Origin of the sequence: Sphingomonas phyllosphaerae FA2 (assembly GCF_000427645.1) — a bacterium.
GTDB lineage: Bacteria > Pseudomonadota > Alphaproteobacteria > Sphingomonadales > Sphingomonadaceae > Sphingomonas > Sphingomonas phyllosphaerae.
In genome coordinates, this window is the sequence record NZ_KE386571.1 from 1,039,347 (window position 1) to 1,490,576 (window position 451,230).

The 451,230-nt window shown below is 67.1% G+C and carries 411 protein-coding genes, 5 tRNA genes, 1 other RNA gene and 2 riboswitches (2 of these 419 running past the window's edge); of the genes, 189 read left to right on the forward strand and 228 right to left on the reverse strand.

The window, feature by feature from the left end:
* Both SPHPH_RS0105360 and SPHPH_RS0105365 read left to right on the forward strand, forming a co-directional pair.
* Positions 1–728, forward strand: the 3' portion of a protein-coding gene (locus SPHPH_RS0105360; protein ID WP_028965765.1) for a GntP family permease. Its footprint begins 592 nt before the window's first position; 728 of the gene's 1,320 nt are visible here — the last part of the coding sequence; its start codon lies beyond the left edge, outside the window; the stop codon is at positions 726–728.
* Between the two features lie 10 nt (positions 729–738).
* On the forward strand, positions 739–1,704 hold the full coding sequence (locus SPHPH_RS0105365; RefSeq protein WP_028965766.1) for an alpha/beta fold hydrolase: 966 nt from the start codon (positions 739–741) through the stop codon (positions 1,702–1,704).
* 10 nt (positions 1,705–1,714) lie between these two features.
* Here SPHPH_RS0105365 and SPHPH_RS0105370 read toward each other — a convergent pair whose 3' ends face one another.
* The 5 genes from SPHPH_RS0105370 to SPHPH_RS0105390 all read right to left on the reverse strand — a co-directional run bounded on the left by SPHPH_RS0105370 (position 1,715) and on the right by SPHPH_RS0105390 (position 9,236).
* Positions 1,715–2,950 (reverse strand): M48 family metallopeptidase, encoded by a 1,236-nt coding sequence (locus SPHPH_RS0105370; protein ID WP_051272852.1) that lies wholly within the window; start codon positions 2,948–2,950, stop codon positions 1,715–1,717.
* A 139-nt stretch (positions 2,951–3,089) separates the two neighbouring features.
* Complete coding sequence (locus SPHPH_RS0105375; protein WP_028965768.1) at positions 3,090–4,094, reverse strand: DUF2891 domain-containing protein; 1,005 nt, start codon at positions 4,092–4,094, stop codon at positions 3,090–3,092.
* A complete protein-coding gene (locus SPHPH_RS0105380) occupies positions 4,091–4,990 on the reverse strand; it encodes a 5-oxoproline transporter, DUF979 family subunit (protein ID WP_028965769.1) in 900 nt (299 codons plus the stop codon). The genes SPHPH_RS0105375 and SPHPH_RS0105380 overlap by 4 nt, the downstream gene beginning before the upstream one ends.
* Positions 4,987–5,664 carry a DUF969 domain-containing protein gene (locus SPHPH_RS0105385; RefSeq protein ID WP_028965770.1) on the reverse strand — a complete coding sequence of 226 codons (678 nt, stop codon included), beginning with the start codon at positions 5,662–5,664 and terminating at the stop codon, positions 4,987–4,989. Before SPHPH_RS0105385 ends, SPHPH_RS0105380 begins: the two co-directional genes overlap by 4 nt.
* Positions 5,664–9,236, reverse strand: coding sequence for a hydantoinase B/oxoprolinase family protein (locus SPHPH_RS0105390; protein WP_051272853.1), 3,573 nt, complete (start codon positions 9,234–9,236; stop codon positions 5,664–5,666). The genes SPHPH_RS0105385 and SPHPH_RS0105390 overlap by 1 nt, the downstream gene beginning before the upstream one ends.
* A 103-nt stretch (positions 9,237–9,339) precedes the next feature.
* On the opposite strand from SPHPH_RS0105390, the gene SPHPH_RS0105395 reads away from it, so the two are divergent.
* The gene (locus tag SPHPH_RS0105395) at positions 9,340–10,806 is read left to right on the forward strand and encodes a DHA2 family efflux MFS transporter permease subunit (protein WP_037488143.1); all 1,467 of its coding nucleotides are present in this window, start codon (positions 9,340–9,342) and stop codon (positions 10,804–10,806) included.
* A 1-nt stretch (position 10,807) separates the two neighbouring features.
* Here the strand turns inward: SPHPH_RS0105395 and SPHPH_RS0105400 are convergent, their stop codons facing one another.
* A complete protein-coding gene (locus tag SPHPH_RS0105400; protein WP_037488145.1) occupies positions 10,808–13,393 on the reverse strand; it encodes a family 20 glycosylhydrolase in 2,586 nt (861 codons plus the stop codon).
* 248 nt (positions 13,394–13,641) lie between these two features.
* Here SPHPH_RS0105400 and SPHPH_RS0105405 point away from each other — a divergent pair, with 248 nt between their 5' ends.
* Together SPHPH_RS0105405 and SPHPH_RS0105410 are read left to right on the forward strand one after the other, a co-directional pair.
* Positions 13,642–16,407, forward strand: coding sequence for a TonB-dependent receptor (locus tag SPHPH_RS0105405; RefSeq protein WP_037488147.1), 2,766 nt, complete (start codon positions 13,642–13,644; stop codon positions 16,405–16,407).
* A 25-nt stretch (positions 16,408–16,432) separates the two neighbouring features.
* The gene (locus SPHPH_RS0105410) at positions 16,433–17,587 is read left to right on the forward strand and encodes an acyltransferase family protein (RefSeq protein ID WP_051272854.1); all 1,155 of its coding nucleotides are present in this window, start codon (positions 16,433–16,435) and stop codon (positions 17,585–17,587) included.
* A gap of 10 nt (positions 17,588–17,597) precedes the next feature.
* On the opposite strand, the gene SPHPH_RS18995 is transcribed toward SPHPH_RS0105410, so the two are convergent.
* Genes SPHPH_RS18995 through SPHPH_RS0105435 form a run of 5 tightly spaced genes read right to left on the reverse strand, consistent with a single transcriptional unit; the run spans position 17,598 to position 23,875 of the window.
* The gene (locus tag SPHPH_RS18995; protein WP_051272855.1) at positions 17,598–19,259 is read right to left on the reverse strand and encodes a tetratricopeptide repeat-containing sulfotransferase family protein; all 1,662 of its coding nucleotides are present in this window, start codon (positions 19,257–19,259) and stop codon (positions 17,598–17,600) included.
* A gap of 27 nt (positions 19,260–19,286) precedes the next feature.
* Positions 19,287–19,961, reverse strand: a complete 675-nt coding sequence (locus tag SPHPH_RS0105420; RefSeq protein WP_037488149.1) for an alpha/beta fold hydrolase — start codon at positions 19,959–19,961, stop codon at positions 19,287–19,289.
* 16 nt (positions 19,962–19,977) lie between these two features.
* A complete protein-coding gene (locus SPHPH_RS0105425) occupies positions 19,978–21,279 on the reverse strand; it encodes a CitMHS family transporter (RefSeq protein WP_028965777.1) in 1,302 nt (433 codons plus the stop codon).
* A gap of 32 nt (positions 21,280–21,311) precedes the next feature.
* The gene (locus SPHPH_RS0105430) at positions 21,312–22,805 is read right to left on the reverse strand and encodes an OprO/OprP family phosphate-selective porin (protein WP_028965778.1); all 1,494 of its coding nucleotides are present in this window, start codon (positions 22,803–22,805) and stop codon (positions 21,312–21,314) included.
* Positions 22,802–23,875 carry an ABC transporter substrate-binding protein gene (locus SPHPH_RS0105435; RefSeq protein ID WP_028965779.1) on the reverse strand — a complete coding sequence of 358 codons (1,074 nt, stop codon included), beginning with the start codon at positions 23,873–23,875 and terminating at the stop codon, positions 22,802–22,804. The genes SPHPH_RS0105430 and SPHPH_RS0105435 overlap by 4 nt, the downstream gene beginning before the upstream one ends.
* A gap of 100 nt (positions 23,876–23,975) precedes the next feature.
* Here SPHPH_RS0105435 and SPHPH_RS0105440 point away from each other — a divergent pair, with 100 nt between their 5' ends.
* The 3 genes from SPHPH_RS0105440 (at position 23,976) to SPHPH_RS0105450 (ending at position 29,304) form a co-directional block, all read left to right on the forward strand.
* Positions 23,976–24,641 carry a response regulator gene (locus SPHPH_RS0105440; protein ID WP_028965780.1) on the forward strand — a complete coding sequence of 222 codons (666 nt, stop codon included), beginning with the start codon at positions 23,976–23,978 and terminating at the stop codon, positions 24,639–24,641.
* On the forward strand, positions 24,631–26,013 hold the full coding sequence (locus SPHPH_RS19000) for a sensor histidine kinase (RefSeq protein WP_037488152.1): 1,383 nt from the start codon (positions 24,631–24,633) through the stop codon (positions 26,011–26,013). Before SPHPH_RS0105440 ends, SPHPH_RS19000 begins: the two co-directional genes overlap by 11 nt.
* Positions 26,014–26,274: 261 nt before the next feature.
* The gene (locus SPHPH_RS0105450) at positions 26,275–29,304 is read left to right on the forward strand and encodes a TonB-dependent receptor domain-containing protein (RefSeq protein ID WP_238302916.1); all 3,030 of its coding nucleotides are present in this window, start codon (positions 26,275–26,277) and stop codon (positions 29,302–29,304) included.
* A 47-nt stretch (positions 29,305–29,351) separates the two neighbouring features.
* Here SPHPH_RS0105450 and SPHPH_RS0105455 read toward each other — a convergent pair whose 3' ends face one another.
* The gene (locus tag SPHPH_RS0105455; RefSeq protein WP_028965782.1) at positions 29,352–30,413 is read right to left on the reverse strand and encodes an SDR family oxidoreductase; all 1,062 of its coding nucleotides are present in this window, start codon (positions 30,411–30,413) and stop codon (positions 29,352–29,354) included.
* 90 nt (positions 30,414–30,503) lie between these two features.
* On the opposite strand from SPHPH_RS0105455, the gene SPHPH_RS0105460 reads away from it, so the two are divergent.
* Complete coding sequence (locus tag SPHPH_RS0105460) at positions 30,504–30,884, forward strand: winged helix-turn-helix transcriptional regulator (protein WP_028965783.1); 381 nt, start codon at positions 30,504–30,506, stop codon at positions 30,882–30,884.
* 12 nt (positions 30,885–30,896) lie between these two features.
* Here the strand turns inward: SPHPH_RS0105460 and SPHPH_RS0105465 are convergent, their stop codons facing one another.
* From SPHPH_RS0105465 to SPHPH_RS0105520, 11 genes are all read right to left on the reverse strand, one after another.
* Positions 30,897–31,490, reverse strand: coding sequence for a cysteine hydrolase family protein (locus tag SPHPH_RS0105465; RefSeq protein ID WP_028965784.1), 594 nt, complete (start codon positions 31,488–31,490; stop codon positions 30,897–30,899).
* An 87-nt stretch (positions 31,491–31,577) separates the two neighbouring features.
* Entirely contained in the window at positions 31,578–34,049 is a 2,472-nt protein-coding gene (locus SPHPH_RS0105475) for a sulfite reductase flavoprotein subunit alpha (RefSeq protein WP_028965785.1), read from the reverse strand.
* 302 nt (positions 34,050–34,351) lie between these two features.
* The gene (locus SPHPH_RS0105480) at positions 34,352–36,409 is read right to left on the reverse strand and encodes an alpha/beta hydrolase family protein (RefSeq protein WP_028965786.1); all 2,058 of its coding nucleotides are present in this window, start codon (positions 36,407–36,409) and stop codon (positions 34,352–34,354) included.
* 20 nt (positions 36,410–36,429) lie between these two features.
* Positions 36,430–37,716 carry a metal-dependent hydrolase family protein gene (locus tag SPHPH_RS0105485; RefSeq protein WP_238302918.1) on the reverse strand — a complete coding sequence of 429 codons (1,287 nt, stop codon included), beginning with the start codon at positions 37,714–37,716 and terminating at the stop codon, positions 36,430–36,432.
* Between the two features lie 93 nt (positions 37,717–37,809).
* A complete protein-coding gene (locus tag SPHPH_RS19005) occupies positions 37,810–39,621 on the reverse strand; it encodes a DUF885 domain-containing protein (protein ID WP_051272857.1) in 1,812 nt (603 codons plus the stop codon).
* A gap of 71 nt (positions 39,622–39,692) precedes the next feature.
* Positions 39,693–42,092 carry a glycoside hydrolase family 3 N-terminal domain-containing protein gene (locus SPHPH_RS0105495; RefSeq protein WP_156025842.1) on the reverse strand — a complete coding sequence of 800 codons (2,400 nt, stop codon included), beginning with the start codon at positions 42,090–42,092 and terminating at the stop codon, positions 39,693–39,695.
* A gap of 128 nt (positions 42,093–42,220) precedes the next feature.
* Complete coding sequence (locus SPHPH_RS0105500) at positions 42,221–43,816, reverse strand: sodium:solute symporter family transporter (protein WP_028965789.1); 1,596 nt, start codon at positions 43,814–43,816, stop codon at positions 42,221–42,223.
* Between the two features lie 374 nt (positions 43,817–44,190).
* Positions 44,191–45,846 carry a family 1 glycosylhydrolase gene (locus SPHPH_RS19010; RefSeq protein WP_238302920.1) on the reverse strand — a complete coding sequence of 552 codons (1,656 nt, stop codon included), beginning with the start codon at positions 45,844–45,846 and terminating at the stop codon, positions 44,191–44,193.
* A 20-nt stretch (positions 45,847–45,866) separates the two neighbouring features.
* On the reverse strand, positions 45,867–46,256 hold the full coding sequence (locus SPHPH_RS0105510) for a hypothetical protein (RefSeq protein ID WP_028965790.1): 390 nt from the start codon (positions 46,254–46,256) through the stop codon (positions 45,867–45,869).
* A gap of 13 nt (positions 46,257–46,269) precedes the next feature.
* Complete coding sequence (glf, locus tag SPHPH_RS0105515) at positions 46,270–48,543, reverse strand: UDP-galactopyranose mutase (RefSeq protein WP_028965791.1); 2,274 nt, start codon at positions 48,541–48,543, stop codon at positions 46,270–46,272.
* Positions 48,544–49,143: 600 nt separating this feature from the next.
* Positions 49,144–51,603, reverse strand: a complete 2,460-nt coding sequence (locus SPHPH_RS0105520) for a glycoside hydrolase family 9 protein (RefSeq protein ID WP_238302922.1) — start codon at positions 51,601–51,603, stop codon at positions 49,144–49,146.
* 460 nt (positions 51,604–52,063) lie between these two features.
* On the opposite strand from SPHPH_RS0105520, the gene SPHPH_RS20715 reads away from it, so the two are divergent.
* The 7 genes from SPHPH_RS20715 to SPHPH_RS0105555 all read left to right on the forward strand — a co-directional run bounded on the left by SPHPH_RS20715 (position 52,064) and on the right by SPHPH_RS0105555 (position 63,551).
* Positions 52,064–53,086 carry a glycosyltransferase family 2 protein gene (locus tag SPHPH_RS20715; RefSeq protein WP_238302924.1) on the forward strand — a complete coding sequence of 341 codons (1,023 nt, stop codon included), beginning with the start codon at positions 52,064–52,066 and terminating at the stop codon, positions 53,084–53,086.
* A complete protein-coding gene (locus tag SPHPH_RS0105530; RefSeq protein WP_051272858.1) occupies positions 53,083–54,057 on the forward strand; it encodes an acyl-CoA dehydrogenase family protein in 975 nt (324 codons plus the stop codon). The genes SPHPH_RS20715 and SPHPH_RS0105530 overlap by 4 nt, the downstream gene beginning before the upstream one ends.
* Entirely contained in the window at positions 54,054–54,707 is a 654-nt protein-coding gene (locus SPHPH_RS0105535) for a PIG-L deacetylase family protein (RefSeq protein ID WP_028965795.1), read from the forward strand. Before SPHPH_RS0105530 ends, SPHPH_RS0105535 begins: the two co-directional genes overlap by 4 nt.
* Positions 54,704–55,297, forward strand: a complete 594-nt coding sequence (locus tag SPHPH_RS19015) for a class I SAM-dependent DNA methyltransferase (protein ID WP_051272859.1) — start codon at positions 54,704–54,706, stop codon at positions 55,295–55,297. Before SPHPH_RS0105535 ends, SPHPH_RS19015 begins: the two co-directional genes overlap by 4 nt.
* 251 nt (positions 55,298–55,548) lie before the next feature.
* On the forward strand, positions 55,549–58,260 hold the full coding sequence (locus SPHPH_RS19020) for a PAS domain S-box protein (RefSeq protein ID WP_051272860.1): 2,712 nt from the start codon (positions 55,549–55,551) through the stop codon (positions 58,258–58,260).
* Positions 58,261–58,606: 346 nt separating this feature from the next.
* Entirely contained in the window at positions 58,607–60,295 is a 1,689-nt protein-coding gene (locus tag SPHPH_RS19025; RefSeq protein ID WP_272944237.1) for a putative bifunctional diguanylate cyclase/phosphodiesterase, read from the forward strand.
* A 331-nt stretch (positions 60,296–60,626) separates the two neighbouring features.
* Positions 60,627–63,551, forward strand: coding sequence for a glycosyl hydrolase 115 family protein (locus tag SPHPH_RS0105555; protein WP_028965796.1), 2,925 nt, complete (start codon positions 60,627–60,629; stop codon positions 63,549–63,551).
* A gap of 151 nt (positions 63,552–63,702) precedes the next feature.
* Here the strand turns inward: SPHPH_RS0105555 and arsH are convergent, their stop codons facing one another.
* From arsH to SPHPH_RS0105580, 5 genes are all read right to left on the reverse strand, one after another.
* Positions 63,703–64,461: an arsenical resistance protein ArsH gene (arsH, locus tag SPHPH_RS0105560; RefSeq protein WP_028965797.1), complete on the reverse strand. Its 759-nt coding sequence runs from the start codon at positions 64,459–64,461 to the stop codon at positions 63,703–63,705.
* Positions 64,461–64,583, reverse strand: coding sequence for a hypothetical protein (locus SPHPH_RS21670; RefSeq protein WP_272944238.1), 123 nt, complete (start codon positions 64,581–64,583; stop codon positions 64,461–64,463). Before SPHPH_RS21670 ends, arsH begins: the two co-directional genes overlap by 1 nt.
* Positions 64,583–65,011: an arsenate reductase (glutaredoxin) gene (arsC, locus tag SPHPH_RS0105570; RefSeq protein WP_028965798.1), complete on the reverse strand. Its 429-nt coding sequence runs from the start codon at positions 65,009–65,011 to the stop codon at positions 64,583–64,585. The genes SPHPH_RS21670 and arsC overlap by 1 nt, the downstream gene beginning before the upstream one ends.
* Positions 65,012–65,022: 11 nt before the next feature.
* Positions 65,023–65,355, reverse strand: a complete 333-nt coding sequence (locus tag SPHPH_RS0105575; protein WP_028965799.1) for an ArsR/SmtB family transcription factor — start codon at positions 65,353–65,355, stop codon at positions 65,023–65,025.
* A 185-nt stretch (positions 65,356–65,540) separates the two neighbouring features.
* Positions 65,541–65,900 carry a VOC family protein gene (locus tag SPHPH_RS0105580; RefSeq protein WP_028965800.1) on the reverse strand — a complete coding sequence of 120 codons (360 nt, stop codon included), beginning with the start codon at positions 65,898–65,900 and terminating at the stop codon, positions 65,541–65,543.
* A 62-nt stretch (positions 65,901–65,962) separates the two neighbouring features.
* On the opposite strand from SPHPH_RS0105580, the gene SPHPH_RS0105585 reads away from it, so the two are divergent.
* On the forward strand, positions 65,963–66,265 hold the full coding sequence (locus SPHPH_RS0105585; RefSeq protein ID WP_028965801.1) for a helix-turn-helix domain-containing protein: 303 nt from the start codon (positions 65,963–65,965) through the stop codon (positions 66,263–66,265).
* 19 nt (positions 66,266–66,284) lie between these two features.
* Here SPHPH_RS0105585 and SPHPH_RS0105590 read toward each other — a convergent pair whose 3' ends face one another.
* The 5 genes from SPHPH_RS0105590 to cysS all read right to left on the reverse strand — a co-directional run bounded on the left by SPHPH_RS0105590 (position 66,285) and on the right by cysS (position 71,545).
* Positions 66,285–66,665: a VOC family protein gene (locus SPHPH_RS0105590; RefSeq protein ID WP_028965802.1), complete on the reverse strand. Its 381-nt coding sequence runs from the start codon at positions 66,663–66,665 to the stop codon at positions 66,285–66,287.
* Positions 66,666–67,691: 1,026 nt separating this feature from the next.
* Positions 67,692–67,766: transfer RNA gene (locus SPHPH_RS0105600), tRNA-Glu, on the reverse strand.
* Positions 67,767–67,874: 108 nt separating this feature from the next.
* Positions 67,875–69,251, reverse strand: coding sequence for a class II 3-deoxy-7-phosphoheptulonate synthase (locus SPHPH_RS0105605; RefSeq protein ID WP_337587818.1), 1,377 nt, complete (start codon positions 69,249–69,251; stop codon positions 67,875–67,877).
* A gap of 60 nt (positions 69,252–69,311) precedes the next feature.
* Positions 69,312–70,091: an SDR family oxidoreductase gene (locus tag SPHPH_RS0105610; protein ID WP_028965804.1), complete on the reverse strand. Its 780-nt coding sequence runs from the start codon at positions 70,089–70,091 to the stop codon at positions 69,312–69,314.
* 23 nt (positions 70,092–70,114) lie between these two features.
* Positions 70,115–71,545, reverse strand: a complete 1,431-nt coding sequence (gene cysS / locus SPHPH_RS0105615; RefSeq protein ID WP_028965805.1) for a cysteine--tRNA ligase — start codon at positions 71,543–71,545, stop codon at positions 70,115–70,117.
* Positions 71,546–71,664: 119 nt separating this feature from the next.
* On the opposite strand from cysS, the gene SPHPH_RS0105620 reads away from it, so the two are divergent.
* The 3 genes from SPHPH_RS0105620 (at position 71,665) to SPHPH_RS0105630 (ending at position 73,437) form a co-directional block, all read left to right on the forward strand.
* Entirely contained in the window at positions 71,665–72,492 is an 828-nt protein-coding gene (locus tag SPHPH_RS0105620; RefSeq protein ID WP_028965806.1) for a carbon-nitrogen hydrolase family protein, read from the forward strand.
* Positions 72,493–72,605: 113 nt separating this feature from the next.
* Positions 72,606–72,812: a 30S ribosomal protein S21 gene (gene rpsU / locus SPHPH_RS0105625; protein ID WP_007404630.1), complete on the forward strand. Its 207-nt coding sequence runs from the start codon at positions 72,606–72,608 to the stop codon at positions 72,810–72,812.
* 70 nt (positions 72,813–72,882) lie between these two features.
* On the forward strand, positions 72,883–73,437 hold the full coding sequence (locus tag SPHPH_RS0105630; RefSeq protein ID WP_028965807.1) for an FKBP-type peptidyl-prolyl cis-trans isomerase: 555 nt from the start codon (positions 72,883–72,885) through the stop codon (positions 73,435–73,437).
* A gap of 306 nt (positions 73,438–73,743) precedes the next feature.
* Here the strand turns inward: SPHPH_RS0105630 and SPHPH_RS0105635 are convergent, their stop codons facing one another.
* Genes SPHPH_RS0105635 through SPHPH_RS0105645 form a run of 3 tightly spaced genes read right to left on the reverse strand, consistent with a single transcriptional unit; the run spans position 73,744 to position 77,277 of the window.
* Positions 73,744–74,982, reverse strand: coding sequence for a cell wall hydrolase (locus SPHPH_RS0105635; RefSeq protein WP_156025846.1), 1,239 nt, complete (start codon positions 74,980–74,982; stop codon positions 73,744–73,746).
* 22 nt (positions 74,983–75,004) lie between these two features.
* Positions 75,005–75,925: a cysteine synthase A gene (gene cysK, locus SPHPH_RS0105640; RefSeq protein ID WP_028965809.1), complete on the reverse strand. Its 921-nt coding sequence runs from the start codon at positions 75,923–75,925 to the stop codon at positions 75,005–75,007.
* Positions 75,922–77,277 carry an MFS transporter gene (locus SPHPH_RS0105645; protein WP_028965810.1) on the reverse strand — a complete coding sequence of 452 codons (1,356 nt, stop codon included), beginning with the start codon at positions 77,275–77,277 and terminating at the stop codon, positions 75,922–75,924. The genes cysK and SPHPH_RS0105645 overlap by 4 nt, the downstream gene beginning before the upstream one ends.
* A gap of 113 nt (positions 77,278–77,390) precedes the next feature.
* On the opposite strand from SPHPH_RS0105645, the gene pdhA reads away from it, so the two are divergent.
* The gene (gene pdhA / locus SPHPH_RS0105650) at positions 77,391–78,449 is read left to right on the forward strand and encodes a pyruvate dehydrogenase (acetyl-transferring) E1 component subunit alpha (protein ID WP_028965811.1); all 1,059 of its coding nucleotides are present in this window, start codon (positions 77,391–77,393) and stop codon (positions 78,447–78,449) included.
* A 1-nt stretch (position 78,450) separates the two neighbouring features.
* Complete coding sequence (locus tag SPHPH_RS0105655) at positions 78,451–79,869, forward strand: pyruvate dehydrogenase complex E1 component subunit beta (protein ID WP_028965812.1); 1,419 nt, start codon at positions 78,451–78,453, stop codon at positions 79,867–79,869.
* A 27-nt stretch (positions 79,870–79,896) separates the two neighbouring features.
* Here SPHPH_RS0105655 and SPHPH_RS19030 read toward each other — a convergent pair whose 3' ends face one another.
* From SPHPH_RS19030 to SPHPH_RS0105670, 3 genes are read right to left on the reverse strand one after another with little or no spacing between them, the layout of a single operon-like run.
* On the reverse strand, positions 79,897–80,568 hold the full coding sequence (locus SPHPH_RS19030) for a hypothetical protein (protein WP_051272862.1): 672 nt from the start codon (positions 80,566–80,568) through the stop codon (positions 79,897–79,899).
* Complete coding sequence (locus SPHPH_RS0105665; protein WP_051272863.1) at positions 80,559–81,167, reverse strand: TadE/TadG family type IV pilus assembly protein; 609 nt, start codon at positions 81,165–81,167, stop codon at positions 80,559–80,561. The genes SPHPH_RS19030 and SPHPH_RS0105665 overlap by 10 nt, the downstream gene beginning before the upstream one ends.
* The gene (locus SPHPH_RS0105670) at positions 81,164–82,849 is read right to left on the reverse strand and encodes a pilus assembly protein (protein ID WP_156025848.1); all 1,686 of its coding nucleotides are present in this window, start codon (positions 82,847–82,849) and stop codon (positions 81,164–81,166) included. Before SPHPH_RS0105670 ends, SPHPH_RS0105665 begins: the two co-directional genes overlap by 4 nt.
* Before the next feature lie 77 nt (positions 82,850–82,926).
* Between SPHPH_RS0105670 and SPHPH_RS0105675 the strand changes: the two genes are divergently transcribed.
* Positions 82,927–83,586 (forward strand): squalene/phytoene synthase family protein, encoded by a 660-nt coding sequence (locus SPHPH_RS0105675; protein ID WP_028965815.1) that lies wholly within the window; start codon positions 82,927–82,929, stop codon positions 83,584–83,586.
* Between the two features lie 65 nt (positions 83,587–83,651).
* Complete coding sequence (locus SPHPH_RS19035; RefSeq protein ID WP_037489210.1) at positions 83,652–84,119, forward strand: EF-hand domain-containing protein; 468 nt, start codon at positions 83,652–83,654, stop codon at positions 84,117–84,119.
* A gap of 41 nt (positions 84,120–84,160) precedes the next feature.
* Here the strand turns inward: SPHPH_RS19035 and SPHPH_RS0105685 are convergent, their stop codons facing one another.
* The 3 genes from SPHPH_RS0105685 to putA all read right to left on the reverse strand — a co-directional run bounded on the left by SPHPH_RS0105685 (position 84,161) and on the right by putA (position 90,831).
* On the reverse strand, positions 84,161–85,651 hold the full coding sequence (locus tag SPHPH_RS0105685) for an HWE histidine kinase domain-containing protein (protein ID WP_028965816.1): 1,491 nt from the start codon (positions 85,649–85,651) through the stop codon (positions 84,161–84,163).
* Positions 85,652–85,714: 63 nt separating this feature from the next.
* Positions 85,715–87,127 carry a Na+/H+ antiporter NhaA gene (gene nhaA / locus SPHPH_RS0105690; protein ID WP_028965817.1) on the reverse strand — a complete coding sequence of 471 codons (1,413 nt, stop codon included), beginning with the start codon at positions 87,125–87,127 and terminating at the stop codon, positions 85,715–85,717.
* 86 nt (positions 87,128–87,213) lie between these two features.
* Entirely contained in the window at positions 87,214–90,831 is a 3,618-nt protein-coding gene (putA, locus tag SPHPH_RS0105695) for a trifunctional transcriptional regulator/proline dehydrogenase/L-glutamate gamma-semialdehyde dehydrogenase (RefSeq protein WP_028965818.1), read from the reverse strand.
* A 103-nt stretch (positions 90,832–90,934) separates the two neighbouring features.
* On the opposite strand from putA, the gene SPHPH_RS0105700 reads away from it, so the two are divergent.
* Entirely contained in the window at positions 90,935–91,420 is a 486-nt protein-coding gene (locus SPHPH_RS0105700; protein WP_037488158.1) for an Lrp/AsnC family transcriptional regulator, read from the forward strand.
* Positions 91,421–91,637: 217 nt separating this feature from the next.
* On the opposite strand, the gene SPHPH_RS19040 is transcribed toward SPHPH_RS0105700, so the two are convergent.
* From SPHPH_RS19040 to SPHPH_RS0105720, 5 genes are all read right to left on the reverse strand, one after another.
* The gene (locus SPHPH_RS19040) at positions 91,638–92,498 is read right to left on the reverse strand and encodes an SGNH/GDSL hydrolase family protein (RefSeq protein ID WP_051272864.1); all 861 of its coding nucleotides are present in this window, start codon (positions 92,496–92,498) and stop codon (positions 91,638–91,640) included.
* Positions 92,499–92,554: 56 nt separating this feature from the next.
* A complete protein-coding gene (locus SPHPH_RS0105710) occupies positions 92,555–94,990 on the reverse strand; it encodes a TonB-dependent receptor plug domain-containing protein (protein WP_028965820.1) in 2,436 nt (811 codons plus the stop codon).
* Between the two features lie 324 nt (positions 94,991–95,314).
* A complete protein-coding gene (locus SPHPH_RS0105715; protein ID WP_028965821.1) occupies positions 95,315–95,923 on the reverse strand; it encodes a DUF6680 family protein in 609 nt (202 codons plus the stop codon).
* Between the two features lie 197 nt (positions 95,924–96,120).
* Entirely contained in the window at positions 96,121–96,321 is a 201-nt protein-coding gene (locus SPHPH_RS21045; RefSeq protein WP_156025850.1) for a hypothetical protein, read from the reverse strand.
* A gap of 377 nt (positions 96,322–96,698) precedes the next feature.
* Positions 96,699–96,788: transfer RNA gene (locus tag SPHPH_RS0105720), tRNA-Ser, on the reverse strand.
* A gap of 137 nt (positions 96,789–96,925) precedes the next feature.
* Between SPHPH_RS0105720 and SPHPH_RS0105725 the strand changes: the two genes are divergently transcribed.
* The 4 genes from SPHPH_RS0105725 (at position 96,926) to SPHPH_RS0105740 (ending at position 100,803) form a co-directional block, all read left to right on the forward strand.
* Positions 96,926–97,954 (forward strand): lytic murein transglycosylase, encoded by a 1,029-nt coding sequence (locus SPHPH_RS0105725; protein WP_028965822.1) that lies wholly within the window; start codon positions 96,926–96,928, stop codon positions 97,952–97,954.
* A gap of 61 nt (positions 97,955–98,015) precedes the next feature.
* Positions 98,016–99,182 (forward strand): D-alanyl-D-alanine carboxypeptidase family protein, encoded by a 1,167-nt coding sequence (locus SPHPH_RS0105730; RefSeq protein ID WP_028965823.1) that lies wholly within the window; start codon positions 98,016–98,018, stop codon positions 99,180–99,182.
* Positions 99,182–99,826 carry a dTMP kinase gene (gene tmk / locus SPHPH_RS0105735; protein ID WP_420329299.1) on the forward strand — a complete coding sequence of 215 codons (645 nt, stop codon included), beginning with the start codon at positions 99,182–99,184 and terminating at the stop codon, positions 99,824–99,826. The genes SPHPH_RS0105730 and tmk overlap by 1 nt, the downstream gene beginning before the upstream one ends.
* Positions 99,823–100,803 (forward strand): DNA polymerase, encoded by a 981-nt coding sequence (locus tag SPHPH_RS0105740; protein ID WP_028965825.1) that lies wholly within the window; start codon positions 99,823–99,825, stop codon positions 100,801–100,803. The genes tmk and SPHPH_RS0105740 overlap by 4 nt, the downstream gene beginning before the upstream one ends.
* Before the next feature lie 136 nt (positions 100,804–100,939).
* Here SPHPH_RS0105740 and SPHPH_RS20725 read toward each other — a convergent pair whose 3' ends face one another.
* Positions 100,940–101,401: a GNAT family N-acetyltransferase gene (locus SPHPH_RS20725; RefSeq protein ID WP_081668528.1), complete on the reverse strand. Its 462-nt coding sequence runs from the start codon at positions 101,399–101,401 to the stop codon at positions 100,940–100,942.
* A gap of 223 nt (positions 101,402–101,624) precedes the next feature.
* Here SPHPH_RS20725 and metG point away from each other — a divergent pair, with 223 nt between their 5' ends.
* The 4 genes from metG to SPHPH_RS21050 are packed head-to-tail and all read left to right on the forward strand — an operon-like array spanning position 101,625 to position 104,876.
* Positions 101,625–103,175, forward strand: coding sequence for a methionine--tRNA ligase (metG, locus tag SPHPH_RS0105745; protein ID WP_028965826.1), 1,551 nt, complete (start codon positions 101,625–101,627; stop codon positions 103,173–103,175).
* Complete coding sequence (locus SPHPH_RS0105750) at positions 103,175–103,954, forward strand: TatD family hydrolase (protein ID WP_028965827.1); 780 nt, start codon at positions 103,175–103,177, stop codon at positions 103,952–103,954. The genes metG and SPHPH_RS0105750 overlap by 1 nt, the downstream gene beginning before the upstream one ends.
* Complete coding sequence (locus tag SPHPH_RS0105755) at positions 103,951–104,715, forward strand: MBL fold metallo-hydrolase (protein WP_028965828.1); 765 nt, start codon at positions 103,951–103,953, stop codon at positions 104,713–104,715. Before SPHPH_RS0105750 ends, SPHPH_RS0105755 begins: the two co-directional genes overlap by 4 nt.
* Positions 104,712–104,876 carry a hypothetical protein gene (locus SPHPH_RS21050; RefSeq protein WP_156025852.1) on the forward strand — a complete coding sequence of 55 codons (165 nt, stop codon included), beginning with the start codon at positions 104,712–104,714 and terminating at the stop codon, positions 104,874–104,876. The genes SPHPH_RS0105755 and SPHPH_RS21050 overlap by 4 nt, the downstream gene beginning before the upstream one ends.
* Before the next feature lie 50 nt (positions 104,877–104,926).
* Here the strand turns inward: SPHPH_RS21050 and SPHPH_RS0105765 are convergent, their stop codons facing one another.
* From SPHPH_RS0105765 to SPHPH_RS0105785, 5 genes are read right to left on the reverse strand one after another with little or no spacing between them, the layout of a single operon-like run.
* Complete coding sequence (locus SPHPH_RS0105765; protein ID WP_028965829.1) at positions 104,927–106,084, reverse strand: Gfo/Idh/MocA family protein; 1,158 nt, start codon at positions 106,082–106,084, stop codon at positions 104,927–104,929.
* A gap of 12 nt (positions 106,085–106,096) precedes the next feature.
* On the reverse strand, positions 106,097–107,359 hold the full coding sequence (locus SPHPH_RS0105770) for a Gfo/Idh/MocA family protein (protein WP_028965830.1): 1,263 nt from the start codon (positions 107,357–107,359) through the stop codon (positions 106,097–106,099).
* The gene (locus SPHPH_RS19045; RefSeq protein ID WP_051272865.1) at positions 107,359–108,153 is read right to left on the reverse strand and encodes an FAD:protein FMN transferase; all 795 of its coding nucleotides are present in this window, start codon (positions 108,151–108,153) and stop codon (positions 107,359–107,361) included. The genes SPHPH_RS0105770 and SPHPH_RS19045 overlap by 1 nt, the downstream gene beginning before the upstream one ends.
* 59 nt (positions 108,154–108,212) lie before the next feature.
* Entirely contained in the window at positions 108,213–109,526 is a 1,314-nt protein-coding gene (locus SPHPH_RS0105780) for a Gfo/Idh/MocA family protein (RefSeq protein WP_028965831.1), read from the reverse strand.
* A gap of 13 nt (positions 109,527–109,539) precedes the next feature.
* A complete protein-coding gene (locus SPHPH_RS0105785; protein ID WP_028965832.1) occupies positions 109,540–110,946 on the reverse strand; it encodes a 3-keto-disaccharide hydrolase in 1,407 nt (468 codons plus the stop codon).
* 212 nt (positions 110,947–111,158) lie between these two features.
* Between SPHPH_RS0105785 and SPHPH_RS0105790 the strand changes: the two genes are divergently transcribed.
* The 3 genes from SPHPH_RS0105790 (at position 111,159) to SPHPH_RS0105800 (ending at position 116,378) form a co-directional block, all read left to right on the forward strand.
* Entirely contained in the window at positions 111,159–111,908 is a 750-nt protein-coding gene (locus SPHPH_RS0105790) for a FadR/GntR family transcriptional regulator (protein WP_028965833.1), read from the forward strand.
* A gap of 133 nt (positions 111,909–112,041) precedes the next feature.
* Positions 112,042–115,083: a TonB-dependent receptor gene (locus tag SPHPH_RS0105795; protein WP_037488164.1), complete on the forward strand. Its 3,042-nt coding sequence runs from the start codon at positions 112,042–112,044 to the stop codon at positions 115,081–115,083.
* Positions 115,084–115,097: 14 nt separating this feature from the next.
* Positions 115,098–116,378, forward strand: coding sequence for an MFS transporter (locus SPHPH_RS0105800; RefSeq protein WP_028965835.1), 1,281 nt, complete (start codon positions 115,098–115,100; stop codon positions 116,376–116,378).
* A 98-nt stretch (positions 116,379–116,476) separates the two neighbouring features.
* Here SPHPH_RS0105800 and glpK read toward each other — a convergent pair whose 3' ends face one another.
* Both glpK and SPHPH_RS0105810 read right to left on the reverse strand, forming a co-directional pair.
* Positions 116,477–117,973, reverse strand: a complete 1,497-nt coding sequence (glpK, locus tag SPHPH_RS0105805; RefSeq protein ID WP_028965836.1) for a glycerol kinase GlpK — start codon at positions 117,971–117,973, stop codon at positions 116,477–116,479.
* Between the two features lie 17 nt (positions 117,974–117,990).
* Positions 117,991–118,785 carry an MIP/aquaporin family protein gene (locus SPHPH_RS0105810; RefSeq protein ID WP_028965837.1) on the reverse strand — a complete coding sequence of 265 codons (795 nt, stop codon included), beginning with the start codon at positions 118,783–118,785 and terminating at the stop codon, positions 117,991–117,993.
* 100 nt (positions 118,786–118,885) lie between these two features.
* Here SPHPH_RS0105810 and SPHPH_RS0105815 point away from each other — a divergent pair, with 100 nt between their 5' ends.
* A complete protein-coding gene (locus SPHPH_RS0105815; RefSeq protein WP_037488165.1) occupies positions 118,886–120,457 on the forward strand; it encodes a glycerol-3-phosphate dehydrogenase in 1,572 nt (523 codons plus the stop codon).
* On the opposite strand, the gene SPHPH_RS0105820 is transcribed toward SPHPH_RS0105815, so the two are convergent.
* The 13 genes from SPHPH_RS0105820 to rpsB all read right to left on the reverse strand — a co-directional run bounded on the left by SPHPH_RS0105820 (position 120,432) and on the right by rpsB (position 132,307).
* Positions 120,432–120,755: a PilZ domain-containing protein gene (locus SPHPH_RS0105820; RefSeq protein WP_028965839.1), complete on the reverse strand. Its 324-nt coding sequence runs from the start codon at positions 120,753–120,755 to the stop codon at positions 120,432–120,434. The genes SPHPH_RS0105815 and SPHPH_RS0105820 overlap by 26 nt on opposite strands.
* 48 nt (positions 120,756–120,803) lie before the next feature.
* Positions 120,804–121,034, reverse strand: coding sequence for a 50S ribosomal protein L31 (rpmE, locus tag SPHPH_RS0105825; RefSeq protein ID WP_028965840.1), 231 nt, complete (start codon positions 121,032–121,034; stop codon positions 120,804–120,806).
* Between the two features lie 92 nt (positions 121,035–121,126).
* Entirely contained in the window at positions 121,127–121,615 is a 489-nt protein-coding gene (gene fabZ / locus SPHPH_RS0105830; protein WP_272944239.1) for a 3-hydroxyacyl-ACP dehydratase FabZ, read from the reverse strand.
* Positions 121,612–122,274 (reverse strand): OmpH family outer membrane protein, encoded by a 663-nt coding sequence (locus SPHPH_RS0105835; protein ID WP_051272866.1) that lies wholly within the window; start codon positions 122,272–122,274, stop codon positions 121,612–121,614. The genes fabZ and SPHPH_RS0105835 overlap by 4 nt, the downstream gene beginning before the upstream one ends.
* Positions 122,274–124,955 carry an outer membrane protein assembly factor BamA gene (bamA, locus tag SPHPH_RS0105840; protein ID WP_081668731.1) on the reverse strand — a complete coding sequence of 894 codons (2,682 nt, stop codon included), beginning with the start codon at positions 124,953–124,955 and terminating at the stop codon, positions 122,274–122,276. Before bamA ends, SPHPH_RS0105835 begins: the two co-directional genes overlap by 1 nt.
* Positions 124,956–125,094: 139 nt before the next feature.
* Complete coding sequence (locus SPHPH_RS0105845; protein ID WP_028965844.1) at positions 125,095–126,228, reverse strand: M50 family metallopeptidase; 1,134 nt, start codon at positions 126,226–126,228, stop codon at positions 125,095–125,097.
* The gene (locus SPHPH_RS0105850) at positions 126,225–127,382 is read right to left on the reverse strand and encodes a 1-deoxy-D-xylulose-5-phosphate reductoisomerase (RefSeq protein ID WP_028965845.1); all 1,158 of its coding nucleotides are present in this window, start codon (positions 127,380–127,382) and stop codon (positions 126,225–126,227) included. Before SPHPH_RS0105850 ends, SPHPH_RS0105845 begins: the two co-directional genes overlap by 4 nt.
* Positions 127,379–128,212, reverse strand: a complete 834-nt coding sequence (locus tag SPHPH_RS0105855) for a phosphatidate cytidylyltransferase (RefSeq protein WP_037488167.1) — start codon at positions 128,210–128,212, stop codon at positions 127,379–127,381. Before SPHPH_RS0105855 ends, SPHPH_RS0105850 begins: the two co-directional genes overlap by 4 nt.
* A 10-nt stretch (positions 128,213–128,222) precedes the next feature.
* The gene (locus tag SPHPH_RS0105860) at positions 128,223–128,954 is read right to left on the reverse strand and encodes an isoprenyl transferase (protein WP_037488169.1); all 732 of its coding nucleotides are present in this window, start codon (positions 128,952–128,954) and stop codon (positions 128,223–128,225) included.
* Between the two features lie 28 nt (positions 128,955–128,982).
* A complete protein-coding gene (gene frr, locus SPHPH_RS0105865) occupies positions 128,983–129,540 on the reverse strand; it encodes a ribosome recycling factor (protein WP_028965848.1) in 558 nt (185 codons plus the stop codon).
* Entirely contained in the window at positions 129,527–130,270 is a 744-nt protein-coding gene (gene pyrH / locus SPHPH_RS0105870) for a UMP kinase (RefSeq protein WP_028965849.1), read from the reverse strand. Before pyrH ends, frr begins: the two co-directional genes overlap by 14 nt.
* 191 nt (positions 130,271–130,461) lie before the next feature.
* Positions 130,462–131,394 (reverse strand): translation elongation factor Ts, encoded by a 933-nt coding sequence (tsf, locus tag SPHPH_RS0105875; RefSeq protein WP_028965850.1) that lies wholly within the window; start codon positions 131,392–131,394, stop codon positions 130,462–130,464.
* 109 nt (positions 131,395–131,503) lie between these two features.
* On the reverse strand, positions 131,504–132,307 hold the full coding sequence (gene rpsB, locus SPHPH_RS0105880; protein WP_028965851.1) for a 30S ribosomal protein S2: 804 nt from the start codon (positions 132,305–132,307) through the stop codon (positions 131,504–131,506).
* 291 nt (positions 132,308–132,598) lie between these two features.
* On the opposite strand from rpsB, the gene SPHPH_RS19050 reads away from it, so the two are divergent.
* Complete coding sequence (locus tag SPHPH_RS19050) at positions 132,599–132,841, forward strand: hypothetical protein (RefSeq protein WP_156025854.1); 243 nt, start codon at positions 132,599–132,601, stop codon at positions 132,839–132,841.
* Here the strand turns inward: SPHPH_RS19050 and SPHPH_RS0105890 are convergent.
* Complete coding sequence (locus tag SPHPH_RS0105890; RefSeq protein WP_028965852.1) at positions 132,777–133,589, reverse strand: CDP-alcohol phosphatidyltransferase family protein; 813 nt, start codon at positions 133,587–133,589, stop codon at positions 132,777–132,779. The two genes, SPHPH_RS19050 and SPHPH_RS0105890, sit on opposite strands and share 65 nt — an antisense overlap.
* A gap of 4 nt (positions 133,590–133,593) precedes the next feature.
* Entirely contained in the window at positions 133,594–134,316 is a 723-nt protein-coding gene (locus tag SPHPH_RS0105895; RefSeq protein ID WP_028965853.1) for a phosphatidylserine decarboxylase, read from the reverse strand.
* A gap of 107 nt (positions 134,317–134,423) precedes the next feature.
* On the opposite strand from SPHPH_RS0105895, the gene SPHPH_RS0105900 reads away from it, so the two are divergent.
* The gene (locus tag SPHPH_RS0105900) at positions 134,424–135,644 is read left to right on the forward strand and encodes an NADP-dependent isocitrate dehydrogenase (RefSeq protein WP_028965854.1); all 1,221 of its coding nucleotides are present in this window, start codon (positions 134,424–134,426) and stop codon (positions 135,642–135,644) included.
* A 144-nt stretch (positions 135,645–135,788) separates the two neighbouring features.
* Here SPHPH_RS0105900 and SPHPH_RS0105905 read toward each other — a convergent pair whose 3' ends face one another.
* The 3 genes from SPHPH_RS0105905 to SPHPH_RS19055 all read right to left on the reverse strand — a co-directional run bounded on the left by SPHPH_RS0105905 (position 135,789) and on the right by SPHPH_RS19055 (position 137,744).
* Entirely contained in the window at positions 135,789–135,992 is a 204-nt protein-coding gene (locus tag SPHPH_RS0105905) for a DUF5818 domain-containing protein (protein ID WP_028965855.1), read from the reverse strand.
* Positions 135,993–136,042: 50 nt separating this feature from the next.
* Positions 136,043–136,118: transfer RNA gene (locus SPHPH_RS0105910), tRNA-Ile, on the reverse strand.
* Between the two features lie 48 nt (positions 136,119–136,166).
* Positions 136,167–137,744, reverse strand: a complete 1,578-nt coding sequence (locus tag SPHPH_RS19055) for a sensor histidine kinase (RefSeq protein WP_051272868.1) — start codon at positions 137,742–137,744, stop codon at positions 136,167–136,169.
* A 203-nt stretch (positions 137,745–137,947) separates the two neighbouring features.
* Between SPHPH_RS19055 and SPHPH_RS0105920 the strand changes: the two genes are divergently transcribed.
* The gene (locus SPHPH_RS0105920) at positions 137,948–138,409 is read left to right on the forward strand and encodes an Lrp/AsnC family transcriptional regulator (protein ID WP_028965856.1); all 462 of its coding nucleotides are present in this window, start codon (positions 137,948–137,950) and stop codon (positions 138,407–138,409) included.
* Between the two features lie 61 nt (positions 138,410–138,470).
* On the opposite strand, the gene SPHPH_RS0105925 is transcribed toward SPHPH_RS0105920, so the two are convergent.
* Complete coding sequence (locus SPHPH_RS0105925) at positions 138,471–139,715, reverse strand: hypothetical protein (protein ID WP_238302928.1); 1,245 nt, start codon at positions 139,713–139,715, stop codon at positions 138,471–138,473.
* 172 nt (positions 139,716–139,887) lie between these two features.
* On the opposite strand from SPHPH_RS0105925, the gene yaaA reads away from it, so the two are divergent.
* From yaaA to SPHPH_RS0105945, 4 genes are all read left to right on the forward strand, one after another.
* Positions 139,888–140,634: a peroxide stress protein YaaA gene (yaaA, locus tag SPHPH_RS0105930; RefSeq protein ID WP_028965858.1), complete on the forward strand. Its 747-nt coding sequence runs from the start codon at positions 139,888–139,890 to the stop codon at positions 140,632–140,634.
* Complete coding sequence (locus SPHPH_RS0105935; RefSeq protein WP_028965859.1) at positions 140,631–141,290, forward strand: SDR family NAD(P)-dependent oxidoreductase; 660 nt, start codon at positions 140,631–140,633, stop codon at positions 141,288–141,290. Before yaaA ends, SPHPH_RS0105935 begins: the two co-directional genes overlap by 4 nt.
* A 212-nt stretch (positions 141,291–141,502) precedes the next feature.
* Positions 141,503–144,271: a DNA gyrase subunit A gene (gyrA, locus tag SPHPH_RS0105940; RefSeq protein ID WP_028965860.1), complete on the forward strand. Its 2,769-nt coding sequence runs from the start codon at positions 141,503–141,505 to the stop codon at positions 144,269–144,271.
* Positions 144,268–144,621, forward strand: a complete 354-nt coding sequence (locus SPHPH_RS0105945) for a DUF952 domain-containing protein (RefSeq protein ID WP_028965861.1) — start codon at positions 144,268–144,270, stop codon at positions 144,619–144,621. The genes gyrA and SPHPH_RS0105945 overlap by 4 nt, the downstream gene beginning before the upstream one ends.
* Positions 144,622–144,755: 134 nt before the next feature.
* Here the strand turns inward: SPHPH_RS0105945 and SPHPH_RS0105950 are convergent, their stop codons facing one another.
* Both SPHPH_RS0105950 and SPHPH_RS0105955 read right to left on the reverse strand, forming a co-directional pair.
* Positions 144,756–145,187 (reverse strand): DUF488 domain-containing protein, encoded by a 432-nt coding sequence (locus SPHPH_RS0105950; protein WP_028965862.1) that lies wholly within the window; start codon positions 145,185–145,187, stop codon positions 144,756–144,758.
* A gap of 105 nt (positions 145,188–145,292) precedes the next feature.
* Positions 145,293–145,991 (reverse strand): DUF2490 domain-containing protein, encoded by a 699-nt coding sequence (locus SPHPH_RS0105955; RefSeq protein ID WP_028965863.1) that lies wholly within the window; start codon positions 145,989–145,991, stop codon positions 145,293–145,295.
* Between the two features lie 174 nt (positions 145,992–146,165).
* Here SPHPH_RS0105955 and SPHPH_RS0105960 point away from each other — a divergent pair, with 174 nt between their 5' ends.
* Positions 146,166–147,266: an alpha/beta fold hydrolase gene (locus tag SPHPH_RS0105960; RefSeq protein ID WP_028965864.1), complete on the forward strand. Its 1,101-nt coding sequence runs from the start codon at positions 146,166–146,168 to the stop codon at positions 147,264–147,266.
* 71 nt (positions 147,267–147,337) lie between these two features.
* Here SPHPH_RS0105960 and SPHPH_RS0105965 read toward each other — a convergent pair whose 3' ends face one another.
* From SPHPH_RS0105965 to SPHPH_RS0105975, 3 genes are all read right to left on the reverse strand, one after another.
* On the reverse strand, positions 147,338–148,027 hold the full coding sequence (locus SPHPH_RS0105965; protein WP_028965865.1) for a L,D-transpeptidase: 690 nt from the start codon (positions 148,025–148,027) through the stop codon (positions 147,338–147,340).
* A gap of 148 nt (positions 148,028–148,175) precedes the next feature.
* Entirely contained in the window at positions 148,176–148,484 is a 309-nt protein-coding gene (locus tag SPHPH_RS0105970; protein WP_037488172.1) for a hypothetical protein, read from the reverse strand.
* Between the two features lie 205 nt (positions 148,485–148,689).
* Complete coding sequence (locus tag SPHPH_RS0105975) at positions 148,690–149,265, reverse strand: hypothetical protein (RefSeq protein ID WP_028965867.1); 576 nt, start codon at positions 149,263–149,265, stop codon at positions 148,690–148,692.
* A gap of 118 nt (positions 149,266–149,383) precedes the next feature.
* On the opposite strand from SPHPH_RS0105975, the gene SPHPH_RS0105980 reads away from it, so the two are divergent.
* From SPHPH_RS0105980 to trmFO, 3 genes are read left to right on the forward strand one after another with little or no spacing between them, the layout of a single operon-like run.
* A complete protein-coding gene (locus tag SPHPH_RS0105980; RefSeq protein WP_028965868.1) occupies positions 149,384–149,974 on the forward strand; it encodes an NADPH-dependent FMN reductase in 591 nt (196 codons plus the stop codon).
* Positions 149,975–150,022: 48 nt separating this feature from the next.
* The gene (locus SPHPH_RS0105985; RefSeq protein ID WP_028965869.1) at positions 150,023–150,385 is read left to right on the forward strand and encodes a hypothetical protein; all 363 of its coding nucleotides are present in this window, start codon (positions 150,023–150,025) and stop codon (positions 150,383–150,385) included.
* A gap of 40 nt (positions 150,386–150,425) precedes the next feature.
* Entirely contained in the window at positions 150,426–151,736 is a 1,311-nt protein-coding gene (gene trmFO / locus SPHPH_RS0105990; RefSeq protein WP_028965870.1) for a methylenetetrahydrofolate--tRNA-(uracil(54)-C(5))-methyltransferase (FADH(2)-oxidizing) TrmFO, read from the forward strand.
* A 102-nt stretch (positions 151,737–151,838) separates the two neighbouring features.
* Here trmFO and SPHPH_RS0105995 read toward each other — a convergent pair whose 3' ends face one another.
* Positions 151,839–152,309: an Lrp/AsnC family transcriptional regulator gene (locus SPHPH_RS0105995; protein ID WP_028965871.1), complete on the reverse strand. Its 471-nt coding sequence runs from the start codon at positions 152,307–152,309 to the stop codon at positions 151,839–151,841.
* 95 nt (positions 152,310–152,404) lie between these two features.
* Between SPHPH_RS0105995 and phhA the strand changes: the two genes are divergently transcribed.
* The 11 genes from phhA (at position 152,405) to SPHPH_RS0106050 (ending at position 162,436) form a co-directional block, all read left to right on the forward strand.
* The gene (phhA, locus tag SPHPH_RS0106000) at positions 152,405–153,256 is read left to right on the forward strand and encodes a phenylalanine 4-monooxygenase (protein WP_028965872.1); all 852 of its coding nucleotides are present in this window, start codon (positions 152,405–152,407) and stop codon (positions 153,254–153,256) included.
* Between the two features lie 24 nt (positions 153,257–153,280).
* Complete coding sequence (hppD, locus tag SPHPH_RS0106005; protein ID WP_028965873.1) at positions 153,281–154,339, forward strand: 4-hydroxyphenylpyruvate dioxygenase; 1,059 nt, start codon at positions 153,281–153,283, stop codon at positions 154,337–154,339.
* Between the two features lie 145 nt (positions 154,340–154,484).
* Positions 154,485–155,780, forward strand: a complete 1,296-nt coding sequence (gene hmgA, locus SPHPH_RS0106010) for a homogentisate 1,2-dioxygenase (protein WP_028965874.1) — start codon at positions 154,485–154,487, stop codon at positions 155,778–155,780.
* 45 nt (positions 155,781–155,825) lie between these two features.
* On the forward strand, positions 155,826–156,143 hold the full coding sequence (locus tag SPHPH_RS0106015; RefSeq protein WP_028965875.1) for a lipopolysaccharide assembly protein LapA domain-containing protein: 318 nt from the start codon (positions 155,826–155,828) through the stop codon (positions 156,141–156,143).
* Positions 156,143–156,817, forward strand: coding sequence for an orotidine-5'-phosphate decarboxylase (pyrF, locus tag SPHPH_RS0106020; RefSeq protein ID WP_028965876.1), 675 nt, complete (start codon positions 156,143–156,145; stop codon positions 156,815–156,817). Before SPHPH_RS0106015 ends, pyrF begins: the two co-directional genes overlap by 1 nt.
* A gap of 42 nt (positions 156,818–156,859) precedes the next feature.
* Complete coding sequence (locus SPHPH_RS0106025) at positions 156,860–157,498, forward strand: phosphoribosylanthranilate isomerase (protein ID WP_028965877.1); 639 nt, start codon at positions 156,860–156,862, stop codon at positions 157,496–157,498.
* Positions 157,495–158,724, forward strand: a complete 1,230-nt coding sequence (trpB, locus tag SPHPH_RS0106030) for a tryptophan synthase subunit beta (RefSeq protein WP_028965878.1) — start codon at positions 157,495–157,497, stop codon at positions 158,722–158,724. The genes SPHPH_RS0106025 and trpB overlap by 4 nt, the downstream gene beginning before the upstream one ends.
* A complete protein-coding gene (gene trpA / locus SPHPH_RS0106035; RefSeq protein WP_028965879.1) occupies positions 158,721–159,521 on the forward strand; it encodes a tryptophan synthase subunit alpha in 801 nt (266 codons plus the stop codon). Before trpB ends, trpA begins: the two co-directional genes overlap by 4 nt.
* Positions 159,518–160,384 (forward strand): acetyl-CoA carboxylase, carboxyltransferase subunit beta, encoded by an 867-nt coding sequence (gene accD, locus SPHPH_RS0106040; RefSeq protein WP_028965880.1) that lies wholly within the window; start codon positions 159,518–159,520, stop codon positions 160,382–160,384. Before trpA ends, accD begins: the two co-directional genes overlap by 4 nt.
* 198 nt (positions 160,385–160,582) lie before the next feature.
* The gene (locus SPHPH_RS0106045) at positions 160,583–161,929 is read left to right on the forward strand and encodes a bifunctional folylpolyglutamate synthase/dihydrofolate synthase (RefSeq protein WP_028965881.1); all 1,347 of its coding nucleotides are present in this window, start codon (positions 160,583–160,585) and stop codon (positions 161,927–161,929) included.
* Positions 161,930–161,998: 69 nt separating this feature from the next.
* On the forward strand, positions 161,999–162,436 hold the full coding sequence (locus tag SPHPH_RS0106050; RefSeq protein WP_051272869.1) for a DUF6628 family protein: 438 nt from the start codon (positions 161,999–162,001) through the stop codon (positions 162,434–162,436).
* Here SPHPH_RS0106050 and SPHPH_RS0106055 read toward each other — a convergent pair.
* Positions 162,433–163,767, reverse strand: coding sequence for an AmpG family muropeptide MFS transporter (locus SPHPH_RS0106055; RefSeq protein ID WP_028965883.1), 1,335 nt, complete (start codon positions 163,765–163,767; stop codon positions 162,433–162,435). The two genes, SPHPH_RS0106050 and SPHPH_RS0106055, sit on opposite strands and share 4 nt — an antisense overlap.
* 48 nt (positions 163,768–163,815) lie before the next feature.
* Entirely contained in the window at positions 163,816–164,265 is a 450-nt protein-coding gene (locus tag SPHPH_RS0106060; protein WP_028965884.1) for a response regulator, read from the reverse strand.
* A gap of 136 nt (positions 164,266–164,401) precedes the next feature.
* Here SPHPH_RS0106060 and SPHPH_RS0106065 point away from each other — a divergent pair, with 136 nt between their 5' ends.
* Positions 164,402–165,478, forward strand: coding sequence for a pseudouridine synthase (locus tag SPHPH_RS0106065; RefSeq protein ID WP_028965885.1), 1,077 nt, complete (start codon positions 164,402–164,404; stop codon positions 165,476–165,478).
* A complete protein-coding gene (gene rsmD / locus SPHPH_RS0106070; RefSeq protein WP_028965886.1) occupies positions 165,475–166,014 on the forward strand; it encodes a 16S rRNA (guanine(966)-N(2))-methyltransferase RsmD in 540 nt (179 codons plus the stop codon). Before SPHPH_RS0106065 ends, rsmD begins: the two co-directional genes overlap by 4 nt.
* Before the next feature lie 3 nt (positions 166,015–166,017).
* On the opposite strand, the gene SPHPH_RS0106075 is transcribed toward rsmD, so the two are convergent.
* From SPHPH_RS0106075 to SPHPH_RS0106085, 3 genes are all read right to left on the reverse strand, one after another.
* Positions 166,018–167,307, reverse strand: a complete 1,290-nt coding sequence (locus tag SPHPH_RS0106075) for an MFS transporter (RefSeq protein ID WP_051272870.1) — start codon at positions 167,305–167,307, stop codon at positions 166,018–166,020.
* A 220-nt stretch (positions 167,308–167,527) separates the two neighbouring features.
* Positions 167,528–168,022, reverse strand: coding sequence for a DUF5872 domain-containing protein (locus tag SPHPH_RS0106080; RefSeq protein WP_028965888.1), 495 nt, complete (start codon positions 168,020–168,022; stop codon positions 167,528–167,530).
* 51 nt (positions 168,023–168,073) lie between these two features.
* Positions 168,074–170,392, reverse strand: a complete 2,319-nt coding sequence (locus SPHPH_RS0106085) for an ATP-dependent helicase (protein ID WP_420329300.1) — start codon at positions 170,390–170,392, stop codon at positions 168,074–168,076.
* A gap of 198 nt (positions 170,393–170,590) precedes the next feature.
* Here SPHPH_RS0106085 and SPHPH_RS0106090 point away from each other — a divergent pair, with 198 nt between their 5' ends.
* Both SPHPH_RS0106090 and SPHPH_RS0106095 read left to right on the forward strand, forming a co-directional pair.
* Entirely contained in the window at positions 170,591–170,914 is a 324-nt protein-coding gene (locus tag SPHPH_RS0106090; RefSeq protein ID WP_028965890.1) for a UrcA family protein, read from the forward strand.
* A 404-nt stretch (positions 170,915–171,318) separates the two neighbouring features.
* Complete coding sequence (locus tag SPHPH_RS0106095; protein ID WP_028965891.1) at positions 171,319–172,953, forward strand: inorganic phosphate transporter; 1,635 nt, start codon at positions 171,319–171,321, stop codon at positions 172,951–172,953.
* A 154-nt stretch (positions 172,954–173,107) separates the two neighbouring features.
* Here SPHPH_RS0106095 and SPHPH_RS0106100 read toward each other — a convergent pair whose 3' ends face one another.
* Together SPHPH_RS0106100 and SPHPH_RS0106105 are read right to left on the reverse strand one after the other, a co-directional pair.
* The gene (locus tag SPHPH_RS0106100) at positions 173,108–173,449 is read right to left on the reverse strand and encodes a hypothetical protein (RefSeq protein WP_051273225.1); all 342 of its coding nucleotides are present in this window, start codon (positions 173,447–173,449) and stop codon (positions 173,108–173,110) included.
* Positions 173,450–173,524: 75 nt separating this feature from the next.
* Entirely contained in the window at positions 173,525–175,627 is a 2,103-nt protein-coding gene (locus tag SPHPH_RS0106105; protein WP_037488175.1) for a prolyl oligopeptidase family serine peptidase, read from the reverse strand.
* 88 nt (positions 175,628–175,715) lie between these two features.
* Between SPHPH_RS0106105 and SPHPH_RS0106110 the strand changes: the two genes are divergently transcribed.
* Positions 175,716–177,125, forward strand: a complete 1,410-nt coding sequence (locus SPHPH_RS0106110; RefSeq protein ID WP_202900701.1) for an MFS transporter — start codon at positions 175,716–175,718, stop codon at positions 177,123–177,125.
* Positions 177,126–177,129: 4 nt separating this feature from the next.
* Here SPHPH_RS0106110 and SPHPH_RS0106115 read toward each other — a convergent pair whose 3' ends face one another.
* The 5 genes from SPHPH_RS0106115 to radA form a co-directional block, all read right to left on the reverse strand.
* Positions 177,130–177,456, reverse strand: coding sequence for a DUF423 domain-containing protein (locus SPHPH_RS0106115; protein ID WP_037489231.1), 327 nt, complete (start codon positions 177,454–177,456; stop codon positions 177,130–177,132).
* 2 nt (positions 177,457–177,458) lie between these two features.
* Positions 177,459–179,222, reverse strand: a complete 1,764-nt coding sequence (locus tag SPHPH_RS0106120) for a cation:proton antiporter domain-containing protein (protein ID WP_037488177.1) — start codon at positions 179,220–179,222, stop codon at positions 177,459–177,461.
* Positions 179,222–179,656 (reverse strand): iron-sulfur cluster assembly scaffold protein, encoded by a 435-nt coding sequence (locus SPHPH_RS0106125; RefSeq protein WP_028965897.1) that lies wholly within the window; start codon positions 179,654–179,656, stop codon positions 179,222–179,224. Before SPHPH_RS0106125 ends, SPHPH_RS0106120 begins: the two co-directional genes overlap by 1 nt.
* On the reverse strand, positions 179,656–180,207 hold the full coding sequence (locus tag SPHPH_RS0106130; protein ID WP_028965898.1) for a CvpA family protein: 552 nt from the start codon (positions 180,205–180,207) through the stop codon (positions 179,656–179,658). The genes SPHPH_RS0106125 and SPHPH_RS0106130 overlap by 1 nt, the downstream gene beginning before the upstream one ends.
* Positions 180,208–180,357: 150 nt before the next feature.
* Positions 180,358–181,725 (reverse strand): DNA repair protein RadA, encoded by a 1,368-nt coding sequence (radA, locus tag SPHPH_RS0106135; protein ID WP_028965899.1) that lies wholly within the window; start codon positions 181,723–181,725, stop codon positions 180,358–180,360.
* A 159-nt stretch (positions 181,726–181,884) separates the two neighbouring features.
* Between radA and SPHPH_RS19060 the strand changes: the two genes are divergently transcribed.
* Positions 181,885–182,559, forward strand: coding sequence for a hypothetical protein (locus SPHPH_RS19060; RefSeq protein WP_051272871.1), 675 nt, complete (start codon positions 181,885–181,887; stop codon positions 182,557–182,559).
* 331 nt (positions 182,560–182,890) lie between these two features.
* Here the strand turns inward: SPHPH_RS19060 and alaS are convergent, their stop codons facing one another.
* Entirely contained in the window at positions 182,891–185,554 is a 2,664-nt protein-coding gene (gene alaS / locus SPHPH_RS0106145; RefSeq protein WP_028965900.1) for an alanine--tRNA ligase, read from the reverse strand.
* 141 nt (positions 185,555–185,695) lie between these two features.
* On the opposite strand from alaS, the gene SPHPH_RS0106150 reads away from it, so the two are divergent.
* Positions 185,696–186,412 (forward strand): choice-of-anchor E domain-containing protein, encoded by a 717-nt coding sequence (locus SPHPH_RS0106150; RefSeq protein WP_028965901.1) that lies wholly within the window; start codon positions 185,696–185,698, stop codon positions 186,410–186,412.
* Positions 186,413–186,415: 3 nt separating this feature from the next.
* On the opposite strand, the gene SPHPH_RS0106155 is transcribed toward SPHPH_RS0106150, so the two are convergent.
* The gene (locus SPHPH_RS0106155) at positions 186,416–187,672 is read right to left on the reverse strand and encodes a M24 family metallopeptidase (protein ID WP_037488180.1); all 1,257 of its coding nucleotides are present in this window, start codon (positions 187,670–187,672) and stop codon (positions 186,416–186,418) included.
* Positions 187,673–187,744: 72 nt separating this feature from the next.
* Between SPHPH_RS0106155 and SPHPH_RS0106160 the strand changes: the two genes are divergently transcribed.
* A complete protein-coding gene (locus SPHPH_RS0106160) occupies positions 187,745–189,067 on the forward strand; it encodes a dicarboxylate/amino acid:cation symporter (RefSeq protein ID WP_028965903.1) in 1,323 nt (440 codons plus the stop codon).
* Positions 189,068–189,215: 148 nt separating this feature from the next.
* On the opposite strand, the gene SPHPH_RS0106165 is transcribed toward SPHPH_RS0106160, so the two are convergent.
* Complete coding sequence (locus SPHPH_RS0106165; RefSeq protein WP_028965904.1) at positions 189,216–190,721, reverse strand: YifB family Mg chelatase-like AAA ATPase; 1,506 nt, start codon at positions 190,719–190,721, stop codon at positions 189,216–189,218.
* Between the two features lie 100 nt (positions 190,722–190,821).
* On the opposite strand from SPHPH_RS0106165, the gene SPHPH_RS0106170 reads away from it, so the two are divergent.
* The 6 genes from SPHPH_RS0106170 to yihA all read left to right on the forward strand — a co-directional run bounded on the left by SPHPH_RS0106170 (position 190,822) and on the right by yihA (position 194,298).
* On the forward strand, positions 190,822–191,097 hold the full coding sequence (locus SPHPH_RS0106170; protein WP_051272872.1) for a hypothetical protein: 276 nt from the start codon (positions 190,822–190,824) through the stop codon (positions 191,095–191,097).
* Positions 191,098–191,184: 87 nt separating this feature from the next.
* On the forward strand, positions 191,185–191,319 hold the full coding sequence (gene rpmH / locus SPHPH_RS0106175) for a 50S ribosomal protein L34 (RefSeq protein WP_028056723.1): 135 nt from the start codon (positions 191,185–191,187) through the stop codon (positions 191,317–191,319).
* A gap of 47 nt (positions 191,320–191,366) precedes the next feature.
* Positions 191,367–191,720 (forward strand): ribonuclease P protein component, encoded by a 354-nt coding sequence (rnpA, locus tag SPHPH_RS19065; protein ID WP_051273227.1) that lies wholly within the window; start codon positions 191,367–191,369, stop codon positions 191,718–191,720.
* Positions 191,717–191,929 carry a membrane protein insertion efficiency factor YidD gene (yidD, locus tag SPHPH_RS20730; RefSeq protein WP_184032497.1) on the forward strand — a complete coding sequence of 71 codons (213 nt, stop codon included), beginning with the start codon at positions 191,717–191,719 and terminating at the stop codon, positions 191,927–191,929. The genes rnpA and yidD overlap by 4 nt, the downstream gene beginning before the upstream one ends.
* 18 nt (positions 191,930–191,947) lie before the next feature.
* Positions 191,948–193,651 carry a membrane protein insertase YidC gene (gene yidC / locus SPHPH_RS0106185; protein ID WP_028965906.1) on the forward strand — a complete coding sequence of 568 codons (1,704 nt, stop codon included), beginning with the start codon at positions 191,948–191,950 and terminating at the stop codon, positions 193,649–193,651.
* On the forward strand, positions 193,648–194,298 hold the full coding sequence (gene yihA, locus SPHPH_RS0106190; protein ID WP_028965907.1) for a ribosome biogenesis GTP-binding protein YihA/YsxC: 651 nt from the start codon (positions 193,648–193,650) through the stop codon (positions 194,296–194,298). Before yidC ends, yihA begins: the two co-directional genes overlap by 4 nt.
* A 250-nt stretch (positions 194,299–194,548) precedes the next feature.
* Here the strand turns inward: yihA and SPHPH_RS21055 are convergent, their stop codons facing one another.
* The gene (locus SPHPH_RS21055) at positions 194,549–194,716 is read right to left on the reverse strand and encodes a hypothetical protein (RefSeq protein WP_156025858.1); all 168 of its coding nucleotides are present in this window, start codon (positions 194,714–194,716) and stop codon (positions 194,549–194,551) included.
* A 148-nt stretch (positions 194,717–194,864) separates the two neighbouring features.
* Between SPHPH_RS21055 and SPHPH_RS0106200 the strand changes: the two genes are divergently transcribed.
* Entirely contained in the window at positions 194,865–195,527 is a 663-nt protein-coding gene (locus SPHPH_RS0106200) for a glutathione S-transferase family protein (protein ID WP_028965908.1), read from the forward strand.
* 2 nt (positions 195,528–195,529) lie between these two features.
* On the opposite strand, the gene SPHPH_RS0106205 is transcribed toward SPHPH_RS0106200, so the two are convergent.
* Positions 195,530–195,961, reverse strand: coding sequence for a cupin domain-containing protein (locus SPHPH_RS0106205; protein WP_028965909.1), 432 nt, complete (start codon positions 195,959–195,961; stop codon positions 195,530–195,532).
* A 14-nt stretch (positions 195,962–195,975) separates the two neighbouring features.
* Here SPHPH_RS0106205 and dapE point away from each other — a divergent pair, with 14 nt between their 5' ends.
* Positions 195,976–197,109, forward strand: a complete 1,134-nt coding sequence (dapE, locus tag SPHPH_RS0106210; protein ID WP_028965910.1) for a succinyl-diaminopimelate desuccinylase — start codon at positions 195,976–195,978, stop codon at positions 197,107–197,109.
* Here the strand turns inward: dapE and SPHPH_RS0106215 are convergent.
* From SPHPH_RS0106215 to SPHPH_RS0106225, 3 genes are read right to left on the reverse strand one after another with little or no spacing between them, the layout of a single operon-like run.
* Positions 197,092–197,625, reverse strand: coding sequence for a Smr/MutS family protein (locus SPHPH_RS0106215; RefSeq protein ID WP_028965911.1), 534 nt, complete (start codon positions 197,623–197,625; stop codon positions 197,092–197,094). The genes dapE and SPHPH_RS0106215 overlap by 18 nt on opposite strands.
* Entirely contained in the window at positions 197,600–198,898 is a 1,299-nt protein-coding gene (gene mltA, locus SPHPH_RS19070) for a murein transglycosylase A (protein WP_420329289.1), read from the reverse strand. Before mltA ends, SPHPH_RS0106215 begins: the two co-directional genes overlap by 26 nt.
* 27 nt (positions 198,899–198,925) lie before the next feature.
* On the reverse strand, positions 198,926–199,570 hold the full coding sequence (locus SPHPH_RS0106225; protein ID WP_028965912.1) for a Tim44/TimA family putative adaptor protein: 645 nt from the start codon (positions 199,568–199,570) through the stop codon (positions 198,926–198,928).
* Positions 199,571–199,761: 191 nt separating this feature from the next.
* Here SPHPH_RS0106225 and secB point away from each other — a divergent pair, with 191 nt between their 5' ends.
* From secB to SPHPH_RS0106245, 4 genes are all read left to right on the forward strand, one after another.
* Positions 199,762–200,265 (forward strand): protein-export chaperone SecB, encoded by a 504-nt coding sequence (gene secB, locus SPHPH_RS0106230; protein WP_028965913.1) that lies wholly within the window; start codon positions 199,762–199,764, stop codon positions 200,263–200,265.
* A 27-nt stretch (positions 200,266–200,292) separates the two neighbouring features.
* Positions 200,293–201,879: a murein biosynthesis integral membrane protein MurJ gene (gene murJ / locus SPHPH_RS0106235; RefSeq protein WP_028965914.1), complete on the forward strand. Its 1,587-nt coding sequence runs from the start codon at positions 200,293–200,295 to the stop codon at positions 201,877–201,879.
* Positions 201,880–201,887: 8 nt separating this feature from the next.
* Positions 201,888–202,895 carry a tryptophan--tRNA ligase gene (gene trpS / locus SPHPH_RS0106240; protein ID WP_028965915.1) on the forward strand — a complete coding sequence of 336 codons (1,008 nt, stop codon included), beginning with the start codon at positions 201,888–201,890 and terminating at the stop codon, positions 202,893–202,895.
* A 149-nt stretch (positions 202,896–203,044) separates the two neighbouring features.
* Positions 203,045–203,332 (forward strand): PspC domain-containing protein, encoded by a 288-nt coding sequence (locus SPHPH_RS0106245; protein WP_028965916.1) that lies wholly within the window; start codon positions 203,045–203,047, stop codon positions 203,330–203,332.
* A 165-nt stretch (positions 203,333–203,497) separates the two neighbouring features.
* Here SPHPH_RS0106245 and dnaA read toward each other — a convergent pair whose 3' ends face one another.
* From dnaA to mutM, 3 genes are all read right to left on the reverse strand, one after another.
* Positions 203,498–204,886, reverse strand: a complete 1,389-nt coding sequence (gene dnaA, locus SPHPH_RS0106250) for a chromosomal replication initiator protein DnaA (RefSeq protein WP_037488185.1) — start codon at positions 204,884–204,886, stop codon at positions 203,498–203,500.
* Between the two features lie 448 nt (positions 204,887–205,334).
* Entirely contained in the window at positions 205,335–205,598 is a 264-nt protein-coding gene (gene rpsT / locus SPHPH_RS0106255; RefSeq protein WP_028965918.1) for a 30S ribosomal protein S20, read from the reverse strand.
* Positions 205,599–205,695: 97 nt separating this feature from the next.
* Positions 205,696–206,511 (reverse strand): bifunctional DNA-formamidopyrimidine glycosylase/DNA-(apurinic or apyrimidinic site) lyase, encoded by an 816-nt coding sequence (gene mutM, locus SPHPH_RS0106260; protein ID WP_028965919.1) that lies wholly within the window; start codon positions 206,509–206,511, stop codon positions 205,696–205,698.
* A 46-nt stretch (positions 206,512–206,557) separates the two neighbouring features.
* Between mutM and SPHPH_RS0106265 the strand changes: the two genes are divergently transcribed.
* From SPHPH_RS0106265 to SPHPH_RS0106295, 7 genes are read left to right on the forward strand one after another with little or no spacing between them, the layout of a single operon-like run.
* Positions 206,558–207,289 (forward strand): class I SAM-dependent methyltransferase, encoded by a 732-nt coding sequence (locus SPHPH_RS0106265; RefSeq protein ID WP_028965920.1) that lies wholly within the window; start codon positions 206,558–206,560, stop codon positions 207,287–207,289.
* Positions 207,286–208,824, forward strand: a complete 1,539-nt coding sequence (gene ubiB, locus SPHPH_RS0106270) for a 2-polyprenylphenol 6-hydroxylase (RefSeq protein WP_028965921.1) — start codon at positions 207,286–207,288, stop codon at positions 208,822–208,824. The genes SPHPH_RS0106265 and ubiB overlap by 4 nt, the downstream gene beginning before the upstream one ends.
* Positions 208,818–209,864 (forward strand): hypothetical protein, encoded by a 1,047-nt coding sequence (locus SPHPH_RS0106275; protein ID WP_028965922.1) that lies wholly within the window; start codon positions 208,818–208,820, stop codon positions 209,862–209,864. Before ubiB ends, SPHPH_RS0106275 begins: the two co-directional genes overlap by 7 nt.
* Positions 209,861–211,039 carry a bifunctional phosphopantothenoylcysteine decarboxylase/phosphopantothenate--cysteine ligase CoaBC gene (gene coaBC / locus SPHPH_RS0106280; RefSeq protein WP_028965923.1) on the forward strand — a complete coding sequence of 393 codons (1,179 nt, stop codon included), beginning with the start codon at positions 209,861–209,863 and terminating at the stop codon, positions 211,037–211,039. Before SPHPH_RS0106275 ends, coaBC begins: the two co-directional genes overlap by 4 nt.
* Positions 211,029–211,478, forward strand: coding sequence for a dUTP diphosphatase (gene dut / locus SPHPH_RS0106285; RefSeq protein WP_028965924.1), 450 nt, complete (start codon positions 211,029–211,031; stop codon positions 211,476–211,478). Before coaBC ends, dut begins: the two co-directional genes overlap by 11 nt.
* Positions 211,475–211,837, forward strand: a complete 363-nt coding sequence (locus tag SPHPH_RS19075) for a hypothetical protein (RefSeq protein WP_051272873.1) — start codon at positions 211,475–211,477, stop codon at positions 211,835–211,837. The genes dut and SPHPH_RS19075 overlap by 4 nt, the downstream gene beginning before the upstream one ends.
* Positions 211,837–212,598: a HesA/MoeB/ThiF family protein gene (locus SPHPH_RS0106295; RefSeq protein WP_028965925.1), complete on the forward strand. Its 762-nt coding sequence runs from the start codon at positions 211,837–211,839 to the stop codon at positions 212,596–212,598. The genes SPHPH_RS19075 and SPHPH_RS0106295 overlap by 1 nt, the downstream gene beginning before the upstream one ends.
* Before the next feature lie 3 nt (positions 212,599–212,601).
* Here the strand turns inward: SPHPH_RS0106295 and galU are convergent, their stop codons facing one another.
* A complete protein-coding gene (gene galU, locus SPHPH_RS0106300; RefSeq protein WP_028965926.1) occupies positions 212,602–213,471 on the reverse strand; it encodes a UTP--glucose-1-phosphate uridylyltransferase GalU in 870 nt (289 codons plus the stop codon).
* Positions 213,472–213,637: 166 nt separating this feature from the next.
* On the opposite strand from galU, the gene SPHPH_RS0106305 reads away from it, so the two are divergent.
* Positions 213,638–214,396, forward strand: a complete 759-nt coding sequence (locus SPHPH_RS0106305) for a metallophosphoesterase family protein (RefSeq protein ID WP_028965927.1) — start codon at positions 213,638–213,640, stop codon at positions 214,394–214,396.
* Between the two features lie 75 nt (positions 214,397–214,471).
* Positions 214,472–214,717, forward strand: coding sequence for a hypothetical protein (locus tag SPHPH_RS0106310; protein WP_037489251.1), 246 nt, complete (start codon positions 214,472–214,474; stop codon positions 214,715–214,717).
* A 340-nt stretch (positions 214,718–215,057) separates the two neighbouring features.
* Here SPHPH_RS0106310 and SPHPH_RS0106315 read toward each other — a convergent pair whose 3' ends face one another.
* Genes SPHPH_RS0106315 through hisI form a run of 4 tightly spaced genes read right to left on the reverse strand, consistent with a single transcriptional unit; the run spans position 215,058 to position 218,164 of the window.
* Entirely contained in the window at positions 215,058–216,860 is a 1,803-nt protein-coding gene (locus SPHPH_RS0106315; protein ID WP_028965929.1) for an acyl-CoA dehydrogenase C-terminal domain-containing protein, read from the reverse strand.
* Between the two features lie 4 nt (positions 216,861–216,864).
* A complete protein-coding gene (locus SPHPH_RS0106320) occupies positions 216,865–217,284 on the reverse strand; it encodes a MerR family transcriptional regulator (protein ID WP_028965930.1) in 420 nt (139 codons plus the stop codon).
* A gap of 32 nt (positions 217,285–217,316) precedes the next feature.
* Positions 217,317–217,802 (reverse strand): hypothetical protein, encoded by a 486-nt coding sequence (locus SPHPH_RS0106325; RefSeq protein WP_028965931.1) that lies wholly within the window; start codon positions 217,800–217,802, stop codon positions 217,317–217,319.
* The gene (gene hisI / locus SPHPH_RS0106330; RefSeq protein ID WP_028965932.1) at positions 217,799–218,164 is read right to left on the reverse strand and encodes a phosphoribosyl-AMP cyclohydrolase; all 366 of its coding nucleotides are present in this window, start codon (positions 218,162–218,164) and stop codon (positions 217,799–217,801) included. Before hisI ends, SPHPH_RS0106325 begins: the two co-directional genes overlap by 4 nt.
* A gap of 131 nt (positions 218,165–218,295) precedes the next feature.
* Between hisI and purF the strand changes: the two genes are divergently transcribed.
* Together purF and SPHPH_RS0106340 are read left to right on the forward strand one after the other, a co-directional pair.
* A complete protein-coding gene (gene purF, locus SPHPH_RS0106335; RefSeq protein ID WP_028965933.1) occupies positions 218,296–219,753 on the forward strand; it encodes an amidophosphoribosyltransferase in 1,458 nt (485 codons plus the stop codon).
* Between the two features lie 5 nt (positions 219,754–219,758).
* Positions 219,759–220,466, forward strand: a complete 708-nt coding sequence (locus SPHPH_RS0106340; protein WP_028965934.1) for an SDR family NAD(P)-dependent oxidoreductase — start codon at positions 219,759–219,761, stop codon at positions 220,464–220,466.
* A gap of 14 nt (positions 220,467–220,480) precedes the next feature.
* Here the strand turns inward: SPHPH_RS0106340 and SPHPH_RS0106345 are convergent, their stop codons facing one another.
* The 3 genes from SPHPH_RS0106345 to SPHPH_RS0106355 are packed head-to-tail and all read right to left on the reverse strand — an operon-like array spanning position 220,481 to position 223,978.
* Positions 220,481–221,695: an SAM-dependent methyltransferase gene (locus SPHPH_RS0106345; protein WP_028965935.1), complete on the reverse strand. Its 1,215-nt coding sequence runs from the start codon at positions 221,693–221,695 to the stop codon at positions 220,481–220,483.
* A 12-nt stretch (positions 221,696–221,707) separates the two neighbouring features.
* A complete protein-coding gene (locus tag SPHPH_RS0106350; protein ID WP_028965936.1) occupies positions 221,708–223,048 on the reverse strand; it encodes a cryptochrome/photolyase family protein in 1,341 nt (446 codons plus the stop codon).
* 9 nt (positions 223,049–223,057) lie between these two features.
* Positions 223,058–223,978 carry a histone deacetylase family protein gene (locus SPHPH_RS0106355; protein ID WP_028965937.1) on the reverse strand — a complete coding sequence of 307 codons (921 nt, stop codon included), beginning with the start codon at positions 223,976–223,978 and terminating at the stop codon, positions 223,058–223,060.
* Between the two features lie 42 nt (positions 223,979–224,020).
* Between SPHPH_RS0106355 and SPHPH_RS0106360 the strand changes: the two genes are divergently transcribed.
* The 8 genes from SPHPH_RS0106360 to SPHPH_RS0106395 all read left to right on the forward strand — a co-directional run bounded on the left by SPHPH_RS0106360 (position 224,021) and on the right by SPHPH_RS0106395 (position 232,559).
* Complete coding sequence (locus SPHPH_RS0106360; protein ID WP_028965938.1) at positions 224,021–225,013, forward strand: alpha/beta hydrolase; 993 nt, start codon at positions 224,021–224,023, stop codon at positions 225,011–225,013.
* Between the two features lie 31 nt (positions 225,014–225,044).
* Positions 225,045–225,545 (forward strand): RNA pyrophosphohydrolase, encoded by a 501-nt coding sequence (locus SPHPH_RS0106365; protein WP_028965939.1) that lies wholly within the window; start codon positions 225,045–225,047, stop codon positions 225,543–225,545.
* 12 nt (positions 225,546–225,557) lie between these two features.
* Positions 225,558–226,616 carry a DUF481 domain-containing protein gene (locus SPHPH_RS0106370; protein WP_238302930.1) on the forward strand — a complete coding sequence of 353 codons (1,059 nt, stop codon included), beginning with the start codon at positions 225,558–225,560 and terminating at the stop codon, positions 226,614–226,616.
* A 52-nt stretch (positions 226,617–226,668) separates the two neighbouring features.
* Positions 226,669–227,871 carry a hydrolase gene (locus tag SPHPH_RS0106375; protein ID WP_028965941.1) on the forward strand — a complete coding sequence of 401 codons (1,203 nt, stop codon included), beginning with the start codon at positions 226,669–226,671 and terminating at the stop codon, positions 227,869–227,871.
* Positions 227,868–228,884: an arginine N-succinyltransferase gene (locus tag SPHPH_RS0106380; RefSeq protein ID WP_028965942.1), complete on the forward strand. Its 1,017-nt coding sequence runs from the start codon at positions 227,868–227,870 to the stop codon at positions 228,882–228,884. Before SPHPH_RS0106375 ends, SPHPH_RS0106380 begins: the two co-directional genes overlap by 4 nt.
* Entirely contained in the window at positions 228,881–230,134 is a 1,254-nt protein-coding gene (locus SPHPH_RS0106385; protein ID WP_028965943.1) for an N-succinylarginine dihydrolase, read from the forward strand. Before SPHPH_RS0106380 ends, SPHPH_RS0106385 begins: the two co-directional genes overlap by 4 nt.
* Positions 230,131–230,370, forward strand: coding sequence for a hypothetical protein (locus SPHPH_RS0106390; protein ID WP_037488203.1), 240 nt, complete (start codon positions 230,131–230,133; stop codon positions 230,368–230,370). Before SPHPH_RS0106385 ends, SPHPH_RS0106390 begins: the two co-directional genes overlap by 4 nt.
* 62 nt (positions 230,371–230,432) lie before the next feature.
* Positions 230,433–232,559, forward strand: coding sequence for a TonB-dependent receptor (locus tag SPHPH_RS0106395; RefSeq protein ID WP_028965945.1), 2,127 nt, complete (start codon positions 230,433–230,435; stop codon positions 232,557–232,559).
* Between the two features lie 496 nt (positions 232,560–233,055).
* Here the strand turns inward: SPHPH_RS0106395 and SPHPH_RS0106400 are convergent, their stop codons facing one another.
* The 4 genes from SPHPH_RS0106400 to SPHPH_RS0106415 all read right to left on the reverse strand — a co-directional run bounded on the left by SPHPH_RS0106400 (position 233,056) and on the right by SPHPH_RS0106415 (position 235,969).
* Complete coding sequence (locus tag SPHPH_RS0106400) at positions 233,056–233,571, reverse strand: GNAT family N-acetyltransferase (RefSeq protein WP_028965946.1); 516 nt, start codon at positions 233,569–233,571, stop codon at positions 233,056–233,058.
* A gap of 1 nt (position 233,572) precedes the next feature.
* Positions 233,573–233,995, reverse strand: a complete 423-nt coding sequence (ndk, locus tag SPHPH_RS0106405) for a nucleoside-diphosphate kinase (RefSeq protein WP_022686546.1) — start codon at positions 233,993–233,995, stop codon at positions 233,573–233,575.
* 81 nt (positions 233,996–234,076) lie between these two features.
* Positions 234,077–234,517: a DNA polymerase III subunit chi gene (locus tag SPHPH_RS0106410; RefSeq protein WP_028965947.1), complete on the reverse strand. Its 441-nt coding sequence runs from the start codon at positions 234,515–234,517 to the stop codon at positions 234,077–234,079.
* Between the two features lie 9 nt (positions 234,518–234,526).
* Entirely contained in the window at positions 234,527–235,969 is a 1,443-nt protein-coding gene (locus tag SPHPH_RS0106415; RefSeq protein WP_028965948.1) for a leucyl aminopeptidase, read from the reverse strand.
* Between the two features lie 150 nt (positions 235,970–236,119).
* Between SPHPH_RS0106415 and SPHPH_RS0106420 the strand changes: the two genes are divergently transcribed.
* The 4 genes from SPHPH_RS0106420 (at position 236,120) to rsmA (ending at position 241,606) form a co-directional block, all read left to right on the forward strand.
* The gene (locus SPHPH_RS0106420; protein WP_202900642.1) at positions 236,120–238,357 is read left to right on the forward strand and encodes an LPS-assembly protein LptD; all 2,238 of its coding nucleotides are present in this window, start codon (positions 236,120–236,122) and stop codon (positions 238,355–238,357) included.
* Positions 238,358–238,435: 78 nt separating this feature from the next.
* Positions 238,436–239,785: a peptidylprolyl isomerase gene (locus SPHPH_RS0106425; protein WP_028965950.1), complete on the forward strand. Its 1,350-nt coding sequence runs from the start codon at positions 238,436–238,438 to the stop codon at positions 239,783–239,785.
* Between the two features lie 4 nt (positions 239,786–239,789).
* Positions 239,790–240,788: a 4-hydroxythreonine-4-phosphate dehydrogenase PdxA gene (gene pdxA, locus SPHPH_RS0106430; RefSeq protein ID WP_028965951.1), complete on the forward strand. Its 999-nt coding sequence runs from the start codon at positions 239,790–239,792 to the stop codon at positions 240,786–240,788.
* Complete coding sequence (gene rsmA, locus SPHPH_RS0106435) at positions 240,785–241,606, forward strand: 16S rRNA (adenine(1518)-N(6)/adenine(1519)-N(6))-dimethyltransferase RsmA (RefSeq protein ID WP_028965952.1); 822 nt, start codon at positions 240,785–240,787, stop codon at positions 241,604–241,606. Before pdxA ends, rsmA begins: the two co-directional genes overlap by 4 nt.
* A gap of 4 nt (positions 241,607–241,610) precedes the next feature.
* Here rsmA and SPHPH_RS0106440 read toward each other — a convergent pair whose 3' ends face one another.
* The 4 genes from SPHPH_RS0106440 to SPHPH_RS0106455 all read right to left on the reverse strand — a co-directional run bounded on the left by SPHPH_RS0106440 (position 241,611) and on the right by SPHPH_RS0106455 (position 247,032).
* Positions 241,611–242,135, reverse strand: coding sequence for a tetratricopeptide repeat protein (locus SPHPH_RS0106440; RefSeq protein ID WP_028965953.1), 525 nt, complete (start codon positions 242,133–242,135; stop codon positions 241,611–241,613).
* Positions 242,136–242,168: 33 nt separating this feature from the next.
* On the reverse strand, positions 242,169–243,320 hold the full coding sequence (locus SPHPH_RS0106445) for an RsmB/NOP family class I SAM-dependent RNA methyltransferase (RefSeq protein ID WP_028965954.1): 1,152 nt from the start codon (positions 243,318–243,320) through the stop codon (positions 242,169–242,171).
* A 462-nt stretch (positions 243,321–243,782) separates the two neighbouring features.
* Complete coding sequence (gene guaB / locus SPHPH_RS0106450; RefSeq protein ID WP_028965955.1) at positions 243,783–245,240, reverse strand: IMP dehydrogenase; 1,458 nt, start codon at positions 245,238–245,240, stop codon at positions 243,783–243,785.
* Between the two features lie 181 nt (positions 245,241–245,421).
* Positions 245,422–247,032, reverse strand: a complete 1,611-nt coding sequence (locus SPHPH_RS0106455; RefSeq protein WP_028965956.1) for a phosphoenolpyruvate carboxykinase — start codon at positions 247,030–247,032, stop codon at positions 245,422–245,424.
* Positions 247,033–247,201: 169 nt separating this feature from the next.
* On the opposite strand from SPHPH_RS0106455, the gene SPHPH_RS0106460 reads away from it, so the two are divergent.
* Genes SPHPH_RS0106460 through SPHPH_RS0106490 form a run of 7 tightly spaced genes read left to right on the forward strand, consistent with a single transcriptional unit; the run spans position 247,202 to position 252,282 of the window.
* Positions 247,202–247,906, forward strand: coding sequence for a response regulator transcription factor (locus SPHPH_RS0106460; RefSeq protein WP_028965957.1), 705 nt, complete (start codon positions 247,202–247,204; stop codon positions 247,904–247,906).
* Positions 247,875–249,440 carry a stimulus-sensing domain-containing protein gene (locus tag SPHPH_RS0106465; RefSeq protein ID WP_028965958.1) on the forward strand — a complete coding sequence of 522 codons (1,566 nt, stop codon included), beginning with the start codon at positions 247,875–247,877 and terminating at the stop codon, positions 249,438–249,440. Before SPHPH_RS0106460 ends, SPHPH_RS0106465 begins: the two co-directional genes overlap by 32 nt.
* Positions 249,437–249,868, forward strand: coding sequence for an HPr kinase/phosphorylase (locus SPHPH_RS0106470; RefSeq protein ID WP_028965959.1), 432 nt, complete (start codon positions 249,437–249,439; stop codon positions 249,866–249,868). Before SPHPH_RS0106465 ends, SPHPH_RS0106470 begins: the two co-directional genes overlap by 4 nt.
* Positions 249,865–250,761 carry an RNase adapter RapZ gene (rapZ, locus tag SPHPH_RS0106475; protein WP_028965960.1) on the forward strand — a complete coding sequence of 299 codons (897 nt, stop codon included), beginning with the start codon at positions 249,865–249,867 and terminating at the stop codon, positions 250,759–250,761. Before SPHPH_RS0106470 ends, rapZ begins: the two co-directional genes overlap by 4 nt.
* A gap of 29 nt (positions 250,762–250,790) precedes the next feature.
* Entirely contained in the window at positions 250,791–251,198 is a 408-nt protein-coding gene (locus tag SPHPH_RS0106480) for a PTS sugar transporter subunit IIA (protein ID WP_028965961.1), read from the forward strand.
* Positions 251,195–251,464, forward strand: coding sequence for an HPr family phosphocarrier protein (locus SPHPH_RS0106485; protein ID WP_028965962.1), 270 nt, complete (start codon positions 251,195–251,197; stop codon positions 251,462–251,464). The genes SPHPH_RS0106480 and SPHPH_RS0106485 overlap by 4 nt, the downstream gene beginning before the upstream one ends.
* Positions 251,465–251,484: 20 nt before the next feature.
* Positions 251,485–252,282 (forward strand): TrmH family RNA methyltransferase, encoded by a 798-nt coding sequence (locus SPHPH_RS0106490; RefSeq protein WP_028965963.1) that lies wholly within the window; start codon positions 251,485–251,487, stop codon positions 252,280–252,282.
* A 145-nt stretch (positions 252,283–252,427) separates the two neighbouring features.
* Here SPHPH_RS0106490 and SPHPH_RS0106495 read toward each other — a convergent pair whose 3' ends face one another.
* The 4 genes from SPHPH_RS0106495 to recR form a co-directional block, all read right to left on the reverse strand.
* Positions 252,428–253,177: an EF-hand domain-containing protein gene (locus SPHPH_RS0106495; protein WP_028965964.1), complete on the reverse strand. Its 750-nt coding sequence runs from the start codon at positions 253,175–253,177 to the stop codon at positions 252,428–252,430.
* A 33-nt stretch (positions 253,178–253,210) separates the two neighbouring features.
* On the reverse strand, positions 253,211–254,590 hold the full coding sequence (locus SPHPH_RS0106500; RefSeq protein ID WP_028965965.1) for a DNA recombination protein RmuC: 1,380 nt from the start codon (positions 254,588–254,590) through the stop codon (positions 253,211–253,213).
* A gap of 64 nt (positions 254,591–254,654) precedes the next feature.
* Positions 254,655–255,185: a peptide deformylase gene (gene def / locus SPHPH_RS0106505; RefSeq protein WP_028965966.1), complete on the reverse strand. Its 531-nt coding sequence runs from the start codon at positions 255,183–255,185 to the stop codon at positions 254,655–254,657.
* 31 nt (positions 255,186–255,216) lie between these two features.
* On the reverse strand, positions 255,217–255,813 hold the full coding sequence (gene recR / locus SPHPH_RS0106510; protein WP_028965967.1) for a recombination mediator RecR: 597 nt from the start codon (positions 255,811–255,813) through the stop codon (positions 255,217–255,219).
* A 52-nt stretch (positions 255,814–255,865) separates the two neighbouring features.
* On the opposite strand from recR, the gene fmt reads away from it, so the two are divergent.
* Positions 255,866–256,771 (forward strand): methionyl-tRNA formyltransferase, encoded by a 906-nt coding sequence (gene fmt / locus SPHPH_RS0106515; RefSeq protein ID WP_028965968.1) that lies wholly within the window; start codon positions 255,866–255,868, stop codon positions 256,769–256,771.
* The gene (gene truA / locus SPHPH_RS19080) at positions 256,768–257,559 is read left to right on the forward strand and encodes a tRNA pseudouridine(38-40) synthase TruA (RefSeq protein ID WP_051272874.1); all 792 of its coding nucleotides are present in this window, start codon (positions 256,768–256,770) and stop codon (positions 257,557–257,559) included. Before fmt ends, truA begins: the two co-directional genes overlap by 4 nt.
* On the opposite strand, the gene SPHPH_RS0106525 is transcribed toward truA, so the two are convergent.
* From SPHPH_RS0106525 to dapA, 9 genes are all read right to left on the reverse strand, one after another.
* Positions 257,499–258,677: a class I SAM-dependent RNA methyltransferase gene (locus SPHPH_RS0106525; protein WP_028965969.1), complete on the reverse strand. Its 1,179-nt coding sequence runs from the start codon at positions 258,675–258,677 to the stop codon at positions 257,499–257,501. The genes truA and SPHPH_RS0106525 overlap by 61 nt on opposite strands.
* Positions 258,674–260,047, reverse strand: coding sequence for a bifunctional ADP-dependent NAD(P)H-hydrate dehydratase/NAD(P)H-hydrate epimerase (locus SPHPH_RS0106530; RefSeq protein ID WP_028965970.1), 1,374 nt, complete (start codon positions 260,045–260,047; stop codon positions 258,674–258,676). The genes SPHPH_RS0106525 and SPHPH_RS0106530 overlap by 4 nt, the downstream gene beginning before the upstream one ends.
* 121 nt (positions 260,048–260,168) lie before the next feature.
* Positions 260,169–261,890, reverse strand: coding sequence for a dihydroxy-acid dehydratase (ilvD, locus tag SPHPH_RS0106535; RefSeq protein WP_028965971.1), 1,722 nt, complete (start codon positions 261,888–261,890; stop codon positions 260,169–260,171).
* Between the two features lie 50 nt (positions 261,891–261,940).
* Positions 261,941–262,288: a response regulator gene (locus tag SPHPH_RS0106540; RefSeq protein WP_028965972.1), complete on the reverse strand. Its 348-nt coding sequence runs from the start codon at positions 262,286–262,288 to the stop codon at positions 261,941–261,943.
* A gap of 42 nt (positions 262,289–262,330) precedes the next feature.
* On the reverse strand, positions 262,331–264,748 hold the full coding sequence (locus SPHPH_RS0106545) for an ATP-binding protein (protein ID WP_037488207.1): 2,418 nt from the start codon (positions 264,746–264,748) through the stop codon (positions 262,331–262,333).
* A 17-nt stretch (positions 264,749–264,765) separates the two neighbouring features.
* Positions 264,766–266,817 carry a M13 family metallopeptidase gene (locus SPHPH_RS0106550; protein WP_037488208.1) on the reverse strand — a complete coding sequence of 684 codons (2,052 nt, stop codon included), beginning with the start codon at positions 266,815–266,817 and terminating at the stop codon, positions 264,766–264,768.
* 64 nt (positions 266,818–266,881) lie between these two features.
* The gene (locus SPHPH_RS0106555) at positions 266,882–267,421 is read right to left on the reverse strand and encodes a DUF2062 domain-containing protein (protein ID WP_028965975.1); all 540 of its coding nucleotides are present in this window, start codon (positions 267,419–267,421) and stop codon (positions 266,882–266,884) included.
* A gap of 23 nt (positions 267,422–267,444) precedes the next feature.
* Entirely contained in the window at positions 267,445–267,927 is a 483-nt protein-coding gene (smpB, locus tag SPHPH_RS0106560) for an SsrA-binding protein SmpB (protein WP_028965976.1), read from the reverse strand.
* A 410-nt stretch (positions 267,928–268,337) separates the two neighbouring features.
* On the reverse strand, positions 268,338–269,219 hold the full coding sequence (gene dapA / locus SPHPH_RS0106565; RefSeq protein ID WP_028965977.1) for a 4-hydroxy-tetrahydrodipicolinate synthase: 882 nt from the start codon (positions 269,217–269,219) through the stop codon (positions 268,338–268,340).
* Positions 269,220–269,332: 113 nt separating this feature from the next.
* Between dapA and SPHPH_RS0106570 the strand changes: the two genes are divergently transcribed.
* The 5 genes from SPHPH_RS0106570 (at position 269,333) to SPHPH_RS0106595 (ending at position 274,988) form a co-directional block, all read left to right on the forward strand.
* The gene (locus tag SPHPH_RS0106570; protein WP_028965978.1) at positions 269,333–271,294 is read left to right on the forward strand and encodes a lytic transglycosylase domain-containing protein; all 1,962 of its coding nucleotides are present in this window, start codon (positions 269,333–269,335) and stop codon (positions 271,292–271,294) included.
* The gene (locus SPHPH_RS0106575) at positions 271,291–271,785 is read left to right on the forward strand and encodes a GreA/GreB family elongation factor (protein ID WP_028965979.1); all 495 of its coding nucleotides are present in this window, start codon (positions 271,291–271,293) and stop codon (positions 271,783–271,785) included. Before SPHPH_RS0106570 ends, SPHPH_RS0106575 begins: the two co-directional genes overlap by 4 nt.
* Before the next feature lie 178 nt (positions 271,786–271,963).
* Positions 271,964–272,758, forward strand: coding sequence for an NYN domain-containing protein (locus SPHPH_RS0106585; RefSeq protein WP_028965980.1), 795 nt, complete (start codon positions 271,964–271,966; stop codon positions 272,756–272,758).
* Complete coding sequence (locus SPHPH_RS0106590) at positions 272,758–274,389, forward strand: M28 family peptidase (protein ID WP_028965981.1); 1,632 nt, start codon at positions 272,758–272,760, stop codon at positions 274,387–274,389. Before SPHPH_RS0106585 ends, SPHPH_RS0106590 begins: the two co-directional genes overlap by 1 nt.
* A gap of 41 nt (positions 274,390–274,430) precedes the next feature.
* Complete coding sequence (locus tag SPHPH_RS0106595) at positions 274,431–274,988, forward strand: Uma2 family endonuclease (RefSeq protein ID WP_028965982.1); 558 nt, start codon at positions 274,431–274,433, stop codon at positions 274,986–274,988.
* 155 nt (positions 274,989–275,143) lie between these two features.
* On the opposite strand, the gene ettA is transcribed toward SPHPH_RS0106595, so the two are convergent.
* Positions 275,144–276,823, reverse strand: a complete 1,680-nt coding sequence (gene ettA / locus SPHPH_RS0106600) for an energy-dependent translational throttle protein EttA (protein WP_028965983.1) — start codon at positions 276,821–276,823, stop codon at positions 275,144–275,146.
* Between the two features lie 110 nt (positions 276,824–276,933).
* Here ettA and SPHPH_RS0106605 point away from each other — a divergent pair, with 110 nt between their 5' ends.
* From SPHPH_RS0106605 to SPHPH_RS0106620, 4 genes are all read left to right on the forward strand, one after another.
* Positions 276,934–278,331 (forward strand): M20/M25/M40 family metallo-hydrolase, encoded by a 1,398-nt coding sequence (locus SPHPH_RS0106605; protein ID WP_028965984.1) that lies wholly within the window; start codon positions 276,934–276,936, stop codon positions 278,329–278,331.
* A 163-nt stretch (positions 278,332–278,494) separates the two neighbouring features.
* Entirely contained in the window at positions 278,495–278,758 is a 264-nt protein-coding gene (locus tag SPHPH_RS0106610; protein ID WP_028965985.1) for a hypothetical protein, read from the forward strand.
* A 24-nt stretch (positions 278,759–278,782) separates the two neighbouring features.
* Positions 278,783–279,043 (forward strand): hypothetical protein, encoded by a 261-nt coding sequence (locus tag SPHPH_RS0106615; protein ID WP_037488212.1) that lies wholly within the window; start codon positions 278,783–278,785, stop codon positions 279,041–279,043.
* A 130-nt stretch (positions 279,044–279,173) separates the two neighbouring features.
* A tRNA-Pro gene (locus tag SPHPH_RS0106620) sits at positions 279,174–279,250 on the forward strand.
* Between the two features lie 677 nt (positions 279,251–279,927).
* Here the strand turns inward: SPHPH_RS0106620 and SPHPH_RS0106625 are convergent.
* Both SPHPH_RS0106625 and SPHPH_RS0106630 read right to left on the reverse strand, forming a co-directional pair.
* Positions 279,928–281,604 carry a GMC oxidoreductase gene (locus SPHPH_RS0106625; RefSeq protein ID WP_028965987.1) on the reverse strand — a complete coding sequence of 559 codons (1,677 nt, stop codon included), beginning with the start codon at positions 281,602–281,604 and terminating at the stop codon, positions 279,928–279,930.
* 68 nt (positions 281,605–281,672) lie between these two features.
* On the reverse strand, positions 281,673–282,230 hold the full coding sequence (locus SPHPH_RS0106630) for a gluconate 2-dehydrogenase subunit 3 family protein (protein ID WP_028965988.1): 558 nt from the start codon (positions 282,228–282,230) through the stop codon (positions 281,673–281,675).
* A gap of 297 nt (positions 282,231–282,527) precedes the next feature.
* On the opposite strand from SPHPH_RS0106630, the gene SPHPH_RS0106635 reads away from it, so the two are divergent.
* The gene (locus tag SPHPH_RS0106635) at positions 282,528–282,722 is read left to right on the forward strand and encodes a hypothetical protein (RefSeq protein ID WP_028965989.1); all 195 of its coding nucleotides are present in this window, start codon (positions 282,528–282,530) and stop codon (positions 282,720–282,722) included.
* Positions 282,723–282,805: 83 nt separating this feature from the next.
* Positions 282,806–285,265, forward strand: coding sequence for a zinc-dependent metalloprotease (locus SPHPH_RS0106640; protein ID WP_051273232.1), 2,460 nt, complete (start codon positions 282,806–282,808; stop codon positions 285,263–285,265).
* A 9-nt stretch (positions 285,266–285,274) separates the two neighbouring features.
* Here SPHPH_RS0106640 and SPHPH_RS0106645 read toward each other — a convergent pair whose 3' ends face one another.
* A complete protein-coding gene (locus SPHPH_RS0106645) occupies positions 285,275–286,048 on the reverse strand; it encodes an SDR family oxidoreductase (protein WP_028965991.1) in 774 nt (257 codons plus the stop codon).
* A 191-nt stretch (positions 286,049–286,239) separates the two neighbouring features.
* On the opposite strand from SPHPH_RS0106645, the gene SPHPH_RS19085 reads away from it, so the two are divergent.
* On the forward strand, positions 286,240–288,333 hold the full coding sequence (locus SPHPH_RS19085) for a hybrid sensor histidine kinase/response regulator (protein WP_051272876.1): 2,094 nt from the start codon (positions 286,240–286,242) through the stop codon (positions 288,331–288,333).
* A 215-nt stretch (positions 288,334–288,548) separates the two neighbouring features.
* Positions 288,549–289,487, forward strand: a complete 939-nt coding sequence (locus SPHPH_RS0106655; protein WP_028965992.1) for a cation diffusion facilitator family transporter — start codon at positions 288,549–288,551, stop codon at positions 289,485–289,487.
* Between the two features lie 7 nt (positions 289,488–289,494).
* Here SPHPH_RS0106655 and SPHPH_RS0106660 read toward each other — a convergent pair whose 3' ends face one another.
* The 6 genes from SPHPH_RS0106660 to SPHPH_RS0106685 form a co-directional block, all read right to left on the reverse strand.
* On the reverse strand, positions 289,495–290,166 hold the full coding sequence (locus SPHPH_RS0106660) for a DsbA family protein (protein ID WP_238302933.1): 672 nt from the start codon (positions 290,164–290,166) through the stop codon (positions 289,495–289,497).
* Positions 290,163–291,011, reverse strand: a complete 849-nt coding sequence (locus tag SPHPH_RS0106665) for an amidohydrolase family protein (protein WP_037488216.1) — start codon at positions 291,009–291,011, stop codon at positions 290,163–290,165. The genes SPHPH_RS0106660 and SPHPH_RS0106665 overlap by 4 nt, the downstream gene beginning before the upstream one ends.
* Positions 291,012–291,021: 10 nt before the next feature.
* Positions 291,022–291,840 (reverse strand): IclR family transcriptional regulator, encoded by an 819-nt coding sequence (locus SPHPH_RS0106670; protein ID WP_028965995.1) that lies wholly within the window; start codon positions 291,838–291,840, stop codon positions 291,022–291,024.
* Positions 291,841–291,845: 5 nt separating this feature from the next.
* Positions 291,846–293,150, reverse strand: coding sequence for an L-fucose:H+ symporter permease (gene fucP / locus SPHPH_RS0106675; protein ID WP_081668539.1), 1,305 nt, complete (start codon positions 293,148–293,150; stop codon positions 291,846–291,848).
* A 50-nt stretch (positions 293,151–293,200) separates the two neighbouring features.
* Positions 293,201–294,211 carry a zinc-binding alcohol dehydrogenase family protein gene (locus SPHPH_RS0106680; RefSeq protein ID WP_028965997.1) on the reverse strand — a complete coding sequence of 337 codons (1,011 nt, stop codon included), beginning with the start codon at positions 294,209–294,211 and terminating at the stop codon, positions 293,201–293,203.
* Between the two features lie 126 nt (positions 294,212–294,337).
* Positions 294,338–296,149 carry a DUF885 domain-containing protein gene (locus SPHPH_RS0106685; RefSeq protein ID WP_028965998.1) on the reverse strand — a complete coding sequence of 604 codons (1,812 nt, stop codon included), beginning with the start codon at positions 296,147–296,149 and terminating at the stop codon, positions 294,338–294,340.
* A gap of 143 nt (positions 296,150–296,292) precedes the next feature.
* Between SPHPH_RS0106685 and SPHPH_RS0106690 the strand changes: the two genes are divergently transcribed.
* Both SPHPH_RS0106690 and SPHPH_RS0106695 read left to right on the forward strand, forming a co-directional pair.
* Positions 296,293–298,074: a cation:proton antiporter domain-containing protein gene (locus SPHPH_RS0106690; RefSeq protein WP_028965999.1), complete on the forward strand. Its 1,782-nt coding sequence runs from the start codon at positions 296,293–296,295 to the stop codon at positions 298,072–298,074.
* A gap of 48 nt (positions 298,075–298,122) precedes the next feature.
* The gene (locus tag SPHPH_RS0106695; protein WP_028966000.1) at positions 298,123–299,274 is read left to right on the forward strand and encodes a glycosyltransferase family 4 protein; all 1,152 of its coding nucleotides are present in this window, start codon (positions 298,123–298,125) and stop codon (positions 299,272–299,274) included.
* 68 nt (positions 299,275–299,342) lie between these two features.
* Here SPHPH_RS0106695 and SPHPH_RS0106700 read toward each other — a convergent pair whose 3' ends face one another.
* Together SPHPH_RS0106700 and SPHPH_RS0106705 are read right to left on the reverse strand one after the other, a co-directional pair.
* Positions 299,343–299,633 (reverse strand): DUF2218 domain-containing protein, encoded by a 291-nt coding sequence (locus SPHPH_RS0106700; RefSeq protein WP_028966001.1) that lies wholly within the window; start codon positions 299,631–299,633, stop codon positions 299,343–299,345.
* A complete protein-coding gene (locus SPHPH_RS0106705) occupies positions 299,630–300,253 on the reverse strand; it encodes a PadR family transcriptional regulator (RefSeq protein WP_028966002.1) in 624 nt (207 codons plus the stop codon). The genes SPHPH_RS0106700 and SPHPH_RS0106705 overlap by 4 nt, the downstream gene beginning before the upstream one ends.
* Before the next feature lie 126 nt (positions 300,254–300,379).
* Here SPHPH_RS0106705 and SPHPH_RS0106710 point away from each other — a divergent pair, with 126 nt between their 5' ends.
* From SPHPH_RS0106710 to SPHPH_RS0106725, 4 genes are all read left to right on the forward strand, one after another.
* Positions 300,380–301,708, forward strand: a complete 1,329-nt coding sequence (locus SPHPH_RS0106710; RefSeq protein WP_028966003.1) for a replication-associated recombination protein A — start codon at positions 300,380–300,382, stop codon at positions 301,706–301,708.
* Between the two features lie 124 nt (positions 301,709–301,832).
* The gene (locus SPHPH_RS0106715) at positions 301,833–302,888 is read left to right on the forward strand and encodes a type III polyketide synthase (protein WP_028966004.1); all 1,056 of its coding nucleotides are present in this window, start codon (positions 301,833–301,835) and stop codon (positions 302,886–302,888) included.
* Positions 302,885–303,571, forward strand: a complete 687-nt coding sequence (locus tag SPHPH_RS0106720; protein WP_028966005.1) for a methyltransferase domain-containing protein — start codon at positions 302,885–302,887, stop codon at positions 303,569–303,571. The genes SPHPH_RS0106715 and SPHPH_RS0106720 overlap by 4 nt, the downstream gene beginning before the upstream one ends.
* Entirely contained in the window at positions 303,553–304,629 is a 1,077-nt protein-coding gene (locus tag SPHPH_RS0106725) for an NAD(P)/FAD-dependent oxidoreductase (protein WP_028966006.1), read from the forward strand. Before SPHPH_RS0106720 ends, SPHPH_RS0106725 begins: the two co-directional genes overlap by 19 nt.
* A 339-nt stretch (positions 304,630–304,968) precedes the next feature.
* Here SPHPH_RS0106725 and rplS read toward each other — a convergent pair whose 3' ends face one another.
* From rplS to SPHPH_RS0106750, 5 genes are read right to left on the reverse strand one after another with little or no spacing between them, the layout of a single operon-like run.
* A complete protein-coding gene (gene rplS, locus SPHPH_RS0106730; RefSeq protein WP_028966007.1) occupies positions 304,969–305,352 on the reverse strand; it encodes a 50S ribosomal protein L19 in 384 nt (127 codons plus the stop codon).
* Positions 305,349–306,083 carry a tRNA (guanosine(37)-N1)-methyltransferase TrmD gene (trmD, locus tag SPHPH_RS0106735; RefSeq protein ID WP_028966008.1) on the reverse strand — a complete coding sequence of 245 codons (735 nt, stop codon included), beginning with the start codon at positions 306,081–306,083 and terminating at the stop codon, positions 305,349–305,351. Before trmD ends, rplS begins: the two co-directional genes overlap by 4 nt.
* Positions 306,080–306,409: a hypothetical protein gene (locus tag SPHPH_RS0106740; RefSeq protein ID WP_028966009.1), complete on the reverse strand. Its 330-nt coding sequence runs from the start codon at positions 306,407–306,409 to the stop codon at positions 306,080–306,082. Before SPHPH_RS0106740 ends, trmD begins: the two co-directional genes overlap by 4 nt.
* Entirely contained in the window at positions 306,406–306,801 is a 396-nt protein-coding gene (locus SPHPH_RS0106745) for a type II toxin-antitoxin system VapC family toxin (RefSeq protein WP_028966010.1), read from the reverse strand. The genes SPHPH_RS0106740 and SPHPH_RS0106745 overlap by 4 nt, the downstream gene beginning before the upstream one ends.
* The gene (locus SPHPH_RS0106750) at positions 306,798–307,067 is read right to left on the reverse strand and encodes an antitoxin (RefSeq protein ID WP_028966011.1); all 270 of its coding nucleotides are present in this window, start codon (positions 307,065–307,067) and stop codon (positions 306,798–306,800) included. The genes SPHPH_RS0106745 and SPHPH_RS0106750 overlap by 4 nt, the downstream gene beginning before the upstream one ends.
* Before the next feature lie 63 nt (positions 307,068–307,130).
* Here SPHPH_RS0106750 and SPHPH_RS0106755 point away from each other — a divergent pair, with 63 nt between their 5' ends.
* A complete protein-coding gene (locus SPHPH_RS0106755; RefSeq protein ID WP_028966012.1) occupies positions 307,131–308,039 on the forward strand; it encodes an NAD(P)/FAD-dependent oxidoreductase in 909 nt (302 codons plus the stop codon).
* A gap of 88 nt (positions 308,040–308,127) precedes the next feature.
* Here the strand turns inward: SPHPH_RS0106755 and rimM are convergent, their stop codons facing one another.
* From rimM to SPHPH_RS0106780, 5 genes are all read right to left on the reverse strand, one after another.
* On the reverse strand, positions 308,128–308,622 hold the full coding sequence (gene rimM / locus SPHPH_RS0106760) for a ribosome maturation factor RimM (RefSeq protein WP_051272877.1): 495 nt from the start codon (positions 308,620–308,622) through the stop codon (positions 308,128–308,130).
* On the reverse strand, positions 308,591–308,731 hold the full coding sequence (locus tag SPHPH_RS21060) for a hypothetical protein (RefSeq protein ID WP_156025860.1): 141 nt from the start codon (positions 308,729–308,731) through the stop codon (positions 308,591–308,593). The genes rimM and SPHPH_RS21060 overlap by 32 nt, the downstream gene beginning before the upstream one ends.
* 54 nt (positions 308,732–308,785) lie before the next feature.
* Positions 308,786–309,211 (reverse strand): 30S ribosomal protein S16, encoded by a 426-nt coding sequence (rpsP, locus tag SPHPH_RS0106770; RefSeq protein ID WP_028966014.1) that lies wholly within the window; start codon positions 309,209–309,211, stop codon positions 308,786–308,788.
* A gap of 126 nt (positions 309,212–309,337) precedes the next feature.
* Positions 309,338–310,846, reverse strand: a complete 1,509-nt coding sequence (gene ffh, locus SPHPH_RS0106775) for a signal recognition particle protein (protein WP_028966015.1) — start codon at positions 310,844–310,846, stop codon at positions 309,338–309,340.
* 279 nt (positions 310,847–311,125) lie between these two features.
* On the reverse strand, positions 311,126–311,680 hold the full coding sequence (locus tag SPHPH_RS0106780; protein WP_051272878.1) for a DUF924 family protein: 555 nt from the start codon (positions 311,678–311,680) through the stop codon (positions 311,126–311,128).
* 16 nt (positions 311,681–311,696) lie between these two features.
* Here SPHPH_RS0106780 and SPHPH_RS0106785 point away from each other — a divergent pair, with 16 nt between their 5' ends.
* Genes SPHPH_RS0106785 through SPHPH_RS0106795 form a run of 3 tightly spaced genes read left to right on the forward strand, consistent with a single transcriptional unit; the run spans position 311,697 to position 314,505 of the window.
* Complete coding sequence (locus SPHPH_RS0106785) at positions 311,697–312,875, forward strand: MiaB/RimO family radical SAM methylthiotransferase (protein WP_028966017.1); 1,179 nt, start codon at positions 311,697–311,699, stop codon at positions 312,873–312,875.
* Positions 312,872–313,804, forward strand: a complete 933-nt coding sequence (ftsY, locus tag SPHPH_RS0106790; RefSeq protein WP_028966018.1) for a signal recognition particle-docking protein FtsY — start codon at positions 312,872–312,874, stop codon at positions 313,802–313,804. Before SPHPH_RS0106785 ends, ftsY begins: the two co-directional genes overlap by 4 nt.
* Complete coding sequence (locus SPHPH_RS0106795) at positions 313,801–314,505, forward strand: inner membrane-spanning protein YciB (protein WP_028966019.1); 705 nt, start codon at positions 313,801–313,803, stop codon at positions 314,503–314,505. The genes ftsY and SPHPH_RS0106795 overlap by 4 nt, the downstream gene beginning before the upstream one ends.
* A gap of 8 nt (positions 314,506–314,513) precedes the next feature.
* Here the strand turns inward: SPHPH_RS0106795 and SPHPH_RS0106800 are convergent, their stop codons facing one another.
* From SPHPH_RS0106800 to SPHPH_RS0106810, 3 genes are all read right to left on the reverse strand, one after another.
* The gene (locus SPHPH_RS0106800) at positions 314,514–316,619 is read right to left on the reverse strand and encodes a TonB-dependent siderophore receptor (RefSeq protein ID WP_037488219.1); all 2,106 of its coding nucleotides are present in this window, start codon (positions 316,617–316,619) and stop codon (positions 314,514–314,516) included.
* 579 nt (positions 316,620–317,198) lie between these two features.
* Positions 317,199–317,819 carry a PEPxxWA-CTERM sorting domain-containing protein gene (locus SPHPH_RS0106805; RefSeq protein ID WP_028966021.1) on the reverse strand — a complete coding sequence of 207 codons (621 nt, stop codon included), beginning with the start codon at positions 317,817–317,819 and terminating at the stop codon, positions 317,199–317,201.
* A gap of 43 nt (positions 317,820–317,862) precedes the next feature.
* A complete protein-coding gene (locus SPHPH_RS0106810) occupies positions 317,863–318,462 on the reverse strand; it encodes a hypothetical protein (protein WP_028966022.1) in 600 nt (199 codons plus the stop codon).
* A 253-nt stretch (positions 318,463–318,715) separates the two neighbouring features.
* On the opposite strand from SPHPH_RS0106810, the gene SPHPH_RS0106815 reads away from it, so the two are divergent.
* A complete protein-coding gene (locus tag SPHPH_RS0106815; protein ID WP_028966023.1) occupies positions 318,716–320,107 on the forward strand; it encodes a family 43 glycosylhydrolase in 1,392 nt (463 codons plus the stop codon).
* 72 nt (positions 320,108–320,179) lie between these two features.
* Here the strand turns inward: SPHPH_RS0106815 and SPHPH_RS0106820 are convergent, their stop codons facing one another.
* Both SPHPH_RS0106820 and pspF read right to left on the reverse strand, forming a co-directional pair.
* On the reverse strand, positions 320,180–320,791 hold the full coding sequence (locus tag SPHPH_RS0106820) for a superoxide dismutase (RefSeq protein ID WP_028966024.1): 612 nt from the start codon (positions 320,789–320,791) through the stop codon (positions 320,180–320,182).
* Between the two features lie 61 nt (positions 320,792–320,852).
* Entirely contained in the window at positions 320,853–321,902 is a 1,050-nt protein-coding gene (pspF, locus tag SPHPH_RS0106825; RefSeq protein ID WP_028966025.1) for a phage shock protein operon transcriptional activator, read from the reverse strand.
* A 155-nt stretch (positions 321,903–322,057) separates the two neighbouring features.
* Here pspF and SPHPH_RS21065 point away from each other — a divergent pair, with 155 nt between their 5' ends.
* The 8 genes from SPHPH_RS21065 to SPHPH_RS0106865 all read left to right on the forward strand — a co-directional run bounded on the left by SPHPH_RS21065 (position 322,058) and on the right by SPHPH_RS0106865 (position 324,919).
* Positions 322,058–322,195, forward strand: coding sequence for a hypothetical protein (locus tag SPHPH_RS21065; RefSeq protein WP_156025861.1), 138 nt, complete (start codon positions 322,058–322,060; stop codon positions 322,193–322,195).
* A gap of 86 nt (positions 322,196–322,281) precedes the next feature.
* Positions 322,282–322,944 carry a phage shock protein PspA gene (pspA, locus tag SPHPH_RS0106835; RefSeq protein ID WP_028966026.1) on the forward strand — a complete coding sequence of 221 codons (663 nt, stop codon included), beginning with the start codon at positions 322,282–322,284 and terminating at the stop codon, positions 322,942–322,944.
* 1 nt (position 322,945) lies between these two features.
* Positions 322,946–323,227: an envelope stress response membrane protein PspB gene (pspB, locus tag SPHPH_RS0106840; RefSeq protein WP_028966027.1), complete on the forward strand. Its 282-nt coding sequence runs from the start codon at positions 322,946–322,948 to the stop codon at positions 323,225–323,227.
* A complete protein-coding gene (pspC, locus tag SPHPH_RS0106845; RefSeq protein ID WP_028966028.1) occupies positions 323,227–323,607 on the forward strand; it encodes an envelope stress response membrane protein PspC in 381 nt (126 codons plus the stop codon). The genes pspB and pspC overlap by 1 nt, the downstream gene beginning before the upstream one ends.
* Before the next feature lie 26 nt (positions 323,608–323,633).
* Complete coding sequence (locus tag SPHPH_RS0106850) at positions 323,634–323,915, forward strand: hypothetical protein (protein WP_156025863.1); 282 nt, start codon at positions 323,634–323,636, stop codon at positions 323,913–323,915.
* A gap of 65 nt (positions 323,916–323,980) precedes the next feature.
* Entirely contained in the window at positions 323,981–324,196 is a 216-nt protein-coding gene (locus SPHPH_RS0106855; protein ID WP_238302936.1) for a hypothetical protein, read from the forward strand.
* A gap of 29 nt (positions 324,197–324,225) precedes the next feature.
* On the forward strand, positions 324,226–324,459 hold the full coding sequence (locus SPHPH_RS0106860; protein WP_028966031.1) for a hypothetical protein: 234 nt from the start codon (positions 324,226–324,228) through the stop codon (positions 324,457–324,459).
* 40 nt (positions 324,460–324,499) lie between these two features.
* The gene (locus tag SPHPH_RS0106865) at positions 324,500–324,919 is read left to right on the forward strand and encodes a SufE family protein (protein ID WP_028966032.1); all 420 of its coding nucleotides are present in this window, start codon (positions 324,500–324,502) and stop codon (positions 324,917–324,919) included.
* A gap of 134 nt (positions 324,920–325,053) precedes the next feature.
* Here SPHPH_RS0106865 and SPHPH_RS0106870 read toward each other — a convergent pair whose 3' ends face one another.
* The 3 genes from SPHPH_RS0106870 to SPHPH_RS0106880 all read right to left on the reverse strand — a co-directional run bounded on the left by SPHPH_RS0106870 (position 325,054) and on the right by SPHPH_RS0106880 (position 327,477).
* The gene (locus tag SPHPH_RS0106870; RefSeq protein ID WP_028966033.1) at positions 325,054–326,361 is read right to left on the reverse strand and encodes a sensor histidine kinase; all 1,308 of its coding nucleotides are present in this window, start codon (positions 326,359–326,361) and stop codon (positions 325,054–325,056) included.
* A gap of 58 nt (positions 326,362–326,419) precedes the next feature.
* Positions 326,420–327,085, reverse strand: coding sequence for a response regulator transcription factor (locus SPHPH_RS0106875; RefSeq protein ID WP_028966034.1), 666 nt, complete (start codon positions 327,083–327,085; stop codon positions 326,420–326,422).
* 98 nt (positions 327,086–327,183) lie between these two features.
* Positions 327,184–327,477 carry a hypothetical protein gene (locus tag SPHPH_RS0106880; protein WP_202900644.1) on the reverse strand — a complete coding sequence of 98 codons (294 nt, stop codon included), beginning with the start codon at positions 327,475–327,477 and terminating at the stop codon, positions 327,184–327,186.
* 115 nt (positions 327,478–327,592) lie between these two features.
* On the opposite strand from SPHPH_RS0106880, the gene SPHPH_RS0106885 reads away from it, so the two are divergent.
* The 5 genes from SPHPH_RS0106885 to SPHPH_RS0106905 all read left to right on the forward strand — a co-directional run bounded on the left by SPHPH_RS0106885 (position 327,593) and on the right by SPHPH_RS0106905 (position 332,590).
* Positions 327,593–329,374, forward strand: a complete 1,782-nt coding sequence (locus SPHPH_RS0106885) for an ABC-F family ATP-binding cassette domain-containing protein (protein ID WP_028966036.1) — start codon at positions 327,593–327,595, stop codon at positions 329,372–329,374.
* Between the two features lie 69 nt (positions 329,375–329,443).
* The gene (locus SPHPH_RS0106890; RefSeq protein ID WP_028966037.1) at positions 329,444–330,895 is read left to right on the forward strand and encodes a globin-coupled sensor protein; all 1,452 of its coding nucleotides are present in this window, start codon (positions 329,444–329,446) and stop codon (positions 330,893–330,895) included.
* A 162-nt stretch (positions 330,896–331,057) separates the two neighbouring features.
* Positions 331,058–331,330, forward strand: a complete 273-nt coding sequence (locus tag SPHPH_RS0106895; protein WP_028966038.1) for a PadR family transcriptional regulator — start codon at positions 331,058–331,060, stop codon at positions 331,328–331,330.
* Complete coding sequence (locus tag SPHPH_RS0106900) at positions 331,327–331,971, forward strand: hypothetical protein (protein WP_037488226.1); 645 nt, start codon at positions 331,327–331,329, stop codon at positions 331,969–331,971. The genes SPHPH_RS0106895 and SPHPH_RS0106900 overlap by 4 nt, the downstream gene beginning before the upstream one ends.
* Before the next feature lie 103 nt (positions 331,972–332,074).
* Positions 332,075–332,590 carry a hypothetical protein gene (locus SPHPH_RS0106905; protein ID WP_238302938.1) on the forward strand — a complete coding sequence of 172 codons (516 nt, stop codon included), beginning with the start codon at positions 332,075–332,077 and terminating at the stop codon, positions 332,588–332,590.
* A 65-nt stretch (positions 332,591–332,655) separates the two neighbouring features.
* Here the strand turns inward: SPHPH_RS0106905 and SPHPH_RS0106910 are convergent, their stop codons facing one another.
* The gene (locus SPHPH_RS0106910; RefSeq protein ID WP_028966041.1) at positions 332,656–333,468 is read right to left on the reverse strand and encodes an ATP-binding protein; all 813 of its coding nucleotides are present in this window, start codon (positions 333,466–333,468) and stop codon (positions 332,656–332,658) included.
* A 140-nt stretch (positions 333,469–333,608) separates the two neighbouring features.
* Between SPHPH_RS0106910 and SPHPH_RS0106915 the strand changes: the two genes are divergently transcribed.
* Complete coding sequence (locus SPHPH_RS0106915; RefSeq protein WP_081668541.1) at positions 333,609–334,637, forward strand: mannose-1-phosphate guanylyltransferase/mannose-6-phosphate isomerase; 1,029 nt, start codon at positions 333,609–333,611, stop codon at positions 334,635–334,637.
* Between the two features lie 53 nt (positions 334,638–334,690).
* On the opposite strand, the gene SPHPH_RS0106920 is transcribed toward SPHPH_RS0106915, so the two are convergent.
* The 5 genes from SPHPH_RS0106920 to SPHPH_RS0106940 all read right to left on the reverse strand — a co-directional run bounded on the left by SPHPH_RS0106920 (position 334,691) and on the right by SPHPH_RS0106940 (position 339,453).
* Positions 334,691–335,143, reverse strand: coding sequence for a DUF3429 domain-containing protein (locus SPHPH_RS0106920; protein ID WP_028966043.1), 453 nt, complete (start codon positions 335,141–335,143; stop codon positions 334,691–334,693).
* 25 nt (positions 335,144–335,168) lie between these two features.
* The gene (locus SPHPH_RS0106925; protein ID WP_028966044.1) at positions 335,169–335,729 is read right to left on the reverse strand and encodes a Uma2 family endonuclease; all 561 of its coding nucleotides are present in this window, start codon (positions 335,727–335,729) and stop codon (positions 335,169–335,171) included.
* Between the two features lie 191 nt (positions 335,730–335,920).
* Positions 335,921–337,564 (reverse strand): chaperonin GroEL, encoded by a 1,644-nt coding sequence (groL, locus tag SPHPH_RS0106930; RefSeq protein WP_028966045.1) that lies wholly within the window; start codon positions 337,562–337,564, stop codon positions 335,921–335,923.
* A 52-nt stretch (positions 337,565–337,616) separates the two neighbouring features.
* Positions 337,617–337,904 carry a co-chaperone GroES gene (groES, locus tag SPHPH_RS0106935; RefSeq protein WP_028966046.1) on the reverse strand — a complete coding sequence of 96 codons (288 nt, stop codon included), beginning with the start codon at positions 337,902–337,904 and terminating at the stop codon, positions 337,617–337,619.
* 145 nt (positions 337,905–338,049) lie between these two features.
* Positions 338,050–339,453: an MATE family efflux transporter gene (locus SPHPH_RS0106940; protein ID WP_156025865.1), complete on the reverse strand. Its 1,404-nt coding sequence runs from the start codon at positions 339,451–339,453 to the stop codon at positions 338,050–338,052.
* 288 nt (positions 339,454–339,741) lie between these two features.
* On the opposite strand from SPHPH_RS0106940, the gene sppA reads away from it, so the two are divergent.
* Together sppA and SPHPH_RS0106950 are read left to right on the forward strand one after the other, a co-directional pair.
* Positions 339,742–341,613, forward strand: coding sequence for a signal peptide peptidase SppA (gene sppA, locus SPHPH_RS0106945; protein ID WP_028966048.1), 1,872 nt, complete (start codon positions 339,742–339,744; stop codon positions 341,611–341,613).
* Positions 341,613–342,176: a GNAT family N-acetyltransferase gene (locus SPHPH_RS0106950; protein ID WP_037488228.1), complete on the forward strand. Its 564-nt coding sequence runs from the start codon at positions 341,613–341,615 to the stop codon at positions 342,174–342,176. Before sppA ends, SPHPH_RS0106950 begins: the two co-directional genes overlap by 1 nt.
* A gap of 310 nt (positions 342,177–342,486) precedes the next feature.
* Here the strand turns inward: SPHPH_RS0106950 and egtD are convergent, their stop codons facing one another.
* The 7 genes from egtD to SPHPH_RS21070 all read right to left on the reverse strand — a co-directional run bounded on the left by egtD (position 342,487) and on the right by SPHPH_RS21070 (position 350,022).
* The gene (egtD, locus tag SPHPH_RS0106955) at positions 342,487–343,464 is read right to left on the reverse strand and encodes an L-histidine N(alpha)-methyltransferase (protein WP_028966050.1); all 978 of its coding nucleotides are present in this window, start codon (positions 343,462–343,464) and stop codon (positions 342,487–342,489) included.
* The gene (gene egtB / locus SPHPH_RS0106960) at positions 343,464–344,723 is read right to left on the reverse strand and encodes an ergothioneine biosynthesis protein EgtB (protein WP_051272880.1); all 1,260 of its coding nucleotides are present in this window, start codon (positions 344,721–344,723) and stop codon (positions 343,464–343,466) included. The genes egtD and egtB overlap by 1 nt, the downstream gene beginning before the upstream one ends.
* Positions 344,724–344,777: 54 nt before the next feature.
* Entirely contained in the window at positions 344,778–345,335 is a 558-nt protein-coding gene (locus SPHPH_RS0106965; RefSeq protein WP_028966052.1) for a cob(I)yrinic acid a,c-diamide adenosyltransferase, read from the reverse strand.
* Positions 345,335–345,562, reverse strand: a complete 228-nt coding sequence (locus tag SPHPH_RS0106970) for a twin transmembrane helix small protein (RefSeq protein WP_028966053.1) — start codon at positions 345,560–345,562, stop codon at positions 345,335–345,337. Before SPHPH_RS0106970 ends, SPHPH_RS0106965 begins: the two co-directional genes overlap by 1 nt.
* Positions 345,563–345,825: 263 nt before the next feature.
* A complete protein-coding gene (gene secA, locus SPHPH_RS0106975; protein ID WP_028966054.1) occupies positions 345,826–348,561 on the reverse strand; it encodes a preprotein translocase subunit SecA in 2,736 nt (911 codons plus the stop codon).
* 89 nt (positions 348,562–348,650) lie between these two features.
* Entirely contained in the window at positions 348,651–348,917 is a 267-nt protein-coding gene (locus SPHPH_RS0106980) for a hypothetical protein (RefSeq protein ID WP_156025867.1), read from the reverse strand.
* 37 nt (positions 348,918–348,954) lie between these two features.
* A complete protein-coding gene (locus tag SPHPH_RS21070) occupies positions 348,955–350,022 on the reverse strand; it encodes a hypothetical protein (RefSeq protein ID WP_156025869.1) in 1,068 nt (355 codons plus the stop codon).
* A 45-nt stretch (positions 350,023–350,067) separates the two neighbouring features.
* Between SPHPH_RS21070 and argJ the strand changes: the two genes are divergently transcribed.
* Both argJ and SPHPH_RS0106990 read left to right on the forward strand, forming a co-directional pair.
* Positions 350,068–351,294 carry a bifunctional glutamate N-acetyltransferase/amino-acid acetyltransferase ArgJ gene (argJ, locus tag SPHPH_RS0106985; protein WP_028966056.1) on the forward strand — a complete coding sequence of 409 codons (1,227 nt, stop codon included), beginning with the start codon at positions 350,068–350,070 and terminating at the stop codon, positions 351,292–351,294.
* Positions 351,295–351,302: 8 nt separating this feature from the next.
* A complete protein-coding gene (locus tag SPHPH_RS0106990; protein WP_028966057.1) occupies positions 351,303–351,914 on the forward strand; it encodes a glutathione S-transferase family protein in 612 nt (203 codons plus the stop codon).
* A 64-nt stretch (positions 351,915–351,978) separates the two neighbouring features.
* On the opposite strand, the gene SPHPH_RS0106995 is transcribed toward SPHPH_RS0106990, so the two are convergent.
* The 10 genes from SPHPH_RS0106995 to SPHPH_RS0107040 all read right to left on the reverse strand — a co-directional run bounded on the left by SPHPH_RS0106995 (position 351,979) and on the right by SPHPH_RS0107040 (position 366,232).
* Positions 351,979–352,455, reverse strand: a complete 477-nt coding sequence (locus SPHPH_RS0106995; protein ID WP_028966058.1) for a hypothetical protein — start codon at positions 352,453–352,455, stop codon at positions 351,979–351,981.
* Complete coding sequence (gene trxA, locus SPHPH_RS0107000) at positions 352,455–352,778, reverse strand: thioredoxin TrxA (RefSeq protein ID WP_028966059.1); 324 nt, start codon at positions 352,776–352,778, stop codon at positions 352,455–352,457. The genes SPHPH_RS0106995 and trxA overlap by 1 nt, the downstream gene beginning before the upstream one ends.
* A gap of 48 nt (positions 352,779–352,826) precedes the next feature.
* On the reverse strand, positions 352,827–356,276 hold the full coding sequence (gene addA / locus SPHPH_RS0107005) for a double-strand break repair helicase AddA (RefSeq protein WP_028966060.1): 3,450 nt from the start codon (positions 356,274–356,276) through the stop codon (positions 352,827–352,829).
* A gap of 165 nt (positions 356,277–356,441) precedes the next feature.
* Positions 356,442–359,417: a double-strand break repair protein AddB gene (gene addB, locus SPHPH_RS0107010; RefSeq protein ID WP_028966061.1), complete on the reverse strand. Its 2,976-nt coding sequence runs from the start codon at positions 359,415–359,417 to the stop codon at positions 356,442–356,444.
* Positions 359,410–360,165, reverse strand: coding sequence for a nucleotidyltransferase family protein (locus SPHPH_RS0107015; protein ID WP_028966062.1), 756 nt, complete (start codon positions 360,163–360,165; stop codon positions 359,410–359,412). The genes addB and SPHPH_RS0107015 overlap by 8 nt, the downstream gene beginning before the upstream one ends.
* Positions 360,162–361,145 carry an aminoglycoside phosphotransferase family protein gene (locus SPHPH_RS0107020; protein ID WP_028966063.1) on the reverse strand — a complete coding sequence of 328 codons (984 nt, stop codon included), beginning with the start codon at positions 361,143–361,145 and terminating at the stop codon, positions 360,162–360,164. The genes SPHPH_RS0107015 and SPHPH_RS0107020 overlap by 4 nt, the downstream gene beginning before the upstream one ends.
* Entirely contained in the window at positions 361,142–361,597 is a 456-nt protein-coding gene (gene tsaE / locus SPHPH_RS0107025) for a tRNA (adenosine(37)-N6)-threonylcarbamoyltransferase complex ATPase subunit type 1 TsaE (RefSeq protein ID WP_037488230.1), read from the reverse strand. Before tsaE ends, SPHPH_RS0107020 begins: the two co-directional genes overlap by 4 nt.
* Positions 361,594–363,930, reverse strand: coding sequence for a sensor histidine kinase (locus tag SPHPH_RS0107030; protein WP_028966065.1), 2,337 nt, complete (start codon positions 363,928–363,930; stop codon positions 361,594–361,596). Before SPHPH_RS0107030 ends, tsaE begins: the two co-directional genes overlap by 4 nt.
* Before the next feature lie 133 nt (positions 363,931–364,063).
* Positions 364,064–365,485: an adenosylhomocysteinase gene (gene ahcY / locus SPHPH_RS0107035; RefSeq protein WP_028966066.1), complete on the reverse strand. Its 1,422-nt coding sequence runs from the start codon at positions 365,483–365,485 to the stop codon at positions 364,064–364,066.
* A 186-nt stretch (positions 365,486–365,671) separates the two neighbouring features.
* A complete protein-coding gene (locus SPHPH_RS0107040) occupies positions 365,672–366,232 on the reverse strand; it encodes a YqgE/AlgH family protein (protein ID WP_028966067.1) in 561 nt (186 codons plus the stop codon).
* Positions 366,233–366,328: 96 nt separating this feature from the next.
* Between SPHPH_RS0107040 and SPHPH_RS0107045 the strand changes: the two genes are divergently transcribed.
* The 3 genes from SPHPH_RS0107045 (at position 366,329) to SPHPH_RS0107055 (ending at position 368,860) form a co-directional block, all read left to right on the forward strand.
* Positions 366,329–366,808: a peroxiredoxin gene (locus SPHPH_RS0107045; RefSeq protein WP_028966068.1), complete on the forward strand. Its 480-nt coding sequence runs from the start codon at positions 366,329–366,331 to the stop codon at positions 366,806–366,808.
* Positions 366,809–366,878: 70 nt separating this feature from the next.
* The gene (locus SPHPH_RS0107050; protein ID WP_028966069.1) at positions 366,879–368,309 is read left to right on the forward strand and encodes an AMP nucleosidase; all 1,431 of its coding nucleotides are present in this window, start codon (positions 366,879–366,881) and stop codon (positions 368,307–368,309) included.
* Positions 368,310–368,374: 65 nt separating this feature from the next.
* Positions 368,375–368,860 (forward strand): hypothetical protein, encoded by a 486-nt coding sequence (locus tag SPHPH_RS0107055; protein ID WP_028966070.1) that lies wholly within the window; start codon positions 368,375–368,377, stop codon positions 368,858–368,860.
* Between the two features lie 40 nt (positions 368,861–368,900).
* On the opposite strand, the gene SPHPH_RS0107060 is transcribed toward SPHPH_RS0107055, so the two are convergent.
* A complete protein-coding gene (locus SPHPH_RS0107060; protein WP_028966071.1) occupies positions 368,901–369,662 on the reverse strand; it encodes an alpha/beta fold hydrolase in 762 nt (253 codons plus the stop codon).
* Between the two features lie 206 nt (positions 369,663–369,868).
* On the opposite strand from SPHPH_RS0107060, the gene SPHPH_RS0107065 reads away from it, so the two are divergent.
* On the forward strand, positions 369,869–370,477 hold the full coding sequence (locus SPHPH_RS0107065; RefSeq protein ID WP_028966072.1) for a YitT family protein: 609 nt from the start codon (positions 369,869–369,871) through the stop codon (positions 370,475–370,477).
* A gap of 95 nt (positions 370,478–370,572) precedes the next feature.
* On the opposite strand, the gene SPHPH_RS19090 is transcribed toward SPHPH_RS0107065, so the two are convergent.
* The 3 genes from SPHPH_RS19090 to SPHPH_RS0107080 form a co-directional block, all read right to left on the reverse strand.
* Positions 370,573–371,643: an aspartate-semialdehyde dehydrogenase gene (locus tag SPHPH_RS19090; protein ID WP_051272881.1), complete on the reverse strand. Its 1,071-nt coding sequence runs from the start codon at positions 371,641–371,643 to the stop codon at positions 370,573–370,575.
* Positions 371,644–371,734: 91 nt separating this feature from the next.
* A complete protein-coding gene (locus SPHPH_RS0107075) occupies positions 371,735–373,951 on the reverse strand; it encodes a S9 family peptidase (RefSeq protein WP_028966073.1) in 2,217 nt (738 codons plus the stop codon).
* A 224-nt stretch (positions 373,952–374,175) separates the two neighbouring features.
* The gene (locus tag SPHPH_RS0107080) at positions 374,176–376,023 is read right to left on the reverse strand and encodes a glycoside hydrolase family 127 protein (protein WP_081668544.1); all 1,848 of its coding nucleotides are present in this window, start codon (positions 376,021–376,023) and stop codon (positions 374,176–374,178) included.
* Positions 376,024–376,219: 196 nt separating this feature from the next.
* On the opposite strand from SPHPH_RS0107080, the gene SPHPH_RS0107085 reads away from it, so the two are divergent.
* The gene (locus SPHPH_RS0107085; RefSeq protein WP_028966075.1) at positions 376,220–378,259 is read left to right on the forward strand and encodes an amidohydrolase family protein; all 2,040 of its coding nucleotides are present in this window, start codon (positions 376,220–376,222) and stop codon (positions 378,257–378,259) included.
* Positions 378,260–378,395: 136 nt separating this feature from the next.
* Here the strand turns inward: SPHPH_RS0107085 and SPHPH_RS0107090 are convergent, their stop codons facing one another.
* Positions 378,396–379,229, reverse strand: coding sequence for an arylamine N-acetyltransferase family protein (locus SPHPH_RS0107090; RefSeq protein ID WP_028966076.1), 834 nt, complete (start codon positions 379,227–379,229; stop codon positions 378,396–378,398).
* A 97-nt stretch (positions 379,230–379,326) separates the two neighbouring features.
* On the opposite strand from SPHPH_RS0107090, the gene SPHPH_RS0107095 reads away from it, so the two are divergent.
* Entirely contained in the window at positions 379,327–380,454 is a 1,128-nt protein-coding gene (locus tag SPHPH_RS0107095) for a zinc-binding dehydrogenase (protein ID WP_028966077.1), read from the forward strand.
* 74 nt (positions 380,455–380,528) lie between these two features.
* Here SPHPH_RS0107095 and SPHPH_RS0107100 read toward each other — a convergent pair whose 3' ends face one another.
* Entirely contained in the window at positions 380,529–383,564 is a 3,036-nt protein-coding gene (locus tag SPHPH_RS0107100; protein ID WP_037488238.1) for a TonB-dependent receptor domain-containing protein, read from the reverse strand.
* Positions 383,565–383,905: 341 nt separating this feature from the next.
* Here SPHPH_RS0107100 and SPHPH_RS0107105 point away from each other — a divergent pair, with 341 nt between their 5' ends.
* Positions 383,906–384,292 carry a hypothetical protein gene (locus SPHPH_RS0107105; protein ID WP_028966079.1) on the forward strand — a complete coding sequence of 129 codons (387 nt, stop codon included), beginning with the start codon at positions 383,906–383,908 and terminating at the stop codon, positions 384,290–384,292.
* Here the strand turns inward: SPHPH_RS0107105 and SPHPH_RS0107110 are convergent.
* The 7 genes from SPHPH_RS0107110 to SPHPH_RS0107140 form a co-directional block, all read right to left on the reverse strand.
* The gene (locus SPHPH_RS0107110; RefSeq protein WP_028966080.1) at positions 384,273–385,448 is read right to left on the reverse strand and encodes a BaiN/RdsA family NAD(P)/FAD-dependent oxidoreductase; all 1,176 of its coding nucleotides are present in this window, start codon (positions 385,446–385,448) and stop codon (positions 384,273–384,275) included. The two genes, SPHPH_RS0107105 and SPHPH_RS0107110, sit on opposite strands and share 20 nt — an antisense overlap.
* Before the next feature lie 366 nt (positions 385,449–385,814).
* A complete protein-coding gene (locus SPHPH_RS0107115; RefSeq protein ID WP_028966081.1) occupies positions 385,815–387,134 on the reverse strand; it encodes a cystathionine gamma-synthase family protein in 1,320 nt (439 codons plus the stop codon).
* Positions 387,135–387,145: 11 nt separating this feature from the next.
* On the reverse strand, positions 387,146–387,553 hold the full coding sequence (locus tag SPHPH_RS0107120; RefSeq protein WP_028966082.1) for a hypothetical protein: 408 nt from the start codon (positions 387,551–387,553) through the stop codon (positions 387,146–387,148).
* Between the two features lie 57 nt (positions 387,554–387,610).
* The gene (gloB, locus tag SPHPH_RS0107125) at positions 387,611–388,327 is read right to left on the reverse strand and encodes a hydroxyacylglutathione hydrolase (protein ID WP_028966083.1); all 717 of its coding nucleotides are present in this window, start codon (positions 388,325–388,327) and stop codon (positions 387,611–387,613) included.
* A 1-nt stretch (position 388,328) separates the two neighbouring features.
* Positions 388,329–388,763 carry a VOC family protein gene (locus SPHPH_RS0107130; protein ID WP_028966084.1) on the reverse strand — a complete coding sequence of 145 codons (435 nt, stop codon included), beginning with the start codon at positions 388,761–388,763 and terminating at the stop codon, positions 388,329–388,331.
* Between the two features lie 18 nt (positions 388,764–388,781).
* Complete coding sequence (locus tag SPHPH_RS0107135; protein WP_028966085.1) at positions 388,782–389,507, reverse strand: alpha/beta hydrolase; 726 nt, start codon at positions 389,505–389,507, stop codon at positions 388,782–388,784.
* 286 nt (positions 389,508–389,793) lie between these two features.
* Positions 389,794–391,203: a glutamate ligase domain-containing protein gene (locus SPHPH_RS0107140; protein WP_028966086.1), complete on the reverse strand. Its 1,410-nt coding sequence runs from the start codon at positions 391,201–391,203 to the stop codon at positions 389,794–389,796.
* Between the two features lie 50 nt (positions 391,204–391,253).
* Between SPHPH_RS0107140 and SPHPH_RS0107145 the strand changes: the two genes are divergently transcribed.
* On the forward strand, positions 391,254–392,069 hold the full coding sequence (locus SPHPH_RS0107145; protein WP_028966087.1) for an LD-carboxypeptidase: 816 nt from the start codon (positions 391,254–391,256) through the stop codon (positions 392,067–392,069).
* A gap of 18 nt (positions 392,070–392,087) precedes the next feature.
* Here SPHPH_RS0107145 and SPHPH_RS19095 read toward each other — a convergent pair whose 3' ends face one another.
* A complete protein-coding gene (locus tag SPHPH_RS19095; protein WP_162143919.1) occupies positions 392,088–393,065 on the reverse strand; it encodes a DUF3667 domain-containing protein in 978 nt (325 codons plus the stop codon).
* Positions 393,066–393,140: 75 nt separating this feature from the next.
* A complete protein-coding gene (locus SPHPH_RS0107155; RefSeq protein WP_028966088.1) occupies positions 393,141–393,767 on the reverse strand; it encodes a retropepsin-like aspartic protease family protein in 627 nt (208 codons plus the stop codon).
* Between the two features lie 285 nt (positions 393,768–394,052).
* Between SPHPH_RS0107155 and thrS the strand changes: the two genes are divergently transcribed.
* The 4 genes from thrS (at position 394,053) to SPHPH_RS0107175 (ending at position 400,233) form a co-directional block, all read left to right on the forward strand.
* Positions 394,053–396,038 carry a threonine--tRNA ligase gene (thrS, locus tag SPHPH_RS0107160; RefSeq protein WP_028966089.1) on the forward strand — a complete coding sequence of 662 codons (1,986 nt, stop codon included), beginning with the start codon at positions 394,053–394,055 and terminating at the stop codon, positions 396,036–396,038.
* 60 nt (positions 396,039–396,098) lie between these two features.
* A complete protein-coding gene (locus SPHPH_RS0107165) occupies positions 396,099–396,419 on the forward strand; it encodes a hypothetical protein (protein ID WP_028966090.1) in 321 nt (106 codons plus the stop codon).
* 271 nt (positions 396,420–396,690) lie between these two features.
* Entirely contained in the window at positions 396,691–397,224 is a 534-nt protein-coding gene (gene infC, locus SPHPH_RS0107170; RefSeq protein WP_028966091.1) for a translation initiation factor IF-3, read from the forward strand.
* Between the two features lie 195 nt (positions 397,225–397,419).
* Complete coding sequence (locus tag SPHPH_RS0107175; RefSeq protein ID WP_028966092.1) at positions 397,420–400,233, forward strand: TonB-dependent receptor; 2,814 nt, start codon at positions 397,420–397,422, stop codon at positions 400,231–400,233.
* A gap of 118 nt (positions 400,234–400,351) precedes the next feature.
* On the opposite strand, the gene proS is transcribed toward SPHPH_RS0107175, so the two are convergent.
* Positions 400,352–401,881 carry a proline--tRNA ligase gene (gene proS / locus SPHPH_RS0107180; protein WP_037488242.1) on the reverse strand — a complete coding sequence of 510 codons (1,530 nt, stop codon included), beginning with the start codon at positions 401,879–401,881 and terminating at the stop codon, positions 400,352–400,354.
* A gap of 88 nt (positions 401,882–401,969) precedes the next feature.
* On the opposite strand from proS, the gene SPHPH_RS0107185 reads away from it, so the two are divergent.
* On the forward strand, positions 401,970–402,869 hold the full coding sequence (locus SPHPH_RS0107185) for a DMT family transporter (RefSeq protein ID WP_028966094.1): 900 nt from the start codon (positions 401,970–401,972) through the stop codon (positions 402,867–402,869).
* A gap of 95 nt (positions 402,870–402,964) precedes the next feature.
* Here SPHPH_RS0107185 and gcvPB read toward each other — a convergent pair whose 3' ends face one another.
* The 4 genes from gcvPB to gcvT all read right to left on the reverse strand — a co-directional run bounded on the left by gcvPB (position 402,965) and on the right by gcvT (position 407,588).
* The gene (gcvPB, locus tag SPHPH_RS0107190; RefSeq protein ID WP_028966095.1) at positions 402,965–404,560 is read right to left on the reverse strand and encodes an aminomethyl-transferring glycine dehydrogenase subunit GcvPB; all 1,596 of its coding nucleotides are present in this window, start codon (positions 404,558–404,560) and stop codon (positions 402,965–402,967) included.
* A complete protein-coding gene (gene gcvPA, locus SPHPH_RS0107195; protein ID WP_028966096.1) occupies positions 404,557–405,915 on the reverse strand; it encodes an aminomethyl-transferring glycine dehydrogenase subunit GcvPA in 1,359 nt (452 codons plus the stop codon). Before gcvPA ends, gcvPB begins: the two co-directional genes overlap by 4 nt.
* A 150-nt stretch (positions 405,916–406,065) precedes the next feature.
* Complete coding sequence (gene gcvH / locus SPHPH_RS0107200; protein WP_028966097.1) at positions 406,066–406,437, reverse strand: glycine cleavage system protein GcvH; 372 nt, start codon at positions 406,435–406,437, stop codon at positions 406,066–406,068.
* Between the two features lie 2 nt (positions 406,438–406,439).
* Positions 406,440–407,588: a glycine cleavage system aminomethyltransferase GcvT gene (gene gcvT, locus SPHPH_RS0107205; RefSeq protein ID WP_051272883.1), complete on the reverse strand. Its 1,149-nt coding sequence runs from the start codon at positions 407,586–407,588 to the stop codon at positions 406,440–406,442.
* A 62-nt stretch (positions 407,589–407,650) separates the two neighbouring features.
* Positions 407,651–407,756: riboswitch (glycine riboswitch) on the reverse strand.
* Positions 407,757–407,859, reverse strand: a riboswitch (glycine riboswitch).
* A gap of 6 nt (positions 407,860–407,865) precedes the next feature.
* On the opposite strand from gcvT, the gene SPHPH_RS20410 reads away from it, so the two are divergent.
* A complete protein-coding gene (locus tag SPHPH_RS20410; RefSeq protein ID WP_156025873.1) occupies positions 407,866–408,912 on the forward strand; it encodes an FkbM family methyltransferase in 1,047 nt (348 codons plus the stop codon).
* 56 nt (positions 408,913–408,968) lie between these two features.
* On the forward strand, positions 408,969–409,232 hold the full coding sequence (locus tag SPHPH_RS0107215) for a hypothetical protein (RefSeq protein WP_028966099.1): 264 nt from the start codon (positions 408,969–408,971) through the stop codon (positions 409,230–409,232).
* Here the strand turns inward: SPHPH_RS0107215 and SPHPH_RS0107220 are convergent.
* Together SPHPH_RS0107220 and SPHPH_RS0107225 are read right to left on the reverse strand one after the other, a co-directional pair.
* On the reverse strand, positions 409,225–410,409 hold the full coding sequence (locus tag SPHPH_RS0107220; protein ID WP_051272885.1) for an MFS transporter: 1,185 nt from the start codon (positions 410,407–410,409) through the stop codon (positions 409,225–409,227). The genes SPHPH_RS0107215 and SPHPH_RS0107220 overlap by 8 nt on opposite strands.
* Positions 410,410–410,691: 282 nt before the next feature.
* On the reverse strand, positions 410,692–411,903 hold the full coding sequence (locus tag SPHPH_RS0107225; RefSeq protein WP_028966101.1) for a PQQ-dependent sugar dehydrogenase: 1,212 nt from the start codon (positions 411,901–411,903) through the stop codon (positions 410,692–410,694).
* A 176-nt stretch (positions 411,904–412,079) separates the two neighbouring features.
* Between SPHPH_RS0107225 and rimP the strand changes: the two genes are divergently transcribed.
* The 6 genes from rimP (at position 412,080) to rbfA (ending at position 418,566) form a co-directional block, all read left to right on the forward strand.
* Complete coding sequence (rimP, locus tag SPHPH_RS0107230; protein WP_037488246.1) at positions 412,080–412,652, forward strand: ribosome maturation protein RimP; 573 nt, start codon at positions 412,080–412,082, stop codon at positions 412,650–412,652.
* Entirely contained in the window at positions 412,652–414,283 is a 1,632-nt protein-coding gene (nusA, locus tag SPHPH_RS0107235; RefSeq protein WP_028966103.1) for a transcription termination factor NusA, read from the forward strand. The genes rimP and nusA overlap by 1 nt, the downstream gene beginning before the upstream one ends.
* Complete coding sequence (locus SPHPH_RS0107240; protein ID WP_028966104.1) at positions 414,283–414,513, forward strand: tautomerase family protein; 231 nt, start codon at positions 414,283–414,285, stop codon at positions 414,511–414,513. The genes nusA and SPHPH_RS0107240 overlap by 1 nt, the downstream gene beginning before the upstream one ends.
* A complete protein-coding gene (locus SPHPH_RS19105) occupies positions 414,494–415,228 on the forward strand; it encodes a DUF448 domain-containing protein (RefSeq protein WP_051272886.1) in 735 nt (244 codons plus the stop codon). Before SPHPH_RS0107240 ends, SPHPH_RS19105 begins: the two co-directional genes overlap by 20 nt.
* The gene (gene infB, locus SPHPH_RS0107250; protein WP_028966105.1) at positions 415,229–418,054 is read left to right on the forward strand and encodes a translation initiation factor IF-2; all 2,826 of its coding nucleotides are present in this window, start codon (positions 415,229–415,231) and stop codon (positions 418,052–418,054) included.
* A gap of 128 nt (positions 418,055–418,182) precedes the next feature.
* A complete protein-coding gene (gene rbfA, locus SPHPH_RS0107255; protein ID WP_028966106.1) occupies positions 418,183–418,566 on the forward strand; it encodes a 30S ribosome-binding factor RbfA in 384 nt (127 codons plus the stop codon).
* A 365-nt stretch (positions 418,567–418,931) separates the two neighbouring features.
* On the opposite strand, the gene SPHPH_RS19110 is transcribed toward rbfA, so the two are convergent.
* Entirely contained in the window at positions 418,932–419,270 is a 339-nt protein-coding gene (locus tag SPHPH_RS19110) for a hypothetical protein (RefSeq protein ID WP_202900645.1), read from the reverse strand.
* A 28-nt stretch (positions 419,271–419,298) separates the two neighbouring features.
* Between SPHPH_RS19110 and SPHPH_RS0107265 the strand changes: the two genes are divergently transcribed.
* From SPHPH_RS0107265 to pnp, 6 genes are all read left to right on the forward strand, one after another.
* Complete coding sequence (locus SPHPH_RS0107265; RefSeq protein ID WP_028966107.1) at positions 419,299–419,883, forward strand: thymidine kinase; 585 nt, start codon at positions 419,299–419,301, stop codon at positions 419,881–419,883.
* Between the two features lie 238 nt (positions 419,884–420,121).
* On the forward strand, positions 420,122–420,280 hold the full coding sequence (locus SPHPH_RS21075; protein WP_156025875.1) for a hypothetical protein: 159 nt from the start codon (positions 420,122–420,124) through the stop codon (positions 420,278–420,280).
* Positions 420,281–420,335: 55 nt separating this feature from the next.
* The gene (locus SPHPH_RS0107275; protein WP_028966108.1) at positions 420,336–421,028 is read left to right on the forward strand and encodes a site-2 protease family protein; all 693 of its coding nucleotides are present in this window, start codon (positions 420,336–420,338) and stop codon (positions 421,026–421,028) included.
* On the forward strand, positions 420,992–421,924 hold the full coding sequence (truB, locus tag SPHPH_RS0107280; RefSeq protein ID WP_051272888.1) for a tRNA pseudouridine(55) synthase TruB: 933 nt from the start codon (positions 420,992–420,994) through the stop codon (positions 421,922–421,924). Before SPHPH_RS0107275 ends, truB begins: the two co-directional genes overlap by 37 nt.
* 20 nt (positions 421,925–421,944) lie before the next feature.
* Positions 421,945–422,214 (forward strand): 30S ribosomal protein S15, encoded by a 270-nt coding sequence (gene rpsO, locus SPHPH_RS0107285; RefSeq protein ID WP_028966110.1) that lies wholly within the window; start codon positions 421,945–421,947, stop codon positions 422,212–422,214.
* Between the two features lie 217 nt (positions 422,215–422,431).
* Positions 422,432–424,786, forward strand: coding sequence for a polyribonucleotide nucleotidyltransferase (gene pnp / locus SPHPH_RS0107290; RefSeq protein ID WP_028966111.1), 2,355 nt, complete (start codon positions 422,432–422,434; stop codon positions 424,784–424,786).
* A gap of 343 nt (positions 424,787–425,129) precedes the next feature.
* On the opposite strand, the gene SPHPH_RS0107295 is transcribed toward pnp, so the two are convergent.
* On the reverse strand, positions 425,130–427,070 hold the full coding sequence (locus SPHPH_RS0107295; RefSeq protein ID WP_202900646.1) for a sialate O-acetylesterase: 1,941 nt from the start codon (positions 427,068–427,070) through the stop codon (positions 425,130–425,132).
* Positions 427,071–427,129: 59 nt separating this feature from the next.
* The gene (locus SPHPH_RS0107300; protein WP_028966113.1) at positions 427,130–427,900 is read right to left on the reverse strand and encodes a class II aldolase/adducin family protein; all 771 of its coding nucleotides are present in this window, start codon (positions 427,898–427,900) and stop codon (positions 427,130–427,132) included.
* Positions 427,901–428,057: 157 nt separating this feature from the next.
* Here SPHPH_RS0107300 and paoA point away from each other — a divergent pair, with 157 nt between their 5' ends.
* Genes paoA through paoC form a run of 3 tightly spaced genes read left to right on the forward strand, consistent with a single transcriptional unit; the run spans position 428,058 to position 431,838 of the window.
* Complete coding sequence (gene paoA, locus SPHPH_RS0107305) at positions 428,058–428,696, forward strand: aldehyde dehydrogenase iron-sulfur subunit PaoA (RefSeq protein WP_028966114.1); 639 nt, start codon at positions 428,058–428,060, stop codon at positions 428,694–428,696.
* Entirely contained in the window at positions 428,693–429,646 is a 954-nt protein-coding gene (locus SPHPH_RS0107310; protein WP_028966115.1) for an FAD binding domain-containing protein, read from the forward strand. The genes paoA and SPHPH_RS0107310 overlap by 4 nt, the downstream gene beginning before the upstream one ends.
* The gene (paoC, locus tag SPHPH_RS0107315; protein WP_028966116.1) at positions 429,643–431,838 is read left to right on the forward strand and encodes an aldehyde oxidoreductase molybdenum-binding subunit PaoC; all 2,196 of its coding nucleotides are present in this window, start codon (positions 429,643–429,645) and stop codon (positions 431,836–431,838) included. Before SPHPH_RS0107310 ends, paoC begins: the two co-directional genes overlap by 4 nt.
* Positions 431,839–431,936: 98 nt before the next feature.
* On the opposite strand, the gene SPHPH_RS0107320 is transcribed toward paoC, so the two are convergent.
* From SPHPH_RS0107320 to SPHPH_RS0107370, 11 genes are all read right to left on the reverse strand, one after another.
* Positions 431,937–432,251 (reverse strand): hypothetical protein, encoded by a 315-nt coding sequence (locus tag SPHPH_RS0107320; RefSeq protein ID WP_028966117.1) that lies wholly within the window; start codon positions 432,249–432,251, stop codon positions 431,937–431,939.
* The gene (locus SPHPH_RS0107325) at positions 432,248–432,796 is read right to left on the reverse strand and encodes a J domain-containing protein (RefSeq protein ID WP_028966118.1); all 549 of its coding nucleotides are present in this window, start codon (positions 432,794–432,796) and stop codon (positions 432,248–432,250) included. Before SPHPH_RS0107325 ends, SPHPH_RS0107320 begins: the two co-directional genes overlap by 4 nt.
* 55 nt (positions 432,797–432,851) lie before the next feature.
* An RNA gene (gene rnpB, locus SPHPH_RS20610) (RNase P RNA component class A) lies at positions 432,852–433,245 on the reverse strand.
* 147 nt (positions 433,246–433,392) lie between these two features.
* Positions 433,393–434,082, reverse strand: a complete 690-nt coding sequence (locus SPHPH_RS19115) for an N-acetylmuramoyl-L-alanine amidase (protein ID WP_037488250.1) — start codon at positions 434,080–434,082, stop codon at positions 433,393–433,395.
* An 83-nt stretch (positions 434,083–434,165) separates the two neighbouring features.
* The gene (locus SPHPH_RS0107340; protein WP_028966120.1) at positions 434,166–434,990 is read right to left on the reverse strand and encodes a CheR family methyltransferase; all 825 of its coding nucleotides are present in this window, start codon (positions 434,988–434,990) and stop codon (positions 434,166–434,168) included.
* On the reverse strand, positions 434,990–436,051 hold the full coding sequence (locus SPHPH_RS0107345) for a chemotaxis protein CheB (protein ID WP_037488253.1): 1,062 nt from the start codon (positions 436,049–436,051) through the stop codon (positions 434,990–434,992). Before SPHPH_RS0107345 ends, SPHPH_RS0107340 begins: the two co-directional genes overlap by 1 nt.
* 29 nt (positions 436,052–436,080) lie before the next feature.
* Positions 436,081–436,446: a response regulator gene (locus tag SPHPH_RS0107350; RefSeq protein ID WP_028966122.1), complete on the reverse strand. Its 366-nt coding sequence runs from the start codon at positions 436,444–436,446 to the stop codon at positions 436,081–436,083.
* A gap of 73 nt (positions 436,447–436,519) precedes the next feature.
* Positions 436,520–436,954, reverse strand: coding sequence for a chemotaxis protein CheW (locus tag SPHPH_RS0107355; RefSeq protein ID WP_051272889.1), 435 nt, complete (start codon positions 436,952–436,954; stop codon positions 436,520–436,522).
* A complete protein-coding gene (locus SPHPH_RS0107360; RefSeq protein ID WP_028966124.1) occupies positions 436,951–439,239 on the reverse strand; it encodes a chemotaxis protein CheA in 2,289 nt (762 codons plus the stop codon). The genes SPHPH_RS0107355 and SPHPH_RS0107360 overlap by 4 nt, the downstream gene beginning before the upstream one ends.
* A gap of 78 nt (positions 439,240–439,317) precedes the next feature.
* Positions 439,318–439,965 carry a histidine phosphotransferase family protein gene (locus tag SPHPH_RS0107365; protein WP_028966125.1) on the reverse strand — a complete coding sequence of 216 codons (648 nt, stop codon included), beginning with the start codon at positions 439,963–439,965 and terminating at the stop codon, positions 439,318–439,320.
* Positions 439,966–439,973: 8 nt separating this feature from the next.
* Positions 439,974–440,429 carry a M67 family metallopeptidase gene (locus SPHPH_RS0107370; protein ID WP_028966126.1) on the reverse strand — a complete coding sequence of 152 codons (456 nt, stop codon included), beginning with the start codon at positions 440,427–440,429 and terminating at the stop codon, positions 439,974–439,976.
* 17 nt (positions 440,430–440,446) lie between these two features.
* On the opposite strand from SPHPH_RS0107370, the gene SPHPH_RS0107375 reads away from it, so the two are divergent.
* The 3 genes from SPHPH_RS0107375 to mtgA all read left to right on the forward strand — a co-directional run bounded on the left by SPHPH_RS0107375 (position 440,447) and on the right by mtgA (position 443,106).
* A complete protein-coding gene (locus tag SPHPH_RS0107375) occupies positions 440,447–441,394 on the forward strand; it encodes an RluA family pseudouridine synthase (protein WP_028966127.1) in 948 nt (315 codons plus the stop codon).
* Positions 441,395–441,466: 72 nt separating this feature from the next.
* Positions 441,467–442,369, forward strand: coding sequence for an RNA polymerase sigma factor RpoH (rpoH, locus tag SPHPH_RS0107380; RefSeq protein ID WP_028966128.1), 903 nt, complete (start codon positions 441,467–441,469; stop codon positions 442,367–442,369).
* A 62-nt stretch (positions 442,370–442,431) separates the two neighbouring features.
* Entirely contained in the window at positions 442,432–443,106 is a 675-nt protein-coding gene (gene mtgA, locus SPHPH_RS0107385) for a monofunctional biosynthetic peptidoglycan transglycosylase (RefSeq protein WP_028966129.1), read from the forward strand.
* Between the two features lie 67 nt (positions 443,107–443,173).
* Here mtgA and SPHPH_RS0107390 read toward each other — a convergent pair whose 3' ends face one another.
* The 5 genes from SPHPH_RS0107390 to SPHPH_RS0107410 form a co-directional block, all read right to left on the reverse strand.
* Entirely contained in the window at positions 443,174–443,794 is a 621-nt protein-coding gene (locus SPHPH_RS0107390) for an ATP-binding cassette domain-containing protein (protein WP_028966130.1), read from the reverse strand.
* Complete coding sequence (gene modB, locus SPHPH_RS0107395) at positions 443,784–444,467, reverse strand: molybdate ABC transporter permease subunit (protein ID WP_028966131.1); 684 nt, start codon at positions 444,465–444,467, stop codon at positions 443,784–443,786. The genes SPHPH_RS0107390 and modB overlap by 11 nt, the downstream gene beginning before the upstream one ends.
* Positions 444,464–445,222 (reverse strand): molybdate ABC transporter substrate-binding protein, encoded by a 759-nt coding sequence (modA, locus tag SPHPH_RS0107400; protein ID WP_037489284.1) that lies wholly within the window; start codon positions 445,220–445,222, stop codon positions 444,464–444,466. The genes modB and modA overlap by 4 nt, the downstream gene beginning before the upstream one ends.
* Positions 445,223–445,263: 41 nt before the next feature.
* Positions 445,264–446,385, reverse strand: a complete 1,122-nt coding sequence (locus tag SPHPH_RS0107405; RefSeq protein ID WP_028966133.1) for an NADH:flavin oxidoreductase/NADH oxidase — start codon at positions 446,383–446,385, stop codon at positions 445,264–445,266.
* A 77-nt stretch (positions 446,386–446,462) separates the two neighbouring features.
* Positions 446,463–446,539: transfer RNA gene (locus SPHPH_RS0107410), tRNA-Pro, on the reverse strand.
* Between the two features lie 118 nt (positions 446,540–446,657).
* Here SPHPH_RS0107410 and pnuC point away from each other — a divergent pair.
* Positions 446,658–447,236, forward strand: coding sequence for a nicotinamide riboside transporter PnuC (pnuC, locus tag SPHPH_RS0107415; protein ID WP_028966134.1), 579 nt, complete (start codon positions 446,658–446,660; stop codon positions 447,234–447,236).
* Entirely contained in the window at positions 447,233–447,748 is a 516-nt protein-coding gene (locus tag SPHPH_RS0107420; RefSeq protein ID WP_028966135.1) for an AAA family ATPase, read from the forward strand. Before pnuC ends, SPHPH_RS0107420 begins: the two co-directional genes overlap by 4 nt.
* Positions 447,749–448,003: 255 nt before the next feature.
* On the opposite strand, the gene SPHPH_RS0107425 is transcribed toward SPHPH_RS0107420, so the two are convergent.
* On the reverse strand, positions 448,004–448,951 hold the full coding sequence (locus tag SPHPH_RS0107425; RefSeq protein WP_156025877.1) for a hypothetical protein: 948 nt from the start codon (positions 448,949–448,951) through the stop codon (positions 448,004–448,006).
* Between the two features lie 227 nt (positions 448,952–449,178).
* On the opposite strand from SPHPH_RS0107425, the gene lepA reads away from it, so the two are divergent.
* A complete protein-coding gene (gene lepA, locus SPHPH_RS0107430) occupies positions 449,179–450,990 on the forward strand; it encodes a translation elongation factor 4 (protein ID WP_028966137.1) in 1,812 nt (603 codons plus the stop codon).
* A gap of 202 nt (positions 450,991–451,192) precedes the next feature.
* Here the strand turns inward: lepA and SPHPH_RS0107435 are convergent, their stop codons facing one another.
* Positions 451,193–451,230 carry the final stretch of a polyprenyl synthetase family protein gene (locus SPHPH_RS0107435; protein ID WP_028966138.1) on the reverse strand. 973 nt of this gene lie beyond the right edge of the window, so only the last 38 of its 1,011 coding nucleotides appear in the window; the start codon falls outside the window, past its right edge — the gene reads right to left on this strand; its stop codon occupies positions 451,193–451,195.

A 451,230-nucleotide genomic window follows, 5' to 3' on the forward strand; every position in this document is an offset into this window, starting at 1 on the left:
GGATCGTGAGCCCGCCGTCGCCGTTGTTCGAGGCGGCCGCTGCCACGCGGGACCGGCGGCTGCCGGGGGCGTTCGCCAGCTTCGCCTGCGCCTTGCTGCCGATCGCGCTGATCGCCGGCGCGACCGCGCTTCATTACGCGCCACTGTCGCCGCAGGCGGCGTCGCTGGTGGCTTTCGTCGGGCATCCGACCAACGTGCTGTTGCTGTCGATCGCGGTCGGCATCGTCGCGCTCGGGCGCAGCGTCGGGCTGTCGCGCGTCGAGATGATGGACGGCTTCACCGTCGCGATCCGCGACATCGCGCCGATCCTCCTCATCATCGCCGGGGCCGGCGCACTGAAGCAGGTGCTGGTCGAAAGCGGCGCGGACAAGATCATGGCCGCACAGCTCGCCGATCTGCCGCTGCCGCCGCTCGCGCTCGGCTGGCTGCTGGCGTGCGTGATCCGCATCGCGGTCGGCTCCGCGACCGTCGCGGGGCTGACCGCGGGCGGGCTGATCCAGCCGGTGATCGTCGCGACCGGCGCGGATGCCAATCTGATGGTGCTGGCGATCGGCGCGGGCAGCCTGATGTGCAGCCACGTCAATGATTCCGGCTTCTGGATGTTCAAGGAATATTTCGGGCTTTCGCTGCGCGACACCTTCCGCTCCTGGTCGCTGATGGAGACGCTTGTCGGGGTGTTCGGTCTGCTCTTCGTGCTGTTGCTCGACGCCGCGCTGCGCGTCCTCTAGCCTTCCGCCGATGAGCGAGTTCACAGAATATGATGTGCAGGCGAACGGCATCCGCTTGCATGTGACCGAGGCGGGGAGCGGCCCCGCGGTCCTGCTCTGCCACGGCTTCCCGGAGTTGGGCCATTCATGGCGGCATCAGCTGCGCGCGCTCGCCGACGCCGGCTATCGCGCGATCGCGCCCGACATGCGCGGCTATGGCCGCACCGAGGCACCGGCCGACACCGGTCGCTACACGATCTTCCACCTGACCGGCGATATGGTCTCGCTGCTCGGCGAACTGGGCATCGCACAGGCGGCGATCGTCGGCCACGACTGGGGCGCACCGGTCGCCTGGACCGCGGCGCAGCTCCGTCCCGATCTGTTCAAGGCGGTACTTGGCCTGTCGGTGCCGCACGCGCGCCGGGGCTCGATCAGCAGCCTCGACAAGCTGCGCCGTGCCGGGCTGCACGCTTATTACCAGCTCTATTTTCAGACCCCCGGCGTCGCCGAGCGCGAGCTGGAGGCGGACGTCGATACCGCCATGCGCCGGATCATGTGGTCGCTGTCGGCCGGCCCGCCCACGCCGTGGAACGGCATGATCGGTTCGCAAGGTGCGCTCGACGCCTTCTGGGAACCGGATGCCGCGATGCCGTGGATCGATGACGCCGATCTTGCGGTCTACGGCGCCGCGTTCCGCGCGTCCGGGTTTGCCGGCGCGCTCAACTGGTATCGCAACATCGACCGTAACTGGGATCTTACCGGCGCACTCGACGGGCTGCCGATCGCGCAGCCGGCGTGGTTCGCGATCGGCGACCGCGACCCGATCCTGCGCTTCGTCCAGCCTTCGATCGAGGCGCTGCCCCAAACCGTTCCCGGCCTGCTCGGCACCAGCGTCCTGTCCGGCGTCGGCCACTGGCTTCAGCAGGAAGCACCCGATGCGGTCAACGCGATCATGCTCGACTTCCTCGCGCGCGTCTTCCCCGCCGCGCGCGGCTGAGCCGAAACAATTATTGCAGGTCCGGTTCGCCCGGATGATGCGCTTTCCACTGCATTGCCATCAGGATGCGCGTGTGGCCGGAGGGGTGGTCGAAGAACACGATTTCCTCGAGTGGCGACGGGTTCAGTTTGCGATACGCGCCCAGCTTCAGCGCCACGCGCGCCCAGCCGTCGGGCGCGCGCGACGCGTTGATCCCGAAATAATCGGCCTGCCGCTCGTGGAAACGGATCAGGCTGTTCGTCACCGGCGTCAGCAGCACGCCCAGCACGCTGATGACGATCGTCGCCGGCACCAGCATCGCCGGATCGTCGCGCGACGCGATCCCCCAGCGCGCGCCGAACCGCGCGACCAGCCACGGCGTCGCGCGATCGATCACCAGCAGGAACAGCCCGGCGATCAGCGTGAACCCGATCAGCAATGTCGCGGTGTGGCCGAGCACGTAATGGCCCAGCTCATGCCCCATCACCGCGCGCACTTCGGCCGGGGATGTCTGGTTGAGCAGATTGTCGTTGAGCGCCACGCGCACCGTCGGCCCGATCCCGGCGACGTTGGCGGAGATGCGCTTCGTCTGCCGTGACGCGTCGACGACCAGAACATTGTCGGCGGGCACGCCATTGGCCTGCGCCATTTGCAGGATCTGCGCGCGCAGCGGCGAGGCGGGCATCGGCGTGTAGCGGTTGAACAGCGGCTCGATGAACACCGGGCTGAGCAGCAGCCCGATCAGCAGGAAGATCCCGCTGGCCAGCGTTCCCCACGCCCACCAGCTGCGCGGCAGTTTCCGGTACAAGGTCAGGATCGCGAGCAGCCCGATCGCGCCCAGCAAGGTGCCGACCAGTGTCGCGATCGACCATTCGCCCAGCCACGCCGCCAGCGTCTGGTTCGACATCCCGTATTGCTGCTCGCGCGCCCAGCCGACGTACAGCGACCACGGCAGCGTCAGCAGGCCGGTGATCGCCAGATAGATCAGCGAGAAGAGGAACGCCCGCGGCGTCTTGCGTCCCCGCGCCCAGCGATCGGCGGTTTGCGACAGTCGCGCCACCACGCCGGTCTGCAACAGCCCCCAGGCGACGACGATACCGACCAGCGCATTCCACAGGATCAGCCAATAGGTGCCTTCGAAATACGCGTCCGATCTGGCGCGAGCCGCGGCATCGATCGAGGCGAGATAGGCGTCGGTCGCCGCCACGGGATCGAAACCCGGCGCCACCTGTGCCGCCGCCGACGCGATCGAGGCCAATATCATCATCCGTCCCCCCGTTGTTATGGCGGCAGGCTAGCGGCGGAGGACGGGCTGCGCCAGCGGTGCCGTTTGCGGCGGGAAGAACCAACTTCCTTCGTTGCTTCGGACTTGATCCAAGGGAAACGGAGAGTAGTTGTGGTGAAACCTAGGCGCTTGCAGTGTCGCCCGTCGCGAGCAGCGCGAAAGTCGCCAGCCAGTGGCCACCCATGTAATCGTCGTCGAGATGCGGCAGGCTGGCCTGGAGGTGCCGCTCCGCCGCGTTCGTCATCGCGCTCGCCGCCGGGTGGTTTGCCCCGAGCGCCGCCGCGATCGCCCGCCAGCACCATGCGCGGCTGAGGTTCAGGCCATCCAGATGCGCGATCTTGCCGTCGCTCCGGTCGGAGACGGTGGCCGGGCGGAACAGGGTCGCGGGCTCGCCGTGGACCAGATCGGGCAGGAAGGCGTCGAACCAGTCGGCGAACGCCGCAGCGGGCAGCACCCGGCTCATCAACAACGCCTCGGTCAGCGCAGAGGACAGGAAGTCGTCGCCCGACGGCTCCCATGCCTGACACCCGCGATCGTTGCCGAACCAGTCCTGCGCCCGCGCATCGATCAACGCGACGAGCGCCGGGTTGCGCGTCGCCGCCCAGTCATGCGCCAGCACGAGCGCGAAGGCGGTGTTGCCGTGGGTTCCGGCGCGCAGCGGATAGGTGAGCTTCGGCAGATAGGTCATGAACCGCGCCGCGAAGGCGGCAGCGAGTGGCGCGAGCGCGTCGCTCCAGCCCTCGGCGTGGCGCGCTGCCTCGGCATGGAGCGCGAGCAGCCAGGCCCAGCCATATGGCCGCTCGAACCCCGCGGTCAGCGGCCGGTCGAGGTAGGCCAGCTCGCCCGCGACCTTGGCGGGCGTCAGCATCGCGTCGGCGCGCGCGACGATGGCGAGTGTCTCGGGCAGATCGGGGAACAGCCGCCGCACCGTCAGCAACTGCCACCAGCCGTGTACGCAGCTGTGCCAGTCGAAACTGCCGTGGAAGATCGGGTGGAGCGCCGCCGGGGGTACCGCATCCTGCGGTCCGGTCAGCACCTGATCGAGCTTGTAGGGATATTCGCGTCCGACATGGTCGAGCGTGATGCGCGCGAAGCGACCGGCCAGCGCGGGATCGAGCAACATCATCGGACCACCCACCAGATCAACAGAATATTGAACGCCAGCAGCGGCACCGCCGTCGCCGCCTGCGCGCGGATCACGCCATAGCGATCCTTCAGCTCCAGCAACGCGGCGGGGACGATGTTGAAATTGGCCGCCATCGGCGTCAGCAGCGTGCCGCAGAATCCCGCCAGCATCCCCAGTGCCGCTACGGGCGCGGGATCGCCGCCATAGCCGCGGACGAGCAACGGCAACCCGATTGCCGAGATCATCACCGGGAATGCGGCAAAGGCATTGCCCATCACGATTGTGAACAGCGCCATGCCGAGCCCATAGGCCAGCGCCGCGCCGAACACGCTGCCCGCCGGGATCGCCGCACCGGCCAGCCCGCCGACGACGGTGCCGACGCCCGCCACGGCGAAGATCGCGCCAAGGCTCGCGAGCAATTGCGGCATGATCGCTGCCCAGCCGATCTCGTCGAGCAATCGCCGCCCGGCGCGCACCCCCTCTAGTGGCGGGGTCTTCAGTATAAGGTGACACAGCACCAGCGCGAGCAGCGCACCGGCGGCGAGCGCCACCAGCGTCGCCTGCGCCGGATCGACGACTGTCGGCAGTTGCTTGAACAGCAACGTGCCTCCCAAGGCCGCGACCGGAATGACGAGCGCGAGCGCAAGCAACGGTCCGCGGGGCGCCGCCGGCTCTACCGTCTCGCCCCGCCGCATTCGTCCCGAGGTCGCGACTGCGACCAGCGCCAGCACCAGGACGCCGTTGCCGACGTCGCCGATCCAGTCGCCGGCAAAGAAGGAGAGCGCGAGGAGCGCATGGAACGCGCCATTGGCCCAGCGTCGATCGACGAAGCCGAGCACCGCCGCCGCCGCGAAGAAGCAGCCGGCGACCAGATAGACGAAGTTCAGCCCGATCATCGCGCCCGCCGCCGCACCAGCCGCCGGTCGAACAGCCACAGTCGCGCGCCGTGGATCAGGAACGCGGCGATGGCGGTCGGGATCGCCCACACCGACAGGTGGAACGGCTCGATCACGATGCCATAGCCGGCGAGAACGCCCTTCATCAGCAGGATCGATCCGATCGCGATGAAGATATCCTCGCCGAAGAACAGCCCGATATTGTCGGTCGCCGCGGCCAGCGCGCGGACCTGTTCGGGATCGGCGCGCGCCTCCTCGTCCGCGCCTTCGCCCTGCCGCTCCGCCGCCGCCTCGGCCATCGGCGCTACCAGCGGGCGGACGGTCTGCGCGGGACCGGCGATCGCGATCAGCCCCAATGCCGCCGAGATTTGGCGGAACAACAGATAGCTGGCGAGCAGCCGGCCAGCCGTCAGACCCTTCAGCCCCGCGACCAGCGTCCGTGCACGTTCCTGCAAGCCGTTGCGTTCAAGCAAGCCGATTACAGGCAGCACCAGATAGACCGCGGTGACGTAGCGCGTCTGGTTGAAGGCGTGGCCGAACCGCGCGAGCACCGCCAGCGGATCGAGCCCGGCGGCCAGTCCCGTGACCAGCGCCGCGACGATGATGACCAGCAGCGGGTTGAACCGCAACAGGAAGCCAAGCGCGATCACCGCGACGCCGGACAGGACCAGCATCAGCCGGCGTCCCCGTACCCGCCGCCGCCCGGTGTCTCGATCACGAACACGTCGCCGGGCGCCATGTCGGCGGAGGCGGTCGCGTCCAGCGTCTCGACGCTGCCGTCGGCGCGCTCGATCCGGTTGACGCCGACCGCGCCGTCCGCGCCGCCCATCAGGCCGAACGGCGCGACCGTGCGCCGGTTGGACAGGATGTTGGCGCGCATCGGCGCGCGGAACCGTAGGCGCCGCGTGGCGCCGTCGCCGCCCTGCCACGCGCCCGCGCCGCCCGACCCGCGCCGGATCGCGAACGCCTCCAGCAGCACCGGAAAGCGCGTCTCCAGCACCTCGGGGTCGGTGAGCCGGCTGTTGGTCATATGCGTCTGGATCGCGCTTGCCCCGCCAAAGCCCGGCCCCGCGCCCCCACCGCCCGCGATCGTCTCGTAATATTGGCGGGTCGCGTCGCCGAAGGTGAAGTTGTTCATCGTCCCCTGCGATCCGGCCATCGCGCCCAGCGCACCCATCAGCGCATCGGTGACCACCTGGCTGGTTTCGACATTGCCCGCGACCACCGCGGCGGGGAAGCGCGGGTTCAGCATCGAGCCTTCAGGCACGATCAGCGTCACCGGACGCAGAAAACCGTCGTTCAGCGGCACATCGTCGGCCACCAACGTGCGGAGAACGTAGAGAACCGCGGCACGCGTGACCGCGAACGGCGCGTTCGTGTTCCCCGGGCGCTGCTCGCTGGTTCCCGAGAAGTCGACCGTCAGTGCACCGGTGCCGTGGTCGACGCGCACCGACACGCGCACCACCGCGCCGTCATCGGTCGCATAATCGAATGCGCCGTCCTTCAATTCCCGGATCGCGCGCCGCGCCAGCGTCTCGGCGTGGGCTTGAACATGCTCCATATAGGCGCTGACGACCGCCAGCCCCTGTTCGGACGCCAGCCGCTCCAGCCCCGCGGCCCCCCGCGCGCAAGCGGCAAGCTGCGCGGTCAGGTCCGCCATATTCTGATCGATCGCCCGCGCCGGATGCGGCCCCGCCGCAAAGATCGCGCGCACGTCGTCGTCGCGCAATCGTCCTTCGGCGACGACCAGCACATCGTCAAGCACCACGCCCTCGTCGTGGATCGTCCGGCTGTCGGCGGGCATCGAGCCGGGGCTGGTGCCGCCGACATCGGCGTGGTGCCCGCGTGCCGCCACGAAGAAAGCCGGTGTCGCACCGCCCGCAAAGACCGGCTGGACCACGGTAATATCCGGCAAGTGCGTCCCGCCGCGATAGGGATCGTTGACCGCATAGGCGTCACCCGGCCGCATCCCGCGCCCATCCGCCGCGCGGCTCTCCATCAGATGCCGCACGCAATCGCCCATCGATCCCAGATGGACCGGAATGTGCGGCGCGTTGGCGACCAGATGGCCGTGCGCGTCGAAGATCGCGCAGGAAAAATCGAGCCGCTCGCGAATGTTGACCGACGCCGCGCTACGTTGCAGCGCCGAGCCCATTTCCTCCGCCAAGCCCATGAACAGTCCGGCAAAGATCGCGAGCCGCACCGGATCGACCGTGGCGCTCATCGTCTCGGCGCGGCGCTGGGTCATGCGTGTCAGATGCAAGGTACCGTCACCCAGCACGGTCGCCGACCAGCCGGGCTCGACAACCACGGTTGAGGTGGCATCGACGATCAAGGCCGGCCCATCAATGCGAACGCCGGCACTCAACGCCTCGCGACGATGCAGCGGGGTAGCGGTGACGATCCCGCCCAGCGCCGTCTCGACCATCTCCGGCGCTGTATCCCCGTCGGATCTGCCGACCGTCATTCCCGGCGCTTGCGTCGGCAGCACCGCCTCGACCTGCACGCGCTCGACGACCAGCATATCGTCGCCGTCGAAGCCGAACCGGTCGCGGTGCGCCGTGGCGAAGGCGTCCGCCATCGCGGTCTCGTCGGCAACCGCGACGTCGATACCCTGATCGGTGCGCGCATAGCGAAGGGTGGCGGTACGCTCGACCCACGCCTCCGCGCCAAGCTCCGCGACGGCCTCGGCAGCCAGTTCCTCGAGAGCCTTGCGCCACGCCGCACTGCCAAGCGGTTCGCCGATCGTCCGCTGCCGGACCGCGCGGCGATCGGCCAGCGCGATCCCCCATGCCGACAGGACCCCGGCGAGCGGATGGACGAGCACCTCGGTCATCCCCAGCGCATCCGCGACCAGACAGGCGTGCTGCCCGCCGGCGCCCCCGAAGCTCATCAGCGCATAGCTCGCCGGATCATGCCCGCGCGCGACCGACACCGCCTTGATCGCGCCTGCCATGTTCGCGACGGCGATCGCCACCAGTCCCTCCGCCGCCGCGATCCGGTCGGGCCGCGATCCGGTTGCCGTCGCCACGTCGTCGAGCAAGGCGTCGAGCCGTGCCTCCGCCGCTGCGCGCTCAAGCGGCTGGTCGCGGTCGGGGCCGAATACCGCGGGAAAATGCGACGGCACCACTTTGCCGAGAAGCAGGTTGCAGTCGGTCACCGTCAGCGGCCCACCGCGTCGGTAACAGGCGGGACCGGGATCGGCGCCGGCGGATTCGGGGCCGACCACGAAGCGCCCGCCATCGAATCGACAGATCGAGCCGCCACCCGCGGCGACCGTATCGATCCGCAGCATCGGTGCGGACACGCGCACCCCGCCGATCACCGCTTCCTGTCGTCGCTCGAACGCGCCGGCCCACAGCGACACGTCGGTCGACGTGCCGCCCATGTCGAAGCCGATGACGCGCGAGATATCCGCAGCGGTCGCTGCCGCGGCCATGCCGACGATCCCGCCGGCCGGCCCGGACAACAACGCGTCCTTGCCGCTGACGCCTGCGGCATCGGCCAACCCACCCGACGATTGCATGAACAAGGGCGCACCGCCCGCCTCGAACGCCGCGCGCAACCCGTCGACATACCCGCGCAGCACGGGGGTCAGATAGGCGTCCGCGGTGGTCGTGTCGCCGCGTGCGACCAGCCGGATCAACGGCGACACGCGGTGACTGACCGAAATCTGCGTGAAGCCGATCCGTTCGGCCACTTCGGCCAGCGCCGCCTCGTGCGCGGGGTGTCGCCAGCCGTGCATCAGGACGATCGCGATGCTGCGCAGACCCTGCTCATAGGCACCACGAAAGGCGTGCTCCGCCGCGACGAGATCGAGCGGGCGGACGATCGCGCCCTCGACATCGACCCGCTCGTCGACCTCCACCACCTGCGCGGCGAGCGGCGGCAAGCGGCGGATCGCCTGCGCGAAAATATCCGGCCGATCCTGATAGCCGATCGTCAGCGCGTCACCGAAGCCGCGCGTGATCGCCAGCAACGTCGGCGCGCCGCCCCGCTCCAGCAACGCGTTGGTCGCCACCGTCGTGCCGATCCGCACGTTGATCGACGGTAGCGGTCCATCCGGGATCCCGGTCAGTCGCCGCACCGCCTCGACGGCGGCATCGTCGTAGCGACCGGGATCGACCGACAGCAATTTGGCGACTGCGATCGAGCCATCGTCCCGCTCCGCTACGACATCGGTGAAGGTACCGCCGCGATCGATGGCGATACGCCGGAGCGCGGGGCGGGCGGCAGGATCGGTCATCGCGCCTCTATCGCAACCACCCGCGAGATTGTCGATGTGGCCAACGGCTTGATTTTCCGCGAAAGGGCTCGGCATGCGATGGAGACGACGTAACCTGGCCTCGATGAGCGCCGATGTCGGCGACGGCCTTGCCCCGGCGGTGGAGGCGGTCACCGGCGCGGCACCGCGCGCCACCGACGGCACGCCGGTGCGCGGCTACCGCGTGATCGCGCTGGTCGTCGCCTCGGCGCTGTTCATGCAGCAGCTCGATGGAACGGTGCTGACGATCGCATTGCCGACGATGGCGCGCGATCTCGGCACGCCGGCTACCAGCCTGAGCCTCGCGCTCACCAGCTATCTGCTGGCGCTCGCGCTGTTCATCCCCGCCAGCGGGACGCTCGCCGACCGGTTCGGATCGCGCAGCGTCTTTTGCGCCGCGATCGGGGTGTTCCTGCTCGGCTCGATCGCGTGCGCATTCGCGGGGTCGCTGCCGACCCTGGTCGCCGCCCGCTTCGTACAGGGGATCGGCGGGGCGATGATGGTGCCGGTCGGGCGGCTCGTCCTGCTGCGCAGCGTCGCGAAGGAAGACATGGTGCAGGCGCTGTCATGGCTGGTGATGCCCGCACTGATCGGCCCCATTTTGGGTCCGCCGCTCGGCGGGTTCATCGTCACCTGGCTCGACTGGCGGTGGATCTTCTATCTCAACATTCCGATCGGCATCGCCGGGGTCATCGGCGCGCTGCTGGTGGTGCCGGAGGTGCGCGGCGATGCGCGGGCGCGCTTCGACGTGCCGGGCTTCCTGCTGTCGGGACTGGCGCTCGGCTGCCTGTTGTTCGGGTTCGAACTGGCGAGCCGCCCCGGTGCGGGGGTAGTCGGGGCCATCCTGCTGGTGATCGGCGTCGCGCTCGGCCTCGCCTATGTCCGCCACGCGCGACGCACCGACGATCCGATCCTCGATCCGACGCTGATGCACGTGCCGACCTTCCGGCTGTCGGTGATCGCCGGATCGCTGACCCGGATCACGCAAGGCGCGCAGCCCTTCCTGCTGCCGCTGATGTTTCAGCTCGGTTTCGGGCTGTCCGCGGCACGGACCGGTTCGATCACGATGGCTGGCGCGCTCGGGGCACTGGCGATGAAGGCGCTCGCCCCGCGCGTGCTGCGACGCTGGGGCTTTCGCCGCAGCCTGATCGTGTCGGGGCTGGCGAGCAGCGCAGGCTATGCCACCTGCGCCTTCTTCCGCCCGGACTGGTCGAGCGGCGCGCTGCTCGCGGTGCTGGCGATCTCCGGCTTCTTCACCTCGTTTCAGTTCACCGGCTACAACGCGATCGCCTATGCCGATGTCGACAAGAGGCGGATGAGCGCGGCGACCAGCTTCTACGCCACCTTCCAGCAACTGACGCTGTCGCTCGGCATCTGTACCGCGGCGACGGTGCTGGAACTGGGAACGCTGTTTGCCGGGACGCGCCAGCCGACGCTGACGGTATTCTCGATCGCGTTCCTCGTCGTCGCTACGATCTCGGCCTCGGCGATCGTCTGGAACCGCAAGTTCGCGCCCGATGCCGGCGCGGAGATGAGCGGCCACCACCGCTGAATCATTGCCAGGCGGCGCGCTCGGGAAGGGCGGTGACGATGCGACTGGCGCGCTTGCCGTCGGGGGTGACCGTGCGCAGGTCCACTGCACCGCTCACCGCAACAGGACCGGCATAGCGCGCCCATGCGCCGCCGCCGGTGCGATAGTCGATCCGCATGCCCGGCAACTCGCTGTTCGCCTCCAGCCGCCCGTCGACGATCCGCGCACCCGGCGGCGTCAGACGATAGGTGATGCCGTCGTGATCGAGCGCGGGCAATCGTTCGGCAACGCGCGCCGTGAACGCACGCCAGCCCGCCAGCATCGCATCCCGGTCAACTCGGACGTCGCCATAACTGTAGCTGGTGCCGGGCGCATAGGCCGGTTCCCACGCGGCGCGCGACCAGCCGCGTTCGGCCAGCGCGAACAGCCGCGGGAACAGCATATATTCCACCTGAGAGTCGCGGCGGACCATCTCGCTCCACAATTGCCCCTGAATACCGGCGACCTGATGCCCGGGTGTCAGCGGGGTCCGGTCGTCGATCGTGCCGGGCCGATTCAGGATGTCGGTCATCGTCGCCGCATTGGCGGGCAGGTTGCCGGGCATGAACGCGTAGAGGCGGAACAGGTCGATCTCGCGCGTCGCCCAGGTCGCACCCGGCTCGTCCGGCGATACCGCCTGCGGCATGTCGAGATAGGTGACGTCGGGCATCGACAGAATCACCGGCCAGCCGCGATTTGCGTGGCTGTGCGCCTCCGCCACACCGCGATCGAACAGGCCGCCCCAGACATAGGATTGCGTTTGCGGCGGCAGCGCGGCGGGGTCGGCGTTCGTCAGCCCGTCGCTCCACGCGCCGGCGCGGATGCCGCGCGCGGCCAGCATCGTGGCCACCCGCTCGACGAAGCGTGCGCCGAGATGGGCGACCGGGGTATTCGTCCGCGCCGCCTCCGCCACACACGCCGGCGAATTGCGCCACGCACCCGCCGTCTCGTCGGCGCCGATATGGTAGAGTTTGAGCGGAACGCCCGCCTGCTTGTGGAGCCGCGCCATCGCGGACACGACGGTGTCGACGAAGCGATAGGTCTGTGGGATGCAGACGTTCAGTGTATTGTCGTTGTAGGTCTGGATGCTGCGATAGCGCGTGGTGTCGCCCGGCTCGACGAGGCGGAAGCGTTCGGCATCCGCCATGCGCCCCGCCGCCGACAGTCGACGATACCGTGCCTCCATCGCCTTGATCGCGGCGCGAGAATGGCCGGGCATGTCGAAGGACGGCACCACGTTGATCTGCCGCGCCTTGGCGGCGGTGAGGATCGCGAGATAGTCCGACGTCGTCAGATAACCGTTCGTCGGCGCGTCCCGCGCCGGGTCGGCGCCGAGTTGCGGTTGCAGGCATGTCTGGTCGGAAAGGTCGAGACAACGGTACGCACCGACCTGCGTCAGCTCGGGCAGCCCGGGTATCTCCATGCGCCAGCCCTCGTCATCGCCGAGATGGAGGTGTAGCGTATTGAGCTTCAGCGCCGCCATCTGCTCGACGATGCGCAGGATTTCGCCGCGATCGTGAAAGTTGCGCGCCACGTCCAGATGCAGCCCGCGATAGCCGAAGCGCGGGGCATCGACGACCGTCAGCGGCTTCATTCGCAATTGCTCGTGCGCCGCCTGCTGCGCCAGCGATTGCAGCGCATAGCTGGCGCCCGCGGCATCACGCGCGGCGATGCGGATTCCCGTGGGGGCTACGTCGAGCCGATAACTCTCGGCCGGGATCGACAGATCACCGATCGTCACCGCCACGGGAACCGGACCCGCCCCGATCCCCACCTTCTCCAACCCCGCCAGTGCCGGTGCGAGCGAAGCGCGCGCCCCGCCGCGTATCGTGATCCGCACGCCCTTCGACAAATCGACCGTTGCACCCTCGGTGCGCGTTGCTTGCGCAGGAGCGGGAAGGATGACGATGTCGGGGGCCGCGCCAGTCCCCCGCGCGGCGTAGCGCGCGAAGGCGCGCGTGGGCGTCAGCCAGACGTTGCGATCCGCGGCCGACGCGGTGGCGAGACGCGGCTCGTCGGTCATCGCTGCGACATCGGGCAGCGTTTCCAGCCCGGTTTCGGGATCGGTACCGGGCCGCGACGCGGCGATTACCGCCGGTGCGACGCCGGGCGCGGCAAGCGCGGCATTGGGTAACACGAACGCTCGCGAAAAGAACGGCACGCTCGCCGTCAATCGAATGCGGTAGCGCTGCCCCGCCGCCAGTGATTGCCCCGGCTTGAGCGTAAAGATCGTCACGTCGCCGTTGACCAGACGGCTGTCGAATTCCGCGCTCTCGATCACCAGAACGCTGCCGATCAGGCTGGTGCGCAACTCCAGCCCGGCAGGCGGCGTGACGTCGGCAGGAATGTCGAGGTCGATGTCGAGCACCATGCACTTGCGCGGCGGCAACGGTGTCGGCGGGGGCGGCGCAGCGGGATCGACAGGCAGCGGCGGGCAGTAGGTGGGGCGATTGTCGACCACCGACACGCGATAACCGAGTTCCGCGGCAAGGCGATCGAGCGGGGAGGGTGATGCGGCGGCGGAGGTAACGGTGGCGGCGATCAACAACGCGGTCACCAGCATGTCCATGTTCCTCCTTGGAAATCTCGCGGCGCCTGCCTCCGGCGATGGCGGCGATGGTGTCACGACCCTGCTCAGTGAACAATACCAAAAAGACACCGCGAGATACAAACAGACACATCGGAGTAACGTTTGCGCTTGCAAATTGCGCAGGATCGATGTTTTTTGATGCGTGACGATCGTCGAACACCTGCGGGCAGGGCGCAGATGCCGGCGACGAACTGATACCAAAACAACACAATTGATTGGGGGCAGTCATGATCGTGAGAGGCGTCTTGTCATCGGCCAGCGTCCTGGCCCTCGCCTTTGCGGCACCGGCCCGGGCGCAGCAAACGCCCGCCGATCAGCCACAGGATACGCCTCCTGTCGGTCAGGTTCGCAGCGGCATCGGCGACACGGACGGCGACATCGTCGTCACCGGCATCCGCGCCTCGATCGAAGCCTCGCTCAATCAGAAGCGACAGTCGGACATGGTGTCCGAAGTCATCACCGCACAGGACATCGGCAAATTCCCTGACAAGAACGTCGCGGACTCGCTGGGCCGCCTGACCGGCGTCAACGTCGTCACCGGCTCGTCGGCGGGCGGTGGCTTCGGCGAGAACCAGTCGGTGTCGATCCGTGGCACCGATCCGGAACTCAACCTGACGTTGCTGGACGGACATAGCCTGGCGACCGGCGACTGGTTCGTGCTCGATCAGGCGAACGGCGGGCGCAGCTTCAACTTCAGCATGTTCCCGTCCGAGATCGTCGGCAGCCTGGAGGTCTACAAAAGCGCGCAGGCCGATATCCCCGAAGGCGGGATCGGCGGCACGATCAACGTCCACAGCCGCCTGCCGCTCGATCTGCCCTCCGGCACGTTCAACCTGACCGCGCAGGGCGCGTACAACGACCTTTCCGACAAGTGGAAGCCGCAGGTGTCGGCGGTGACGAGCTGGAAGAACAAGGCCGGGACGCTGGGCGTGCTGGTCGCGGGCTTCTACGAGGCGCGCGAATTCCGTCGCGACGGTCAGGAGTTTCTTGGCTATACGATGCAGGAGAATTTCAACAACAGCGGGGTCGATGTCGCCTATCCGGTGCTGATCGGCGACGCCTATTTCACGCAGGAACGGATCCGCAAGGGCGGCACCGTCTCGATGCAGTTCAAGCCGACCGATCGGCTCGAGCTGATCGCCACCGGGCTCTACACGCGGATGAGCGCCAACAACGTCAATGTGAACAGCATGGCGTGGACCAGCAAGCTGGTCGCGGATAATTCGATACCGGGAACACCGGGCTACTCACTCGGGCAATATACCACCAAGGATTATGGCGGCGTCACCTATCTGACTTCGGCGGCATGGGGCGCGACCGGGGCGGGGGGCACGCCTGCGTTCGGGCGCGTGCAGGACGACATCTTCCGCACGGCTTTCTCCTCGACATGGAACGGCACGCTGGAGGCGAAATGGCGCCCCGCCGATGGCATGACCGTCCACGCGAACGTCGGCTATACCGAGGGGCGCGGCGAAACCACCAAGGAGCGTGCCTGGGAGAGTTACTGGCAGACCGGCATGAGCTACGCGATTGACGGCAAGGGCGCGACGCTCGCCTATCCGGGGCTGCCGACCGATCCGACATCGTCCGCGTATCTGCAGAACTATTTCAGCGGCACCTGGGGCGGGTCGACGATCTCGCCGGACAAGGAATTCTACACCCAGATCGATCTCGAACAGGAACTTGCCGATTCAAGCTGGCTGCGAACGATCAAGACCGGCGCACGCTTCACCAGCCACAAGCGCGCGGTGAACGCGACCGGGATCCTGTGGGCCGGCAACGATACGCCAGCGGTCGATCCCGAATTCGGCGCGTCGGGCACCAACCAGATCGGGCTCGCCGACGTGTTCGCGGGCGCCACGACGCCGGGCAACTTCAATCGCCGGATCGGCCAACCGAGCCGCTATTCGCTCGCCGATCTCGGCAAGGTCGAGGACGTGCTGAACACGCGCGGAGGCACCAGCGAGGCCTTCTACCCGCCGTCCAGCTTTTCGGTGAAGGAGGACGATACCGCCTTCTACGCGATGGCGCGGGTCGGCAACGACCGCAACTGGCGCGGCAACATCGGGCTGCGGTCGATCCGCACCGATATCGACACGCTGCAATATTCGCCGAACGTCACGCCGACGATCACCAACAAATTCGGTGAATTTGGCGAGGTGAAGGATGGCCGCGCCTATTGGGACGTCCTCCCCAGCGCCAATTTGACCTATAACGCCACCGACAAATTGCTGCTGCGTGGCGCAGTGGCCAAGGTGATGTCGCGGCCGGGCTATGCACAGCTCGCCGGTGCCTTTTCGGTAGACGACCTCAGTCTGTCGGGCAGCGCAGGCGGCAATCCGCGGCTCGATCCGTTCCGAGCGTGGCAATTCAATCTCGCAGCCGAATTCTATTACGCGCCGCAGTCGCTGTTCTCGATCGGTATCTTCGCGCTCGACATCAAGAACTATATCACGACCACGACCAGCCGGCGCTTCTATCGCACCGTCCTTCACCCCAACGGTGCCTATTTCCTTGTCGAAGAGCCGGTGAACGGCGGCGGCGGAGTCAACAAGGGCGCGGAGGTGAACTGGCAGCAGCCGATCTGGGGTGGGTTCGGCGTGATCGCCAACTACACCTATTCGGATGCGAAGCGGAACAAGGATTCGGTCGCCGCCGACGATCCGCTCGGCCGCGACATCGACGGCAATTCCAAGCACACCTGGAACCTGACCGGCTATTTCGAAAACGACCTCGTCAGCACGCGCTTCGCCTACAGCTACCGGTCGAAGTTCCGCTCGGGCATCGATCGTGCGACGCCGATGTGGCAGGACGGCTATGGCCAACTCGACGGATCGCTGCTCGTGCATGTCACGCCGCATCTCTCGCTCAGTGCGGATGCGCAGAACATCACCAACGCCAAGCTTTATTACTTCGTCGGCAATCCCGCGATCCCACGCTCCTATTATGACAATGGCCGAACCTTTTACCTCGGCCTGCGAGTGACCTATTGATGGCGGCGGCAAGGGGAGGATCACAATGACCGCAGCCGTTGAGACAGCGCCGGGGCCGGTCGCGACCGGGCCGCGCGATCCGCACGATCGCGCCGGGCGACGGCTTCGCTCGCTCGACCTGTTGCGCGGCGTGACCGTGGCGGGGATGATCACCGTCAACGCCACCGCCGGGGTGCAATCGCTCGACAAGCCGGTGTTCGCGACCTTGCTCCACGCCGACTGGGCGGGCTTCACGCTTGCCGACACCGTATTCCCCGCCTTTCTCACGATGGTCGGCGTTTCGATCGCGGTGTCGTCGCGCGGCGAGGCGGGGAGCGCGGCGGCGACGCGGCGCGTGTTGGCGCGCGCGGCGCGGATGATCCTGATCGGGCTTTTGCTCGGCCATATGTTCTTCCTTGCCGACTTCCACAAATATGGCGTGCGCCTGCCCGGCGTGTTGCAGCGGATCGGCATCGTCTTCGCGATTTGCGCGCTGCTGTATCCGCGGATGGGCACGCGCGCCCGCGCCATCGCCGCGGGGGCGTTGCTGATCGGCTATTGGGTGCTGTGCCTGTTGCCGGTGCCGGACGGAAGCGCGACCGACCTGTGGGTGCCGGGACACAATTTCGTGTCGTGGGTCGACCGCCTCGTGTTCGGCGAGTGGCGCTATGTGAAGGGGCCATTCGGCTACGATCCCGAAGGACTGCTCGGCACCTTGCCCGCGGTGGCGCAGGCGTTGCTGGGCACGCTGGCGGGCGATTTCCTGCGCCGCGGTCTCCCGGTGGTGCGCAGTGCCAAGACGCTGTTGATCGCGGGACTGGCGGCGATCGTGACCGGACTGGCGTGGGGCATCGTGTTTCCGATCGCCAAGAATCTGTGGACCAGCAGTTTCGTCCTGCTCTCGACCGGGCTGACGATCGCGCTGCTCGGGCTGTTCCACAACCTGTTCGATCGTGACGATTGTCCGGCGCGTAAGGGCGATCTGTTCGGCAGCTTCGGGCGCAACGCCATCGCCGCCTACGTGCTGCACGAAGTCGCCTCGATCATCCTGACCGGCGACGCGATCCAGTTGCCGTTCAAGTGGTTGGCGCCGATCGTCGGTACACAGATCCCGGCGCTGGCGCCGGTGGCGCTGTTCGTTGCGATCGTCTGGTATCCGATCGCCTATATGGACAAGCGCGGTTGGTACCTGCGCGTCTGACGCGCGCTTGTCAGACGGTGTAACCGTCGCGCCGGATCGCCTCTGCGATCACCGGCATGATCGGGGCTAGCTCGGCGGTGTAGCGCCGCCAGCGCGCAACCGAACGATCGTGCACCGGCTCGCGTACCTGCGCGTGGCTCGGGGTTGGAGCGTGCCGGGGCTGACGGTGGAAATCGGCCTGCGCCGGGTGCTCGGCGAGCCCGATCGCCGCCATCGCCCGCGCCCGTTCGCGTGCGGGATCGGCAACCAGATTCTCGTACCGCACGACCAGGGGGGCGATCGACAGATGCTCCCGATAATGTGCGACGAGCGCCGACACGCCCGCCAGGTGATGCGCAGCATCCTCGATCCGATAGGCGCAATTGCCGCCATGCGTCATGTCGTGCGCCATCATCGACACCAGCACGTCGAGCGGATGCCGCCGCATCAGGATCAGCGGCGCGGTCGGGAAGGCGAGCCGAATCAGCGGCAGATCGACCTCGTTGAGCGGCATCTTGTCGGTGAAGAAACGCGCACCCTCGCCACGCCCGTGAACCGCTGCCCGCGCAAGATAGAAGTCGCGGAATATGGCCGGCAGATGGTGGCGGTCCGCGATCCGCAGCCGCGCGATCGTCTGCGCCAGCGGCGCATCGCCGCCGAGCAGCGTGCCCGCGAACGCGCGCAGCTCCGCAACGAACGGCAGCTCGCCGCCCGCCCGTATGTCGGGATGCGCCGACAGGATCTGCTCGACCAGCGTCGTGCCCGACCGCGGCATCCCCATGATGAAGATCGGCTGCGGAACGTCTCCCCGCGCTGTCGCCGCCGGCAGCCCCGCCGGCCATTGTCGCTGCGTCGCGAAATGTTCGTCCATCGCCGCGCGATCGTAAACGCGCCCGAGCCGCGCCTTGCCGGCGACGAAATCCCGCCACGCCTCAGCATAACGGCCGGCGCGCTCACGCAGCCGTCCGCGCAGCAGCAACGCCGCGCCTGCTGCCTCGTCCGGAAGTCGGTCGAGCGTGGCCAACGCCTCCCGCCACCGCGCGCCGATCGCAAGCACGCGCGCCGCCAGCAGCGTCACGTCGCGCCCGTTCGCCAGACGCTGCACCTGCACGAACGCCGTTTCGGCGGCGTCGGCGTCGCCGCGTTGTTCCGCAACTTCCACCGCGAGTATAGCGGCCTGGAACGATCCGCTCGCCTCGGTGGCAAGCGTCGCGGCCTCGTCGAGATGCCCGATCCGCAACATCGCACGGGCGAGCGCCGGCGCCAGTGCCGCCGCCTCTCGCGACGACAGCGACCGTCGCGCCATCCGCAGATGCCATGCGCCCTCGTGCAACCGCCCACGCTGCACGAGCAGCTGGCCAAGAAAGCCGTGTGCCGCCGGATCGTCGGCATCATGCACCAGCCCGGCCTTTGCCACCGCTTCCGCCGCGTCCGCTTGGCCGCGTCGCAGCAACAGGTGGGCCAGATCGTCGCGGGCCCATCGTGCATCGGGGTCGACGGCGACCAGATGCCGCAGATGGCGCTCGGCCAGCCCCGGATCGCCGGCCCTTTCGGCAGCGAGCGCAGCGACCTCGAGCAGATCGACGCTGTCCGGCGCATCCGCCAGCAACCGCCTCGCCGCCGCCAACACCCACTCGCTGCGCCCCGCGTGAAGTGCGGCGCGCAACGTTTCGATTTCATCCGTCGCGGTCATGCCGCGACGCTAGCACGAACCCGCCGCTTACGCGTGATCGAGGCGGTCGGTCAGGAATGCGCGCAACAATGCGGTCACCTCGCCAGGGCGCTCCATCGGCGCCAGATGCCCGCAATTGCGGATTAGGCGGAAGTGCGCACCGGGAATGCTCGCCGCCAGTTCGCGCGCATCGTCGGGCAGGCAGATGCGGTCGCGCTCGCCGACCGCCACCAGCGTCGGCACGCGCACGCCGCCGATCGCATCGCCGATGTCGGGCCGCGCCAGCAGCGCGCGTTGCTGGCGCTCGAACACCTCGGCACCGACGCGTTCGGCCATCGCCTGCACCGGTCCGCTGATGATCGGGGTCAGCATCGGATCGGCATGCGGCGCGATCGCCAGCATCCCTTGTTCGTCGAGCGTCCGCGCGCGCATCCTCAGCGAGGCGCGGGTGCCGAACAGCGCGATCCGCTCGACCCGCTCGGGCGCCTGACGGATCATCTCAAGCGCGACATAGCCCCCCAGACTGACCCCGGCGACCGCGAAGCGCGGCGGGGCATGGGCCAGCACCCGCGCCGCCATCGCCTCCAGTGTCGCATCGACCGTCGGGTCGCCCAGCTCGGGATGCGTGATATCGCCCAGCGCGATCACCTGTTGCGCCCATAATTGTCCGTCGCAGCCCATCGCGGGCAGCAGGACGAGCGGTACGGTCCGTTGCACCATCATGTTCGTCCCTCCAGAATCAGCTGACCAGCGGGAAGGCGAACACCGCGATCCCGACCAGCGTCATCACCGCGCATACCGCCGCGGCAGGCACCAGCGTGAACCGCTGGTGGTCGGCAAGGTCGATCCCGGCGAGGCTGACCAGCAGATAAGTCGACGGCACCAGCGGGCTGAGCAGATGGACCGGCTGCCCCATCAGCGAGGCACGCGCAATCGCGATCGGCTCGACCCCGTAATGCGTGCCCGCTTCGGCGAGGATCGGGAGCATCCCGAAGTAGAAGGCGTCGTTCGAGATGAAGAAGGTGAACGGCAGGCTGAGCAGCGCGGTGATCGGCGCCATATACGGCCCCAGCACCGGCGGGATCATCCCCACCACTTCCTTGCTCATCGCCTCGACCATTCCCGTGCCCGACAGGATGCCGGTGAAGATGCCCGCCGCGAAGATCAGCGAAACGACCGACAGGACGTTGCCGGCGTGCGCGGCGATCCGCTCCTTCTGCTCGGCGACCTGCGGATAGTTGACGATCATCGCGATCGCGAATGCCAGCATCATCAGCACCGACAGCGGCAGGATGCCCGACACCAATCCGGCGATAAGCGCGATCGTCAGCGCGGCGTTGAACCAGCGCAGCTTTGGGCGACGCGCCTCGGGGAACTGCGACACCGCCATGCCGGTGAAGGCGGTCGGCTCGTTCGCCTTGACGTGCCCGATGCGGCGGCGCTCCTTGCGTCCAAACCAGATCGCCAGCCCGATCAGGAAGACCAGCCCTGCGATCATGCCCGGGATCAGCGGCAGGAACAATGTCGCCGGGTCGAGCTTCAGCGCGCTCGCCGCGCGCGCGGTCGGCCCGCCCCACGGCGTCAGGTTCATGATCCCGCTGGTGCTCATCAACAGGCAGCAAAGGTACAGCCGGTTCATATCGTACCGCTTGTAGAGCGGCAGCAGCGCGGCGATCGTGATGATATACGTCGTCGATCCGTCACCATCCAGGCTGACGATCGCGCACAGCACGACCGTGCCGATCAGGATCGCCAGCGGATCGCCATGCACCACGCGCAGCAGCCGGTTGACCAACGGATCGAACAGCCCGGTATCGGTCATGATCGAGAAGAACAGGATCGCGAACAGCAGCATCACGCCGGTCGGTGCAAGGTTCTTGATGCCGTCGATCATCATGTCGCCCAGTCCGGACGCGAAACCGGCGAGCAGCGCAAACGCGGTCGGCACGACGATCAGCGCGACGAGCGGGGTCATCCGCTTCGTCATGATAAGCGTCATGAAGGTGGCCACCATCAGGAAGCCGAGCAGAGCAAGGTCCATCGGAAGGATGCTTTCGTCGGGAGGAAAGGAGATCAGAAGGTGACGGCGATGCGGGTGCCTAGCGTTTCGCCCCTGTCGGCACCGGTGTAGGCGCCCGCGCGATTGTCGGTGTCCCAATGGGCCAGGTTGATCTGGAAGCGGGTAAAGCTGTTGAGGTACCAATTGGCGCCGATCGTCGCCGCCCAGCCGCGCCCGCCGCTCAGCAGACTGGTGTAATCGAGATTCTCGTAGCGCGCGGTCAGCTCGATCGCGCCGGGGCCGCCGTCGAAGATCGGCTTCAGCACGCGCGGCTGGCCGAAGCTGCCGAGGCGCGGATTGTATGGGGGCAGGTCACCGGTGACGAACCAGCCGCCCGACAGGCTCCACGCCTTGCTGACGAAATCGGAGCGGCCGGCGTCGAGCCGCGCGTGCCGCTGGCCGGCTTCGCCCATCACCCAGATCGGGCCGATATAGCCGCCCGCTTCCACGCCATAGCCGGTGGTGCTGCGCCCGCCCAGCAATGTCCCGGTCGACACGCGCAGCGCGCCGTTGAAGCGCCCGCCGATGACGGTGTTGCGGGTCAGCGTCGTCGCGGCCGACGATAGCGCTTCGTCGAAGCCCCATAGGCCGAGGTGGAGGACGCCGCCCTCAGTCTTGATCGGGTTCCAGTGCGCGCGGGCCAGCGCGGTGCGACTGTCGCTGACGCTCTGGTTGCCATCGATCCGATCGCCGGTGACGGTCAGCGAGGCGTGGCCGCTCTTCCAGAACACGCGCGGCATGACGCCGACGCCGTAGAAGCCGCGCTGCGGGATGATCGCGGTCGCCACCACCGTGCGTTCCATGAACGGCGTCGAGTCCGATCCGGTCGCGCCCTCGAAGCTACGATCGTTGAAAAGGTGACCGGCGCGAACGTCATAATCCACGCCCTTGCCGATCCGGTCGCGCCAGCCGACGAAGGCGGTGACGATATCGACCTCGTTCTCGGAAAAGTCGGTTTCGAACTGGTAGAAGAAGTGCGTGCCGACGCCCCCCTCCAGCCCGAGGCGCAGTGCGCGCATCCCGGTCGTCGTCAGGTTACGCGCATCATATTTCGAACCGAAGGTCGAGCTGACGTCGGTCAGGATGCGCCCGCGCGGCTTGAAGGTGTAGATGCCGTCGGCGGAATGGAACACCGGCAGCCCCGCGCCCCATTCGGTCGTGACGCCCGCGGCATTGGCCTGCCCCGCCTGCACGATGTCGCGCTCGGCGGGCCCGGGCGGCACCAGCTGCGGCGCGAACGGCCGGGTGACGGTGTCGCGGCCCTGCACATTGGTCTGCGCCAGTTGCGGCGCGACCGGTGTTCCGGGCACGGGCGCTGGTGCTGGGGCAGGGGCGGCGGCGACCGGTTGCGCGCCCTCCAGCCGGTCGAGCCGCGCGCGCAGCGTCGCGATCTCGGCCGCCTGTTGCCGCACCAGCACGGCGAGTTCGTCGGCGCTCGGCGTCTGCGCCAGCGCCGGGGTGGCGGCAAGCAGCGCGATCAGCGCGCTGGCGGTTCGGAAGATGGTCATGGCGTCTTGGCCCCTTCGGCGAGGATCGCGCGCCAGTCGGTCAGGAACCGCCGGCGCTTGATCGAATCGAGATTGACGAGAAGCTGCGGCCCGACGCGGATCGGGCGCTGTTGTTCGCGTGACAGCCGCGGTGCACGCACGTCGGTGCGCACCGGCAGCAGCCACTCGCGCGCGAGCAAGGTCTGCCCGGTGCGCGACAGCAGGAAATCGAGGAACAGCCGCGCCGCCGCCGGTCGCCGCGCATCGCGCGCGATGAAGGCGACGCGTGAGGCGACGATCGTATAGTCGCGCGGGAAGACCACCCCGATCCGGGGATCGCGTCGCGCCCGCGCCAGCGCATAGGGGCCGACGACGTTATAGGCGATCGCGATCCGCCCCGCCGCGATCGCGTCCAGCATCGGCTCGGTGGTGCGCGATAGCATCGGGCGGGTCGCGGCGATCGCCTGCACCAGCGAGCGGGTGTCGCGCGTGATCGCCTGATCCTCGCTGAGATACAAATAGCCGACGTTCGACTGCGCCGGGTCATAGGTCGCGACCTTGCCGGTCAGCGCGGCACGGCGATCGCGCAACAGCCGCTCGAACGCCTCGTGCGTCCGCGGCACCAGCGCCGGGGGAACCAGCCTTTGGTTGACGACGAACGCGACCGGTTCTGCGGTGACTCCATAGCCCATGTTCTTCCACACCGCGGTGGCGGGCAGCGCCGGCTTCTCGGGGCTCAGATAGGCTTGCGCATAGCCGTCGTTGATCAGCTTGGCCTGCAGATCCATCCCCGACGACCACACCAGATCCGCGCCCGGCCGGTGCGCTGCGGCGTCGGTGACCACCCTGCGATAGATGTCGCGCGACTCCAGGTCGTCGTAGCGGACCGCGACGCCCGGATAGGTGCGGCGGAACGCGGCGATCAGCGGCTGCATCGCGGCGCTGTCGGCATTGCCGAAGACGTGCACCCCGCGCTCGGCCCGCGCCGCGGCGATCAGCGCGTCATAGGAGCGGGGGTAGCCCGCCGGGCGTTGTGCGGCGGCGGGCGTCGCGGCCCCCAGCACCAGCATCAACAGGATCGGCATACGCATGATTCAGGTCCTCTCGCTTCCCGCCTCTGAGTTCGGGTAAGCTGTTGAACATGGATTATGCCGGCAAGCTGTCATTAACCTTTCACGGTTCGCCCCCGACATGCGAATTCTGATCGTCGAGGACGATGCGGCGCTCGCGCGCGGGATCGTCGCGCTGCTGCGCGCCGCCGGCCATGCGGTCGATCACGTCGCCGATGGCGAGGACGCGCTGATGGTCGTCGCCGAGGAAAGCTATGCGCTGGTGGTGCTCGATGTCGGCCTGCCGGGGATCGACGGCTTTGCGGTGCTCCAGACGCTGCGGCGGCAGGGCAATCGCGTACCCGTGCTGATGCTGACCGCGCGCGACGCGCTCGATGATCGCGTGCGCGGACTCGATCTCGGCGCGGATGATTATTTGCGAAAGCCCTTCGCGCCTGAGGAACTTGAGGCCCGCATCCGCGCGCTCGGCCGGCGACGCGGCGGCGATCCCACGCCGGAACTGGTGGTGGGATCGCTGGTGCTCGACCGGTCGCGCGGGGTGGCGCGCGTGGGCGATCGGCTGCTCGACCTGCGCCGTCGCGAATGGGCGGTGCTTGACGCGCTGGCGACGCGCGCCGGGCAGATCGTCCCGCGTGAGACCTTGCAGTCGGAGGTCTTCGGCTATGACGAGCCGGTCGGCCCCAATGCGATCGAGGTGAACATCACCCGCCTGCGCGGCAAGCTGGCGCCGGACGGTCCCGCGATCCGCACCGTGCGGGGCGTCGGTTATCTGCTCGATGGCGGATGACCCCGCGCGCGGCCGTGCGCCTGCGCTACGCACGCGCCTGCTCGCCGCCCTGCTCGCGCCGCTGCTCGGCATCGCGATCCTGCTCGGGCTGGCCGGCGCGACGCTGATCGCCGACACCGTGCGGCGCACCAACGACCGCGTGCTGGGCGGCGCGCTGGGCGCGATCGCCGAGACGGTGCAGGTCGAGCGCGGCGAGGTGACGATGGACCTGTCGCCCGCCGCGTTCGGGATGCTGGAGAATAGTGAGCGCGACAACGTCTATTACCGGATCGCGGTCGGCGACCGGCTGCTCACCGGCTATGCCGATCTGTCCGCGCCCAGCGCAGCCGAGCTGACGCTCGACACGCCGCGCTTCCGCTATGCCCGCTACCGCGATCAGGACATCCGCATCGCCGAGGTCCGCCGCGCCCTGCCGCGCATCGCGGAGCCGGTGATCGTGCAGGTGGCCGAAACGCTCGACGGTCGCCGGGCGCTGCGCAACCGGCTGCTGCGCGCGCTCTTGCTCGGAGAGGTTTCGCTGATCGGCGTCGCGATGCTGCTGATCCGCCCGGCGCTCTCGTGGAGCCTGCGACCGTTGTCGCGGCTGCGCGACGCCGTGGCCGCACGCGACACCCGCGCCACGCCGGACCTGTCGCGGCTGGACGCCGGGCCGCTGCCCACCGAATTGCGCCCGCTCGCCGACGCGTTCGACCATCTGCTCGCGCGCCTCGACACCGCGACGGCGGGAATGCGCCGCTTTACCGCCGACGCCTCGCACCAGATGCGCACGCCGCTGACGGTATTGAAGGTGCAGGTGGCGCTGGCCCGGCGCGGCGACCCGGCGGCGCTCGACGAGATCGCCGACGCCGCCGACCGGCTCGAACATCTCGTCACGCAATTACTGGCGCTCGCCCGCGCCGAGGAAGCCGGGGTCGCGCCGCCCTCCGAACGCGTCGATCTGCGCGAGGTCGCGGTCGCCGTCATCAACCGCCGCATCGCGCAGGCGATCGGGGCATCGGTCGAACTGCACCTAGACGCGCCCGAAAGGATTGCGATCGACAGCCACCGCACGCTGATCTTCGAAATCCTGTCCAACCTGATCGACAACGGCATCCGCTACAATCGACCGGGCGGGCAGGTGACGATTGCCGTATCGCGGGACGATGGCGGCGTGTCGGTGATCGTAGCGGACGACGGGCCGGGATTGTCCGACACCGATGTCGCCAAGGCCGGGCACCGGTTCGCGCGTTTGTCCACCAGCCACGGCACCGAGGGTACCGGGCTGGGCCTCGCCATCGCGCGCTCGGGTGCGCAGCGCATCGGCGCGACCCTGTCGCTGGTGAATACACGCCCCGGACTTCGCGTCGTCTTGCACTTCGGATCCCCGAACTGACGCAACGTGAAGGGTCTAGCGGACCATCCTCACGGATGATGACGCTATCATCAGATAAATGCCTGAGATTGCGATCGATTGAAACAAATTTTCATTGTTAAATCATCTTGGCGGTGACACACCCCCGGCGCTGACACCGGGAGGTAAGCCGCTGACGATCCATCGCAAAGATGGACGCAGGCATTACCACCCGGGCGCTTCAGGGAGCGTAGGGGAGTAGAATAGATGACGATGAGGAATTTGCTGGCCGGCGGTTGCTGCTTGGCCGCACTGATAGCCATGCCGTCGCTTGCAGCGGCGCAGACGAACGACACGCCCGTCCCGTCGATCGGCGATCCGGTCGCCTCTGCGAAACTGGCCGGAGACGGCGCGCGCGACACCAGCAGCGACAGCGGTCAGGACGTGGTCGTAACCGGTACGCGCATCGTGCGCCCGAACAATCGTTCGGCCGCGCCGATCGTGACCACCACCGCATTCGACATTGCCGCGCAGGGCGCGACCACGATCGAGGAAGTCGTCAACCGGCTGCCGCAGGTGCAGGTCAATTCCGAACAGAACTTCAGCGATTCCGAGGGGCGTCAGCGGATCAAGCTGCGCAGCCTCGGTTATGAGCGCACATTGATGCTGATCGACGGACTGCGGATCGGTCTGCCGAACACCGTCGACGTCGGGATCATCCCCAACGCGCTCGTCGAGCGGATCGACCTGCTGACCGGCGGCGCATCGTCGGTCTATGGTTCGGACGCGGTCTCGGGTGTCGTCAACTTCATCCTGAAGAAGAACTTCTCGGGCATCCGCCTCGATGCGAACTACAGCTTCTTCAACCACGACAATTCCGCCAATGCCGTTACCGAGGCCGCCGGCCGCGCCGGCTTCGCCTCGCCGAACGGTCTGACCAACGACGGCGGGCGCAGCGACATCAGCCTTGCCGCCGGCACCAACCTGTTCGACGGCCGCGTCAACTTCACCAGCTTCATCAACTATCGCCAGTCGAATATCGTGAAGCTCGGCGACCGCTCGACCGCGGTCTGCGAAGTGACGCAATCGGCGAACAATGCGCCGCTCGGTTGCAATCGCGCCAGCTTCACGCCGGCCGGCACGATCATCCCGCAATCCGGCCCGCGCGCCGGACAGCAGCTGGTCAACAACCCGAATGGCGATGGGACGTTCATCCCGATCAACAGCGGACCGTCGGGCGCGTCAGCGAACCCGTATGACGATCACGCCTTCCAGCGGCCGTTCGAGCGCGTCAACGTCGGCGGCTTCCTGACCGCGGAAATCACCAGCGACATCGAACTCTACGCCAATGCGCTGTTCTACCGCGACAAGTCGTACAACACGATCCTGAACCGCACCTTCAACTTCGGCGCCTATGGCAGCGATCCGTATCAGGTGAATTGCGACAACCCGTTCCTGTCGGCGTCGCAGCGCACCGACCTGTGCGGCGCGAACGCCGGCGTGGCTGGGCAATATGCGCCGATCGACGTCCGTTATCGCTTCGATGGCCTGCCGCTTGTCCGGTCGAAGTTCACCAACGAGGGCTATCGTATCGTCGCGGGTCTGCGCGGCAAGGGGCTTAACGACGTCTGGAGCTACGACGTCGCGGCGATGATCTCGCGCGCGCGGCTCGACACGATCGACCAGCCGTTCGCGCAATTCGCCAATGTGAACCGCTCGCTCGACGTCGTGAATGTCGGCGGAGTGCCGACCTGCCGCTCGGTCGTGAACGGCAGCGATCCGAACTGCGTCCCCTTCAACGCCTTCGCGCCGTTCAACAAGGATCAGGCGCTCAACAACTATCTGTATGGTGCGGCATCGGGCGGGATCAGCACGCGCATTCCGCGCCTGTTGCAGATCCTCGCGACCACCAGCGGCGATCTCGGCAAGTACGGCATTACCTCGCCGTTCGCCGAACAGGGCGTCGCGGTCGCGCTTGGCGCGGAATATCGCGAGGAGATGGAGCGGACGATCGTCAACCAGATCTTCATCGACAACAATGGTGGCCAGAACCAGCGCGTTACGCAGAACATCTTCGAGGCCAATGCCGAAATCCAGGCCCCGCTGGTCGAAAATCAGTCGTGGACGCGTCTGCTGCAATTCAATGGCGGCTATCGCGTGTCGAAGTACAACCGCCTCGAAAACCGCTTCACCACCTGGAAGATCGAGGGGCTGTGGTCGCCGGTCGAGGACATCACGTTCCGCGCGTCCTATAACAAGGCGCAGGCCGCGCCGGGCGTCGGTGCCGCGGCGGGCGCATCAAACATCTTCTGGAACCAGGGCTTCTATGCCGATCCGTGCGCGCCGCGTGTCGACAGCAGCAACCCCAGCGGTCCGCGCCTCGCGCCGCTCTATAGCGCGGCGCAATGCGCCAATACCGGCCTGCCCGCGAACCTGTACGGCAGCGCGACGCTGATCTGTCCGAACGATGCGTGTACCGTGCGCGAGGGCGGGTTCAACCTGAAGCCGGAAACCGCCTATACCAAGACGTTCGGCGTCGTGTTGCGCCCGCGCTTCATCCCGGGCTTGACGGTGTCGGTGGATCGCTGGCTGATCGACCTCGAGGACCAGTTGACGTTCGTGCAGCCGCAGGACTTCATCAACGAGTGCCTCACCACCGGGCTTGATTATTTCTGTCGCGGCGTCGTCCGCAATCCGGGCACCGGCACGCTGTCCAGCTCGCCGGCGACCAGCCCGGCGACCGGCTGGGTCGCGCGCGGATCGACGAACGGCTACAAGGAGCAATCCTATGGCTGGGACTTCCAGGGCCAGTACAATGTCGGCCTCGGCGGTGCCGGTCTGCTCGATGTCAGCTTCAACGGCACTTTGATGACGCGCAACGGCGGTCAGGCGTCGCCGACCGCGATCCAGCGCAACTGCACCGGCTATTTCAGCAGCGGGTGCGGCGAGAGCATGCCGCGCTGGCAGCACCAGATGCGCGTGACATGGTTCGCGCCGGAGCGGATTGCCAACGTGTCGGTCAACTGGCGTCACCGCAGCGGGATGCCGACGACCTTCTACGCGCCGGCCAGCACCGGCATCCCGCAGCAGGACGAAAGCCAGCGTCGTGACCAGTACCCGGGCATCGCCACCTATGACTGGATCGATCTCGCTGTCGGGTTCGACATCAGCAAGCGCATGACGTTCCGCATCGCCGCGAACAACCTGTTCGACCGCGACCCGCCGATCGTCCCCGACAGCCGCTCGAAGATCGGGCTGCTGCGCGGCAATACAATCATGGGCTACGACCTGCTCGGTCGTCAGATCGTCGCGGGCGTCTCGCTGAGGCTGTAACTGACAACGCCGCCCGCCCCGATCGGGGCGGGCGGCGCATCGTCAGGTCACGGGATCAGCCGCTCGGCGCGCAACCGCTCGAACAGCGCGAAGAACGCGTCGTCGGTCGGCTGATAGCCCGTGAAACCGAGCCGCCGGCTCTTGCTCATGTCGGTGACGACCTCGATCGGCCGGCCGAGGTCCGCATCAGTGTGCCACGGCGACGCGAGCCGCGACAGCTCCTGCTCGACCAGCCCCTCACGTCCCGCGATCTCGCGCCAGAGCGCGGCATCGTTGGCCATCTGCTGCTCGAGCGGCCGCACGACGCCATCAAACGGCGCGGGCTCGACATCGAACCATTCGGCGATCCGCCCCCACATCCATTGCCAGCGGAAGACGTCGCCATTGACGACGTTGAACGCCTGATCGTGCGCCGCCGGCATCTCGGTCGCCCACAACAGATGCTGCGCCAGCTGCCCGGCGTCGGTCATGTCGGTCAGCCCCGACCATTGCGCCGCGGATCCGGGAAAGACGAACGGCCGCCCCGTCTCGCGACACAACGTCGCATAGACCGCCAGCGTCGTCCCCATGTTCATCGCATTGCCGACCGCGAGCCCGATCACCGTATGGGGCCGATGCACGCTCCAGGTGAACCCGTCGCGCGCGGCGGCCGCGAACACCTCGTCCTCCTGCGCATAATAGAAGTTCTCGACGTCCAGCCGCCCCTGTTCCTCGCGGAACGGCGTCTGCGGCAGCGTGCCTTGGCCATAGGCCTCGAACGGCCCGAGATAATGCTTCAGCCCCGTGACGAGCGCGACATGGCGCGGACGCGTGGGGCGGGGCAGGGCATCGAGCAGGTTGCGCACCATCGCGCCGTTGACGCGGATGTTCTCTGCCTCGCTGTCCTGTCGCGCCCATGTCGTGATGAACACCGCGTCCGGGTTCAGGTCGCGCAGCGCCGCGGCGGTCCCCTTGGCGTCCTGCAAGTCCGCCGCCACCGGCCGCACGCCGTCCTGCGCCGCCGGACGCCGCGCGAGCCCGTGCACCGTCCAGCCGCGCTCGACCAGTAACGCCGCCGCCGCCGCGCCGACGATCCCGCTCGCGCCCACCACCAATGCCGTCTTCGTCATACATGCTCCTTTTCGTTCAATAGCTAGGCACCGAGCGGCAGGGCTTCTAGACGGCACCATCCACGTCCCCAGGCACCCGAAGGTAACCACATGCAGCCCGGCTCACGCGATCAGGAATGGCGGGAGGATTGCGCACCGCGCCGCGTGCTGGAGCTGTTCGCGACCAAGTGGACCAGCATGGTGCTCCACACGCTTCATGCCCGCCACGACGGCGCGGCACGCACCGGCGCGCTCCAGCGCAGCCTGCCCGGCATCTCCAAGAAGATGCTGACGCAGACCGTGCGCGACATGGAAGCCAGCGGGCTGCTGAGCCGGCATGTGCACAGCGTGATGCCGCCGATGGTCGAATACCGGCTGACCGCGCTGGGCCGGCGCTTCGTCGAGCCGATCGAATGGCTCTACGGCTGGGGACGCGACAATGCCGACGCGCTGGACGCGCTGCGACCGCGCCCAAGCTCCCGCCGGACGTAGCGTCGCCGGCGGCTAGGAGTCGGCACGCTCCAGCCATGCGCCCAGCGACAAGGCATCGCTGGCGGCGGTTTCCGCGCACATGCTGTGCCGCATCAGCTCCAGCGCCCATTGCTGGTGCTCGCACGCCTCGCTCGCCACCGTGTCCTCCGGCACCCACAACGCATAGTCGCGCATGTGCGCATCGGCGGCGGTGAACAGGACGCAGATGTCGGCGGCGATCCCGGTCAGGATCAGCCGGCTGACGCCCAGCTGCGGCAACAGCACCGGCAGGTTGGTCGCATAGAATCCCGAAAACTGCGGCTTCACGATGAAATAGTCGGTGTCGCGCGGGTCAAGCAGGTCGATCAGCGGCTTGCCCCGGCACGCCTCCGCCCGGCAATGATCGATGATCGCGGCGCGATCGGACAGCCAATGCCCGAAATTGTCGTTGACGTAGATCACCGGCACGTCCGCGGCGTCGGCCGCATCGCGCAGCCGACGAATGCGCTCCGCCGCCGCGATCGCCGCGGGCGCAAGCGCTTCGCCGCCCTCGAATGCCAAATCGTTGATCATGTCGATGATCAGCAACGCCGAGGCACCGGGCGAGGGGGTCTTTGCATCAGCCATGACGCGCTTCCTTCTGCTGAGGCTGGGCGTCGACGTCATGATCGGGATCGCGGGTCCTGTCGTTGATCCACATGAGCGTGCCGCTGCTCAGTAGATGTCGCGTCGGTAGCGCCCCTCCTCCAGCATCGTCTCCAGCCCGTCCTCACCGACTATGTCGGCAAGCGCGGCATGGACGCCAGGCGCCATGCCGGCGATGCTGCCGCAGACATAGATGGCCGCGCCCGCGCGCACCGCCGCGGCGATCCGGTCACCCGCTGCCGTTACCGCCTCCTGCACGTAACGCGGCGCCTCGCCGTGCCGGGACCATGCGGTGAACGTCTCCGTCAGCACGCCACGCGCGGCCAGTGCGGCGCGCGCCTCGGCGTGGAAATCGTCATGCGCGGCATGGCGCTCGCCGAAGAAAAGCCACGCGGGCGCACCGCCATCGACCGCACGTTGCCGCAGATGCGCGAGCAACCCCGCCAGACCGGTGCCATTGCCGATCAGGATCAGCGGCGTCGCTGGATCCGCCGGTGCGTGGAAGGCGGGATTGTGGCGGACGCGGGCGCGCACCACGCCGTTCAGCGCCGCACCGCGGGTCAGCCAACCGGAGCCGAGCCCGGCAAAGCCATCTGCCGCCTGACAGGTTCGCACGATCAATTCGACGCGCCCGTCCGCCGGTATCGAGGCGATCGAATATTCCCGGTGCGGCAGCGGCGGGAGCGCTTCGGGGTCGAGCGAGTCACCCGGATCGGTGGGGAGCAGGCGTGTCATCAACGTCGCCCGCGTCTCTGGCGTGTCGGCCAGACCGTTGGCGCTGATGAACGCATCGACGCGCGCCGGATCCTGTTCGGGCACTATCTCCAGAATGTCCCCCGCCTGCCAGGTGACCGGACCCGAGAGTGGTGCCAGAGCGATATGCCACGCCGCGCCGCCGACGCTGCCCGGGTTCAGCAGATGCCGTTCCACCAGCCGCCATTCCGCCATCGGCGCCGGCGCCCAATCCGGCTGATCGGTCCGCGCGCCCAGCCCGGCAAGCTGCTGCTGCCACTGGCGCTGCGCGTCGGCATCCTCGCCGTCCGCCTCGACAAGATCGAAGAGTCGCGCCGCACCGGCATTGTGCAGCCAATGATCGACGCGGTGGCCGAACGCACAGAAATCGCGGTACTCCCGGTCGCCCAGCGCCAACACGGCATAGGACAGGTGCGACAGATCACCCGGTGCCCCCGCCATCGTTCGTGCGAAGGCTCGCGCCGGGTCGGGTGGCTCGCCCTCGCCATAGGTACTGGCAACGACGAACAGGCGCTCCACGCGCGCCAGGGTCGCCCGGTCGAGCGCCCCGATTGGAACCGCCGCCGCGCCCGGCAGCGCCTGCGCCGTCAAGCGCGCGATCCGCTCGGCCGAGCCGGTCTGGCTGGCATAGGCGACCAGCGTCGTTGTCCGCTCGTTCGCCGCGGGGGCGGGGGCCAGCGTCGTCACCTCGGCCAGCGCCCGCTTGCGACGACGTCGCGCGAAATACAGCAGGAAGCCGGTGATCGTGAACAGCGGCATCGTCAGGCTGCTCAGCATGATCGCGACGCGCCCGAGGATGCCGAAGTACGCGCCGCGATGGATTTCGAGCACGCTGGCGACGATGTCGTCGCCCGTCGAGCGGTCGGCATAGCGCGTGTCGGACACGACCCTGCCGGTGGCGCTGTCGATCGTGATATCGTCCGTGACCCGATCGTGGCGCGCGCCGGGCAGCTTGGCCCGGAACTGCACCTTCGGGCCGTCACGGCTCGTGGCGGTGACGCTGTCATACCGTTGGCCGGCGGTGGCCTGCGCAAAGCCCTGCCACGCGCGCGGCAGGTCGGCGTCCGGCCCCTTGCCGAGCTTGCCGCGCCCTTCGTGGCTGCGTTCGACCGACAGCAGATGCTGTACGCCGCTGCGATACCAGTCATACGACCACCACAACCCGGTGCCGGCGCTGATCAGATAGAAGATCAGCACCCAGCCACCGATCACGGCATGCAGCGCGCGGTACAGATTGCGCCCGGTCATCCGCAGGTCGAGGACAAACCAGTTCCGCCAGTCGAGCGGTCGGCGTGGCCAGCGCAAATAGAGCCCCGACAGTGCGAAATAGATCAGCGACAGCGCCGCGAACCCGGTGATCTGCCGTCCGATGCCATTGCCGGCGCCGGGCAATGCCAACCAGCGGTGCAGTCGCTCGACGACCTCGAAAAAGCCTTCGCCGCGCGGCTCGCCAAGGATCGCGCCGGTTGCGGGATCGAGGAAGACGCGGTGCCGCTCCTTCGATCCTTTCACTGAGAAGCCGACCGACGCGGCCCGACCGGGGTCGCCCTCGACCACCAACCGCGTGATCTTCGCGCCGGGACGCTGCGCGCCGAACCGCTCGATCAGTGCCGGCGCAGGGAGCGGGGCCGTAGCAGCTGGCGTGACGGTTACCACGCCGGGATTGAGCGCGGCAATGATCTCGGCCTCGAAGCTCATCAGGCCGCCGGTGACGCCCATCACCGCCAGCACGAGCCCGGCGGTGATGCCGAGAAACCAGTGTATCTGAAACAGGACCGTCCGCGTCATGAACCAGCACTTCCCCCGCTAGTGCGAATAATTCGCGTTAACGGAGGAGGCAACGCTGGTCAATGATGGTGCTAGGTCTCTTGTCCCCACCTGCTCGACGGTCTCCGCTTCGCGAGCGACACTACGGCAAGGGAGGGTCACTAGATCATGATGATATCAGGTCGATCCGGTCGATCGTCATTGCGAGCGTAGCGAAGCAATCTAGGGCGTCTTGATCCGGCTCTGCATTGCTTCGCTTCGCTCGCAATGACGGACGAAGATGACGCCATCACGCCCGCGATGCCGCCTCGGCGATACGGATGTTACGGCTTGGCCGTACCGCCACCGGTCCGATACCGATCGAACCACGCGATGATCGCCGACGCCTTCGCCGCCGATTGCGACGGCCGCGACGTGAAGCCGCCGTGGCTGGCTCCCGGTACCTTCACCAGCGCGGTCGGCACGCCGCGGATCTGGAGCGCGGCGTAATATTGCTCGGACTCGCTCACTGGGGTGCGATAGTCCTCGCTGCCCACGACGACCAGCGTCGGCGTCTTGACGTTACCGACCAGGCTGAGCGGCGAGCGGTTCCAATAGCTCATCGGATCTTCCCACGGCAGCTTGGAGAACCAGTAGCGCGAGGTGAACAGCGTCGCGTCCATCGTCAACGCTTCGCTGGTCCAGTTGATGACCGGCTTCTGCGTCGCCGCCGCCTTGAAGCGATCGGTCTTGCCGACGATCCATGCCGTCAGAACCCCGCCGCCCGATCCGCCGGTGACGAACAGATTGTCGGGGTCGGCCGTGCCGTCCGCGATCGCGGCATCGACCGCGGCGATCAGGTCGTCATAGTCCGCGGAAGGGTAATTCTTGTCGATCAGGTTCGCGAACTCCGCACCATAGGAGGTCGAACCGCGCGGGTTGGTCCACAGCACCGCATAGCCCGCGGCGGCGTAGAGCTGGACGTCGGAGGCGAAGCTGGGGCCATAGGCGCTGTTCGGGCCGCCGTGAATTTCGAGGATCAGCGGCACTCGCGCGCCCGACGCGCGGCCGGCGGGGGTCGCGAGCCAGGCGTCGATCGGGCGACCGTCGGGGGCGGTGACCGCGATCTTGCGGACGCTCGCCAGCGCCTTCGACGACGTCAACACGTCGTTGAGCTGCGTCAAACGCCGCGGCTTCCCGCCGCTCCACACCCACACGTCGGCGGGCGCGCTCGCGTCGCCGCCCGTATAAGCGATCGTCCCCCCCTTGGAGACCGAGAAGTCGCCCCCGGTATAGGGCCGGTCGATCCCGCCACCCTCGACATTATCGATCAACGACTGCACGCGCCCGTCGAGCCCGACCCGCGCGATCCGGCGCTGCCCGCGATCGTCATAGCTGGCGTACAGGCTTCGCCCGTCGGCGGCCCAGGTCGCTTCCTCGATCGCGCGATCGAGCGACGCGGTCAGCGAGCGTGGCGCTGCGGCCTGCCGATCGCCGACATAGAGCTGGGTGTTCTCGTAGCTGCGCCGTTTGTCGTCGAAGCCGAGCCACGCGATCTTCGTGCCGTCCGGCGACACGCGCGGCTGTCCGTCCGGCCCGTCCCGCGTCGTGAGCGTCCGCAGCGCGGCCGTGTTGACATCGACCGCCATCACGTCCGAGTTCAGGATCTGCCGCTCGGCATCGGGTCCGCGGATCGCGGCGAAGACGATCTCGCGGCCGTCGGGCGTCCACGACAGCGGCCCTCCGTCGTCGAACGCGCCGAACGTCAGCTGCCGCGCTGCCCCGCCGTCGGCCGCGACCATGAACAGATGGTCGCGCCCCGGCTTCACATAGCCGCCGCCGTCGTTGCGATAGTTGATCCGGTCGATGACGGTCAGCGGCTCGGCCCATTTCGCGCCCTCCGGCTTGGCCGGCGCCTTGCCGAGCGTCGTCGGCTCGCCCGCTACGGTCGCGATATAGGCGAGCCGCGTCCCGTCCGGGGACCAGGCCAGCGCCTGCGGATCGCCGGGGAAGCCCGTCACGCGCGCGCTCGCGCCGGTCGCGATCCAGCGAACGAACAGCTGCGATCCGTTGCCATCACCCGCCACATAGGCGACGCGGGTGCCGTCGGGCGCCCAGCGCGGGCTCGATCCCTGCGTCGCGAACGGCGATTGCCGCCCGCTCGCGACATCGATCAGCCACAACGACGATTGCATCCGGTCGGTCATGATGTCGGCGCTGCGCCGAACATAGACGATGGTGCGCCCGTCCGGGCTGATCTGCGGATCGGCGGCGATCGACAGGCCGAACAGATCCTCGCCGGTGAAGCGCCGGTTCGGCGCATCGACGGGGGCGGCGTTGGGCTGTTGCTGTGCCGCGGCCGGGGTGGCGGCGAGCAGGGCGAGGGCGAGGGTCAGGCGCAAGGGGGCGTTCCTTCGGGTGGTCAGCGGGCGAGGGTGGGAAGCTTCACGACGGTGCCGCGATGCATCACGAAGTCGACATGCTCCAGCCGCGTGACATCGTCGAGCGGCGAGCCGTGCACCGCGATGATGTCGGCGGTCTTGCCCGGCGCAAGCGTGCCGATGTCGTCGCGCCCCAGCAGGTCGGCCGCGCCCGTCGTCGCGGCGGCGATCGCTTGCGCCGGGGTCAGGCCGTTCCTGACGAGCAACGCGAACTCGGTGGCATTGTCGCCGTGCTTCGAGACGCCGGTGTCGGTGCCGAACGCCACCTTCACGCCCGCGGCATAGGCGCGGCGGTGGTTGGCGGCCATCGCCTCCGCCGCCTGCTCGGCCTTGGCGATCGTCGCGGGCGGCAACGCCCCGCCGCGCGCCTGCGCCAGTGCCGCGACCGGCGCGATCTCGGTCGGGACCAGATACGCGCCCTTGGCCTTGAACAGCCGGATCGTGTCGTCGTCGAGGAAGGTGCCATGCTCGATCGAGTCGACGCCCGCCTCCAGCGCAGCCTTCGTCCCCTCGGCGGCGTGGCTGTGCGCGGCGACCTTGCGGCCCAGCGCGTGCGCGATGTCGATGATCGCGCGCATTTCCTCCGGGGTCATCGCGCGGCCCAGCCCGCCGCTGACGTTCGACAGCACTCCGCCGGTCGCCGCGAACTTGATGACCTTCGCCCCCATCCCAACCTGCGCGCGCACCGCGCGGCGGCAATCGTCGGGGCCGTCGCACAGGTTGATCTCATGTGCATGCACCGCCTCGGCGAACTCCTCCGCGAGCCCGTTGCCGGCGTCGCCGTGCCCGCCAGTGACCGAGATCATCTCGCCGGCATTGGTGATGCTCGGTCCCTCGACCGTCCCGGCATCGATCGCGTCGCGCAGCGCACGGATCCCGCGCGGATCGCCCCCCAGATCGCGTACCGAGGTGAACCCCGCCGCGAGCGTCGTGCGTGCATTGGCGACCGCGGTCATCTCGTCGTCGAAGCGGTCACGCGTAATCGCTTCCAGCCGCGCGCGCATCGGATCGCCACCGATCCCCCACAGATGGACGTGCATGTCGACCATCCCCGGCATCACGAACGCGTCGCGCAGATCGACCAGCGTCGCCCCCTGTTCGGGCGTGACGAAACCATCGCGCAGCTCGGCGACCTTGCCGTCGCGCACGACGATCGTGGTGCGCCCGCGCGGCGCCTGCCCCGGCCGATCGAGCAACGCACCCGCCTGAATGTAGGTCACCGCGCCCGGCGCAGGCGCCTGCGCAACCGCAGGCATGGCCGTCGTCATCGCAAGAACTGCGAGTAAAGCCTTGAACATCCTTGAACTCCCCTTTTGCCGCATCGTTGCCGAGCCGGCGACCGAAGGCAAGCGGGCCGATGCTCAGCCGGGGCGCCGCTCGATATAGCGCGAGACGTTGCCGGCCAGCACGGTGAGCGGCACGTTCCCGCCGTCGACCACCGCTTGATCGAAGTCGCGCAGGTCGTAGCGCGCGCCGAGCGCCTTCTGCGCCCGCGTGCGTTGCGCGACGATCTCGGCGCGCCCGACCTCATAGCCGCATGCCTGACCCGGCCACGCACAATAGCGATCGACCTCGCTTTCGGCATTGCTGCGCGGCAATCCGGTCGCGGCGATGAACTCGGCCAGCGCCTTGTCACGCGACCAGCCGATCGCATGGATGCCGGTGTCGACGATCAGCCGCACCGCGCGCCACGCCAGCCCCATCAAATAGCCGAGTCGCCCGGCCGGATCGCCCGCATACATGCCCAGCTCGTCGGCCAGTTGCTCGGCATAGAGCGCCCAGCCTTCCGAATAGGCGTTGAACGCGAGGATCGACCGGATCAGCGGCAGCCGTTGCGCATATTCGCCCTGCCAGACATGGCCGGGAATACCCTCGTGATAGACGAGATCGGGGATCGTCACGCGATTGTGGATCGAGGGATCGCCAAGGTTGATCCACACCTTGCCCGGCTCGCGCCCGTCGATCGTGCCGGGTCCACCATAGGCGGCCGGCGCGCCCGGCTCCTGCGCCAGCGGCATCCGGCGGATTTCCAGATTGCCGCGCGCCAGCCGCCGGAACGCTTGCGGCAATTTCGGGCGGATCGCGTCGATGCGGCCCTGCATATAGGCGACGATCTGGCGCCGCCCTTCGTCGCCGTCGGGAAAGCCAATGCCCGGGCGCTGTTGAAAGGCGATCATGCGTTCGGCGACGCTGCCCTGCGTCAGCCCTTCGTTGCGCAGGATCACGTCCATCTGCGCCTGAAGGTCGGCCAAGCGCGCGCGCCCCATCGCGTGCAGGTCCGCCGCGCTTCGCCGCGTCGTGGTGCCCGCGCGCAGGCCCCAGGCGTACCATTGCTCACCGTGCGGGCGAGCGTTCAAGCCCGGCGCGGCGGTCGCCACCGCACGTTGCGCGCGGATCTCGGCCAGTTGCCGTTCCAGCGCCGGCACGATCGCGCCGCGCACGATTGCGGCGGCGCGCGCCGTCCAGTCGCCCGCCACCGCCTTGCCCTTGCGCGCGAGCGGACCGATCAGCGGCCCGTCCTCATTCGTCGCCTCGGCAAGCGTCCGCGTCATGCCCGCGATCGTCTTGTCGAGCAGGAACGACGGCGGCACGACGCCCAGCGCGCGCGTCTGGCGAATCCGAACCGTCTCGCCATCGAGCTGCGCCGGCATCGCCGCCAGCCGCGCGAGATACGCCTCGGCGTCGGCCTTGTCGCGCACCGGCTGGTCGCCGTCGAGCATCTGCGGCACGTCCAGCCACGCGCCGACGTTCTGCACGACACCATAAGGCGTGTTCCGCCAGTCGCCGATCGTTGCCACGCCATACGGCAGCGCCATGCCGTCGAGCGTGGTCTGGAAGGCGCTCTCGACCACCGCGAGGCTGGTCGCGGTCGAGGCGTCCAGCCCGGCGCGCGGCAATTTCGACAGCTCGGCCAGCGCGCCGCTCAGAAAGCGTTGCCGCGCCGCGACGCCGGCCGGCGAGCGATCCTCCAGCCGCCGCCGCAACCCGGCATGCGCGCCGTCGTCGACACCCAGCGTCGTCGCGCGTTCGGGCTGAAGCTCCAGCAACTGCCACGCGACCCGGTCGAGGAACGCTTGCGCGCTCTCGCCGGGCGGCGTCGCCCCGGCGGCGGTGGCAGCAGTAACGGCGGTCAGGCCGAGCAAGGTGTCGCGGCGCGAGACGAGATGGTTCATCCGCCTGTGATGACCGGCGCCGGAGGGAAGGTCAAACGTCCGTGGGCGGGGAAGCGACCCAGCCCATTGCATCACGCCGCCGGGCAGGCCGCCCCGGCCGGATCGGTCGCAAGCCGCACGTCCGACACCGACAGTGCGAACGGCGCATCGGCGTCGATCGCCATCGGCGTCGATACCTTCTCCACGGTTGCGCCACGATCGCGGAAGCACTTCAGCGGCACGCGCAGCACCTGCCACCCGCTCTTGCCGAGCAGCGGCGCAACGTCGACGCGCGCGCCACCCAGCGCCAGCCCGACCGGCCCCTTCGCCGGCGTGTCGATGCGATAGGTGATCTGCAGGTTCAGGTCGGCGTTGGTCTCGCGCAGCAGCGACAGGTCCGGCCCGGCGATCTTCGCCGCGCCCTTGCCCTTCCACGTCAGTCGTACCGCGCCTTCCTGTGCGGTCGCGCTGTCCACCGCGAGGCGCGAAATCGCCGGGTCGAGGTCGAGCCGGAACGGGGCAGGCACCTTGCCACGCGCGAAGAACAGGCTGGTATTGGCGAGGCTTGCATCGACCCCCGCCACCTCGCTGAGCGCGCCGACCTTGCCCGGCCTTGCGTAGCTCAGCCCGTAGCCGAACGGAAACAGCGGGTCGTAACCGGGCGCTCCGCGGTTGAGCGTGAACTGCCCCGCCGACTTCGGCCAGCTGAACGACAGGGTGCCGGTGAAGTCGCGCTTGCCGCCGATCAGCACGTCGGCAACGCCTTCGCCTTCCGATCCGGGGAACCACGACGCGACGAACGCATCAGACTGGTTCAGCTCCGGGTTCAACCACAACGGTCGCCCGGAGAGGAACACGGAGACGGTGGGGATGCCCGCCGCCTTCAGCGTCTTCAGCAGCGCCAGCGCCTGCTTGTCGCCGGCTTCGAACTCCAGCGTGCGGACGTCGCCGCGCATCTCGGCATAGGGCTGCTCGCCGAACACGACGATCGCAACATCGGGTTTGGTCGTGAAACGGCCGTGGGTCGACAGCGTCGCGGTGCCGCCCCCTGCCTTGGCCGCTGCGGCGATCCCGGCGAAGATCGACGTCGCGCCCGGGAAGTCGGCATTGGTGTTGCCGTCACCCTGCCACGACAGCGTCCAGCCGCCCGACTGCCGCCCGATATCGTCCGCGGCGTCGCCTGCGACGAGGATGTTCGCGCTCGCCTTTATCGGCAACACGCCATTGTTCTTGAGCAGCACGAGGCTCTTGGCCACCGCCTCGCGCGCGACCGCGCGATGCGCGGCCGACCCGAGCTGCTGCGGCTGCGTCTCATAGGGGCGGGCAGGGTCGAACAGCCCCAGCTTCATCTTCACGCGCAGGATGCGCCGCACCGCATCGTCGATCCGCGCCATCGGGATCTTGCCCGAACGCGCGGCCGCAAGCGTCGTGTCGAACAGGCCCTTCCAGCTGTCCGGTGCCATCGCCATGTCGAGCCCGGCGTTGAAGGTCGCCGGGCAGTCGGTGTTGGTGCAGCCGGGGATTTGCCCATGCCCGTTCCAGTCGCCGACCACGAAGCCCTCGAACCCCATCCGGCCCTTGAGCACGTCGGTCAACAGCGAGCGGTTGCCGTGCATCTTCTGCCCGTTCCAACTCGAGAAGCTCGACATCACCGTCATCGCCCCGGCCTTGATCGCGGGCGGGTAGCCGGCGGCGTGGATGCGGATCAGCGTGTCCTCATCGACCTGCGTGTCGCCCTGATCGACACCGTCCTTGGTGCCGCCGTCGCCCAGGAAGTGCTTCACGCTCGCCGCGACGTGGCCGTGCTGGATACCAACGGTGGCGCCGACGCCCTGCAACCCCTCGACCATCGCACCCGAATAGGAGGCGACCACCGCGGGGTCCTCGGAATAGCCCTCGTAGCTGCGGCCCCAGCGGTCGTCCTGCGGCACCGCCACCGTCGGCCCGAACGCCCAGTCGATCCCGGCCGCCGCCGTCTCCGCCGCGGTCGCTGCACCGATCTGCCGGATCAGCGCCGGGTCGCGCATCGCGCCCAGCGCGATATTGTGCGGGAAGATCGTCGCGCCGACGACATTGTTGTTGCCGTGCACCGCATCGACCCCGAACATCAGCGGGATCGCGGTGTGCCCGGCGCGCTGCTCCATCGCCACCGCATTGAACGCACGCGACGTCGCCACCCACGGCGCGGCCGGCGAGCGATCGGGGCTGCCGAGCGGCGGCGAGCTGCCCCCGGCGAGGATCGAGCCGAGCGGATATTTCCGCAGATCCTCGGGCTTGATCGCGCCAATATCGGCCTGGATCATCTGGCCGATCTTCTCTTCCAGCGACAGCCGGGCGAGCAAAGCGGTGACCTTCGCCTCGGTCGCCGGATCGACCAGCCCGCTGCTCTTCACGACCGGCCAGCGGTCGGGATGCGCGACCTGCGCGACCGCCCCGCTTGCCGCGACCGTCATCAACGCCACCGCCAGATAGCTCACGCCCCGCATCGTCATCCCCGCCTGCCTTCTATCGTCGTTCTGACTCGGCAGTGCTGATAACGCTATCCGCTCTGGCTTGCCAATGCCGATCAACGCGCAGGGGCAGGAGCGGTGCAATCAATTTGATAGCGCTAACCGCCCGGTCACCACCACGTTGCGTAGAGTGCGATCAGGATCAGCACGATGCCTAGGCTCGCGACGTTGAACCCTTTCGTGGTGCGGAAATCGATGCCTTGCACGGTCACGCGATTGGCGTCTGCGCGAGACTTCACCAGCAACGACAGCACAACTGCCAGCGCGAGGCTCAGCAGGAACACCAGGCTCATGCGGTTGAGGAACGGCAGGCCCGGCAAAGCGGCGCGCAGCACGTACGACAACACCACCGATGCCACTGCGGCCCCGATCGCTCCCGCTTCGTTCGCACGCTTCCAGAACAGGCCCAGCAGGAAGATCACCGTGATCCCCGGTGTGAAGAAGCCGGAGAATTCCTGGATGAACTGGAATGCCTGATCCGACTGCCCGATCAACGGCCGCGCGGTCAGCATCGCGATCACGATCGCCACGCAGGCGGCGATGCGCCCGACCAGCACCAGTTGCCGCTCGCGCGCGGGATCGGCGCGCCCGTCCTCTGCGGAGGTCGGGCGGCCGAACTGCTTGGCATACAGGTCGAGCGTGAAGATCGTCGCGATCGCGTTAATCTTCGATGCGGTCGACGCGATGATCGCCGCGATCAGCGCCGCGAACACCAGCCCCAGCAATCCGGGCGGCAACAGCCGCAGCATCGCGGGATATGCCTGGTCGGGTTTGGCGAGATCGGGCGCCAGCACCACCGCTGCGATGCCGGGCAAAACGATGACCAACGGCATGAGCAGTTTCAGGAAAGCGGCGAACACGATGCCCTTTTGGGCTTCGGGCAGGCTCTTCGCCGCGAGCGCGCGCTGGATGATGTACTGGTTGAACCCCCAGTAGCTCAGATTGGCGATCCACATGCCACCGATCAGCACCGCGAGCCCCGGCAGCTCCTTATAATGGGGGTTGTCGGGGGACAGGATCATGTCGAAGTGATCCGGAACGCGCCGCGTCAGCTCCGAAAAGCCGCCGACGATCCCGGCATCGCCACCGATCGCCCGCAACGTCAGCGCCGACACCATCAATCCGCCCAGCACCAGCAGCGTCACCTGCACGATATCGGTCAGCGCGACCGCCTTCAGTCCGCCACGCAGCTGATATAACACGGCAAATGCGCCGAGGCCGACCAGCGCGAGGTCCTGGTTGACCCCGGCGACCTGCGTCACGGCGATCGATCCCAGCCAGATGATCGAGGTGAGATTCACGAAGATATACAAGGCCAGCCAGAACACCGCCATGATCGTGCGGATCGACGTGCCGTACCGCTGCTCCAGGAACTGCGGCATCGTGTAGATGCGGTTGTGGAGAAAGATCGGCAGGAAGAACTTGCCGACAATCAACAATGTAGCGCCCGCCATCCATTCATAGGAGGCGATCGCCAATCCGATCGCATAACCCGACCCGGCCATGCCGACGATCTGCTCGGCTGAAATATTGGCGGCGATCAGCGACGCACCGACCGCCCACCACGGCAGCGCCTTGGACGCGAGGAAATAGTCCGACGTGTCCTTGCTCTCGCCAGCCTTGTCGCGGCTAACCCATTGCGCGAGCACGAAGATGCCGATCGCGTAGCCAATCACCACGACCAGATCGATCGTCTGCAACGTCATCCTGCTTCCTCCCCGCAATCTCCGCACCTGTTTAGCGTGCCGGACAGCGCCGTCCATGATGGTCGCGACGAGCGTTCACGGCATTTTACCCGGATCGGGAAAAAGCGGGCGAGGCAGCGGCTTTGAACACTGGATCGGATACCGCGACACCGTTCCGAGATCATCGGCGAACACCGAAAGGGTTGATTGCCAACACAAGGCGGGCGCGGCTGTTTAGACAAATGCGGACGGCGATCTCTCCACGGACCTTCAGCCAGAGAGTCGCGTCCGGCAAGAATTCGCGAAGGACCGCTGGTCTTGCGCTCTACGACGTGGGGCCATTCTGTGAGGCGGCGAGCACTGCCGCAAAAAATATCGAGTGGCAGGAGCCCGCTTTATTGAGGCGGGCATTGCTCATGCGCTTGCGACATCGCGAGGGTTAGTGTGTCCTGCCCGAAGCGCCACGTACCCGGTGCGCCATCGATCAGCAGATCGAGCGCGGCGTCGATAATGCCGGGGCATTGCACGGATGAAACCCTGCCAATCGGAATGATCTCGGCCTTAATCGTGAAGTGTGGCGTGTTGCTCGTGTCATCACGCCGATTGAATAGCTCGATCACGCCCCACGGATCGGTCGCAGCGCTGCCGCTCGAGGGTTCGTTCACGACATAGTTGATCGCGCGACGGGTGCAGGCTTGCGCGACGATGCTGCAGTCATCCGGGTCGCCGACGATCAGCAGCGGGCGGCCGCCGGCCGGCGCACTCGCTTGCACCACGGCCGGTGCCCCGTAGAGGATCCGGTCGGGGCGCCGCCACCAGCCGGGTGCGGCGGCAACGTCATGGCGAAGCTCGCCCCTCGGCAGCGCCTGCCACAAGGCCGCCAGCGCCGTCGGGCGCGGGACGCCGGAGGAAAGGTCGAACACGCCGGGTTCGTAGCGATCGCCGCCGGTCAAAAGCGTGTTCCAGCCGTAGCTTCCCAGCAGCGACCACGCGGTGACCGCACGAACGTCAATTCCTTTGTCACGCGCCGCTTGCGCCATGTCCCACGCCTCGGCTGCCCAGCGAAGCTGTTCCTCGCGTGTCGAACCATTGTGCACTTCGGTAATCGCGATCGGCGTGGCGTAACGATCCCACGCCTCACGTAATGCGTTGGCGAACCCTCCTTGCGGCGGATCCAGGACCCGCACCGCCTCGGTGTCGGCAAAGTAGAGCTGATCGTTGCCGCCGTGCAGGTGCGGGGGGTACTGTTCGGTGCGATGGTCGAGAAACCGGTCGCTTGTCAGGTAATGGTTCAGGCCGATCACGTCGGGCGGGCAAGGATCGTCGGCTATCCGGCGGATGCGATCCTCCAACCCGAGCCGTACCATGATCTCCCACAACGAATGATGACGGTCGACGCGGCCGCCCAGCAGGTCCCAGCTCGCCCACCGCCGCAAATTGTCGTGCTCGGCTTGCGCCGTCAGCTCCGGGGTAGCGTAGGTTCGACCGAGATCCTCGGTCTGGATCAATCGCGCCGCAGGATTGATGCGTCGGATCGCCCGCATCGCCGCGCGCGTCGCGTCGATCTGGTTCAGCAACGCGATCCAGAAAGCGCGCTCGCTCCGTTCGTGCGGGTACCAATGCCCATAGAGCGCCGAGAAGCGCGCGGTGGTGAGCGGTTCGTTGACGGGCGTCCATTCCTCCACCCAATCGTAGCGTTCTGCGACCAGCCCGGCGAAATGACCAAGCCCGCTCGCGAATCCCTCATCCAGCAGATGGGTGTGGCGTGGGCCGCTGCCGTGATGGACGAGGCCGACGATCGGCCGGATGTCCAGCTCGCGCAATCGGGAAAGCCGCGCGTCCGCCCACGTCCAGTCCGGTCCTCCGCCCGGCGCGCTAAGCGTGCGTTCCCACAGTACGGGGTAGCGGATCGCGCTCAGACCCAGGTCTGCGAACAGATCAAGGTCACTGATGCGATGGTGATGACCGCTCAATATCGTCTGATCACGGTAACCCTCGCGCGTGCGGTTCACCGTGCACTCGGTTCCGCCCCAGAGTTCCAGCGGCGACATCGGTATGGATCGTGTGCCGGTCAAAGCTGCATCGGCCGGTTGAGCGGTCGCCGGAGCATATCGCGCAGCGCGCTTACCACCTGGAACGCCGCGTATGGCGCCTCAAGACTTCGGAGCAGGCCAGTCGACGGCAGGACAAGGGTGGGGGCGGAATGAAGGACGAGCATCGCAAGCGCCCCGCGCCGCGCCGCATCGATCAGGCGACCGTCGTCCGCCGCCTTTCGGCTTTGGCTCACCACCACTGCATCGGGGAATGGATCGCCGAGCCAAGGAACGCCGTCGGTCGTCGTGGGAGCATCGACCACGATCGCACCGGCAGCGATCATCACCTTGGAAAGGTACTCCCGTTGGAAATTGTCTTCGTGCGCGATGAGGACGCGCATGCCGGTGAGTTCGTGAGCGATCAGCATTGCAGCACGTCCGCTATTCGGCTGCGGTCGCCATCGCGGTTGCGTCCTGACGCGCGTGCCACCGGCGCCAGGTTGCCAGCGCCTGACCCACGACCTGGTCCATATTGTAATAGCGATAGGTCGCCAGTCGCCCGACGAACAGAACGTCCGGCTCAGCAAGCGTCAGTGCCTCGTAGCGCTTGAACAATGCCTGGTTCTCGGGCCGGGGAATCGGATAATATGGGTCTCCGGTGGCGGCGGGATACTCGTAGGTGACGCTGGTCACCGGCGATTGCTGCCCGGTCAGGTGCTTGTACTCGGTCACGCGGGTGTAAGGCACCGCCTCATCGGGGTAATTGACCACTGCGACCTGCTGGTGCCGAGCGACGGGCAGGGTGCGATGTTCGAAGCGAAGCGAGCGATACGGCAGCGGGCCGTACCGCTGTTCAAAATATTCGTCGATCGGTCCGGTGAAGACGAGCAGATCGTACGTCACCGCGTCCTTCACCGCCGCAAAATCGGTGCCGAGTTTTAGCGTGATGTTAGGATGGTCGAGCATGGCTGCGAACATGGCGGTATAGCCCTTGTCCGGCATCGCCTGAAACGTGTCGTTGAAATAGCGGTCGTCCGTATTGGTTCGGGTCGGCACCCGTGCGGTGACCGCCTTGTCCAGTTCCGACGGGTCCAGCCCCCATTGCTTGCGCGTATAGCCCCGGAAGAAGAGGCGGTAGAGTTCCTGCCCGACCGACGAGACGACGACATCCTCCGAGGTGCGGATCGTCTCCACCGGTTCGGCGCGCGCGGCCAGGAACTCGGCCGCGTCAGCCTCGGTCTCAAGTCCGGCGTCGAACAGCGTGTTGAGCGTCGTACGATTGATCGGGACAGGCACTTGATGACCGAGGACATCCGCCAGGACACGATGTTCGTAGTCGCGCCAGCCGGTGAAGCGCGAGAGGTAGTCGAACACTTCGGCCGAGTTGGTGTGGAAGATATGCGGTCCGTACTGATGGATCAGGATGCCGGCAGCATCCTCGACGTCATAGGCGTTGCCCGCGATATGCGGTCGGCGATCGACGACGAGGACCCGGCGGCCGCTTTGCGAGGCCAGCCGTTCCGCCATGACCGCACCCGCAAAGCCGGCGCCGACCACGAGGCAGTCGTAATGTTCGCGCGCGGAGGCGGGCAGATAAGGCTCGATCTTCGCCAGCATCGCGGCCGCGGTGTCGTCCCACGACATCGCGGCGAGCATCGCATCGGCGGCATCGCGCCAATCGTGATCCTGACCGCGGGCGAGCGCCAGCGCTTCCTCGCAGGCCGTGATGAAGTCGGGCCCGCTCTCGGCAATTCGAACCGCGCGCGCTCCCCCGTATTGTCGGACCACGTCGGCGACGGGCGTGGACACCACAGGGCGACCGGCGGCGAGATATTCCGGCGTCTTGGTCGGACTGATGAAACGCGTCGCCTCGTTGATCGCGAACGGCATCAACGCCACGTCCCATTGGGCGATCGTCGCCGGCAATTCCTCATACGACCGTGACCCGGGGTAGTGCAGGTTTGCACGGCGCGGCAGCTCGGCCGGGTCGATCTTCACGACCGGACCGACGACTTCGATCGTCCACTCCGGATGAGCTTCGGCGATCGTGCCGAGCAGCGCGAGATCCATTCGCTCGTCGATGACGCCAAAGAAGCCAAAGGAGGGTGCACGCTCATCGTTGCCGCGTTCGACGCGCGCTGCCGAGAAATGAGCGACATCGACGCTGGAGGGGAAAGCGTGGACGCTGGGGTGCCGGTCACGCTTTGCTTCGTACAGACTCCAACCGCCGGTGAAGACTAGGTCCGCTAGTCCAAGAAGCTCGTCTTCCAATTGCAGCAAGGCTGGCGGCGCAAACCGGAATGCGGAAAGCTCGTCCATACAGTCGTAGACGGTGCAAGCGGCAATCACGCCGCGCGAGAACGTCAACATCATCGGCGTGTAATACCAGCGCACGCTGACGGGCGGCTCGTCGGCAAGAAAGCGGTCGAGCAGGTCCGTGAGCACCTTGTGCGTCGCGGTGTCGTCCAGCCCGGCGGGTAGTTGCGGGGTCACCACCCGTATGTCGCCCGTTTTTGCATGCACGCGAAGATTCGGCGCCGCTACCGCGCCGATCTCGGCTTCCTCCCAAACCACTACGGAAAAGCGTCGAGCCAGCCGGGTCAGTAGATGCTGGGGACGCTGAAAGACGAAGTCCCAGCGCAGATGTGAAAAGCAGAGCAGCAGCTCGCGATTGCCGGTTGTCGTGGAAAGGTTAGCGTGTGCCACGACAGACATTCGTATCTCCCAGCCGCAAGTCGGCACGATCAGGCTAGCAGGCATGTCGTCGCAAAGGCGATAAACCCTTGTTAAAGAAAGTCAGGTTTCGCAGTGATCCCGATCAATATCAGCCACAACGGAATCAGAATATTTAAAGAGCCATCAGGAAACCTGCGCTTATATATGAAGCGCCCTCTTTCGGGCGCTGTGACACGCATTTCTATACTGGAGCTTGAGAGCTTATGCCCTCTGCTTCCTGTGCGTCATCGGCAAAGATTCAACCGCGGCGAGATCCGCTCAACAGCAAAATTTGCTAACTGTTCAGTGATGGCTAAAGCGCGTTCTGAGATAATGGTTCCGAGCAAGCGGCAGTATTGTATTGCTCCACATCAGCAGTGATCAGATTCTTGGCCAATCGCTTCTACCGTTCTGGGTGGCTGGCGAGACGCGCGCCGGCGTAGTCTGGTTTGCAGGCCCGTGCCGCTAACAAAAGAGATCCTTGACGCCTCTTTGGGTCCGTCACGCTCCAACCTTTCAGTTGCAACTGACCAGAAGGAAGCGCCAGCCGACTGATCGCACAAGACGTTGGAGGCGCGTCAAGGCCACGCCTCCGGACGATCAAGATCGAAGTCGTGCGGCAGCGTTGGCGAGGGTTATATACATGGCACCTTCGGGTACGACGTATTCGTTCTCGCCCCAAAAGAACGGCCAATCGTCCCGGTTCTCGGGATAATCCGGTTTTAGCAGCAGCACGCCGGGCACCACGCCGCCGGGTATGAATGAGAAATCGGCCCGGTTGCTGCCATAAGCTACCTCTTTCGACACCGCGCCTACTCCCGAGACGAACGAACGGTCCGATGCCGGATGATGACCGTGCAGGAAGTCGAGCGCGCGCAGAACCTGCCAACCATCGACGATCGTCGGGAAAGCACGATGAAGCGCGTCGGCGGTCAGGCCGAAGTTCAGCACCGCTCCGCTCCCGGCCCATCCTCCGGTGGTGATCGGGACGCCGAACGGGTTGGCGGTCTCCAGCGCCTTTGCGCGCCCGGCCCAGGCACGCGCCGCTTCCTCGACCAGCACGCGGTAACGGGCGGGCAGACGCGGCAGCGCCTTGACCATTGTCGTCGCGGTCGTGTCGAAACGACGCAGCATCGCCGGTGCAAGAGCTTCGACCCGCTCGGCATATTGCTGCTCGCCGGTCGCGATCAGCAATTCGACCGCAGCGGTGAACTCTTCCTCGTCGATCGGTCCCCCGGTCGTGTTGCCGTGGCGGAACAGGTCGGGCGCGTGGCGGTGTTCGTCGGCCCAAACCTGCTGCGCGCGCGCAAGGCAACGGTTCGCGAAGGCCGCGTCACGCCCTTTCCACACGCGATAGGTTGCCGCAAGCGCCGCGGCCGATCCGTAATCGAGTGCGGAGGCCTTGCTGGTGAACGCCCAGCGGTCGTCCGGTGTACCGCTGCGTCCTCCGCGCGTATCGTAGGCGCGCTGATAGGGTTTCAGGGTCGGATCGTAGACAAGTCCGTCCGTCTTGCTCGCCGCGTCGCCCAGATGGGTATATTGGCCGACGTCAGGTTCGACGATGCCGTGGATTGCATGACCGACCGCGTCGAACTGCGCGAGCAGTTGCAGGCTGCCATGACGGATCTGTTCCAGGATGTCGGGAACGCCGTCCGGCACGTGCATCTCGACGCGCCGCGTCGCCCAGTCGACAGACACCGTGTCACGATCGATGCCGAAGGTTTCGGCCGCGTCGACCAGCTGACGTACCACCTGATATTGAGTCTGCGTGCGGATGTCGAAATCGCCGGCGTCCAGCCATCCGCCCACTGCCAGGCCGGGGATATGTTCGCCGGGCTTGAAGCGGGTGTCGGTCGTCGGCCCCTGTCGGTACAGGTCGATATGTTCGTGGTTCACCGGCGCTTGTCGGGCGTCGTCGCGATGCGAATCGCCATGCCAGACACGATAAGCTTCGTTGACCGTCATATGGTCCATTGCGATTGGCAGATAGACGTCGTTGGTGAGGTGCCACAGTCCGTCGAGCGTCGCGGCACCAATCGGAAAAGGTGCGCTACGGGTCGCGCCATAGTCGATCGCGTAGGTTCCCGGCGCGGTCACGCCGCTGAAGTCGAACCGAACGTAGCGATAGCGGAGGTAGGCGCCCCAGTCGCGCGACGATCCGCCCTGAACCGGCGCGAAAACGCCACTCGGCATCAGTCGCACCAATTGCGGCCGCAACGTGCGCCGGTCGTCGCGGTCGAGTTCGATGGTCGCAATCTTGGGCAAGTCGCTTCGATACCCGACCTGCGAGTGGCCGATCACCGGGGGACGCAGCCACCCGGGCACGCTGCTGGCGTCCAGTGTCCATTCGATCACCTTGCCGGTCCGCCCGGCCGGCAGAAGCTGTCGAGCCACGAACCACCCGTTCTGTGCCTGATTGCGACCGTCGAACAACGACACCGTCCCTTCGCGCGTAACAATGCTGACGCGCCGAGCCGGATCTTCGGGTGCGAGCACGAGCTGCCGTCCGCTCGCAAAGCCGGTCGGTTCTGCGCCCGGACCATCGCTGCGACCGCTGGCGAGGTTCCGTTCGGGGGTGAGCGTCATCGCGTCGGCCGGATAGCGGGGAAACAGCCCCGGCTTGCCGTCGGCGGCATAGCTCTTGTGGAAATAGGCGGATGGCACGAATTCGAGGTTCAGCCCCGCTTTGCCGACCTGTGCCGCGGGCAACGCCTGATCGAGCAGCACCGACAGAATGACCGAAGCGCCACGACGCTCTGCCCGGATCGTGTAACCGAAGTCGGGGTATCGCATCGTGACTTCGATCACACCCGCTGCTTTATCGACGCGACGGCTGACAAAGGTGGCGGCCGGATCCCACTGGCCGGGCGTCGCCGACAGACGCACGTCGCCATTGGTGGCGGTGCGCACACCCTGCTGGATCAGTTCGACCCCGCTGATCTTGGCATCGGCGAACAACCCCTCGTTGACGTTCGAGAAGATGAGCCAGTTGACGCCGGGTGCTTCGAAATAGTCAGCACGATTGATGCTGAGTTGGGGGCGATCGGACGTTTGTGCCAAGGCGGCGCTACTCGAAGCGAGAAGCGCAGCCATCATCCAGCGCCGGTGACGCATGCCCATCAGAAACCCCTCCGCTTATTTTAGTTAGCGCTACCATATCGGCGGCCTTTTTGTTTTCAAGCGGTTGAAGCGTTGCGCTGGATCAATAAGGTAGCGCGCAGTCCGGCGGCGTTCGTCGCCGCGACGCCGCTGACCGTCGCGTTCAGCGGACATACGATAGCGTCGGTCTTGGGGATGGTCGAACCCCAGCGGACCTCATCGTCGATACTCCAACCGACTGGGTAGCGGGGTCAAATGCCACTGCCGCCTCGCTACCATTGCCGCGCAGCGGGTTCGTGCTGTGGCTTCGCGTCGGGAAAGGGTGTCGGCCGTGCTATGCTCAAACACAGTCTGTTGATGTGTATCAATGCACAGGATAAAGTTCTCAGTACACCAAGCGGATGCAAATCGGCGTTTTCGCGTGACACAAACCTCGTTCGACGGTCACGTCAAAGTCGCTGTCTGCGTCCCGGCGCGAAATGAGGCGGATGCCTTGCCGCAGCTATTCGCAGCGCTGGACCGGCTGGACCAACGAGGCATGGCACCGACCCTCTGTCTCCTTCTCGACGGCTGCGACGATCAAAGCACGGTGCTGGCGCACGATTATGCCGCACGCGCATCGCTGCCGGTTCGGGTGGAACATGCGGCGGATGCGGAGTCCAATGTGGGTGTCGCCCGGCACCGGGCGATGCAGTTGGGTGCGCGTGTGCTTGATGGGGCCGGCTTTCTGCTAACGACCGATGGCGACAGTGTGCCTGCGACCGACTGGTTGCAGACAATGGTCGCAGGGCTCCGGCTGGCTGACGTGGTAGCTGGCAAAGTGGTGCGTACCGTCACTTGGTCAAATCCGGTTCAAGACCGCCTGGAACGCTATTATGAGGCGCTTCATGCCACGCGGCGATCGCTTGATCCCGTGGCGTGGGAGGCCTTAGCGACCCACCATCAGACGAGCGGCGCGAATCTGGGTATTTCAGTGCAGCACTATCGCGCCATAGGCGGGTTCCAGCCGATCCCCGCGGGGGAGGATGCGCGGCTCGCCGATGACGCCGCGCGAGCGGGGCTGCGCGTGCGGCGCGATGCGGCCAGCGTAGTTTTCACGTCAGATCGCCGCACGGGGCGGGTGGCTCACGGCTTTGCAGAAGGGCTTCGCGCCTTGGACGGAAATAGCGACGGGGTTGAGGTCGCGCATCCCGATGATGCCATGTGGCAGTATCGCGGCCATGCGCTTGCACGCCACGCATACGACAGTGGCTATTTCGCGCCACTCGCCGAGGCGATCGGCCTCGACCGTGACCATCTTATCGGCGTTCATCGTGACAGTCCCAACGCCGAGGCGTTTGCGATGCGCGTGGTGCCGGTGCCACCCGGCGGTATGCGGCGCGTGACGCTGGCAGCGGCCGAGGCCGCTCTGGCGGCGCTCGCGCTGGCGCGATACGCCGCGTGATTGAACTTCGACGCGCCATCACGACGCGCTCCGCGCTGTTGCCGGGACTTGGCGATCCGGCTGACACGAAGACGCTGCTGCTCCAGCTCAGGCAGCTCTACGAAACGGGCCGTGTCGATCTTCCGCTTGGTCGCTTGTACGAGGGGCATGTCGACGCTTCGCAAATCGTGCAGCGCTACGGTTCGCGGCACCAGCAAGAACGCGCGGCTGGCATCGTGGCGGCGGGCGGAGTCCTTGGCGTGTGGAACGCTGATCTTGCCGGCGAACCACTTCGCCTGAAGCACGGTCGGCTCAATGGCGGCAAGAGTTTCGCCAGCGGCGCCGGACTTCTCTCGCACGCCCTGGTTACGGTAGATGCCGCGGGCGGTCGTCAACTGCTGTTGCTCGACCTTGCCCGCACCTCGCCGGCCGTCGATCGCTCCTTCTGGCGCGTCGCCGGAATGCAGCGCTCGGAAACGCATATCGTGCGCTGGCGCGATGCGCCCGTCGCTGCCGACGATCTGATCGGCGCCCCCGGCGATTACGTGCGTGAACCGTGGTTCAGCGGAGGCGCATTGCGGTTCGCCGCCGTTCAAGCCGGGGGAATCGCTGCGCTGCTCGACCATACGACCGCCCATCTGGTCGCGGCCGGTCGGGCGGATGATCCCCATCAGGCAGGCCGCCTGGCTGCGCTTTATGGGCTGGCTGAAGCGGCTGCAGGAGCGATCCGGACAGCGGCAGCAGGGTGGTTTGATGATGTCGGCGCGCGCCTGCCGCTTGTCGCCGCTGCGCGCGCGGCGGTCTATGCAGCCGGCGGGCAGGCGATTGAGCTTGCCGAGCAGGCGGCGGGGGTACAATCGCTGTTCGTCGGGCATCCACTTGCTGCGGTCATCACCGATCTGTCGGTGTACCTCCGCCAGCCTTCCCCGGATATGCAGCGCATGCAGGTTGGTGCCGCCGTGGCGGCGGGTACATTGACGGCCGGTCTGTGAAGTTCCGGCTGGGAACGCCGCGCCGCCTGCTCGTCGTTGCGCCGCATCCGGACGACGAAACCATCGGGGCTCATACGATGATGACCCGGCTGAGACGGCGCGGCGTGAGGATACATGTCATCGTTGTCACGGATGGCGCAGCCTCCCATCCCTCCAGCCCAAGCTGGCCCCGTCAGCGGCTCGTGGCAGAGCGTCGGCGCGAGAGCCGGCGCGCCCTGCGCCAGATGGGCGTGGCGGCAGATGCAGTGACGTTTCTCGATCTGCCGGACGGTCGGCTTCACACACGGGCGGGCGCTGCCCGTCGTGGCCTCGCGCAATTGGTCGTGAACCGGGGATCGACATTGGTCGTCTCGCCGTCCCCGCACGATGACCATCCCGACCATCGCACCGTCGCAGCGTGCATGGATGCCCTGCCACGGCATGGGCTGCGAAAGCTGACGTATCCGGTGTGGCCGGCCGGTCAGAAGGTTGCGGGCGCACGCGCGCTTTACCTGACGGGGCAGGAACGGCTCGCCAAGCGTTGCGCCATCCGCCGCTATCGTACCCAGACGGGGCAGATTACGGACGATCCGGCCGGCTTCGCAATGACGGTGGGGCAGATTGCGGCCTTTGCCGGCCCCCGTGAACTATTCGTGGAACGGCGGCGATGAGGTCGATTACGCTTGAAGGCTTCCAAAGCAAGTTCAGCGACAACGACGATCCATGGGCGACGTTCACCGATCGCGACGAGGCGCTGAAGCGACGCGCGATCCTGCGCGCCGTGGGGCCGGGGCCGAGGGGGCGCGTTCTGGAACTTGCTGCCGGTAATGGTTCCAACAGCATCGCTATAGCTCCACGGGTTCTGCGCCTCGACGCCACGGAAGGAACCGCAAGTGGCAAGGCGCTGGTCGCAAGGGCGCTGGCGGGGCGTGGACGAGCGCGTGCCCTCAGGCTGATCGTGCCGGCTCGTCTGCCCCGACGGCAATACGACATCGTCGTGGTAGCGGAGGTCATCTACTATCTGACGGCGCGCGCGATGGCGCAGACTGCTCGTGACGTTGCCGCAGCGCTGCGTCCGGGCGGCAGGCTGGTGCTGGCGCATCATCGGGTTGATTATCCCGATTTTGCGCAGCATGCCGCGTCGCTACAGCGTGCCTTCCTGACGGCTGCGGGATGTAGCTGGAACGTCCGGGTGGCGCGGCGGACAGGTCGCTGGATCGTGCTCGAATGCACGCGGGGGCGGGCGGCCGTCATCAGATAGGCACGGAGAAGATGCCTGGCTTCATCTAGCCTGAGGTAGCAGATAGGCATCACCACCTCACGAGATTTCACAATCAAAATCCGTGGTACATGAATTTGCCGTGGTGCCGGGAACTTGAGCACTGAAGCATGCCTGATCGGATTATCGGGCTCCATTTCAATGCAGTCGCGGTTTCGAACATTGGCGTGGGTTAACGACAGACCGAACGCTATCTGCCACGGCCATCTCTAAATTGGCGGGGGGGCGAAGCGGTGCAATCTGTCGAGCGTCGATTCAACGCGATCGTGAACAACTCCACGATGGCGATCTTCCTCATGGACGATCGGCAGCACTGCATCTTCATGAACGCCGCGGCGGAGGCGCTGACCGGCTATCGGCTGGCGGAGGCGCTCGACCGTCCCTTGCACGACGTCGTTCATCACCAGCATCCTGACGGGCGCCCCTATCCGCTGTCTGAATGCCCGATAGACCGTGCCTTTCCCGAACGCGAGCGGATGCAGGGCGAGGAGGTATTCGTCCACAAGGATGGGCACTTCTATCCCGTCGCCTTCACCGCCTCGCCAATTCCGGGGGACGACGGGCAGCCGATCGGCACGATTATCGAGGTTCGCGACGTGACGGCGGAAAAGGCGCGTGACGTCGCGCTCCGCGAGAGTGAGAGCCGCTTCCGCAACATGGCCGATCATGCCCCCGTGATGATGTGGGTGACCGATCCATCGGGTCATTGTACCTATCTTAATCGGCAATGGTACGAATTCACCGGCCAGACGCCTGCGGAGGCGGAGGGCTTCGGTTGGCTCGAGGCGACGCATCCCGACGACAGGCAGCGCGCGCAGGAGGCGTTCGTCGCCGCAAACGCCGGTCATCGGCGATTTCGCGTGGAATACCGTCTGCGGCATGTGTCGGGCAGCTATCGTTGGGCGATCGACGCCGGCAGCCCACGGTTCGGCGACGATGGTGCGTACCTCGGCTATGTCGGCTCGGTTATCGACATTCATGAGCGTCGCGAGGCCGAGGAACGACTGGCACTTAGCGAGGAGCAATTGCGGCTCGCTCTCGAGGTGGCGGAGATCGGCCAGTGGGACGTGGACCAGGTCACAGGGCGGATGTTCTGGCCGCCGCGCGTGAAGGCGATGTTCGGCATCTCCCCGGATGTGGCGGTGACACTGGACGATTATCGCAATGGCGTGCATCCCGACGATCGTGAACGGACGCTCAGCGCTTATGCGTCGGCCAGCGATCCCGCCCTTCGCGCCCTCTACGACGTCGAATATCGCACGATCGGGCGGGAGGATGGCGTCATCCGTTGGGTCGCAGCCAAGGGCCGCGGGCTTTTCGACGGGCAGGGCCGCTGTTTTCGTGTCATCGGCACCGCCATCGACATCACGGCGCGCAAGGCAGCCGAGATCCGCCTGCAGCAATTGAACGAGCAGCTTGAGCAGGAGGTCGCTCGCCAGACGGCGGAGCGCAACCGCGTCTGGGAGATGAGCCCTGACCTGCTGGCGATCATGGGCTTTGGCGGCTTTCTCAAGGCGATCAACCCGGCGTGGGAAACCACGCTCGGGCGTGACACCGCGACGCTGCTCGCGATGTCGTTCCGCGAACAGGTTCATCCCGATGACCACGCGGCCGTGCAGGAGGTGATGACGAGATTGCGGCGGGGCGACAAGATCGAGCGGTTCGAAGATCGGCTCGCGCATGCCGACGGCAGCTGGCGCTCGATATCCTGGACGCTCGTTCCCGAGGGCGATGTCTTCTACGCAGTCGGTCGTGACGTTACGCTGGAGCGTGAGGCCGCGCGAGAGTTGGCACAGGCGCAAGAAGCGCTGCGCCAAAGTCAGAAGATGGAGGCGATGGGGCAGCTGACCGGCGGGGTCGCGCACGACTTCAACAATCTGCTCACGCCGATTATCGGGTTCCTCGACCTGCTGCAGCGCAGGGGCGTGACAGGCGAGCGCGAGCAGCGGCTGATCGACGGCGCGATCCAGTCGGCCGATCGCGCGCGGACCTTGGTGCAACGCCTGCTCGCCTTCGCCCGCCGGCAACCGTTGCAGCCGTCCGCCGTCGATGTGGGCCGGCTCGTCGAGGGGATGGCCGATCTGCTCGCCAGTACCACCGGGCCACAGGTCCGCGTCGTCGTGGATATTGCTCCCGACCTGCCGCCGGCCATGGCGGACGCCAATCAACTGGAAATGGCGCTGCTGAACCTTGGCGTGAACGCGCGCGATGCAATGCCGGACGGCGGCACGTTGCGTATCAGTGCAATGCGCGACAGCGTGCGCGCCGCACGCGGCGCGTTACGACGGGGGCATTACGTCCGACTGTCGGTGGCCGACACCGGAACGGGCATGGACGAGGCGACGCTCGCGCGGGCCATCGAGCCGTTCTTCTCCACGAAAGGGATCGGGAAGGGCACCGGACTGGGCCTGTCGATGGCGCATGGGCTTGCCGCGCAACTCGGTGGAGCGCTGACCATCAGCAGTCGCGAGGGTGTCGGCACCAACGTGGAATTGTGGCTGCCGATCAGCGCGTGGGTCGCGGATGAGGGAGATCGGACAACCGTTCCGTCGTTTGCAGGCTTGGCGCGCGGGCGCGTGTTGCTGGTCGACGACGAAGACGCCGTGCGCGCTAGCACCGCCGACATGCTCGCGGAACTTGGCTTCGAAGTGATTGAGGTGGCGTCGGGGGAGGCGGCGCTGGCACTCGTGGCCCGCGGCGTTGTCCCCGATCTGCTGATCACCGATCATCTTATGGCCGGGATGAGCGGCGTGGAGTTGATTTGGGCCTTGCGCGCGACCTTACCCGATTTGCCCGTGCTGATCGTCTCTGGCTACGCGGATGTCGAAGGTATTTCTCCCGAGCTTCCACGCCTGACCAAACCGTTCAAAAGCGCTGAACTTGCCGCGCGCCTCTCGCGCATCCTGGTAGGCACGTCGGACATTCGAACGGCGCGCGATCGCTGAGAGGACAACACACGTCCGACCTGCCCACCATTGAACGTGCTCCGGCCGGTAATACTCGACAGATTGCGACGGCCCAAGCATAGCAGGCGATGATCAGCTTCTTACCTTATGGTCCGACACCGGCTCGGGCACGGCGGTCGTTGATCGGGCATCAAGCCCCTCAGCAGCGCGGATCAGGCAAGCGGTGTGGCGCGCCGTGAACGCCGCGAAGCATAGGCCTGCTGATCTACGATGGCGGCCTGATTTGCTGCCGTGCACGGGCCAGCCTGCCGATCGTCCCGACACTCACTCGGCCTTTACCACCGCTGTTCTATCGTGCCGTTACTTAGGGTTAGAGGAGTAGAGTGTGCGCATTCGGTCATGCTCGCCGGACGATCGATACGAGCAGATGCTTGCCCATTCGGCCACGGCCGCGATCTGTGCGGGTCCCGACAACCGGATTGTCGCCTGGAACTCGGCTGCGGAAGCGCTCTTCGGCTATACGGCTTCCGAGGCCCGGGGTAGATCGCTATCGATCATCATTCCGGAGCGATTTCGTTCCTCTCACGAGGCGGGGCTTGTCCGGGCGGTCAGGTCAGGCGGCGCAAGGCTTGCCGGGCACGCGGTAGAGGTACTTGCCCTGCACGCGCAAGGCCATGAGTTTCCGGTCGATCTCTCCCTGTCCATGTGGTTCGAGGAAGGGCAACCGATGTTCGGCGCGCTGGTTCGCGACGTGACCGACCGCGCGCGGGCGACACGGCGTCTGGAGCACCTTGCGCACTGCGACACCTTGACCTCCTTGCCAAATCGGAACGCCCTACATGCGCGGCTGGGCCCGGCGATCGCGTCCGGGCCGGTCGCTTTGTTGATGCTCAATCTGGACGGGTTCAAGCATGTCAACGACACCCTGGGCCATTCGGCCGGCGACCTGCTGCTTACCCGGGTAGCGGAGCGGTTGAAGGATGCCGTCGGTGCCGGCGATTTTCTCGCTCGGATCGGCGGAGACGAATTCGCGATCGTGGTGGAGGGCTGCGAAAACGCTTGCGCGCTCGATATTTTGACGGCGAGGATTTTTACGGAACTTGGCCGACCTATCGAACTCGCGGCGCAGGCTATTTTCGTGGACGTCAGTATCGGCATCGCCATTGCGCCCCTGGATGCTTCGTCCCACGAAGAACTGCTATGCCACGCCGATCTGGCACTTCATGAAGCCAAGGCGGAAGGTCGAGGCGGGCGGGCGTTTTTTACGCGTGCAATGCAGACGAGGTCGGAAACGAGGCTTCGACTAGGTCTGGACCTGCGGGGCGCGCTGGCTCGTGGGGAATTTGAACTCTGGTTTCAGCCACAGGTGCGGGTTGACGACGGCCGGCTGGTCGGCGTCGAGGCGTTGTTGCGATGGCGCCATCCCAGGCATGGGTTGCTTCAGCCCAATCTCTTTGTCGACATTCTCGAACAAAGCCCCGTCGCGAAAGAGGTCGGCGACTGGATCGTGCAGGAAGCGTGCCGCATGGCCGCGTCATGGCAGGCAATCGGCAGGCCGCCGCTCCGGGTTGGCGTGAACCTGTTCGCCGTCCAACTGGACTCCGATCGCTTGTTCGACGTCGTCAAACATGCACTTGACCGGCATCACCTCGCCCCCTCGTTGCTGGAGCTGGAGATCACCGAAAATACCGTTCTTCGGCACACCAAGCGGTCGCCAAGGGCGCTACGTCGGCTGAAAGCGCTGGGGGTCCAATTGGCTTTCGACGACTTCGGCACGGGCTTCGCTTCTCTCAGCCTGCTGCAGAGGTATCCCCTCACGCGGCTGAAGATCGATCGTAGTTTCATCACGAAGATAGATCGACGCCCCGGCGATGCGGCGATCGTGGGCGCCGTCACGACAATGGCGCAGGGGCTTGGACTGCACGTCATCGCAGAAGGCGTCGAGACTATCAGTCAAGAGGACATGCTGAGGCAGCTACGCTGCGATGAAGCGCAAGGATACCTGTACGGGCGCCCCATGCCGGAGCCCGAACTGATCGATCGGTTCGCGCCGTCACATGCAATGGCCGGCTGATCGCACGACGGTGTCCGATTGACCATTCGCGGGCCGTTTGAACCGGCGCGCTCGCGCCACGGCCACAACGCCGCCGCGTGCGGTCTCGACCGGTTGCACAACCCTCGGATCGGGCCCGGCGACCGCCCACAGCTTTAGGCCGACGGCGTCACTCGCCGCACTCCCGCTATTTGCTACCCCGCTCAATTCGAGGGAAGCGTGCCAAACAGATTGGCCTGACCAAAATGGTGGCGCTAACATCAGACTGGGTTATAACGCCAATTCACTTCGCACGCGGGTAAGTGCGCCACTCGGCCGCATCGAAGCCAGTGGGTGAATGTGGGAGAAAACAATGCTCAGTCGTCGGGATGTCACGCGAGGTGCTCTAACCGCCGGCTTGTTCGCCAGCCCGCTTGCCGGGGCGGTCCGCTTCGGCTACGGGAAGGCGTCCGCTTTTACGATCGCGCGTGATGGACGGGTCCTCGCCTCCGTCTTCGTCGATGCGCAGGAGTTGCCGGGCGTGCGGCGCGCCGCGAACGACCTCGCCGCCGACATCGGGCGCGTCATCAGGCAGCCGGCGACGGTCGTGTCCGATGCCGCCGGCTTGTCCCGGCACACCATTATCGTCGGATCGCTTGGCAACAGTGCGGTCATTGACGGGCTGGTGCGCTCGGGACGGCTCAAGGTGGATCGCATCCGGGGCAAATGGGAAGCCTATCTCATCCAGACGCTGCGAAACCCGCTGCCCGGTGTCGAGGAGGCGCTGGTGATCGTCGGCAGCGACAAGCGCGGGGCGATCTACGGCGTCTACGACCTGTCCGGCGCGATCGGCGTTTCGCCCTGGTATTGGTGGGCCGACGTCCCCGTGCCATCCCGCAAGGATGTCAGTGTCGCTTACGGCGACTATGTTCAGGGCTCGCCCGCGGTGAAATATCGCGGCATCTTCCTCAACGACGAGGCGCCGTGCCTGTCGGGCTGGACGACCGAGAAGTTCGGCGGGATGAACCGCCAGTTCTACACCCGCCTGTTCGAGCTGATGCTTCGGCTGCGCGCCAACTATCTGTGGCCGGCGATGTGGAACAATGCCTTTGCGGTCGACGATCCCGCCAACGCCGTGCTGGCCGACGAATATGGGATCGTGATGGGCACGTCGCACCATGAACCGATGATGCGCGCCCACAAGGAGTGGACCGACAATCACCAGCAATATGGCAATGGCGAGTGGAACTACGCCACCAACCGTGAGGCGATCCGGCGTTTCTTTAAGGAAGGCATGGAGAGGAACGGCCGCAAGGAAGCGATCGTCACGGTTGGAATGCGCGGCGACGGCGACACCGCGTTGGAAAGCACCGGCAGCATGGCGTCCGACGTCAAGCTGCTCGAAGGGATCATTGCCGATCAGCGGCGGATCATTTCAGAGGCGGTCGGCAAGCCTGCGTCCGAGGTGCCGCAGGTGTGGGTGCTCTTTACGGAAGTCTACAAATATTACGACGCCGGGCTGCAGATCCCCGACGACGTCACGCTGATGTTCACCGACGACAATGTCGGCAATCTTCGCCGGCTACCCACCCCGGCCGAGCGAACGCGCAGCGGCGGGTCCGGCATCTACTTCCATATGGACATGCACGGCGGCCCGTTTTCCTACCAATGGATCAACTCCAACCCGCTGCCCAAGATCTGGGAGCAGATGAACTTGGCCAACCGCTATGGTGCCAACCAGATCTGGATCGCGAACGTCGGCGACCTCAAGCCGCTCGAGCTGCCGGTCGAATTCTTCATTGCGATGGCCTGGAATCCGGCGGCGGTGTCGAAGGATCTGATCGCGGGCTGGACGCTCGAATGGGCGAAGCGGCAATTCGGGGCGGATCATGCCGCCGAGATCGCCCTGCTCGCGTCGCGCTACGCCAAATACAACGCCTGGCGGAAACCGGAGCAATTGTCGCCGGCGACGTACAGCCTCGAAAACTATCGTGAGGCGGGGCGGGTGTGCGCGGCTTGGGCCAGGCTGGAGCAGCGGGCCGAGATGGTCAACGCCGCGCTGAGCCCCGAACAGCGCGACGCCTTCTACCAACTCGTCCTCTATCCGGTGAAGGCGTGCGCGAACCTGACGCAGATGTACGTCGCCGCCGCACGCAATGCCCGGTTCGCGCAACAGGCACGCCTGAGCACCCGAGACGAGGCGGCGGAGGTCAGGCGGCGCTTCCTGGAGGATCGCGCGCTGCGTAACCGGTACAATCATGTCATGACCGGGGGCAAATGGAACCATATGATGGACCAGACCCACATCGGCTATTTTCAATGGTATCCCCCGGAGGCGGACATTATGCCCGCTCTCGCCGATCTCGACCTGTCGGGGTTGGACGGGTTTGGCGTGTCGGTGGACGGATCGCCGAACGGGTGGCCGGGCTATTATCTGTCGCCCACGCTGCCGACGCTCGACAGCTTGACGGGCCGCCCGACCTATTTCGAGGTCTATCCGCGCAGCGCTGCGCCGGTTGCGGTGAAGGTCGTCGCCGATCGGGACTGGGTGATCGTCCGCGAGGCCGCGGCGTTCAGCGCGTCGCCTCGCGACCGCCGTTATTGGGTAGACGTCGACTGGAGCCGTGCGCCGGTCGGCCGCGCCGAGGCGCGTATCACGGTCGAAGGCGCAGGCGAGGGCCGGGGAGGGGACAAGATCACTATCAAGCTCATCGCACTCCGCGCCACCGCGGGGCAGGAACGCGCCGCCAGAGGAGCGTTCGGCGGCCTGACCGGCGCGTTCGCGATCCCGGCAGATGGCTTTCAGCGGAACATCCCGGCGAACGGCGTCCGTTGGGAGCCGATCCCGGACTACGGGCGTGTCGAGACCGCGATGTCAATCTTCCCCGTCGACAGCTCTTCGTTCCCGGATCCGAGCGCCGCGCCGCGGCTGGAATACGCCGTCTTTCTCCCCGAGGCGGGTACCTACCAGGTCGACCTGGTGACCGGGCCGACGCTCGAGACCATCCCGGGGCGCAGGCTGGCCGTCGCGGTCGGGCTCGACGATCAGCCGCCCACCACAAAGGCGGTGTTTGGCACGGAGGAGGGGCGGCGGCAGGATTTCCTGGGATCGGCGCACCCGACCAGCACCGCGAACAACGCACGTACAATGCGTTTTTCTGTCACCACGGATCACCCGGGCCGCCATGTGCTGACGATTTCGATGGTAGACCCTACATTGGTCCTGCAATCCTTGATCGTTTCGCGCGACGACCTGCGACCGTCCTTCTTCGGGCCGCCTTGCGACGGCAATCAATGATAGTCCTAGGTTTCGGCGCCATCATCATTGCGCCGACTGGGCTGGCTTGAACCGCAAGGTCTGCACAAGTGGTTGATTTTGCAGTGCAGCGTTCTGGTTGGGACAAGAGGCAGCCAAGATGGCGGGAGCCTGGTCGGACCACCGGTGCCCGTCAAATCGAGGGATGATCAAACGATGCGATGGCGATGCTGGACAGGTCCGTGGCGGCGTTGATCGGCACCCCGGCTTCCTTCCGCTCAGAGTAGCGATCGACCAGCTGCGCGGTATGCGGGCGTAACAGGACGGTGAAGCGCACCAGTTCTTCCATCACGTCCACGATCCGGTCGTAGTAGCTGGACGGTTTCATGCGGCCGGCATCATCGAACTCGTTGAATGCCTTGGCGACCGATGACTGGTTCGGGATCGTGACCATCCGCATCCAGCGGCCCAGCACGCGCAATGTGTTGACGCTGTTGAAGGACTGCGACCCGGCCGACACCTGCATGACGGCGAGCGTGCGGCCCTGCGTCGGACGCATCCCGCCCAACGAGAGTGGCAGGTGATCGACTTGCAGCTTCATGATGCCGGTAATCTGACCGTGTCGTTCGGGGCTGCACCACACCTGTGCCTCCGACCACATCGACAGCTCCCTTAGTTCGTGGACGGCTGGATGATCGTCACCGGCTACCTGATCGGGAAGCGGCAATGTCGCGGGGTCGAAGATGCGCGTCTCGCAGCCGAAGAAGCGGAGCAGCCGCGCTGCTTCTTCGATGCACAGGCGCGAATAGGATCGCTCCCGAAGTGACCCGTACAGCAGCAGGATGCGAGGCGGCGGATCGCCAGCGCCCAGCCCGAGGGCAGGACGAGCGAGCGCATAGCGGCGATCGAGGGCAGGCAGATGGTCGGGGTCGGCAAGATCGCGTAGAGGCATCAGGCAATTCCCATTCGCAGCGCGAGCGCCGCCAGCGTGGTGAGCAGGACAGGCACGGCGAGCGTGGGCTGCCAGATGATGAGCGTGATCTTCGCGACGAAGATCAGGACGGCAAGGAGCATCAGCCGATGCGCTGGCCCGAAGCATCGATCACCTGTTCGCCGTCTTCCTTGGCGAATGCGGCAAGCTGGCCGCTTGGCAGCAGATCGAGGACGGCTTCGGAGGGGCGGCACAGCTTCACGCCGAGCGGGGAGACGACCAGTGGCCGGTTGATGAGGACTGGATGCGCCACCATCGCGTCAAGCAGGGCGTCGTCAGACAGCGCCGTGTCACGCAACCCCAGCGCCGCATAGGGCGTGTCCTTCTCGCGCAGCAGTTCGCGGGGCGTCATACCGGCGCGGTCGATCAATTCGACCAGCATCGCGCGCGATGGCGGCGTTTTCAGATACTCAATGACATGCGGCTCGATGCCGGCATTGCGGATCATAGAGAGGGCGTTGCGCGAGGTGCCGCACTCGGGGTTGTGGTAGATGACGATATCGACAACCACGGGACGTCCTTTCAGCAGCAAGGGGCGAGTTCGGCGATAAGGGGCGTGCACAGCTCGGCATTGCCCGCGCAGCAGTCCTTGACGAGGAACAGCGTCAGCGCGCGCAGGCCGTCCAGATCGGCGCGGTAGATGATCGAACGGCTATGGCGTTCTGAGCGAACCAAGCCAGCGCGGGCAAGAATGCCGAGGTGCGCCGACATGGTGTTTTGCGGCACGTCGAGTTTACGGGCAATCTCGCCGGCCGCCATCCCGGCGGGTTCATTGTGGACCAGCAGGCGGAACACATCGAGGCGCGTTCGTTGCGCCAGCGCCCCAAGCGCGGCGATAGCCGAATCAATATCCATACATCCAACATAACGGATATAATTCGTGACGCTACTGTCGCTTGACTCTGCGTGGATCAAGTGCCCCGTCACCCACCCGACAACGGATTGCGGGAAGGTTTCGGTCGTGCTCTTTCCTGATCCCGTTCGAGGCGGCGTCCCATGCCTCGATTGCCGTTTCTGATCAGGAAGGGCGCAACCATCTGTCACCTGCTAGAGAGAAAAAACGTATTTCCATCTGGATCATTGAAATAGACGTGCGGGAACGGCTTGGTCCGGGGTGGTCCCAGGAAGGTCACACCTCTCGCCGACAGTCGATCATACTCGTATTGCACATTGTCGCAGCCGAACGACCCGTTGAAGAAGGTGCCGATCCTGTCCTCGTGCCCCTCAGGCGTGAACAGAAGGAGGCCGGTCTGTGCGCCGGGGATGGTCAATTCGATCCAGCGCTTCTCCCCAACCGGGCGATCAGTCGCGATCACGAACCCCATGATCTCCGTCCAGAAGGCCAGCGCACGATCCTGATCGCGCGTCGGAATGCCGACGTAATTCAGCTTTCGGATCACGGCTGGCCTTCCTGGCCGCTGCCCTTTCGCGGCGTCCCTGGGCAATGCTAATTGCTGTAGCAATGAGCGGCAAGCAATACGCGTTGGACGCTTACGTCCTCGACACCCTGATGCGCGACCTGGTGGGTCACGATCGACGGACATCGGCTTTCCTGGTCTACCTTTCGCTATATGCGTCGTCGGAGGCAGGCTTCGCCCGCATCAGCCACGCGCAGCTCGCCGAGCGCACCGGGCTCTCCAAGCGCAGTGCACAGGACGCGGTGTCTCACCTGATCGACCGGGGCCTGTTGCGCGCAGAAAAGAGCGGAGCGACCGAGGTGACGCGCTACCAGCTTCTTTCACCCTGGCGCAGGCCCGCCGGCTGACCGGCACGCTGGCCGCACGCTATTTCGGTTGCCACAGCTCGATCTTGGTGCCGTCCGGATCCTGTATCCACGCGAACCGCCCGAAAGGGTCGGCATCGTCCCGTCTGAGAATAGGAACGCCCTTCGCCGTCAATCGCGCGATCATCGCGTCCATGTCGTCGACGGCGAAGTTGACCATGAACTCCCTCGTGGAGGGTGCCATGTGATCCGTGCCATCCGGAAAGGCCATCCACGACACCTTGGGCGGATGCCCTGGCGCGTCAAAGGGCAGCGCTGCCCCACCCCATGATGCGACGTCCAGCCCCAGCACCTCCTTGTACCAGTGTGCCAGCGCTTTGGGGTCCTTGCTCTTGACGAAAACGCCACCAATGCCCGTGACGTGACCAGGTTGCTCAGCCATGCCGGGATCCTGCCATGCGAACGACGCGAGAAGCGCGATGATCCTGAAGCCCCATGCCGACGCCGTGCATCTCGATCCCGCTCCTCGTGTCGTTACAGGTTCCATACCCGCATGCTAACCGGGACATGATGGCACCGACTATTGGTGCATCAATTGCTATAGCAATCAGCGACAGACGAAAGGTGCAGCTTCCTTCAAGAAGCCGCTACAGGATTTTCAAACGTCTCGCGCTTTCTCGATCGACCATCGTTTTCAGGACATCTCGCGGCGGAGCGCGCGGACGCGACAAGCGCTGGTGGCAAAGTCTCAATCCCCGCCATTCCATACGCCTGCATGAACTGGCCGTAAGCGTGAACCTATTCGCCTGAACGAACGGCGGATTGCGTGGGTTGTCTTCACCACACTGGCTGGCCGAAAGTGGGTCTTCATTCGGCCTCGGCCGTTGGCGTCAGAGATGTTGCGGCCTGATGCACACGATCAATGCCCATTCGTCATGCACCGTCACAACCTTACGACGTAAACCGATCGGCAGGGCGGGGTGCGCTTTCGGAAGCCGATCGACGATGCCGACCGCGGCGGGATCATGCTAACCTCCGATGACGGCATCGATCCAGTGGGGCATGAAGAAGATGCGCCGATCCTGACATATTCACTCGAGCCGGTGAAGCGACGGGTGCACGAAGGGGAAAGTGAGTGCCGCCTACTCGGTCGTGTTGAACGCGCCTAAGCTGTCGCTCGCCCAAGCCTCGTCGAGCGTGCATTAATCGAAATATCGGGTGGATTAGGGCGTCTGGACTGCGCGGTCGGGCGTCGCGGCGTGGGCGACGAACGCATCCTTCACTTTCGTTCGATTGATCGAGCCGTTGCTCGACCGCATGAAGAGCAGCACCGACGTGGATCAGGCGACAGAAGTTTGCCCCAACGGGTCGGCTGGCGGATCAAAGCTGCGCCTAAAGTCGCGCAATCGGCGAAACGGTCAAACCTCGGCTTATTCCGGCAATCAAGCCTCTAAGTGCTTGTAATCGCTGGTGACCCCTACGAGAATCGAACTCGTGTTTTCGCCGTGAGAGGGCGACGTCCTAACCGCTAGACGAAGGGGCCGTGCGCGGTGTGAGGCGCGCTGTTAGGTCGGCGGGGCGGGGGCGTCAAGCGACTTTCGTGCCGATCACCAAAAAGGTGCGCCGGCACGTTAGCCGACGCACCTCCATATCACGCCGCCTTGCGACGCTCCGCCATTTCCGTGTTCAGCATCTCCGCCAGCAGGAACGCCAGTTCGAGGCTCTGTCCGGCGTTCAGACGTGGATCGCAATGCGTGTGGTAACGATCGGCGAGGCTCTGCTCCGTCACGTCGATCGCGCCGCCGGTGCATTCCGTCACGTTCTGGCCGGTCATCTCCGCGTGGATGCCGCCGGCGTGCGTGCCCTCCGCGCGGTGGACCGCGAAGAAGCCGCGCACTTCGGACAGGATACGGTCGAACGGCCTAGTCTTGTAGCCGCTCGTCGCCTTGACGGTGTTGCCGTGCATGGGGTCGCAACTCCATACCACCGAATGCCCCTCGCGCTTCACAGCGCGCACCAGCCGCGGCAGATGCGCCTCGATCTGGTCGTAGCCATAGCGGGTGATCAGCGTCATCCGCCCCGGCACACGCTGCGGGTTGAGCGTGTCGAGCATGCGCAGCAAGGCGTCCGGCTCGAGCGATGGACCGCATTTGATGCCGATCGGGTTCCCGATCCCGCGCAGGAACTCGACATGTGCCGAGCCATCGAAGCGAGTGCGGTCGCCGATCCACAGGAAATGCGCCGACGTGTCGTACCAGTCGCCGGTCAGCGAATCCTGTCGGGTAAGTGCTTCCTCGAACGGCAGCAGCAACGCCTCGTGACTGGTATAGAAGGTCGTCTGCGATAGCTGCGGCACCGTGTCCGGGCTGATCCCGCACGCCTCCATGAAGTCGAGCGCCTCGCCGATCCGATCGGCGGTTTCGGCGTATTTCTTCGCCCACGGGCTGCGGCCCATGAAGTCGTGGGTCCAGCGATGCACCTGATGCAGATTCGCATACCCACCCTGCGCGAAGGCGCGCAGCAGGTTCAGCGTCGCCGCCGACTGCGCATAGGAACGGATCATCCGCTCCGGGTCCGGAATGCGCGACTCCGCGGTGAAGGCGATGTCGTTGACATTGTCGCCGCGATAGCTGGGCAGCTCGACGCCATCGATCGTCTCGGTATTGGCGGAGCGTGGCTTGGCGAACTGCCCCGCCATGCGACCGACCTTCACCACCGGCAGCTTCGAGGCGAAGGTGAGCACCACCGCCATCTGGAGGATAACGCGGAAAGTATCGCGAATGTTGTTGGGGTGGAATTCCGCGAAGCTCTCGGCGCAATCGCCGCCTTGCAGAAGGAACGCCTTGCCTTCGGCGACCTTGGCGAGATCGGCGGTCAGGTTGCGGGCTTCACCCGCAAAGACCAACGGCGGAAACGAGGCCAGCCGCCGCGTCGCATCATCCAGCGCCGCAGCATCGGGATAGACGGGGAGCTGGCGCGCTTCGGCAGTGGTCCAGCTATGCGGGGCCCAGGTGGCCATAGTATTCATCCTTCCAACTAACGCCCGCGCCTTGAACCAACCGCGCGCGGGCCGCAATCAACTTCCTCTTTACAGCACACCCGGATACGCGCCGCCGTCGATCAGCAGACTCTGTCCCGTGATGAAACCGGACGACTTGGCGCAAAGGAAGGCGCAGGCATCGCCGAACTCGTGCGGCTCGCCGAAGCGTTTCGCGGGTATCCGGTCACGCGCGGCTGCGGCGGCTTCCTCGACCGAGACGCCATTCTTCTCCGCATTGAAAGCGTGCACGCCTGCCAGCCGCCGCGTGTCGAACAGGCCGGGGAGCAGGAAGTTGATCGTGACGTTGGCGTGCGCGACCTGCCGCGCGACCCCTGCCAGAAAACCGGTCAGCCCGACCCGTGCGCCGCTCGACAGATCGAGCCCGGGTATCGGCGCCTTCACCGATCCCGAGGTGATGCACACGATCCGTCCGAAGTGGCGCTCGATCATCCCGTCGATCACCTTCTGCACCAGCCGGATCGGGGTGACCATGTTGGCATCGACGCCGGCGTGGATCGCGTCGCCGTCAAGCGCACGGAAATCGCGCAGCGGCGGACCGCCGTTGTTATTGATAAGGATGTCGACCTGCCCGCCGGCCGCGTCGATCAACGCCGTCTGGACGCGCTCGTCGCCGACATCGCCCGCGACCGTGAGAACGGTTGCGCCATCGTCGCGCAGCGCAGCGGCGGTCTGCTCCAGCGCTGCGGCGTCGCGGCCATTGAGGATCACCGTGCACCCCGCCTCCGCCAGAGCGGTCGCGCACGCCCGGCCGAGACCGTGGCTGGATGCGCACACGATCGCCGTCCGTTTCGTCAGCCCCAGATCCATCTCGGTCGTCCTTTCCTTTGCCGTCAGCCCGGCAGCTTCCAGTCCCAGCCGAGCGGATCACCGTCCATTACCTCGACGCCGCTGCTCGCGAGTTCGTCGCGGATCGCATCCGAGCGCGCGAAATCCTTGGCAATGCGCGCTTCCTTCCGATCGGCGAGGCGCGCCTTGATCGCCGCCTCGTCGATGGTGGCCCCGGCCGGGCGCACCCGCAGGGCCGCACGATCGAGCTGCGCCAGATCGAGCCCGAGCACCTCATCGAACGCCAACAGCGTGGCGAGCCGATCGTCCGCCGACAGTTTCTTATCGCCAAGCAGCGCATCCAGTACGGGCAGCGTCCGGGGCGTCGCCAGATCGTCGCTGATCGCGGCGTCCAGCTGGGCGATATAATCAGCCGAGCGTGCACCACCGCCCGCAGTGCTCCGGCTACGCAAGCCTTCGACCGCATGGACCCAGCGCTTCAGCCGTACCTGCGCCGCGGTCAGATTCTCCCACGAGAATTCCAGCTCGCTGCGATAATGCGCCTGCAGGCACATCAATCGATAGGAAAGGGGATGGAAGCCCCGCTCGATCAATCGAGAGAGCGTAAGGAACTCGCCCGAAGATTTGCTCATCTTTCCCGCGCGATCGACGAGAAAGTTGTTATGCAACCAGAACGTCGCGCCGGTGTCGGCGCATTCGCAATGCGCCTGATTTTGCGCGATCTCGTTGGGATGATGGATCTCGCGGTGGTCGATCCCGCCGGTGTGAATGTCGAACGCCGGACCGAGATATTTGGCCGCCATCACCGAGCATTCTAGGTGCCAGCCGGGTGCGCCGCGGCCCCAGGGCGAGTCCCATTCCATCTGCCGCGTCTCACCGGGCGGCGTGGAGCGCCAGATCGCAAAATCCTGCGGGTGCCGCTTGCCCGCGACCGTGTCGATCCGCCCCTGCGCGGCATCGTCGGCCGCTCCCGCCAGCCGGCCGTAATCGGGCACGGTGGTCGTATCGAAATACAGGCCATCTTCAAGCTGATAGCAGTGACGATCGGCGATCTTCTCGCCCCACGCGATCATCTCCGCCACGTGATCGGTGGCGAGCGGCATATGCGTCGGTGTGCGGATGTTCAGATCGGCAAGATTTTGCTTGAAGGCCTGGGTGTAATGCCGTGCGATCGCCCAGATATCGCGTCCACTCGCCCGCGCCGCCGCCTCCATCTTGTCATCGCCTGCGTCGGCATCGGACGTCAGATGCCCGACGTCGGTGATGTTGATGACATGCGTGAGTGGCCAGCCCTTCGCCGCGATCGTCCGGCTCAGCGTGTCGGTGAAAACATAGGCGCGCAAATTGCCGACATGCGCATAATGATAGACGGTCGGTCCGCACGAATAGATGCGGACGTTACCGGGATCGAGCGGCGCGAACGGTTCGAGCGCGCGCGAGAGGCTGTTGTAGAGGATCAGGGGAACGCCGGTCATCCCGCGCTCTTAGTCCGCTGACCCCGCCACGCCAACCGTCCGTGGACGTTGCGGCGTTGCAACACTTGCGCGCGTGATGCGCTTGCTGTTCCGCATCGAGCAGCAGCAAGGAGCCATGCGTGACGAAGATTGCCGTCGTTCAGACCACGACCGGGATCGATCCTGCCCGGAACGCCGCCGCCCTGGTCGCGGCGATCGAGGAGGCCGGCGCGTCCGGTGCCGCGATGGTCTTCACGCCGGAAATGTCGGGGCTGCTCGACCGCGACCGCGCCCGCGCAGCGGACGCGATCATGCGCGAGGGCGATGATCGCGTCCTCGTCGCTGTGCGCGAGGCGGCGGCACGCGCCGGAGTGTGGGTCCATCTCGGATCGCTGGCTCTGCGGCGGCCTGACGGGCGGCTCGCCAACCGCAGCTTCGTGATCGACGCGGTCGGCAACATCCGCGCCCGCTACGACAAGATGCACCTGTTCGACGTCGATCTGCCGACCGGTGAAAGCTGGCGCGAGTCGGCGAGTTATGCTGCCGGCGATCGCCCCGTGGTGGTCGGCACGCCGCTGGGGCGCATGGGCCTGTCCATCTGTTACGACATGCGCTTTCCCGACCTGTATCGCGCGCTGACCGATGCCGGCGCGCAGATCCTGTCGGTGCCGGCCAGCTTCACGCGGCCGACCGGGGTGGCGCATTGGCACGTCCTGCTGCGCGCCCGCGCGATCGAGGCGGGAGTTCATCTCGTCGCCGCCGCGCAGACCGGCGTGCATGACGACGGTCGCGCCACCTATGGTCATTCGCTGGTCGTCGATCCGTGGGGCGAGGTGCTGCTCGACATGGGTGAGGCTCCGGGCATCGGCTATGCCGAGGTCGACGCCGCGCGCGTACAGGATGTGCGCAGCCGCGTGCCCGCGCTCCAGCATCGCCGCGTGGTGACCGCGCCGATCGTGATCGCATGAGCATCAGGGAGTGAACGCTTGCGGGGCTGGGCACTTGCTGCTAGGGCCGGTGTGTTCGGCGCGAGCCTCGCTCGCCGCCGCATTACCTGTTTGATCCGGAGTTGAAGGTTCCAATGCAGATCATCGTTCGCGACAACAATGTTGACCAAGCCCTTCGCGCGCTCAAGAAGAAGCTGCAGCGTGAGGGCGTGTATCGCGAAATGAAGCTGCGCCGCCACTACGAGAAGCCCTCGGAGAAGCGTGCGCGTGAGCGTGCGGCGGCGGTGCGTCGTGCGCGCAAGCTGGAGCGCAAGCGTGCGGAGCGTGACGGCGCGCGGTAAGGCGCCGCGTCCGCCCGTTTCTGCCAGCGCGTCGCCGCGGCGGCGCGTGCTAGCCTGAGGTTGCCCGCTGATGTCGACTGTCACCGCCGTTCCGATCCCTCCCGTCCGGCGCGCCTATGTGCTCTGGCTGGTGGCGGGGTTGCTGATCGCCCTGGTGGCAGGCGTGGCATTGGCGCGCGCCGGCAGCACTGGGGTCGTGACGACGCCCTCCGGGCTGCGCTATCAGGTGCTAAAGGCCGGCGAGACCAAGACGCCGTCGCCGACCGAGACCGACGTCGCGCTCATCAACTATGAGGGGCGTCTGGTTGACGGCACCGTCTTCGACAAGTCGCAGCAGCCGACGCCGCTGCCCGTCGCGGGCGTCGTTCCGGGCTTCTCCGAGGGCCTGAAGCTGATGCACAAGGGCGCGAAGTACCGGTTCTGGATCAAGCCGGAACTCGGCTACGGCGACCGCGCCAACGGTCCGATCCCCGCCAATTCGACGCTCGTCTTCGACGTCGAACTGCGCGACTTCCTCCCCGAGGCGACCGTGCGCCAGATGCAGATGCAGCAGAGCATGATGGGCGGAATGCCGGGCATGGGTGGTGCAGGTGGTCCTGCTGGAGCAGCGCCCGGCGGGCGTTGATACGGGTTCCTCCGGGAACAGGTGAGGGCGGCCTGAGGGTCGCCCTTTTAGTTTGTGGACTGGACGACTGCTTCACAGGCCGCTGAAGCTCGATCGGGCGTGACGTCGAGGGGGACGTTTGCTGGAAGCTAGTTCAGGCTACCATCATATAAGGTCCGTCACTGCGAGCCCAGCGAGGCGATACAGGGTTGGATCAGGACGCTCTGGATTGCTTCGCTACGCTCGCAATGACCGATAGAGGTATTCAAGGTCGCGACTGCGAAGCGATCACCATCGCAGCACGTCTCTACGAGGGAAGTGATCCGCTCAGGACACCTTGGTAGCGTCAGGCGTCGGCGTTGCCACCGGCTCCTCGCGTCGACGAACCCCATCCAGCGCACTTGGCCCACGCAGCACCGGTGCGCCGGTGGGAGTCGCGACCGGCACCACCTGCCGCCGCATACACAGGCCCGGCCCGGTACGTGGGAATTCGCGACAATTCCACAGCTCGCGTTCCAGTCCGGCGCCCTGATCGTGCAGATAGCTGAACGACATGCTGGCCATTTGTCCCGGCGTCATCGCCGTGCCGGCCGGCAGCATCGTCCGGTCGGTCCAGCCAAGAAATTTGCACTTCGCACGCGTGCCGCAGGCGGCCTTGGCGAGTGCGGGATAATTCTCCGGCGCGCCTTCGGGTAGCAGCGCCGTGAAGCTGTCGGGCTCGCCCGGTACGGTGCTCGTTGCCACCGGCACGACACTCGCGGTGCCCGGCGTAGCGGCCGCAATTGCGACAGCGGCTTCGGCCAACGCACCGCCCAGTCGATGGACCGGCGAGATGTCGGCCAGCCCGGCGATCACCGGCTCGTCGCTCGATACACTGCGTCGGAACGCGGCGGGCGTGCCCCACCAGCCGGTCCAGCGGAAGAAAAGGTGGGTGTGAACTTCGGCGAGTTTGTCGAGGCTCGCACTCCAATAGGGCACAACCCAGTCGGTGTGGTAATGCGTGGCATAGCCGACCTTGCCGAATACCGCCCCGTTCAGCGCCTTCGTCGCCACCTGGCGCGCGCGCTCCCATGCCGGCTCGGACGGGTGTCGCGCCAGCGCGCCATCGCAGGTGAAGGTGAACTGGCAGCCGGTCGCGCGTTCCTGCCCCTGAAACACCACACCGCACACCGTCTTTGGAAAGGCGGGATGACGCAACCGGTTGAGCACCACCTGCGCGACCGCCTGCTGCCCGACCGGATCGTCACCGGCCTCATACCACGCCGCCGCGGCCAGGCAGTCGGTCGCCCGCGCGCGCTGCGTGTCGTCGCCCGCGAACAGGAAAGGACGCGCCGCCGGGCGCGGGCCGCGCACAAACGGGATCGCCGCGTTGTAGACGCGCGCGTCCTCCGGGGTCAGGTCCTGCAACTCGACCGGCTCGACCGTCGGAACCTCGGTCGCGGCGACGACTCGCTGCGGGCGCTTCACCTTCGCCGCGATCGCGCGCGGCACGTCGGGCGCCCGACGCGCGACCAACGCGGGCACCACGAGCGCCGACGCCGCGATCCCGCCGAGGACCGCGCGCAACCTCCAGCTCAGATCGGACAGATCAATTCTCCGGCAGGAAGTCCGGCACCGACAGATAACGCTCGCCGGTATCGTAGTTGAAGCCGAGCACCCGCACGTCGTCTGGCAGATCGGGCAGCTTCTGGAGGATCGCCGCCAGTGTCGCGCCGGAGGAGATGCCGACCAGCAGCCCTTCCTCGCGCGCCGACCGCCGCGCCATGTCCTTGGCGACGGCGGCATCGACCTCGATCACACCGTCCAGCGCCTGCGTGTGCAGGTTCGCGGGGATGAAGCCCGCGCCGATCCCCTGGATCGGGTGCGGCCCGGCCTGACCGCCGCCGATAACCGGGGACGCCTGCGGCTCCACGGCGAAGACCTTCAGGCTCGGCCATTCCTTCTTGAGCACTTCTGCCACGCCGGTGATGTGCCCGCCGGTGCCGACGCCGGTGATGAGGACATCGATCGGCGAGTCGCGGAAATCGTTCAGGATTTCCTGCGCAGTGGTGCGAACGTGCACGTCGATGTTCGCCGGATTCTCAAACTGCTGCGGCATCCACGCACCTGGGGTCTGCTCGACCAGCTCAAGCGCGCGTTCAATCGCGCCCTTCATGCCCTTCTCGCGCGGGGTCAGATCGAACTCGGCGCCATAGGCAAGCATCAGGCGACGGCGCTCGAGGCTCATGCTCTCGGGCATGACGAGAACCAGCTTGTAGCCCTTGACCGCCGCGACCATCGCCAGCCCGATACCGGTGTTGCCGCTGGTTGGCTCGATGATCGTCCCGCCCGGCTGCAACGCGCCCGACGCCTCCGCCGCCTCGATCATCGCCAGCGCGATGCGGTCCTTGATCGAACCGCCGGGGTTCGCTCGCTCGGACTTGATCCACACTTCGGAGCCGGGAAACAGCTTGTTGATGCGGATGTGCGGCGTATTGCCGATCGTCTCCAGGACGTTCTGGGCCTTCATGGCTGCGCTACTCCATGTTGTGGTTCGATATCGAGAATGTCGGGCGGATCAAAGGTCCGCGCGCGGCGGAGTTCCGGAAACAGCCGCGACCAGAGCAATGTCACCGCGATCGCGCCGACCCCGCCGAACACGACCGCGCCGACCGGGCCGAGCAACGAGGCCAGCAGCCCGCTTTCCGCCTCGCCCAGTTCGTTCGAGGCCGAGATCGTGAGCTGCGACACCGCGCTGACCCGGCCGCGCATCGCGTCGGGGGTATGGAGCTGGATCAGCGAGGTCCGGACATAGACCGACACCATGTCCGCCCCGCCCGCCACGATCAGCGCGATCAGGCTGATGACGAAATCGACATGGATCCTTCCGCCCACGCCGACCTGCGTGACGCCGAACAGATCGGTGACCTGCGTCGCGACGCCGAAGGCGAGGATCGCGAGCCCGAACACGACGACCGCCGCAAGCATCTTCACCCCGACGTTCGACTTCATCGGGCGGAACGAGAACCAGATGGCGGTCGTGCCCGCACCGATCCCCATACCGGCGGCGAGGAAGCCGAGACCGCTCGCCCCGACATGCAGAATATCGCGCGCGTAGATCGGCAGCAGCGCAGTCGCGCCGGCCAGCAGCACCGCGAAGAGATCCAGCGTGATCGCAGCCAGAACCAGTCGGTTACGCCGCACATAGGAGAAACCGTCGAGGATCCGCTGGATCGGCTGGCGGTCCTTCTGTGCGGCCGGCTGCGGCACCTTGCCGATCAGGAACATCGTGCCGAGCGCCAGCGCCAGAAGCGCCGAGATCACGCCATACGCCACATCGGGATGGATCGCGTACAGCAGCCCGCCGATGCTCGGCCCCGCCACCGTGCCGAACTGCCACGCGATCGACGAGATCGCGATCGCGGTGGGCAGGCTTTCCTTGGGGACGAGATTCGGCGCCAGCGCCGAATAGGCCGGCCCGGAAAAGGCACGCGCGATTCCGATCAGCACCGCCGCCCCGAACAGGAACGGCAATGAAAGATTACCCGACCACGTCAGCACCCCAAGCGTGGCGGCGTTGAGGACCAGCAGCGCGGTCGTTCCGCGCACGATCCAGCGCCGGTCGACGCTGTCGGCAACCAGCCCGACCACCGGGGTGAGCAGGAACAGCGGAATGAACTGCACCAGCCCGATCATGCCCAGCATGAAGGCGGCGCCGCGGATATCCATCGTCTCGCGCGCGATGCCGTACACCTGCCAGCCGATGATGATCGCCTGCGCGCTGATCGCGATCGTCCCTGCGAAACGCGACAGCCAATAGGCGCGGAAGTTGGCGATCCGCAGCGGATGCAGCGGGGCAGACGAAGGGGTCGGCGCACTCATTGACGCCGGCCTAGACCGGGCCCCAATCCCTTGCAAGCCGGTGGGGTTTGCAGTCTGTGCCGTGCCGTGGCTATAGGCCGCTACGTCTTTCAAGAAACGAGGTAGTGTCCATCGTGGCAAAAGCCCCAGCAGCACGCAGCGAAGCACCGGCTGCCGACCCGCAGAAAACGAATCGCGAGCGTCCCGCCGAGCCGCGTCCCTATGAGGCGAGCAAGGACGAACTCCTCAAATTCTACGAGGACATGCTGCTGATCCGCCGCTTCGAGGAAAAGGCCGGGCAGTTGTACGGCCTGGGCCTGATCGGCGGCTTCTGCCACCTGTACATCGGGCAGGAGGCGGTGGCGGTCGGGCTGCAATCGGCGCTGACCGAGAAGGACTCGGTCATCACCGGCTACCGCGACCACGGCCACATGCTGTTGTGCGGGATCCCGCCCAAGGACGTCATGGCGGAGCTGACCGGGCGTCAGGCCGGCATCTCGAAGGGCAAGGGCGGCTCGATGCACATGTTCAGCGTCGAGCATAAATTCTACGGCGGGCACGGCATCGTCGGCGCGCAGGTGTCGCTCGGCGCGGGCCTCGCGTTCAGCCACAAGTACAACAACGACGGCGGTGTGTGCCTCGCCTATTTCGGTGACGGCGCGGCCAACCAGGGTCAGGTGTACGAGAGCTTCAACATGGCCGAGCTCTGGAAGCTCCCGATCATCTTCGTGATCGAGAACAACCAGTACGCGATGGGCACCAGCGTCAACCGCGCCTCGGCCGAGGATCAGCTGTATCGCCGCGGCGAGAGCTTCCGCATCCCCGGCATTCAGGTCGACGGCATGGACGTGCTGGCGTCGCGCGGCGCGGCCGAAGAGGCGCTCGCCTGGGTCCGCGCCGGCAAGGGCCCGATCATCCTCGAGATGAAGACCTATCGCTATCGCGGCCACTCGATGTCCGATCCGGCCAAGTACCGCTCGCGCGACGAAGTGCAGGCGGTGCGTGACAAGTCTGACCCGATCGAACACGTCAAGAAGCTGCTGACCGAGGGCCACGGGGTCAAGGAAGAGGACTTCAAGGCGGTCGAGCAGCGTATCCGCAAGCAGGTCGCCGAGTCGGCCGATTTCGCCGAAAGCACGCCGGAGCCGGATCCGGCCGAACTGTATACCGACGTTCTGGTGGAGAAGTACTGAGATGGCGATCGACATCAAGATGCCGGCGCTGTCGCCCACCATGGAGGAGGGCACGCTCGCCAAGTGGCTCGTCAAGGAAGGCGACACGGTGAAGTCCGGTGACATCATGGCCGAGATTGAAACCGACAAGGCGACGATGGAGTTCGAGGCGGTCGACGAAGGTACCGTCGCGAAGATCCTCGTCGCCGAGGGGACCGACGGCGTGAAGGTCGGCACCGTCATCATGCAGCTCGCAGGTGAGGGCGAGGACGCCGGTGCGGCGACCAAGGACGATTCGCCCAAGGCGGATGCGGCAGCGGACGAGAAGAAGGCCGACACCGTCGAGGATTCGGCGCACCCCGCGCAGGAGAAGGTCGACACCGGTGCACGCCAGCTGTTCGAGGCGGCAAGCCACAAGGCCGAGGTCACCGATCCGGCGATCCCGGCCGGCACCGAAATGGTGAAGGTCACGGTCCGCGAGGCGCTGCGCGACGCGATGGCCGAGGAAATGCGTGCCGACGAGCGCGTGTTCGTGATGGGCGAGGAAGTCGCGCAATATCAGGGCGCGTACAAGGTCACGCAGGGCCTGCTCGACGAGTTCGGCGACAAGCGCGTCATCGACACGCCGATCACCGAATATGGCTTCGCCGGTGTCGGCACGGGCGCGGCGATGGGCGGATTGAAGCCGATCGTCGAGTTCATGACCTTCAACTTCGCAATGCAGGCGATCGACCACATCATCAACTCGGCCGCCAAGACCAACTACATGTCGGGCGGGCAGATGCGCTGCCCGATCGTGTTCCGCGGGCCGAACGGGGCGGCTAGCCGCGTCGGCGCGCAGCACTCGCAGAACTATGGTCCGTGGTACGCCTCGGTGCCGGGGCTGATCGTGATCGCGCCCTATGACGCGGCCGACGCCAAGGGCTTGCTCAAGGCGGCGATCCGCAGCCAGGACCCGGTCGTGTTCCTCGAAAACGAGCTGCTGTACGGCCGTTCGTTCGAGATCCCGAAGCTCGATGACTGGGTGCTCCCGATTGGCAAGGCGCGGATCATGCGCGAGGGCAAGGACGTGACGATCGTCAGCTATTCGATCGGCGTCGGGCTCGCGCTCGAAGCCGCCGAGACGCTGGCGGGCGAGGGGATCGAGGCGGAGGTCGTCGACCTGCGCACGCTGCGTCCGCTCGACAAGCAGACCGTGCTAAAGTCGCTCGCCAAGACCAACCGGCTGGTGGTGGTTGAGGAAGGCTGGCCGACCTGCTCGATCGCCTCGGAGATCGCCGCGATCGCGATGGAGGAGGGCTTTGACGACCTCGACGCGCCGGTGCTGCGCGTCACCAACGAGGATGTGCCGCTGCCTTACGCCGCCAACCTCGAGAAGCTGGCGCTGATCTCGACCGACAAGATCGTCAAGACGGTCAAGAAGGTCTGCTACCGCGGCTAAGCTGCCGCCGCGCCTCTCCGCCGTCGATCAGGTGGCGGAGAGGTGCGCGGCATCGCACAGCCGGCGCTGCGCCGTCGTCATGTCCGTGGTGTTGCTGAGATCCTGCGTCGATCGGTCGCGTACCGTGAACGACTGCAGCGACGTCAGTTCCTTGGGCGCCATGAACCCCATGCCGACGATCGGCTTGTAGGTGTAGCGCAGCTCGGCGAAGATCAGCGCCGAATTGTCGACCGGCTTCACCTTGTTCGTCGCCGGCCCCATGCCCGCAGCGAGCGTGGCATCCGTCGCTCCGGCTCCTTCAAGGCCATAGGACGACGTAACGTTCTTGGCACCGAAACAGCGCTGCCAGGTGATCTTGTAACCAGCCTGCGTGCCCGTCAGGCCGTTGCTCTCTACAGTCGAGACGATCACGCGCCCCTGTTGGCCGAAGTCGATCCCGCTGCCGGCAAAGGCGACGCCGGTCATCACCTCGTCCACCTGCGCCTCGTCGATGCTGCCGCGGTAGCGCGCGACATTGTCCGCCACCATCATCGCCAGCTGGTTCAGCCGCAGCGTCACCACTGCCAGATTGGCGATCTCGATCCCCGTCAGTGCGATCGGCAGCAGGAACAGCAGCGCCAGCGCAAACTCGATCACCGCCACGCCGGAGCGATCGTGACGCAGCGCTCGCAGCATGACGCGCGCGTCGGTCACGAGCATCGCACCCGGATTTGCTGATCGCCATACGGCTGATTGCGGATCAGCGTCCGCGCATCGACGATCGTATCGGGCCCGAGGCCGATCGCGCGCGCCAGCGGAAACAACCGCGGTACTTTGACGATGACGTCGTAATAGATCACGTCGTCGGCGGTACCCATGTCGTCGCCCCCGCCGAAGGTGGCGTCGTAGCGGCCGTTGTTGTTGCGATCCTCATAGCAGTCGGTCGAATTGTACTGCCCCACCGGCGCAGTGTCGGCGACGATCCGCTCGCCTTTCCCGATCGAGGCGAAGTTGGTGTAGCTGAGCGGCGTGACCGTCACCGCCGCCGGATCGTCGCGGCTTCCCGCGGGCAGGATCGTGCGCACCTCGGCGCGGATCGCCGCTGCCACCTGAGCCTTGGTGGTGCTGGCGACCGTCGCCTTGCGCGCCGCTCGCTCCATTGCGCCATTGGTGAGCGCGCTGAGATAGACCTGATAGCCGAGATCGAGCGCGCCCATCAGCAAGGTAAGGAACGGAAGCACGACCAGGCCGAACTCGACCAGCGTCGCACCGTCCGATGCGGGAAGCAACGCGCGCAGGGGCCGGCGATGCAGGCTCACGACGACAGCCGCAGTCCGCCGATCGTTTGTGCGATCTTGGCGAAGGTTTTTCGCAGGCTCGCCGTGTCGCTGGCGATCGCCCAATGATCGCGATCGGTGGCGCAGGCCTTCAATTCATCCGATAGCCCTGAGGAGAAGCCGACGATCCAGATGATGAAGCCCTTTTTCTTCATCTCGTTACAGATGATCTGGGTGCGGCGAAGGTGGCTTTGGTAAACGTCACCGTCACTCGCGGTCGGCGGTGCGACGGCATTGTCCGCCTGCACCTTGTTCATCACGCTGTTAACCCCCCACGCATCAGGTAGGTACGAGGTTGGAGCCAGCGTACCGTCGGTCATGAAGACGATGTGTCGTGATACCTGATATCCTCCCGGCGCGACGGAGTCGGCGTTCGTCGCGCTGAAAATACCGGTGGGTGACAGAAAGCGGGCACCCCACATGAGGCCGATGTCATGATAGGTCTGCCCGCCGGCTGAAAGGTCATCGACATAGGCGTCGAAGGTCGCGGAACTCTTGGTCGAACTCACATAGTCCGATGTATATTGAGTCAACTCACCCGCCTCGCGCGGACAAGCGGCGCTGCGATAAAGCCGGTAAGTACTGGTGGCACTATCCTTGTAATGGCGATTTCCCGCCAGCGCCTCGGTCATCGCGGGCTTCCAGCGCGTAGCGTCGCTGTTTGGCTTCAAGTCGATCTGCAAATCATAGGCCAGCGCAGGCACCACCAAAGGAGAGCTGGCGTTGATATTCTGCACAGTACTTGCTTCACGAATGCAACCATCCCACGCAAAGGTGGACGGAGCGCCATCGTTCCACCCAGTAGGCTTCCCCGACCAGAACGCCGGATTTGCAAGTCTGTTGGTGCTTTGTACCCATTTGCTGGCATCCAGCGTGTAAACCGTTGGCGACCAATAAACATACTCACAGTTGGAATTATTGTAGCATCCCGTGAGCACCTCTCCGGTGCGAGAGGGATACTTGATCTGCGCGGTGCCTGTGCCGCCTGCGATATACGAAGCACTAAGTTTGTAGACGATGCGACCGACATTTACGTTCGAGGAATATGGCATGAAGCCATAGCGGATCCTTCCCGGCCCCGTTGCCGGTCCGGGCCCCAGCGCTTTGTAGAAGTCCTTCACGGCCTGCTTCAGTCCATCGAGTTTAGATGGATTGGAGCTGCTGACTGTTCCGCCGATAGGCGAGTCATTCATCGACCCCGTCACGTCCAAAACGAACATGACATCCGTATTTGGAATGTTCAGTTCCGCCTGACACGTCGTGCTCACCGGAATGCTGCCGAAGCCGAACATCCGCATCAGCGTCGTCGGCATCGAGAGCGAGGCACGGCCGACCACCACGCCATTGGCGCCCTTTTCGTACACAGCGGTGACCTGTTCGGCCGCATAGGTGCCGGCGGGAAAGTTGAAGCGGAAGAACTCGCCGGCCTTGGCCTTTTCGGCGTCGGTGAGTTGCGTGACGTTCGACATCGCCTTGCGCCCTGCGAGCGCACCGGAATCGCATGCCTGTTGCAGCCGTGTATAGGCCATGTAGGTCCGGCTCGCGTCGATCGCGCCGCCGACCATCGCCAGCAACGGGATAACCGCGAACGCCGCCATGATGGCGACATTGCCGGCCGCATCGCGCAACAATCGGGATAGGGCACGCGAAAGGATGAACGGCACGCGCGGTTTCTCGTTACGAACGGTCGGCGAAGGCACGAAGCCATGCGGCAGGAATGGGTAAGGGCACCTCAATCGAGATGGTTAATTCCAACTTCACTGACCCGGAACGGTGGTTGGCGATGACCTACGCCCGGCCGGCGCATCGTCCTGCGCTCGATGCCTTGTGGTCGCTCGACGACAAGCTCGCCAGCATCCTGCGCGCCACGCGGGAGCCGATCGTCGGGCAGATGCGGCTGACCTGGTGGCACGAAGCGCTGTCCGCGCTCGACGATGCCGCGCCGCCCGCCGAACCGGTGCTTCAGGCACTGGCGCGTCATGTCGTGCCGCAGGTCCCCGGACGGTGGCTCGCAACCCTCGTCGAGGGCTGGGAGGCGCTGCTGGAGCCGACGCTCGACGCTCCCGCGATGCAGGCGCACGCCGTGCATCGCGGGAGCGGGTTGTTCACGGCGATGGCAGCGGCGATCGGTGTCGACGATCCGGCGATCGCCACTGCGGGGGCCGGCTGGGCGCTCGCCGATCTCGCGGGGCACCTGAAAGCGCCGGCGGAGGCGGACCTCGCCCGGACAATGGCACGCACCACGCTCGCGAAGACCGCGGGGTTCCGCTGGCCGAGCGCCGCACGCGCGATCGGTGCGATCGCGCGTGCGGCGTCGCTCGATCTGGAAATCCCGCCCAAACCGCGCGGGCACCCGGCGCGCGCGGCGCGATTGTTGTGGCTTCGGGTCACCGGACGCTGATCACCATCTTGCGCGGCACTGCGCCGACGCTAGCGTGCCGGCGGTCGGGGCAGGGGGCAGGCGGTATGTGGCGGTATCTGGTCGGAGGCGTGGCGGCGCTGTTGCTGGTCGGGGCAGGATGGCTGATCTTCAACGGCGAGGCGCATTCCGACGCGCCGCCGAACGCCGTCGGTGCTGCGCAGACCGGCGAGGCGGCCGCACTAAAGGAAACCGACGTCCCGTCGCTCCCCGAGGCACCTGCGCGCAGCCGCGAGCAGAAGCGCTTCGGCCGCTACGACAAGGATCGCGACGGCCGGATCACCCGCGACGAATATCTCGTCCCGCGCCACAAGGCCTTCGCCAAACTCGACACCAATGGCGACGGCCGCCTCAGTTTCGACGAATGGGCGATCAAGACCACGACCCGGTTCGCCGACGCGGATCGCGATCGCTCCGGCGCGATGGATGCCGCGGAGTTCGCGACTACAGCGCCGAAACGCAAAGCGCCGCGGCCGACCTGCCGCTGCGAGGACACACCCAAGCAGGACGACTGATCAGTCGACCGTATCGTCGTGGCGCAACCCGACACCGAAACTCAGACCGGCGCCTCGATCTCGAACCGCGCGCCCTCCGGTGGATAGTGCATCGCAGGCGCGCCCGTGACCCGGCCTGACAGCACCCGCTCGATCATCCGCGTCCCGAACCCGACCCGCGTCGGCGGCACCACCGGTGGTCCGTCGCGCTCGACCCATGTGAAGCGGAACCGCCGATGCGCCGCATCGCCCGCCAACTCCCAGCGGATCTGCACCGATCCTTCGGGCACCGACAGCGCGCCATATTTGATCGCGTTCGTCGCCAGTTCGTGGAGCGCCATCGACAACGCGAGCGTGATTTCGGGCGACAGCCGGATCGCCGGTCCCTCGATCGAGAACCGGCTGCCTCCGCGATCGATGAACGGCGCCAGCACGCGCTCGACGATCTCATCGATTGCCGCGCCCTCGACCTCGTCGCGCACCAGCAATTCGTGCGCGGTGCCAAGGCTCGCGATCCGGCCCGCCACCGCGGTGCGACCCTCCGCCAGCGACGTAGCATCGCGCAGCGTCTGGCTGACGACTGCGCCGACCGTCGCCAGTGTATTCTTGACGCGGTGGGTCAGCTCGCGCGCCAGCACCATCCGGTGCTCCTCCGCGAACTTGCGGACCGAGATGTCCGAGGAAAAGCCGGTCAGCGCCAGCGGCGTCCCATCCGCGCGGCGTTGCAGCGCGCCCTGCACATGAATCCAGCGCTGCTCGCCGGCCGGTGTCAGCACGCGATATTCGATGTCGTAGGGCGCGCCGTTCTCCATCGTATCGGCCAACGCCACCTGGACGCGCCGATAATCCTCGGGATGCAGACTCCGCGCGAAATCGGCGTAGGTGAAATCCTCGCCGGGATCACGACCGAAGTTGGCGAGACATGCCTCCGACGCCGTGACCGTCAGATCCGGAAGCGCGACCGACCATGTGCCCAGACCACCCGCCTTCAACGCCAATGCAAGCCGCGCCTCGCGCTCGGCGAGGGCCGTCTCGCGCCGCGCGACTTCCGCGGTCAGCATGTCGCGATCGTCCTGCAATTGGCGCAGGCGATACCGCTCGATCGTCACGTCCAGTTGCGTCGCAACGAAATAGAGCAGGCCGCCGTCCGCCGAAAACACCGGTGCCACCATCAACCGGTTCCAGAACGGCGTGCCGTCGCGGCGATGGTTGAGCAGATCGATGTCGATCCGCTCCCGCCGCGCAATAGCCTCACGAAGCCGCTGAATGTCTGTTTCTTCGGTCAGCGGTCCTTGCATGAAGCGGCAATTGCGGCCCAACACCTCGGCGGCGGAGAAGCCGGTCAGCGCCTCGAACGCCCGATTGACAAAGACGAGCGGATTGTCGGGAAGCCGCGGATCGCTGACCACCATCGGCGTGATCGAATGAGTAACCGCGGCGAGGAACGGATCGCTGGGGTCGAGCGCACGCGCGAACGCCGCCATCGCCGCGCCGATTTCCGGCGGGGCGACGAAGGGAGTGACGGGAAAGGGCGCAAGCGGGAAACGATCCAAGATGCACCCAACCTAGATCAGTAAGGCATCCAGCACAATCTCGTGGCCGGCCCGTAGCGCGTTTTATTCCGTTGCTGCCGCCACTTGATCATGCCCGCCCGCCGCCGCCGTCGCACTCCACAACGTCAGATAGCCGAACAGCCCGGCGATCAGCGACGCACTCAGGATAGCCAGCGCCGCGATCTCGGTGCCGGGAGAGCGCGCGAACGCCAATTCGGCGATGAAGAGCGAGATCGTGAAGCCGATCCCGGCGACCGCGCCGATCCCGACGATCATCCGCCAGGTCACGCCTTCGGGAAGCCGCGCTGCGCCGATCGCCGCCGCGGCCCAAGTCGCCGCGAAAAAGCCTACCGGCTTGCCGATCACCAACCCGGTGACGATCCCCAGCGCCAGTGGCGAGCGCAGCGACTCGCCGATCAGCTCGGCCGAGAGATGGATGCGCACGTTCGACAGCGCGAACAGCGGCAGCACCAGGTATGACACCCAGGGCGTCAGAATGCGGACCAGCCGCTCGGCAGGTTCGTCGGTCGCCGCCGCCATCTCGTGAATATAGCCTAGCTGGCTCTGCGCTTCGTCGCGCCCACGCTCGGCAGCCGCATCGTCGTCGGCGGTGGTCGCCACATGCTGTGCGCGGCGCAGGCGTTCGACCGGGCGCTGTACCCGCTCCACGAACCGCTGCTCCGACAGCCGCGAACTCGTCGGGAGCAACAGGCCGATCGCGACGCCGGCAATGGTTGGATGCACGCCCGAGCCGAGCACGCCGATCCACACCGCGCATCCCAGCAGCACATAGGCGATCGACGCGACCCAGCCGAGCCGCAGCAGCACCAGGATGCCAACATATCCCGCCGCAGCCAGCAACAGGAAAGCCACGCTGAGCGTCTCGGTATAGGCGATGGCGATCACCAGCAGGCCGAACACGTCGTCGATCGCTGCGAAGGCGAGCAACACCGCGCGCACCGCTGGAGGCAGGCGCGAGGTGAACATCGCGACGATCGCCAGGCTGAATGCGGTGTCCATTGCCGCCACCACGCCCCAGCCATGCTGGGTCGGCTTTCCCAGATTGAAGGCCAGATAGATGCCGATCGGCACCACCAGCCCGCCGATCGCCCCCGCGACCGGGAGCACGGCGGTCTTGACCGAGGAGAGCGATCCCTTGCTGAACTCTCGCTTCACCTCGGTACCGATAATGAGGAAGAACAGCGGCATCAGCGCGTCGTTCACCCATTCGGCGAGCGGCATCGCGATGATCTCGCCGCCATAGCTGAAGCGCAGGTCGGTGTCCCAGATCCGCTCATATCCCGCGCCCAGCGGCGAGTTGACGAGGACGAGTGCGATCAACGAGGCGATCAGCAGCGGGCCGCCGGATACCTCGCCGATCGCGAAAAACGGCGCGACACGTTTGACGAAACGTGCCGCGCCGGAATGATGCGCCCGGGCCGCGACCTGCCCGGAGAGGCGCGGGGTGAGCGCCATGATGTTCCTCGATTGTGTGTCGAGGTTATACGGCTCACGCACCGCGCCGTTCCGACCGGCGCGGCCCCACGCAACTCACATCAAGGTCAATTGAGGCTCATCAGGCTCGCGTTCCCCCCCGCGGCGGTGGTGTTGATCGAGGTCGATACTTCCTCGACCAGCCAGTCGAGCCGATAGCCGGCGCTCGCCGCCTGCGGCAGCACGATCGGGCCGGGTAGCTGTGCCAGCCAACCCAGCGCCGCGCTGACGTCCGCGGCGTTGCCTTCGATCAACGCCCCCGCAAACGCCGGCTCGCGCTGCCAGTCGGCGGCCACGCGCACCCGCGCCGCGACGCTTGCCGGAAGGACCGACAACGTCTCGCCGGCCACATCAGCGTTGCCGACCACCACGTCGTTACCCGCCGCCAGTGCAACGCCCAGTTGTTCGAGCAGCCCGGCGCGGGTCTGCGGCAACACCAGCACGCGACCGCGCGGATGCAGCGCATACAGGTTGCGTTCGCCGACGGGTCCGGCCAGCTCGACGTCCGCGCCCAGCATCGACGCGGCGATCGCATCGCGGACTCGCGCCGCGGCGGACGCCTCGCCCAGCTCCTCCAGCCACATCGCCAGATCGCGCGCCGCGGGGTCGGCATGATCGCTCACCACCGGCGGTGGCAACTCGGCCCCGCTGACCAACCGCCCGAGATAGAGGGGTCCGCCGGCCTTCGGTCCGGTGCCCGACAGCCCGCGTCCACCGAACGGCTGCACGCCGACCACCGCGCCGATCACGTTGCGGTTGATATACAGATTTCCTGCCTTCACCCGGCTGGTGACGTGCGCGATCGTCTCATCCAGTCGCGTGTGCAGCCCGAACGTCAGCCCGTATCCGGTGGCGTTGATGCGATCGATCAGCCGATCGAGGTCGGCGCGGCGGAAGCGCACGACGTGCAGCACCGGGCCGAACACCTCGCGCTCCAGCTCGGCAATGTCGTTCAGCTCGATGATCGTCGGCGCGACGAACGTGCCGTTACTGGTGTCGCCCGACAGCGCCACCTGCTCAACGCGGTGTCCGGCGGCGCGCAACTTCGCGATATGCTGCTCGATCGTCGCCTGCGCCTCGGCGGAGATCACCGGGCCGATGTCGACCGCCAACCGATCTGTGCGCCCGATCGACAGCTCGTGCAGCGCGCCGCGGATCATCGTCAGCGTGCGATCGGCGACCTCTTCCTGGAGGCACAGGATGCGCAGCGCCGAACAGCGCTGCCCGGCGCTGTCGAACGCGGAGGTGATCACGTCCGCGACCACCTGCTCGGCGAGCGCGGAGGAATCGACGATCATCGCATTCTGCCCGCCGGTTTCGGCGATGAACGGGATCGGCGCACCGTCGGGGAGCAGCCGCTTGGCCAGTTCACGCTGGATCAGCCGCGCTACCTCGGTCGAGCCGGTGAACATCACCGCCATCGTCTCGGGCGCGGCGACCAGCGCCGCGCCGATCGCGCCGTCGCCAGGGATCAACTGCAACACGTCGCGCGGCACCCCCGCTTCGTGCAGGATCGCCACGCCCTGCGCGGCGATCAGCGGCGTTTCCTCCGCCGGTTTGGCGAGCACTGCATTGCCGGCGACCAACGCCGCGGCAACCTGCCCGGTGAAGATCGCGAGCGGGAAGTTCCACGGGCTGATGCACGTCACGACGCCCAGCGATCGATGCGCGGTGCCCAGCGTCGAGCGCGCCTGCTGCGCATAATAGCGCAGGAAATCGATCGCCTCGCGCACCTCCGCGATGGCGTTGGGCAGCGACTTGCCCGCCTCGCGCACGATCAGCGCCAGCAACTGCGGCATCCGCCCCTGCATCGCATCGGCCGCGCGATCGAGCATGGCGGCTCGCTCGACCGGCGAGCGCGCGGCCCACGCCGTGGCGGCAGCCGCCGCCGCGCGCGCCGCATCCTGCGCCTGACCGACAGACATCTCGCGCACCGTGCCGACCTGTTCGCGGTGGTCGGCGGGGTTCAGCACCGCCCGCTCGGCGCCGATCTCGCCAGCCTGCCACGGCCCTTCCGCCGCGAGTGCGCCACTCAGCGAGGCCAGCACCGTCTCGTCGCTCAGGTCGAGGCCGGCCGAGTTCAGCCGCGCGCCGTACAGCTCGCGGGGCAGGGCGATCTGCGGGTTCTTCTGTCCCGGCGACGCCATCCGGCGTACTGTCTCGACCGGATCAGCGACCAGATCGGCGATCGCGACATCGGGATCGGCGATGCGGTTCACGAATGACGAATTGGCGCCATTCTCCAGCAGCCGCCGGACCAGATAGGCCAGCAACGTCTCATGCGTGCCAACCGGCGCGTAGATGCGGCACGGCCGGTTAAGCTTCGCCGCGCCGACCACCTCGTCGTACAGCGGCTCGCCCATGCCGTGCAGGCACTGGAATTCGTAATCGCCGACCGTGAAGTCCGGTCCGGCCAGCTGATAGATCGCGCTCAATGTCTGCGCATTGTGCGTCGCGAATTGCGGGAACACCGCGTCGCGCGCCGCCAGCAGCTTGCGCGCGCAGGCGGTGTAAGCGACGTCGGTGTGGACCTTGCGGGTATAGACCGGAAAGTCGGGCAGGCCGTCGACCTGTGCGCGCTTGATCTCGGCATCCCAATAGGCGCCCTTGACCAGCCGCACCATGATCCGCCGTCCGGCCTTCCGCGCAAGGTCGACGATCCAGTCGATCACGAACGGGCAGCGCTTGCCATAGGCCTGCACCACGAAACCCAGCCCGTTCCAGCCGGCCAGATCGGGATCGGTCGCAAGGCTTTCGAGCAGGTCGAGCGACAGCTCCAGCCGATCGGCTTCCTCGGCATCGATGTTGAGCCCGATGTCATAGCTTTTGGCGAGCACCGCCAGCGCCTTCACGCGCGGCAAAAGCTCGTCCATCACCCGCGCTGCCTGCGCGCGGACATAGCGGGGGTGCAGCGCCGACAGCTTGATCGAGATCCCCGGCCCTTCGTAGATGCCGCGACCGGCCGAGGCGACGCCGATCGCCGTCACCGCTTCCTCGTAATCGCGATAATAGCGGTCGGCATCCGCCGCGGTCGTCGCGGCCTCACCGAGCATGTCGTAGCTGTAGCGGAAGCCGCGCGCCTCCAGCGGGCGCGACCGCTTCAGCGCCTCCGCGATCGTCTCGCCGGTGACGAACTGTTCGCCCATCATCCGCATCGCCATGTCGACGCCGCGCCGGATCACCGGCTCGCCGGCACGCGCGATCAGTCGAGTGAGCGCGGCGTTCAGCCCGCTGTCGTTGACGCTGCCGGTCAGCTTGCCGGTGACGACCAGACCCCAGGTCGCCGCATTGACGAACAGCGACCGCCCGTCGCCGACATGCGCGCGCCAGTCGCCGCCCGAAATCTTATCGCGGATCAGCGCGTCGCGCGTCGCGGTATCGGGGATGCGCAACAGCGCTTCGGCGAGGCACATGAGCGCGACGCCTTCCTGGCTCGACAGCGCATATTCTTGCACCAGCCCCTCAACGCCAGTCCCCTTGTGCTTGGCCCGCAGCGCCGTGACCAACGCGGTCGCGGTGGCCGCCGTCGCGATACGCACGTCGTCAGGCAGCGTCGCCGCGTCGAGCAACGGCGCGAGGCACTCGGGCTCGCTCCGGCGATAGGCGGCGGTGATCGCCTGCCGCAGCGCGCCTTGCAGGCGGATCGGCGGGGCGAAATCGGCGAACGGGGGCAAAGCGGCGCGCATCGCAGGACATCCTCTCGTGGTGAGAACGCCATAACCCATCCGCCGCTGGCAATCCGACCGGATTTGCGGCATCAACAAACCGATCGAAGCGATTTGGACCGCCATGACAGATCGAACAGACCATAAAGCGGTCGCCATCGGGCCGATCGATGCGTTTGACCGTCGCATCATCGATGTGCTGCGCGCAGAGGGACGCGTTTCGGTCACCGAACTGGCGCGGCGGGTCGGTTTGTCGAAGACCCCATGTCAGGTGCGGCTGCGGCGCCTGATCGACGGCGGCTATATTCTCGGCTTCCGCGCGATCGTCGATCCGGCGCGGCTCGGGCTCGATCATGTCGCCTTCACCGAGGTGAAATTGTCCGACACCCGCGAGACGGCGCTGGAGGAATTCCGCCGCGCGGTGCTGCGCATCCCCGAGGTCGAGGAATGCCATATGATCGCCAGCAGCTTCGATTATCTGCTCAAGGTCCGTACCGCCGATATCCGCCGCTACCGGGAGGTCTTGGGCGAGCGCATTTCCTCGCTCCCGCATGTCGCCAGCACCTCCACCTTCGTGGCGATGGAGACGATCCGCGACGCCGGCGTGTGAATCGAGACCTTAACCCTTCAGGGCGTACAGGCACAGTCCCAGGCTCGCCGCACCGACGAGCAGGAGGAAGATCGTAAAGGCGAGCACCTTGGTCTGCCGACGCAGCCGTTGGTGGCGATAATAGCGATTGTGGATGATGCGCCCTCGAGTTTTCAGTATTTTGTACCGTTAATAGCCGCCCGATATTGCTCCGCGATGAAGCGAGCACATGCGTCGATTATCGGCCGCAAGCACCGTCGGTGGCGATCGCGTCATAGGCCGTCTGCTGGAGCCCGGTGGTCTCCGCCTCCGAAAACCCCAGATCGCCCGCCGCCGCCTCACGCGCGCCCAGCCTGCGCGGATCGATCCCGGTCACCCGCCCGAAGATCACCAACGCTTCCAGATAATAGCCGTAGCTGCTGGCATGATATTGATCGTAGGACCACAGTGGCACGCGCGTATAGTCGATGCCGTCATAGGGGTTGGCGTCGGCGACACCACTGCGGATCGCGCAGGTGAACGCCTGGCCGACCGGCGCGACGTCCGCCTTCGCGCGGCGCGCCGCAGTGTCGGTCGCCCGCCGCAGGTCGTTGGCCATCGTCGCCACGGGGGTCCCGGACCAGCGCTTGTCGGGCAGGAACACCAGATCGGGCCGGGTCCATGTCGCCGACAACGTGATCGCGACCTTCGGATTGCGCGCCCGCAGCAGGTCGGCGATGCGCTTGGCATCGGCGATCGTCGCGGTGCCGTCGCCGGGGCGGTTGGGATCGAGCGTGCTATATTCCTGCAGCACGACATGATCCCAGGCGCGATCGATTAGCGCCCGCCGCTCCGCAAGATGCCAGCCGAGCGTCTTACCGCCGGACGTTTCGAGCGCCACCTGCCAGTCGAGCCCGGCCTGTTCGGTGAAGCGCTTGAACAGCCCCGGCACCCCGCCGATCCGCTCATTGTTCAGGTCGGTCACGCGATCGGCGTTCATCACCCGCACCGGCGTGTTAGCGCCGAAGGTGAAGCTGTTGCCGACGAACAGGATCGTCTCCGCCTCGGCACGGGCGACGGTCGACAACAGGGCGGCAAGGGCGAGGAGCAGGGTACGCATGCCCCCGCGCATAGCGACGCCATCCCGGTCAGTGAACCGGGAACGGCGCCACGAAATCACCAAGACAGGTTAAGCCGCCCGTAGATCTGCCGCCCGTTGAACCCGAATGGCGAGTAATAGGGGAAGGCCGTCACGCCATTGTTGTTGAGCGCGGCCGGCATCGTGTTCGGATAGACATCGAACAGGTTTTCCGCCCCCAGCGCCAGCGTGACATTGTCGTTGAAGCGATACCGCCCCTCCAGATCGATGATCGTGTTGCGTCCGGTGTAGACGTCGTTCGCCAGCACCGTACCGGGTTGCAGCACGTTGCCGTAATGCACCGCGCGGACCGTCGCGCCCAGCGCGTCGCCGCGCCAGTCGAGCGCACCGACGATCTTCGTGCGCGGCGTCCCCTGTTCGATGGTCAGGATGCGATTGCGCCCGAACAGGCTGGGGGCCGGGTTGAGCGCTGCGGTCGAGGTCGGGATGCGATCGACCGAAATGTCGTTCAGGTTCGCCGCCCCGCTCAGGTTGAAGCTGCCCAGCCGCTCGGTGCGCAGCGTGTAGGCCGCAACGATGTCCAGCCCCTTGGTGGTGGTCTGGATGCCGTTGATGAAGAACCGGGCTGCCTGCACCCCGAACGGCGCGAGCAGCGCGCCGACCTGCGCGCTGGCGGTGGCCTGGATGTTCTCCGACAGCGCGATCTGGTCGCGGATGCGGATATGATAGCCATCCACCGTCAGGCTGAACCCGCCAACGCGCACCACCGTGCCGACCGAGTAGTTGCGCGACTTTTCCGGGTCGAGCGGCAACGCGCCCAGCGCGCGCGCGATATTGCTCGAAACCGGATAGAGGCCGGTTTCCTGCGGGCCGAGGTTGCCGGTGACCAGCGTTTGCGTCGACGTGTAATATTGCTGCTGGAGCGACGGGGCGCGGAAACCGGTCGACACCGAGCCGCGGAACGCCAGCCATGGCGCCACGTCATAGCGCGCGGACAGCTTGGCGGTCGCGGTTTCGCCAAAGTCCGAATAGGTTTCGCCACGCGCCGCCGCGCCGAACGTCAGCTTATCCCACAGCCGCGCCTCGACATCGAGATAGAGGCTGCCGTTGCTGCGATGGACGTCGACCTCGTTCGAGGGCTGGAAGCCGACGAAGCCCTGCGCGCCCGATGCCAGCGTGCTGGGTGCGCCCGCAGCGCGATTGTAGCTTTCCGGCTGCCCGGCGCCGATCGCGAAGCCTTCGCGGCGATATTCGCCCCCGGCGGCGATGTTGATGACCGCGGCACCCAACGTATATTCGCGCGCCAGGTCCAGCCCGGCGGTCAACTGGTCGTAGCGCAAACGGCCGCTGTCGAAATCGCGCGGCGAGGCGCTGCCTAGGGTCGCATTACCCGAATTGCGCGTTTCGAAGTCGATCGTGTTGCGGCCATAGCTGACGGTCAGGTCGGTGTTCCACCCGCCCAGCTCGCCGCGCACGCCGGCGGTCGCGTTGTAATCCTTCGACCGCGATCCGATCAGCGGCAGGAAGCCGTCCGGGTACAGGCCAACCAACGCATTGGCGTTCAGGTTACCGGCATTCGCGACGCGCGGGAACGCGCCGCTCTCGCTGTCACGCTGCTGGAATCCGCCATTGGCATAGGCGGTCCAGTTCCCGTCGCCCAGCGGCACCGCCGCGTTGACGTAGACCGTACCCTGCTCGACCTCGGGATCGCCGAAGCGTGCGCGGATGCGCTGCGGCGCGGCGCTGCGCGGGTCGATGTCGGCACGATTGGTCGGCTGGCGGGTGACATATTCGCCCGAGACGGTCAGGAACCCTTCGCTACCCAGCGCGAAGCCCTTCCACCCGCTGAACGTCGTCGTCTCGCCATCGCGGACCGAGCGCGATGTCCGCGCGGCATCATACTTCGTGGCATAGGTGCCGAAGGTGACGTTCGCGCCGCCGCCCTCGCGCGCCTCGCGCAGCCGCAGGTTGATGACCCCCGCGATCGCGTCCGACCCATATTGCGCCGACGCGCCCTCGCGCAGCACCTCGACACGGTCGAGCGCGACCGTGGGGATCGTGTTGAGGTCGACCGCCGCCGATCCGCGACCGATCGAGCCGTTGATGTTGAGCAGCGCCGACGTATGCGCCCGCGTCCCGTTGATCAGCACCAGCGTCTGGTCCGGCGACAGCCCACGCAGCGTCGCGGGGCGGATCGCATCCGTCCCGTCGACCGCCGCCTGCCGCGGGAAGTCAACCGACGGCGCGATCGTGGAGAGCGCGTCGGCCAGCTCGGTCGTGCCCTGCGCCCGCAGCGCGTCGCCCGTCAGCACGTCGACCGGCGACACGGTATCCAGTCGGCTCCGCCCGGGCGCGCGCGTACCGGTGACGACCACTTCATTGTCGGCCGGTGCCTCGGCGGCGGGTTCGGCGTCGCCAGCGACCGCGGGCGTGGTCTGTGCGGCGACCGACGTCGCCAGCACCGGCAGCAACAGCGCGGCGCCGGCCAGCAGCGCGGCTCGGGTGGTGCTCATGCGAATTCCCCTTCTTGTTCTTCGACCTGTATATGGCCGCTCATTCTCTACGTCTCTGATGGTGATTAGGGGGCAATGCTTGCTTGCCCACGCCTAAGCCGGGCTTGGCCGCTGCGGCACCAGCGAGAGTGGCGGTGCGTCACGCGACATGCGCTGCGCTTCGATCGCGGCGCCGCCGTCGTCACGACCGACCTTTTGGCGGATAAAGCCCGACCCTACGGTTCGCGGTAGAGGGTTGGGTTGCCGCCAGCAACATGCTGGCCGGCGAAGAGTTACGCCGGGCACCGCATCGCAATCTGATCCAGCTCTGCCTTCCGGCTAAGATTACTTGGTTTGGCTTTGCAGGAATGCTGTCAGTGCGTGCCTCAGCGCATCCTGCTCTGTCGTTACGCTATTGTCATAGGGGAAATCAGTCACCCGCATAGGAAGCGATATGTCGCCCCTTAGCAGTGCCGCGAAACCACGCCGGATCGTCTCGGCATCAGCCTCAATCGCCGCATGACCCTCGGGGTAGTAAACGTCTTTTTCAAGCTCTGAGCGGCTGAAACTGTATCCCAAATACGTGGACATCTTATAAAGCATGTCCAAGAAAGCTCGTTGCCTCTCTATAACAGCAGCCTCGGTTGAGAGACTTTTGTCTGCCAGTAGATCAAGATAAGTGTGCCAGTCATCGACTATCGCTTTGAGCTTCGGTTTTCGGCCGTAGAACTCCACCGGCACTGCGTTGATTGCCTCAACGTGCGCCGCTGCCAACCGAGCGGCACGCGTAGTCATCAGCGCCCGGAAGATGGCGACCCGGCGGTCCTCAATAGCTCTGCCACGTTCAAGCCACTTCTGAGCTTGGACAGCAAGGATCGGGCCGGCAACAGTAGCCGCTATAATGAGCGTATCGGAGAACTTAAGTGCCCAAAAGCTCACTTCCGTTGCCGGCATACTTCCCCCTACGCGGCCACGCTCGCAATCGGCGTGACGTTTGATCGGCCCTTGAGGTTGTTAGCCCAAGCCGCCATTAGCTCAAGCCGCTGCTCCAGATAATTAGTGCGCAGGTACGCCGCCCGCGCGGCATTCATATCCTTTTTGGGCAAGTGCTGTTTCCAACACCTCGCCCGCAATGACGTTGCCTCAGCGCCTCAATCGCGAAAGCAGAAACAAGCCAGCTTACGAGCGGTGATAGCCGGCGTGACGGCATGAAGCGTCTTGTTGATTGCCACGTTAGACAGCAGCCCGCCGGTAGGACCGGGGAACATCCTGCCGACAATAGCCGCGATTGTCGACTGGACAGCGCGGGCGAGCTTCGCACGCGCCCGCTCAGCCATCGTGGCGAGGATCAAAAGAGCCTCCGCGCTCAGCGGGACGGTGTGAGCCTCCTCGCGCCTTCATGCGCGCCTCACGGGTGTGCCAGAGGGCCTTGCCGCGGTCGATCTCACTCCACTTCGCGCCGCGCACTTCCATCGACGTTGCGGCGGTCGGAACGCTGAAGCGGGGGGCAAGCGCGGGGGTGCTGTCCATCTTTGCTGAGCGCTGCCATGATCGTCGGAACCTCCTGCCACGCCGGCGCTGCGTGCTGTTTGACCGTGCCCCCAAAGTGCCCCCAGAATCGGGGCGCTGCGTTGAGGTTTTCTGTAACTCAATGAGACAATCAGCAAGGCGCTCCACGAGGGGAAGACAGCCCTTACGGTGCCAATTGAGACAACCTGAAACCCTGCGGTGGCGGAAGAGGTGGGATTCGAACCCACGGAGAGCTTGCACCCTCGCTGGTTTTCAAGACCAGTGCCTTAAACCGCTCGGCCACTCTTCCCGACGCGCGGTGCGGATGCCTATGGCAGCAAGGCTCGGGCGTATTCAACCCCCTCGCTGCGGGTGCGGCCATCCGTGCTGTCGGTGCGATGATTTGCGGTACCGCCACCGCACGCGCTGTGCCAGAACCGGGCGATCATGAAAGCGGTAACAACTCTCACGCGCGGTCTGGCCGCAGGGGCGTGCCTGATCGCGCCGACGATCGCCTCGGCACAGGACGACAGCGGGTTCCGGGCCTATCTGACGCAGGTGCGCGGGCGGGCACTGGCCGCCGGCGTGACCGCCGCAACGGTCGACAACGTGCTGCCCACGCTGACCTTCAACCCGCGCGTCGTGGCGCTCGATCAGCAACAGCCAGAGGCGCGCCCCAACGCGCCGGTCCCGCGCTTTGCGCCCTATCGCACCATGCACGTCGATACCGCGCGGATTTCGCGCGGCCGCGCCACCTACACCGCACAGCGCGCGCGGCTGGCGCGGGTCGAGGCGGCGACCGGCGTGCCCGAGGAGATCATGGTCGCGATCTGGGGGCATGAAACCAATTACGGCAGCTACACCGGCAATTTCGATACGGTGCGCAGCCTTGCCAGCCTCGCCTACGAGGGCCGCCGCCGCCCATTGTTCGAGGGCGAGTTGATCGCCGCGCTCAAGATGATCGACCGCGGCGTGTCACGGACGCAGCTCACCGGCAGCTGGGCGGGGGCGATGGGCAACCCGCAATTCCTGCCGTCGATCTACCTGCGCTTGGCCAAGGACGGCGATGGCGATGGTCGCGCCGACATCTGGAACTCGGCGGCGGACACGCTGGCGTCGATCGGCAATTACTTCGTCCAGGCCGGCTGGCGGCGTGGCCAGCCGTGGGGCGTCGCGGTGAACGTGCCCTCCAGCTTCGACCGTACGGAGGTCCGCAACCGGCTCGTCTCGCCGCGCTGCCCGCGCGTGTTCGAGCGGCACAGCGCATGGCGTTCGATGGCGGAGTGGCGCGCGCTCGGCGTGTCGGCGCAAAGCCGCACGCTCGCCGACGACGTGCAGGCGACGCTGATCGAACCGGACGGCCCCGGCCAGACCGCCTACCTGCTGACCGGCAATTACCGCGTGATCCTCGACTATAATTGCTCGAACTTCTACGCGCTGTCGGTCGGCCTGCTCGCCGATGCGATTGCGTCATAGCGGTGGCGCGCTATGGCATGACGCCGACCCATCTTCTTCGCTTCGACACACGGAACCCTCAATGACCAAGCTGCTGACCGTCCTCGCGCTTCCCGCTGCCGTCGTCGCGCTGGCGATGCCCGCCGTCGCCGCCGCGCCGCAGTTCGACACGCCCGCGCCGGTCGCGTTCATGGAGGATCTGTCGTCGGGCGCGGTGCTGTTCGCGCGCGACGCGGATCGCCGGATGCCGCCGGCGTCGATGGCGAAGATGATGACCGTCTACACCGCGTTCCAGATGATCGCGCACGGCGACCTGAAGCTCGACACCGAGTTCGAGGTGCGGCCGGAGACGTGGCAGAAGTGGCACGGGCCGCAGGCGGGATCGACGATGTTCCTGTCGTCGGGCGAGCGCGTGTCGGTCGCCAACCTGCTGTACGGCATCGTCACCTTGTCGGGGAACGATGCGTGCATCGTGCTGGCCGAGGGCATTTCGGGCACCGAACAGGCGTTTGTCGAGCGGATGAACGAGGATGCCGCGAAGCTGGGGCTCAAGAACAGCCACTTCGGCACCGCGAACGGCTGGCCGGACGGCGGCGTCACCTATGTCACCGCGCGCGATCTCGCCACGCTGGCCGCCGCGACGATCCAGCAACACCCGAAGCTCTACAAGCAATTCTACTCGCGCCGCGATTTCACCTGGGGCAAGACGATGGGCGCCGGTCAGGCGATCACCCAGGCCAATCGCGACCCGCTGCTGGGCCGCGTCGCCGGCGCCGACGGGCTGAAGACCGGCCACACCGAGGAGGCCGGCTACGGCTTCACCGGCTCGGCCGAACAGAACGGCCGCCGGCTGGTGATGGTGCTCGCCGGGCTGACCAGCTTCAATCAGCGCGCGACGGAATCGGTGCGCTTCATGGAATGGGGCTTTCGCGCGTGGCAGGCCAAGCCGGTCGTCAAGGCCGGCCGCGAGGTCGGCACCGCCGCAGTCCAGCTCGGCAGCGCGCGCGAGGTGAAGCTGGTCGCGCCCAAGGACCTGACCGTCACGATCCCCTCGGGCAGCCGTCCGAAGCTCGCTGCGAAGATCGTCTATGACGGCCCGATCAAGGCGCCGATCAAGCAGGGCGCGCATATCGCCGATCTCGTCGTCTCGTCGCCGGGCCTGCCCGAGCAGCGGATGCCGCTGGTCGCGGGCGGCGACGTCGGCGAGGCGGGCTTTTTCGGCCGCGCGTGGCAGGGCCTGTTCGGCTGATCGGTAGCAGCGCGGTGACAAAAGGGCGGTTCCTCAGCCTCGAAGGCGGGGAAGGGGCGGGCAAGTCGACGCAGGTCCGCGCGCTCGCCGCCGCGCTCGGCGACCGCGGCATCGATACCGTCGTGACCCGCGAACCGGGCGGCAGCGAGGGGGCCGAGGCGATCCGCGCCCTTCTGATGCAGGGCGACGCAACCCGCTGGAGCGCGCGCGCCGAGGCGTTGCTGTTCGCCGCCGCGCGCGCCGACCATGTCGAAAAGGTGATCCGTCCCGCGCTCGACGCCGGTCGCTGGGTGATCTGCGACCGCTACATCGACTCGACCCGCGCCTATCAGGGCGTAGCCGGCGGGATCGACGATCGCGCGATCCTCGCGCTGCACGATTTCGGATCGTCGGGGCTGCTCCCCGATCGCACCTTCCTGCTCACGCTCCCGGCCGAGGTCGGCGCAGCGCGCGCCGCCGCCCGCGACGGTGTCGCCGCAGACCGCTTCGCGCGCCGCGACCCGCGCTTTCACGCCGCGGTCGCCGCGGCCTTCGACGATTTCGCCACCAGCGAGCCGGCGCGCTTCAGTCGGATCGACGCGACGCAGCCGCCGGCGGTGGTGACCGCAGCGATGCTCGACGCGCTCGCGGACCTGCTCCCGTGACGACGGTGCGCGGCCATCGCGCCGCGATCGACGCGTTTCTGGCGGCGAGCACCGGCGGTGCGCTCCACCACGCCTGGCTGCTCGCCGGGCCGCTGGGCGTGGGAAAGGCCACCTTCGCGCAAGCCGCGGCGCTGCGGCTGCTCGCCGATGCGATGATGCCCTGCACGCTGCCCCCCGGGCTCGCGGTCCCCGACGATCACCCCGCCGCGAAGCTGATGGCGGCGGGATCGCACCCCGATCTGCGCGTGCTGCGCCGGCTCGCGAAGAAGGACAAGGAAGACGAACTCGCGCGGTCGATCACCGTCGATCAGATTCGCAGCCTCGGCCCGTTCCTCGGCACGATGCCCTCGCTGTCGCCGCGCCGCGTGATCGTGATCGACGCCGCCGACGATCTCGAACGCCCCGGCGCGTCGAACGCCTTGCTCAAGAGCCTAGAGGAGCCCCCCGCCGGCACGGTGTTCCTGCTGGTCAGCCATGCGCCCGGCCGGCTGCTTCCGACGATCCGCTCACGCTGCCGGTTGCTGCGCTTCGACCCGCTCGACGACGCAGACATGGCCGCGGTGCTCGCAGAAGCATTGCCCGAAGCGGACGCCGACGAGCGCGCGGCGTTGGTGCGGATCGGGGAGGGCGCACCCGGCCGCGCGATCGGCTATGCCGGCCTCGATCTCGGCGCGCTCGACACCGCGATCGAGGCGATCGGGCGCGATGGCGATCCGATGCTCACCCGCCGCGCCGCGCTCGCGCGGGCCCTGTCGCCCAAGGCGGCGCAGCCCCGTTATGAAGCGTTCCTCGATCGCGTCCCCACCGTCATCGCGCGCATGACCGCCTTGCGTGTCGGCGACGATCTGCGTGCCGCGCTCGACGCCTATGACGAGGCGCGCAAGGTCGCCGCCGCCGCCCGCAGCCTGTCGCTGGATACGCAGGGCACCGTCTACGAACTCACCGGGATCGTCGCACGGCTGGCGGAGCCGCGGTAGGGTTTGATCCGCGCGGCTTGAACCGTTTCCCATCGTCACGCCGGCGAATTGCGAGGATCCGCCCATACACGGGAGATTTAGCCTTCCGCCTTCTCCCGCAAGCATCAATTTCCGGGCGAGGTGTGAACCGGGTATTCTATTCGACCGTGAAGACCTTTTGCACAATGCCTTTTGATGTGCGGTAGGTCTGGAGGCCCATCGCCTCATAGTAGCGGAGGCCCGACTGATTATCGGCGCCGATATAAGCATCGATCTTCTTTAGTCCCGATTGTTCTACCGCCTCCCGGCTAGATCGAAAAAGCGCGCTTCCTACGCCTTTTCGATGCGCACGCGGACTGATGTGGGTGCCGATGATCCCCCAGCCCGCCGGCACGTCGTAACGGTTGCCCGCTTCCGCTCGAACCAAGGATTGAAAGCCGAGAACAAGCCCTTCGTCGTCAATCGCTACCGTACAACGAATACTGCTTGGGTTGGCGATGTATTGTCGGGTCACAAACGCTTCATCGTTTGGCCGGTCCCGACCTGTATGCGCGATTATCTCGCGTAGAACTCGGCTCATAGCCGGCGCGTCATCGAGCGACGCTATGCGGGTGTCCATATATTCCCAACCCCTGTCCCAGCGCGCACCCTATCCGCTGGTATGCGCGACTTGCAAATGAGCGACGACAATCCCTCCCATTTGGGAACGTCGACCGAACCGGACACCGTGGCGGCGTACGCGATCACGTCACTCCCCAACATCCGTGGCGAACGCGGCGAGCCCCGCGCGACTCGGTTACCGCCCGCTTGTTCTGGCGGGCATCAAACCCTAGGACGGCGGCATGGGCGAACCCTTCTACATCACCACCGCGATCAGCTATCCCAACGGCCGTCCGCATATCGGCCATGCCTATGAGGCGATCGCCGCCGATGCGATCGCGCGCTTCCAGCGACAGGCCGGGCGCGACGTTCGTTTCCAGACTGGCACCGACGAACACGGGCTGAAGATGGTGCAGACCGCGCGCGACAAGGGTGTCGAGGTCCGCGCGCTGGCCGACGAAATGTCTGGCTATTTCAAGTCGATGTGTGACGCCTTGAGCATCAGCTATGATCGCTTCATTCGCACCACCGACGCCGATCATCATCGGGCCAGCCAGGCGCTGTGGCGCGCGATGGCGGCCTCCGATGATCTGTATCTCGATCGCTACGAGGGCTGGTATTCGGTCCGCGACGAGGCGTTCTACGATGAAAAGGAACTGGTCGAAGGGCAGGGGGGCGAGAAGCTGTCGCCGCAGGGCACCCCGGTGACATGGACCGCGGAGGAGACATGGTTCTTCCGCCTTTCCAAATACGAGCAGCCGCTGCTCGATTTCTACGCCGCCAACCCCGACTTCATCCGCCCGGAATCGCGTCGCAACGAAATCCTGCGCTTCGTCGAGGGCGGGCTTTCTGACCTGTCCGTGTCGCGGACCAGCTTCGACTGGGGCGTGCCGGTGCCCGACAGCCCCGGGCACGTCATGTACGTCTGGGTCGACGCGCTCACCAACTATCTGACCGGCGCGGGCTATCGCGATGGCGAGATGCCGCACTGGCCCGCCGACCTGCATCTGATCGGCAAAGACATTGTCCGTTTCCACGCGGTCTATTGGCCGGCGTTCCTGATGTCGGCCGGCGTGGCGCTGCCAAAGACCGTCTTCGGCCACGGCTTTCTGCTCCACCGCGGCGAGAAGATGTCGAAGAGCCTCGGCAACGTCGTCGATCCGCTCGATCTGGCGAACGCCTTCGGCGTCGATGGCCTGCGCTATTTCCTGCTCCGCGAGGTGAGTTTCGGACAGGACGGCAGCTACGCCGCCGATGCGATCGTCACCCGCGTCAACGCCGAGCTGGCGAACGCCTTCGGCAATCTGGCGCAGCGCACGCTGTCGTTCATCGCCAAGAACCTCGGTGGCGCGCTGCCCGACGCCGGGCGCGCCGAGGTCGCTGATGGCCAGTTGATCGAGGAAGTCGTGGTCGCCTGCGCGGGCTTCAAGGCAGCCTTCGGCGACCTGATGCTTAGCCAGGGTATCGAGGCCTGGATGCGCGGCGTCTTCGCTTGCAATCAGTACATTGATGCGCAGGCCCCGTGGGCGCTCCGCAAGACCGACGCCGAGCGGATGCATGCGGTGCTCGGCACGCTGGTCCGTGCGATCCGCATGCTCGCGATCACGATCCTGCCGGTGGTACCGGCCGGGGCGGGGCGGGTGCTCGACCTGCTCGGGGTGGAAGACCGTAGCCACGCCGCGATCGACGACGACGGCTGGTACGCGCGACAGGCTGCGGCGGGCTTCGTGCTTGGAACTCCGACACCGGCGTTCCCGCGCCTCGAAATGCCCGCAGAAGCGGAGCCCGCCTGATGCTCGCCGACAGCCATTGCCACCTCAATTACAAGGGCTTGGTCGAGGAACAGCAGGCGGTGCTCGAACGCGCCCGCGCGCGCGGTGTGACCGCGATGCTCAACATCGCGACGCGTGAGAGCGAATGGGACGACGTGCTCGCCACCGCCGAGCGCGAACCCGACGTGTGGGCGACCGTCGGCATCCACCCGCACGAGGCCGACGCGCACCCGCATGTCGACACCGCCAAGCTGGTCGCACGCGGCCGCCACCCGCGGGTGGTCGGCGTCGGCGAGAGCGGGCTCGACTATCACTACGATCATTCCGATCGTGCCCGCCAGCAGGCCAGCTTCCGCGCGCACATCGCCGCCGCGCGTGAATTGCAGGTTCCAATCGTCGTTCACACCCGCGACGCTGAGGAGGACACGTTGAAAATCCTGCGCGAGGAAATGGAGCAGGGAATGTATCCCGGCGTGATCCATTGCTTCACGGCAAGCGCCGCTTTCGCCACCGCGGCGCTCGAACTCGGTTTCTACATTTCTATTTCCGGCATCGTGACGTTCCGGAACGCCATCGATCTGCAACAGACGGCGTCTGGTCTGCCCCGCGAACGGCTCCTGATTGAAACCGACGCACCCTTTCTTGCGCCGATTCCGCACCGCGGTAAGCCCGGCGAACCGTCGTTCGTCGCCGACACCGCGGCTTTTCTGGCCAAGTTGCGCGGTGAGGAAGTGACCGAATTACAGCGGTATACAGCAGAAAACTTCCACCGCCTCTTCAGCAAGACGAACGTCGCGTGAAGGTCCGTATCCTGGGCTCGGGCACCTCGTCCGGCGTCCCCCGCATCGGCAACGACTGGGGCGCCTGCGATCCCACCGAACCACGGAATTTTCGGACGCGATCCTCGATACTTATCGAGCACGAGGGCACCCGGATCCTCGTCGATACCAGCCCCGATATGCGCCAGCAGCTGCTTGCCGCGGAGGTCTCGACGTTCGACGCGGTGATCTGGACCCACGAACATGCCGACCATGTCTTCGGCATCGACGATCTTCGCCAAGTTTATCACGTACTTGGCCACCCGGTACGCGGCTTTGCACGCCCGCGCACCGCCGCTGCGCTACGCCGGCAATTCGGCTATGTTTTTGAAGGCAACCGCGGTTATCCGCCGACGGTTGAACTGAGCGATCTGCCTGACCGACTGCAGGTCGGTTCGATCGACGTCGGCATCGTCGATCAGCCGCACGGAAGCATCACCTCGGCCGGTCTGCGCTTCGAGGCGGGTGGGAACGTGGTTGGGTATGCGACCGATATCAGCGGGATGACGGACGAGATGCGCGCGCATTATCAGCATCTCAACCTGTGGATCGTCGACGCGCTGCGCCGCAGACCGCACCCGACGCACCCCGATCTGGCGACGGTCCTCGGCTGGTGCTCCGAACTCCAGCCGCACCGAACAGCGCTGGTCCACATGGACCAGTCGATGGATTATGCCGGATTGTGCGCCGAACTTCCCAACGCCATCGAACCCGGCTTCGACGGCTGGGAGTGGACAGCATGAGCGACACGGCAATACGCGCGGTCATCCTCGGCCTCGTGTTGATCCTGCCGGTGTCAGCATTGTTGGCGCGGCGCGTGCCGTGGCAAACCACGCTGCTTTACAGCGCCGTCTGGGTGGCGATCGCCGCCAGCCTCACTTTACTTCTGGACTTGTTTACATAACACGGATTATCAAGATCGAAGTGTGTCGGGTTTAAGCGCTCTCTGATCGCTCAGCCCGGTGTGGCGCGAGTCGCGCGGGCCTCGGCGGTTAGCACCAGTTCGGCTGCCAGCAAGGCTCCGGCCTGATCCTGCGCCACTGAGGTGCCTTCGACTATGTCGTTGACAAACTGCGGTCCGAACGGCAGCGGCACCTTGGAGCAATCGATGTAGCGGGTGCCTTTTCGGTCGGCGATAAACAGGTGGTTGCCGCCCGGTTTCCCAGCGATATCAACGTATTTGCGCAATTCGATATAGCCCTCGGTACCGAGAATGAAGAGCCGGCCGTCGCCCCAGGTCGGTAAACCGTCCGGGGTGAACCAATCGACGCGAATATACCCGGCTCCGCCGCTGCCGTGGAGCATCATATCGCCGAAATCCTCGAACGCGGGATGCTCCGGGTGCGCGAAATTGCCGGTTTGCGACGCGAGCACCTGCGCGCGCGTGCTGCCGGTCAAATAGACGAATTGATCGGCCTGATGGCTGCCGACGTCGGTCAGGATTCCGCCGTTGCGCGCCGGGTCCCAGAACCACTCCGGCCGGTTCGGTGCGGACAGGCGGTGCGGCGCGAGGTTGATCGTCTGGATCACGCGCCCGATCGCGCCGTCATGCACCATCTGTCCGGCCATGACCGCGGCGGGCACCTCCAGCCGCTCGGAATACATGATCCCGTACTTGCGCCCGGTCTCCTTGATCGCGCGGCGCACGTCGGCGAGCTGCGCGAGCGTCGTCACCGCGGCCTTGTCGCTCAGATAATCCTTGCCCGCGCGCATGACGCGGATGCCGAGTGGCGCGCGCAGGCTGGGGATTGCGGCGCTGCACACCAGCTTGATCGCGCGGTCTTGCAGGATCTCGTCCTCGCTGCGCGCCAGCTTCGCGCCCGGATACCGCTTCTGAAAGGCGGCGATTTGCTTCGGGTCGGTGGCGTAGAAGCTCGTGAGCACCCCGCCGCCGCGGATCATCGCATCGGTGATGCCGTAGATGTGATTGTGATCCATGCCGATCACCGCGAACGGCACGCGATATTTCGCCTCGGGCGCGGGCTTGGCGACGGCGGTTTCGGTCGGCGCGTCGCCGCGTGTTGCGGATTGCGCCAGCGCCTCGCCTGCCAGCCCCGCCAGCCCGGCGGTCAGTCCCATGCCCAGAATGGCGCGGCGATCAGCAAACGTCATCGTCTCTTCCCCTCAAACCGTAACCAGCGAGGTGGGCCACGCCACCGCTTCGCCGCGATCCATCGCCTGTTCGCCGAGCAACGAGGCGACGCTGGCATTGTACGCCTGTTGCAACAGTCCCGGCAGCGGCTTGCCCGATCGCACCGCCTCGCCGAACCCCTCGAACTGAAGCATCGTCTCGTCATATTCGCCCCAGCCGAGCGACTCGCCGGGGGTCGTCACCGGCAGTTCCGGGAACCAGGTGGCGCCGCCGATCGGAATGGTTCGCTTGTGCCCGCGCTTCACGTCGGCCTGCATCCGCTGCAACGCCAGCGAGCGCGGCGGCACCTCCTGATAGATGCGCCCCAATTCCGGCTCGATCGTGCCCTTGCTGCCCTGAATCTGCTCCTCGCATCCGTAACGCGCGTTGTTGAGCAGCGAGGTGTAGATCAGCTTCCGGCCGCCGGCATATTCGTAGATCAGCGCGACATGGTCGTAGACCTCGCGCCCGTCCTTCCAGAAACAGATGCTGCCTGAGCCGATCACGCGCGTGGGCACGGCGTCGAGGAACCAGTTGCCGACCTGCAACTGATGCGTCGCCAGTTCGGTCATCAGACCGGCCGAACTCTCGCGATACAGACGCCAGTTGATGCGGCGGTCGTCGCTGTCGGCGGGCACCGGGCGGCGCCACGCATTGTTGCGGTGCCAGCTCGCGCGGATCTGCGTCACGGTTCCGATCTCGCCCGCCTTCACCCGGCGCCAGGCGTTGAGATAGGTGGGATGGAACATCCGCTGGTGCCCGATCTGCAGCACCTTGCCGCACGTCCGGGCGCGCTCCACCATCGCGCCGCAGTCGGCGATCGTCCGTGCCATCGCCTTTTCGCACCAGACGTGCAGGCCCGCGTCCATCGCGTCGAACGTGTGCTGCGCATGGCGGTGGAGCGGCGTGGCGATCACCACCGCGTCGAGCCCCCTCGCCTCCAGCATCTTGCGATGGTCGCTGAACTCGGCCGTGCCGGCCGCGACCCATTGCCGGGCCTTGGCGAGATGCGGCGCATAATTGTCGCAGATTGCCGCGACGGTGCAATTGCGCGTCTTGGCGATATTCTGAATCAGTGCGCGCCCGCGGTCTCCGGTGCCGATCACCCCCAGCCGCACCTTGCCCGCGCCGGCGCTTTCCGCCCGCGCCGCGATCGCCGCCCACGGCGTGGCGGTCGCCATCACGCCGCCCGCGCTGGCCATCAGGACGCGGTCGAGGAAGGTGCGGCGGGTGAATTCGAAGGTCTTGTCGGTCATCACGCAAATATCCTGGTCGGGGCGGCGGGTGCCAGATCGAAGAGCATTCGCCGTACGCCATCTTGCAATCGTTGTGCCGCCTCGTCATCGGCGACGATCAGTGCGGTGCTCAGCATTTCCGCCACCGCACCGCTTGCGTCGACGACGACCGCCGAACGCGGTGCCACGACGGCGGCCGATCGCCCCGGCCGCACCATCGCCGCGCGCTCGGGCGCGGCCAAACCGAGGCCCAGCGTCGAGGAGATCGACAGCGCTTCGTCGATCAACGCGACCTCGACCAACGTGCGGTCGGCGTCACGCGGATCGGGCACCGCGAACGACCATGCGCCACCCAGCGGATGCTCGCCGATCACCGCCATCGAGCTTTCGCCGGCCGAGAGCAGCGCGCACGCGACACCGGCATCGCGCAGCGCGGTTACCGCGCGATCGAGCGCATAGCCCTTGCCGAAGCCGCCGAAGTCCAGCGCGGCCGGCGCATCGCACGCCAGCGTCGCCGCACTGCGATCGAAGCGCAAGCGTTCCCAGCGGACCGTCGCCCGGCGCATGTCGACGGTGGGGTCGAACAACCGCTCCGTCATGGCACGCGCATCGTCGATGCGGATCAACGCATCGAGCAACAGCGGATCGTCGATCACACCGGTTTCACCCCGCCGCAGCGCCTCGTTGAGCGCCGTCGCGGCCGATGGACGGTGGATCGTCAGAGCATCGTCGACCTGCTCGATCGCGCGCTGCGCCAGCGCCAGCGCGTCGGCGGCGCCGTCGCCGAAGCGATACAGCTCGACGCGCGTCCCCATCGCCGGGAAGCACAGATCGCCCGTCGCTGGCAGAGCGCGCGTCGAGGCTTTCGCCTGGGTCAGGCCTTGACCTCCCAGCCCGGCTGATAATCGACCGACCACAGCTTCATCGCCTCGGCGCTGGCAGGTTTGCCGGTCGCCGGATCGATCGTCAGCACGCTGTCGGTCCGATAGGCGATGTTGCCGAGGTGGCAGAGCGTGGTGCTGATGTGGCCCTCCGCGATCGGCGACGCGAGCGCCGACGCGTTGCCGCGGATGACGTCGACGAAGTTGCGCGCGTGATAGACGTCGAGCACGCCCTCCCCGACCGTCCCGGTCGTCTCCGATGTCGCGGCGGCCTTCACCTGCCGGATCTGCTTGCCGGCCAGATCGTACAGCTCGAAGCCGTTGCGATCGACCACTGCCGATCCCTTGGTACCGAGCAGCAGGACGCCGCGCCCGCGCCCGTAGGTCTGCTGCCCGTTGCAGCTCTGCCCGTTCCAGCGGATCGCGCGGTCGCCATCGTAGATCAGGTCGAGCGCGAGTGAATCGTACATCTCCCAATCGTCGCCCTTGTGGAACCGCTTCGCCCCGCGCGCCTCCACGGTCTTCGGGTAGGTAAGCCCCATCAGCCAGCGCGCGACGTCCAGTTCGTGCATCGCATTGTTGCAGATCTCGCCGGTGCCGTACTTCCAGAACCAGTGCCAATTATAGTGGACGAGGTTCGATCGATAGTCGCCGCGCGGGCGCGGCCCCTGCCACAGATCCCAGTTCAGATTGGCGGGCGGCGCGACGACGGTGCCGTTGCCGATCGAGCCGCGATTGTTGGCGTACCAGGTCTGCGCCTCATAGACGTCGCCCAGTTCCCCGGCGCGGATCAGCGCGCCGAGCTGTTGCGTCTCGGGGCTGGACCGTTGTTGATTGCCGACCTGTAGCGTGCGGCCGGTCCGCTTCTGCACCGCGATCAGCGCCTCGCCCTCGGCCGGGGCGATGCCGATCGGCTTTTCCATGTAGCAGTGGCGCCCCGCCTCCATTGCATCGATCGCCAGCTTGGCATGCCAGTGATCAGGCGTCGCGACCGTGATGATGTCGACGTTCTTGCGGTCGAGCAGCCGGCGGTAATCGCCCTCGGTCTTGACCGCGCTGTTGCCCTTGGCGGCAAAGGCTGCCGCGCGCTTGGCCAGCACGTCGGAATCGACGTCCACCAGATGCGTGATCGTGACGTTCGGCTGCTTTGAAAAGGCGCTCATATGCGCCTGCCCGCGGCCGTTGACGCCGACGACGGCGACGCGCAGCCGGTCGTTAGCGCCCTTGATCTGCGCATAGCTGCGGGCGCTGATCGCAACCCCCAGCGCCGCGCCGGCCCCGGTCAACATCGTGCGACGATCGATCATCGGTGCATTCCCCTCAAAACTCGCGGATCTTGATCGACCGGAAGTCGACCCGATCGCCATGATCCTGCAAGAGAATCGGCCCTTGCGGACGTTCGCCGAACCCCGGTAATTTGGCATATTTGCTTTGCGCGACCAGCGCACGGAACGCGGGCGAGCCGCGCTCATACTCGACGACCTTGAAGCCGTTCAGCCAATGTTCGACATGCCGGCCGCGCGAGACGATCACCGCGCGGTTCCACTCGCCGGGCGGGTTGATCCGCTTGCCGGGGCTATCCGGGTCGGAAAGGTTGCGCGCCGGGATCAGATCGTACAGCGAGCCGAGCGTCCGGTTGCCGTCGCGCCCGCGCTTGGCATCGGGATGCCGCGCATCGTCGAGCAATTGATATTCCAGCCCGATCGCAGAGCCCTCGCCCTTCGACAGCGTCGGATCGACGAAGTATTTGACGCCGCTGTTCGCGCCTTCGGTCAGCCGGAAATCCACCGACAGCTCGAAATCCTTATACTCGCGCGTGGTGACGATATCGCCGCCGTTGGTCGACTCGCCGCCGTTGCCAGCCTCCACCGACAGCACGCCATTGTCGATGGCCCAGCCCTTGTTCGGGAAGGCATTGCCCTTGGCGGCCTTCCACCCGGCGCCGGTGCGGCCATCCCACAACAGCTTCCATCCTGCCTTGCGCTCGCTGTCCGACAGGCGATTGGAGAGCCAGCCTTGCTCGGGCAGCCCGGTCGCCGGCATCGCATAGCGTGCCGGGCGGTCGGTGATCATCCGGACGTTGCGGAACCGCGCCTCGGGATGGCGGGCGGCGTCGGCATCGGGGATCGCATGAACCTGAAACGCGATGAAGCCGCGCGCATCCATATCGTCGACGACATCCGCGGCCGGCACGCCGTTGATCCAGGTCCGCAGCCGGTTGCCGATCGCCTCGACGCGGTAGTGGTTCCAGTCGCCCGGGCGAAAGGCGCGTCGTGCCGCTTCGTTACGGCCCAGCGTGTAGAGCCATTGCCGGCGCTGTTCGTCATACAGCCCGGCGCTCCACGCGCGTTTCGATGGATCGATTTCCGCCTGATAGCCAAAGACGACGCCGTTGCGATAATCGGGGCGGCTCTGTCCGCGGATCATCATCCCCGAATTGAGCGCCGGATCGGTCTTGGCGTCGAACTCGACGATGAAGTCGCCATATTGCGCGTTGGAAACCAACCAGCTGTTGGTCTTGCCCGGCTCGGCACGCCCGATCAGCTCGCCGTCCGCCACGTCATAGGTCGCGTTGCCGCCCACCTTGTGCCAGCCGGCGAGCCCGGCGCGCGGGGTGACGTCGCGCCACGGTGCCCCCTGCTGGCGGGATTGCGGCGGGCGCGCCGTCCCTGCGGTGGAAAGCGTCGTCGCCAGCAATGCCGTCGCTGCGAGTGTACGGACCTTCATCAAGCACCCTGCCCTAATGTCGCAGCCCCGCCATCAGGCAGGCACCACATTGTTTTCCGGGTGCTGCTGCACCTCTTTCGACCCGGAGCCTAGGTCGCGGCCCGACCACTTGCAATAGAGATGTCAGACATTGGCGGCTGCGTCCGGTTACGCTACGGTCCGGGTTCGGCGCCGTCGCGGTCGATGCGCCTGCTGACGAATCGGGACGATCCATGCGTAAGACTGAAAGTGGCGGCAAATTATACCGTGGGATCGTCGATGCCATCATGTCGGACATCGCGGAGGGCATCTATCCGGTCGGCGCGCGGCTGCCGGCCGAGCGCGACCTCACCGAGCGCTTCAAGGTGAGCCGCCCGACCGTGCGCGAGGCGATGATCGCACTGGAAATGCAGGGGATCGTCGAGGCGCGCAAAGGCTCGGGCGTGTTCGTGCTCGCCACCGGTGCGGTCGACGCGACTCGCGAACTCGACATCGGCGCGTTCGAGATCACCGAGGCGCGGCGGCTGCTCGAAGGCGAAGTCGCCGCGGTCGCCGCCACCGAGATCGACTCGGCGCAGCTTGCCGAATTGCGGGCGCTGCTGGCGCAGATGGAGCAAAGCGACGTGACGGCGGCCGAGGATGCCGATCGCCGCTTCCACATCGCAATTGCCGAAGCGACGGGCAATGCCGTCATCATCGCGGCGGTCACCGACTTCTGGGACATGCGATTCCGCTCGCCGCTGGCGCGAGAAGTGCTTGTAAAGGCGGGGAGTCTCGGCACCGAGAGTCGGATGGCCGAACATGGCCGCATCCTTGCGGCGCTGGAGGCCCGCTCGCCGGTCGACGCGCGGAATGCGATGCGTGACCACCTCTCCCGCGTTATCGACCATCTGCTCGACGTGACCGAAACGGAGGCCGTCGAGCGCGCCCGCGCCGAGGCGACGCAGCGTCGCCATGCACTCGCCCGCCGCGCCGCGGTTTGACTTCTCAAGCTGCATTGTCAGCATGGACTGACAATGCTACCTGACAACTAGGCAAGGAACGCGCTCGATCGACTGTCACAAGGCAGCGCTCGGTTTGCACAACGCAGCGCGCCGGCCGACAGGGAGAGGGCTTTTGACCAGTCAGCACCGCTATAAGCGCCATCTGTTCGTCTCGATCAGCCTGACGAGCATGATCGCCGCCGCGCCGCTTTCCGCACAGACCGGCGCGCAGACTCCTTCCCCGGCCTCCGCAAGCGCCGATCAGGACATCCCGGAAGGTCAGGTCGCCGACATCGTCGTCACCGGCTTCCGCGCGTCGCTGAACAACGCGCTCAATCAGAAGCGTAACGAAACCGCGGCGGTCGACAGCATCGTCGCCGAGGACATCGGCAAGTTCCCCGACTCGAACCTGGCGGAGTCGATGCAGCGCATTCCGGGCGTCGCCTTGTCGCGCGGCGACGGCGGCGAGGGCCGCAACATCTCGGTGCGCGGGCTCGGTGCCCAATTCACGCGCGTGCGCATCAACGGCATGGAAGGCGTGTCGCAGGTTAGCGGCAGCGACATCCGCGGTGGCGTCGCGACGGGGCGATCGTTCGACTTCGTGACGTTCCCCACCGAAATCTTCTCGGCGCTGTCGGTGCGCAAGACGATGTCCGCGGACGTCGAGGAAGGCTCGCTCGGCGCGACCGTCGACCTGCGGGCGCCGCGCCCGTTCGACCAGAAGAAGGACTTCGTCTTCTCGGGCACCGCCCGCGGCATCTACAACGACATCAAAAAGGACGTCGATCCGCGCCTGTCCGCGCTCTTCTCCAAGAAGTTCGGCGACACGTTCGGCATCCTCGGCAGCATCGCCTATTCCAAGCGCCACATCGACGAATATGCCTATTCCGCGGCCGACGTCGTTCCGACCTATGTCTACGGTCTGGAGGCGCCCTCCAGCGTCCCGCGGACGTCGACCGATCCGCTGATCGGTAGCGGCCCGAACCGGTCGCTGATCATGCCGTTCTGCACCCCCGTCGGCTACACCTATCGCGGCGTGGCGGTGAACAGCCCCAGCAGCGGCTACAGCCAGTCGAACGGCACGCCGATCGGCGCCGACGCCAACAATTGCAGCACGAACAATCCGCGCACCGGCAACGCTGCCGCCTATGACTATATCATGAGCCGCGTCGGCGCGAACGGGCGACCGGGCGGCGGCGTGTTCCTGCCGCGCCTCCCGCGTCCGGTGAAGAGCAGCCAGGAACAGCAGCGGATCGCCGGGTCGCTGACCCTGCAATGGAAGCCGACCGACCTGACGGACATTTCGATCGACGGCCTGTATTCGCGCTTCAAGGTCAATCGCCTCGACACGATGTTCGATGCGCGCTCGTTCGGACGCGCGCTGTCGAACAACGGTCAGCCGCTCACCTCGGTGCGCGAGATCGAGGTCGACGACAACGGCTCGCTGATCCACGGCCTGTTCGATGGCGTCGACCTGCGTTCGGAAATGCAGGACGAGCGGTTCACCTCCGAGTACAAGCAGGTGAACCTCAACATCGATCATCGCTTCTCCGACACGTTCCGCGTCTTCGGGCTGGCCGGCATCAATCGTTCGGAACTCGACGTGAACCGCCTGCAGGTCGCGATCGATTCCAACGACACGCGCAACTGGTCGATCGATTTCCGCGACAATCCCGATATTCCGAAGATCGGCTATGGCATCGACACCACCAATCCGGCGGTCTTCCAATACGGGCCGCCGCTCGCCACCGGCGATCAGCGCGGGCAATTGTCGAACTTCATCCGCCGCAACACGATCACCAGCAAGACGTTCGAGCTGAATACCGAATGGAAGGCCGCACCCGGCTTTACCGTGCAGGTCGGCGGGCAGTATCGGACAAACGAATATGTCGCCCGCGAACGGCAGCTGACGAACACCACTCCGCTGGCGTTGCCGGCCGGTGTCTCGGTCAGCGACTTCACCTTCGTCACCTCCGGCATCGGCAAGAACCTCGACGGCCAGCTTCAGGACTTCGTCGCCGTCGACCCGGACAAGTTCCGCCGCGCCGTCAACTTCGACACGTACAGCTATTGCAACATCGAATGCGCGCGCGGCACCTACGGCGGAGTCAGCGAGAAATACTCGACCGGCTATCTGATGTTCAAGTTCGACACCAGCAACACGCTGCCGTTCGCGCTGCGCGGCGACGCGGGTGTCCGCTACGTCCATACCAAGCTCGACACCTACGGCCCGATCACCGCCGCGGCGCCAGCCGGCGCACCGTTCGCCTCGCGCTTCGTCATCTCGGAAGTCGGGCGGTCCTACGACGACTGGCTCCCGTCGATGAACCTCGCGCTCGACGTCACGCCGGATCTGATCGCGCGCTTCTCCGCCTCGCGGGTCATGTCGCGCCCCTCCTACGGTCAATTGATCCCGGCGGGCAGCGCCAATCTGGTCATCCAGACGGCGTCGTTCAGCAATCCGTTCCTCGAGCCGATCCGCGCCAACACCTTCGATGCGTCGCTCGAATGGTATTTCGCCCCTGGTTCGCTGATTTCGCTCGCCTATTTCTACAAGAATATCGAAAGCTACATCCAGACGACCAGCACCAGCGTCGCCTTCCAGGACATCGGCCTGCCGCTGTCGCTGCTGTCGGGGACGCTGCTGAGCGGGAGCGATCAGTTCACCGTCCAGCGGAGCAACAACACGCCGGGCGGCCCGCTCCGCGGCTTCGAAGTCAACGTGCAGTTGCCGTTCCGCTTCCTGCCCGGCGCGCTCAGCAATTTCGGCGCGCTGGCCAATTTCACGCGCGTCCGGTCGAACATCAATTACATCATCTCCCCCACCCTCTCGCGCACCGCGCCGTTGGTCGGGCTGTCGCCGGAAACCGCCAGCGGGACGCTTTATTACGAGGACAGCAAGTTCAGCATCCGTTCGACCGTCAACTACCGCTCGTCATTCCTCACCGCGGTGCCGAGCGGCTCGGTCGATGCGGACTCGACAGCGAACGCCAGCTCGATCTTCGTCGACGCCTCGGCCTCGTACAATCTGACCGAGAACATCAAGCTGATCGCGGAGGTGTCGAACATCACCAACGAAACCAACCGCCTGACGGTCGACACCGTGCGCCAGGACCCGCTCTACACCGCGTATTTCGGGCGCACCTACGCGCTTGCGATCAACTTCCAGCTCTGACCTGACGGATGCCGATGACCGATTTTCGAGCTGTACCTTTGAAGGCCGGTGGCAACATCCGCTGGGTCATCTGCGCCCTGCTGTTCTTCGCCACCACCATCAACTACATCGATCGGCAGGTCATCGGCATCCTCAAACCGACGCTCCAGTCGGAACTCGGCTGGTCCGAGATCGACTATGGCACGATTGTCTTCTGGTTCCAGGCGGCCTACGCCATCGGATTGCTGGCATGCGGGCCGGTCATCGACAAGGTCGGTTCGAAGCTCGGCTATGCCGCCGCGATCACGCTGTGGAGCGTCGCGGCGATGGTCCATGCCTTGGTGCGCAGCCCCGGCGGGTTCGCGATGGCGCGCTTCGCGCTCGGCTTGGGCGAGGCGGCGAATTTCCCCGCCGCGATCAAGTCGGTCGCCGAGTGGTTCCCGAAGAAGGAACGCGCGCTGGCTGCCGGCATCCTCAACGCCGGTGCGAACGTCGGCGCGATCGCGACACCCATCGTCGTGCCGATGATCGCGCTCAGCTACGGTTGGCAGGCGGCGTTCCTGATCACCGGTGCGCTCGGCTTCATCTGGCTGGCGGCGTGGCTGCTTTTCTACCGCGCGCCTGCCCAGCACCCGCGCGTGTCCGCGCAGGAACTGGCCTATATCGCCGCCGATCAGGACAATGACGCTGGCACGGCTCCGATCCGCTGGTCGCACCTGTTCCGCTGCCGCGCGACCTGGGCATTCGTGATCGCCAAGTTCCTGACCGACCCGGTCTGGTACCTGTTCCTGTTCTGGCTGCCCGACTTCTTCGCCAAGCGCCACGGGCTCGATCTCAAGACCTTCGGCCCGCCGCTGATCGCGGTCTATCTGCTGGCGGACGTCGGCAGCATCGGCGGTGGCTGGTTGTCGTCGGCGCTCATCAAGCGCGGCTTCAGCGTCAATGCCGGACGCAAGCTCGCGTTGCTCGCCTCCGCGATCCTCGTCACGCCGATTGTCTTCGCCAGCAGCGTGTCGAGCCTGACCGCGGCGGTGGCGATCATCGGTCTGGCAGCCGCCGCGCATCAGGGCTGGTCGTCGAACCTCTATACGATGGTGTCGGATACCTTCCCGCGCACTTCGATCGCCTCGGTGATGGGGATGGGCGGAGCCGCCGGCGCGATCGGCGGGATGATCATGGCCAAGTACGTCGGACAGGTGCTGGAGACGGTTGGCACCTATGTCCCGGTGTTCCTGTGGGCGGGCAGCGCCTATCTGATTGCGCTGCTGCTGGTACACCTGCTGGTGCCGCGGCTCGATAACAAGGAAGCCCGCTAACCTCCGTCGCCCCGGACTTGATCCGGGGCCCCGCTTCTCGCTGCCACGGGAGAAAAGCGGGGCCCCGGATCAAGTCCGGGCCGACGACTAGAGGCAGTTCACCCCCGCACAGTCAGCGTCTTTGCCAACGCCGCGTGCCATCCGTCGGCCAGAGCCGCACGCGTCTCCGCCGCCATCTTCGGCTCGAAGCATGCGCCGCGCGCCCATGTCGCCGCCAGCGCATCAAGGTCTTTCCACACACCGGTAGCCAGCCCGGCATGGAAGGCCGCCCCGAGCGCGGTCGTCTCCAGATGCTGCGGCCGCTCGACCGGTACCTGCAGCATGTCGGCGAGAAACTGGCATAGCCAGTCGTTCGCCGCCATCCCGCCATCGACGCGGATCGTCGCGGGCGGTTCGCCGCCATCGGCGACCATCGCATCGGCCAGGTCCATCGTCTGATACCCGACCGCTTCCAGCGCGGCGCGCGCCAAATGCGCCTGCGTCGAGCCCAATGTCAGCCCGAAGATCGCGCCGCGCGCATCCGGGTCCCAATGCGGCGCGCCCAGCCCGACGAACGCCGGGACCATATAGACGCCGTGGCTGTCGGGCACCTGCGTCGCCATATCGTCGGTGTCGCGCGCGTGCGTGATGACGCCGATCCCGTCACGCAGCCACTTCACCGCCGCACCGGCAATGAAGATCGATCCTTCCAGCGCATAGGTCACCTTGCCATCCAGCCGGTAGGCGGGCGTGGTCAGCAGCCGATGCTCGGAGGCGACCGCTTCCTCGCCGGTGTTGAGCAGCATGAAGCAGCCGGTGCCGTAGGTCGACTTGACCATGCCCTTGGCGAAACAGGCCTGCCCGAACAGCGCCGCCTGCTGGTCCCCCGCGACCCCCGCGATCGGGATTGCGGCATCGAACAGCCCGTCGGCGGTGTGGCCGAAGATATGGCTGTTGTCGTGCACCTCTGGCAGCAGCGCCATCGGCACGTCGAACAGCGCGCACAGTTCTTCGTCCCAGCGTTGCGCATGGATGTCGTACAGCAACGTCCGGCTGGCATTGGTGATGTCGGTCGCGTGCACCGCGCCACCGGTCAGTCGCCACAGCAGGAAGCTGTCGATCGTCCCGAACGCCAGTTCGCCCTGCTCGGCCCGCACCCGCGCGCCCTCGACGTGATCCAGGATCCACGCCAGCTTGGTCGCGGAGAAATACGGATCGAGCAGCAGGCCGGTCTTGGCGCGAACCTCGCGCTCGTGCCCCTCTTCCTTCAATCGTGCGCATAGCTCGGCGGTGCGGCGATCCTGCCAGACGATCGCGTTGTGGATCGCTTCGCCGGTCGCGCGGTCCCAAACGACGACCGTCTCGCGCTGGTTGGTGATGCCGATCCCGGCGATGCCCTCCGCCCTAACGCCGCTGTCCGACAGTGCCTCGCGCGCGGTCGCCAGCGTATCGCGCCAGATGTCTTCGGGATCGTGTTCGACCCAGCCCGGCTGCGGATAATGCTGCGCGAACTCGCGTTGCGCGGTCGACACCGGGCGCGTCTCGACATCGAAGACGATCGCGCGCGTCGAAGTGGTGCCCTGATCGATCGCCAGAATGTGCTGCGGACCCGCCACGTCTTCCTCCCTGAATGTCAGTTGTGCGCGCGCGGCGGCAGGTTGGGCCGTACCAGATATTGGTAGATGGCCGCGCCGGTCACCCCGCCGACCAGCGGCCCCGCGATCGGCACCCACCAGTAATTGCTGGGCCCGGGCAGCGCGGAATCGCCCCACCCCATCAACCAGCAGAACAGCCGCGGGCCAAAGTCGCGCGCCGGGTTGATCGGCCATCCCTCCAGATAGCCCGCCGACGCGCCGATACAGGCGACCAGCAGCCCGATGATGAGCGCGCTGGCGTTCGCCATCGGCGCCTGCGTGTTGAACTCGTCGGTGATCGCGAAGATGCCGAGCAACAGGATCGCGGTCAGCACCACCTCGTCCCAGAAGGCATGGACAGGCGTGATGTGCGCGCCGGGTGCGGTGAAGAATACGCCCGCCGCGCCGCCTCCGGCGCGGGTCAGCCCATGCGCGGCGTTAAACGCCTCGATCACCGGGCCGAACAATTGATAGACCAGCGCCGCGCCGATCATCGCGCCCACCATCTGCGCCGCCACGTAGGGCAGCACCTTGCGCTTGGGAAAGTCACGGAAGATTGCCAGTGCCAGCGTCACCGCCGGATTGGCATGCGTGCCCGAAACCGCACCGGTCACGTAGATCGCCAGCGTCACCGCCAGCCCCCAGGCAATGCATACGCCCCAATAGGCGGTCGCATACGGGCTGGGATCGTAGAGGATCAGCATCGCCGCCGCGGAATCGCCCAGCGTGATGATGATCGCCACCGCCAGTGCCTCGGCGATCAACTCGCCCCTGAAGCCCTGCTGCCCCGTCATGCCCCGCTCCTCCGCCGCGCCTCACGCGGGCGCTGCAGCTACCTTCCTGTGTTTGTGCGCAAGGTCAATGCCGCTTTGAAGCAACCGCCGAACTTGCCATATGTTGGGTGATCTCAACCGCGAAGAGGCGCTTTCCGTGCAGCAACCGACACGACCGACCGCTTTCGATGTCGACCTGCTGATCGTCGGTGGCGGCATCAACGGCACCGGCATCGCGCGCGATGCCGTGGGGCGCGGGCTGTCGGTGCTGCTGGTCGAGAAGGACGATCTCGCCAGCCATACGTCCTCCGCCTCGACCAAATTGATCCACGGCGGGTTGCGGTATCTTGAATATCGCGAGTTCCGGCTGGTCCGCGAGGCGCTGATCGAGCGTGAACGGCTGTGGCGGATGGCACCGCACATCATCTGGCCGCTCGAATTCGTGCTGCCGCAAAGCAACTCGCCGCGCCCGGCGTGGCTCGTGCGGCTCGGCCTGTTCCTCTACGACCATCTGGGCGGGCGCGAGCGGCTGCCGGCCACGCGCACCGTCGCGCTTGATCGCGACCCCGTCGGCCGCGGGTTGAAGCCGGGCAATCCCAAAGCCTTCGTCTATTCGGATTGCTGGGTGGAGGACAGCCGGCTGGTCGTGCTCAACGCGCGCGACGCCGCCGATCGCGGCGCGACGATCCTCACCCACACCCGCCTTGTCGACGCCCGCCGCGACGCCAGCGGCGTCTGGCGCGCGACGATCGCCGACGCTGCCGGCCAGCGTGAGGTTCGCGCCCGCGCCCTCGTCAATGCGGCGGGCCCGTGGGTGGCCGACGTGCTCGGCAGCGTTCCCGACGCCCGGCGCGACCGGGGCGTCCGGCTGGTCAAGGGCAGCCATATCGTCGTGCCGCGGCTGTACGACGGCCCACATGCGTTCCTGCTCCAAAACCCGGATCGGCGCGTGGTGTTCGCGATCCCGTACGAGCAGCATTACACGTTGGTCGGCACCACCGACGAAGCTTGGCAAGGTGAACCCGGTCGTGCGGTCATCGACCAGCAGGAAACCGACTATCTGCTCGGCACCATCGCGCGGTATTTCGAGCGACCGGTGACGCAGGAAGAAATCGTCTGGAGGTATTCCGGCATCCGCCCGCTCTACGACGACCATGCCGCGAACGCCTCTGCGGTGACGCGCGATTACGTGCTCGACCTCGATACGGGCACCGACGGTGCGCCGATGCTGAGCGTCTTCGGCGGCAAGATCACCACCTATCGCAAGTTGGCCGAACACGCCCTTCAGAAACTGTCGCGGTTCTTCCCGGCGGTCGGTCCCGCCTGGACTGCCGACGCGCCTTTGCCCGGCGGCGACATCGCTGACGCCGATTTCGAGCGGTATCTTACGACCTTGCAGGGGCGCTATCCCGCGCTCCCCGCCCCTTTGCTGCGCCGCCTCGCGCGCGCCTACGGCACCCGGACCGAGCGACTGCTTGGGGATGCGAGAACCACGGCGGATTTGGGAGCGGATCTCGGTGGCGGCTTGTTCACGCGCGAGGTCGATTACCTCAGCGCGAACGAATGGGCGTCAAGCGCGGAGGATATTCTGTTCCGGCGCAGCAAGCTGGGCCTGCACGTACCCGCCGACACCGCGGCGCGAGTCGACGCCTATCTGGCGCAACGACTTAGTGGATCAGCCCGTGGCGACTGACCAACGCGTTGAAGGCATCCGCCGACAACGGTGAGGCAAAGACGCAGCCGGCGACCAGATCGTCCGCCCACACCACCATCGCGGCGATCATGCCGAGCCCCGGCAGGTTCAGCCAGATCGGCTGGTTGCGGTCCATGCTGGAAAACGTGAGCAGCCGGCAGCCATGCTCGGAAAGGTCGACGACCTTGCACAACGTCCGCGCCATCCCGCTTTGTTCGGCGGGTGTCTCCAGCTCCAGTCGCGCACGCTTGCTGCGGCGGAAGGGGCGAGCGGCAGGGGCGTATTCGGCTGCGAACATGGCGGCGATCGTACGCCGCCATGCCTAACGAATGGTTAACGCGCCCGCTTACTTGCGAAGCGTGAGGCCACCACCGAAGCGCTTGTTGAAGCGAGCAACCTGCCCACCAGCGTCCAGCACCTGACCACGGCCACCGGTCCATGCCGGGTGCGCCAAGGGATCGATTTCCAGCGTCATCGTGTCGCCTTCCTTGCCCCAGGTGGAGCGAGTCTCATACACGGTGCCGTCGGTCATCTGGACCTTGATCATGTGATAGTCGGGGTGCGTGTCTTTCTTCATGGGTCGTGCTCCGAAATGGCTGGTTCCGACCAGCCTGAAAGGAAGGCGCGCGCCTAATCGAAACGAGCGCCGAAGTCAAAGCCTGTGGGCAATCAGCCGCGCTTGGGCGGGTCCGCGATCATCGCGGTGAAGTTTGCCTCCGCGGCGACCTGACCGTCGATCTTCGCCACGCCCGCGAACTTGCACACCGACGAGCGCTTCTGAACGAACTCGACCTCAAGCGACAGCAGCACGCCCGGCTCGACGGGCTTGCGGAACTTCGCGCCATCGATCGCCATGAAATAGACCAGCTTGCCCGATCCGGCGAGGCCGAGGCTTTCGACCGCGAGCACGCCCGCGGCCTGTGCCAGCGCCTCGATGATCAACACGCCCGGCATGATCGGGCGTCCGGGGAAATGCCCCTGAAAGAAGCCTTCGTTGATCGTCACCGCCTTGATCGCGCGGATCGAGCGATCGCGGACGATCTCCTCGACCCGATCGACCAGCAGCATCGGGTAACGATGCGGCAGCGCCGCCATCACGTCCACGATGTCGAGCGGGCCGATCGGCCCGCCCGTCGTGTCGGCCGGCGCCTCGCTCACCGGCCGGTGGGGGTGCGGCTGGTCGCCGCCGGGGCGGCGGGAGCAGCGGCCGGCGCAGCCGCACCGGCGTCACCCTGCTGACCCGGCTGCCAGTTGGCCGGCGGCGTGACACCGACGGTCGGGACCAGACGATCCAGCTCGGCAGTGATCGCCGAGGTGATGTCGGTCGTCGGCTGCGCGAACAGCGCGGCGTTCGGGCGCAGCAGCAGGCTGACGTTCTTGGCGCGGACTGCACCGTTCACGGCGTCGGGCAGCTTGGCCGAGATCTGCTCGATCGCATAAGACTGTGCGCGGCTCGCCGGCGCGGTCAGGCGCTGCAGTTCGGCATTGGCGGTCTGCTCGCGGGTCTGGATCGACTGCGCCTGCGTGCGCAGCGACGCCTCGGTCGCGCCGGGGGCGGCAGCGGCCTTCTGATAGGCGGCGACTAGCGGCTGCAACTCGGCCTGGACAGCCTGGCGACGCGTGTTCGCCTGATCGAGCTGCGCCTTGTAGGTCGTCTGGATCTGCTGGCGCGCGGTTGCCCATGCCTTGGAATTCGCGACAGCCGCCTCAGGATCGGCGACGGCGATACCGGCGACCTGGGCGGTCGCGGTCGCGGCGGTGAACGCGCCCGGCGTCACGAGCGCCGCGGCGAGCAGGAGGTGCTTGAAGTTAGTCATCAGAACTGAGTCCCTACGTTGAAGGTGATGAGCTTGCGGTCGTCGCCGGGCTGCGAAATCAGAGCCTTGGCGAGATCGATACGCAGCGGTCCGAACGGCGAATTCCAGTTAACGCCGATACCCACCGAGACACGCGGCCGCGCCGAATTGCCAAGGAAGCGCTCCTCGAACGGCTGCGACGCAATCTGCGGCGAATTGGGGACGATGCCGTTACAGCCGCCGTTGCCGTTCGGAAGGCCGGCGGCGCACGTGGTCGGCACCAGGACCCCGGCCGCATTGACGTACGAATACAGCGGATTGCCCGCGGTGTCCTTTACCGGCAGCGGCAGTACGACGGTGTTGCCGTTGGCGTCGGTCGTCGTCGGGAACGTCGCGGTCGGCAACGGCTCGGTGATGTTGAACAGGCTGCCGAACTGCGCATAGATCGACGGCCGCAGCCCCATTTCGCGCGCGCCCGAGCCGAGCGGGATCTCGACTTCGAACCGGCCGAGATAATAAGCGGTACCGCCCAACGCATCGTCGACCAATTGATCGCGATCGGTGATCAGCACCTGCTTGCCGGCGGAGTCCGTCGTGTAGTAGCGCCGCTGGACGCGCGGGCCGACGCCGCGGATGTCGAAGCCGCGGAACTGCGGTTCGCCGAGGTAGAAGCGGTCGTTGATGCGGATGCGGTCCACACCCTCACCGCGCGACTTCTCGAGCGACTTGATATAGCCGCCCTCGCCCACGAACGAACCGATGAACCCGCCGCCGATATTGACGAACTTCGAGAAGTCGAGCTTCGAGCGGATGTACTTCACGTCGCCGCCCAGCCCGGCGAAGTCCTGGCTGAACACGAACCGCTGCCCCGCGGTCGGGCGCAGGCGGCTGTTGAGGCTGTCGAAAATCAGCGAGTAACCGACCGACGACGTCAGACGGTTGCCCAGCGAATCGCAGAGGTAACGACCGGCCTTGAGCGGATCGCACTTGCCGTTCGTGTAGAAGCTGTTCTCGTCGAGGCCGACCTCGTCATAAGAGAACTGATACCGGCCGGCGAGCTGCCAATATTCGGTCAGCGGCACGCCGGTGCGGATCTGGAAGCCGGTCGACACCTGGCTGTACGTGGTATTGCGGTTGGTGCCGATGAAGTTGAACGCATTATAGTCGCGACGGAAGACGTCGACACCGAGTGCGATGTTCTTGTCGAACACATAAGGCTCGGTGAAGCCCAGCTGGATCGACTTCGAATAGGTCGAATAGTTCACGCCCGCGCTGAGCGTCTGCCCCTTGCCGCGGAAATTGTTCTGCGTGATGTTCGCCTGGATGATGAACCGCTCGAGGCTCGAGAAGCCCGCCGACAACTGAAGCTGCCCCGTCGAGCGCTCCTCGACATTGGCCTCCAGCACGACGCGGTCGGCAGCGGAGCCGGGCGTCTGCTTGATCTCGAACTTGTCCTGGAAGAAGCCGAGCGAGTTGATGCGATCCTGCGAACGCTTCACCTGGAAGCTATTGAACGCATCGCCCTCGCCCAGACGCACTTCGCGACGGATCACCTTGTCCTGCGTCTGCGTGTTGCCGGTGATGTCGACCCGCTCGACGTAGGTGCGCTGCGCCTGCCCGATGTGGAAGTTGATCGACATCGTGTGCGCTTCGCTGTCGCGCTGATATTCGGGCTGCACGTTGCTGAACGCATAGCCGAACAGCCCGGCGGTCTCGCTCAGATTGTCGATCGTGTCCTCGACCGTCTTGGCGTTGTACCAGTCGCCCTTCTTGATCGGCAGCCCGGCGGCCAGCTTCTTGCCGTCGAAATCGCGAATGTCGCTGTCGACCGTCACGTCGCCGAACTTGTAGCGCGGGCCTTCCTCCACCACGTAGGTGATGATGAAGTCCTTGCGGTCCGGCGTCAGCTCGGCGACCGCAGAGGTCACGCGGAACTCGGCATAGCCTTCGGTCAGGTAGAATTGCCGCAGCTTCTGCTGGTCGTAAGCAAGGCGATCCTGATCGTAGGACGTTCCCGACGACAGCAGGCGATAGAAGCGTGCCTCCTTGGTCGCCATCTGCGCGCGCAGCTTGCCGTCGTCGAACACCTGGTTGCCGATAATGTTGATCTGGCGGACCTTCGACTTCGGCCCCTCGCTCACCTCGAAGATCACGTCGACCCGGTTCTGGTCGAGGCTGACCATCTTGGGCTGCACGGTCGCGGCGAAGCGGCCCTGCCGGCGATACAGTTCGATGATCCGCGCGACATCGGCGCGCACCGCGGACCGCGTGAAGATCTGACGCGGCTTGAGGCGAACCTCCTTGCCGATCTTGTCTTCCTTGAGGCGCTTGTTCCCCTCGAAGATCACGCGGTTGATGATCGGGTTCTCGCGCACCCGGATGACGATATTGCCGGTCGCCGCGCCGTCGATCTGTACGTCCGCGAACAGGTCGCTGGCGTACAGGTCCTTGATCGCCTGATCGAGCGTCTCGTTGGTATAGCTGTCGCCCTGCCGCAGCTTGGTATAGCTCAGCGCCGTCTCCGGCTCGATCCGCTGCGTGCCCTCGACGCGCAGCGACGTGATCGTGCGGGCGGCGGGCTGCGCAATTGCGGGCGCCTGCGCGGCAGGCGCCGCCGTCGGAGCGGTGGCTGCGGGACGGGCGGGCGCAGTGGCGGCCGGGCGGGTCTGCGCGGTCGCCGCCAGCGGCACGCCGGCCAGCATGGTGCAGCCCAGCAAGGTCGCCGAGGCACGCGCCCGCGAAGTCGAAGTGTTCAGCACCGTCACTGCAATCCTACCCGAGAGTAAACGCCGTCCATCCAGGCCCGGTCTTCGGCGCGTGCGCCGCCCTGCCTTACCTTGCTCACCCGATCAACCCGGCGAGATGCCGCCACAGCCCGAAGTTGCCGAGATCGTTGAAGGTGACGAGCAACATCAGCGCCAGCACCGCCACCAATCCGCCGCGATACGCCCATTCCACCGCCTCCGGCGCCACCGGCCGGCGTCGCACCGCCTCGATTGCGTAGAAGAGCAGGTGCCCGCCATCCAGCATCGGCACTGGCAGCAGGTTGATGAACCCCAGATTGATCGAGACGAGCGCGATCAGGAAAACGAAGGCGTCCGGCCCCAGCGTGATCTGCTCGCCCGACACCTTGGCGATCGACAGCGGTCCGCCGAGTTCCTTGACCGAGCGTCGCCCGGAAATGATCTGGCCGATCGTCTCGACCATCATCTCGACGATCTGTCCGGTCCGCTGCACCGCGACGACCGGCGCTTCCAGCAGGCCGACCGGCTCGATCACCGGTGCGGCCGGCGAGATGCCGAGCAGCCCGACGCGGTAGCTGTTGCCGAAGCGGTCGCGTTGCTCCTGCGTGCCGATCACCGCCTCGACGCTCGCCGATGTCGTGCCGCGGACGTAATCGACGCGCACCCGCTCACCCGCGCGGATCTTCACGAAGCGGACCATGTCCTCGAACGTCTCGACCGGGCGGCCACCGAGCGCGGTGACGCGGTCGCCGGCTTGCAAGCCGGCAGCCGCCGCAGCGGTGCCGGGGATCGCCTGCCCCACCACGCTCGGCGTCCGCGCGTCGCCATAAGCGATCGCGAAGCCGGCAAGGATCAGGATCGCGAGGACGAAGTTCACGAACGGTCCGGCGGCGACGATGATCGCACGCTGCCACACCGGCTTGGCCTGGAACGTCTGCGCGCGCTCGGCGGGCGGCAGCGCCAGCCATTCGCCGGTCGGCTGGCTGGCCGGGTTCATGTCGCCTGCAAACTTCACGTATCCGCCCAGCGGCAGCCACGCCAGCTTCCAGCGCGTTCCCCGCTTGTCGGTCCAGCCCGCAACCTCGCGCCCGAAGCCGATCGAGAAGGCGTCCGCCTTTACCCCGAACAGCCGCCCGGCGAGATAATGACCCATTTCGTGGATGAAGACGAGCGGACCGATCACCAGAAAGAAGGCGAGCACGGTCAGCAACAGTCCGGGTGTCTGGATCAAGCCACGCAATCCTTCACACGCTCGCCCGCCAATCGCCGCGCTTCCGCGTCGACGTGGAGCACCGCGTCGAGCGTTTCCGGCGCGGCCGGGTCGTAGCGCTGCAGGGTATCGTCGACGATTGCGGCGATTTCAAGAAAGCCGATTGCCCCTTTCAGAAACGCCGCCACGGCGATCTCGTTCGCCGCGTTCAGGATCGCAGGACGCGCACCGCCAACATCTACTGCAGCCCGCGCGAGCGCCAGCGAACGAAAGCGCGTTTCGTCAGGTGCTTCGAAGTCGAGCCTGCCGATCTTGACGAGGTCGAGTGGCGCCATCGGCGTTGCCATCCGCTCGGGCCAGGCAAGGCAATGCGCAATCGGCACGCGCATGTCGCTCGGCCCCAATTGCGCGAGCATCGAGCCGTCGACATAGTCGACGAGGCTGTGGATCACCGACTGGCGGTGAATGACGATCTCGATCCGGTCGGCGTCGATCGGGAACAGCGCCGCCGCCTCGATCAGCTCCAGCCCCTTGTTCATCATCGTCGCGCTATCGACCGAGATCTTCGCGCCCATCGACCAATTGGGGTGCGCGACCGCCTGTGCCGGCGTGACCGCGCCCATATCCTCAAGTGACCAGTCGCGGAACGGCCCGCCGCTGGCAGTCAGGATGATCCGCCGCACGCGGTCGACCTGCGCAAGATCGAGGCATTGGAAGATCGCATTATGCTCGCTGTCGGCCGGGAGCAGCGTGGCGCCATGCCGCGCCGCGGCGGCGGTGATGATCGCCCCCGCCGACACCAGCGGCTCCTTGTTGGCGAGCACCACCGTCCCGCCCTGCTCGATCGCCGCCAGCGTCGGCCGCAGCCCCGCGCATCCGACGATCGCGCCCATCGTCCAGTTTGCACCATTGGCCGCCGCATCGCACACCGCCTGCGCGCCGCCGGCCGTCGCAATACCTGTACCCGTCAGTGCGCCACGCAGTCTTGGGAGGCACGATTCATCAGCCACCACCGCCATTTCGGCATTGGTGCGGATCGCAGCCGCCGCCAGTCGCTCCACGTCGCAATTCGCGGTTAAGGCCCGGACGCGAAACGCCTCGGGCGCGCGCTCGACGAGGTCGAGCGTCGAGGTGCCGACCGAGCCGGTGGCGCCCAGAATATTGACGGTCTTCATGCCGTCAGGCTCGGCAGGATCAACACCAAAGCCGCGGCGACCGGCGCGACCGGCACCAGCCCGTCGAGGCGATCCAGGACGCCGCCATGCCCGGGCAGAATGTTGCCCGAATCCTTGACCCCCGCACGTCGCTTCAGCCAGCTCTCGTAAAGGTCGCCGATCTGCGCCAGCACCGCCAGCACCGGCGAACACAGCGCCAGCGCGAGCGGCAATCCCGCGGTCGCATGAAGTACCAGCCCCAGCGCACCCGCCGCGATCGTGCCGCCGATCAGCCCGGCCCAGGTCTTGTTCGGCGACAGCCGCGGCGCCAGCTTCGGGCCACCGATCGAGCGCCCCGCGAAGAACGCACCGATGTCGCACGCCCAGACCAACGCCATCGCCCAGAAGGCGTAGAGCAGGCCGTGCTCGTCATGCCGCCGCAACACCACCAACGCCAACACCGGCACTCCGCAATACACAACGCCGACCGCCAGTTGCGGCAGCTTGGTGACGATCACCACGAAGAACGCCGCACCTCCGATCAGGCCAAGCGTGAAGAAGTCATGTGGCTCGATGATCAGCCATGCCGGCGCCATAGTCGCCAGCGGGACACTCAGTGCCATCTGCGCCAGCCGCTTCGTCCTCGCATCGACATGATGGAGGTTCGACCATTCGGCCATCATGAACAGCGCGATCACCACCGCCAGCAGCCAGAAGGCGATATCGCCCAGCACCAGCGCCACCGATGCAACCACGATCATCCCGACACTGGCGATCATCCGCAGTCGCAGGTTCGACGGCGTCCGCAATTTGGCGTCGGGGGTCGGCGGGAGCGGAGCGTCGTCGCTCATGAAAACGAGGTCACAGCCCGCCGTAGCGACGCTGGCGTCGGCCGAACGCCTCGACCGCCGCAGCCAACGCCTCGGCATCGAAGTCGGGCCAAAGCGTGTCGACGAACAGCAATTCGGCGTAAGCGGCCTGCCAAAGAAGGAAATTCGACAACCGCTGCTCGCCCGAGGTGCGAATCAACAGGTCGAGCGGCGGCAGATCGTGCGTCTCAAGCTCGGCGTCGATCGCTTCGGCATCGATCGCCATCGGATCGAGCGCTCCCGCCGCCGCCCGTGCCGCCAGCGACTGCGCCGCCGCAACCAATTCCGCCTGCGCACCGTAGTTCAGCGCGATGGCGAGGATCGGACCGCGATTGTCGACGGTACGCGCCAGCGCATCGTCGATCAGCGCGACGACATCCTCCGGGAAGCGGCGATAGTCGCCCAGCACGCGCAGCCGCACATCCTCACGCACCAGCTCGGCGAGATCGTTGCGGATGAACAGCTTGAGGAGTTTCATCAGCCCGCCGATCTCTTCGGCCGGCCGACGCCAGTTCTCCGAGGAGAAGGCGTAGAGCGTCAGCGCCTCGATCCCCATCGCGCGCGCCGCACGCGTCACCGACCGCACCGCCTCGACGCCCGCCCGGTGCCCCATCGCCCGCGGCAGCCGTCGGGCCGCGGCCCAGCGGCCGTTGCCGTCCATGATGATCGCCACATGACGCGGCAGGACGGCCGGCGCGGCCTGCGGGATCGCCGCGGTCGCCATCACATCCGTCCCCGAAGCGCGCGCGCCGTCACTTGTTGAGGATTTCCTTTTCCTTCGCCGCCGATACGGCGTCGATCTCGGTAATCGTCGTGTCGGTCAGCTTCTGGACCTCGGTTTCCAGACGCTTGCGGTCGTCTTCCGAGATGACGTTCTTCTTCTCGTCGGTCTTCAGCGCGTCCATGCCGTCGCGACGCACGTTGCGCACCGCGATCTTGGCCTTCTCCGAATATTGACCGGCCAGCTTCGCCAGTTCTTTGCGGCGCTCTTCGGTCAGATCGGGGATCGGCAGCCGCAGCGTCTGGCCGTCGTTGATCGGGTTGAGGCCCAACCCGGCCGAGCGGATCGCCTTCTCGACGGGACCGACGTTGGTCTTGTCCCATACCTGGACCGACAGCATGCGCGGCTCTGGCACCGAGACGGTTGCGACCTGGTTGAGCGGCATATGCGCGCCATAGACCTCGACGGTCACCGGATCGAGCAGCGACGTCGAGGCGCGGCCGGTCCGCAATCCGCTGAGGTCACCCTTCAGCGCTTCGATCGCACCGTTCATGCGCCGCTCGAGATCGGCCTTGTCATACGCGGGCATCGATAGTCTCCATCTTCTTCTGCACGACCGTCGATACGCCCTTGCCGTCCAGCACGGCGGCGAAATTGCCGTGCTCGCGGATGTTGAACACGACGATCGGAATGTCCGAATCACGGCACAGCGCCACGGCGCTGGCATCCATTACCTTCAGGTTCTTTGCCAGAACCATGTCGTAACTGACTGTGTCATAACGCTTCGCATCGGGCACCTTTTTCGGGTCGGCATCATAGACGCCGTCGACCGACGTGCCCTTGAACAAGGCGTCGCAGTTCATCTCGGCCGCGCGCAATGCCGCGCCGCTGTCCGTGGTGAAGAACGGCGAGCCGACGCCGGCGGCGAAGATCACGACGCGGCCCTTTTCCAGATGACGCTCGGCGCGGCGACGGATGAACGGCTCGCATACCGAATGCATCGGGATCGCCGACTGGACGCGCGTGTCGACGCCGATCGTCTCCAGCGCGTTCTGCACCGCCAGCGCGTTCATGACCGTCGCCAGCATCCCCATATAATCGGCGGTGGCACGCTCCATGCCGTTCGCCGCGCCGGAGATGCCGCGGAAGATGTTCCCGCCGCCCACGACGACGCACAGCTCGTAGCCCTGCGCACGCACATCGGCGATTTCCTCAGCAACGCGTGCGGTCACCGCGGTGTCGATCGCCAGCCCCCCCTGCCCCATCAGGACCTCGCCCGACAGCTTGAGCAGGATGCGTTTGTAGCGAGGCTCGGTCACAGGATTTCCGTCGTTGTGGGAGGGCGAAGCGGCGCGGACCCTAAGCGGCGGGTACGCGGCTGGCAATGGGTTGACACGATCACGAAGCTCGTCCCGCGACGCACAAACGCAAACCGCCGCCCCGGTGTCGACCGGAGCGGCGGCACGAATTCCGCGCGGCGTCGCAGGAAACCCGCGACGCGGTCGGCGGATCAGCCCTGCGGCACGCCCGAAGCGGCGGCGACCTCGGCGGCGAAGTCGGACACTTCCTTCTCGATGCCCTCACCAAGCTGGAAGCGGACATAGTCCTTCAGCACGATCTCGGCACCGGCGTCCTTGCCGGCCTTGGCGACCACGTCGCTGATCTTGGTCTTGCCGTCCATGACGAACAGCTGGCTGACCAGCGCGTGCTCCTTGCGATACTTGGCAATCGAGCCCTCGACCATCTTGGCGATGATGTCGGCCGGCTTGCCCGATTCGGACGCCTTCTCGGTCGCGATCGCGCGCTCGCGCTCGATCTCGGCCTCATCGAGGTCGTTCTCGTTCAGCGCCTTCGGGAACGCGGCCGCGATGTGCATCGCCAGCTGCTTGCCCAGACCCTGCAGCACGTCGTCGGCGGCGGTGCTCTCCAGCGCGACCAGCACGCCGATCTTGCCGAGGCCCGGCGCCTGCTGGTTGTGGACATAGGCCACGACCGCGCCATTCTCGACGCTCAGCTGACGCGCGCGGCGGATCGACTGGTTCTCACCGATCGTCGCGATGTTGTTGGTCAGCACCTCCTCGACGGTGGTGCCCGACGGCATCTTCTCCGCCTTGATCGCATCGACGTCACCGCCGGTGGCGAGCGCGATCTGCGTCACGTCGCGGACGAAATTCTGGAACTGCTCGTTCTTGGCGACGAAGTCGGTTTCCGAGTTCACCTCGACCACCGCACCCTTGGTGCCGGCGACGGCGACGCCGACCAGACCCTCGGCGGCGGTGCGGCTCGACTTCTTCTGCGCCGCGGCCAAGCCCTTGGTGCGCAGCCAGTCCAGCGCCGCGTCGGTGTCGCCACCGGTCTCGTTCAGCGCCTTCTTGCAGTCCATCATGCCCGCGCCGCTCTTCTCGCGCAGGTCCTTGACCATCGCTGCCGTGATATCGGCCATTTGACTGTCCTCGATTGTGATGGAGTCGACGCGCGGCGACATTTCCATCGCCACGCGTCGATCGGGAAATAGTGGAGGCGCCGGTTACGACGCCTCCATGACATTCGCTTTACGCGGCGGCGGTTTCGCCCTCGGCCGCTGCGGGTTCCGCGGCCGGCTCTGCGGCCAGCGCCTCTTCCGCCGGCGGTTCGCTCATCGCGCCCAGATCGACGCCACGGCTCGCCTGCTGCTGCTGGTTGCCGCGGGTCGAAGCGATCGCGATCGCTTCGCAGTACAGGCGGATGGCGCGCGCCGCGTCGTCGTTCGCCGGCACCGGGAAGGCGATGCCGTCCGGCGACACGTTCGAATCGAGGATCGCGACGACCGGGATGCCGAGCGTGTTGGCTTCCTTGATCGCCAGCTCTTCCTTGTTGGCGTCGATCACGAACATCACGTCCGGGATGCCGCCCATGTCGCGGATGCCGCCCAGCGACAGCTCGAGCTTGTCGCGCTCGCGGGTCAGCTGCAGCACTTCCTTCTTGGTGAGGCCGGCGGTGTTGCCCGACAGCTGCTCCTCAAGGCTCTTCAGGCGCTTGATCGAGTTCGAGATCGTCTTCCAGTTGGTGAGCATCCCGCCCAGCCAGCGGTGGTTGACGAAATGCTGGCCCGAGCGACGCGCCGCCTCGGCGACCGGCTCCTGCGCCTGGCGCTTGGTACCGACGAACAGCACCTTGCCACCCGACGCTACCGACTGGCTGACGAAGTCGAGCGCGCGCGCGAACAGCGGCACGGTCTGCGACAGGTCGATGATGTGGACGCCGTTGCGCTCGCCGAAAATGTAGGGCTTCATCTTCGGGTTCCAGCGGTGGGTCTGGTGGCCAAAGTGCGCGCCGGTTTCGATGAGCTGCTGCATGGAGACGACAGGAGCCGCCATGATGTGTTTCCTTCCGGTTGAGCCTCTGGGGAGCGAGTGACGCGACCTGAAAGGTCAGCGCACCGGTTGATGATGCTCCCCATGCGGGGTTGAGGCGCGCGCCTTAGCCGAAGCGGTTGCGCGATGCAACCGGCGATCGGGTGTTGACACCTGCGAACATAGATGGAACAAGGTGTGGGAACAGAGCGGGAACCTTGTTCCTAAACGTCCGCTCTGACATTGATTTAGGAACCACGGCGCTGTGCAGGAATTTACAGCACCATGGTTCGCACGATGTGCGAGGAGGCGAGCATGGCGACCTTGATGGCGGTAATGGTGTTCGGTGGAGCGGCGGGTCTCGCGCTCTATGCGCTGGCGGTGACGGTGCTCCCGCAAGCCGCGCGGATCGCGGCAGTGCTGCGCGGGCAGTCGGGCAGCGCGCGGTTCGAACCGCTCTCGACGTTGGTCCGCGCCGAGCGGCGGATCGCGGTCAGGCGTTGGGCGGCAGGATCGACGATGACCCGGGTGACGTTGCGCTCGCGCGAAGCCGCTTGACGCGCGCGTAGCTGGCGACGCTGAACGGCAGCGCGAGCAGATAGGCGATGCCGGCCGCGGCGGCGGTCTGCCACGGCGCACTGACGGCCGCGGCGCCGACCGCCACCACGATCGCGATCGCCTCAAAACGGATATTGGGGCGCAGCTTCAGCGATCCGGTCGAGAAGGTGGCGAGGCTCGACACCATCAACAGTGCGACCATCACCGTCCACGGGGCGACCAGCCGTGGGTCGCGCAGGATCGGTGCCTCGGTGACGAACCACAGGAACAGAGGCAACAGCGCCAGCGCGGCGCCGGCCGGTGCCGGCACGCCGGTCAGGAACCCCGCCGATTTGTGTGGCTGGTCGTCGGCGTCGATGTTCGCGTTGAACCGCGCGAGGCGCAGCGCGCAGAACACCGCGAGGACTAATGCCGCCATCCAGCCGAACCGTGGCAGCGCATGCAGCGACCAGAGATACAGGATCAACGCGGGCGAGACGCCAAACGAGATCGCGTCGGAAAGCGAGTCGAGTTCGGCACCGAACCGACTCTCACCGTGCAGCATGCGCGCGACGCGGCCGTCAAGGCCATCGAGCACGCCCGCGATCAGCACCATCACGACCGCCATTTCCCATTGCGCCGAAATGGCGAACCGGATGCCCGACAGTCCCGAGCACAGTGCCAGTGCCGTCACCGCGTTGGGCGCGACCGCGCGCAGTGGCAGGCCACCGGGGGGGCGACGAAGCGGGCGGCGGATCGGCGGGCGCATCCGCTTACTGCGACTTGCCGGTGATGCGTGGCACGCCCAGGCGTCCCAGCACCGTCTCGCCCGCCACCGCGCGCTGCCCCAGCGCGACCTGCGGTTCGAACCCTTCCGGCAGATACACGTCGACGCGGCTACCGAAGCGGATCAGCCCGACGCGCTGGCCAGCCGCGACGATGTCGCCGATCTTGGCAAAGCCGACGATGCGGCGCGCCACCAGTCCGGCGATCTGCGTGAACCCGACCCGGCGGCCATCGAAGCCCTCGACCACAAAATGCTGGCGCTCGTTCTCTTCCGACGCCTTGTCGAGATCAGCATTGAGGAACTTGCCCGAGATATAGACGACCTGCCGGATCGTTCCCGCGATCGGCGAGCGATTGATGTGCACGTCAAACACCGACATGAACACCGACACGCGCACCATCGGCGCCTCGCCGAGATCGCCGATCAGCTCACGCGGTACCGGGACGCGCTCGATCATCGTGATCAGGCCGTCGGCGGGTGAGACGATCAGGTCGTCGCCGATCGGCGTGGTGCGCACCGGATCGCGGAAGAACGCCGCCACCCACAGCGTCAGCCCCAGGAAGGGCCAGAAGAACACCTTGGACACGATCGTCATCAACAAGGTGATGCCGAACGCGATGGCGGTGAATTTCTGCCCCTCCGGGTGAACGGCGGGGAAGCGCCACTTGACGGTGGTCGTGACGACCGGCGGCTTGTCGAGCGAAGTCATCGCTTCGTCCTATCTACGTAAGCGCGTGGTGACAACGCCGTAGGTTGATCCCTGCCCCCCTTCCCCCTATCGCCGCACCAAACCACCCACTCGAAGGACAAGCGAGCATGGCGAAGATCAAGGTAAAGACGCCCGTCGTGGAGATCGACGGCGACGAAATGACGCGGATCATCTGGGAATGGATTCGCGAGCGCCTGATCAAGCCGTACCTCGATATCGATCTCGATTATTACGATCTCGGCGTCCAGGAGCGCGACCGCACCGACGACCAGGTGACGATCGACAGCGCCAAGGCGATCCAGAAGTACGGCGTCGGCGTGAAGTGCGCGACGATCACCCCCGACGAGCAGCGCGTGGAGGAGTTCGGCCTCAAGAAGATGTGGCGCTCGCCCAACGGCACGATCCGCAACATCCTGGGCGGAGTCGTCTTCCGCGAGCCGATCGTGATGAAGAACGTCCCTCGCCTGATCCCCGGCTGGACCCACCCGATCGTCGTCGGCCGTCACGCGTTCGGCGACCAGTATAAGGCCACCGACTTCAAGGTGCCCGGCAAGGGCAAGCTGACCATGAAGTGGGAAGGCGAAAACGGCGACACGATCGAGCACGAGGTGTTCGACTTCCCGTCGTCGGGCGTCGCGATGGGCATGTACAATCTCGACGAGTCGATCCGCGATTTCGCGCGCGCCTCGCTCAACTACGGGCTGGGCCGCAACTGGCCGGTGTACCTGTCGACCAAGAACACGATCCTCAAGGCGTATGACGGTCGCTTCAAGGACATCTTCGCCGAAGTGTTCGAGAGCGAATTCGCCGACCAGTTCAAGGCCGCGGGCATCGTCTATGAGCACCGCCTGATCGACGACATGGTCGCCTCGGCGCTCAAGTGGAACGGCGAGTTCGTCTGGGCCTGCAAGAATTATGATGGCGACGTTCAGTCGGATCAGGTCGCGCAGGGCTTCGGTTCGCTGGGCCTCATGACCTCGGTGCTGATGACTCCGGACGGCAAGACGATCGAGGCCGAGGCGGCGCACGGCACCGTCACGCGCCACTATCGCCAGCATCAGCAGGGCAAGGCGACCTCGACCAACCCGATCGCGTCGATCTTCGCCTGGACCGGCGGGCTTAAGTACCGCGGCAAGTTCGACGGCACGCCCGACGTGACGCGCTTCGCCGAGACGCTCGAGCAGGTCTGCGTTGAGACGGTCGAGAGCGGCGACATGACCAAGGATCTTGCGATCCTGATCGGCCCGGACCAGCGCTGGATGACCACCGAGCAGTTCTTCGAGGCGGTCCGCGTCAACCTCGAGAAGAAGATGGCCAACTGGGCCTGATTTCACGGTCGGGTGGTGGAGCGACGGTCCGCCGCCCAACCTCGTCCGTCATTGCGAGCGTAGCGAAGCAATCCAGAGTCGGCCCGGGACGCCCTGGATTGCTTCGCTACGGTCGCAATGACGAGACTTGTACGATGCCCCGCCCTAGGCCGCGCTGACGCCCTCAGCGGCGACGCGCCCTTCTCCACTCAAAACCCCTTGCACGCGCACCCGCTTCTGGACGTGATCCACCGGCACACGCGGCAGTTCCAGCACATAGCGACCGCCGCGGTCGCACTGCAGGACGAATGCGCCGTGCTCGCGCACCAACAATCCGGTTTCGTCGATGGGGGTGCCGATGCTGCTCATATGTCGCACATGGCGACGAGGCGCATGTCGTGCAACGCGCCGAAATGCGGTGGTGGGCCCGGCAGGACTCGAACCCGCAACCTAGCCGTTATGAGCGGCCAGCTCTAACCATTGAGCTACAGGCCCCGACACCGCGCCGCCCCGTAGCGCCGCGGCCCGCCCTCTGGCAAGCGTCTACGTCGCGCCGCCGCTCGCCTGCCCCGCCGCGCCGTCTTCGACGGCGGGCAGCAACAGCGTGAACAGACCCGGTGCGATCACGAATCGCCCCCCCAGCTCAGCGGCGAGATTGCGCACCAGCCGAAGCGCAAAGCCGATCCCCAGCAGCGGCGCACCTTCGTCACGCGACGCATCCTCGTCGTCCAGCGCGAACAGGCTCGCCTCGTCGCGCTCAGCGAAGGCCTCGGGCGGCGTCAACGCCAGCGCCAGCGTCCCTACGCCACCGACGAGGGCGAGCGTCAGCCGCTCGCCCGGCGCCGCAGCGGACAGCGCCACCGACAGCAATCGCGCGATCAATCGCTCCGCATCGTTGGGATCGACCGCCCAGGCGGCATCGCGCACTGCCGGCAACGCCAGTTCGGCACCGCGCAAGGCAGCGAGCGGCGCGAGATCGTCCCCGATCCGCTGCAACAGCGCCGATGCCGGTGCCACGCCATCGCCACGTTCCAGGGCATGGCCATCGATCCGGGCGGCCAGATCGAGATCCTCGATCGCGCCGATCAGATCACCGACACGGCGGCGGATGTCGCTCGCACGCTCCCGATAGGCGGGCGCCACCGGGCCCAGCAATTGCTGCTCGATCAGCTCCGAAAATCCCGCGATGGCGTTCGTTGGGGTGCGCAGTTCGTGCACCAGCCGTCGCAATCCCTCCGCGCCCGCGGCGCGATCACGCTCCAGCCCACGTTCGGCGCGCTCGTCGGCGCGTGGACGGCGCGCTTGACCGCGCATGCCGGTGAACGCCCCCGTCGCGTGATCGAACATCGGCACCCCCGCGATCCGCCATTCGCCCGCGATCGCCGATTCGCCCGGCACGCGCAGCCGCGCGCCCGAGAACGGCGCGCGCTTGCGGAAGGCGCCCGAGGCGACGCCGTCGACCGCTGCGCCCGCCCAGACCCCGGCGCGATGGTCGAGCGTCAACCCGATCACCGCGCCGCGGGGTGCCGCGTCCAGCCAGCGGATCACGCCGGCTGCATCGGTTTCGAACTGAAAGCCGGCAAGGGGCCGCAACGGGTCACCACCCGTGCGCTGATGTGCCGAGATCCGCTGCACCAGATCGCCCACATCGAAGCCACCGGTCGTGGCCACGGGCGGTGGCGACGCCACGGGCGTATACGCCAGCCGGTAATCGGCGCCGCCGAAACTCTCCAGCGCGCGCTCGACCGACGGCGGCAGGTCGCGGCGCTGCCGCAGAACGTTGCGCCCGACCGGTCCCAGCCGCGGCAACAACGCCTCCCACGCCGGGGGATCAAGCCGTACCGCGCGAAGCGTAGCCGCCGCTACCTCGGGCGTATCGGTCGCGAACATTTCGATCAGGGCCAGCGGTGCATCGACCAGCGCCAGCGATCGCGCGCACGCCACCCGGACTGCCTCCGGCACACGGTCGCGCAATTGCCGCAGTCGCGCCAGCAGCGGGGCGTCCGCCAGTGCGCGGCCCCGGCCGATCAGGTCGACGAGCTGCCGGTACGCTGCGCGCGCGCCCAGTGCCGATCGTGCCTCGGCGGCCAGGACGGTCTTCAGGCTGTCGTTGAAGCGCACGGAAACGATCGACCTCTTGTTACTGCTCGCGGATGATCCTGCCGCCGTACCTAGAGACGCGGCCGGTTCGGGGCTATCGCTGAGAATCGCTCCGCATCCCGTATTGAAGCAGCTTTGAACAATTGCGTTTCAGCGCAACAATCCTATAGCCGGATGTAAGGATGCTATCGCGAAGATGCGCGGGCAAATTAAGTGAGATAGTGATGACCCTGGACCGGATCGACCGCGAAATCCTGGCGCTGCTGCAGGAGGACGGGCGGATGACCAATGTCGAACTCGCCGAGCGCGTCGGTCTTACCGCGCCCCCGTGCCTGCGGCGTGTCCGCGCGCTCGAACAGGCCGGTGTGATTCGCGGCTATCACGCCGAATGCGACGCCACCAAATTGGGCTTCCCGATCACGGTGTTCGCGATGGTCAGCCTGCGAAGCCAGGCTGAGGCCGATCTCGCCGCCTTCGAGGCGCATGTCGCTGCGATCCCCGAAGTGCGCGAGTGTCACATGCTCAATGGCGAGATCGACTTCATCCTGAAGATCGTCGCGCAGGATCTGGAGAGCTTCCAGCGCATCCTGACCACCAAGCTTACCTCGGCTCCGAACGTCACCAGCGTGAAATCGTCGCTGACGATCCGCACCTTCAAGGCGCAGGCGGGCGTACCGATCAGCTGACAAACGAAAAAGGGGCGACCCGCAGGACGCCCCCCTTCCACGCGTCCGTGATCCGGGCGGCTTATGCGACCGGCGGATGATCGAGGAAGTCGATCCACCATGTCGCGATGTCGGCGCGCGGGCTGCCCGTCACCGCCTGGAACGCGGTCTTCGCGCCGGCCTTGTCGCCAGAGTTGGTGAGTGCGATGCCGAGGCGCGTGTTCACCGCATTGGCGTCCACGCCGCCCTTCTGAAGCGCCGCGCGGTACAGCGTGATCGCCTTGGCGTACTCGCCGGTGCCAAGATACGCGTCGGCGGTGCTCGCGGCCAGCTTGCCGTCCGCTGCCTTCATCGCGCGCGCCTCGACTGCGGCCATCGAGCCCTCGTTCGAGATCGACTTGTTCGCCGCCGCCAGCAGGCTGCCGGCATCCGGGCTGTTCGCCGGGATCTTGCCCGCCGCCTTACCCTCGGTCAGCACCGCCTTCGATTCCCACGGCAGGCCCTGATCGAAGGTCCACTGCGCGTAGATCTCGTAATCATACTGATCGGCCAGCGCCTTGCCGGCACGCAGCAGACGATACAAGTCGACCTTCTGGCCCTTGTCCAGCGTCACCATCGACTGCGGCTGGATACCCCACACCACCAGCATGTCGCGCCAGTTCTTGGCGGTCGGATAGGCGGTCAGATAACGGCGCATCCACGCGCGCGTCTCGGCGGCATTCTTCGCCTGGTTGTTGCGCGCGATCGCATAGCGGAAGATGTCCTCCGACGGCTTCTGCCCCGCGGCCATCTGCTCGTCGACCATCTTGGCCAGCGCCGCCGAACCCCCGGCGATGTCGCCCGAATCCATCTTCAGCTTGACGAGCTGCAGCGGCAGGTTCGGGTCGTTGTAGCCGAGCTGCTGCGCCTGCTCGAAGAAGCGCATCGCGCCCGCCGCATCCTTGGCATTCGCCTGGATCACGCCGCGCTGATAGGTGTACTTCGCCTTGTCGGCCTGCGCCGTGCGCGGGCTGGCGATCAGCGCATCGAGCGGTGCGACGAGGTTGGCGTTGTTCGGACCACCCGGCTGGATCACCTCGAGGTTGAGGCGCAGCGCGGCGGCGATATACTTCTCGTCGTCGGTCTTGGCAGCGGCCTCGACGGCGGCGACCAGCGGCGCTGCGGTCGCGACATCCTTGGCGGCAAGCGCGGTCTGCGCCTGCGCGGCGGGTCCGCGAACCTCGTTGCTGAGCTTGAGCTGATCGCCCTTCTGCTCTTCCTTCTTCTTCTGTGCCACCGCCGGCTGCGACAGTGCGACCGTCGCACCACCAGCCAGAAGCACAGCCATCACGGCGTTCGAAAGGGTCTTCATCGACACGTCTCTCCAGAATTCGCGGGCGTAACGCTCGGTCGCTGCTCTAGTGCCCAGCGCGCGCGTGTACAAGGAATGTACCGTAGCAATGCGTTGCCGCCGCTGAACCGCGATTGAACGCGCGTAACGGCGCGGGTACGGCGCGGGCATGATCGCCGTTCTCTCCCCGGCCAAGACGCTGGACCTCGACACGCCACCCCCGTTCCCGGCCACACCCGCGCGTTTCGCGGCGGAGGCGGCGACACTCGCGAAGGCCGCCTCGCACCTCACGCAAAAGCGGCTGTCCGAGCTGATGAAGATCTCGCCTGCGCTCGCCAAGCTCAATGCCGATCGCTTCCGCGATTTCGACGCTGCCGAGGAACGCCCCGCGCTCTACACCTTCGCCGGCGACGTCTATACCGGGCTGGAGGCGGCGACCCTCGACGAGCCCGCCGTACACTTCGCGCAGGACCATCTGCGCTTGCTGTCAGGCCTCTACGGCCTCCTCCGCCCGCTCGACGGGATGCGCCCCTACCGGCTTGAGATGGGCACCCGCTGGGCCCCGCGCCGCGACAAGCTGACCGACTGGTGGGGTCCGCGCATCGCCGACGCGCTCGCCGCCGATGTGGCGGCAGAGGGCTCGGGCACGGTCCTCAACCTCGCCAGCAACGAATATTGGGAGGCGGTCGCGGGCAAGCTCCCCGCTGCGATCCGCGTCGTCGCGGTCGACTTCCGCGAAGCGGACGATCGCTTCATCAGCTTCCACGCCAAGAAAGCGCGCGGGATGATGGCACGCTATCTTGTCGAACATCATGTCACCGATCTCGATGGCATGAAGGCGTTTGACACCGCCGATTACCGCTTCGATTCCGATGCCAGCGACGATGCGCGCTGGACCTTCCGGCGGGCGGCATGACGCGCGCGGTCGTGATCGGTGCTGGTGGCGGGATTGGCGCGGCGCTTGCCGACGCACTGGCGGAGGAGGACAACGATGTCGTCCGCCTCACCCGCGCCGAGCTGGACCTGACCGACGAGCCGACCATCGCCGCTGCTGCGGCGCGCGTAGGCAAGGCCGATCTGGTCGTCGTGGCCACCGGGCTGCTCCACGATGCCGAGCACGGCCCGGAAAAGGCGCTGCGCGATCTCGACCCGGCGTGGCTGGCGCAGCAATATGCCGTGAACGCGATCGGCCCGGCGCTGATCGCGAAGCATTTCCTCCCACTTCTGCCCCGTACCGGACGGTCGATGTTCGCGGCGCTTTCGGCGCGGGTCGGCAGCATTTCCGACAACCGGCTCGGCGGCTGGTACGGCTATCGCGCCAGCAAGGCCGCGCTAAACCAGCTGATCCGTACGCTGGCGATCGAGGACAAGCGCCGCAACGACCGCGGGATCGTCGTCGCGCTTCACCCCGGCACCGTCGACACCCGGCTGTCAAAGCCGTTCCAGCAGAGCGGACGCGACCTGTTCCAGCCTGATCGCGCCGCGGTGCAACTGCTCGATGTGCTCGACGCGCTGAAGCCGACCGACAGCGGCAAGCTGTTCGCGTGGGACGGCGCCGAAATCGCGCCATAACGTCATTGCGGGCGTAGCGAAGCAATCCAGAGCGTCCTGATCCGACACTGGATTGCTCCGCTACGCCCGCAATGACGGGCGGTGATGGCGGGTGCTTTCCGCCGAAGCGAGCCGGACGGTCGCCCATCCCGGTCGCCCCCGGGCGTGACTTTGCCCCGCGTGCGGCCTAGACACGCGCCTGAAACGAATCCGTAAAAAGAAAGTACCTCAAGTTGGCCGACGACACCGTCCTCGCCGATCCTTCCGCTATCGCCCCCATCTCCATCGTCGAGGAGATGAAGACCAGCTACCTCGACTATGCGATGAGCGTCATCGTGGCGCGGGCGCTGCCCGACGTGCGCGACGGGCTGAAGCCGGTTCATCGCCGTATCCTGTTCTCGGCGAACGAAAGCGGGTTCCTCTACAACCGCCCGTATCGCAAATCGGCGCGCATCGTCGGCGACGTGATCGGTAAATATCACCCGCACGGCGACAGCTCGATCTACGAAGCCTTGGTTCGCATGACGCAGGACTGGTCGATGCGGTTGCCGCTGATCGACGGTCAGGGCAATTTCGGCTCGATGGACCCCGATCCCGCCGCCGCGATGCGCTATACCGAAGCGCGGCTGGCGAAGTCCGCCAATTACCTGATGGACGATCTCGACAAGGACACGGTCGACTTCCAACCCAATTACGACGGGTCCGAGCGCGAGCCGCAGGTGCTGCCCGCGCGCTTCCCGAACCTGCTGGTCAACGGTGCCGGCGGCATCGCGGTCGGCATGGCGACCAATATCCCGCCGCACAATCTCGGCGAAGTCGTCGACGCTTGCCTTGCCTATATCGACAATGGCGCGATCACCACCGAGGAGCTGATGGAGATCGTCCCCGGCCCGGACTTCCCGACCGGTGCGATCATCCTTGGCCGTGCCGGCGCGCGCTCGGCCTATGAAACCGGGCGCGGCTCGGTGATCGTGCGCAGCCGTCACAAGATCGAGACCGGGCGCGGCGACCGCACCTCGATCGTGCTGACCGAGATCCCGTTCCAGCAGGGCAAGAACGCACTCGTCGAGAAGATCGCCGAGGCCGCCAAGGACAAGCGTATCGAGGGCGTCAGCGACATTCGCGACGAATCGAACCGCGAAGGCGTCCGCATCGTCATCGATCTCAAGCGCGATGCGACGCCCGAGGTGGTGCTCAACCAGCTGTGGCGGCATACGCCCGCGCAGGGCTCGTTCCCCGCGAACATGCTCGCGATCCGCGGCGGCCGCCCCGAGCTGCTCAACCTGCGCGACATTATCAGCGCGTTCGTGCAGTTCCGCGAACAGGTCATCACGCGTCGCGCCAAGTTCGAGCTGAACAAGGCCCGCGAGCGCGCGCACATCTTGCTCGGCCTCGTCATCGCCGTCACCAACCTCGACGAAGTCGTGCGGATCATCCGCGGGTCGTCGAGCCCGGCCGAGGCGCGCGCCAAATTGCTCGCGCGCGAATGGCCGATAGCCGAAATCGCGCCGTATCTGCGGCTGGTCGAGGCGCTGGAGACCGATGTCGCGGGCGATACCTATCGCTTGTCCGAAGTACAGGTCCGCGCGATCCTCGACCTGCGCCTGCACCGCCTCACCGCTTTGGGGCGCGACGAGATCGGCGACGAGCTGAAGACGCTCGCCGATTCGATCGCCGAATTGCTCGCGATCCTGTCCGATCGCGTGAAGCTCTACGCGGTGATGCGCGATGAATTCCGCGAGGTGCGCGAGCTGTTCGCGACCCCGCGCCGCACCGAGATCGCCGCCGCTGCTGACGGGATCGACGACGAGGATTTGATCGAGCGCGAGGACATGGTGGTGACCGTCACCATGGCGGGCTACATAAAGCGCACCCCGCTGGACGCCTTCCGCGCGCAGGCGCGCGGCGGCAAGGGCCGCGCTGGCATGGCGACCAAGGACGAGGATGTCGTCACCAAGCTATTCGTCACTTCGACGCACACGCCGGTGCTGTTCTTCTCCACGCTCGGCCGCGTGTACCGCATGAAGGTCTGGCGTCTGCCCGAAGGCGGGCCCGCGACGCGCGGTCGCCCGATGATCAACCTGCTGCCGCTCGAACAGGGCGAGACGATCTCGACCGTGCTGCCGTTGCCCGAGGACGAGGCGGAATGGGGCAAGCTCCACGTCATGTTCGCGACCGCCAAGGGCTCGGTGCGCCGCAACTCGATGGACGCGTTCACCAACGTGCCGTCGAACGGCAAGATCGCGATGAAGTTCGAGGGCGATGACGCCGACGACCGGCTGATCGGCGTGGCGTTGCTCGACGAGGGCGACGACGTGCTGCTCGCCACTCGCGCCGGCAAGGCGATCCGCTTCGCCGCCGACGAGGTTCGCGAGTTCCAGAGCCGCAACTCGACCGGCGTGCGCGGCATCACGCTCAAGGGTGACGATCAGGTCATCTCGCTGTCGGTCCTGCATCGTGTCGAGGCCGATGGCGAACTGCGCGAGGCATACCTTCGCAACGCGCCGTGGAAGGAGCGCGAAGGCGAGCTGTCGATGGACCAGCACGATTTCGAGCGGCTCCGCGCCGTCGAGCAGTTCATCCTGACGGTCTGCGCCAACGGCTATGGTAAGATCAGCTCGGCCTATGAATATCGCCGCACCGGCCGCGGTGGGCAGGGCATCACCAACATCGACAATATCGCGCGCAACGGACCGGTCGTCGCCAGCTTCCCCTCGACCAAGGCCGAGCAGCTGATGCTGGTCACCGATCAGGCGAAGATGATCCGGATGCCGCTCGGCTCGCTGCGCGTCATCGGCCGTGGCTCGGCGGGCGTGCGTTTGTTCAACGTGGCGAAGGACGAACATGTCGTCTCCGCCGCGCGGATCGACGAGGAGCCGGAGCCCGAGGATGCCGCCGAGGCGCTGGTCGCCGAGGAACTGTCTGGCGATCAGCCGGTTGCTCCGGTGGACGATGCGACGATCGGCGACGATGAAGCCGCCGGCCAGGAGGATGGTGAATGACCGACATGCCGCTGACCGCCTATAAGGTCCTGACCGCCGAGCAGATGGCGGCGCTGGAGCAGGACGGGCGGTTCGGCGGCGCGCCGGTCGATGTGGCCGATGGCTACATCCATTTGTCGACCGCCGAGCAGCTTGCCAAAACGGTCGACAAGCATTTCGCCGGACAGGACGACCTCCACATCGCCGCGGTCGACCTCGCCGCACACGGCGACAAGGTGAAGTGGGAGGAGTCGCGCGGCGGCCAGCTGTTCCCGCATCTCTACGGTGAAATGCTTCTGAAGACGGTAATCGCCTACGGGCCGCTCGACCGCCACGCCGACGGCACCGTGAAGCTGCCCATCGCCGGCTGAGCCGCGTCGCCCCTGCGCAGGCAGGGGCCCATGTCTGTCGAATGCTCACGAAGCATCGTCACACATCCCGACGCACCTGTGTGAACGTCACGTCAGGACGAAACAGACATAGGCCCCTGCCTGCGCAGGGGCGACTAAACGAACAAATCCACCACCTCACGCCCCGCCGCCACCGCCTGCAACAACAGCGTCCGGTGGCAATGGCAGGGCTCCCGCTCGAAACACAGCAGCGCGCTCGGCACCTCGTCCGCCAGCGCCAGCATCTGCGCCGCCTGCGCCTGCGCTTCCGGCAGCTCCAGCTGCACCTCATACACCGCGGTCAGCGTTGCGACGTCACCCTTCTTGGCCGCATTACGCCCGCGCTTCGGCGTTCCCAGCGCCTTCAGGTGCACATATTCGATCCCCTCCTCGCGCAGCGACGCCGCCAGCGGTGACTTGGAGAAGCCCGGCCGCCGCGACAGCGGCAGCGCGCGGACGTCGATCACTCGCCGCACGCCCGCGGCCCGCAGCGCGGCGATGAATTCGGCCATCGTCGCGCCTTCATAACCGATGGTATAGATCGTCATGCCATGCGAAGTGGTTGCCCACCGCCCGCAAGACAAGCCACCGGCAAACAGCCGCATGGCCGAGGCGGAGCGTTCAACGGCGCCCGAAAGCTCCATCGGCGGCGATCAATCGTGCAGGATCGGCCCGATCGCGTTGATCGTCAGTTGCAGGCTGAGCGCATGTTCCATCACCGGGCGTGCGCCATTCCGTCCGAAGCGAAACTGGTTCAAGTAACCGATGTCCAGCATCGCCTTGCGCGAAACCAGCGGCACGGTGATGCCCAGCATGTTGCGCATCCGCTCGTAGCCCGAGCGTTGGCCCCACCGGGTAGAGTTGGGAAGAAAGAAGCTCTCGTGTGAGGCGAAGAACGCGAGCTTGCGGCTGCGCAGCGGGATGTTAGCGCGGACGAGCGGCCGGATACGTACGCCGACCTCATCGCCGCCCGGATTGAACCGCTCGTCCACGCGAAACCGCGCGACCAAATTCCCGTGCGACAGCACCACCTGCTGACGCAGGCGATTTTCGTGGACGCCCGGCCCGGTGGCGCTGAACAGGCCCACACGGCGGTAGCCGAACCCCCACTCGATCGCCTTGCCGCTTTTCCACCCGAGCAACGCGCCATATTCGGTCTGACTGATCCCGTCGGCGCGATCGCCCCAGCGACCAATCTGTTCGAGCGTCACCCGCACTTCGGGGGTCAACGGCACGTTGAGGTTGACCTGCTCCCAGAATTGCTCGTCCTCGACTTGCGCCGCCGCCGGCGTCGCAATCATCAACGCGCCGGAGAGCAGCGCCGCGCAGCGCAATGTGGACACGGAAAACACCCCCCAAGGCTCCTTTCGGCCGCATATAGCGATGCCGCACCGGTGCGCCAGTCGCCGCGCGCGCATCGGCCACCGTCGCGCCGACCGGAGCGCGCCGGATGTTGTTGCGACGACACCGCAATCGGCGATAAAAGAGTGACTTGCACACCGTACGAACAGACGCGACGGTAGGCCATGCTGACCACCCTCCTCCTGCTCCTGCAGGCCGCCACCGCGCAAACCCCTGCCCTTACCCCGGCAGCCACGCCCACGGCGTCCGCAACCAAATGGCCGGCACGCGACGCACAATTCACGATCAGGAACTTTCGCTTTCGCTCTGGCGAGACCTTGCCGGAATTGCGCCTCAACTACACCACCCTCGGCTCACCGCACCGGAACGCCAGGGGGGAGATCGATAATGCGGTGATGATCCTGCACGGCACCGGCGGCACCGGTCGCCAGTTCCTCAGCCCGCAATTCGCGGACGAACTCTACGGTCCGGGCCAACCGCTGGATATCACCCGCTATTGGATCATCCTCCCCGACGGCATCGGGCACGGCAAATCGTCCAAGCCCTCGGACGGTTTGCACATGCGCTTTCCGCGCTACGATTATGACGACATGGTCGATGGCCAATATCTCCTGCTCCGCGACGGCCTGAATATCCGCCGCATGCGCCTCATCATGGGCACATCGATGGGATGCATGCACAGCCTGGTCTGGGGCGAGACTCGCCCGGACTTTGCCCGCGCGCTGATGCCGCTTGCCTGCGAGCCGGTCGAGATCGCCGGGCTCAATCGCATGTGGCGCAAGCTGGCGATGGACGGGATCACCGCGGACCCGGCCTGGGCGGGCGGCGAATATCGCACCCCGCCGACGCAGGGGCTGCGCACCGCCGCGAGCCTGCTGTTCGTGGCAGGTGCCGCCCCGCTCTATTTCCAGGCACAATATCCCAAGCGTAGCTCGGCGGAAGCGTTCGCGGAGGAGCGCGTGACCGCAGCGATCGCCGCGACCGATGCGAACGACCTGCTTTACCAGATCGACGCCTCGCGATCCTACGATCCGTGGCCGCGACTGGAGGCGATCACCGCACCCACGATGTGGATCAACTCGGCGGACGACTTCATCAACCCCCGCGATCTCGATTATCCCGTTCGCGCCGTCGCACGGATGAGGGACGCGCGCTTCCGCCTCATCCCCGAAACCGCTGACACGCGCGGACATGGCACCCACACCGCGGCCCGGTTCTGGAAGCAGGATCTGGTCGACCTGCTACAGCGGACCGACCAGCGCTAGCGTCGACAGCCGGCAACAGGCCGCCTGCCGCTTACGCAACAATGCCCTTCGTCTAGGTCAGTCAAGCCGGCCTAGGTCGATGCCTTGCCCGACGTCAGCGCATGTACCCGCAAGCGCGGGAAAACGTCCTCCAGGGATCTGGTGTCCGGCAGGACATAGACATAGCCGCCCTTCTTCTCGAACAGTGGGCGCAGGTTCGAGGCGTAGAACGCCTTCGGTACGTTGATGCAGCCGAAGGTGATCCGATTGTCGTCCACCTCTGGCGACAACATGCGCGCGCGCCGGTTTTCGGATTTGGCGGCATCGCCCGGGATCGGGTGGATCGCGACGCTGTTGGTGTAATCGACCCACAGGACGCGTTGCCGCCCCGCGGCATAGCCGAACTTGGCGAGGAAGCGTCCCGCCGGGGTGGTCTTCTCGGCCGGCCCGATCTCACCGAGCTTCTTGCTGCCAACGCCGGGCGTCGCGTCGTCACCCGGCGCGATGCCGAGCAGCACCGGCACCTGCGCCAGCAGCTTGCCGCGACCATCGAAGAGCATCATCGACGCATCGTGCTTGTCGATGACTGCATAGGGCAGCGCGTGATTGTCGCGCGACGTCGCGATCCAGTCGGCAACGCGCGCCCCATCGGCCGATGGCGACAGGGCAGCTTCCGTCGAGGACGTCGGTGCTGCGACCGCCGCGCCTTGCGGCGTCGCCTTGGAAACCGGCGGAACGCCAGCAGCGAACAGAGCAACACCCGCAAGTATCTGTGAAATCATCAACCTATCGCCACAAGCCGAAAGCGGCCGCCCTGTGCGGGCGGCCGCCGGATCATCGTCAACACCCGCAGGGCGCTCGGGTTCACCGGACACGTCCTCGCGTCGTCATCGCGCGACGACGGGAACGCCCTGCACGCGTCGATATTGTTTAGTGGCGAGGGCGCTTGCCGCGCTGCTCCTGCTGCTGAAGCCGCTGCTCGACGCCGTCGACGCGGCCGTTCAACTGGTCGAGGCGCTGGCCCTGCTGCTGCGCCTGCCCCGACGCAGCCTGCGCCTCGGCGAGCGCCTGCTTGGCGGTGCCGTCGGTCGCCTGCAACTGCGTTTCCAGCGTGCTGACGCGCGCGCTGACCGGCTCGATCTGCTCGCGCACATACTTCTTGGTGGCACAGCCGCCGAGCGTCGGGGCGATCAGCAGCACGGCCACCGCGGGGGAGAGTTTGGCAAAGGAGGTAAGCATCACAGTCTTCCAAATAATCTCTAGCCCGGCGAGGGAGCCTAGAACGTAACGCACCGGCAATAGTATAGACGATGAACCGAGCCCGGAATGCGATCAGTCGAGGGGTGATCCCCGCTAATCTTCGTGGTAGAGTACTTTTGCATCAAAGATGATCAGTGCGGTTACTTGGATATTAACCACCGCTGAACAGAAGCAGGCGCGGTTGTTACTTTCTCGAATCGCGACGCCGGTCGTTTGCAAACGGATCGAGCGGGATGCGGCCTTCCGGATCGCGGGTCGATTTGGCGACTGCAGGCGCGCGCTGCCGATCGACGCACTTGCGCAATTCGGCAATCGCGGCGCCGCTGCCATCCAGCTTCAGCTCTTCGACCGGCACGTCGCCACGCCGAACCCTCAGCGAGTCGGACGATGCGAAATTGCGCGGGAACGTCGCGCCAAAATTGGTGACGAACCCGCGTTGCCCCGCGGTGGCGATGCCGATGGCGAGATGGCGGGGAAAGGCTGAATTGGACAGGCGGAAATCGAGCCGAAGCTGCTCGCGCGCGCGGATCGACCAGTTCGGGTTGAGCAGCGTCAGGCGGTTGCTGCCGTCGATATCCAACCCGAACTGTAGCGTGGTGCCGCGCGGCTCGGGATAGGTGCGCGTCAGAAAGCAACCTTTCTGATCGCTACTGGGGGAGACGACCCACGCGCCGACCTCGCGGGTGGCATAGTCGGCGGCGGCGGGAGCGGCCGCGAAAGCCACGAAGGACAGGAAGGCGGAGAAGGAGATGATGCGCATGGCGCGGGTCTTAGCGCTTATTCGACGTGGAGTTTAGCGCTCGTGGCGCGTTCATTCAGGGTTGAGAGATGCCGAGCGCGCGCCGATGATCGGTGCGCTCCTTCAGGAGGATACCCCGATGGCTGACCGGATATTGATCTTCTACGGCTCCTATCGTTCGGATCGGCAGGGCATCCGGCTGGCCCACTACCTCGTGCGTGCCTTTACGGAGCGTGGCGCGGCCCCCGAACTCATCGATGCCAAGGCGATCGGGCTGCCCATGCTCGATCGCATGTACAAGGAATATACGGCCGGTGAGGCGCCACCTGCACTCGAAGAACTCGCGGGCAAGATCCGCGGCGCCGACGCCTTCGTGTTCGTCACCGGAGAATATAATTGGGGCCAGCAGCCCGGGCTGAAGAACCTCACCGATCATTTTCTGGAGGAATGGTTCTGGCGCCCCGCTGCGATCGCCAGCTATTCGGCCGGCCGGCTCGCCGGCGCGCATGCCAGCGTCGCATGGCACGGCACGCTGACCGAGATGGGGATGGTCGTGGTGTCGAGCACGCTCACCGTGGGCAGCATCGGCCACACGCTCGACGCCGAAGGTAATCCGACCGGCGACGGCGGCGCGTCATTGACCCGCGCCTTCCCGCGCTTCGCCGACGATCTCGCCTGGTGGACCGCCGCCGCGCGCGAGCAGAAGGCGAAGGTCCCGCCGCCTTACTGACCATGTCGCACGTGGCGCAGGCCGGTTCGGCGCTCTAAGAGATCGCGAATGAACGAAGCGTCTGAAACATGGCAGCCCGAGCGCGTGCGCCTCTGGCTGGAACGTCGCGCAGCAGCGGCCCGGCTCGACCAGGCCGCAGCCGACCGGCGCGGGTACGAGGCACAACGCGACTACGACAAGGCCGCCGCCGAGGAATGGGTCTGCCGCACCCTGCGCGCCAACGACCGGATCGACGACCAGCAAGCCTTCGCCGCCGACATCAAGGCCTTGCTGGGGCAGGACGAATATCGCGCGACCGGCATCTACGACGATCAGCATTTCGAACGAAACGTGCGCGCCTGCCTTCGCAAGATCGCCAAGATGACCAAGACCAACGAAGGCTTCGCCAACACCTTGCGCTATCAGGCCTGAACCCCTGACAAGACCCGCGGCACCCGCTATCCGCGGCGGTATGACGTATGACATTCATATCGTGGGAGGCGGGCTCGCCGGCTCGGAAGCCGCTTGGCAATGCGCCGAGGCCGGCTTCAAGGTCCGCTTGTCGGAGATGCGCGGTAGCGGCGACACCACCCCTGCCCACCACACCGACGATCTCGCCGAGTTGGTCTGCTCGAACAGCTTCCGCAGCGACGATGCCGACAGCAACGCGGTCGGGCTGCTCCATCAGGAACTGCGCGCGCTCGGCTCGCTGATCCTGCGCGAAGGCGACCGTCACCGCGTTCCCGCGGGCTCGGCGCTGGCGGTCGATCGCGACGGCTTCTCGGCCGGCGTCACCGCGGCGGTGGCGGCGCACCCGAACATCACGGTCGTCCGCGAGCGGATCGATGCCCTCCCCGACACCCCCGCGATCATCGCCACCGGCCCGCTCACCGCGCCCGGCCTGTCGGAACGGATCGCCGCAGAGACCGGCCGCGACTCGCTCGCCTTCTTCGACGCCATCGCCCCGATCGTCCACCGCGACTCGATCGACATGGAGACGGCGTGGTTCCAGTCGCGCTGGAACAAGGGCGAAGGGACGGACTACATCAACTGCCCGCTCGACAAGGACCAGTATCACGCCTTCGTCGCCGCGCTGATCGACGGCGAGAAGACCGAATATCGCGAATGGGAGAACGTCCCCTATTTCGAAGGCTGTATGCCGATCGAGGTGATGGCGGAACGCGGCCCCGAAACCTTGCGCTTCGGCCCAATGAAGGGCGTCGGCCTCGACGACCCGCGCACCGGCCGCTGGCCCTATGCGTGCGTCCAGCTCCGGCAGGACAATGCGCTCGGCACGCTATGGAACATCGTCGGCTTCCAGACCAAGCTCAAGCATGCCGAGCAGGTCCGACTGTTCCGCACGATCCCCGGTCTCGAAAACGCCGAGTTCGCGCGGCTCGGCGGGCTGCACCGCAACACCTTCCTGCGCTCGCCCGAATTGCTCGACGAGACGCTCCGGCTCCGCTCGCGGCCGAACATCCGCTTCGCCGGACAGATCACCGGCTGCGAGGGCTATATCGAAAGCGCGTCGATCGGCCTGCTCGCCGGCCGCTTCGCAATCGCCGAGCTACGCGGCGAGACGCTCGCCCCGCCGCCGGTGGAGACCGCGCTCGGTGCGCTGCTGTCGCACATTACCGGCGGCGCGGAAGCGGACAGCTATCAGCCGATGAACGTCAATTTCGGCCTCTTCCCGCCGATCCCCGGCCGCACGAAGAAGGCCGACCGCAAGAAGATGTACACCGACCGCGCGCGGTCCGCGCTGGCGGAGTGGCTGGCTGCCTGACCATTCCACGTCATCCCGGACTTGATCCGGGATCCCGCTTCTTCTCGACGCCCGTAAGAAGCGGGGCCCCGGATCAAGTCCGGGGCGACGACCACCACGAAGCTAAACCGGAAGCGCCGTCGTATATTTTGTCATCGACAGCGCGAAATGCGACGACGCCCCCGCCACCGAAGGATGCCCGAGCATCACCTGCATCAAGAAGTGGTTATAGTCACTCACATCCGCGACGACGATCCGCAGCAGGTAATCCCACTCTCCCGACATCGAGAAGCTCTCGACGATCTCCGGCCGCCCGTCCACGAATTGCTCGAACGCCTGCCGCGCCTCGACCGCATGGCTCCGCATCCGCACGTTGCACAGCACGTTGACCCCGCGCCCGACCGCCGCCGGATCGACCAGCCGCACCGTGCGCGTCAGCACCCCCGCCGCCTCCAGCGCCTTAACCCGCCGCCAGCACGACGCCGAGGATGCCCCGACGCGCTGCGCGAGATCGGCATTGCTGAGCGTCCCGTCCTCCTGCAACGCCGAAACGATGCGGCGGTCTATGGCGTCGAGTTGATCAATCTGGTTCATGAACACGCAGTATAATGCCGCGAGCGTTTCACCGAAAGCCACAACAGGTGCAATTCTGATAAGCATTGATCGCGCCCATATGCGATCGTATCCCCATGGCAGATGCAGCGCTGATCCGGCCCGAGGGAGCCGCCGCCGACTGGACGATCCCGCAGGGCTGGGACACGTACACGGCTGAGGAACACGCCACCTGGGACACGCTGTTCGCGCGCCAGATTGCGATGCTGCCGGGCCGCGTCACCCCCGAGTTCACCGCCGGCCTCGACGTGCTCCGCCTGTCGAAGCCCGGCATCCCCGACTTCGACGAACTCTCCGAGCGGCTGATGAAGGCGACCGGCTGGCAGGTCGTCGCCGTCCCCGGCCTCGTCCCCGACGATGTCTTCTTCGATCATCTCGCCAACCGCCGCTTCGTCTCGGGCAATTTCATCCGCCGCCCCGATCAGCTCGACTATCTTCAGGAGCCCGACGTCTTCCACGACGTCTTCGGCCACGTCCCCCTGCTCGCCAACCCCGTGTTCGCCGACTACATGCAGGCCTACGGGCAAGGCGGGCAACGCGCCGCGGCGATGGGCGCGATCGAACGCCTGTCGCGGCTCTACTGGTACACCGTCGAATTCGGACTGGTACGTTCCGGCGACGACCTCGCGCTCTATGGGGCCGGTATCGTTTCCTCACGATCCGAATCGGTCTTCGCGCTCGACGACGCCTCGCCCAACCGCCTTGCGTTCGACCTGAAGCGCGTGATGCGCACCCGCTATCGGATCGACGATTTCCAGCAGAGCTACTTCGTCATCGACAGCTTCGAGGACCTGCTCGACCAGACGCTCAACACCGATTTCGCCCCGCTGTACGCCGATCTGGAAGGCCAGCCGGATCACGACCCGGAGACGATCCTGGCGCACGACCGCGTCTACACGCGCGGCACGCAAGCGCACGCCCGCCATTAATCCCTTCACCTGAAAGGCCCGACCATGACCGATCCCGCCAATCCGCTCGGCCTTGCCGGCTTCGAGTTCTGCGAATTCACCTCGCCCGATCCCGACACGCTGGCGAAGCAATTCGAACAGATGGGCTTCGTCGCCGCACACCGTCACCCGAGCAAGCAAGTGACGCGCTACGTACAGGGCCGCATCAACCTGTTGCTCAACCGCGAGCCGACCGGGCAGGCCGCCGACTTCCGCGCGCTCCACGGCCCGTCGGCGAGCGGCATGGCGTTCCGCGTTGCCGATCCGCAGGCCGCCTATGACCATGCGATCGCCGAGGGCGCGGTCGCGGTCGACGCGGCGGCGGGGACGCTCGGCGACGGCAGCTTCCCGATCGAGGGGATCGGCGGCAGCTACCTCTATCTCGTCAAGGCCGGTGCGGACCTCTACGCCGATTGGGAGGAAGTCCCCGGCTGGCGCGAGGCTGCCGAGCAGAACAATGTCGGGCTCGATATCCTCGACCACCTGACCCACAACGTCCGGCGTGGCGAGATGCGGACATGGTCGAGCTTCTACGGCCGGCTGTTCGGGTTCGAGGAGCAGAAGTTCTTCGACATCAAGGGCAAGGCCACCGGGCTGTTCAGCCAGGCGATGATCGCCCCCGACCTGGCGATCCGCATCCCGCTCAACGAGAGCAAGGACGAAACCTCGCAGATCGAGGAATTCATCCGGGAATATAATGGCGAAGGCATCCAGCACCTCGCGCTGACCACCGACGACATCTACGAGACGGTCGAGAAGCTGCGCGCGCGCGGCGTGCGGCTGCAGGACACGATTGAGACCTATTACGAACTGGTCGACAAGCGCGTCCCCGGCCACGGCGAGGACCTTGAGCGGCTGAAGCGCAACCGCATCCTGATCGACGGCAATGTCGGCGACGAGGGCATCCTGCTCCAGATCTTCACCGAGAATATGGTCGGCCCGATCTTCTTCGAGATCATCCAGCGCAAGGGCAATCAGGGCTTCGGCAACGGCAATTTTCAGGCGTTGTTCGAGAGCATCGAGCTGGACCAGATCCGGCGCGGCGTGGTGAAGGTGGACGCCTAGATGAATCCAGCCACCTCACCGTCGCCCCGGACTTGATCCGGGGCTCCGCTTCTTCTTGAACCTTGGAGAAGAAGCGGGATCCCGGATCAAGTCCGGAATGACGGAAGAAGGCAGACGATCCGACGGGTCGATACAGGAGAGAGCCATGACCGACACGCCCCGCTACCACCCCGGCTTCGGCAACCATGTGTCGACCGAGGCGGTCCCCGGCGCGCTCCCGATCGGTCGCAACTCGCCGCAACACGTCCCGTTCGGCCTATATGCCGAACAACTCTCCGGCACCGCCTTCACCGCGCCCCGCCACGAGAATCGTCGCAGCTGGCTCTATCGCCTCCGCCCGACCGCGCAGCACCCCGCCTTCACCCGCTACGACGGCGCACCCAACCTCCGCGCTGCCCCCTTCGACACCCCGCCGTCTCCCAACCGGATGCGCTGGGATCCGCCGCCGTGGCCCGAAACGCCAACCGACTGGCTCGACGGCCTCGTCACCTACGGGGGCAACGGCAGCGTCGCCGACCAGACCGGCGTCGCGATCCACCTCTATGCCGCGACCGCCGACATGGACCGCGCCTTCTTCTCCGCCGATGGCGAATGGCTGATCGTCCCGCAGGAAGGTCGCCTCGCGATCGACACCGAACTCGGCCGCCTCGACGTCGCCCCGCTACAGATCGCGGTCATTCCTCGAGGTGTCCGTTTCCGCATCGCGCTCCCGGACGGACGCGCCCGCGGCTATGTCCTCGAAAACCACGGCGCGCCCTTCCGCCTCCCCGACCTCGGCCCGATCGGCGCCAACGGCCTCGCCAATCCGCGCGACTTCGAGTCACCCGCCGCATGGTTCGAGGATCGCGACGAACCCTGCACCGTCATCCAGAAATTTCAGGGCGCGCTCTGGCAGACCAGGCTCGACCATTCGCCCTTTGACGTCGTGGCATGGCACGGCAACCTCGCCCCGTATCGCTATGATTTAACACGCTTCAACACGATCAACACCGTGTCGTTCGATCACCCCGATCCATCCATCTTCACCGTCCTCACCTCACCGAGCGACACTCCCGGCACCGCCAATTGCGACTTCGTGATCTTCCCCCCGCGGTGGATGGTCGCCGAGGGCACATTCCGCCCGCCGTGGTTCCATCGCAACGTGATGAGCGAGTTCATGGGGCTGATCGCCGGCGCCTATGACGCGAAGGAAGGCGGCGGGTTCATCCCCGGCGGCGCCAGCCTCCACAATCAGATGAATGGCCACGGCCCAGATCAGGCGAGCTACGAGAAAGCCGTCGCAAGCGACTTGAAACCAATTAAGATCGACGGGACGATGGCGTTCATGTTCGAAACCCGCCACGTGGTGCGGACCACCGCCTGGGCGCAAACATCGGCAACGATGCAGCTCGACTATGACGACGTCTGGCGCGGCTTTCCCAAGGCGACACTACCGCGGTGATCCAGCGCACTGGAAAAAACCGTCGACCTTGCTAGCGTGCCCGCCATGCAATTTCTGAAGATCCTGTTCTGGTCGCTGCTGGCGTTCGTCGCCGCGGTGTTCACGTTCGGCAATTGGACCAACGTCACGATCCAGTTGTTCGGCGGGCTGGTCGCGGAGGTGAACCTGCCGCTGCTGCTGCTGGTCACCTTCCTGCTCGGCTTTGTGCCGACGCTGATCTACCAGCATTGGGTGCGCTTCCGGCTGCGCCAGCGGCTGACTGCTGCGGAGCGCGCGACCGAAAGCGCGCTCGCCGCCGTCCGTGGGATCGAGACGCCTCCCCCTTCCACGCCCCCCGCGGCTCCCACGAACGGAGCCGAGTGATGGCCAACCGGATCTTCGTCGCGCTGGACACCCCCGACCTCGATCGCGCCCGCGCGCTGGCGCAAAGGGTCCGCCACCACGTCGGCGGGATCAAGCTCGGGCTGGAATTCTTCTGCGCGCACGGACCCTCGGGCGTCCGCGCAATGGAGGAAATCGGCCTGCCCGTCTTCCTCGACCTCAAGCTCCACGACATCCCCAATACCGTCGCCAAGGCGGTGCAGTCGCTGGCCGGGCTCGCCCCCGCCGTGCTGACCGTCCACGCCAGCGGCGGACGCGCGATGCTCGAGGATGCCAAGGCCGCCGCACATCCCTCGACCAAGGTGGTCGCGGTGACGATGCTCACCAGTCTCGACGACGACGATCTCGCCGCGACCGGCGTCGCCGGCAGCGCGCACGACCACGTCTTGCGCCTTGCCGAGTTGGCGCGCGCGGCCGGGCTCGACGGCATCGTCTGCTCAGGCGCGGAGGTGAAGGCCGCGCACGCCGCCTGGCCGAAGGGTTATTTCGTCGTCCCTGGCGTCCGCCCCGCCGATGGCGAGGTCGGCGATCAGAAGCGCGTCGTCACCCCGCGCATGGCGGTCGACCACGGCGCCTCGATGCTGGTGATCGGCCGCCCGATCACGCAAGCCGAGGACCCGGACGCCGCCGCGCGCGCGATCGCCGGCACGCTCTAACGCGTTATTGGCAGGGTGGCGGCAAGCGCCTAAAGCCGCGCGATGCCCGTCACCGCCAAGATCTGCGGCCTGTCCACGCCCGCCACGCTCGACGCCGCGCTGAAGGGCGGCGCGAGCCACGTCGGCTTCGTCGTCTTTCCCCCCTCGCCGCGCCACCTGACGCTCGACCGCCTCGCCGGGCTCGCCGCGCAGGTCCCCGCGCACGTCCGCACGGTCGGGGTGTTCGTCGACCCCGACGACGAGCTGCTCGCCGCAACGGTCGCCGCCGGCAAGCTCGACGCGATCCAGCTCCACAAGACCGCACCCGCGCGCGTCGCCGCGCTGCGCCGCCTGTCGGGGCGCGAGACATGGGCGGCGATCGCGGTGAAGACCCGCGCCGACCTCGCCACCGCCGCGCACTATGCCGACGCCGCCGACCGCCTGCTCTACGACGCCAAGACCCCGGAGGGCGCGACGCTCCCCGGCGGCATGGGCCTGCGCTTCGACTGGCAGCTGCTCGACGGCGTCCGCCACCCGCTCCCGTGGGCGCTGTCCGGCGGGCTCGACCCTACCAATGTCGCCGAGGCGATCGCACGGACCCGCGCCCCGCTCGTCGACGTTTCGTCGGGCGTCGAGTCCGCGCCCGGCGTCAAGGACGTGGACAAGATCACCGCCTTCCTGCAACGGGTTTCCGCATCATGAACGCACCCAATTCCTTCCGCGCGCAGCCGGACGAGCGCGGGCATTTCGGCCCCTATGGCGGCCGCTATGTCTCCGAAACGCTGATGCCGCTGATCCTCGACCTCGAGCGCGAGTATCGTGCCGCGAAGGAGGATCCGGCCTTCGCCGCGCAGTTCGACGACCTGCTCGAACATTATGTCGGTCGCCCCTCGCCGCTCTACTACGCCGAGCGGCTGACCGACACGCTTCGCGACAGCGCGCCGGAGGGCATGGGCGCACAGGTCTGGTTCAAGCGCGACGAACTGAACCACACCGGCGCGCACAAGATCAACAATTGCATCGGCCAGATCCTGCTCGCGATCCGCATGGGCAAGACGCGGATCATCGCCGAGACCGGCGCGGGCCAGCACGGCGTCGCGACCGCGACGGTCTGCGCGCGCTTCGGGCTGCCGTGCGTGATCTACATGGGCGCCAAGGACGTCGAGCGGCAGCAGCCGAACGTCTTCCGCATGAAGCTGCTCGGTGCCGAGGTGCGCGCGGTCGAAAGCGGCGCGCGCACGCTCAAGGATGCCATGAACGAGGCGCTCCGCGACTGGGTCGCCAACGTCCACGACACCTTCTACATCATCGGCACTGCCGCCGGCCCGCACCCGTACCCGGAGCTGGTCCGCGACTTCCAGAGCGTGATCGGTCGCGAGGCGCGCGCGCAATTGCTCGATCGCACCGGCCGCCTGCCCGACCTGCTGGTCGCCGCGATCGGCGGCGGATCGAACGCGATCGGGCTGTTCCACCCGTTCCTCGACGATGCCGACGTGAAGATGCTCGGGGTCGAAGCAGCGGGCGAAGGGCTGGAGGCCAAGCACGCCGCCAGCCTAGCGGGCGGCTTCCCGGGCGTCCTCCACGGCAACAAGACCTATCTGTTGCAGGACGACGACGGCCAGATCGCCGAGGCGCATTCGATCTCCGCCGGGCTCGACTATCCCGGCATCGGCCCCGAACATGCGTGGCTGAAGGACAGCGGGCGGGTCGACTACACTGCCGTCACCGATCGCGAGGCGCTCGACGCCTTCCAGCTGCTGTGCCGCACCGAGGGCATCATCCCCGCGCTCGAACCGTCGCACGCGATCGCCGCGGTGGCGCGCACCGCCAAGACCATGCCGCGGGACGCGATCATCCTCGCCAATCTGTGCGGGCGGGGCGACAAGGACATCTTCACCGTCGCCGAAGCGCTGGGAGTGCAGATTTGACCCGCCTTGCCGATGCCTTCATCGCCGATCGCCCTGCGCTGATCTGCTTCGTCACGGCTGGCGACCCGTCGGTCGCCGCGACCCCCGCGATCCTCGACGCGCTGGTCGAAGGCGGCGCGGACGTGATCGAGTTGGGGATGCCGTTCACCGATCCGATGGCGGACGGCCCGGCGATCCAAGCCGCGAACATCCGCGCGCTCGGCGCTGGCATAACGACCGCCGACATCCTTCGGATCGCGAAGGATTTTCGTGCCCGCCACCCGCTCGCCCCGCTGGTGCTGATGGGCTATGCCAATCCGATGCTACGCCGCGGGCCGGAATGGTTCGCCACCGCGCTCCGCGATGCCGGGGTCGATGGCGTGATCTGCGTCGATCTGCCCCCCGAGGAAGACGATGCGCTCGGGCCGGAATTGCGCGCGATGGGCATCAACTTCATCCGGCTTGCCACCCCGACCACCCGCGACGCACGGATCGCGGACGTGCTGAACGGCGCCAGCGGCTTCGTCTATTACGTCTCCGTCGCCGGCATTACCGGCAAGCAACAGGCGCAGCAGGCGTCGATCGAGGAAGCGGTCGCGCGGTTGAAGCATGCCACCGACCTGCCCGTCGCGGTCGGCTTCGGCGTCCGAACCCCGGAACAGGCGCGCGCAATCGGCCGCGTCGCGGACGGGGTCGTCGTCGGCTCAGCGATCGTCGAGATCGTCGCCGAACACGGCACCGCTGCCGCCGCACCGGTCGCCGCCTATATCAAGACGTTGTCGGCCGCACTTGCCGACGCACGAAAGGTTTCCGCATGAGCTGGCTCAGCAACGTCCGCAACGCGCTATCGGGGATCGTCCCCGGCGGCGCCAAGGCGCAGACCCCCGATCACCTGTGGCACAAGTGCAAGGGCTGCGGGACGATGGTCTTCACCAAGGAGCTGGAGGAGAACCTCTACGTCTGCCCGACCTGCGACCATCACGAGCGGATCGGCCCCAGCGAGCGGTTCGAGCATCTGCTCGACCCGGCCAGCATCGACGTACTGCCCGCGCCGCGCTCGCCCGAAGATCCGCTCAAGTTCCGCGACTCGAAGCGTTACGCCGATCGCCTCAAGGCGGCGCGCGCCAGCACCGGCGAGCAGGACGCGTTCGTCAACGCGCGCGGCACGATCGACGGCCACCGCGTCGTGATCGGCGTGCAGGATTTCGCCTTCATGGGCGGCTCGATGGGCCAGGCGGTCGGCGAGGCGTTCATCCAGGGCGTCGAAACCGCGGTGAAGGACCGCGCGCCGTTCATCGTCTTCACCGCCTCGGGCGGCGCGCGGATGCAGGAAGGCATCCTCAGCCTGATGCAGATGCCGCGCAGCACCGTCGCGATCCAGATGCTCCACGACGCCGGTCTGCCCTATATCGTCGTGCTGACCGATCCGACCTCGGGTGGGGTGATGGCGGCCTATGCGATGCTTGGCGACGTCCACATCGCCGAGCCGAAGGCGACACTCGCCTTCACCGGCCGCCGCGTGATCGAAAGCACGATCCGCGAGAAGCTGCCCGACGATTTCCAAACCAGCGAATATTATCTGGAGCACGGCATGATCGACATGGTCGTCCACCGCCGCGACCTGCGCGCCAAGCTGGCGACCGTCATCGGTTATCTGTGCGGCGAGCGGAAAGCCGCCTGACCGACGGCCGGACCACAGCGGCCCATCAACAGTCGCCGATCACCTATCCTTTTCCGTCATCCCGGACATGATCCGGGATCCCGCTTCTTGCTTCGGTCGCCGACAAGAAGTGATGCCCCGGACCAAGTCCGGGGCGACGAACGAAGAAGGAGGACGGATCGGAAACGCCAAGTGACGACGGCAGGTAGCTAAAGCTGGATGGATCACACCCCGAAAACCGCCGATCACGCCGTCTCCAGCAACGCCGCCGTTCAGGCGCAACTCGACCGGCTCTGGTCACTCGCCCCCGGCGCGGACATCCTCGGGCTCGACCGGATCACGCGCCTGCTCGCGCGGCTCGGCGACCCGCACCACGCGCTACCGCCCGTCTTCCACGTCGCCGGCACCAACGGCAAGGGATCGACCTGCGCCTTCCTGCGCAGCGCGCTGGAGGCGGCGGGGCACCGCGTCCACGTCTACACCAGCCCGCATCTCGTCCGCTTCAACGAACGCATCCGCATCGCCGGCCGTTTGATCGACGACGCCGCGCTGGCATCGCTGCTCGCGGAAGTGCTCGATCAGGCCGACGGCATCGGCGCCAGCTTTTTCGAGATCACCACCGCCGCCGCCTTCCTCGCCTTCGCGCGCACCCCGGCCGACGCCTGCGTGATCGAGGTCGGGCTCGGCGGTCGGCTCGACGCCACCAACGTCCTGCCCGCACCCGTCACCTGCGGGATCGCGGCACTTGGCGTCGATCATCAGGCGTTCCTCGGCGACTCGCTCGAACAGATCGCCGCCGAGAAGGCCGGGATCGCCAAGGCCGGCGCACCGCTGGTGACGATGCACTATCCGCCCGTGATCGCCGCGCCGATCGCGCAGGCCGCCGCCGGGTGCGGCGCGCCGTGGTACGCGCTCGACGACGCATGGCGCTTCACCGTCGTCGACGATCGCCTCCGGTATAGCGACACCGCGGGCGCGCTCGACCTTCCGCTTCCCACGCTGCCCGGCGCGCATCAAAGCGCCAACCTGTCGCTTGCGGTCGCGATGATCCGTCATCAATCCGCGGTTCCGGTGCCGGCATCGGCGCTGGCGGTCGCGGCGACCGACACGCACTGGCCCGCTCGCCTGCAAAGGCTTTCCTCGGGGCCGCTCACCGCCGCTCTGGGCTCGGTGCCGGTCTGGCTCGACGGCGGCCACAATCCTTCCGCCGGTCAGGCGATCGCCGACTCGCTCGCCCGACTGACCGACGGCCGCGGCGCGCGACCGTTGACGGTGGTCGTCGGCATGCTCGCCAACAAAGACGCAGCCGGATTTCTCGCGCCCTTTGCCGATGCGATCGACACGCTGGTCGCCGTCCCGGTCCCCGGGCACGCCTGCCACGCGCCCGCGGACCTGCTCGCCGTCGCCGCCCACCTCGGCATCCCCCGCAGCGAGACCGCCGCGGACATCCGGGCGGCGCTTGCGCAGATCGCCGCGCGGCCGACGCCGCCTGAGGCGGTATTAATCGCCGGGTCGCTGTACCTCGCCGGTGAGGTGTTGAGTGCCAACGACGAAGCGCCCGACTGACGCAAAATCTGCGATTGACTTGCAATAGCGGACAGGCGACCTTGTGCGGGCAAGAGGAGTCGCCTGTTCATGACCCACCTTCCCGCCCCCGTTCTCACTGCCAACGCGCTGCCGCACGCCCTTCCCGAATGCCCCAATGCGCGGGTCGTGCTTTTCGCGATGCGCCGCATGGGCGCCAACGGCCTGTCGGACGCGCGCGCCGCGCACGGCTTCTTCACCAGCTTCGGTGAGGCCTTCCGCCGCCCGCTGCTGTTGATGCGGGCGCTGATGGCCGATCTTGCCGGTACCGCGACGGTCCCGATCGCCATCGCCCCGTGCTGCTGCGCGCGGATGACCGCGTCGGAGCAGGTGTTGCTCGCCATCCTCGCGCGGATCGAAACCCGCACCGCCAGCGCGCGCCTGCTGATGCAGGATCTGTTGGGGCAACGCCACGTCGACGGCGTCCTCGCCAGCGCCGCAGCGCTCGCCGCCGCCTTCGCCGACGAGGGCCGCCCCGTCTCCGTCTAGCCGGCCGCCCCGTCGCGCGCGTCGCCCGGCCCTTCGGTGCCCGCGCTCCCGACCGAGCGGTCGACCAGCCCCGACCGGCTCATCCACCAGAACAGCACGACACCGGGCAGCGCCAGCACCACGGTCAGCAGGTAGAAATTGACGTAGCCGACCTGCTCGACGAGCGCCCCCGCGCTCGCCCCGGTGACGATCCGTCCCACGACGCTCGCCGCGGCCGAGATCAGCGCATATTGCGCGGCGGTGAAGCGCAGGTCGCACAGCGCCGAGAAATAGGCGACCACCGTCACCCCGCCGATCCCGGACGCGATATTCTCGAACGTCATCGCGCCGGCCAGCCCGAGCGTGCTGTGCCCCGCCGCGGCCAATGCCGCGAAGCTCGCGTTGGACACCGCCATCAGCACCAGACTGATCAGCACCGACCGCTTCAGCCCCAACCGCGCATATATGACACCGCCGAGGAAAATACCGATCAGATAGGCCCAGAACCCGACACCGACGTCGTACAAGGCGATTTCGTCGTTGGTAAATCCGGTGTCGTTGAGCAACAGGCGCAGCACGAGCTGCCCCAGAGTGTCACCGATCTTGTGGATCAGGATGAACAACAGCACGACTACGGCCCCCGGCCGCGCAAAAAACTGCACGAACGGCCGCCAGATCGCCGCCAGCGTGTTCCCCACCCCGCGCCGCGGCTCGACATCGCGGTGCCGTCGCGGCTCCCCGACGATCAAACCTGCTACCATCGCAGGCAAGGCAAGCACCGCCGTCGACAGGTAAGCGGCGGTCCACCCGTGCCGCGCCGCCACGAACAGCGCCAGCGACGCCGCCCCGGCGGACCCGATGCGCCACCCGTACTGGCTCATCCCCGATCCGACACCCAACTGGCGCGGCTCCAAGATTTCAATGCGATAGGCGTCGATGACCACGTCGAAGGTCGATCCAGCGACCGCCACCAGGATCGCCGCGGTCACCGTCGCCCCGATGCTCGCCCGCGGATCGACCAGCGCCAGATTGGCCACGGCGGCGATCACCAGCACGCCCGCGACCAGCAGCCACGACACCCGCTGCCCCAGCGCGCCGAGCACCGGCAGGCGCACGCCGTCGACCACCCACGCCCATAAGAATTTGATATTGTAGACAAGAAACGCGAGACTGAACGCCGTCACCGTCTTCTTGTCGATCCCGCTCTGCGCCAGCCGCGTGGTCAACGTCGCCGCGATCATCGCATAGGGAAAGCCTGAGGAGACGCCCAGCGCGAAGGCGGCGAGCGGCCCGCGCTCCAGATACGGGCGGACACCATCCACCCAGCTCCGTCCGTCCATTCGCGCCGCCATCCACATCGCCTTCGTTAAGCCTGCGATGGGCTTAGCGCGAAATCGCGGTCAGGTAAGCCCGGTCATCGACGGCCCGCCGCCGAACAACCGCAACCCGCCCGGCACCCGCGGCGGCGCTTTCCCTGCTGCGGCCGACTCGATGGCGTCGATCGAACTCAAAAGATCGCGCGGCGTGTAGGGTTTGGCGAGACAACCCACCGCCACGCCCTCGGCATCGGCCGGGCAGCTTCCCGTCACGAACAGCACCGGAATGCCTCGCGCCACGGCCGAGCGCGCGACATCCAGCCCGCTACCGTCGGCCAGCCGCACATCGACCAAGACAAGATCGATCGCCGCGCCGCCCTCCAGCAGCCGCACCGCATCCGCGACCCGATCGACGGTCGCGACGACGTCGAATCCCTGCTCGCTGAGCAGATGCTCGGTGTCGAACGCCACCAGCGGCTCGTCCTCCACCACCAGCAGCTTTTCAATGGATCGCTGTTTCCGCCCGAACAACATCGCTTGTTTCGCCCCGGTATCGTCTTCTTCGCTCAACACGGCTGGGGCGATTTATGTCCCGCCTCTTTCCGCACGTGCCCGACAGTCGACAATCACGGTCCTTGTTGCGGACGAGCACAGACCGTAAGCGATCCGGATGGCCGACGAACGTTCCCCACACCGCATCGCCAAGCTGCTCGCCCGCGCCGGCGTCGCCTCCCGGCGCGAGGTCGAGCGGATGATCGCCGAAGGACGCGTCGCCAAAGATGGCGTCACGCTGGATACCCCCGCCACGATCCTCCCCTCGCTCGACGGAGTCACCGTCGACGGAGAGCCGGTCGCCGCGGCCGAGCCGACCCGGCTCTTCCTCTTCCACAAGCCGACGGGCGTGCTCACCGCCGAGCGCGATCCGGCAGGCCGCGCGACGATCTACGACCGGCTTCCAGAAGATCTGCCGCGGCTCGTGCCCGTAGGTCGCCTTGATCTCAACACCGAGGGGCTGCTGCTTCTCACCACCGATGGCGAGTTGAAGCGCCAGCTCGAGCTTCCGTCCACCGGGGTCGAGCGCAGCTACCGCGCCCGGGCCTATGGCCAGATCAGCCAGGCGCAGCTTGAGGAACTCATTCACGGCATCGAGATCGATGGCATTCGCTATGGTGCGATCGATGCCAATCTCGAACGTCGCACCGGCGCGAACGTCTGGATCGAGATGACGTTGAGCGAGGGAAAAAATCGCGAAGTGCGTCGTGTGCTCGAACATCTCGGATTGCGTGTGAGCCGGCTGATCCGGACCCGCTACGGCCCGTTCGTTCTCGGCGATCTTCCGGTCGGCGACATCGGCGAGGTGCGCGTCGCCGATCTGATCGCCTTCCGCCAGACTCTGAAGGCCGCCGCACGCCTGCGTCCGCCGGTCCCGGATGTGACGGTGCCGGGCAGCCGCCGTACGGCGTCGCCGCGGCAGGCGCCATCCGCGCGCCCGGCCCGGCCAAATGTTCTCCGGCCGCCGCGTGCCGCCTCCGGCTCGCCCGTCAGGCCGGCAGGCGCGCCGCCACGACCGGCGCGAGCCGCTGCAGCGGCACCTCGTCCAGCGCCGAAGCCTGCCGGCCCCGCCACCGAAGAGCAGACGCTCACCCCGCAGCGTCCAGCACGCATCAAGCGTCAGCCGGGCTGGGCCAAGCCGAAACCCAAGCCCGGTGCCCGGCCACGTTCGGGCGGTCCGCGGGGGCGCAAGTGAGGATTATCGCCGGCCAGTGGCGCGGTCGCCCGCTCGTCGCGCCCAAGGGCGATGCGACCCGCCCCACTGCGGATCGCACGCGTGAGGCGCTGTTTTCGATGCTGACCAGCCGTGTCGGCAGTTTCGAGGGGCTGGCCGTAGCCGATCTGTTCGCTGGCTCGGGCGCGCTCGGGCTGGAGGCGCTGTCGCGCGGCGCCACCACCTGCCTGTTCGTCGAGCAGGACAAGACGGCGCTCGACGCCTTGCGCGCCAACGTCGCGAAACTCGGCGCGACGGGTGCGGACATCCGGCCGGCATCGGTCATGGCGATCGGCCCGGCACGCGCGCCGCTCGACGTCGTGATGATGGACCCGCCCTATACGACCGGCGCGGGGGCGGTGGCTGCGGACAAGCTCGCGCGACTGGGCTGGATCGGCCCGGCAACATGGGTTTCGATCGAGACTGCCAAGGGCGAAGGCGACGTGCCGCCCGGCTTCGTGGTCGACGCCGACCGCACGCATGGTCGCGCGCGGCTGTTGCTGCTGCGGCTCGGCTGAGCCTCAGGTAGCCACCACCCGCGGGCGCATCGCCACCAAAGCGATCAGGCTCACCAGCGACATCGCCGCCAGATAGCCGCCGACCAGCGACAGCCCGCCGTGCCTCGCCAACGTCTCGGCCGCGACAGGCGTCAGACCGCCGCCGATGATCCCTGCCATATTGAACGCCAGGCTGACGCCCGTGTAGCGCACCCGCGCGGGGAACAGCCCCGGCAGCCATGCCCCGAGCGGTCCATAGACAAAGCCCATTGCGAACAACGCCAGTGCAAGGCTAGCGAAGATCAACAATAACGATCCCGATCCCAGCCCCGGTGCCAGCACGAAGCCTGCCACTACCGCAAACACGCAGCCCCACGTCAGGACATGCCGCGCGTCGCGTCGGTCGGCCCAGATACCCGACAAAACGATCCCGACGGCCATGAACAGGATCGCGCCGAGTTGCATCGAAAGGATCGTCGGGCGCGCGATCCCCAGCCGGGTCGTGGCATAGCCCAGCGCAAACGCAGTCGCGATATAATAGACCGCGAAGCACGCAATCGCGCCCGCCGTCCCACCGATCGCCGCGCGCCAGTGATCGCGGAGCAGTTCGCCCATCGGCACCGCGGGTGGCGGGCCTTCCTCCAGTACCTGCGCAAATGCCGGGGTCTCGGCAATCTTCAGCCGCACCCACAGGCCGAGCCCGACCAGCACGATCGACAACACGAATGGGATGCGCCAGCCCCAGGCGGCGAAGTCCTCCGCACTCATTGCCAGGCCCAGCAGCAGGAACAGCCCATTGGCGGCAATGAACCCGACCGGCGCGCCCAGTTGCGGCACCATGCCATAGCGTCCGCGCCAGCCGGGTGGTGCGTTCTCCACGGCCAGCAGCGCAGCGCCACCCCACTCGCCACCAAGGCCGAAGCCCTGCCCGAACCGCAATACGCAAAGCAGCACCGGTGCGAGGTAACCCGCCTGCGCATAGGTCGGCAAAAAGGCGATGGCGAGCGTCGAGCCGCCCATCAGCATCAGGCTGACCACCAGCGTCGATTTGCGCCCGATCCGATCGCCGTAATGCCCGAATGCCCATGCCCCGACCGGCCGGGCGAAGAACGCTACCGCGAGACTCGCATAAGCCGCCAGCAGTTGTGCTGACGGATCGCCGGGGGGAAAAAACAGCGGTCCGAACACCAGCGAGGCAGCCGTCGCGTAGATGTAGAAATCATAGAACTCGACCGACGTGCCGACGAGGCTGGCGAGCAGGATGCGGCGATGCGAGGTGCCTGCCAATGCGGCGGGCAAAGATGATACGGCCATTGCCCCTTTCCGCGCGCCGGTTGCCCCACGTCAACGCACAAAAATATGTCGTTGCAGTCACGAAATCGGGTTTCGAAGACACATGGCAGCAATGTTGACGGTTTAGGGGACGAATGTGCGAGGCAGCTTTTATGGCGCGCATCGCATAATGCCGGGCTTTCCCCCCTCGCCCGGCCATTCCCTGAACTACGGGGCGGTCCCTGGCGACCGCCCCGATTTTTCAGCGCGATACCGCATCGCGCAATTGCGCCTTGTTCATCTTCGAGCGGCCGGCGATCCCGCGCTTCTTCGCCTCGGCATATAGCTCATCGCGGCTACAATGATCGCGCGCCTCCGCAGTCTTTTCCGCAATGTCCCCGGGCTGCGCAGAAAATTGCCGGCCCTTGCGCGTGTCGGCGCGCTTCTTGGCGGTCGTCCGGGCATATTCCTTGTCGGAAAGCGCTTCGCGTGCCTTCTTGGGCAGATATCGCTCACCGGTCTCGCCGCTCTGCTTGCCCGATTTGGTTCCCCATTCTTCCTCGGTCCATTGATGGAGCGAATTGTCAGCGTCCTTGCCGTCCTTATAGCCGCCGCCTCGCTTCTTATATTCGGTGACCGCCATCTGCGCCTTACGCGCTGACCACTGGCCTTTCTTCCCGCCTTTCGACCCGGCGGTGATTTCTTCCTTCACCTTCTCCCACAAGGCGGGGTCGGATTTTTCGGCGGTTTCGGACATCGGCTGCACCTCCTGTGCGACAAACCCGTCCCGCACCGAAAAGACGCAGACTCAACTCGCGGTGACGAAGCTGTCCATCACCCGCTTGCGTCCGGCCTGCTCGAAATCGATCTCCAGCTTGTTGCCCTCGATCTCCGCGATCGCGCCATAGCCAAATTTCTGGTGGAACACGCGCTGTCCCACGGAAAGGTCGCCCCGCCCCTTGTTGCCGAGGCTCACCGCGGAGGCGCGACTTTCGACCACCCGCACCGGCTCGCGCGTGAAGGTGCGGCTCGACCATTCGCCGCCGGGCTTGGCGCCGAGCGTTCCCGCCGCCCGCTGCCACCCCGGTCCGCGGCCGGTCCCTCGCGCCACATCGGCAAAGGGATCGGCGCGCTCGGACCAATTCGCGCGCCACAGGCTCTCGCCCCCCGACATGCTCGTCTCGCTCTCGACATGCTGGGGCGGCAGTTCCCCAACGAAGCGCGATGGGATCGAGCTGGTCCACTGGCCGTAGATGCGGCGATTGGCAGCGTGCAGGATCGTCGCCAGGCGCCGCGCGCGCGTGATCGCGACATAGGCTAGCCGCCGCTCCTCTTCCAGCGAGCGCGTCCCGCCTTCATCGAGCGCGCGCTGCGACGGGAACAACCCCTCCTCCCAGCCCGCGAGGAAGACGGTGTCGAATTCCAGCCCCTTGGCGGCGTGGATCGTCATGATCGTCACCTTGGGATCGTCGCGGGTCGCCTCATTGTCCATGACGAGGCTGACGTGTTCCAGGAACGCACCGAGGTTCTCATATTCCTCCATCGCGCGCACCAGCTCGGTGAGGTTCTCCAGCCGCCCCGCGGCCTCGGTCGACTTCTCCGCCTGATACATTGCGGTATAGCCGCTCTCATCGAGGATCTGCCGCGCCAGCTCGGGATGCGGCAGGTCGCGCGCCATATCGCGCCACCGCGCGACGTCGCCTACGAACCGCCCCAGCGCCTTGCGCGCCTGCGGGGTCAGCTCATCGGTGTCGAGAATGCGCGCCGCCGCGATCGACAGCGGCAACCCCTCGGCGCGCGCAAGCTGATGCAGCTTGGCAATCGCCTTGTCGCCGAGCCCACGCTTGGGCGTGTTGACGATCCGCTCGAACGCCAGATCGTCGGCGGGCTGGTTCACGACGCGCAGATACGCCAGCGCATCGCGGATTTCGGCACGCTCGTAGAAGCGGAACCCGCCGACGATCCGGTACGGCAACCCGATCGCGATGAAGCGATCCTCGAACTCGCGGGTCTGATGCTGCGCACGGACGAGGATCGCGACATCGTCGAGGCTCTTGCCCGATCGCTGCGTCGCCTCGATCTCGTCACCGACGCGACGTGCTTCCTCGGGACCGTCCCACACGCCCAGCACGCGGACCTTTTCGCCCGCGTCCAGCTCGGTCCACAATTCCTTGCCGAGCCGCCCGCCGTTGTTGGCGATCACCCCGGATGCGGCGCCCAGAATGTGCGGCGTTGACCGGTAGTTCTGCTCCAGCCGGATCACCTTCGCGCCAGGGAAGTCCTTTTCGAACTTCAGGATGTTCTCGACCTGCGCCCCGCGCCACGAATAGATCGACTGATCGTCGTCACCGACGCAGCAAATGTTGCGCCGCTCCTGCGCCAATAGCCGCAGCCAGAGGTACTGGACCGAGTTCGTGTCCTGGTATTCGTCGACCATGATGTAGCGAAAGCGCTGCTGATACTGCTCCAGCACGCCACGATCGCGCTTCAAGATCGTCAGCGCATGCAACAGCAGGTCACCGAAGTCACAGGCGTTCACCGCCTTCAGCCGTTCCTGATATTGCTGGTACAGCTCGCCACCCCGGCCGTTCGCATACCGCTCGCTCTCGCCCGCATCGACGTGGGCCGGCACCAACCCCTTGTTCTTCCATTCATCGATCAATCCGGCGAGCGACCGTGCTGGGAAGCGCTTCTCGTCGATGTCCGCAGCAAGCACCAGTTGCTTGAGCAACCGCAACTGATCGTCGGTGTCGAGAATGGTAAAATTGCTCTGCAAACCAACCAATTCGGCATGACGCCGCAGCATCTTGGCGCCGATCGCATGGAAGGTGCCCAACCACGGCATTCCCTCCACCGCATCGCCGACCAGCCGCCCGACCCGCTCGCGCATCTCGCGCGCCGCCTTGTTGGTGAAGGTTACCGACAGGATTTCCGAAGGATAGGCGCGTCTGGTCCACAGCAGATGCGCCAGCCGGGCCGTCAGCGCGGCCGTCTTGCCGGTGCCTGCTCCGGCCAGCACCAGCACCGGTCCGTCGGTCGTCAGCACCGCATCACGTTGCGGGGAGTTGAGCCCGGCCAGATAGGGCGGGTCCTGCGTAGCGGCGGAAAGATCGGTCACGCCGAACAGGTAGGGAACGCGTGCGCCACGGGCAAGCGAAACGGCGAAGAGTTACAGTCACGCGGGCGTCTTCGACCAGACGCACCGCCGTAAAGCCCCACGCCTAGGGGCCGTCGGGTCGGCGACCAGGGCGCGCCGGCAAGTCGCCCGCCTTGACGCAGAGGCGACGCATGTCGCGGCCGCCGAACCACCCCAGGAGTACCATCGATGAACCGCCTCGATTTCGCCGCGCTTGCGGTAACGCTGACACTTTGCCTTTCGCCGACAGCCGCAACGGCCGATGCCGATCGCGTGCCGCTCACCGCGCGAATCGCGGTCCGCGATCTCGACCTCGCCAGCCGCTTCGGTCAGGGGCAGTTCCGACGGCGCGTGGATCACGCCGCTGCCAGCACCTGCGGTGTCGGCATGAGCATCCGCGAGCGGCTCGACGTGCTGCGGTGCCACACCGAGATGCGCAGGGACGCGCAGGTCCGGCTCGCAGCACTCGCTCACAGCGGCGAGATCGAGGTCGCGGCGCTTATATCGCGCTGACCGTGACAGGGGGCGGGTCTCGCAGCGAGGTCCGCCTCTTGCCGCGATCAAGTGAAAGGACGAAGGTGCCAGCGCGTATCGTTGATCGGCCCTACATGTCATTGTGAAGGCGTCTGATTGACGCCAGTTTTCAATGCTGAGAGCGTCGATGGCTAGTCGGCATCTCGCGGCTATTAAATCCTTTCCGGATAAAGCAGCATAATACCTCGTCCGGCCGCCGCATACGCGACTTTGTGCACGCAGCTTAGTTTCTATCACGATCCCGCACCGGCGGACCGCTTCGTCATGCCGGCAATCCCAAAAACCTCACTGCATCAACCGATCTACTTTATTTGCCGGCCGATGACCGGGATCGGCGATAGGTCATCAAACTGTCACGCTTCACGCCGACAGCACGACTCGTCATGGCATCCAGTGTCCTTGAGGCTTCGCCTTCGTCACCGCCCGCGGCAACGCGATCGTTCGACGGTCCAGTCCATCCATTCGCTCGTTTCGCCTTCCTGGCGGTCGTCATTCTGGGCTTCGGCTATGCCGGGATCAGCGTCCTGATCGACACCCAGCAGGTCGGAGAGCAGCTTGCGCTTGGCGTCTTTGCCTTTTTGGGCCTCGCCCTGCTGATCGCGCTGGGGTTCGAGTTCGTCAACGGCTTCCACGACACGGCCAATGCGGTCGCGACCGTCATCTATACGAACGCGCTGCCCGCGCATTTCGCGGTCGTGTGGTCGGGCTTCTTCAACTTTCTCGGCGTTATGCTGTCGTCAGGGGCGGTCGCCTATTCGATCATCACGCTGCTCCCCGTCGACCTGATCCTGAATGTCGGCTCGGGTGCCGGGTTCGCGATGATCTTCGCGCTGCTGTTCGCAGCCGTGCTGTGGAACCTGGCGACCTGGTACGTCGGCTTGCCCAACAGCTCGAGCCACACGCTGATCGGGTCGGTGCTGGGCGTCGGTTTCGCCAACCAGCTGCTGACCAGCGACAGCGGCGGCACCTCGGGTGTCGACTGGACACAGGCGACCAAGGTGCTGACCGGGCTGTGGATGGCGCCGCTGATTGGGTTCGGGGCGGCGGCGCTGCTGCTTCTGGTCGTCCGCCACATGGCGCGCAATCCGCAACTCATGACCCCCCCTGAGGGCAATACGCCGCCTCCGCGTGGCATTCGCGCGCTGTTGATCTTCACCTGCACGGCGGTGTCGTTCAGCCACGGGTCGAACGACGGTCAGAAGGGCATGGGGCTGATCATGCTCATCCTGATCGGCTGCGCACCGACTGCCTACGCGCTGAACCGCACGCTGCCCGCAAGCGAGACGCCCGCCTTCGTCCAGAGCGCCAATGATGCGCGGACGACGCTGATCCAGCACGGAGCGGCCTCAGTCGAACCGGGGAAGGCACGAAAGATACTCCGCGATTCGCTGAAGAAGCGCGACGTGGTGAATGGACGCACCTACGGAGCAGCGATCGCCGTGTCGGAGGACCTCGCCCGCCGTGTCGCCGGATATGGCTCGTTGAGCCAGGTGCCCGCCAGTGCCGCACCCAACATCCGCAACGACATGTACATGGTCATGGACACGACGCGGATGATCACCTCCGCCGAGCATAATGGCTTCAACGATGGCGAGAAAGCGGTCCTCAACGACTATCGCACCCGGCTGGAGCGCGGGACGCGCTTCATCCCGCTGTGGGTGAAGGTGGCGGTGGCGCTGGCGCTCGGGCTCGGCACGATGGTCGGCTGGAAGCGAATCGTCGTCACGGTCGGCGAGCGGATCGGCAAGCAGCACATGACCTATGGCATGGGCGCATCGGCAGAACTGGTGGCAGCGGGTACGATCCTGGTCGCCGATCGCTTCGGCTTGCCCGTGTCCACGACCCACATCCTGTCGTCAGGTGTCGCTGGCGCCTCGGTGGCGAGCGGACATGGGCTGCAACGTCGTACGCTGATCCAGCTTGCCGCGGCCTGGCTCATGACGCTGCCGGTGGCGATGGTGCTTGCCGGCGGGCTTTATTGGTTGCTGCTGACCATCGTCAGGACCGCCGGACTTTAGCCGCGGTCGCCACCGCAAGCGAAAGGACCGATTTCCGCGACGGCCTTAGTTGGCTGGCGTGCCGAAGGGCTTGCCGCGATAAAAGCGGCAGAGTTTCACACGCTCAACTTGAAGCACGCGCTACAATCACCGCGCGCGACAAACGCCGTTCGCGTCAGCTTTCGACGGAAAGCAGTGTTACCCCGGCATAACGCTCCTCGCCCGGCACAAACAATTCGCTTGGCTTGAACCGCCGTGGCGTAATGCGCAGCGCCGAGAGTCCCGCCAATTTAAAGGCGCCGATCTTCGGTTCCTTCGGCGGCTGCCCGTCACGCTCCAGCGTCAGCGCGTCGAGGTAAATCTCACCATGCTTGGTGTAGAGGATATGTGGGGCCAGCGTCACGCTGCCACGATTGTACATCGCTGCAATCGCCTGCAATTTGACGATCGCCTCGAAGACGACGGGAACGGTATCGGGCACCGCCGGCGCGGGCCGGCTGTCGGTTTCGGCACTCATCGCGCGCCCCATAGCCGATCGCGCCGCACCGCAGCAAGATTGACGTCGGAAACGCTGCGTTCCCGCGCCGGACCTTCAGGAAGCGCCGAGCAACTTCTGTGCGAAATACGTCATTTGCAGCGCCTGGAGCCTTGCCCCCTGCTCGATGTCAGCATCCCCCGAGTGGCCCCCCGCAGTATCCTCGTAGAACAGATAGGGGAGCCCGAACTCTTTGAGCCGCGCGGCGAATTTGCGGGCGTGCTGCGGGCCGACGCGATCGTCCTTGGTGGTCGTCCAGATATATGGCTCGGGGTACGCCACGCCGCGTTTGACGTTGTGATACGGTGAGATCCGGCGCAGAAACGCTCGCTCCTCGGGCACCGCCACCGATCCATATTCGTCCACCCACGACGCGCCGGCCGCGATCCGTTCGTAGCGCAGCATGTCTAGCAACGGCACCTGAATGGTCACCGCTTTCCACAATTCGGGATGCTGATTGAGTTCGACTCCCATCAGCAGCCCGCCGTTCGAGCCGCCATAGATGCCGAGCTTCGCAGCACTGGTGAATCGGCGAGCCATCAGGTCCTTGGCGACCGCAGCGAAATCGTCGTAGATCACCTGACGCTTGGTCTTGCGCCCTGCATCGTGCCATGCCGGACCGAACTCGCCCCCGCCGCGGATATTGGCGAGGACATAGGCACCCCCGTGCTCCAGCCACAATTTGCCGGTGATCGCCGAATAGCTGGGCAGCATCGGTAATTCGAAACCACCGTACGCGGTCATGATCGTCGGCGTGCTGCCGTCACGTGGCGCATCGCGACGATGCACGATGAAATACGGGATATTAGTCCCGTCGCTCGATGTGGCCTCGAACTGGTCGGCCACAAGGCCGGCTGCGTCGAACTTCGCGGGTAGCGCCTTTACCTGCGTCGGCGCCGCATCGCTTCCGGCAAGGAAGCGCGCGAGCGTCGTTGGGGTGAGAAAGCCCGTGGTCACCAGGAAGGCGTCGTCGTTGTGGTCGCTGGTCCCGGCGACACCGAAGCTGGCATTGTCGGGGAGGGCCATCTGCTGTGCGCTCCAGCCGACAGCCGTGGGCGTATAGACATTGATCCGGCCACGTACATTATCGGTATAATCGAGGATCAGGTGATGCCGGGCGGCATCGACGCCGCTCACAGCCTGGCGAGCTGTCGGTGCGAAGATCAGCGTCGGCGCCATCCGTCCGGCTACCAATTCCTTCAGCGGCAACGAGGCGACGGCGCCGGTCGGGATCGCCCCCCACGGCTCGCTGGTCGTGAAGATGACGCGCCCGTCGATCATCGCCACAGGTGCGGTACGCGGCGGCAGATCGAGCTTCGTCACTCCGGTCGGCGTCCACAACAGCCGCTCGGCACCGAAGAAGGTCTTCTGCCGCTCGATGAACACCGCGCGGTTGCCGGCGCCATCGGTGATCACGCTGGCGTAGCTGCCGAGTTGATCGTCGGGTGCGCCGCGGAAAACTTCCGCTGCCTGCGACAATGGTTGGCCGCGGCTCACCTTCTTGACGACGAACGGATAACTCGACGCGGTCATCGTGCCCGCGCCCCAATCGCGGCTGACCAGCAGCGTGTCCTTGTCGAGCCACACCGCGCCCTGCTTCGAGGTCGGCAGCACGAAGCCGTCGGCCACGAACTGCCCGGCCGCCAGATCGAACTCGCGGTAGGTGACCGCATCCTCACCGCCCTCGGACAGCGCGACGAGGCACAGCCGCTCGTCGGGCGCGAGGCAGGTCATTCCCTTGTAGACCCATTTGCGCCCTTCGGCGGCGCTGAGCGCGTCGACGTCGAGAAGCGTGCGCCAGGCTGGCGTCGGTGCCGCATAGTCCTCGATCGTCGTCCAGCGGAGGATGCCCTGCGGATGATCCGCGTCTCGCCAGAAGTTGACGATCCGCCCCATCACCTGCTGCGGCATCGGAATACGATCCTTCGCCGCGGCGATCGCCAGCGCTTCGGCATAGAACTGGCGGTAGCGTGGATCGTTCTGGAGGCGCGGGAGCGTCCGAGCATTCTCGGCGGCGACCCACGCCTGCGCACGCGAACCGTCCTTATCCTCAAGCCAGATATATGGATCGGTGTTCGCCACGCGCTGCGCCCAAGCGGCCGCCGCCGTCATCGTCAACGCCGCACCTGTCAGCAACCAACCGATCCGATTGCGCTTCATTCCTGTCGCTCCGTTCGCCATCATGGTGTTGTGCGATACCGTCCCGGCGGGAACAACCCCGTCGTCGATGCGTCAACGGCGCAGCATGATGGATCCGCCAACGGCCGCCGACGGCCTTCCCCTGCCGAGGCGTTACGCAGCGATCGGCGCGCTCTCGTTCGGGACCGCCTTGGTGATCATCGATGGTGGCGTCGCCAATGTCGCCTTGCCGACCATCGCGCGAGACCTGCATGTCGGATCATCGTCGGTGGTGGCGATCGTGACGGTCTATCAGTTGATGCTGGTCATGCTGATGCTGCCGTTCGCCGGTCTGGGCGATCGGATCGGCCTGAAACGCATGTACCAGCTGGGACAGATGATCTTCACGATCGCCACGTTGCTGTGCTTCTTCGCCAAGAGCCTGCCCTTCCTGCTGGTCGTCCGGGCGGTACAGGCGGTCGGGGCCGCCGGGGCGCTGGCCGTGGCGTCGGCGCTGATCCGCCAGACCTATCCCTCGGCGCAGCTCGGACGCGGATTGGGGATCAACTCGGTCGTCGTTGCGTCGTCGGCCGCCGCGGCGCCGACCATCGGAGGACTGGTGCTATCGATCGCGCCGTGGCCGTGGGTATTCGCCAGCGCGATCCCCTTTGCGGTCGCCTCCTTGCTGCTCGGCCGTGCGTTGCCCGACCCGGCGCCGCGTGACCGGCCGTTCGACGCGATCGGCGCGGTGCTGTGCGCTTCGATGTTCGGGCTCATCATCGGCGGGGCCGAAAGCGCGGTGCATGGCGACAGCCCGGTCGTATCGTTCGCGATCGTCGCGTTGGGAGTGGTGATCGGCCGCTTCTACATCCGTCGGGAGCGACGTTCGACGCAGCCGATCCTGCCGGTCGACCTGCTGTCGCGACCGGTGATCGCGTTATCGACGATCGGCGGGTTTACGGCCTTCACCGCATCGATGACGCTGCTGCTGTCGACGCCGTTTCGCCTGACGCACAGCTACGGCATGTCCGCCGCAGCGGTCGGCGCGGTGATCGCGCCGTGGCCGCTGACCAACATGATCGTCGCGCCGCTGATGGGGTGGCTGTCGGATCGGATACCGGCGGGATTGCTGGGCGGGATCGGCATGGCGATCTCGACCACGGCCTTGCTGTTGCTTGCCTTCATGCCCGCCGATCCTTCGTGGTTCGATATTGCGTGGCGCATGTCGCTGTGCGGTGCGGGGTTCGGCACCTTCCTGCCGCCCAATGCCCGGCTCATCATCGGCTCAGCACCCCGCGAACGGGCGGCCGCGGCGGGCGGGTTGGTCAGCACCGTACGGCTCGTCGGGCAAACGACCGGCGCAACGGTGGTGGCAGGGCTGCTCGCGCTGGACGTCGGTGCCGGACGGACACCGCCGCTCGCCGCGGCCGGGCTGGCGGTGATCGCGGGCCTGTGTAGCCTCGCGCGGTTGCGGCCGTCGATCCGCGATCCGGAGCGCGGCGAGGCCGAGGACGTGCAACCCGCGGCCGCGGTCCGCTGACCGTTCAGCCGCGCGCGCCGATCCACGCCAGCCAAAGCCATCCCCCGATCAGCAACGTGCCGCCAAGGGGCGTGATTGCGCCCAGCCAACGCGGCAACCCGAGCGCCATCAGGTACAAGGTGCCCGCGAAAATCGCACTACCCGCCAGAAACAGCCATGCCGGCCCCCGCGCCTCGAAGCGCACGGCGAGCAACGCCGCCAGCGCATGGACGAGCTGATAATGCGCGCCGGTCTTCAACCACTCGACCGCCGCGCCCGAAGCGCCGTGCGCACCGAACGCGCCGGCCGCGACGGCCAAGGCGCCGGACAGCGGCGCCAGTACGAGGATCAGGTTCACGATCGCTCTCCCCCGCCCCACGGATGATGTTCGGCGATCATCGCGCGCGCGGCGCGGGGATCGGTGGCCTCGATCTGGATGCGCAGCCGCTCCTTGTCGCTGGCGCGATACATCTGCTCGGCGCGGTCGATGTCGCCGGGGGCGATGTCCAGCCCGGTCATCGCCAGCCGCGCCATCTTCACGGCCGACTCCATGACCTCACGAATAACGGCGCGGGCCGGACCATTCTTCAGCTTGATCAAAGCGCGACGATCGTAAGCGCGGACGTAGAGCGCCGCATTCGGGAACGCCTCGTGGATCGCCTCCAGCTGGTCGAGCGACAACTGGTCGCCGTCCATGCAGAACAGGATCAGCTCGGCCTCCCCCCCGCCCGCCTGCCGCAACAGATCGAGCCGGGTGCCGTCGCCGTAATAGACCTTGGACCCAAGCTCCCCGGCGATGTCGATCATCTCGATATCGGTGTCGATCAGCGTGACCGGAATATCCTGCGCCATCAGCATCTGCCCGACCGTCTGGCCGAAGCGACCATAGCCGACGATGATCGCGTTTGCCCCGTCCGCCTTCGGCCCGTCACGGTCGCTCTGCGCGGCGATCGGTTCCTCGCGGAAACGGCGGGTGAACATCATCAGGAACGGCGTCGTGGCCATCGACAGCGTGATGATCGCGCCGAACAGGCTCGCGGCATCCGGGGCGATCAACAGCGCCTGTTGCGCCTGTGCCAGCAGCACGAACCCGAACTCACCGCCCTGGCTGAGCAACAGACCGAGCGCTAGCGCCTGTCGCCAGCCCATGCGAAACGCCAGCCCGAGCACAGTGATGATCGCGGCCTTGGTCGCGATCAGCGCGGCGGCCATCGCGATCACGAACACCGGGCGATCAGCAATCGCCTCCAAATTCAGCATCATGCCGACCGCGAGGAAGAAGAGGCCCAGCAGGATGGCGCGGAACGGCTCGACGTCGGTTTCCAGCTCGTGCCGGTACGGACTGTCAGCGAGCATCACGCCCGCGACGAACGCCCCGAGCGCGGTGGAAAGGCCCAGCCGTTCCATGACCGCCGCCGCCGCGATCACCGTGAACAGCGCGGCGAACACGAACATCTCGCGCTCGCCCAGATGCCCGATCAAGCGGAACAATGGTCGCAGCACGAAGCGGCCGGCCGCGACCAGCCCGACGATCGCCAGGATCGTATAGAGCCCCAGGACCCAGCCCTCGGGCCCGCTGGTGGCAGCGGGATTGCGGCTCATCGCGGCGATGATCGTGATCATCGGGATGATCGACAGATCCTGGAACAGCAGGATCGAGAAGGCGCGCTCCCCGAAGGGCGTGCGCAGCCGCCCGGAGGATTGCAGCATCGGCAACACCTGCGCGGTCGACGACAATGCGAGCGGCATGCCCACCGCGAGCGCCGCGGCCAGCGAGAAGCGCGCGGCAAGCGCCAGGATCGCGGCCAAGGCGATGCCGCAGGCAACGACCTGGATCAGCCCGAGGCCGAAAATGTCTTCCTTGAGCCGCCACAGCCGCTGTGGGCTGAGTTCGAGCCCGACGATGAACAGCAGCAGCGTGATGCCGAGTTCGGCGAATCCCAGCTTCGCCTCGGCATCGCCGACCAATCCGAGAAGATGCGGTCCCACCACTGCGCCGGCGACGAGGAAGCCCAGCGTCGCACCGAGGCCTAGCCGACGGAACAGCAGCACGAATACCAGCCCGCTTCCGAGCAGGATCGTGCCGTCGCGAATCATCGAAAGGTCAGCGTGTTCCATCAGCTACCCCGCGCGGTGCGTGCCTGATCGGCCGCATCGGCCGCGGCCTCGAACGCGAGGCGGATCGACGGATGCCGCGCGGTCAGCTTCAGCCCGGGCGTGAACAGATCGAGGCCCGGCCAGTCGGGCACGTCGCCTTCGCCCGCCAGCCAGTGCGTCAGCGCGTCGCGCGCCCCGACCAGTTCCTCGACCGAGCGGCCGACCGCGTGACGGGCGAGCAACGTCGAGGACGCCTGACCGAGCAGGCAGGCGCGCACCTGCGTGCCCAGCGCCGCGACGCGGCCGTCCTCGCCGAGCCGAACGTCGACGGTCACGCGGCTGCCGCAGATCGGGGAACGGCGCTCGGCGGAACCATGTGCATCCGGCAGGCGATCCGGAAAGGGATTGCCGATCGCCAAGGCGCTGATCTCGGGGGTGTATAGGTCGAGGCTCATCAGGGTCGGTCGCTTTGGCGGGAGGGAGTACGCGGGCCGAACACCGGCTGCCCCTTGCGGCGGCGGTCGACGAAATCAGCCACCGCGCCACTGGTCGCCACGAGCAGCGGGAAGATACGCGCATTCTTGACCCACGCCGGGCGCCGGGTGGGCCCGCCGCCGGTCAGATCCAGCATCAGGACGAGGAACAGGAAGGCAAGGCTGGCGAGGATAAGGCCCTTGAGCGCGCCGAAGCCAAAGCCCAGCGCGCGATCGATCGGGCCGAGGACCGACGTGCGGGTGCGGGCCGAAATCGCGTTGATGATCAATCGACTGACCAGATAGGTCCCGCCGGTCAGCAGCACAAAGGCCAGCACCGCCGCGCCGGACACGCTGGCGATCGAGCCGGCCAGCGCCTTCGACAGCGGCAGATGCAGGATCTTGAGCGCGAAGATCATCGCGACCCACGCGAACAGCGCCAACACCTCGCCGACGAACCCGCGCCGTGCACCGCCGATCGCCGTCAGTGCGACGAGCACGAGGACGGCAATATCGAGCGGTTCGAGATTCATGCGCCTTCCTTATGGTGCGATCCGCCGTCCGGCTAGGCCCGGATGTTGGCGAAGGTGGCGCCAATCGCCACCCATGCGCGCCTCAGGGCCGCACCTGATGGTCCCGTCGGACCGCCAGCCTAGCAAAAGTTGGCGCATGTAGGACAGCGCTCACCCACGCCCCAGCAGGTGATCGACGAACTGCCCCAAGGTGCGGAACGCCGATTGGCGCATCGCAGCCGTGTCGACCGACGAGGGCAGCAAGGCACGCTCGAACCCTAGTTTCGCCGACTCCTTCAGACGAAGCGGAGCGTGCGCGACGGGGCGTAACTCTCCTGACAGCGCAATCTCACCAAAGGCGACCGCGTCGGCGGGGACCGGGCGTTCGCTGAGACCGGACACCAGCGCGGCGGCGACCGCGAGGTCTGCAGCAGGATCCTGAATGCGATAGCCGCCGGCGACGTTGAGATAGACTTCGCAGGTCGAGAAGCTGAGCCCACACCGCGCCTCCAGCACCGCGAGGATCATCGCCAGCCGCGCCGAGTCCCAGCCGACCACCGACCGACGCGGCGTCGCGCCGCTCGCCACCCGCACGACCAGCGCCTGTATTTCAACCAACACCGGACGCGTACCCTCCAGCGCCGGGAAGACGGTGGCGCCAGTCACCCCCTCGTCACGCTGCGTGAGAAACAGTGCCGAAGGGTTTGAAACCTCAACCAATCCGTCGCCCGCCATTGCGAACACACCGATCTCGTCGGTGCCCCCGAAGCGGTTCTTGAGGCTGCGCAGAATGCGATATTGATGACTGCGCTCGCCCTCGAAGCTGAGCACCGTATCGACCATATGCTCCAGCACGCGCGGGCCGGCGATCGCGCCGTCCTTGGTGACGTGGCCGACCAGCACCACCGCGGTGCCGCGTTCCTTGGCAAAGCGGATCAGTTCCTGCGCGGTGGCGCGCACCTGGCTGACGGTGCCGGGGGCGCCCTCGATCAGATCGGAATGCATCGTCTGGATCGAATCGATCACCAGCAGGCGCGGCGGGGTTCCATGCCCCAGTGTCGTCAGGATATCCCGCGTGGATGTTGCCGCCGCGAGCCGCACCGGGGCATCGCCAAGTCCCAATCGTTGCGCGCGCAGTCGCACCTGATCCGCCGCCTCCTCGCCGGAAACATAGGCAACGTCGTGGCCGGCGCGCGCGAGCGCCGCAGCCGCCTGTAACAGCAAGGTCGACTTGCCGATCCCCGGGTCGCCGCCGATCAACGTCGCCGATCCCGCGACCAGCCCGCCGCCCAGCGCGCGATCGAACTCGGCGATCCCGAACGGAAGCCTGTCGGGCAGTACCGATTGCGCGTCGAGCGCGGTCATCGCGATCATCCGCCCGCCGCCTTGCAGATTGTGCTTCGCCTGGAACGGCGTAGCGTTGAGCGGCGCTTCCTCGACCAGCGTGTTCCATTCGGAGCAATCCACGCACTGACCCTGCCAGCGATGATGGACCGAGCCGCACGACTGGCAGACAAATCTCTTTTGAACCTTCGCCATTGTTTGCGCCTAGCGCATCAGGAACGATCAGGGAACACACTTAAGGTGAACAAGACGTTCATCGCAGGGCAAGGCGGGTTCTCACAAGTTCGGAACCCTGTTGGGGGCGGACCGTTTGCTCCCGACCAAGATTTTTGCCAACGAGTAAAGGAGTTCCTCGTGAAGCATTTCGCCGTTCTCGCCCTTGCCTCTGCTGCGCTGATCCCTGGCGCTGCGCTTGCACAGGCGCCGGCCCAGGCACCCGCAGCCGGCCAGACCACCGCGGCGACAGGCGCCGCCGTCACCACCGGTGCGACCGTCTATGACACGTCGGGCGGCGTCGTCGGTACGGTCGAATCGACCGACGGCACCAACGCCGTCGTCAATACCGGCACTGTAAAGGCCGCTATCCCGCTGACCTCGCTCGGCAAGGGTGCACAGGGACCGGTGCTGGCCATGACCAAGGCGCAGCTTGAGGCTGCTGCCGGCCAGCAGCAGGCGCAGGCATCCGCGGAGTTCAAGTCGAAGCTGGTCCCCGGTGCGACCGTATATGGCATCGGCGGGACGCAGCTGGGGACGATCAAGTCGGTCGACGCCAGCGGCGTGACGCTGACCACCACCGATGGTGATGCGGTGCTGCCGGTGACCGGCTTCGGCCCGGGGCCTCAGGGCATCGTGCTCGGCATGACCGCGGCGCAGTTGAAGGCGGCGATGTCGGCCGCAGCGCCGGCAGCGGGCGCGACGGCGGCGGCGGGTGCCACCGCCGATGCGACGACTGCGACTGCCGATACGGCGGCTGCGACGACGACCACCGAGACCGCGGCGCCGGCAAAGTCCAAGCGCAAGCCGCGCTGAGTTGGGTGGTGGCGGGGTTCGGCCCCGCCGCTGACCTTGGCGAGACGCCGTCCGTGCGGTCAGGCACGGGCGGCGTTTCGTTTGTTGGGACGTGAGTCTTTCGACCGTCTGGAGGACGAGGCGGGATCGCGAGATGACGCCTTTTCGGGTGATGGGTTGGTACAGCCGATCGTCATTGCGAGCGTAGCGAAGCAATCCAGGGCGTCGTGATCCGGCCTTGGATTGCTTCGCTACGCTCGCAATGACGGACGTGGGCAGCTGGCGTCGGCTCTGGAGCGATCGCTTGTAGGGCAGAAGCGGGGCCCCGGATCAAGTCCGGGGCGACGTAGCCTCAAGCGGCGACGGTACGCGCTTCCAGCGCGGCGCGGATCGCGGCGATCGCGTCGGCGGCCTTTTCGCCATCGGGACCACCGCCTTGTGCCATGTCCGGGCGACCGCCGCCGCCCTGCCCGCCAAGAACCGCCACCGCCTGTCGCAGCAGGTCGACCGCGCTGATCTGACCCGCCAGATCGGCGGTGACGCCGACCGCGACCGAGGCGCGGCCATCGTTGACCGCGACCAATGCCGCGACGCCCGAGCCGACGCGCGCCTTGGCATCGTCGACCGCGCCGCGCAGGCCCTTGGCCTCGAACCCGTCGAGCACCTGACCGACGAAGCCGACGCCGCCGACCGTCTCGGGGCCCGCCGCCGCACCACCGCTGCCGCCGCCGAGCGCCAGCGCCTTTTTCGCCTCGGCCAGTTCGCGCTCGAGCCGGCGGCGATCCTCGACCAGCGCCGCGACGCGCGCGGGCACTTCGTCGGGCGACGCCTTGAGCGTCGCCGCCGCCTCGCGCAGCTTTTCGTCGCGCGCGTTGAGCCATTGGCGCGCCGCCTCGCCGGTCAGCGCCTCGACGCGCCGGACCCCCGAGGACACCGCGCTCTCACCGACGATCTTGAACACGCCGATGTCGCCGAGCGCGCGGACATGCGTACCGCCGCACAATTCGATCGAATAGGTTTTGCCGTCGTCTTCGGTGCCCATCGACACGACGCGCACCTCGTCGCCGTATTTCTCGCCAAACAGCGCCATCGCACCCTCGGCGATCGCCTCGTCGGGGGTCATCAGCCGCGTCTCGACGCTGCCGTTGCGGCGAATCTGCGCGTTGACCGCGCGTTCGGCCTCGGCGAGTTCGTCAGCGGTCATTGCGCTGTTGTGCGAGACGTCGAAGCGCAGCCGCTCGGGCGCGACCAGCGAGCCCTTTTGCGCGACATGCGTGCCGATCTTCTGGCGCAGCGCCTCGTGAAGCAAGTGGGTGGCGGAGTGGTTGGCGCGGATCGCGGCACGACGCGCGACATCGATCGCCAGCTTGACGGTATCGCCGACCTTCAGCGCGCCCGCAGCGATCGTCGCATGGTGGACGAACAATTTGCCGAGCTGTTTCGAGGTTTCGGCAACGTCGGCGTGGAAGCCATTGTCGCTGCTGATGATCCCTGCGTCACCGACCTGTCCGCCGCTCTCGCCGTAGAAGGGCGTCTGGTTGACGATCACGTCGACGGTGTCGCCGGTCGCTGCGTGATCGACACGCTTGCCGTCCTTGACCAGCGCGAGCACCACGCCTTCGCCGACGTCGCTGCTGTAGCCGGTGAACTCGGTCGCGCCGACTTCCTCGACCAGATCGAACCACAGATCGTCCGATGCCTTTGCGCCCGAGCCCTTCCATGCGGCGCGCGCGGCGCGCTTCTGTTCGGCCATCGCGGCGTCGAAGCCGGCGCGGTCGACCTTGAAGTCCTGCGCGCGCAGCGCGTCTTCGGTCAGGTCGTAGGGGAAGCCGTAGGTGTCATAGAGGCGGAAGGCCGTGTCGCCGGACAGCGTGTCGCCCGGCTTCATCCCCGTCGTCGCATCGTCGAGCAGCCGCAGCCCCTTGTCGAGCGTCTGGCGGAATCGCGTCTCCTCCTGCCGCAACGTCGCCTCGATCAGCGGCTGGGCGCGGATCAGTTCGGGATAGGCGACGCCCATCTCGGCGACGAGCGCCGGGACCAGCCGGTGCATCAGCGGCTCCTTCGCGCCGAGCAGATGCGCGTGGCGCATCGCGCGACGCATGATCCGGCGCAGCACATAGCCGCGGCCTTCGTTGGCGGGCAGCACGCCATCGGCGACGAGGAAGCCCGAGCAGCGCAGGTGATCCGCGATCACGCGGTGGCTCGCCTGATTGTCGCCGGTGGTGTGCGTGTGCGTCAGCGCGCCGGAGGCGGCGATTAGCGCCTTGAACGTGTCGGTGTCATAATTGTCGGTGACGCCCTGCAGCACCGCCGCGACGCGCTCCAGCCCCATGCCGGTGTCGATCGAGGGGCGCGGCAGATCGCCGACGATCGCATCGGCCTCCTGCACATGCTGCATGAACACGAGGTTCCAGATCTCGACGAAACGGTCGCCGTCTTCATCCGGGCTGCCCGGGGGGCCACCGGGGATATGCTCGCCGTGATCGTAGAAGATTTCCGAGCACGGGCCGCACGGACCATCCGAGCCCATCGCCCAGAAATTGTCCTTGGTCGGGATGCGGATGATGCGATGTTCGGGAAGCCCGGCGATCTTCTTCCACAGCTCGAACGCCTGATCGTCGGTGTGGAAGACGGTGGCGGTCAATTTGTCCGCCGGCAGCCCCCATTCCTTCGTCAGCAGCGTCCAGGCGTGGGTGATCGCCTGTTCCTTGAAATAGTCGCCGAAGCTGAAATTCCCCAGCATCTCGAAGAAGGTATGGTGGCGCGCGGTGTAGCCGACATTGTCGAGATCGTTGTGCTTGCCGCCGGCGCGGACGCATTTCTGCGACGACGTCGCCGTGCTGTAGGGCCGCGTCTCCAGCCCGGTGAAGACGTTCTTGAACGGCACCATGCCCGCGTTGACGAACATCAGCGTCGGATCGTTCTGCGGCACCAGCGGCGCCGAGGGCACGATCTGGTGCCCGGCCGAACCGAAATAGTCGAGGAACGAGCGGCGAATGTCGTTGGTAGCGGTCATGGCGCTCGACTTAATCCGCGAACGGCGCGCTGCCTAGGCCCCCAGCGTGCGCAACGGCTCGTCGCGCGAGGGACGGTCGCGCGGTTGTTACCGTCACCTATGTATGCGAAGCCGCCTGCCGACGATTCGGGGGTAAGCTGAATGAAGCATTTACTGACGCTTGCCGCGATTGCGGCGGCGACGCTCGCGAATGGCGCGACGGCGGCGACGCTGATCCAGTTCGACAGCGAACAGGGCGCCTCCCGCGGCTTCGACGCATTCGACAGCCGCACGGGCACGCTGAACGCGGTCACGTTGACGGTCAAGCTTGCGAAGACGCGCGGCTGGGCCGTCGGGGCGCCGAGCGGCAGCGCTTCCACCGCGAACGTCTCGTGGACCATCGCCGGCAACTGGCGTCTCGGGTCGAACAACAATGCGCTCGGTGAGCCGCTCGTGGCGCTGAACGGATCGGGGAGCGCCGTCGTGCCGCTCGACCGGAGCGACGGCGACTATGATTTCGGCTTCTTCGGGGTCACCGCGACCGGCGCGGCAACCTTCCAGTTCGATCCGGCGCAGTTCCTCAATCGGCGGATCACGTTCAACGGCTACGATCTGGGGCAGACGGTCGGGTCGGGCGACACCAGCTTCACCGGGATCCCTGCGGGCGGCACCATCAACCAGCTCCGGGGCGGGTGCATCGTCGACAATGGCAATGCCAGCGCGCCGGGTGAGGATTTCTGCGGCAGCGCGAGTTACACGCTGACCTACGATTACACCCCGGCAGTGCCGGAGCCCGGCACCTGGGCGCTGATGATCGCCGGGTTCGCCGCCACGGGGGCCGCGCTGCGTCGCCGCCGCCGGACGCTGGCCGTCGGCTGACGCTCAGACCGGGCGGTCGAGCGAGGCCGGCGGGGTGCTGAACCACGCCGGCCCGCTGTCCGTCATGTGGAAGCAGTCCTCCAGCCGCACGCCGAATTTGCCGGGCAGGTAGAGGCCGGGCTCGTCCGAGAAGCACATGCCGGCGGCGAGCGCGGTGCTTTCGCCGTGGACGAGGTTGACCGGTTCGTGCCCGTCCATCCCGATTCCGTGTCCGGTGCGATGCGACAGGCCAGGCAGCCGATAGCCCGGACCATAGCCGAGCGTCTCGTAATACCCGCGCACCGCGTCGTCGATCGTGCCGGCCGCCACCCCGATCCGCGCCGCGCGGAATGCAAGCGCCTGTGCGGCCTTCACCCGATCCCAGACCGTGCGTTGCTCGGCGGTGGCCGCGCCGTGCACCCAGGTGCGCGACACGTCGGATTGATAGCCCTGCACGGTGCAGCCGCAGTCCATCAGGACGACCTGCCCGTCGGCGAGGCGGATCACCTCGCGGCTGCCGTGCGGCAGCGCCGCGGCCGGACCGATCAGCGCCATCGAGAATTCGGGGTCGCCACCAAGCTTTCGAGTCGCCGCGGTCATCAGCGCGCCGATCTGCGCGCCGGTCATTCCCGCCTCGACGCGCGGATGCGTCCAGCGATAGGCGGCGATCGTCACATCGGTAGCGCATTGCATCAGCGCGATCTCGGCCGGCGTCTTGATCATGCGGCACCCGCGGACGACCGGGTTGGCGCTGACCAGCTTCGCGCCGGGTAGCGCGTGCGCCAGCCCATCGAACGCGAAGAAGCGCGCACTTTCCTCGATGCCAATCGTGCGGCCCGCCAATTTGCGGTCGCGCAGGAAGCCGGCCACGACCTTGAGCGGATCCTCGTCCTCCTGCCACACGCGCACCTCTGCGGGGACGGCAAGCGTCTGGCGGACCGAGGGTTCCTCGAAGAAGGGCGTGACGATGCAGGGATCGCCCTCGACCGGGATCACCGCCGCGGTCAGCCGCTCGCTGCGATGCCAGACGACACCCGTGAAGTAGATCAGGCTCGATCCCGGCTCGATCAGCACCGCCGCGATCCCGTGCGCCTTCATCAAGGCCTGCGCGCGCGCCAGCCGCCGCGCGCGCTCCGCCGCGCCGATCGGCACCGCGCCGCCGGTCAGATCCGACAGGCCAGCAAGATCGGGCTCGGCGGCACGCACGATCGAGGTGGCGAGCACGGCAGCGGCACCGCCCAGAACGGCGCGGCGCGAAGGGCGGGAGTGGGCGAGGAACATGGTTGCGAACGATACGGTGCTTGACCGAGCCGCCGCAATCCCCTTCCCTGTCGGCACAATTGGGAGCGATGAATGGCCAAGCGGCTGACTCTGTATATCCTTGGCGGGCTGGTGCTCGGGCTGATCGTCGGGCTGGTGCTCAACAGCTGGCTCGACGACGGCTCGCCCGCCGCGCAGGTGCGGCTGACCGAGATTGCGGGTTATTTCTCGATCCTGACCAGCATCTTCCTGCGGCTCATCAAGATGATCATCGCGCCGCTCGTCTTCGCGACCTTGGTGTCGGGGATCGCGCAGATGGGCGATACCGCCGCGCTTGGGCGGATCGGCGCGCGTAGCCTCGCGTGGTTCATCACCGCCAGCCTGTTGTCGCTGACTTTGGGTCTCGTGATGGTCAACCTGCTGAAGCCCGGCGTCGGGATCGGGCTGCCGCTGCCGCCCGCGGGCGAGGCGACGGGGCTGGCGACCGCCGCGTTCAACCTGAAGGACTTCTTCACGCATATCGTCCCCGCCTCGATGGTGGATGCGATGGCGAAGAACGAGATCCTGCAGATCGTCGTGATGTCGGTGTTCGTCGGGGTCGCGATCACCGCGGTCGGTGAAAAGGCCGCGCCTTTGGTGAAGGCGATCGACGCGCTGGTGCACGTCATGCTGCGGGTCACCGATTATGTGATGCGCGTGGCACCGGTCGCGGTGTTCGCGGCGGTAGCGGGAACGCTGACCGAGCGCGGGCCGGCGGTGATCGGGCAGCTCGCGTACTTCATGGGCAGCTTCTACCTGACCTTGCTGGTGCTGTGGGCGGTGCTGCTGGGGATCGGCTTCCTGTTCATCGGTGCCCGCATCCGCGAGTTGATCCGTTACGTGCGCGAGCCGTTGCTGGTCGCGTTCTCGACCGCCTCGTCGGAGGCGGCGTACCCGCGGATGCTGGAAGCGCTCGACCGCTTCGGCGTGCCGCCGCGGATCGCCAGCTTCGTGCTGCCGCTCGGTTATTCGTTCAATCTCGACGGATCGATGATCTACATGACCTTCGCGTCGATCTTCATCGCGCAGGCGTACGGCATCGACATGTCGCTGGGGCAGATGATCACGATGCTGCTGGTGCTGATGGTCACGTCGAAGGGGATCGCGGGCGTACCGCGCGCCAGTCTGGTGGTGATCGCGGCGACCCTGCCGATGTTCAAGCTGCCCGAGGCGGGGTTGTTGCTGGTGCTGGCGATCGATCATTTCCTCGACATGGGGCGCACCGCAACGAACGTGATCGGCAATGCGGTGGCGAGCGCGGTGATCGCGAAATGGGAGGGCGGGCTCGACCCGCGCGAATCGCCGGTGATCGCGGGAGCCGCGGCGCCTTCGGGGCATGGGCCGGCGCGTGAGGTGGAGAGTTTCCGGGAGGTTTAAGGGTTTGGCTGCTTGCCTGCGGCCACTCCGTCATTCCCGCGCAGGCGGAAATCCAGAACCTCTGACGTTCAAATTCTATCGACGGACCTGCGCGTCTGGATTCCCGCCTTCGCGGGAATGACGGCGTTGATTTTACGGAGTCTGCAAGTCAATTCCGTGGCGGTTGGCGACGGTAGCTGAGCGCTTCGGCGATGTGGATGCGCCCGATCGTCTCCGCCACGGCGAGATCGGCGATCGTCCGCGCGACGCGAAGGATGCGCGTATAGCCGCGCGCTGACAGCTTCATTGCCACCGCCGCCTGCGCCAGCAATTCGCGCCCCGCCGCGTCGGGTGAGGCGAAGCGTTCGAGCGTCTCTCCATCGAGTTCCGCATTCGTGCGCAGGCCGCTGTCCGCCAATCGCGTGGTCTGGATCGCCCGCGCTGCCGCAACCCGCGTTGCGACCTCCACCGAGCCCTCGGCGGGCGGCAACGTCAGGTCGACGGCGCTGACCGCCGCGACCTCGACGTGCAGATCGATGCGGTCGAGCAGTGGTCCGGACACCTTCGCCTGATAGTCGGCCGCGCATTTCGGGGCGCGGGCGCAGGCTAGCGCGGCGTCGCCGAGGTGCCCGCAGCGGCACGGGTTCATCGCCGCGATCAGCTGGACGCGTGCCGGGTAGGTGACATGCGCATTGGCCCGCGCGACGCTGACGGTGCCGCTTTCCAGCGGCTGGCGGAGCGAATCGAGCACCGCGCGCTGGAACTCGGGCAACTCGTCGAGGAACAGCACGCCGTGGTGCGCGAGGCTGACTTCGCCCGGCTTCACCTTCAGGCCACCGCCCGTCAGCGCCGCCATGCTCGCGGAATGATGCGGGCTGCGGAACGGGCGCGTGCGGGTCAGCGTGCCGCCCGGCAGCGTGCCCGCGACCGACTGGACCATCGATACCTCCAGCGCCTCTGCGGGATCGAGCGGCGGGAGGATGCCGGGCAGGCACGCTGCCATCAGCGACTTGCCCGCACCCGGCGGGCCGACGAACAGCAAATTGTGCGCGCCCGCGGCGGCGATCTCCAGCGCGCGCTTGGCGACTTCCTGCCCCTTCACCTGTCGCAGATCGGGGCCGGTTCGCGCCTCCTGCACGTCGCCAGGCTTCGGCAGCGCCAGAAGGCCGTGGCCTTTCAGATGGTTGAGCAGCGCGAGCAGGTCGGGGGCGGCGATCACCTCGATGCTGCCGCTCCACGCCGCCTCGCTTCCCTGCGCGGCGGGGCAGATCAGCCCCCTGCCCGTCTCGGCGGCGTGAAGCGCGGCGAGAAGGACGCCCGGCGACGGCGCGAGCCGCCCGTCGAGGCCCAGTTCGCCGACGATGACGTAATCGGCGAGCGCCTCTGCATCGACCACGCCCATCGCCGCGAGCAACCCGAGCGCGATCGGCAGATCGAAGTGCGAGCCTTCCTTGGGCAGATCGGCGGGCGACAGGTTCACCGCAATGCGCTTGGGCGGCAATGACAAGCCCATCGCCGCGATCGCGCCGCGCACCCGCTCGCGGCTTTCACCGACTGCCTTGTCGGCCAGCCCGACGACGTTGAAGGCGGGCAGCCCGGGGATCAGCTGCACCTGCACCTCGACGCTGCGCGCCTCCAGCCCCAGATAGGCTACCGTCGATACGATCGCGACCATGTTCCCCCCCGTCCCCGCGCGCCTCATAGCGGCTTTGCAGCGCGGCGAAATGGCGAAGCGGTGACTTGCAACTGCAACACACCGGCGCCACATCGTCATCATGACCCGCCGCCATCCGGCCCTGCGATATGCGCAATTGCTGCTTGGTGGGCTGTTGCTGCTACTCGCCGCGGTGATCGCGCCCTTGCCGGGGCCGGGCGGTGTGTTTCCGATGGCGGCGGGGTTGGTGCTGATCCTGCGCAACTCGCCACGCAGCCGGCTGTGGTTCGCGCGCGCCAAGCGACGCTGGCCACGAATCGGCGGGATCGTCGATGTCGCGCTCCGCCGGCGCAGTGCGCTGCGGCGGCGCGCGCGCGATCGTGCGGCGGCGCGTTGACTTTGGCGGCAGCCTCCCCTAACGGCGTCCTTCTTTCGGGCCGTCCGCTTGGGCGGCCCTTCGACATTCGATTTCGGGACATGAACGATGAAGCGGACCTTTCAGCCGAGCAATCTGGTGCGCGCCCGCCGTCACGGCTTCCGCGCGCGGATGGCCACGGTCGGCGGCCGGGCGGTGATCCGGGCGCGTCGCGCGCGCGGTCGCAAGAAGCTGTCGGCGTAATCACGACGGATACCCGCCCTTCCGTGGCTGCGGCTGCGGTCGGGCGGATGACCAGACGGCCGGAGTATCTGGCCGCGAACGCCGGGCGTCGGGTGCCGATGCCCGGCTTCGTGCTTCTGGTGCACCCGCGCGACGACGGTGACACGACGATGCGGATCGGCATCACCGTCACCAAGAAGGTCGGCAACGCGGTGGTGCGCAACCGCATCAAGCGGCGCTTTCGCGCGCTGTCGCGTGAGATCCTGCCCGATCATGGCTGGCCCGGCGCCGATCACGTATTGATCGGGCGCGAGGCGGCGCTCACCTCCGATTATGCGGACCTGCGCGGGCATCTGGCCAAGGCGCTGGCGAAGAGCCGCAGCGTCGCGCCGGGCGGCAATCGATCACGGCCGAAACGGTGATCGCACGCGTGCTGATCCTGCTCGCACGCGGGTGGCAGCTGGGGCCGTCGGTCCTGCTACCGCCCTCGTGCCGGTTTCAGCCGTCATGTTCAGCCTATGCAATCGAGGCGCTTCGCCGCTATGGCGCGGGCAAAGGTAGTTGGCTGGCAATACGCCGGATTGCGCGGTGCCATCCCTGGGGCGGGCACGGGCACGATCCGGTGCCATAAGGAAAGCGTGGGACGCTGGTGAAGGACGAGAGCAAGAACTTCGTGCTGTTCGCGGTGATCGCGGCGCTGATCCTGTTCGGATGGCCGCTGATCCAGAGCCGCGTCTTCCCGACGGCGAACCCGCCCGCGACCAAGATGGTCGACGGCAAGAACAAGCCGCTGCCCAATCCCGCGGCGGACCCGACCGCCGACTCGCCCGCGGCGCTCCGCGACCGCACGGTGGTGCTGGCCGAGAGCCCGCGCGTTCGGATCGACACGCCCGCGCTCAAGGGCTCGATCAACCTGAAGGGTGCGCGGATCGATGATCTGGTGCTGACCCGCTACAAGGAATCGATCGCCAAGGATTCGCCGCCGATCCGGTTGTTCTCGCCCGCGGGGACGCAGGACGCCTATTTCGCAGGCTTCGGCTGGCGTGCCGCTGGTCTGACCCCGCCCGCCGCCGATGCGGTGTGGACGGCGTCGGCGCCGGTGTTGACGCCGGGCAAGCCGGTGACGCTGACCGCCAGCAACCCGCAGGGGCAGCGGTTCGCGATCGAGATCGCGGTCGACAACGATTATCTGTTCACTGTCAAGCAGACCGTGGCCAATGGCGGCGGTGCGGCGGTGCCGGTCGCGGCCTATGGCCTGGTCAGCCGGGTCGGGGTCTCAAAGGACCCGGACAGCTGGACGATCCACACCGGGCCGATGTCGGTCAACAACGGTGCGGCGCATTACAATCCCAATTTCAAGGACGTCGACAAGGAGCCGACCCGCTTCACGACGACCGGCGGCTGGTTGGGCTTCACCGACAAATACTGGCTCGCCGCGCTCGTCCCCGATCAGGGCCGCGCGTTCGACGGGCAGTTCCGTGCCGGGGCGAACAGCGCTTATCAGGCCGACTTCACCACCGCGCCGCAGATGCTGCCGCCCGGCCGTCAGCTGACGCAGACCGCCAAGCTGTTCGCGGGCGCCAAGGAAGTGAAGCTGCTCGATCGCTACACCGACACCGGTGCGGTGACGAAGCTCGACTATGCGATCGACTGGGGCTGGTTCCGGTTGGTCGAGAAGCCGATCTTCTATTATCTCGATTGGCTGTTCCGGCTTGTCGGCAATTTCGGCGTCGCGATCATCATCCTGACGCTGACGATCCGCCTGCTCGTCTTCCCGATCGCGCAGCGCCAGTTCGCGAGCATGGCGGCGATGCGTGCGCTCCAGCCGAAGATGAAGGCCATCCAGGAACGCTACAAGGACGACAAGCAGCGCCAGCAGCAGGAGACGATGGCGCTGTACAAGGCGGAGAAGGTCAATCCGCTCGCCGGCTGCCTGCCGTCGCTGATCCAGATCCCGATCTTCTACGCGCTCTACAAGGCGCTGATGCTGACAATCGAAATGCGTCACCAGCCGTTCGCCTTGTGGATCAAGGATCTGTCCGCGCCCGATCCCGCCACGATCCTGAACCTGTTCGGCTATATTCCGATCACCTTGCCGCACTTCCTCGCGATCGGCGTGGTGCCGGTGCTGCTGGGCATTTCGATGTTCTTCCAGTTCCGCCTCAACCCGACGCAGATGGACCCGGCGCAGCAGCAGGTGTTCGCGATCCTGCCGTGGGTGCTGATGTTCGTGATGGCGCCGTTCGCGGTCGGGCTGCAGATCTACTGGATCACCACCAACTGCATCTCGATCCTGCAGCAGAAGTGGCTGTACAGCCGCCATCCGCAGCTCAAGAACGCGTCGCCCAAGTGAGCGACATCAATCCCCGGTTCGACGAGGACGCGATCGAGGCGGCGCGCAAGCGTTTCGCCGGACCGATCGAGTTCCTGAAGTCCGCGCCCGCGCTCGACTTCCTGCCCGCCGACGAGGTGCCGGAGGTTGCGTTCGCGGGGCGCTCGAACGTCGGCAAGTCGTCGCTGCTCAACGCGCTGACCGGGCGCAAGGCGCTGGCGCGCACGTCGGTGACGCCGGGGCGGACGCAGGAGTTGAACTTCTTCGACGTCGGCGATCCGCTCGCCTTTCGGCTGGTCGACATGCCGGGCTATGGCTTTGCCAAGGCGCCCAAGGATATCGTCAAGAAGTGGCGGTTCCTGGTGAACGACTATCTGCGCGGGCGGCAGGCGCTGAAGCGCGCGCTGGTGCTGATCGACAGTCGTCACGGGATCAAGGACGTCGACCGCGAGATCCTCGAGATGCTAGACCGCGCGGCAGTCAGCTACCGGCTGGTGATGACCAAGGCGGATAAGGTGAAGGCCAGCGACCTCGCCGTGACGGTCGCCGCGACCGAGGCCGAGGCGCGCAAGCGGGCGGCCGCGCACCCGGAGATCATCGTCACCTCCAGCGAAGGCGGGATGGGAATCGCGGAGTTGCGCGCCGCGGTGGTCGAGGCGATCGGCTGAGCTTCTGACCACGTCGTCCCGGCGTTGGGCGGGATGACGTCAACCTGATCCGTCATTGCGAGCAAAGCGAAGCAATCCAGATTCGGACCAGGACGCCCTGCATTGCGGCGCTACGCTCGCAATGACGAACGGTTTGTTTGACCTGAAGTCATTATGACCCAGAGTCGGGATCCCGCTGTTTACGCGATCGGCGAACAGGGCGCGGGGCCCCGGATCATGTCCGGGGCGACGATAAGTTGGCGGCGCGTTCTTACCAGATCGAGGCGCGGCGGGCGGTGCGGGCGGCTTCGATCTGCTGACGGAGCACTTCCGAGCGGGTCGGGGCCGGCGCATTCGCCGCGAAAACGAAGGTCGGCGCCTGCACGAACGCGGGGGCCGAGGCGCTGAGCGCAGCGTCGGTCGGGGAAAAGCTGGCCATGACAATGCTCCTTCGGTGACGATCCTTCTCTTGGCACCCGTTCTACCGACGGGTGACTGACAGCCGATGGACGAGGGCGGTTAACGCGCCGCTCGCCAAAATCCCGCGCGGCGTTGCCCTGCGCCGCTTTGCCCCCTACTCCGGGCGCATGAAGCTCATCATCGGCAACAAGGCCTATTCCTCCTGGTCGCTGCGCGGCTGGCTCGCATGCCGGCAGTCGGGATTGACGTTCGAGGAAGTGGTCGTCCCGCTCTACGACGACGAATGGGATCGCCGCCGCGAGGGCGACGAATTTGCGCCGTCCTCGGGCAAGGTCCCGATCCTGTGGGATGGCGAGGCGGTCGTTTGGGACAGCCTCGCGATCGTCGACTATCTAGCCGACAAGGTCGGGCGCGAGCCGTTCTGGCCAGCCGACGAAGCGGCGCGCGCGATGGCGCGGTCGATGGCGGCCGAGATGCATTCCAGCTTCGCCGCGCTGCGCCGCAAGCACACGATGAACGTCCGTCAGGTCTATCCCCCGGTCACGCCGGACGAGGATGTCCGTGCCGATCTGACGCGGATCTTCGAGCTATGGGCGCAGGCGCGTGCGCGGTTCGGCAGCGGCGGCGATTTCCTGTTCGGCGAATTCGGCGCGGCGGACATCATGTTCGCGCCGGTGTGCACGCGGATCGCGACCTATTCGCTCCCCACCCCGCGCTTCGCCGCCGCCTATGTCATGGCGGTGCTCCAGCATCCGTTCATGCAGGACTGGATCGCGGGCGCGCAGGAAGAGGAATGGGTGATCGAGAAGTTCGAACAGCCCGTCGCCTGATGTCAGTCGCTTGCGTAGCCGGTGTCGGGCGACCAGCGCATCGCGATGTCGGGATAATGGACGGTCGAGCGTTCGGGCAGGCTGACCGCGAACACCACGCACGGCGCGTCGCCGTCGTTGCGAAGATGGTGCGCGTTGCCGTCACCCTTGCGGAACACCGCAACCTCGCCGGCGTGCATCGGGCGCGCGCCGTCATCGTCGACCAATGTCGCGGTGCCGGAGAGCAGGACGACGATCTCATCCTCGCCCTCGTGCCAATGCCGCTGCGACGACCAGCCGCCGGGCGGGATCGTGACATGCGTCGCGACGAAATCCTTGAGGCCACCCGCCGCCGCCAGATCGCGCACCAGCCGGCCCGATGCCGCCGCGGCGAAGGGCGGCGGATAGTCGCTGCCCTTCGCGGGCGGCACGGCGGCGATGTCCAGTTTCGGCATAGGGAGCCCTCCTGTTGATCGATGTCGTTCAACTCGCCAGCCTATTGATCGGTGCCGAAAGCGTCACCCCCGCGCGTGGGCCGGTGTTCGACGTACTGGAGGAAGCGCTCGTACCGCTCGGCTTCGCGGTCGAGCGGCGGATCATCGGCGATGCGCCCGATGGTCCGGTCGAGAACCTACTCGCGACGCGCGGGACGCAAGGGCCGCATCTCGCCTTCGCCGGCCATGTCGATGTCGTCCCGCCGGGCGACGGGTGGAGCGCCGATGCCTTCGCGCCGCACCTGCGTGACGGCTTGCTGATCGGGCGCGGAGCGGTCGACATGAAGGGCGCGGTCGCGGCGTTCATCGCTGCGGCGGCACGCATTTCCACCGACGCGGGGCGGCTGACGCTGATCATCACCGGCGACGAGGAAGGCCCAGCGACGTTCGGCACGGTTTCGTTGATCGAGCGCATGCGCGAGCGTGGCGTCAGCCCCGATTTGTGCGTGGTCGGCGAGCCGACCTCGGTCGCAGTGCTGGGCGATATGGTGAAGATCGGGCGGCGCGGCTCGGTCAACATCTGGATCGAGGTGCCGGGGCGGCAGGGGCATGTCGCCTATCCGCATCTGGCCGACAATCCGATCCCGCGGCTGGTCGCGATCCTTGCCGAACTGGACGCGCTGGTGCTCGATCAGGGCAGCGACTGGTTCCAGCCGTCGAACCTCGAGATCACCGACGTGACGGTCGGCAACCCGGCGACCAACGTCATTCCGGCGCGCGCGACCGCGCGCGTCAGCATCCGCTTCAACGATCTTCAGCGCGGGCAGGACCTCGCGGGGCGCGTCGCGGCGATCGTGCACCGCCATGCGCCGGAGGCGATCGTCACCCCGCGGATCTCGGGCGAAGCGTTTCTGACCGAGCCCGGTCCGCTCTCCGCGCTGGTCTCTGCCGCGATCCTCGACGTGACCGGCCGGACGCCCGAGTTGTCGACCACGGGCGGGACGTCCGATGCGCGCTTCCTGCGCGCCTTGTGCCCGGTGGTCGAATTCGGGCTGCTCAACGCGACGATGCACAAGGCCGATGAGGCGGTGTCGATCGCCGATCTCGAACAACTGGCCAACATCTACGAACACATCATCCGCCGCGCGTTCTCAGCGGCGGCGGCGTAGCACCACATACAGCGCGCCGGCCCCACCGTGGCGCGGGTGCGCGTTGCGGACGGCGGCGATCATCCCGGCATAGGCCGAAAGCCGCAGCCAGTCGGGGATCGCAGCGCGGATCGCCCCACGCGCATGCGGGCGCTGGCTTTCGGGTCGCGGCGGCTTGCCGGTGACGAGCAGGATCACCCGGTCGCCGTGCATCAGCGCCTGTCCCAGCCCGATCTCTAGCGCCGCATGTGCGCTGGCCAGCGTGTGACCGTGAAGATCGATCGTGCGATCCGGGGCGACCACCCCGCCCGCGAGCCGCCGATCCCATCCACCGTCGAGTGTATGGCCCGGTTCACGACGCGCGTGGGACGGGAGCGGCGTAGGAACGCTGGGGGCCGACATCGCCTTCATCGGCGCGGGCAGCGGCAACCGGTCGAGCGACGGCGCGGCGACCTTGCGCCCCGGCATCGCGCGCACGGTCGCGCGCACCCGCGCCCACAGCGCTTCCTCGTCAGGGCCGAGGCGTCGTGCCGCCACTGGCCGCCTGCCCTGCTCGCCAGCGCGCGTAGCTGCCGCGGGGCAGCAATACGAAGGCGGTGCCGCGCGCGCTCATCCCGCCGGCGATCGCGCGTGCTTCCTCGCCCGCACCCCAGAAGGTGTCGAAACGGTTGCTGCCCTTGATCGCGCCGCCCGTGTCCTGCGCGATCCAGATGCCGTTGGCGTCGGTGCGATCCATCGACAGCAGCACCGGTGCGCCGAGCGGCACGAACTTCGGATCGGCAGCGACGGTCGCGCCTCCGCTGACCGGCAGGCCGAGCGCGCCTTGCGGGGCGCCGGTCAGCTCGCGGAAGAAGACATAGCTCTTGTTCTCGCGCATGATCGCGCGGCCCTCGTCGGGGTGCGCGTGGAGCCACGCGACGATCCCCTGCATCGACGACTGGCCGGGGCCGAGCAGCCCGCGGCTCTTCATCAGCGCGCCGATCCCGGTGTAATCGCGGCCGTTCTGCGTGTCATAACCGATGCGCAGCACCCCGCCCTCGTCGAGCCGGATGAACCCCGAACCCTGCACCTGAAGGAAGAACAGCTCGACCGGATCGGCGGCATAGCCGAGGATCGGTGCGCGGCCGTTCAGCGCGCCCTCTTCGATCGCAGTCCGGTTGAAATAGGGGACCAGCGCCATGCCGTCGACGCGCCCGCGGATCTTCTTGCCGGTCCAGGTCGGCGAGAACGCGCCGAGATCGACCTCGATCAGATCAGTGGGTCGTCCGTAGATCGGCGCATAGCCGGCACGCGGACGGCGCGAGCCAGCGATTTCGGGGATGTAATAGCCGGTAGCGAAGGCGCGGCCGTCGCCGACCTGCACCGCCTCGAACCAGCGCTGGAAGAACGCGGTCGCGGCGGACGGATCGGTGCGCGTCGCCTCTGTGCAGGCGGCTTGCCAGTCGCTGCCGAGCGTCATCCCCGACGTGTCGGTGCGGCGCACGAGGCTGGGGCACGAGATGCGGAAAGCGGCGAGCGCGGCGCCTGCCTGCGCGGGATCGAGCGGAACGGTCGTCAGATCGACCGCCGGGGTCAGACCGGCCATCGCCGCACTGGTGGCGCCGGGTGCGACCGTCGCGGCGAACGCCGGAAGCGGCACCGATGCGACCGGCTGGCGCACCGCCAACGGTCGCGACGGCAAGGTCGTCGGCACTGGGCGCGTCGCGACCGGGCGAGCGGCGGGAGCTGGCGGCACCGAACGTCCGCCCGGCCCGACGCAGCCAGCCATCAACAGGGCGCCCGCCACCGCGAGCGTCGCTTTGCTCCGCAACCCCCTACCCCCTTTGTCGTTTTCGGCTCAGGCTTCGTCGGTGTCGGCGAGGATCCAGTTCGGGTCCGAGGCGCGGACGGTACGGACGAAGGTCCAGACGTCATGCGTCTGCACCGCGTCGCTGGTCGAGCCGGCAACGACATTGCCGTCCGCATCGCGCGTCACCGCGGCGATGTCGGCATCGAAGCGCACCGCGACACGTGCCTCGCCGTTCGCCACGCCCGCCGACACGATCGTCGCACGCTCGATCGCAATCAGACGGTTGTCGAGAACCTGCCCCTGCGCGTTGCGCGTCTCGATCGCCTCGGCGAAGGCGGCATGGACGTCGTCGCTGACCAGATCGCGCAGCGCCGTCTCGTCACCGCGCCAGAACGCTTCGAGGATCATACGATATGCCGACTTGGCGCCTTCGAGAAAGCGCGTCACGTCAAAGCTCGGCTCCGCGGAGACGATCGCGCGCAGGCCGGGCTCGGTCGCGGTGTCGAACGGCCGCGTCGCGGGCTCGCGCATCTCGGCGGCGGGCTCGATCGCGCGGGGCACCGCCACCGACGCCACCCGCTCCTCGGCGGGCTTGGGCAGCGGCTGTTCATGGCCGGAGCGCTTGCCCAGAACCGAATAGAGTCGCAGCGCCAGAAAGCCGGCGACCATGGCGAGCAGGACAACGTAGAACACGGCAACTCCAGTAAGCTGGTGTGCGTACATAGGCGCGTGGGCACCGAACATCAAATCGCCCAACCCGCCTATTGTATCCGCCGCACCGCGCATCCGCGATTGTCACGTCCGCGGGGCGCTGCTAACCGCCCGACACTTTCCCGCGCGGCGCCGCACCGGCGCGCGCCTGGCCTGACGATAGGGGTAGGACGATGGACGAATTCAGCAATGCCGGCGGCGAACCGCTCGCCAACGGGGCCGACACGGCGCCGGCCGCGGGGCTGATCTCGCAATATGTGAAAGATCTGTCGTTCGAGAACCCGAACGCGCCCGCGATCTATCAGGAGCCGCAAGCGCCCGAGATCAACGTGCAGTTCGACATCGGCGCGGCGCAGGTCGCCGACGAGGTCCACGAGGTCACGCTGAAGATCGAGGTGCGCGCCACCACCGGCGGCAAGACCGCGTTCATCGCCGAGCTGTCCTATGCCGGGCTGTTCGGGCTGCGCAACGTGCCGGCCGATCATGTCCAGCCGTTCCTGCTGGGCGAAGGCCCGCGCCTGCTGTTCCCGTTCGCGCGCCGCGTCGTCGCCGATGCGATCCGCGACGGCGGCTTCCCGCCGCTACTGCTCGAGCCGATCGATTTCAACGCGCTGTTCCTCCAGCAGGCACAGGCGCAGGGCGTGTCGTTCGGCGCCGAAGACGCCGGTCAGGCGTAAGCCACACGAGCGGGTGAGGATCGGCGGATGAACCTCGCCCGCGCTTTGGGATCGATCGGTGGGTTGACCTTGGTCAGCCGCGTACTCGCGTTGGTGCGCGACACGTTGCAGGCCAGCTATGTCGGCGCGAGCTTCGCCTCGGACGCGTTCTTCGTCGCCTTCCGACTGCCGAACATGTTCCGCGCGCTGTTCGCGGAGGGTGCCTTCTCCGCCGCGTTCATTCCCCTGTTCAACCGCAAGGTCGCGGAAGGCGGCGGGACCGCGGCGGGAATCGACTTCGCCGAGCGCGCGCTGGCGCTGCTGTTCCCGGTGCTGCTGGTGATGACCGCGCTGATGCTAGCGGCGGCGTGGCCATTGACATGGGCGCTGTCCGGCGGGTTCGACCGCCAGCATCCGACGCCGGAGCAATTCGCCTTCGCGGTGATGCTGTCGCGCTTCACCATCCCCTATCTGCTGTTGATTTCGCTGGTGTCGCTGCTTGGCGGCATCCTCAATTCGCTGCATCGCTTCTGGGTCAATGCCGCCGCGCCGATCCTGCTCAACATCGCGATGGTCGGCGCGCTGATCTTCTTCCACGGCGGCGATCCCTATGCGACCGCGCGGGCGCAGGCGATCTCGGTCACGGTCGGCGGCGCGCTGCAACTCGCATGGCTGTGGTGGGCGTGCCGACGCGCGGGCGTGAGCCTCAAGCTGCGCCGCCCGCGCATCGACGACGACGTCAAGCAGATGCTGAAGCTGATCGTCCCCGCCGCGACCGGCGCGGGCGCGGCGCAGATCAACCTCGCGATCTCGACCGCGCTGGCGGGCGGGCTGCTGTCGGCGGGGTCGATCTCGGCGATCTATTATGCCGACCGGCTGAACCAGTTGCCGCTCGGGCTGATCGGGATCGGGCTGGGAACGATCCTGTTGCCCGTCGTGTCGCGTTTGCTGTCGCAGGGCCGCGAGGCGGAAGCGATGGAGACGCAGAACCGCGGGCTCGAACTCGCGCTGTTTCTCACCTTGCCCGCTACCGCCGCGTTCGTCTTCGCCGCCGAGCCGATCGTGCGCGGGCTGTTCCAGCACGGCGCGTTCGACAGCGGCGATACGGTGCGCGCGGCGCAGGCGCTCGCCGCCTTCTCGCTGGGGCTACCGAGCTATGTGCTGGTCAAGGTCCTCACACCCGGCTTCTACGCGCGCGCCGACACGAAGACGCCGGTGCGGCTGGCGCTCTACTCGGTCGCGATCAATTTGGTTGGCAATTTGATCCTAATCCCGACGCTGGCGCACTGGAATATCGGGCAGATCGGTCCACCGCTGGCGACCGCGCTCGCCTCGACCGTCAACGTCGTGTCGCTCTATGTCGTGCTGGTGCGCCGCGGGCATTTCGCGCTCGACCCGCAGGTCAGGCGCAAGGTGCCGCGTCTTGCGCTCGCCGCGCTGCTGATGGGCGGGGCGCTGTTGCTGGTAGCGCCCTTCGTCGCCCCGTATCTGACCGGCAGCTTCGTCATTCGCGCGCTTGCCTTGACCGTCCTCGTCGGCGCGGGTGTCGCGATCTATGCGCTGGCGTGCGTCGTTACCGGGGCGTATCGCCTCGCCGATCTCAAAACCCTCCTTCGTCGCAGAGCTTCTACCTGATGACCAACATGCGCGTCCTCTCCGGCATTAAGCCGACCGGCAACCTCCACCTCGGCAATTACCTCGGCGCAGTGAAGCAGTGGGTGGCGATGCAGGACGACATCCAGGCGTCGGGCGGCGAGACGATGTATTTCATCGCCGACCTCCACGGCCTGACCGAGTTCATCGCGCCGGCCGAGATGACCGCCAACACCGTCGAGATGACCGCGACGCTGATCGCCGCCGGGATCGATCCGGCGCGCTCGATCGTGTTCAATCAGGCGCGCGTGCCCGCGCATGCCGAGCTGGCGTGGCTGCTCAACAATGTCGCGCGGGTCGGCTGGCTGAACCGCATGACGCAGTTCAAGGACAAGGCCGGCAAGAACCGTGAGGGCGCGTCGGTCGGGCTGTACGACTATCCGGTGCTGATGGCGGCCGATGTGCTGCTGTACAATGCGACGCACGTTCCGGTCGGCGAGGATCAGAAGCAGCATCTGGAGCTGACCCGCGACATCGCGACCAAGTTCAACACCGATTACGGAACCGAGCTGTTCACCCTGCCCGAGCCGTTGGTCAGCAAGGCCGCGCCGCGCATCATGTCGTTGCGCGATGCGGGTGCGAAGATGTCGAAGTCGAACCCGTCCGAACAATCGGTCGTCAAGCTGGTCGACAGCGACGAGGTGATCGCCGACAAGTTCCGCAAGGCCAAGACCGACCCCGATCTGCTGCCCGCCACGGTCGCGGAGCTGGAGGGGCGGCCCGAAGCGCGCAATCTGCTGACGATCTTCGCGGCACTGGCCGATCGCACGCCCGACGCGGTGCTGTCGGATTATGCGGGCAAGGGCTTCGGGCAGTTCAAGCCCGACCTCGCCGATCTGGCGGTCGCCAGGCTCGGCCCGATCCGCGATGAGATGCTGCGGCTGCTGAACGATCGCGGCGCGATCAACGCGATCCTGCGCGATGGTGCCGAGCGTGCGGCTGAACTGGCGGCACCGACCCTGCATCGCGCACAGGAAGCGATGGGGCTGCTGGTCTGATCCGGTTGGCGCGTAACGCCATGTCACGCGCCAAGTTTCGGCAAATGTCACCGGTAGCTGCCGGCGGATCGTCATAAATCCAGCGGAAAACGGCGCTTTGCGCATTTGGCATCGGTCTTGCTGAGCGTCTCGCAACAATGGAGCGAGACATGACCGATCACACCACCACCCTCGTTGCTGCCCCCCGCGACAATCTATTCGGCGTGTGTGCCGCGCTTGGCGAAGACTTCGGGTTCAATCCGCTCTGGCTGCGGCTCGGCTTCGCGGTCGCGCTGCTGTTCTCGCTCGAGAAGGTGTTGCTCGCCTATGTCGCGCTAGGCGTGCTGGTGCTGGTCAGTCGGCTGCTCTTCCCGAACCGCAGGCGGGCGGTGGCGACCGACGTGCCGGCCACGGCGGCGAATGAGGCGGATGAAGAGGAATATCGGCAGGCGGCCTGATCGCCCGGCTGCTGCGGCGTCGCAGAGGCTTAGTGACGTAGGTTGGATCATCCTTCCGTCATTGCGAGCGGAGCGAAGCAATCCAGATTCGGCCCAGGACTCGCTGGATCGCTTCGCTACGCTCGCAATGACGCTTCAGGATAAAGCCCGAACTGACGAACTGCGTCAGGCGTCCAGCTGTCCCAGCAGCACATGGACCGCCTGATCGACCTCACGGTCGCTGTCGCGCAATTCTTCGATCCGGCGCACCGCATGGATCACCGTCGAGTGATCGCGACCGCCGAACTTGCGGCCGATCTCCGGCAACGAGCGGGTGGTGAGGCGCTTGGCGAGATACATCGCAATCTGTCGCGGACGGGCGATCGCTCTGGCGCGACGTGCCGAGAGCAGATCGAGCGGCTTAAGCTCGAAATGCTCGCACACCAGCTTCTGGATCTGATCGATCGTTACCCGACGCTGATGCCCGCGCAACATGTCGCCGAGCGTCTGCGTCGCGAAGTCGAGATCGATCGTCTGCCCGGTCAGCATCGCATAGGCGGTGACGCGGGTGAGCGCGCCCTCCAGCTCGCGAATGCTGGAGGTGATCCGCTCGGCCAGCAGGTCGAGCACCGCTGCCGGTACGCGGACGTCGGGCATTTCGGCGACCCGGCGCGCGAGCACGGTGCGGCGCAGCTCCGGCGACGACGGGCGGATGTCGACGACCAGTCCCGACCCCAGCCGGTTGAGGATGCGGGCCTCGATTCCGTCCAGCGCCTGCGGCGCACGATCGGCGGCGATCACCAGCCGCTTGCCCGCCGCCATGATCTCGTTGACCGTGTGGAAGAACTCGTCCTGCGTCACGTCCTTGCCAGCGATGAACTGCAAGTCGTCAATCAGCAGCAGGTCGCAGCCGCGCAGCTTCGCCTTGAACGCGAACGTATCGCGCGCGCGCATCGCGGCTACGAACTCGAACATGAAGCGCTCGGCCGACATCAGCATCACCCGCGCTTGCGGGTGATCCGCGAGGAAGCGATGCGCGATGGCGTTCATCAGGTGGGTCTTGCCCTGCCCGGTGCCGCCGTGGAGAAACAAAGGGCTGAACCGGACCGGCCCGGGCGCGGCAAGCGCCTGCGCGGCGTTGAGCGCGACCATGTTCGAGGCATCGACGACGAAACGATCGAAGGTCAGGCGCGCGTCTAGCGACGGCCGATCGACGGCGGCGCCGCTCGAGGGCGCTGCAACAGTCGGGGCGGCCGCCGGCACGGGCGCCGAGGCCGGCGCGGGGGCAGCAAGCACGACGGGCGCCGCGGCCCGGGCGACGGTGTCGATTGCGACGCTGCGCACGCCCGGGAGCACCGCACGAAATTCGTGAAGCAGACGATCGGCGTAGTGGCTCTTCACCCAATTGGTCGCAAACGCCGACGGCAGCGTCAGGCGAACGTCGGTCGCATCATCGCCCTCTGCCAGTGCAATCGGCGCGAGCCACTGGTCGAACACGCGCGTGCCAGCGGAACGGCGCAGGTTGGCGCGGACCCGGGCCCACGCCCGTGCCAGTTCGCTAATCCCGTCATCCATTCCATCCAAATGCGTCACGCACGTCTCTCCTGCCGCCGCGAACCAACCGATCGCGGTGCCATCATTCGCAAAGTCAAACGTCCCCCTGCCCGCGGCCCCTAGCGCGTTGGCATCCGAACATTGTTCTTGTGCCACGCTGCACGGACGGCGGCGCGGTTCGACAGGATTAGGAACAGGCGGGTGAGTCGATCAACCCCGCCAACGGGTACGATTCCGAAATAAAGCGGATTGACTCGCCATCAGCGGCACAAATGCGTCATATTTCTCATAAGCCTCTGAGATTACTCGCATTTCCTAGCGGTCATCGATCCGCAACTTCCGCGAATCGCGGGGATTCCAAGCGTTTCTGCCAAGTGCCTTTTTGTTCCTCAGGCCGAAGTTCGCACATGCAAAAACGCCCGCCGGGATGGTCCCGACGGGCGTTCCGATACGCGATAAAACGCAGGCATTACGCCAGCGCGGCAACCCGCTTGGTCAGGCGCGAGAACTTGCGCGAGGCGGTGTTGCGATGAAGCACACCCTTCGCCACGCCGCGCTGCATTTCCGGCTGCGCCGCTGCCAGCGCGGTCGTCGCCGCAGTCTTGTCACCCGCTGCCAGCGCGGCCTCGACCTTCTTCACGAAGGTACGGATGCGACCGACACGGGCACCGTTGATTTCGGCCCGGCGCTGGTTGCGGCGGATGCGCTTCTTGGCTTGCGGCGTGTTCGCCATGAACGTCCTCTGATAAGTTTCGAATCGATGGAAAAAGGCGCTGGGTAAGCCCTGCACCCTCGTAAGGCGCGGCCCATAGCCCGCCCCTGCGTCACCGTCAACTCCGCTGGCAGTTCGGACACCAGAAGGTCGAGCGTCCGCCCTCGGCGTAACGCTCCACCGTGCCGCCGCACGCGCACGGCTCGCCGGCCCGGCCGTAGACCGCGAATTGCTTCGAGAAATAGCCCAGCTCGCCATCAGGGCGCGCATAATCGCGCAGCGTCGACCCGCCTGCCGCGATCGCCGCCTCCAGCACCAACTGCACCGCTGGCACCAGCCGCGCGAGCGCTGGCTGATCGAGCGTACCGGCGGGCGTGTGCGGATCGATCCGCGCATCGTACAGCGCCTCGCAGACATAGATATTGCCGAGGCCGGCGACGATCCGCTGGTCGAGCAGCGCGAGCTTGATCGACAGCCGCCGCCCCGCCAGCGCGTGGTGCAGATGCTCGGGCGTGAACTCATCGCCCAGTGGCTCCGGACCGAGCAGGCGGAAGGCGGGGAAGTCCGCGACCTCGGCAGTCGGCAGCAGATCGACCGACCCGAACCGCCGCGGATCGTTGAGCGCCAGCACGCGCCCCGCCTCGGTCGCCAGAAGAAGATGGTCGTGCGCCAGCAACTCGGTCGGATCCACGCGCCACCGCCCCGACATACCGAGATGGAAGATCAGCGAATCATCACGGTCGGTATCGATCACGCCATATTTGGCGCGCCGTCGCAGCCCGGTGACGCGCGCGCCGGTCAGTCGCTGGCGCAAGTCGGCGGGAAAGGCGCGGCGCAGATTGTCGCGGCGCGGCTCGACGCGGGTCAGCACCTGTCCCTCCAGCACCGGGCGCAGGCCCCGCACGGTGGTTTCAACCTCTGGCAATTCCGGCATCTCTGCCCCCTAGCCGGTCGGTCGCATGGCGGCTAGAGCGGCGCACATGAGCGAAACCGTCTCCTTCGGCTACGAAGACGTCACCCCGACCGAAAAGACCGCGCGCGTGCGCGGGGTCTTTTCCAATGTCGCCAGCCGCTACGACCTGATGAACGACGCCATGTCCGGCGGCATGCACCGGTTGTGGAAGGATCGCTTCGTGCGCCGCGTGAAGCCGCGCACGGGCGAGCAGATTCTCGATATGGCCGGTGGCACCGGCGACATCGCCTTCCGCCTCGCCGGAAACGGCGCATCGGTGACGGTCGCGGACATCAATCCCGAGATGCTGGAGGTCGGGATCGGCCGCGCGCAGCAGCGCGGGATTGACGGGCTGGTGTGGACCGAGGCCAATGCCGAGACGCTGACCTTCCCGGATCGCTTCTTCGACGCCTATACGATCGCGTTCGGCATCCGGAACGTCACCGACATTCCGAAGGCGCTCCGCGAGGCGCATCGCGTGCTGCGGCGTGGCGGGCGGTTCTTCTGCCTCGAATTCTCGACCAACGTCTGGCCGGGCTTCGCCGAAGTCTATGACGCTTACTCGCATCATCTGGTGCCGAAGCTGGGGCAATTGCTGGCCAACGACGCCGACAGCTATCGCTATCTGATCGAGTCGATCCGCCGCTTCCCTGACATGCCGACGTTCGAGCGGATGGTCGGCGAGGCCGGGTTCGTCCAGACGAAGGTCGAGCCGATCATGGGTGGGCTGGTCGCGATCCATAGCGGCTGGAAGATTTGACCTCCTCGCTCGTCCACACCTGGCGGCTCCTGAAGTGGGGCCGGACGCTGGCGCGCCACGGCGCACTGCGTGGGCTGGAGCGCGATCTCAATACGCCGCCGCGGCTGCGCCGGTTGCTGCGCCTCGCGCGGCTGGGCGCGCGCGTGCCCGAGGTGCCGCGCTACGCCGATGCGTTCGAGGCACTGGGGCCGGCAGCGATCAAACTGGGCCAGACGCTCGCCACGCGCCCCGATCTGGTCGGCGATGCGGCGGCCGCCGACCTGTTGCGCTTGCAGGACGCGGTGCCGCCCGTCCCCTATGCGACGATCGCGCAGACGATGCGCGGCAGTTTCGGGCGACCGCTGGAGTCGCTGTTCACCGAGATCGAGGAAGTGCCGGTCGGCGCAGCGTCGATCGCGCAGGTTCACCGCGCGATCACCACCGACGGACGGCGCGTGGCGGTCAAGGTGCTGCGCCCCGGCGTCGAAGAGGATTTCGCGCGCGCGATCGAAACCTATGAGTGGGCCGCGGCGCAGATCGAGCCGATGAGCGGTGAGATCGCGCGGCTCCAGCCGCGGCTGGTGATCGAAACGTTCAAGCGCTGGACCGCGCGCGAGCTGAACTTCACGCGCGAGGCGGCATCGGCGTCCGAGCTGGCCGAGACGATGACCTCGGAGCCGAACTTCTTTGTCCCCGCGGTCGACTGGGCGCGCACCACCGGCAAGGTGCTGACGATCGAGTGGATCGACGGCATCAAATTGTCGGACCGCAAGGCGCTGGTCGCGGCGGGCTACGATTTGCCCGAGCTGGCGCGCGTGCTGGTCCATGCCTTTCTGCGCCAGGCGATCGCCGACGGCTTCTTCCATGCCGACATGCACCAGGGCAATCTGTTCGCGCTGCCCGGCAATTGCGTCGCCGCGATCGACTTCGGGATCATGGGGCGGATCGACCGGCGCGCGCGCGTCTGGCTTGCCGAGATCCTCTACGGCCTGATCACCGGCAATTACCGGCGCGTCGCCGAGATTCATTTCGAGGCGCAATATGTCCCCTCGCACCACAGCGTCGAGGAGTTCGCGACCGCGTTGCGCGCGGTTGGCGAGCCGATGCGCGGCCTGCCGGTGAAGGACATGTCGATCGGGATGATGCTCGACGGCCTGTTCGGGATCACGCGCGACTTCGACATGGTGACGCAGCCGCACCTGCTGTTGTTGCAAAAGACGATGGTGATGGTCGAGGGAGTCGCCACCGGGCTCGATCCCGACATCAACCTCTGGGTGACCGCCGCGCCGCTGGTCGAGGACTGGATCCGCACCGAGCTGGGGCCGGAGGCGGCGATCGCCGACCGGTTGGTCGCGGATGTGCGGACGCTGGCGCGGTTGCCCGAGCTGGTGCGACGGATCGAGGCGCGCTTCCCCGCCCCCGGCGGCGCACCACCGCGCCCGCCGCTGCGTGAGATCGAACGCGTTCGCGTCGGCGGCGGGTGGCGCTACGCACTGGTCGGCGCGCTCGGCGTGCTGGCGGGCGTCGCGGGCATGATGCTGGCGGGCGGATGGTAGCCGCGCCGGGGCGAACCGGAACAGCCTCGCGCTGGCTGGTGACCCCCGACCGGCTGGTCGGGATCGGTCGCGTCTCGGCGCGCCTGGCATTGGCCGGATTGCTGGTGGCGGTGCTCGCCACCGCAATGTTCGTGCCCACCGCGATCACGCCACCCGAGTTCCTGCACGACGCGATCGTCGCGACGCTGCGACACGGCGGGGATTATTATGACGCGGCGCGCGACCTGCTGCGCACCGAACCCGATGCGCGCGCCGCGCGGGCGCTGCCATCGACGCTGGCCGTCGTGGCGGCAGCGCTGCCGGTGTGGGGGCTGACGGCGCTGGTCGCGGCGGGATTGACGACGCTGCTGTGGATCGGGGGCTTGCGGCTTGGCGCGTTGCTGGCGCGAAGCGCGGGGGCGCTGCTGATAGTCAGCCTGCTCGGCTTCGGGATCGTCGCGACGGCCGCTCTGTGGCTGGCCGCGCCGCATGCGGCTGCGGCGGCGTTGCTGTCCGCGATCGCAGTGGTGGCGCGCGCGCGTGGGCGCGTGACGGCGGCGGTAGCGGTCGCCTGCGCGGCGGCGCTGATCGACCCAGCCGCGCTGATGACACTGGCGGTGATGGCGGCAATGGCGCTGCTCGACGGCGACCGGCGCGAGCCGCTGCTCTGGCTGGTCGGGCTGGGCATTGCCGCGCTCGCCTTCGCCCTGCATCTGCACGCGCTCCGGCCGACGCCCGCTCACGCCACCCCGCTGATTGCGGATCACGCCGTGGCGCGGCTGATCGGCGCGGCTTTTCCCGATGTACCGGGCGCGATTGCCGCACCGCTGGTAGTGCTCGCCGCATTCGGCTGGGCGACTGTCACCGATCCGCTCGGGCTGCGTGTCGTTGCCCTGCTGGTCGCAAGTGTCGCGCTCGATAGTATGCTGGGATGGCGCTCGGCGACGCTGGCGATCCCGCTGGTCGCGCCGGGTCTGGCGCTCGTCCCCGCGGCGATTGCGACTCTGGCGCGCGCGGCGCTCGACCGACGCCGCATCACCGTGACGAGGGTAACGCGATGAGCCGGATCCTGTTGATCGTCGGCGGCGGCATCGCCGCTTACAAGGCGTGCGAGCTGATCCGGGCGCTGCGCGGCGCAGGGCACGAGGTGCGCTGCGTCTTGACAGATGGCGGCGCGCATTTCGTGACCGCGATGACGCTGGCGGCGCTGAGCGAGAAAAAGGTCCATACCACCTTGTGGGACCTGAAGGACGAGGCGGAGATGGGCCATATCCGATTGAGCCGCGAGGCCGATCTGGTGGTGGTCTGCCCCGCGACGGCCGATCTGATCGCGCGGATGGCGGGTGGTCTCGCCAACGATCTCGCGACGACGCTGCTGCTCGCCACCGACAAGCCGGTGCTGGTCGCGCCGGCGATGAACGTCCGCATGTGGCTGCATCCGGCGACGCAGCGCAACGTCGCCCAACTGCGCAGTGACGGCGTGACGGTGATGGCGCCCGACGAGGGCGCGATGGCGTGCGGCGAATATGGCCCCGGCCGCCTTCCCGAGATTCCGGCGATCGTCGCGAGAATCGCGGCAGCCCTTACGCCGCAGCGGCGCACGCTGGAGGGACGGCATGTGGTCGTCACCGCCGGGCCGACGCACGAGCCGATCGATCCGGTGCGCTACATCGCCAATCGGTCTTCAGGGAAGCAGGGCTTTGCGATTGCCGCAGCCCTCGCGCGACGGGGCGCGCGGGTGACGCTGATCGCCGGCCCTGTGGACCTGCCGACACCTGCGGATGTCATCCGTCAAAATGTTGAAACGGCGTCGGAAATGGCAAGGGCCGTCCAAGAGGCACTGCCCGCCGATGCCGCGGTCATGGTCGCTGCGGTCGCCGACTGGCGCACCGTCACCGTCGCCGCGCAGAAGCTGAAAAAGGGTGACGACGCCCCCGCCCCGCTTCAACTCGCCCGCAATGTGGACATTCTCGCCACGCTGGCGCATGATCCACGTCGGCCGCGATTGCTGATCGGATTTGCGGCCGAAACCGAACAGGTGCTCGACCATGCGCAGGCCAAGCGGCGGCGCAAGGGTGCCGACTGGATCGTCGCGAACGACGTCTCTGGCGACGTCATGGGCGGCGATGCCAACACCGTCCACCTCGTGACCGCCGATGGCATCGAAAGCTGGGAACGCCTGCCAAAAATCGATGTCGCCGAACGACTTGCCGACAGGATTGCCGATGCGCTCTGAACCGATCAGGATCGCGCTGCGCCGCTTGCCGCATGGCGAGGGCTTGCCGCTCCCCGCTTACGCCACCACAGGTGCCGCCGGGATGGACGTGGTCGCCGCCGAGGACGTGACGCTCCCCCCCGGCGGACGCGCCGCAGTCGCGACCGGTTTCGCGATCGCGATTCCCGAAGGGTTCGAGGTGCAGGTCCGCCCGCGCTCTGGCCTGGCGTTGAAACATGGCATCACCTGCCTCAACACGCCCGGCACGATCGATGCGGATTATCGGGGCGAAATCAAGGTGATCCTCGCCAATCTTGGCACCGAACCTTTCGACGTTCGACGCGGCGAGCGGATAGCGCAACTCGTCCCCGCCGCGGTCACCGCGGCGGCGATCGTCGAGGTCGAGACGCTCGACGAGACTGACCGCGGGAGTGGCGGCTTCGGGTCGACGGGCAGATGATCCTCGCCGCGCTCCTGCTGCTCGGGCAGGCGCCCTCGCTCAATCCGCCGACCGACTGGGCGCCGCTGCCTCGCTTGCAGCTCGGTCTGGCTGCCGCGCCGCCTACGCAACTCACCGAATTCGTGCGGCGCGAGGTGCTGGCGGCGCGATGTGAGCTTTCGCCCGAAGAACGGATGCTCGACCTCGTCGTGCTCGTCACGCAGGCCGGTCAGGTGCGCCGGATCGTGCCGCGCGCGATCGGTTGTCCGTCGGTCGAGCAATTCGCCGCCGGGATCGTCTTGCGCGCGGCCCGCGACAAGACGCGGCCGGTCGCCGCCGACACCTGGTACGTCACCACGGTCGCGCTGACGCTGCCGTAATGCTCGGCCCCGACGAACTCGCCCGCTATGCGCGGCACATCGTGTTGCAAGAGATCGGCGGCAGCGGGCAGTTACGCCTGGCGCGCGCACACGTTCTCGTCATCGGCGCCGGCGGGATTGGATCGCCCGTGATCCAGTATCTCGCGGCGGCCGGCGTCGGTCGACTGACGATCGTCGACGATGATCGCGTCGATCTGAGCAATCTGCAACGACAGACCTTGTTCGTGACCACCGACATCGGCCGTCCAAAGGCGGAGGCGGCCGCCGAGCTCGTCACCCGCCTCAACCCGCACGTTGTAGCCCATGCTGTCGTCGCGCGGGTTGGCAGCGAGACTATCGGCGCATTGCTGGAGGATGCGCCATCGGTGATCGTCGACGGCTGCGACAATTTCGACACGCGGTTGCTCGTCGCCGATTCCGCGCTCGCGCGCCGCATCCCGCTGGTGTCGGCGGCGGTCGGACGGTTCGAGGGACAGCTTGGTGTCTATCGCGGCTGGGAAGCGGACAAGCCCTGCTACCGCTGCTTCGTCGGCGACGCGCCCGCGCGTGATGCGCTGACCTGCGCCGAGGAAGGCGTGCTCGGCCCGGTGACCGGGATCGTCGGCAGCATGGCCGCGCTGGAGGCGATCCGCCAGATCGCGCCGTTCGGCGACGACAGCGCCGGGCGGCTCATGCTGCTCGACTTCCTCTCGCTGCGGTTTCGCACGCTGGCGCTGCCGCCCGATCCCGCGTGTCGCGCATGCGGCGCGACACGCGGGTAAGGATCAGCCGAGCCGCGCTTCCGCGAAGGCGCGCACCGCCGGACCGATATCGCCACGCGCCATCGCCAGCGCGAGATTGGCGGTGACAAAGCCGGTCTTGTCGCCGCAATCGAACCGCTCACCATTGAAGGTGAAGCCGTGGAACGGCTGCTGCCCGATCAGCTTGGCCATGGCGTCGGTCAGCTGGATCTCGCCGCCGGCGCCTTTTTCCTTGGCGTCGAGGATCTTCATTACCTCGGGCTGTAGGATGTAGCGGCCGGGAATCATCAGGTTCGACGGCGCGCTGCCCTTGGCGGGCTTTTCGACCAGCGCCGTCACCTCGGTCAGTGCACCGTCGCGGGCGCCCGGCGAGATGATGCCGTATTTGTCGGTTTCCTCAGGCGCGACTTCCAGCGCGCCGATGACGTTGCCGCCGACCTTGTCATAGGCCTGCACCATCTGCGCCATGAAGTTCGGCGTGCCGACCATCAGCTCGTCGGGCAGCAGCACCGCGAACGGCTCGTCACCGACGATGTCGCGCGCGCACCACACCGCATGGCCGAGCCCGAGCGGCTCCTGCTGGCGGACATAGACCGGCGAACCGGGCTGCTGGCGGATGTTCTCGATCACCGACAGGCTCTTGCCGCGGGCGCGCATCGTCGTTTCGAGTTCGAACGAGATGTCGAAATGGTCCTCCAGCGCGCCCTTGCCGCGCCCGGTGACGAAGATGATCTGCTCGATCCCTGCCTCCAGCGCTTCCTCGACTGCGTACTGGATCAGCGGCTTGTCGACGACCGTCAGCATCTCCTTGGGCATCGCCTTGGTGGCGGGCAGGAAACGGGTGCCGAGCCCCGCCACTGGGAAAATCGCCTTGCGTACCGGCTTGATGGTCATTCGGTCCTCCTGTTGGCGCCGGCTCTCTACCGGGGGGCGGCAAGGATCGCAATTCGTTAGCGTAACGGTTCGGATCCCGCGCGGCAGGCAGGGTGATGCTTGCGGTGACGGGACGATCGGCCTAAGCACCCGCTCCATCCCGACATCGCTGGTCTTTGCGTTTTCCATGCTCAAGAAGCTGCTTCGTTCGTCCCGTGTCGCCGCCACGCCCACCTTCGCCCCGGCGACGGGCACCCGCATCTACGCCGTCGGCGACATTCACGGCTGCCGTGACGAGCTGGAGCGATTGCTGGCGATGATCGATGCCGATGATGCGAGGCGCGCGCCGGCCGAGACGACCTTGATCTTCCTCGGCGATCTGGTCGATCGCGGCCCCGATTCGGCCGGCGTGGTCGAGCGACTGCTGACCCTGTCGCAGCAGCGACCGCGGGTCCGCTTCCTCAAGGGCAATCACGAGGAGCTGTTCCTGCACGCGCTGGACGGCGCGAAGGACGCGCTGCGGATGTTCTGCCGCGTCGGCGGCAAGGAAACCGTGCTCAGCTACGGCATCGACCGCGCCGACTATGATTCGCTCGACTATCCGCAGCTTGCCGAGCGGTTGGCGGCGCTGGTGCCGCCTGCGCACCGGTCGTTCCTCGAAGGGTTCGAGGACATGATCGTGTCTGGCGACTACGCCTTCGTTCATGCCGGCGTTCGCCCGGAATTGCCGCTCGACGAACAGAAGCCGAGCGACTTGCGCTGGATCCGCGACAGCTTCCTCGGATACCGCGGCGCACTGCCGAAGATGATCGTCCACGGACACACGATTACACCGGAAGTCGATCGTCGCGCGAACCGGATCGGCGTTGATACAGGCGCTTATGCCTCGGGAAAGCTGACCGCGCTCGGCATCGAGGATCGTGAAACATGGATCCTGAACACATGATGCACCGCGGCAATCCGCGCTTGCATTTTGCGCACGCGCGGCTATGAGATGGCCTGCACGCAAAGGGAGTTCATCATGCGTATTGCGAAGTATATGCTCGCTGCTGCTGCCGCCACGATGGCGGTTGCTCCGGCGATGGCTGCGCCCGCCAACTCGGCGGCGAGCCTGTCGGTCGCCAAGTCGGTTCGCGCTTCGGCCCCGTCGGCCAAGAAGAACGAGCTGGCCGGTGGCGGCGTGATCGTTGCGGTTCTGGCGGCTGCGGCTGTTGTGGCCGGCATCGTCGTCGTCGCTGACGAAGACGACAGCTCGGACAGCAACTAAGCTGACCTGACTCCTTCGGGGGTAAGGAATAGCGGCCTTCGGGCCGCTATTTTTTTGTCTGTTGTCCGGCGGGTTATTTAGACGCCTGAGATCGTAGGCTTGGCTGGTGGCGTGGACGGAGACGCGCGGTACCGGACCAACTCCGTTTCGAGGGAGTCCAGCGTTGGTCTGGACGTCGGTCCGATGTCTGCATTGGTACTTAAAGTCGCCACCGACTAGACGTCATTGCGAGCGCAGCGAAGCAATCCAGGGCTGCACCGAGACGCCCTGGATTGCTTCGCTACGCTCGCAATGATGGGAATGCGGGCCGTGCTTCCTCGCGCACGCCCGCAGCCCTACATCACGCCGCCGCGAACATCTCCGGCGACAGCGCCATGATCGATTCAGCGCCCCCCTCGATCTGACGACGCAGCGAACCCGCCTCGGGCAGCACCCGCTCGGCGAAATAGCGAGCGGTGACCAGCTTGGCGTCGAGGAACGCGGCATCGCCCTGCCCCTCGTCCTTCAGCTTCGCCGCCGCGGTCGCCATGCGCAGCCACATCAGCCCGGTGGCGATCGTACCCACGAGATGCATATACGGCACCGCGCCCGCACCGACGTTGTTTGGGTCCTTCATGCCGTTGGCAAGGAACCACATCGTCGCAGCCTGCAATTCGCCGGCCGCCTTCTCGAGCCGCTGCGCCAGATCGGCGACCGCCGGGTTCGCCTTGCCGGCCGCGATCTCCTCCATCACCAGCCGTCCGAACGCCTGCACCGCGCGGCCGCCGTTCTGCGCGAGCTTGCGCCCGACCAAGTCCATCGCCTGCACGCCGTTGGTGCCTTCGTAGATCATCGCGATCCGCGCATCGCGGACGTACTGCTCCATCCCCCATTCGCGGATGTAGCCATGGCCACCGTAAACCTGCTGCGCGTTGGTCGCGATTTGATAACCGCGATCGGTGCCCACACCCTTGATGACCGGAGTCAGCAGCCCGAGCAGATCGCCCGCCAGCTGACGATCTTCCTCGGCATCGGCATTATGCTCGAGATCGGCCTGAAGCGCGCCCCACAGGCACAAGGCGCGGAGACCCTCGGTCCATGCCTTGGCGTCCATTAGCATCCGGCGAACGTCGGGATGGACGAACAGCGTATCCGCCTTCTCACCCGGCTCGGCCGGACCGGTGAGCGCGCGGCCCTGCCGTCGATCCTGCGCATATTGCACCGCGTTCTGGTAAGCGGTCTCCGCAACGCCCAGCCCCTGCAGGCCGACGCCGAGCCGTGCCGCGTTCATCATGATGAACATTGCGGCGAGCCCCTTCATTTCGTCGCCGACCAGCCAGCCGGTCGCCCCGTCATAGTTCATGACGCAGGTCGAATTGCCGTGAATGCCCATCTTGTGCTCGATCGAGCCGCAGGACACCGCATTGCGCTTACCCAGCGACCCGTCGTCGTTAACCAGCATCTTTGGCACTACGAACAGCGAAATGCCCTTCGAGCTGTCCGGTGCGCCCGGCGTCTTGGCGAGAACGAGGTGGATGATGTTGTCGGTCAGGTCATGCTCGCCCGCCGAGATAAAGATCTTGGTTCCGGTGATCTTGTAGCTGCCATCGGCCTGCGGCTCGGCGCGGGTGCGGATCAGCCCAAGATCAGTGCCGCATTGCGGCTCGGTCAGGTTCATCGTGCCGCCCCATTCACCCGACACCATCCGCGGCAGATACTTCTGCTGCTGCTCCGGGCTGCCCTTCACGACCAAGGCGGCGATCGCGCCATGCGCAAGGCCCGGGTACATGGCGAAGGCCATGTTGGCGGAGATCATATATTCCTGAAACGCGGTCGAGACGACGTGCGGCATCCCCTGCCCCCCGAACGCCTCCGGCGCGCTGAGCGTGCCCCAGCCCGATTCGACGAACTTGGCATAGGCTTCCTTGAAGCCCTTCGGCGTCGTCACGCTGCCATCCTCGTGACGCGTGCAGCCTTCCTGATCGCCTGACTGGTTGAGCGGGAACAGCACCTCGGCCACGAAGCGCCCACCCTCCTCCAGCACCGCATCGACCGTGTCGGGCGTCGCCGCGCCGAAGCCCGCGACGTTGGCGTAGCGATCCAGCCCCACGACATGTTCGAGCACGAAGCGGGTGTCGCGGATCGGCGGCGTATACTGCGGCATCGTCTCACTCTTTCCTGGTTGCGCCACCATCGAGCACGCCGACGAATTCGGTCAGCTCGGTGATGGCGGCGTCGAGGTCGTGCTTCTGCTGTTCCAGTGCCGCAATCCGGTCGCGACAGCGCTGGATGGCCACCGCGCGTTGCGTCTGGCGCCCGTCGCCGAGATCGTAGAGGTCGATCATCTCACGAATGTCGGCGAGGCTGAACCCGACGCGCTTGCCGCGCAGGATCCACGCCAGCCGCGCCCGGTCGCGATGCGAATAGATGCGGACCAGCCCGCGCCGCTCGGGCGCGATCAGCCCCTCGTCCTCGTAGAAGCGCAGCGCACGCGGCGTGACGCCGAACTCCGCCGACAGATCGGTGATCGTGAAGCTCTCGCGGTCAGGCCGCGGGGAAACAACGGCATAGGCAGCAGAAGCGCTCATGGAGCTGGACATACCTTCCCTTTACGTGAACGTCAATCGGCGCAAAGCAACTTCCCGTCGGCACCACGCAACCGGCTGGCCTCGCCGCTCGCCTCGCTGAGACGGTCGAACGCGAGCGTGTCGAGGGTCGCGCGACCCTGGCATGATCGCGCGCACGCCGCCGGGGTGCGGACGGGGAAGAGCAGACGATCGCCATTGCGGGTTGCAGTGAAACGGCAGCCATCACCGAAGTCGATCGCCAGATCGCCACGACCCTGCGCGCTGCCGTGGGCCAGGCAACGCTGCCCTTCGCCGAAGTCGACGCTGACCCCGATGCGATAGCGAGGCGCCGTGCCGGTCAGGCACAATCGATCCTCACCGACGGCATACACGCCCGCCGCCTCCGCCACGTCGCTGACGATCCCGGCATGGCGCGCGGCCACCTCCAGCGCCCGTCCGGCGGTATCATCCTCACGCGAATCGCGGGCGGGCGAACAGGCGGTCAGCAGCGATACCAGCAGCACCGCGCCGCGCCTCATCCGTCGACGCGCTCCAACCCCGAGTCGGTCAATCGACGATAGAAGCAACTCGGTGCGCCGGTGTGGCAGGCCGGTCCGACGGGGTCCGCGACGATCCACAACGCGTCCTGATCGCAATCGACGCGCATCTCGACGACGCGCAGCACATTACCCGAGGTTTCGCCCTTCTTCCAAAGCCGCTGCCGGCTGCGTGAGAAGAAGGTCGCCTCTCCGCTGGCGCGTGTCGCTTGAATCGCGGCAGCGTCCATATGCGCGACCATCAGCACCGCCCCGCTGGCCCGATCGGTCACCACCGCGGTCACCAGACCCGCAGCATCGAACTTGGGCAGGAAATCGCTGCCATTCTCTCGTGGATCGCTCATGTCGTGCCCGGCGTAGAACAGCGGCGGGCGGCTCACAACGCGCGATATCGCCGATCGCTCCCGCGCGGTTGATGACATTTGCGCGACGGTCGCTATATGCGGCCCCGCACAACGCGAGCCTCCCACCGCTTATGCTGACCACACATCCGTTCGACGACGATCATCTGCATGAGGAATGCGGCATCTTCGGTGCCTCCGGCTCGGAGGGCGCGGCGGCGCTCGTCGCGCTCGGCCTCCATGCGCTCCAGCATCGCGGCCAGGAGGCCGCGGGCATCACCAGCTTCGACGGCCATGTCTTCCACACGCATCGCGCGATGGGGCATGTCGCGGGCAATTTCGACCGTGACGACGTCATCCGCTCGCTCGCCGGCGATGTCGCCTGCGGGCACGTCCGCTACTCGACGACCGGCGAGACTGCACTGCGCAACGTCCAGCCTCTCTATGCCGAATTGCAGTCGGGCGGGTTCGCGATCGCGCACAACGGCAACATCTCCAATGCGATGCGGCTGCGGCGTGAGCTGGTGCGGCGCGGGTCAATCTTCCAGTCGACCTCCGATACCGAGACGATCATCCATCTCGTCGCGACCAGCCAGTATCGGACGCTGCTCGACAAGTTCATCGATGCGCTGAAGCAGGTCGAGGGCGCCTATGCGCTGATCGTAATGACGCCCGACGGCATGATCGCGTGCCGCGACCCGCTCGGCATCCGGCCGCTGGTGATGGGCAAGCTGGGCGAGACGTACATCTTCGCCAGCGAGACCGTCGCGCTCGACGTCGTCGGTGCGACCTTCGAGCGGTCGGTCGAGCCGGGCGAACTGGTGATCGTCCAGAACGGCGAATTGCGTTCGATTCGTCCGTTCGAGCAGGTGGCGGCGCGGCCGTGCATATTCGAGTGGGTCTATTTCTCGCGCCCCGATTCGATCGTCGACGATCATTCGATCTATTCGGTGCGCAAGAATATCGGTGCGCAGCTGGCGATCGAATCGCCGGTGGATGCCGATTTGGTCATTCCGGTGCCCGATTCGGGCGTGCCGGCGGCGATCGGGTATGCGCAGCAATCGGGCATTCCCTTTGAGCTGGGGATCATCCGTTCGCATTACGTCGGGCGCACCTTCATCCAGCCGGGCGACAAGGTTCGGCACCTCGGCGTGAAGCTCAAGCACAATGCCAACCGCGCGCTGATTCAGGGCAAGAAGGTCGTGCTGATCGACGATTCGATCGTTCGCGGCACCACGTCGCTCAAGATCGTGCAGATGATGCGCGAGGCCGGCGCGGCGGAGGTGCACATGCGGATCGCCTCGCCGCCGACGCGGCACAGCTGCTTCTACGGCGTCGACACGCCTGAGCGCGCCAAGTTGCTGGCTGCGAAGCTGGATCTGGGCGGGATGACCGACTTCATCCACGCTGACAGCCTGTCGTTCGTGTCGATCGACGGGCTGTACAAGGCGCTGGGCGAGGCGCAGCGCGCCGACGGGCGTCCACGCTATTGCGACGCCTGCTTCACCGGCGACTATCCGACCACGCTGACCGACCATGACGAATCAAGCGCGGTCGACCAACTGGCGATGCTCGACGAGCGGGTGATCTGACGCGCATGGACAAGCCGTTGAAGGACAAACTGGCGCTGGTGACCGGCGCCAGTCGCGGAATCGGCGCGGCGACCGCGATCGCATTGGCGGAACAGGGCGCACATGTCGTGCTGACCGCCCGGACGGCGAGCGGGCTGGAACAGGTCGAGCAGCAGATTTTCGATGCCGGCGGTTCGGCGACGATCGCACCCCTCGATCTGGCGCAAAGCGACTCGATCGCCCGGCTGGCGACCGCGATCGGCGAGCGCTGGCAGGCGCTGGACATCATGGTGCTGAACGCGGGGATGCTCGGGTCACTGGCGGCAGTGCCGGCGATCGACGCCAAGGAATTGGCGCAAGTGCTGACGCTCAACGTGTCGGCGCAGGTGGCTTTGATCCAGGCGTTCGATCCGATGCTGCGCCGTTCCACGGGCGCCCGCGTCATCGGTGTCACCTCATCGGTCGGGCGCACGCCGCGCGCCTATTGGGGCGCTTACGGTGCGTCGAAAGCGGCGTTCGAGACGCTGCTGGAGGCTTACGGCGACGAAACCGCCGAGGTCAGCAAGCTCCGCGTTGCGGTGCTCGATCCGGGCGCAACCCGCACCAAGATGCGCGCGCGCGCCTATCCGGGCGAGGACCCCAATTCGGTCAAGCCGCCCGAGACGGTCGCGGCGCGGATCGTGGCGTTGGCGATCGAGGGGTTTCCGGCGAACCATCGCGAGCGGGTGGGCTGAGCCACCCGGTTCCGTCACCCCGCCTTGACCAGCGTCACCTGCATGACGTCGATACCGCCGCCGCGAAACCCACCCTCGCAATACATCAGGTAATAGCGCCAGAGTTGCTGGAAGCGTGGGTCGAACCGCTCGGGCAAACGACCCTCCGCAATCGCTCGATCGAAGCGGCGGCGCCACTCCAGCAAAGTTTCCGCGTAATCCAGCCCGAAGCACTGTTCGTCCTGCCATGCCAGGCCGTGCGCCTCGGCCAGCGCGCGGAAACGGCTGGCCGAGAGCAGGGAACCGCCGGGGAATACATAGCGCTGGATGAAATCGGCACTGCCCTCATATGCGTCCCACACATCATCGGCGATCGTGATGAACTGAAGCGCGGCGCGTCCGCCCGGTTTCAGGACGCGTGCGATGGTCGAAAGATAAGCGGGCCAATATTCGGGCCCGACCGCCTCGACCATCTCGATGCTGGCAACCGCGTCATACTCGCCGGCGACGTCGCGATAGTCGGTGAGCGCCACGGTCACCTCGGGCAGCCCCAACGCCAACACATGGTCGCGCTGCTCGGTTGACAGCGTCAGGCCGTGTACCGCGACGCCGGCGCGTGCCGCGGTCGCGGCAAACGAGCCCCAGCCGCAGCCGATCTCCAGAAGTCGCGCGCCGGCGGCCACCCCGGTGCGCGTCAGGACCGCGTCGAGCTTGCGCTGCTGCGCCAGCTCCAGCGGCTCGCCCGCGGCAACCCCCAGCGCGCTCGAATAGGTGAGCGTCGCGTCCAGCCATTCGCGGTAGAAGTCGTTGCCCAGGTCGTAGTGTGCCGCGATGTTGCGCCGCGCGCCGCTGCGATCGTTGCGACGCAACCGATGTCCGAGCCACACCGCCAGCCGTGCGACATGCTTCGCGCGCGCGACGTTGCCCAGCGCGGCGCGGTTGCGCACGAACAGGTCGAAGATCGGCACCGGATCGGGGCTGGTCCAGTCGCCCGCCGCCCAGCCCTCGTACCACCCGATCGAGCCGGCGGTGACCAGCCGCCACAGGGCGCGCCAGCGCACCAGCCGTACGATCGCGACCGGGCCCGGCGCGTGTCCGCCGATCAGCCGGCGCGTGCCGTCGGGAAGTTGCGCGTCGATCGCCCCCGACAGCAGGCCCCGGTCGATGCGATCAAGCAGGCGATGCCACACGGGCGCGAGAAAGCGCGCGCGGCTAGGTACAGGCGGGGAATGAGAGGTAGCCGCGTCCATGGCGGACGCGCCCTAACGTACCTTCCGGCCCGCCGCCAGCGCGCGTTCGCGCGCCTCGCGATGCCCGATCAGCTTCGCCGGATAACCGCCGGGGCGGCAGCCGCCGGCGTCGGGATCGTGGATCGCGTCGTCGGGCAGGTCTTTCAACTCCGGCACCCATTCACGAATATAGTCGCCGGCGTCGAACTTCTCGGACTGCGACAGCGGCGCCATGATTCGCCCGAACATATTGGCGTCGATCCCGGTCCCGGCGACCCACTGCCAGTTCACCGCATTATTGCCGTAATCGGCATCGACCAGACAGTCCCAGAACCAGCGTTCGCCCTCGCGCCAGTCGATCAGCAGATGCTTGATGAGGAACGAGGCGGTGATCATCCGCACGCGATTGTGCATCCAGCCGCTCTGCCAGAGCTGCCGCATCCCGGCGTCCACGATCGGATAGCCGGTGCGCCCGGTCTGCCAGGCGCGTAGATCGTTCTCGGCGGCCTTGCCGCTACGCCACGGCAGCTTGTCGAAGGCGGCGCGGCCGTTCTTGTCTGCATAGTCCGGCAGCGCGAGCACGACCCCGTCGGTGAAGTCGCGCCATGCCAGTTCCTTGCGGAACGTGACGTCATGCGCACTGCTGGCGTGCCAGACCGCGCGCGGCGAGATCTCGCCGAAATGCAGGTGCGGCGACAGGCGGGAGGTGCCTTCTTCGGAGGGCAGGTTCCGGCGATCGTCGTAGCCGTCGAGTTCGAGCCCCGCGATCTTGCGGCGCGCTTCGTCTTCGCCGGGTGTCCAGTCGAACCCGCCCGACCAATCGGGCTTGGTCGGGAGCAGGTTCCAGTCGGCCAGCTTATCGCTTCCCGGCCATTGATCCGGCGCAGGGATCGCGTCCGGCGCGTGTAACGGCTTTTCGGGCGGCAGATGCGCCTGCAAGCCCTTCCAGAACGCCGAATAGATGCGGAACTGCCCGCCCGCCCCGGTCGTCACCTGCTCGGGCGGGGCAAGATGGTTGCCGTCGTGAAGACACAGACGCTCGCCGAGCGTCGCCTCGGCCTTGCGCCACCACGGTTCGTAGTGGCAGATCGCGTGGATCGCCTCCGCCTCCACGCTATCGGCCATTTCGTTCAGGATCGCGACCGCATCGCCACGGCGCAGGATCAGCCGGCTGCCATGATCGCGCAGCGCCTTGTCGAGCGCGGCGAGGCTGTGGTGAAGCCACCACCGCTGCGCCCCGCCGATCCGCCACGCACCGGGCGCCTCGTCGTCGAGGATATAGACGGGGATCACCGCCCCCTGATGCGCAGCGGCGACGAGCGCAGGTTGATCGTGGAGGCGCAGGTCCTGCCGCAGCCAGAGCAAGGTGGTCATGGGTTTTCGCTACGAACGATCCGACGCCGCGGTTCCGGCGAACGCATCGCCGAGCGTGCGAATGACGCGGACGTGGCGTGCGGCGATCGCCATCACGTCGTCGCCGTATCCGCCGCCGACGGTGCAGGCGAGCGGCACGCCCGCGCCGATCGCCAGCCGCGCGACCAGCCGGTCGCGGCAGACCAGGCCATCGTCGCTGAGCGCCAGCCGGCCGAGCCGATCGCCCACGAACGGATCGACTCCGCCTTGATAAAGGATCAGCGTTGGCTGCCATTCGACGATCATCGGGGCGAGCGTCTCCTCCAGCACCGCCAGATACGCGTCGTCGCCGATCGCATCGGCCAGCGGCACGTCCAGCGTCGAGCGTGCCTTGCGCACCGGGAAGTTCTTCTCGGCGTGGATCGAATAGGTCGCGATCTGCGGATGACCGGCGGTAAGCGCCGCCGTGCCATCCCCCTGATGAACGTCGACGTCGACGATCAACACGCGCTGCGTCGTCCCCTCCTCGACCAGCCGGTGCGCGGCGACGGCGAGGTCGTTGAACACGCAATACCCCGCGCCGGTGTCGGCGAGCGCATGGTGGCTGCCCCCCGCGGTATTGGCGGCGAACCCGTGGTCGAGCGCCAGCAACGCGGCGAGATAGGTGCCGCCCGGCACCATCTGCGCGCGGCGGGCGACGGTCGCAGTCACCGGAAACCCGATCCGCCGCTCCTTGATCGCGGGCACCTGTGCGGAAAGCACCTCGGCGACATAATCCGGGTCGTGCGTCGCCTCCAGCCAGACGCGCGGCATCGCCTCTGGCACATGCCACGCGATCCGCTCGCCCTCCGCGCGCAGCAGATCGCGGATCGCGCCGTTCTTGCCCCAGCGATAGGTGCTGCGCGCCGGTGCCTCGGTAACGTAATCGGGATGGTGGACGATGGCGATCATCGACCTAAGATAGTGCCGGGCGCGCCTGTGCAGGAGTAGTGGATGACCGAACCGACCCAAGCCGAGCCTCCGTTCGTCCGCCCGGACGTCGCGACCTTCCTCGGCTATCTCAACAACCTGCCCGGGCCGCGCACGCATCAGATGACCGTGGACGAGGCACGCGCCGCGATGCTGGCGATGTGCGACGTTGCCGACCCGCCGCGCGGCGAGCTGGCGGTGGTGCGGGATCTGACGATCCCCGGTCCGGGCGGGCCGCTGCCCGCGCGACTGTTCGATGCGAGCGCCGACCGGGCCGCGGGTCCGGCGGTCGTGTTCTTTCATGGCGGCGGCTGGGTGGTCGGCAGCGTCGCCAGCCATGCGAGCCTCGCCGCCGAGATGGCGCGGCAGCTCGATCTGCCAGTGATCTCGGTCGATTACCGGCTGGCGCCCGAAGCCCCCTTCCCCGCCGCCGTCGAGGATGCGGAGGCAGCGACGCGGTGGGTGGCGGAAAGTCCCGCCGCCCTGGGCCGAGCGGTCACCGGGCTGGTGCTGAGCGGCGACAGCGCAGGCGGCAATCTGGCGATCGTGACCAGCGTGGCGCTACGCGACCGGCCGGCGGCCGCGCCGGTGATCGTTCAGGCGCCGATCTATCCGGCCACCGACGCGACGCGGCATTATCCGTCGTTCGACGCCTTCTGCGACGGCTATCTGCTGACGCGCGAGACGATGGGGTGGTTCGGAAATCATTACCGGCCGGACCCGCAGGACGCGCGCTTCTCGCCGATCGTCGGCGATCTGACCGGCCTGCCGCCGGCGGTGATCGTCGCGGCGGGGCTCGATCCGTTGCGGGATCAGGCGCGCGCCTATGCCGCCGCGCTCGCACTGGCGGGGGTGCCGGTGACCTATCAGGAGGCGCGCGGCAACATCCACGGCTTCGCCACGCTGCGTCGCGCGATCCCGTCGAGCCAGCAGGATGTCGCGGCGTTCCTGACCGCGGTGCGCGCGGCGGTCGCGGCGGCGACGCACGATATCGCAAACGCGAAGGCAGCGGGTTGAAGCGCTTCGACTCGCGGCCTATTCGACCGGCATGACTGCGCCAGACTCCCTGCCCTATCGCCCGTGCGCGGGCGTGATGCTCCTCAACCGCGACGGACAGGTGTTCGTCGGCCAGCGCATCGATAACGTGCTGGAAGCGTGGCAGATGCCACAGGGCGGGATCGATCCCGGCGAGGATGCGCAGGCGGCGGCGATCCGCGAGCTGTGGGAGGAAACCGGCGTTACCGAGGACAAGGTGACGCTGATCGCCGAAGCGCCGGAGGAATTGTTCTACGACCTGCCCCCCGAGATGATCGGCAAGGTGTGGAAGGGCAAATATCGCGGGCAGCGGCAGCGCTGGTTCCTGTTCCGCTTCGAAGGCGAGGATGCCGACGTCCGCATCGACACCCCGCACCCGGAGTTTCGCGCGTGGCGCTGGGCCGATCCGGCCGACCTTCCGCGGCTGATCGTGCCGTTCAAGGCGCAATTGTACCGTGACGTGCTCGCCGCCTTTGCCCCGCATCTGCCGGGTCGCGGCGCTGCGGCACGCTGAACGACCGCGGCGATGTTGTCGGTGCTGATTGCGACGATGGGGCTTGCCATGCTGCCGGAACCGGCGGTGGCCCCGGCGCGGCGACGCGTGGCCGCCACGCGACGGGCGCGGCGGCAGACCCGGCTCGAACGCCCCGAGCTGGAGGTGGAGCCCGTCTTCATCACCGCGCCGCCGCTCGAGGTGTCGCCGCCGGTCCTCAACGACGTCGTCGTGGCGCTCGGGAAGATCCCCGGGCCGGAGATTTCACCTGAAATGCGGGCGATGCTCGACGCGGCGATGCAGGCCGGCGACGAGGGCGGGGTCGATACGCTGGTCAAATATGCCCGCGCTGGCGATCCGGGTTCGCGCGATCTGGTGCTGCGGCGCGCGACCGAGTGGAAGGAAGCGCGCGCGCGCGCCCGCAACGAGCGGGTGCAGCAGGCAAGCGCGTTTCAATTGTGGAGCGGGCGCGTCGAGGCAGGCGGGTTCGTCTCGACCGGCAACTCCGACGTCACCGGGCTCACCGGCGTCGCGGACCTGACGCGCGAGGGGCTGCGCTGGCGGCATCGCGTGATGGCGCAGGCCGATTTCCAGCGCACCGGCGGCATCACCAGCCGCGAACGCTACGCGCTCGGCTACCAGCCCAACTACAAGATCAACGACCGCGGATACATCTACGGCAACGGCCAGTATGAGTCGGATCGCTTCCTCGGCTATTACAGTCGCTATTCGGGCTCGATCGGTGCCGGTTACAGCGTGATCCGGCGCAACGGCCTGACGCTCGACATCGAGGTGGGCCCAGCGTTCCGCCAGACGGACTTCACCGACCGGACGATGCAGGGCAGTCTGGCGGCGCGCGGCAGCGTGGAGCTGAACTGGACCCTGTTCAGCGGACTGGTCGCGACGCAAAGCGCGTCGGGCTATTGGGAACGGTACAACAGCACGATCCGCAGCGTTTCGGCGATCGAGGCGAAGCTGCTCGGGCCGCTGTCCGCCCGGCTGTCGTACACGCTGCAATATGAAAGCGAGCCGCCGGTCGGGCGCGTCACGACCGATACCACCAGCCGCGCGTCGCTGGTCTACGCGTTCTAGGCCGATGCAGCCCTGTGTTCCGTTTCGGCGATCGCGCCGCTACGGTGCCGGAATGAACAGACTTTCGTCCGTCGAACGGGCAACATTGGAGAGGATCGACGCCGCCGCGATGCTGGCGCGCGTCGAGCGATGGGCCGCGATCAGCAGCGGGACGCGCAACGTCGCGGGCTGCGCGGCGATGGCGACGGAACTGGCCGATGCCTTTGCGGCGCTGCCGGGTGACATCGAACTGGTCGAGCCGACCCCGACCGAGAGCGTCGGGGCGGACGGCCACGTCACGCCGCTGGCGCATGGCCGGCACCTGCGCCTGTCCGTGCGCCCCGATGCGCCCGTCCGGCTGCTGCTCACCGGGCATATGGATACGGTCTATCCCCTCGATCACCCCTTCCAGACCTCGCGCTGGCGAGAGCCGGGCGTCCTCAACGGCCCCGGCGTGGCCGACATGAAGGGCGGCCTGTCGCTGATGCTCGAAGCGCTGCTCGCGATCGAGGCGAGCGGCACGCCGCTCGGCTATGACGTGGTCATCAACTCCGACGAGGAAACCGGCTCGCTGTCATCCGCGGCGCTGCTGGCCGACGTGGCGCGCGGCAAGGTGGCGGCGCTTACCTACGAGCCGGCGCTTCCCGACGGCACATTGGCCGGCGCGCGCGGCGGGACGGGCAATTTCTCGGTCGTGGTACGCGGTCGTGCAGCCCATGCCGGGCGCAACCCGGAGGACGGTCGCAACGCGATCGTCGCCGCGAGCGCGCTGGCGGTGCGGCTCCACGAAGAACGCTCGCCGCAGCTGGCGGTCAATCCGGCCCGCATCGAGGGCGGCGGCCCCAACAATGTCGTTCCCGATCTGGCGGTGCTGCGCGTCAATTTCCGTCCGGCCGACGCCGCGGAGATCGCGCGCGCGCGCGCCGCGATCGATGCCGCGGTCGCCGCGGTCCAGACCGCGCATGACGTCAGCATCCATGTCCACGGCAGCTTCAACCGTCCTCCCAAGCCGATCGACGCCGGCGCGGCGCGGCTGTTCGCGCTGGTGCGCGACGCCGGGGCCGACCTGGACCAGCCTATCGCGTGGCGCGACACCGGGGGAGTGTGCGACGGCAACAATATCGCCGCTTGTGGCGTGCCGGTGGTCGACACGATGGGCGCCCGCGGGGGCGCGATCCACTCTACCGACGAATTTCTGATCGTCGACAGCCTTGCCGAGCGTGCCGCGCTGTCGGCGGTGACGATGCTGCGACTGGCAGAGGGAGCGCTGGCATGACGTTCGTGATCCGCGCCGCCGACCGCAACGACCTGTCGCACCTGTACGAAATGGCGAAGCTGACCGGCGGCGGCTTCACCAACCTGCCCCCCGATCGCAACGCGCTGACCGCCAAGCTCGATCGCAGCGCGCTGGCATTCGGGCATGACGATACCTCGCTGACCGACGAATTGTTCGTGCTGATGCTGGAAAACAACGTCACCGGTGACGTGCGCGGAACGTGCCAGCTGTTCACGCATGTCGGGCAGAAGCATCCCTTCTACAGCTACCGCCTCGGCACGCTGACCCAGCACAGCCGCGAGCTGTCACGAACGTTCCGTGCCGAGATGCTGTCGCTGACCACCGACCTGGAGGGAGCGAGCGAGGTCGGCGGGCTGTTCCTCCATCCCGGCGAACGCGCGGGCGGACTCGGGCTGTTGCTGGCGCGCAGCCGCTATCTGTTCATCCGCGCGCATCGCCCGCGCTTCGCCGACCGGACACTCGCCGAGCTGCGCGGGGTGATCGACGAGGCGGGCGGGTCGCCGTTCTGGGACGGGCTCGCCGGACGGTTCTTCGGCATGGGCTTTCAGGAGGCCGACGAGTTCAACGCGGTGCACGGCCACCAGTTCATCGCCGACCTGATGCCCAAGCACCCGATCTACACCGCGATGCTCTCCGAGCACGCACGCGCCTCGATCGGGCTGCCGCATCCCTCCGGCCGCGCTGCGATGCGGATGCTGGAAAACGAGGGCTTCGCTTACGAAAACTACATCGACATCTTCGATGGTGGCCCGACGATGACCGTCAAGACCGACCAGATCCGCACCGTCCGTGACGCGCAGGACGCGACCGTCGTCGCGGTGCGTGACGGCGGCACGAACGAGGCGCTGGTTGCGGCCGGGCGCCTCGCCGACTTCCGCTGCGCCTACGCCCGGATCGGGACGGCCGACGGCGGCGTGACGCTCGACCCCGCCGCGGCGACGGCGCTACGGCTGCGCGAAGGTGACCGCGTGAGCTGGATCGGACGGATATGATACGCGAGATCAACTTCGACGGGATCGTCGGGCCCAGCCACAATTACGCGGGGCTCAGCCCCGGCAACCTCGCTGCCACCGCCAACGCCGGGCAGGTCGCGCACCCGCGCGCCGCCGCGTTGCAAGGCGTGACGAAGATGCGCGCCAACCTCGCGCTCGGGCTGTTGCAGGGCGTGCTGATCCCCCCGCCCCGCCCCGACCACGCGTGGCTGGCGCGGTTGGCGATCGACTATGATGCGGCGCCTGCGCACCTGAAGGCACAGGCGCTGTCCGCCTCCGCGATGTGGGCCGCCAACGCCGCGACCGTGTCGCCCGCACCGGACACGACTGACGGCCGCTGCCACCTGACCGTCGCCAATCTGGTGACGATGCCGCACCGCAGTCATGAATGGCGCGCGACGCTGGCGCAGTTACAGGTTGCCTTCGGGAATGAAGCGCATTTCGTCGTGCAGCCCCCGGTGCTGCCCCCCTTCGGCGACGAAGGCGCGGCCAACCACATGCGGCTGTGCAGCGCGCACGACGCGCCGGGCATCGAGGTGTTCGTCTACGGCGTCGCGGGCGGGGCCTTCCCTGCCCGCCAGCATTTCGAGGCCAGCCGCGCGATCGCCCGGCACCACGGGCTCGATCCCGCGCGGACGCTGTTCGTCCAGCAATCGACCGAGGCGATCGCCGCCGGCGCCTTTCACAACGACGTGGTCGCCGTCGCCAACGAGCGCATCTTGCTCGCGCACGAACAGGCGTTCGCGGATCGCGACGTCTTCTACGCCGACCTCCGCCGCCTGCTGCCCGAGGTCGAGATCGTCGAGGTGCCCGCGGCGGAGGTGAGCCTCGCCGATGCGATCGGCTCCTATCTCTTCAACGCGCAACTCGCGACCCCGCCCGACGGCGCACCGACGCTGATCGTTCCAGAGGAAGCGCGCGCCAATCCACGCGTCTGGCGGTGGATCGAGGCGCATCTGGCCGGCAATGGACCGATCCGGCGCGTCGAGGTGGTCGATGTCCGCGAGTCGATGGCGAATGGCGGCGGTCCGGCGTGCCTGCGACTGCGGGTCGTCTGCGATCCGGCGACCGTCGACCCACGCTTCCTCGTTGACGATCATCGGCTCGACAGGATCGCGACGGTCATCGAACGCCAATGGCCGGAGGCGATCGCCCCGGACGATCTCGACGACCGCGCGTTGCTCGCGCAGATCGCAACCGCCCGCGCCGCGTTGGTCGAGGCGCTGGGACTGGATGAGCTTCGCGCATGAAGGCCCGGCTGCACCGCTGGTGGCGCGGCGTCGCCCGGCTGTTCGTCGTCAAGACGAAGTTCGAGGCGTTCATGCTGATCTACGCCATCGCCACCGGCGCGGTTGAACGCGGCATGGCCTACCTGCACCGCTTCCCGGGCACGCCGGGCTGGATCATGTTCGTGGCCTGCACGATCGTCGTGTTCATGGCCGGCGGGAAGATCATCGACGGCGTGGAGCGCGACGCCAACACCTGAGCGGATCGGCTATTGATATGTTGTATCATTTCGCTAATGGGTGACCCATAAGGGAGTCGCCCATGAAGACCATATTGTTTGCCGCGGTTGCGCTTGCACCGCTCACCCTGCCTGCCGCCGCCCAGACCGCCGACCCGGCGCGGCAAGCCGATCCGCACCGCTCCGACGACGTGATCGTCACCGCCCCGATCCAGACCAGCGAGTCCGATGTCCTGCAAGGCACATCGGTGCTGACCGGCGCGAACCTGACCCGCGAGCTTCGCCCGACGATCGGGGAAACCCTCGCGCGCTTGCCGGGCGTGTCGGCAACCTCGTTCGGGCCGAACGCATCACGTCCGATCCTGCGCGGATTCCAGGGGGACCGTATCCGCGTGCTGACTGACGGCATCGGATCGATCGACGTCTCGAACACCTCGGTCGACCATGCAGTGGTGATCGATCCATTGCTCGCCGAGCGCGTCGAGGTGCTGCGCGGTCCGGCCGCGTTGCTGTACGGTTCGTCGGCGGTCGGCGGCGTCGTCAATGTCGTCGACCGGCGCATTCCGCGCGCGCTGCCGGAGAACGGCTATCGCGTCGATGCGATCGGCACCTATGGCAGCGCGGCGAACGAGCGTTCGATCGGCGGCGCAGCGGACGTGACGGCGGTCGGCCCGCTCGTCCTGCACGTCGACGGATCGTATCTGAAGGCGGACGACCTGCGCACCGGCGGGTTCATCCTGTCGCGTGCGGCGCGCCGGGCGTCGCTGGCGCTGGCCGGCGCCCCGCAGGACGGGGACGAGCCGATCGATTTTGCCGCGAACGCCGCGCTGAGCGGCAAGCTGCCCAATAGCGGGGCGGAGACGTGGACGGCCGGCGCGGGTGCGTCGATCATAACCGATGGCGGGATGCTCGGCGTCTCCTACGGCCATTACGACAGCCTGTATGGGGTGCCGGTTCGCTATGCCACCGCCTTGGGGCAGGAGCAGGAAGCGCCGCGGCTCGACGTCGTGCAGAACCGCTACGATCTGCGCGCCGAAGTGACTCCGCACGGTGCGCTGATCGACGCGATCCGCATCCGCGCTGCCCACGCCAATTACCGGCATTTCGAGCTGGAGGAAGATGGCTCGGTCGGCACCGCCTTCTACAACAAGGGGCTGGAGGCGCGGCTCGAGGTGGTCCAGGCGAAGCGCGGAGCATGGCAGGGCGCCAGCGGCGTGCAATATTTCAGCCGCGCGTTCGACGTGGTCGGCGACGAGGCGTTCCTGCCGCGCAACCAGACCGAACAGACCGGGCTCTTCACGCTGCAGCAATATGAGGACGGGCGCTTCAAGGCCGAGGGCGGGCTACGCTACGAACAGACCCGGCTGACCGCCGATCCGGGCTTCCGCGAAGGGACCGAGCGCTTCACCGGCGCGGATCGCAGCTTCGGGACGTGGTCGGGGTCGCTGGGCGCGGCCTATACGCTGGCGGACGGGGTGCGCATCGGGTTGAACGGCTCGCGCACCGCGCGCGCGCCGTCCGCCGAGGAATTGTTCGCCAACGGGCCGCATGCGGGCACGCAGGCGTACGAGTTGGGCAATCCGAACTTCCGCGCGGAAACGTCGTGGGGGCTGGAGGCGACCCTCCACGCACATAACCAGATCTTCAGCCTCGATGCCTCTGCCTATTACAACTGGTTCGACAATTACATTTATGAGGCGCAGGTCGCCGAGGCAGCGTGCGCAACGGCGGCGCAGGGGGATGTGGACCTGCCGTGCTTCCGCTACAGTCAGGCCAAGGCGCGTTATTATGGCTTCGAGGCGGATGCGTCGGCACGACTGGCGACGATCGGCGCGCATGTCATCACCGCCGATCTGCTCGGCGATTACGTCCATGCCGAGGTGGTCGATCGCGGCCCGGTGCCACGCATTCCGCCGCTGCGGCTGCTTGGCGGACTCGAGGCGCGGAGCGACACCAGCGCGGCGCGTGTCGAGGTTGAGCGCGCCTTCGCACAGAACCGCACCGCGCCGTTCGAGACGCGCACCGACGGCTATACGATGGTCAACGCCTCGCTCTCGTTCCATCCGTGGGGCGGCAGCGACCGGCGCAGCATCCTGCTGGCGGCGAACAACATCTTCGACGTCGAGGCCCGCCGCGCGGCAAGCGTCCTCAAGGACTTCGCGCCGCTCGCCGGCCGCGATGTCCGGGTGACGTTCCGCGTGGAGATCTGATCGTCGAAGCGCAGAGCGGTCGGACCATTACGGTCGTCGCCCCGGGCTTGACCCGGGGCCCCGCTTCTACCCGACCGCTACAAAAGCGGGGCCCCGGATCAAGCCCGGGGCGACGATCTTTCAAGCGAGACGAGGTGGGTTGGAACCGCCCACTCGTCATTGCGAGCATAGCGAAGCAATCCAGGGCGTCCTGATCCGGCTCTGGATTGCTTCACTACGCTCGCAATGACGGATCAAGTTCATCCCGCTCGAACCCGCCATCCACCAAGTTCGGATGTCATCCCGGCGGGCGCGCAACCTCTCCAAAAACTCGCTTTCTGTTCCCCGGCGGAGGTCGGGGCCCAGTTGGAAAGGTGTTTCGGTTAGTTACAAACCTCCCCCAACTAGACCCCGGCCTTCGCCGGGGTACTAGAAAGGGACCTTCACAGAGGCCTCCCGAGCGGCAGAGTAATGAATGGGAGATTCAAGCCAGACGGAACCGCCGCTCAGGCCGTTCTCAAATCGCGCGCGCGTAAATCAGGTCGTCGTGCCACGTCGCACCGACGCGAAAACGGCGGGTGCCCGCGACCGTAAAGCCCTGCTTCTCGTAGAAACGCTGCGCACGCTTGTTGCGACCATAAACGCCGAGCAACAACCGCCGGCACCCACGCGCCCGCGCATCCTCGATGGCGCGCGTCATCAGCGCCGGCCCAAGACCGGTGCCGTGCGTGGGAAACAGCGCATAGATGCGCTTCAGCTCGACATCGCCCGCTTCCGGCCCCACTGGCAAATCGGGCGTGGTCAGCAGGCTGTAGCCGATCGGCGCACCGCCCGCTTCGGCCTCGGCCAGCGTCGCGATCGCGCCCTCGGCGAGATAGGCTTCGAACGCCGCCACGCTGCTGTTGCGCGTGACATGCGCGACGATATCCGGGCCGTCGAGGATGCCCGCGAACGCCTCAAGGAAGGTGGCGCCCGCTACCAGCGAGAGCGCGGCGGCGTCCGCCGGTCCCGCATGATACAGGCGCCAGTCCATATCAGCCGACGATTTCTTCCGGCTTGAAGAAATAGGCGATCTCGATCTCGGCATTCTCGTCCGAGTCCGACCCATGGACGGTGTTCGCCTCGATCGACTCGGCCAGTTCCTTGCGGATCGTGCCCGGCGCGGCGTTCTCGGGGTTGGTGGCGCCCATGATGTCGCGGTTGCGCTGCATGGCGTTCTCGCCCTCCAACACCTGCACGACGACCGGGCCCGAGATCATGAAGCCGACCAGATCGTTGAAAAACGGGCGCTCCTTGTGGACCGCGTAGAAGCCCTCGGCCTGCTCCCGGGTCATCTGGATGCGCTTGGACGCGACGACGCGCAGGCCGGCTTCCTCCAGCATCTTGGTGACCGCGCCGGTCAGGTTGCGGCGCGTGGCATCGGGCTTGATGATCGAGAAGGTACGGTTCGCGGCCATGACGGTCACGGGCTCCTGAAATGAATAGGATGGGAAGTGCCGCCGCCCTAGGCGGACGCGGGCGGTGATGCAAGCGAGCGCTCAGGCCGCCTGTTCCCAGCGCCCCGCCTCATTCTGCTTCCAATAGCGCCGCTCGACCCCGTCGCGCGCCGCCAGTTCCTTCCACGCCGCGCGCGCGGCCCGGATATGGTCTTCGTCGAAGAAATGGAAGGCGCGGTCGAAATCGAGCGCGGCGTCGCGCCACTCGCCGTCGACCAGCGCGATATGTCGCGCGCGATTGGCAGGATTGACGTCCGCGGCGATCAGGATCGGCTGGCGCGCGTCCGCCGCCCCGCCCTGCTGCGCGTGCGGCAGGAAGCTGTCGGGCGCGTAGTTCCACAACAGCCGGTCGAGCGCCGCGCGCCGTTCTTCGTCGGCGGCAACGATCAGCAACCGCGCGCCCGACGCCACCACCTTCGCCGCGATCTGCGGGAGCGCCCGCTCCAGCGGCATCCGGGTCAGGTGGTAGAAGTCGACCTGCATTGCCTGGCCTTAGCCCTCGCAGGTGTCGGCGACGAACCGGTCGAGGACGCGCACGCCGTAACCGGTCGCGCCCTTGGCCCAGGTCGGACCGTCCTTGTCCGCCCACACCATCCCGGCAATGTCGAGATGCGCCCAGGCGACACCCTCGTCGACGAAACGCTGGAGGAATTGCGCGGCGGTGATCGAACCCGCGCCGCGCGGCCCGACGTTCTTCACGTCGGCGATCGGCGAGTCGATCAGCTTGTCATAGGCGTCGGAGAGCGGGAAGCGCCACAATTTGTCGCCGGTGGCGACGCCCGCCGCCAGCAGCTGCCCGGCCAGCGTATCGTCGTTGCTGAACAACCCGCCATATTCGTTACCGAGCGCGACGATCATCGCTCCGGTCAGCGTCGCAAGGTCCACGATGCGCGTCGGCTTATGGGTATTTTGGACCCAGGTGATGCAATCGCATAGCACCAGACGTCCCTCGGCATCGGTGTTGATGACCTCGATCGTCTGCCCCGACATGCTGATAACCACATCCCCTGGCCGCTGCGCATTGCCGTCGGGCATGTTCTCGACGAGGCCCATCACACCGATAACATTGGCTTTTGCCTTGCGCGCGGCGAGCGTCAGCATCACACCGGCCACCGCCGCCGCGCCGCCCATGTCCCACTTCATGTCTTCCATGCCCGCCGCCGGCTTGATCGAAATCCCGCCAGTATCAAACGTTACGCCCTTCCCGACCAACGCAGTCAGCGGCGCGTCGGCCCCGGCGCCCGACCATTTGAGCGCCAGCACACGCGCCTCGCGCCGCGACCCCTGCGACACGCCGAGCAGCGCCCCCGCCCCAAGCTCTTCAAGTTCCTTCTCGCCCAGCACGGTCACTTCGAGCCCGAGCCCATCGACGGCCTCCAGCACCCGTTCGACAAAGCTCTCCGGGTAAAGGATGTTCGGCGGCAGCGTCGCAAGCGTGCGCGCCAGCCCGAGGCCACGCGTGACCGCCTCGCGCCCGGTCCATTCGGCGTCGTCACCGACGATCGTGACCGCGGTCAGCGTCGGCTTCTGCTTCTCCGGCAGCTTGGTGCGATATTCGTCAAAACGCCACGCGCGCTGCGCCACGCTCGCCGCAAAGCGTGCCGCAGCGAGCGCGGGCGCGCCGTGCAGATCGGCAACCACACTGGTGACGCCTGAGGTGAGCAGGCGCGCCGTCAACGCGCCGCCCGCGCGTTCGAACGCCGCATCGTCGCCGCTGCCGACGCCCAGCAACAGCACGCGCTGCGTCCCCTGTCCCGCGACCACGAACGCCTCCGCGACGCTGCCCGCCTCGCCGGTGAAGCGCTGCCCGGCCGCGGCGGCCGCCAGCAGCGTATCTGCGCCGTCGATCAATCCGGCCAAGGGCGCATCCTTGCGGACCGGCAGCGCCAGCACCGCGGCATCGGCGGGACGGTCGGCGGTGAAGGCGATCTGCATTCCTGTATCCTCTTGCAACATGCCGCCTACCTAGGCACCGCCCAGTGAAATGGCAAAGCGTTGCAGGCCAGGCGTGGCGATGCGATAGGCGGCAGAGGCGTGGCCGCCATTCCCGGTCGGTCGCGCAAACGGGGCAACGACGACGACGTGATGCGTTTCGATCTTCTCGCCGGCGCTGCGCTGTGTCTGGCGCTGGCCGTACCGTCCGCGGCGCAGTCGCTTCAGGACCGTGCGGGCGGTGCGCCCGCCTCTGCCCCGGCGGCCGCAGCCAGCACTGCCGACAGCGATCAGGTGCAGTTCAGCGCCGGGGCGCTCGAATATGAGTACAACGCCGATGTCGTGACCGCGACGGGCGAGGTGCGCATGACTCGCGCCGGTGAGCGACTGCGCGCCGAGAAGGTGGTGTGGAACCGCAAGAGCGGAAAGGTGGTCGCGACCGGCAATGTTGCGGTGACCAACCCGCAAGGTGACGTCGCTTACGGCGATTCGATCGAGCTGACCGACACGCTGAAGGACGGCGTGGTCGACAATCTGCTGGTCGTGCTGGAGCAAGGCGGGCGACTGGCGGCGGTGCGCGGCGTGCGCGAGGCGGACGGGACTATGAACCTCGACCGCGCGGTATACTCGCCATGCGCGGTGACCGGATCGGACGGGTGCCCGCGCGAGCCGACGTGGAAGATCACCGCGGTCAAGGTCATCTATCGCCCCGACAAGGAGCGCGTCTATTACGAGGGCGCACGCTTCCACCTGTTCGGACTGACCAGCCCGGCGCTGCCGCGCTTCAGCAATTCGATCGCAGCGAGCAACGACACCGGGCTGCTGACCCCGTCGATCGGGCTGACGCGGCTGAACGGTGCCGAGCTGGTGCTGCCGTTCAATCTCGCGCTCGGCCCCAACCAGTCGCTCGTCCTTGCGCCGCACCTCTTCTCGTCCGAAGTGCCGATGATGGAGGCGCGCTACAGCGGGCTCAACGAGCTGGGCGCCTATTCCATCCGCGGGTTCGCCACGAGCAGCCGGCGGACGCAGAACCTCGCGGACGTCACCACCTCGGACACCGAGCGCGCATTTCGCGGCTATCTGGACGGCGCCGGGCGCTTCCAGTTCGATCCCAATTGGAGCCTGTCGGGCTCGCTGCGGCTGGTGACCGATCGGACCTTCCTGCGCCGTTACGACATTTCGAACGAAGATCGGCTGCGCACGACGTTGGCGCTGGAGCGCGTCGATCCCAACAGCTATCTGTCGATCGCCGGCTGGGCGGTGCAGACGTTGCGCGTCGGCGATCAGCAGGGAATGCAGCCGGTCGCGCTGCCCGAGATCGACTACCGCCGCCGCGTTCCCGATGCGCTGCTCGGCGGGACGTTGCAGATCCAGCTCAACTCGCTGGCGATCGGGCGCAAGGCGGGTCAGGACACACAGCGCGCGTTCGGCAGCGCGCGCTGGGACTGGCGCGGAATTACGGTGCTCGGCCAGGAAGTGACGTTGACCGCGTTCGGTCGCGCCGACGCCTATGACACGCAGAACGTCGCTGCGACTTCGATCGCCAGCTATCGCGGGATCGAAGGTTTCCAGACGCGCGTCATCGGCGCATTGGCGGCGGACGTTCGCTGGCCGTTCGTCGGCGAGCTGTTCGGCGGGTTCCAGCGCTTCACGCCGCGCGTTCAGATCGTCGCCACGCCCAAGACACGCAACATCCAGGTGCCGAACGAGGACGCACGCGCGGTCGACCTCGAGGATTCGAACCTGTTCGCGCTCAATCGCTTCTCCGGTTACGATCGGTGGGAGGATTCGAGCCGCATCACCTATGGCGCGGAATGGGCGCTGGATCTCGACCGCGTCGCCATCTCGGCGAACGTCGGGCAGAGCTATCGCCTGAACGAGCGGCCCAGCATCCTTCCCGATGGCACCGGGCTGTCGGACCGATTCTCCGACATCGTCGGGCGAACCAACATCCGCTTCGGCGAACTGGTGACGCTCACCCACCGATACCGCATTGACAAGGACAATTTCTCGATCCGTCGTAACGAGATCGATGCGACCGTCGGCACGCGCCAGACCTATGCGACGGTCGGCTATCTGCGGCTCAATCGCGACATCGATGTGCTGGAGGATTTGCAGGACCGTGAGGAAGTGCGCGTCGGCGGGCGCGTCGGGATCACCCGCTTCTGGTCGGTATGGGGCTCGGCGATCGTCGACCTCACCAATCGCGCGGAAGACCCGCTGTCGACCTCGGACGGTTTCTCGCCGATCCGCCACCGGCTTGGCGTCGCCTATGAGGACGATTGTCTCAACCTGGGGCTGGCGTGGAAGCGCGATTACCGCAACGTCGGTGACGCGCGCAGCGGCAACAGCTATCTGTTGACGCTTTCCTTGAAGAACCTCGGCCGCTAAGCCTCGGTTCAGTTGTTTTCCGGCACAAGCGCCGTGGCGGCGACAGGCGCACCTCATCGGGATTTCGAGACGCACGTGATGATCAAGACAAAGGGCGCGGCGCTGACCCGCCGGTTGCTGGGGACGATCGTGGCGCTGGGCGTGACGGGTGCGGCCCTGGCCCAGGATGCCGAACCCCGCGACGCGACGGGACTAAATCTACCGAAGGATCTGCAGATTTTCGGCAAGGTCGATCCGAACGTCCGCAAGGCGACCGCCATCGTCAACGAAGCGATCATCACCGGCACCGACGTCGACCAGCGCGTAAATTTCATCGCCGCGGCGAACAATGCCAAGCTGAATGCCGAAGAGCGCGAGAAGCTGCAATTGCAGGTGCTGCGCCAGCTGATCGACGAGACACTGCAGATCCAGCAGGCCAAGGTCGCGGACATCACCGTCACCAAGGCGGAGATCGATCAGGCGTTTGCCGGCGTCGCCCGCAATCTGCAGAAGACGCCCGCGCAATTGACGATCTGGCTGCGTGAGCAGGGGTCGTCGGATCGCTCGCTGCGTCGTCAGATCGAAGGCGAACTGGCGTGGAACCGTTATCTGAGCAAGCGCGTCGAGCCGTTCGTCAACGTCGGCGACGAAGAGGTGAAAGCGATCCTCGACCGGCTGGAGGCCGCAAAGGGCACCGAGGAATATCACCTCAACGAAATCTATCTCGCCGCGACGCCCGATCGCCAGCAGCAGGTGTTCGACAACAGCAAGCAACTGATCGCCGAGATCAGCAAGGGCCAGGCGCCGTTCAGCTATTTCGCGCGCAACTTCTCCGAGGCATCGACGCGCGGCGTCGGCGGTGACCTCGGCTGGGTGCGTGCGGCGCAGCTGCCGGGGCCGCTGGCGGAAACCACACAGACGATGCAGGTCGGGCAGGTCGCCGGGCCGGTTGCTACGCCGGGCGGCTTCTCGATCCTCTATCTGGTCGACAAGCGTCAGGTGCTGACCGCCGATCCGCGTGATGCGCGACTGAGCCTGAAGCAGCTGACGATCAAATTCCCCGCCGGCACCACGCAGGCGCAGGCGACCGAGCGCACGAGCGCCTTCGCCACCGCGATCCAGAAACTGCAAGGCTGCGGCTCGGTGGCGAAGGTCGCCGCGTCGCTGAACGCCGAGGTGGTGGACAATGACGCGATCCGCATCCGCGACCTGCCGCCGCCCTTGCAGGCGATCATGTTGAAACTGCAGGTCGGCCAGGCGACGCCGCCGTTCGGCTCGCCGACCGAGGGTGTCCGCACGCTGGTGATGTGCGGGCGCGACGAGGCGCAGGGCGGGCAGTTGCCGGGCGCGCAGCAGATCCAGAACCAGCTCGAGCAACAGCGCGTGAACCTGCGTGCGCAGCAGGCGCTACGCGACCTGCGTCGCGACGCGGTGATCGACTATCGCTGAGCCGATGGACGGTCCGATCGTCATTTCGATGGGTGATCCCGCGGGGATCGGGCCCGAGACGATCGCCAAGGCATGGGATGCGCGCGTCGAACGGGCACTGCCGCCGTTCGTGGCCGTTGGGGACCGTCGTTCGATCGCGCGCGTCTGGGACGGGCCAGTTGCGGCGGTTTCCGACCTGAACGTGGTCGCGGAGGTTTTCCCGGACGCGCTGCCCGTCCTCACCGTTGAGGACGCTGGCGATATCGTACCGGGGCAGCCCGACGCGGATGGCGCACGCTGCGCGGTGCGTGCGCTGGAGCTTGCGACGGGACTGGTGCGATCGGGCGCGGGGCGCGCGCTGGTGACCGGGCCGGTTTCCAAAGCGCAATTGTATCAGATCGGCTTCACCTATCCGGGCCAGACCGAGTTCGTCGCCGAACGCTGCGGCATTGCGCGCGACAATGCGGTGATGATGCTGGCCGGGCCGGGGCTGCGCGTGGTGCCGATGACCACGCATGTCGCGCTGGCCGAGGTGCCGGGGTTGCTGACGGTCGAGCTGATGCTGGCCAAGGCGCGGGTTACTGCCCGTGCCATGACGCGCAATTTTGGGATCGAGCGCCCGCGGCTCGCCTTCGCTGGGCTCAATCCACATGCCGGCGAGGACGGCGCGCTGGGGCAGGAAGAGATCGAAGTGATGCGCCCGGCCATAGAAATTTTGCGTGAAGAGGGGATCGACGTCCGCGGGCCGCTGGCGGCAGACACGATGTTCCACGCGCGGGCGCGGGCGCTTTATGACGTCGCTTTGTGCCCGTACCACGATCAGGCACTGGTGCCGCTCAAGACCCTGTTCTTCGACGACGGCGTAAACATCACGCTCGGGCTGCCGATCGTCCGCACCTCGCCTGACCACGGCACCGCGTTCGGGATTGCGGGCAAGGGTCTGGCGCATCCCGGTGCGACGATCGCGGCGATCCTGATGGCTGCCGACGCTGCCACCCATCGTGCGCGCGCTGCGAACGCATGACCGCCGCTGACTTGCCGCCGCTGCGCGATGTGATCGCGCGGCATGGTCTGTCGGCGTCGAAGGCGCTGGGGCAGAACTTTCTCTTCGATGCTCAACTGCTGGCGCGGATCGCGCGCATCCCCGGCGACCTGACCGATGCCGAGGTGCTGGAGGTCGGCCCCGGACCGGGCGGGCTGACGCGGGCATTGTTGGCGCAGGGCGCGCGGGTCACGGCGATCGAGCGCGACCGGCGCTGTATTCCGGCGCTGGCCGAACTGGAGGGGGCGTACCCGGGCAAGCTGCGCGTGATCGAGGGCGATGCGACCGAGATCGACGCGCGAGCCTTGTTCGAGGGCGCGCCGCATATCGTTTCCAATCTTCCCTATAATGTCGGGACCGCGCTGCTGATCGGATGGCTGTCCGCCGAATGGTCGCCGTGGTGGACGTCGTTGACGCTGATGTTCCAGCGCGAAGTGGCGGAGCGGATCGTCGCGCCCGTCGGAGGGGATGCGTACGGAAGGCTGGCGGTGCTGGCGCAGTGGCGGTCGACCGCGAAGATCGCGATGCCGGTGCACCGCTCCGCCTTCACGCCGCCGCCCAAGGTGATGTCGGCGGTGGTGCACATCACCCCGACCGACGCGCCGGACGGCGTCGCGCTCGCGGCGCTCGAGCGGGTGACCGCGGCGGCGTTCGGGCAGCGGCGTAAGATGTTGCGCCAGTCGTTGCGCGGCGTGCCCGGCGCGCTCGACGCGCTGGAGGCCGAGGGGATTGAGGCGACCCGGCGAGCGGAGACGGTGAGCGTCGCCGAATTCGTCGCGGTCGCCAGACGGTTGAGCTGACCGGTCAGTCGTCGGACGTCGGCGTCGATCCGGTGGCGGCGGTGGTGGTGTTCGCACCGACCTGCGCGGTCGTGATCGGCGGCCCCTTGGCGATCACCGACGCGAGCGTGGTCGCCTGTGGGCAGGAGCCCTTGCACAGCGAGCGAACCTTGGCGAGGTTCTGACGCGCGCGCTCGACCGCGCCCTTGGCGACCATCGCCTCACCCTGCCCCGCCAACGCGGTGACATCATTGGGTTCAAGCAGCAGCGCCTCGCGATACAGGCGGATCGCCTTGCCCGGCAACCCGCGCGCCTCCGCCACACCGGCCAGCACGACGAACGCCTGACGGTTGCGCGGATCGACCGTCACTGCGGTTTCGAGCAGATCGGTCGCGCCATCGAGATTGCCTGCCGCGCGCGCCGCCTTGCCCTGTTGCAGTAGGGCCATGCTGCGCGCGTCAATCTGGTCGTCAGGCCGCTGCCCGTGGAGCGCGGTGGAGATCGACACCAGCGCCAGCGAGGCGGCCATGGCGATGGCGGTGAAACGCATGAACGGCTCCAGCTTCGACACGATCCGGCCCGGTTAGCATGGCGCCCGCAGCCGTGCGACGAAAAAACCGTCGGTGCCGTCATGCGCGGGGGTCAGGCGGGTGCCGGCGTGATGCGCGCGCCCGAACGGCAGCGCCAGCGGCTCGGCATGCCAGCCGGGATAAGCGGCAAGAAAGGCGTCGACCTGCGCCGCGCCCTCGCCATCGAGCAACGAGCAGACGATGTAGACGAGCGCACCGCCGGGTTTCACGCAGGCCGCACCGATCGACAGGACGTGGCGCTGCGTGTCGATCAGCCGGTCGAGCCGTGCCGGGGTGAGCCGCCAGCGCGCCTCGGGATTGCGGCGCCATGTGCCGGTGCCCGAGCAGGGCGCGTCGATCAGGACGACGTCCGCCTGGACATCGGCCAGCATCTCGGATTCCTGGTTCGGATTCAGCAGCCGGGTTTCGATGATCGTCGCGCCGGCCTTTTCGGCGCGTGGGGCGAGGCGCGAAAGGCGAGTGCGGTCGACGTCGCTGGCGATGATGTGGCCGTCGTTCACCATCTGCGCCGCCATCGCGAGGCTCTTTCCCCCCGCACCGGCGCAGAGATCGAGCACGCTCATCCCCGGCGCGACGGCCGCGGCAAGCGTCACTGCCTGACTGCCCGCGTCCTGAACCTCGAGCGCGCCGGCATGCGCGGCGATGTCGCTGCCCGCGGGAAGGCGACGGGCGAGCGGAAGGCCGGGGATCGGTTCCGCGTTCGGCAGGTCGAGGTCGGCGTGGTCCGGGTGGAGCCGCACGTCGAGCGGGGCACGGTCGATCAGCGCCGCCTGCTCGTCCGCGCCGATCCCAGCCGCGGCAAGCCGCTCCTCCAGCCAGCGCGGGTGTAGGCCCTCGGCGGCCGGGGCTTCGTCGCCGATCGGCGCGGGTCCGTGGGTCGAGCCGTCAAAGGTCGCGGCGAGCGCCGGGTCGGTCGCGGCGAGCGCGAGCATCGCGGCGCGGCCGTCGGCGGGGCGCTCGCCGAGCCGGCGGATCGCGGCGTAGACCAGCTCGCGCACCGCGCGACGATCCTTGGACCCGGCATAGCGGCGCTGCGTGAAGTAGCGGGAAATCAGCGTGTCCGCGGCGGCGCCGCCCTCGCGCGCGGCGGTGACGATCGCGTCGAGCAGGTCGATCGCGGCTTGCGTGCGGGCGGCGGGGGTCATTGCGGCACTTTCGGGGTAAGAGGCGGTTGGGCGCGAATGTTGCGAATGTTGAGACGCTGGCGGGGTGGAACGGGGGAAGCTACCGGGGCCAGAATGGCTAGTTGTTGACCGGTTTGCCTGCCTCTACCGTTGTCGTCACCCCGGCGCAGGCCGGGGTCCAGTTGGGAGACGCTCCGCGGTGACCACAGTCGTGCCGATGCTGGGCCCCGGCCTTCGCCGGGGTGACGGTGGATGGGAACTTCGGTCGCGCGAACGTCAACACGCCGGCGCGACGTCGACCGCGTGTTCGCCCGCCGAAGCCCAAGAAGAAGAAGCGGGATCCCGGCTTTCGCCGGGATGACGGATCTTGCGGTCTGAGCGGGTACTTCGACCGACAGTGACAGCGGAAAGACCTTGGCTAACGTCATCCCCCGCTTCTGCCAGACCCGCGCCGCGTAGGACAGCGGCGCGCGCCTTGGCCTATCAGCGGGTCGGATAGTTGGGTGCCTCGCGGGTGATCGTCACGTCATGAACGTGGCTTTCCTTGAGCCCCGCGCCGGTGATCTGAACAAATTGCGCGCGCGCCTGAAGATCCTTGATCGTCGCCGAGCCGGTATAGCCCATCGCCGCCTTGATACCGCCGACGAGCTGATGGATCACGTCGCGCGCCGGGCCCTTGTACGGCACCTGCCCTTCGATCCCTTCTGGCACCAGCTTGAGCTGGTCGCGGACCTCGCCCTGGAAGTAGCGGTCCGCCGAGCCGCGGCCCATCGCGCCGACACTGCCCATGCCGCGGTAGGATTTGTACGCACGCCCTTGATAAAGGAAGGTTTCGCCCGGTGCTTCCTCGGTACCGGCGAGCAAGGATCCGACCATGCACGTCCCTGCCCCGGCCGCGAGCGCCTTGGCGAGATCGCCCGAGGTGCGCAGGCCGCCATCGGCGATCACCGGCACGCCGGCCTTGGCGGCGGCCTCGGCGCAGTCCATCACCGCAGTCAGCTGCGGAACGCCAACGCCGGCGACGACGCGGGTGGTGCAGATCGAGCCCGGGCCGATCCCGACCTTGATCCCGTCCGCGCCCGCGTCGATCAGCGCGCGCGTCGCCTCTCCGGTTGCGACATTACCGGCGACGACCTGCACCGCGTTCGACAGCTTCTTGACGCGCTCGACCGCGCGCGCGACCTCGCTGTTGTGGCCGTGCGCGGTGTCGATGACGATCAGGTCGCATTCGGCGTCGACCAGCGCCTCGGTGCGACCGAAGCCCTTGTCACCGACGGTCGTGGCGGCGGCGACGCGCAGGCGGCCGGCGGCGTCCTTCGTCGCCTCGGGATACATGACCGCCTTCTCGATGTCCTTGACGGTGATGAGCCCGACGCAGCGATAGGCGTCGTCGACGACCAGCAGCTTCTCGATGCGACGCTGGTGGAGCAGGCGGCGCGCCTCCTCCTTCGCCACGCCGGTCGAGACGGTGACGAGATTCTCGCGCGTCATCAGCTCGGCGACCGGCTGGTTGGGGTTCTCGGCGAAACGCACGTCGCGGTTGGTGAGGATGCCGACCAGCTTGCCGTCGCTCTCCACCACCGGGATGCCGCTGATGCGGTGCGCGGCCATCAGCGCCTGCGCCTGCGCCAGCGTCGCCTGCGGCGCGATCGTGATCGGGTTGACGACCATACCGCTTTCGAAGCGCTTGACCTGCCGCACCGCCGCGACCTGTTCGTCGACGGTCAGGTTGCGGTGGAGCACGCCCATCCCGCCGAGCTGCGCCATGACGATCGCCATGTCGGCCTCGGTGACCGTATCCATCGCCGAGGACAGCACGGGGATGTTGAGCGAGATGCCGCGTGTCACCTGCGTCCGCGTATCGGCCTCTCCGGGGAGCACGCTCGACTCCGCCGGCACGAGCAGCACGTCGTCGAAGGTAAGGCCGAGGCGGATGTTCATGGAACGCCGAATCCTGTGGGGTGAGGAAGTGGCGCGCCATGTAACCGCGATGCGGCAAAATCGCTAGGGGGGAGTGACCCGGCTCCCGAAGCGCTCGTCATTGCGAGCGTAGCGAAGCAATCCAGGGCCACAGCCCGGACGCTCTGGATTGCTTCGCTCCGCTCGCAATGACGGTCGCGCGTCAGGCGTCGGCCTTTACCGCCTTGGGCGCGGCCTCGCGGACGCCCTGGTCGACGTGCTCGGCGAATTGCGCGAAATTGTCGTTGAACAGGTCGACCAGCTTCGCCGCGGTCGCGTCATAGTCGGCCTTGTCGGCCCAGGTCGCGCGCGGATCGAGGATCGCGCTGTCGACTCCGGGCACCGCGACCGGCACCTTGAAGCCGAAGTTCGGATCGGTGCGGAACTCGACGTCGTTCAGGCTGCCGTCGAGCGCGGCGTCGAGCAGCGCGCGCGTCGCCTTGATCGGCATCCGGTGCCCGGTGCCATACTTGCCGCCGGTCCAGCCGGTGTTGACCAGCCAGCAATCCACCCCGCCCTTCGCGATCCGCTCCTTGAGCAGATTGCCATAGACCGACGGATGGCGCGGCATGAACGGCGCGCCGAAGCAGGTCGAGAAGGTCGCATCGGGCTCGGTCACACCGATCTCCGTACCCGCGACGCGCGCGGTATAGCCCGACAGGAAGTGGTACATCGCCTGATCGGGGGTCAGCTTCGCGATCGGCGGCAGGATGCCGTACGCATCCGCGGTCAGCATCACGATGCTGCGCGGGGTGCCGCCCATATTCTCTTCCGACGCGTTCGGGATGAAATCGATCGGATAGGCGCCGCGGCTGTTCTCGGCGAGGCTGTTGTCATCAAGGTCGAGCTGGCGCGTCACCTCGTCCATCACGACGTTTTCGAGCACGGTGCCGAACCGCTTGGTGGTGGCGAAAATCTCGGGCTCCGCATCCTCGGACAGCCGGATCATCTTGGCATAGCAGCCGCCCTCAAAATTGAAGACCGCGTCGTCGGACCAGCCGTGTTCGTCGTCCCCGATCAGCGTGCGCTTCGGATCGGCCGACAGCGTCGTCTTGCCGGTGCCCGACAGGCCGAAGAACACCGCGGTGCGCCCGTCCGCGCCCATGTTCGCCGAGCAGTGCATCGGCATCACGCCGGTCGGCGGGAGCAGATAGTTGAGGATGCCGAACACCGACTTCTTCATTTCGCCGGCATAGCGCGTGCCGCCGATCAGGATCAGCTTCTCCGTCATGTTGACCGCGATCACCGTCTCGCTGCGGCAGCCGTGGCGCGCGGGATCGGCGCGGAAGCTGGGGAGGTCGATGATCGTGTAATCCGGGACGAAGCCCTTGAGGTCCTTCTCCTCGGGGCGGACCAGCATCGTGCGGATGAACAGATTGTGCCACGCCAGCTCGTTGATGACGCGGACGCGGACCCGGTGCGACGGCTGCGAGCCGCCGAACAGGTCCTGGACGAACAGGTCGCTCTTGGTGCCGAGCGCGGTCAGGAAGTCGGCCTTGAGCGCGGCGAAATGCGCCGGGTCCATCGCCTTGTTCGACTTGCCCCACCAGACGGTCGAGTCGGTCTCGGCATCGCGGACGATGAACTTGTCCTGCGCCGAGCGGCCGGTGTGCGCGCCGGTCTCCACGACCAGCGGGCCGTCGGCGGACAGCTTGCCCTCGCCGCGTGCGACCGCGGCTTCGGTCAGGCGCGCGGTGACGAGGTTCCAGTGCAAAGTGGCGCGGGTTTCGATGCCCTGCGTCTCAAGCCCGGCGTCGGGAATGCGATGGCTCAAAGGTCCGTCCTCCAAAGTGCGCCTTCATGGGCGCGTTCGATGACGGCGAAATACGCCGGTCGAGCGTCCGCGTCAAACATGTTAAACAAACGGTGGCGGCGATGTCGTTGCTGTTGAGCACCGCAGCGCTTTGCCTTACCCCTGCCCAAGTGATGACCCGGACCAATCCATGACCGCCACGATCGCGCTGGTCGACGACGATCGCAACATCCTGACCTCGGTGTCGATCGCGCTGCAGGCCGAGGGGTTCATGACCCGGCTGTATTCGGATGGCGAGGCGGCGCTGAAGGCGTTGACCGACAATCCGCCCGATCTCGCGATTTTCGACATCAAGATGCCGAAGATGGACGGGCTGGAGCTGCTGCGGCGGCTGCGCGAGAAGAGCCGGTTGCCGGTCATCTTCCTGACCAGCAAGGACGACGAACTCGACGAGGCGCTGGGACTGGCGATGGGCGCGGACGATTATATCGCCAAGCCGTTCAGCCAGCGGCTGCTGATCGCACGCATCCGCGCGATCCTGCGGCGGACCGAGCCGGCGCAGGCTGGCGCGGAGGGCGAGTCCGAGACGCAGGGACCGATCGAGCGCGGGCGGCTGGTGATGGACCCGGCGCGGCATCGCGTCACGTGGGACGGCAAGCCGGTCACGCTGACCGTCACCGAATTCCTGATCCTCGAGACGCTGGCGCAGCGTCCCGGCATCGTGAAGACGCGCAACCAGTTGATGGATGCGGCCTATCAGGACGACATCTACGTCGACGACCGCACCATCGACAGCCACATCAAGCGCGTGCGCCGCAAGTTCCGCGAAGCCGACCCCGCCTTCGACTCGATCGAGACGCTGTATGGCGCCGGCTACCGCTTTTCGGAGGAGTGACGCCGCCGAACAGGCGCGCGCGTGGTCGGGGAAGGTCTCGCTCACCCCGCGCATTCTGGCGGTCAACGTCCTCGCGCTGCTGCTGCTGGCGGGCGGGTTCTTCTATCTCGAATCGTTCCGGAGCCGGATTCTCGACCAGCGATCGACTCAGGCGGCGCGCGAGGTGCGGCTGATGACCGAGGCGCTGGCTCCGATTGGGCTGGACATGCGCGATGCGACGATCGCGCGGCTGGCGAAGGAAACCGGTACGCGCGTGCGGCTGTACGATCGCGGCGGCGCGCTGCTGGCCGACAGCCGGGCGCTGGGGGTCGGGAATTTCCGGCTCGACGATCCCGACGACGACCCGCTGGCCCGACGCAGCGCGCGCTGGCTCGACGCCGCGATCGACCGGATCGTCCGCGCCCCGCTCGCCCCGGGCTATCGCGAGCAGCGCGACGGGCGGCGCTGGCCCGACGTACGCGCGGTCTTCACCGGCGCGGCGAGCGCGCAGACCTTGTGGCGCGCGCCGGATCGCACCCCCGTCATCACCGCCGCCGCGCCGCTCGGCCGCGACCTCGCGCTGCTGACCGCGGTCAATGCGCGCGACGTAACCGAGCGGGTGCGCGCCGAGCGGTACCGATTGAGCGTGGTGGTGCTGGTGGCGAGCGCGATCTCGATCGGGCTGTCGCTATTCCTCGCGCGGACCATCGTCGTGCCGTTGCGCTCGCTGGCGCGCGCGGCGGTGCGCGTGCGGCTGGGGCGCGCGCGCGAGGTGACGGTGCCGCGACTGCCCGAGCGGCGCGACGAGATCGGGATGCTGGCGCGCGCGCTGTCCGACATGACGCTGGCGCTGCGTGCACGGATCGACGCGACCGAGGCGTTTGCCGCCGACGTGACGCACGAACTGAAGAACCCGCTCGCCTCGCTTCGCTCGGCGACCGACGCGTTGGGTCGGGTCGAGGACCCGGCGTTGTGGGCCAAGCTGCTGGCGATCGTCAACGACGACGTTCACCGGCTCGACCGGCTGATCAGCGACATTTCCGAGGCGTCGCGGCTCGACGCGCAATTGAGCCGCGCGACCTTCGAACCGGTCGATATCGCGGCGATGTTGGTGGCAATGGTCGGCGAGCGCGAGGCGCGCGGGCCGGCGCATGACGTGCGCGTGCGCTTCGATCCGCTCGACGACGATCTGGTCGTGGCCGGCGAAGGCGCGCGGTTGGAGCGGGTGTTCGCCAATCTGATCGACAATGCGATTTCCTTCTCGCCCGAAGGCGGCACCGTGACGATCGCGGCGCGGCGTGACCGCTCGATGCTGGAGGTGTGGGTCGAGGACGAAGGCCCCGGCGTGCCCGAAGAGGCGCGCGAGGCGATCTTCCGCCGCTTCCATTCGGTGCGGCCGTCGCAGGAGACGTTCGGGCAGCATTCCGGGCTGGGGCTGGCGATCGCGCGGACGATCGTCGAGGCGCATCAGGGCGAGATCGGGGTCGAATCGCGCGAGGACCGGCTGAGCGGGGCGCGCTTCGTGGTGCGGCTGCCACTGGCGGCGCGCGCGTGACCGCGACGATCCACGCGACCTGCGTTGCGATCGGCGCGCGCGGCGTGCTGCTGACCGGACCGTCGGGCGCGGGCAAAAGCGACCTGGCGATGCGACTGATCGACCGCGGAGCCGTTCTGGTCGCCGATGACTATACCGTGCTGTCACAGGAAGATGGCGTGCTGATCGCGCGCTCCCCCGCCACGATCGCGGGCCGAATGGAGGTGCGCGGGATCGGGATCGTCGCGCGCCCGACCTGCGCCACCGTGCCGGTCGCGCTGTCGGTGGTGCTCGCCAGCGAGGACGAGCGGATGCCCGAACCGCGTGCGATCACGCTCGACGGCATCACCGTCCCCGAAATCGTGATCGATCCGCGCTGGCCCTCCGCCCCGATCAAGGTCGAATGGGCGCTGGCCGAACAACCGCCTGTCAGAGAGGCCGAGCGATGAACGAAGTGCTGCTGGTGACCGGGATGGCCGGGGCGGGTGTCTCCACCGTGCTGAAGACACTGGAGGATCTCGGCTGGGAGACGATCGACAACGTGCCTTTGTCGTTGTTGCCGCGCGTCGTCGCGCCGCCCGCCGATCCCGACGAGGCCCCTCGCCCGCTGGCAATCGGTTTCGGGACGCGCACGCGCAATTTCGATGCCGACACCGCGCTGCGTCGGTTCGAGGAATTGCGCCAGCGCGGCGACAATGTCGGGCTGCTGTTCCTCGACTGTTCGGGCGAGGAATTGACGCGGCGCTTCGCCGAGACGCGTCGCCGCCACCCGCTGGCCGACGATCGCCCGGCGGTGGAGGGTATCCAGCGCGAGCGGCGCCTGCTCGCGCCGCTGCGTGAGCGCGCCAACCGGCTGATCGACACGACGACCTTCAAGGCCAATACGCTCGCACAACAGGTCCGCGAGGCGTTTGCGCGCGACACCGGCGTCGGCACGACGCTGACGATCGAATCGTTCGGCTTCGCGCGCGGCATTCCGGCCGGCGTCGACATGGTGTTCGACATGCGCTTCCTCCGGAACCCGCATTGGGACCCGGCGCTGCGTCCCCATACGGGACAGGAGCCGGCGGTGGCGGCCTATATCGCGGCCGATCCGGCGTACGAGGACGCGGTCGGCAAGATCGAGGATCTGCTGCTGCTGCTGTTGCCGCGTTATCGTGCCGAGGGAAAACCTTACGTCACGGTGGCGTTCGGCTGTACGGGGGGCAAGCATCGCTCGGTCCATGTCGCAGAGCGCGTCGCTGGACGGTTGCGCGATGCGGGATTATGCCCCACCATCGTGCATCGGGACCTTGCGGCGGCCCCGCAGGATGCGCTCGAGGGACGCCCACACGGTCAATGAACGGATTGTCGAAGCAAATGTCGGGGCCAGTGATCGGTTTGGTGCTCGTCACCCACGGGCGGCTCGCCGATGAATTCGTGGTCGCGATGGAACATGTCGTCGGCCCGCAGCGGCAGGTGCGCACCGTGGCGATCGGGCCGGAGGACGATATGGAGGCGCGCCGCGCCGACATCGCCGCCGCGATTGCCGAGGTCGACGAAGGCCGCGGCGTGATCGTGCTGACCGATCTTTTCGGGGGCACGCCGTCGAACCTCGCGATATCGCTGATGGAGCGCGGGCGCGTCGAGGTGATCGCAGGGATCAACCTGCCGATGCTGATCCGGCTGGAATCCGCGCGCAAGGCAATGACCGTCGTCGCCGCGGTCGCCGCGGCGCGCGAGGCGGGGCGCAAGTATATCTCGGTCGCATCCGAGGTGCTGGGCGAGGCAGCGGCATGACGGTGTCGCGCACGGTCGAAGTCACCAACCGCCGCGGGCTGCACGCGCGCGCCAGCGCCAAGTTCGTGACGCTCGCCAGCGGCCAGCCCGCGCCGGTGAAGGTCGCCAAGGGCGAGTCGGAAGTGATCGGGACGTCGATCATGGGGCTGATGATGCTGGGCGCCGCCAAGGGTGATCACATCACCATCTCCGCCGAGGGCGATCAGGCGGAGAATGTGGTCGAGGCGATGTGCGCGCTGGTCGAGGGCAAGTTCGGCGAGGACTGATCCTCTGCCGTTTGTTTCCTATGCCGAAGGTCATCACCTCCTTTTCCAATCCGCTGGTCAAGCGCGTGCAGGCGCTCCGCGACAAGCGCCATCGTCGTGAGGAAGGGCTGTTCCTCGCCGAAGGATTGCGCATCCTGACCGAGGCGCGCGAAACCGGGCGCATCCCGCGCATCCTGTTCTTCGCGGCGGCGAGCGCCAGCCATCCGTTGGTCCGCGCGCTGATCGACGCGGTCGAGGGCGATTATGGCGAGGCGGTCGAGACGACAACCGACATCCTCTCCAAACTGTCCGGCAAGGACAATCCGCAGGCGGTGGTCGGCGTGTTCGACACGTTCGAGACCATGCTCGGCGACCTCGACCGCAGCGCCGCGCCGATCTGGCTGGTTGCGGAGCGGCTGCGCGACCCCGGCAATCTGGGCACGATCCTGCGCACCGGCGATGCGGTCGGCGCGGGCGCGCTGATCCTCGTCGACGAATGCGTCGATCCCTTCTCGACCGAGGCGGTGCGCGCAAGCATGGGGGCGCTGTTCACGGTGCCGATCGTGCGCGTGATCTGGCCGGAGTTCCTGTCGTGGCTGCGCGAGGGGCCGGGGCAGTTGATCGGGCTGAGCCTGCAGACCGAGAACAATTATCGCGATGCGCCTTATGCCGCGCCGACCTTCCTGCTGACCGGCAACGAGGCGCAGGGATTGCCGGACGAATATGAGGCCGAGTGCGATCTGCTGGTCAAGATGCCGATGCTGGGCAAGGCCGACAGCCTGAACGCGGCGGTGGCGACGGCAGTGATGGCCTATGAGGTGCTGGCGCAGCATCGGTGAAGTGGCTGAGGGCTGGCCGTAAAGCCCAATACGATTACTTCACTACCGTCAGCCCGGACTTGATCCGGGGTCCCGCTCTCCGCCGCGAAGCAGCGGGACTCCGGGTCAAGCCCGGGATGACGAGTGAAAGATCACGAGTGACGCTCTAATTGCGTTTGTGCCAATCGGCGGGAACCCCGGTCCACAGCGTCCACGGCATCATGTAATCGACATATTCCGTCACGCTGACGCGCCCGTCGTGGTCGTGATCGAGCTTGTCCATCCACTTTCGTTCTCCGGCCGGATCGGGTGCGCCGCGCGGGGGCGCAGGCGGCAAGCTCTGGTCACGAAAGCGGTCGCGCGGCTCCAGCGTGGATGCTTCGGCACCATTGAGGAAGCCGGAATGGTCGGCATCCTTTTGCGCAAACCCCTCGCGGATGTACGCGCCGGCTTCGTCCATGCCGACCTTGCGCGGCGTAATCTCGCGGCCATTGTCAAACATCTTCGGCCCATCCGGATCGGCGGCGGGAACATCCTGCGCGACGAACGCGAGCAAGGCGAGGATCGTGATCATCAGGAATCCTTGATACGGAAGGGTGCGTGCCCCCGGCCCGACGTGCGGAGCCGCGGCCCCCTCCGTCTCACCTCGCTCGTCATCGCCCGATAGGTCCGGCGCATGGGGTACCAACATCTGGTACCCCTCCACCCCCGCGAGCAGCCGCGCCGCCGCCAGCGATGATGACACGCCAAGCTTGGCGCGCGCCATCTTAAGCCGCTTCTCGACTGCGTGCGGAGAGATGCCTAAATCGAGCGCCATCTCCTTCGCGGTCTGCGGCAGCAGACGGCGGCGCAGGCATTCCTTCTCGCTATCGGTCAGCCGTGCGAGGGCGGCGGTCGTTCGCTCGTCGGATTGCATCGCCACGACCTTAGCCCGCCGCGACGCAGGCCGCTATTCCGCCGCATCCTCCACCGCCACCAGCTTCGTCAGCGGGCGCGCGGCCTGTTCGCCGACCGGCAAGGTCTCGATCGATTTGTTGCCCGTGTCGATGTTAAGCGACTCGAAGCGGCGCGCGCTAGTCAGCACCTGACTTTCGAGGCTGCCGACGAAGCTGTTGTACGCGCCCATCGCGGTGTCGAGATTCTTGCCGAGCCGCGCGACATGCCCGCCCATCACCGCGAGCCGCTGGTACAATTCCTTGCCGAGCGCGCCGATCTCCTGGGCCTCGCGCGCCAGCTTCTCCTGCCGCCACACCGCTTCAATGGTCCTAGCGATCGCGATCAAATTCGTCGGCGTGGCGAGCAGGACGCGACGCTCGAACGCATAATCCCACAGACCCGCGTCATGTTCGAGCGCGGCGGAGAGGAAATGCTCGCCGGGGACGAACATCACGACATATTCGGGCGCGTCGTCGAATTGCGTCCAATAGGCCTTGGCGCCCAGCGCGTTGACGTGCGCGCGCATCGACGCGGCGTGCGCGGCGAGCCCCAGTTGCCGCTCGGCCTCGTCGACCGCGCCGAACGCGTCCTGATAGGCGTTGAGCGACACCTTCGCGTCGACGATCAGCGACTTGCCGCCCGGCACGCGGACGATCGCATCGGGGCGGAGTCGCGCACCTTCCTCGCCGGTGACGCTCACCTCCATGCGGAAATCAGTATGCTCGGCAAGGCCGCACGATTCGAGGACGTTGCGCAGCTGCTGCTCGCCCCAGCGCCCGCGCGCCTTAGGAGCGTTGCGCAGCGCGTTAACCAGCTTGGCCGCCTCGCCCGAAACCCGCTCCTGCCCGACGCGCATCGCCTCGATCTGGCCGCGCAATTCGCCGAACGCATCGCGGCGCTCGGCCTCGATCTTCGCGACGCCTTCCTCATAACGTAGCAGGCGATCATTGACCGGCTGGAGCAAGGCGCGGAGCCCCTGCCCCGATTGCTCCTCGGCCTGGCGGAAGCGCGCCTCGGCGCGTTCGAGAAATTGCTTCTGCGCGTCGCCGAGCGCGTTCTGCGCGACCTCGCGGAAGCGCAGGCTCATCTCGTCGGCGGCGGCGCGCAGGTCGGCGATACGCTGCTCGGCGGCGCGGCCTTCTGCCTCCAGCCGCGACACCTGCAACCGTGCCGCCTCGCGCTCGTCACGCGCCTGCGCCAGTTCGGTGCGCAATGTCTCGGCGGCGCGGGCGCGTTCCTCCGCGCCGGCAAGGTCGGTGATCGCGCGCTTGAATTGCTCGACCTGCGCGTCGCGTTCCTGCCGGAACCCGCCCGCCTCGCGCTTGCCGGCGAGCCAGCCGAGCAGGGCACCGAGCGCGAGCGCGAGGAGCGCGACGAGGACATATTCGATCATGCCGGGAACATAGATCGAACGGGGCGGCAGCGACAACCGTTAATTGCCACGTTCCCGCCCCGGATCAGCCGCGGCGGAGCTTGTCGAGCTTCTTGAGCAACATGCCGCGCTTCAGCCGCGAAATATGATCGATGAACAGCACGCCGTTCAGATGATCGATCTCGTGCTGCATACATGTCGACATCAATCCGTCGAATTCGGCCTCCTGCCTCGCACCCTCGGTGTCGAGCCACGTGACCCGGCAACGCGTCGGGCGGGTGACCTCGGCATATTGCTCGGGGATCGACAAACAGCCTTCGTTGTAGCTCGCGGTTTCCTCGCTGAGCCACGTGATTTCCGGGTTGATGTACGCGTGCGGGTCGCGCGCCGCCTCGCGCGGCTCGCCTTCTTCCAGCTCGCGCTCCTGAAGGTCGATGACGACGATCCGCTGCATGATGCCGACCTGCACCGCGGCCAGCCCAATGCCGTGCGCGTCGTACATCGTCTCGAACATATCCGCGACGATCGCCCGGATGTCGTCGTTCACTTCAGGTACGGGCGCGGCGGTTTCGCGCAGACGCGCATCGGGGACTTCTACGATCGGGAGTATGGCCATCGCGCGGCGCTATAAGCGCGGCAACGGCCCGTCAAGCGACCGGGCGGCGCGCGCGAAGCGCCTGTGCCAGCGTTCCTTCGTCGAGATAATCCAGCTCTCCGCCGACCGGCAGGCCATGCGCGAGCTGCGTCAGCCGCACCGGATAACGCTCCAGCCGCTCGGCGAGATAATGCGCGGTGGTCTGGCCTTCGAGCGTGGCGTTCATCGCGAGCACGACCTCGTCGACCGCACCATCGGCGACGCGCGCGATCAGGCCGTCGATCGCGAGATCCTCGGGTCGGACGCCCTCCAGCGCGGACAGCCGCCCGCCCAGCACATGGAAACGGCCGGGAAACAGCCGGCCACGCTCCAGCGCCCACAGGTCGCTGACGTCCTCCACGACACACAGGCTACGCGGATCGCGGCGCGGATCGGCGCAGATCTGGCACGGATCGCTGGTGTCGACATTCCCGCAATTCCCACAGGTTGCGAGCCGTTCCTCGACTGCGGTCAACGCCGCGCGTAACGGTACCAGCGATGCTTCGCGGCGCTTGAGCAGATGAAGCACCGCACGCCGCGCCGAGCGTGGCCCGAAACCGGGGAGCCGCGCCAGCGCGCTCGTCAGCGCCTCGATCTCGGGGGATGCCATGCGGAACAGATAGGGGGTTGCACCGCGCGCCGCCAGCGTGTCGAGAGAAGCGATGCGGATCATCTTCATGGGAACCCCGGCGTTCGCGGTGCCGACGCTGGAGGCGCTGGTCGCCGACGGGCACGACGTGGTTGCGGCGTACAGCCAGCCGCCGCGGCCCGGCGGGCGACGCGGGCGCGAGCTGGTGCGATCGCCGGTGCATGTCCGGGCGGAGGAACTGGGCGTGCCGGTGCTGACGCCGGTGACGTTGCGGGATGTTGAAGCGCAGGCGACGTTTGCGGCGCATGACGCCGATGTCGCGGTGGTGGCGGCTTACGGGCTGCTCCTGCCGCGCGCGGTGCTGGAGGCGCCGCGGCTGGGGTGCCTGAACGTCCACGGATCGCTGTTGCCGCGCTGGCGCGGGGCGGCCCCGGTGCAGCGGGCGATCCTTGCTGGCGATGCGGAAACCGGGGTCGGGATCATGCAGATGGAGGCCGGGCTCGATACCGGGCCGGTACGGCTGGAAGGACGGACGCCGATAGGTCGCAAGAACGCCGGGCAATTGACGGACGAACTGTCGGTAATGGGTGCGCGGCTGATGGTGGAGGTCTTGCGCGACCCCGACGCCTATCCGCCGGTCGCGCAACCCGAGGACGGCATCACCTATGCCGAGAAAATCCGCAAGGAAGAGGCGCGAATCGACTTCGGTGCCGACGCTACGCAAGTGGTGCGGCAGATCGCGGCCTTTTGCCCGGTGCCGGGGGCGTTCTTCGAACACGCGGGCGAGCGGGTGAAGGTGCTCGACGGCCAGCCGGTCGAAGGCAATGGCCGACCGGGCGAGGTGATCGACGAGGCGCTGACGGTCGCCTGCGCGACGGGCGCGATCCGGCCGGTGCGGGTGCAGCGCGCCGGACGCGGGGTGATGAGCGTCGCGGAGTTGCTGCGCGGCTTTGCGGTACCGGTCGGCACGCGACTGTGACGCGGTTCGCGCTGACCGTGGAATTCGATGGCCGGCCGTTCATGGGCTGGCAGCGGCAGGCGCATGGCCCGAGCGTGCAGCAGGCGATCGAGGAAGCCGCGCTGGCCGTTACCGGTGAGCAGGTCGTGGTGCATTGCGCCGGCCGTACCGATGCCGGGGTGCATGGGCTGGGGATGCGCGTGCATCTGGACATCGCCAAACCGATCGGCGCGTTTCGGCTGGGAGAGGCGCTCAACGCGCGGCTGCGTCCGGCGCCGGTCTCGATCATCGAATGCGTTGAGGCTTCCGACGACTTTCATGCGCGTTTTTCGTGCCTTGCGCGGTCTTATGAGTATCGGATCGTCAATCGTCGTTCGCCGCTGACCTTCGAAAAGGGGCTGGCGTGGCAGATCCCGCAACCGCTGGACGCGCCGGCGATGCACGAGGCGGCGCAGGTACTAGTCGGTGCGCATGACTTCACCACCTTCCGCTCGGCGCATTGTCAGGCGGCGAGCCCGCTCAAGTCGATCGACTGGTTCGAGGTGGTGCGGGACGGTGAGCGCGTGACCGCCCGCGTCGAGGCACGGTCATTCCTCCACCATCAGGTGCGCTCGATGGTTGGCTGCCTCGCGCTGGTCGGAATGGGCCGGTGGTCGATAACCGACCTTGGCGACGCGCTCCGTGCCGCGGACCGCGCACGATTGGGGCTCAACGCGCCACCCGGCGGGCTGTTCTTCGTGAAAGCGTCCTACCCCGGCGATCGACTGAAACGCGACGCCAGTTCGACATGCGTCGACCAGCGGAACTGACCAACCGGCTGCACCCAGTCGAGCGTATAGCCGGCCTTACACAGATCCTGAGCGTCTCGCGCAAAGCTGCTTGGATTACACGACATATAGGCGACCGTCGCAACCTTTGATGCGGCGAGTTGCAATACCTGCTCGCGCGCGCCCGCGCGCGGCGGATCGAGCACGATCGCGTCGAAACGATCCAGCTCGGCGCTGGTCAGCGGTCGGCGGAAAAGATCGCGATGCTCGGTGAACACCGGCCGCTGCGCGCGTCCCGCCGCCGCCTTCAGCGCCATGATCGCGTCGCGCGCTCCTTCGGCGGCATAGACGCGTGCGTTGAGCGAGAAGGCAAAGGTGCCGAGCCCGGCGAAGAGATCGGCGACGATCCGAGCGCCGGCGACGGCTTCCTGCGCGGCGGTGACCAGCGCGGCCTCCCCCTCGACGGTCGCCTGCAGGAACGATCCCGGTGGCAACGGCACCGCGACGCCGCCAAGCGTTATCGTCACCGGTTCGGGCTCCCAGCGTGTTTCCGGGCCGAGGCCGTCGTCGAAGGCGATGCGCGCGACGCCGTTCGCCTCGGCGAAGGCGGTGAGCGCGTCGTGATGCGCGAGTCCCTCCGGGGCGACGCCCTTGACGAAGACGTCGACGCCCTGATCGGCGCGCGTCAGATGGACGTCGAGCCGGCGTTTGGCCTTGAAGCTGGGCAGCAGGCGCTTGAGCGGGCGGACTAGCGCGAACAGTTCCGGCGCGAGGACGTGGCATTCGTGCAGGTCGACGATCTGATGACTACGCTCGGCGGTGAAGCCGATCCGGCCCGACGGCTCGACATGCAGCGAGGCGCGGCGGCGGGTGCGCGGCGGCGACAGGATCGGTGCGCGGACCGGCGCGCTCACGCCCTGCGCGGCCAGCGCCGAGGCGATACGATCGGTAATGAACGCCGACCAGCTCTCGTCGTCGAGATGCTGGAGCTGGCAGCCGCCGCATTCGGGATAATGGCGGCACGGCGGATCGATGTGGTGCGGACCGGGAATGATCGCGCCATCGTCGCCGAGCGTGTCGCCGGGGGCGGCGAGCGCGACATGGCGGCCGTCGGCGGCAACGCCTTCGCCACGCGCGGCGACCCGAACGATAATGGTCATGCGCGGGCTCCGGTCAGCGCGGTGGCGAGGTCGTCGGCGATGAAGGCCGGACCAAGTCGGCGCGCGGCCTCGCCGTGAAGCCAGACGCCCGCCGCCGCAGCATCCAGCGGGCTTTGCCCCCCTGCGAGCATGGCCGCGATCGCGCCGGCAAGGACGTCGCCGGTGCCCGCGGTGGACAGCCACGACGAGGCCTCGCCAGCCAGCACCGCTTGTCCGTCGGGCGCGGCGATCACGGTGTCCGGGCCCTTGAAGACGATCGTGGCGCCGGCGCGGGCGGCGGCGGCGCGCGCTGCCTCCAGCTTGCTGCCGGTGAACGCGCCGAACAGCGCGGCGAATTCGCCGGCGTGGGGCGTCAGGATCAGCGGCGCGGCGCGCTCGCGAAGACGCTCGGGGGTGACGAGGTGTAGCGCATCGCCGTCGATCACCAGCGGGTGATCGGTGGCGAGCGCCTGATCGAGCAAGGCGCGCGCGTCATCGTCGCGGCCGAGACCGGGGCCGATCAGCACCGCGCCGATCCGCTTGTCGGCAAGCGCCTCGGCATCGCAGCGGCGGCGGACCAGCGCGTTCGGGGTGCCGGGTATCGTCGCGCCGAGCAGCTCGACATAGCCCGCGCCCGCATGCATTGCCGCGCGCGCCGCGAGATGCGCCGCGCCGGCCATCCGGCCACGGACGACCGCGACCATGCCGCGCGTGAACTTGTGCGCGTCGACCGGGGGAGCCGGGAAGTCGGGGCGGGCGATGACGTGGGTGGCGCTGTCGGTCTCGACGCCGATCGGGATGACGCGGACCGCGCCGCAGCGCGCAGCGGCGGGCTGGAGCAGATGCGCGGGCTTCATCGCGCCGAGCGCAAGCGTGATGTGGAACGTCGGGACGTCACAAAACACCATGCCGTCATCGGTGGAGACGCCGCTCGGAACGTCGACGGCGATTGCGAGATTTGCCTGCCTTACCAGATGGTTGAGCGCGGAACTCGATACGGCGTCGAGCGCGCGTGACAGGCCGGTGCCGAACAGGGCATCGACCAGCACCGCGGCCGGCGCGGCGCTGGCGAGCGGTTCGACCGCACCCGTCCAGAGCGCGCGCGCGGCGATCGCGGCGGGGCTGCGCGGCTCCGACGCGGCGGCGACGCGGACCTTGCGCCCGGCCGCGTGTAGGCGCGCGGCGGCGACATAGCCGTCGCCGCCGTTGTTGCCGGGGCCGCACAGGATCAGCACGTCGTTGACGCCCGCCAGCCGGCGGACGGCATCGGCGATCCCCGCTCCGGCGGCTTGCATCAACGTATCGACGCTGGTGCCGGCGGCGATGGCGGCGTTTTCCGCCGCGCGCATCTGGGCGGCGGTGAGCACGGGGGTTCCGGCGATCGGGATCATCCCCCGCGCCTACCGCCTGATGCCGCCGGAGTGAAGCGGTTCGTTGGCGCAGGGAATAGTGATCGAGCACTCTCGTCATTGCGAGCGTAGCTTCGCTCCGCTCGCAATGACGATGGCGGTGTCAAATATCCGCGTAGACGTGCCGCTCCGCCTTGGCGCCGGGGTGCGTCACCGCGCCCTTGTAGGCGGGGCCGACGTTCTGCGCATATCGCCACAAGGCGCCCGCGCCGTAGTCGTTCTGGCGCGGCTGCCAGTTGGCGCGGCGCCCGGCGAGCACGCCCTCGTCGACGAGCAGGTCGATCGTCCCCGCCTCGGCATCGATGCGGATCGCGTCACCGTCCTCGACCAGCGCGATCGGGCCGCCTTCCGCCGCCTCCGGGCCGACATGGCCAATGCAGAAGCCGCGCGTGCCGCCCGAGAACCGCCCGTCGGTGATTAGCGCGACCTTCTCGCCCATGCCGAGGCCATAAAGCGCGGCGGTGGTGGAGAGCATCTCGCGCATCCCCGGCCCGCCCTTCGGCCCTTCGTAGCGGATGATGATCACCTCGCCCTCGTTGATCTGCCGCGCCTCGACCGCGGCAAAGGCGTCCTCCTCGCAATCGAAGCAGCGCGCCGGCCCCTCGAATTGCAGGCGGTGCATGCCAGCCACCTTGACGATCGCACCGTCGGGGGCAAGCGAGCCGCGCAGACCGACGACGCCGCCGGTCGGAGTGATCGGCGTCGCGACGTCGTAGATCACCTTCTGGTCGGGGTTCCACGTCACCTCGTCGATGTTCTCGCCGAGCGTCTTGCCGGTAACGGTGAGGCAGTCGCCGTCGAGCAACCCGCCGGCGAGCATCGTCTTCATTAGCATGTAGACGCCGCCGGCCTCGTACATATCCTTTGCGACATACTTGCCGCCCGGCTTCAGGTCGGCGATGTAAGGTGTTGATTTGAAAGCCTCCGCGACGTCGAACAGGTCGAAGTCGATCCCGGACTCGCTCGCCATCGCGGGCAGGTGGAGTGCGGCATTGGTGGAGCCGCCGGTCGCCGCAACGACGCGCGCGGCGTTGATGAATGCGCTGCGTGTGCAGATGTCGCGCGGGCGCAGGTTGCGGGCAACCAGCTCCATTACCTGCGCGCCCGCCGCGACCGCAATCTGCTCGCGGGTGGTATAGGGCGCGGGGACCATGTTGCTGTTGGGGAGCGACAGGCCGATCGCCTCGCCGACGCACGCCATCGTGTTGGCGGTGAACTGCCCACCGCACGCGCCGTGGCCGGGGCACGCGACCTTCTCCAGCTCGTGCACCTCGGACAGCGGGCACGCGCCCGCCGCATATTTGCCGACCACCTCGAACACGTCGACGACGGTCACGTCGCGATCGTGGAAGCGGCCGGGCAGGATCGAGCCACCATAGACGAAGATCGACGGTACGTTGAGCCGCAGCATCGCCATCATCATGCCGGGCAGCGACTTGTCGCACCCCGCGAAGCCAACCAGCGCGTCGTAACAATGGCCGCGCACCGACAGCTCGACCGAATCGGCGATCACCTCACGACTGACCAGCGAGGATTTCATCCCCTGATGCCCCATCGCGATCCCGTCGGTGACGGTGATCGTGTTGAAGCGCCGCGGCATCCCGCCACCCTGCTCTACCCCACGCCGCGCGGCATCGGCCTGCGCGTTCAGGGTCGTATTGCACGGCGCGCTGTCGTTGCCCGCGGAGGCGAGCGCGACGAACGGGCGGGCGATCTCCTCTTCGGAGAGCCCCATCGCATAATAATAGCTGCGGTGCGGCGCGCGTTCGGGGCCGACCGACACGTGGCGGCTCGGCAGGCGGGACTTGTCGAAGGTTTGGGTCATGATGCGCACGCCTATGTCGCCGAAGGCGGGCGTTGCGCAAGTATTATGCGTCAGGCGAGTTCGTTGAGCGCCTTGTCGACCCCGTCGATCGTGAACGGCTTGGCGAGCCGCGGGCGTTCGCGGTGCGTCGGCGCGATCTCCTCGCCGCCGCCGCCGGTTGCGAAGACGAACGGGATGTTGCGCTCGGCCAATGCGTCGGCGATTGCGAAGCTCTTCTCACCGCCACGCAGGTTGACGTCGAGAATCGCGGCGTCGAAACCGCCCGCCTCGACCATCGGCAACGCCGAGGCGACGCTGTCGGCGGTCCCGGCATGGGTCTTGTCGAGCGCATCGAGGAAGTCCTCGAGCATCATTGCGATCAACGGTTCGTCTTCGACCAAAAGCACACGCATCGTCATGGCGAAAAGCCATAGCGCGCTCCCGCGCACACGCAACTGCTGTCAGGCGTCGGCGCGCGGCGCCTCTTCCTGCGCGATCAGCACGTCGCGCGTCGCCTCCGCCAGCTGCTGCACCGAAAAGGGCTTGGGAAGAAACGCGACATTGTCGAGATCGATCGAGCGGCGGAGCTGCTCCTCGGCATAGCCCGACATGAACAGGATCGGGATACCGGCATGAATCTTCCGCAACTGCCGCGCCAGCGTCGGCCCGTCCATCAACGGCATCATCACGTCGGAAATAACCAGCGCGGGGCGGTCGACGCCCTGCATCAGCTCCATCGCCGCCTCGCCATTCTCGGCGGCCAGCACGGTATAGCCCTGTCGCGCGAGCGCGCGCTCGGCGACCGCGCGGACCATGTCCTCGTCCTCGACCAGCAGGATCGTCCCGCTGCCCCACAGGTCGCCCGAGCGATGCCGCGCCGCCTGCTTGGCCTGCGCCGCGACGGTCACCGCGTCGGGCACGCCCGCGGTATGGACCGGCAGGTAGATGGTGAAGGTGGCACCACGCCCGGGGCGCGAATCGGCGAAGATGAAGCCGCCAGATTGCTTGACGATGCCGTAGACGGTCGACAGGCCAAGACCGGTGCCCTTGCCGACCTCCTTGGTGGTGAAGAACGGCTCGAAGATCTTGGGCAGCACTTCGGGCGGGATGCCAGTGCCGGTGTCGGAGATTTCCAGTGCGGTATAATCGCCGGTCGGGATGATGTCGCCGCGGCGGCGGATCTCGGCAATCGGGACCGAGCGGGTCTGGATCGTCAGCTTGCCGCTGTTGCCGGTGCTGAGCATCGCGTCGCGCGCGTTGACCGCCAGATTGACCACCACCTGCTCGAGCTGTCCTGGATCGGCACGCACCGGCCCCAAATCGCGGCCGTGCTTGACCTCCATCGTCACCGTCTCGCCCATCAGGCGGCGCAGCAGGTTCGAGACTTCGGAAACGACGTCGGGCAATTGCAGCACCTGCGGGCGCAACGTTTGCTGGCGCGAGAACGCGAGCAATTGCCGCGTAAGGCTGGCGGCGCGGTTGGAATTGTTGCGGATTTGCAGGATGTCGTCGTAATCGCTGTCGCCCGGCGAGTGGCGCATCAGCATCAGATCGCAATGACCGATGATCGCGGTCAAAATGTTGTTGAAATCGTGCGCCACGCCGCCGGCAAGCTGCCCGACCGCCTGCATCTTGGTCGCCTGCGCCACCTCGCGCTTCAGCCGATTTTCCTCGCCATTATCCTTCAGGCTCAGCAGCACCGCGGCGTCGCCCAACCCGCGGGCGGCGGCGATCGACAGCGCGATCGGCTCGTCGGGATGATCCTTCAGCCGGACCGCGAGATCGGTCGAGCGCGCCGCGGTGCTGGCGAAGCGGCGGACCGCGTCGGCGACCGCGCTCTTGTCCTCGCGCACGACCAGATCGCCGGGATAGATCGGCGGCGCGGCGGCGTCGACGTTCGCGGCGCGCGCAAAGGCGCTGTTCATCTGCAGGAACCGCCCCTCGCGATCGACCAGCGCGACGCCGAACGGCATCAGCATCAGCAGCGCCTCGATCCCGTCGCCCGACCCGCCGCCGATCGGCGGCTCGCTGTCGACGAGCGCGACGAGGATCGGCGCCTCGGGATCGTCGGCGAGCGGGATCTGCACCAGACGAAGCGGATTGGCCGCGGCCCCTTCCGAGCCGAAGCGGACCATCCCTGCCTTGTCCTCGACGAGGAAGCGCGCAAGATCCTCGCCGATCACCGGCTGATCCGCCGACGGCGCAGCGCGCAGCTTGAGCACGGCATTGGCCGAGATCACATACCCCTCGGCGGTGATCAGCGCGGCCATGACCCCCGCGGCGCCCAGTTGCGCGCCGAGCAGTCCGTCGAGCGCCTCCATCAACCGCGCGGGCAACCCCGGCGAGACGGTGCGACCGGCGAAGCGCCAGACCAGCACGTCCTGTTGCTGCCCGGCGCGGGTGATCGTCGCCTCGATCGCGCCGACATTGCCCTTCAACGTGACGCGGGCCTGCCCGTCGCGCCATGCCGTGCGACCGGCCACTTCCAGCTCACCCGCGCCGTCGCCCGCCAGCGGCAGCGACGGCGGGGTCGGGAAGCCTGCGAACAATTGCTCGTAATTGTCGTTCGCGCAGACCAGGCGCCCGCCACGATCGGTGATCGCGATGCCGTCCGGGCTCGATTCCGCCATCACGCGGAGCAATTCCCAGTCGTAGCTGATCGACACCGGCTCGCCGCCCGCGCGTCGCATCCGCACGATCGCGGCCCCCGCCCCGCCGAGCACCAGCGCCGCCGCGAGGAAGCCGCCCGCGACGGTCGCATCGCCCACCAGCCACAGGATCAGCGCCGCCGCCGCCAGCCCGGCGATCCCCGCGATCGCCAGCGCGGCGACCCCGCTGTCGAGCCACCGGCGCTTTCCCTCGATCGTGGCGAGCCGCATCACCGTCCTTCAGCCGATCACCAGATGCGCACGCGCGCATCGGGGGCAAGATACAGTTTCTGGCCCGGCTGCGGGTTATAGGCCGAATACCACGGGTCCATGTTGCGCACGATATTGCCACGCTGTTCCGACGGCGCGTGCGGGTCGGTCAGCAGGCGCTGGCGCAGATTGGCCTCGCGGTAATTGCGCCGCCACACCTGCGCCCAGCCGAGGTAGAAGCGCTGGTCACCGGTGAAGCCATCGATCACCGGCGCGGGCTTGCCTCCCAGCGTCGCGACATAGGCGTCGTGCGCCGCGGCGAGCCCGGCGAGATCGGCCGAGTTCTCGCCCAGCGTCAGCTCGCCCTTCACATGCATCCCCGGCAGCGGCTCGTACGCGTCGTACTGCTTCGCCAGCCGCTCGCTCAGCGCCTTGAACTTCTGGACGTCGCCATCGGTCCACCATTGCGTCAGCCGGCCCTTGCTGTCGTACTTCGCACCCTGATCATCGAAATGATGGCTGATCTCGTGCCCGATCACCGCGCCGATCCCGCCGTAATTGACCGCCGGGTCGGCCTTGGGATCGAAGAACGGCGGCTGGAGGATCGCCGCCGGGAAGGTGATCGCGACCAGTCCGAAATTGGCCTGCGCGTTCACCGTCATCGGCGCCATGCCCCATTCCCAGCGATAGATCGGCTTGCCGAGCTTGGTGACGTTATAGTCGTGCCGCCACTGGTTCGCGCGCAGCATGTTGCCGAACGCGTCGTTGGCGCGGACGTCGAGGTTCGAATAATCGCGCCACTGGTCGGGATAGCCGATCCGCGGGGTGAAGGCAGCGAGCTTGGCGAGCGCCTTCTGCTTCGTCTCGGGCGCCATCCAGTCGAGCTTCTCGACCCGGCGGCCAAGCGCGGCGAGCACGTTCTTGACCATCTCGTCCGCCGCCGCCTTGGTCTCGGGCGGGAAATAGCGCGCGACATAGACCTTGCCGACCTCATCGGTCAGCGCCTCCGAGGTGAAGGCGACGCCGCGCTTCCAGCGTTCGCGCTGCTGCGGGGTGCCGCTCAGGACGGTGCCGTTAAACGCAAAGCTCTCGGCATCGATTGCTTTCGGCAACACGTCCGCGAAACCGTCGAGACTGCGCACCAGCAACTGGTCGCGCAGCACCGCGATCGGCGTGGCGGCGATCAGCTTCGCGGTGCCGGCGATCGCGGTCGGCTGTGCGACGATCAGCGTCGGCGCGCTCGCCTTCTCCGCCTTGAGGAAGGTCGCGAAGTCGAAGCCCGGGGCGCTCTGGCGCAATTGCTCCAGCGTCATCTTGTTATAGGTCTTGTCGGCGTCGCGGCTGTCGATCCGGGTCCAGTGGACGCGTGCCAACTCGGTCTCGAACGCCACCAGCGCCGCGGCGCGCGCCTCGCCGTTCGCCTCGCCCGCCAGCGTCAGCAGCTTGGCGAGGTGTGCCTGATAGGCGGCCTTGGTCTGCATCAGCTTGGCATCGGTCGACAGGTAATAATCGCGATCGGGCATCCCCAGCCCGTTCTGCATCAGGTTGACCGCATAGGTGTCCGGGTCCTTGTCGTCCTGCCCGACGTACAGGCCGAACGGGATGTCGACGCCGTTGCGATCGGCCTCGGCGAGCAGCGCAGGGTAGCCGGCCTTGTCGACCTTGCGGATCTTGGCCAGCCAAGGCTGGATCGGCTTCAGCCCCGCATTCTCGATCGCGTTCGTGTCGAGGAAGGCGGCATAAGCGGCGCCGATCTTCGAGCGCGGGTCGCCCTTCGCGCCTTCGAGGATCGTCCGTGTGCGCTCGCGCGACAGGTCCTGCAGCACGTTGAACGCGCCATAGTTCGACTCGTCGGCGGGGATCGCGGTATTCTTCGCCCAGGTGCCATTGGCGAAGCCGTAGAAATCGTCGCCCGGCTGAACGGTGCGGTCCATCCCGGCGGCGTCGAAGCCGAACGTGCCGTAGGTGGGGCGATCGGCCGCGGCGGCGGGTGCGCTCTGCGCCGGCGGTTGTTGCTGCGCGGACTGCGCGATCAGCGCGGCGGGGACCAAAGCGAACAGGGACGTGACGGTGACAGCAAGGAAACGCATTTACCAGGCATCCTTCGGGAAAGCCGCGAATGCCGGGGTTTGTAACGAGCCGTGACCGCGTGTGCTAGTTACCGTGGTGACGGTGCCGCCACTTGCGCGCGATCCACAGCCGCCACATCAGCGCCGCGAGGCCATAGCCGAGCACCGCGCCGACTACCGAGCAGACCACCATGCCCACCGCGGTCGCCGGCCCGACGTCCTGCAGGAACCAGTCGACCCAGCCGGGCGCCGCCTCCACCGCATCGCCCAGCGGCTGTCCTGGGACGGCGCGATCGAGGTGGAGCAGCCAGCCGCCGACCTTGTAATACATCACGAATAGGAACGGCGTGGTCAGCGGATTGGTGAAGAAGGTGGTGAGCGCGGCGGCGGGCACGTTGGCGCGAACCGGCAGCGCCAGCACCGCCGACGCCGGAATCTGCCCCATTGGGATCAGGATGCCGGTGAACATTCCCAGCGCCACGCCGCGCGGGACCGAGCGGCGGGTGAAGCGCCACAATTCGGGCGCGAGCACGCGGTGCGCCACCGGGCGCAGTATGCGGCTGTTCGCCATCGACTCGCGCGTCGGCAGATTGCGGCGGCTCCACGCCGCGAGACGTTCCCACAGGGTCACCGGCCGGGTCGCCACGATCAGCCGTGATCGCGCATGATGCGGCCGGCCTCGCGCTTCCAGTCGCGCTCCTTGAGATGTTCGCGCTTGTCGTGCGCTTTCCGCCCCTTGGCGAGTGCCAGTTCCACTTTCGCGCGCCCCTGCCCGTTGAAATAGATCATCAACGGCACCAACGTCATGCCGTCCCGCGCGACCGCGCCGTGCAGCTTGTTTATCTCGCGCTCATGAAGCAGCAGTTTACGCGGCCGCTTGGGCTCGTGGTTGAAGCGGTTGCCGTGGCTGAATTCGGGGATGTTCGAATTGACCAGCCATACCTCCTCGCCCTTCACCTCGGCATAGCTTTCCGCAATCGAGCCCTCGCCGAAGCGCAGCGATTTCACCTCGGTGCCGGTCAGGACGATCCCCGCCTCATAGGTGGTGTCGACCGCATAATCGAAACGGGCGCGGCGGTTCTCGGCGACGATCTTCTTCTTGTCGAAGGTGGCGGGTTTGGGACGCGACATGGGGGCGATGTAGGCGCGAGAGGCGTGAGGGGCAAACGGCTAGCGCCGAGATTTTCCGAGCGGCGTTGTCAGTCGGATCATCGCACGGGCGCTTGGTACGCCGCCTACCCTTCCTCCTTCGACCTCCGCGGCGAGCATTAACCGCTTCCCACCCAGTCATCCCGGACTTGATCCGGGATCCCGCTTTTTACTCCAGTCGCGAAGAAGCGGGGTCCCGGATCAAGTCCGGGGCGACGAAGAAACGGGGTCTCTCGATCAAGGTCGATTATCGCACTTGAAAGAACGTGATGGTTCACCGGCCGCAGCTTCGAAGAGAGTTCGTCATTGCGAGCGCAGCGAAGCAATCCAGGGCGTCCTGACCCGACTTTGGATTGCTTCGCTACGCTCGCAATGACGGCGGCGGAGTCACGTCAGAGCCTAGCGCGGTCCAGCCCGGCATCGACCGCGGCCCGGCTGGCCTCGGACGGCCAGGTCATCGGCAGACGCAAGCCGTCGGGGAAGCCGGGGCGGACCTTCGTCATCGCATACTTGACCGGCCCGGGCGAGGCATCCGTAAACAGCGAGGTATGAAGCGCGAACAGCCGGTCGTGGAGGTCGCGCGCGGTCGCATAGTCGCCCTCGGCAGAGGCGCGCTGAAAATCGGCGCACAGCCGCGGCGCGACGTTGGCGGTGACAGAAATGCACCCCACCCCGCCGTTCGCGTTGAAGGCGAGCCCGAGGTCGTCATTCCCCGACAGCTGATAGAAATCCCCGCCCAGCCCGGTACGATGCTGCGTCACGCGGGTCAGCACGCCCGAAGCGTCCTTGACCGCGACGAACACCTTCGGGAACGCCGACACGATGCGGATCAACGTTTCCGGCTGGATGTCGGTGACGGTGCGCGCAGGCACGTTGTAGAGGACGATCGGCAACGGCGCGTCGGCGGCGAGGGCCTCGAAATGACGGTAGATCCCTTCCTGCGAGGGGCGGTTGTAATAGGGCGGTACCATCAGCGCGGCATCCGCCCCCGCCTCGCGAGCGGCATGCAGGTTCGCGGCGGCGACGCGCGTGTCGTTCGATCCGGCCCCGGCAATCACCGGCACACGCCCTTTCGCCTGATCGACGCAGACGCGGACGATCGCGAACTGCTCCTCCTTGGTCAGCGTCGCCGCCTCGCCGGTGGTGCCGCACGGGACCAGAGCGGACGAGCCTTCGGCGATCTGCCACTCGATCAGATCGCGATAGGCCGACTCGACGAAATCGCCCTGCGCATCGAACGGGGTGACCAATGCGGGGATGGAACCTGAGAACATGAGACGAATTTGCTCCTGACGCGCGTTTGGGGGACGCGGTTCAGCGCAGATACGGCTAGGGCTGCTATGCTGTCCACCACGGGCGTCGGTCAAAAACAGTGAAGGCGGGTGCGTTGATCCTTTTCGTTGCAGCAGCAGGAACCCTGGCGGTGGTCGCCGGGCAATATGGCGCGGTGCCCGCGACCCAGCCGGCACAGACCCCGGTCGCGGCCGCCCCGCTGCCCGGGATGGCGCAGCCGGTCGCGCAGTGGAAGGCGCTGCAGCAGACCGATGCGCTGCCGTTCGACAGCTATTTCTCGTTCATCAGCGCGCATCCGGGCTGGCCGGGCGAGGCCGGGTTCCGGCGGACGCTGGAGCGCAAGGCAGCGACCGACCCGAACACGCCGGTGACGAGCGTCGCGGCCTTTTGTCGCCGCTGGAAGCCGTTGACCGCGGCGGGCTGGATCGCCTGCGCGCGTGCCTATCAGGCGACCGGCGCGACGGTGGACGCGCAAGTCGCGGCGCGCACCGGCTGGCGGCTCGGCAATCTGTCGCCGCAGGACGAATCGACCGTGCTGACCCAGTTCGCCAGCGCGCTGTCCCCCGCCGACCATGATGCGCGCACCGACGCCTTGCTGTGGCAGGGCGCGACGAGCAGCGCGCAGCGGATGCTCGCTTATACCAGCGAAGTGGCGCGCCCGCTGTTCACCGCGCGGCTGGCGTTCCGCAGCAATGCCGAGAACGCCTCGGCGCTCGCCGCCAGCTATGACGCGATCGGCGCGCGCGACGCCGGCTATATCGCCGACAAGGCGATGTGGCTGCGCAACTCCGGCGTGAGCCCCAGTGCGCGCGGCTGGCTGGCGCGCACCCGCACCGGCATGACGCGGCCGGGCAATGTGGAGAAGTTCTACGAGGCGTTGCTGGTCAACGCGCGCGCGGCGGCGGCGGACGGCCAGTGGCAGACCGCCTATGACATCGCGCGCCAGATCGACGACGCCTATCCCGCCGGCACCGACGTCTCGACCAAGCCTTATGGCGAGCGCGACGATTATACCTCGCTGGCATGGCTGGCGGGTCAGGCGGCGCTCAAGCTCGGGCGGCCCGCCGATGCGCGCGCGATGTTCGAACGCTACGGGCTGGGCAGCCAGTCGCCGCAGACGCGCGCCAAGGGGCTGTACTGGGCGGCGCGCACCGCCGAGCAGGCGCACCAGCCCGACGCGAACGCGCTATTCGAGCGCACCGCCGGCTATCGCGACCAATATTACGGGCAGTTGGCGATCGAGCATCTCCGCCGCCCGCTGACCGCGCCCCCCGCCCCGCCGATGCCGGTGATCGCCGCGACCGCCCGCTCCGCCTTCTATGCGCGCGAAGTGGTGCGCGCGGCGCAGTTCCTCGGGCAGGCCGGGCAATATCAGGACCAGACCGCGTTCGTGAAGCAGATCGCCGCCGACGCGACCAGCGACACCGACCATTATCTGGCCGACGAACTGTCGCGATCGCTCGGCCGCCCCGATCTCGGCGTGCTGCTGGGACGCAGCGCAATGCAGAACGGGCTGACCGAATATAGCGCCAACGGCTTCCCGACCGTCGCAGTGCCGAGCGGTTACGAGGCGGAATGGCCGATGATCCACGCTGTCGCGCGACAGGAAAGCCAGTTCGACCGCATGGCGCGCAGCCCGGTCGGCGCGAGCGGGCTGATGCAGTTGATGCCCGGCACCGCGCGCGAGCAGGCGGGCAAGCTCGGGCTCGGCTACGATCCGCTGCGGCTGACCAGCGACACCAATTACAACATCCAACTCGGATCGAGCTATTTCCAGCGGATCTTCGCGCTGTACGGCAGCTATCCGCTCGCGATCGCCGCCTATAATGCCGGGCCGGGCAATGTGAACAAATGGCTGCGCGCCAATGGCGACCCGCGGACCGGGGCGGTCGACGCGGTCGATTGGGTCGAGGCGATCCCGTACAGCGAGACGCGCAATTACGTACAGCGCGTGCTGGAGAATGCGGTCGTCTACGACCTGATGAACCCGGCGCGCGCCAAGAGCCGCGGGCCGAACAACCTCAGCTGGTATCTGGGCCGGGCACGCGGCGGATGAACGACCGGCCCAACTACCTTACCCCCGCCGGCTATGCGACGTTGTGCGCGGAATATGAGCAATTGTTCGCGAAGGATCGCCCGGCGCTGGTCGAGACGATCAGCTGGGCGGCGGGGAACGGCGACCGGTCCGAGAACGGCGATTACATCTACGGCCGCAAGAAGCTGCGCGAGATCGACCGGCGGCTCGGCTGGCTGTCGAAGCGGATGAAGGCCGCCAAGGTCGTCGATCCCGCGCAGCAGCAGGACCGCTCGCGCGTGTGGTTCGGCGCGACGGTGACGATCGCCGACGAGGACGACAACCAACGCGTGCTGACGCTGGTCGGCGACGACGAGGCGGAGGCGGGCGCAGGGCGCGTCGGGTGGAATGCGCCGATCGCGCGGGCCCTGCGCGGGGCGGCGATCGGCGACGTGCGGCGGGTGCTGCTGCCGGCGGGCGAGCGCGAGTATGAGATCGTCGCGATCACATATCCCGAGCCACAGGGGTCGTAATCGTTAGATCACGGCCTCCATATCGTCATTCCCGCGCAGGCGGGAATCCAGAACCTCGGACCTCCCGATTCCATCGACAGACCCGCGCGTCTGGATTCCCGCCTTCGCGGGAATGACGAAGTTCTGATCGATCACGACGACATTGACCCCGCCCCTCCCACAGTCGATGCAGCAGCACATGGCTGCCGACGACAATCCCAACCGAAACATCGCGCTGCTGATCGACGCTGACAATGCGTCGTGGCAGGCGCTCGACCCCGTGCTGACCGCGCTTGCCGAGTTCGGCCGCGTCAACGTGCGCCGCGTCTACGGCAATTGGTCGAAGGAAGGACTGAAGGGCTGGCGCGACATGAGCGTCAAGCACGGCATCGAACCGCAGCAGCAGTTCGACCTGACGCGCGGCAAGAACGCCACCGACATGAAGATGACGATCGACGCGATGGACCTGCTCCACCGCGGGCGCGTCGATGCGTTCGGGATCATGTCGTCGGACAGCGACTTCATGCCGCTCGCCACGCGCATCCGGCAGGACGGGCTCGACGTCTATGGCTTCGGCAACAGCAACACGCCCGCGGGCTTCCGCAACGCCTGCACGCGCTTCATCGACGTCAACGCCTTGATGGAGACGACCAAGCCCAAGCGCGCCCGCCGCGTCGAAGTGCCGATCGGCGAGTCGGTACCGCCACCGATCGGGGTGGCCGCCAGCGCGCCGACGCCCGCGCCGGCCCCGGCAGCGACACGGCCGGAGGACGATCCCGAATTGCTGCAGCTGCTCCACGACGCCTACGACTCGCTCAAGCCCGATGCCAAGGGGTTCGTGCGGCTCTCGGCGCTGGGGCAGCGCGCGGCGAACCGGTCGAGCTTCGACGTGCGCAATTACGGCTACAAGCGGCTGTCCGATCTGGTCGATGCGATCGGGTCGATCGATGTTGATCGCCGCGAAAATCACGTTCTGGTACGTTGGAAGGATTGATGATGCGGCTTTCTTTTGCGCTGGCGCTGGCCGCGACGATCGCCACCCCGGCGCTGGCGGAGGACGCCGCGCCACGGCGGCTGTCCGACGACGTGCGCGTGCTCGCCTCGCCCGAGTTCGGCGGGCGCGCGCCGGGGACGCCGGGCGAGAAGAAGACGCTCGACTGGCTGGTGGCGCGCTTCATGGCACTGGGGCTCCAGCCCGGCGGTCCGGACGGACAATGGCTGCAGAAGGTGCCGCTGATCCATACCCGCGTCGCTCCCGACGCCCGGATCACGATCGGGACGACGGCGCTGACGCAGGGCAAGCAGATCGCGGTCACCACGGTGCGCGATGCCGCGGCGATCGCGATCAAGGACTCGCCGATGGTGTTCGTCGGCTATGGCGTGTCCGCGCCCGAGGCCGGCTGGGACGACTTCAAGGGCATGGACCTGCGCGGCAAGACATTGGTCTTCCTCGTCAACGATCCCGATTTCGAGGCGCAGCCCGGCGACGATGCCAAGGGCAAGTTCGGCGATCGCCGGATGACCTACTACGGCCGCTGGACCTACAAGTTCGAGGAAGCAGCGCGGCGCGGGGCGGCGGCGGCGCTGATCGTCCACGATACCGGCGGCGCGGGCTATCCGTGGTCGACGGTCAATGCCTCGAACGGCGAGAATTACGACATCGTCCGCGCGGCAAGCGACCGCCGGGTGCCGTTGCAGGGCTGGATCGACCATGACGTGGCCGACCGGCTGTTCGCTGACGCCGGGCTCGATCTCGCCAGGCTGCGCGTCGCGGCGCGATCGAAGGCGTTCCGCCCCGTGGCGATGACGCCGCGCTTCTCAGCGGCGGCGAAGGTCGCGGTCGAACGGATCGAGAGCGCCAACGTGCTGGCCAAGATTCCCGGCACCAAGCGCCCCGACGAAACCGTAATGTTCGCCGCCCACTGGGACGCTTATGGCGAGGGCCCGGCGGATGCGTCGGGCAAGACGCTGCGTGCCGGCGCGAACGACGATGCGCTGGGCACGGCCGGCGTCGTCGAACTGGCAAGGCTGTTCAAGGCCGCCCCAACCCCGGAACGAACGCTCGTGTTCGCGCTGTGGACCGGCGAGGAGCGCGGGCTGCTGGGCTCCGAACATTATGCGGCGCACCCCGTCTATCCGCTCGCCAAAATCGCAGCGAACCTGACGCTCGACATCCTCCAGACCGCCGGCCCCGCGAAGGACGTTGTGCTCGTCGGACAGGGACAGTCGTCGCTCGACGGGCTGCTGGCGGAGGCAGCGCGGGCGCAGGGACGCGTGGTAACCCCGGAGACGTTCAGCGAGCGCGGGCTGTTCTATCGCGCCGATCATTTCTCGGTGGTGCGGCGCGGGGTGCCGTCGCTGCTGCTGATGGCGCTGGGCGGCGCGGCGGACCTGCGCGACGGTGGCCGTGCGGGCGGGCAGAAGTGGCTCGACGATTACATGGCCTGTTACCACAAGACCTGTGACGTATGGGACGCGGGCTGGGACCTGCAGGGCGCTGCGGCGGATGTCGACCTGTTCCACGCGATGGGCGAGCGGCTGTCTAAGGCGGGCGTATGGCCGACGTGGAGCGCGGGGAGCGAGTTTCTGGCGCTGCGGGACAAGAGCGCGGGGGAGCGGAAGTAGTCCCGGATTGCCGTTCAATATTTTGGTGATATCCTTTCCGCATGACGGTGCACGAACGCCTTCGCCCGGGCAAATACCGGTTGACGGTCGAGGATTATCTTCGGCTAGCCGCCGACGGCACCTTCGGCGATCGCCGAACCGAGCTGATCGAGGGAGACATCTGGATCATGAGCCCGGCCTATGCGCCACACGCCCGTATACAGGGCGCGCTCGCATTGGCGGTCGGGTTCGCGTTGGGGCGCGAGACGGGGCTGACGCTGCTGATTGCGCCATCGATCAGGCTATCCGACGACACGATGCCGGAGCCTGACCTGGTGGTAGCGATGGACCACCGGGACGGGGTCCTACCCGGCGCCAAAGTTCGTCTGGCAATCGAGGTTGCCGATAGTACGCTCACCGCCGATCTGACGCTCAAGCAGGCTCTTTACGCCCGGGCGGAAATACCGGAATATTGGGTGGTGGATGTCAAAGGTGCCGTCATCCACCAGCTTTGGCAGCCGTCGGGAAAGGCATATGCCGAACGGCGGGTGGTGGCGTTCGGCGAGACGTTGACGGCGGCGACAATGAGCGAGCTGATCGTCGCGACCGACGGGCTCTGACTTTCGTCTGTCAGCGCTTCGTCGTGGCGCGGCGCCAGTGTCGGGCGAAATACTTACCTGAACGATCGCGGTTCCGATCGCCGCCGCAGGCAACTCTACATCGCACGGTGGCGAGTGAGGGGCGGAGCGCCCGCGCGCCCCACCCCTCACCCAAATCAGCGCGTCAGCTTCTTGTACGCCAGCCGCGTCGGGCGATCGGCGGCGTCGCCCATCCGGCGGCGCTTGTCTTCCTCGTAGCTTTCGTAATTGCCCTCGAACCATTCGACATGGCTGTCGCCCTCGAACGCGAGGATGTGCGTGCACAGGCGATCGAGGAAGAAGCGATCGTGGCTGATGACCACCGCGCAGCCCGCGAACGTCTCCAGCGCCTCTTCGAGCGCGCGCAGCGTCTCGACGTCGAGGTCGTTGGTCGGTTCGTCAAGCAGCAGGACGTTTCCGCCCTCCTTGAGCATCTTGGCCATGTGGACGCGGTTGCGCTCACCGCCCGACAGCTGGCCGACCTTCTTCTGCTGATCCGGCCCGCGGAAATTGAACGCGCCGACATAGGCGCGCGTCCCCAGCTCCTGCTTGCCGAATCGGAAGACCTCCAATTCGTCGGAGATTTCCTGCCAGACGTTCTTGTTCGGATCGAGATCATCGCGGCTCTGGTCGACATAGCCGAGCTTGACGGTCGAGCCGACCTCGATCGTCCCCGCGTCGGGCTGTTCCTGCCCGGTGATCAGCTTGAACAGCGTCGACTTGCCCGCGCCGTTCGGCCCGATCACCCCAACGATACCGCCGGGCGGCAGCGTGAAGTCGAGATTGTCGAACAGCAGCTTGTCGCCATAGGCCTTGGTCAGCCCCTTGGCCTCGATCACCTTGCCGCCGAGGCGTTCGGGAAGCTGGATCAGGATTTGCGCCTTGCCGGCGACGCGATTCTCCTGCTTGGCCATCAGTTCGTCGAACGCGCGGATACGCGCCTTCGACTTGGTCTGGCGCGCCTTGGGTGTCTGACGCATCCACGCCAGCTCGTCGGCGATCGCCTTCTGCTTGCCGGCTTCCTCGCGCTCCTCCTGCTCCAGCCGCTTGGCCTTCTTCTCCAGATAGCCGGAGTAGTTCGACTCGTAGGTGTAATAACGGCCGCGATCCAGCTCGAGCACCCAGTTCACGACATTGTCGAGGAAGTAGCGATCGTGGGTGACGAGGATGACGTTGCCGGTATATTCCTTGAGGAAGTTCTCCAGCCACGACACGCTTTCGGCGTCGAGGTGGTTGGTCGGCTCGTCGAGCAGCAGGATGTCGGGCTTTTCCAGCAGCAGCCGGCACAGCGCCACCCGGCGGCGCTCACCGCCCGACAGCTTGCTGACGTCCGCGTCGCCCGGCGGGCAGCGGAGCGCCTCCATTGCGACCTCTAGCTGATTGTCGAGCGTCCAGCCGTCGACCGCGTCGATCTTGGCTTGAAGATCGCCCATCTCCTCCATCAGCGCGTCGAAGTCGGTGTCGTCCTGCGGATCGCCCATCTCGGCGGAGATGGCGTTGAAGCGATCGACCAGATCGGCGACCGGGCGCACGCCGTCCTTGACGTTGCCCATCACGTCCTTCGACGGATCGAGCTGCGGCTCCTGCGCCAGATAGCCGACGCGGATTCCCTCGGCGGCCCACGCCTCGCCCTGAAACTCGGTGTCCATCCCCGCCATGACCTTCATCAGCGTGGACTTGCCCGCGCCGTTCGGACCGATGATCGCGATCTTCGCGCCCGGGATGAATTGCAGGTGGATGTTGTTGAGAACGGGCTTGTTCGCGCCCGGGAAGGTCTTGGTCAGACCCTTCATGACATAGGTATACTGAACGGCCATCTGGCGCGCGGCTCCGTAAAAGAGAGGGTGCGGCGAAAAAATCGATGGCGCGCATGTAAGCGCAGCCCGCGCCGTTGGCAAACCGCGCTGCGCCAGTTACGCCGCGGGCCATGAAGCATCTTTTCCCGCTGACGCTCGCCCTGCTCCTCGCCGTCCCCGCCGCCGCGCAGCGCACCGCGCCGCCGACGCCGGCCACGGTCGATCCGCAGGTCGCCGCATTGCGCGACGCCGCGCTCAAGGACGACATCGCGTATGACATCGTCGAGGGCCTGACGACCGAGGTCGGGCAGCGGCTGGCCGGCACCGAGGCCGAGGCGCGCGCGCGCGACTGGGCGGTGAAGAAGCTGACCGCGCTCGGCTTCAGCAACGTGCGTGCCGAGCCCTACAAGATGCCGGTGTGGGTGCGCGGCGAGGAAGCCGCCGAGATCGTCGCGCCGGTGCCGCAGAAGCTGACGCTCGCCGCGCTCGGCAATTCGGCGAGCACGGGGCCGAAGGGGCTGACCGCCGAGCTGGTCGTCTTCCCCACCTATACCGAATTTGCCAACGCTCCCGACTCAGCGGTGCGCGGCAAGATCGTCTATATCGGCAATGCGATGCAGCCGACGCAGGATGGGTCGAGCTATGGCAGCAGCGGCCCGGCGCGCTTCACCGGCCCGGCGACCGCCTCGCAAAAGGGCGCGGCGGCGATCGTGATCCGCTCGATCGGCACCGACGCGCATCGGCTGCCGCACACCGGCGTCACCGACTTCCCCGCCGGCGTGAAGCCGATCCCGGCCGCCGCGCTGTCGGCCCCCGATGCAACGCTGATCGAGCGGCTTGCGAAGCGCGGGCAGCCGATCCGCCTCAAGCTGCTGCTGACCCCGAAGATGATCGGGGAGCGCGAGTCGGGCAATGTCATCGCCGAGGTGCCGGGCACCGATCCGGCTGCGGGCGTGGTGCTGGTCGGCGGACACCTCGACAGCTGGGATCTCGGCACCGGCGCGATCGACGATGCCAGCGGGGTCGCGATCACCGCCGCCGCTGCCAAGCGGATCATGGACAGCGGGCAGCGTCCCCGCCGAACGATCCGCGTCGTCTGGTTCGGGGCCGAGGAAGTCGGCGGGTTCGGCGGCGCGGAATATGCCAAGCGCCACGGCACCGAACGGCACGCCACCGCCTCCGAAAGCGATTTCGGCGCCGACCGCATCTGGCGGTTCGAGACGCAATTCCCCGACAGCGCCAAGGCGGTGAGCGCGCGGCTGGCCAGCGCGCTCGCCCCGCTCGGCATCGTCGCGGGCAGCGGCCGCGCGGGCGATGGCACCGACATCGCGCCGACGATCGCGACCGGCGTCGCGGGCATCGACCTCAACCAGTCGGGGCTGCGCTATTTCGATACGCATCATACGCCCGACGACACGCTGGAGCGCGTCGATCCCGAACAATTGCGCCAGAATGTCGCGTCATGGACCACGATGCTGGCGATCGTCGCGAACGCGCCCGAGGAGATCGGGCCCGTGACCCGACCGTGAAGCCCGCATGAAAGCTGCGTCGGAACGGGTCACCGTTCGTCGCAACCTTTCGCAAAGGTGAATTTTGCTTATTGACCCCCCCGGTTGGTAGGGTATTGCGAGGGTTCGCGACGGCGCTGGGGTCGGGCGCGAGTTTTTTTATGTAATGCTTGGGAGCATTCCGATGAAGAAGATCCTGCTCGTTGCCGCCGCCGCTGGCCTGATGTCGGTTGCCGCTTGCTCGAAGTCGCCTGAGGGTTCGGCGGTCGAGAACAACGCCGACATGATGGCGGACAACATGGACGCGATGGCGGCCAACGTTGCCGACATGTCGAACACCACCGCGAACCCGTTCGCCGAGGACAACGCCGAGGCGGTTGCCGAGAACATCCACTCGGCCGCGGACAACGTCCGTGACGCCGGCGAGGACGCCGCGAAGAACATGTAATCGGCTGGAGCCGTGCCGGTGGTCATGAGGAAGTCATTTCCCCTGCTCGCGATCGCGCTTTGCGGCGCATCGGCGTGCAATGACCGGTCCGACACGGCTTCGATCGGTAACAATGCCGAGGCGATGGCCGATGCGCTCGAGCGCAAGGCCAACGCTCTCGACGCAATGGCCGAAGCCGCCGCCAACGACAGTGCCGCCGCGATGCTGGAGGGTGCTGCCGACAATTTCGAGGATCAGGCGGACAATGTCCGCGATCTGGCCGAGGATGGTGCCGCAAAGCGCTGAGCGTTCTGCGGTATGGCGGCGGTAACGCCATTGTCGAGGCGCCTGCGGGCGCCTCTTCTTTTTATGAGGGACCCGCTCCGACGCTTGCACGCGCCGGACGCACGGCCTAGGCCGATCCCCTCACCCGCGTCGGGGAGTGGCGCAGTCTGGTAGCGCGCCTGCTTTGGGAGCAGGATGTCGCAGGTTCGAATCCTGTCTCCCCGACCATTTTTCGATCGCTCCGAATTCGGCAACGTCGACCGGCTTATGCCCTGTCGCGTGAGCCTCTGTCCGTAGTCGTCGGCCGGACGCCAACCGATAGACCATCACCGGATTTCGTCATCCGCGCTCGTTCGGCAACCCCGATAGCTTTGATGTGGAACACCGCGTCTCCCGACCCGCCAAGAGTTAGCGAGGCCCCGGATCAAGTCCGGGACGACGCAGGAAGAACGATCCAGACCGGAAACGACGGCATCTTGGCCTCATACCCTGAATGCCGATCACTTCTGGGGTGTGATCCATTCAACCTGAAGCGTCACCCCGGCGAAAGCCGGGGTCCAGTCGGGGGACGCTGATGATGTGTATCGCGCTCGTTTCGCTGGCATTTCCAACAGAGCTCCAGCCTTTACTGGGACACCGATGGAAGACGGATCAAACCGTAGGACCAATCGTCATTCCAAGGCATGCGAAGGCAGAAGAGCTTTTCACGCGGAGGCGCGGAGGCGCAGGGATGGTTCGCTCGCCGCATCGGAAGTTCGTCCCCTCACGACCTGAAATGACACGGTGACGCGTACCCCACGCGCTACATCTCAGCGCCTTCCGCGCCTTCGGGTGATCCCACTCTTCTTTCGACGTTCAGCGCGCCATGAGTGAAATCGTCGATCAACCTCACGCGCAGGCGCGGCTCAGATCACCCCCGCCTTCATCTGCTTCACCGCATGATCCGCCGCGCGCGCGGTCATCGCCATGAAGGTCAGCGACGGGTTGACGCACGACACCGACGCCATCTGCGCGCCATCGGTGACGAACAGGTTCGCCGCGTCGTGCGCCTGATTCCAGCCATTCAGCACCGAGCTGTTCGGATCGCGCCCCATGCGTGCGCCACCCATTTCATGGATCGCCTCGCCCGGAACGTGCTTGCCGCGTCCGCCGGTGACGTTGGTCAGCCCGGCGCGTCGCAGCATCAGCTGCCCCTGCTCCAAGGCGTCGTCCATCATCTTGATCTCGTTGTCGCGGAACGTCACGTCGAAGCGCAGCAGCGGGGTGCCGAAACGATCGGTCTTGCCGAAGTTCAGCATCACCTTGTTGTCGTCATACGGCAGGCACTCGCCGAAGGCGCCCATCGAGAACCGCCAGGGACCATATTCGCGCATCCCGTGCTTCATGTCGGCACCGAACCCGTCGACCATCGCCGGCTGGCGGAACGCCTGCCCCTGATAGCCATAGCCGCGCTTGAACGGCAGCTGCTCGGACACGAGGTTGCGGAAGCGCGGGACGTAGACGCCGCCCGGTCGCCGTCCATATTCGATCAGGTCGGTCATGCCGGGAATGTCGCCCTGCACGCCGACCCGGAAGATATGGTCCATCACCTGGCTGCCCAGCGCGCCGTTGGAGTGGAACCAGCTGCGCTCGCTGTCCTTCGGCCGCGAGTTGAGCAGGACGTGGAGCGAACTCATCGCCGAGGCGCACAGGAACACCATCCGCGCCTGCACCACCTCGGCGCGCCCGGTCTTGGCGTCGACCATGCGAACGCCGGTGACACGCTTCTTCGCCGGATCATATTCGAGGTTGGTCACCCACGTATCCGACCGCAGCGTCAGCCGCCCGGTCGCGCGCGCCGCCGGCAGCGTCACCGCCTGCGTCGAGAAATATGCGCCGAAGCTGCACCCGTGGCTGCATTGCGAGCGCTTCTGGCAGCGCGTGCGGTTTTGCTCGGGCTTGTCCTCGGTGATGTTGCTGAGGCGCGCGTTGATCAGCTTGCGGCCGGGGAACTCGCCTTCCAGTCGCCCCTTCAGCCACTTCTCCGCCACGTTCATCGGGAATGGCGGCATGAATTCGCTGTCGGGCAGATAATCGAGGTTTTCCTTGCCCCCTGACACGCCGATGTACTTCTCGACATAGCTGTACCACGGCGCGACGTCGTCATAGCGGATCGGCCAGTCGACCCCGACGCCCTCCCGCTTGTTCGCCTCGTAATCGGTCGGTGCCCAGCGGAAGCTCCAGCGGCCCCAGGTCAGCGACTTGCCGCCGACCACCGACGGGCGCACCCAGTTGAACTTGTTGGGCGCGTCATAGTCATAGGGGTTGAGGCGGTCGTTGATGAAGAACGGCTGCGTCGCGGGCGAGACCCAGCCGTTGAGCGCGAAATAGTCGCGCTTGGCAAGCGCGGCGGGCATCCGGTCGCGCGCGGGGGTTTCGTACACCGACTTGCCGTCGAACGGATAATCCTCGCCATGTTCGACCATCCGGCCGCGATCGACCATCAGGACGCGCAGGCCCTTTTCGGTAAGCTCCTTGGCGGCCCACCCGCCGCTGATGCCGGAGCCGATGACGATTGCGTCGAAGCGATCTGTTGCTGCCATGATCTTGAAAGTCCGCCGGATGAATGTTCGGGGAAAGCGGCGGCGCGGCCATGCGCGCCGCATGCGGCTCAGGACGAGAAGATGCGCTTCACCTTCGCATAGGGGTAAGCGCCGTCGTAATCGCCCGGGACCGGCAGATATTCGCGCTCCTTCGTGATCCCTACCTCCGACGTGTAATAACCGGTGAGCACCAGCTGCTTGAACGCCGGGAAGAATTCGCTCGCGCCCGGCAGCTTGTCGTTCATCGCCAGCGTCAGCAGCGCGTCCTGCTGCGCCGCGCTCGCCTTCACCGCCGGCATGCGATAATCGGCCATGCTGCGCGCATCGATCGCCGCGAGGCCGCCCAGGATCGTCCCGCGCTCGTCGTCGATCGCCCAGTCGCCCAGCATATGTTCGATATATTCCGGCACCCCCGCCGCGATCGCGCCCGGCGTGTCGGTGGTCGGGATCACCCGCTCGCTGAGCGCCGCGACCAGGGCGCGTTGCGCCGCGGTGAAGACCGGGGCCGGTGGGCCGGTGTTGATCACCGGATTGGGTTGATAGGCGACGGCCCGGGCCAGCGGCGCGAAGACGCTCGCCCCGAACGCGGCGACCATCCCCGCCAGTGCACCGCGACGATCGATCATCGCGACGCCTCGCGTCCGCGACCTGCGTGAGCGTGCCTCATACCTCTTCCCAACCCGCTTATTTCTCGGACAAACTTATGCTCGCCCCGCCGGCCGCGTCAATGCGCCAATGGTCTAGGGCACTGGCAGGGATGGTGATCGAAATCAGCCGTGGCGTTTTCATCCCGCCAGGCCATTAACCTTATTTCAGCAAGCATTTGTCATGAGGGAGCTACACCCGGATCGCCTGGCGGCTTTACATGGCGGTGCTCCGGTCGATGCCGATCGGTCCCCATGCATCCGGGAAGGAGGTTCTTGATGACGACGCGCGGCCTATCGGTCTGGTTCGGGCTTGGTACCAGCCTTCTGGCCATCCTCGTCGCCGTTGAGCGACCGCACTGGTTCGGTCTGCCCGCCGCCGCCACACCGACGACGCAGACGGCGCGCGCGGCGACGCCGCCCGAACGATCCGCCCCCTGGCTGATCAAGCGCCATACCGACCCCGCGCGCTAATCTGCGCTGATCACGCAGACATTTCGCCCCCCGCCTTGCGAACCGCGCCCTTGCTCTTCTACGGTGGCGCTTCGGGGGTGACGATGAAGCGTTTGGCGATCCTGTTGGGCAGCGTAACCGCGTTGCTCGTGCCGGCCATGAGCGATGCCGCGGTCACGAAAGCGCCGGCACCCGCCACATCGAAGAGCGATCCGCTGACCGGCACCGAGCGGCTGGACGGGTTATTGCCCGTCTATGTCGATCGCAAGGCCGGCCGCATCCTGCTTTCGCTGCCGGCCCCGGCGCGCGACGGAATCGCGGCACGTCTGCTCTACACGAACGCGCTGCGCACCGGGCTCGGCTCGGCGCCGATCGGGCTCGATCGCGCGCAGCCCGGCCCGGCGCAGGTGCTGGTGATCCGGCGGCTCGGCAAGAAGGTCGCGTTCGAGCTGGAGAATCCGCGCTTCCGCGCCACCGGCGCCTCCGCCAGCGAACAGGCCGCCGCGGCGGATGCCTTCGCGACCTCGACGCTGTGGCTGGGCGACGTGATCGACGCGGCAGACGGGCGGATGCTCGTCGACATCGCGCCGTTTCTCGCGCGCGACACCAAGGGCGTGACCGCGCAGCTCAATTCGGCCGGCGAGAAGGGCTGGAAGCTGGTTGACGCGCTCAGCGCCGCCGACACCAATGCCGTCCGCGCCTTCCCGCTCAACCTCGAGTTCGAGGCGCGCCAGACCTATGCCAGCGACACGCCCGGCCCGGAGGTGCGCAACATCGCCCCCGATCCGCGGCAGGTGACGCTGGTCGTCCGCCACAGCTTCGTCGCGCTGCCGCAGCCGGGCTATGTCACCCGCGCCTTCGATCCGCGCGGCGGCAGCTTCTCCACGCAGACCCTTAACTTCGCCGCACCGCTCGGCGGGCAGATCGTCCAGAACCTCGCCAATCGCTTCCGGCTGGAGAAGATCGACCCCGCCGCGCCGCGCTCGCGCGTAAAGAAGCCGATCGTCTTCTACATCGACAATGCCGCGCCGGAGCCGATCCGTACCGCGCTGCTCGAAGGCGCGTCGTGGTGGAAGACGGCGTTCGAGGCAGCCGGCTATATCGACGCCTATCGGGTCGAGATCCTGCCTGCCGATGCCGACCCGCTCGACATCCGCTACAACGTCGTCAACTGGGTCAATCGTGCGACGCGCGGCTGGTCGTATGGCTATGCGGTCAGCGATCCGCGGACGGGCGAGATCCTGAAGGGGTCGGTGCTGCTCGGCTCGCTCCGCGTCCGACAGGACATGCTGATCTACGAGGCGCTGGTCGGCGCGGCGAAGAACGGCACCGGCGGCCCCAACGATCCGGTGCAGGTCGCGCTCGCACGCATCCGGCAACTCGCCGCGCATGAGGTCGGTCATGCGCTGGGGTTGCTCCACAATTTCGCCGGCAGCACGCAGGGCCGCGCCTCGGTCATGGACTATCCCGCCCCGCGCATCGGGCTGGTGGACGGCGCACCCGATCTGTCCGACGCGTATGGCGTGGGTCTGGGCGCGTGGGACAATCACGCGATCGACTGGCTCTACGGCGACCCCGCCGGCACGAACCCGGACGTCGCCGCACGCGCGAAGGCCGACGCGGCGGAGCAGGCCGGCCTGCGCTTCGTCTCGGACGAAAACGCGCGCAGCGTGTCCGCCTCGCAACCGTGGGGCAGCCTATGGGACGACGGCGCCGATCCGGTCGCCGAACTCGATCGCATGATGCAGGTCCGCAGCGCCGCGCTGTCGCGCTTCGGCCCGGCGGCGCTGACCGCCGACGAACCGGTCGCGGCGCTGCGCCGCAAGTTCGTGCCGCTCTGGCTGCTCCACCGCTATCAGGTCGAGGCAGCGGCGAAGGTGCTGGGCGGCGTCACCTCCACCTATGCGGTCGCGAGCGGTGCCGGCATGGAATCCGCCCCTGTCGATGCCGCCGCGCAACGCCGCGCGCTCGACGCGCTGCTCGCCACCCTCGCCCCCGCCGCGCTCGACGTGCCCGATCGCCTGATCGCGCAATCGTCGGCGGGCTGGTCGGGCGAGAGCGACCGCCAGACCGATATCGAGGTGATGCGCACCGCCGGCAGCGCGGCGTTCGACCCGCTGGTCGCGGCGCAAGTCGCCGCGCAGGTCACGCTCGGCGCGATCCTCGCGCCCGAACGCCTCGCGCGCCTCGCCGATCAGCATCGCCGCACCCCCGACGTGCCGGGCGCAGACCTGATCGCGACCCGGTTGCTCGCACTCGCCGACGCCAACGCCTCCGACCCCCGGCTTGATGCGGTCCGCCGCGCGGTCGGCACCCGCATCGTCCTCGCGCTGGCCCGAGCCGCTGCCGCACCCGAGGCGGGCGATGAGGCAGCCAGCGCGATCGATCAAGCGCTGCGCGACTGGGCGGAAAAACAACCGAAGCAACGCTTCCGCGACCCGGCCGACCGCGCCTGGGCGCTGTCGACCGCACGGTTGCTGCTGGGCGATACGCGGCGCGCCGCGGCGCTCGCCGCGCAGGCCGGCGACATCGTCGTACCGCCCGGGATGCCGATCGGCGGCTGAGCGAACGCTTTAGTCGCCCCCGGCCGCGCGCTGCTGCGCCGCACGCTCGGTCAGGGTCTTCAGCGTCTCGTCGAAGCGTCCCTCGCGCTCGGCCTGGCGCAGAAACTGGACCTCGTCGACCAGGATCTCGCGCGGCGTCGGCTGCTGCAGGAACTGCGCCGCCACGGCATCGGCAAACGCTTCCAGCGGCATATAGCCCGGCCGGTGCGCCTGCCCCGGCGTCAGGTCCGTCTGCACGCCCGGCGGCGCCAGCTCGATCACCTCGACCTTGCCCGCCAGCTGGGTGCGCAGCGACACGGTATAGGAATGGATCGCCGCCTTTGTCGCCGAATAGGTCGGCGCCATGACCAGCGGGACATAGGCGAGCCCCGAGGTCACCGTAACGATCGCGGCATCTGGCTGCTGCACCAGATGGTCGGTCAGCGCATTGGTCAGCCGGATCGGGCCCAGGATGTTGATCGCCACCGTCGCCTCCGCATTGGCCAGATCGCGCCGCTGCGTCACGTCCTCGTATTTCATGATCCCGGCATTGTTGAACAGCACGTTCAGCGCGGGAAAGTCCGCCACCACCTGCTTTGCGAACGCGTCGACCGCACCGGCATCCTCGACATCCAGCGTCATGACATGGATGCGCTCACGCCCCGCCGCCGCCTTCTCCAGCGCGTCGCGCCGACGGCCGGCGATGATGACGGTGTCGCCACGGTCGTGGAAACGCTGCGCCAGCGCCTCGCCGATTCCGCTGCCGCCGCCCGTCATCAGGATCGTATTGCCACTCGTCTTCATGCGCGTCGCTCCATCTCGTCTCGCCGGTGCCAACGTCATGAAGTAACGGCGGTTTCGCGTCGCCGCGCCGTTCGTCGCACATCCCGCGCCGGTCGCCGGACGCACCGGCCAGCGGCCACGCCCGCCGGCCTTCCTTGATCGACGTCAGCACGCTAGGTCAGCCTTTCCTTCCCGCCAGCCGCCCGGACCCGATGACCGACCTTCCCTCGACCACCCCCGACGATCTGCGGCCCGGGCTCCGCTTCCTGGCCGGTGGCGGGGCGGCGACCGGGTTGATCCTGGCACGCGACTGGCGCGATCACCCGCTCGGGCTCCCGGAAAACTGGCCGGCTCCGTTCAAGGCGGCGCTCAGCCTCGTGCTCAATTCGCCCGAGTCGATGATCCTGTGCTGGGATGCCGACGAACTGTTCTTCTTTTTCAACGAAACCTACTTCCCGCTGCTCGGCCCGCGGCTTGACTGGGCGATGGGCACGCCGATGCGCGACGTGTGGGCGGATGCCTGGGAACAGGCGCGCCCGATCGTCGACGATGCCTTCGCCGGGCGCAGCCGCCGCTTCGTCGACTTACCCTGGAAGCTGTCCACCGATCGCGGCGCAGCGGATACGTGGTGGAGCTTCTCCTATTCGCGCATTCTCGACGAGCAGGGCGAGCGGGCGGGGCTGTTCATCTTCACCAACGAGACGACGCAGCGCGTGCTCGCCGATCGCGCACTGCTGGAAAGCCGGGCGCAACTGGTGCGCCTCAATGCCGACCTTGCCGAACAGGTCGCGCAACGTACCGCCGAGCGCGACCGGATGTGGAACGCCTCGCCCGACCTGATGGTGGTGGTGTCGACGGATGGTCGCTATCTGGCGGTCAATCCCGCGTGGACCGACATTCTCGGCTATCAGCCTGCCGAGCTGCTCGGGATCGATGCGTTGTCGCTGGTTCATCCCGAGGATCTGCCCGCGGCGGTCGAGGCGCTGGCCGCCGCGCAGGCCGGCACGATGCCGACCTTCGAGACACGCTTCCGCCATCACGACGGCAGCTACCGCTGGTTGCAATGGGTTGCCGCCCCTGGCGAGGCGGAGGTCTTCGCGATCGGCCGCCATGTCACAGAGGCGAAGGAGGCCGCCGAACAACTGAAACGCGCCACCGAACAACTCAGCCAGGCGCAGAAGATGGAGGCGATCGGCCAGCTCACCGGCGGCGTCGCCCATGATTTTAACAACCTGCTGACGATCATTCGCGGCTCGGTCGAGCTGTTGCGCCGGCCCGATCTCGCGCCCGACAAGCGCGATCGCTATGTCGAGGCGATTGGCGAAACCGCCACGCGCGCTACCAAGCTGACCGGGCAATTGCTCGCCTTCGCCCGGCGTCAGGCGCTGACCCCGGAATTGCTCGATGTCGGTGTCGCAGTCGGCGAGATCGCCGAGATGGTGCAGACGCTGATCGGCGCGCGTGTGGCGTTGCATGTCGAGGCGCCGGCAATGCCGTGCCTCGCCGAAATCGACCGCAGCCAGTTCGAGACCGCGCTCGTCAACCTCGCGATCAACGCGCGCGACGCGATGGAGGGTCAGGGCATGTTGCGGGTCGCGATCGCGCCGGTCGGCGAAATCCCGTCGCTACGGGGCCACCACGGCGTCAGCGGCGAGTTCGTCGCGGTCGCGGTGATCGACGATGGCGCGGGCATCCCACCCGAGGCGCTGCCGCATATCTTCGAGCCGTTCTTCACCACCAAGGGTGTCGGTAAGGGCACCGGGCTGGGGCTTAGCCAGGTGATCGGGTTCGCCAAGCAATCCGGCGGCGACATCAGCGTCACCAGTGAACCCGGCCAGGGCACCACCTTCACGCTCTATCTTCCGCGGGTGACCGAAGGTCGCGCCGCGGCCGATCGAAGCGAGGAGGACGGACCCGCCGATGGCCAGGGCGCCTATGTCCTGCTGATCGAGGATAATGAGGAAGTCGGGCAATTCGCCACCGCGGCGCTCAACGAGCTTGGTTATCGCAGCCTGCTGGCGACCAACGCCTATGATGCGCTGTCGATTCTGGAGACCGATGCCGCGCGGTTCGACGTCGTGTTCTCCGACGTGGTGATGCCGGGCATGAACGGGGTCGAATGCGCGACGCGCATTCGCGAACGTCATCCCGCGCTGCCGATCGTGTTGACCAGCGGCTATGCGCATGTCCTCGCCGAAAACTGGCAGCACGGCTTCGAGCTGCTGCACAAACCCTATTCGATGGAGCAACTGTCCCGCACGCTGCGCCGCGCTGTGGCACGCGGCGCACGCGCCCGGGGCGAGTAGGGATGACTCGCCGATCGTCATTGCGACCCCGGCGAAGGCCAGGGGAAGCAATCCAGGGCGTCCTGATCCAACTCTGGATTGCTTCACTACGCTCGCAATGACGAAGCGAGATGACATCATCCCCCCTACCGGCGCAGCGATCGACCGACCGCCATCGCAAGCGAACGGAACCCTGCCCCTCCGCTCGCGTCTCGCTATCGAACGAAGGGACCGGCGTGAGCGAAACGAAACCAAAAAGCTGGCGCGACAATATCGTGCTGTTCGGCGCGCTGGCTGCGAACCTGGGCATCGCGGTGGCCAAGTTCATCGCGGCGGCGATCACCGGATCGTCGTCGATGCTGACCGAGGGCGTGCACTCGGTGGTGGACAGCGGCAATCAGGTGCTGTTGCTCTACGGCCAGCGCCGCGCCCGCCGCCCCGCGGATGCCGCGCACCCGTTCGGTTATGGCCGCGAGCTGTATTTCTGGGCGTTCGTCGTGGCGATCCTGATCTTCGCGATCGGTGCGGGCGTGTCGATCTACGAAGGCTATCTCCACGTCATGGAGCCGGAGCCGCTCGTCGATCCGCTCGTCAATTACATCGTGCTCGGCATCGCCACGTTGATGGAAGGCGCGTCGTGGACGATCGCGATGCGCGAATTCAACCAGACCCGTGGTGAGGTGGGCTGGTGGCAGGCGATCCACGACTCGAAGGACCCGGCCGGGTTCATGGTGCTGTTCGAGGATAGCGCCGCGCTGATCGGCCTTGTCGTGGCGGCGATCGGCGTATGGTGCAGCCATTATTTCAACAATCCGCGGCTGGACGGTGTCGCCTCGATCGTGATCGGCGCGCTGCTTGCCGCGGTCGCCGTGCTTCTCGCCCGCGAGGCTAAGGGACTGCTGATCGGCGAGCGGGCCGACCCGGCGGTGATCGCCCGCGCCCGCGCGATCGTCGCCGCGCATCCCGGCATCAGCGCGGTCAATCACGTCCGCACCGTCCACACCGCGCCGGACATCGTCTTCGCCGCGATCAGCGCCGATTTCGACGATCACCTGTCGATGGGCGCAGCCGAAGCGCTGATCGAGACGATCGAGACCGAGTTGCGCACCACGCTGCCGCAACTCAAATCGATCTACATTCGCCCTGAGAAAACCGCGGATGCGGTGACGTTCTGACGATCGATCAAGCGCCTTTTCGCGCCGCCGCAAACAGCCGTGCGAACGCGTCCGTATCGATCACCCCCACCGCGAGCCGCGAGCCAGCCAGATAGCCCGGCGTGCCCGGCAAGCCGATCGACGCCGCCTCGGCCGCGTGTCGACGAAGCTGTGCATCGATCCGCCCGCCCTGCCCCGCCAGATTCCCCATGACGCGCGACCAGTCGCCCCCGGACGCCTGAACGGCGGCGCGCAACTGCGCGCTGTCGAGCGTGCCCGGCGCGGTCATCAGCCGGCGGTGCACCTCGGGATAGATGCCCTGTGCCGCGCCGGCGAGCGCAACCCGCGCTGCGGCCACCGAGGCTGCGCCGAAGATCGGCCAATCCTTGAACAACAACCGTACATCGCCGTCTTTTGCGGCCGCCTCGGTCAACGCCGGAAAGCCGTGGCGGCATGCCGGGCAGCGGTAATCGCTGAACACTGCCAACCGCAGCGAGGCACCGGCCGGGCCAATCGCCGGCGCCTCCGGGTCATCGAGGATCGCCGCCACTGCCCCTGACGCACCCACGTCGCGGCCGACCGGTGCGGTTCGGGAAAGCACGCGGCCCAGCGCCCAACCCGCGCCGCCCGCCAGGCCGAGCGTCAGCAGCGCGCGACGCTCGATCCCGAAGGCCGGGCGACGCGGGGCAGGTTCGGTCACCGCGATGCCGTCGCCGGCGTGTAGAAGGCGAGCGCGTGGCCACCGAAGATGCCGTCGCTCGCCGTCGGACAGTGCCGCGCGACATAAGCGGCGATCACATCATGCACCGCGCCATAATCAGCCGCGAGCAGGCAGACCGGCCAGTCCGATCCCCACATCAGCCGCTCCGGCCCGAACGACGCAAAGACGTGGTCGAGATAGCGTTCGAGATCGTCCGCGGACCACCCCACGTGATCCGCCTCGGTGACCAGCCCCGACACCTTGCACATCACGCCCGGACACGCCGCAGCGGCCCTCAACCGCTCCGCCCACGGCTGCCATCCGCCCGCCGCGATCGCGGGCTTGGCGGCGTGGTCGAGCACGAAGCGCCCCGCCCCGACCCGGTCGAGGAACGCCGGTACCGTCGCGAGCTGGCGATGGTCGACGAGCAGATCGTAGCTCAGCCCCCGAGCGGCGAGGGCTCCCACGCCTCGGACGAATTCGTCGCCCAGCAGGAAATCTGCGTCGGGCTCGTCCTGCACGATATGGCGATAACCGACCAGCAACGGCGCGGCGTCGGCCGCCAGCCGCTCGGCGATATCGTCGGCGCGCAGATCGATCCAGCCGACGACGCCGCAGATTGCCGCACAATTCGTCGCCGCGTCCAGCAGCATCTGCGTTTCTTCGGGCACCTGTCGCGCCTGCACCGCGATTGCGCCTGCTATTTTCCGCGTTGCCAGCGCACCCGTCAGCATTTCCGGATTGAAATCGCGCGCGATCGCGCTCCCTGGGTCGATCCAGCCGAACGCCGCCTCGTCGTAGCGCCAAAGATGATGATGTGCGTCGATGCGCGGCGTCTGGGTCACATGCTGTCCTTCAATCCGCGGGATGATGCCCCAGCGTCAATGAGATACGTGCCGCCGCCGCCTGTAACAGCCCGGCGACCGCATCCAGCTTCACGCGCTGTGACCCGTCGATCAGCTCCAGATACGGCACCGTCAACGCCCCCACGATCTCGCCACTGAACGCGAAAACCGGATAACTGACGTCGGTAACGCCTTGAGTTACCGGGCTTTGTCGCCGATCGAACCCTTGCCGCCGCACGATCGCTAGCCGCTCCTCGAGCCACGCCATGTCGACCGGCTTGCCCTGCGCCGCCGCCGCCTGCGCGACGATCCGCGTCACCCGCTGCGGCGAGGAAAAGGCCATCAGCACCTGCCCCGAACAGCTGCGGATCATGTCGATCGCCGCGCCCAGCCGCAGGGAAAAGCCCCGCATTCCAGGGTTTTCCTCGCGGGCGATCACCAGTCCATAGGCGCCGTTCGGCACGACGAAATGGCAGGATTGCTCGGTCTCGGCGGCGAGTTGCTGCATCTCCGGCGTCGCCGCACGCGTCAGGTTCTGCGCCGGCGTCGCGCGATAGGCGAGGTCGAGGATCTTGTAAGACACGGTATAGCGGTCATTAATTGGCGAGCGTTGCAGGTAACCGATCTGCTCCATCACCACGACGATCCGGAACAGCTCCCCCACCGATCGGCCGAGCGCCGCGGCCATGTCGGTGACCAGCGCACCCTGCGGATAGGCGGACAGCAAGTCGAGGATCTCGAACGCCTTTTCCAGCGCGGGCGCGGCATAGATGGTCTGTTTCGGCCGCGCCTCACCCTCCGCGTCGGCCGGTTTACGCGCGCGCGCCATCGGCGTCAGGCCCGCACGCGGGCGCGGACCGCATAGGTCAACACCACGAGGAAACACGCCGCCGGCACCAGCATCGCCGCCGCGATTCCGGCGCGATCCGAGACGAAGCCGATCACCCCGGTCAGCACCGCTCCGCCAATGATCGCCATGATGATGAGCGACGAGCCAAGCCGCCGCAGCGGCCCGAGCGTCTCCACCCCCAGCGCGAAGATCGTCGGAAACTGGATCGACATGAAGAAGCTCGCCGCCACAAGAGCATACAGCCCGATCGTTCCGCCGACCAGGGCCGCGGTTGCTGCGAGCAGCGCAGACACGCCTGCGAAGATCGCGAGCAACCGCGCCGGTGCGATCCACGTCATCAACGTCGTGCCGACGAACCGCCCGCCCGCGAACAGCAGCAACGAAACGAACAGCATGTCCGCGCCCTGCCGCTCATTCCAGCCAAGCGCACCCTGCGCATAACGGATCGTATAGCTCCACAGTCCCACCTGCGCGCCGACGTAGAAGAATTGCGCGATCACCGCGCCGATCAGCCGCGGGTGGCGCAGCAGGTCGGCGAAGCGCTGCGTCTTCGCGTCCTCCGGCACGTCGCGAACGGCAGTAGTGCGCGGGAAAGCGGTCAGCGCGGCGGCGCAGGCGAACAGCAGCACGATCGCCGCGATCGCCAGATAAGGCGTTGCAACGGCCTGGACTTCGTTGCGGTAGAAGGCGGCGCGCGCCGCAGCGTTCATCCCCGCGAGCGTCGCCTCGTCATGCTCGATCCCCGACAGGATGAAGTTGCGCCCGATCAGGATGCCGGTGATCGCACCGAACGGATTGGCAGCCTGCGCCCAGTTGAGCCGCCGCGTCGCGGTCGCAGGATCGCCGAGTTCGGTCATCAGCGGATTGGCGGAGGTTTCGAGAAACGCCAGCCCCGCGGCAATCACGAACAGCGCGAACAGGAACAGCTGATAGGCGCTGATCGCCGCCGCCGGATAGAAGAGCAGTGCGCCCAGACCATAAAGTGACAGGCCAGTGACGATCGCCGCCTTGTACCCAAAGCGACGCAGCACGAACGACGCCGGGATCGCGAACACGAAATAGCCGAGATAGAACACCTGCTGCACGAAGCTGGTGCCGAAATCCGACAGCGTGAACGCCTTCTTGAACTGTGCGATCAGAATATCGTTGAGATTGTTCGCCATTCCCCACAGGAAGAACAGCGAGGTGGTGATGACGAGCGCCGGCACCCAGCGCTCCGCGCCGCCCGGCTCGCGCGCATGATCCGCGCGGGGATGATCCTCCAGCGGAGGGGAGCCTTGCCACGCCATTTGCCGTCATCCTCTTTTTCGCTGAGCCGGGTCGTCGCGCCCGCGCTTCGTCAGAACGTCACGATCGCCTTCAGAACATGGTCCGCCTCGGCGATCAACCTCGGCATCCGCTCCGGCAAGTCGTCGGCGTCGATGCTATGCGTATGGAGCGCGTTCGTGGGAATGTCGCCGCTGCGGATCGCGGCGAGCACGCGCGCGAAGTCGCTCGCCAGTGCGTTGCGGCTCGCGATCAGCGTCGTCTCGCGGCGGTGGAATTCGGGATCGGCGAAGATCAGCTCGTCGGGAACGACGCTGACCAGCACGTAACTGCCGCCATTCGCGACATAGTCGAGCCCCTTGCGCATCGCATGGATGTTGCCGGTCGCATCGAACACACAGTCGAAAAAGTCGCCTTCGGTACGCGCCGACAGCGCATCGCGAATGCCGTCATCGACGGTGACGACGTCATCGAACCCGAGCCGCGAACGCGCGTATTCGAGCCGTGACGCCCGCGTGTCGATGATCGTCACCCGCGCCCCATCGAGCCGCGCGAACAGCGACACCGCAATCCCGATCGGCCCCGCGCCCGCGACCAGCACGCGATCACCGGGTGACAGCTTAGCGCGCGCCACTGCATGTGCGCCGATCGCGAGGAACTCGACCATCGCCGCTTGGTCGAGCGTCAGGTCGTCTGCCGGGATCACGGCGCGCTCGGGCACCGCGATCACGTCCTGCATCCCGCCATCGGTGTGAACGCCAAGTACCGCAATCCGCGTGCAGCAATTCGGCTTGGCCTTACGGCACGCAATGCAGATGCCGCACGCCAGATAGGGGTTGATCGTCACCCGCTGTCCGACACGCAGCGCCGACCCATCCGGCACCGCCGCGATCTCGCCCGCCAGCTCGTGCCCCATCACGCGCGGATAGGAGAGGAACGGCTGGTTGCCCGCGAAGATATGATAATCGGTACCGCACAGTCCGACGCGGCGCATCCGCACCAGCACCTCGCCCGCCGCCACATGCGGCGGTTCACGCTCGACGCGTTCGAGCGCAAACGGCTCGCGGCACACAATCGCGCGCATAGCTAAGGTCCTCTTCCTAATCTGCTTTCATATATGAGACCTTGTTCACCAACAGGCAACATCAAGATGGCCAGTAGGCCGATGCCGGTCGCCGCACCAGAGGACGCAGGTGGCTGCGCCCCGGCCCTATCCCATCCGCTCGCGCACCACCTGCTCCAGCACGGTCAGCGGCATCGCGCCGAGCGTCAGCACGCGGTGGAATTCCTTCGGGTCCCATTTTGCCCCCGCCTTGCGCATCGCCTCGTCGCGCAGCCGCGTCCAGACGGTGTGGCCGATCTTGTAGCTGCACGCCTGCCCCGGCCAGACCGTGTAGCGGTCGATCTCTCCCTGGCTGCGCCCGCGCGCGATCCCGGTGGTGGCGATCAGATAATTGGTCGCTTTCTCGCGGCTCCAGCGCTTGGCGTGCATGCCCGAATCGACCACCAGCCGCGTCGCGCGGAACAGCAGGGATTGGAGATAGCCGACCTGCCCGAGCGGATCTCCGTCATACATCCCCATCTCATCGGCAAGCTGTTCCGAATAGAGCGCCCAGCCCTCCGAATAGCCCGAATAGAAGCCGCGCCGCCGGATCAGCGGAATGTCCTGGCTCTCCAGCGCCGACATCACTTGTAGATGATGCCCGGGCACCGCCTCGTGATAGCTGAGAGTCGCCAGCCCGAACTTGGGCCGGTCGAACGTGTCGCGCAGGTTAATGAAGTAGATCGCCGGCCGCGACCCGTCGAGCGACGCGGACTGGTAATAGCCGCCCGGCGCCCCCGCCTGGATCGCCTCGGGCACGCGGCGCACCTCGACCGGCGCGCGCGGCAGGATCGCGAATTGCTCGGGCAGCCGCTTTGTCATCGCCGCGACCTGCGCGCGGAGTTGTTCGAGCAGCGCCTCGCGCCCCGGATCGGTGTTCGGATAGAGCTGATCCGGGCGCTTGTTGAGCGCGACCAGCCGCTCGCCGACCGTCCCCTGCGCCATCCCCTGCTTGCGCAGGATGCCGTCAATCCGCGCGCCTATTTCCGCGACCTGCGCCAGTCCGAGCCGGTGGATCTCGTCGCCGGTCATGTCGGTGGTGGTCGCCGCACTCGCCGCCGCGGCATAATAGGCTTCGCCATCGGGCAGCCGCCACACGCCGGCATCGTGCACCGCCCGTCCGCGCAACTCGGTCACCAACGCACGCTGGCGGTCGAGCGCCGGGAAGACGCGTTCGGTCATCAGCTTGACCACCGCCGCCGCGCGGTCATCGGGCAGATTCGCCGCCTTCAGCTTGGCGGCGATGTCGGTCGCGGGGCCGGTCGCATCGGCCGCCTTGTCGCGCACCGCCGCGAGTTGCTTGAGCGTGGTGTCGAGGATGTAGTCGGGCGCGAACACGCCTTTGCCCGCATCCGCCCGCTGCCGCTCGGTTTCGGCGTCGATCACCGGCCCCCAGGCCGCGACGCGCGCGACATAAGCGTCGGCGTCGGCGGCATCGCGCACGCGGTGCTGGTTGGCGAGGAAGTCGGGCACATCGCGATACGCGCCGGTCAGCTGCGTCAGGACATAGGGCGCGTACCGCCCCGCGCTCGCGCCATAATCGTAGCGCTCGCCGGCGAGCATCCGGTCGATGCTATAGGCGACAATATCATAGTCTAGCCGCGCCGCATCGCCGAGCGCATCGCGCGGGATCGCCCGCAACGCCGCGCGTTCGGCACGGGCGCGGGCGAAATCGCGCAGCTCCCCGGCGCGGCTCGCGTCCGACAGCCGCGACTTCAGCGGCGCGCGCGCACCGGTGTCGAGCCCGAGCGACGTCGCCTGCTCTGGGCTTTCATCGAGCCGCGCATAGAAGAAGCGATCGAGCAAGGCGCGCAAGTCGGCATCGCGCGATCCGGCTCTCGCGGCGGCGGTCGCGGCGCGCGGAATGCTGGCAAGCGCCGCCGCGGCGCTGGCGGAGGCGAGAAACTGGCGACGACGCATGCGAACTCCCGATCTGGTTATGGCAGCCAGACTGACGTTCGCACCGGACTTTGTCGAGCGCGGGCAGCCGCTTGCTCGGCCATCCGCATTTTTGAGGTCACAAAGGGCGACAAAGCCCGCCGCGCCTGCGTACAGTCGCGGTCATGGCGATTGGACTGCACAACGAAGGCTTCTCAGACGCATTGGTGGTGCTGGGCGCCGCAGGGCTGGTGATCCCGGCGTTCGCCCGCTTCCGGATCAGCCCGGTGATCGGTTTCATTCTCGTCGGCGCGCTGGTCGGCCCCGCCGGGCTCGGCGCGCTCGTCCCGCGCGCGCCGTGGCTCTATTACTTCACGATCTCCGACCCGGACTCGATCGAGCCGTTTGCCGAATTCGGGATCGTGCTGCTGCTATTCTCGATCGGGCTGGAGCTTTCGTTTCGACGATTATGGGCGATGCGACAGTTGGTGTTCGGCACCGGGCCCGCGGCGCTGGTCGGCTGCGCGGTGCTGGTCGGGGTTGTCTTGCACCTGATGGGGCAGAGCTGGGGCGGATCGGCGGGGCTCGGCCTTGCGCTCGCGCTGTCGTCGACCGCGCTGGTGCTGCCACTGGTCGGAACCACCAGTCCGGTCGGGCGCGGTGCGTTCGCGATCCTGCTCTTCCAGGACCTCGCGCTCGTCCCGATCATCTTCGCGCTCGGTGCGATGGCGCCGACCGCCAGCGACGAGGGCTGGGTCGGGATTGCCGGCGTCGCGCTGCGCGGCGGGCTGACCGTCGTCGCGATGTACGTCGGCGGGCGGCTGGTGCTGCCCCGGTTGTTCGCGCAGGCGGCGCGCACCAAAAGCCCCGAACTGTTCCTCGCCGCCTCGTTGCTGGTCGTGATCGTCGCCAGCGTCGCGACCACCGCAGCCGGGCTGTCGCCCATCGTCGGCGCGCTGCTCGCGGGGCTGCTGATCGCCGAGACGGAATATCACACCGAGGTTGAGGTGATGACCGCGCCGTTCAAGGGCCTCGCGCTCGGCGTGTTCCTCATCACCGTGGGCATGAGCCTCGATCTCGGCGCGATCGCGCGCAACTGGATGCCGCTGCTCGCCGCGGTGCTCGGCGTGGTCGCGGTCAAGGCGGTGGTCACCTACCTGCTGCTGCGCGTAGCCAATGCGCGCCCCGGCATCGCCGCGGAAACGGGGATGCTGATGGGCAGCCCGTCGGAGACGACGCTGATCGTGCTGGCGACCGCCGCGCAGGCGCAGCTCATCACCGCCGCCACCGCCAGCTTCTGGCAAACCGTCACCGCAATCGGGCTGACGATCACCCCGCTGCTCGCGCTGCTCGGCCGCGTGATCGCGCGGCGCATCGAGAGGCGCGACGGCGCCCGCCCCGATCCGCTCGACCATGGCGAGGGGCAGCGTGCGGTGGTGTTCGGCTTCGGCCGCGTCGGGCGGATGGTCGCCGACATGCTGGCCCGCCACGACCAGCGTTATGTCGCGGTCGAGGCGGATATCGACGCGGTGACGCATGCGCGCACCGGCGGTTATCCGATCATCTTCGGCGATGTCGCGCGCGCCGAATTGCTCGACCGTCTCGACCTGACCAACGCGCGCGTCCTGATCCTGACGATGGACGACCCCGTTTTGACGGTGCGGCTGACCAAGCGGCTCCGCGCCGCCTTTCCCGCGTTGCCGATCATCGCCCGCGCGCGCGACACCGCGCATGCCGCCGAACTCTACAAGGCCGGGGTGACCGATGCGGTCCCGGAAACACTCGAAAGCTCGCTGCAATTGTCCGAGGCGGTGCTGGTCGATCTCGGCGTCGCGATGGGGCCGGTGATCGCCTCGATCCACGAAAAGCGCGAGGAATTGCGCGAGACGATCCGCCGCACCGCGATGCTCGACCGGCAACCGCGGATCCGGCGGATCCGGCGCAGCGATGAAATCCGACCCGCTTGAGTGCCAACGGTCGCGATTTTGCCGCACATCGTGGCTAGCGGGCGGAGCATGAACCCGTCCGAACTGCGCGTCGCCTTCGTCAGCGGCAACTACAATTACGTGCGCGACGGCGCGAACCAGGCGCAGAACCTGCTGGTTGGCTATCTTCTCGATCAAGGCGTGCAGGTGCGCGTCTATTCGCCGACCACGCCGACCCCGGCGTTCGAGGCGCGCGGGACGGTGGTCGATGTGCCCGCGATCCCGATGCCCGGCGGGCGCGGCGAATATAAGCTCGGCCGCGGGCTGCCCGCCCGGCCGCGCCGCGACATGGAGGCGTTCGACCCGCATCTGGTGCATGTCTCGTCGCCGGAATTTCTCGGTCACGCCGCGGTCACCTGGGCGCGGCGGCACGGGCTGCCGGTGGTCGCGACGGTCCACACCCGCTTCGAAACCTATTTCCAATATTACGGCCTGTCGCTGATCCAGCCGGTGATCGTCGCGATCCTGCGCCGTTTCTACAACCGCGCCGACCGCGTGCTGGTGCCGACCCCGTCGATGGCGCAGGTGGTGCGTGATCTCGGGGTCACGTCGCCGATCTCCATCTGGGGTCGCGGCGTCAATCATCGCCGCTTCCACCCCGATGCGCGCGATCTGGCGTGGCGGCGGTCGCTGGGGATCGCCGATGACGAGGTGACGATCGGCTTCCTTGGCCGGCTGGTGCTCGAAAAGGGACTCGGGGTGTTCGCCGATGTGCTCGCGCGCCTCGACGCACTGGGCGTGCGCCACCGCGTGCTGGTCGTCGGCAAGGGCCCGGCGCGCGACTGGTTCGCCGAGCGGGTGCCGCAGGCCGCGTTCGCGGGTTTCCAGAGCGGCGATGACCTGGGCCGCGCGGTCGCGTCGATGGACCTGCTGTTCAACCCAAGCGTCACCGAGACATGGGGACAGGTAACCTCGGAAGCGATGGCCGCCGGCGTTCCGGTGGTCGCGGCACGCGCCACCGGCGCGGTCGATCTGCTGGAGGATGGACGCACCGGCTTCCTCGTGCCGCCGGAGGATCTCGACGGCTATGCCGCGGCGATTGCGCGACTGGTTTCCGACCCCGCGTTGCGCGCGGCGATAGGCCGCGCCGCGCACGACCGTGCGCAAGACTTCCGCTGGGAGACTGCCAATGCCGCGGTGTTGCAGGCGTACGGCGAGGTGCTTTCGTCGCCCCGGACTTGATCCGGGGCGACGCTTTTTGTCGACCGAAGGAAGAAGCGGGGTCCCGGATCAAGTCCGGAACGACGACATCACACCGCCCCCCAGTCGAACGTCAGCGGCGCCTCGCGGAACGCGAAGCGGTCGAGGTGGCTCGCCACCACCTCTTGCATCCGCGCCATATCGCCGTCCTCCGGCACCGCCAGCCGCACGTCGAGTGTCTCGCTGTCGGCACGCAGGTCGAGCGTCGCTCCGTTCGGGAACGCGATCGTCGCCTCCTGCTCGGAGAAGCTGACCTCCATCTTGTGGCTCCAGTGCTTGGCGAGCTGCTGGAGATAGCGGCTCGCCGAATGCGTCGGGACGCGCGCGACGACGACGCTCACTTCAGCCGCTCCACCTTCTGCGCCACCTCGTCGATCAGCGCGGCGATCTCGTGGAGCATTTCGGGCGAGGCGTCGGCGCGCTTCACGCGATCCATGACCGCGTGGCGAAGGTTGTGCATTGCGCGACGGACCGGCGCGCCCTCGCCCTCGCCCTGCGCGCGCTGCGCCGCCAGCGCCTCCAGCCGCGCCATCAACGTCGCGACCGTCTCGGCCTGTTCGTCGAGATGCGCGCGCCCGGCGTCGGTCACCGCGAAACGCTTGCGCGATCCCTCGCTGGCCTGTTCCGCGATCAGCTCCATTTCGTCGAGCAGCGTCAGCGTCGGATAGACCACCCCCGGGCTCGGCGCATACGCACCGCCGGTCAGCGTCTCGATCGCCTTGATGAGTTCATAGCCGTGGCGCGGGGTGTCGGCGATCAGCTTGAGCAGCACCAGCCGCAGCTCCGACCCGTCGAACATCCGCCGGCTGCGACCGCCGCCACCGCCACCGCCGCGGCGATGCTCGCCGTCGTTGAGTCGCTCGATCCAGTGGAAGAACCGCTCGGGATCGAACCCGCCGCCCCCGCCGCGCGATGCGTGATGATGATGGCGGCCGCGGCCACCGTGTGAAAAACCGAACATTCGGACGACTCCATTCTGTGTCATGATGCAGCAAGATATATCTTGGTCGATCTGGCGCAAGAGCGTTCAAGATATATTTTCGCTTTCCTGCATGACGCAGCCCCGTGCGCACCTTACATGGCGGGCATGGCCGACCTGTTTGCGGGGTTCGATCCCGTCGATCCTCCCAGCCCCGCTGTCTCCGATGCCCACGCCCCGCTCGCCGACCAGCTGCGCCCGCGCGCGCTCGCCGACGTGATCGGCCAGCGCCACCTGCTCGGCCCCGACGCCCCGCTGGCGATGATGATCCGCTCGCGGCGGCTGTCGTCGTTCGTGCTGTGGGGGCCGCCGGGGGTCGGCAAGACCACGATCGCGCGGCTGATCGCCGCCGAGGCGGGCTATGCCTTCGTCCAGCTTTCCGCGGTGTCGACCGGCATCGCCGACCTGCGCAAAACGCTCGCCACCGCGCGCGACCTGCGCGCCGCGCGCAAGCCGACCGCTTTGTTCATCGACGAGCTGCACCGCTTCTCGCGCCCGGTGCAGGATGCACTGCTCCCCGCGGTCGAGGACGGTACGATCGTGCTGATCGGCGCGACCACCGAGAACCCGAGCTTCAGCCTCGTCGCCGCATTGCTGTCGCGCGCCAAGGTGTTCACGCTCGACCGGCTGTCGGCAGCCGAACTGGACACCGTCATCACGCGTGCCGAGGCGCAGCAGGAGCGCACGCTGCCCCTCGACCCCGATGCGCGCACCGCACTGATCGCGATGGCCGATGGCGATGCGCGCTATCTGCTCGGCCTGTGCGAAACCTTGTTCCTGATCGAGTCCGATGCGCCGATCGATACCGCGGCGCTGGCGGCGATCGTCCAGAAACGCGCACCGCTCTACGATCGCGAGCAGGAAGAGCATTTCAACCTGCTGAGCTGCTTCCACAAGAGCCTGCGCGGCAGCGACGCCGATGCCGCGCTGTACTGGGCGGCGCGGATGGTGCGCGGCGGCGAGGATGCCGGGGTGATCTTCCGCCGGCTATGCTGCGCGGCGTCCGAGGATGTCGGCATGGCGGATCCGCAGGCGCTGGTGCAGGTGATGACCGCCTGGCAAGCGTTCGAGCGGGTCGGAATGCCCGAGGGGCGGCTGTTTCTCGCGCAGGCGATCAATTACGTGGCGACTGCCCCAAAATCGAACGCCTCCTATGTCGCGTTCGACCGCGCTAGCGCGCTGGCGCGCGACACCGGCTCTTTGCCCCCGCCCAAGCATATCCTCAACGCCCCGACGAAGCTGATGAAGGAACTCGGCTATCACAAGGGCTATCGCTACGATCACGATTACCCCGACGCCTATGCCGCGCAGGATTTCTTCCCCGCCGAAATCGGCGACGATCATCTGTTTTACGAACCCAACGAACGCGGATACGAGCGCGAGATCCGCAAACGCCTCACCTTCTGGGCGTCGGCGCGCGAGCGGCGCGAGGATTGAGCACGCGCCCGATTGCGTGGGCGTAACAAGGCGATAAGCGCAGCGATGTGAGTCGCATCCCTCCAGTCCATACCGGCCGCCCGCGGCCGGGCCGATCCTCGCCCCCATGCGTTGAGCGCCCGTGATGCGCGTAACGCCCCATATTGCCGCCATCGGCACCGCCGTTCCCACCCATGACATTCACGCCGCCTTCATCGACTGGGCGGAACGACAACTGCCCGAACGCGAGGCGCGCGTGTTCGCGCGGATGGCGGCGCGCGCCGGGATCGACCACCGCTGGTCCGTTCTCCCCGCCGAACATGGCTCGCCGGTCGGTGCGACGGGCTTCTACGCCGCCCAGCCGCATCCCGGCACTGCGGCGCGGATGGCGCTCTATGCGCAGGCGGCACCGATGCTGGCGCTGGCAGCGATCGCCGATCTGCGTGCGCAGGTCGCGCTCGACGGCATCACGCATCTCGTCGTCGCCAGCTGCACCGGCTTCGTCGCGCCCGGCGTCGATCAGATCATCGCGCGCACGCTGGGCCTGCCGGGCGGCGTCGAGCGCACGCTGATCGGCTTCATGGGCTGCTATGCCGCGGTCGCCGCCTTGCGCACCGCACGGCATATCGTCCGGTCCGAGCCGGCGGCGCGCGTGCTGGTCGTCACGGTCGAACTCTCGACGCTCCATCTTCAGGCCGACCGCGCGCTCGAGCCGTTGCTGGCGATGCTGCAATTCGGCGACGGCGCCGCAGCGGCACTGGTCACCGCGACACCGCAGGGTCTGGCGATCGGCCAGCCATTCAGCGCCACCCTGCCCGAAGCCGCCGAGCTGATCCGCTGGGACATCACCGACCGCGGCTTTGCGATGCATCTGTCGGGCGAGGTTCCGGGCCGGATCAGCACGGCGTTGCGCGATCCGGCGCTGGTCGCGACGCTGACCGGCGGGCGAACGGTCGATCGCTGGGCGGTCCATGCCGGTGGCCGCTCGATCCTCGACGCGGTCGAACATGCCCTCGCACTCCCCGTGGACGCACTCGATGACTCGCGCGCGGTTCTGGCGGCGAACGGCAACATGTCCTCCGCGACGCTGATGTTCGTGCTCGCGCGCGTGCTGCGCGGCGTGCCGGTCGAACATGGCATCGCACTCGCCTTCGGCCCCGGTCTCGCCGCCGAGGGGCTGGCATTCGCGAGCGCAGCCTGATGCTCGATAATCGCGCCACTGCCGAGGAGCTGATGGACGCCGACGATCTGCCGGCCGACATCTATGCCGAGGTGGTCGCCGATCTGGCGCGCGTCAACGTCGTGACGATGGCCCCGCGCCCGACGCTGGCGTTCCTCGCGCGGCTTACCAAACCGGGACAAAGCTACCGGTTGCTCGATGTCGGCTATGGCGACGGCGACATGCTGCGGCAGATCGCGCGCTGGGGCGAACGCCGCGGGGTCGGCTTCGATCTCGTCGGTATCGATCTCAACCCGCGCAGTGAGGCCGCCGCGCGCGCGCATACGCCGCCCGGTCTGGCGATCGACTGGCGCACTGGCGACTATGCCAATTTGGCTGGTGAAGACTGGGATTTCGTGATCTCCAGCCTCGTCGCGCACCACATGACCCGCCTGCAGCTGATCGCCTTCCTGCGCTTCATGGCGCACGAGGCGCGGGTCGGCTGGCTGGTCAACGATTTGCACCGCCACGGTTTCGCCTATCACGGCTGGCCGCTGCTCGCCCGGCTGTTCGGCTGGCACCCGATCGTGCGGCATGACGGACGGCTGTCGATCGCGCGCAGCTATCGTCCCGGCGAATGGCCGCCGCTGCTCGACGAGGCCGGGGTCGGCGATGCCCGCGTGTTCCGAGCCTTCCCGTTCCGGCTATGCGTCGCGAACCGCTGATCCTCGGCGGCGGTCCGGCGGGCAGCGCCGCCGCGATCACGCTGGCGCGCGGTGGGACGCGACCGTTGGTCATTGAGCGGACGCGCGAAACCGGCGACGCACTGTGCGGCGGGTTCCTGAGCTGGCGGACGTTGGAGACACTCGCGCGGCTCGGTATCGAGGCCGAAGCGCTCAACCGCGCGCCCGTGACGCGCGTCCGCATCTTCGCGCGCGGCCGCGTGGTCGAGACGGCGCTGCCCGCCCCCGCGGTCGGCGTGTCGCGTGCGCGGCTCGACTCGCTGTTGCTCGACCATGCCGTTTCGGACGGCGCGGCAGTCGAGCGCGGCGTCGTCGCGCGCGCAATCGAGGGTGGCGCGATCCGCACCGGCGACGGCGCATTGCTGGAAAGCGCGGCGCTGTTCCTCGCCAGCGGCAAGCACGACGTGCGCGGTGCAGCGCGCCCGGCCGAGGCCCGCGGCACCGACCCGACGCTCGGTCTGCGTACCCGCCGCCACGGTGCCGCCGTCGCGCACTGCGTCGGCGATGCGATCGAACTGCACCTGTTCGACCGCGGCTATGCCGGCGTCGTGTTGCAGGAGGACGGTAGCGCGAACGTATGTCTCGCCATCCGCCGCTCGCGGCTTGCCGAGGCGGGCAGCACCGACGCCCTTCTCGCCGCGCTCGCGACCGAGCTACCCGCGTTCGCCGATCGGCTAGCGGGTGACGCCACCCCGATCGAAGCGATCGCCAACGTGCCGTACGGCTGGCGGGCGCGTCACGGAACGGACGGCTGCTACCGGCTCGGCGATCAGGCGGCGGTGATCCCGTCGCTGGCGGGCGAAGGCATGGGCATCGCGCTGGCGAGCGGCGTGTCGGCGGCGCAGGCGTGGCTGGCGGGCGAGCAAGGCGCGGCATGGCAGGCCCGCTTCGCCCGCCAGACCGCCCGCCCCGTCACGATCGCCAGCGCGATCCGCGCGATGGCGGAGCGCCCCCCGATGATCGCGCCGCTCCTCCCCCTCGCCGCGCGCGTCGGCCTGATCGACGCGGTCGCTGCGGCAACGCGGATCGCACAGGCCTGAGACGGCTTATCCGCCTCACCCAGCCGTCATCCCGGACTTGATCCGGGATCCCGCTTCTTCTTACTTCCGTCGCTCAGAACAAGCGGGGCCCCGGATCAAGTCCGGGGCGACGGTCGAAACCATGTCGCGGTTAGATAGTCCGCGGTCCGTCGAATGGGGAGGGAAGTGAGCCCGACCGCCCCGTCATATTTCTTCGTCATTGCGAGCGTAGCGAAGCAATCCAAGGCGTCCGGTCCTGCGTTACCTCCCCACGCTCACAAAGACGGCTCGACGTCACAAACAAAAAGAGGCGCGGCGGTCGCCCGCCACGCCTCTTCGTGAGCCCAAGGGCCGAGCCGATTACTCGGCCGCGGCGGCCGGGCGCGTGTCGCGACGCTCGGCGATACGCGCCGACTTGCCGGTGCGGCCACGCAGGTAATACAGCTTGGCACGACGCACCGCACCCTTGCGCACCACCTCGATCGAATCGATGTTCGGCGAATACAGGGGGAAGACGCGCTCCACGCCCTCACCGAAGCTCATCTTGCGGACGGTGAACGACGAGCCCATGCCCTTGTTCGAGCGCGCGATGCACACGCCCTCGTAATTCTGGACGCGGGTGCGCTCACCCTCGACCACCTTCACGCCGACCTTCAGCGTATCGCCGGGGCGGAATTCCGGGATCTTCTTGGTTTCGTTGAACTTGGCGATCTGCTCGGCTTCGAGCGTCTGGATCAGGTTCATTGTTCGTCCTCAGTCCGTTGCCGCGCGCCAGAGGGCGAGCCGACCCGAGCGCCCTCGTGACGCTCCCAAAGGTCTGGCCGCCGTAGCCGTGTATCGATCTCCGCCTGGCGTTGCCGCCAGGCCGCGATCTTCGCATGATCCCCCGATCGCAGCACTTCGGGGATCGTGCGCCCCTCCCATTCGACCGGTCGGGTATAATGCGGATATTCGAGGAGGCCGCTTTCGAAGCTTTCCTCGACTCCGCTGGAAGCCGCGCCCATTACGCCGGGAAGCAGCCGAACGCAAGCGTCGAGCAGCACCAGCGTCGCCATCTCACCCCCCGACAGGATGTAATCGCCGATCGAAACCTGCTCGACGCCGCGCGCCTCCAGCAGCCGCTCGTCGAACCCCTCGAAGCGCCCGCACAGGATCACCGCGCCCGGCCCCGCCGCCAGCTCGCGCACCCGCGCCTGCCGCAGCGGCGCGCCGCGCGGCGTCATCGCGAGCAATGGGCGGCCATCGGCATGGGCATCAACCGCGCGCGCGAGAACATCGGCGCGCAGCACCATCCCCGCCCCGCCCCCGGCAGGCGTGTCATCGACGGTGCGATGCCGGTCAGTCGTGAAGTCGCGGATATTGACCGCCTCCAGCGACCACTTCCCCTCAGCCAGCGCCCGCCCGGCTAGCGAGCTGCCGAGCGGCCCGGGAAACATCTCGGGATAGAGCGTCAGGATCGTGGCGCGAAAGGTCATCGACGTCCCAGTGAATAGACGATGCCGGTCGCCGCCGCCGCACCGAGAAGAAACGCGCCGGCCGCATAGGCCAGCCCGAAGGTCGCGAACATCATCGCCATCCCGCAGGCATCGACGCCGCACCGCTCCGGAGACGCCAGCAGCGCGCTGACGAATACCCCTACGCACAACAGCGCGCCGAGCAGCGGCAGCGGCATGGACGCGGTCAGGATGACCCGGCGCCGCGACCAGCCCCGGCCGAGGCGCACCAGTAACACGCCCGCCAGCACCGCCGCCGTTGCCGCGGGGAAGCCGACCAGCCACAGCAGATCGCTCGCCGTCATCATGGCTGGGTCCAGTTCTCGATCCTCAGATCGGGAATGTCGGCGAAGTCGCGTTCGTTGTTGGTGACGAGAGTCAGACCGCCGACCAATGCCTGCGCCGCGATCAGCCGGTCGAAGCTTCCTCGGCGAATCCCCACCGCCCGCACCATCCGTGCATAGCCGATCGCGGTGTCGCCATCGAACGCCAGTATCGCGAGCGCCGCCAGGAACGTGTCGATCCGCTTGGCATCCCTGTCGGGCTCGCGCGAGGTGCGGTTGCCGATCCGCAGCTCGCCCGCCGTGATCGCCGACACATGCAATCGTCCGAACGCCGCGCCCATCCGGCGCGCCAACGGATCGCTGCGCCCGAGCAGGAAGTCGATACAGGCATTGGTGTCGAGCAGGTAACCGTTCATGCCGCCGCCGCGCCGGGCCGCGGGCTCCAGTCACGCACATCCGCCGCCGTGTCTCCACGCCCCTCGGCCATGAAGCCTTCCGAAACGCTGCCGTACAGGCTCAGCAAGACGCGCGCGCCCTCGCTCTCGCGCCACAGGCTGAACGAGCCGTCCTCGTGCGGCGCGATGACCACGTCGTCGCCCTCGCTGAACCCCATGCCCTTCGGCAGCCGCAGCGCCACCGAATTGCCGGACTTGAACACCTTGGCGCGATATTCGTTACCCATCGCCAGCCTCCTGTATGTACGGCATGTATATACGGGTACTGGGGCGCGCAAGCCGGAGGGATTGTGGACGATTGCATCATCATCGGCGCGGGGCCGGCCGGGCTGACCGCGGCCATCTATCTGGCGCGCTACCACCTCGACATCCGCCTGTTCGACAGCGGATCGAGCCGCGCGGCGATGATCCCGTGCACCCACAACCATGCCGGCTATCCCGAGGGGATTGCGGGAAAGGACCTGCTCGCACTGATGCAGGCCCAAGCCGAAAAGTATGGCGCGCGACGCGAGCAGGTCAAAGTGACCGGCCTCGCCCGCAACGGCGACGACTTCATCGTCCGCACCGATCAAGGCGAGCATCATGCGCGCACCGTCCTGCTCGCCACCGGCGTCGTGAACCATCGGCCTGCGCACCTGCTTCCCGAAGTGCATGACCCGGCGCTGGCGCGCGGGTTGCTGCGCTACTGCCCGGTCTGCGATGGTTATGAAGTGACCGACCGGCGCGTCGCGGTCATCGGCACCGGCGATCACGGGATGCGCGAGGCGTTGTTCCTGCGCGGCTTCACCCGCGACGTAACGCTTGTTTCACCCAAGGCCGAACACGCACTCGACCCGGCGTGTGCACAGGCGCTCGACGATGCCGGGGTGGTGCGGATCGACGGCCCCTGCGGGGGCTATGCGATCGAGGGCGAGCAGCTCGCCTTCGACACCGCGCGCGGGCGGATGCGCTTCGACAGCGTCTATCCCGCACTCGGTTCACGCATTCGTTCGCGGCTCGCAGTCGAGGCCGGTGCGCGCGCCAGCGAAGAAGGCTGTTTGGAGGTCGACGACCACCAGCGCACCAGCGTGCCGGGCCTGTTCGCGGCGGGCGATGTCGTGAAAGGGCTCGACCAGATCAGCCATGCGATGGGTGAAGCCGGGGTTGCGGCTACGGCGATCCGCAACCTGCTGGCGGAGCGAAGGCCGCTGCGGCGGTAGCGCCTCCGTCATTGCGAGCACAGCGAAGCAATCCAGAGCCCCGCGCGTGACGCCCCGGATTGCTTCGCTGCGCACGCAATGACGACCCTTACGGCTCGACGAAATCGGCCTCGATCACCAGCCGCTCGCTATCCCATTCCGGTACCGCCGTAATCGGCACCATGAAGGTCTTGCCGTTCGCGCGCCGGACCTCGACCACGTCGCCCGCCCCGAAATTCTCGATCGCCGCGACGACACCCAGATCCTCGCCGGTTGTCGACACCGCCGCCAGCCCGAGCAGATCGGCATGATAATATTCGCCCTCACCCAGCGGAGGCAGCGCGTCACGCGGGACGGTTAACACCGTTCCGCGCAACGCCTCCGCGGCCGTTCGGTCAGCCACCTCGGCGAAACGCGCGATCGTGCCGTCACGCAATTTCACCAGGTTGAGCGCACCGCCGTTAAACGAACGGTGCGCCGCCAGATCGTCGGCGAAGACCTTTAGCCGCACCTCGCCCGCCACGCCATGCGCGCCGGTCACCGCGGCGAGCACGACCGCGCCGGCCGGCACCTCATTCGCTGTCGGGCGAGCCGCCGTCGCCATCGGGGGCGTCGTCGCGCCCTTCGGCGGGGTCGTCGGCGGAGACGCCTTGGTTGGTCGCGTCTTCATGGTCCTCGGGTGCGGTGCGCGGGTCGGGATCGGCGGTCATCATGCGCTCTCCTGTTCGAGTGAACGGGCCCAACGCACGACGACCGCGATCGGATGCTTATTCGGCGGTCGCTTCCGCCTCGGCCGCAGAAGCTTCCGCCTCGGCTGCAGGTGCCTTGGCTGCCTCTGCCGCGGCTTCCTCGGCCGCCTTCTGCTTCTCGGCCCGCTCCTCGGCGCGCTCCTTGGCCTTCTCGCCCGGCTCGGCCTTCTTCGGGTTGCTGCGCGCCGCGCGCTCCTTCAAGCCGGCCGCGTCGAGGAAGCGGGCCACGCGGTCGGTCGGCTGCGCGCCCATCGCCAGCCAGTGCTTCGCGCGCTCACCGTCGAGCACGATGCGCTTCTCGTCGTCCTTGGCGAGCAGCGGGTTGTAGTTGCCCAGCTTCTCGATGAACTTGCCGTCACGCGGGCTGCGCGCGTCGGCGACGACGATGCGATAGTACGGACGCTTCTTCGAGCCACCACGCGACAGGCGAATGCTGAGTGCCATTTGCTAACTTCCTTGCTTCTTCGTTTCGTCGTCCCTGCGGAGGCAAGGACATGTTTCGTTTTGAACGACCGGCGCCCCTCGTCAGGGAGAGACCTCGAGCCCCTGCCTCCGCAGGAGCGACGATCGCTATCTCTTGAACTTGAACCCGCCGGGCCCGCCCGGAAGGTTGCCGGGCAGACCGGGGAGACCCGGACCACCGCCCGGCCCGCCCAGCTTGCCCATCATGTCGCCCATGTCGGCGCCACCGATCGCATTGCCGAGCCCGCCGAGCCCGCCCTTGCCGAGCATCGCCATCATGCCCTTCAGACCGCCCATCTTCTTGATCTTCTTCATGGCGGTCGACATCTCCTGATGCATCTTCAGGAGCTTGTTGACCTCCTGCACCGTGGTGCCGGAACCCTTGGCGATGCGGATCTTGCGCTTGGCGTTGATCAGCTCGGGCTTGGCGCGCTCCTTGACGGTCATCGAGCCGATCATCGCGTCGAGATGCACCAGCATCTTGTCGCTGCCCGGCGTCGCGTCCATCGCGGCCTGCGCCTTCTTCATCCCCGGCAGCATCCCGGCCAGCGCACCGAGCCCGCCCATGCGCTTCATCTGCGCGAGCTGGCTGCGCAGGTCGTTCATGTCGAACTGGCCCTTGGCGAGCCGGTTCGCCATCCGCTCGGCGTCTTCCTGCTGGATCGACTCCGCGGCGCGCTCGACCAGCGAGACGACGTCGCCCATCCCGAGGATGCGCCCGGCGACCCGCGACGGGTGGAAGGCCTCCAGCGCGTCGAGCTTCTCGCCGACGCCCGCGAACTTGATCGGCTTGCCGGTCACCGCGCGCATCGACAGCGCCGCGCCGCCGCGGGCATCGCCATCCATACGGGTCAGCACGACGCCGGTCAGCGGCACCTGCTCCGAAAAGTTGGTCGCGACGTTGACCGCGTCCTGACCGGTCAGCGAGTCGACGACCAGCAGGATTTCCTGCGGCTTGGCGACGTCGGCGACCGCCTTCATCTCGTCCATCAGCGCCTGATCGACGTGCAGACGCCCCGCGGTGTCGAGCATCAGCACGTCGAAGCCCTGCAGCTTCGCGGCCTGCACCGCGCGACGCGCGATCTCGACCGGCTGCTGCCCGGCGATGATCGGCAGCGTCGCGACCTCGACCTGCGTGCCCAGCGTCGCCAGCTGCTCCTGCGCGGCCGGACGATTGACGTCGAGCGACGCCATCAACACCTTCTTGGCGGTGCGCCCGGTCATCGAGCCGGTCGACAGCCGCTTGGCGATCTTGGCGGTGGTGGTGGTCTTGCCCGACCCTTGCAGGCCAACCATCATCACGATCGCGGGCGGCGTGACGGCGAGGTTCAGCTCGGCGCCCTCGGGATCGTCGCCGCCCAGCATCCGCACCAGCGCGTCGTTGACGATCTTGACGACCTGCTGCCCCGGCGTGACCGAGCGGAGCACGTTCTGCCCGATCGCCTCTTCGGTCACCTCGTCGACGAACTGCCGCGCGACCGGCAGCGCCACATCGGCTTCGAGCAGCGCGACGCGCACCTCGCGCATCGCCTGACGCACGTCGGCTTCGGTGAGCGCACCACGCCCCCGCAGCCGGTCGAAGACGCCGCCAAGACGATCGCTAAGGCTATCGAACATCGAAACTCCTTTCACCCGCCGCGAAACGCAAAATACGCCGGCGGGCGAAACCTCGCCGGCCAGCGTGCGCCACAGGAGCGCTTGATCCTTCGCGTTCCGCAACGGAACTTGTCTGGGCCGTTAGACGAATGTGGCGAGCGAGGCAAGGTTGTTCGGGCTTTACTCTCCGCCCCCACCGTCATCCCCGCGAAGGCGGGGATCCAGACGCGCAGGTCTGGCTATAGAGTCGCGACGTCAGAGGTTCTGGATTCCCGCCTTCGCGGGAATGACGGGAGTGGTCTACCAGCCTCCGCCCGCCTCCAGATACGCCCGCTCCGAATCTGTCGTCTCACGCCCCAGCGCCGCATTGCGCGAAGGAAATCGCCCGAAGCGCATGATCACCTCGGCGTGGTCGTGCGCAAACCGGATATTCTCCTCGATCCCCAGCGCCTCGAACATCGCAACGCTCTTCGCCTGTCCTTCCGCATCCTCGGCGTGCATCAACGGCATGTAGAGGAACACCCGCTCCTCCTTCGACAGCTCCGCATCCCATCCGCGCGCGACCGCCAGCTCTGTCAGATCACGCGCCAGCGGATCGGCTGCGAACGCCTCCGCCTCTCCGCGAACCAGGTTGCGCGAAAACTGGTCGAGCACGATCACCGCCGCCGGCAACGTGCGCGGATCGTCACGCCACCCCATTGCCCCGCTCGCCAGCACCCGTTCGCGCAACATCCCGAACCGCTCCCGGATCGCCGCATCCAGCGCATCATCCTTCGCGAATTGCTGCTCGGCGGTCAGCCCGAACCAGAAGTCGCGCACGTCGCGCGCAGCGGAGTCGACTTCATCCCTCGTCATAACTAGATCGCCCGCCATGTCCTTCTCCACCCAGCCAGAGGTCGTGACGCTCGGCTGCCGCCTCAACATCGCCGAAAGCGCGGCGATCCGCCAGCTGGCGGGTCGCGGGCAGGTGGTGGTGAACGGCTGCGGCGTCACGCATCAGGCGGTCAAGGACACCCGCGCCGCGATCCGCCGGCTGCGTCGCGCGCGCCCCGATGCCGAGCTGATCGTCACCGGCTGCGCCTCCGAAATGGACCGCGACAGCTTCGCCGCGATGCCCGAGGTCAATCGCGTGATCGGCAATGCCGCCAAGCTGCTCCCCGCCACATGGGGCGCGCGCCCCAACGCCCCGCGCCCGATCCCACAGACCCGCGCCTTCATCGGCGTCCAGAACGGCTGCGACCATCACTGCACCTTCTGCGCGATCCCGCAGGGCCGCGGCCGCAACCGCGCCGAGCCGATCGCGGCGGTCGTCCCGCAGGTCGCCGCGCTGGTCGAGGGCGGCCAGCGCGAAGTGGTGCTGAGCGGGGTCGACCTCGCCAGCTACGACGATCGCGGCGCGCGGCTAGGCGTGCTGGTCGAACGCCTACTGACCGAAGTGCCGACGCTCGAACGCCTGCGCCTCTCCTCGCTCGACCCTGCCGCGATCGATGATCACCTTCTCGCGCTACTCACGCAGGAGCCGCGCGTGATGCCGCACGTTCATTTGTCCGTGCAGGCCGGCGACGACATGATCCTCAAGCGGATGCGCCGCCGCCACACCCGCAACGACGTGCTGCAACTGGTCGAGCGGCTCAGAGCGACGCGCGACATTGCGATCGGCGCCGACCTGATCGCCGGCTTCCCGACCGAGGAGGACGCGATGTTCGCCAACACGCTGGCGCTGATCGACCAGGCCGACATCACCCACGCGCACGTCTTCCCCTATTCGCCCCGCGCCGGCACCCCCGCGGCGCAGATGCCGCAGGTCGCCCCCGCCATCGCCCGCGATCGTGCCGCGCAGCTGCGCGGCGCCGCCGCGACACGCCTCGCCCGCCGCCTCGCCGCGCAGGTCGGCACCGTCCAGCCGGTGCTGGTCGAGAAGCCCGGCGACTGCGGCCATGCGCCCGATTTCACCGCGGTGCGCCTGCCCGCGCCTTCTCCCATCGGCGGCATCGTCGCGGTGACGATCACCGCCGCCGCCCCCGACCATCTGACCGGACATATCGCATGAGCACGAGCTGGCACGACAAGCTGCTGGGCGGTTTTCGCCGCACCTCCGACCGCTTGGTCGGCAACCTCGCCGGGCTGGGCGGCGCGCGTCTCGACGAGGAAACGCTCGACACCGTCGAGGAAGCACTGATCGCCTCCGACCTCGGCCCCGCCACCGCCGCCAAGGTCCGCGACCGGCTGGCCGAGGGCACGTTCGAGCGCAACATGGAGGAACTCGGCATCCGGCTGGTCGTCGCCGAGGAGGTCGAGAAGGTGCTGCGCGACGTCGCAAAACCGATCGGGATCGACGCCTTCCCGCGCCCGCAGGTGATCCTCGTCATCGGCGTCAACGGATCGGGCAAGACCACCACGATCGCCAAGCTCGCGCATCTGTTCCTCGAACAGGATTATGCGGTGATGCTGGCGGCCGGCGACACGTTCCGCGCCGCCGCGATCGGCCAGCTCAAGACCTGGGCGGAGCGGATCGGCGTGCCGATCGTCACCGGGCCGGAGGGCGGCGACGCCGCCGGGATCGTCTGGGATGCGGTCAAGCAGGCGACCGCGATCGGCACCGACGTGCTGATCGTCGACACCGCCGGGCGGCTCCAGAACAAGCGCGAGCTGATGGACGAACTCGCCAAGATCCGCCGCGTGCTCGGCCGCCTCAACCCCGCCGCCCCGCACGACGTGCTGCTGGTGCTCGACGCGACCACCGGGCAGAATGCGCTGAGCCAGATCGAGGTGTTCAAGGAGGTCGCGGGCGTCACCGGGCTCGTGATGACCAAGCTCGACGGCACCGCGCGCGGGGGCGTGCTGGTCGCCGCGGCCGAGCGCTATGGATTGCCGATCCACGCGATCGGGGTCGGCGAGCAGATGGACGATCTGCGCCCGTTTGACGCGCGCGAGGTCAGCCGGATCATCGCCGGGATCGACGGGGGCAAGCAACGATGACTGCGCCGCAAAAGGAAGGCCACGGCGGCATACGCGCATTGGTCGATTACGGCCCGCTGGCGCTGTTCTTCGCCGCCAACTTCCTCGTCCCCGCCGAGACGGCGCGCGGAATCATCGCGCATTTCACCCCGATGCTCTCGACGCTCAAGCAGGTCGAGGCGCTGTTGCTTGCACGCGTGATCCTCGCCACCGCGGTGTTCGTGCTCGCCAGCGTCGTCGCCTTGGTGATCGCCAAAGTGAAGCTCGGGCGCGTGCCGCCGATGCTGTTGATCTCGGCCGGGCTGGTGATCGTGTTCGGCGGGCTGACGATGTATTTCCGCGATCCGCGCTTCATTCAGATGAAGCCGACGATCGTCTACGCCCTGCTCGCCGCGGTGCTCGGCTTCGGCGCCGCGACCGGACGCCCGTTGCTCCAGCAATTGATGGGCAGCAGCTACCCCGGCCTTCGCGAGAGCGGCTGGCGGCGGCTGACGCTCAACTGGGTGTGGTTCTTCGTAATCATGGCGTTCCTCAACGAGGCGGTGTGGCGCGGCGCGGCGGTAGCGGTCGGCCCGCAGCGCGGCTGGGACCTGTGGGCGATCTACAAGGTGTGGGTGGTGATCCCCGCGACGATGCTGTTCGCGATCGCCAACGTGCCGATGCTGATGCGCCACGGCCTGACGCTCGGCGACGACGCCCCGCCAGTCCCGCCGGAGGGCTGAAGCCCCTCTCAGAACCGCGCCCGCACCCCGATCGTCGCGGTGCGCGGCGCGCCCGGCTGCACCCATACCGGCGAATAGCTGTTCGCATACCATTGCGTATCGAACAGATTGCTGACCGACGCGAACAGCGTCGTCTCCGGCGTCAGGTCGATCTCGCCGAACACCCGCGCCAGCGTATGCGCGGGCAGCATGAAGCGCGTGCCCGTCTGCCCGCTCCGCTCGCCGACATATTGCACACCCGCGCCGAGCAGCGCCTCGCGCCCACCGAACGTCCAATGCCTGGCAAGCTGCACATTGGCATTGTGCTTCGGGATGTTGATGAGCGGATCGCCCGGCGAAATCTGGAACGAGAAATTGGGATCGAGCACCCGCGACCGCGCCTCGGCATCGGTATAGGCGTAGCTCAGCAGCACGTCGACGCGCCCCGGCAATTGCCCATTGACGTCCAGTTCGACCCCACGGCTGCGCGCTTTGCCGATCGCGACCGAGAACCCGGGATTGACGGTATCCGTCGCCAGCACGTTCGCCTTGTCCAGCTGATACACCGCCAAGGTGCCGTTCAGCCGCCCGCCGAACGCCACCAGCTTTACCCCGGCTTCCACCGACGTGCTGGTCTCTGGTTTGAAGATGTTGCCGCGCGCGTCGGTGCCGATGTTGGCGCGATACCCCTCGCCGTAGGCGGCGTAGAGCGACACCGGCGCGGCCAGTTCGTAGACGACGCCCGCCTGCGGGCTGACACGCGCCCGGCTGCGGCGGCCCTCGGTATTCAGCAGGCGATTGTCGACGCGCAGCAGGAAACTATCGACGCGACCGCCGACGCGTACCTGCAACCGATCGGTAAGGCTGATCTGGTCCTGCACATACGCGCCCAGCGTGCGTTGCACGTCGAGCCGGTTGGTGGTCGCCACGCCCGCCGGCGCCGGCCAGCGGCCATAAACCGGGTTCTGGATGTCGATCGCGTAGCTCTGCCGGTCGGTGGTCGTCGCGGTAACGACCGGGCCGCGAAAGCGCGTGAAATATTGATCCGTATCGAAGTAATCGACGTCGCCGCCGATCAGCACGCGATGCGTCAGTCCGCCGGTCGCGAAGTCGCCGGCCAGCTCGGCGCGGAACACGTCATGCGACGAGGTATAGCTGCGCGTGCGGCGCTGGCGCGACAACGTGTGCCCGTCGACGAACAATTTCTGCCGCGCGGTCGCCGTCTCGGCGTCGGACGATGCGCCGGTCAGCTTCGTGTCGCGATGACTCGCACCCAGCAACAGGCTCCATCCGCTGCCGAAGTCATGCTGAAGCCGCAGCTGATGCCCAAAGGCGCGTGCCACCGTGTCACCGTCTCCCGGCTCACCGAGGAACCGCGAGCGCGGTACGGTACGGAAATCATTGTTGAGGACGACGATGCCGCGATCGAACGGCACCGCGGTCCGTGTCCACTCCATGTCGTAGATCAACCGCGTGTTGTCGCCGATCCCCAAACCGATCGACGGAAGGAACCCCCAGCGCCGCTGGCTCACCGTATCGCGGAACGTATCGCCCGACTCGGCATAGCCGATTAGCCGCGCGGTCAGATTGCCGGTGAGCGCGACATTGGCATCGCCCTCGGCCCGAACCGTATCGAAGCTGCGATATTGTAGCGACGCACTGCCGAACGTGCGCCCCAGCTCGGCCTGTTTCGTCACGAGATTGATCGAGCCTCCCGGCTCGCCGCGTCCCAGCACCGCCGCCGCCGGCCCCTTCAGCACTTCGACGCGCTCGATCCCAGCCACGTCACGCTGTCCGCTGAACCCGCGCCCGGCGTTGAAGCCATTGACGAGATACCCGCTCGGCAGATTTTCGTCCCCTGCAAACCCGCGCACCGCGAAACTGTCCCACAGCCCGCCCAGCGTGTTCTGCCGCACCACCGACGCGTTCAGATCCAGCGCATCGGTCAGCCGCAGGATATTGTTCTCCTGCAACGTGCCCGCATCGATCGTGGTGATCGCCTGCGGGATTTCGCGCAGCGCGAAGCTGCCACGATACGGCTGCCGCACGCCTTCGACGGTGACGTCGTCATGATCCGGCATCGGCTCGTCCTCCGCCGCGGCCGGCACCGGCAGCAGCGACAGCGCGATCGCCATAGGAAGCCCACCGACGCGCCACCCGGCGCTTATCGAAGACCGCACGATCATCCCTTCCCCCTCGATAGACCCGCGTCAGGTCCCGATCACTGCGCGGCACGCCGCTCGTGCATGTAACAGTGTAACATTGCAACCGTTGTCAGATGTGCGCAGCTGCAACCACCCGCGTCGACCGGGCCGGAGTATCCTGGGAAGAATTGGTTAATCTTGCCTTATCCATCGGCGCGTGAGCCCGGCGACCGCACGAACCACTTCGTCGCACCGGATGAAGGGAATGGGCGAATGCCGTTGCCCCGCGCTACGAATGCTGCGTGCCGCAGGTGACATCATCCACACCGCCGCCGTTCACGGGAATGTTTTACGGCGATATTGGATCGTGCTCCTGCGAACTTAGGAGCCCAGGATCACAAGCGCGGGTCCGTGGCTCTGGGCTCCCGCGTTTGCCGGCGCACGGAGGTGTTTCGACGTGGCCCGATCAAACCTCGACCCATTCGACGCCGCGCGCGCACGCGAGGCCCGTGCGACGCGCGACATCGATCCACCCGCTCACGCCGGGTGCAGGGAAGAGGCGAAGGAAAATCAGGCGAGCGCCACGCGCCGCCGCTGGCGCCGCAGGGCGGTGGCCACCGTTGCGAAACCCAACACCATCATCGCCCAGGTCGCCGGCTCGGGCACCGCCGCGACCTGCACCGCGTCGACCGCAAAATTGGTGCCAGACATGTCGAAGAACCGGTCCTTGCCACCCGCACCCGAGAAGCTGATGCGCGTCACCCCGCGCCAGTCGAACGTCTGCTGCGTCGGGCCGTTGGTATCGACCACGAACGACAGCTCGTGCAGCAGGTCGTCGCCCTTATATCCCTTGGCAGTGATCGTGAGGCCGTCGTTGAACGCGGCGGTGAACCATCCGCTTTTCAGGACCAGTTCGTCGCTCAGCCCGCCGATCTCGGCGGCGTCGTCGAACCCGCTATATGCAGCCTGCTGACCATCGACGACCGCATTCTTGTACCCGCTGGTGGGGGCAGCCGACGGGTCGAGCACGTACAGGTTGCTCCATTGCAGACCGGCATAGCCGTTCGCGATCGGATCGTCCGATGCGGACAGATCGTCGAAGCCGATCACCGTCGCGCTCGCCGATGTCGCCATCGTCAGTGCCGCCGCCAGCGCAATCGCCACTGCCCCGCCCTTGCCTATCGTGATCATGCCTTCTCCCGTCTGTCATCGTCGCGCCGTTGATGGCGCGACTTCACATCTCGTTGTTGAGATACAGGACGTACCCGACACCGCCGCCGCCGGTCGCCGCGACGGTCGCAGGTCCGGGCATGTACCCGCGCGCGACCATCGCGTGGAGCATCGTCGGGTCGCGCAGCGCCTGCTCGATCTCGGCGGGTGAGCGCCCCTCCGCCGCCACGCCCGTCACCTCGCAGGTGGTGCCGACGCACAGCACACGCGGCGGCTCTTTCCCGCCCGACAGCGCCGGGACGCGCAGCAGCGCGGCGCGCATCGCCGCCTCGGTCGGCTCGGCCCGCGCCGGATCACGCGCCTCCCGCTGCATGGCGCCGTCCAGCACGACATCGTCGGGGGAGCGTTTCTCGGCGACGGCGGCGAGCACCGCCACGTCGCGCCGCTCCGCCACGACCGGATCGACGGCCCGTGGCGTCGGAACCGGTGTCGGCGCGGCGGCGACGATGACGGGCTCGGCGATATGTTCGATGGTGGGAGCGTGAACGATGGCGATGCTGTCGGGAGACGATGGCGAGACCGGCATCAGCGACCACCAGCAAAGCGCCGCCCCGATGACGCACAATCCCGCCAGCCCGCCGATCCGGCGTGACGCACGTTCCATGGTCGCTCTCCTATGGGCGCTGATGTCGCGCCCTTATGTACGACTTATATCTTCCGGGCATCGATCGTCCATACCGATGGTTAATCAATTTTTTACATTACAGGCATGATGTTGACGTTGGTTTACCGCTAAATCTTCTTTTAGATACTGACTTTGCTAACTTTTATACTACGGTCATGTAGCTTCACCTCACCCGTTTTATGTCTTACATAACCCACGCCGGCACAGATCGGCGGCGGAGATGGAGAGGAAGATGAAAGGGTTACGACTGGCGGCCGCGTGCGCGTTCGCCGCGGCCACGGCGGCACCGGCCTGGGCCGGACCAGCGACGATCAACAACGGATCGCAGTTCACCACCACCACCGGCGGACAGATCGATGCGCACGGCGGCGGCGTCATCAAGGTCGGCAATTACTATTATTTCCTCGGCGAGAACCGGAACCCGGATTATTCCTTCCGCGCCGTCTCCATGTACCGCTCGACCGACCTGAAGACCTGGGAATTCCGCAACGACATCCTGAAATCCAGCTCGGCGGATGAATTGAACTTCGTCAACATCGAACGCCCGAAAGTCATCTACAACGCCAAGACGAAGAAATACGTGCTCTGGGCGCACAAGGAAAATGGCAAGGATTACGTCGAGGCGCGCGTGGCGGTGGCGACCTCGGACACCGTCGACGGCGATTACACCTATCTCGGCAGCTTCAACCCGCTCGGCTACGAGTCGCGCGACATGACGGTGTTTCAGGATACCGACGGTTCGGCGTACCTGATCTCGTCTGCGGCCGTGAACTACGATCTCAACATCTACAAGCTCAGCGACGATTACACGAAGATCGACAGCCTGGTCGCGGTACTGAAGGGTTTCCACCGCGAAGCACCGGCGATCGTCAAGCGCGCGGGCACCTATTTCCTGCTCACCTCGGGCGCCAGCGGCTGGAACCCCAACCAGGCCGCCTATTTCACCGCGACCAGCCTCGCCGGGCCGTGGAGCGGGCCGACGCGCTTCGGCCATCCCTATACCTATAACTCGCAATCGACCTTCATCCTGCCGGTGCAGGGCTCGATGGGCACGTCATACCTCTACATGGGCGATCGCTGGGGTCCGGCCAGCGGACAGATCGTCAACGACTCGACCTATGTCTGGCTGCCGCTGCGCTTCCCGACCGCGACGTCGATCGACTTGCCCACCGCGTCGCAGATCACGATCGACGCCGCGCGCGGCACGATCGCGCTGGGCTCACCGGCGACGACTCTGGTGCGCGCCAAGGTCGCGCACAGCGGCATGTGCCTCAACATCAACGGCTACAACCAGACGTTCGGCGGCAAGGCGATCCAATGGACCTGCAACCGCGACGGCAACGAACAGCTCGAACGGCGACAGGTCGGCGACTATACGCAACTCGTCTTCCAGCACAGTGGCCTGTGCCTCGCGCAGGACAGCGACAAGCAATATGGCGCGCTCGCGACCCAGACATCGTGCTCGGTCGGCGCGCGCTCGCAATGGACGATCAGCGGCGACACGATCGTCAACCGCCAGTCGGGCTCGTGCCTCGCGATCGGCGGCGCGTCGAAAGACCCTGCCAAGGAAGCGATCGTCTGGCCGTGCACCGGCGACGCCGAACAGAAGTGGACGTTCGAATAAAGCACAAAAGGAAGGCCCGGTCGCCCGGGCCTTCCCCTTGTTGCCGGCGATCGCCGACGTCAGGCGCCCGGATCAGGCAGTCGCGGCCTCATACCGACGACCGGCCTCGTCCCAGTTCACCACGTCCCACCACGCCTTCAGATAGCCGGGGCGATCGTTCATATAGGTGAGGTAATAAGCGTGTTCCCACACGTCGTTGCCAAGGATCGGCGTGCCCTTTTCCTTGGCGTCGTCCATCAACGGATTGTCCTGGTTCGGGGTCGAGGTGACCTTCAGCGCCCCCGACGAATCCGCGATCACCCACGCCCAGCCCGACCCGAACTGGCCCGCGCCCTTGCCGTTGAAATCTTCCTTCAGCTTGTCGAGCCCGCCATAGGCGTCGATCGCCTCGGCCAGCTTGCCTGACGGCTGGGTTGTGCCCTTCGGCCCCATGATCTTCCAGAAGAAATCGTGGTTCCAGAACCCGCCGCCATTGTTGCGGATCAGCGGCGGCAGCGACGAGACGCGCGCCAGGATATCTTCGATCGACAGCCCCTCGAGCGACGAATCGGCAGCGACGCCCTCGTTCAGCTTGTTGGTATACGCCGCATGATGCTTGTCGTGGTGGAAGGTCATCGTCTCCTTGGAAATGACCGGCTCCAGCGCGTCATAGGCGTAAGGCAGCGGCGGCAGTTCGAAAGCCATAAATCCTCCTCAAGGTTCGCGTGCGCAACGCGATGCGCCCCAAATGGCTCCCCCGCACTCGTTACGCAACCGCTCCGATCAGATCGTGACGGCGCAGCGCGTGACGCAGCTGGTCGTAGCTGAGCCCCAGCGCCTCAGCGGTCGCGCGCTGGTTGAAGCGATGCTCGGCAAGCGATTTGGTCAGCAGCTCACGCTCGAACAGCGCCACGCGGCTCTTGAAATCGGACGGCCCGACCTCGCACGCCGCGACTTCCTCGTCCTCCTGCTCTCCCGCCGGCGGAGCGGCAGCAGCCGGTGCCGGCTGCGGCGCCGCACGCTTGCCGTTCGCGCCGGACGGGCGATACGGCGAGTCGAACGGATCGAATTCGATCGCCCCCACCGGCCCCGGCCGCTCCCAGCGATAGACCGCGCGCTCGACGACGTTGCGCAGCTCGCGGACGTTGCCGGGCCAGCGATAGTCGCGCATCGCGTCTTCCATCTCCGCCGAGAAGCCTACCCATTCGTCGCGCCCCAGCTCCGACGACATGCGCCGCCCGAAGAAATCGGCAAGCACCGGAATGTCGCTCTTGCGCGCGCGCAGCGGCGGCAGCGTCACCACCTCGAAACACAGCCGGTCGAGCAGGTCGGCGCGAAACGTATTGTCCTCGACGCGGTCGGGCAGATGCTCGTTGGTCGCCGCGACGATCCGCACGTCGACGCGCAGCGGCCGCGACGCCCCGATCCGCGTCACCTCGCCATATTCGACCGCGCGCAGCAGCCGCTCCTGCGCACCCATCGACAGCGTGCCGAGTTCGTCGAGGAACAATGTGCCCCCATCCGCCTCCTCGAACCGCCCGGCGCGCGCCTTCGACGCGCCGGTAAAGGCGCCGGCCTCATGCCCGAACAATTCCGCCTCGATCAGCGTCTCGGGCAACGCGGCGCAGTTCATCGTCACCAGCGGCTGGTCCCAACGCGGGCTGAGGTGGTGAAGCCGCTCGGCGACCAGCTCCTTGCCGGTCCCACGCTCGCCGATCACCAGCACCGGACGATCGAGCGCGGCCGCCCGGCTCGCGCGCTCCAGCGCGTCAAGGAAGACGCCCGATTGACCGATCACCTGCGTGCTACGCTTCATGCGCCAAGGATTGGCGCATTTTGCCAGACGATGGCAACCGTCAGTTTTTCCAATCAACAGCAAATGATCAGAAAAGTCCGCATTTCTGCGGATTTTTAAAACTGGCACGCCTCCTGCAATGCTTCAGGCAACAACGCATTCAGGGAGTTTCCACCATGATCAACACCGTCACCAGCAAGTTCGCCGCCCTCGCCCTCACCGTTCTCGTCAGCGCCACGATGGTGCTCGGCGCGGTCGGCCCGGCCACGGCGCTGGCGAATACCCCCACCGCTTCCGTGCACGCGACGGCGTGAGCGGAGGACGGGGTGCGGGAACAGACCCTCCCCGTACCCCGTCCAATCCGCTAAGAAGGCGCGAATACCCAAGGAGTCCGTATCGAATGGGCATTTTCTCCCGCACTCGCGACATCGTCGCCGCCAACATGGCCGAGTTGCTCGACCGTGCGGACGATCCCGCCAAGATGGTCCGCATCATCATCGCGGAGATGGAAGACACGCTGGTCGAGGTTCGCGCCTCCGCCGCCCGCACCATCGCCGATCAGAAGGAGATGCGCCGCCATATCGCCAAGCTGGCGGAACTAGAGGCAAGCTGGACCGAAAAGGCCGAGCTTGCGCTGTCCAAGAACCGCGAGGATCTCGCCAAGGCGGCGCTCGTCGAACGCCGCAAAGCGGCCGACATGGGGGCACAGCTCCGCGAGGAAGTGACCGGACTGGACGAGGCGCTTCGGTCCTCGGAAGAGGATATCGCCAAACTTCAGAACAAGTTACGCGAAGCACGCACGAAGCAGAATGCGATCGCGACGCGGCTGGAGAGCGCCAACACCAAGGCGCGGCTGCGCGAGATGTGGAACGGACCCAAGACGCACGAGGCGTTCAGCCGCTTCGAGATTCTGGAGCGCCGCGCCGACGAGGCCGAGGGACGCGCCGAGGCGATGGGCCTCACGCCCCGTTCGCTGGAGGATGAATTCAACGAGCTGCGATCGAACGACAAGATCGACGCCGAGCTTGAAGCGCTCAAGAAGCGCCTGAACAGGGAGGGTTGAAATGGATTTCGCTGCAATGGTCGCCATACTGGCTTTTCTCATCGGATTGCCGTGGCTGATCCTGCACTATGTGACCAAGTGGAAGACCGCGCCCAAGATGACCGGCGAGGACGAGCAGTTGCTCGACGAGATGTACAATCTCGCCCGCCGGCTTGAGGATCGCGTCAACACGGTCGAACGGATCGTCGCTGCCGACAATCCCGATTTTCGCCCCGGCGTCGCCGACTATCGCTCGGCAGCCGATTATCGTCTCGATCACCCCACGTCGCAGCGGAGGAACTGATGTCCGACAGCCGCACCAAATTCTACCTCGATCCGCAGAACGGCAAGTGGAAGGGCGTCTGCTCGGGGATTTCGGATTATGTCGGGATCGACGTCCTGTGGGTTCGTCTCGGCATTGCCGGGCTGACGATCGTCGCGCAGCAATGGTGGATATTGCTCGCGTACATCGTGGTCGCCTGGATCGTCGATCCGAAGCCGACCGGGCTCTATCAGGATCATGACGACCAGAAATTCTGGCAGGGCGTCCGAGCCAATCCGAAGCGGTCGACGGCCGAGGTGCGCGCCAAGTTCCGCGACATCGACCGCCGCCTCGCCGATATCGAGCTGCACTACACCAGCCGCAACTCGTCGCTGGCCAAGGAAATCGACAGCCTGCGCTAAGCGCAGCGTCAGCAAAGGGTTAGGTCATGCACATCAGTCCGCTTCTGATCCCGATCTTCGCGCTGTTGATCCCGATCATCGGGGCCCTGTCCGCGCTGGTTTTCAAGCCGTGGCTGGAACTCCAGCGCCGCAAGCTGGAGATCGAAGCCGAGCGTACTGCTGAAAAGGCCGCGCAATATGCGGCGCAGACCGAACGGCTCGAAGCCCGCGTCCGCGTGCTCGAGCGCATCGTGACCGACAAGGGCGTCGCGCTCGCCGACGAGATCGATGCGCTGCGCACGATCCCCGATCAGCGGCCGCTGAACTGAACACCTGAAGACGAACGAAAGAGGGAGAAATTATCGTGCCGTGGTCCGTAGCGATAATGGTGGTCATGATCGTGATGATCGTCACCATCGGCCGCGTCAGCCGGGAAAAGTATCGCGCCGAACGCGCGCAGCCGCGGCTGCCCGACAGCGGCGCCGATCCGCGCGCCTACGACGAAATCCGCCAGCTCAAGGAACGCATCGCGGTTCTGGAGCGCGTCATCACCGATCAACACGGCCGCAGCGATCTGGAACGCCAGATCGAAGAACTGCGGGACCGCTGACCGCAACGCCAGCCTAGGAGAAGGCAGCCATGTCCGATCCCCAGATTACCCTCACCCTTGCCGTCGCGTCGCTTGCCGGGCTGGCGATGCTGATCGTCGCCGCGCTCAACGGCTGGCGCGGCTGGCTCCAGCTCAAGAGCCAGGAGCTGCGTCTGGCGAACGAGCCCGCCCCGACCCACCATGCCGGCGCGCGGATCGAACTCGCCGATTTGAAAGAGCGGATCCGCAAGCTCGAGGCGATCGCGGCGGGCGTCGACCTCTGAATGGTTGCGGCCCGGGCGCCGGGGCGGTAGCCCGCCCCGCATGACCGAAGCCGCTGCCACGCTCGACGACGTCCGCGACGAATATGCCTTTCTCGAGGGCGACGACCGTTACCGCCTCCTCGTCGATCTCGGCCGCGCGCTGGAGCCGATGCCGGAGGCGCTCAAGACCGATGCGACATTGGTCCGCGGCTGCTCCGCCTCGGTCTGGGTCTATCCCGCGGTCCGTGACGACGGCCGGCTCCACTTCCTCGCCGACAGCAACGCGCACATCACCAAGGGCATCATCGCGCTGGTGTTGCTGACGGTGCAGGACCGCACGCCGTCGGACATCCTCGCGACGGACATCGAAGGCGAATTGGCCTCGTTCGACCTGAAAGCGCAACTCAGCTCGAACCGCACGCAGGGCATCCCCAACATGATCGCCCTGATCCGCGAAACCGCCGCCCGCTACGCCGCCTGACCTTCGTCATTCCCGCGAAGGCGGGAATCCAGACGCGCAGGTCCATCGACAGAAGCATAAGGTCCGAGGTTCTGGCTTCCCGCCTTCGCGGGAATGACGGGCGTGGTAGATGCGGGCGCGCCATCCCAGCACCCTCACCCCGCCATCGGCAACCGCAACCGCACCAGCAACCCGCCGAGATCCTCGCTCTCCTCCAGCGTCACCGTGCCGTCGTAGATCTCCGCAACGTCGCGAACGATCGCCAGCCCCAGCCCGGTGCCCGGCTTGCCCGTATCCAGCCGCACCCCGCGGTCGAAGATGCGGATGCGATCCGCCTCCGGGATGCCCATCCCGTCGTCTTCCACCAGGATCTCGACGAAACCGGCCTGCGCACCGACCGTCACGAACACGCTGCCGCCCCCATATTTCGCGGCATTCTCTACGAGATTGCCCATGATCTCGTCGAGATCCTGTCGCTCGATATGCGCGACCAGGTCCTTCGGCCCGCTCATGTCGATCCGCACATGCGGGTAAAGCCGCTGCACCGCGCGCTCGACCGACTCGACGCTCGGCCACACCTGCGCGCGGCTGTGCGCCGACCCGCGCCGCCCGACCGCGCGTGCGCGTGCCAGATGATGGTCGACCTGCCGGCGCATCGTCCGCGCCTCGCGGATTACGGTATCGGCGAGGTCGTCCGACTGCGCGGTCGCGGCATTCATGATGACGGTCAGCGGCGTCTTGAGCGCGTGCGCCAGATTGCCGGCGTGGCGCCGCGCTTCCTCGGCCTGCGTCTCGTTGTGCGCGACCAGCGCGTTCAGCTCCTCGACCATCGGCAACAGCTCCAGCGGCATCGCCCCGTCGATCCGGTTCGAGCGCCCGGCCCGCATCTTGGCGATCTCCAGCCGCAGACGGCGAAGCGGCAACAATCCATAAAAGGTCTGGAGCGTCGCCAGGATCGCCAATCCCAACCCTAGAAGCACGAAACTGCGCACCAGCGTCCGCCGGAGCACGGTAATTTGGGCGTCGAGCGCGTCCCCGCGGCTCGCGACCTGAAACCGCCAGCGCACATTCGACCCCGGCAGCGTCACGTCACGCTCCACGACCCGCAGCTTTTCGTCGGGAAACTGGGTGCTGTCGTAGATTCGAACGCCGCGATCGTTGTGCGGCTTCCCATACGCCAGCTCGCGATCCCACAGCGACCGCGACGGGAACGTCTCGTGCCCCGGCGCGGACACCTGCCAGTAAAGCCCTGAATAGGGCTCCAGAAAACTCTGGTCGGCGGGCTGCCGGTTGAAGCGCACCTCGCCGATCGGGTCGATCTCGGCCGACGCCAGCAACGATCGCAGCACATATTGCAGCTGATCATCGGCATTGGCCGTCACCGCCCCGACCAGCACGCGGTCGAGCGCGAACCCGCCACCAACCAGCAGCGCCGAAATCCACGCAAACGCGATCAGGATCATCCGCCGCGAAAGCGACCCGCTCGCCCGCGGCTTGCTGGGCTCGCCCTCGGTCACGGCGTCAGGCGTCCGGGTCTTCCAGGCTGTAGCCCAGGCCGCGGATCGTGGTGATCACATCCTGACCCAGCTTCTTGCGGATCCGCGTGACGAACACCTCGATCGTGTTCGAATCACGGTCGAAATCCTGATCGTAGATGTGCTCGATCAACTCGGTACGGCTGACGACCTTGCCCTTATGGTGCAGCAGATAGCTGAGCAGCTTGTACTCCTGCGCAGTCAGCTTCACCGGCTCACCGGCGCGCGTCACCTTGCCCGAGCGCGTATCGAGCCGCACGTCGCCCGCGATCAGCTCCGACGAGGCATTGCCCGAAGCGCGGCGGATCAGCGCGCGCAGCCGCGCGATCAGTTCCTCGGTCTGGAACGGCTTGGCGACGTAATCGTCCGCACCCGCATCGAGCCCGGCAACCTTGTCGGACCAGCTATCCCGCGCGGTCAGCACCAGCACCGGGGTGGTCTTGCCCTCCTTGCGCCAGCGATCGAGCACGGTGAGCCCGTCGATTTCGGGCAAACCCAGGTCGAGCACGATCGCATCGTAACTCTCGGTGGAGCCGAGAAAATGCCCCTCCTCGCCATCGGTCGCCAGATCGATGGCATAGCCCGCGCCTTCCAGCGTTGATTTCAGCTGCTGCCCCAGATTGGGCTCATCCTCGACGATCAGCACGCGCATCGGTGGTGGGGCTCCCTAGAATTCTTGGTGTCTGGCCGGCGGGCTAGCACGAAAGCCGGCCGGTATGGAATTGCGGCTTTCACCGCGCTGAACGTGCTCTAGCGTCCCGTCCGCCCAAGCACCTGCCCGGTACGTCCGTCGACATCGACCCAGATCACGGCGCCGTCGCGGAGAAACTTCAGCGTGTAGATCCCGCTCGGCATCTCAAGGTCGAAGCCGATATATTGCGCGTTGCGCATCGTCGGCACCACTCGCCGCTCGATCTCAGGCAGAGGCAGCAACTTGCCCTGTCGTCGTGCCTGCAGCGCCACCGAACCGTCGCGCGCCTGATCGGGCAACGGGGCGGCGATTACCGGCGCGGCCAGCCCGCAAAGGAGGAGCGAAGAAAGCATTCTCACCGGTGCTGGCATAGGCAAAGCGGCTTGAACAGCCTGTGAATGAGGAAAGCGGCGCATGTGTCCTTCGCGCAACTTGCCCCTGAGCCTGCGGTTCCCTAGGTCGCTGCACATGGCCGCACCAATATTGTCGTACGAAGACCTCGGGCTCGTTCAGGGGGCGGGATGGCTGTTCCGTCATCTGAACCTCTATGTCGGCGAGCGTGACCGGCTGGCGCTGATCGGTCGCAACGGGGCGGGCAAGTCGACGCTGCTGAAGCTGATCGCGGGCGTCATCGACGCCGACGAGGGGCGGCGGACGATCGTACCGGGCACCAAGGTCGTGATGCTGGAGCAGGACCCGGACGTCAGCGGCTTCGCGACGCTGCGCGACTATGCGCTGGCGGGGAACGACGCGCCGGAACATTATCAAGCAGATGCGATTGCAGACCAGCTCGGCATCGACCTGTCGCGCGAGGCGTCCTCCGCCTCGGGGGGCGAGCGGCGCCGCGCCGCTATCGTCCGCGCGCTGGCGATGGACCCGGACGTGCTGCTGCTCGACGAGCCGACCAACCACCTAGATATTGCGGCGATCGAATGGCTGGAGGACTGGCTGAAGCGCTTCACCGGCGCTTTCGTCGTCATCAGCCACGACCGGACCTTCCTCACCCGACTGACCCGGCAGACCTTGTGGCTGGACCGCGGCGAGCTGCGTCGCGCCGAGGTCGGGTTCGGCGGCTTCGATGCGTGGACCGAACAGGTCTATGCCGAGGAGGAGCGCAATGCACAGCGGCTCGACGCCAAGCTGAAGATCGAGGAGCATTGGCTGCAACGCGGCGTCACCGGCCGTCGCCGCCGGAACCAGGGCCGGCTGTCGAAGCTCAAGGAAATGCGCGCCGAACGCGCCGCGATGATGGGGCCGCAAGGTGCCGCCGCGCTCCAGATGGCGAGCGACGACAACAAGACCAAGGTCGTGATCGACGTCGATCATGTCTCGAAAAGCTTTGGCGATCGCCCGATCATCCGCGACCTGAACCTGCGTGTGGCGCGCGGCGACCGGATCGGCGTCGTAGGGCGCAACGGCGCGGGCAAGACGACCCTGCTCAAGCTGCTGACCGGCGAGCTGGAGCCCGACACCGGCACCGTCAAGCGCGCGAAGACACTCGACGGCATCTTCATCGACCAGCAACGCAGCCTGATGGCGCCGCAAAAGACAGTGCGGGACGTGCTGGCGGACGGCGGCGAATGGATCGACGTGCTCGGATCGCGCAAGCACATTCACGGCTATCTTAAGGAGTTCCTGTTCGATCCTTCGCTGACGGAGGCGAAGGTCGGCACGCTGTCAGGCGGCGAGCGCTCACGGCTGCTGCTTGCGCGCGAATTTGCACGCGAGTCCAACCTGCTGATCCTCGACGAGCCGACCAACGATCTCGATCTGGAAACGCTCGACCTGTTGCAGGAGGTGATCGCCGACTATGGCGGCACCGTGCTGATCGTCAGCCACGACCGCGACTTTCTCGACCGTACCGTCACGATCACTCTCGGGCTCGATGGATCAGGGCACGTCGATGTTGTCGCGGGCGGGTACGAGGATTGGGAGCGGCAGCGCCGTCCACGCATCGAGGCGACGAAGAAAGCCGCCGCGAAGCCCGCCGCTGCACCGGCACCCGTGGCCCCGACCCGGGTCAAGCTGAGCTACAAGGACCAGCGCGACTATGATCTGCTGCCCAAGAAGATCGAGGAGCTAGACGCGCGGATCGCCGCAGACGAGGTCGCGATGGCAGATCCGGGTCTGTATGCTCGCGATCCCGCCGCATTCGATCGCCTAAGCCGCAGCGTTGCCGCGCTCCGCGACGAGAAGGATGTCGCCGAGATGCGCTGGCTCGAACTCGCTGAGATTGTAGAAAATGCTTAAAAGTCAAAGAGCCGAGCTTACGCAGCCTTAACCCTTACACATTATTGCTCACCGCACGGAGGATGTGCTGTGAGCGGATCGGAACCCATCGACTTTGAACAACGGCTGGCTGCGTTCGGCTATAACGAACGCAGTTATGCGACGTTTCCCGTGGTACGGCGCGCGATCGAGCGCCACGCCCCCACTGCGCTCGTCGCGCTCTACAAGCACATCGCCGGCACCTCGGCGATCAGCCGGATGTTCCAATCGCAAGCGCGAATGGATCACGCCCGCGACAAGCAGCTCGAACACTGGCGGAAGCTGTTTTCGGGGCCGATCGATCGCAATTATGCGGCTGCTGCCTCGCATATCGGGCAGATCCACGCGCGCATCGGCCTCGCGCCGACATGGTACATCAGCGGCTATGCACGCATGCTGGAGCACGTGCTGCCGAAGGTGATGCTCGGCCGCCTGCTCTGGCCGTTCGGCGCCCGCCGTCGTTCGCGGGCCGCGACCGCGCTGGTCAAGGCGTCGTTGATCGACATGGACATCGCACTCGCCGCCTATTTCGAGGCCGAGCAGGCCGGCCGCCGCGCAGTGATCGAACGCTGCGGACAGGTGTTCGAGCGGATGGCGCAGGGCGACCTGACCGAGACGCTCGACGGGCTCCCCGCAGAATATCAGGCCCTCGCCGACAGTTTCGAGGCGATGCGCTCGCAGATGTCGACGACGCTCGGTGTCGTGACCCGTTCCAGCCAGCAGATCCGCACCGGCTCAGGCGACATCCGCCAGGCGTCGGACGATCTGTCGCAACGCACCGAACAGCAGGCCGCCTCCCTGGAGGAAACCGCCGCTGCGATGGACGAGATCACCTCGACGGTCCGCCAGACCGCTGACGGCGCCAGCCAGGCCAACCGCATCGTCGGCGAGGCGCGCGGCGAGGCCGAGGAATCGGGCCAGATCGTCCGCCGCGCGGTCGAGGCGATGGGCGGGATCGAACGCTCCTCGGCCGAGATCAGCGAGATCATCACCGTCATCGACGGCATCTCCTTCCAGACCAACCTGCTCGCGCTCAACGCGGGCGTCGAGGCGGCGCGCGCTGGCGAAGCCGGCAAGGGTTTTGCGGTCGTCGCCTCCGAAGTCCGCGCGCTGGCGCAGCGTTCGGCTGATGCGGCCAAGGACGTCAAGACACGCATTCTCGCCTCTTCGGAGCAAGTCGGCGTCGGCGTCGATCTCGTCAACGAAGCGGGCCACGCGCTCCAGCGCATCATCGGCCGGATCGGCGAGATCAGCGACCTCGTCTCGCGCATCGCCGCGTCGGCCAGCCAGCAGTCGGTCGGGCTCGGTCAGGTGAATACCGCGGTATCGGAGATGGACAACGTGACGCAGCGCAATGCCGCGATGGTCGAACAGGCCACCGCCGCCGCGCGCAACCTCGCCGCGGAAGCCGAAACTCTGTCCCGCGAGGTCGCACGCTTCCGCCTCGGCGAGACCGACAGCAACCCGGTCCACCGGATGCAGCAGCGGCTGGCGGCGGCCTGAACCCGGTTTTCTTCCTCCCGGTCACGGCGACCCGGAGCCCGCGAGCGGGACATCCGGGTCGCCCCTTTCGCGCAAATGCGGCGATCATCCGCGTCGATTGACTCTTAAATCTACATATGTTGTATTTCGGGTATGGCTCGAAATAGGCAACCCTCGCGACAGATGCGGCTCGTCCTGGCATCCTTGTCGAGACAGCGCGCCGAGTGGCGGCACGGCTATGACGTATTGAAGGAAACCGGGCTGTCATCCGGCACGCTGTACCCGCTGTTGATGCGGATGACCGACAATGGTCTGGTCGAGGCGGAATGGCGAGAGCCGGCGCAGCTGGGTCGTCCGCCGCGGCATGTCTACCGCCTGACCGCCGACGGTTTCACCCTGGCGCTGAAGCTGGCCGCAGAGGACGGGGCCTCGCCCGGCAAACCGGTGCTCGCATGACGCGCCCGCTCGCCCGCGCCATCATGATGATCGCCCTTGCCGGCATGGACATAGGCCGTGCCGACTGGTCCCGCGCGATGGCGGCCGAACTTGAAGTGGCGGCGGCTGACGGCCGCGCTCTACCCTTCGCCGGCGGGTGCCTCGTCGCGGCGGGGCGCGACATGCTCGCCAGCGCGTCCGGGCGCTTCGTTCTGACCAGCTATGTGTTAGCTTTGGGGATCATGCTGCCGATGGCGGCGCTCCAGATCGGCTGCGCGATCTTCGGGTTTCCCTATCTCTACCCCGATCAGCGCGGGCTCTCCGGCGCGCTGCTGGTCGGCAGCCCTCACGAAGCGTTGCTGCGCAGCATCTATCTGGGGGCCGTCCCCGCGCTTGCCCTGATCCAGCTGGCCGCCGGGATCGGACACCTGCGGCTTGCCTGGTCGCTGGTCGAGCGAAACTGGCCGGATGCCCTGCGCTGGTGCTTGTGGACCCTGTCCGGCGTCACCGCGCTCACCCTCTACATGAGCGTGCTTTTCCTCGATAGCCGACAGGCCATGCTGCAAGCGGCGGTGGTCGGGATCGAGCTTGTGATGCTGGTCGTCATCGTCCGCCGGCACGCCGACCTTCCCGCACCGATCGCTGCCGAGCAGCCCGGCTGACGCTTCGACAAGAACGATTACCACGCTGCCTTCGACCCTCCGGCCACATCGCGCGGAGGAACGACCGGTCGCGCCCACGATCCACAAGCAAGGAGGAAGTCACATGTCCCCAATGCCCTCGCGCCGTGCAGCAATCCTGTTGACGGCGCTCGCCTGGATCACCGTTCTCCCGACCGGCGCAAACGCGCAATCGCGGAATGCATCCACGGCCTCGCCGTTCTTCGGGCAATGGGAACTCGACCTGACCCGGCTGCCCGGCACCTACGGCCCCGCGCCCCACCGCGTCGTCTACGATTTCCAGGCGATCGGCGATGGCAAGTGGCATGTCACGGTAGACATCACCGACCGCGACGACAGCGTTCGCCATATGGCAGTCTCCGCTCGGCCGGATGGAACGATGGCGCTGAGCGAAGGCGAAAACGGCGAGGCAGACAGCGCCGCTCTCATGACGCCGACCCCGAACGTCCTCGTCATCAATCTTGTGCGTCAGAAGATGCTCGGTTCGGTGCGGACCTATATCGTATCGCCCGACGGCAAGGAGATGACCGAGTCCGCCGCTGCGACCACCGGCGAGGGTGCGCCATTCGTCCGCAACTTCCACTACAAGCGGCTGCGCTAAGATCCCGTCCGGTGCCCCCTGCCACGCAATAGTCGCAGGGGAGCATTGGCAGCCCGCGGAACGCGCTAGTCCAGCCGCACCCCTTCGCGTCCCGCTACCTCGACGACATATTGCCACGCCACGCGTCCGGAGCGGCTGCCCCGGCGCGTCGCCCATTGCACGGCGTCCCCCGCATCGAACGGCAATCCGTAGCGCTCGGCATAGCCGCGCACGATCGCCAGATACCCGTCCTGATCGACGACATGGAAGCCGAGGCTCAGGCCGAAGCGATCCGCCAGCGCCATCTGGTCGTCAACCGAGTCGCGCGGGTTGATCGCGCTTTCCTGTTCCTTGATGTCGCGGGTCACCAGATGCCGGCGGTTCGAGGTGACGATCAGCCGTGCATTCGCCGGCCGCGCCTCCGCCCCGCCCTCCAGCAGCGAACGCAGCACGCGCGCCTCGGCCGCCGCATCGAAGCCGAGATCGTCAAGGAAGATCGCGAACGCGCGCTTCTGTCCCGCCACTATGTCAAAAAGCCGCGGCAGGGTCTCGAGCCGGTCCGCCGCGACCTCGACCAGCGCCAGCCCGCCCCCTGCCGCCTGCACCGCGCAGACCACCGCCTTTACCAACGCCGACTTGCCCGTTCCGCGCGCACCCCACAGCAGCGCATCCTGTGCGGGTAGCCCCTCGGCCAGTCGCGTGAGATTAGCGAGCAACGCCGCCTTCTGCGCCTCCGCCCCTTGAAGCAACGTCAGCGGCAGCGGCGCGAACGCCCGCGCCGCCGCCAGCGCTCCGTCACGCCATACATAGGCAGGATGCGCCAGCGGATCGGCGCTGGCGGGTGGCGGGGGCGCGAGCCGCTCCAGCGCAGCGGCAATCCGGTCGAGGGCGTCGGTCATGTCACCACCGGCTAATCCGGTCGTCACGTTGCCGCAACGCAATATCATGCATAAGGAAACCTTGCACGATCAGACGTGTTGAGCGTCGGGGGCGGAGTTGCGCTCTCACGGGGGAACAGGAGCAGCAATTGACTGAAATCGTGCCGGTGATCCTTTCAGGCGGATCAGGTACTCGCTTGTGGCCAATGTCGCGGCCGGAGAAACCCAAGCAGATGCTCGCCCTCACTGCGAGTGAGACGATGTTGCAATTGACCGCCGCACGCGCGCATGGCGATTCGTTTGCCGCACCAATCGTCGTCGCCAATGCCGCGCATGCCGATGCGGTCGAGGAACAACTCGGCGCGATCGGCACCCTGCCCAGCGCGTTGATCCTTGAGCCCGCTGGCCGCAACACCGCTCCCGCGATCGCGCTCGCCGCGCTTAGCGCCGGGGCAGATCAGGCGATGCTGGTGATGCCCTCTGATCACGTTATCGCCGACCGTGAGGCGTTTCACGCCGCGATCCACGCCGCGCTGCCGCTCGTCGAACAGGGCTGGCTGATCACCTTTGGAATCACCCCCGACGCGCCAGAGACGGGCTATGGCTATATCAAGGTCGGCGAGGAGATCGCCACCGGAGTCCACCGCGTTGCGCGCTTCGTCGAGAAGCCGAAGCGCGACGTTGCCGAGGCGATGATCGCGTCGGGCGACCATGCGTGGAACGGCGGGATCTTCCTCTTCCGCGCCGACGCCTATCTGGCCGCGCTTGAACAATTCGCTCCCGAGATCCTTGGATCGGTGCGAAAGGCGTGCGCCGGTGCGCGGCGAGAGGGCGCGCGCGTCTATCCCGATGCCGACGCCTTCGCCGCGTCGCCATCCGACTCGATCGACTATGCGGTGATGGAGAAAGCCGATCGCGTCGCGGTCGTGCCGGTGGCGATGGGCTGGAGCGACGTCGGTAGCTGGGACGCGCTCCACGCGATCAGTGAGAGCGACGCGCGCGGCAACGTCGTCAACGGCGAAGTCATCATGCTCGACAGCGGCAATTGCCTTGCCCGCAGCGACGGTGTGCGGATCGCGATGGTGGGGGTCGAGGATTTGATCGTCGTCGCCAGCGGCAACGACGTGTTGATCCTGCCGCGCGGGCGCAGTCAGGACGTCAAGCTGTTGCTGGAAGCCATGAAGGGCTGAACTGTTGCGTCCCCCCGGAGCCGATCCGGGGCGACGACATGAAAACGCCCGCCTTACCCCAGCATCACCCACGCCCAGCACGCCGCCAGCCCTGCGCATCCTGTCAACAGCTGGGGTGGGCGAAGCCGCGCAAAGTGCGCCGGTGCGTTCCCCGCCAGCGCCGCGCGCCGGTCGAGCAGCGCCGCCAGCGCATAGCCGGCCGCGAGCAGCGCCAGCGAGGTACTGACGAACGGCACCACCAGCGCCAGACCCGCGATCGTGAAATAGCCGACCGCCGCGACGATCTCGACCGGCGTCGACGCGCCCGGCGTCGCGAAACCGAACCCGCGCCGCACCCCGCCGATGAACGACAGGATCAACCCGCCCCAGACGATCGCCAGCCGCACCGCCATGACTCCCCATCCGGGCGCGAGCACCCAAGCGCCGATCCCGGCGGCGACGAGCGGGAGCATCGGGCCATAGCCGAACACGATGCTGTCGGTGGGGATGCGGACACGCTGATTCATGTCCGCCGAACGCACGGCCGCCGCTTCAGTCGCGTGCGAAGATGTCTTCGTGCGGAATGGTGAGGTTGAGAGTCGGGAGGACGATGTCACATCGCGCCGGCAGGCTATCGAACCATCCCGCTTCCGATCGCGCGCTGACGATCACCGTCTCCCCCTCCGGGTCGACGAAGACGATCGCTTCGACACTTGGGAGCGCCTGGTATTCGGCCTTCTTCGATCCCAGATCGATCGTGCGCGTCGATGGCGACAATATCTCGACCACGATCCGAGGGGCCGAAAGATACCGATCGTCGCCGCTGTCGCCGGGTTGACCCCAATCGACGGTGACGTCCGGATACCGTACAGAAGCGTCATGCGTCAGGATCGCCATGTCCGATCCATAAGGACGGCAGCCCGATCCACGCAGCCGGTTTCCCAAGGCGATCAGGATATTCGCCTGCACGCGCGCGTGATCGCGTGAGCCGCCCGCCATCATGCGGATGACGCCGTTGTCGAGCTCGGCCTTTAAATCCGGCCCGAAATCGATCTGGAGAAACTCCGCTGCGGTCAGCAGACGCGGTTCACCAAGGCTGAGCAGCGTGGCCATGGCAGGAGTATAGGAGATCGCCACCCGCAAACAAAGGGCCGGCGGATCTCTCCGCCGGCCCTTCGCCGTAACGCGCTGGCGGCAGCGGCAAAGCCACTGCCCTGGACGTCAGACCGGGTCGGCGCTGCCGACCGGCTGTCCGCGCCGCGGCGAGTCCTGCGCCAGCCACGCCGGCGCAGGCCGCCTTCGGCTTAGAAGTCCATGCCGCCCATGCCGCCCATGCCGCCGCCGGCGGGCATGGCCGGAGCCTTGTCCTCGGGCAGCTCCGAGACGGTCGCCTCGGTGGTGATGAGCAGACCTGCCACCGACGCGGCGTTCTGGAGCGCGGTGCGCACGACCTTGGTCGGGTCGATCACGCCGGCCTGCACCAGGTTCTCGTAGGTGTCGGTCGCGGCGTTGAAGCCGAGCGACGTGTCGTTGCCGTCGAGCAGCTTGCCCGACACCACCGCACCGTCGTGACCGGCGTTCTGCGCGATCTGGCGGACCAGCGAGGTCAGCGACTTGCGGACGATGTCGACGCCGCGCGTCTGGTCGTCGTTCTCGCCGGTGAGACCGTCGAGCGCCTTCGACGCGTACAGCAGCGCGGTGCCGCCGCCCGGGACGATGCCTTCCTCGACCGCGGCGCGGGTCGCGTGCAGCGCATCGTCGACGCGATCCTTGCGCTCCTTCACCTCGACCTCGGTCGAACCGCCGACCTTGATAACCGCGACGCCGCCCGCGAGCTTCGCCAGACGCTCCTGGAGCTTCTCGCGGTCGTAGTCGGAGGTGGTCACTTCGATCTGCTGGCGGATCGCCTCGGTGCGGCCCTTGATCGACTCCGCATCACCCGCACCGTCGACGATGGTGGTGTTGTCCTTGTCGATCGTCACGCGCTTGGCGGTGCCGAGCATGCCGAGCGTGACGCTCTCGAGCTTGATGCCGAGGTCCTCGCTGACGACTTCGCCCTTGGTCAGGATCGCGATGTCTTCCAGCATCGCCTTGCGGCGATCGCCGAAGCCCGGTGCCTTGACGGCCGCGACCTTCAGGCCGCCGCGCAGCTTGTTCACCACGAGCGTGGCGAGCGCCTCGCCTTCGATGTCCTCGGCGATGATCAGCAGCGGACGGCCAGACTGCACCACCGCCTCGAGGATCGGCAGCATCGCCTGCAGCGACGACAGCTTCTTCTCGTGGATCAGGATGTACGGGTCGTTGAGCTCGACCTGCATCTTCTCCGGGTTGGTGATGAAGTACGGCGACAGATAGCCGCGGTCGAACTGCATGCCCTCGACGACGTCCAGCTCGAACTCGAGGCCCTTGGCCTCCTCGACGGTAATGACGCCTTCCTTGCCGACCTTTTCCATCGCTTCCGCGATCTTCTCGCCAACCTCACGGTCGCCGTTCGCGGAGATGATGCCGACCTGCGCGACTTCCTGCGAGCCCGAGACGGGCTTGGAGCGCGCCTGGATGTCGGCGACGACCTTGACGACCGCCAGGTCGATGCCGCGCTTCAGGTCCATCGGGTTCATGCCGGCCGCAACCGACTTCATGCCCTCGCGGACGATCGCCTGCGCCAGCACGGTGGCGGTGGTGGTGCCGTCACCCGCGATGTCGTTGGTCTTTGACGCCACTTCGCGCACCATCTGCGCGCCCATGTTCTCGAACTTGTCCTTAAGCTCGATTTCCTTGGCGACCGACACACCGTCCTTGGTAATGCGGGGCGCACCGAAGCTCTTGTCGATCACGACGTTGCGGCCCTTCGGCCCCAGCGTGACCTTCACCGCATCGGCGAGGATGTCGACGCCGCGCAGGATGCGCTCACGCGCGTCGCGACCGAATTTCACGTCCTTGGCTGCCATGTGGCTACCCTTTCAGATGACGAATGTTGAGAAAGTTGAGGCGGTCGAACGCTCAGGCGATGATGCCGAGGATGTCCGATTCCTTCATGATGAGCAGGTCTTCACCGTCGACCTTGACCTCGGTGCCCGACCACTTGCCGAACAGGATGCGATCACCGGCCTTGACGTCGAGCGGGGCGACCTCGCCCTTGTCGTTCTTGGCGCCCGCACCGGCGGCGACGACTTCGCCCTCCTGCGGCTTTTCCTTGGCGGTGTCGGGGATGATGATCCCGCCGGCCGTCTTCTCTTCCGCCTCGACGCGGCGGACGAGAACACGGTCGTGCAACGGACGAAAGTTCATTGCTCTTTACCCCTCTAAGGTATGTGACACTTCTTTGGCACTCGACCCAGCCGAGTGCCAGCGGTTCGCATATGTGGGTGCCCTCCGCCGGGGTCAACGCCCGCCCGCAAATTTTTGGGAACCGCCCGGCGGGACGTGCGTGCGATCAGGCGGTATGTGGCGAAAGGTGCAGCCGCTCGCGCGCGCTCCACCGCCAGATCAGCAGCGCGGAGACGACGCCGAGCCCGACCGCCAGCCCCCACCAGATCCCCGCCGCGCCCCAGCCGAGCCCGAAGCCGAGCAGCAGCGCGGTCCCGAACCCCGCGCCCCAATAGCCGGCGATCTGGATGAGCATCGGCACGCGCGTATCCTGCACCCCGCGCAGCACGCCGGCCGCAACCGCCTGCGCGCCGTCGACCAGCTGGAAGATCGCTGCGATCCCCAGAAGCGCGATCGCCAGCGAGGCCACCGCGCCCTCGCGCGCCGGATCGACGTACATCCGCACCAGCCAGTGTGGCACCGCCCAGAACACCATTGCGCTCAGCGCCATCACCGCGATCCCGGTCACGATCGCGACGTTGCCGGCGCGCGCCACCCACGCGCGGTCGCCCGCGCCGAACGCAAAGCCAACGCGGATCGTCGCCGCCTGCGCGAGTCCGAACGGAATCTGGAACGCGATCGCGGCGATGTTGAGCGCCACCGCATGCGCGTCGATGGCCGCGACCGAGATCAGCCCCATCAGCAGGCCCGCACCGCCGAACAGCCCGCCCTCAGCCATCCAGCCGAGCGCGATCGGCGCACCGAGCCGCGCAATCTCCGCCATCCGCGACCATTCGGCGCGCCACCATTTGCCGAGCAGGCGATAGCGGCGCAGCCGGCGATCGGTCAGCAGGATCACGACATAGGCCGCGCAGGTCGCCGTCGAGACGATCACGCTCGACAGAGCCGATCCCTCCAGCCCCAGCGCCGGGAAGCCGGCATTGCCGAACACCAGACACCAATTGGCGAACACCGCGACGCCCAGCGCCAGCGCGGTGACCATCAACGCCCAGCCCGGTCGCCCCAGCGCCGCCGCGGTCAGCCGGATCAGCGCCGCGCCGACCGCGGGGAGCACCGCCAGCGACAGCACGCGGCAGAACGCCCCGGCGCGCGCCGCCACCGCCGGATCCTGACCCGCGAGCCGCAGCAATGGCGCGACGCAGTTGAGCACCGCGATCACCATCAAAGACCCGAGCACCGCCAGCCACATCGCCATCCGGAACGACCGCCGCACCTGCCGCACCGCGCCGACCCGCCGCCCGAGCGCGGCGGCGATCAACGGCTCGGCCGCACCGACCATCCCGATCAGTCCGAAGCCGAGGATATGGAAGAAGAACACGCCCAGCGTCGCGGCGGCGAACTCGACCGGCCCGAGCCGCGCGACGAACACGACATCGACCGCGAACACCGCCATCTGGAGCAGGTTCGCCCCGATCAGCGGCCCTGCCAGCGCCCCCAGCGCGCGTAGCTCCGCCGCCCAAGTCGGCGGCGGCGCCTGCGTCAGCGGCGCGAGGGTGACGTGCGGGTTCATGGGTGGAGCCCTAGCCGAGCCGGTCCGTCATGGCGACCCCGCCCTGCCACCGTCATCCATGGCGACCCTGCCCTCTACCGTCGTCCCCGCGCAGGCGGGGATCCAGACGCGCAGATCCGGCGATAGAAGCGCAACGGCGGAGATTCTGGATTTCCGCCTCCGCGGGAATGACGGTTGTTGGTGGGTCGGTGCCCATGGTCGCCCCCGCCATTTACCCTCAAAGCGTATTGCCCCGGTCATACACGCCGCGCTACGGTCGCCGCCACGTAACGCAAGGTGGCAGGAACGATGAAGCTGATACGCGGCGCCTGGAAGCTGCTGGTCGGGATCAAGGACGCGCTGGTGCTCGTCGCGATGCTGCTGTTCTTCGCGGTGATCTTCGCCGCGCTCAACGCGCGGCAGCGCCCGGCGGCGATCGGTGACGGCGCGTTGGTCCTGAAATTCGACGGCCCGATTGTCGAACAGCCCGAGGAAGTGCCGCTCACCGCGCTGGTCAGCGGGCAGCAGGTCGGCAAGCAATATCGCCTGCGCGACGTGCTGCGCGCGATCGACACCGCGCGCACCGACGACCGCGTCAAGGCGATCGTCCTCGATCTCGATCGCTTCGGCGGCGCCTATCCGGCGGTGCTCGGCGAGGTGCAGGCGGCGTTGCTCCGCGCGCGCACCGCGGGCAAGCCGGTGCTCGCCTATGCCACCGCCTATACCGACGGCGGCTATCGTCTCGCCTCGGCGGCGAGCGAGATCTGGATGGATCCGCTCGGCGGCACCTTCTTCGCCGGCCCCGGCGGCAACCAGCTGTTCTACAAGGGGCTGATCGACAAGCTGGGGGTCAACGCGCACGTCTATCGCGTCGGCAAGTTCAAGTCGGCGGTCGAGCCCTATACCCGCACCGACCAGAGCCCCGAGGCGCGCGAGGCGAGCCAGGCGCTCTACGGCACGCTCTTCGACCAGTGGCGCGAGGCGGTGTCGACCGCGCGGCCCAAGGCGCAGCTCGCGCCATGGCTCGGCAATCCCGCGCAGCTCGTCACGCAGATGCAGGGCGACGTGTCGCGCGCCAATCTCGCGACCGGGCTGGTCGACAAGCTCGGCGATCGTGTCGCATTCGGCCGCCGCGTCGCGCAGTTGGCCGGCGGCGACGACAAGAAGGTCGCCGGCTGGTTCAAGACGATCAACTACACCGCCTATGTCGCCGCCAACCCGCTGCCCAAGAAGGGCAAGGTCGGCGTGCTGACGATCGCGGGCGAGATCGTCGATGGCGAGGCCGGCCCCGGCAAGGCGGCGGGCGATACCGTGTCGAAGCTGCTCTATGACGGACTCGTCGACAACGACCTCAAGGCGCTGGTGGTGCGCGTCGACTCGCCGGGCGGGTCGGTGCTGGCGTCGGAGAAGATCCGGCTCGCAATCATGGAGGCCAAGCGCCGCGGGCTGCCGGTGGTCGTCTCGATGGGCGGGCTCGCCGCGTCGGGCGGCTATTGGGTGTCGACCCCCGCCGACGTGATCTTCGCCGAGCCCGGCACGATCACCGGTTCGATCGGCATCTTCGGGATCATCCCGACCTTCGAGAACACGCTGAAGAAGATCGGCCTGTCGACCGACGGCGTGAAGACCACCCCGCTGTCCGGCCAGCCCGACGTGCTCGGCGGCACCACGCCGGAGCTGGACCGAATCGTCCAGGCCGGGATCGAGCATGGCTATCTGCAATTTCTCACCCGCGTCTCGCAGTCGCGCAAGCTGCCGGTCGAGCGCGTCAACGAGATCGGTCAGGGCCGCGTCTGGGTCGGCGGGATCGCGCAGCAGCTGAAGCTGGTCGACCGCTTCGGCGGGCTCGACGACGCGATCGCCGAGGCGGCCAGGCGCGCGAAGCTCGACGACGCGCAGCCGGTGTGGCTGGAGAAGAAGCCCGGCTTCGCCGCGCAGATCGCGCAACAGGTCGCCAGCCAGGAAGACAATGACGACGACGCCAGCGCGCCCGACACGCTGTCGCGGCTGACGTGGCAGCGCCAGCAGGCGTTCGCCGCTGCGCTGGGCGATGCGAAGCGGATGCTGGGCGGCGCGGCGGTGCGCGCGCAATGCCTCGAATGCGTCGGACTCGGCCCGATTCCGGCGCGCGCCGAGGATCGGAACCTGTGGCAGCTCGTCGTCGCGCGGATCGGTCTGTGATGCCGCAGGGCCCGATCACGATCCGCGCCGCGACCGGCGACGACGCCGCCGCTATCGCCGCGATCTACGCGCCGTTCGTGCTGTCCGGCACCGTTTCGTTCGAGAACGCGGCCCCTGATGCAGAGGCAATGCGCGCTCGGATCGAAGGCTCGGACGGCTATTATCCGTGGCTAGTCGCGACCACCGATGACGCGGTTCTGGCCTACGCCTATGCTACGCGGTTCCGCGACCGGCCGGCGTATCGCTATGTCGTGGAAACCTCAATCTACGTCGGCGGCGCGACGCATGGGCAAGGCGTCGGGCGGCTATTGTACGAGGCGCTGGTCGATACCTTGCGTGCGCAAGGGTTCACGCAGGCGATCGGCGTCATCGCGCTTCCCAACGACGCCTCGATCACGCTCCACGAAGCGGTCGGCTTCCGCCGCGCGGGGGTGTATCGCGAGGTCGGCTACAAACAGGGCCGCTGGATCGACGTCGGCTTCTGGCAGTGCGAGCTGAACGACAGTGCGATCCCGCCGGTCGAGCCGAAGCCGTTCAGCGTCACGGGCGTCCGCCGCGACTGACCTCGCTGTCGATCAAGGCGCCCGTTGTCGGCCCTGCGCAGGCAGGGGCCCATGTCTGCATCGTACGTCGCCCCACCTGACACTTGACCGACATGCCTGTGTCAGCTGCCCGAATCTGACGGGCGCCCGCCGCATATGATCCGTCGCCCCTGCGCAGGCAGGGGCTCATGGCTGGATCGTACGTTGCACCAACTGACACACGACCCACGTGCCTGTGTCGAATGTCTCATCAAGCCGAGACAGACATAGGCCCCTGCCTCCGCAGGGGCGACCAAATGTGTGTTTTGACCGTCGCCCCGGCGGCGTCGCACTAAGGAGCCGGCCGCTCCGCCTGCGCCTCGGCGAGGATCACGGCAAACTTGCCCTCGGCATCGGTCCATTCGCGCACCGGCGTCCACCCGCCCGCGCGCAGCAGGATGCGTGCGTCGCGCTCGCCATATTTGTGGCTGTTCTCGGTATGGATCGACTCGCCGGCCGCGACGACGAACTCGCGCCCCTCGACCGTGAAGTCGACATCGCGCGTCGCGACGAGATGCATCTCGATCCGCGCGCGATCGTCGTTCCAGCGCGCCTCGTGCGCGAAGGCGTCGACCGGTACCGTCCCGTCTAGCTCGCGGTTGATCCGCTCCAAAAGGTTGCGGTTGAACGCCGCGGTGACGCCCTGCGCATCATCATAGGCCGGAACCAGCACCGCCGGGTCCTTGATCCGGTCCATTCCGATCAACAGCATCGCACCCTCTCCCAGCGACGCGCGCATCGCGCGCAGCAGGTCGATCGCCGCCAGCGGGATCAGATTGCCGATCGTCGAACCGGGGAAGAAGCCCAGCTTGGGCGCATCGCTGATCGTGTGCGGCAGCGTCAGCGGGCGCGTGAAATCGGCCTCGAACGGCAGCACCAGCAATTCGGGGAAGGCATCCGACAGCTCGCGCGCCGATTGGCGCAGGAAGTCGCCCGAGATGTCGATCGGCACATAGGAGGAGGGCTTCACGCAGCGCAGCACGATCGGCGTTTTGGTCGACGAGCCCGACCCGAACTCGACCACCGCGCGCCCCTCGCCGACGATCTCCCGCAGCTCGGGGCACAGTCCTTCGAGCAGCGCGGTCTCGGTCCGCGTCGGATAATATTCGGGCAGATCGGTGATCTGCTCGAACAATTCCGACCCGCGATGATCGTAGAACCACCGCGCCGGGATCGCGCGCGGGCGGCGTTCCAGCCCGGCGAGCACGTCGGCGCGGAACTGCGGGTCGGCGAGCGTCACCTGCCCGTCCTCGATCTCAGGCTTAAGCATCAAAGGTCCTTTGCCAGCCGCACGCCGGTGAACTGCCAGCGCTGGTGCGGATAGAAGAAGTTGCGATAGCAGGCGCGGGCATGGCCGCGCGGGGTCGCGCAGCTCCCGCCGCGCAGCACGAACTGCCCGTTCATGAACTTGCCGTTATACTCGCCGACTGCGCCCTCGACCGGATGAAACCCCGGATAGGGGCGATACGCCGAGCCGGTCCATTCCCAAACGTCGCCGAAGAACGCCGGCCCGCCGTCGGACGGCCGCGGTTCGATCGCCCAAGCGCCGTCGAGCTGGTTGCCCGCGCTCGCGTCATGCGGCGCGGCGGCTGCCTCCCACTCGAACTCGGTCGGCAGCCGCGCGCCCGCCCAGCTCGCATAGGCATCCGCCTCGTAGAAGCTGACATGCGTCACCGGCGCTGCCGGATCGACCGCGCGCCGCCCGTCGAGCCCGAAGCGCGTCCACGCCCCCTCGCGGTGCTCCCAATAGAGCGGCGCGCCGATCCGCTCGCGCTGCACCCATGCCCAGCCGTCCGATAGCCACAGACGCGCGTCGCGATACCCGCCATCAGCGATAAACGCCGCCCATTCGCCGTTGGTGACGGTGCGATCGGCGATCGCGTGGGGGTGGAGCAAGGTGCGATGCCGCGGCCCCTCGCAATCGAACGCGAAGCCGCTGCCGTTATGCCCGACCTCGACCACGCGCTCGCCGCTTTCGATCCAGCCGACCGGCCCGGGCATCCCGACCGGCACCTTGCGCTCGGGCGACCAGACCGCCGGTTCCAGCGGGTTTTCCGAAAACAGATGCAGCACGTCGGTGACGAGCAACTCCTGATGTTGCTCCTCGTGATGGCACCCCAGCGCGACCAGCTCGAACGCCGCCGCGGGCAGCTCGGCGAACTTCGCCAGCACCGCTGCATCGACGGCGTGGCGATAGGCCAGCACCTCGTCGAGTGTCGGCCGGGTGATCATTCCGCGCCGCCCGCGCGCGTGGCGTCGACCCTCTGCCTCGTAATAGCTGTTGAACAGGAATGGGAAGCGCGCGTCGTGCAGCGCATAGCCGGGCACATGATCGCGCAACACAAAGGTTTCGAAGAACCATGTCGTATGCGCCAGATGCCATTTCGCCGGCGAGGCGTCGTCCATCGACTGGATGGTCGCATCGGCATCGGACAGCGGGGCGACAAGCGCCTCGCTCAGCCGCCGCACCTGCGCATAACGCTGCGCCAGCGGATCTGTCCCGGCGCCATGCCGAGGGAGCGCTTCCATGATCGTCCTCCTGCAGCCATACGGGAGATCGGGCGCGCACGGGACTGCCCTATGCTATCGGTTTGCCCCTGCTACCCACAGAACGTCCCCACCTGCGTTAAGGTTCACCGATCGGCAGGCGACGAAAAGAAAATCCGACAGCCGGTTCAGATAGATCAGCGCCTGCGGGTTTGCGTGTGGCGCGAGCGCGATCGCCGACCGCTCGGCACGGCGCACGATCGCGCGCGCCAGATGCAGCGCCGCCGCAGCGCCGCCGGGCAGCACGAAGCTGGTCAGCGGCGGGACATGCGCGTTGAGCGCGTCGATCTCCGCCTCCAGCCGCGCGACCTGCGCGGGCACGATCCGCAGGGTCATCTCGCCGGGTTCGTAATCGTCGCCCGGCGTCGCGAGATCGGCGCCGAGGTCGAACAGATCGTTCTGCACGCGGGTCAGCTGCTCGACCAAGGCAGCGTCGCCGAGTCCGGCGATCGCCACCCCGATCGCGCTGTTCGCCTCATCGACATCGCCGATCGCCTGCACGCGCGCATCAGTTTTCGCGACCCGGCTTCCGTCCGACAGCCCGGTCGTGCCCTCGTCACCAGTGCGTGTGTAGATGCGGTTAAGCCGGACCATCAGGTGCGCCCGGCGGCGAACAGGATGACGACCACGATCAGCACCGCCAGCGCCTGATAGAAGATGCGCATCTGCATCATCCGATTGGATTTAAGCTGCGCTGCGGTCGGCCCCTCCCCGCGCGCCTCGGCCGATGCGCTCTGGAGAAAGGAGACGATGCCGCGCACCAGCGCGACCACCGTGGCGATCATCGCCGCGACCAGCAGGATGACGAGAAAGGTATTCATGAACCGAAGCTAAGACGCGGAAGCACAAACGGCAATGGCTGTAGAACGCTCACCCCCTCCGGCCCGGCGAAAGCCGCGGCCCATTTGGGCAGCTGGGAGTGCACATCGCACTTCGTCGTGCCCGCCCTTCTTCCTTGATCCCGACTTGCACCGGGATGGCAGTGCTAAATGGCGGATCATGGGTCAAAAAGCGGGATCCCGGGTCAAGCCCGGGATGACGAGGACCTAGAATGACGAGGAGACGGTGGCGTGCCGCGCCGCGCTTACGCCGCGCCGTGGCAGTGCTTGTACTTGCGCCCCGACCCGCACGGGCACGGCGCGTTGCGGCTGACCACGCCTTCCCAGCTCGCCGGATCGTCGCCGAGATCGGCGGCGGTCGGCTGCGGAATCTGGAGCGGCGGGATCGTCGTCGTCACCAGCCCACGCGTGCCGGCGTCGATGTCGTTGGAATTGTCCTCACCGGTGAACGGGTCGAAGTGGGTGGTGATGAAGTCCGGCAGGTCAGGCAGCGGGGGCGGCGCCTGCATCTGGAATTGCGCGAAGGCGATCGTGCGCGTCACATCCTCGCGGATCGCGTCGAGCATCCGCTGGAAGAGGTTGAACGCCTCCTGCTTATACTCGTTGATCGGGGTCTTCTGCGCATAGGCACGCAGGTGGACGACCTGACGCAGTGCGTCGAGCATCGCGAGATGCTCCTTCCAGTGATGGTCGAGGTTCTGGAGCAGGATCGACTTCTCGACCTGCGTCCACGTTGCGGTGTCCAGTTCGGCGGCCTTCGCCTCGACCATCACATCGGCTTCGGCGAGGACCCGCTCGGTGACGATCTCGGGATCGAGCGCATCCTCGTTCAACCAATCGTCGACCGGTGGCGCGATGTTGAGAACCTCGGCCAGCCGCGTCTTCATTCCTTCGACATCCCATTGCTCGGGATAGGAATTGGGCGGGCACGCTTCGCCGACGATCGCATTGACCGTCTCGGCACGCATGTCGGTAACGACGTCACCGACGGTATCGGCATCCATGATGTCGGCGCGCTGTTCGTAGATCACCTTGCGCTGATCGTTCATCACGTCGTCATATTCGACGACCTGCTTGCGGATGTCGTAGTTGCGGGCCTCGACTTTCTTCTGCGCGGTTTCGATCGCCTTGGTCAGCCACTTGCTGCCGATCGCCTCGCCATCGTTGATGTTGTTGCGCATCATCTTGGCGAACAGCGTGTCCGGGCCGAAGATGCGTAGCAGATCGTCGTCGAGCGACAGGTAGAAGCGGCTGAGCCCCGGATCGCCCTGCCGACCCGAGCGACCGCGAAGCTGGTTGTCGATACGACGGCTCTCATGCCGCTCGGTCGCGAGCACGAACAGCCCGCCGGCTTCCAGCACCTTCTGCTTCTCGGCGGCGATCTCGGCGCGAATCTGCTCGATCGCGGCGTCACGCTCCGGCCCCTCGGGCATCCCGGCGAGTTCGTCCTCGACACGCATTTCGAGGTTGCCGCCCAGCTGAATGTCGGTGCCGCGGCCCGCCATGTTGGTGGCGATCGTCACCGCACCCAGCCGTCCGGCCTGCGCGACGATATGCGCCTCGCGCTCGTGATAGCGCGCGTTGAGCACCGAGTGATCGACGCCCTCCTGCCTCAGGAATTCGCTCAGCAGCTCGGACTTTTCGATCGACACGGTGCCGACCAGCACCGGCTGCCCCGTCTCGGCATGTTCGCGAATCTTCTTGGCGATCGCGCGGAACTTGTCCTGCGTGTCCTTGTAGAATTCGTCTTCCTCGTCGACGCGGTGCACCGGCTTGTTGGTCGGGATCGTGACGACGTTCATCTTGTAGATGTCGTAAAATTCCGCCGCTTCCGTCGCCGCGGTGCCGGTCATGCCCGCCAGCTTCGGGTACATGCGGAAGTAATTCTGGAAGGTGATCGAGGCCATCGTCTGGTTCTCGGGCTCGATCTGCACGCCCTCCTTGGCTTCCACCGCCTGGTGGAGCCCGTCCGACCAGCGACGGCCGTCCATCATGCGTCCGGTGAACTCGTCGATGATGACGACCTTGCCGTCCTTGACGATATAGTCGGTGTCGCGCTTGAACATCGCATTCGCGCGCAGCGCCTGGTTCAAGTGGTGGACGACCTGCGTGTTCTCGAAGTCGTACAGGTTCGCGCCCTGCAAGAGCCCGGCAGCCTCGAGCATCCGCTCGGCGCGCTCGGTGCCGTCCTCGGTAAGGACGATCGACTTCTGCTTCTCGTCCTTCTCGTAGTCCTCTTCGTTGAGTTGCTTCACGATCGCGTCGACACCGATGTATAGCTCGGACTTGTCGTCGGTCGGGCCGGAGATGATGAGCGGGGTTCGCGCCTCGTCGATCAGCACCGAATCGACCTCGTCGACGATCGCCATCGCGAACTGGCGCTGCACCATCTGACTGCGCTCGTACTTCATGTTGTCGCGCAGGTAATCGAAGCCGAATTCGTTGTTGGTGCCGTAGGTGATGTCGGCGGCATACGCGTTGCGGCGTTCGTCGTCGGACAGGTTGGGCACGATCACCCCGGTGGTCAGCCCGAGGAAGCGATAGACCCGGCCCATCCAGTCGGCGTCGCGGCTGGCGAGATAATCGTTGACGGTGATGACGTGGACGCCCTCGCCCGGCAGCGCGTTCAGATAGGTGGCGAGCGTCGCGACCAGCGTCTTGCCCTCGCCGGTGCGCATCTCGGCGATCTCGCCCCGGTGAAGCACGATGCCGCCGATCATCTGGACGTCGTAGTGCCGCTGCCCCAGCACGCGCTTCGCCGCCTCGCGAACGGTGGCGAACGCCTCGGGCAGCAACTGGTCGAGCGTCTCGCCATTCGCCAGCCGTTCGCGGAACAGCACCGTCTGGTTGGACAGCGTGGCGTCGTCCATCGCCTGCAACGCCGGTTCGTACGAGGCGATCTTGGCGAGGATCGGGTTGAGCGACTTGACGTAACGGTCGTTGGACGAACCGAAGAGCGACTTGGCAATACCGCCGAACATGGGCGTGATCCTGTATCTGGAAGCGGCGCGGCGGCGCCGGTGTCGGGCGGCCGCGCGGGAAGTGATGGCGTGATGGAGCGGGTCGCGCGCTATTCGCGCCGGCGGCCTGCGAAGAGCGGCTCGATCGCGACCAGCACGAACACGCGCGCGATCGGGGCGCTGCGGCTGACGAACGGGGTGGCGCGCGACGCAGCCGGACGCGTGGCCAGATGCCGCGCGGCAGAGGCGATCGCAGCAGCCTTCACCTGCTGCGCCACCGCCTGCGCCACCTGCGGCTGACGCGCCGTCCCCCCCACGCCGGTCAGCGCGGAGAGCAACGCAGAAAGGAGCAGCAGCAGATTCACGGGTGCGGACATAGGATGGGCAGACGCTCACGTCCACCACCCGCGCAGGTCATTCCTGGGACGACAACGCCCGGTAAGTGGTCGTGTTCGCTTCCATAGCGAAGATCTTCCGCGGAGCGGGACCCGGAAAGCTCGATGGATCGTAGACGGGGGTCATAAGGCACGGCGTTTCCTTGACCTCATGCTGCCCGTAAACATGATCTAGAAAGCCGTCATGACAATCGACAACCTCGCCGGCCGGATCGATGCTGAAACGTCGTAACCATTGCCAACCGATTTTTTCACCCGGCGGGAGTGATGGGGACGCAATCTCACGCCTGTCGAAGCGGCTCTGCGAAACAAAACGCAGCATGACTCGCCCCGTCAACTTATCTTGGTAGCGCAATCTCGAAGCCGCCTGTAGACGCAACGCACAATATCGGTCCCGTGGCGTACCCCCAAGATTTTTGTCACCCGTACAGGACTCAATTTCGTCGTCAGCATCAACGATCATAATGACTTCCGAGTAATCATCTTCTATTTCTACCGGTGTGATTGGTGCTGCGTCCAGTCGATACACCGCCTCCAGATCACCGCTCCATCCCGATGGTATTTTCAGCGATGCTGCCGGACGACACGGCGGTGTACGCAATTTGACGGGCAAGCGATCGGCCTCGCCGGCCACAATTGCCTCAGGGCAGCGGCTGGCCGACGGGTCTGCGGGAACGGTGTATTTGAACTCCAACCCTGCGACGAGGGTGCGCTTGGGTTCATCGTCGTCGACAATACGGGCACCCTGCCTGCTTTGCGTTGTCGATTCAGTGATCGTGACGAGGAGCCTTGGTGCCGGAGCGACTATTTTTGCTGCAAGTGCCAGTTCACTTGCACGTGCCGCGCAGATGCTGCTGTCGACGGATTCGGCGCTTTTACCTTTTGTTCTTATGCACGATAGCACGCTGCCATCTCGAGCAACGGTTGCTTCCAGCTTCCTCAGATGAACCCTAGGATCGTCAGCGGCAATCGATGCAGTCGATCCAGCCGTCGTCTGGGCGGCGACAGAAGAGTTTGTTCCGAAGGCGTTAGCAGCGCAAATGACGACAGCTACACGCATCATGCTCCATATGCGCGCCCTCGACATCACTCCCCCCTTTGCGAGACCCAGCCGCAAAGCTAAGGCGTCCCCATGTCGACGTCCATCTCGCCCCTCGCCACACCCTTCCCCGACATGACCCGTATTGACGGTGTCCGCCTTCGCGTCGGGCGCGCGCGCTATAAGGATTGGAACCGCACCGATCTGACCTTCGCCGAGCTGGCGCCGGGCACGACGGTCGCTGGCGTGCTGACGCAATCGAAGTGTCCGTCCCCCGAGGTCGAATGGTGCCGCAAGGCGCTGGTGCTCGGCGAGGCGCGCGCGTTGGTGGTGAACGCGGGTAACTCCAATGCCTTCACCGGCAACCGCGGGCGCGAGGCGGTCGAGGCGATCGCGGCACAGACCGCGCAGGCGATCGGCTGCCGACCCTCGGACGTGTTCGTCGCTTCGACCGGGGTGATCGGCGTGCCGCTGCCCATCGACAAGGCGCAGGCCGGGCTCGCCGCCGCCTTCGTCGCGCCCGAGGCGGACTGGCGCGCCGCCGCCGAGACGATCGGCACCACCGACACCTACCCGAAGGGCGCGAGCGCGACCGCGGTAGTCGACGGTCGCACGATCACGATCGCGGCGATCATCAAGGGTTCGGGGATGATCGCGCCGGACATGGCGACGATGCTCGGCTTCGTCTTCACCGACGCCGCGGTCGAGGCACCGTTCCTGCAGGCGGCGCTGTCGGCGGCGAACACGCGGACCTTCTCGTGCATCACGGTCGATGGCGACACCTCGACCAGCGACACCGTGCTGGCGTTCGCGACCGGAGCGGCGGGCAACACCCCGCTTGCCGATGACGACAGCGACGGCGCAGACGCGTTCCGCGCGGCGCTGGCGGACGTCTGTCGGCAACTCGCGCTACTAGTGGTGCGCGACGGCGAGGGTGCTACCAAGTTGATCGAGGTGACCGTTGAGGGCGCGGAGAGCGACCGTTCGGCACATCGCATCGCGATGTCGATCGCCAACTCGCCGCTGGTCAAAACCGCGATTGCCGGCGAGGACGCCAATTGGGGTCGCGTCGTCATGGCGGTCGGCAAGGCCGGCGAACCCGCCGAGCGCGACCGGCTGGCGATCCGCTTCGGCGCGACGCAGGTCGCCGAGGCCGGACTGGCGGTCACCGGTTACGACGAGGCACCCGTCGCCGCACATCTGAAAGGGCAGGAAGTAGAGATCGGGGTCGACCTCGGGCTCGGCGACGGGCGTGCCACGGTGTGGACCTGCGATTTGACGCACGGCTACATCTCGATCAACGCCGACTATCGGAGCTGACGCGCGCGATGCTGACGATCTGGGGGCGACTGAACTCGCACAACGTCAAGAAGGTCGTCTGGCTCGCCGACGAACTGGGGCTCAGCTATCGGCGTCACGATGTCGGCGGTGCGTTCGGGATGGACGACGCCTATCTGGCGAAGAACCCCAATGCGCTGATCCCGACGATAGAGGATGGCGACGTCGTGCTATGGGAGTCGAATGCGATCGTGCGCTATCTGGCGGCGCGGCACGGCGGCGACGCGCTATGGCCCGGCGATCCCGTGCAGCGCGCGCTCGCGGATCGCTGGATGGACTGGCAGTTCAGCTATGCCGAGGCGCAGCGGCCGGCGTTCGTCGGGCTCGTGCGTCAGTCGCCCGAGCAGCGCGACGCCGATGCGATCGAGCGCGCGACAGTAGCGTGCGGGCGGATGATGACGATCCTCGACGCGGCACTCTCGACGCAACCGTGGCTGTCGGGCGACGCATTCGGCCTCGGCGACGTGCCGGTGGGCGTGTACGCGCATACCTTCTTCGCGCTCGGGCTGGCGCGCGCGCCCGTGGCGCATGTCGCGGACTGGTATGAGCGGCTCAAGGCGCGCCCCGGCTATGCCGCGAACGTGATGATCCCGCTGACCTGAGGTCAACTGACCTCCCTCGTTATCGCGAAACAAGTCCGGGGCGACGGCATAAGTCAATCGGGGGTCAATCGGGCGCGGTGCGGATCACCTCGGCCGACCGAACCGCATCAACCAGGATGCTTCGATGCCACATCCCCATATGGCCGAAGCCCGGCAGGCTGAACCGCGACCGCTTCCCCTCGGGAAGCATCTCCCGCGCGTTCAAACGGATGCGGTAAGCAGTGCCATATCGCCGCGGCACAACCTTCGCGATGTCGCTCTTGGCGTCGACCGCCAGCCAGTAGACCTGCGCATCGGATGCCGGCCGTCGTCGCGCTTCGTCGTAGCTTTGCGCACCCTCGACGAAGAGTGATCCTTCGAATTCGTCGATCCACACGCCTTCGAAGGATCGTGCCGCGCGAAAACGGCGACAGTCACGATCGGGTCCGCGGACCACGAATTCCGCACCACCCGACCGGTCTTCACGCCGACACGCCGGCGTCTCGGCCGGGGCCGGGAGCGTGGCGGCGCCCTGTATCAACAACAGCGCCGCCAGGAACATCAGCCCAGTTCACCCTCGAGCCACGCCTTGAGCCGCCCCTTCGGCTCCGCACCGACCTTCGTCGCCGCCGGCACGCCGCCCTTGAACAGGATCATCGTCGGAATGCCGCGCACGCCGTACTGACCCGGCGCATCGGGATTCTCGTCGATGTTGAGCTTGGCGATCGTCACCTGCTCGCCCAGTTCCTCGCTGATCTCCTCCAGCGACGGGCCGATCATCTTGCACGGCCCACACCATTCCGCCCAGAAATCGACCAGAACCGGCTTGTCGGCGGACAGCACGTCGGTCTGGAAGCTGGCGTCGGTGATCTTCTTGGTGGCCATGTCATTACTCCTTGAATGCATTGAAACTAGGGTGCGGCGGGCGCACGCTCAACCACCGACGGGCAAGCTTTGCTCCGGGCCCGAGAAGCGCCGCTTGACGGGATCGAGCAGCGCGGCGGGCAAGTCGATCAGCCGCGGCCCGGCGGTATAGAGCAACGCCACCTCGACCCGCGTGTCAGGAAAGATCACCTCCAGCGCCGCATGATAGGCGGCCATCTGACGCAGGTGATAGTCCGGCACCGTATCGACACCCTCGGGGACGCTGCGCCCGGTCTTGTAGTCGATCGCGCGCACGACGCCGTCGCCGATTAGCAACCGGTCAACGGTGCCGGAGATCACGCGCCCGCTCGGCAACGTCGCGGCGATCGGGGCCTCGGCGAGCGCGGCGGGGCCGAACAGCGCGGCGTAGGTCGGATCGTCCAGCACCGCCATCACCGGGCGGAGCACGCGTTGCGGATCGTCGACGCCGCGTGCGGTCAGCCAGCGCAGCGCCGCCGCTTCGCGCGCGGTGGGCGCGAGCGGAGGAAGTCGTTCGAACAACGCATGCATCAACGTGCCGCGTTCGGCCGCACCGCGCGCGGCGGGCGCGGGCGGCGCGTCGCTGACCGCATCCTCGCCGACCGAGGACGGGGTCAACGGTCGCGGCGGCTTGGCGTCTTCGGGGGCGGGACGACGTGCCCAGTCGGGAAGCGCGACCGCGAGATCGTTCGCCTCCCCCGCCCCGCCCTTCGCCGCGACGGGCAGCGCGGGTTTGCGCCCGGCGAACACCCGCTCGCCCTCGCCACCGACGCCCAGCGCGTCGAGCGTGCGCGCGGCCGCGGCGTACCAGCTGGATTCGGGCGGCACGCCCTGCCATTTGGCGCTCAGCGATCCGGCGATCACCAGCCGTTCCTCGGCGCGCGTCGCGGCGACATAGAACAGCCGCCAATGCTCCTGCCGTTCGCGCGCCTCGACCTGCGCCATCGCCGCATCGATCGCGCCCGCCCGTTCGGCGGTGCGCGGGCGGAACACCGGGATCGGCTTCTCCATCCCCTCCGGCGTCCACATCAACGTCGAGCGTGGGGAAGCGTCGGGATCGGCGGTAGCGTCGGCCAGGATCACCAGCGGTGCCTGCAAACCCTTCGCGCCATGCGCGGTCATCACCCGCACGGCATCCAGCGGCGCGGCGGCATCGCGAACAATTTCGACCTCGTCGCGCTCGAACCAGTCGAGGAAGCGTTGTAGGGACGGCGTCGAGCCGGTCTCGAAGTCGAGTGCGGCGTTGAGCAATTCCTCGATCGGATCGCGCGCCTCCTCGCCGAGCCGCGCGAGCAGCTTGCGCCGCCCGTCGAGCGGCCCGGACAGGAGCATCTCAAGAAACTGATATGGCGTGTCGAAATCGGCGCTCGCCAGCAGCCCGGCGATCGGGGCGACATGCGCGGCATGATGGCGCGCCAGATGCCGCCACAGCGGGCCCTGCCGCTCCACCGCGCGCGTCATCAATTCGTCCTGCGTCCAGCCGATCAATGGCGAGACGAGCAGGCTGGCGAGGCTGAGATCATCGTCGGGCTGGAGCACGAAGCGGACGGCGGCGAGCAGGTCCTGCACCGCGAGCGGCGCGGACAGCCGCAGCCGGTCGACCCCCGCCACCGGCACGCCCTCGGCATAGAGGCGCGCGACCAGCAATTGCGCCAGCTCGCCGCGCCGTTTGACGAGGATCATCACGTCCTCCGGGCGCAGCCGGCGTCCCTTGCTTTCCAGCACCATGCCGCCGTTTTCGAGCGGGCCGAGCCAGCGCTTCACGGCTTGCGCGATGCGGGTGGCGTTGGCGCGGACCGCATCGTCGATCCAGCCTTCCTCGCCGCCCTCCTCGGCATCACTCGCCCCTGCTGCGATCGGTGGCCACAATATTACCGCGCCTGGACCAGTGACTTGGCTGGCGTGCGGCGGGATGGCGTCTGCCGAGCCAAGGCCGGCAGCGCCAATGGTTTCGATTGCTTGATCGACAAATTCCAGCACAGGCGCGGTGGAGCGAAATGAATCAGTCAGCGAAAGGCGGTCGAATGGTAAACCTCGCTCGTAATCAGGCATAAGATCATCACCCGATACTTCTTGGGCCTTTCGGGCGAAATGTTCCTCGGCCGCTACAAAGAATAAAGGATCGGTGCCCTGAAAGCCGAAGATCGCCTGCTTTAGATCGCCGACCGTGAACAATGTACGTACCGAGGGCGCGTATACGCCGCGTCCGACGAAATACTCATCCACCAGCGCGCGGATGATCGTCCATTGCGCGACGTTCGTGTCCTGCGCCTCGTCGACCAGAACGTGTTCGGTGATCTGGTCGAGCTTGTAGCGGATCCATTCGCCGATGCCCTCCTGGCGCAGCAAGGACACCGCGGCATCGATCAAGTCATTGAAATCGACCGCGCCGCTGTGGCGTTTGGCCGCCGCATAGCCGCGTGCATAGTCGCGCCCGACCTCCAGCGCGGCGCCCAGCGAGTCCGCGTAGGCGGCGCGGGTGCGGAGTGACAGCAACTCGCCGCACCAGCCGTGCATCCGCATCGCGTGGTCGGCGTAATCGGCGTCGGCCGGGGCGCGTCCCTTGCCGAAGGACATTGGATCGCCGTCCTTTTTCGCCCAGACGCCGTGCAACCGGTCGAGCGTCGCGGCGCGTTCGTCGGCGTCCGCGGCGAGCCATGCGCCGATCGTTTCGGCGCGGTCGATGCCGCTCTTCGTCCCCCAGCCGCGATTGAGCGATGCGATCGTGTCCAGCGTCGCACGATCGATCGCTTCGGTGCCGCACGCGTCGCGAATATATGGGGCAATATCGCCGAGCGGGAGCCCGAGTTGCGTCCGTATGAACGGTGCGATCCCGCTCGGGAGCGATTGGAGCGCATCATGCGCGCGCGCGCAATCGGCGAGGAATTGCTCCGCCCCCTGTTCGCCGAGCCGCAGGCTGAGCGCGCCGATCGTCTCGACCGGGCGGGTACTCCCGTCGCGCTCGGCCTGCACCAGAAGGTCGGACAGCGCCTGGCGGCGGAGCAGCGCTTCCTCGCGCGGCTCGATCGGGCGGAAGCCGGGGACCAGCCCGGCCTCGATCGGGAAGGCGGCGAGTAGTCCCTGGCAGAAGCCGTGGATCGTCTGGATGCGCAAGCCCCCGCCCGGTGCGTCGAGGACGCGTGCGAACAGCGTGCGCGCGCGAGCGATCATCGCCGGCGTGACCCGCTCGCCCAGCGCGGCGAGATCGGCGGCCAGATCGGTGTCGGGCATCCGCACCCAGGCCGCAAGCTGGCGATTGACGCGCGCCGCCATCTCCGCCGCGCCCGCCTTGGTGAAGGTGAGGCACAGGATCGCGGACGGCTCGACATCGCGCAGCAGGAGACGGAAGACGCGCGCGGCGAGCACCTGCGTCTTGCCGGTGCCGGCCGAGGCGGACAGCCAGACATGCGCCTCCGGCCGGCTGGCGCGGAGCTGCGCGTCCTTGAGCTGCGGGAGCGGGGTGACGGCGCGGGGGGTCATCGGTGCGCCTCCCTCGTCAGTCGCCCGATCAGTCCCGTCGATTTAGCCCCCCCCTTCGTCATTCCCGCGCAGGCGGGAATCCAGACACGCTGACGTCGCACCCCCATCGCGGAGGTCCGAGGTTCTGGATTCCCGCCTTCGCGGGAATGACGGAGGGTGGCGCGACTAAGCATCGCGGCCGTACCATTCATCGCGGCGCATCAATTGATCGTATTCCGCATAGGGGGCGAATTCTGGGTGGAGCTTGGCCGTGAACGCCTCTTCCCCCGTCAACCAGCGTGCGGCGGCCTCGGCGAAGCTGTCACGCGCGATGCGGACGAAATCATCGGTCATGATCCGCCCGCCCTTGCCCGCGGGATCGGCCGGGCTCGACACCGCACCGAACGTATCGCCCTTCTTCGCGAGCGACCAATATTCGAAGGCGGTCGCGGCGCCCGTCACGCGATCGAACCCGCCCGCCTCGGCGATCGCGCCGAGCAGTCCGAGTTGCAGGTTGAACCCGCCGCGTACCGCCGCGACCGAGGGCGCCTTGCCGGTCTTGTAATCGACGATCCCCAGCCCGCCGTCGGGCATCCGGTCGATCCGGTCGAAGCGTCCGGTCAGCTCGATCCCCGACAGCTCCGCCTTGCCGCGGCCCTCGACCGCCAGCACCTTTCGCCCGGCGAGGCGATCCGACAGCGTCTTCGCCGCGACCCATTCGAACGCCGCGACGAGCCGCGGCTGCCACAAGGCACGCAGCAGCGGGTGGGTCGCAGGATCGGCGAGCAAGGTCACCGCGCGCGGCAGCAGCTTTTCGGGATCGCACGCATCCTCGCGCGCCCATGCCTCCAGCACCGCATGGACCGCGGTGCCGCGCCACGCCGCGCTGGGATCGGCATCGACCGGGTCGAGCGCCGACAGCTTCAGGATCCGCCGCGCGTAGAAGGCGAAGGGATCGGCCTTCAACCGGTCGACTTCCGTCACCGAGATCTGCCGCGGGCGCAGCCGCATCGGCGGCATCGGTTCGGGGCGATCGGCGGGCGTCGGCACGCGCGTGCCGTCGAGCGCGCGCGCCCACGCCGCCAGCGTATTGTCACGCGGGAAGCGCTCGCCGGTCATCGCCTCCAGCCGCAGCCAGAAGCGCGAGGCGAGCGCGGGCGAGCGCGCGTCGCGGCGTGCGCGGGTGAGCACGACCTGCCGCGCCCCAAGCGCCTGCCCGAAATCATGCGCCGCGACGCCGATCCCGCGCTCCAGCCCCGGCAGCCCGAGTTCGGCGCGGACGCGCGGGGCAAGCCACGGATCGGGCGCGGGCAGCCCCGGCCATGTTCCTTCGTTGAGCCCGGACAGGATCATCAGGTCGGCGCGTTGCAGCCGCGCCTCCATCAAACCGTAGATCGCGAGCCGCGGATGACGCTCACGCGGCAACAGCCGGATCGCAATCTCGTCCATCAACATTCGCAGCAGCGGCGCGAAGCCGGCAGGGGCGACCTGCTGCGGGCCAAGCGGCGCCTGCGTTTCGAGGCCGGTGAGCAGATCGGCGGCGGCGCGACCGGCGGGGCCGCGCCATGCCTCGTCGCCGGCCAGCAAAGTGGCGGCCTCGCGCAGACAGGCGACCAGTTCCGGCAAGGTCGCCATCGACATGCCGAACCCGCGCGCCACCGGCTCCAGCAACGGGCGGGCGGCACGCCACCATTCGGCGGCGCGCGCATGGGCCGGATGCGCGGCGAGATGGCGATCGATGCCGTCCAGCCCCGGCGCCGGCCGTGGTCCGCGCAAGGCGCGATCGAGGCGGCGCACCCCGTCGAGCCATTCGCCACGCGCGTCGCCGAGCCGCACCAGCGGATGCTTGAGCAGCGTCAGCAACGCCATCGGCGCGAAATCCTGCGCTGCCGCCTCGACGATCGCGGTCAACAGCGTGCCCGGTGGCAGGATCGCGAGCGCGCGCCCGGCGCTGTCGTCGACCTCGATATTCCAGCGCCGGCAATGCGCCGCGACGCGCCGCGCGAGCATCCGATCGGGGGTGACCAGCGCGGCGGTGAGGCCCGGCGTCTCGACCGCCTCACGCAGCTTGAGCGCGATCGCCTGCGCTTCCTCGGCGGGGGTCGCCAGTTCGACCGCGGTGACGCCGGTCAGCCGGCGATCGGCCGCATCGAGCCGCGTCCATTTGGCAGTGAAGCGCGCCGGGGCCAGCGCGTTGGCGATCGCGCGCCCGCGCGCGGCGGTCGCGTCATGCTCGCTGCCGCCGGTCCAGCGCGACACCTCGTCACGCGCCGCACCGATCCGTTCGAGCAGCAGCTTGAGGTGGAATTGCGGATGGACCTCGATCGCGCGCGCGCGCAGCCCGGTGACAGGATCGGGTTCGTGCGGGCCGAGCGCCGCCCATTCCTCATCGGGCAGCGTCAGATCGAGATCAGCGAAGACCACCATGCCCTTCGGCAAATCCGCGACGGTTCGCAGCAGCCGCGCGACGGCGGGCGCGGGATCGGTGATCCCGGCGGCGCAGACGAAACTGTCGGGCGGCGATGTGCGCCAGCGCGCCGCCTGTTGATCGAGCAAGCGGATGCGCTTCTCGGCGGCGTCGATCGCGCCGAGCCGGTCCCGCTCGGCCGGCCAGCGATCGAGCAGGATGCGGAACAGGCGGAGCGCGGTTTCCCAATGGTCCGACAGCCCCTCGCCCGGATCGATCCCGGCAAGCCGCGCAGGCGGGACTTCCTCGACGATCAACTGATCGAGCGTCGCGGCGAGATCGCCGGCCAGCCGCACCGCCTCCGCAGCGTCGACCGGGCGGCCCGCGGCGGCGCGTTCCTCCTCGACCAAGCGCGCGAGGATCAGCCGTCGTTGCAGCGGGTCGATCGCCGGTGGCAGCGGCGGCACCGCATCGGCGGGATCGAGCGCCGCACCGACGCTGGCGTCCAGTTCCTCGCCGCCCAGCGCGACGATCCGCGGCAACAGCAGCGCGCCGCCGCTCGCGCGCACGAACGCCTCGCGCACCGCCAGCCCGCCACGGTTGTTGGGCACCAGCACCGTCCCGCGCGCCAGCGCCAGCCGATCGCCGCCGAACCGCCGCAACAACCCGGCGACCAGCGCGTCGGCGAAGGCGCGATGCGCGGGGATCGTGTAGAGCCGTAGACCCCGCTCGGCCGGCGGGGCGGCGTCAGCCATCCGCGAGCAGCGCCTCGGTCCGCGCGATCGCCCCCGGCACGTTCACTTCCGACCAGAGCCCCTGGTGGACGAGCCCGTAAGCGCGCCCCGCCTCGATCGCGCGGTTCCAGAAGATGTTGGTCGAGAACGGCCCCTCGGGCCAGTCGCGGATCAGCCGCGGCGAGACGATCTGCACGCCGGTGAACACGAACGGCGCGACGCGACCGGGCTTGCGCCGGCCGCTGATCCGCCCATCGGGAGCGAGGTGGAAATCGCCCTGCCCGTTGTGGTTATGCGCGCGCGCATAGGGGACCATCAGCAGCAGCGCGTCCATCGTCGCATCGTCCCAGCGATCCGCGAGTTGCCGGATCGCGTCGGTCGGCCCGTCGAGCCACAGATTATCGCCGTTGACGACGATGAACGGCTCGTCGCCGAGCAGCGGCAGCGCGCGGACGATCCCGCCGCCGGTTTCCAGCAATTGCGTGCGCTCGTCCGAGATCACGACCTCGATATCATGGACGCGGTGGCGCAGATGCGCCTCCAGCGCGTCGGCGAGATAATGGACGTTGACGACCGCACGCTCGACCCCGGCGGCGCGCAGCCGATCGAACACATGGTCGATCAGCGCGCGCCCGCGCACCTCGACCAGCGGCTTGGGACGGGTGGCGGTCAACGGACGCATCCGCTTGCCGACGCCCGCGGCCATCACCATCGCGGTGCGGGGCACGCGCGAGCCCGGATCGGGGCGGATGTAGCGCGGACGCGTCATGCCAGCCCCCGCGCTTCGGCGAGCAGCAATGGATCGCCGCGCCATTCCGGCGGCAGATGGTCGTCGAACCAGCGCGCGACCGGCGCCAGCGCGGGATCGGTCAGGTCGCGCTCAAGATACGCCCAGACGCGCGGGCATAAAGCGGCGTAGCGCGGCTTGTCGTCGCGCTTCCACAGCCGCGCAAAAATGCCGAGGATCTTGGCGTTCCGCTGCGCGCCGAGCACGCGATAGGCGCGCAGGAAAGCGTCGCCCTCGCCGGTCGCCGTGCGGTAGCGGGCGAGCATCGCCTCCTCGATCGTCGGATCGACGTCGCGGCGCGCGTCCTGAAGCAAGGACACGAGGTCATAGGCAGGGTGCCCTGCCAGCGCGTCCTGGAAGTCGAGCAACCCGAGGGTTCTATCGGCGCCGACCAGCATCAGGTTCTCGGCATGATAGTCGCGCAACACCGTGACCGGGGTCGCGCCCTCGACATGGTGGAGCACCGCGTCCCATGCCGCGCGATAGCCGGCGGCATCGACGTCCGCGCCGACCGCCGGGCAATACCATTCGACCAGCAATGCGGCCTCGCGCTGCAGCTCGGCGCGGTCGTAGGCGCGCCACGGTCCCGCCGGCTGGGCGCGCAACGCCACCAGCAGGTCGATCGCCGCCTCGTACAGCGCGACCGCCGCATCGGCGTCGGCATCGGCGGTTTCGCGCAGCCGGACGTCGCCGAAATCCTCCAGCAGCACGAGGCCCCGGTCGAGATCGACCGCGTGGATCGCCGGCGCGGCGAAGTGGTGCTCTGCCAGCCATTCAGCGACGGCGAGGAACGGCCGCGGATCTTCCTGCGGCGGGGGCGCGTCCATCAGGATCGCACGGCGCGCGCCGGCATGGACGCGGAAATAACGCCGGAACGAGGCATCGCCGGCCAGCGGCTCGATCCGCGCGCCGCCCCATCCGTGTGCGTCGAGAAAGGCCGGCGCATCCGCCGGCGGAATCATCGTGGCCATCGCCCGTCCCAAGCGTCGGGCGCTTCCCAAGTCAAGCGACGTGCGCCATCCGGGGCCATCGCGATGTCCAGCGCCAGCGCCTCGGGCCAGCGCCCCGCGCCCGCGCGCTCCGGCCATTCGACCAGCAACGCCGCGTCGTGCCGCGCCTCCTCCAGCCCGAGTTCGTCGACCTCGCCCGGATCGTCGAGCCGATAGAGATCGATATGCAGGATCGGCAGCCGCACCTCCGGCGGGTCATAGGGCTGGACGATCGCGAAGGTCGGGCTCGGCGCTTCCTCCGCCAGCCCCAGTGCGGCGAGCACCCCGCGCGCGAGGCTGGTCTTGCCCGCGCCCAGCCCGCCGGTCAGCGTCACGACATCGCCGGGGCGCAGCACCGCGGCGAGCCGCGCGCCGACCGCCGCCGTCGACGGCACGTCCGCCAGCCACTCCTCGCCGCGCCTCATCGCCGCGGCAGGTCGACGGTGACGGTCGTACCGACGTCCGGGCTGCTGTGCAGCGCGATCGTCCCGCCGTGCGCCTCGACGAATTGCTTGGCGAGCGGCAGCCCGAGGCCCAGCGCGCGCTCCCCCGCCGGGGCGGTGCCGTCACCCGCAAAGCGATCGAAGGCGCGCGCCAGTTGCTCGGGCGTCATGCCGGGGCCGTTGTCGGTCACCACGATCCGCGCGCCGCGGGCGTTGCCGTCGACCGACAGCGCGACGCGGCCATGTTCGGGCGCAGCGCCGATCGCGCGCCGCAACAAATGCTCCACCACCTCGCGGATGCGCCGCGCGTCGCCGGTCAGCCGCCCGGCCGAACGCTGCACCTCGATCGCCAGGTCGATGTGATGCCGCCGCGCGGTGGCACGCAGCGCATCGACCGCCGCGCGCGCCACCGCGGCCACGTCGATGTCGGCGCGCTCCAGCGGGCGCGCGCCGCTGTCGGTGGAGGTGAGATCGAGCACGTCGTCGATCAACAAGCCGAGCCGGTCGACCGAATCGAGGATGGCATCGAGATAGGCGATCGCGTCGGGCGACAATTCGCCGGCATAGCCGCCGTGCAGCATCTCCGCGAAGCCGCTGATCGAGGTCAGCGGGGTGCGCAATTCGTAGCTCATGTTCGCGACGAACGCGGTCTTCACCTGATCGGCGGCCTCCAGCGCATCGTTACGTTCGCGCAGCGCCTGCTCCATTGCGCGGCTGTCGCTGATGTCGAGCATCGTGAACAGCGCGTTGCCGTCCGGCAGCGGCACCGCCGCGAACTCGAACTGCCGCCCGTCCGCCAGCGCGATATGACCGGCGCGCTGCTGCCGCTCGATCGTGGCGGTGCGCACCAGCTCGGCGATCGAGCGCGCGCGGCGCGGGTTCGAGAGTTTCGGCGCGACCTTCTCCGCGATCACGTCGACGCGCGGATGGCCGGTGAGGAATTCCTCCTCGAGATCCCACAAGGCGCGGAAGCGGTTGTTCCACAGCTGCAGACGCCCGTCGCCCGAAAAGACGCCCAGCGCCTCGAACAGATTGTCGAACGTCGCAGTCCGCACGCGCAGCAACGTGTCGCGCGCGCTGGCGAGCTGCACCTGTTCGGTGCGATCCTCGAAGAACACCATCAACCCGCCGTCGGGGATCGGCTGCGCCACGACGCGCAAGTGCGTGCCGCCGGGCAGATGCCAGTTTTCCTCGACCGCAGTGTCCGCGTTGACGAACCAGCCGCGCCGTTCCGCCTTCCAGCCGGGGAAATCGCGCACCTCGGGCACGCGATTGGCCTCGCGCATCCGCTCCAGCACGCGGTCGAACTCCGGCCGGTCGGCGAGCCATTCCAGTCGCATCGCGAACATCCGCCGGAACGGCTGGTTGCAGAACACCAGGCTGCGATCGCCCCCGAATTGCGCCACGCCCGCCGACAGCCGATCAAGCATCGCGCGCTGCGCATCGGCGAAGCGCCGCTCGCGCAGGTGGCTCTGCTCCAGTTCCTCGATGTCGATCGCATAGCCCGCAACGCCACCGACGGGCAGCGGCACGTCGTGGATGCGCAGCGAGCGCCGCGCACCGCCGATCGTCGCCGGCAGCACCCGCTGCTGCGGCCGCCCCTCGTCGCGCGCCAACGCCGCGCCCGCGGTCGGGCTGCCCTGCCCCGATCCGTCGACCAGCTCCAGCCCGCGCCCGACGACGTCGGCAGCATCGCTGCCCTCGACCGCGGTGACATAGGCCGAGTTGACCATCGCCAGTTGCAGGTCGCCGTCGCGGTACCACATCGGCAAAGGCGCCGCCTCGACCAGCCCGGTCAGCGCGTCGAACGCGTCGGACAGGTCCTCGCAATCGGCGCGCAGCCGGCGCATCTCGCCCTCGCTGGCGGTCGAATCGTAGAACCACATAATGACCGCATCGCCGCGGCGATCGCCCTGCACCGTCAGCGTCCGGCCGTCGTCGCGCGCGTGGATGGTGTGGGTGAAGCTGCGCGCCGACCGCTGACAGGCGGAAAGCCCGTTCGACAGCGCCTGCGCCTCGCTGGAGTGCAGCCCCCACCCCGCGGCCTCAACCTCTTGCAGATAGCCGGGAATGTCGCTGAACCCCAGCCAGTCGGCGACGCGGCGCGCCATCTCGACCCGGCCGTCCGGCAACACCACCATCGGCTGCATCGGCGCGGCGGCCAGCAACGTCTCGATCGTTTCGCGCTCGCGCACCGCCTCGATCGCGCCGGCACGCGCACGCAGCCCCAGCGCGATCAGCACGGCACCGACCAGCACGAGCAACAGGACGACCGCACCGATCGCAACCGCAATGCTCGGCGAAACCTGCGTCATAGAACGTGGGACATCCGCGACATGCGGCTTGTCTAGGGTCGGCGTTCCCTACGGGCAAGCGGTGCGGCGCGCGCCAACGAAAAAGGGCGAGGCCAACGGCCCCGCCCTCCTTTTCACGATCGGTATCGCGGGATCAGTAGCGATAGTGATCCGGCTTGAACGGCCCTTCGACCGGCACGCCGATGTAACCGGCCTGCTTCGCGGTCAGCTTCGACAGCTGGACGCCCAGCTTCTCGAGGTGCAGCGCCGCCACCTTCTCGTCCAGGTGCTTCGGCAGAACGTACACTTCGTTCTTGTAGTTCTCGGACTTGGTCCACAGCTCGATCTGCGCCAGCGTCTGGTTGGTGAACGAGGCCGACATCACGAACGACGGGTGGCCGGTCGCGCAGCCGAGGTTCACCAGACGGCCCTTGGCGAGAATGATGATCTGCTTGCCATCCGGGAACTTCACCAGATCGGTGCCCGGCTTCACTTCGTTCCACTCATAGTTGCTGAGTGCCGCGATCTGGATTTCGCTGTCGAAGTGGCCGATGTTGCACACGATCGACATCGGCTTCATCGCCTTCATGTGATCGGCGGTGATGACGTCGGCGTTGCCGGTCGCAGTGCAGAAGATGTCCGCGCGCTTCACCGCCTCGTCCATCGTCACGACCTCGAAGCCCTCCATCGCCGCCTGCAACGCGCAGATCGGATCGATTTCGGTGACGAGGACGCGCGCGCCGCCGTTACGCAGCGACTGTGCCGAGCCCTTGCCGACGTCGCCGAAGCCCGCGACGCAGGCGACCTTGCCGGCCAGCATCACGTCGGTGGCGCGACGGATCGCGTCGACCAGCGATTCCTTGCAGCCGTACAGATTGTCGAACTTCGACTTGGTGACCGAGTCGTTGACGTTGATCGCCGGGAACGGCAGCTCGCCCTTCTTCGCGATCTCGTACAGGCGGTGGACGCCGGTGGTGGTCTCTTCCGACACGCCCTTCAGGTTCTTGACCGTCTGGGTCAGGTAGCCCGGATACTTGGCGATGAACGCCTTGACCGAACGCTGGAATTCGACCTCTTCCTCATTCTCCGGCTCGCCGAAGGTCGCGCCCGCTTCGAGCTTCGCGCCCCACAGCGCGAACATCGTCGCATCGCCGCCGTCGTCCAGGATGATGTTGGCGGTGGTGCCGTCGGTGTCCGCACCCCAGTTGAAGATGTCGCCGACATAGTCCCAATATTCGGCCAGCGTCTCGCCCTTCACCGCGAACACCGGGATGCCGGCGGCCGCGATCGCCGCCGCAGCGTGATCCTGGGTCGAGAAGATGTTGCAGGTCGCCCAGCGGACGTCAGCGCCCAGCGCGACCAGCGTTTCGATCAGCACCGCGGTCTGGATCGTCATGTGCAGCGAGCCGGTGATGCGCGCGCCCTTCAGTGGCTGCGACGCGCCATACTCGTCGCGCAGCGCCATCAGGCCGGGCATCTCGGTCTCGGCGATGTTGATTTCGGCGCGGCCGAAGTCGGCGAGGCCGATGTCCTTGATGACGTAGTCGTTCTTTTCGAGCACGGGGGCGGTTGCCACGGCGTTGTCTCCACTCAGATGAGGCCGACCAAGGCATGCACCACACCGATCGGCATCCGCGCGCCTTAGCCGCGATGACGCCGCGGATCAAATATAAAGGTATCTTTATATGTGGTGAGCACCACGTTCATGCTTGCCGCCCCTGCCCCCGCGATCCGACCGGCCGGGGCTGACGAACGGCGGCGCTCAGCTATGCCCGCTCTGGCTCGACAGCAGGCGCGGATCGACGCCCGCGGCGACGAAGCCGCGCGTCCAGCGCTCGTCGACCGGGGTCGCAAACAGCATATCAGTATCGTCCTCGACGTTGAGCCAGCCATGCCGCGTCAGCTCGGTCTCGAGCTGCCCCGGGCCCCAGCCGGCGTATCCCAACGCGACGAGCCATTCCGCGGGGCCGTTGCCCGCCGCAATCGCGCGGAGCACGTCGAGCGTGCCCGACAGCCGCCAGCGGCCCGCGACATCGAGCGTGTCCTGCCCGCCCCAATCGTCCGAGTGGAGCACGAATCCGCGCCGCGGCTCGACCGGGCCGCCGAAATGCACGGGCGCGTTCGGTGCGACGCCCGGTGCGATCTCCAGCTGTTCGAGCACCTCGTGCAATCCGAGCCCATTGACAACCGCACCGATGCCGATGCCCAGCGCCCCCTGCTCGTCATGGCTGCACATCGCGATCACCGAATGATCGAATCGTGCATCGCCGATGCCCGGCATCGCGAGCAGGAACTGGCCGGTGAGATAGGTCGCTTGCTCCATGTCCGTGATCTAGGCGTTCATGGCGCGCTTGCCAAAGCTTGAAATCACGTCGCGCACTCGCCATCGCTGCGCTGCAATCTAACCGGAGTTACCTTTATGGCTATCGGCGTCGGCGATCCCCTTCCCTCCGTACAGCTCACCAAGCTGACCCCCGACGGCCGCGAGCCGATCGATACCGCCGACTATTTCAAGGGCCGCCGCGTCGCGCTGTTCGCGGTGCCCGGTGCCTATACGCCGACCTGCTCCGCCAAGCATCTGCCCGGCTTCGTCGAGAAGGCGGACGCGCTAAAGGCGAAGGGCATCGACGAGATCGCCTGCACCGCCGTCAACGACCCGTTCGTGCTGGACGCGTGGGCGAAGGCGAACGATGCGCAGGGCGTGACGATGCTGGCGGACGGCAACGCCGATTTCGCGACCGCGCTTGGCCTCGACATGGACGGGACCAAGTTCGGCATGGGCCGCCGCAGCCAGCGCTATGCGATGATCGTCGACGACGGCAAGGTCGAGTCGCTGCACGTCGAGGAGCCCGGCGAGTTCCGCGTCAGCTCCGCCGACCATCTGCTCGAAACGCTGTAAGCGCCGGGCGCCCCGCCGTTTGTCGGCGGGGCGACTTGCCGCGGTCATACGGACTATGTAACCGTCCGACATGACAGCGAATGACCTCGTCCGGGAACTCGACCGGCTCTACACCGCCTCCGTCGATCGACTGAAGGCAGCGATCACCGCCTATATCGCCGACGGCTCCGTACCCGATCGTGCAACGCGCAACGACGGTTCGTTCGCCTATCCCGAAATCCGCTTGCGCTTCGCCGGCGGCGACGGGCGGCCGACGCCGATGCGGTCGTTCGGTCGGCTGGTCAGCCCCGGCGACTATCGCATCAGCGTCACCAAGCCGGCGGTGTTCGCCGATTACCTGGCCGAGCAGCTGACGCTGTTGATGGAGGATTACGACGTCACGGTCGATGCGGTGCCCGGGACTCAGGAAATCCCCTACCCCTATGTCATCGAGCCGCATCATGCGCTGAGCCTCGATGCGACGTCGGCGGCGGAGCTGGCCCGCTATTTCCCGACCACCGAACTGGCGTTCATCGGCGACGAGATCGCCGACGGGCTGTGGGCGTCGATCGACGGGACGCGCCCGCTGGCTTTGTTCGACGGGCTGCGCACCGACTTCAGCCTCGCGCGGTTGCGGCATTATACCGGCACCCCGCCCGAGCATGTCCAGCGTTACGTGCTGTTCACCAACTATCACCGCTACGTCGACGAATTCGTCCGGTGGGGCGCGCAGCAGGTGAGCGAGGGCGGGCGCTTCACCGCGCTATCGGGGCCGGGCGGCGTGCTGTTCAAGGCGGGCGACGATCCCGCGATGCTCGATGACAGCGCGTGGCGGCGGTTGCAGATGCCGGCCTATCACCTGATGGCCGACGATCGCACCGGAATCACGCTGGTCAACATCGGGGTCGGCCCCTCGAACGCCAAGACGATCTGCGACCATCTGGCGGTGATGCGGCCCGAGGCGTGGGTGATGATCGGGCATTGCGGCGGGCTGCGGCCGTCGCAGCGGATCGGGGACTATGTGCTCGCGCACGCCTATCTGCGCGACGATCATGTGCTCGACGACATGCTGCCGCCCGAGATACCGGTGCCGGCGATCGCCGAGGTGCAGCAGGCGCTGGCGCGCGCCGCGGAGACGGTGTCGGGGCAGTCGGGCGACGATCTCAAGCGGCGGCTGCGGACCGGAACGATCGTCACCACCGACGATCGTAACTGGGAATTGCGGTACGCGCGCTCGGCGCTGCGCTTCTCGCTCAGCCGCGCGGTGGCGATCGATATGGAATCGGCGACGATCGCGGCGCAGGGTTACCGCTTCCGCGTGCCGTACGGGACGTTGCTGTGCGTGTCGGACAAGCCGCTGCACGGCGAGCTGAAATTGCCCGGGCAGGCCAATCGCTTCTACGAACGCGCGATCAGCGAGCATATGCGGATCGGGATCGAGACGTGCGAAGAACTGCGCCGCGAAGGCGCGAAGCTGCACAGCCGCAAGCTGCGCGCGTTCAATGAGCCGCCGTTCCGCTGATCGACTCGGAAACACCGCGCCGCCCGTGCGTTGCGCTCCCGAAACCACCGATACGGGAGCAGATCATGGCCGACGACACCAGCGATACGCCGACCCCGGCGGCGTCGAAGCCCGCCACTCCGCGCCGCCGCGCGCCCCGCAAGGCCGCCGCGCCCAAGGCCGCCGCGCCGCGTGCGACCAAGGCGAAGGCGACGAAGACTGCGGACGCTCCGGCGACGGCCGCGAAGAAGCCGGCGGCCAAGCGCACGCGCGCGACTCCCGCCAAGGCGCGGTCGGCGGCGAGCCGCAAGCCCGCGTCGCGCGGTGAAGCGGCGATCGAGAAGGTCGGTGGCAAGTGGGGCGCAGCGGCGATCGCGGGCGGGGTGGCGGCGATCGGTGCGGCGGCGACCGCGGCGTTGCTGACGCTGCGCAGTTCGACGCCCAAGTCGCCACGGCTTCCCGCGCCCGACGCGCCGAAGAAAACTAAGGCGCATCAGCCAGATGGGAAGGATTCATCAAAATCGTTCGAGGCCGGGATCGCAGACGAGAATACGATCCCGGAGAAGGCGTAAGCGGCCCACGCGCTATCCCGGACGAGTTCCGGGATGGCGCTTACCCCTTGAGAAACGCCGCGATCGCTTGCCCCAGTTCGGGCTTGGTCACCGCACTCATGTGGTTGCCCGGCACCTCGACGTAGCGCGCTTGGGGCAAGGCGTCGGCGAGCGCGGGGGCGGAGCCGTTATCGTCGTCGTCCTTGCCGCTGACCACCAAGACCGGCTGGACGATCGTATCGAGCACCGCATCTGGCGTGCCGACGAAGGTGTCGATGATCCCGAGCAGCGCGATTGGATCGCCGCCGGTCGTCTTGAGGAATGCCTCGGCCAGCCATTCGGGGCTGCCACGTTCGTGTTTTCCCAAGTTGGTCAGGATGTTGCGGAAGTGGCCGGCGCGGCGGTCGGCGCGGGTGATGCCGTCGAGGCCCATGCCGGCGATCACCACGCGACGCGGCGTCCCGCCGGTCGCCAGCATCCGAACCGTCGTGCGCGCGCCCAGCGAATAACCGCCGAGATCATAGTCACTTAAACCTAAATGCTCGATCAACGCGTGACCATCCCGCGCCAGTGCGTCGGGCGGGTAGGAGGCGCTGTCATGCGGACGGGCGCTGTCGCCGTGTGCACGCAGATCGGGCATGATGACGCGAAAGCCCGCCGCGGCGATCGCGGCGGCATGTCCGTATTTCAACCAGTTGGTCTGCGCATCCGAGAAGAAGCCGTGGATCAGGACGACCGGGCGGCCCTCCCCCAGCTCACGCCACGCGAGGCGCTGTCCGTCGAAGCTGTCGAAATACCGGGTTTCGATCGGGGACATGGCCACGCGTTTTCATCCATTGGCTGACGATGGTTCAGAAGGTTTCGGTCACGCCGTTCGGGCAAGAATAGCGCCGTCCTACGCGTCTGGTGACGGCGCCTGACACCGATATGGTCGACCGGTTGCGATCGGTGCACCTCTACGCATAGTGGCTGTGCCACGTCCACTGATGCTGCATTGCAGCACGAGCGCGGCGCGGATAGGAAGCGCGGGTGAACCCGGAAGAACCCCTGCCCCATTCCGCGATCGAGGATGCCTATGCGCTGACGCTCGGCTGCATTCTGGTCGTGCTCGGACTCGCGTTGCTCCACGCCGCGGGGCTGGTGACCGGCGGGACGGCGGGAATCGCGCTGCTGATCTCCTATGCTGTACCGCTGCCGACCGGCGTGCTGTTCACGCTTATCAACCTGCCCTTCATGTGGCTGGCGTGGAAGGCGATGGGGCGGCGGTTCACGCTGCGCACCGTACTGGTCGGCGCGGGCGTGGCGGCGCTGGGGACGTGGACACGGATTGGGTTGACGATCGCGCATATCGACCCGGCGTTCGCGGCGCTGGCGGGCGGATCGGTAATCGGGTTCGGCGCGCTGGCGCTGGCGCGGCATCATGCCGGGATCGGCGGGACCGGGGTGGTGACGTTATGGTTGCAAAAGACCCGCGGGTGGAATGCCGGGCGGACGCAAATGGCGATCGACGCGCTGATCCTGCTGACCGCGCTCGCCTTCCTGCCGCCTGAGCGGGTCGGGTGGTCGGCGATTTCGTCGGCAGCGATCAGCGGGATATTGATCGCGTGGCACCGGCCCGGGCGGTATCGGGGGTATTGAGCTTCCCCGTGCCGGGACCCCGCTCGTCTTCCTGATAGAAGAAGAAGCGGGATCCCGGATCAAGTCCGGGATGACGGGTGGGTAAGCGGGGGCGCTTACTCCGCGGTCAGCACCGCCTGGAAGTCGTCCGCGCCGGTTTCATCCGCCTTCTTCAGATGCCGGCGGCCGAGCAGCTCGGCGATCTGCACCGCGTTGAGCGCCGCGCCCTTGCGGAGATTGTCGCTGACGCACCACAGCGCCAGACCGTTCTCGACCGTCGGGTCCTCGCGGACGCGGCTGACGTAGGTGGCGTCGTCGCCGGCGCTTTCGATCGGGGTGACGTATCCGCCGTCCTCGCGCTTGTCGACGAGCATCACGCCGGGCGCTTCGCGGAGGATATTCTGCGCATCCTCGGCCGACAGCTCGTTCTCGAACTCGATGTTGAGCGCCTCGCTATGGCCGACGAACACCGGCACGCGCACGCAGGTGGCGGTGACCTTGATCTTCGGATCGAGGATCTTCTTGGTCTCGACGACCATCTTCCACTCTTCCTTGGTCGAACCGTCGTCGAGGAAGCTGTCGATGTGCGGGATGACGTTGAAGGCGATCTGCTTGGTGAACTTCTTCGGCTCGGCTGGATCGCCGACGAAGATGTTGCGGCTCTGCTCGAACAGCTCGTCCATGCCGATCTTGCCCGCACCCGACACCGACTGGTAGGTCGCGACGACCACGCGCTTGATCTTGGCCGCGTCGTGCAGCGGCTTGAGCGCGACGACCATTTGCGCGGTCGAGCAATTGGGGTTGGCGATGATGTTCTTGGCGCGATAGCCATCGATCGCGGCGGCATTCACCTCCGGCACGATCAGCGGCACGTCCGGGTCCATGCGGTAAAGCGACGAATTGTCGATCACAGTGCAACCCGCGGCGGCGAACTTCGGCGCGTAGACGGCGGTCGCCTCGCTGCCAATCGCGAACAGCGCCATGTCCCAGCCGGCGGGATCGAAATGCTCGATATTCTGCACCTTGAGCATCCGGCCGGTGTCGCCATATTCGATCTGGTCGCCGACCGAACGCGACGAGGCAAGCACCGCGATCTCGTCAGCCGGAAACTGCCGCTCGGCGAGGATGTTGACCATCTCGCGCCCGACATTGCCCGTGGCACCCGCCACCACCACCCGGTACCCCATATCCGTCCTTCCAACGCGCCGAGATTGCGGCGCTTTCACATCATGTCGCGGACGCGCCGTAGCGCCGCAATTTTCGAAAAGCCAGAAAGCTCTACTTGGGACCGCTACCAACGTGCTGGTCGAGGAAGCGCTCGATCGTCGTCCAGACGTGGATGTCGCGCGATGCCGAATGCGTCTTGCCGGGATAGAGCATCATCTCGAACGGCATGTCCGCCGCCTGCAATTCGGCGGCCACCTTGGTGGAGTTGTCGAGGAAGACGTTGTCGTCCGCCATGCCGTGCATCAGCAGCAGCGGCGTGGTGATCTTCTTCGGATCGATCACGGCGCGCGACGCGTCATAGGCGACGCCGTCGACGCGCGGATCGCCCATGTAGCGCTCGGTATAATGCGTGTCGTAGAGATGCCAGTCGGTGACCGGCGCGCCCGAGATCGCGGCGGCATACAGGTGCTGATCGGCCTCGATCATCTTGAGCGACATATAGCCGCCATAGGACCAGCCGAAGGTGGCGATCCGCGCCGGATCGACGAAGGCCAGCGTCTTCAGATACTCGGCGCCCTTGCGCTGATCGTCGACCTCGACCGTGCCCATCGCGTGCCAGATCGCGCTTTCGAACGCGACGCCGCGGTTGGCCGAGCCGCGATTGTCGACCTCGAAATAGATCCAGCCCTTGTCGACCAGATGCTGGATCAGCGGGTTCTTCCAGCTGCGCGTCACATATTGCGGACCGGGGCCACCATAATGCTGGAAGAACACCGGATAGCGCTTGCCCGGCTCCAGCCGCGGCGTGACCATCTGCCAGTGGAGATCGGTGGTGCCGTCGGCGGCCTTGATCGTGCCGAAGCGCACCGGTTCGTGGCTGGCGACATAGGGCGCATAGGGGTGCGTGCCCTCGACGCGGTTCTCGTTGATCCATGACAGCCGCTTGCCGCCGGCGTCGGCGAGATAGGTCTGCGGCGGCTGATCGGGGTTGGAACGCGTGACGAGGAAGCGCTGCGCGTTGCCGTCGGCGGTGACGCTGTTGTTCCAGCCGGATTCTGTCAGTCGCGTAATGCCGCCGCGCTTCAGATCGAGCGCGTAGAGATGCTGTTCGAGGACATCGTCCTTGTTGGCGGTGAAATAGACGCGGCCCTTTGCCTCGTCGACCGCAACCAGCCCCGTCACGACCCAGTCGCCCTTGGTCAGCTGCGTCCAGCGGCCGTCCTTCAGCCGCCACAGATGCCCGTAGCCGTCGCGTTCGGAGTGCCACAACAGGCTGCCGTCCTCCATCGCGCGATAGCTGTCGGTCAGGTTGATCCAGCTCTTCGCACGCGCGGTTTCGGTGAAGAGGATGGTCGCCTTGCCGGTGACGGGATCGACGCGGAGCATGTCGAGCTTCGTCTGCGCACGGTTCTCGCGCTGGACGAGCAAGGCCGAGCCGTCGGGCAGCCAGTCGACGCGCGCCAGATAGATGTCGGGATCGCTGCCGAGGTCGACCTTCACCTTACCCGAGCCATCGGCGCGCATGACGTACAGGTCGACCAGCACGTTGGGGGTGCCGGCGGCGGGATAGCGTTGTTCGTAGATGCTGGTGCCGGTCGCGCCGATCGCGGCGCGGGTGAAGACCTTGACCGGCGTTTCGTCGAACCGCTCGATCGCGAGGTAGCGATCGTCGGGGCTCCACCAATAGCCGTCGGTGCGGTGCATTTCCTCCTGCGCGACGAACTCCGCCTCGCCGAAGTGGACGAGGCCCCTGCCCTCGCTGGTCAGCGCGCGCGCCGCCCCGCCGCCGAGCGGCTGGACCCAGACGTTCTGGTCGCGAACGTAGCTGACGAAGCCGCCGCGCGGCGAGACGTTGGCGTTGAGCACGCCGCCGGGGACGTCGGTGATCCGGCGCACCTGTCCGTCGGTGCCGGCGAGATAGAGGTTGCCGTCGACGGGCACGAGCAGGTTGCGCCCGTCCGCCGCCCAGTCATAGGCGACGATGCCCTTGAGCGCGCCGATGCGGGCGCGTTCGCGCTGCATCTTCTCGGCTTCGGACAGCGCAGCGCCGGTGCCGATCTTGAGGCTGTCGACGAGCATCCGCTCCGCACCGGTGGTGGTGTCGCGCGCCCAGAGGTCGAGCCGATCCTTGTCGTCGGAGCGCGCGCGCAGGAAGGTGAGCAGCGTGCCGTCGGGCGAGAGCTTGAGCGCGCGCGGCTGCGGACCGGCGAGATCGGGGGCGGCGAACACCCGCTCCAACGGCAGCGCCGGCGCCGTCTGCGCCTGAGCTTCAGCCACGACCGCAACCCCCGTCGTCGCCAGCGCGGCGGCGATAAACCACTTGTGCATTCAGACCCTCCGTCACGAGAGTGCTGGTGGCAAAGATCACCGCGCGAAGACAGCGGAATCTTGGGTTTCCCGTCCTCGCGGTGATCGACTTGCGCCGATCACCTGCCCTCTTCTGTCATCCCGGACTCGATCCGGGATCCCGCTTCTTACTTCTGTCGTCAAGAAGCGGGGCCCCGGATCAAGTCCGGGGCGACGAACAGGGCGGGACGGAATGTCGGTCCAATCTAAGCGAGTTGCCAATAGGTCGCATAGCGTTCGTGCGCGATGCGGTGATAGGGGATCAGCCGCACCGGCGTGCCGTCCTGCGCGGCGATCGTGAATTCCAGCGGATTGCCGGTCGGGCGGATGCTGCCCGCCAGCGCATCGGGATCCCCCGCGAGCACCGGCACCGCGACGGGTGCGTCATTATAGTCGCCGTACTTGCGCTCGTTGACGATGATGTCCGCACCGGGGGCGAGCCCCTGTTTGCCAAGCGCGCCGGCCAGCACCAGCGGGCCGTAGGTGAAGGCGACGATCTGCGGCGCGGCGGGAGCCTGTTCGGCGGCGGGCTCCATGACGAGCCGCAGCTCGACCGTGTCGCCGTCGTTCCATGTCCGGTCGACGGTGACATAGCTGCCGGGTTCGACCGAGGTCGCCGTTTCGCGGCCGTTGACCAGCACGGTCGCGGTGCGGCTCCAGCGCGGGTGGCGCAGTTCAAGCGCGAGCGCGGCCGGGCGCTTCGCGGCGATGCGCAGCCGGGTGCCGGCCTGTGCGGGGAAAGCGGTTTCCTGCGTCAGAACAATGTTTTGATCGCGCCACTTGAGCGTCGATGGGATGAACAGGTTGACGTAGAGCTTGCGACCGTCGTGAAAATAGATCGAGTCGCGGTATTTGACGTGGTTCTCCATCCCCGTACCGGTGCAGCACCAGAAGCTGTCCTCGGGGGTGTGGTACAGCTTCATGTAGCCGGGGCGCGCGCCCTGGAAATAGGTCGCCATTCCGCTGTCCGGGTCCTGCGAGGCGAGGATGCCGTTGTAGAGCGTGCGCTCGTAATAGTCTGCGTAATCGGCGCGCGGGTCCTGCAGGAACAATTGCCGCGTCAGTTTGAGCATATTGTGCTGGCAGCACGTCTCCGAGCCCTTGGCCGAGAAGACGTGCTTGTCGAAATCGGCCATCGCGAAGAAATGCTCGTTGTCGCCGTGGCCGCCGGTCGCGAAGGCGCGGGTGCGCGCGACGGTCTTCCAGAAGAATTGCGCGGCGGCGTGGTAGCTGGCGTCGCCGCCGGCCTCGTGAACGCGCTGGAAGCCGATGATCTTCGGGATTTGCGTGTTGGCGTGCATCCCGTCGAGCTGGTCCTGCGCCTTGACCAGCGGCGCGAGCACTGCCTTTTGCGAGAAACGTTCGGCAAGTTGTTGATAATCGGCGTTGCCGGTCATGACGAACAGGTCAGCGTACACTTCGTTCATGCCGCCATATTCAGTCTTGAGCATCTCCTCGAACTGCGCGTCGCTCAGGGGACCAGTGGCGACCACGCCCCAATCGGCGAGCCGTAGCAGCACCGCCTTCGCCGCCGCGCTGTCCGCCAGCAACGTCGCATCGCGCAGGCCGGCATAGACCTTGTGAAGCGTGTACCACGGCACGCCGGTGATCGGCTCGCCACGCAGATGCGCAGAGACGAGCGCCGCGCCCTTGGGAAAGGCGCAGACCAGACCGCTGTTCGCGGCCTTCTGGCACGCCGCCAGTTCCCCGGCGATATAGTCGATGCGCTTGCGATACTCGGCCTTACCGGTCGCGCGATAAGCCAGCGCGCAGGCGGAGAGGTAATGGCCGAGCGTGTGGCCGTGGCAGTTGATGTCGGCCCACATCGGTTCGGACTCCCAGCCGCCGTACACCGGCGCCCTGGGCTTCAGGCCAGCGTTGACGCGGAAATTGTGGAGCAGCCGGTCTGGCTGGAGCCGCAGCAAATACGCCTCGGTCTGGTGCTGTGCGTGCAGGAACGGGCTGTCGAGCAGGTCCACGTCGCGCATGTCGAACGGCTGGAGCGAGGCCGAGGCGCTGGCCTGTGCGAACGCCGGCATGGTGACCCCGGCCATCAACGCGCCGCCGGCGACGCCGGAGAGGAAATGACGACGCGACAGCGGGTTGCAACAGACGGTGGCCACGAAACTCTCCTATCGTGCGCAGCTCGGGCGGCGCCGAGCGAGCATAGCCATTACTCCGTCATTTGCCACCCGTTGCGTTCGCGCCGCAGCCTTGTCACTCTTCGGCAAATCCGGGGGAAGATGATTGATGCGCCGACTGATTCTTACTGCGCTGCTCGCCAGCGCGACGCCGGTCGCCGCGGCGGAGCCGGTCGCCAAGGAGCAGTTGCTGACCCCGCCCGCCGGCGCGCGGCACTTCGTCATCAGTTCGGAGGCCGGTAAGCACGGCGACATCTGGTCGTGGAGCCCCGCCGACGGCAAGATCGCCTATCGCATGTCGATGTCGCTGCGCGGCTGGCTCACCGAGACCGACGAGGTGATCACGAGCGGCCCCGATCGCCGTCCGACGGCCATCGCAATCCGCGGCTTCACCGACTCAGGCGATGCCACCGAGAATTTCAGCGTCGCGCGCGATGGCATCGCGACGTGGAAGACCAGCGTCGATGCCGGCTCCGCGCCCTATGCCGCGCGGCGCTACAGCACTTATGGCGGGCCGCCGCTGGCGAACGAACAGGATGTGGCGGCACTGGTCGCGGCGGGGACGAAGGGCGTCGACCTGCTGCCCGGCGGCCATGCGACGCTGACGATGGGTGACGTCACCGAGATCGACGGGCCGCAGGGCAAGACGCCGGTGCGGCTGGCATTCATCCGCGGCTATGGCTTCTCACCCTCGCCGTTGTGGCTCGACAAGGACAACCGGCTGTTCGGCTATGCCGGGGTCATCTCGATGCTGCCCGAAGGCTATGAGGCAGCCGGACCAAAGCTGAAAGAGGTGCAGGACAAGGCGACCGCCGCGATGGTCCGCGACGTGGCGCGCACCTTCCTGACGCCCGCCAATCGCACGCCGACGCTGGTCGACCATGTGCTGCTGTTCGATTCGGTGAAGGGCACGTACCTGCCCGATCGCGCGGTGCTGATCGCCGACGGCAAGGTCACGGCGGTCGGAGCGGGCGGCTCGCTGCGCGCGCCTGCGGGCGCGACGACGCTGGACGGGCGCGGCAAGACGTTGGTGCCGGGGCTGTGGGACGCGCACCAGCATGTCGGCGACGACTGGTCGCTGCTCCAGAACATCGCGACGGGCATGACGAATTACCGCAGCCCGGGCTCGCTGATCGAGGATGCGCACAGCATCGTGCAGCGGCGCGCGGCGGGCGACCTGCTGGCGCCGGACGGGCGCGTATCGGTGATCATCGACCGCAAGGACCCGCTCGCCGCGCAGGGTGCGCTGACTGTCTCGTCGGCGGAGGAAGCGGTCGCGGCCGTGCGCAAGATCAAGGCCGCCGGCATGTGGGGGGTCAAGTTCTACACGTCGATGACCCCGGCGTGGATCGCACCTGCCGCGGCGGAGGCGCATCGGCTGGGCCTGCACGTCCACGGGCACGTCCCGGCGGGGATGCGGCCGCTGGATGCGGTGCGCGCGGGCTATGACGAGGTCACGCACATCAACTTCATCATGATGCAGGCGATGCCGCAGGCGGTGGTCGACAAGGCCAACACCGCCGCGCGGCCGGAAGGCCCGGCGCGTTATGGCAAGGACGTCGATCTCGATAGCGCGGCGATGCGGGCGTTCTACGCCGAACTGGCAAAGCGCAAGACGGTGATCGACCCGACCTTGACCGTTTGGGAGCCGTTGATGATCAGCGACGGCACCGCGATTCCGCCTGAATATGCTGCCTTCGCCAAGGTCGCGCCGCCAGCGGTGGCGCGCGGCTGGCGGATCGCGGGCTATCCGTTGAAAGACGGGCTGACCCGCGAGGATTACCGCAAGAGCTTCGGCAAGATGGTCGAACTGGTCGGGCGGCTGCACAAGGCGGGCGTGCCGATCGTCGCAGGCACCGATGGCTGGGGCGTCGAACTGGTCCGCGAACTGAAATTGTACCGGCAGGCCGGGCTGAGCAATGCGCAGGCATTGCAGACCGCGACGATCGTACCGGCGAAGATGGTCGGGATGGGTGACCGGCTCGGCTCGGTCGCGGCCGGGAAGACCGCGGACGTCATTCTGGTCGACGGCGACGTATCGCAGGACATCGGCAACCTGCGGCATGTGCGGACGGTGTTTCTGGATGGCTATCGGCTGGACGGGGATGCGCTGCGGAGTGCGAGCGGGATGAGCGGAATGCCGGAGTGAATACCGCGCCCACCTTTCACCGTCATCCCCGCGGAGGCGGGGATCCAGAACCTCTGAGGCTTTCGGCTCTTACGAGAACCTGCGCGTCTGGATCCCCGCCTGCGCGGGGATGACGATGGGGGCTAGGTGCCCCCCCTCACCCGAACAGGCCCAGCTCCGTCACCTCCTCGGCGCTCAGGTCGATGCCGAACATCATGCTCAATCGCATCCGGTAGACGCGCGGATCGGTGATCTCGGCCTCGGCGGTCGTCTCCGAGGCGCGGCGACGGTATTGCCGGTCGGTCAGCGAGGCGAAACCGCGCGGCAGGATGATGCTGGTCACCGTCACGTTGGTGAAGCGGCTGGCGGGTGCGCTCATCGACCAATGGTTGCCCATCGCCAGATCGCTGTCGTGCACCTCGGCGGTGGTGAAGCTGTATTGCGGCTGCCACCCCGGCCCCGCCCCGCGTCCGTCGGTGGTGGTCGGATCGCCGTCGCGCAGCAGCAGCCAGCCGCCTTCCCCGGCGCGCTCGTCATCGCGCACCAGCAGGAAGCGCGCGCCGTCGGGCGCCTCGCCCTGCGCGCCGTCGGCGAGCGGCATGACCGGGGCGTAGCTGCCGCCGAAGCCGGCGTCGGCGATCCAGTGCTGGCCGTCGATCGTCACCAGCGACAGCGTGTGCGTCAGCGGCGGGGTCGCGGTCGCGCCCAGCCAGACGCGCGCGAGCAAAGGGCGGGCGCTGAAATCGAGCGCGGCGAGCGCGTCCAGCAACAGCCGGTTCTGCTCGAAACAATAACCGCCGCGCCGCGCGGTGACCAGTTTCGCGGCGACGCTCGCCCCGTCGATCGCGATCGCGCGGCCCAGCCGCACGTCGAGGTTCTCGAACGGAATTGCGAGCCGGTGGGCGTGCTGGATACGCGACAGGCCGGCGGCGTCGCGAGTGGGACGCGCGGGAAGGTCGATGCGGGCGAGGTAAGCGTCGAGGTCGAACATGCGGCCTTCGGTAGCGTGGTTGCGCGCCGATGAGAACGGGTTTGACCGCCCCCGCCCGCACGCCCATGCCGGGCGCCCACCATAAGAGGAGGCGAGGATGAGCGACGTCAAGGGATTGGAATTGCGGTCGATCGTCGACGCCGACGGATCGCTGACGCTGCGACTGGAAGAGGTCACCTATCCAGCCCCGGCGGACGACGAAGTGCTGGTGCGGATCGAGGCGGCGCCGATCAATCCGTCCGATCTGGGGCTGCTGCTGGGGCCGGCGGACGTTGCGACGCTGGAGGATGTCGGGACGCCCGATGCGCCGGCACTGCGCTTCGCGGTGCCGCGCGGGCGGATGGGCGGCCTGCGCGCGCGGATCGGGCAATCGCTGCCGGTTGGGAACGAAGGCGCGGGCACCGTCGTGGCCGCGGGCGCGCAGGGACAGGCACTGGTCGGGCGCAAGGTGGGGATGATCGGTGGCGCGATGTTCGCGCAATATCGGCTCGCAAAGCTGCGCGAGGTGGTGCCGCTGCCCGAGGGCGCGAGCGCGGCGGACGGCGCGGCGATGTTTGTCAATCCGCTGACCTCGCTGGCGTTCGTCGAAACGATGCGTGCCGAGGGGCACAAGGCGATCGTCCATACCGCCGCGGCGTCGAACCTTGGGCAGATGCTCCAGAAGATCTGCCTCGCCGATGGCGTGCCGCTGGTGAACATCGTCCGCAAGCCTGAACAGGCGGCGATATTGCGCGAGATCGGCGCGACCTATGTGCTGAACAGCCAGGACGAGGATTTCCGCACGAAGCTGGCGGATGCGTGCGCCGAGACCGGCGCGACGATCGCGTTCGATGCGATCGGCGGCGGATCGCTGGGCAGCGACATCGTGCAGGCGATGGAACAGGCCGCCAACCGTACGGCAGGCGAGTACAGCCGCTATGGCTCGGACACGTTCAAGCAGCTGTATATCTATGGCGCGCTCGATACCGGCGCGACGACGCTCAACCGGCTGGCGTTCGGGTTCCAGTGGAGCGTGTCGGGCTTCCTGCTGACGCCGTGGCTGAAGAAGGGCGGCGCGGAGACGGCGGGGCGGATGCGGCAGCGGATCGCCGACGAGCTGACCACGACCTTCGCCAGCAACTATACCGCGACGATCGGCTTGAAGGAGGCGCTGACCCCCGACGTGCTGCGCGCCTATGAGCGCAAGGCGACGGGCGAGAAGTATCTGATCGATCCGACGCGCTGAACGCCCGGACATAAAGAAGGGGCGGCACGCCGCGACGTGCCGCCCCCGAGGATGAGCCGAGATCGGCCCGATGCTTACATGTTGATCGTCAGGCCCGCGAAGATGTAGCGGCCCAGCGCGTCGTAGATGCCCGGATAGGTGTTGCCGTTACCGAACGAGCCGATCGGCGCGGCGGTCTGGCTGAGCACCGGGGGCTCACGATCGAGCAGGTTCTGCGCACCGATGCGGAACGTGTAGTTGTCGGCGACACGCGCGGTCAACGTCAGATCGAAGTAGCTCTGCGCCGGGATGCGGCGGTCGAGCACGAACGACGTGCCGGCGAGCGCGGCGTTGTCGCTGGTCCGCTCGTAACGGGTCGGATCCAGATAGCGCCAGCGGCCCGAGATGCCGATGCCGTCGGTGCCCTGCCACGTCAGACGCAGCTGGTGACGCCACTTCGCCTGTGGGAAGCCGCACTGGCCGCCGTAATAGCCGGCGCAATCGAACGAGGTGCCGACCTTCTCCGAGGTGAATTCATCGACATAGGTGCCGTTGAACGCCGCCGACAGCGAGCCGGCCTCCGCGAAGCGATAGGTGTAGTTGGCGTTGATATCGATACCGCGGGTCTTGAGAATGCCGCTGTTCAGGTTGGTATCGGCGACATAACCGTTCGGCGTCTGCCAGAGCGAGAAGTTGGCATCGCGGTTGATCAGGCCGCACAGCGAGGCATCGCCCGTCGCCGCGCACTGGCTGAGGATCGTGTCCGCGCCGATGACCGAGATGATGTCCTTCACCTTGATGCTGAACGCGTCGACCGTGAGGTTGAAGCCCGGCAGGAACGACGGGGTCAGGATCACGCCGGCGGTGAACGTGTCGGCCGTTTCCGGACGCAGGTTCAGGTTGCCGCCCAGAAGGCCGTTGTACTGTGCCGACGGGTTCGCCTGGATCAGACCATAACGGTTGAGCGGCACGCCGAGGTTGACGCACTGCGCGGCGGTAGCCGTCGGTGCGCTGGCGGTGCCGGGCACGCCCGCGCACGGATCGGTCGAGCCGTCGATCTGCACCGACTGCGACTGGAACAGCTCCTGGATGTTCGGCGCACGGACCGCACGGTTGTAGCTGCCGCGCAGCGCGATGTCGCGCACCGGCGACCAGCTGACCGCGCCCTTGTACGAGCTGACGCCACCCGAAAGGTTGTAGTCGGAATAACGATAGCCGCCCTCGAGCGTCAGTTCGTGGAAGAACGGACGATCGGCGATCAACGGCACCTGAAGCTCGGCGAAGAACTCCTTGACGTCGTAGCTGCCCGCGACCGGCAGGGTCGGGCCGCCCTGACCCGCCAGATCGCCGGTGGCGAACGACGTGTCGACGTTCAGCTCGAGCTGCTCCTTGCGATACTCGCCACCGATCGCGAGACCGATGCCGTCGTTCGCCAGCGGGCTCTGGATGCCGTACTCGCCGCCCTTGAAGGTGACCGAGCCGCTGACCACGGTTTCCTTGGTCTGGCCCTGCTGGAAGCCGGCGACCTGCACGTAGTTCAACGCTTCCGCGGTGATCGGCGTGCTGCCGAAGATGTTGAGCGGGACGCAGTTCGGGTCGCTGCCGTCGACGACCGAGCGGCACACGATCTGACCGGCCGTGTTGCGGACGGCGTCGAGCGCCTTCTGCGTGCGGCTGACCGAGAATTCGTTTCGGTAGTTCAGCGTGTACTTGGTCGTGCCATATTGGCCAAACAGGTCGTAGCTGATGCCCTTGTCGAGATCGCCACGCGCACCGACGACGAAGCGGTACGAGGTATGCGTGATGTCGGCCTGACGACCGCCACCCTCGACGTTGCGACGGCCGATCAGGACGTTCGCGATCTGGCTGGTGGTGCCGTCCGGGTTGAGCGTGGTCTGCCCGGTCAGGTTCGAGGCGCGGCAGAAAGTCGCGACCTGCACCGCCGACAGATACGGATTGCCGCAGTTAAGCGTGTTGGTGTTGTTGAAGTTACCCGACGGCGCGATCTGCGCGACCGAGCGATCGTCCATGAACATGAACTCGGTGTACGGCTTGAACGCATCGCTGACGTCGTAATGCGCCAGGAAGCCCGCGGTGTAACGGGTGTCGGGGCGCTGGTAATAGTTCAGCGGATTGGCGTTGTAGAGCGTCGTGCCGGGGACCAGCGCGCCCGCGCCGTTCAGCGTGTACGAGGTCGGCGGACCGCCCTGCGTCGCGTCGGTCAGCGTGAAGTTCGCCGGGAACGCCGTCGCCGAGCCGCCGCAGCGGAATTCGGTGCCGGTCGACGTGGCGAGACCGCACGACGAATAATCGCGGCTGCCCTGCTCGACCGCCGCGATCGAACGATAGCCGAGGTAGCCGACGATGTGGCCGCGGCCGTCATCGGTGCCCGCGCCGATCTTCATGCTGGCGTCGAAGTTGCGACCATCGGTGGTCAGGCCGTTCGGTGCCGGATAGTTGAAGCTGCGGACCAGGTTCTGCAGGCGATCGTTGTTGTTGTCGTGGTTGAACACGCCGTAGTTGGCGTCGACGCTGATGCCGGTGAAGTCGGTGTCGAGCACGAAGTTGACGACACCGCCGACCGCATCCGAACCGTAGGTCGACGAGGCGCCGCCGGTCAGCACGTCGACGCGGCTGATCATGATACCGGGCAGCACGTTGATGTCCGCCGCCGAGCTCTTCGACACCGGGTCACCCGGCATCAGGCGACGGCCGTTGACCAGCGTCAGCGTGCGCTGGTCGCCGAGGTTGCGCAGGTTGAGCGTCGCGGTGCCGGTCGAGCCGTTCGACACCGACGAGCTTTGCGTCGCGAATGCCTGCGGCAGATTGTTCAGCACGTCTTCGAGACGGGTCGCGCCCTGCAGCTTGATGTCCTGCGCGTTGACGACGGTCACCGGGCTGGCCGAGACGAGGTTCGGCGAGGCGATGCGCGAGCCGGTGACGACGATGTCACCACCACCCGGACCGGCTTCACCCGGTGCGGCGGCGTCCTGACCGGCGACGGCGGCCTTCGGCCCGGCATCGGTCGGCGCCTGTGCTTCCGGCGAGGTCGCCTGCGCGAACGCGGGGGTGCCAGCCACTGCCATCGCGATGACCGCGGAGGCGAGCAACTTCGTGCGAAGTGTCTTCATGGGTGTCGGTCCCTTTATACTCTAAGGATCGGGTATGGTTCGATCTCGAAGGCCGACCTCGTGTGCGCACGATCGTCGGGCTTGATGCCCGGCGTCATGACCCTTTGATTTTGCTTAAACAATCATTTCCGGGCAAAAGAGGGCACATTGCCGCCCCAGTGTGACGCTTACGCAACATATCCGCGGTCAGCAGATGTTTCGGAAACGATTGATCTAGTGGGAATGATGCAGCGATGAAAAGTTCCTCGTTATTAGTTGCAGCGACAATTCTTATGATTGGCGCTCCGAGTGTTGCACAATCGACACGCGCAAACCTGCAAAATCTCTATGCGTGCAAGGCTGTGGACGGCGCAGCGTCCCGGCTGGCCTGCTACGAGCGGCAGACCGCGATTTTAGAAGATGCGGAACGGCGCAGCGAGATCGCGGTGGTCGATACCCGCGCCGAGCAGCAACGGCGTCGCGCGGCGTTCGGTGCGAAGGTGTCGGACGAAGCGCGCGCCAGCTCCACGCTGGCCGAGATCAAGACGACGCTGGTTTCCGCCACCCCCGGCGGCGCGGGGCTGCTGGTCTTCGCGCTAGCGGACGGCGCGCGCTGGATACAGGTCGACGATGCGCCAATCCCGGGACGGCTGCGCCCCGGCAGCGCGGTCGTCGTGAAGCGGACGATGCTGGGCGGCTACAAGATGACGATCGACAGCCGCCCGGCGTTCAAGGTTCGCCGGCTATAGCCTGCCCCGCGGCCCAGCCGCTGGCCCAGGCCCATTGGAAGTTGTAGCCGCCCAGCCAGCCGGTGACGTCGACCGCCTCGCCGATCACGTAGAGACCGGGCACCTTGCGCGCCTCCATCGTCTTCGAGGACAAAGCGTCGGTGGCGATGCCGCCGACCGTCACCTCTGCCTTGGCGAAGCCTTCGGTGCCATCGGGGTGGAAGCGCCAGTCGGACAGGCGGCGTTCGGCCTCGGCCAGCGCGCGGTCGGTGGTTGCACCGAGTTCGCCGACGCCCAGCCGCTCGGCGAGGACGTCGGCGAGCCGCGATGGCAGGCCAAGCGTCTGCGCCAGCGTCGCGCGCGGGCGGACGCGCTTGGCATTGGTCAGCCAACCGGCCGCGGCATCGGGGCGGAAATCGATCGCGACCGGCTCGCCGTGACGCCAATAGCTCGACGCTTGCAGGATCGCGGGGCCGGACAGCCCGCGGTGGGTGAACAATGCGGCCTCGGCGAAGGTGGCCTTGCCGGCGCGGGCGACGACCGGCGTAGCGACGCCCGAGAGCGCGCGGAACAGCGCCTCGTCGCCGGGAAGGGTCAAGGGGACGAGCGCGGGGCGCGGCTCGACGACCTTGAGGCCGAAGCGGCGGGCGATGTCATAGGCGATATCGGTCGCGCCCATCTTCGGGATCGACGGACCGCCGGTCGCGATCACCAGCGCCGGGGCGGTGTAGCTGCGGTCGCCGTGCGTGATCGTGTAGCGGCCATCGGCGTGGCCGATCTCGCCAAGCGCCTGCCCGAGCCGGATCGTCACGCCGCCCAGTTCGCATTCGCCAAGCAGCATGTCGACGATCGCGCGCGCCGGGCCGTCGCAGAACAATTGCCCGAGCGTCTTTTCGTGCCACGCGATGCCGTGGCGCTCGACCATGTCGAGGAAATCACGCGCGGTGTAACGGCCGAGTGCGGACTTGGCGAAATGCGGGTTGGCGGACAGGTAACGGTCCGGGGCGGTGTGTAAATTGGTGAAGTTGCAGCGGCCGCCACCGGAGATCAGGATCTTCTTGCCCGGCGCCTCGGCATGATCGAGCACGACGACGCGCCGCCCTCGCTGCCCGCCGACCGCCGCCGCCATCAACCCTGCCCCGCCCGCGCCCAGCACGATCGCGTCGAATGTTTCCATCGCGCGGCCGTGTCATAGGTGCGGAACGAAGTCGATGCCGGCCGCGGCCCGAACCGTCATTGCGAGCGAAGCGACCCAATCCAGGGCGTCCTGATTCGGCTCTGGATTGCTTCCCTCCGCTCGCAATGACGAAGAGCGGTTCGAGTCAGGGAATAGCTCGAAAACCGACCGTCACCCCGGACTTGTTCGAGACCTCTGCGCAAGTCCCCTTCTTGTACCCCGGCGAAGGCCGGGGCCCAGTTGGGGGAGGCTGATGATGCGCGTTGCGCTTCGTTTGATAGGCCTTCCCAACTGGGCCTCGGCCTTCGCCGGGGAACAGAAAGTGGATGTCGTAGAGGGCTTCAACAAGTCCGGGGTGACGGGTGCTCAGATCGCCGCCAGCGCCTGTTCCATGTCGGCGACCAGATCGTCGGCATCCTCGACGCCGATCGAGATGCGGACGAGGTTGTCAGTGATGCCGAGCGCCTGCTTGCGTTCATCGGCGACCGAGAGATGCGTCATGCCCGCCGGGTGGCTGGCGAGCGTTTCGGTGCCGCCGAGGCTGACCGCGAGCTTCGCGATCTTGAGCGCGTCGAGGAAGCGGAACGCCTCGGGCTCGCCGCCCTTCAGATACAGCGAGAAGGTCGAGCCGCCGCCGGTGCAATGGCGACGGTAGATGTCGGCCTGCCGCCCCTCGGCCTCGGCGAGGAAGCCGAGATAGCCGACGCGCTCCACCTTCTCGTGATCGCGCAGGAAAGCGCAGACCTTGGCGGCATTTTCACCGGCGCGGCTCATGCGCAGCTCCAGCGTTTCGAGGCTGCGCATCAGCATCCATGCGGTGTTGGGGTCGCAGATCGTCCCGATCGTGTTGCGCATCGCGCGGATCGTGTTGATGAGCGGCTTGGCGCCCAGCACCGCGCCCGCGACCAGATCGGAATGGCCGCCGGCATATTTGGTGAGGCTGTAGACTACCGCGTCGGCACCATGCTGGAGCGGTTGCGACCAGAGCGGGCCAAGGAAGGTGTTGTCGATCGCGATAGGGGGCAGCTCCTCCGCACCCGCGAAGATCGCGTCGCGGCTGGCGCGCACCGCCTCGACGTCGACCAGCGCGTTGGTCGGATTGGCGGGGCTTTCGAGATAGATAAGTGCGACGCGGCCGGCGTCGTTCGCCTTCTTCATCACCGCGTCGATCTCCTCGCGGGTCGCCCCCGCCGGAAAGTCGAGCCAGTTGACCCCGAAGCGGCCGAGCACGCGCGCGATCAGTGTCTCGGTCGCGGCATAGAGCGGGCCGGAGTGGACGATCGTGTCCCCGGGGCGGACAAGCGACAGAAATAGCGTGGCAATGGCCGACATGCCGCTGGAGAAGGTCAGTGCATCCTCCGCGCCCTCCCAGATGCCGAGCCGGTCCTCGAGAATCTCCTGATTAGGACCGTTGAAGCGCGAATATACCAGCCCCTCGGCGCCGCCGGGACGCTTTCCGGTGACGCCCTCGAAGTGGCGCTTGCCCGCGGCGGCATTGGGGAACACGAACGTCGAGGTGAGGAACACCGGCGGCTTGAGCGCGCCCTCGGACAGCGCGGGGTCATAGCCGTGCCCCATCATCAGCGTCGCCGGCTTGAGCTTGCGCCCGCCGATCGAATCGATCTCGGCCTTGGGAGAGCGGCGGGTTTCGACGCCGGTCAGATCGTCTTCGGTCGGCTTGGTCATGACAGTCTCACCTATTGCGAGCGATAAGGAACGAACGAACCCATCGCGCAGCTACCGCTGGGGATGCGCGCCGGGAGGTCGATGGTCTGGGCGATGTCGCCGCGGCACAGCCGGGTCTGGAACTGGCGCGTGACGATCGTGTCGCCGCGCGCCACCGCCTCGCAGCCGCCGCCGGTGTCGGTGACGTAGACCAGCTTGCGGCTGACGCGGTACAGCAGCTTGCCGTCGTAGGCGGTCAGTTGCGGGCGGGTCCAACGCGTGTCGATACAATCCTGCGGCTTGCCGGCGACCTTGCCGGCGAGCAGCTTTTCGTACGCGATCCGGTTCTTGTCGGGCCTGTCGGGCTTTTGCGCGGGGGCAGCGACCACCGCCGCCGCGCCGAGCGCCGCCGCAGCGGCGAAGGTGATGAGGAAACGCATCGCTTTCTCTCCTTCTATCCGCACGTTACCGGCATGGTTACGTGCGATACCATATCGTCAGCTCTGATCCTTGCGCAAGCGGCGTTCGGCAAACGTGGCGACATCGGGCGCGCGCAGGAACGGATTGGTCGCACGCTCAACGCCGATCGTGGTCGGGATCGTCGCTTCGCCGGCGGCCCGAAGCCGGTCGACCTCCGCCATCCGCGCCACGAGCGCCTGATTGTCGGGCTCAGCCGTCAGCGCGAAGCGGCCGTTCGACTGCGTATATTCGTGCCCGCAATAGACGCGGGTCGCGTCGTCGAGTTCGGCATAGCGCTGCATGTTCGCGAACATCTGGGCGGGCGTGCCCTCGAAGAGCCGGCCGCAGCCCATCGCGAACAAGGTATCGCCCGTGAAGATCACGCCATCGTCGGCGAAGTGGAAGGCGATATGTCCGGCGGTGTGGCCGGGGACGTGCCACACGTCGGCGCGATGCTCGCCGAGCGACACGACATCGCCCTCCCCTACGCCGTCGTCCAGCGCGTCGATCTTCGCGCGCTCGGCTTCCGGGCCGATGACCCGCGCGCCGGTCGCCTGTTTGATCGCCGCCGCGCCCGCGACATGGTCGCCGTGCCAGTGCGTCAGCCACACCGCGTCGATCGTCCATCCGCGCGCCACCGCCGCGTCGAGCAGCGGCTGCGCCTCGCCCGGATCGAGCGCGACCGTGCGCGCGCCGTCGTGGAGCAGCCATGCGTAATTGTCGCTCAGGACCGGGACGCGGACGATCTCCAGCATCTTACCACGTCCCGGTGTTGGGCATCGACGCCCAGGGCTCGGCGGGGTCGAGCGTGCCGTCCTGCAACAGCTCGATCGAGATGCCGTCGGGGGTCTTCACGAACGCCATATGCCCGTCGCGCGGGGGGCGGTGGATCGTGTAGCCGTGATCGAGCAGCCGCTGGCAGGTCTCGTAGATATTGTCGACGCGGTAGGCGAGATGGCCGAAGTTGCGCCCGCCGGTATATTGCTCCGGGTCCCAATTGTGGGTCAACTCGACCTCGGCATTGGCGCGTTCGCCGGGCGCGTTCATATCCTCGGGCGTGGCGAGGAAGATCAAAGTGAAGCGGCCCTTCTCGTTCTCGATGCGGCGGACTTCCCTGAGCCCGAGCAGCTCGAAGAAGGCGATCGTCGCGTCGGGATCGGTGACCCGGATCATCGTGTGCAGATATTTCAACGTCTTCACTCCCGCCCGTCAGGGCACCACATCCTCGACGGCGCGGATCAGCAGCGCGATATCGTCCTCGCGCGAGAGCCGGTGGTCGCCGTCCTTGACCAACCACGTCTGAACGTGCGGCGAGCGGATCAGTTCGGCGAGCCGGCACGTGCGATGCCACGGCACGTCCGGGTCCTGCTGCCCTTGAAGCAGCCGCACCGGGCCGTCGAAGGCGACCGCGCCGCCCATCAGGCGGTTCGCCTCGCCGGATTGCCAGAAGCGGCGCGTGTAGACGGTCGGCTCCGGCCCGTACGGGTTCGGGCGTTCGAGGCGACCGTGCTGGAGCAGGTACATCTTCTCATCCTGCGAGAAGCCCCAGTCCGTGAAATCGGGCGCCGGCGCGATTCCGACCAGCGCCGCGACGCGCTCCGGCCGGGCAAGCGCGGCGAGCAACGCGATCCACCCGCCCATCGACGAGCCGACCAGCACCACCGGGCCATCGACGTGATCGATCATCGCCAGCGCATCGTCGCGCCAGTCGGCGAGCGACTGGTCCTCGAACTTGCCCTCGCTGGCGCCGCAGCCGCCGTAATCAAAGCGCAGGTAGGCGCGGCCTTGCGCCTTGGCCCATTCCTCGAGCGCGACCGCCTTGCTGCCGGTCATGTCGGAGGCATAGCCGGGCAGGAAGACGATCGTCGGCGTGGCGCCAGGGGTATGATGATAGGCGAGCCGCGGACGCGGCGGTTGCGATGTGACGATGCTCATGCGTCCGGCTTTAGCGGGAAGTCGCGGGGGAGCGGAAGGGTGGCGGTGGTCGCGGCGCTCGGTCTCAACCGCGCTGAAGGGCGGGATGACGTGGGGTGGATGGTTCATCCGTCATTGCGAGCGTAGCGAAGCAATCCAGGGCGTCTTGATCTGGCCCTGGATTGCTTCGCTACGCTCGCAATGACGAGAGAATTGCCGTCATCTCGGACCTGATCCGGGATCCCGCTTCTTGGACGGCGGGAAGAAGCGGGTCCCCGGATCAGGTCCGGGGCGACGAAAGGAATGGTCAGCGGCCCAGCATCCGCACCATCTCGGCCGCGAGCAGCGACAGCGTGTCGTCGCGTGCACCCATCACGACGATGCGATCGCCGGGCCGCGCCTGTGCGACGCAATGCGCCGCCGCCGCGGCACGATCGGGAATGTGCAGCGCGTTGCAGCCGGCGATCGTGACGTCGTGGACGACGTCGGCGCTGGTCACATCGCGCGAGACGGTGCCACCCTGATAGACCGGGTCGGGCAACACCAGCAGATCGTCGGCGCGCAGGTGGGTCGCGAACATCGCGGCGAGTTCGGCGCGCATCACCTTGAGCGGGCCGTAGCCGTGCGGCTGGAACAGCGCGATGACGCGGCCGGGGAAGGCGTGGAGCGTGTCGAGGGTGGCGGCGATCTTGTCGGGGTTGTGGCCGAAGTCGTCGATCACGGCGACGCCGTTCGCCTCGCCGACCAGATCGAAGCGGCGGCGCAGGCCGGTGAAGCGCTCAACCCCTGCGACCGCCTGTTCGAGCGAGAGGCCGGCGGCGAGCGTTGCGCCGATCGCGGCGAGTGCGTTCGATACATTGTGGCGGCCCGGCACCTTGAGCGCGACGGACAGCCGCCGACCGCCCGCGATAAGCGTGAAGCGGATCGCGAACGGTTCGGCGACCATATCGGTCGCGAACAGGTCTGCGCTTTGATCGACCAGCGAGAAGCGGGTTACTCGCGCCGGGGGCAGCGCCATCGCGAGCCGCGCGGCGTCCATGTTGTCGGCGTTGATCACGGCGGCGCGGGCACGGCCGATGAAGTCGCCGAACAGTTGGTTCAACTCGTTGAGCGACTTGTGATCGAGGCTGACGTTGTTGAGCACCGCGACCTGCGGGCGATAGAGCGCGATCGAGCCGTCGCTCTCGTCAACCTCGCTGACATACGGATCGCCCTGCCCGACCAGCGCGCTGGCGAACGGACGATCGGTGCTGGCGAAGTCCTTCATCACCGCGCCGTTCATCACGGTCAGGTCGTGGCCGGCGGCGTGGAGGATCGTCGCGATCATGCCGGTCACGGTCGACTTGCCGCTGGTCCCCGCCACCCCGATCGGCTGTGCGGCGGCGTTGAAGAGGGCGGCGTTCAACTCGGCGCGCGACAGGCGGCGGCAGCCGAGCCGGGTGGCGGCGACGATGTCGGCGACACTGTCCTCGACCGCGGCGGAGGCGACGACGATCTGGTCGGGCGCTGTCACGCCGCTGCCGTCCTGCGCGAACAGCTCGATGCCGAGCGCGCGCAGGCCGTCGAACTTGGCGGGGACGCGGCCCTGATCGAGCCCGCGGTCGCTGCCGGCGACGATCGCGCCGCGTCCGCGGAGGATCATCGCCAGCGGCATCATTCCCGATCCGCCGATCCCGACCAGAAAGAAGCGCTGGCCCGATACGTTGCCGTCATGCATGGCGGCGGGCTATCGGCGCTTTGCGCGGGCGTGACAAGCAGGAGGTGGCGATGCGGATCGGAGTGCTGGCGGCGAGCAGCGTCGCCAACCCGGACGTGATCGCACCGGTTTCCGCCTTCGCGGCGGTCGCTTACCCTGAGATCGACCTCGTCTTCCACCCGCAATGCTATGCGCAGGACGGGCATTTCGCCGGATCGGACGCGGTGCGCGCGGCGGCATTCCTCGAATACGCCAACGATCCCGCGTTCGATGCGATCTGGTTCCTGCGCGGGGGTTATGGGTCGAACCGGATCTTGGCGACGATCATGCCACAGCTTGGGCCGGCGGCGCGGGCCAAGAGCTATCTCGGCTATTCCGACGTCGGGTTTCTGCTCGGCGCGCTCTATGCGCGGCGGATCGGACGCCCTGCGCATGGGCCGATGGCGAGCGATATCCGGCGGCGTGGCGGGGACGCGACCGTGGCGCGGTCGTTGGGGTGGCTGGCGCGGGGCGATCGCGCCGGGCTGGAGCCGGGGCTAGACGGGCGGCCGGCGGCGGCGTTCAACCTGTCGATCCTCGTCGCGCTGATCGGGACGCCGTACCTGCCAGATCTCGCCGACCATGTGCTGATCGTCGAGGAAGTATCGGAGGCGATGTATGCGATCGACCGGATGCTGTTCACGCTCGGCAATGCCACACAGCTCCGCAGCATCGCGGGGGTGCGGCTGGGCGCGGTGACGGCGGTGAAGGACAATGAGCCCGACTGGAGCGAACCGATCGAGGCGATGATGGTGCGCTGGTGTCGTGATCTGGGCGTGCCCTATCTTGGGCGCGCGCAGGTCGGGCATACGCACGCGAACCATGTGGTGCCGTTCGGGGTGGCGTGAGCGTCGGACCGACGACCGTCAGTGCGCGATGCCGAGCAGCAGGAGCAGCGCCACCCAGATCACCAGCGCTGCCAGCGCGGCGAACAGCGCCGCCGCCGTGCGCACCGTCGCGCTGCCGTTGCCGAGCCGGTAGGCGCCGCGCATCTGCGCGAACAGATGCACCGGGAACAGCAGCATCAGCAGCGCCACGCCGGACAGATGCAGCGCGCTGGACCACAGGATCATCGCGGTGATGAGCAGGCTGACGAAGCTCATCGAATAGGTGACGAACACCGCATGGTCGAACAGGTGCACGTCGCGCCGCCATGCGAACAGCAGCCACATAAACGGCACCGACAACGGGATCAGCGCCCAGGAGAATTTGTAGCCGTTCGCCTCCATCTTAAAGAGCAGCAGCTCCGGGTCCTCGATCGCGTGGTTCAGCTTTTCGTCGAGCGTGTGCCAGCCCGTCCTGATCGACTCGTTCACGCCATCGGAAGCATTGGGCATCCGATCCATGATCTTCCGGGCGTCCTCCAATTCCTGCGCGTTCGTCGCAAGCTTCGCGATGCGCGCGTCGATTTGTCGCGTGTCGCGCCCGGCGGTCGTCGCTTCGGCGCGTTGCCGGCGGAGCGTCTGGCCAAGGTCCTCGATGCGGGTCTGCTCGGCGACGAGCTGCGACCGCGCGTCGCGGGTCGGCGCGTTGACGTTGGCGAAGCCGCCGAACAGCGAATAGGCGATGTAGAGCAGGAACACCGAGAAGAGGTACAGAGCCAGCGGCGAGAGGAAGCGGCGGCGCTCGCCGTTGATATAGCGGCGGGTCAGCGCGCCGGGGTGGCGCAGCAGCATCCCGATCGTGCGCCACACCGCGCCCTCGATGTGCAGGACGCCGTGGGTGAAGTCGTGCCACCACGCGCCGAGCGTGCGGTGGATGTGTCCGGACTGGCCGCAGACATGGCAATAGTCACCGATGCGCGTCGCACCGCAATTCAGGCAGGTCGCCCCGCCGCCGCTCATCTCCATCTCGCTGATCCGCCCCGTTTATCCCCGCGGCCGGTCTGGCACAAAGCCGGCGCGTGCGGCAAGACAGCGTCAAACGGTGGGCTTCGTCTCTTGCGGATGGTGCGGCGTCAGGATCAGCGTGCGTCCCTCGACGCGCCAGCTCTTCAGCCGCGACAGGAAGTTCATTCCCAGCACGTCGACGTCGCCGAACGCGGGCGAGACGACCACCGCCAGATCGCGCGCGACGACATTGCCGAAGCGCAGTTCGGGCACTTCGCCGGTGTCGGCGCGGATCGTGCCGTTGGCGGTCTTGAGCAGCACCGGAAAGACGGCGGGCTTCACCTCGACCCCGGCGGCCGCGGCAGTGGCCGGGGACAGCGCGGTGATCGTCGCGCCGCTGTCGACCAGCAGCCGGTGCTGCGTCCCGCCGATCGTCGCGCGGACGTAGAAATGGCCGTCGCGGCTCATGCGAATGCGGGTTTCCTCGCCCGCGACCTTCTGTTCGTCGAGATCGAGCGCCGCCGCCGCGCGGCCGAGCCACGGGTCGAAGCGGCCGCGCTCGGCGATCGTCGCGTAGAGCAACAGTCCCGCACCGACCCATAGCGCGAGGCTGACCAGCGTCCGCAGGATCGGGATGCGTCGCGCCACCAGCGCCGCGACGAACAGCGCGCCGAGCAGCAGGTAGAAATGCGGGTTGGCCGAAATCCAGGCGGGCATGACGACGATATAGGGACGGCAAGCTTGCTGGAGAATGGCTGGCGCGGGCGCGGGCGGTGCGCTATGTCGATCGCGTGATGACGATGCCCACTACCACCACGACCCGGCCATGTCCGGGGGCCGGCGCCCGCGTCATCGGCTGACGTACGGCACCGCCCGCCCGGACCGGGTGGAGGCGGTGCGGCGGCTTTCCATCCTGACGATCACCCACGCCGCTCTTTTCGTCGGGGCACGGCATCGCTAGGCCGTTGTCACGACTTTGTGCAGGAAGACCCTTCGATGGAAATGCTCTCGATCACGCTGCCCGACGGTTCGGTCCGCGAGGTCGCGTCCGGCACCACCCCCGCCGACATCGCCGCCGCGATCGGGCCGGGGCTCGCCAAGGCGGCGATCGCGGCGCGCGTGGATGGCGAGTTGCGCGACCTCTCGCGCCCGCTGACGCAGGATGCGCGGCTGGCGCTGGTGACGCAGAAGGACGAGGTGGACGCGCTGGAACTGGCGCGGCACGACTTCGCGCACGTCATGGCCGAGGCGGTGCAGCACCTGTTCCCCGGCACGCAGATCACTTTCGGCCCGGCGACCGACGATGGCTTCTACTACGACTTCGCGCCCAAGGACCGCCCGTTCACCGACGAGGACCTGCCCGCGATCGAAGCCGAGATGCGCCGCATCATCGCCAAGAACGAGCCGTTCACGCGGGAGGTCTGGTCGCGCGAGCAGTTGATCGAGACGTGGCAGCGGCAGGGCGAGACGTTCAAGGCCGAATGGGCCGCCGAACTGCCCGACGGTGAGGAGCTGACGATCTATCGCCAAGGCGCGTGGCTAGACATGTGCCGCGGGCCGCACATGCCCTCGACCGGGCGGCTCGATTCCAATGCCTTCAAGCTGACGCGCGTATCGGGCGCCTATTGGCGCGGCGACCAGAAGAACGCGATGCTCAGCCGCGTCTATGGTACCGGCTGGCTCAACAAGAAGCAGCTCGACGCGCATCTGACGATGCTGGAGGAAGCCGCCAAGCGCGACCATCGCAAGATCGGCGCGGAGATGGATCTGTTCCACCTCCAGTCCGAAGCGCAGGGCTCGGTCTTCTGGCATCCCAAGGGCTATATCCTGTGGCGGCAGATGGAGGCGTATATGCGCCGCCGGCTCGACGCCGCCGATTATGCCGAGGTCAAGACCCCGCAGCTGATGGACGCGCGGCAGTGGGAACAGTCGGGCCACTGGGGCAAGTATCGCGAGAACATGTTCGTCGTTCCCGACGAAATCCCGAATACCGAGGACGAGGGCGCGGTCATCTCGGGCGATGCCGATATGATGGCGCTGAAGCCGATGAATTGCCCGGCGCACGTCTTGATCTTCAAGCAGGGGATCAAATCGTATCGCGACCTGCCGATCCGCATGGCCGAGTTCGGCTGCTGCCACCGCAACGAGCCGCATGGTGCGCTGCACGGGATCATGCGCGTCCGCCAGTTCACGCAGGACGACGCGCATATCTTCGTGCGCGAGGACCAGCTGGTCGAGGAAGTGCGCAAGTTCTGCGAATTGCTCCACTCGGTCTATCAGGATCTGGGCTTTACCGATTATGCGGTGAAGCTGGCGCTGCGGCCCGAGAAGCGCTTCGGCTCGGATGAGATGTGGGACCGCTCCGAGCAGGAATTGCGCGACGCGGTGCAGGCGTCGAATCTGCCGCAGGAGATCAAGGACAAGTTCGAGGAGCTGCCCGGCGAAGGCGCCTTCTATGCGCCGAAGCTGGAATTCCATTTGACCGACGCGATCGGGCGGACGTGGCAGGTCGGGACGATCCAGTCCGACCGCGTGCTGCCCGACCGGCTCGACGCGAGCTATGTCGGCGAGGACGGCAATCGCCATCGCCCGGTGATGCTGCACCGCGCGATCCTGGGCACGTTCGAGCGCTTCATCGGTATCCTGATCGAGCATCACGCCGGGCGCTTCCCGCTGTGGCTCTCGCCCGTGCAGGCGGTGGTGGCGACGATCGTCTCCGACGCCGACGATTATGCGCATGAGGTCGCGGCGAAGCTGCGCGCGGCGGGCATCCGGGTCGAGACTGACCTGCGCAACGAGAAGATCAACTACAAGGTGCGCGAGCATTCGGTCGCCAAGGTGCCGAACCTGCTGGTGGTCGGCAAGCGCGAGGCCGAGGAAGGCAAGGTCGCGCTGCGCCGGCTGGGCAGCCAGGCGCAGACCTTCCTGACGCTGGGCGAAGCGGTGCAGATGCTGCGCGACGAGGCCCGCGCGCCGGACATGCGCTGACGCTCGACGCCGTCGCTCCGCTCTCCTATGATGCACCTATATCATGGGAGGGCGGAGACGATGCGTATCTTGCTTGCGGCGCTGGCGCTGACAGTGCCCCCTCCCACGATGGCGCAGACGGGAATCAACGGACAAGTCGGCGGGGCCGGAGCGAGCGTCCACGACAATAACGGGCGCATCGATCGCGAACGCGCCGCCGGTCGGCTGTCGCGCAGCGATGCACGGCGCGCGAAGACCGAAAACGGCATCACCGACGATCTGGCGCGGCGTTATGGCGGCGACGGGCGGCTCACCGACGCTGAGCAGGCCGAAATCACGAACCGCAACAATGCGATGCAAAGCATCCTCAACGCACCGGCACGTACCGGGCCGAAGCGCTGAGCGGCAATCCTCCGCGATGAAGCGCGAGCCGAGCTTGCACTCTTAGGCCCTCTCCCCTCCGGGAAAAGGATTGAGTGAGGGTCAGGTGTCTCACCGAGAGCGCCCTCTCTGCGAAGCCTCTACCCCTCATCCCGGCCAGCATCGGGTGAACAGCAGGGGGCGCTGTTCACCCGATGCTCCCCGCGAGGGAGAGGGAGCTATTCCAAAACGCGAACGGATGCCCTATATTGAGGGGGTAATCACCACAGGAGCAATACCCATACGTCCTCCCATGATGCGCCGGCCAAACCAGGCGCCGCCGATGAACGGCCCGCGGTTCAATGAGTGGATCCAGAGCCCCAAGGTCCGCGTGATCGATCACGAGGGAGAGAACCTTGGCGTGATGTACACGCGCGAGGCGATGGAGCAGGCGCGCGAGGTCGGGCTCGACCTGGTCGAAGTGTCGCCCAACGCCGATCCGCCCGTCGCGAAGTTCCTGGACGTCGGCAAGTTCAAGTACGAGGCGCAGAAGAAGGCGAACCTCGCCCGCAAGTCGCAGAAGACGCAGGAGATCAAGGAGATCAAAATGCGTCCGAACATCGACGACCACGATTACGACACCAAGATGAAGAAGGTCGCCGAGTTCATCGAGGAAGGCGACAAGGTGAAGGTCACGATGCGGTTCCGCGGTCGCGAGCTGAGCCACGGCCAGCTCGGCATGAACGTGCTGCAGCGAGTCGCCGAGCAGGTGCAGGAAATTGCCAAGGTGGAAGCCTATCCGCGCATGGAAGGCCGCCAGATGCTGATGGTGCTCGCGCCCAAGTAACCGCGCCGGATTATCCAGCCTGCCGTAACGTCCGCCGCGCGTGATCCGCGCGGCGGCGTTGTATTTGTCGGACAGTGTTTTCAAAAATCGCCGGCCGATCTTGTAAAATGGCTGGACGCAGGCGGCTTCTGCGTTACGCTCGCCCGATACCGAACCTTCAAAGAGTTCGGATGACATTGGGAGAGAGATAGCGCCATGCGTCTTACCGCCACCCTTCTGTCCACCGCCGCCGCGGTGCTGGCGCTGCCGGCCCTGGCGCAGGACCAGACGAGCCCCGTCACCACCAACGCCGCTGTCGCCGGACAGAGCGACACCGCCGCCGCGCAATCCGGCGACACCGAAATGCTCAACGCCGGTGACATCGTCGTGACCGCCACCCGCCGCGCCGAGCGGCTGGCCGACGTGCCGATCTCGATCAACGCGGTCAGCCAGGCCGCCTTGCAGAACTCCGGCGCGACCGACATCCGCCAGCTTGCACAGCTTGCGCCGTCGCTGAACGTGTCGTCGACCGGGTCGGAGGCGAACGCCTCGGCGCGCGTCCGCGGCATCGGTACGGTCGGGGACAATCCGGGGCTCGAAAGCTCGGTCACGGTGTTCATCGACGGCGTCTATCGCAGCCGGACGGGGTCGGGGCTCAACGATCTTGGCGAGGTCGACCGGGTCGAGGTGCTGCGCGGGCCGCAGGGCACGCTGTCCGGGCGCAACTCCTCGGCGGGCGCGATCAACATCTATACCAAAGCGCCGTCGTTCGACTTCGGCGGCTATGCCGAGGGCACGTACGGCAATTATGATTTCTACCGTGTCGCGGGGGCGATCACCGGGCCGATCGTCAAGGACCTGCTGGCGTTCCGCATCGATGGCGTCGCGTCCAAGCGCGACGGCTTCTACAAGGATGTCGTCAACGACACCGACTATAACAACCGCAATCGCTGGTTCGTGCGCGGTCAGTTGCTGCTCGAACCCTCGCCCGATTTCTCGGTGCGACTGATCGGCGATTATACATGGCGCAACGAGAAATGTTGCGGGGCGGTCTATGTCGATACGCGCGAGAAGACCGATCCGACGCCGGGTGTACCGGGCGATTATGCGATCAACCCGGCGGGCAATCGCATCGTCAGCGTGATGCAGCAGGTGGCCGCGCTGCGCGGCTATCCGGCGGGCAGCGTCTTCCCGGCCGGCAACGATCCCTACAGCCGCCGCATCGCCTTTACGCCGGGACGTGCTTATTCGAACGTCACCAAGGATTATGGCGGGTCGGGGCAGATCGACTGGAATCTGGGCAGCGCTGCGCTGACATCGATCACGGCGTACCGCGAGTATAAGTCGGACGGCGCGAACGACATCGACGCCAATGTGCTCGACATCGGCTACCGTCCGAACGACGGCAACAACTATCGGCGATTCCATACCTTCACGCAGGAGCTGCGGCTGAACGGCGAGGCGTTCGGTGACAGGCTCAACTGGTTGATCGGCGGCTTCTTCAGCAACGAGGATCTGCAGGTCGTCGACAATCTGAAGTTCGGGCGCGATTACGGGGCGTTCGCGGCCTGCCGGATCGTCGCGACGATCAATCCCAATGCGGCATTGCGGAACCCGGCCAACCCGGGCTGCTTGAGCGCGGCGGGGTCGGCGATCCTGCAGGGGCAGGTGCCGGGCACGACCGCGGCGTTCGGGGCCGCAACCCCGATCGTGCTGGGCAGCATCCGCCTGCTATCGACGCTCAACGACCTGGGCACGACGCGCGACGTCTATAACCAGAATAGCAAGAGCTTCGCGGTCTTCACCCACAACATCTTCCGGCTGACCGATCGACTATCGTTGACCGCAGGCCTGCGCTGGACGCGCGAGCAGAAGGACTTCGATGCCACGTTCGGCAACAACAACACCGTCTGTCCGCAGGTGCAGGCGTTGCTGGGCGCGGGGCCGGGCGGCAATCTGTTCAACAACGCGCAATTGGCGGCGCTGACCCGCGGGATCGCTACCCTCGCCTGCACCGGCAATTCGTCCAGCGCACTCAACGGGCGCACGATCGACGACAAGCTGCGCGAGAATCAGGTGACCGGCACTGCGGTGCTGAGCTGGAAGCCGACCGACCGGTTGATGACCTATGCCAGCTATTCGCGCGGCTACAAGGCGGGCGGGTACAACCTCGACCGTTCCGATCTGGGCGATGCCTATACGGCCGCGACGATCGCCAATATCAATGGCAGCCGACTGCGCTTCGATCCCGAGACGGTCAATGCCTATGAGGTCGGGCTGAAATATTCGAGCCGGCAGTTCACCTTCAACCTCGCCGGCTTCCGGTCCGAGTTCAAGAACTTCCAGCTCAATACCTTCAATGGCACCAATTATGTCGTTGAGAATATCGGCTCCTGCTCGGACGGACTGAACGGGGCGGATCGTGACAATTCGCTGGCGACCGGCGCGTGCACCGGCGACGTCCGCTACGGCGTGGTCAGCCAGGGGTTCGAGGCGGAGGCGGGATTCTATCCGGCCGACCATCTTGCGATCAACATGGGCTATACGTTCGCCGACACGAAGTATCGCCGTAATCTGGTCGGTTCGGACGCGGGCGCGGCGCTCGATCCGGCGCTGTTCCTGCTATCGGGATCGCAGATGTCGAATGCGCCGCGCAACGTCATCACCACCTCGGTGAGCTGGAACCCGCCGATCGGCAGCAGCGGCATGTCGGCGCTGTTCTACGTCGACCAGCGCACGGTGTCCGATTACAATACCGGCTCCGACCTGTTCATCGAGAAGGAGCAGGACGGCTTCACGTTGCTCAACGCGCGCATTGGGTTGCGCGGCAATCAGGATCGCTGGGCGATCGAGGTCTGGGCGCAGAATCTTCTCGACACCGAATATCAGCAGGTGGCGTTCAACGCGCCGTTTCAGGGGGCGGGCAGCCAGCAGCAGGTGCAGGCGTTCGGCGGGGTCGGCAACCAGCTGTTCGCGTCGTTCCTGGCCGAGCCGCGGACTTATGGGTTGACGCTGCGGACGCGGTTTTAACCTCAATCGTCACCCCGGCGGAGGCCGGGGTCCAGTGGCGGGCCGCTCGTTGTTATACGGCGACGTTCCCCAACTGGGCCCCGGCCTTCGCCGGGGTGACAATATGGGTTGGTTAGCGTCAGTACGCGCGCCCGACCAGCACGCGCTCCACCGCGGTGTCGCCGGTGAAGATGCACGCGCCGTCCGCCGCCGCCTGCCCCATCGGTGCGTTGCGCAGCGTCAGCTTGAGCGCCTTCAGCCGCTCGACCACCGCGTCGAGACCCGCGCCGGTCGGGCGCGACCATTGCACCTCAAGCCAGCCGGGGTTCTTCGCGCCCTCGGCGAAATGCGCCTCGACCTGCGCCCAGTCACTGGCCGGCGCGATGTTCGCGTCCAGCCGCGCCCTGGCCTGATCGAACAGCGTCTGCTGGATGTCGCCCAGTAGCGCCGCGACGCCGCCCGCAAAGCCGTCGCGCGCCACCGCGGCGCTGTCGAGCTTGCCGTCCTCGCGGTACAGGCGATCGCGACGGATCACCGAGATGTTGCCCGCCGCCATGTCGCGCCCGCCGACCTCGATCACGAGCGGTGCGCCCTTCTTGATCCAGCCCCAGCGCTTGTTCGTCGCCTTGACCGGCTTGAGGTCGAGCAGCGCGCGCACCGGCTCGCCGAACGCGCTCTCGGCGGCCAGTGCCTGCTGCAGTTCGCGGCAGTACGTCACCAGCGCCCCGTCTTCGGGCGTGTCGCGGAGCATCGGGACGATCACCACCTGCCACGGCGCGACGCGCGGCGGCACGCGCAGCCCGTCGTCGTCGCCATGCACCATGATCAGCGCGCCGATCATCCGCGTCGAGACACCCCAGCTCGTCGTTTGCGCGTAATCGAGCTGCCCCTCGGCATTCTGGAAGCGGATGTTCTGCGCCTTGGCGAAATTGGTGCCGAGGAAATGCGAGGTACCGGCCTGGAGCGCCTTGCCGTCCTGCATCATCGCCTCGATCGACCAGGTGCCGACCGCGCCGGGGAAACGCTCGTTCTCGGGCTTCTCGCCGGCGATCACCGGCACCGCGACGCAATTCTCGGCGAAGTCGCGATAAACCTCGAGCATCTTGAGCGTTTCCTCGCGCGCCTCTTCGGCGGTGGCGTGCGCGGTATGCCCTTCCTGCCACAGGAACTCGGCGGTGCGCAGGAACATGCGGGTGCGCATCTCCCAGCGGACGACGTTCGCCCATTGGTTGATGAGCACCGGCAGGTCGCGCCACGACTGCACCCAGCGCGCAAAGGCATGGCCGATCACCGTCTCGCTGGTCGGGCGCACGACGAGCGGCTCCTCCAGCTTGGCGGCGGGATCGGGGACCAGACCGCCCTTCCCGTCCGCGATCAGGCGATGATGCGTGACGACCGCCATTTCCTTGGCGAAACCTTCGACATGGCTCGCTTCCTGCTCGAAATAGCTGAGCGGGATGAAGACCGGGAAATAGCAATTCTCATGGCCCGTCGCCTTGATGCGATCGTCGAGCAGCCGCTGGAATCGTTCCCAGATGCCATAGCCCCACGGCCGGATGACCATGCAGCCGCGCACGCCCGATTCCTCGGCCATATCGGCCTCGGTGATGACGGATTGATACCAGGCGGCGAAGTCGGCCTCGCGGGTGACGGGGAGCGCATGTTTCATGCGCGCGGCGATAGCGGCAAAAGCGCCCGCTCGCCAAGCGGCAACGCGCGGGGTTCCTTTGGCGGAGTGCGACGGTTAGGGACGACCTATGTCGGGTGATCGCGTCCTGAAGGGCATCGCCCTGCGCCTGCTGGCGATTTTCTTCCTCTCCACCATGTCGGCGCTGGTGAAACTCGCCGAAACGCGCGGCGCTTCGCTGCCCGAGACGATGTTCTGGCGACAGGCCTGCGCGTTGCCGGTGGTGCTGGGGTTCGTCGCGGCGACCCGCGGGTTGGGGTCGCTCCGCACGACGCGGATCAAGGGGCATTTGGCGCGGTCGTTGGTCGGGGTGGTCGGGATGGTGTTCACGTTCGGCGCGGTGCTGTTGTTGCCGCTCGCCGAGGCGACGACCTTCCAGTTCACGGTGCCGATCTTCGCGACGATCCTCGGCGCATTGGTGCTGGGCGAGCGGACCGGCGTGCAGCGCTGGGGTGCGGTGCTGGTCGGGTTCGCCGGCGTGCTGATCGTCGCGCAGCCGGGCAGTGGCACGCATGTGCCGCTGTTCGGGGCCATCGTCGGGCTGCTGGCGGCGTTGTTCGTCGCGCTGGTCGCGATCCTGCTGCGGCAATTGCGCGACGAGCCGTCGGGGACGACGGTGTTCTGGTTTTCAGTGCTGACGCTGCCGCTGATCGCGGTGCCCTATGCGTTTCACCTGAAGGCACATGATCCGCTGACGTGGCTGAACCTCGCGGCAATCGGGCTGGTCGGCGGGTGCGGGCAACTGGCGCTGACCGGCGCGGCGAAGCTGGCGCCGGTGACGACGGTGGTGCCGATGGACTATTCGGGGCTGATCTGGGCGACGCTCTACGGCTGGCTGCTGTTCGGGGTGCTGCCGAGCACGATGACGTGGGTCGGCGCGCCGGTGATTATCGCGAGCGGGCTGTTCATCGTCTGGCGTGAACAGCGGCTGGGGAAGCAGCAGACGGTGACCGCCGCGCCGGAGGATTGAGCAGCTTTACGTCATTGCGAGCGTAGCGAAGCAATCCAGGGCCGGACCAGGACGCTCTGGATTGCTTCGCTACGCTCGCAATGACGGTCCGGCGTTTACTCCGCCGCCTCGGCCTGCACGACCGGCGGCTTCCACGTCAGCACCGGCTTGCGCGCCGCGAGCGTCTCGTCGAGGCGTGCGCGCGGGGCGAAGTGCGGGGCGGTCTTGAGCGACGGGTCGCCGGCCTTTGCCCGCTCCGCCACCGAGCGCAGCGCGCCGATGAACTGGTCGAGCGCGCCGCGGCTTTCGGTTTCGGTCGGCTCGATCAGCATCGCACCGTGGACGACCAGCGGGAAGTACATGGTCATCGGGTGGAAGCCCTCGTCGATCAGCGCCTTGGCGGCGTCGATCGTCGAGAAGCCGGCCGCAAAGCCCTTATCCGAGAAGATCGCCTCGTGCATGCACGGCCCCGCCCCCGCGAACGGCGCGTCGAGCACGTCCTCCAGCGAGCGCAGCACGTAGTTGGCGTTGAGCACCGCGTCCTCGGCGACCTGCTTCAACCCGTCCGCACCGTGGCTGAGGATGTACGCCAGCGCGCGCGTGAACATGCCCATCTGGCCGTGAAAGGCGACCATGCGGCCGAAGCTGTCCAGCTTGCCGCCAAAATGCTCGTTCGAGAATTCCTCGGCGCGCTCTTCCTCGATCAGATGGACGTACCCGTCCTTCGTCCGCGCGGTGTACGGCAGCGGACCGAACGGCGCGAGCGCCTCCGACAGCACCACCGGCCCCGAACCCGGCCCGCCGCCGCCGTGCGGGGTCGAGAAGGTCTTGTGGAGGTTGATGTGCATCGCGTCGACGCCGAGGTCGCCCGGCCGCACGCGCCCGACGATCGCGTTGAAATTCGCGCCGTCGCAATAGACGTAGCCGCCCGCGGCGTGGACCGCGTCGCTGATCTCCTTGAGATCACGTTCGAACAGCCCGCAGGTGTTCGGGTTGGTGATCATCACCGCCGCGACGTCCGGTCCGAGCCGCGCCTTGAGCGCCGCGGTATCGATCCGACCTTCGTCGGTGGCGGGAATGTCCTCGACCGAGAAACCGGCGAAGGCGGCGGTGGCAGGATTGGTGCCGTGCGCCGATTCGGGCACCAGCACGACCTTGCGGTGGCCCTCACCGCGCTTCTCCAGCGCCGCCTTGATGCACAGGATGCCGCACAATTCGCCATGCGCGCCGGCCTTGGGGCTCATCGCGACGCCGTACATGCCGGTCAGCTTGATGAGCCACACCGCCAGTTCGTTGATGACGCCCAGCGCGCCCTGCACGGTGTCGACCGGCTGGAGCGGGTGGATGTCGGCGAAGCCCGGCATCCGCGCGACCTTTTCGTTCAGGCGCGGATTGTGCTTCATCGTGCACGAGCCGAGCGGGAAGAGCCCGAGGTCGATCGCGTAATTCTGGCGGCTGAGGCGGGTGTAATGACGCACCGTCTCCTGCTCCGACAGGCCGGGCAGCCCGATCGCGCTCTTGCGCGTCAGATCGCCGAGCCGCGAGCCTGCGACATCGCCGTCCGCAAAGTCAACGCCGGTCGTCTCGGTCGAGCCGATCTCGAAGATCAGCGGCTCTTCGAGCATCAGCGCCTTGTTGCCGGTGAAGGTCGGGGCCGCGTTGCCGCCGGCGACCGGCGTCGTCGGCTTCCAGCCGCTTGCGTTGATGCTCATGCCAGTGCCTCCTCAAGCGCGGTCGCCAGCGCCTCAATATCCTCGTCGGTCGCGGTTTCGGTGACGGCGACGATCAGCCCGTTCGCCAGCGCATCCTCGCCCGGGTACAGCCGCCCGAGCGACACGCCCGCGAGCACGCCCTTGTCAGCGAGATCGCGCACCACCGGTCGCGCCTCCTTGCCGATGTCGAGCGTGAACTCGTTGAAGAAGGTGTCGTTGATGAGCTTGACGCCCGGCACCTTCGCCAGCCGGTCCGCCGCACGGCACGCGCCCGCGTGGTTGAGCGCCGCGAGGCGTCGCAGCCCCGCCTCACCCAACAGCGTCATGTGAATCGAGAAGGCCAGCGCGCACAGCCCGGAGTTGGTGCAGATGTTGCTGGTCGCCTTCTCGCGGCGGATATGCTGCTCGCGGGTGGAGAGCGTCAGCACGAAGCCGCGGCGGCCCTCGGCATCGACGGTCTGCCCGCACAGCCGACCCGGCATCTGGCGGACGTACTTTTCCTTGCAGCCGAACAGCCCGACATACGGGCCGCCGAACTGAAGCCCGACGCCGAGCGACTGGCCCTCGCCCACGACGATGTCGGCGTCCATCTCGCCGGGCGAGCGCAGCGCACCGAGCGCGACCGGCTCGGTGACGACCGCGATCAGCAGCGCCTTCTTCGCATGGCAGGCGTCGGCCAGCGGGGTGAGGTCGGCGATGCGGCCGAGGATGTCGGGATATTGGACGACGACGCACGAGGTGTCGTCGTCGATCTTCGCGATCAGCGCGTCGAGATCGGTGTCGGCGCCGAGCGTCGGCAGCGCGGTGTCGAGCGCGTCGCCGGTGTACTTCGCCATCGTCTTCGCGACCGAGACGTAATGCGGATGCAGCCCGCCCGACAGGATCGCCTTGCCGCGCCGCGTAATGCGGCGCGCCATGCCGATCGCTTCCCAGCACGCGGTCGAGCCGTCGTACATGCTGGCGTTCGCGACATCGGTGCCGAGCAAGGCGGCGACCTGCGTCTGAAACTCGAACAGCATCTGGAGCGTGCCCTGCGCGATCTCCGGCTGATACGGCGTGTAGGCCGTCAGGAACTCGCCGCGCTGGATCAGGTGATCGACGCTGGCGGGAACGTGATGGCGATACGCCCCTGCCCCAAGGAAGAACGGCACCTCGCCCGCCACCGTGTTCTTGCGGGCGAGCGCAGCCATGTGGCGCTCGACCGCCAGCTCGCTGGCGTGGTTGGGCAGGTCATGGATCGGGCCGTCGAGCCGCGCGGCTTCGGGCACGTCGGCGAACAGAGCGTCGATCGACGATGCGCCGATGACGGCCAGCATGTCCTGGCGGTCGGTGGGGGTCAGGGGCAGGTAGCGCATGTTCAGAAAACTCCCCCCTCCGTGTCAGGGAGGGGTCGGGGGAGGGTCAGCGTCCGGGGATACGGGTAGCGGCGGACGGAACGGCTGACGTTCCGCGAGCACGCGCCCCTCCCCCAACCCCCTCCCCGATGGGGAGGGGGCTATGTTAGATCACAGCTTCGCGACGAACGCGGCGTAGGCGGTTTCGTCCATCAGCGCGTCCAGCTCGGACGCGTCCGACAGCGTGATCTTGAAAAACCAGCCTTCGCCTTCCGGGTCGCTGTTGACCAGCGCCGGCTCGTCGGTCAGCGCCGGATTGCCTTCGAGCACATTGCCGGAGACGGGCGAATAGACGTCCGACGCGGCCTTGACGCTCTCGACGACCGCAGCCTCGTCGCCCTTGCCGAGCGCACGGCCCGCGTCAGGCACTTCGACGAACACGATGTCGCCGAGCTGGCTTTGCGCATAGTCGCTGATGCCGACCGTGCCGGTGTCGCCATCGACGTCGATCCACTCGTGATCCTCGGTGAAATAACGGCTCATCTTTACTTCACTCCTCGGAAGTAGCGGTGGGGAACGAACGGCATCGCGGTGACGGTGGCACGGTGCGCCTTGCCACGCTGCGACAGGGTGACGACGGTGCCGGGCACGGCATCGGCGAGCGGGACATAGGCCATCGCGATCGGCGCGCCGACGGTCGGCGCGAAGCCGCCGCTGGTGACGCGGCCGACGACCGCGCCCGCGGCGTCGAGCACGTCGGCACCCTCGCGGACCGGCTGACGCCCCTCAACCAGCAGCCCGACCCGCTTGGTGGCGGGGCCGGCCTCGCGCTCGGCGAGGATGCGTGCGGCGCCGGGGAAGTCGGCAGCCTCGCGGCGGCGCTTGAACAGCGCGAAGCCGAGATCGGCCTGCACCGGGGTGATCGCGGGATCGAGGTCGTGACCGTAAAGCGGCAACCCCGCCTCCAGCCGCAGCGAGTCGCGCGCGCCGAGCCCGATCGGCTTGATCTCGGGCTGCGCGACCAGCGCGTCGGCGAACGCCTCGGCGGCCTCGGCGGGCACCGACATTTCCACGCCGTCCTCGCCGGTATAGCCCGAACGGCTGATCCACAGGGCGTGGCCGTTCCACTCGAACGCGCCGGCCTGCATGAAGGTCAGCGCGGCGACGCCGGGCACGAGCCGCGCGACGGCTTCGACCGCCTTCGGCCCCTGCACCGCGAGCAAAGCGTGCTCTTCCATCATGTTGAGCGTGATATCGTCGGGCAGATGCTCGACCATATGCGCGACATCGTCATACTTGGTCGCGCCGTTGACGACCATGTAGATGCGATCCGCGGCTTGCGGCGTCAGCATCAGGTCGTCGAGGACCCCGCCCTGGTCGTTGAGGAGCAGCGAGTAGCGCGCCTTGTTGAGCGGCGCATCGACGATCGCGGCGGGCATCAGCGCCTCGAGCGCGGTCGCGACATTGTCGCCAGTGATCGACAGCTGGCCCATGTGACTGACGTCGAACAGCCCGGCATTTTCGCGCGTCCAGAGGTGCTCGGCCATGATGCTCTCGTACTGGACGGGCATGTGATAGCCGGCGAACTCGACCATCCGGCCGCCCTTCGCGCGGTGCCAGGCGTCGAGCGGGAGCGTCAGGATCTCCAGCGGCTCGAAACCGTCGTCTTCATGGCTAACGGGCGTTTCGCTCATCACAGGTCTTCCGTTACAAGAGGCCGGTCGCATGCGGAGCCCGGGGCCCGCCATCGATCCGAATGTCCCCCTCTGTCACGGAACCTGAGAGCTTTCCCCGGATATGCCGGGTTACCCCTTCGGTGGGCGTGCGGGCCGAGGCCCACATGCCGCTTTCCAGAGTGTCGATCGGCCGGCGCGGTCCCTTCTGCCTGAGAGATTCCGGGGTGGTTGCTCCTTCGGCGGCGGCTGATGACCTGAAAGGCCGGCCGCGCTCTCCCGCGCCTGCCCATGCCCCTTGCGCGGCATCGACCGAACCGCCCTCTACGCGCGCCGGAGCGGGAGTCAATTGCGGATTGCTCGCCACGGCTATGGTGTCGTGCACCGACATGGGTCACTATCTATGCGTGGCATGAACGGGGGGTTCTGGGTGTCTGACGTACTGAACGGACTGGCAATCGCGTCGAAAAAGGCCGTGCACCGGCTTCTCGTGGCGCCGAGGCAGCGGCGGCGTTGGGCGGCTGCGCGCGCGCCATTCGATCACCGTACGCCGGAAGGGCTGACCTTTCGGCTGTACCCGCACGAATATGTCGACTCCTTCATCTATCAATTCGGCATCTACGAACGGCAGTATCTCGATTTCTTGCTGAAGGTGCTGCCGCGCGATGCGGTCATGCTGGATATCGGCGCGAACATCGGGAACCACGCACTGTATCTGGCACGCCATATCGCCGCCATTCACGCGTTCGAGCCCAATCCGGTCACCTTCGCGCGACTGAAGCACAATGTCGCAAGCAACGGGCTGGAGGATCGGGTCACCCTCCACCATGTCGGGCTTGGCGACGAGGAAGGGATGTTCCGCTTCGCCTCGAACGTGTCGGGCAACCTCGGCGCAAGCGGGTTCCTGCGTGGTGACGAGGCCGCCGACGCTCGTGTGGAGGTGATCGAGCTGCCGATCCGCCGCGCCGACGATTACGTCGCCGCGCTCGATCTACCGAAGGTCGATTTCGTGAAGCTCGACGTCGAGGGATGGGAAGCCTCGGTGTTCCGCGGGCTGGCCGGCACGATCGCGCGCCATCGGCCGATCGTGGCGTTCGAGTATCACGGTCACGAGCAGCCCCGCAGCGACTTCGACGCGATCGTCGCGGCGCTGCCGGGCTATACCATCATCGACCCCGCCTTCGCTCCGGCGCAGGCCAGCTATGCCGCGAAGGCGCTGTGGGCGATACGCCGAGCGGGCTGGCCGGAACTGCGCCGTGTCACCGACCCTGAACCGCGTACCTACGAGAGCCTGTTGGCCTTTCCCAATGAAGAGCTGCTCGCGAGGTTCGATCGAAAGGATTAGCGTGGAGCCGCAGCCGGTTTGAACACGTTGCGGGGTGAAGGACAAGGAGATCGCTTATGGACACTGCCACTTCCCCCGTCGTCGAGCGGATCGCGCGCGTACTCGCTGCGCAGCATCTGAGCGCCAACGGTCATGGCACCGTCGAATCGCCGAGCGCGCTCGTCGACGCGCAGTGGAAGGATCACCGCGACGATGCGATTGCGGTGCTGCACACGATGCGCGCGCCGAGCCCGGCGATGGCCGCGGCGGGCGATGTTGCGGTGTGGGAGCGGATGGTGCTGGCGGCAATCGCGGAGGCAAAGCCCGGCATCGTCATGTAGCGGCGCGGCGGTCCACGGCCCACGACACTGCCAGCACGACCAGCCCGGCGACCGCGAGCACGGCCCCGACCGGGCCGGTCGAGGTCCAGCCCCAGCCGGCGGCGATCGCCATCCCGCCCAGCCACGGCCCCAGCGCATTGGCGGTGTTGAACGCCGAATGGTTGAGCGCCGCGGCGAGCGCCTGCGCGTCGCCCGCCACGTCCATCAGCCGGGTCTGGAGGACGGTGCCGAGCGAGCCGCCGATCCCGATCGCCACCATCGCCACCAGCACGGTCGCGAAGTGCTGCGCGGCCAGCGGCCAGAGCAGCAACGCGGCGATGCTCCACACCAGCACCGCGGCGGCGGTCGGCAGCAAGGCGCGGTCGGCGAACCTGGGAACGATCAGATTGCCTGCGGTCATCCCAACGCCGAACGCAGCGAGTGCGAACGGCACCATGCGCGGGCCGACCTGCGTCACGTCCGCCATCGTGTCGGCCAGATAGGTATAGACCGCGAACAGCCCGCCGAACCCGATCGCGCCGATGCCGAGCGTCAGCCACACCTGTGGCCGCCGGAGCGCACGAAGCTCCCACAGCGGGCTCGCCGCCGGGTCGCCGCGGTCGCGTGGCGCGAAAAAGGCGACCAGCGCCGCGGTCAGCGCCGCCAGCCCCGCAACGACGATGAAGCACGAGCGCCAGCCGAGCAGCTGCCCCATGAAATTGGCGAGCGGCACGCCGACGATCGTTGCGACCGTCAGCCCCAGCATGACGCGCGCCACCGCCTGCGTCCGCTTGCCCGCATCGACCAGCGACGCCGCGACCAGCATCGCGATCCCGAAATATGCGCCGTGCGGCAGCCCGGCGATGAAGCGGAACAGCATCATCCAGCCATAGGTCGGCGCGAGCGCGGACAACGCGTTGCCGAGCGCGAACAGCGTCATTAGCGCGATCAGCAGATGCCGCCGCGCCATCCGCGCGCCGAGCACGGCGAGCAGTGGCGCGCCGACAACCACGCCCAAGGCATAGGCGCTGATGACATGCCCGGCGGTCGGCGCATCGACACCGAGGTCGCGCGCCATGTCGGGCAGCAGGCTCATCGTCGCGAATTCGGTGGTGCCGATCGCAAACCCGCCGACCGCGAGCGACAAATGGATCAAGCCGACGGGTGCGTTGCGCACGTCGGCAATGGCGGTGGCCATGCGATTTCCCCGGTTTCGGCTTTTGTGGTGAACCGCATAGCTGGCGATGCTGCGGTGCAGCGTCAAGGGTTTGTCGGTCGTGCGGGCAGTAACCGTCGCTCCTGCGCAGGCAGGAGCCTATGTCTGTACGTGGCGGCGCGGAGCGTTTGACACAAAATGCCGGGTACGTGTGTCGACGTCTGGCGATACGCGACAGACATGGGCCCCTGCCTTCGCAGGGGCGACGGAGGGGAAGTCACCTGCCCCCTCATGTCGGGACCCGCTTCTTCTGCGCGCGACGGTTTACGCCGCCGGCGTCAGCCGCAACAACCGGCCCTGCGAATCGCCGCCGTCCTCCAGCACATAGATCGCGCCGTCCGGGCCTTGCTCCACCTCGCGGATCCGCGCGCCCATGGACCATTGGTCGCCCTTGCTCGCGTTCGTACCGTTGAGGTCGACCCGCACCAGCGACTGCGACGACAGCCCGCCGATAAACGCGTCCCCCTTGTATTGCGGGAACAGGTCGCCCGAATAGATCATCAGCCCGCCCGGCGAGATCACCGGATTCCACCAGACCTTCGGCGCTTCATAGCCGTCGCCGGGCGCGTGATCGGGGATGTCGCTGCCGTCGTAGTTCGAGCCGTTCGAGACGTTCGGCCAGCCGTAGTTGCGGCCGGGCAGGATCAGGTTGAGTTCGTCCCCGCCCTTCGGCCCCATCTCCTGCTGCCAGAGATTGCCCTGCGCATCGAAGGCGAGCCCGAGCAGGTTGCGGTGCCCGTAGCTCCACACCTCGGGTAGAAAGCCCTGCGTCGCGAGTGGGTTGTTCGCCGCCGGCTTGCCATCCGGGGTCAGCCGCAACACCTTGCCGAGCGAGCCGCCCTTGTCCTGCGCAGGAGTGAACTTCTGTCGCTCGCCGTTGGTGAAGAACAGATACTGACCGTCGGGCGAGAAAGCGATACGCCCCGAATAATGGCCGTCGCCGTTGACCAACGGTGTGGCGCGATACAGCGCCTCGATCATCGAAAGACGTTCGGCCCCCGCGTCGCCCGACAGCACGCCACGCGCGAGCACCACGCCCTTGCCGCCCTGCCCGGGAGCCGAATAACTGAAGTAGACGCGCTTGCTGGTCGCGAAATCGGGGGCGAGCACCACGTCCATCAATCCGCCCTGCCCGGCGGAATCGACGTCGATGGTCGCGATCGTGCGGCGCGACGAGCCGTCCGCACTGACGAGCAGCAATTCGCCCTTCTTCTCGGTGACCAGCATCCGGCGGTCGGGAAGGAAGGTCATCGCCCAGGGCGCGTCGAAATCGGCGATCACCGCGCGGGCGAACGGCGTCCCCGCAACCGGCGTGCTGCTCGGCGAGGGCGACGGGCTCGGAGTCGGCGCCGGCACGCCCGGCGCGTCGGCGACCGGCTGCACCGCGGCCGAATCCTCCCCGTTGCAGGCCGCCGCAGCGGTGAGCGCGACGGCGGCGAGCGCGATACGGTACAGCACCCGATTCTCCTTTTTCATCCGAGTTTCATTCAACAAATCCGGGTCACATGCATTGTTCCGGCAAGCTGGGCTAGGCGCTTGCGAGCGTAGCGCAGTGGCGCTATATGGGCGGTGCTTTCTCTTACATCGCGAGGTGATAAGGGGCTGCGGGGCTCGCTCCGCGGCGGCAAGAAACGCATGTGCGGTAGGTGCTTTTGAACGACATCACTCCCCTCGTCCGGTTGATCGAGCCAGAGGCAGACGCGCTCGGCTTCGCGCTGGTGCGCGTCCGGTTGTTCGGCAAGGACGATGAGCGCACGCTGCAGATCATGGCCGAGCGGCCTGACACGCGGCAGCTGAACATCGACGATTGCGCCGAACTGTCGCGCCGCATCTCGGACAAGCTCGACGCGCTGGAGGAGGCCGGCAAGGACCCGATCGAGGGTGCGTACCGGCTGGAAGTGTCGTCGCCGGGCATCGACCGCCCGCTGACCCGTCGGCAGGATTTCATCGACTGGGCCGGGCATGAGGCACGGATCGTGCTGACCGAGGCGGTCGACGGGCAGAAGCAGTTCAAGGGCGACCTGGAAGGCATCGATGCCGATGGCATGATCGCGATCCGCCACCCGCGCACCGGCGTGCTGGAGCAGGTGCCGTTCGCGCTGATCGCCGATGCCAAGCTGGTGCTGACCGATCGCCTGATCGAGGCCACCGTCCCGCTCTCGATGGAGGGCGCGGAAGAAGAGATTCAGATAACGTCCGCGGACGAAGAAGAGGAAACCCACTGATGGCCACCGGCGTCACCGCCAACCGCGCGGAGCTGATCGCGATCGCCAATTCGGTCGCTTCGGAAAAGATGATCGATAAGGCGATCGTCATCGAGGCGATGGAGGACGCGATCCAGCGCGCCGCGCGCACGCGCTATGGCCAGGAAATGGACATCCGCGCCAAGCTGGATGCCAACAACGGCGATCTGCGGCTGTGGCGCGTCGTCGAGGTAGTCGAGCAGGTCGACGACATCTACAAACAGGTCGACGTCAACGGCGCGCAGAAGCTGCAGCCGGGCGCGAGCGTCGGCGACTATCTGGTCGATCCGCTGCCCCCGATCGAATTCGGGCGCATCCAGGCGCAGGCCGCCAAGCAGACGATCTTCCAGAAGGTCCGCGACGCCGAGCGCGAGCGCCAGTATGAAGAGTTCAAGGAACGCGCCGGCGAGATCATCACCGGCGTCGTCAAGCGCGTCGAGTTCGGCCATATCGTCGTCGATCTCGGCCGCGCCGAGGGCGTGATCCGCCGCGACGCGCAGATCCCGCGCGAAGTGGTGCGCGTCAACGACCGCATCCGTTCGCTGATCCTGAAGGTGGTGCGCGAGAACCGCGGCCCGCAGATCTTCCTGAGCCGCGCACACCCCGACTTCATGAAGAAGCTGTTCGCGCAGGAAGTGCCCGAAATCTACGACGGCATCATCGAGATCAAGGCCGCTGCGCGCGATCCGGGCAGCCGCGCCAAGATCGGCGTCATCTCGCATGATTCGAGCATCGATCCGGTCGGCGCGTGCGTCGGCATGAAGGGCAGTCGCGTGCAGGCGGTCGTGCAGGAGATGCAGGGCGAGAAGATCGACATCATCCCGTGGTCGCCCGACACCGCGACCTTCGTCGTCAATGCGTTGCAGCCGGCGAACGTCGCGCGCGTGGTGATCGACGAGGAAGAGGATCGCATCGAGGTGGTCGTCCCCGACGATCAGCTGTCGTTGGCGATCGGCCGTCGCGGCCAGAACGTGCGTCTCGCCAGCCAGTTGACCGCCAAGGCGATCGACATCCTGACCGAGACCGACGCCAGCGAGAAGCGTCAGCAGGAGTTCGTCAAGAATTCCGAGACCTTCCAGAACGAACTGGATGTCGACGAGACGCTGGCGCAGCTGCTGGTCGCCGAGGGCTTCGGCGCGCTGGAAGAGGTCGCCTATGTCGAGCTGGACGAGCTGGCCGGGATCGAGGGCTTCGACGAGGATCTCGCGCAGGAGCTGCAGAGCCGTGCGCAGGAAGCGCTCGACCGCCGCGAACAGGCCAACCGCGAGGAGCGGCAGGCGCTGGGCGTCGAGGATGCGCTGGCCGAGCTGCCGTATCTGACCGAGGCGATGCTCGTCACGCTCGGCAAGGCCGGGATCAAGACGCTCGACGATCTCGCCGATCTGGCGACCGACGAACTGGTCGAGAAGAAGCGCGCCGAGCCGCGCCGCCGCAACGACGATGCGCCGCGCCGCACCGATCGCCCGGAGAACAAGGGCGGCGTGCTCGGTGAATACGGGCTCAGCGACGAGCAGGGCAATGAAATCATCATGGCCGCCCGCGCGCACTGGTTCGACGACGAGCCGGCCGCCGAGCAGCCCGCTGAGCAGGCGTCGGAGGATCAGGACGCCTGATGCCGTTCGTATCGATCCGACTGGCCGGCGCCGCGACGCGCGAGCAGAAAGCGGCGATCGTGGCGGACGTCACGACGTCGCTGGTCACGCGGCTGGGCAAGAACCCGGCCGCGGTGCAGATCGTGATCGAGGAAGTGTCGACCGAGAATTACGGTGCGGGCGGCCAGTTGCTGGCCGACCGCGACGCGCCCGTTGCCAAGGGAGACGCATATGCGGACCCCCGACAATGAGACGCTAGACGGCACCCCCGAACGGTCCTGCATCCTCACCCGCGAGCGTGCGTCGCCCGCGGCGCTGATCCGACTGGCGCTCGCCCCTGACGGGTGGGTGCTGCCGGACGTGCGCGCCAAGGCGCCGGGCCGCGGGGCGTGGATCGGGGTCGATAGCATCGAACTCGAACAGGCGATCGCCAAGGGCAAATTACGCGGCGCGCTCGCGCGGGCGTTCAAGACCGGCGAGCTGACGATCCCCGACGATCTGCCCACGCTGATCGCCGCCGCGCTGGAGCGCAACGCGCTCGACCGGCTCGGGCTGGAATCGCGCGGGGGCACGATCCTGACCGGCTCGGAGCGGATCGAGACCGCCGCACGCTCGGGCAAGCTGCACGCGCTTTATCATGCCGCCGATGCCGCCGAGGACGGGTGCCGCAAGCTGGCACAGGCATGGCGCGTCGGGTCCGATCGCGAAGGTTCCGACGTCAGGGGCTTGGCACTGCCGGTGGCGCGCCCCATATTGTCGTTGGCGCTTGGCCGCGAAAATGTGGTACACATCGGCGTCATCGACCGCGCTGCGGCCAAACGACTCAGCGAAGCGCTCGATCGTTGGCTGCACTTTATCGGCCCTGATCTGAATACAGCACCTTGCGCTACGGCCGCGCAAGGCGCATCGGCGCCCGGCATTGCCGGGGCGACCACTACCGGCCGTGAGACTGCACGAGGAATTTGAGTGAGCGAGACCGACAACGACAAGCCGAAGCTCGGAATGCGCCAGCCGCTGGGGCTCAAGCGCACGGTCGAGACCGGCAAGGTGAAGCAGAGCTTCAGCCACGGCCGTAGCAATACGGTGGTGGTCGAGGTGAAGCGTCGCCGCGTGCTCGGTCCGCAAGGCGGTGCGCCCGAAGCGGCGGCCCCGGCGCCCGAGCCGACCCCGGCGCCCGCCGCGCCGGTTGCCCCCGCACGCCCCGCGCCGCGCCCGCCGGTCTCGAACGAGACCGCGCAGGAGCGTCAGGCTCGGCTGCTGCGCGAGGCCGAGGACCAGCGGATGCACACGCTGGAGGAAACCCGCCGTCGCGAGGACGCCGAGCGCCAGCGCGCTGCCGAGGAAGAGCGTCGTCGCGTCGAGGAGCGTGCGCGCAACGAGGCCGAAGCGGCTGCCAAGGCCGCTGAGCCGACGCCTGCCCCGGCACCGGCCGCGCCGGAGCCGGTCGCGGCCCAGCCCGCGCCTACGCCGGCCCCGACGCCCGCTCCCGCCCCGGTCGAGGCGGCGGCACCTGCGCCGGTCGCCGCGCCTGCTCCGACGCCGGCACCAGCTCCGGTTGCCGCGGCAACGCCCGCGCCTGCCGCAGCAGCGCCGACGCCGGCTCCTGCGCCACGTCCGGCACCGACGCCGGCCCCCGCTCCGGCCCCTGCCCCGACGCTGGGTCTGGGTCGTGACCCGTCGATGCCCGCGCCGCGCCGGTTCTCGCCGGTCGCGCGTCCTGAGATTCCCAAACCGCAGCCCAAGCCGGCTCCGGCACCGACGCCCGCGGCCTCCCCGGCTGCGTCAAGCGCATCGGCTGGCGGCGGCAGCAACGCCCCGCGCAGCCTGCCCAGCGGTCAGGCGACCCCGCGCAACACCAACGTGGCACGTCCGCAGCAGCGTGACCGCAAGGGTGACGAGCGTCGTGGCGGCAAGCTGACCGTTACGCGTGCGCTCAACGAGGATGGCGCACGCGCGCGCAGCCTCGCGGCGCTGAAGCGCGCCCGCGAGAAGGAGAAGCGTGGCTTCGGCGGCCCGCGCGAGCCGCAGGCCAAGCAAGTCCGCGACGTGCAGGTGCCGGAAGCGATCACGGTGCAGGAACTCGCGAATCGTATGGCGGAGCGCGGCGCCGATCTGGTCAAGACGCTGTTCAAGATGGGCATGCCCGTCACGATGACGCAGACGATCGACCAGGACACCGCCGAGCTGCTGGTGACCGAATTCGGCCACAACATCGTCCGCGTGTCGGACTCGGACGTCGATCTCGCGATCGACACCACCGAGGATGCGGAGGACACGCTGCAGACGCGTCCGCCGGTCGTGACGATCATGGGCCATGTCGACCACGGCAAGACCTCGCTGCTCGACGCGCTGCGCGGCACCGACGTGGTGCGTGGCGAGGCCGGTGGCATCACCCAGCATATCGGCGCCTATCAGGTCACGCTGAAGGACAAGTCGAAGATCACCTTCCTCGACACGCCTGGTCACGAGGCGTTCACTGCCATGCGTGCGCGTGGCGCGGACGTGACCGACATCGTGGTGCTGGTGGTGGCGGCCGACGACGGGCTGATGCCGCAGACGATCGAGGCGATCAACCACACCAAGGCGTCGGGCAAGCCGATGATCGTGGCGATCAACAAGATCGACAAGCACGAGGCGAATGCGCAGCGCGTCCGCGAGCGTCTGCTCGAGCACAACATCCAGGTCGAGATGATGGGCGGCGAGACGCAGGACGTCGAGGTGTCCGCGCTCAAGAAGATCGGGCTCGACGAACTGATCGAGAAGATCCAGCTTCAGGCGGAACTGCTCGACCTGCGCGCGAACCCGGATCGCGCCGCCGAGGGCAGCGTGATCGAGGCCAAGCTCGACAAGGGCCGCGGCCCGGTCGCGACCGTGCTGGTCACGCGCGGTACGCTGAAGGTCGGCGACGTGTTCGTCGTCGGTGCGGAAAGCGGCAAGGTCCGTGCGCTCGTCGACGATAAGGGACGTCAGCTCAAGGAAGCGGGTCCATCGATGCCGGTCGAGGTACTCGGCCTGTCGGGCACGCCGTCGGCGGGCGACCAGTTGCAGGTCGTCGAGAACGAGCAGCGCGCGCGCGAAGTCGCGGAATATCGTCAGAGCGTGCTCACGCAAAAGCGCACGACCTCGGCGCCGACCAGCCTCGAGAACATGTTCTCGGCGCTGCGCGCGAACGCCGCGATCGAATATCCGCTGGTCGTGAAGGCCGATACGCAGGGTACGGTCGAGGCGATTGTCGCGTCGATCAACAAGATCTCGACCGATCTGATCCGTGCGCGGGTGCTGCATTCGGGCGTCGGCGGGATCACCGAGAGCGACGTGACGCTGGCGGGTGCCAGCGGCGCGCCGATCATCGGCTTCCACGTCCGCGCCAATGCCAAGGCGCGCGAGATCGCCGAGCGGCAGAAGGTGGCGTTGAAGTACTACGACGTCATCTACGACCTGATCGACGAGATCCGCGCCGGCATGGCGGGCGAGCTGGGGCCGGAGGCGTTCGAAACCGTCGTCGGTCGTGCGGAAATCCGCGAGGTCTTCTCGGCGGGCAAGCACGGCAAGGCCGCCGGTCTGCTGGTCACCGAAGGCGTCATCCGCAAGGCGCTCAAGGCGCGCATCACGCGCAACGACGTCATCATCTACAATGGTGAAATCGCGTCGCTGCGCCGCTTCAAGGACGACGTACCGGAAGTGCGCGCCGGTCTGGAGTGCGGCGTCACGTTCACGCAGAACTTCGTCGACATCAAGGCGGGGGATTACCTCGAAACCTTCGAGGTCGAACTGCGCGAGCGCACGCTGTAATATACTGCAACTACCCCTCTCCCCTGCGGGGAGAGGGTTGGGTGAGGGGTCGCCCCAAGCGCTGGTCTCGGTGAGACGCCCTCCCCTCACCCCGCCCCTCTCCCCGGGGGGAGAGGGAGTTATCCGATATGACCGACAAGCCAGAAAAATCTGTCCGTACGCTGCGCGTCGGCGAGCAGGTCCGCCATATCCTGTCGGAAGTGCTTCAGCGCGGCGACGTCCATGACGAGACGCTCGCCAGCCATATGGTCAGCATCACCGAAGTGCGCATGTCGCCCGACCTGCGCCATGCGACGGTGTTCGTGAAGCCGCTGCTCGGCAAGGACGAAGAAGCGGTGCTGAAGGCGCTGCGCACCAACACCGCCTATCTGCAACGCGAGGTCGCGACCCGCGTGAAGATGAAATATGCCGCGCGGCTGAAGTTCCTCGCCGATGAGAGCTTCGACGAGGGCAGCCATATCGACTCGCTGCTGCGCCGCCCCGAGGTGGCGCGCGATCTGGGCGACGACTGACGTCTACCTCCGTGAGCAACGCTACTTCGGCGGCGCTCACGGTCTGGATCGAGCCGTGGTGCAATGAATTGACGCTCCCGCCGCGATCGACATTGGCGCTTTGTTCCGGCGCAGGGCGATGTGCCGATAGCGTTGCCGATCTGGAGATCTTGGACGATCGCCTTGTCATATGGGCGACTTCTCCGGGGACGCTGATCGTCACGATCGATGGTTTTGTACAGGATACCGGCAGTCGCAAGATCGACTTGCCGCCAGAGTTGGTCGAGGTGCCGGTCAGGACCTTCGTGAACATCGCCTTTCGTCACCACCCTGGCGCGCGCATAACGGGTGCCCCTTATCTGCCATGGGGCAAGCGCCTGACGCGACTATGCGGGCGGATCAAGGCCCTTCTCCGGCCGTAGACTTTCGCCGACGGCAAAGCGTCTGTGAGCCCCGACGATGCTGTTCCGACGAATCAGTCGGGCGATGGCGTCATCCGCCGAGTTTGCGCTTGCGATCCACGAAGGGGCATCGCTCCAGAAATCCGACGCCCACACATCGCCACCGCCGGGACCGTCGACCATGACCCATGCGACGCGCGTCGTACCATTCAAGGATCGGTCAGCCTGCGCGATAGCCAGCCACGCTCCACCCGAATAAACACCCTGATAACGATCCTGCACCACGATGATCGGGTAGAGTTCGGGCGGCACGGTGCTGGACATGATTGTCATCATCCGGTCTGACGGGTGCATGGCCAAGCTCTATTTCTACTACGCCAGTATGAACGCCGGCAAATCGACCAATCTGCTGCAAGCCGATTTCAACTATCGCGAGCGCGGGATGGCGACGATGCTGTTCACCGCGGCGGTCGATGATCGCTTTGCCGCGGGGACGATCGCGTCTCGGATCGGGCTGTCCGCACCGGCCACGATGTTCGATCCGGCGACCGATCTCGCCGGGCTGGCCCTCGCGCGTCATGCCGAAGCGCCGCTCGCCTGCGTGCTGGTCGACGAGGCGCAGTTCCTGACTGCCACGCAGGTGGATCAGCTCGCCGCGCTGGCCGATCGCGCGGGGATACCGGTGCTCGCCTACGGGCTGCGCACCGATTTCCGCGGCGCATTGTTCGAGGGATCGGCGCGGCTGCTGGCGCTGGCGGACTCGCTGGTCGAGATCAAGTCGGTGTGCGAATGCGGACGCAAGGCGACGATGAACCTCCGCGTCGATGCCGAAGGCCGCCCGGTCGCGGAGGGGCGGCAGACCGAGATCGGCGGCAACGATCGGTATGTCGCGCTGTGCCGACGGCATTTCAGCGAGGCGTTTCAGGCCAAAGGCTAGGGCCGGTCGCTCGCCTGCCTCCCTCGTCATCCCGGACCTGATCCGGGATCCCGCTTCTTCTTACCTCGGTCGCCAAGAAGAAGCTGGGCCCCGGATCAAGTCCGGGGCGACGAATTAAGGGGACTTGCGGTTAAAAAACACGACAACCCAGCCCGGAAGGCCTGAATGTCAATCGGTCCTATCCAAAGCGAGCTACTTGGCGCTTGTCCTCCCTGTCGCGAACCGACAACCTATAGCAATGACGATCTTCGGCGAGGTGGTAGCAGAGGTGGTCCAGAGCCTCTGGGGCAGTTCGATCGACGCGGCGTATAAGCGCTGGGGTTGGGCGGGCGGCATCGTCACTTTCTTTGGCCCGATTATGCTTCTGGCTTTGCTGGTGTGGGCAACCCTCAGATAGCTGCACTCGCTATCCCGCCTAGCCATCCCCCCACCCCCGCCCTATCTGCGCGGGCATGAACCCCAACGGCATCATCTGGTCGGCGGCGATCTGGATCATTCCGCTCGTCATCGCGATCGTCTTCCACGAGGTCGCGCATGGCCTGGCCGCGCGCGCGCTCGGCGATCCGACAGCGCAGGAACAGCGGCGGCTGTCGCTCAACCCGCTGCGCCACGTCGATCCGATCGGCACCGTCGCGCTGCCGCTGATGCTCGCGATCGCCAAGGCGCCGGTGTTCGGCTGGGCCAAGCCGGTGCCGGTCGACTCCCGCCGCCTGCCCCACCCGCGCCGCGACATGATGCTGGTCGCGCTCGCCGGCCCGGGATCGAACCTCGTGCTGGCGCTGATCGGCGCGGTGCTGCTGGGGCTGTTCACGCGCAATATCTATGGCGTCGCGCCGGGCAGCCTCCCCGCGTTCGTCGCCGCCAACCTGCTCAATTTCGTCCTCATCAACGTCTTTCTCGCGATCTTCAACCTGATCCCGCTGCCGCCATTCGACGGCGGGCATGTCGTCGCCGGCTTGCTCCCCGAGCGGCTGGCACAGCGCTGGGACCGGCTCGCGCGGTTCGGCTTTCCGCTGCTGATCGTGCTGCTGCTCGTCTTGCCCTCACTGGTGCCCGGGGCGAACATCGTCCAGCGGCTCGTCCAGCCGCCCGCGCAGGCGCTCGCCGAATGGTATCTCGCGCTGGCGGGAGCGATCGGCGCGTGACGCTGCATGGATGGCTGATCCTCGACAAGCCGCTCGGGCTCGGCTCGACGCAGGGCGTCTCGGCGGCAAAGCGCGCGCTGCGGAACGGCGGCTATGGCAAGGCCAAGGTCGGGCATGGCGGGACGCTCGATCCGCTGGCGACCGGCGTGCTGCCGATCGCAATCGGGGAGGCGACCAAGCTGGCCGGGCGGATGCTCGACAGCGACAAGGTCTATGACTTCACGATCCGGTTCGGCGAGCAGACCGACACGCTGGATGCGGAGGGCAAGGTGATCGCGACCAGCGACGTGCGGCCCACCGCCAGCCAACTCGAAACGGTCCTGCCGCGCTTCACCGGCCCGATCGCGCAGGTGCCGCCGGCCTATTCGGCGCTCAAGGTCGACGGGCAGCGCGCCTACGACCTCGCGCGCGCCGGCGAGGAGGTGGTGCTGGCCACGCGCGACGTGACGATCCACGCGCTGACGCTCGCCACCCCGCCCGGCGATGATCCGCTGCACGACGCGACGCTGACCGCGCATGTCTCCAAGGGCACGTACATCCGCAGCCTCGCGCGCGACATCGCGCTGGCGCTCGGTACGGTCGGCCATGTCACCTATCTGCGCCGGACGAAGGCGGGGCCGTTCACGCTCGATCAGGCGATTACGCTGGACAAACTGGACGAAATCGCTAAGGCGCGCAGCCTTGAACACTCTCTCCTGCCATTGAGCGCAGGGCTGGACGACATCCCGGCTCTCGCACTCACGCCCGACCAGGCAGGGGCGCTCCGTCAGGGGCGTGTACTGGCCGGGATCGCCGCCGACGACGGTCAGGCCTTTGCGATGCTGGGGGTATTGCCCGTCGCACTGGTCGAGGTGGAGCATGGCTCCGTTCGCGTCGTCCGCGGCTTCAATTTGTAGAAGATGTCGTAGGAACCTATATGTCGATTACCGCAGAACGCCGTCAGGAAGTCATCAAGGACAACGCCCGCGCCGAAGGCGACACCGGTTCGCCCGAGGTCCAGGTCGCGATCCTGACGGAGCGGATCAAGAACCTGACCGAGCACTTCAAGGGCCACGCCAAGGACAACCACTCCCGCCGCGGTCTGCTGATGATGGTCAACAAGCGGCGCTCGCTGCTGGACTATCTCCGCAAAAAGGACGGTGATCGTTATCTGGCGCTCATCGCGAAGCTCGGGCTCCGCAAGTAACATGAAGGGGCGGCCCGCAAGGTCGCCCCTTTTGTCATTCCTCTTTGTCATCCCGGCGTAAGCCGGGTCCAGCATGTAGGGGCGCCAGACGGCACCCCCTCCCCGGCCCGCTGGAGCCGGGACGGAAGAGACGGCAATACGGCCATATCTTCCCGGGCCACTACCGGCCCGTACGCAGGCCCCCCGCGCATCGGGTGCGGGGAGTGAAGGAAATCATATGTTCGATACCAAGAAGGTGGAAATCCAGTGGGGCGGCAAGACGCTGACCCTGGAGACGGGCAAGGTCGCCCGCCAGGCCGACGGCGCGGTGATCGCGACGCTCGGCGAAACGGTGGTGCTGTGCGCCGTGACCGCCGCCAAGACCGTGAAGGAAGGGCAGGACTTCTTCCCGCTCACCGTTCACTATCAGGAGAAGTTCTCCGCCAGCGGCCGCATCCCCGGCGGCTTCTTCAAGCGCGAGCGTGGCGCGACCGAGCGTGAAACGCTGGTCAGCCGCCTGATCGATCGCCCGATCCGCCCGCTGTTCCCCGAAGGCTTTTACAACGAGATCAACTGCATCGCGCAGGTGATGTCGTATGATGGCGAGAACGAGCCCGATCTGCTGGCGATGATCGCGGCCTCGGCGGCGATGACGCTGTCGGGCGTGCCGTTCATGGGCCCGATCGGCGCGGCGCGCGTCGGCTATCAGGACGGCGAATACATCCTCAACCCGTCCGACGCGCAGGTCGTCGAGGGCGAACTGGACCTGATGGTCGCCGCCACCCACGACGCGGTGATGATGGTCGAGTCGGAAGCCAAGGAGCTGTCCGAGGACGTGATGCTGGGCGCGGTGATGTTCGCGCACAAGGCGTCGCAGGACATCATCAACGCGATCATCGACCTGGCCGAGCAGGCGGCGAAGGAGCCGTGGGAGCTGAAGGTGCAGGCCGACAGCGCGGCAGTGAAGACCAAGCTGAAGAAGCTGATCGGCAAGGATCTGGAGGCGGCCTACAAGCTGACCGACAAGCAGGCGCGTCAGACCGCGATCAACGCCGCACGCACCAAGGCGCGCGACGGCATGGCCGACCTTAAGGACAGCGATCCGCAAGGCTATCTCGCCAGCCTGAAGCTGGTGAAGAAGCTGGAGGCGGATATCGTCCGCACCGCGATCCTGAAGACCGGCCGCCGCATCGACGGGCGCGACACCAAGACCGTCCGTCCGATCGAGGCAGAAGTCCACTTCCTGCCGCGCGCGCACGGCTCGGCGCTGTTCACGCGTGGCGAGACGCAGACGATCGCGACCACGACGCTGGGTACCCGCGATGCGGAGCAGATGATCGATGGTCTGAACGGCCTGTCGTATCAGCACTTCATGCTGCACTATAACTTCCCGCCTTATTCGGTCGGCGAAGTGGGCCGCTTCGGCGCGCCGGGTCGTCGCGAAGTCGGCCACGGCAAGCTGGCGTGGCGTGCGCTGCACCCGGTGCTGCCGACCAAGGAGGAATTCCCCTACACGATCCGCGTCACCAGCGACATCACGGAGAGCAACGGCTCGTCGTCGATGGCGACGGTGTGCGGCGGTTCGCTGTCGATGATGGACGCCGGCGTGCCGCTGAAGCGCCCGGTGTCGGGCATCGCGATGGGGCTGATCCTCGAGGGCAAGGACTTTGCAGTCCTGTCGGACATCCTCGGCGACGAGGATCACCTCGGCGACATGGATTTCAAGGTGGCCGGCACCAGCGAGGGCATCACCGCGCTGCAGATGGACATCAAAATCTCCGGCATCACCGAAGAGATCATGAAGGTCGCGCTGGCGCAGGCGCATGAGGGCCGCGCGCACATCCTGGCCGAGATGGCCAAGGCGCTCGACTCGACCCGCACCGAACTGTCGGCGCACGCGCCGCGGATCGAGACCTTCACGATCGACAAGTCGAAGATCCGCGAAGTGATCGGCACCGGCGGCAAGGTGATCCGCGAGATCGTCGCCACCACCGGCGCGAAGGTCGACATCGACGACGAGGGCGTTATCAAGGTGTCGTCGTCGGATCACGCGCAGATCGACGCCGCGATCAAGTGGATCAAGGGGCTGGTCGAAGAGGCCGAGGTCGGCAAGATCTACGACGGCAAGGTCGTCAACATCGTCGACTTCGGGGCGTTCGTGAACTTCATGGGCGGCAAGGACGGTCTCGTCCACGTCAGCGAAATGAAGAACGAGCGCGTCGAGAAGCCGGGCGACGTCGTGACCGAGGGGCAGGCCGTGAAGGTCAAGGTCCTCGAGATCGATCCGCGCGGCAAGGTCCGCCTTTCGATGCGCGTCGTGGATCAGGAAACCGGTGCCGAGCTGGAAGACACCCGTCCGGCGCGCGAGCCGCGCGAGCGCAGCGATCGCGGCGGCGACCGTGGTCCGCGTCGCGACGGCGGCAGCCGTGACGGCGGTGGCCGTGGCGGCGACCGCGGTGGTGATCGCGGCGGCGACCGTGGCCCGCGTCGTGAGGGCCGCGGCCCGCGTCGCGAGCGCGGCGAAGGTGGTGGTAAGGAAGAGGGCGATGCGCCCGCTTTCGCCCCGGCCTTCCTGACCGGCGACCGCGACTGATCCCAAGTCGCTTTGCGTGCAGCAAGCGAATGGCCCCGGCAGCAATGCCGGGGCCATTTTGGTTTGGGGTGTGTCGTCGCGGATTCAATCAGGGGCGCGCTATGCTTGACGGGAACCCGGGACCTCGATGCAATTTCTCGTCACCCCGGCGGGAGGCCGGTGCCGGTTGGGGGACGTTGGTTAGGAGCGTCGCGCTTCATTTCGCTAGCCTTGCCAACTGGGCCCCGGCCTTCGCCGGGGGACGGGAACATGCCCGAGCCCGTCATTGCGAGCGTAGCGAAGCAATCCAGGGCCGGATCAGGACGCCCTGGATTGCTTCGCTACGCTCGCAATGACGCCGCGCTCACTCCACCACCCGTTCGAACGGCGCGGCGGGCAGGTCCACGCCATCGAACAGGTTCGTTAACGGCGCATCGCTCCACGCATAGCGCACCTTCGTCACCGCCGCGGCGTTCGCGCCCGGCAGCACCACCGTATCGCCGCGCGCCTCCGCCGGCACGTAGCGGCAGGTATCGCCCGCGCACGCCTCGAACCCGATGGCCTGCCCGGCGCTGTACGTGTGCAGCCCGCCGGTGACGTTGCGGTAGCGCACCACCAGATCGCTGCCACTGCGGGATACGCCCGCCACCTCCGGCCCGCTGCGCAAGCCCGGCTGACCGTAGGCAACGACGCGCGCCAGCCGCGCCAGCCGCTCGCCGACCACCGTCTTCTGCGTCGGATGGATGTCGAACCGGTCGCCGACGTCCAGCGTCACCGCCAGCCCGGCGTTGGCGTCCTGCGCCACCGCCTGCGCCTGCGCCTCGCGCAGCTCCGCCCAGCCGGACTGGAGCGGCGCGGTCGACGGCTTTCCATAAGAAGTGAGCTGGACGACGAAGAACGGCAAGGTCGGCGCCGCGAAGGTCCGCCGCCAGTCGGCCATCAACAGCGTCATCAGTTCGCGATAGGTCGACGCCTCGCCCGCGTTCGACTCGCCCTGATACCAGGCGGCGAGCTTCAGCCCGTAGCCGGCGAACGGCGCGATCATGCCGTTGTGGAGCGTTGCGAGGCTGTTCGGCACGTCCCACGGCGCGGGCGCGATCTTCTCCCCGGTCAGCGCGCGGCCCTTTAAATAGCGCCACGGCCCCGCGAACGGCACCAGCGTCCCGTCGCTCAGCTCCAGCCCGCGCGGCGCGGCGCCGGTAAGCCCGCCGCCGTTCACCCCGCCCAGCACGCGCATCGCGACGACGTTGCGCCCGACCTTCCACGTCCCCTTCGGCGCATCGTAATGCCGCCACGCCCAGTTGACGCTGCCGCCGCCGACATAGCGGCCGTTGACCCACGTCTCCTCATATTGGTCGATCGGCCCGAGTTGCAGCGTCTTGGCCGCCGCGACCTGTTCGGCCGTCAGGTCGATCGTGCCACGCAGCCACATCACCCCCTCGAATGCCGACAGCGCAGGCACGCCCGCTTCCTTCCACGGCGCGGTCGGGATCGTCGCCCATTTGGCATCGTCGAAGTCGGGCCGCCGGAACGCCGCCTGCCGCGCGGCGGCGGGATCATGCGCCTTCCACCACGCCTCCCGCCGCGCACCGTCCTGCGCTAGCGCCTTGGCCGGATCGCGCCCGTAGAGATCAACCGCGGCGATTCCGTCCTTCAGCCGTGGAAGGGTCGCGAGCGACGTCGGGCCGATCCAGCTCTCGATCCGCGTCCCGCCCCATTCGGAATTGATGAAGCCGATCGGCACCTTCTCGCTCTGCCGCAGCGAACGCGCCATGTAATAACAGACCGCCGAGGCGTCGCCGACCGTCTCCGGCCCGACGCGCTGCCATTTGGCGGGCGCTTCCAGATCGGCGAGCGGCTGCGCGCGGCTGGTGTCGGGGATGGTGGCATAGCGCAGGTCGGGGTCTGCCGGGGTCTGCAGCGCGCCCCAGGCATTGGTCGACTGTTTGACCATGAATTCCATGTTCGACTGGCCGCCGCACAGGAAAACGTCGCCGACCATGATGTCGCTCAGCGTCTGCCCGCCCTCGACGGCCAGCGTGTACGGCCCGCCGGCCGCCTGCGCCGGCAGCGTCGCGCGCCAGCGCCCCTGCGCATCGGCGGTCGCGGTCGCGCTCTGCTGGCCGAGCCGCACCGTCACCGCAGCGTTCGGCGCGCCCTGCCCCCACACCGCGATCGGCCGGCCGCGCTGGAGCACGGCATGATCGGCAAAAATATGCGCGAAGCGCGGGGTCGCCTCCTGCGCCATCGCCGGCGCCGCGAGCGCCATTACCGATCCCGCCAACAACATGCGCCACATCGCCATCATCCCCTCCATCGCTTGTTAGCGCTCACGTATCGCACCCGGCAGGGGCTCGCCAAGCATCAATCGCGGTACGAGCGGTCGATCCGGTCGAGCTTGCGCAACAATGCAGGCCACGCCAGTCCGCGCGCCAACATGCCGATCCCGGCCGGTGGCGATTGTCGCGCGACCTTGTCCTCGACGCCCTGCGGCGGCGTGTGCAAGCCGTGGGCGCCAGCAGAAAGCATCATCACCTGCGCCTCGCACGCACGTTCGAGGAAATAGAGCCGCAGGAAACATGACGCGACCGAGTCGCCGACGGTCAGCGTGCCGTGATTGCGCAGGATCATCGCATGACGCGTACCCAGATCGGCCACCAACCGCTCGCGCTCCTCAAGATCGGTCGCGATCCCCTCATATTCATGATAGGCGACATCGTGCGATGCGATCATCGCGGTCTGCGTATGCGGCAACAGCCCGCACGCCATCGCCGACACCGCCTGCCCGTGCGGCGTGTGGAGGTGCATCACCGCCTGCGCATCGTCGCGCGCCATGTGGATCGCGGAGTGGATCGTGAAGCCGGCCGGATTGACCGGATGCGCACTCGCGCCGACCGGTTGCCCGTGGACATCGATCTTGACCAGCGACGAGGCGGTGATCTCCTCGAACATCATGTCATAGGGGTTGATGAGGAAATGATGCTCCGGTCCCGGCACGCGCGCAGACAGATGCGTGAAGATCAAATCGTCCCAGCCGTAGAGCGCCACCAGCCGATAGGCGGCGGCGAGATCGACCCGCGCCTCCCACTCGCCCGGAGCCATTGCCGTGGACTCCCCCGTCACCGCCGTCGCCATGCGCTTCCTCTCCATGCTTTTGACATGGATGTTAATACAGGCGATGGCCGCCCGCCAGCGGCGCGTGTATCCAAGTATTGCAGCCGGATATAACATGGATCGGGCGCGTTTCATCGAAGGGAGCGGCTCTCCTGCCCGTTCCCGCAGCAGGACCGACATGACCGACACCAACGGAATCAGCCTCACGCGACGCGGGGCGCTCGTCAGCGGAGTTGCCGCCGCCTCCACCACCGCGCTGCCGCTCGACGCCCAGCCGCTGCCCGCGGAAGCACCCGCCGCCACCGTCCCGGTGTCGTTCACCCTCAACGGCAAGAAGCGCGCGCTCGATCTCGATCCGCGCGTCACGTTGCTCGACGCGCTACGCGAGCATCTGCACCTGACCGGCAGCAAGAAGGGCTGCGACCACGGCCAGTGTGGCGCCTGCACGGTGATGGTGGAGGGCAAGCGGATCAACTCCTGCCTGACGCTCGCGGTAATGCATGACGGCGACGAGATCACGACGATCGAGGGCCTCGGCAAGCCGGGCGACCTCCACCCGATGCAGGCCGCGTTCGTCAAGCATGACGGTTATCAGTGCGGCTATTGCACCCCCGGCCAGATCATGGCCGCGGTGGCGATGTTGCAGGAGGTGAAGGACGGCGTGCCGAGCTACGTCTCGACCGACCTCACCGCCGCCGGCCGCATCGACGCGCAGGAAGTCCGCGAGCGGATGAGCGGCAACATTTGTCGCTGCGCTGCTTACTCGAACATTGTCGCCGCGATCGCCGATGTCGCCGGTGCGGAGGACGTCGCATGAAGCCCTTCACCTATGAACGCGCCACCTCGCCCGCCGCAGCCGCCGCGGCGGTCGCCGCGAAGCCGGGCGCGAAGTTCGTTGCGGGCGGCACCAACTTGCTCGACCTGATGAAGCTGCAGATCGAGGCGCCGACGCATCTGGTCGACGTCAACCGGCTCGGGCTAGACACGATCGAGGCGACACCGGACGGGGGCTTGCGCGTCGGGGCGCTGGTCCGCAACACCGCGCTCGCTGCCGACACCCGCGTGCGCCGCGACTATGGCGTGCTCAGCCGCGCGTTGCTGTCGGGCGCGTCGGGGCAGTTGCGCAACAAGGCGACAACCGCGGGCAACCTCCTCCAGCGGACGCGATGCCCGTACTTCTACGACACCAATCAGGCGTGCAACAAGCGCAAGCCCGGATCGGGCTGTGCGGCGCTGGGCGGCTACAGCCGTGCATTGGCGGTGATCGGCACCAGCAAAGATTGTATCGCCACCCACCCCAGCGACATGGCGGTGGCGATGCGCGCGCTCGACGCGACCGTCGAGACGGTCGACGGCGGCGGGCGTACCCGCACGATCGGAATCGCCGACTTTCACCGCCTGCCCGGCAGCACGCCGTGGATCGAAACCGCGCTCACCCCCGGCGAGATGATCACCGCGGTGACGCTCCCCGCACCGGTGCGCGGCACGCACATCTACCGCAAGGTCCGCGACCGCGCCTCCTACGCCTTCGCGACGATCTCGGTCGCGGCGATCCTGCCCGAGAGCGGCACGCCGCGCTTTGCCTTCGGTGGCCTCGCGCACAAGCCGTGGCGCGTCGCCGCCGCCGAGACGCGGGCCGATGGCGGCGCGAAGGCGATCGCCGCCGCCGCGCTCGCCGGTGCCACGCCGACGTCGCAGAACGCCTATAAAATCCCGCTGGTCGAGCGCACGCTGACCGCGGTGCTCGCCGAAGGACGCGCAGCATGAAGTTCGACACCCCCGCCGGCCGCAACCCGATCGACCAGCAGAAGGTCATCGGCCGGCCCACCGACCGCATCGACGGTCCGCTCAAGGTCACCGGCACCGCGCCTTATGCCTTCGAACGCAACGATGTCGCGCCGAACCATGCCTATGGCGTGATCGTCGGCGCAGCCGTCGCCAAGGGCCGTATCACGCGGATCGACACCGCCGATGCACAGCGCGCGCCCGGCGTGCTGTCCGTCGTGACCTATGAAAACGCCGGCAAGCTCGGCAAGGCCAAGGCGCATACCGCGACGATGCTCGCCGGGCCGGAGGTTGAGCATTATGATCAGGCGGTCGCGATCGTCGTCGCCGAGACGTTCGAGCAGGCGCGCGACGCCGCCAAACGCGTCCGCGTCGACTATGCGCGCGCCAAGGGCAAGTACGAGCTGAAGGCGGTCAAGGACGCCGCGCCGATCGCGAAGGGCGACAAGATGAAGACCGCACGCGGCGACTTCGCGGGTGCCTTCGCCAGCGCGCCGGTCAAGCTCGACGCGACCTATACCACGCCCGACCAGAGCCACATGATGATGGAGCCGCACGCCACGATTGCGGCATGGAACGGCGACGAGCTGACGCTGTGGACCAGCAACCAGATGATCGCCTGGGCGGTCCGCGATATGAGCGAGACACTGCTGATCCCCAAGGAGAAGATCCGCGTCGCCTCGCCTTATGTCGGCGGCGGCTTCGGCGGCAAATTGTGGGTGCGCTCCGACGCGGTGATGGCGGCGCTCGCAGCGAAGGCGGCGGGTCGTCCGGTCAAGGTCGCGCTCGCGCGGCCGCAGGTGATGAACAACACGACCCACCGCCCGGCGACGATCCAGCGCATCCGCATCGGCGCGGACAAGGCCGGCAAGATCACCGCAATCGCGCACCAGACGTGGTCGGGCGACCTGCCTGGCGGCGGCCCGGAGACCGCGGCCAACCAGACGCAGCTTCTCTACGCCGGCGACAACCGCCTCACCGAAACACATCTTGCGGTGCTCGACCTGCCCGAAGCCAATGCGATGCGCGCACCCGGCGAAGCGCCGGGCATGATGGCGCTCGAGGTCGCGATGGACGAGATGGCGGAGAAGCTGGGCATGGACCCGGTGCGCTTCCGCATCCTCAACGACACGATGGTCGATCCCGAAAAGCCCGAGCGCAAATTCTCCGACCGCAACCTCGTCCGCTGCCTTGAGGAAGGTGCGAAAAACTTCGGCTGGGACCGCCGCAACCCGAAGCCGGCGCAGGTGCGTCACGGCGACTGGCTGGTCGGCATGGGCATGGCGGCGGCGTTCCGCAACAACATGAACATGAAGTCGGGCGCGCGCGTCGGGGTCGACCGCAAGGGCGTGGTGACGGTCGCCACGGACATGACCGACATCGGCACCGGCAGCTACACGATCATCGCGCAGACCGCCGCCGAGATGCTCGGCGTGCCGCTCGACAAGGTCGTCGTGCTGCTTGGCGACAGCCGCTTCCCGGTGTCGGCCGGCTCGGGCGGACAATGGGGCGGCAACAGCTCGACCGCGGGCGTCTATGCCGCCTGCGTCGACCTGCGCCGCCGGATCGCGCAGAAGCTAGGCTTCAACTCCGACGACGTGTCCTTCGCCGACGGCAAGGTGTCGAGCGGCAACCGCGCGGTCGATCTCGCCGAGGCGGCGGGCGACGAGGGGATCAGCGGCGAAGACACGATGGAGTACGGCACGCTGGAGAAGGATTACGCGCAGGCGACCTTCGGCGCGCATTTCGTCGAGGCGGCGGTCAACGTCTATACCGGCGAGATCCGCGTGCGGCGCATGTCAGGCGTCTACGACGCCGGGCGCATCCTCAACCCGAAATCGGCGCGCAGCCAGGTGATCGGCGGGATGACGATGGGGATCGGCGCGGCGCTGATGGAAGATGCAGTCGTCGACCCGCGCTTCGGCTATTTCGTCAACCACGATCTCGCCGAGTACCACGTGCCCGTACACCTCGACGTTCCGCATCAGGAGGTGGTGTTCCTCGACACGCTCGACGACAAGACCTCGCCGATGAAGGCCAAGGGCGTTGGCGAACTCGGGCTGTGCGGCGCCGCGGCGGCGGTCGCCAACGCCGTCTACAACGCCTGCGGCGTCCGCATCCGCGACTATCCGCTGACGCTCGACAAGGTGCTGGAGGGGCTACCGATGGCGTGAGAGCGGGCGCGGCGGTCCCCTCAACCACACCGTCGTCCCGGGCTTGACCCGGGACCCCGCTTCTACCCAACGGCTCGAAAAAGAAGCGGGGTCCCGGATCAAGTGCGGGACGACGGCGGAAGGCTCAACTGCCCCGCTAACGCCTCGACATTCGCCCCCGCCGGCACGATCCGCCAGCACCCCGGCGCGCGGCTGTCGACGATCGTCACCGCGCCCCTCGGACAGATGCCGAGGCACTTCACCTCGACCACCCCGACCGCAGCCTTGCGTCCCTTGCCGAACCCCGGCTCACTGCGAAGCGCCTTGGCGAGCGACGCCTTGCCCTTCGCGCCGAACCCGCCGCCCAGCTTCTTGGAGCACTTCCCGCACACCAGCACCGCGCCGGTCCAGCCGGAGCGCACCTGATCCTTCATGGCTCGGCGCGCGGCTTCCACGTCCGCGCCTCCTCCGCGACGCGCAGCACGTCATAGGCGGCCTGGATCGCCTGAAAGCGGGTCGCGGCGTCCTTGTCGCCGGGCCGCACGTCAGGATGGTTCGACTTTGCCATTCGCCGCCACGCGAGCCGCACGTCGTCGAACGACGCATCGACCTCCAGCTCCAGCACCTCCAGCGCGCGCAGTTCGTCGCGTGAGCGCGTACCATCGCCCGAGCCCGCCCACGCCTGATGCTTCGATTGCGAGAAGCCGCCCGCGTCACGCCGCTCGTTCGCCTCGCGCTGCGCCGCTTCCTCGGCGGACAGGCCCTCGAAATAATTCCAGCCGCGATTGTATTCGGCGGCGTGCGCCTGACAGAAATACCAGCGGTCCGGGCTGTTCGGCGACTTGGGCGCGGGACACGTCCCCGGCTCCGTGCAGCCGTGGCGATCGCACAATCGCACCGTCGTCGCCTCGCGATTGGCGCCATAGCCGCGCCAGCGGGGAAAGCCCCAGTCGTTCGATCGGGTGGGAATACGTGCCATCGCTGCGGCACATAAGGACGCGCCGCGCCCGCGCCAACTGACTAGCGTCCGCCAATTTGCCAGAGGGCCTGTAAGCCGGGTTCTGTCCACCCCGCGAACGGGGATAGGCGACCATTCCTCTCGGCGCGCCGTTGCCGACGCGCTCCAGCAACCAACCCGGGCAGCGGGTGGGAACACACCCCGGTGACGCAAGCGCCGCCATGCCGCCCCTATTCGGTCTTGCTCCCGGTGGGGTTTACCGTGCCACGACCGTTACCGGCCGCGCGGTGCGCTCTTACCGCACCCTTTCACCATGACCGGGCCGAGGCCCAGGCCGTCTGCTCTCTGTTGCACTGTCCCTGACTGCGGGCCGAAGCCCGAGCCGGCGGGCGTTACCCGCCACCGTCGTTCCGTGGAGCCCGGACTTTCCTCGGCACGCTTACGCGCGACGCGGCCGCCCGGCCCTCTGGCGCGCTCGCCGTAGCGCGGCGGAAGGCGTTAGGGAAGCAGTGCGATCAGGCTTTCGTCATCCCGGACTTGATCCGGGATCCCGCCTCCTTCTTCTGTCGCAAAGAAGAAGCGGGGCCCCGGATCGAGTCCGGGGCGACGGATGTGTTCTAATCATCGCCCTGCGGCTTGGGCAGCAGTAGCGCCAGCAGGATCATCCGGCACTCCGCATCCATCTCCCCGTCGATCAGTTCGGGGCGGAAGCGGCGCTGGAACGCCATGATCGCTGCCATCCGGTCGCTGACATCATAGCCGAACCGCTCCAGCGCGAGGCAGAACGCCGCCTCGCCCCACATCGGATCGACGAGGTTCTTGGTCGGCCGCGGCAGCGCCAGCCGCAGCCGCGCGAGCCGGTGCCAGGGGAACAGCTCGCCCGGATCGCGCTTGCGCAGCGGCGCGACGTCGGAATGGCCGACGATATTGCCGCGCGTGATCTCGTACCTGTCCTTCAGATGCGCGACGAGCCGGATCACCGCCTCGACCTGCGGTTCCGGGAAGGCGCGATAGCCATGGTCGTGGCCGGGGTTGACGATCTCAATGCCGATCGACGCCGAATTGACGTCGGTCACGCCGCGCCAATGCGATGCCCCCGCGTGCCACGCGCGCTTGTCGTCGGACACCAGCCGCATAATTGTGCCGTCCTCATCGACGAAATAGTGACACGACACCTCGGCGGCAGGATCGCAGAGCCGGTCCAGCGCCTCCTGCGCGGTCTTCATGCCGGTATAGTGCAGCACGATCATCGAGATCGGCAGCGACCGCTCGTTGAAGTTGGGCGACGGCACCTCGCGACACCTCATGCGCCCGATCCGCCCGTCCGACGCTCCCCGCCTGTCACCATCGACCTCGCCATCGTTACCCGATGCCACCGTCGTTCGCGAAATCAGCGCCCGGTGTAAACCCGGTTGCTGTCGGCCGGGTCGGGAACGCGCTCGTAAAGACCACGCGCCCGCGCACTGGGACGGAGCCGTTCCGATTGCCCGATCACCGTCTCACCGGCACCGAGCAACAGGAAACCGTCGGGCTTCAGCGCCCCCGCCAGCCGCGCCAGCACCTGTTCGCGCTGATGCGGCGCGAAGTAGAACAGCAGGTTGCGGCACAGGATCAGGTCGAACTCGCCGATCGGCGGCACGTCGGCGATCAAATTGTGACGGCGATAATGGATCGCGCCCAGCAACGTCGCCGACGCGCGCCAGTGATTGTCGGCGGCCGGCTCGAACCAGCTGACCATCCGCCGCACCGGCAACCCGCGCTGGATCTCGAATTGCGAGTAAGTGCCTTCGCGCGCGCGGGAAATCGCCGCCGAGGACACGTCGGTGGCGACGATCTCCGGCATCGTACCGCCGGCCTCGGCGAACAGCATCGCCAGCGACAGCGGCTCCTGTCCCGTCGCGCACGCCGCGCACCACACGCGCAATGGCGCGCGATCCGCGACCGCCTCCACCGCGCCCTCGATCACGCCGGCGTCGCGGAAGAACGACGTCTCCTGATTGAGCAGCGCATCGACAATCCGGTCGGCCAGTTGCTTGTCCTTCCCTTCGATCAGCCGCGCGGCGAGCTGGTCGACGCGGTCGAGCGAATGCGCCTGGAGCAGCGGGCCGAGCGCCGCCTCGAACCGCCAGCTGCGGCCGACCGCGATCCGCTGCCCGGTGCGCGCCTCTAGCAGTGCGGCGAACACCCGGGCGGAGCCGGAATCGATCCCCGCCATTACGCGCGCACGCCCGTCCGCCGCGCCGCGATCATGGCGCCGATCTCACGCGGCGCGAGCACCGCATCGGCAAGCCCGGCTTCCGCGACCGCGCCCGGCATCCCCCAAACGACCGACGAATTGCGATCCTGCACCACGATCGTGCCCCCGGCTGCACGCACTGCGCGCGCGCCCTCCAGTCCGTCGCGCCCCATCCCGGTCAGCACGATCGCCAGCAGACGCGGGCCATAAGCCTGCGCCAGGCTGGTGAACATCGGGTCCACGGAGGGCAGATTGCCGGTCGGGCTGGGCGCCTGCGACAGCCGGATCGCTACATGCCCGTCGGGCTGTAATCCACCGAGCAGATGCGCATCGCCCGGCGCGATCAGCACTTCGCCGTCGGCCACGCGCCGCCGCTCCTGCCCGATCGCGCAGGGGCGCTTGGCTGAGACTCCGACCTGCGCGGCGAAGAACGGCGAGAAGGATGGTGGGAGGTGCTGGGTGACGAAGATCGGCTGCGTCATCTCGGCCGGCACCTGCTCCAGCAGCGACGCGAGGGCATGGATGCCGCCGGTCGAGGCGCCGATCGCGATCGCGTCGAACGGCGGCGGCGCGATCACCGTCGCGCGCCGCGGTAGCGCGCGATTGCCGCCATGCGTGGCGAGCAGATCGAGCCGCGCCAGCAAGGTCTCGCCGAACCGGCTCGCAAAGGCGCCTATGCCGGGCTTCACGAGCGTATCGGCCGCACCCAGCGCCAGCGCACGCATCGTCACCACCGCGCCGTCGGCCGCCGAGCTGGACACCACCAGCACCCGCGCCCCCGCCCCGGCCTTCAGCAGTTCGGGCAGCGCGTCGATCCCGCTCTGGTGCGGCATGACGAGATCGAGGAGGATGAAGTCGACCGCTTCCTTGCGCAGAAACGCCAGTGCGCGCTGCGCGTCGGGCAAGGCGCCGGCCAGCTCGAACCGGCCGCTGCCGAGAATGAACCGCGACAGCGCCGCGCGTGCGACCGCCGAATCGTCGACGATCAGGACACGCGGTACCCGGCGGTCACCCGCGCTTGGATCGCTGCGCTGAATCATGGCGGGTTCCGGCACGTCTCCGGCGGGGATCAGGCGACGCCGACGATCTGGAGCTTGCTGTGCAGCGTCTCCCGGTCGAACGGCTTCATCACATATTCGTCCGCGCCCGCCTCGATCGCGGCGCGGATATGCGCCATGCCGTTCTCGGTGGTGCAGAACACCACCTTCGGCCGGCGCGGCATCGGCTCTTCGCCCAGCGCGCGCAGGAATTCCATTCCGCTCATCACCGGCATGTTCCAGTCGAGCAGGATCACGTCTGGCACCGTCTGCCGGCAATGCGTCAGCGCCTCGCGCCCGTCGCCCGCCTCGGACACCGAGAAATCGAGCGCCTCCAGGATGTGGCGCGCCACCTTGCGGATCACCTTGGAATCATCGACGATCAGGCAGGTCTTCATGCTAACTTCCGATTTTCCCTGATGATGCCGCACCTTGGCCGCGGCGCAGTAAGGATGGAGTTAATGGCGGGGCTCAGCCCAGCGCACTTGCGCGCGCCACCAGCCGGTCGATGTCGACTGCCATCAACGTCTCGCCATCGCCCTCGGCGACGCCGGTGACGAAGTCCCAGTCGCCCGCCGTCCCCTGCGCGATCGGCGCGGGCGCGAGCGTGAAGGTGGCGACATCCTCCAGCGCATCGACGGCAATCGCATAGAGGTGCCCGTCGACGAGGGTCGCGATCGCCCGCCCGCCCTTGCCGTCGCGCACCATCGGCACCCCGCCGAACAATTCGCGCACGTCGATCACGGTCGCCACGCGGCTGCGCATCGCCGCCAAGCCGACGACCGCCGGGGCAGCGCCCGGCGCGGGGACGGTGCTGTGCACCTCCACGACCGAATCGACGCGTTCGGCGTCGAAAAGCAATCCACGGTCACCGACCCGCGCGACCAGATGCAAGGCGCCCATCATGCGGCATATCCCTTCAGCGCGGCGATCAACGCGGCACGATCGAAGCGGTAGAGCGGCTTGCCGCGCTCGCGGCTCAGCCGCAGGGCCGGCACCGGCGGGGCGTCGGCATCATCCTCCATCGCCAGCGCGAGGGCGACCGGCATGTCCGGCGACGCGCGCCGCACCACGCGGTAGCCGGCCTGCTCGATCGCAGGCTTCAGGAACGCTTCCATCCAGCCGCTCTCTGCGCCGTGCAGCAGGCAGACCGGGCGCTCGGCGGCGGCCGGCGCGTCGGCGAACAAGGCCAACGGGTCGACCAGCTCGATTGGCTCGCCGTCGATCACCGCCAGCCCCGCGATCACGCCATGCGGATCGACGGCAGGCGCGACGTCCTGCGGCAGCGGCACGATCTCGATCGCGTCGGCGATCGGATAGGCGAGCTCCTGATCGTCGAGCTGGAGGCGAAGCACCGTGCGCACCTCGCTCGCCACCGCGCCGGTGCCGGACCATACCGGGATCGAACGGTCGCCGATCGTCAGCCACAGCCCGCCCGCCAGCGCACGCACCGCGCCCGCCGCGACGCCCTCGATCCGGTCGACCGCGTCTGACACGATCATGCGCCGCACGCCGTCGATATCGTCGAACAGCAACGCGCGAACCGGCTCGACCGCCTCGGCCTCGGCCACCGCCTCGTCGGGACGCTCGAATGCCAGCGCCGCGCGCGCCGCAATCGCCGAGCAATCCAGCAACAGGATCGGCGCGCCATCATCGGGCAACATCTGCCCGGCGTAGATCCCCGCGCACATCACCGCCGGCGCGGCAGGCTTGACCACCAGTTCCTGCGTATCGTTCACCCCGTCGAGCGCGAGCGCGAACCGCCCCTCGCGCAGCGACACGATCGCCAGGAAGCCCGGCACCGCCGTCGCCTCCCGCCGCCCCAACAGCGTCGGGAGCGACACCATCGGCAGCCGCTGCCCGCGCAGCAGCACCACCGCGCCCGCCGCGACCCGGTCGACGCGCACCGCGCCGCCGTCCACCGCCACGATCTCGTCGACCGACTGGCGCGGAATCGCGAAGCGCGTGCCCGCCGCCTCGACCAGCACCGCGTTCAGGATCGCCAGCGTCAGCGGCACTTCCAGCGCGATCGTCAGCCCCTGTCCCGGCCGGCTGAGCACCGAGATGCGACCGCCGGCCTGTTCGACATTGGCCTTCACCACGTCCATGCCCACACCGCGCCCCGACAGCGCGGTCACCTCGTCGCGCGACGACAGGCCGGGTTCGAAGATCAACTTCAGCCGCCCGTCCTCGTCGAGCGCGGCCAGCTCGGCGGCGCGCTCGGGATGGTCGCGCAGCGCCTTGGCGAGCAGCCGTTCGCTGTCGATCCCGCGTCCGTCGTCGGCGATCTCGATGATGATCAGATTGCCCGCCTGCCGCGCGACGATCCGCAACTGCCCGGCGGCCGGCTTGCCCGCGCGCATTCGTCCGGCGCGATCTTCGATTCCGTGATCGACGGCGTTCCGCACCAGATGAACCAGCGGATCGCGCAACAGCTCGATCATCTCGCGATCCAGCTCGACGTCGCCGCCCTCGATCGTCAGCGTCACCGATTTGTCAAGCGCCGCCGCCGAATCGCGCGCCAGCCGTGGCAGCGCCGAGAACAGCGATTCGACCCGCTGCATCCGCGTCCGCGTCACCGTATCGCGCAATTCGTCGACCGAGATGCTCAGCCGCTCCAGCATCGATTCCAGCCGCGGGTCGTCGATCATCCGCAAGTGTCGCGCCAGCTGGTTTCGCGCCAGCACCATGTCCGACACGCCGCTCATCATGCGGTCGAGCAAGTCGACCGACAATCGCACGGATCGCTTCGGGGTCACCCGCGCGGCCTGCGCCACCGCGGCCGTGTCCGCGGGCTCCGGTGTCGCTGCCGTATCACCGGCGATCGCGCCGTCCAGCGCGGCGATAAGCATCGCCTCGCCCGATTCGGACAGCGCCTCGCCCGCGTCGATCGCCTCGACGATCTCGCCGATCCGGTCGATGATCGCCAGAATCACCGTCACCAGCGCCTGATCCGGCGCGCGCTCGCCCGCGCGCACCGCGGCCAGCGCATCCTCGGCGGCGTGGCTCAGCCGCGCGAGCCGCGGCAGGTCGAGGAAGCCGCAGCTGCCCTTGATCGTGTGGACGAAGCGGAAGATCGCATCCAGCCGCGAACGATCGTTGGGGTCGGCCTCCCACCCCACGATCTCGCCCGAGATCGCTTCCAGCGTCTCACGCGTTTCGGCAATGAATTCCTGCAGTAGGTCGTCCATGCGGTCCCGTTGCCCTGGCTAGGGGGGCGGCATCGCACGACAGGCGTTAAAAGGGTCTTTACCGCGCCCCGGCGGGCGTCATCGGTGCGGCAGTGCGGCCCCGAACAGCAAGGCGCCGTCGACCGGCTCGCTGACTACCACCGATCCGCCCGCTTCGCCCACCAGTTCGTGGACCAGGAACGCCGCGGCGGCACGCGGCGCGACCGCGCTGTCGTCCGCCGGCCCCTCGGTCAGCGTGGTGCGCAAATCGGGGTCGAGCACGATCCGCGGCCCCTCGGCACGTAGCACGATCTCGGTCGCCTCGGCGCTCTCCTCGGTGCCGATCGTCACCGTGCCGCCGCGCACCAGCGTATCGCCCGCGATCAGTGCGAGGTTCAGCAGCACCTTCACCGCCGTCTTGGGCAGCTCGGTCGCCTCGACCATCCATTGCAGGTTCAGCCGCTTGTTGTCGCCCAGCAGCGCCTCGACCGCCTGCCCCGCCTCGCGCACGTCGACGCGCTCGCCGAACCCGCCCGCCGCGCCGAACGCCAGCCGGAAGAATTTCAGCTTGTTCGCCGAGGTGCGGGCGCTCTCGTTGAGCAGTTCCAGACAGCGCGCGCGCATCTCGGGATCGGTTTCGTCGTTCAACAGCTCCAGCCCGTTGTTCAGCGCGCCGACCGGCGACAGCAGGTCGTGGCACAGCCGCGAACAGAGGAGCGAAGCGAAATCGACCGGGCTGATGGTCATCGGAAAGGCTACCTCGGCGGGATGGCGTTACGGCCTTGTGGCGAGTCGCCGGAGTCTGCGCAACCGCTTACGTCGAGGACCAGCGGATCGAACCGGCCGTGCACCCCCCCGTCCGCCACCGCGCGCCACGCGGTCACCGCCTCGCCCGCGACGATCAGCCAGATGCTGCCGTCCGGCGCGGAATCGGCGGCATCGCGCGGCGACGGCCTCGCCACGCCCGACGGGTGCGAGTGATAATGCCCGATGACCTGCGCGCCGCCGTTTCGCGCGACGCGGTGTGCGGCGATCAACGCGCCCGGATCGATCTCGAAACGCACCGCACGGTCGCCTGCGACGTTACGGCACGGCACCAATCGCATGATTTGATCGCCCGCGCCGAGCAACAGTCCGCAGATTTCGTCAGGATCCGCGGCGGCTAAGGCGATTAGTTCGTTTCGGTGGGCGATTGTAATCCTGACCATCATCGCCATCTAGCAAAGCAATGGACCGGGGGGTCATCATTCTCGAAGCGACGATCGCACCGGCAGCGGATGGCTGGCGGGTGGACCGTGCGCTGGCCGATGCGGTGCCGACGCTGTCGCGCGAACGGCTGAAGGTGCTCATCAACGCCGGGCAAGTCACGCAGGCCGGAACGGCGATGCGCGATCCGTCGCGCAAGGCGCGCGGCGGCGAGCAATTCGCGGTCGCGGTTCCCGCCCCCACGCCCGCGCACAACGAGGCGCAAGACATTCCGCTGGTCGTCGCGTTCGAGGACGAACATCTGATCGTCATCGACAAGCCCGCCGGGCTGGTCGTCCACCCCGCCGCGGGCAATCTCGACGGGACGTTGGTCAACGCGCTGCTCCACCATTGCCACGGCTCGCTGTCCGGGATCGGCGGGGTCGCGCGGCCCGGGATCGTCCACCGCATCGACAAGGACACGTCCGGGCTGATGGTCGCCGCCAAGACCGACCGGACGCACGAAGGGCTAGCAAAACAATTCGCCGCGCACAGCATCGACCGCCGCTATCGCGCGATCGTCGGCGGGCGGCCGATGCCCCCGGCGGGGTCGGTCGACGCTCCGCTCGCCCGCTCGCCAAACAACCGCAAAAAGGTCGCGATCGTCCAGGGCGGCAAGCGCGCGGTGACTCATTATCGCACGCTGGAGCTGCTCCGCGACGCGACGATGGTCGAATGCCGGCTGGAAACCGGGCGCACGCATCAGGTGCGCGTCCATATGGCGTCGATCGGCCACGCCTTGCTGGGCGACCCGGTCTATGGTAGAACAAAACATGCTCACAAGCAGGTGCTGGACACGCTGAATTTCCGGCGACAGGCGCTTCATGCGGCGCATTTGGGGTTCGTGCATCCGATCACCGGCGAAACGCTGGGTTTCGACAGCGCGATGCCTTCGGACATGCAGGAACTGTTCAGTCAGCTTATCGTATAGAAACGGAACGCGGGGTCGGCGTCGCCAGCGGGCACGTCGCGCGTATTCCGCAAGGAAGGGAGACTTAGGATCATGGCAACCCGCAGCAACGTCCCCGCGACGATTCCTGCGCTCGGCGGGGAGCAGAGCCTCAATCGCTATCTGTCGGAGATCAAGAAGTTTCCGATCCTCGCGCCCGAGCAGGAATATATGCTCGCCAAGCGCTTTCAGGAGCACGGCGACACCGACGCCGCGGCGCAGCTCGTCACCAGCCACCTGCGCTTGGTCGCCAAGATCGCGATGGGCTATCGTGGCTATGGCCTGCCGGTCAGCGAGTTGATCTCCGAAGGCAATATTGGGCTGATGCAGGGCGTGAAGAAGTTCGAGCCCGATCGCGGCTTCCGCCTCGCCACCTATGCGATGTGGTGGATCCGCGCCTCGATCCAGGAATTCATCCTGCGCTCGTGGAGCCTCGTGAAGATGGGCACCACCGCGGCGCAGAAGAAATTGTTCTTCAACCTGCGCCGGATGAAGGCGCGGCTCGACGCGTTCGAGGACGGCGACCTGACGCCCGAGAACGTCCAGAAGATCGCCACCGATCTCGGCGTGACCGAGGCCGACGTGGTCAGCATGAACCGGCGCATGGCGATGGGCGGCGACACCTCGCTCAACGTCTCGATGCGTGAGGACGGCGAGGGTCAGTGGCAGGACTGGTTGCAGGATGACGCGCCGCTGCAGGACAGCGTCGTCGCCGATCAGCAGGAAGCCGACGTCCGCCACGACATGCTGATGAACGCGATGGACGATCTCAACGATCGCGAGAAGCATATCCTGACCGAGCGTCGCCTGACCGACGATCCCAAGACGCTGGAGGAACTCAGCCAGGTCTATGGTGTCTCGCGCGAGCGCGTCCGCCAGATCGAGGTGCGTGCGTTCGAGAAGCTCCAGCGCGCGATGATGCGGCTGGCGGGCGACAAGCGACTGCTCACCGCCTGATACGCGATACGGCACCGGGAAGGGGTTGAGCGACCCCGCCCGGTGCCGGTACGACGCAGCGCATGTTCACCGCGCTGCGCCTGCTCTTCAAAATCGTCCTCGGCTTCGTCGTGCTGTCGCTCGTCTGGGTAGGCGCCTACGCGATCGTTCCCGTCCCCTTCACGATGACGATGATGGACGACCTGATCGGCGGCCACTCCGTGACAAAGGACTGGACGCCGCTGTCGCGGATCGACCCCGACATGCCGCGCGCCGCGATCGCCGGCGAGGATGCGCGCTTCTGCAGCCACCACGGCTTCGACTGGCGCGCGATCGCCGGGGCGGCGGCGCATAATGCCGAGGGCCAGCGAATCCGCGGCGGCTCGACGATCAGCCAGCAGACCGCGAAAAACGCCTTTCTTTTTCAAGGCGGCGGCTATGCCCGGAAGGCGCTGGAAGCATGGTTTACGCTACTGATCGAGACGATCTGGGGCAAGAAGCGGATCATGGAGGTCTATCTCAACATCGCCGAGACCGGGATCGGCACCTATGGCGCGGAGGCGGCGTCGCAGCGCTATTTCCACCACAGCGCCGCGACGCTTTCGCCGGTCGAGGCGGCGCGGATCGCCGCGGTGCTGCCGCTGCCGAAGAAGCGCGAGGCGGTTGCGCCGACCGGCTTCGTCCGCCGCCGCGGCAACCAGATCGCGCGCTACGTCGGCGCGGTCCGCCGCACCGGGCTGGACAGCTGCCTGCGCTAACCAAGCTCGTCATTGCGAGCGTAGCGAAGCAATCCAGGGCGTCCTGATCCGGCCCTGGATTGCTTCGCTACGCTCGCAATGACGGATCGATCGTAATCACCCGATCCCCCAGCCGCTCGGCCTCGCGCATATCATGCGTCACCATCAGGATCGGCACCGCGCGCGCGTCGCGCACGCGCTCGATCGCGCGCATCGCCTCCTCGCGCCGCGCCGGATCAAGCGACGACAGCGGCTCGTCGAGCAACAGAAACGCCGGCTCACTGAGCAACGCCCGCCCGATCGCCACCCGCCGCGCCTCACCCCCAGACAAGGTTCGCGGCCAACGCCGCAGCAGCGGCGCGATGTCGAGCGTCGCCGCCACATCCGCCAGCCGCGCCGCGTCACGCGCGCCGTACAGCAAATTCGCCTGCACGCGCCGGTGCGGAAACAGCCGCGCATCCTGAAACACATAGCCCGCCCGCCGCTGTTCTGGCGGCACGTCGACCCCGGCGTCGGCATCGAACAACGTCCGCCCGCCGACCCGCACATGCCCGCGCATCGGGCGCAGCAGCCCGGCGATCATGTCAAGCAGGCTGGTCTTCCCCGCCCCCGACGCGCCGACCAACACCGTCAGCCCGTCGCCCGCCACGAAGCGCGCGCCGACGACCGCCTCCCCACGTCGCGCCGAGACATCGACGTCAAAGGACATGCACGCCCCGCCCCGCGCGCCGCACCAGCGCCTCCGACACCACCAGCGCGACCAACGACAGCGCCACCGACACCGCCGCCAGTCGCCACACCTCCGCCTCGCCCCCCGGCCGCTGGAGCGCGGCATAGATGGCGAGCGGCAAGGTCTGCGTCTCCCCCGGCACGTTCGACACGAAGGTGATCGTAGCGCCGAACTCACCGATCGCGCGCGCCAGCCCCAGCACCAGCGCCGCCGCGATCCCCGGCGCGGCAAGCGGCAGCGTCACCGTGGCGTAAGCCCGCCAGCGCGTTGCCCCCAGCGTCCGCGCCGCCTGTTCCAGCCGCCGGTCGACCGCCTCGATCGACAGCCGCATCGCGCGCACCATCAACGGCAAGGCCATCACCCCCGCCGCGATTGCCGCACCGGTCCAGCGGAACAGCACGCTGATCCCGAACCCCGCCTCCAGCACGCGCCCGATCGGCCCGGTCGGCGCGAAGGCGAGCAGCAACACCCAGCCGGTCACGACGGGCGGCACCACCAGCGGCAGGTGCACCAGCCCGTCGAGCAGCACCTTGCCCGGGAACCGCCACCGCGCCAGCACCCACGCCAGCGCGAACGCGATCGGCAGCGCCCCCAATGTCGCGGTGCCGCCGACCAGCAGGGTCAGGCGGACGATCGGCAGCAGCTCGCTCAACGCGTCGTGAAGCCGCGCCGCGCGAGGATCGCCTGACCCGCACGCGACAGCAGGAAGCGGCGGAAGCCCTCGGCAGCCGAGCTCTCGCCCGCGGTCAGCCGCGCGATCGGATAGACGATCGGCGCATGGCTGCGCGGCGGGAATACCCCCGCCACCTGCACACCGGTCGCGGCGCGCGCGTCGGTGGCATAGACGATGCCGTAAGGAGCCGCGCCGCGCTCGATGAGCGCCAGCGCCGCCCGGACATTCTCCGCGCGCACCACCCGCGGCGCGACCGCGGTCCAAGCGCCGAGCCGCGTCAGCGCCTCGCGCCCATATTTGCCGGCGGGGACGCTGTCGGGATCGGCCATCGCCAGCGGCGCGCCGCCCAGCAGCTTGCCGAGCGCCGCGCCCTTGGTTGCGACGACGCGCGGCAAGCCCGGTCGCGACACCACCACCAGCTGATTGCGCACCAGAACCGCGCGCGTCCCGGCGACGACCAGCCCGCGCTTCGCGACATCGTCCATCCAGTCGCTGTCGGCGGAAATGAACAGGTCGGCGCGCCCGCCCGCCGCAATCTGCCGCGCCAGCGCCGACGATGCCGCGAACGACAGCCGCGGCCGCTCATGCCCCGCCTTGGCCCATGCGTCGGCGGCATCGGTCAACGCCTCCTGCATGCTCGCCGCCGCCAGTACCAGCGGCGCGCGCTCCTGCGCCGCGGCGGGTTCGGCGATCAGCAAAAGGGCGAGCAGCGAAAGCACGAAACGCATGACCATGCTCATGGCACTCGCCCCCGGCGAAGACAATCGCGCTGCCCTCAATCCTCCCCTGATCCGTCCACGTCGAACAAATGCTTATACTGGCGCGGCTGCGAGCGGAGGTACTGATCGGGTGCCTTCACCCGCGCGCCCAGATCGGCGGCGGCGTGCCACGGCCAGCGCGGATCGTAGAGGATCGTCCGCGCCAGCGCGATCATATCGGCCTCGCCGGTCGCGACGATCGCCTCGGCCTGCTGCGGCTCGGTGATCAGCCCGACCGCGACGACCGGGATCGACACCGCCTGCTTCACCGCGCGCGCCAGCGGCACCTGATAATTTGGCCCGACCGGGATCTGCTGACGCGGATCGAGCCCGCCGCTCGACACATGGATCGCCGCGCACCCGCGTTCCTCCAGCGCCGTGGCGAAGGCGACGGTCTGTTCGGCATCCCAGCCGCCCTCGATCCAGTCGCTGCCCGACACGCGCACCGTCACCGGCCGCTCCGCCGGGAACGCCGCGCGCGCCGCATCATAGACTTCCAGCGGAAAGCGCATCCGGTTTTCCAGCGAGCCGCCATATTCATCGTCGCGCCGGTTGGAGAGCGGCGACAGGAACTGGTGGAGCAGATAGCCGTGCGCCGCGTGGATCTGGATCAGGTCGAGCCCGAGCCGCGCCGCCCGCTTCGCCGATTCGGCAAAGGCATCGCGGATGCGCGCCAGCCCGTCGCGGTCGAGCGCCACCGGCGCCGGATTCTTGGGATCATAGGGCAAGGCCGACGGCGCGACCGTCTCCCAGCCATGCGGATCGTTCGCCGGAATCTGGCGCTCGCCCTTCCACGGCAGGTCAGTCGACGCCTTGCGCCCGGCGTGCGCCAGCTGGATCGCGATCGGCATGTCCGAATGGCGGCGCACCGATTCGAGCACACGCGCCATCGCCGCCTCGGTCGCGTCGTCCCACAGTCCGACATCGCCATAGCTGATTCGCCCGATCGGCTCGACCGCGGTCGCCTCGATCGTCAGGATGCCTGCACCCGACAGCGCCAAGTGCCCGAGATGGATCGTGTGCCAGTCGGTCATCGCGCCGTCGACAGCCGAATATTGGCACATCGGCGCGATAACGATGCGGTTGGCGAGCGTCAGGCCGCCGACATCAATTGGCTGGAATAACCGGGGTCCGCTCATCGGAAACGCGCTCCTGAAGGTGAGCCGTCCCTACGCATCAGCGGAAAAATGGTGCCACGCGGCCGCGGCAAATGAAGTGGTCGGGGAAAGAGGATTCGAACCTCCGGCCCCTGCCTCCCGAAGGCAGTGCTCTACCAGGCTGAGCTATTCCCCGACCAGGGTGCCGGTCGGATGTACCGTCGACAGGGCGCGGCTTATATCAGCGGAAATTCGGAGCGCAAGCGGGGAATCGTAGCTGTTTTTACATCGTCGCGCGGCTAGGTTTCACGACGATGTCGCTCGCCGAATGGATCGCCACCGCCCTCGGGATCGCCTGTGTCGCGCTGGCCGCACGGCGCAGCATCTGGACCTTCCCGACCGCGATCGTCTCGGTCGCGCTGCTTGGGCTCGTGGTGTTTCGTGCCAGACTCTATTCGGACGCGCTGCTCCAGCTCTTCTTCGCCGCCGCCAATCTGTACGGCTGGCTCAACTGGCGGCGCGCGCAGGCCCGCAACGGCGACGTCCCCGTCCGCACGCTCGATAGCCGCGCGCGCGCCGCGTGGCTGGCCGGGATCCTCGTCTGCTGGCTGGCATGGGGCAGCGCGATGCACCGGCTGACCGACGCCGCGCTGCCGTGGTGGGATGCCGGGATCGCCGCTGCCAGCGTCGCTGCGCAACTGCTGATGGCGCGGCGCGCGATCGAGAATTGGTGGCTGTGGATCGCGGTCGATCTGGCGTCGGTGCCGCTGTATCTCGCCAAGGGGCTCTATTCCTTCGCCGGCCTCTACCTCGTCTATCTCGCGCTCGCGATCTGGGGAGTGATCGACTGGCGCCGCGCGCTCGGCACCAGCTGGCGGATGGTGCCGGCATGACGTTGCGCACCGTCTGCCTCCACGGGCCGGAGAGCACCGGCAAGTCGACGATGGCGCCCCGGTTGGCGCAGCAGTTCGACTCGGTCTGCGTCGCTGAGTTCGGCCGCACTTATTGCGAGACCTATGGCATCGACCTGACGATGTCGGACCTCGTCGTCATCGCGCAGACGCAGGACGCCAAGGCGCGCAAGGCGGTGGACAGCGGCGCGCGGCCCGTGATCCTCGACACCGATCCGTTGATGAGCGCGGTGTGGGCGGACATGATGTTCGGGCGGCGCGATCCGTGGTTCGATCGCTGGCAGGGCACTGCCGACCTCTACCTGCTGTTCGACATTGACCTGCCGTGGGTCGACGACGGGACGCGCATGTTCGGCTCGCGCCGCGACCGCACCCGCTTCTTCGACCTGTCCCGCCGCGAACTGGAACGGCGCGGCGTCCCCTGGGTGCTGATTCAGGGCGAAGGCTCCCGCCGCTATCTCAATGCCCTCACCGCGATCCGCGCCGCCCTTTGATTTCAATCCGACCGAGCTTGTCGGTTCCGGCCGTCAAGAGCATGGGCAGGTCGGTCGACCACAAGCGGCGACATCGCTACCGCTCGTATCGACTCCGCACGTCCAGCAAAACCGGCGGGAGCGCCACGTCGAGCACCGGGCCGCGACGGCCGATGCACCTCGCGACATTCGCCAGAGGTACGCAGCAGCAGCACCCTCGCATCTGCAGCGGCTGGCACGCTCGGACGCGGCCGATGTTCGGACGTTGACCTTGCTTCAATCATTTCGAAACGGTCGACCGGACTGGATCAACCGCTGGCGCGACGTGTTGCCCGGAACCGCGATATGCGTGGCCGGATCATATTCCTGTCCGATCCCCGGCGCGCCTTCGGGCACCCAGATTTCGACGACGGTGTTCGAATAGCTGTTGGGAAGATAGCGGATCCAGTAGCCGTCCGGGTGGTGGCTCCAGCGGCCTGTGGGCACGCCGATGCTGCCCGGCCCAGCCGGGGCCATGCCCGCAAGCACCGCCACGCGCTCCAGCTCGCTGAAGCTGGTTCCTGGCGTGGTCAACATGCGCCGCAGGTCGGCCTCGGCCTGCATGACGGCCCTGACCTCCCGCGGCAGATTGTCAGCAATCGGTCCGGCCGACAGCATGTCGAGGACGTTCCGGTTCAGCCCGGCAAGCTGCTTCGGGGTCAGCAATTGGGCCGCCGCCATCCGTTGATCGCCCGCCAGATCTTCGATCTTGGCGCGCGACAGGATCGCCCATAACAACGATTGGATGACGTGCTGGTCGATCTCGGGATGCTGGACCGAGCCCCGAACGATGGAGATCACCGCGTCTTTGGCGGATCCCAGTGGCGGCGCATAGAGATAGCCATCGCCCCCACCCGGCCCATGGGTGCCGGCATGTAAGCAATAGCTTTGATCGTGAAAGCGATAATAGCCTGCCTGAAGAACGAAGCCGCCCGCGGCGGTCCGCTGCAACTGCGTCAACTCCCGCTTGGGTGACGGAGGAACGAAATTGTCCTGGGTCGGATCGGCCCAGCGGGCGTCGGACAGGCTGGTTGAGATCGGTTCCTTGCGAAGGCTGGGCGCCGTGATCCCGGCCCGCTTCGCAAGATCGCCAAGTTTCAATCCGCCGAACTGCGCCCCTGCGGGGCTTGCGCACCAGGAAAGCGCCACGGCCAATGCCGCCGCCCGGAAAACATGCTGCCTCATCGTCTTACCGCCCCGAAAGCCCGTCCTTGAGCTGTAACGCTAGCGTACCAAATTGAGAAGCTCGATCTGAATTCGGATAACCTGCGCTATTTTCTCGCCGGTTCGGTGCAGGCGGCGGATGTGACATCACGAGGTCGCCATTTGACAGGTCGGTAACGCGCAGACCGACCGTCGAAATCGTCCGCCCTCTATCGCTCGGGCGAAGGCTGCGCTAGGCGCGCGAGAATATGACGACCCCGCTCAACACGATCCGCAATTTCTCGATCATCGCCCATATCGATCATGGCAAGTCGACCCTCGCCGATCGTCTGATTCAGGCGACCGGCGGGCTCACCGACCGCGAGATGAGCGAGCAGGTGCTCGACAATATGGAGATCGAAAAAGAGCGCGGGATCACCATCAAGGCGCAGACCGTGCGCCTCTCCTACAAGGCGCACGATGGTGAGACCTATACGCTCAACCTGATGGACACGCCCGGCCACGTCGACTTCGCCTATGAGGTGTCGCGGTCGCTGGCGGCGTGCGAGGGCGCGCTGCTGGTGGTGGACGCGGCACAGGGCGTCGAGGCGCAGACGCTCGCCAACGTCTATCAGTCGATCGAGCATGACCACGAGATCGTGCCGGTCATCAACAAGATCGACCTGCCCGCCGCCGAACCCGAAAAGGTCCGCGCCGAGATCGAGGACGTGATCGGCATCGACGCCTCCGACGCGGTGCTCGCCAGCGCAAAGTCGGGGATTGGCATCCCCGACATCCTCGAAGCGATCGTGCAGAAGATTCCGGCACCGAAGGGTGACGCGGACGCACCGCTCAAGGCGATGCTCGTCGATTCGTGGTACGATCCGTATTTGGGCGTGATGATTTTGGTCCGGGTGGTGGACGGGACGCTCCGCAAGGGGCAGCAGGTCACCTTCATGCAGGCCGGAACGACGCATCTGATCGACCGCGTCGGCTGCTTCCGCCCGAAAATCGAGCAACTGACCGACCTCGGCCCCGGCGAGATCGGCTTCATCACCGCCCAGATCAAGGACGTCGCCCAGGCCCGCGTCGGCGACACGCTGACCGACGCCAAGCGCCCCGCCGCCGAGGCGCTGCCGGGCTTCAAGGAAGTCCAGCCGGTTGTATTCTGCGGGCTTTTTCCCGTCGATGCCAACGACTTCGAGAAACTTCGTGAGAGCATCTCGAAGCTGCGGCTCAACGATGCGTCGTTCAGTTTCGAGATGGAGACCTCGGCCGCGCTCGGCTTCGGCTTCCGCTGCGGCTTCCTCGGCCTTCTTCATCTGGAGATCATCCAGGAGCGGCTGACGCGCGAATACGACCTCGACCTCATCACCACCGCGCCGAGCGTCGTCTATCAGATTGAATTGTCACACGGCGCGGGACAGATCGACCTCCACAATCCCGCCGACATGCCCGATCCCAACAAGATCGAGTCGATCAGCGAACCCTGGATCGAGGCGGTGATCTACGTCCCCGACGAATATCTCGGCAGCATCCTGAAACTGTGTCAGGACCGGCGCGGTATTCAGAAGAATCTGACCTACGTGGGCGGACGTGCTCAGGCGACGTATGAGCTGCCGCTCAACGAGGTCGTCTTCGACTTCTACGACCGGCTGAAGTCGCTGTCGAAGGGCTATGCCAGCTTCGACTATCACCAGATCGGCTATCGCGAAGGCGATCTCGTCAAGATGAGCATCCTCGTCAACGAGGAGCCGGTCGACGCGCTCTCGATGATCGTCCACCGCGGCACCGCCGAGACGCGCGGTCGCGGCATGTGCGAGCGGCTCAAGGAATTGATCCCGCGCCATTTGTTCAAGATTCCGATCCAGGCGGCGATCGGCGGCAAGGTGATCGCGCGCGAGACGATCAGCGCGATGCGCAAGGATGTTACCGCCAAATGCTACGGCGGCGATGCGACGCGCAAGCGCAAGCTGCTGGAAAAGCAGAAGAAGGGTAAGCTCAAGATGCGCGAGTACGGCTCGGTCAGCATCCCGCAGGAGGCCTTCATCGCCGCGCTGCGAATGGGCGACGAAAACTGATCTGAGAGCCGTCGCCCCGGACTTGATCCGGGGCCCCGCTTCTTGGCGACGCGGGCGAAGAAGAAGCGAGGTCCCGGGTCAGGCCCGGGACGACGAGGTGGGACGCCCCCCATCATTGCGAGCGTAGCGAAGCAATCCAGAGCCGGATCAGGACGCCCTGGATTGCTTCGCTACGCTCGCAATGACGACGTAAAAACGCGAATTAATAAGCCCGCGCCACCGCGAACTCGACCGCCTCGA

What these genes read in the sequence shown, in the direction of transcription:
- SPHPH_RS0105810 (WP_028965837.1), bottom strand. Translation starts at nt 118,785, where the DNA reads ATGACGGGGCAGCAGGGCTTCAGGGGCGAGTTGATCGCCGAGGCACTG.
- ettA (WP_028965983.1), bottom strand. Translation starts at nt 276,823, where the DNA reads ATGGCCGTTCAGTATACCTATGTCATGAAGGGTCTGACCAAGACCTTC.
- SPHPH_RS0106325 (WP_028965931.1), bottom strand. Translation starts at nt 217,802, where the DNA reads ATGAGGCGCGGCGCGGTGCTGCTGGTATCGCTGCTGACCGCCTGTTCG.
- yaaA (WP_028965858.1), top strand. Translation starts at nt 139,888, where the DNA reads ATGATCGCCGTTCTCTCCCCGGCCAAGACGCTGGACCTCGACACGCCA.
- SPHPH_RS0105960 (WP_028965864.1), top strand. Translation starts at nt 146,166, where the DNA reads ATGCTGACCACCCTCCTCCTGCTCCTGCAGGCCGCCACCGCGCAAACC.
- SPHPH_RS0106635 (WP_028965989.1), top strand. Translation starts at nt 282,528, where the DNA reads ATGACGACGCGCGGCCTATCGGTCTGGTTCGGGCTTGGTACCAGCCTT.
- bamA (WP_081668731.1), bottom strand. Translation starts at nt 124,955, where the DNA reads ATGCTGGCCGGCGTGCCGCTGGCGGCGACCGCGCAGACCCGCCCGGCC.
- SPHPH_RS0106715 (WP_028966004.1), top strand. Translation starts at nt 301,833, where the DNA reads ATGCGCGTAACGCCCCATATTGCCGCCATCGGCACCGCCGTTCCCACC.
- SPHPH_RS0105925 (WP_238302928.1), bottom strand. Translation starts at nt 139,715, where the DNA reads ATGGCTGTGCTTCTGGCTGGTGGTGCGACGGTCGCACTGTCGCAGCCG.
- SPHPH_RS0106605 (WP_028965984.1), top strand. Translation starts at nt 276,934, where the DNA reads ATGAAGCATCTTTTCCCGCTGACGCTCGCCCTGCTCCTCGCCGTCCCC.
- SPHPH_RS0106130 (WP_028965898.1), bottom strand. Translation starts at nt 180,207, where the DNA reads ATGAATCTCGAACCGCTCGATATTGCCGTCCTCGTGCTCGTCGCACTG.
- SPHPH_RS0105750 (WP_028965827.1), top strand. Translation starts at nt 103,175, where the DNA reads ATGCTCGCCGACAGCCATTGCCACCTCAATTACAAGGGCTTGGTCGAG.
- SPHPH_RS0107355 (WP_051272889.1), bottom strand. Translation starts at nt 436,954, where the DNA reads ATGATGGGCGCCTTGCATCTGGTCGCGCGGGTCGGTGACCGTGGATTG.
- SPHPH_RS0106795 (WP_028966019.1), top strand. Translation starts at nt 313,801, where the DNA reads ATGACTGCGCCGCAAAAGGAAGGCCACGGCGGCATACGCGCATTGGTC.
- SPHPH_RS0107095 (WP_028966077.1), top strand. Translation starts at nt 379,327, where the DNA reads ATGAGCGACGTCAAGGGATTGGAATTGCGGTCGATCGTCGACGCCGAC.
- SPHPH_RS0105420 (WP_037488149.1), bottom strand. Translation starts at nt 19,961, where the DNA reads ATGATGGTGCAACGGACCGTACCGCTCGTCCTGCTGCCCGCGATGGGC.
- SPHPH_RS0105700 (WP_037488158.1), top strand. Translation starts at nt 90,935, where the DNA reads ATGACAGATCGAACAGACCATAAAGCGGTCGCCATCGGGCCGATCGAT.
- SPHPH_RS0106275 (WP_028965922.1), top strand. Translation starts at nt 208,818, where the DNA reads ATGGTAGCCGCGCCGGGGCGAACCGGAACAGCCTCGCGCTGGCTGGTG.
- SPHPH_RS0106340 (WP_028965934.1), top strand. Translation starts at nt 219,759, where the DNA reads ATGGACAAGCCGTTGAAGGACAAACTGGCGCTGGTGACCGGCGCCAGT.
- SPHPH_RS0106105 (WP_037488175.1), bottom strand. Translation starts at nt 175,627, where the DNA reads ATGAAGCGCAATCGGATCGGTTGGTTGCTGACAGGTGCGGCGTTGACG.
- SPHPH_RS0106615 (WP_037488212.1), top strand. Translation starts at nt 278,783, where the DNA reads ATGAGGAAGTCATTTCCCCTGCTCGCGATCGCGCTTTGCGGCGCATCG.
- rpsP (WP_028966014.1), bottom strand. Translation starts at nt 309,211, where the DNA reads ATGGCACTCAGCATTCGCCTGTCGCGTGGTGGCTCGAAGAAGCGTCCG.
- rpmE (WP_028965840.1), bottom strand. Translation starts at nt 121,034, where the DNA reads ATGAAGAAAGACACGCACCCCGACTATCACATGATCAAGGTCCAGATG.
- SPHPH_RS0105645 (WP_028965810.1), bottom strand. Translation starts at nt 77,277, where the DNA reads ATGAGTGCGCCGACCCCTTCGTCTGCCCCGCTGCATCCGCTGCGGATC.
- fucP (WP_081668539.1), bottom strand. Translation starts at nt 293,150, where the DNA reads ATGGCGTGGCAAGGCTCCCCTCCGCTGGAGGATCATCCCCGCGCGGAT.
- rsmA (WP_028965952.1), top strand. Translation starts at nt 240,785, where the DNA reads ATGACCGCCGCTGACTTGCCGCCGCTGCGCGATGTGATCGCGCGGCAT.
- cysS (WP_028965805.1), bottom strand. Translation starts at nt 71,545, where the DNA reads ATGACCGGCGTTCCCCTGATCCTCTACAACAGCCTCTCGCGCGCGCTC.
- SPHPH_RS0106990 (WP_028966057.1), top strand. Translation starts at nt 351,303, where the DNA reads ATGCTGACGATCTGGGGGCGACTGAACTCGCACAACGTCAAGAAGGTC.
- SPHPH_RS0106540 (WP_028965972.1), bottom strand. Translation starts at nt 262,288, where the DNA reads ATGACGATGCGTGTGCTTTTGGTCGAAGACGAACCGTTGATCGCAATG.
- SPHPH_RS0107155 (WP_028966088.1), bottom strand. Translation starts at nt 393,767, where the DNA reads ATGCCCGCCTGGATTTCGGCCAACCCGCATTTCTACCTGCTGCTCGGC.
- SPHPH_RS0105765 (WP_028965829.1), bottom strand. Translation starts at nt 106,084, where the DNA reads ATGACGTTTGCTGATCGCCGCGCCATTCTGGGCATGGGACTGACCGCC.
- paoC (WP_028966116.1), top strand. Translation starts at nt 429,643, where the DNA reads ATGAAGTTCGACACCCCCGCCGGCCGCAACCCGATCGACCAGCAGAAG.
- truB (WP_051272888.1), top strand. Translation starts at nt 420,992, where the DNA reads ATGGTATCTCGCGCTGGCGGGAGCGATCGGCGCGTGACGCTGCATGGA.
- SPHPH_RS0105555 (WP_028965796.1), top strand. Translation starts at nt 60,627, where the DNA reads ATGCTCAGTCGTCGGGATGTCACGCGAGGTGCTCTAACCGCCGGCTTG.
- rimM (WP_051272877.1), bottom strand. Translation starts at nt 308,622, where the DNA reads ATGGCGACGGCGGCTCGCCCGACAGCGAATGAGGTGCCGGCCGGCGCG.
- SPHPH_RS0107040 (WP_028966067.1), bottom strand. Translation starts at nt 366,232, where the DNA reads ATGGAGCAAGCGACCTATCTCACCGGCCAGTTCCTGCTCGCGATGCCG.
- SPHPH_RS0106970 (WP_028966053.1), bottom strand. Translation starts at nt 345,562, where the DNA reads ATGAATACCTTTCTCGTCATCCTGCTGGTCGCGGCGATGATCGCCACG.
- SPHPH_RS0107375 (WP_028966127.1), top strand. Translation starts at nt 440,447, where the DNA reads ATGGACCGGGGGGTCATCATTCTCGAAGCGACGATCGCACCGGCAGCG.
- SPHPH_RS0107050 (WP_028966069.1), top strand. Translation starts at nt 366,879, where the DNA reads ATGACAGCGAATGACCTCGTCCGGGAACTCGACCGGCTCTACACCGCC.
- rpsT (WP_028965918.1), bottom strand. Translation starts at nt 205,598, where the DNA reads ATGGCGAACACGCCGCAAGCCAAGAAGCGCATCCGCCGCAACCAGCGC.
- SPHPH_RS0107015 (WP_028966062.1), bottom strand. Translation starts at nt 360,165, where the DNA reads ATGACGCGTCCGCGCTACATCCGCCCCGATCCGGGCTCGCGCGTGCCC.
- SPHPH_RS0106400 (WP_028965946.1), bottom strand. Translation starts at nt 233,571, where the DNA reads ATGGACTGGCGCCTGTATCATGCGGGACCGGCGGACGCCGCCGCGCTC.
- SPHPH_RS0106500 (WP_028965965.1), bottom strand. Translation starts at nt 254,590, where the DNA reads ATGATCGAATATGTCCTCGTCGCGCTCCTCGCGCTCGCGCTCGGTGCC.
- mtgA (WP_028966129.1), top strand. Translation starts at nt 442,432, where the DNA reads ATGTTCACCGCGCTGCGCCTGCTCTTCAAAATCGTCCTCGGCTTCGTC.
- SPHPH_RS0105905 (WP_028965855.1), bottom strand. Translation starts at nt 135,992, where the DNA reads ATGAGCAGCATCGGCACCCCCATCGACGAAACCGGATTGTTGGTGCGC.
- rnpA (WP_051273227.1), top strand. Translation starts at nt 191,367, where the DNA reads ATGACCAGACGGCCGGAGTATCTGGCCGCGAACGCCGGGCGTCGGGTG.
- SPHPH_RS0106055 (WP_028965883.1), bottom strand. Translation starts at nt 163,767, where the DNA reads ATGGCGGCGCGAATGGACGGACGGAGCTGGGTGGATGGTGTCCGCCCG.
- SPHPH_RS0105485 (WP_238302918.1), bottom strand. Translation starts at nt 37,716, where the DNA reads ATGACGACGGCCATGCCTGCGGTTGCGCAGGCGCCTGCGCCGGGCGCG.
- SPHPH_RS0106525 (WP_028965969.1), bottom strand. Translation starts at nt 258,677, where the DNA reads ATGACCATTATCGTTCGGGTCGCCGCGCGTGGCGAAGGCGTTGCCGCC.
- SPHPH_RS0106965 (WP_028966052.1), bottom strand. Translation starts at nt 345,335, where the DNA reads ATGGTCCGGCTTAACCGCATCTACACACGCACTGGTGACGAGGGCACG.
- SPHPH_RS0105655 (WP_028965812.1), top strand. Translation starts at nt 78,451, where the DNA reads ATGGCGATCGACATCAAGATGCCGGCGCTGTCGCCCACCATGGAGGAG.
- SPHPH_RS0105730 (WP_028965823.1), top strand. Translation starts at nt 98,016, where the DNA reads ATGACCAAGCTGCTGACCGTCCTCGCGCTTCCCGCTGCCGTCGTCGCG.
- SPHPH_RS0105950 (WP_028965862.1), bottom strand. Translation starts at nt 145,187, where the DNA reads ATGACGATCTATACCATCGGTTATGAAGGCGCGACGATGGCCGAATTC.
- SPHPH_RS0105790 (WP_028965833.1), top strand. Translation starts at nt 111,159, where the DNA reads ATGCGTAAGACTGAAAGTGGCGGCAAATTATACCGTGGGATCGTCGAT.
- SPHPH_RS19115 (WP_037488250.1), bottom strand. Translation starts at nt 434,082, where the DNA reads ATGAGGTGTCGCGAGGTGCCGTCGCCCAACTTCAACGAGCGGTCGCTG.
- SPHPH_RS0106100 (WP_051273225.1), bottom strand. Translation starts at nt 173,449, where the DNA reads ATGAGTGCCGAAACCGACAGCCGGCCCGCGCCGGCGGTGCCCGATACC.
- SPHPH_RS0106065 (WP_028965885.1), top strand. Translation starts at nt 164,402, where the DNA reads ATGGCCGACGAACGTTCCCCACACCGCATCGCCAAGCTGCTCGCCCGC.
- pspC (WP_028966028.1), top strand. Translation starts at nt 323,227, where the DNA reads ATGTCCGACAGCCGCACCAAATTCTACCTCGATCCGCAGAACGGCAAG.
- ndk (WP_022686546.1), bottom strand. Translation starts at nt 233,995, where the DNA reads ATGGCCGCGAACCGTACCTTCTCGATCATCAAGCCCGATGCCACGCGC.
- argJ (WP_028966056.1), top strand. Translation starts at nt 350,068, where the DNA reads ATGTCGACGTCCATCTCGCCCCTCGCCACACCCTTCCCCGACATGACC.
- fmt (WP_028965968.1), top strand. Translation starts at nt 255,866, where the DNA reads ATGCGGATCATCTTCATGGGAACCCCGGCGTTCGCGGTGCCGACGCTG.
- pdxA (WP_028965951.1), top strand. Translation starts at nt 239,790, where the DNA reads ATGGACGGTCCGATCGTCATTTCGATGGGTGATCCCGCGGGGATCGGG.
- SPHPH_RS0106075 (WP_051272870.1), bottom strand. Translation starts at nt 167,307, where the DNA reads ATGGCCGTATCATCTTTGCCCGCCGCATTGGCAGGCACCTCGCATCGC.
- hppD (WP_028965873.1), top strand. Translation starts at nt 153,281, where the DNA reads ATGACCGATCCCGCCAATCCGCTCGGCCTTGCCGGCTTCGAGTTCTGC.
- SPHPH_RS21070 (WP_156025869.1), bottom strand. Translation starts at nt 350,022, where the DNA reads ATGTCGAGGGCGCGCATATGGAGCATGATGCGTGTAGCTGTCGTCATT.
- SPHPH_RS0107020 (WP_028966063.1), bottom strand. Translation starts at nt 361,145, where the DNA reads ATGATTCCGCCGGCGGATGCGCCGGCCTTTCTCGACGCACACGGATGG.
- SPHPH_RS0105385 (WP_028965770.1), bottom strand. Translation starts at nt 5,664, where the DNA reads ATGCTGGTCCTGTCCGGCGTCGCGGTGATCGCGCTTGGCTTCCTGTTG.
- SPHPH_RS0106900 (WP_037488226.1), top strand. Translation starts at nt 331,327, where the DNA reads ATGACGCGCCCGCTCGCCCGCGCCATCATGATGATCGCCCTTGCCGGC.
- SPHPH_RS0106820 (WP_028966024.1), bottom strand. Translation starts at nt 320,791, where the DNA reads ATGGCTTTCGAACTGCCGCCGCTGCCTTACGCCTATGACGCGCTGGAG.
- SPHPH_RS0106850 (WP_156025863.1), top strand. Translation starts at nt 323,634, where the DNA reads ATGCACATCAGTCCGCTTCTGATCCCGATCTTCGCGCTGTTGATCCCG.
- SPHPH_RS0106800 (WP_037488219.1), bottom strand. Translation starts at nt 316,619, where the DNA reads ATGGCGATCGCGCTGTCGCTGCTGCCGGTGCCGGCCGCGGCGGAGGAC.
- SPHPH_RS0106395 (WP_028965945.1), top strand. Translation starts at nt 230,433, where the DNA reads ATGAAGACCATATTGTTTGCCGCGGTTGCGCTTGCACCGCTCACCCTG.
- SPHPH_RS0106695 (WP_028966000.1), top strand. Translation starts at nt 298,123, where the DNA reads ATGAACCCGTCCGAACTGCGCGTCGCCTTCGTCAGCGGCAACTACAAT.
- SPHPH_RS0106950 (WP_037488228.1), top strand. Translation starts at nt 341,613, where the DNA reads ATGCCGCAGGGCCCGATCACGATCCGCGCCGCGACCGGCGACGACGCC.
- SPHPH_RS0106895 (WP_028966038.1), top strand. Translation starts at nt 331,058, where the DNA reads ATGCGGCTCGTCCTGGCATCCTTGTCGAGACAGCGCGCCGAGTGGCGG.
- SPHPH_RS0107145 (WP_028966087.1), top strand. Translation starts at nt 391,254, where the DNA reads ATGCGGATCGGAGTGCTGGCGGCGAGCAGCGTCGCCAACCCGGACGTG.
- purF (WP_028965933.1), top strand. Translation starts at nt 218,296, where the DNA reads ATGCTGACCACACATCCGTTCGACGACGATCATCTGCATGAGGAATGC.
- SPHPH_RS0106125 (WP_028965897.1), bottom strand. Translation starts at nt 179,656, where the DNA reads ATGAGCCTCGACCTATACACCCCCGAGATCAGCGCCTTGGCGATCGGC.
- SPHPH_RS19000 (WP_037488152.1), top strand. Translation starts at nt 24,631, where the DNA reads ATGGCGGATGACCCCGCGCGCGGCCGTGCGCCTGCGCTACGCACGCGC.
- phhA (WP_028965872.1), top strand. Translation starts at nt 152,405, where the DNA reads ATGGCAGATGCAGCGCTGATCCGGCCCGAGGGAGCCGCCGCCGACTGG.
- SPHPH_RS0106390 (WP_037488203.1), top strand. Translation starts at nt 230,131, where the DNA reads ATGAAGGCCCGGCTGCACCGCTGGTGGCGCGGCGTCGCCCGGCTGTTC.
- SPHPH_RS0106095 (WP_028965891.1), top strand. Translation starts at nt 171,319, where the DNA reads ATGGCATCCAGTGTCCTTGAGGCTTCGCCTTCGTCACCGCCCGCGGCA.
- paoA (WP_028966114.1), top strand. Translation starts at nt 428,058, where the DNA reads ATGACCGACACCAACGGAATCAGCCTCACGCGACGCGGGGCGCTCGTC.
- SPHPH_RS0107365 (WP_028966125.1), bottom strand. Translation starts at nt 439,965, where the DNA reads ATGACCATCAGCCCGGTCGATTTCGCTTCGCTCCTCTGTTCGCGGCTG.
- SPHPH_RS18995 (WP_051272855.1), bottom strand. Translation starts at nt 19,259, where the DNA reads ATGACCGCGACGGATGAAATCGAAACGTTGCGCGCCGCACTTCACGCG.
- SPHPH_RS0106740 (WP_028966009.1), bottom strand. Translation starts at nt 306,409, where the DNA reads ATGATGACGGCGAGCGATCTGCTGTGGCTGGTCGGCTTCCCCGCGGCA.
- mutM (WP_028965919.1), bottom strand. Translation starts at nt 206,511, where the DNA reads ATGCCGGAATTGCCAGAGGTTGAAACCACCGTGCGGGGCCTGCGCCCG.
- SPHPH_RS0105405 (WP_037488147.1), top strand. Translation starts at nt 13,642, where the DNA reads ATGATCGTGAGAGGCGTCTTGTCATCGGCCAGCGTCCTGGCCCTCGCC.
- SPHPH_RS0105980 (WP_028965868.1), top strand. Translation starts at nt 149,384, where the DNA reads ATGGCTGACCGGATATTGATCTTCTACGGCTCCTATCGTTCGGATCGG.
- SPHPH_RS0105425 (WP_028965777.1), bottom strand. Translation starts at nt 21,279, where the DNA reads ATGGACCTTGCTCTGCTCGGCTTCCTGATGGTGGCCACCTTCATGACG.
- pyrF (WP_028965876.1), top strand. Translation starts at nt 156,143, where the DNA reads ATGGCCAACCGGATCTTCGTCGCGCTGGACACCCCCGACCTCGATCGC.
- groES (WP_028966046.1), bottom strand. Translation starts at nt 337,904, where the DNA reads ATGAACTTTCGTCCGTTGCACGACCGTGTTCTCGTCCGCCGCGTCGAG.
- ffh (WP_028966015.1), bottom strand. Translation starts at nt 310,846, where the DNA reads ATGTTCGATAGCCTTAGCGATCGTCTTGGCGGCGTCTTCGACCGGCTG.
- SPHPH_RS0106305 (WP_028965927.1), top strand. Translation starts at nt 213,638, where the DNA reads ATGCTCAAGAAGCTGCTTCGTTCGTCCCGTGTCGCCGCCACGCCCACC.
- SPHPH_RS0106440 (WP_028965953.1), bottom strand. Translation starts at nt 242,135, where the DNA reads ATGCGTTTCACCGCCATCGCCATGGCCGCCTCGCTGGCGCTGGTGTCG.
- alaS (WP_028965900.1), bottom strand. Translation starts at nt 185,554, where the DNA reads ATGACCGCTACCAACGACATTCGCCGCTCGTTCCTCGACTATTTCGGT.
- SPHPH_RS0107320 (WP_028966117.1), bottom strand. Translation starts at nt 432,251, where the DNA reads ATGAAGGATCAGGTGCGCTCCGGCTGGACCGGCGCGGTGCTGGTGTGC.
- SPHPH_RS21050 (WP_156025852.1), top strand. Translation starts at nt 104,712, where the DNA reads ATGAGCGACACGGCAATACGCGCGGTCATCCTCGGCCTCGTGTTGATC.
- SPHPH_RS0107345 (WP_037488253.1), bottom strand. Translation starts at nt 436,051, where the DNA reads ATGATTCAGCGCAGCGATCCAAGCGCGGGTGACCGCCGGGTACCGCGT.
- rplS (WP_028966007.1), bottom strand. Translation starts at nt 305,352, where the DNA reads ATGAACCTGATCCAGACGCTCGAAGCCGAGCAGATCGCCAAGTTCAAC.
- SPHPH_RS0105780 (WP_028965831.1), bottom strand. Translation starts at nt 109,526, where the DNA reads ATGATCGATCGTCGCACGATGTTGACCGGGGCCGGCGCGGCGCTGGGG.
- SPHPH_RS0107300 (WP_028966113.1), bottom strand. Translation starts at nt 427,900, where the DNA reads ATGGCGACGGCGGTGACGGGGGAGTCCACGGCAATGGCTCCGGGCGAG.
- SPHPH_RS0105395 (WP_037488143.1), top strand. Translation starts at nt 9,340, where the DNA reads ATGAGCGCCGATGTCGGCGACGGCCTTGCCCCGGCGGTGGAGGCGGTC.
- SPHPH_RS0105860 (WP_037488169.1), bottom strand. Translation starts at nt 128,954, where the DNA reads ATGGCGACCGCGGCGATCCCGCAGGCCGCGCCGGCCGTCCTGCCGCGT.
- SPHPH_RS0106550 (WP_037488208.1), bottom strand. Translation starts at nt 266,817, where the DNA reads ATGCGTTTCCTTGCTGTCACCGTCACGTCCCTGTTCGCTTTGGTCCCC.
- SPHPH_RS0106710 (WP_028966003.1), top strand. Translation starts at nt 300,380, where the DNA reads ATGGCCGACCTGTTTGCGGGGTTCGATCCCGTCGATCCTCCCAGCCCC.
- SPHPH_RS0106205 (WP_028965909.1), bottom strand. Translation starts at nt 195,961, where the DNA reads ATGCCGAAACTGGACATCGCCGCCGTGCCGCCCGCGAAGGGCAGCGAC.
- nusA (WP_028966103.1), top strand. Translation starts at nt 412,652, where the DNA reads ATGGCCACCGGCGTCACCGCCAACCGCGCGGAGCTGATCGCGATCGCC.
- cysK (WP_028965809.1), bottom strand. Translation starts at nt 75,925, where the DNA reads ATGAAGGCCCAGAACGTCCTGGAGACGATCGGCAATACGCCGCACATC.
- guaB (WP_028965955.1), bottom strand. Translation starts at nt 245,240, where the DNA reads ATGAACATCCGCCTCGGCCTTACCTTCGACGACGTGCTGCTCGTGCCG.
- egtB (WP_051272880.1), bottom strand. Translation starts at nt 344,723, where the DNA reads ATGGAAGCGCTCCCTCGGCATGGCGCCGGGACAGATCCGCTGGCGCAG.
- ftsY (WP_028966018.1), top strand. Translation starts at nt 312,872, where the DNA reads ATGAGCACGAGCTGGCACGACAAGCTGCTGGGCGGTTTTCGCCGCACC.
- dapA (WP_028965977.1), bottom strand. Translation starts at nt 269,219, where the DNA reads ATGTTCTCAGGTTCCATCCCCGCATTGGTCACCCCGTTCGATGCGCAG.
- SPHPH_RS0105375 (WP_028965768.1), bottom strand. Translation starts at nt 4,094, where the DNA reads ATGATGTTGCTCGATCCCGCGCTGGCCGGTCGCTTCGCGCGCATCACG.
- SPHPH_RS0106640 (WP_051273232.1), top strand. Translation starts at nt 282,806, where the DNA reads ATGAAGCGTTTGGCGATCCTGTTGGGCAGCGTAACCGCGTTGCTCGTG.
- radA (WP_028965899.1), bottom strand. Translation starts at nt 181,725, where the DNA reads ATGGCGAAGGTTCAAAAGAGATTTGTCTGCCAGTCGTGCGGCTCGGTC.
- SPHPH_RS19050 (WP_156025854.1), top strand. Translation starts at nt 132,599, where the DNA reads ATGGCGACCTTGATGGCGGTAATGGTGTTCGGTGGAGCGGCGGGTCTC.
- SPHPH_RS0106025 (WP_028965877.1), top strand. Translation starts at nt 156,860, where the DNA reads ATGCCCGTCACCGCCAAGATCTGCGGCCTGTCCACGCCCGCCACGCTC.
- coaBC (WP_028965923.1), top strand. Translation starts at nt 209,861, where the DNA reads ATGAGCCGGATCCTGTTGATCGTCGGCGGCGGCATCGCCGCTTACAAG.
- rpsU (WP_007404630.1), top strand. Translation starts at nt 72,606, where the DNA reads ATGCAGATCATCGTTCGCGACAACAATGTTGACCAAGCCCTTCGCGCG.
- SPHPH_RS0107340 (WP_028966120.1), bottom strand. Translation starts at nt 434,990, where the DNA reads ATGGCGGGGATCGATTCCGGCTCCGCCCGGGTGTTCGCCGCACTGCTA.
- SPHPH_RS0106465 (WP_028965958.1), top strand. Translation starts at nt 247,875, where the DNA reads ATGGCGCCGGCTACCGCTTTTCGGAGGAGTGACGCCGCCGAACAGGCG.
- SPHPH_RS0106685 (WP_028965998.1), bottom strand. Translation starts at nt 296,149, where the DNA reads ATGCGTCGTCGCCAGTTTCTCGCCTCCGCCAGCGCCGCGGCGGCGCTT.
- gcvPB (WP_028966095.1), bottom strand. Translation starts at nt 404,560, where the DNA reads ATGAGCATCAACGCAAGCGGCTGGAAGCCGACGACGCCGGTCGCCGGC.
- SPHPH_RS0106885 (WP_028966036.1), top strand. Translation starts at nt 327,593, where the DNA reads ATGGCCGCACCAATATTGTCGTACGAAGACCTCGGGCTCGTTCAGGGG.
- rpoH (WP_028966128.1), top strand. Translation starts at nt 441,467, where the DNA reads ATGGCAACCCGCAGCAACGTCCCCGCGACGATTCCTGCGCTCGGCGGG.
- dnaA (WP_037488185.1), bottom strand. Translation starts at nt 204,886, where the DNA reads ATGGATGACGGGATTAGCGAACTGGCACGGGCGTGGGCCCGGGTCCGC.
- SPHPH_RS0106385 (WP_028965943.1), top strand. Translation starts at nt 228,881, where the DNA reads ATGATACGCGAGATCAACTTCGACGGGATCGTCGGGCCCAGCCACAAT.
- SPHPH_RS19095 (WP_162143919.1), bottom strand. Translation starts at nt 393,065, where the DNA reads ATGAGCGGCGGCGGGGCGACCTGCCTGAATTGCGGTGCGACGCGCATC.
- SPHPH_RS0106265 (WP_028965920.1), top strand. Translation starts at nt 206,558, where the DNA reads ATGAGCGAAACCGTCTCCTTCGGCTACGAAGACGTCACCCCGACCGAA.
- SPHPH_RS0106805 (WP_028966021.1), bottom strand. Translation starts at nt 317,819, where the DNA reads ATGATCACGATAGGCAAGGGCGGGGCAGTGGCGATTGCGCTGGCGGCG.
- SPHPH_RS0105995 (WP_028965871.1), bottom strand. Translation starts at nt 152,309, where the DNA reads ATGAACCAGATTGATCAACTCGACGCCATAGACCGCCGCATCGTTTCG.
- SPHPH_RS0106045 (WP_028965881.1), top strand. Translation starts at nt 160,583, where the DNA reads ATGGATCACACCCCGAAAACCGCCGATCACGCCGTCTCCAGCAACGCC.
- SPHPH_RS0107120 (WP_028966082.1), bottom strand. Translation starts at nt 387,553, where the DNA reads ATGCGTTTCCTCATCACCTTCGCCGCTGCGGCGGCGCTCGGCGCGGCG.
- SPHPH_RS19030 (WP_051272862.1), bottom strand. Translation starts at nt 80,568, where the DNA reads ATGCTCGTGACCGACGCGCGCGTCATGCTGCGAGCGCTGCGTCACGAT.
- def (WP_028965966.1), bottom strand. Translation starts at nt 255,185, where the DNA reads ATGGCCATACTCCCGATCGTAGAAGTCCCCGATGCGCGTCTGCGCGAA.
- SPHPH_RS0105970 (WP_037488172.1), bottom strand. Translation starts at nt 148,484, where the DNA reads ATGCTTACCTCCTTTGCCAAACTCTCCCCCGCGGTGGCCGTGCTGCTG.
- SPHPH_RS0105400 (WP_037488145.1), bottom strand. Translation starts at nt 13,393, where the DNA reads ATGGACATGCTGGTGACCGCGTTGTTGATCGCCGCCACCGTTACCTCC.
- trmD (WP_028966008.1), bottom strand. Translation starts at nt 306,083, where the DNA reads ATGACCTTTCGCGCCACGATCCTGACGCTCTATCCCGAGATGTTTCCC.
- SPHPH_RS0105610 (WP_028965804.1), bottom strand. Translation starts at nt 70,091, where the DNA reads ATGGATCTGGGGCTGACGAAACGGACGGCGATCGTGTGCGCATCCAGC.
- pspA (WP_028966026.1), top strand. Translation starts at nt 322,282, where the DNA reads ATGGGCATTTTCTCCCGCACTCGCGACATCGTCGCCGCCAACATGGCC.
- SPHPH_RS0105575 (WP_028965799.1), bottom strand. Translation starts at nt 65,355, where the DNA reads ATGGATATTGATTCGGCTATCGCCGCGCTTGGGGCGCTGGCGCAACGA.
- SPHPH_RS0106880 (WP_202900644.1), bottom strand. Translation starts at nt 327,477, where the DNA reads ATGCTTTCTTCGCTCCTCCTTTGCGGGCTGGCCGCGCCGGTAATCGCC.
- SPHPH_RS0106200 (WP_028965908.1), top strand. Translation starts at nt 194,865, where the DNA reads ATGAAGCTCATCATCGGCAACAAGGCCTATTCCTCCTGGTCGCTGCGC.
- SPHPH_RS0106875 (WP_028966034.1), bottom strand. Translation starts at nt 327,085, where the DNA reads ATGCGCGTGCTGATCGTCGAGGATGAGCCCAATCTGGGGCAGCAGCTG.
- SPHPH_RS0105585 (WP_028965801.1), top strand. Translation starts at nt 65,963, where the DNA reads ATGAGCGGCAAGCAATACGCGTTGGACGCTTACGTCCTCGACACCCTG.
- SPHPH_RS0106725 (WP_028966006.1), top strand. Translation starts at nt 303,553, where the DNA reads ATGCGTCGCGAACCGCTGATCCTCGGCGGCGGTCCGGCGGGCAGCGCC.
- SPHPH_RS20725 (WP_081668528.1), bottom strand. Translation starts at nt 101,401, where the DNA reads ATGGACACCCGCATAGCGTCGCTCGATGACGCGCCGGCTATGAGCCGA.
- SPHPH_RS0107045 (WP_028966068.1), top strand. Translation starts at nt 366,329, where the DNA reads ATGGCTATCGGCGTCGGCGATCCCCTTCCCTCCGTACAGCTCACCAAG.
- SPHPH_RS0106545 (WP_037488207.1), bottom strand. Translation starts at nt 264,748, where the DNA reads ATGCGGCTCGCCACGATCGAGGGAAAGCGCCGGTGGCTCGACAGCGGG.
- SPHPH_RS0106425 (WP_028965950.1), top strand. Translation starts at nt 238,436, where the DNA reads ATGATCAAGACAAAGGGCGCGGCGCTGACCCGCCGGTTGCTGGGGACG.
- SPHPH_RS0107325 (WP_028966118.1), bottom strand. Translation starts at nt 432,796, where the DNA reads ATGGCACGTATTCCCACCCGATCGAACGACTGGGGCTTTCCCCGCTGG.
- SPHPH_RS0105715 (WP_028965821.1), bottom strand. Translation starts at nt 95,923, where the DNA reads ATGCCGGCAACGGAAGTGAGCTTTTGGGCACTTAAGTTCTCCGATACG.
- SPHPH_RS0106530 (WP_028965970.1), bottom strand. Translation starts at nt 260,047, where the DNA reads ATGATCCCGATCGCCGGAACCCCCGTGCTCACCGCCGCCCAGATGCGC.
- SPHPH_RS0105605 (WP_337587818.1), bottom strand. Translation starts at nt 69,251, where the DNA reads ATGAATACTATGGCCACCTGGGCCCCGCATAGCTGGACCACTGCCGAA.
- SPHPH_RS0107370 (WP_028966126.1), bottom strand. Translation starts at nt 440,429, where the DNA reads ATGATGGTCAGGATTACAATCGCCCACCGAAACGAACTAATCGCCTTA.
- SPHPH_RS0106150 (WP_028965901.1), top strand. Translation starts at nt 185,696, where the DNA reads ATGAAGCATTTACTGACGCTTGCCGCGATTGCGGCGGCGACGCTCGCG.
- rpmH (WP_028056723.1), top strand. Translation starts at nt 191,185, where the DNA reads ATGAAGCGGACCTTTCAGCCGAGCAATCTGGTGCGCGCCCGCCGTCAC.
- SPHPH_RS0105630 (WP_028965807.1), top strand. Translation starts at nt 72,883, where the DNA reads ATGTCGACTGTCACCGCCGTTCCGATCCCTCCCGTCCGGCGCGCCTAT.
- SPHPH_RS0105800 (WP_028965835.1), top strand. Translation starts at nt 115,098, where the DNA reads ATGACCGATTTTCGAGCTGTACCTTTGAAGGCCGGTGGCAACATCCGC.
- SPHPH_RS0105435 (WP_028965779.1), bottom strand. Translation starts at nt 23,875, where the DNA reads ATGCGTATGCCGATCCTGTTGATGCTGGTGCTGGGGGCCGCGACGCCC.
- SPHPH_RS0106610 (WP_028965985.1), top strand. Translation starts at nt 278,495, where the DNA reads ATGAAGAAGATCCTGCTCGTTGCCGCCGCCGCTGGCCTGATGTCGGTT.
- SPHPH_RS0107425 (WP_156025877.1), bottom strand. Translation starts at nt 448,951, where the DNA reads ATGAGGCAGCATGTTTTCCGGGCGGCGGCATTGGCCGTGGCGCTTTCC.
- SPHPH_RS0107080 (WP_081668544.1), bottom strand. Translation starts at nt 376,023, where the DNA reads ATGGCCGGGGTCACCATGCCGGCGTTCGCACAGGCCAGCGCCTCGGCC.
- SPHPH_RS0106445 (WP_028965954.1), bottom strand. Translation starts at nt 243,320, where the DNA reads ATGACCCCCGCCGCCCGCACGCAAGCCGCGATCGACCTGCTCGACGCG.
- dut (WP_028965924.1), top strand. Translation starts at nt 211,029, where the DNA reads ATGCGCTCTGAACCGATCAGGATCGCGCTGCGCCGCTTGCCGCATGGC.
- pspB (WP_028966027.1), top strand. Translation starts at nt 322,946, where the DNA reads ATGGATTTCGCTGCAATGGTCGCCATACTGGCTTTTCTCATCGGATTG.
- SPHPH_RS0106165 (WP_028965904.1), bottom strand. Translation starts at nt 190,721, where the DNA reads ATGGTCGCGATCGTATCGACGGTAGCCTATCTGGGGCTGGAGGCGCGC.
- SPHPH_RS0105975 (WP_028965867.1), bottom strand. Translation starts at nt 149,265, where the DNA reads ATGCGCATCATCTCCTTCTCCGCCTTCCTGTCCTTCGTGGCTTTCGCG.
- SPHPH_RS0105985 (WP_028965869.1), top strand. Translation starts at nt 150,023, where the DNA reads ATGAACGAAGCGTCTGAAACATGGCAGCCCGAGCGCGTGCGCCTCTGG.
- SPHPH_RS0106110 (WP_202900701.1), top strand. Translation starts at nt 175,716, where the DNA reads ATGGATCCGCCAACGGCCGCCGACGGCCTTCCCCTGCCGAGGCGTTAC.
- SPHPH_RS0105455 (WP_028965782.1), bottom strand. Translation starts at nt 30,413, where the DNA reads ATGACGAAGACGGCATTGGTGGTGGGCGCGAGCGGGATCGTCGGCGCG.
- SPHPH_RS0105710 (WP_028965820.1), bottom strand. Translation starts at nt 94,990, where the DNA reads ATGAGCACCACCCGAGCCGCGCTGCTGGCCGGCGCCGCGCTGTTGCTG.
- SPHPH_RS0105895 (WP_028965853.1), bottom strand. Translation starts at nt 134,316, where the DNA reads ATGACTTCGCTCGACAAGCCGCCGGTCGTCACGACCACCGTCAAGTGG.
- SPHPH_RS0105410 (WP_051272854.1), top strand. Translation starts at nt 16,433, where the DNA reads ATGACCGCAGCCGTTGAGACAGCGCCGGGGCCGGTCGCGACCGGGCCG.
- SPHPH_RS0107030 (WP_028966065.1), bottom strand. Translation starts at nt 363,930, where the DNA reads ATGACGCAGGTTTCGCCGAGCATTGCGGTTGCGATCGGTGCGGTCGTC.
- SPHPH_RS0105770 (WP_028965830.1), bottom strand. Translation starts at nt 107,359, where the DNA reads ATGACCGACAAGACCTTCGAATTCACCCGCCGCACCTTCCTCGACCGC.
- secA (WP_028966054.1), bottom strand. Translation starts at nt 348,561, where the DNA reads ATGTTCGGCGGTATTGCCAAGTCGCTCTTCGGTTCGTCCAACGACCGT.
- SPHPH_RS0106155 (WP_037488180.1), bottom strand. Translation starts at nt 187,672, where the DNA reads ATGTTCCTCGCCCACTCCCGCCCTTCGCGCCGCGCCGTTCTGGGCGGT.
- SPHPH_RS0106460 (WP_028965957.1), top strand. Translation starts at nt 247,202, where the DNA reads ATGACCGCCACGATCGCGCTGGTCGACGACGATCGCAACATCCTGACC.
- SPHPH_RS0105590 (WP_028965802.1), bottom strand. Translation starts at nt 66,665, where the DNA reads ATGGCTGAGCAACCTGGTCACGTCACGGGCATTGGTGGCGTTTTCGTC.
- SPHPH_RS0106925 (WP_028966044.1), bottom strand. Translation starts at nt 335,729, where the DNA reads ATGGCCACGCTGCTCAGCCTTGGTGAACCGCGTCTGCTGACCGCAGCG.
- SPHPH_RS0106855 (WP_238302936.1), top strand. Translation starts at nt 323,981, where the DNA reads ATGATCGTGATGATCGTCACCATCGGCCGCGTCAGCCGGGAAAAGTAT.
- SPHPH_RS0107115 (WP_028966081.1), bottom strand. Translation starts at nt 387,134, where the DNA reads ATGACCAAGCCGACCGAAGACGATCTGACCGGCGTCGAAACCCGCCGC.
- SPHPH_RS0105785 (WP_028965832.1), bottom strand. Translation starts at nt 110,946, where the DNA reads ATGAAGGTCCGTACACTCGCAGCGACGGCATTGCTGGCGACGACGCTT.
- SPHPH_RS0106170 (WP_051272872.1), top strand. Translation starts at nt 190,822, where the DNA reads ATGACCCGCCGCCATCCGGCCCTGCGATATGCGCAATTGCTGCTTGGT.
- SPHPH_RS0105900 (WP_028965854.1), top strand. Translation starts at nt 134,424, where the DNA reads ATGGCGAAGATCAAGGTAAAGACGCCCGTCGTGGAGATCGACGGCGAC.
- rpsO (WP_028966110.1), top strand. Translation starts at nt 421,945, where the DNA reads ATGTCGATTACCGCAGAACGCCGTCAGGAAGTCATCAAGGACAACGCC.
- SPHPH_RS0107075 (WP_028966073.1), bottom strand. Translation starts at nt 373,951, where the DNA reads ATGCACAAGTGGTTTATCGCCGCCGCGCTGGCGACGACGGGGGTTGCG.
- SPHPH_RS0107185 (WP_028966094.1), top strand. Translation starts at nt 401,970, where the DNA reads ATGTCGGGTGATCGCGTCCTGAAGGGCATCGCCCTGCGCCTGCTGGCG.
- SPHPH_RS0107360 (WP_028966124.1), bottom strand. Translation starts at nt 439,239, where the DNA reads ATGGACGACCTACTGCAGGAATTCATTGCCGAAACGCGTGAGACGCTG.
- SPHPH_RS21055 (WP_156025858.1), bottom strand. Translation starts at nt 194,716, where the DNA reads ATGGCCAGCTTTTCCCCGACCGACGCTGCGCTCAGCGCCTCGGCCCCC.
- SPHPH_RS0107055 (WP_028966070.1), top strand. Translation starts at nt 368,375, where the DNA reads ATGGCCGACGACACCAGCGATACGCCGACCCCGGCGGCGTCGAAGCCC.
- SPHPH_RS0106495 (WP_028965964.1), bottom strand. Translation starts at nt 253,177, where the DNA reads ATGCAATCCGACGAGCGAACGACCGCCGCCCTCGCACGGCTGACCGAT.
- SPHPH_RS21065 (WP_156025861.1), top strand. Translation starts at nt 322,058, where the DNA reads ATGATCAACACCGTCACCAGCAAGTTCGCCGCCCTCGCCCTCACCGTT.
- SPHPH_RS0107295 (WP_202900646.1), bottom strand. Translation starts at nt 427,070, where the DNA reads ATGGCGATGTGGCGCATGTTGTTGGCGGGATCGGTAATGGCGCTCGCG.
- accD (WP_028965880.1), top strand. Translation starts at nt 159,518, where the DNA reads ATGAGCTGGCTCAGCAACGTCCGCAACGCGCTATCGGGGATCGTCCCC.
- SPHPH_RS0106905 (WP_238302938.1), top strand. Translation starts at nt 332,075, where the DNA reads ATGTCCCCAATGCCCTCGCGCCGTGCAGCAATCCTGTTGACGGCGCTC.
- SPHPH_RS19105 (WP_051272886.1), top strand. Translation starts at nt 414,494, where the DNA reads ATGCGGACCCCCGACAATGAGACGCTAGACGGCACCCCCGAACGGTCC.
- tsaE (WP_037488230.1), bottom strand. Translation starts at nt 361,597, where the DNA reads ATGAGGCGCGGCGAGGAGTGGCTGGCGGACGTGCCGTCGACGGCGGCG.
- SPHPH_RS0106490 (WP_028965963.1), top strand. Translation starts at nt 251,485, where the DNA reads ATGCCGAAGGTCATCACCTCCTTTTCCAATCCGCTGGTCAAGCGCGTG.
- gloB (WP_028966083.1), bottom strand. Translation starts at nt 388,327, where the DNA reads ATGCTGGAGATCGTCCGCGTCCCGGTCCTGAGCGACAATTACGCATGG.
- SPHPH_RS0106810 (WP_028966022.1), bottom strand. Translation starts at nt 318,462, where the DNA reads ATGGAACGTGCGTCACGCCGGATCGGCGGGCTGGCGGGATTGTGCGTC.
- gcvH (WP_028966097.1), bottom strand. Translation starts at nt 406,437, where the DNA reads ATGAGCCGTTATTTCACCGAGGATCACGAGTGGATCGACGTCGATGGC.
- murJ (WP_028965914.1), top strand. Translation starts at nt 200,293, where the DNA reads ATGAACCTCGCCCGCGCTTTGGGATCGATCGGTGGGTTGACCTTGGTC.
- SPHPH_RS0105855 (WP_037488167.1), bottom strand. Translation starts at nt 128,212, where the DNA reads ATGAGCGACGACGCTCCGCTCCCGCCGACCCCCGACGCCAAATTGCGG.
- SPHPH_RS0105890 (WP_028965852.1), bottom strand. Translation starts at nt 133,589, where the DNA reads ATGCGCCCGCCGATCCGCCGCCCGCTTCGTCGCCCCCCCGGTGGCCTG.
- SPHPH_RS0106410 (WP_028965947.1), bottom strand. Translation starts at nt 234,517, where the DNA reads ATGCAGGTCGACTTCTACCACCTGACCCGGATGCCGCTGGAGCGGGCG.
- SPHPH_RS0107215 (WP_028966099.1), top strand. Translation starts at nt 408,969, where the DNA reads ATGGACACTGCCACTTCCCCCGTCGTCGAGCGGATCGCGCGCGTACTC.
- SPHPH_RS0106860 (WP_028966031.1), top strand. Translation starts at nt 324,226, where the DNA reads ATGTCCGATCCCCAGATTACCCTCACCCTTGCCGTCGCGTCGCTTGCC.
- SPHPH_RS0106415 (WP_028965948.1), bottom strand. Translation starts at nt 235,969, where the DNA reads ATGCAGATCGCCTTCACCGCCGACCGTCCCGCCGATGCCGCGGTGCTG.
- SPHPH_RS0107420 (WP_028966135.1), top strand. Translation starts at nt 447,233, where the DNA reads ATGACGTTGCGCACCGTCTGCCTCCACGGGCCGGAGAGCACCGGCAAG.
- SPHPH_RS0107090 (WP_028966076.1), bottom strand. Translation starts at nt 379,229, where the DNA reads ATGTTCGACCTCGACGCTTACCTCGCCCGCATCGACCTTCCCGCGCGT.
- SPHPH_RS0106380 (WP_028965942.1), top strand. Translation starts at nt 227,868, where the DNA reads ATGACGTTCGTGATCCGCGCCGCCGACCGCAACGACCTGTCGCACCTG.
- secB (WP_028965913.1), top strand. Translation starts at nt 199,762, where the DNA reads ATGGACGAATTCAGCAATGCCGGCGGCGAACCGCTCGCCAACGGGGCC.
- SPHPH_RS19075 (WP_051272873.1), top strand. Translation starts at nt 211,475, where the DNA reads ATGATCCTCGCCGCGCTCCTGCTGCTCGGGCAGGCGCCCTCGCTCAAT.
- SPHPH_RS0106375 (WP_028965941.1), top strand. Translation starts at nt 226,669, where the DNA reads ATGAACAGACTTTCGTCCGTCGAACGGGCAACATTGGAGAGGATCGAC.
- SPHPH_RS19040 (WP_051272864.1), bottom strand. Translation starts at nt 92,498, where the DNA reads ATGCGTACCCTGCTCCTCGCCCTTGCCGCCCTGTTGTCGACCGTCGCC.
- SPHPH_RS0105390 (WP_051272853.1), bottom strand. Translation starts at nt 9,236, where the DNA reads ATGACCGATCCTGCCGCCCGCCCCGCGCTCCGGCGTATCGCCATCGAT.
- SPHPH_RS0106320 (WP_028965930.1), bottom strand. Translation starts at nt 217,284, where the DNA reads ATGAGCGCTTCTGCTGCCTATGCCGTTGTTTCCCCGCGGCCTGACCGC.
- rapZ (WP_028965960.1), top strand. Translation starts at nt 249,865, where the DNA reads ATGAACGAAGTGCTGCTGGTGACCGGGATGGCCGGGGCGGGTGTCTCC.
- SPHPH_RS19035 (WP_037489210.1), top strand. Translation starts at nt 83,652, where the DNA reads ATGTGGCGGTATCTGGTCGGAGGCGTGGCGGCGCTGTTGCTGGTCGGG.
- SPHPH_RS0107135 (WP_028966085.1), bottom strand. Translation starts at nt 389,507, where the DNA reads ATGAGCATCGTCACATCGCAACCGCCGCGTCCGCGGCTCGCCTATCAT.
- SPHPH_RS0106940 (WP_156025865.1), bottom strand. Translation starts at nt 339,453, where the DNA reads ATGAACCCGCACGTCACCCTCGCGCCGCTGACGCAGGCGCCGCCGCCG.
- SPHPH_RS0106870 (WP_028966033.1), bottom strand. Translation starts at nt 326,361, where the DNA reads ATGATCCTGATCGCGTTTGCGTGGATTTCGGCGCTGCTGGTTGGTGGC.
- rbfA (WP_028966106.1), top strand. Translation starts at nt 418,183, where the DNA reads ATGACCGACAAGCCAGAAAAATCTGTCCGTACGCTGCGCGTCGGCGAG.
- SPHPH_RS0107175 (WP_028966092.1), top strand. Translation starts at nt 397,420, where the DNA reads ATGCGTCTTACCGCCACCCTTCTGTCCACCGCCGCCGCGGTGCTGGCG.
- SPHPH_RS0106310 (WP_037489251.1), top strand. Translation starts at nt 214,472, where the DNA reads ATGCGTATTGCGAAGTATATGCTCGCTGCTGCTGCCGCCACGATGGCG.
- SPHPH_RS0105725 (WP_028965822.1), top strand. Translation starts at nt 96,926, where the DNA reads ATGAAAGCGGTAACAACTCTCACGCGCGGTCTGGCCGCAGGGGCGTGC.
- trmFO (WP_028965870.1), top strand. Translation starts at nt 150,426, where the DNA reads ATGACGTATGACATTCATATCGTGGGAGGCGGGCTCGCCGGCTCGGAA.
- SPHPH_RS19085 (WP_051272876.1), top strand. Translation starts at nt 286,240, where the DNA reads ATGACCGACCTTCCCTCGACCACCCCCGACGATCTGCGGCCCGGGCTC.
- SPHPH_RS0105850 (WP_028965845.1), bottom strand. Translation starts at nt 127,382, where the DNA reads ATGAAGACCGTCAATATTCTGGGCGCCACCGGCTCGGTCGGCACCTCG.
- SPHPH_RS0106980 (WP_156025867.1), bottom strand. Translation starts at nt 348,917, where the DNA reads ATGTCCGCACCCGTGAATCTGCTGCTGCTCCTTTCTGCGTTGCTCTCC.
- groL (WP_028966045.1), bottom strand. Translation starts at nt 337,564, where the DNA reads ATGGCAGCCAAGGACGTGAAATTCGGTCGCGACGCGCGTGAGCGCATC.
- trpB (WP_028965878.1), top strand. Translation starts at nt 157,495, where the DNA reads ATGAACGCACCCAATTCCTTCCGCGCGCAGCCGGACGAGCGCGGGCAT.
- SPHPH_RS0107165 (WP_028966090.1), top strand. Translation starts at nt 396,099, where the DNA reads ATGCGTATCTTGCTTGCGGCGCTGGCGCTGACAGTGCCCCCTCCCACG.
- SPHPH_RS0105380 (WP_028965769.1), bottom strand. Translation starts at nt 4,990, where the DNA reads ATGATCGGGCTGAACTTCGTCTATCTGGTCGCCGGCTGCTTCTTCGCG.
- SPHPH_RS0106575 (WP_028965979.1), top strand. Translation starts at nt 271,291, where the DNA reads ATGAACGACCGGCCCAACTACCTTACCCCCGCCGGCTATGCGACGTTG.
- SPHPH_RS0106080 (WP_028965888.1), bottom strand. Translation starts at nt 168,022, where the DNA reads ATGTCCGAAACCGCCGAAAAATCCGACCCCGCCTTGTGGGAGAAGGTG.
- addA (WP_028966060.1), bottom strand. Translation starts at nt 356,276, where the DNA reads ATGACCCCCCGCGCCGTCACCCCGCTCCCGCAGCTCAAGGACGCGCAG.
- SPHPH_RS0106910 (WP_028966041.1), bottom strand. Translation starts at nt 333,468, where the DNA reads ATGACCGACGCCCTCGACCGGATTGCCGCTGCGCTGGAGCGGCTCGCG.
- SPHPH_RS0105510 (WP_028965790.1), bottom strand. Translation starts at nt 46,256, where the DNA reads ATGCTGATCGCTCACGAACTCACCGGCATGCGCGTCCTCATCGCGCAC.
- SPHPH_RS0106690 (WP_028965999.1), top strand. Translation starts at nt 296,293, where the DNA reads ATGGCGATTGGACTGCACAACGAAGGCTTCTCAGACGCATTGGTGGTG.
- SPHPH_RS0105475 (WP_028965785.1), bottom strand. Translation starts at nt 34,049, where the DNA reads ATGACGCGGACGGTCCTGTTTCAGATACACTGGTTTCTCGGCATCACC.
- SPHPH_RS0106995 (WP_028966058.1), bottom strand. Translation starts at nt 352,455, where the DNA reads ATGTTCCTGGCGGCGCTGTTGTTGATACAGGGCGCCGCCACGCTCCCG.
- SPHPH_RS0106420 (WP_202900642.1), top strand. Translation starts at nt 236,120, where the DNA reads ATGCGTTTCGATCTTCTCGCCGGCGCTGCGCTGTGTCTGGCGCTGGCC.
- hisI (WP_028965932.1), bottom strand. Translation starts at nt 218,164, where the DNA reads ATGAGCGATCCACGAGAGAATGGCAGCGATTTCCTGCCCAAGTTCGAT.
- SPHPH_RS19010 (WP_238302920.1), bottom strand. Translation starts at nt 45,846, where the DNA reads ATGTCGCCGCTGGAACTCTGGGGCGGAACCGAGTGCACGGTGAACCGC.
- SPHPH_RS19045 (WP_051272865.1), bottom strand. Translation starts at nt 108,153, where the DNA reads ATGGGGACGCGCGTCGAGCTGTATCGCTTCGGCGACGGCGCCGCCGAC.
- SPHPH_RS0106485 (WP_028965962.1), top strand. Translation starts at nt 251,195, where the DNA reads ATGACGGTGTCGCGCACGGTCGAAGTCACCAACCGCCGCGGGCTGCAC.
- SPHPH_RS0106920 (WP_028966043.1), bottom strand. Translation starts at nt 335,143, where the DNA reads ATGAATCAGCGTGTCCGCATCCCCACCGACAGCATCGTGTTCGGCTAT.
- SPHPH_RS0107265 (WP_028966107.1), top strand. Translation starts at nt 419,299, where the DNA reads ATGGCCAAGCTCTATTTCTACTACGCCAGTATGAACGCCGGCAAATCG.
- SPHPH_RS0105935 (WP_028965859.1), top strand. Translation starts at nt 140,631, where the DNA reads ATGACGCGCGCGGTCGTGATCGGTGCTGGTGGCGGGATTGGCGCGGCG.
- SPHPH_RS0106345 (WP_028965935.1), bottom strand. Translation starts at nt 221,695, where the DNA reads ATGGACGCGGCTACCTCTCATTCCCCGCCTGTACCTAGCCGCGCGCGC.
- trxA (WP_028966059.1), bottom strand. Translation starts at nt 352,778, where the DNA reads ATGGCCACCAAGAAGATCACCGACGCCAGCTTCCAGACCGACGTGCTG.
- SPHPH_RS0106670 (WP_028965995.1), bottom strand. Translation starts at nt 291,840, where the DNA reads ATGGCGCGCGCGCGTAAACCGGCCGACGCGGAGGGTGAGGCGCGGCCG.
- ilvD (WP_028965971.1), bottom strand. Translation starts at nt 261,890, where the DNA reads ATGACCCAAACCTTCGACAAGTCCCGCCTGCCGAGCCGCCACGTGTCG.
- SPHPH_RS0106815 (WP_028966023.1), top strand. Translation starts at nt 318,716, where the DNA reads ATGAAAGGGTTACGACTGGCGGCCGCGTGCGCGTTCGCCGCGGCCACG.
- metG (WP_028965826.1), top strand. Translation starts at nt 101,625, where the DNA reads ATGGGCGAACCCTTCTACATCACCACCGCGATCAGCTATCCCAACGGC.
- SPHPH_RS19090 (WP_051272881.1), bottom strand. Translation starts at nt 371,643, where the DNA reads ATGGGGTACCGGGTGGTGGTGGCGGGTGCCACGGGCAATGTCGGGCGC.
- SPHPH_RS21075 (WP_156025875.1), top strand. Translation starts at nt 420,122, where the DNA reads ATGACGATCTTCGGCGAGGTGGTAGCAGAGGTGGTCCAGAGCCTCTGG.
- SPHPH_RS0105430 (WP_028965778.1), bottom strand. Translation starts at nt 22,805, where the DNA reads ATGACCATCTTCCGAACCGCCAGCGCGCTGATCGCGCTGCTTGCCGCC.
- SPHPH_RS0107140 (WP_028966086.1), bottom strand. Translation starts at nt 391,203, where the DNA reads ATGCATGACGGCAACGTATCGGGCCAGCGCTTCTTTCTGGTCGGGATC.
- SPHPH_RS0106015 (WP_028965875.1), top strand. Translation starts at nt 155,826, where the DNA reads ATGCAATTTCTGAAGATCCTGTTCTGGTCGCTGCTGGCGTTCGTCGCC.
- SPHPH_RS0105965 (WP_028965865.1), bottom strand. Translation starts at nt 148,027, where the DNA reads ATGATTTCACAGATACTTGCGGGTGTTGCTCTGTTCGCTGCTGGCGTT.
- SPHPH_RS19110 (WP_202900645.1), bottom strand. Translation starts at nt 419,270, where the DNA reads ATGTCCAGCACCGTGCCGCCCGAACTCTACCCGATCATCGTGGTGCAG.
- pnp (WP_028966111.1), top strand. Translation starts at nt 422,432, where the DNA reads ATGTTCGATACCAAGAAGGTGGAAATCCAGTGGGGCGGCAAGACGCTG.
- infC (WP_028966091.1), top strand. Translation starts at nt 396,691, where the DNA reads ATGATGCGCCGGCCAAACCAGGCGCCGCCGATGAACGGCCCGCGGTTC.
- SPHPH_RS0106745 (WP_028966010.1), bottom strand. Translation starts at nt 306,801, where the DNA reads ATGAACGGTTACCTGCTCGACACCAATGCCTGTATCGACTTCCTGCTC.
- SPHPH_RS0105835 (WP_051272866.1), bottom strand. Translation starts at nt 122,274, where the DNA reads ATGACTAACTTCAAGCACCTCCTGCTCGCCGCGGCGCTCGTGACGCCG.
- SPHPH_RS0105500 (WP_028965789.1), bottom strand. Translation starts at nt 43,816, where the DNA reads ATGACGTTGCAGACGATCGATCTGGTCGTGGTGATTGGCTACGCGATC.
- SPHPH_RS0105370 (WP_051272852.1), bottom strand. Translation starts at nt 2,950, where the DNA reads ATGATGATATTGGCCTCGATCGCGTCGGCGGCGGCACAGGTGGCGCCG.
- SPHPH_RS0107390 (WP_028966130.1), bottom strand. Translation starts at nt 443,794, where the DNA reads ATGTCCTTTGACGTCGATGTCTCGGCGCGACGTGGGGAGGCGGTCGTC.
- modA (WP_037489284.1), bottom strand. Translation starts at nt 445,222, where the DNA reads ATGGTCATGCGTTTCGTGCTTTCGCTGCTCGCCCTTTTGCTGATCGCC.
- SPHPH_RS0106370 (WP_238302930.1), top strand. Translation starts at nt 225,558, where the DNA reads ATGTTGTCGGTGCTGATTGCGACGATGGGGCTTGCCATGCTGCCGGAA.
- frr (WP_028965848.1), bottom strand. Translation starts at nt 129,540, where the DNA reads ATGCCCGCGTATGACAAGGCCGATCTCGAGCGGCGCATGAACGGTGCG.
- arsH (WP_028965797.1), bottom strand. Translation starts at nt 64,461, where the DNA reads ATGCCTCTACGCGATCTTGCCGACCCCGACCATCTGCCTGCCCTCGAT.
- SPHPH_RS0106625 (WP_028965987.1), bottom strand. Translation starts at nt 281,604, where the DNA reads ATGGCAGCAACAGATCGCTTCGACGCAATCGTCATCGGCTCCGGCATC.
- putA (WP_028965818.1), bottom strand. Translation starts at nt 90,831, where the DNA reads ATGCGCGCCGCTTTGCCCCCGTTCGCCGATTTCGCCCCGCCGATCCGC.
- pspF (WP_028966025.1), bottom strand. Translation starts at nt 321,902, where the DNA reads ATGAAGCGTAGCACGCAGGTGATCGGTCAATCGGGCGTCTTCCTTGAC.
- SPHPH_RS19015 (WP_051272859.1), top strand. Translation starts at nt 54,704, where the DNA reads ATGAGGTCGATTACGCTTGAAGGCTTCCAAAGCAAGTTCAGCGACAAC.
- SPHPH_RS0106160 (WP_028965903.1), top strand. Translation starts at nt 187,745, where the DNA reads ATGGCCAAGCGGCTGACTCTGTATATCCTTGGCGGGCTGGTGCTCGGG.
- SPHPH_RS0106750 (WP_028966011.1), bottom strand. Translation starts at nt 307,067, where the DNA reads ATGGGTAACGAATATCGCGCCAAGGTGTTCAAGTCCGGCAATTCGGTG.
- SPHPH_RS0105365 (WP_028965766.1), top strand. Translation starts at nt 739, where the DNA reads ATGAGCGAGTTCACAGAATATGATGTGCAGGCGAACGGCATCCGCTTG.
- addB (WP_028966061.1), bottom strand. Translation starts at nt 359,417, where the DNA reads ATGGCTGACGCCGCCCCGCCGGCCGAGCGGGGTCTACGGCTCTACACG.
- SPHPH_RS0106120 (WP_037488177.1), bottom strand. Translation starts at nt 179,222, where the DNA reads ATGGAACACGCTGACCTTTCGATGATTCGCGACGGCACGATCCTGCTC.
- nhaA (WP_028965817.1), bottom strand. Translation starts at nt 87,127, where the DNA reads ATGGCGCTCACCCCGCGCCTCTCCGGGCAGGTCGCGGCCCGGGCGCAT.
- SPHPH_RS0106315 (WP_028965929.1), bottom strand. Translation starts at nt 216,860, where the DNA reads ATGCCGCAGTATACGCCGCCGATCCGCGACACCCGCTTCGTGCTCGAA.
- sppA (WP_028966048.1), top strand. Translation starts at nt 339,742, where the DNA reads ATGAAGCTGATACGCGGCGCCTGGAAGCTGCTGGTCGGGATCAAGGAC.
- SPHPH_RS0106245 (WP_028965916.1), top strand. Translation starts at nt 203,045, where the DNA reads ATGACCGATCACACCACCACCCTCGTTGCTGCCCCCCGCGACAATCTA.
- SPHPH_RS0105460 (WP_028965783.1), top strand. Translation starts at nt 30,504, where the DNA reads ATGCAGCCCGGCTCACGCGATCAGGAATGGCGGGAGGATTGCGCACCG.
- SPHPH_RS0106595 (WP_028965982.1), top strand. Translation starts at nt 274,431, where the DNA reads ATGACGGTGCACGAACGCCTTCGCCCGGGCAAATACCGGTTGACGGTC.
- SPHPH_RS0106585 (WP_028965980.1), top strand. Translation starts at nt 271,964, where the DNA reads ATGGCTGCCGACGACAATCCCAACCGAAACATCGCGCTGCTGATCGAC.
- recR (WP_028965967.1), bottom strand. Translation starts at nt 255,813, where the DNA reads ATGGCATCCCCCGAGATCGAGGCGCTGACGAGCGCGCTGGCGCGGCTC.
- SPHPH_RS0106680 (WP_028965997.1), bottom strand. Translation starts at nt 294,211, where the DNA reads ATGCGCGCGATTGTGTGCCGCGAGCCGTTTGCGCTCGAACGCGTCGAG.
- SPHPH_RS0106630 (WP_028965988.1), bottom strand. Translation starts at nt 282,230, where the DNA reads ATGATCGATCGTCGCGGTGCACTGGCGGGGATGGTCGCCGCGTTCGGG.
- SPHPH_RS0107350 (WP_028966122.1), bottom strand. Translation starts at nt 436,446, where the DNA reads ATGAAGACCTGCCTGATCGTCGATGATTCCAAGGTGATCCGCAAGGTG.
- trpS (WP_028965915.1), top strand. Translation starts at nt 201,888, where the DNA reads ATGCGCGTCCTCTCCGGCATTAAGCCGACCGGCAACCTCCACCTCGGC.
- lepA (WP_028966137.1), top strand. Translation starts at nt 449,179, where the DNA reads ATGACGACCCCGCTCAACACGATCCGCAATTTCTCGATCATCGCCCAT.
- pnuC (WP_028966134.1), top strand. Translation starts at nt 446,658, where the DNA reads ATGTCGCTCGCCGAATGGATCGCCACCGCCCTCGGGATCGCCTGTGTC.
- SPHPH_RS0107100 (WP_037488238.1), bottom strand. Translation starts at nt 383,564, where the DNA reads ATGAAGACACTTCGCACGAAGTTGCTCGCCTCCGCGGTCATCGCGATG.
- SPHPH_RS0107240 (WP_028966104.1), top strand. Translation starts at nt 414,283, where the DNA reads ATGCCGTTCGTATCGATCCGACTGGCCGGCGCCGCGACGCGCGAGCAG.
- SPHPH_RS0107225 (WP_028966101.1), bottom strand. Translation starts at nt 411,903, where the DNA reads ATGAAAAAGGAGAATCGGGTGCTGTACCGTATCGCGCTCGCCGCCGTC.
- SPHPH_RS0105440 (WP_028965780.1), top strand. Translation starts at nt 23,976, where the DNA reads ATGCGAATTCTGATCGTCGAGGACGATGCGGCGCTCGCGCGCGGGATC.
- rpsB (WP_028965851.1), bottom strand. Translation starts at nt 132,307, where the DNA reads ATGGCGGCTCCTGTCGTCTCCATGCAGCAGCTCATCGAAACCGGCGCG.
- thrS (WP_028966089.1), top strand. Translation starts at nt 394,053, where the DNA reads ATGCTCTCGATCACGCTGCCCGACGGTTCGGTCCGCGAGGTCGCGTCC.
- gcvT (WP_051272883.1), bottom strand. Translation starts at nt 407,588, where the DNA reads ATGAGCGAAACGCCCGTTAGCCATGAAGACGACGGTTTCGAGCCGCTG.
- tsf (WP_028965850.1), bottom strand. Translation starts at nt 131,394, where the DNA reads ATGGCCGATATCACGGCAGCGATGGTCAAGGACCTGCGCGAGAAGAGC.
- SPHPH_RS0106060 (WP_028965884.1), bottom strand. Translation starts at nt 164,265, where the DNA reads ATGTTGTTCGGGCGGAAACAGCGATCCATTGAAAAGCTGCTGGTGGTG.
- SPHPH_RS0105675 (WP_028965815.1), top strand. Translation starts at nt 82,927, where the DNA reads ATGGTTAATTCCAACTTCACTGACCCGGAACGGTGGTTGGCGATGACC.
- SPHPH_RS0107310 (WP_028966115.1), top strand. Translation starts at nt 428,693, where the DNA reads ATGAAGCCCTTCACCTATGAACGCGCCACCTCGCCCGCCGCAGCCGCC.
- galU (WP_028965926.1), bottom strand. Translation starts at nt 213,471, where the DNA reads ATGACCATCAAGCCGGTACGCAAGGCGATTTTCCCAGTGGCGGGGCTC.
- SPHPH_RS0105820 (WP_028965839.1), bottom strand. Translation starts at nt 120,755, where the DNA reads ATGTTCGCAGCCGAATACGCCCCTGCCGCTCGCCCCTTCCGCCGCAGC.
- SPHPH_RS0106350 (WP_028965936.1), bottom strand. Translation starts at nt 223,048, where the DNA reads ATGACCACCTTGCTCTGGCTGCGGCAGGACCTGCGCCTCCACGATCAA.
- SPHPH_RS0106865 (WP_028966032.1), top strand. Translation starts at nt 324,500, where the DNA reads ATGACCGAAGCCGCTGCCACGCTCGACGACGTCCGCGACGAATATGCC.
- SPHPH_RS0107405 (WP_028966133.1), bottom strand. Translation starts at nt 446,385, where the DNA reads ATGAGCGGACCCCGGTTATTCCAGCCAATTGATGTCGGCGGCCTGACG.
- SPHPH_RS0106780 (WP_051272878.1), bottom strand. Translation starts at nt 311,680, where the DNA reads ATGACGAGGGATGAAGTCGACTCCGCTGCGCGCGACGTGCGCGACTTC.
- SPHPH_RS0106050 (WP_051272869.1), top strand. Translation starts at nt 161,999, where the DNA reads ATGACCCACCTTCCCGCCCCCGTTCTCACTGCCAACGCGCTGCCGCAC.
- SPHPH_RS0105920 (WP_028965856.1), top strand. Translation starts at nt 137,948, where the DNA reads ATGACCCTGGACCGGATCGACCGCGAAATCCTGGCGCTGCTGCAGGAG.
- SPHPH_RS21060 (WP_156025860.1), bottom strand. Translation starts at nt 308,731, where the DNA reads ATGATGACCGCCGATCCCGACCCGCGCACCGCACCCGAGGACCATGAA.
- glf (WP_028965791.1), bottom strand. Translation starts at nt 48,543, where the DNA reads ATGTCTGTCGTGGCACACGCTAACCTTTCCACGACAACCGGCAATCGC.
- egtD (WP_028966050.1), bottom strand. Translation starts at nt 343,464, where the DNA reads ATGCTTAAGCCTGAGATCGAGGACGGGCAGGTGACGCTCGCCGACCCG.
- SPHPH_RS0105465 (WP_028965784.1), bottom strand. Translation starts at nt 31,490, where the DNA reads ATGGCTGATGCAAAGACCCCCTCGCCCGGTGCCTCGGCGTTGCTGATC.
- SPHPH_RS0105945 (WP_028965861.1), top strand. Translation starts at nt 144,268, where the DNA reads ATGACCGACATGCCGCTGACCGCCTATAAGGTCCTGACCGCCGAGCAG.
- SPHPH_RS21670 (WP_272944238.1), bottom strand. Translation starts at nt 64,583, where the DNA reads ATGCTCCTTGCCGTCCTGATCTTCGTCGCGAAGATCACGCTCATCATC.
- SPHPH_RS0107110 (WP_028966080.1), bottom strand. Translation starts at nt 385,448, where the DNA reads ATGGAAACATTCGACGCGATCGTGCTGGGCGCGGGCGGGGCAGGGTTG.
- SPHPH_RS0106295 (WP_028965925.1), top strand. Translation starts at nt 211,837, where the DNA reads ATGCTCGGCCCCGACGAACTCGCCCGCTATGCGCGGCACATCGTGTTG.
- smpB (WP_028965976.1), bottom strand. Translation starts at nt 267,927, where the DNA reads ATGTCGCGTCCCAAACCCGCCACCTTCGACAAGAAGAAGATCGTCGCC.
- gcvPA (WP_028966096.1), bottom strand. Translation starts at nt 405,915, where the DNA reads ATGCGCTACCTGCCCCTGACCCCCACCGACCGCCAGGACATGCTGGCC.
- SPHPH_RS0106590 (WP_028965981.1), top strand. Translation starts at nt 272,758, where the DNA reads ATGATGCGGCTTTCTTTTGCGCTGGCGCTGGCCGCGACGATCGCCACC.
- SPHPH_RS0106360 (WP_028965938.1), top strand. Translation starts at nt 224,021, where the DNA reads ATGACCGAACCGACCCAAGCCGAGCCTCCGTTCGTCCGCCCGGACGTC.
- hmgA (WP_028965874.1), top strand. Translation starts at nt 154,485, where the DNA reads ATGACCGACACGCCCCGCTACCACCCCGGCTTCGGCAACCATGTGTCG.
- SPHPH_RS0106785 (WP_028966017.1), top strand. Translation starts at nt 311,697, where the DNA reads ATGTCCTTCTCCACCCAGCCAGAGGTCGTGACGCTCGGCTGCCGCCTC.
- SPHPH_RS0106355 (WP_028965937.1), bottom strand. Translation starts at nt 223,978, where the DNA reads ATGATCGCCATCGTCCACCATCCCGATTACGTTACCGAGGCACCGGCG.
- SPHPH_RS0107085 (WP_028966075.1), top strand. Translation starts at nt 376,220, where the DNA reads ATGCGCCGACTGATTCTTACTGCGCTGCTCGCCAGCGCGACGCCGGTC.
- SPHPH_RS0107275 (WP_028966108.1), top strand. Translation starts at nt 420,336, where the DNA reads ATGAACCCCAACGGCATCATCTGGTCGGCGGCGATCTGGATCATTCCG.
- SPHPH_RS0106645 (WP_028965991.1), bottom strand. Translation starts at nt 286,048, where the DNA reads ATGAAGACGAGTGGCAATACGATCCTGATGACGGGCGGCGGCAGCGGA.
- SPHPH_RS0105815 (WP_037488165.1), top strand. Translation starts at nt 118,886, where the DNA reads ATGTTGGGTGATCTCAACCGCGAAGAGGCGCTTTCCGTGCAGCAACCG.
- SPHPH_RS0106705 (WP_028966002.1), bottom strand. Translation starts at nt 300,253, where the DNA reads ATGTTCGGTTTTTCACACGGTGGCCGCGGCCGCCATCATCATCACGCA.
- SPHPH_RS19005 (WP_051272857.1), bottom strand. Translation starts at nt 39,621, where the DNA reads ATGAACCATCTCGTCTCGCGCCGCGACACCTTGCTCGGCCTGACCGCC.
- SPHPH_RS0106090 (WP_028965890.1), top strand. Translation starts at nt 170,591, where the DNA reads ATGAACCGCCTCGATTTCGCCGCGCTTGCGGTAACGCTGACACTTTGC.
- SPHPH_RS0107220 (WP_051272885.1), bottom strand. Translation starts at nt 410,409, where the DNA reads ATGGCCACCGCCATTGCCGACGTGCGCAACGCACCCGTCGGCTTGATC.
- proS (WP_037488242.1), bottom strand. Translation starts at nt 401,881, where the DNA reads ATGAAACATGCGCTCCCCGTCACCCGCGAGGCCGACTTCGCCGCCTGG.
- SPHPH_RS0106365 (WP_028965939.1), top strand. Translation starts at nt 225,045, where the DNA reads ATGACTGCGCCAGACTCCCTGCCCTATCGCCCGTGCGCGGGCGTGATG.
- SPHPH_RS0105495 (WP_156025842.1), bottom strand. Translation starts at nt 42,092, where the DNA reads ATGACGATGCGGGGCGTGAGCTATCTGGCGGTGGCGTTGATGACGGTC.